The organism is Pseudomonas siliginis, assembly GCF_019145195.1.
GTDB classification, from domain to species: domain Bacteria; phylum Pseudomonadota; class Gammaproteobacteria; order Pseudomonadales; family Pseudomonadaceae; genus Aquipseudomonas; species Aquipseudomonas siliginis.
In genome coordinates, this window is sequence record NZ_JAHSTW010000004.1 from 1 (window position 1) to 396,811 (window position 396,811).

The 396,811-nt window shown below is 59.4% G+C and carries 356 protein-coding genes, 4 tRNA genes, 3 pseudogenes and 1 riboswitch; of the genes and pseudogenes, 223 read left to right on the top strand and 140 right to left on the bottom strand.

The window, feature by feature from the left end; genetic code table 11:
- The first annotated feature begins 417 nt into the window (after positions 1-417).
- The 5 genes from KVG87_RS09655 to KVG87_RS09670 all read left to right on the top strand — a co-directional run bounded on the left by KVG87_RS09655 (position 418) and on the right by KVG87_RS09670 (position 3,825).
- Entirely contained in the window at positions 418-750 is a 333-nt protein-coding gene (locus tag KVG87_RS09655; protein WP_217850494.1) for a phage holin family protein, read from the top strand.
- Between the two features lie 330 nt (positions 751-1,080).
- Positions 1,081-1,326: a hypothetical protein gene (locus tag KVG87_RS26110; protein ID WP_367616679.1), complete on the top strand. Its 246-nt coding sequence runs from the start codon at positions 1,081-1,083 to the stop codon at positions 1,324-1,326.
- A gap of 1 nt (position 1,327) precedes the next feature.
- The gene (locus tag KVG87_RS26115) at positions 1,328-1,609 is read left to right on the top strand and encodes a hypothetical protein (protein WP_367616680.1); all 282 of its coding nucleotides are present in this window, start codon (positions 1,328-1,330) and stop codon (positions 1,607-1,609) included.
- A gap of 360 nt (positions 1,610-1,969) precedes the next feature.
- A complete protein-coding gene (locus tag KVG87_RS09665; protein WP_225930833.1) occupies positions 1,970-2,854 on the top strand; it encodes a DNA-methyltransferase in 885 nt (294 codons plus the stop codon).
- Positions 2,851-3,825 (top strand): XcyI family restriction endonuclease, encoded by a 975-nt coding sequence (locus KVG87_RS09670; RefSeq protein ID WP_217850496.1) that lies wholly within the window; start codon positions 2,851-2,853, stop codon positions 3,823-3,825. The genes KVG87_RS09665 and KVG87_RS09670 overlap by 4 nt, the downstream gene beginning before the upstream one ends.
- A 1,032-nt stretch (positions 3,826-4,857) precedes the next feature.
- Here KVG87_RS09670 and KVG87_RS09675 read toward each other — a convergent pair.
- Positions 4,858-6,552, bottom strand: coding sequence for a DUF262 domain-containing protein (locus tag KVG87_RS09675; protein ID WP_217850498.1), 1,695 nt, complete (start codon positions 6,550-6,552; stop codon positions 4,858-4,860).
- A 534-nt stretch (positions 6,553-7,086) separates the two neighbouring features.
- Positions 7,087-9,768 (bottom strand): P-loop NTPase, encoded by a 2,682-nt coding sequence (locus tag KVG87_RS09680; protein WP_217850500.1) that lies wholly within the window; start codon positions 9,766-9,768, stop codon positions 7,087-7,089.
- An 873-nt stretch (positions 9,769-10,641) separates the two neighbouring features.
- Here KVG87_RS09680 and KVG87_RS09685 point away from each other — a divergent pair.
- The 9 genes from KVG87_RS09685 to KVG87_RS09725 all read left to right on the top strand — a co-directional run bounded on the left by KVG87_RS09685 (position 10,642) and on the right by KVG87_RS09725 (position 27,426).
- A complete protein-coding gene (locus KVG87_RS09685; protein WP_007919523.1) occupies positions 10,642-11,157 on the top strand; it encodes an Hcp family type VI secretion system effector in 516 nt (171 codons plus the stop codon).
- A gap of 124 nt (positions 11,158-11,281) precedes the next feature.
- Positions 11,282-14,188: a type VI secretion system Vgr family protein gene (locus tag KVG87_RS09690; RefSeq protein WP_217850502.1), complete on the top strand. Its 2,907-nt coding sequence runs from the start codon at positions 11,282-11,284 to the stop codon at positions 14,186-14,188.
- Positions 14,185-18,870, top strand: a complete 4,686-nt coding sequence (locus KVG87_RS09695) for an RHS repeat-associated core domain-containing protein (protein ID WP_217850503.1) — start codon at positions 14,185-14,187, stop codon at positions 18,868-18,870. The genes KVG87_RS09690 and KVG87_RS09695 overlap by 4 nt, the downstream gene beginning before the upstream one ends.
- Entirely contained in the window at positions 18,860-19,342 is a 483-nt protein-coding gene (locus KVG87_RS09700) for a DUF4265 domain-containing protein (protein ID WP_217850504.1), read from the top strand. The genes KVG87_RS09695 and KVG87_RS09700 overlap by 11 nt, the downstream gene beginning before the upstream one ends.
- 237 nt (positions 19,343-19,579) lie before the next feature.
- On the top strand, positions 19,580-19,843 hold the full coding sequence (locus tag KVG87_RS09705) for a PAAR domain-containing protein (protein ID WP_217850505.1): 264 nt from the start codon (positions 19,580-19,582) through the stop codon (positions 19,841-19,843).
- Between the two features lie 123 nt (positions 19,844-19,966).
- Positions 19,967-24,667 carry an RHS repeat-associated core domain-containing protein gene (locus KVG87_RS09710; protein ID WP_217850506.1) on the top strand — a complete coding sequence of 1,567 codons (4,701 nt, stop codon included), beginning with the start codon at positions 19,967-19,969 and terminating at the stop codon, positions 24,665-24,667.
- Entirely contained in the window at positions 24,664-25,140 is a 477-nt protein-coding gene (locus KVG87_RS09715; RefSeq protein WP_217850507.1) for a hypothetical protein, read from the top strand. Before KVG87_RS09710 ends, KVG87_RS09715 begins: the two co-directional genes overlap by 4 nt.
- Before the next feature lie 387 nt (positions 25,141-25,527).
- The gene (locus KVG87_RS09720; protein ID WP_217850508.1) at positions 25,528-26,298 is read left to right on the top strand and encodes a hypothetical protein; all 771 of its coding nucleotides are present in this window, start codon (positions 25,528-25,530) and stop codon (positions 26,296-26,298) included.
- A 126-nt stretch (positions 26,299-26,424) separates the two neighbouring features.
- The gene (locus KVG87_RS09725; RefSeq protein WP_217850510.1) at positions 26,425-27,426 is read left to right on the top strand and encodes a YiiX/YebB-like N1pC/P60 family cysteine hydrolase; all 1,002 of its coding nucleotides are present in this window, start codon (positions 26,425-26,427) and stop codon (positions 27,424-27,426) included.
- A gap of 32 nt (positions 27,427-27,458) precedes the next feature.
- Here the strand turns inward: KVG87_RS09725 and KVG87_RS09730 are convergent.
- Positions 27,459-28,083 (bottom strand): annotated as a pseudogene (locus KVG87_RS09730) (transposase); the annotation flags it as partial.
- 596 nt (positions 28,084-28,679) lie between these two features.
- Between KVG87_RS09730 and KVG87_RS09735 the strand changes: the two are divergent.
- The 4 genes from KVG87_RS09735 to KVG87_RS09750 all read left to right on the top strand — a co-directional run bounded on the left by KVG87_RS09735 (position 28,680) and on the right by KVG87_RS09750 (position 33,245).
- Positions 28,680-29,501, top strand: coding sequence for a putative phage abortive infection protein (locus KVG87_RS09735; protein WP_217850511.1), 822 nt, complete (start codon positions 28,680-28,682; stop codon positions 29,499-29,501).
- A 439-nt stretch (positions 29,502-29,940) separates the two neighbouring features.
- Complete coding sequence (locus KVG87_RS09740; protein ID WP_217850512.1) at positions 29,941-31,428, top strand: SulP family inorganic anion transporter; 1,488 nt, start codon at positions 29,941-29,943, stop codon at positions 31,426-31,428.
- A 242-nt stretch (positions 31,429-31,670) separates the two neighbouring features.
- The gene (locus KVG87_RS09745) at positions 31,671-32,597 is read left to right on the top strand and encodes a hypothetical protein (RefSeq protein ID WP_217850513.1); all 927 of its coding nucleotides are present in this window, start codon (positions 31,671-31,673) and stop codon (positions 32,595-32,597) included.
- Positions 32,598-32,813: 216 nt separating this feature from the next.
- The gene (locus tag KVG87_RS09750; protein WP_217850514.1) at positions 32,814-33,245 is read left to right on the top strand and encodes a bleomycin resistance protein; all 432 of its coding nucleotides are present in this window, start codon (positions 32,814-32,816) and stop codon (positions 33,243-33,245) included.
- A gap of 150 nt (positions 33,246-33,395) precedes the next feature.
- Here the strand turns inward: KVG87_RS09750 and KVG87_RS09755 are convergent, their stop codons facing one another.
- Positions 33,396-33,764 (bottom strand): helix-turn-helix domain-containing protein, encoded by a 369-nt coding sequence (locus KVG87_RS09755; RefSeq protein WP_217850515.1) that lies wholly within the window; start codon positions 33,762-33,764, stop codon positions 33,396-33,398.
- Positions 33,765-34,159: 395 nt separating this feature from the next.
- Between KVG87_RS09755 and chrA the strand changes: the two genes are divergently transcribed.
- Both chrA and KVG87_RS09765 read left to right on the top strand, forming a co-directional pair.
- A complete protein-coding gene (gene chrA, locus KVG87_RS09760; protein ID WP_217850516.1) occupies positions 34,160-35,515 on the top strand; it encodes a chromate efflux transporter in 1,356 nt (451 codons plus the stop codon).
- A pseudogene (locus KVG87_RS09765) lies at positions 35,497-35,649 on the top strand (manganese catalase family protein); the annotation flags it as partial. The gene chrA and the pseudogene KVG87_RS09765, both read left to right, overlap by 19 nt.
- A 20-nt stretch (positions 35,650-35,669) precedes the next feature.
- On the opposite strand, the gene KVG87_RS09770 reads toward KVG87_RS09765, so the two are convergent.
- Positions 35,670-36,668: a ribonuclease Z gene (locus tag KVG87_RS09770; RefSeq protein ID WP_217850518.1), complete on the bottom strand. Its 999-nt coding sequence runs from the start codon at positions 36,666-36,668 to the stop codon at positions 35,670-35,672.
- A gap of 196 nt (positions 36,669-36,864) precedes the next feature.
- Between KVG87_RS09770 and KVG87_RS09775 the strand changes: the two genes are divergently transcribed.
- Both KVG87_RS09775 and KVG87_RS09780 read left to right on the top strand, forming a co-directional pair.
- Positions 36,865-38,442, top strand: coding sequence for a histidine kinase famiy protein (locus KVG87_RS09775; protein WP_225930834.1), 1,578 nt, complete (start codon positions 36,865-36,867; stop codon positions 38,440-38,442).
- A 151-nt stretch (positions 38,443-38,593) separates the two neighbouring features.
- Positions 38,594-39,571, top strand: a complete 978-nt coding sequence (locus KVG87_RS09780) for an SDR family oxidoreductase (RefSeq protein WP_217850520.1) — start codon at positions 38,594-38,596, stop codon at positions 39,569-39,571.
- A 113-nt stretch (positions 39,572-39,684) separates the two neighbouring features.
- Here KVG87_RS09780 and KVG87_RS09785 read toward each other — a convergent pair whose 3' ends face one another.
- Complete coding sequence (locus KVG87_RS09785) at positions 39,685-39,876, bottom strand: YegP family protein (protein WP_016771242.1); 192 nt, start codon at positions 39,874-39,876, stop codon at positions 39,685-39,687.
- A gap of 202 nt (positions 39,877-40,078) precedes the next feature.
- On the opposite strand from KVG87_RS09785, the gene KVG87_RS09790 reads away from it, so the two are divergent.
- Both KVG87_RS09790 and KVG87_RS09795 read left to right on the top strand, forming a co-directional pair.
- Positions 40,079-40,999, top strand: coding sequence for a LysR substrate-binding domain-containing protein (locus KVG87_RS09790; RefSeq protein ID WP_123442913.1), 921 nt, complete (start codon positions 40,079-40,081; stop codon positions 40,997-40,999).
- Between the two features lie 165 nt (positions 41,000-41,164).
- Positions 41,165-41,530, top strand: coding sequence for a 5-carboxymethyl-2-hydroxymuconate Delta-isomerase (locus KVG87_RS09795; RefSeq protein WP_041478855.1), 366 nt, complete (start codon positions 41,165-41,167; stop codon positions 41,528-41,530).
- A 3-nt stretch (positions 41,531-41,533) separates the two neighbouring features.
- Here the strand turns inward: KVG87_RS09795 and KVG87_RS09800 are convergent, their stop codons facing one another.
- Together KVG87_RS09800 and KVG87_RS09805 are read right to left on the bottom strand one after the other, a co-directional pair.
- Entirely contained in the window at positions 41,534-42,469 is a 936-nt protein-coding gene (locus KVG87_RS09800) for a LysR family transcriptional regulator (protein WP_041478854.1), read from the bottom strand.
- Between the two features lie 176 nt (positions 42,470-42,645).
- On the bottom strand, positions 42,646-43,818 hold the full coding sequence (locus tag KVG87_RS09805; RefSeq protein WP_217850521.1) for a cyanate transporter: 1,173 nt from the start codon (positions 43,816-43,818) through the stop codon (positions 42,646-42,648).
- Positions 43,819-44,221: 403 nt separating this feature from the next.
- Between KVG87_RS09805 and KVG87_RS09810 the strand changes: the two genes are divergently transcribed.
- The 5 genes from KVG87_RS09810 (at position 44,222) to KVG87_RS09830 (ending at position 49,198) form a co-directional block, all read left to right on the top strand.
- Positions 44,222-45,871: a phosphoethanolamine transferase gene (locus KVG87_RS09810; RefSeq protein ID WP_217850522.1), complete on the top strand. Its 1,650-nt coding sequence runs from the start codon at positions 44,222-44,224 to the stop codon at positions 45,869-45,871.
- A 163-nt stretch (positions 45,872-46,034) separates the two neighbouring features.
- Positions 46,035-47,168, top strand: a complete 1,134-nt coding sequence (rnd, locus tag KVG87_RS09815; protein ID WP_071174688.1) for a ribonuclease D — start codon at positions 46,035-46,037, stop codon at positions 47,166-47,168.
- Positions 47,165-47,458, top strand: coding sequence for a YcgL domain-containing protein (locus KVG87_RS09820; RefSeq protein WP_041478850.1), 294 nt, complete (start codon positions 47,165-47,167; stop codon positions 47,456-47,458). The genes rnd and KVG87_RS09820 overlap by 4 nt, the downstream gene beginning before the upstream one ends.
- A 105-nt stretch (positions 47,459-47,563) precedes the next feature.
- Entirely contained in the window at positions 47,564-48,496 is a 933-nt protein-coding gene (locus KVG87_RS09825; RefSeq protein WP_217850523.1) for a D-2-hydroxyacid dehydrogenase, read from the top strand.
- A 252-nt stretch (positions 48,497-48,748) separates the two neighbouring features.
- A complete protein-coding gene (locus tag KVG87_RS09830) occupies positions 48,749-49,198 on the top strand; it encodes a YcgN family cysteine cluster protein (protein ID WP_016771232.1) in 450 nt (149 codons plus the stop codon).
- Positions 49,199-49,310: 112 nt separating this feature from the next.
- On the opposite strand, the gene KVG87_RS09835 is transcribed toward KVG87_RS09830, so the two are convergent.
- The 4 genes from KVG87_RS09835 to KVG87_RS09850 form a co-directional block, all read right to left on the bottom strand.
- Entirely contained in the window at positions 49,311-49,688 is a 378-nt protein-coding gene (locus KVG87_RS09835) for a YgaP family membrane protein (protein WP_217850529.1), read from the bottom strand.
- A gap of 81 nt (positions 49,689-49,769) precedes the next feature.
- Entirely contained in the window at positions 49,770-50,240 is a 471-nt protein-coding gene (locus KVG87_RS09840) for an RNA methyltransferase (protein ID WP_007911337.1), read from the bottom strand.
- A 182-nt stretch (positions 50,241-50,422) separates the two neighbouring features.
- A complete protein-coding gene (locus KVG87_RS09845; RefSeq protein WP_003222612.1) occupies positions 50,423-50,794 on the bottom strand; it encodes a YajD family HNH nuclease in 372 nt (123 codons plus the stop codon).
- Positions 50,795-50,843: 49 nt separating this feature from the next.
- Positions 50,844-51,530, bottom strand: a complete 687-nt coding sequence (locus tag KVG87_RS09850) for a spermidine synthase (protein WP_217850530.1) — start codon at positions 51,528-51,530, stop codon at positions 50,844-50,846.
- 80 nt (positions 51,531-51,610) lie between these two features.
- Here KVG87_RS09850 and KVG87_RS09855 point away from each other — a divergent pair, with 80 nt between their 5' ends.
- The gene (locus tag KVG87_RS09855) at positions 51,611-51,895 is read left to right on the top strand and encodes a hypothetical protein (protein ID WP_016771228.1); all 285 of its coding nucleotides are present in this window, start codon (positions 51,611-51,613) and stop codon (positions 51,893-51,895) included.
- Here the strand turns inward: KVG87_RS09855 and KVG87_RS09860 are convergent.
- The gene (locus KVG87_RS09860; RefSeq protein ID WP_016771227.1) at positions 51,892-52,365 is read right to left on the bottom strand and encodes a cyclic nucleotide-binding domain-containing protein; all 474 of its coding nucleotides are present in this window, start codon (positions 52,363-52,365) and stop codon (positions 51,892-51,894) included. The two genes, KVG87_RS09855 and KVG87_RS09860, sit on opposite strands and share 4 nt — an antisense overlap.
- A 238-nt stretch (positions 52,366-52,603) precedes the next feature.
- On the bottom strand, positions 52,604-54,658 hold the full coding sequence (locus KVG87_RS09865) for a S9 family peptidase (RefSeq protein ID WP_217850531.1): 2,055 nt from the start codon (positions 54,656-54,658) through the stop codon (positions 52,604-52,606).
- 236 nt (positions 54,659-54,894) lie between these two features.
- Between KVG87_RS09865 and KVG87_RS09870 the strand changes: the two genes are divergently transcribed.
- Genes KVG87_RS09870 through KVG87_RS09880 form a run of 3 tightly spaced genes read left to right on the top strand, consistent with a single transcriptional unit; the run spans position 54,895 to position 56,739 of the window.
- Positions 54,895-55,392: an MFS transporter gene (locus KVG87_RS09870; protein WP_217850532.1), complete on the top strand. Its 498-nt coding sequence runs from the start codon at positions 54,895-54,897 to the stop codon at positions 55,390-55,392.
- A 15-nt stretch (positions 55,393-55,407) separates the two neighbouring features.
- On the top strand, positions 55,408-56,184 hold the full coding sequence (locus KVG87_RS09875; RefSeq protein WP_041478844.1) for a class II glutamine amidotransferase: 777 nt from the start codon (positions 55,408-55,410) through the stop codon (positions 56,182-56,184).
- Positions 56,185-56,196: 12 nt separating this feature from the next.
- Positions 56,197-56,739, top strand: coding sequence for a DUF2937 family protein (locus tag KVG87_RS09880; protein WP_024012023.1), 543 nt, complete (start codon positions 56,197-56,199; stop codon positions 56,737-56,739).
- A gap of 285 nt (positions 56,740-57,024) precedes the next feature.
- Here KVG87_RS09880 and KVG87_RS09885 read toward each other — a convergent pair whose 3' ends face one another.
- Complete coding sequence (locus tag KVG87_RS09885; RefSeq protein WP_217850533.1) at positions 57,025-57,939, bottom strand: LysR family transcriptional regulator; 915 nt, start codon at positions 57,937-57,939, stop codon at positions 57,025-57,027.
- A gap of 159 nt (positions 57,940-58,098) precedes the next feature.
- Here KVG87_RS09885 and KVG87_RS09890 point away from each other — a divergent pair, with 159 nt between their 5' ends.
- The 4 genes from KVG87_RS09890 (at position 58,099) to KVG87_RS09905 (ending at position 61,821) form a co-directional block, all read left to right on the top strand.
- Positions 58,099-59,385, top strand: a complete 1,287-nt coding sequence (locus KVG87_RS09890; RefSeq protein ID WP_016771221.1) for an MFS transporter — start codon at positions 58,099-58,101, stop codon at positions 59,383-59,385.
- 62 nt (positions 59,386-59,447) lie between these two features.
- Positions 59,448-60,200 carry a 5-oxoprolinase subunit PxpA gene (locus KVG87_RS09895; protein ID WP_217850534.1) on the top strand — a complete coding sequence of 251 codons (753 nt, stop codon included), beginning with the start codon at positions 59,448-59,450 and terminating at the stop codon, positions 60,198-60,200.
- Complete coding sequence (pxpB, locus tag KVG87_RS09900; RefSeq protein WP_217850535.1) at positions 60,197-60,901, top strand: 5-oxoprolinase subunit PxpB; 705 nt, start codon at positions 60,197-60,199, stop codon at positions 60,899-60,901. Before KVG87_RS09895 ends, pxpB begins: the two co-directional genes overlap by 4 nt.
- Positions 60,898-61,821, top strand: a complete 924-nt coding sequence (locus KVG87_RS09905; RefSeq protein WP_217850536.1) for a 5-oxoprolinase subunit C family protein — start codon at positions 60,898-60,900, stop codon at positions 61,819-61,821. The genes pxpB and KVG87_RS09905 overlap by 4 nt, the downstream gene beginning before the upstream one ends.
- A gap of 88 nt (positions 61,822-61,909) precedes the next feature.
- On the opposite strand, the gene KVG87_RS09910 is transcribed toward KVG87_RS09905, so the two are convergent.
- Positions 61,910-63,088: a vWA domain-containing protein gene (locus KVG87_RS09910; RefSeq protein WP_016771218.1), complete on the bottom strand. Its 1,179-nt coding sequence runs from the start codon at positions 63,086-63,088 to the stop codon at positions 61,910-61,912.
- A gap of 12 nt (positions 63,089-63,100) precedes the next feature.
- Entirely contained in the window at positions 63,101-63,946 is an 846-nt protein-coding gene (locus KVG87_RS09915) for an AAA family ATPase (protein ID WP_076566454.1), read from the bottom strand.
- 225 nt (positions 63,947-64,171) lie between these two features.
- Between KVG87_RS09915 and KVG87_RS09920 the strand changes: the two genes are divergently transcribed.
- On the top strand, positions 64,172-64,669 hold the full coding sequence (locus KVG87_RS09920) for a helix-turn-helix domain-containing protein (protein ID WP_217850538.1): 498 nt from the start codon (positions 64,172-64,174) through the stop codon (positions 64,667-64,669).
- On the opposite strand, the gene KVG87_RS09925 is transcribed toward KVG87_RS09920, so the two are convergent.
- Positions 64,666-65,742, bottom strand: a complete 1,077-nt coding sequence (locus KVG87_RS09925) for a DUF748 domain-containing protein (RefSeq protein ID WP_056783605.1) — start codon at positions 65,740-65,742, stop codon at positions 64,666-64,668. The genes KVG87_RS09920 and KVG87_RS09925 overlap by 4 nt on opposite strands.
- Before the next feature lie 141 nt (positions 65,743-65,883).
- Between KVG87_RS09925 and cysK the strand changes: the two genes are divergently transcribed.
- Together cysK and KVG87_RS09935 are read left to right on the top strand one after the other, a co-directional pair.
- Complete coding sequence (gene cysK / locus KVG87_RS09930) at positions 65,884-66,858, top strand: cysteine synthase A (RefSeq protein WP_076566460.1); 975 nt, start codon at positions 65,884-65,886, stop codon at positions 66,856-66,858.
- 184 nt (positions 66,859-67,042) lie between these two features.
- On the top strand, positions 67,043-67,981 hold the full coding sequence (locus KVG87_RS09935; RefSeq protein WP_217850540.1) for an aspartyl/asparaginyl beta-hydroxylase domain-containing protein: 939 nt from the start codon (positions 67,043-67,045) through the stop codon (positions 67,979-67,981).
- Between the two features lie 43 nt (positions 67,982-68,024).
- On the opposite strand, the gene KVG87_RS09940 is transcribed toward KVG87_RS09935, so the two are convergent.
- Complete coding sequence (locus KVG87_RS09940) at positions 68,025-68,225, bottom strand: hypothetical protein (protein ID WP_217850762.1); 201 nt, start codon at positions 68,223-68,225, stop codon at positions 68,025-68,027.
- The gene (locus KVG87_RS09945; RefSeq protein WP_217850542.1) at positions 68,222-68,767 is read right to left on the bottom strand and encodes a hypothetical protein; all 546 of its coding nucleotides are present in this window, start codon (positions 68,765-68,767) and stop codon (positions 68,222-68,224) included. Before KVG87_RS09945 ends, KVG87_RS09940 begins: the two co-directional genes overlap by 4 nt.
- 447 nt (positions 68,768-69,214) lie before the next feature.
- Here KVG87_RS09945 and KVG87_RS09950 point away from each other — a divergent pair, with 447 nt between their 5' ends.
- The gene (locus KVG87_RS09950; RefSeq protein WP_217850544.1) at positions 69,215-70,078 is read left to right on the top strand and encodes a DMT family transporter; all 864 of its coding nucleotides are present in this window, start codon (positions 69,215-69,217) and stop codon (positions 70,076-70,078) included.
- A 111-nt stretch (positions 70,079-70,189) separates the two neighbouring features.
- Here the strand turns inward: KVG87_RS09950 and KVG87_RS09955 are convergent, their stop codons facing one another.
- A complete protein-coding gene (locus tag KVG87_RS09955) occupies positions 70,190-71,098 on the bottom strand; it encodes a DMT family transporter (protein WP_217850546.1) in 909 nt (302 codons plus the stop codon).
- A gap of 214 nt (positions 71,099-71,312) precedes the next feature.
- Here KVG87_RS09955 and aceK point away from each other — a divergent pair, with 214 nt between their 5' ends.
- The 5 genes from aceK to KVG87_RS09980 all read left to right on the top strand — a co-directional run bounded on the left by aceK (position 71,313) and on the right by KVG87_RS09980 (position 79,588).
- Positions 71,313-73,034, top strand: coding sequence for a bifunctional isocitrate dehydrogenase kinase/phosphatase (gene aceK, locus KVG87_RS09960; protein WP_217850548.1), 1,722 nt, complete (start codon positions 71,313-71,315; stop codon positions 73,032-73,034).
- Positions 73,035-73,173: 139 nt separating this feature from the next.
- Positions 73,174-77,085 carry an ATP-dependent RNA helicase HrpA gene (gene hrpA / locus KVG87_RS09965; protein ID WP_217850549.1) on the top strand — a complete coding sequence of 1,304 codons (3,912 nt, stop codon included), beginning with the start codon at positions 73,174-73,176 and terminating at the stop codon, positions 77,083-77,085.
- A gap of 404 nt (positions 77,086-77,489) precedes the next feature.
- A complete protein-coding gene (locus KVG87_RS09970; RefSeq protein WP_016771207.1) occupies positions 77,490-78,611 on the top strand; it encodes a beta-ketoacyl-ACP synthase III in 1,122 nt (373 codons plus the stop codon).
- Positions 78,612-78,746: 135 nt separating this feature from the next.
- The gene (locus tag KVG87_RS09975) at positions 78,747-79,358 is read left to right on the top strand and encodes an RNA polymerase sigma factor (protein WP_041478829.1); all 612 of its coding nucleotides are present in this window, start codon (positions 78,747-78,749) and stop codon (positions 79,356-79,358) included.
- Positions 79,352-79,588 (top strand): anti-sigma factor family protein, encoded by a 237-nt coding sequence (locus KVG87_RS09980; RefSeq protein ID WP_130900119.1) that lies wholly within the window; start codon positions 79,352-79,354, stop codon positions 79,586-79,588. The genes KVG87_RS09975 and KVG87_RS09980 overlap by 7 nt, the downstream gene beginning before the upstream one ends.
- Positions 79,589-79,731: 143 nt before the next feature.
- Here the strand turns inward: KVG87_RS09980 and KVG87_RS09985 are convergent, their stop codons facing one another.
- The gene (locus tag KVG87_RS09985) at positions 79,732-81,054 is read right to left on the bottom strand and encodes a putative porin (RefSeq protein WP_125917795.1); all 1,323 of its coding nucleotides are present in this window, start codon (positions 81,052-81,054) and stop codon (positions 79,732-79,734) included.
- Positions 81,055-81,335: 281 nt separating this feature from the next.
- On the opposite strand from KVG87_RS09985, the gene KVG87_RS09990 reads away from it, so the two are divergent.
- Positions 81,336-82,460 (top strand): GNAT family N-acetyltransferase, encoded by a 1,125-nt coding sequence (locus KVG87_RS09990; protein ID WP_217850550.1) that lies wholly within the window; start codon positions 81,336-81,338, stop codon positions 82,458-82,460.
- Between the two features lie 118 nt (positions 82,461-82,578).
- Here KVG87_RS09990 and KVG87_RS09995 read toward each other — a convergent pair whose 3' ends face one another.
- The 4 genes from KVG87_RS09995 to KVG87_RS10010 form a co-directional block, all read right to left on the bottom strand.
- Positions 82,579-84,411 (bottom strand): ABC transporter ATP-binding protein, encoded by a 1,833-nt coding sequence (locus KVG87_RS09995; RefSeq protein ID WP_217850551.1) that lies wholly within the window; start codon positions 84,409-84,411, stop codon positions 82,579-82,581.
- Positions 84,412-84,499: 88 nt separating this feature from the next.
- Positions 84,500-85,063 carry a peptidylprolyl isomerase gene (locus tag KVG87_RS10000; RefSeq protein ID WP_041478824.1) on the bottom strand — a complete coding sequence of 188 codons (564 nt, stop codon included), beginning with the start codon at positions 85,061-85,063 and terminating at the stop codon, positions 84,500-84,502.
- Positions 85,064-85,066: 3 nt separating this feature from the next.
- Complete coding sequence (locus tag KVG87_RS10005) at positions 85,067-85,870, bottom strand: alpha/beta fold hydrolase (protein ID WP_217850552.1); 804 nt, start codon at positions 85,868-85,870, stop codon at positions 85,067-85,069.
- A gap of 14 nt (positions 85,871-85,884) precedes the next feature.
- Positions 85,885-86,808, bottom strand: a complete 924-nt coding sequence (locus tag KVG87_RS10010) for a PA3225 family LysR-type transcriptional regulator (protein ID WP_016771199.1) — start codon at positions 86,806-86,808, stop codon at positions 85,885-85,887.
- 49 nt (positions 86,809-86,857) lie between these two features.
- Here KVG87_RS10010 and KVG87_RS10015 point away from each other — a divergent pair, with 49 nt between their 5' ends.
- The 3 genes from KVG87_RS10015 (at position 86,858) to KVG87_RS10025 (ending at position 89,215) form a co-directional block, all read left to right on the top strand.
- The gene (locus tag KVG87_RS10015; RefSeq protein WP_016771198.1) at positions 86,858-87,172 is read left to right on the top strand and encodes a hypothetical protein; all 315 of its coding nucleotides are present in this window, start codon (positions 86,858-86,860) and stop codon (positions 87,170-87,172) included.
- Between the two features lie 232 nt (positions 87,173-87,404).
- Positions 87,405-88,004 carry an FMN-dependent NADH-azoreductase gene (locus KVG87_RS10020; RefSeq protein ID WP_217850554.1) on the top strand — a complete coding sequence of 200 codons (600 nt, stop codon included), beginning with the start codon at positions 87,405-87,407 and terminating at the stop codon, positions 88,002-88,004.
- A 344-nt stretch (positions 88,005-88,348) separates the two neighbouring features.
- Positions 88,349-89,215, top strand: coding sequence for a carboxylate/amino acid/amine transporter (locus KVG87_RS10025; RefSeq protein ID WP_217850758.1), 867 nt, complete (start codon positions 88,349-88,351; stop codon positions 89,213-89,215).
- A gap of 106 nt (positions 89,216-89,321) precedes the next feature.
- On the opposite strand, the gene KVG87_RS10030 is transcribed toward KVG87_RS10025, so the two are convergent.
- Positions 89,322-90,620 carry a mechanosensitive ion channel family protein gene (locus KVG87_RS10030; RefSeq protein ID WP_056783642.1) on the bottom strand — a complete coding sequence of 433 codons (1,299 nt, stop codon included), beginning with the start codon at positions 90,618-90,620 and terminating at the stop codon, positions 89,322-89,324.
- A 191-nt stretch (positions 90,621-90,811) separates the two neighbouring features.
- On the opposite strand from KVG87_RS10030, the gene KVG87_RS10035 reads away from it, so the two are divergent.
- The gene (locus KVG87_RS10035; protein WP_024012040.1) at positions 90,812-92,152 is read left to right on the top strand and encodes a DEAD/DEAH box helicase; all 1,341 of its coding nucleotides are present in this window, start codon (positions 90,812-90,814) and stop codon (positions 92,150-92,152) included.
- A 50-nt stretch (positions 92,153-92,202) separates the two neighbouring features.
- Here KVG87_RS10035 and KVG87_RS10040 read toward each other — a convergent pair whose 3' ends face one another.
- Together KVG87_RS10040 and KVG87_RS10045 are read right to left on the bottom strand one after the other, a co-directional pair.
- The gene (locus tag KVG87_RS10040) at positions 92,203-92,478 is read right to left on the bottom strand and encodes a hypothetical protein (RefSeq protein ID WP_039761007.1); all 276 of its coding nucleotides are present in this window, start codon (positions 92,476-92,478) and stop codon (positions 92,203-92,205) included.
- Between the two features lie 89 nt (positions 92,479-92,567).
- Positions 92,568-93,302 (bottom strand): DUF899 domain-containing protein, encoded by a 735-nt coding sequence (locus KVG87_RS10045; protein ID WP_217850556.1) that lies wholly within the window; start codon positions 93,300-93,302, stop codon positions 92,568-92,570.
- A gap of 172 nt (positions 93,303-93,474) precedes the next feature.
- Between KVG87_RS10045 and KVG87_RS10050 the strand changes: the two genes are divergently transcribed.
- Positions 93,475-93,867: a transcriptional regulator gene (locus tag KVG87_RS10050; RefSeq protein WP_122611687.1), complete on the top strand. Its 393-nt coding sequence runs from the start codon at positions 93,475-93,477 to the stop codon at positions 93,865-93,867.
- A 123-nt stretch (positions 93,868-93,990) separates the two neighbouring features.
- Here the strand turns inward: KVG87_RS10050 and KVG87_RS10055 are convergent, their stop codons facing one another.
- From KVG87_RS10055 to KVG87_RS10065, 3 genes are all read right to left on the bottom strand, one after another.
- Positions 93,991-94,860, bottom strand: coding sequence for a DUF6279 family lipoprotein (locus KVG87_RS10055; protein WP_217850558.1), 870 nt, complete (start codon positions 94,858-94,860; stop codon positions 93,991-93,993).
- Positions 94,861-94,937: 77 nt separating this feature from the next.
- Positions 94,938-95,654, bottom strand: a complete 717-nt coding sequence (locus tag KVG87_RS10060) for a TorF family putative porin (protein WP_016771158.1) — start codon at positions 95,652-95,654, stop codon at positions 94,938-94,940.
- A 203-nt stretch (positions 95,655-95,857) separates the two neighbouring features.
- Positions 95,858-96,046 carry a PFL_1563 family small protein gene (locus tag KVG87_RS10065; protein WP_016985943.1) on the bottom strand — a complete coding sequence of 63 codons (189 nt, stop codon included), beginning with the start codon at positions 96,044-96,046 and terminating at the stop codon, positions 95,858-95,860.
- A gap of 339 nt (positions 96,047-96,385) precedes the next feature.
- On the opposite strand from KVG87_RS10065, the gene KVG87_RS10070 reads away from it, so the two are divergent.
- The 3 genes from KVG87_RS10070 to KVG87_RS10080 all read left to right on the top strand — a co-directional run bounded on the left by KVG87_RS10070 (position 96,386) and on the right by KVG87_RS10080 (position 98,841).
- Positions 96,386-97,222 carry a CvfB family protein gene (locus KVG87_RS10070; RefSeq protein ID WP_016771157.1) on the top strand — a complete coding sequence of 279 codons (837 nt, stop codon included), beginning with the start codon at positions 96,386-96,388 and terminating at the stop codon, positions 97,220-97,222.
- Between the two features lie 44 nt (positions 97,223-97,266).
- Positions 97,267-97,659, top strand: coding sequence for a DUF2177 family protein (locus KVG87_RS10075; RefSeq protein WP_217850560.1), 393 nt, complete (start codon positions 97,267-97,269; stop codon positions 97,657-97,659).
- Positions 97,660-97,911: 252 nt separating this feature from the next.
- A complete protein-coding gene (locus tag KVG87_RS10080) occupies positions 97,912-98,841 on the top strand; it encodes a DMT family transporter (RefSeq protein WP_041478962.1) in 930 nt (309 codons plus the stop codon).
- On the opposite strand, the gene KVG87_RS10085 is transcribed toward KVG87_RS10080, so the two are convergent.
- Entirely contained in the window at positions 98,789-99,970 is a 1,182-nt protein-coding gene (locus KVG87_RS10085; RefSeq protein WP_217850562.1) for an MFS transporter, read from the bottom strand. The genes KVG87_RS10080 and KVG87_RS10085 overlap by 53 nt on opposite strands.
- 103 nt (positions 99,971-100,073) lie before the next feature.
- Between KVG87_RS10085 and ptrR the strand changes: the two genes are divergently transcribed.
- Complete coding sequence (gene ptrR, locus KVG87_RS10090; protein WP_076566500.1) at positions 100,074-100,967, top strand: putrescine utilization regulator PtrR; 894 nt, start codon at positions 100,074-100,076, stop codon at positions 100,965-100,967.
- A 142-nt stretch (positions 100,968-101,109) separates the two neighbouring features.
- Complete coding sequence (locus KVG87_RS26020; protein WP_003184145.1) at positions 101,110-101,238, top strand: PA1414 family protein; 129 nt, start codon at positions 101,110-101,112, stop codon at positions 101,236-101,238.
- A 161-nt stretch (positions 101,239-101,399) separates the two neighbouring features.
- On the opposite strand, the gene KVG87_RS10095 is transcribed toward KVG87_RS26020, so the two are convergent.
- The 4 genes from KVG87_RS10095 to speB form a co-directional block, all read right to left on the bottom strand.
- Positions 101,400-102,779, bottom strand: coding sequence for a sodium:solute symporter family protein (locus tag KVG87_RS10095; protein ID WP_110601986.1), 1,380 nt, complete (start codon positions 102,777-102,779; stop codon positions 101,400-101,402).
- A 159-nt stretch (positions 102,780-102,938) separates the two neighbouring features.
- Complete coding sequence (locus KVG87_RS10100; protein ID WP_076566505.1) at positions 102,939-104,441, bottom strand: purine-cytosine permease family protein; 1,503 nt, start codon at positions 104,439-104,441, stop codon at positions 102,939-102,941.
- 51 nt (positions 104,442-104,492) lie between these two features.
- Positions 104,493-104,915: a YybH family protein gene (locus tag KVG87_RS10105; RefSeq protein ID WP_122505894.1), complete on the bottom strand. Its 423-nt coding sequence runs from the start codon at positions 104,913-104,915 to the stop codon at positions 104,493-104,495.
- A gap of 10 nt (positions 104,916-104,925) precedes the next feature.
- The gene (gene speB / locus KVG87_RS10110; protein ID WP_003222717.1) at positions 104,926-105,876 is read right to left on the bottom strand and encodes an agmatinase; all 951 of its coding nucleotides are present in this window, start codon (positions 105,874-105,876) and stop codon (positions 104,926-104,928) included.
- 342 nt (positions 105,877-106,218) lie between these two features.
- On the opposite strand from speB, the gene KVG87_RS10115 reads away from it, so the two are divergent.
- Both KVG87_RS10115 and KVG87_RS10120 read left to right on the top strand, forming a co-directional pair.
- On the top strand, positions 106,219-107,112 hold the full coding sequence (locus KVG87_RS10115) for a LysR family transcriptional regulator (RefSeq protein ID WP_217850564.1): 894 nt from the start codon (positions 106,219-106,221) through the stop codon (positions 107,110-107,112).
- Positions 107,113-107,118: 6 nt separating this feature from the next.
- Entirely contained in the window at positions 107,119-107,715 is a 597-nt protein-coding gene (locus KVG87_RS10120; RefSeq protein ID WP_217850566.1) for a tRNA-uridine aminocarboxypropyltransferase, read from the top strand.
- Between the two features lie 118 nt (positions 107,716-107,833).
- Here the strand turns inward: KVG87_RS10120 and KVG87_RS10125 are convergent, their stop codons facing one another.
- The 3 genes from KVG87_RS10125 to KVG87_RS10135 form a co-directional block, all read right to left on the bottom strand.
- Complete coding sequence (locus KVG87_RS10125; RefSeq protein ID WP_039761043.1) at positions 107,834-109,195, bottom strand: HlyD family type I secretion periplasmic adaptor subunit; 1,362 nt, start codon at positions 109,193-109,195, stop codon at positions 107,834-107,836.
- 10 nt (positions 109,196-109,205) lie between these two features.
- Positions 109,206-111,365 (bottom strand): type I secretion system permease/ATPase, encoded by a 2,160-nt coding sequence (locus KVG87_RS10130; protein ID WP_217850567.1) that lies wholly within the window; start codon positions 111,363-111,365, stop codon positions 109,206-109,208.
- A gap of 161 nt (positions 111,366-111,526) precedes the next feature.
- On the bottom strand, positions 111,527-112,885 hold the full coding sequence (locus KVG87_RS10135; RefSeq protein WP_016771146.1) for a TolC family outer membrane protein: 1,359 nt from the start codon (positions 112,883-112,885) through the stop codon (positions 111,527-111,529).
- A 532-nt stretch (positions 112,886-113,417) separates the two neighbouring features.
- On the opposite strand from KVG87_RS10135, the gene KVG87_RS10140 reads away from it, so the two are divergent.
- On the top strand, positions 113,418-121,271 hold the full coding sequence (locus tag KVG87_RS10140) for a retention module-containing protein (RefSeq protein WP_217850568.1): 7,854 nt from the start codon (positions 113,418-113,420) through the stop codon (positions 121,269-121,271).
- A 167-nt stretch (positions 121,272-121,438) separates the two neighbouring features.
- Here KVG87_RS10140 and KVG87_RS10145 read toward each other — a convergent pair whose 3' ends face one another.
- From KVG87_RS10145 to KVG87_RS10155, 3 genes are all read right to left on the bottom strand, one after another.
- On the bottom strand, positions 121,439-124,459 hold the full coding sequence (locus KVG87_RS10145; protein ID WP_217850569.1) for an Ig-like domain-containing protein: 3,021 nt from the start codon (positions 124,457-124,459) through the stop codon (positions 121,439-121,441).
- Between the two features lie 149 nt (positions 124,460-124,608).
- Positions 124,609-125,004, bottom strand: coding sequence for a YbaN family protein (locus KVG87_RS10150; RefSeq protein ID WP_056783699.1), 396 nt, complete (start codon positions 125,002-125,004; stop codon positions 124,609-124,611).
- Positions 125,005-125,014: 10 nt separating this feature from the next.
- Positions 125,015-125,602: a UPF0149 family protein gene (locus KVG87_RS10155; RefSeq protein WP_101158594.1), complete on the bottom strand. Its 588-nt coding sequence runs from the start codon at positions 125,600-125,602 to the stop codon at positions 125,015-125,017.
- A 405-nt stretch (positions 125,603-126,007) separates the two neighbouring features.
- Here KVG87_RS10155 and recQ point away from each other — a divergent pair, with 405 nt between their 5' ends.
- From recQ to KVG87_RS10170, 3 genes are all read left to right on the top strand, one after another.
- Positions 126,008-128,137, top strand: a complete 2,130-nt coding sequence (recQ, locus tag KVG87_RS10160; protein WP_024012058.1) for a DNA helicase RecQ — start codon at positions 126,008-126,010, stop codon at positions 128,135-128,137.
- Between the two features lie 132 nt (positions 128,138-128,269).
- Positions 128,270-128,704: a MarR family transcriptional regulator gene (locus KVG87_RS10165; protein ID WP_016771142.1), complete on the top strand. Its 435-nt coding sequence runs from the start codon at positions 128,270-128,272 to the stop codon at positions 128,702-128,704.
- A 127-nt stretch (positions 128,705-128,831) separates the two neighbouring features.
- Positions 128,832-130,640, top strand: coding sequence for a motility hub landmark protein FimV (locus KVG87_RS10170; protein WP_217850570.1), 1,809 nt, complete (start codon positions 128,832-128,834; stop codon positions 130,638-130,640).
- 103 nt (positions 130,641-130,743) lie between these two features.
- On the opposite strand, the gene KVG87_RS10175 is transcribed toward KVG87_RS10170, so the two are convergent.
- Complete coding sequence (locus tag KVG87_RS10175) at positions 130,744-132,933, bottom strand: patatin-like phospholipase family protein (protein ID WP_217850571.1); 2,190 nt, start codon at positions 132,931-132,933, stop codon at positions 130,744-130,746.
- Positions 132,934-133,004: 71 nt separating this feature from the next.
- Between KVG87_RS10175 and KVG87_RS10180 the strand changes: the two genes are divergently transcribed.
- A complete protein-coding gene (locus KVG87_RS10180) occupies positions 133,005-133,292 on the top strand; it encodes an Rdx family protein (RefSeq protein ID WP_076566525.1) in 288 nt (95 codons plus the stop codon).
- Here KVG87_RS10180 and KVG87_RS10185 read toward each other — a convergent pair.
- Together KVG87_RS10185 and KVG87_RS10190 are read right to left on the bottom strand one after the other, a co-directional pair.
- On the bottom strand, positions 133,286-134,179 hold the full coding sequence (locus KVG87_RS10185; RefSeq protein ID WP_217850572.1) for a DMT family transporter: 894 nt from the start codon (positions 134,177-134,179) through the stop codon (positions 133,286-133,288). The genes KVG87_RS10180 and KVG87_RS10185 overlap by 7 nt on opposite strands.
- 72 nt (positions 134,180-134,251) lie before the next feature.
- Positions 134,252-135,016, bottom strand: coding sequence for an AraC family transcriptional regulator (locus KVG87_RS10190; RefSeq protein WP_076566529.1), 765 nt, complete (start codon positions 135,014-135,016; stop codon positions 134,252-134,254).
- Between the two features lie 135 nt (positions 135,017-135,151).
- Between KVG87_RS10190 and KVG87_RS10195 the strand changes: the two genes are divergently transcribed.
- Positions 135,152-135,967 (top strand): UDP-2,3-diacylglucosamine diphosphatase, encoded by an 816-nt coding sequence (locus tag KVG87_RS10195; RefSeq protein ID WP_076566531.1) that lies wholly within the window; start codon positions 135,152-135,154, stop codon positions 135,965-135,967.
- A 115-nt stretch (positions 135,968-136,082) separates the two neighbouring features.
- Here KVG87_RS10195 and KVG87_RS10200 read toward each other — a convergent pair whose 3' ends face one another.
- A complete protein-coding gene (locus tag KVG87_RS10200; protein WP_041478978.1) occupies positions 136,083-136,673 on the bottom strand; it encodes an HD domain-containing protein in 591 nt (196 codons plus the stop codon).
- 14 nt (positions 136,674-136,687) lie between these two features.
- Positions 136,688-136,999: an Mpo1-like protein gene (locus tag KVG87_RS10205; RefSeq protein WP_016771135.1), complete on the bottom strand. Its 312-nt coding sequence runs from the start codon at positions 136,997-136,999 to the stop codon at positions 136,688-136,690.
- A gap of 165 nt (positions 137,000-137,164) precedes the next feature.
- On the opposite strand from KVG87_RS10205, the gene KVG87_RS10210 reads away from it, so the two are divergent.
- Positions 137,165-138,226, top strand: a complete 1,062-nt coding sequence (locus tag KVG87_RS10210; RefSeq protein WP_217850574.1) for an AraC family transcriptional regulator — start codon at positions 137,165-137,167, stop codon at positions 138,224-138,226.
- Here KVG87_RS10210 and KVG87_RS10215 read toward each other — a convergent pair.
- Positions 138,183-139,637: a TrkH family potassium uptake protein gene (locus KVG87_RS10215; RefSeq protein ID WP_024012066.1), complete on the bottom strand. Its 1,455-nt coding sequence runs from the start codon at positions 139,635-139,637 to the stop codon at positions 138,183-138,185. The genes KVG87_RS10210 and KVG87_RS10215 overlap by 44 nt on opposite strands.
- A 121-nt stretch (positions 139,638-139,758) precedes the next feature.
- Between KVG87_RS10215 and KVG87_RS10220 the strand changes: the two genes are divergently transcribed.
- On the top strand, positions 139,759-140,325 hold the full coding sequence (locus KVG87_RS10220) for a nitroreductase family protein (protein WP_217850576.1): 567 nt from the start codon (positions 139,759-139,761) through the stop codon (positions 140,323-140,325).
- Between the two features lie 112 nt (positions 140,326-140,437).
- On the opposite strand, the gene KVG87_RS10225 is transcribed toward KVG87_RS10220, so the two are convergent.
- A complete protein-coding gene (locus KVG87_RS10225; RefSeq protein WP_130929585.1) occupies positions 140,438-141,778 on the bottom strand; it encodes a sensor histidine kinase in 1,341 nt (446 codons plus the stop codon).
- Between the two features lie 176 nt (positions 141,779-141,954).
- Positions 141,955-142,407: a Spy/CpxP family protein refolding chaperone gene (locus KVG87_RS10230; RefSeq protein ID WP_217850578.1), complete on the bottom strand. Its 453-nt coding sequence runs from the start codon at positions 142,405-142,407 to the stop codon at positions 141,955-141,957.
- Between the two features lie 264 nt (positions 142,408-142,671).
- Between KVG87_RS10230 and KVG87_RS10235 the strand changes: the two genes are divergently transcribed.
- Positions 142,672-143,145 (top strand): hypothetical protein, encoded by a 474-nt coding sequence (locus KVG87_RS10235; RefSeq protein ID WP_217850580.1) that lies wholly within the window; start codon positions 142,672-142,674, stop codon positions 143,143-143,145.
- A 502-nt stretch (positions 143,146-143,647) separates the two neighbouring features.
- On the opposite strand, the gene KVG87_RS10240 is transcribed toward KVG87_RS10235, so the two are convergent.
- The 4 genes from KVG87_RS10240 to KVG87_RS10255 all read right to left on the bottom strand — a co-directional run bounded on the left by KVG87_RS10240 (position 143,648) and on the right by KVG87_RS10255 (position 145,968).
- Positions 143,648-144,325: a response regulator transcription factor gene (locus KVG87_RS10240; protein ID WP_016771129.1), complete on the bottom strand. Its 678-nt coding sequence runs from the start codon at positions 144,323-144,325 to the stop codon at positions 143,648-143,650.
- A 7-nt stretch (positions 144,326-144,332) separates the two neighbouring features.
- Positions 144,333-144,743 carry an SH3 domain-containing protein gene (locus tag KVG87_RS10245; protein WP_039761083.1) on the bottom strand — a complete coding sequence of 137 codons (411 nt, stop codon included), beginning with the start codon at positions 144,741-144,743 and terminating at the stop codon, positions 144,333-144,335.
- A 327-nt stretch (positions 144,744-145,070) separates the two neighbouring features.
- On the bottom strand, positions 145,071-145,370 hold the full coding sequence (locus KVG87_RS10250) for a YciI family protein (RefSeq protein ID WP_016771127.1): 300 nt from the start codon (positions 145,368-145,370) through the stop codon (positions 145,071-145,073).
- A 1-nt stretch (position 145,371) separates the two neighbouring features.
- Positions 145,372-145,968 (bottom strand): septation protein A, encoded by a 597-nt coding sequence (locus KVG87_RS10255; RefSeq protein ID WP_016771126.1) that lies wholly within the window; start codon positions 145,966-145,968, stop codon positions 145,372-145,374.
- A gap of 87 nt (positions 145,969-146,055) precedes the next feature.
- On the opposite strand from KVG87_RS10255, the gene KVG87_RS10260 reads away from it, so the two are divergent.
- From KVG87_RS10260 to rluB, 6 genes are all read left to right on the top strand, one after another.
- On the top strand, positions 146,056-146,919 hold the full coding sequence (locus tag KVG87_RS10260) for a PHP domain-containing protein (protein ID WP_016771125.1): 864 nt from the start codon (positions 146,056-146,058) through the stop codon (positions 146,917-146,919).
- A 13-nt stretch (positions 146,920-146,932) separates the two neighbouring features.
- Positions 146,933-147,562 carry an L-threonylcarbamoyladenylate synthase gene (locus KVG87_RS10265; protein WP_041478985.1) on the top strand — a complete coding sequence of 210 codons (630 nt, stop codon included), beginning with the start codon at positions 146,933-146,935 and terminating at the stop codon, positions 147,560-147,562.
- Positions 147,563-148,384: a segregation and condensation protein A gene (locus KVG87_RS10270; protein ID WP_496198650.1), complete on the top strand. Its 822-nt coding sequence runs from the start codon at positions 147,563-147,565 to the stop codon at positions 148,382-148,384. It begins immediately after the preceding gene.
- Between the two features lie 11 nt (positions 148,385-148,395).
- Positions 148,396-149,361 carry an SMC-Scp complex subunit ScpB gene (gene scpB, locus KVG87_RS10275; RefSeq protein WP_217850582.1) on the top strand — a complete coding sequence of 322 codons (966 nt, stop codon included), beginning with the start codon at positions 148,396-148,398 and terminating at the stop codon, positions 149,359-149,361.
- A 126-nt stretch (positions 149,362-149,487) separates the two neighbouring features.
- Positions 149,488-149,679: a DUF1289 domain-containing protein gene (locus KVG87_RS10280; protein WP_016771121.1), complete on the top strand. Its 192-nt coding sequence runs from the start codon at positions 149,488-149,490 to the stop codon at positions 149,677-149,679.
- 142 nt (positions 149,680-149,821) lie between these two features.
- On the top strand, positions 149,822-151,042 hold the full coding sequence (gene rluB, locus KVG87_RS10285) for a 23S rRNA pseudouridine(2605) synthase RluB (protein WP_024012076.1): 1,221 nt from the start codon (positions 149,822-149,824) through the stop codon (positions 151,040-151,042).
- Positions 151,043-151,331: 289 nt separating this feature from the next.
- Here rluB and KVG87_RS10290 read toward each other — a convergent pair whose 3' ends face one another.
- The gene (locus KVG87_RS10290) at positions 151,332-152,297 is read right to left on the bottom strand and encodes a M29 family metallopeptidase (RefSeq protein WP_076566543.1); all 966 of its coding nucleotides are present in this window, start codon (positions 152,295-152,297) and stop codon (positions 151,332-151,334) included.
- Between the two features lie 71 nt (positions 152,298-152,368).
- Entirely contained in the window at positions 152,369-152,506 is a 138-nt protein-coding gene (locus KVG87_RS10295; RefSeq protein WP_003222780.1) for a hypothetical protein, read from the bottom strand.
- Positions 152,507-153,398: 892 nt separating this feature from the next.
- On the opposite strand from KVG87_RS10295, the gene KVG87_RS10300 reads away from it, so the two are divergent.
- Both KVG87_RS10300 and arfB read left to right on the top strand, forming a co-directional pair.
- Positions 153,399-154,811 carry an amino acid permease gene (locus KVG87_RS10300; RefSeq protein WP_076566544.1) on the top strand — a complete coding sequence of 471 codons (1,413 nt, stop codon included), beginning with the start codon at positions 153,399-153,401 and terminating at the stop codon, positions 154,809-154,811.
- 223 nt (positions 154,812-155,034) lie between these two features.
- On the top strand, positions 155,035-155,448 hold the full coding sequence (gene arfB / locus KVG87_RS10305) for an alternative ribosome rescue aminoacyl-tRNA hydrolase ArfB (RefSeq protein WP_016771119.1): 414 nt from the start codon (positions 155,035-155,037) through the stop codon (positions 155,446-155,448).
- Here arfB and KVG87_RS10310 read toward each other — a convergent pair.
- From KVG87_RS10310 to phhA, 6 genes are all read right to left on the bottom strand, one after another.
- On the bottom strand, positions 155,445-156,632 hold the full coding sequence (locus KVG87_RS10310; protein WP_217850760.1) for an MFS transporter: 1,188 nt from the start codon (positions 156,630-156,632) through the stop codon (positions 155,445-155,447). The two genes, arfB and KVG87_RS10310, sit on opposite strands and share 4 nt — an antisense overlap.
- A 112-nt stretch (positions 156,633-156,744) precedes the next feature.
- The gene (locus KVG87_RS10315) at positions 156,745-156,927 is read right to left on the bottom strand and encodes a hypothetical protein (protein ID WP_039761215.1); all 183 of its coding nucleotides are present in this window, start codon (positions 156,925-156,927) and stop codon (positions 156,745-156,747) included.
- Between the two features lie 70 nt (positions 156,928-156,997).
- Entirely contained in the window at positions 156,998-157,129 is a 132-nt protein-coding gene (locus tag KVG87_RS26025; protein ID WP_016771117.1) for a hypothetical protein, read from the bottom strand.
- A 332-nt stretch (positions 157,130-157,461) separates the two neighbouring features.
- On the bottom strand, positions 157,462-158,655 hold the full coding sequence (locus KVG87_RS10320; protein WP_110645049.1) for an amino acid aminotransferase: 1,194 nt from the start codon (positions 158,653-158,655) through the stop codon (positions 157,462-157,464).
- Entirely contained in the window at positions 158,655-159,011 is a 357-nt protein-coding gene (locus KVG87_RS10325) for a 4a-hydroxytetrahydrobiopterin dehydratase (protein WP_016771115.1), read from the bottom strand. The genes KVG87_RS10320 and KVG87_RS10325 overlap by 1 nt, the downstream gene beginning before the upstream one ends.
- 115 nt (positions 159,012-159,126) lie before the next feature.
- Positions 159,127-159,918 (bottom strand): phenylalanine 4-monooxygenase, encoded by a 792-nt coding sequence (gene phhA, locus KVG87_RS10330; RefSeq protein WP_016771114.1) that lies wholly within the window; start codon positions 159,916-159,918, stop codon positions 159,127-159,129.
- A gap of 393 nt (positions 159,919-160,311) precedes the next feature.
- Between phhA and KVG87_RS10335 the strand changes: the two genes are divergently transcribed.
- The 51 genes from KVG87_RS10335 (at position 160,312) to flhB (ending at position 216,445) form a co-directional block, all read left to right on the top strand.
- Positions 160,312-161,874: a sigma-54-dependent transcriptional regulator gene (locus tag KVG87_RS10335; protein ID WP_217850584.1), complete on the top strand. Its 1,563-nt coding sequence runs from the start codon at positions 160,312-160,314 to the stop codon at positions 161,872-161,874.
- 344 nt (positions 161,875-162,218) lie between these two features.
- The gene (locus tag KVG87_RS10340; RefSeq protein WP_016771112.1) at positions 162,219-162,959 is read left to right on the top strand and encodes a flagellar basal body rod protein FlgF; all 741 of its coding nucleotides are present in this window, start codon (positions 162,219-162,221) and stop codon (positions 162,957-162,959) included.
- Between the two features lie 45 nt (positions 162,960-163,004).
- Positions 163,005-163,790 (top strand): flagellar basal-body rod protein FlgG, encoded by a 786-nt coding sequence (gene flgG, locus KVG87_RS10345; protein WP_016771111.1) that lies wholly within the window; start codon positions 163,005-163,007, stop codon positions 163,788-163,790.
- A gap of 51 nt (positions 163,791-163,841) precedes the next feature.
- Positions 163,842-164,537: a flagellar basal body L-ring protein FlgH gene (gene flgH / locus KVG87_RS10350; RefSeq protein ID WP_016771110.1), complete on the top strand. Its 696-nt coding sequence runs from the start codon at positions 163,842-163,844 to the stop codon at positions 164,535-164,537.
- A gap of 27 nt (positions 164,538-164,564) precedes the next feature.
- A complete protein-coding gene (locus KVG87_RS10355; protein ID WP_024012083.1) occupies positions 164,565-165,653 on the top strand; it encodes a flagellar basal body P-ring protein FlgI in 1,089 nt (362 codons plus the stop codon).
- A gap of 11 nt (positions 165,654-165,664) precedes the next feature.
- Positions 165,665-166,978, top strand: coding sequence for a flagellar assembly peptidoglycan hydrolase FlgJ (flgJ, locus tag KVG87_RS10360; RefSeq protein ID WP_217850586.1), 1,314 nt, complete (start codon positions 165,665-165,667; stop codon positions 166,976-166,978).
- 25 nt (positions 166,979-167,003) lie between these two features.
- Complete coding sequence (flgK, locus tag KVG87_RS10365) at positions 167,004-169,049, top strand: flagellar hook-associated protein FlgK (RefSeq protein WP_071171415.1); 2,046 nt, start codon at positions 167,004-167,006, stop codon at positions 169,047-169,049.
- 13 nt (positions 169,050-169,062) lie between these two features.
- A complete protein-coding gene (locus KVG87_RS10370; RefSeq protein WP_217850588.1) occupies positions 169,063-170,631 on the top strand; it encodes a flagellar hook-associated protein 3 in 1,569 nt (522 codons plus the stop codon).
- A 107-nt stretch (positions 170,632-170,738) separates the two neighbouring features.
- Positions 170,739-174,332: a glycosyltransferase gene (locus tag KVG87_RS10375; protein WP_217850590.1), complete on the top strand. Its 3,594-nt coding sequence runs from the start codon at positions 170,739-170,741 to the stop codon at positions 174,330-174,332.
- Between the two features lie 800 nt (positions 174,333-175,132).
- On the top strand, positions 175,133-175,906 hold the full coding sequence (gene rfbF / locus KVG87_RS10380; protein ID WP_016771105.1) for a glucose-1-phosphate cytidylyltransferase: 774 nt from the start codon (positions 175,133-175,135) through the stop codon (positions 175,904-175,906).
- Entirely contained in the window at positions 175,888-176,970 is a 1,083-nt protein-coding gene (gene rfbG / locus KVG87_RS10385) for a CDP-glucose 4,6-dehydratase (RefSeq protein ID WP_217850592.1), read from the top strand. The genes rfbF and rfbG overlap by 19 nt, the downstream gene beginning before the upstream one ends.
- On the top strand, positions 176,967-177,527 hold the full coding sequence (gene rfbC, locus KVG87_RS10390; RefSeq protein ID WP_217850594.1) for a dTDP-4-dehydrorhamnose 3,5-epimerase: 561 nt from the start codon (positions 176,967-176,969) through the stop codon (positions 177,525-177,527). The genes rfbG and rfbC overlap by 4 nt, the downstream gene beginning before the upstream one ends.
- Positions 177,524-178,750: a class I SAM-dependent methyltransferase gene (locus KVG87_RS10395; RefSeq protein ID WP_217850596.1), complete on the top strand. Its 1,227-nt coding sequence runs from the start codon at positions 177,524-177,526 to the stop codon at positions 178,748-178,750. The genes rfbC and KVG87_RS10395 overlap by 4 nt, the downstream gene beginning before the upstream one ends.
- The gene (locus KVG87_RS10400; RefSeq protein ID WP_217850598.1) at positions 178,747-179,598 is read left to right on the top strand and encodes an NAD-dependent epimerase/dehydratase family protein; all 852 of its coding nucleotides are present in this window, start codon (positions 178,747-178,749) and stop codon (positions 179,596-179,598) included. Before KVG87_RS10395 ends, KVG87_RS10400 begins: the two co-directional genes overlap by 4 nt.
- Positions 179,595-180,665: a class I SAM-dependent methyltransferase gene (locus tag KVG87_RS10405; protein WP_217850600.1), complete on the top strand. Its 1,071-nt coding sequence runs from the start codon at positions 179,595-179,597 to the stop codon at positions 180,663-180,665. The genes KVG87_RS10400 and KVG87_RS10405 overlap by 4 nt, the downstream gene beginning before the upstream one ends.
- Before the next feature lie 17 nt (positions 180,666-180,682).
- The gene (locus KVG87_RS10410) at positions 180,683-181,420 is read left to right on the top strand and encodes a cephalosporin hydroxylase family protein (RefSeq protein ID WP_038860482.1); all 738 of its coding nucleotides are present in this window, start codon (positions 180,683-180,685) and stop codon (positions 181,418-181,420) included.
- 55 nt (positions 181,421-181,475) lie between these two features.
- Complete coding sequence (locus KVG87_RS10415) at positions 181,476-184,388, top strand: glycosyltransferase family 2 protein (RefSeq protein ID WP_217850602.1); 2,913 nt, start codon at positions 181,476-181,478, stop codon at positions 184,386-184,388.
- Positions 184,389-184,416: 28 nt separating this feature from the next.
- Positions 184,417-185,418 carry a UDP-N-acetylglucosamine 4,6-dehydratase (inverting) gene (gene pseB, locus KVG87_RS10420; protein ID WP_217850604.1) on the top strand — a complete coding sequence of 334 codons (1,002 nt, stop codon included), beginning with the start codon at positions 184,417-184,419 and terminating at the stop codon, positions 185,416-185,418.
- Positions 185,415-186,578: a UDP-4-amino-4,6-dideoxy-N-acetyl-beta-L-altrosamine transaminase gene (pseC, locus tag KVG87_RS10425; RefSeq protein ID WP_217850607.1), complete on the top strand. Its 1,164-nt coding sequence runs from the start codon at positions 185,415-185,417 to the stop codon at positions 186,576-186,578. The genes pseB and pseC overlap by 4 nt, the downstream gene beginning before the upstream one ends.
- A gap of 6 nt (positions 186,579-186,584) precedes the next feature.
- On the top strand, positions 186,585-187,280 hold the full coding sequence (gene pseF, locus KVG87_RS10430) for a pseudaminic acid cytidylyltransferase (protein ID WP_217850609.1): 696 nt from the start codon (positions 186,585-186,587) through the stop codon (positions 187,278-187,280).
- Entirely contained in the window at positions 187,277-188,782 is a 1,506-nt protein-coding gene (gene pseG, locus KVG87_RS10435; RefSeq protein WP_217850611.1) for a UDP-2,4-diacetamido-2,4,6-trideoxy-beta-L-altropyranose hydrolase, read from the top strand. Before pseF ends, pseG begins: the two co-directional genes overlap by 4 nt.
- Positions 188,775-189,827 (top strand): pseudaminic acid synthase, encoded by a 1,053-nt coding sequence (pseI, locus tag KVG87_RS10440; RefSeq protein WP_217850613.1) that lies wholly within the window; start codon positions 188,775-188,777, stop codon positions 189,825-189,827. Before pseG ends, pseI begins: the two co-directional genes overlap by 8 nt.
- 227 nt (positions 189,828-190,054) lie before the next feature.
- The gene (locus tag KVG87_RS10445; RefSeq protein ID WP_016771093.1) at positions 190,055-190,981 is read left to right on the top strand and encodes a ketoacyl-ACP synthase III; all 927 of its coding nucleotides are present in this window, start codon (positions 190,055-190,057) and stop codon (positions 190,979-190,981) included.
- Between the two features lie 87 nt (positions 190,982-191,068).
- Entirely contained in the window at positions 191,069-192,358 is a 1,290-nt protein-coding gene (locus KVG87_RS10450; RefSeq protein WP_217850615.1) for a motility associated factor glycosyltransferase family protein, read from the top strand.
- Positions 192,355-192,621, top strand: coding sequence for a hypothetical protein (locus tag KVG87_RS10455; protein WP_217850617.1), 267 nt, complete (start codon positions 192,355-192,357; stop codon positions 192,619-192,621). Before KVG87_RS10450 ends, KVG87_RS10455 begins: the two co-directional genes overlap by 4 nt.
- A gap of 242 nt (positions 192,622-192,863) precedes the next feature.
- Entirely contained in the window at positions 192,864-193,724 is an 861-nt protein-coding gene (locus KVG87_RS10460) for a flagellin domain-containing protein (protein WP_016771090.1), read from the top strand.
- Between the two features lie 72 nt (positions 193,725-193,796).
- Positions 193,797-194,153: a flagellar protein FlaG gene (locus tag KVG87_RS10465; protein ID WP_150742462.1), complete on the top strand. Its 357-nt coding sequence runs from the start codon at positions 193,797-193,799 to the stop codon at positions 194,151-194,153.
- 82 nt (positions 194,154-194,235) lie between these two features.
- A complete protein-coding gene (gene fliD / locus KVG87_RS10470) occupies positions 194,236-195,690 on the top strand; it encodes a flagellar filament capping protein FliD (RefSeq protein ID WP_016771087.1) in 1,455 nt (484 codons plus the stop codon).
- Positions 195,691-195,819: 129 nt separating this feature from the next.
- Positions 195,820-196,218, top strand: coding sequence for a flagellar export chaperone FliS (gene fliS, locus KVG87_RS10475; RefSeq protein ID WP_041479013.1), 399 nt, complete (start codon positions 195,820-195,822; stop codon positions 196,216-196,218).
- A gap of 11 nt (positions 196,219-196,229) precedes the next feature.
- Positions 196,230-196,526: a flagellar protein FliT gene (gene fliT / locus KVG87_RS10480; RefSeq protein WP_016771085.1), complete on the top strand. Its 297-nt coding sequence runs from the start codon at positions 196,230-196,232 to the stop codon at positions 196,524-196,526.
- 172 nt (positions 196,527-196,698) lie between these two features.
- On the top strand, positions 196,699-198,174 hold the full coding sequence (locus KVG87_RS10485; RefSeq protein WP_041479014.1) for a sigma-54 dependent transcriptional regulator: 1,476 nt from the start codon (positions 196,699-196,701) through the stop codon (positions 198,172-198,174).
- 110 nt (positions 198,175-198,284) lie between these two features.
- The gene (locus KVG87_RS10490) at positions 198,285-199,496 is read left to right on the top strand and encodes a sensor histidine kinase (RefSeq protein ID WP_130901143.1); all 1,212 of its coding nucleotides are present in this window, start codon (positions 198,285-198,287) and stop codon (positions 199,494-199,496) included.
- Between the two features lie 5 nt (positions 199,497-199,501).
- A complete protein-coding gene (locus KVG87_RS10495; protein ID WP_217850620.1) occupies positions 199,502-200,884 on the top strand; it encodes a sigma-54-dependent transcriptional regulator in 1,383 nt (460 codons plus the stop codon).
- Between the two features lie 128 nt (positions 200,885-201,012).
- On the top strand, positions 201,013-201,342 hold the full coding sequence (gene fliE, locus KVG87_RS10500; RefSeq protein ID WP_016771081.1) for a flagellar hook-basal body complex protein FliE: 330 nt from the start codon (positions 201,013-201,015) through the stop codon (positions 201,340-201,342).
- Positions 201,343-201,356: 14 nt separating this feature from the next.
- Positions 201,357-203,144 carry a flagellar basal-body MS-ring/collar protein FliF gene (gene fliF / locus KVG87_RS10505; protein ID WP_217850623.1) on the top strand — a complete coding sequence of 596 codons (1,788 nt, stop codon included), beginning with the start codon at positions 201,357-201,359 and terminating at the stop codon, positions 203,142-203,144.
- Positions 203,137-204,156, top strand: coding sequence for a flagellar motor switch protein FliG (gene fliG / locus KVG87_RS10510; RefSeq protein WP_016771079.1), 1,020 nt, complete (start codon positions 203,137-203,139; stop codon positions 204,154-204,156). The genes fliF and fliG overlap by 8 nt, the downstream gene beginning before the upstream one ends.
- A 4-nt stretch (positions 204,157-204,160) precedes the next feature.
- Positions 204,161-204,967 (top strand): flagellar assembly protein FliH, encoded by an 807-nt coding sequence (fliH, locus tag KVG87_RS10515; protein WP_217850625.1) that lies wholly within the window; start codon positions 204,161-204,163, stop codon positions 204,965-204,967.
- Complete coding sequence (gene fliI / locus KVG87_RS10520; protein WP_016771077.1) at positions 204,957-206,315, top strand: flagellar protein export ATPase FliI; 1,359 nt, start codon at positions 204,957-204,959, stop codon at positions 206,313-206,315. The genes fliH and fliI overlap by 11 nt, the downstream gene beginning before the upstream one ends.
- Before the next feature lie 6 nt (positions 206,316-206,321).
- Positions 206,322-206,771, top strand: a complete 450-nt coding sequence (gene fliJ / locus KVG87_RS10525) for a flagellar export protein FliJ (RefSeq protein ID WP_016771076.1) — start codon at positions 206,322-206,324, stop codon at positions 206,769-206,771.
- Positions 206,772-206,962: 191 nt separating this feature from the next.
- A complete protein-coding gene (locus KVG87_RS10530) occupies positions 206,963-207,268 on the top strand; it encodes an STAS domain-containing protein (protein WP_016771075.1) in 306 nt (101 codons plus the stop codon).
- A 5-nt stretch (positions 207,269-207,273) separates the two neighbouring features.
- Positions 207,274-208,977, top strand: a complete 1,704-nt coding sequence (locus tag KVG87_RS10535; RefSeq protein ID WP_225930837.1) for an ATP-binding SpoIIE family protein phosphatase — start codon at positions 207,274-207,276, stop codon at positions 208,975-208,977.
- A gap of 30 nt (positions 208,978-209,007) precedes the next feature.
- A complete protein-coding gene (locus KVG87_RS10540) occupies positions 209,008-209,355 on the top strand; it encodes an Hpt domain-containing protein (RefSeq protein WP_217850629.1) in 348 nt (115 codons plus the stop codon).
- Between the two features lie 105 nt (positions 209,356-209,460).
- Entirely contained in the window at positions 209,461-210,828 is a 1,368-nt protein-coding gene (locus tag KVG87_RS10545) for a flagellar hook-length control protein FliK (RefSeq protein ID WP_217850631.1), read from the top strand.
- Positions 210,829-211,040: 212 nt separating this feature from the next.
- On the top strand, positions 211,041-211,544 hold the full coding sequence (gene fliL / locus KVG87_RS10550) for a flagellar basal body-associated protein FliL (protein WP_016771071.1): 504 nt from the start codon (positions 211,041-211,043) through the stop codon (positions 211,542-211,544).
- A 9-nt stretch (positions 211,545-211,553) separates the two neighbouring features.
- Positions 211,554-212,522, top strand: coding sequence for a flagellar motor switch protein FliM (gene fliM / locus KVG87_RS10555; protein WP_003222890.1), 969 nt, complete (start codon positions 211,554-211,556; stop codon positions 212,520-212,522).
- A gap of 55 nt (positions 212,523-212,577) precedes the next feature.
- Positions 212,578-213,036 (top strand): flagellar motor switch protein FliN, encoded by a 459-nt coding sequence (gene fliN, locus KVG87_RS10560; RefSeq protein ID WP_016771070.1) that lies wholly within the window; start codon positions 212,578-212,580, stop codon positions 213,034-213,036.
- The gene (gene fliO, locus KVG87_RS10565) at positions 213,037-213,489 is read left to right on the top strand and encodes a flagellar biosynthetic protein FliO (RefSeq protein WP_024012109.1); all 453 of its coding nucleotides are present in this window, start codon (positions 213,037-213,039) and stop codon (positions 213,487-213,489) included.
- Positions 213,489-214,247: a flagellar type III secretion system pore protein FliP gene (gene fliP / locus KVG87_RS10570; RefSeq protein WP_016771068.1), complete on the top strand. Its 759-nt coding sequence runs from the start codon at positions 213,489-213,491 to the stop codon at positions 214,245-214,247. The genes fliO and fliP overlap by 1 nt, the downstream gene beginning before the upstream one ends.
- A complete protein-coding gene (gene fliQ / locus KVG87_RS10575; RefSeq protein WP_016771067.1) occupies positions 214,244-214,513 on the top strand; it encodes a flagellar biosynthesis protein FliQ in 270 nt (89 codons plus the stop codon). Before fliP ends, fliQ begins: the two co-directional genes overlap by 4 nt.
- 3 nt (positions 214,514-214,516) lie before the next feature.
- Positions 214,517-215,302: a flagellar biosynthetic protein FliR gene (gene fliR / locus KVG87_RS10580; RefSeq protein ID WP_217850633.1), complete on the top strand. Its 786-nt coding sequence runs from the start codon at positions 214,517-214,519 to the stop codon at positions 215,300-215,302.
- 3 nt (positions 215,303-215,305) lie between these two features.
- On the top strand, positions 215,306-216,445 hold the full coding sequence (gene flhB / locus KVG87_RS10585; RefSeq protein ID WP_016771065.1) for a flagellar biosynthesis protein FlhB: 1,140 nt from the start codon (positions 215,306-215,308) through the stop codon (positions 216,443-216,445).
- Positions 216,446-216,524: 79 nt separating this feature from the next.
- Here flhB and KVG87_RS10590 read toward each other — a convergent pair whose 3' ends face one another.
- Positions 216,525-218,318 (bottom strand): hypothetical protein, encoded by a 1,794-nt coding sequence (locus KVG87_RS10590; protein ID WP_217850635.1) that lies wholly within the window; start codon positions 218,316-218,318, stop codon positions 216,525-216,527.
- 400 nt (positions 218,319-218,718) lie between these two features.
- On the opposite strand from KVG87_RS10590, the gene KVG87_RS10595 reads away from it, so the two are divergent.
- Positions 218,719-218,955 carry a hypothetical protein gene (locus KVG87_RS10595; RefSeq protein ID WP_217850637.1) on the top strand — a complete coding sequence of 79 codons (237 nt, stop codon included), beginning with the start codon at positions 218,719-218,721 and terminating at the stop codon, positions 218,953-218,955.
- A 190-nt stretch (positions 218,956-219,145) separates the two neighbouring features.
- Here KVG87_RS10595 and KVG87_RS10600 read toward each other — a convergent pair.
- From KVG87_RS10600 to KVG87_RS10610, 3 genes and pseudogenes are all read right to left on the bottom strand, one after another.
- A pseudogene (locus KVG87_RS10600) lies at positions 219,146-219,358 on the bottom strand (DUF6124 family protein); the annotation flags it as partial.
- 120 nt (positions 219,359-219,478) lie between these two features.
- Positions 219,479-221,680: an Ig-like domain-containing protein gene (locus tag KVG87_RS10605; protein WP_217850642.1), complete on the bottom strand. Its 2,202-nt coding sequence runs from the start codon at positions 221,678-221,680 to the stop codon at positions 219,479-219,481.
- Positions 221,681-221,956: 276 nt separating this feature from the next.
- Positions 221,957-222,316, bottom strand: coding sequence for a DUF6124 family protein (locus tag KVG87_RS10610; protein ID WP_217850644.1), 360 nt, complete (start codon positions 222,314-222,316; stop codon positions 221,957-221,959).
- A 623-nt stretch (positions 222,317-222,939) separates the two neighbouring features.
- Between KVG87_RS10610 and flhA the strand changes: the two genes are divergently transcribed.
- From flhA to KVG87_RS10680, 14 genes are all read left to right on the top strand, one after another.
- Positions 222,940-225,069, top strand: a complete 2,130-nt coding sequence (gene flhA / locus KVG87_RS10615) for a flagellar biosynthesis protein FlhA (protein WP_016771062.1) — start codon at positions 222,940-222,942, stop codon at positions 225,067-225,069.
- A gap of 11 nt (positions 225,070-225,080) precedes the next feature.
- Entirely contained in the window at positions 225,081-226,421 is a 1,341-nt protein-coding gene (gene flhF / locus KVG87_RS10620) for a flagellar biosynthesis GTPase FlhF (protein WP_024012117.1), read from the top strand.
- Between the two features lie 116 nt (positions 226,422-226,537).
- A complete protein-coding gene (gene fleN, locus KVG87_RS10625; RefSeq protein ID WP_016771060.1) occupies positions 226,538-227,368 on the top strand; it encodes a flagellar synthesis regulator FleN in 831 nt (276 codons plus the stop codon).
- Entirely contained in the window at positions 227,365-228,105 is a 741-nt protein-coding gene (fliA, locus tag KVG87_RS10630; RefSeq protein ID WP_016771059.1) for an RNA polymerase sigma factor FliA, read from the top strand. Before fleN ends, fliA begins: the two co-directional genes overlap by 4 nt.
- Before the next feature lie 167 nt (positions 228,106-228,272).
- Positions 228,273-228,644 (top strand): chemotaxis response regulator CheY, encoded by a 372-nt coding sequence (locus KVG87_RS10635; protein WP_161986607.1) that lies wholly within the window; start codon positions 228,273-228,275, stop codon positions 228,642-228,644.
- An 18-nt stretch (positions 228,645-228,662) separates the two neighbouring features.
- Complete coding sequence (locus KVG87_RS10640; protein WP_016771058.1) at positions 228,663-229,451, top strand: protein phosphatase CheZ; 789 nt, start codon at positions 228,663-228,665, stop codon at positions 229,449-229,451.
- 53 nt (positions 229,452-229,504) lie between these two features.
- Positions 229,505-231,790, top strand: a complete 2,286-nt coding sequence (locus tag KVG87_RS10645) for a chemotaxis protein CheA (RefSeq protein WP_217850646.1) — start codon at positions 229,505-229,507, stop codon at positions 231,788-231,790.
- A gap of 49 nt (positions 231,791-231,839) precedes the next feature.
- Positions 231,840-232,985 (top strand): protein-glutamate methylesterase/protein-glutamine glutaminase, encoded by a 1,146-nt coding sequence (locus KVG87_RS10650; RefSeq protein ID WP_217850648.1) that lies wholly within the window; start codon positions 231,840-231,842, stop codon positions 232,983-232,985.
- On the top strand, positions 232,985-233,725 hold the full coding sequence (locus KVG87_RS10655; RefSeq protein ID WP_016771055.1) for a flagellar motor protein: 741 nt from the start codon (positions 232,985-232,987) through the stop codon (positions 233,723-233,725). The genes KVG87_RS10650 and KVG87_RS10655 overlap by 1 nt, the downstream gene beginning before the upstream one ends.
- Positions 233,726-233,737: 12 nt before the next feature.
- On the top strand, positions 233,738-234,628 hold the full coding sequence (gene motD / locus KVG87_RS10660; protein ID WP_016771054.1) for a flagellar motor protein MotD: 891 nt from the start codon (positions 233,738-233,740) through the stop codon (positions 234,626-234,628).
- 43 nt (positions 234,629-234,671) lie between these two features.
- Positions 234,672-235,460, top strand: a complete 789-nt coding sequence (locus KVG87_RS10665) for a ParA family protein (protein ID WP_024012121.1) — start codon at positions 234,672-234,674, stop codon at positions 235,458-235,460.
- 90 nt (positions 235,461-235,550) lie between these two features.
- On the top strand, positions 235,551-236,504 hold the full coding sequence (locus KVG87_RS10670) for a CheW domain-containing protein (protein WP_217850650.1): 954 nt from the start codon (positions 235,551-235,553) through the stop codon (positions 236,502-236,504).
- Between the two features lie 90 nt (positions 236,505-236,594).
- Positions 236,595-237,080, top strand: a complete 486-nt coding sequence (locus KVG87_RS10675) for a chemotaxis protein CheW (RefSeq protein ID WP_016771050.1) — start codon at positions 236,595-236,597, stop codon at positions 237,078-237,080.
- Position 237,081: 1 nt separating this feature from the next.
- Complete coding sequence (locus KVG87_RS10680) at positions 237,082-237,477, top strand: DUF2802 domain-containing protein (RefSeq protein ID WP_016771049.1); 396 nt, start codon at positions 237,082-237,084, stop codon at positions 237,475-237,477.
- A 120-nt stretch (positions 237,478-237,597) separates the two neighbouring features.
- On the opposite strand, the gene KVG87_RS10685 is transcribed toward KVG87_RS10680, so the two are convergent.
- Both KVG87_RS10685 and fliK read right to left on the bottom strand, forming a co-directional pair.
- On the bottom strand, positions 237,598-237,927 hold the full coding sequence (locus KVG87_RS10685; RefSeq protein ID WP_016770586.1) for an EscU/YscU/HrcU family type III secretion system export apparatus switch protein: 330 nt from the start codon (positions 237,925-237,927) through the stop codon (positions 237,598-237,600).
- Positions 237,924-239,498, bottom strand: coding sequence for a flagellar hook-length control protein FliK (gene fliK / locus KVG87_RS10690; RefSeq protein ID WP_076566628.1), 1,575 nt, complete (start codon positions 239,496-239,498; stop codon positions 237,924-237,926). Before fliK ends, KVG87_RS10685 begins: the two co-directional genes overlap by 4 nt.
- Before the next feature lie 212 nt (positions 239,499-239,710).
- Here fliK and ccmA point away from each other — a divergent pair, with 212 nt between their 5' ends.
- From ccmA to KVG87_RS10740, 10 genes are all read left to right on the top strand, one after another.
- On the top strand, positions 239,711-240,331 hold the full coding sequence (ccmA, locus tag KVG87_RS10695) for a cytochrome c biogenesis heme-transporting ATPase CcmA (RefSeq protein ID WP_217850651.1): 621 nt from the start codon (positions 239,711-239,713) through the stop codon (positions 240,329-240,331).
- Positions 240,328-240,996 carry a heme exporter protein CcmB gene (gene ccmB / locus KVG87_RS10700; protein ID WP_039763615.1) on the top strand — a complete coding sequence of 223 codons (669 nt, stop codon included), beginning with the start codon at positions 240,328-240,330 and terminating at the stop codon, positions 240,994-240,996. The genes ccmA and ccmB overlap by 4 nt, the downstream gene beginning before the upstream one ends.
- Before the next feature lie 97 nt (positions 240,997-241,093).
- Positions 241,094-241,849: a heme ABC transporter permease gene (locus tag KVG87_RS10705; protein ID WP_217850652.1), complete on the top strand. Its 756-nt coding sequence runs from the start codon at positions 241,094-241,096 to the stop codon at positions 241,847-241,849.
- The gene (ccmD, locus tag KVG87_RS10710; protein ID WP_016771045.1) at positions 241,846-242,022 is read left to right on the top strand and encodes a heme exporter protein CcmD; all 177 of its coding nucleotides are present in this window, start codon (positions 241,846-241,848) and stop codon (positions 242,020-242,022) included. The genes KVG87_RS10705 and ccmD overlap by 4 nt, the downstream gene beginning before the upstream one ends.
- A complete protein-coding gene (gene ccmE, locus KVG87_RS10715; RefSeq protein ID WP_016771044.1) occupies positions 242,019-242,474 on the top strand; it encodes a cytochrome c maturation protein CcmE in 456 nt (151 codons plus the stop codon). Before ccmD ends, ccmE begins: the two co-directional genes overlap by 4 nt.
- 3 nt (positions 242,475-242,477) lie before the next feature.
- Positions 242,478-244,466, top strand: a complete 1,989-nt coding sequence (locus KVG87_RS10720) for a heme lyase CcmF/NrfE family subunit (RefSeq protein ID WP_056783848.1) — start codon at positions 242,478-242,480, stop codon at positions 244,464-244,466.
- Positions 244,463-244,999 (top strand): DsbE family thiol:disulfide interchange protein, encoded by a 537-nt coding sequence (locus KVG87_RS10725; protein WP_024012128.1) that lies wholly within the window; start codon positions 244,463-244,465, stop codon positions 244,997-244,999. Before KVG87_RS10720 ends, KVG87_RS10725 begins: the two co-directional genes overlap by 4 nt.
- Positions 244,996-245,466 (top strand): cytochrome c-type biogenesis protein, encoded by a 471-nt coding sequence (locus KVG87_RS10730; protein WP_217850653.1) that lies wholly within the window; start codon positions 244,996-244,998, stop codon positions 245,464-245,466. Before KVG87_RS10725 ends, KVG87_RS10730 begins: the two co-directional genes overlap by 4 nt.
- Positions 245,463-246,662: a c-type cytochrome biogenesis protein CcmI gene (gene ccmI / locus KVG87_RS10735; RefSeq protein WP_217850654.1), complete on the top strand. Its 1,200-nt coding sequence runs from the start codon at positions 245,463-245,465 to the stop codon at positions 246,660-246,662. The genes KVG87_RS10730 and ccmI overlap by 4 nt, the downstream gene beginning before the upstream one ends.
- Positions 246,663-246,687: 25 nt before the next feature.
- The gene (locus tag KVG87_RS10740; protein WP_217850655.1) at positions 246,688-247,092 is read left to right on the top strand and encodes a hypothetical protein; all 405 of its coding nucleotides are present in this window, start codon (positions 246,688-246,690) and stop codon (positions 247,090-247,092) included.
- Positions 247,093-247,137: 45 nt separating this feature from the next.
- Here KVG87_RS10740 and KVG87_RS10745 read toward each other — a convergent pair whose 3' ends face one another.
- Together KVG87_RS10745 and KVG87_RS10750 are read right to left on the bottom strand one after the other, a co-directional pair.
- Positions 247,138-247,713, bottom strand: a complete 576-nt coding sequence (locus KVG87_RS10745) for a VapC50 family PIN domain-containing toxin (protein ID WP_217850658.1) — start codon at positions 247,711-247,713, stop codon at positions 247,138-247,140.
- A complete protein-coding gene (locus KVG87_RS10750; protein ID WP_217850660.1) occupies positions 247,710-248,177 on the bottom strand; it encodes a helix-turn-helix domain-containing protein in 468 nt (155 codons plus the stop codon). The genes KVG87_RS10745 and KVG87_RS10750 overlap by 4 nt, the downstream gene beginning before the upstream one ends.
- 183 nt (positions 248,178-248,360) lie before the next feature.
- Here KVG87_RS10750 and KVG87_RS10755 point away from each other — a divergent pair, with 183 nt between their 5' ends.
- Positions 248,361-248,573, top strand: coding sequence for a type II toxin-antitoxin system HicA family toxin (locus KVG87_RS10755; RefSeq protein WP_076566640.1), 213 nt, complete (start codon positions 248,361-248,363; stop codon positions 248,571-248,573).
- Positions 248,573-248,977: a type II toxin-antitoxin system HicB family antitoxin gene (locus KVG87_RS10760; protein WP_016771035.1), complete on the top strand. Its 405-nt coding sequence runs from the start codon at positions 248,573-248,575 to the stop codon at positions 248,975-248,977. The genes KVG87_RS10755 and KVG87_RS10760 overlap by 1 nt, the downstream gene beginning before the upstream one ends.
- A 112-nt stretch (positions 248,978-249,089) precedes the next feature.
- On the opposite strand, the gene KVG87_RS10765 is transcribed toward KVG87_RS10760, so the two are convergent.
- The 9 genes from KVG87_RS10765 to gcl all read right to left on the bottom strand — a co-directional run bounded on the left by KVG87_RS10765 (position 249,090) and on the right by gcl (position 260,154).
- Positions 249,090-250,289, bottom strand: a complete 1,200-nt coding sequence (locus tag KVG87_RS10765) for an MFS transporter (RefSeq protein ID WP_217850662.1) — start codon at positions 250,287-250,289, stop codon at positions 249,090-249,092.
- 167 nt (positions 250,290-250,456) lie between these two features.
- Positions 250,457-251,455 carry a sulfate ABC transporter substrate-binding protein gene (locus KVG87_RS10770; RefSeq protein WP_056783861.1) on the bottom strand — a complete coding sequence of 333 codons (999 nt, stop codon included), beginning with the start codon at positions 251,453-251,455 and terminating at the stop codon, positions 250,457-250,459.
- A 104-nt stretch (positions 251,456-251,559) separates the two neighbouring features.
- Positions 251,560-252,384 (bottom strand): ion transporter, encoded by an 825-nt coding sequence (locus KVG87_RS10775; RefSeq protein ID WP_024012136.1) that lies wholly within the window; start codon positions 252,382-252,384, stop codon positions 251,560-251,562.
- A 21-nt stretch (positions 252,385-252,405) separates the two neighbouring features.
- The gene (locus KVG87_RS10780; protein WP_217850664.1) at positions 252,406-253,320 is read right to left on the bottom strand and encodes an urea transporter; all 915 of its coding nucleotides are present in this window, start codon (positions 253,318-253,320) and stop codon (positions 252,406-252,408) included.
- Between the two features lie 211 nt (positions 253,321-253,531).
- Positions 253,532-254,947, bottom strand: coding sequence for a pyruvate kinase (gene pyk / locus KVG87_RS10785; protein WP_150636692.1), 1,416 nt, complete (start codon positions 254,945-254,947; stop codon positions 253,532-253,534).
- Positions 254,944-256,218 (bottom strand): glycerate kinase type-2 family protein, encoded by a 1,275-nt coding sequence (locus tag KVG87_RS10790; protein WP_217850666.1) that lies wholly within the window; start codon positions 256,216-256,218, stop codon positions 254,944-254,946. The genes pyk and KVG87_RS10790 overlap by 4 nt, the downstream gene beginning before the upstream one ends.
- Before the next feature lie 154 nt (positions 256,219-256,372).
- Positions 256,373-257,266, bottom strand: a complete 894-nt coding sequence (locus tag KVG87_RS10795; protein WP_056783869.1) for a 2-hydroxy-3-oxopropionate reductase — start codon at positions 257,264-257,266, stop codon at positions 256,373-256,375.
- A gap of 119 nt (positions 257,267-257,385) precedes the next feature.
- Positions 257,386-258,168, bottom strand: a complete 783-nt coding sequence (gene hyi, locus KVG87_RS10800; protein ID WP_056783872.1) for a hydroxypyruvate isomerase — start codon at positions 258,166-258,168, stop codon at positions 257,386-257,388.
- Positions 258,169-258,378: 210 nt separating this feature from the next.
- Positions 258,379-260,154, bottom strand: coding sequence for a glyoxylate carboligase (gene gcl, locus KVG87_RS10805; protein ID WP_042607573.1), 1,776 nt, complete (start codon positions 260,152-260,154; stop codon positions 258,379-258,381).
- A gap of 268 nt (positions 260,155-260,422) precedes the next feature.
- Between gcl and KVG87_RS10810 the strand changes: the two genes are divergently transcribed.
- Positions 260,423-260,863 (top strand): GlcG/HbpS family heme-binding protein, encoded by a 441-nt coding sequence (locus tag KVG87_RS10810; protein WP_217850668.1) that lies wholly within the window; start codon positions 260,423-260,425, stop codon positions 260,861-260,863.
- 212 nt (positions 260,864-261,075) lie between these two features.
- Positions 261,076-261,534: an REP-associated tyrosine transposase gene (locus KVG87_RS10815; RefSeq protein WP_217850670.1), complete on the top strand. Its 459-nt coding sequence runs from the start codon at positions 261,076-261,078 to the stop codon at positions 261,532-261,534.
- Positions 261,535-261,636: 102 nt separating this feature from the next.
- Here KVG87_RS10815 and KVG87_RS10820 read toward each other — a convergent pair whose 3' ends face one another.
- The gene (locus KVG87_RS10820; protein WP_041479604.1) at positions 261,637-262,245 is read right to left on the bottom strand and encodes a TetR/AcrR family transcriptional regulator; all 609 of its coding nucleotides are present in this window, start codon (positions 262,243-262,245) and stop codon (positions 261,637-261,639) included.
- A gap of 135 nt (positions 262,246-262,380) precedes the next feature.
- On the opposite strand from KVG87_RS10820, the gene KVG87_RS10825 reads away from it, so the two are divergent.
- Positions 262,381-263,295, top strand: a complete 915-nt coding sequence (locus KVG87_RS10825) for a DUF808 domain-containing protein (protein WP_217850672.1) — start codon at positions 262,381-262,383, stop codon at positions 263,293-263,295.
- A 128-nt stretch (positions 263,296-263,423) separates the two neighbouring features.
- On the opposite strand, the gene KVG87_RS10830 is transcribed toward KVG87_RS10825, so the two are convergent.
- Both KVG87_RS10830 and KVG87_RS10835 read right to left on the bottom strand, forming a co-directional pair.
- On the bottom strand, positions 263,424-264,212 hold the full coding sequence (locus KVG87_RS10830) for an MlaA family lipoprotein (protein WP_041479602.1): 789 nt from the start codon (positions 264,210-264,212) through the stop codon (positions 263,424-263,426).
- Complete coding sequence (locus tag KVG87_RS10835) at positions 264,205-265,503, bottom strand: serine protein kinase PrkA (protein ID WP_024012145.1); 1,299 nt, start codon at positions 265,501-265,503, stop codon at positions 264,205-264,207. Before KVG87_RS10835 ends, KVG87_RS10830 begins: the two co-directional genes overlap by 8 nt.
- Before the next feature lie 224 nt (positions 265,504-265,727).
- Between KVG87_RS10835 and KVG87_RS10840 the strand changes: the two genes are divergently transcribed.
- On the top strand, positions 265,728-266,096 hold the full coding sequence (locus tag KVG87_RS10840) for a hypothetical protein (protein ID WP_217850675.1): 369 nt from the start codon (positions 265,728-265,730) through the stop codon (positions 266,094-266,096).
- A 105-nt stretch (positions 266,097-266,201) separates the two neighbouring features.
- Here the strand turns inward: KVG87_RS10840 and KVG87_RS10845 are convergent, their stop codons facing one another.
- Entirely contained in the window at positions 266,202-267,797 is a 1,596-nt protein-coding gene (locus tag KVG87_RS10845) for a glycoside hydrolase family 17 protein (RefSeq protein WP_217850677.1), read from the bottom strand.
- A gap of 297 nt (positions 267,798-268,094) precedes the next feature.
- Here KVG87_RS10845 and KVG87_RS10850 point away from each other — a divergent pair, with 297 nt between their 5' ends.
- The 3 genes from KVG87_RS10850 (at position 268,095) to KVG87_RS10860 (ending at position 271,154) form a co-directional block, all read left to right on the top strand.
- The gene (locus tag KVG87_RS10850) at positions 268,095-268,946 is read left to right on the top strand and encodes a glycine betaine ABC transporter substrate-binding protein (RefSeq protein WP_041479599.1); all 852 of its coding nucleotides are present in this window, start codon (positions 268,095-268,097) and stop codon (positions 268,944-268,946) included.
- 241 nt (positions 268,947-269,187) lie between these two features.
- Complete coding sequence (locus tag KVG87_RS10855) at positions 269,188-269,499, top strand: DUF485 domain-containing protein (protein ID WP_016771016.1); 312 nt, start codon at positions 269,188-269,190, stop codon at positions 269,497-269,499.
- Positions 269,496-271,154, top strand: coding sequence for a cation acetate symporter (locus tag KVG87_RS10860; protein WP_016771015.1), 1,659 nt, complete (start codon positions 269,496-269,498; stop codon positions 271,152-271,154). Before KVG87_RS10855 ends, KVG87_RS10860 begins: the two co-directional genes overlap by 4 nt.
- A 1,026-nt stretch (positions 271,155-272,180) precedes the next feature.
- Here KVG87_RS10860 and gltA read toward each other — a convergent pair.
- Positions 272,181-273,470: a citrate synthase gene (gltA, locus tag KVG87_RS10865; RefSeq protein ID WP_003222994.1), complete on the bottom strand. Its 1,290-nt coding sequence runs from the start codon at positions 273,468-273,470 to the stop codon at positions 272,181-272,183.
- Between the two features lie 363 nt (positions 273,471-273,833).
- On the opposite strand from gltA, the gene sdhC reads away from it, so the two are divergent.
- From sdhC to KVG87_RS10925, 12 genes are all read left to right on the top strand, one after another.
- Positions 273,834-274,208 (top strand): succinate dehydrogenase, cytochrome b556 subunit, encoded by a 375-nt coding sequence (gene sdhC, locus KVG87_RS10870; protein ID WP_016773673.1) that lies wholly within the window; start codon positions 273,834-273,836, stop codon positions 274,206-274,208.
- On the top strand, positions 274,202-274,570 hold the full coding sequence (gene sdhD, locus KVG87_RS10875) for a succinate dehydrogenase, hydrophobic membrane anchor protein (RefSeq protein ID WP_008049683.1): 369 nt from the start codon (positions 274,202-274,204) through the stop codon (positions 274,568-274,570). The genes sdhC and sdhD overlap by 7 nt, the downstream gene beginning before the upstream one ends.
- A 3-nt stretch (positions 274,571-274,573) precedes the next feature.
- The gene (gene sdhA / locus KVG87_RS10880; RefSeq protein WP_024012149.1) at positions 274,574-276,346 is read left to right on the top strand and encodes a succinate dehydrogenase flavoprotein subunit; all 1,773 of its coding nucleotides are present in this window, start codon (positions 274,574-274,576) and stop codon (positions 276,344-276,346) included.
- Positions 276,347-276,357: 11 nt separating this feature from the next.
- Entirely contained in the window at positions 276,358-277,062 is a 705-nt protein-coding gene (locus KVG87_RS10885) for a succinate dehydrogenase iron-sulfur subunit (RefSeq protein ID WP_016773675.1), read from the top strand.
- Positions 277,063-277,313: 251 nt separating this feature from the next.
- Positions 277,314-280,145, top strand: a complete 2,832-nt coding sequence (locus KVG87_RS10890) for a 2-oxoglutarate dehydrogenase E1 component (protein ID WP_076566671.1) — start codon at positions 277,314-277,316, stop codon at positions 280,143-280,145.
- 44 nt (positions 280,146-280,189) lie between these two features.
- On the top strand, positions 280,190-281,416 hold the full coding sequence (odhB, locus tag KVG87_RS10895) for a 2-oxoglutarate dehydrogenase complex dihydrolipoyllysine-residue succinyltransferase (protein WP_217850680.1): 1,227 nt from the start codon (positions 280,190-280,192) through the stop codon (positions 281,414-281,416).
- A 108-nt stretch (positions 281,417-281,524) separates the two neighbouring features.
- Complete coding sequence (lpdA, locus tag KVG87_RS10900; RefSeq protein ID WP_016773678.1) at positions 281,525-282,961, top strand: dihydrolipoyl dehydrogenase; 1,437 nt, start codon at positions 281,525-281,527, stop codon at positions 282,959-282,961.
- 182 nt (positions 282,962-283,143) lie between these two features.
- A complete protein-coding gene (gene sucC, locus KVG87_RS10905) occupies positions 283,144-284,310 on the top strand; it encodes an ADP-forming succinate--CoA ligase subunit beta (RefSeq protein WP_016773679.1) in 1,167 nt (388 codons plus the stop codon).
- On the top strand, positions 284,310-285,194 hold the full coding sequence (gene sucD / locus KVG87_RS10910) for a succinate--CoA ligase subunit alpha (RefSeq protein WP_016773680.1): 885 nt from the start codon (positions 284,310-284,312) through the stop codon (positions 285,192-285,194). The genes sucC and sucD overlap by 1 nt, the downstream gene beginning before the upstream one ends.
- A gap of 482 nt (positions 285,195-285,676) precedes the next feature.
- On the top strand, positions 285,677-286,990 hold the full coding sequence (gene brnQ, locus KVG87_RS10915) for a branched-chain amino acid transport system II carrier protein (RefSeq protein ID WP_016773681.1): 1,314 nt from the start codon (positions 285,677-285,679) through the stop codon (positions 286,988-286,990).
- Between the two features lie 266 nt (positions 286,991-287,256).
- Positions 287,257-287,994 (top strand): DUF599 domain-containing protein, encoded by a 738-nt coding sequence (locus KVG87_RS10920; protein WP_217850682.1) that lies wholly within the window; start codon positions 287,257-287,259, stop codon positions 287,992-287,994.
- Positions 287,994-288,395, top strand: coding sequence for an MAPEG family protein (locus KVG87_RS10925; RefSeq protein WP_056783897.1), 402 nt, complete (start codon positions 287,994-287,996; stop codon positions 288,393-288,395). The genes KVG87_RS10920 and KVG87_RS10925 overlap by 1 nt, the downstream gene beginning before the upstream one ends.
- 61 nt (positions 288,396-288,456) lie before the next feature.
- Here the strand turns inward: KVG87_RS10925 and KVG87_RS10930 are convergent, their stop codons facing one another.
- Positions 288,457-288,693 carry a hypothetical protein gene (locus KVG87_RS10930; protein ID WP_007959016.1) on the bottom strand — a complete coding sequence of 79 codons (237 nt, stop codon included), beginning with the start codon at positions 288,691-288,693 and terminating at the stop codon, positions 288,457-288,459.
- Between the two features lie 158 nt (positions 288,694-288,851).
- Between KVG87_RS10930 and KVG87_RS10935 the strand changes: the two genes are divergently transcribed.
- From KVG87_RS10935 to KVG87_RS10950, 4 genes are all read left to right on the top strand, one after another.
- Positions 288,852-289,328, top strand: coding sequence for a PaaI family thioesterase (locus KVG87_RS10935; RefSeq protein ID WP_024012154.1), 477 nt, complete (start codon positions 288,852-288,854; stop codon positions 289,326-289,328).
- Positions 289,325-289,777: a PaaI family thioesterase gene (locus KVG87_RS10940; RefSeq protein WP_041479556.1), complete on the top strand. Its 453-nt coding sequence runs from the start codon at positions 289,325-289,327 to the stop codon at positions 289,775-289,777. The genes KVG87_RS10935 and KVG87_RS10940 overlap by 4 nt, the downstream gene beginning before the upstream one ends.
- An 82-nt stretch (positions 289,778-289,859) precedes the next feature.
- A complete protein-coding gene (gene htpG, locus KVG87_RS10945; protein WP_042607640.1) occupies positions 289,860-291,764 on the top strand; it encodes a molecular chaperone HtpG in 1,905 nt (634 codons plus the stop codon).
- 69 nt (positions 291,765-291,833) lie between these two features.
- A complete protein-coding gene (locus KVG87_RS10950; RefSeq protein ID WP_122704671.1) occupies positions 291,834-292,562 on the top strand; it encodes a dienelactone hydrolase family protein in 729 nt (242 codons plus the stop codon).
- A 137-nt stretch (positions 292,563-292,699) separates the two neighbouring features.
- Here KVG87_RS10950 and KVG87_RS10955 read toward each other — a convergent pair whose 3' ends face one another.
- Complete coding sequence (locus tag KVG87_RS10955) at positions 292,700-293,563, bottom strand: pirin family protein (RefSeq protein ID WP_217850684.1); 864 nt, start codon at positions 293,561-293,563, stop codon at positions 292,700-292,702.
- 61 nt (positions 293,564-293,624) lie between these two features.
- Positions 293,625-294,041, bottom strand: a complete 417-nt coding sequence (locus KVG87_RS10960; RefSeq protein ID WP_016773690.1) for an OsmC family protein — start codon at positions 294,039-294,041, stop codon at positions 293,625-293,627.
- A 129-nt stretch (positions 294,042-294,170) separates the two neighbouring features.
- Between KVG87_RS10960 and KVG87_RS10965 the strand changes: the two genes are divergently transcribed.
- On the top strand, positions 294,171-295,217 hold the full coding sequence (locus tag KVG87_RS10965; RefSeq protein ID WP_217850685.1) for an amidohydrolase family protein: 1,047 nt from the start codon (positions 294,171-294,173) through the stop codon (positions 295,215-295,217).
- 138 nt (positions 295,218-295,355) lie between these two features.
- Positions 295,356-296,981, top strand: a complete 1,626-nt coding sequence (locus KVG87_RS10970) for a methyl-accepting chemotaxis protein (protein WP_217850686.1) — start codon at positions 295,356-295,358, stop codon at positions 296,979-296,981.
- 191 nt (positions 296,982-297,172) lie between these two features.
- Here the strand turns inward: KVG87_RS10970 and KVG87_RS10975 are convergent, their stop codons facing one another.
- Genes KVG87_RS10975 through purM form a run of 3 tightly spaced genes read right to left on the bottom strand, consistent with a single transcriptional unit; the run spans position 297,173 to position 299,603 of the window.
- A complete protein-coding gene (locus KVG87_RS10975; protein WP_056783915.1) occupies positions 297,173-297,886 on the bottom strand; it encodes a DUF3108 domain-containing protein in 714 nt (237 codons plus the stop codon).
- 8 nt (positions 297,887-297,894) lie between these two features.
- Positions 297,895-298,545: a phosphoribosylglycinamide formyltransferase gene (gene purN / locus KVG87_RS10980; RefSeq protein WP_217850687.1), complete on the bottom strand. Its 651-nt coding sequence runs from the start codon at positions 298,543-298,545 to the stop codon at positions 297,895-297,897.
- Positions 298,545-299,603: a phosphoribosylformylglycinamidine cyclo-ligase gene (gene purM / locus KVG87_RS10985; protein ID WP_016773695.1), complete on the bottom strand. Its 1,059-nt coding sequence runs from the start codon at positions 299,601-299,603 to the stop codon at positions 298,545-298,547. The genes purN and purM overlap by 1 nt, the downstream gene beginning before the upstream one ends.
- Before the next feature lie 373 nt (positions 299,604-299,976).
- On the opposite strand from purM, the gene KVG87_RS10990 reads away from it, so the two are divergent.
- The 5 genes from KVG87_RS10990 to KVG87_RS11010 all read left to right on the top strand — a co-directional run bounded on the left by KVG87_RS10990 (position 299,977) and on the right by KVG87_RS11010 (position 304,615).
- Positions 299,977-301,035, top strand: a complete 1,059-nt coding sequence (locus tag KVG87_RS10990; RefSeq protein WP_217850688.1) for a DUF2066 domain-containing protein — start codon at positions 299,977-299,979, stop codon at positions 301,033-301,035.
- Positions 301,036-301,069: 34 nt separating this feature from the next.
- Positions 301,070-302,143, top strand: a complete 1,074-nt coding sequence (locus KVG87_RS10995) for an AI-2E family transporter (protein WP_041479548.1) — start codon at positions 301,070-301,072, stop codon at positions 302,141-302,143.
- A 206-nt stretch (positions 302,144-302,349) separates the two neighbouring features.
- Positions 302,350-303,054 carry a DnaA regulatory inactivator Hda gene (gene hda, locus KVG87_RS11000; RefSeq protein WP_007919828.1) on the top strand — a complete coding sequence of 235 codons (705 nt, stop codon included), beginning with the start codon at positions 302,350-302,352 and terminating at the stop codon, positions 303,052-303,054.
- A gap of 191 nt (positions 303,055-303,245) precedes the next feature.
- A complete protein-coding gene (locus KVG87_RS11005) occupies positions 303,246-303,863 on the top strand; it encodes a C40 family peptidase (protein ID WP_016773699.1) in 618 nt (205 codons plus the stop codon).
- A gap of 215 nt (positions 303,864-304,078) precedes the next feature.
- Complete coding sequence (locus tag KVG87_RS11010) at positions 304,079-304,615, top strand: C40 family peptidase (RefSeq protein ID WP_041479547.1); 537 nt, start codon at positions 304,079-304,081, stop codon at positions 304,613-304,615.
- Between the two features lie 127 nt (positions 304,616-304,742).
- Here the strand turns inward: KVG87_RS11010 and KVG87_RS11015 are convergent, their stop codons facing one another.
- Both KVG87_RS11015 and KVG87_RS11020 read right to left on the bottom strand, forming a co-directional pair.
- Complete coding sequence (locus KVG87_RS11015) at positions 304,743-306,056, bottom strand: PQQ-dependent sugar dehydrogenase (protein WP_217850689.1); 1,314 nt, start codon at positions 306,054-306,056, stop codon at positions 304,743-304,745.
- A gap of 66 nt (positions 306,057-306,122) precedes the next feature.
- The gene (locus KVG87_RS11020; protein ID WP_217850691.1) at positions 306,123-306,707 is read right to left on the bottom strand and encodes a hypothetical protein; all 585 of its coding nucleotides are present in this window, start codon (positions 306,705-306,707) and stop codon (positions 306,123-306,125) included.
- A gap of 161 nt (positions 306,708-306,868) precedes the next feature.
- Positions 306,869-307,098: riboswitch (cobalamin riboswitch) on the top strand.
- Between the two features lie 82 nt (positions 307,099-307,180).
- Here KVG87_RS11020 and cobO point away from each other — a divergent pair.
- The 14 genes from cobO to KVG87_RS11085 all read left to right on the top strand — a co-directional run bounded on the left by cobO (position 307,181) and on the right by KVG87_RS11085 (position 318,721).
- Complete coding sequence (cobO, locus tag KVG87_RS11025; RefSeq protein ID WP_217850693.1) at positions 307,181-307,792, top strand: cob(I)yrinic acid a,c-diamide adenosyltransferase; 612 nt, start codon at positions 307,181-307,183, stop codon at positions 307,790-307,792.
- The gene (locus tag KVG87_RS11030) at positions 307,789-309,171 is read left to right on the top strand and encodes a cobyrinic acid a,c-diamide synthase CobB (RefSeq protein ID WP_217850695.1); all 1,383 of its coding nucleotides are present in this window, start codon (positions 307,789-307,791) and stop codon (positions 309,169-309,171) included. Before cobO ends, KVG87_RS11030 begins: the two co-directional genes overlap by 4 nt.
- Positions 309,168-309,818 carry a 5,6-dimethylbenzimidazole synthase gene (gene bluB, locus KVG87_RS11035; RefSeq protein WP_217850697.1) on the top strand — a complete coding sequence of 217 codons (651 nt, stop codon included), beginning with the start codon at positions 309,168-309,170 and terminating at the stop codon, positions 309,816-309,818. The genes KVG87_RS11030 and bluB overlap by 4 nt, the downstream gene beginning before the upstream one ends.
- Positions 309,815-310,723, top strand: coding sequence for an adenosylcobinamide-phosphate synthase CbiB (cbiB, locus tag KVG87_RS11040; protein ID WP_217850698.1), 909 nt, complete (start codon positions 309,815-309,817; stop codon positions 310,721-310,723). Before bluB ends, cbiB begins: the two co-directional genes overlap by 4 nt.
- Positions 310,716-311,708: a threonine-phosphate decarboxylase CobD gene (cobD, locus tag KVG87_RS11045; protein ID WP_024012171.1), complete on the top strand. Its 993-nt coding sequence runs from the start codon at positions 310,716-310,718 to the stop codon at positions 311,706-311,708. Before cbiB ends, cobD begins: the two co-directional genes overlap by 8 nt.
- On the top strand, positions 311,705-313,156 hold the full coding sequence (locus KVG87_RS11050; RefSeq protein ID WP_217850699.1) for a cobyric acid synthase: 1,452 nt from the start codon (positions 311,705-311,707) through the stop codon (positions 313,154-313,156). The genes cobD and KVG87_RS11050 overlap by 4 nt, the downstream gene beginning before the upstream one ends.
- A 120-nt stretch (positions 313,157-313,276) precedes the next feature.
- Positions 313,277-313,798, top strand: coding sequence for a bifunctional adenosylcobinamide kinase/adenosylcobinamide-phosphate guanylyltransferase (gene cobU / locus KVG87_RS11055; protein WP_137215945.1), 522 nt, complete (start codon positions 313,277-313,279; stop codon positions 313,796-313,798).
- Positions 313,795-314,850, top strand: coding sequence for a nicotinate-nucleotide--dimethylbenzimidazole phosphoribosyltransferase (cobT, locus tag KVG87_RS11060; RefSeq protein ID WP_217850700.1), 1,056 nt, complete (start codon positions 313,795-313,797; stop codon positions 314,848-314,850). The genes cobU and cobT overlap by 4 nt, the downstream gene beginning before the upstream one ends.
- Positions 314,847-315,422 carry an alpha-ribazole phosphatase family protein gene (gene cobC / locus KVG87_RS11065; protein ID WP_217850701.1) on the top strand — a complete coding sequence of 192 codons (576 nt, stop codon included), beginning with the start codon at positions 314,847-314,849 and terminating at the stop codon, positions 315,420-315,422. Before cobT ends, cobC begins: the two co-directional genes overlap by 4 nt.
- Position 315,423: 1 nt before the next feature.
- Positions 315,424-316,146, top strand: coding sequence for an adenosylcobinamide-GDP ribazoletransferase (locus KVG87_RS11070; protein WP_217850702.1), 723 nt, complete (start codon positions 315,424-315,426; stop codon positions 316,144-316,146).
- 175 nt (positions 316,147-316,321) lie between these two features.
- Positions 316,322-316,726: a MarR family winged helix-turn-helix transcriptional regulator gene (locus KVG87_RS11075; RefSeq protein WP_016773714.1), complete on the top strand. Its 405-nt coding sequence runs from the start codon at positions 316,322-316,324 to the stop codon at positions 316,724-316,726.
- A 52-nt stretch (positions 316,727-316,778) separates the two neighbouring features.
- Positions 316,779-317,987, top strand: a complete 1,209-nt coding sequence (locus KVG87_RS11080) for an MFS transporter (RefSeq protein ID WP_217850704.1) — start codon at positions 316,779-316,781, stop codon at positions 317,985-317,987.
- Entirely contained in the window at positions 317,984-318,106 is a 123-nt protein-coding gene (locus KVG87_RS26030) for a hypothetical protein (protein WP_264082214.1), read from the top strand. Before KVG87_RS11080 ends, KVG87_RS26030 begins: the two co-directional genes overlap by 4 nt.
- Before the next feature lie 54 nt (positions 318,107-318,160).
- On the top strand, positions 318,161-318,721 hold the full coding sequence (locus KVG87_RS11085; protein WP_217850705.1) for a glutathione peroxidase: 561 nt from the start codon (positions 318,161-318,163) through the stop codon (positions 318,719-318,721).
- 210 nt (positions 318,722-318,931) lie between these two features.
- Here KVG87_RS11085 and KVG87_RS11090 read toward each other — a convergent pair whose 3' ends face one another.
- The 3 genes from KVG87_RS11090 to KVG87_RS11100 all read right to left on the bottom strand — a co-directional run bounded on the left by KVG87_RS11090 (position 318,932) and on the right by KVG87_RS11100 (position 321,328).
- Positions 318,932-320,203 carry an OmpP1/FadL family transporter gene (locus tag KVG87_RS11090; protein WP_217850706.1) on the bottom strand — a complete coding sequence of 424 codons (1,272 nt, stop codon included), beginning with the start codon at positions 320,201-320,203 and terminating at the stop codon, positions 318,932-318,934.
- A gap of 146 nt (positions 320,204-320,349) precedes the next feature.
- Positions 320,350-320,832, bottom strand: a complete 483-nt coding sequence (locus tag KVG87_RS11095) for a hypothetical protein (protein ID WP_024012180.1) — start codon at positions 320,830-320,832, stop codon at positions 320,350-320,352.
- Positions 320,833-321,103: 271 nt separating this feature from the next.
- On the bottom strand, positions 321,104-321,328 hold the full coding sequence (locus KVG87_RS11100) for a hypothetical protein (protein WP_016773719.1): 225 nt from the start codon (positions 321,326-321,328) through the stop codon (positions 321,104-321,106).
- A gap of 911 nt (positions 321,329-322,239) precedes the next feature.
- On the opposite strand from KVG87_RS11100, the gene KVG87_RS11105 reads away from it, so the two are divergent.
- A complete protein-coding gene (locus KVG87_RS11105; protein WP_217850707.1) occupies positions 322,240-322,563 on the top strand; it encodes an SEL1-like repeat protein in 324 nt (107 codons plus the stop codon).
- 175 nt (positions 322,564-322,738) lie between these two features.
- Entirely contained in the window at positions 322,739-324,103 is a 1,365-nt protein-coding gene (locus tag KVG87_RS11110; RefSeq protein WP_163012219.1) for a DNA recombination protein RmuC, read from the top strand.
- 319 nt (positions 324,104-324,422) lie between these two features.
- On the opposite strand, the gene KVG87_RS11115 is transcribed toward KVG87_RS11110, so the two are convergent.
- Positions 324,423-327,893 (bottom strand): hybrid sensor histidine kinase/response regulator, encoded by a 3,471-nt coding sequence (locus KVG87_RS11115; protein WP_217850708.1) that lies wholly within the window; start codon positions 327,891-327,893, stop codon positions 324,423-324,425.
- 223 nt (positions 327,894-328,116) lie between these two features.
- Positions 328,117-328,659: a TetR/AcrR family transcriptional regulator gene (locus KVG87_RS11120; protein ID WP_217850709.1), complete on the bottom strand. Its 543-nt coding sequence runs from the start codon at positions 328,657-328,659 to the stop codon at positions 328,117-328,119.
- Positions 328,660-328,762: 103 nt separating this feature from the next.
- Between KVG87_RS11120 and KVG87_RS11125 the strand changes: the two genes are divergently transcribed.
- From KVG87_RS11125 to KVG87_RS11135, 3 genes are all read left to right on the top strand, one after another.
- Complete coding sequence (locus KVG87_RS11125; RefSeq protein ID WP_217850761.1) at positions 328,763-329,950, top strand: MFS transporter; 1,188 nt, start codon at positions 328,763-328,765, stop codon at positions 329,948-329,950.
- A gap of 114 nt (positions 329,951-330,064) precedes the next feature.
- Entirely contained in the window at positions 330,065-331,216 is a 1,152-nt protein-coding gene (locus KVG87_RS11130; protein WP_217850710.1) for a TDT family transporter, read from the top strand.
- Positions 331,217-331,312: 96 nt separating this feature from the next.
- Positions 331,313-333,184 carry an MFS transporter gene (locus KVG87_RS11135; RefSeq protein ID WP_212615621.1) on the top strand — a complete coding sequence of 624 codons (1,872 nt, stop codon included), beginning with the start codon at positions 331,313-331,315 and terminating at the stop codon, positions 333,182-333,184.
- A gap of 114 nt (positions 333,185-333,298) precedes the next feature.
- Here KVG87_RS11135 and sugE read toward each other — a convergent pair whose 3' ends face one another.
- From sugE to rdgC, 3 genes are all read right to left on the bottom strand, one after another.
- Complete coding sequence (gene sugE / locus KVG87_RS11140) at positions 333,299-333,613, bottom strand: quaternary ammonium compound efflux SMR transporter SugE (protein ID WP_041479526.1); 315 nt, start codon at positions 333,611-333,613, stop codon at positions 333,299-333,301.
- 120 nt (positions 333,614-333,733) lie between these two features.
- Positions 333,734-334,699, bottom strand: a complete 966-nt coding sequence (locus tag KVG87_RS11145) for a bile acid:sodium symporter family protein (protein ID WP_041479525.1) — start codon at positions 334,697-334,699, stop codon at positions 333,734-333,736.
- A 143-nt stretch (positions 334,700-334,842) separates the two neighbouring features.
- The gene (gene rdgC / locus KVG87_RS11150; protein WP_024012190.1) at positions 334,843-335,763 is read right to left on the bottom strand and encodes a recombination-associated protein RdgC; all 921 of its coding nucleotides are present in this window, start codon (positions 335,761-335,763) and stop codon (positions 334,843-334,845) included.
- A gap of 159 nt (positions 335,764-335,922) precedes the next feature.
- On the opposite strand from rdgC, the gene KVG87_RS11155 reads away from it, so the two are divergent.
- From KVG87_RS11155 to KVG87_RS11170, 4 genes are all read left to right on the top strand, one after another.
- Positions 335,923-335,998: transfer RNA gene (locus KVG87_RS11155), tRNA-Val, on the top strand.
- Positions 335,999-336,017: 19 nt separating this feature from the next.
- Positions 336,018-336,094 (top strand) — tRNA-Asp (locus KVG87_RS11160).
- A gap of 190 nt (positions 336,095-336,284) precedes the next feature.
- A tRNA-Val gene (locus KVG87_RS11165) sits at positions 336,285-336,360 on the top strand.
- Between the two features lie 19 nt (positions 336,361-336,379).
- A tRNA-Asp gene (locus KVG87_RS11170) sits at positions 336,380-336,456 on the top strand.
- Between the two features lie 89 nt (positions 336,457-336,545).
- Here the strand turns inward: KVG87_RS11170 and KVG87_RS11175 are convergent.
- Together KVG87_RS11175 and KVG87_RS11180 are read right to left on the bottom strand one after the other, a co-directional pair.
- Entirely contained in the window at positions 336,546-337,715 is a 1,170-nt protein-coding gene (locus KVG87_RS11175; protein WP_217850712.1) for a catalase family protein, read from the bottom strand.
- Positions 337,712-339,523, bottom strand: a complete 1,812-nt coding sequence (locus KVG87_RS11180) for a di-heme-cytochrome C peroxidase (protein ID WP_217850714.1) — start codon at positions 339,521-339,523, stop codon at positions 337,712-337,714. Before KVG87_RS11180 ends, KVG87_RS11175 begins: the two co-directional genes overlap by 4 nt.
- 269 nt (positions 339,524-339,792) lie before the next feature.
- Between KVG87_RS11180 and bamJ the strand changes: the two genes are divergently transcribed.
- From bamJ to KVG87_RS11215, 7 genes are all read left to right on the top strand, one after another.
- Positions 339,793-340,509: a BamJ family beta-barrel-assembly machinery protein gene (gene bamJ, locus KVG87_RS11185; RefSeq protein WP_076566750.1), complete on the top strand. Its 717-nt coding sequence runs from the start codon at positions 339,793-339,795 to the stop codon at positions 340,507-340,509.
- Between the two features lie 293 nt (positions 340,510-340,802).
- On the top strand, positions 340,803-341,258 hold the full coding sequence (locus KVG87_RS11190; protein ID WP_016773733.1) for a YkvA family protein: 456 nt from the start codon (positions 340,803-340,805) through the stop codon (positions 341,256-341,258).
- Between the two features lie 112 nt (positions 341,259-341,370).
- Positions 341,371-341,712, top strand: a complete 342-nt coding sequence (locus tag KVG87_RS11195; protein ID WP_217850716.1) for a helix-turn-helix domain-containing protein — start codon at positions 341,371-341,373, stop codon at positions 341,710-341,712.
- Positions 341,709-342,080 (top strand): hypothetical protein, encoded by a 372-nt coding sequence (locus tag KVG87_RS11200; RefSeq protein WP_003223109.1) that lies wholly within the window; start codon positions 341,709-341,711, stop codon positions 342,078-342,080. The genes KVG87_RS11195 and KVG87_RS11200 overlap by 4 nt, the downstream gene beginning before the upstream one ends.
- Entirely contained in the window at positions 342,081-342,488 is a 408-nt protein-coding gene (locus KVG87_RS11205) for an SEL1-like repeat protein (RefSeq protein ID WP_217850718.1), read from the top strand. It abuts the gene before it with no gap.
- A gap of 239 nt (positions 342,489-342,727) precedes the next feature.
- Positions 342,728-347,512 carry an RHS repeat-associated core domain-containing protein gene (locus KVG87_RS11210; RefSeq protein ID WP_217850721.1) on the top strand — a complete coding sequence of 1,595 codons (4,785 nt, stop codon included), beginning with the start codon at positions 342,728-342,730 and terminating at the stop codon, positions 347,510-347,512.
- Positions 347,512-347,928, top strand: a complete 417-nt coding sequence (locus KVG87_RS11215) for a hypothetical protein (protein WP_076566757.1) — start codon at positions 347,512-347,514, stop codon at positions 347,926-347,928. Before KVG87_RS11210 ends, KVG87_RS11215 begins: the two co-directional genes overlap by 1 nt.
- Before the next feature lie 123 nt (positions 347,929-348,051).
- Here the strand turns inward: KVG87_RS11215 and KVG87_RS11220 are convergent, their stop codons facing one another.
- Positions 348,052-349,842, bottom strand: coding sequence for a bifunctional diguanylate cyclase/phosphodiesterase (locus KVG87_RS11220; protein WP_217850723.1), 1,791 nt, complete (start codon positions 349,840-349,842; stop codon positions 348,052-348,054).
- Between the two features lie 118 nt (positions 349,843-349,960).
- Positions 349,961-352,045: a carboxy terminal-processing peptidase gene (locus KVG87_RS11225; RefSeq protein WP_177434207.1), complete on the bottom strand. Its 2,085-nt coding sequence runs from the start codon at positions 352,043-352,045 to the stop codon at positions 349,961-349,963.
- Between the two features lie 138 nt (positions 352,046-352,183).
- On the opposite strand from KVG87_RS11225, the gene KVG87_RS11230 reads away from it, so the two are divergent.
- Positions 352,184-353,146, top strand: coding sequence for a zinc-binding dehydrogenase (locus KVG87_RS11230; RefSeq protein WP_217850725.1), 963 nt, complete (start codon positions 352,184-352,186; stop codon positions 353,144-353,146).
- A 111-nt stretch (positions 353,147-353,257) separates the two neighbouring features.
- Here the strand turns inward: KVG87_RS11230 and KVG87_RS11235 are convergent, their stop codons facing one another.
- The 6 genes from KVG87_RS11235 to KVG87_RS11260 form a co-directional block, all read right to left on the bottom strand.
- The gene (locus KVG87_RS11235; protein ID WP_016773740.1) at positions 353,258-353,911 is read right to left on the bottom strand and encodes an HAD family hydrolase; all 654 of its coding nucleotides are present in this window, start codon (positions 353,909-353,911) and stop codon (positions 353,258-353,260) included.
- Positions 353,912-354,023: 112 nt separating this feature from the next.
- Positions 354,024-355,013 carry an ABC transporter ATP-binding protein gene (locus tag KVG87_RS11240; protein WP_095180778.1) on the bottom strand — a complete coding sequence of 330 codons (990 nt, stop codon included), beginning with the start codon at positions 355,011-355,013 and terminating at the stop codon, positions 354,024-354,026.
- Positions 355,010-355,810, bottom strand: a complete 801-nt coding sequence (locus KVG87_RS11245) for an ABC transporter permease (RefSeq protein WP_016773742.1) — start codon at positions 355,808-355,810, stop codon at positions 355,010-355,012. The genes KVG87_RS11240 and KVG87_RS11245 overlap by 4 nt, the downstream gene beginning before the upstream one ends.
- Entirely contained in the window at positions 355,797-356,633 is an 837-nt protein-coding gene (locus KVG87_RS11250; RefSeq protein ID WP_161984092.1) for an ABC transporter permease, read from the bottom strand. The genes KVG87_RS11245 and KVG87_RS11250 overlap by 14 nt, the downstream gene beginning before the upstream one ends.
- Before the next feature lie 5 nt (positions 356,634-356,638).
- Complete coding sequence (locus KVG87_RS11255; RefSeq protein ID WP_217850726.1) at positions 356,639-357,445, bottom strand: alkaline phosphatase family protein; 807 nt, start codon at positions 357,443-357,445, stop codon at positions 356,639-356,641.
- A gap of 182 nt (positions 357,446-357,627) precedes the next feature.
- Entirely contained in the window at positions 357,628-358,695 is a 1,068-nt protein-coding gene (locus KVG87_RS11260; RefSeq protein WP_217850727.1) for an ABC transporter substrate-binding protein, read from the bottom strand.
- 351 nt (positions 358,696-359,046) lie between these two features.
- Here KVG87_RS11260 and phnR point away from each other — a divergent pair, with 351 nt between their 5' ends.
- A complete protein-coding gene (gene phnR, locus KVG87_RS11265) occupies positions 359,047-359,760 on the top strand; it encodes a phosphonate utilization transcriptional regulator PhnR (protein WP_016773745.1) in 714 nt (237 codons plus the stop codon).
- Positions 359,761-359,969: 209 nt separating this feature from the next.
- Here phnR and KVG87_RS11270 read toward each other — a convergent pair whose 3' ends face one another.
- Positions 359,970-361,304, bottom strand: coding sequence for an amidohydrolase (locus KVG87_RS11270; protein ID WP_217850728.1), 1,335 nt, complete (start codon positions 361,302-361,304; stop codon positions 359,970-359,972).
- 305 nt (positions 361,305-361,609) lie between these two features.
- Here KVG87_RS11270 and KVG87_RS11275 point away from each other — a divergent pair, with 305 nt between their 5' ends.
- The 3 genes from KVG87_RS11275 to KVG87_RS11285 are packed head-to-tail and all read left to right on the top strand — an operon-like array spanning position 361,610 to position 363,080.
- On the top strand, positions 361,610-362,044 hold the full coding sequence (locus KVG87_RS11275) for a hypothetical protein (RefSeq protein ID WP_217850729.1): 435 nt from the start codon (positions 361,610-361,612) through the stop codon (positions 362,042-362,044).
- An 8-nt stretch (positions 362,045-362,052) separates the two neighbouring features.
- Positions 362,053-362,826, top strand: a complete 774-nt coding sequence (locus KVG87_RS11280) for a pyocin-S2/colicin E7-DNase domain-containing protein (protein WP_217850730.1) — start codon at positions 362,053-362,055, stop codon at positions 362,824-362,826.
- A complete protein-coding gene (locus KVG87_RS11285) occupies positions 362,826-363,080 on the top strand; it encodes a bacteriocin immunity protein (RefSeq protein ID WP_217850731.1) in 255 nt (84 codons plus the stop codon). Before KVG87_RS11280 ends, KVG87_RS11285 begins: the two co-directional genes overlap by 1 nt.
- Before the next feature lie 47 nt (positions 363,081-363,127).
- Here the strand turns inward: KVG87_RS11285 and KVG87_RS11290 are convergent, their stop codons facing one another.
- From KVG87_RS11290 to minC, 9 genes are all read right to left on the bottom strand, one after another.
- Positions 363,128-365,284 carry a mechanosensitive ion channel family protein gene (locus KVG87_RS11290; RefSeq protein ID WP_217850733.1) on the bottom strand — a complete coding sequence of 719 codons (2,157 nt, stop codon included), beginning with the start codon at positions 365,282-365,284 and terminating at the stop codon, positions 363,128-363,130.
- A gap of 74 nt (positions 365,285-365,358) precedes the next feature.
- On the bottom strand, positions 365,359-365,535 hold the full coding sequence (locus KVG87_RS11295) for a hypothetical protein (protein ID WP_016773747.1): 177 nt from the start codon (positions 365,533-365,535) through the stop codon (positions 365,359-365,361).
- Between the two features lie 232 nt (positions 365,536-365,767).
- Positions 365,768-367,057: a M18 family aminopeptidase gene (locus KVG87_RS11300; protein ID WP_016773748.1), complete on the bottom strand. Its 1,290-nt coding sequence runs from the start codon at positions 367,055-367,057 to the stop codon at positions 365,768-365,770.
- Positions 367,058-367,135: 78 nt separating this feature from the next.
- Entirely contained in the window at positions 367,136-368,230 is a 1,095-nt protein-coding gene (locus tag KVG87_RS11305; RefSeq protein WP_217850736.1) for a hypothetical protein, read from the bottom strand.
- A gap of 94 nt (positions 368,231-368,324) precedes the next feature.
- The gene (locus tag KVG87_RS11310; RefSeq protein ID WP_217850738.1) at positions 368,325-369,167 is read right to left on the bottom strand and encodes a protein kinase family protein; all 843 of its coding nucleotides are present in this window, start codon (positions 369,165-369,167) and stop codon (positions 368,325-368,327) included.
- A 152-nt stretch (positions 369,168-369,319) separates the two neighbouring features.
- Positions 369,320-369,955, bottom strand: coding sequence for an RluA family pseudouridine synthase (locus tag KVG87_RS11315; protein ID WP_217850740.1), 636 nt, complete (start codon positions 369,953-369,955; stop codon positions 369,320-369,322).
- Between the two features lie 90 nt (positions 369,956-370,045).
- Positions 370,046-370,300, bottom strand: coding sequence for a cell division topological specificity factor MinE (gene minE, locus KVG87_RS11320; protein ID WP_003223146.1), 255 nt, complete (start codon positions 370,298-370,300; stop codon positions 370,046-370,048).
- On the bottom strand, positions 370,300-371,112 hold the full coding sequence (minD, locus tag KVG87_RS11325) for a septum site-determining protein MinD (protein WP_007913953.1): 813 nt from the start codon (positions 371,110-371,112) through the stop codon (positions 370,300-370,302). The genes minE and minD overlap by 1 nt, the downstream gene beginning before the upstream one ends.
- 169 nt (positions 371,113-371,281) lie before the next feature.
- Entirely contained in the window at positions 371,282-372,019 is a 738-nt protein-coding gene (gene minC, locus KVG87_RS11330; protein ID WP_041479318.1) for a septum site-determining protein MinC, read from the bottom strand.
- A 117-nt stretch (positions 372,020-372,136) separates the two neighbouring features.
- Here minC and KVG87_RS11335 point away from each other — a divergent pair, with 117 nt between their 5' ends.
- Together KVG87_RS11335 and KVG87_RS11340 are read left to right on the top strand one after the other, a co-directional pair.
- Entirely contained in the window at positions 372,137-373,069 is a 933-nt protein-coding gene (locus tag KVG87_RS11335) for a lipid A biosynthesis lauroyl acyltransferase (protein WP_076566784.1), read from the top strand.
- 34 nt (positions 373,070-373,103) lie between these two features.
- Positions 373,104-374,276 carry a patatin-like phospholipase family protein gene (locus KVG87_RS11340; RefSeq protein ID WP_217850742.1) on the top strand — a complete coding sequence of 391 codons (1,173 nt, stop codon included), beginning with the start codon at positions 373,104-373,106 and terminating at the stop codon, positions 374,274-374,276.
- A 91-nt stretch (positions 374,277-374,367) separates the two neighbouring features.
- Here the strand turns inward: KVG87_RS11340 and KVG87_RS11345 are convergent, their stop codons facing one another.
- The 8 genes from KVG87_RS11345 to puuE form a co-directional block, all read right to left on the bottom strand.
- A complete protein-coding gene (locus tag KVG87_RS11345) occupies positions 374,368-375,153 on the bottom strand; it encodes an outer membrane protein OmpK (RefSeq protein WP_056784020.1) in 786 nt (261 codons plus the stop codon).
- 371 nt (positions 375,154-375,524) lie between these two features.
- Positions 375,525-376,310, bottom strand: coding sequence for an outer membrane protein OmpK (locus KVG87_RS11350; RefSeq protein WP_217850743.1), 786 nt, complete (start codon positions 376,308-376,310; stop codon positions 375,525-375,527).
- Positions 376,311-376,472: 162 nt separating this feature from the next.
- Complete coding sequence (locus KVG87_RS11355) at positions 376,473-377,825, bottom strand: nucleobase:cation symporter-2 family protein (RefSeq protein WP_042608508.1); 1,353 nt, start codon at positions 377,823-377,825, stop codon at positions 376,473-376,475.
- 168 nt (positions 377,826-377,993) lie between these two features.
- Positions 377,994-379,307, bottom strand: coding sequence for a urate hydroxylase PuuD (locus KVG87_RS11360; protein ID WP_016773757.1), 1,314 nt, complete (start codon positions 379,305-379,307; stop codon positions 377,994-377,996).
- A 51-nt stretch (positions 379,308-379,358) separates the two neighbouring features.
- Positions 379,359-379,862 carry an ureidoglycolate lyase gene (locus tag KVG87_RS11365; protein ID WP_024012211.1) on the bottom strand — a complete coding sequence of 168 codons (504 nt, stop codon included), beginning with the start codon at positions 379,860-379,862 and terminating at the stop codon, positions 379,359-379,361.
- Positions 379,863-379,982: 120 nt separating this feature from the next.
- Complete coding sequence (gene alc, locus KVG87_RS11370; protein WP_217850744.1) at positions 379,983-380,984, bottom strand: allantoicase; 1,002 nt, start codon at positions 380,982-380,984, stop codon at positions 379,983-379,985.
- A gap of 87 nt (positions 380,985-381,071) precedes the next feature.
- Entirely contained in the window at positions 381,072-381,587 is a 516-nt protein-coding gene (gene uraD / locus KVG87_RS11375; protein ID WP_217850745.1) for a 2-oxo-4-hydroxy-4-carboxy-5-ureidoimidazoline decarboxylase, read from the bottom strand.
- The gene (gene puuE, locus KVG87_RS11380) at positions 381,584-382,510 is read right to left on the bottom strand and encodes an allantoinase PuuE (RefSeq protein ID WP_024012213.1); all 927 of its coding nucleotides are present in this window, start codon (positions 382,508-382,510) and stop codon (positions 381,584-381,586) included. The genes uraD and puuE overlap by 4 nt, the downstream gene beginning before the upstream one ends.
- Positions 382,511-382,930: 420 nt before the next feature.
- Between puuE and uraH the strand changes: the two genes are divergently transcribed.
- Positions 382,931-383,284 carry a hydroxyisourate hydrolase gene (uraH, locus tag KVG87_RS11385; RefSeq protein ID WP_041479332.1) on the top strand — a complete coding sequence of 118 codons (354 nt, stop codon included), beginning with the start codon at positions 382,931-382,933 and terminating at the stop codon, positions 383,282-383,284.
- 127 nt (positions 383,285-383,411) lie between these two features.
- Here the strand turns inward: uraH and KVG87_RS11390 are convergent, their stop codons facing one another.
- From KVG87_RS11390 to KVG87_RS11410, 5 genes are all read right to left on the bottom strand, one after another.
- A complete protein-coding gene (locus KVG87_RS11390; protein WP_217850746.1) occupies positions 383,412-385,250 on the bottom strand; it encodes a hypothetical protein in 1,839 nt (612 codons plus the stop codon).
- Between the two features lie 95 nt (positions 385,251-385,345).
- Positions 385,346-388,867: a calcium-binding protein gene (locus KVG87_RS11395; protein ID WP_217850747.1), complete on the bottom strand. Its 3,522-nt coding sequence runs from the start codon at positions 388,865-388,867 to the stop codon at positions 385,346-385,348.
- Positions 388,868-389,060: 193 nt separating this feature from the next.
- Positions 389,061-389,690, bottom strand: coding sequence for a LysE family translocator (locus KVG87_RS11400; RefSeq protein ID WP_217850749.1), 630 nt, complete (start codon positions 389,688-389,690; stop codon positions 389,061-389,063).
- Positions 389,691-389,775: 85 nt separating this feature from the next.
- A complete protein-coding gene (locus tag KVG87_RS11405; protein WP_024012217.1) occupies positions 389,776-391,125 on the bottom strand; it encodes an NCS2 family permease in 1,350 nt (449 codons plus the stop codon).
- Positions 391,126-391,415: 290 nt separating this feature from the next.
- Positions 391,416-391,862: a MarR family winged helix-turn-helix transcriptional regulator gene (locus tag KVG87_RS11410; RefSeq protein ID WP_217850751.1), complete on the bottom strand. Its 447-nt coding sequence runs from the start codon at positions 391,860-391,862 to the stop codon at positions 391,416-391,418.
- A gap of 81 nt (positions 391,863-391,943) precedes the next feature.
- On the opposite strand from KVG87_RS11410, the gene KVG87_RS11415 reads away from it, so the two are divergent.
- Complete coding sequence (locus tag KVG87_RS11415; RefSeq protein WP_217850752.1) at positions 391,944-393,110, top strand: aminotransferase-like domain-containing protein; 1,167 nt, start codon at positions 391,944-391,946, stop codon at positions 393,108-393,110.
- A 137-nt stretch (positions 393,111-393,247) separates the two neighbouring features.
- On the opposite strand, the gene KVG87_RS11420 is transcribed toward KVG87_RS11415, so the two are convergent.
- The 6 genes from KVG87_RS11420 to KVG87_RS11440 form a co-directional block, all read right to left on the bottom strand.
- On the bottom strand, positions 393,248-393,619 hold the full coding sequence (locus KVG87_RS11420; protein ID WP_041479340.1) for a glutathione S-transferase N-terminal domain-containing protein: 372 nt from the start codon (positions 393,617-393,619) through the stop codon (positions 393,248-393,250).
- A gap of 103 nt (positions 393,620-393,722) precedes the next feature.
- A complete protein-coding gene (folE, locus tag KVG87_RS11425; protein WP_064364569.1) occupies positions 393,723-394,268 on the bottom strand; it encodes a GTP cyclohydrolase I FolE in 546 nt (181 codons plus the stop codon).
- 22 nt (positions 394,269-394,290) lie between these two features.
- The gene (locus KVG87_RS11430; RefSeq protein WP_367616682.1) at positions 394,291-395,439 is read right to left on the bottom strand and encodes a tyrosine-type recombinase/integrase; all 1,149 of its coding nucleotides are present in this window, start codon (positions 395,437-395,439) and stop codon (positions 394,291-394,293) included.
- Positions 395,340-395,981 carry a hypothetical protein gene (locus tag KVG87_RS26120; protein ID WP_367616681.1) on the bottom strand — a complete coding sequence of 214 codons (642 nt, stop codon included), beginning with the start codon at positions 395,979-395,981 and terminating at the stop codon, positions 395,340-395,342. The genes KVG87_RS11430 and KVG87_RS26120 overlap by 100 nt, the downstream gene beginning before the upstream one ends.
- Positions 395,978-396,400: a hypothetical protein gene (locus tag KVG87_RS11435; protein ID WP_217850754.1), complete on the bottom strand. Its 423-nt coding sequence runs from the start codon at positions 396,398-396,400 to the stop codon at positions 395,978-395,980. Before KVG87_RS11435 ends, KVG87_RS26120 begins: the two co-directional genes overlap by 4 nt.
- Before the next feature lie 19 nt (positions 396,401-396,419).
- A complete protein-coding gene (locus tag KVG87_RS11440; RefSeq protein WP_075948748.1) occupies positions 396,420-396,776 on the bottom strand; it encodes a pyocin activator PrtN family protein in 357 nt (118 codons plus the stop codon).
- Positions 396,777-396,811 lie beyond the last annotated feature (35 nt).

The window sequence follows — 396,811 nt, forward strand, 5'->3', positions numbered from 1 at the left end:
CACCTTTTTCATGTCTCCCGCCCGTGTATGCGTAGCGGGCATCAATGCGCGTGTTCACGCGCACGCGTGCTTTTAAATATTCTCTCTATACACGAGAAAGGAGAGTTAAAAGTAGGACGGTGGGGCAAAGCCCCAATCTGCGGGGCTTTCGGACGTCCCACCTAGTTTTAGAGAGGTGGGACGCACGGGACGCCAGAAAAGCAAAAGACAGCCGGGATAGATATTCACCGACATTCGCCAGCCGTTCGCCGGACGTAAGCCACACATTCACCGGATGGCATTAAAACGGTCTTGCTGCCACCAGAATCGACCTGTAAAAAGGGGCCATCTTCGATGGGTGCGACCGCAAAGCGCGGTAGGCCACCCACCACCTGACCCGGCCAATGCGCCGGGTCTTTTTGTTTAAGGGGCAGGGCAATGACGAACGAGCAACAGGCACTGGCAGAGATGCCGATCTGGTTGGTGATTGTGCTGTCATTGGTTGGCGGCGTGTCTGGCGAGATGTGGCGCGCTGACAAGGATGGGGCACGAGGTTGGGCCTTACTGCGCCGCCTTGCACTTCGGTCCGGTGCCTGCATCGTCTGCGGCGTGTCAGCGATGATGTTGCTGTTCGGTGCAGGCTTGTCGATCTGGACAGCGGGCGCCTTGGGTTGCCTGACCGCGATGGCCGGCGCGGATGTCGCCATCGGCTTGTACGAACGCTGGGTGGCCAAGCGCCTGGACCTGAGAGAGGCCGAGCCGAAGGCATGAGCCGGGCAGGCCCGGGAGGGCGCCGATTTTTACGGGTCCTCCCCAAGAGCCGCCCCCTACACGGGTTATCGAACTCGCGGAATCTCTCTAGCTGAAACCTTCGCAGGGATGTCCGTCTTTCCAAAGGGATGCGGGCAGGGCATGGCACTCGGATGCCGGCACGACTGACCGGACCGGGCAGAAAACCGCCGGGGACCCTGGGGACTTTCAAAGGGTACGGGGTCGGAAACCCGCGGGATCGTGTTAGTGGGAGGTCTGCCAGCTTACTGAAATTTCAATCCACTGAAATCTTGAAAGGATTCATTGAAAAGCCGCTGAAAAGGAGGGCTTATGAGCACAGCTACGTACCTGTCAAAGAGCGCCTTCGCTGCGCACATCGGACGGTCGCCGAGTTACATCACCTGGCTGAAGGAAAACGGTCGACTGGTCCTGTCCCCCAATGGCAAGCAGGTCGATGTGCAGGCCACCGAAGCGTTGAACCGCGATATCGCCGACCCGAGCAAGGCTGCCGTCGCTGCTCGCCACCAACAGGAGCGGCTTCAGCAGTCACGTTGCAGCTCAATCCGAGCCGACTAACATGGCTGCGCCGCCGCCCGCTGATCCTTCTCATGGGCAGACTCCAAATTTTCAGAAAGCACGAGCGCATCGCGAGCATTACCTGGCGCGCATGGGAGAAATGGAATTTCGCAAGGCGCAGGGAGAGCTGGTCGAGATCAGCTTTGTGCAAAAAGCCGTTTTTGGAACGGCGCGTTCGTTCAATCAATCGTTGATGAGCCTGTTGCCACAATTGGCACCGCAAATAGACGTCTTGTCGGACCCGTTGGGAATGGCGCGCCGACTGGCCGCAGCGCTGCGCTAACGGTCGAATGATGCTGCTCAGGTGTCCATCGACGACTTTAATTTTGGATTGCGCGATTGCTGACGGTATGCCGAGCTCATTCGGCTTGGCATCATTGTTCGGCATCGTCTGCTATCGGTCAGGAAGTGCCCGTCATGAAAGGCAGGTTCCTACCCGACGCTGCCGATGGTTCAGAATGAATCCAAACTTTGACGGCGGCTTATTAAGTTCGAATTCATACATATATAAATAATTAAGAGAAATTTAGTATTCAATGTCTGTTGATATGCCTGGCTGACTTTATAAGTATAGGGCTCGGAAATAAATGCAAAGCATTCCAAAATACTGTAGAATCGCCGCGCACGCAGGCTAGAGGTAAGTATGAATAACCCAATTGTTGAAAAAGTTACTCGCGAAGCACAGTTAAACTTAGATGCGTCGACAATATTTGAAGGCGATGCGGTAACAGTATTAAGACGCTTGCCAAGCAATAGCGTGCGCTGTGTTGTAACGTCCCCTCCATATTGGGGGCTTCGAGACTATGGTATCGACGATCAAATCGGTCTCGAACTGACTATGCCTCAATTCATCCAGAAATTAGTTGCAGTATTTTCTGAAGTAAGACGCGTGCTTACTGATGACGGAACACTATGGGTCAATATCGGTGACGGCTATACAAGCGGAAATCGCGGCTATCGTGCGACGGATAAGAAAAACCCGGCAAGGGCGATGACTGTTAGGCCGGACACTCCCGAAGGCCTCAAACCTAAAGATCTGATGGGCATTCCTTGGCGCTTGGCCTTCGCTCTTCAGGATGATGGTTGGTATCTACGAACTGACATTATTTGGAACAAGCCGAATGCCATGCCTGAAAGTGTAAAGGACCGGCCGACTCGCTCGCACGAGTTCCTATTCATGTTCAGCAAGTCGGAAAGGTATTTTTACAACTCAGATGCAGTTAAACAGGTTGCTGATGGCGGCGGTTTGCGAAATTTGAGAACCGTCTGGAGTGTGAACACTAAGCCATACGCAGGCGCTCACTTCGCGACATTTCCTCCTGAGTTGGTACGACCTTGCGTCAAGGCTTCGACCGAGCCGGGTGATTTCGTGCTAGACCCTTTCTTTGGCGCGGGCACAGTTGGTTTAGTTTGCAACGAAGAAGGCAGGAAGTACGCTGGTGTTGAGCTTAACCCTTCATACGTAGACCTCGCGGTAGAGCGGCTCGGAGGGATTTTCCATAACGTAGTAAGGATATCGGCTGCATGAAGAAGGAACTCGCTTTCCCCTTGCCTGAGCTTCAGGTCTCGTTCTCTCTGAAGCTTCAAGAATTTCGAAACGTCTGGCTTCAGGACGCTCTCTTGGAGACGGTATCCGAGTTAGCCGTTCCAACTATTGATGCAGAACTGTCCAAATACGTTCCGGCTAAAGACCTCAAAGCACTTGCCGCTAGGGGATTAAGGGGAGAGCTAGTCTTCGCAGTGCCAGCAATTCTGCAGGCGAACCCGCATCTGCTCGGCTACTACCGCCTTCTCCTCGGCTATAGCCAGAAAGAGTTTTATGGCTCTGAGTTCGGCGTGGCTTCCGTGAAGTGCATGGAGGTTAGTGGTCGCCTGAATCCGCGCTCTGGGGTGACAATAGAACAGCTCTGCGTCGCTCTTTGTCAGGCGGCCTCGCATCTTGTAGGCAACTTAAAAGCGAAAGATCTGAGCATTGGACTTCTTGATGACCTAACCTTGTTAACTGTTGGGCCGCAGATGCGGGGAGGTGTGAACAATAAACTTGGCCAGCAAGGCATCGTGGACGTCTTTGACGTTATTGAAGAGATTCTGAGGCCGGCGATTATCAACGCCACACGTGGGGCAATTGAAATCAAAAACACCAGCGGTCGGGATGTGTGGGTAGAGTTTGCAGCCGATCCGGACATCATCATTCGTGAAGTCATGCCTGATAAATCCTCACGAAGAATTTTAGCAATTGAAGTGAAGAGCGGTACGGACGTGTCGAACATTCATAACCGCATTGGCGAAGCTGAGAAAAGCCATCAGAAGGCAAAAAAAGAAGGCTATCGTGAGTGCTGGACTGTCGTTAATGTCTCAAAGTTGGATATTGATAAGGCAAAGTTAGAGTCACCTACCACTAACGTCTTCTACGCTCTAAAGGCTCTTCAGTTAAGGAGAGGAGCAGTCTATGAAGACTTTAAGCAAAACATAATCGCGATGGTAGGTATTTCCTCGTAGCGATTTACTTCCAATGGGATGGAATAGTCAGTTGATATTTTTTAGCAACCCTTTCCAGTCCCTGGAGAATTTGACCATGCTGTACCAGGTCAGAGTCTGCCCACTGCGATCTACGTTCAAGCAGATTTTTTAGATTCACCAAATTATACATTTTCAAACTATACAAGTTGGCCCATGTGGCTTCACCGAATACATTGTAGATAGTGGAAGTGTCATCCCTTTCGCTTGCTACGCGTACTAACCCTTTCAGAGCTGCAGCCGCATCGTCAGCGTCATCCTTGGTATCGTAAGTGTTTAGAAGGTGCATTAGAAACTCTGACGGTCAAGAAGACATAGGATTGTACATATTTTTCGGCGGAGAAGCCTCACCAGCGGGCTGCGCACCAACTGCGAGGCACATTGAGGTCGCCGAAGATTCGCGCAACACTCGACCTCAGCCGGGTTGGAGTCTCAGTCGTTTTGCATGCCGGGCGAGCTGTTGCAAGTGGCCTGGGAGCGCGAGGTGGACAGCATCGGAGGACACCGGAATGTCAACGTGATCCCGAGCACCTGTCGCGCTGGAGTTTTCCGACCGGGCGCTGCGCGTGGACAGCCTGATCAGCAACGAGCAGCATGAAACGTCAACTCCCTATGCAAGCCCGCGAAGGTAGGCCTGCTCCGGTAATACCGGGATTGATCTAGTGAGGAACCTTCGAAACCAAATGGCTGCTTTTGGCCGATTCTGTTGAAAAAATCGACCTTGGTTTCCACGACAGAAAAGTACGCGTCTGAGATTGAAATCCTTACTTTTGGCTGAGGCTGCCGGGCTCAGATGTCACGTAGCAACGTGCAAAAGTTGCATTTTCCCCGGTCAATATCCGGGCAGTTTGAGCGGAGCGACTTTTTCAACACAATCGGCCGAAAGCGGCTCGTTGTGAGAGGCGGCTTCCAGCCAAAAAGGTTATTGACCGAACCTAATGACGCGCTGGACGAAGTCGGTCGTTTGCAACCTCAGCACAGACATCATGCTGAAGTCGCTGTTGTATGACTTGGTCAGAATCGCCAGACTTTCTCATATGCCGCCTTCGCTAAAAGATCTGTCCGGGCAAGAGCCTGCTCAGGTGTCCACGTCACCAATCCAATTAGCTCAGTAGGGATTACATACCCGTTTGCACTCAATTTCGATAGCTTATCTTCTATTTTGTTAGTCTTCAGCTTCTCATTGAATTTTTGATCTAAGAAAATCAAGTTTCCAATTTGTCCGACATTCCACTCATCCCATCCACCCCCAACCATGGACTGTGGGTGCAAATGTTCAATAGTTAACTCATCCATGTCACATGGGTATTTATAACTGTAAAATTCAGATATTGCTCGGAGTATGTATCTGACAAGATTTTTTTGCTTGGAGTTTGCGTTTGTGTAAGAGATCTCACGAAAGGCAACCACGAACTCATCAATTGACGGTCGCTTGGCTCGAAGTTTGTCTATAAATTCGCTAATCTCATCTGCTGCTTCCTGCGAAGTTTCCGACTCAAAAAGTTTTCGCGCAAAAGCGGAATACATCGCCGAGATCCCACCAGAGGATCGAGAGGACGTAATAGCTGTAAAAACAAAATGAAACTTCTCTATCGCACTAAGTGCATCGCGGTATTTTCCATATTTTATCTTGCTATCTTTGTAGGCTCTAGTTAGAGAAAGAACCGCAGGAGTGGGTTGTGAAACCTTAAATAACTGAAGCCCACCGAGCGAGCGAGACGCATCAATTTCGTTTTTGGTCCACTCGTACGATGGCTCATGTATTGATCTATAAATTTTTGCGTCTGAGACTAAAGAATCCAAATATTCCCTTGAAACCTCTTTAGTGACTTTTTTCTTTATAACGGGAAAAAGCTTTTTAAGGGGAACAGCCTCATACCGCGAAGCCCAGTAATGATAGATAAACATATCAGTAGACAAGTCTGCAGCAGAATTATGGATTGTCTCCATAATGCTACTCCACTTTATTTTTGCCGTGTCTACTGTGCTTTTCGCTTTAAGATTCTTAGCGAAGTGATTTTTAACAAGATCACTGACCGAAAGGTCTTTACCTCGCGTATTCAATGTTTCAAAGATGAGGTACGCATCGTCTTCATTATCCAATACCACAAAAATCAAATTTAAGTTTAGGATGGTGTCACGGATACCTGTAAGCTTTTCAAACTTCTCTCTTATTTTAAACTCTTCCAGAATGGTTGCATCTTTATCTACCGCACTAATAGAATCGCTGACCAGCTTTTTAAAAAGCAGGTGCGCTCTGCGCAAGTTCACTTCTTCAGCAAGCAGCTTCTCATGAATTTCTGGCTCCCCAAATTTCTGGATGTGCTCTTGGAAATATGGAAAAGAAGTTTCGGTCTTGAGAACAAATTCGCTTCTGTTGTCCCTATCCTTTCGCTCGATAAGCTGGTGCAATCCCTCGGCTGAATCGACATATCCTAGGTCGTGGAATGCATCCCTCAGAACGCATAATAATATCGTTGTCGTTGTAAGTCGCTGCTGACCATCAACCACTCCAAACGATTGCTTGCTTCGCTTGTATACAACCATTGATCCTATAAAATAGTCATCTCCCTTGTTCGCAATTAAATCATTCCAGAAATCATTGATATTTTCATCGTCCCATGAATAAGGACGTTGGAATCGAGGAATGTGAAAGTAACTCCCATCAAGCAAACTCTCGATATCAGTATCTTTTGATTCGATCTTCATTAATTCACCAAGAGCAGAAGTCAATAAGGACAAGGCACTGGAGAGTAGCAGCAGTCTTGTTAATTTGAAAAGCACGGCTTAGATTTTTTTCTGACTGTCATGATCGGTTCAAAACATGAAAGCGAAACAGTTCAAAAGCAATCGCTACGAACCATGGCAATTCAACTGTCCCAATTCCTGCCATTGCGGTTCTGGATTTGATTGCTGCCTTCCCTATTGAACAAGCCGGTCACGAATGGTCCGGCACTAGCCAAAAACGTCCTCATGATTGGCTGCTTTTGGCCTATTTCAGCCTGTCGCGGCTGGATAAAAATGATCCGTGCTGTGTGAAACGCATGCGCCGTTTTGAAGTCCTCGTTGCTACGTAAAATCTGACAGCGTTTGCTTAGTCAGCAGACCTGGAATGTACGTACAAACGCGATTTTCGCTCCAGTCCTGACAGTCAAACCTACTCTAGAACATTTTCACACAGCCCTAATCCAAAGCGGACAACGACACAGCGGCTAGATCCTTACGTGCGGGTGCGGTCGGCGATCAAGACACCGGTTTCAGGTGAGCAGGAAGGGCTTTCACGAACTCTTCAGCCGTCGCCGCGGCTTGCGCTGGGTTGACGTTCTTAAGGCGATCTTGCCAGGCCAGAATCGTGGGCTTGTCGGCTTCTGGCAGGAGCCGCAGCAGGACCAGGTAGACCTTGAGCATCCGATTGGCGGCTACGTCTGGCAACGAGGATACGAGGAACCGAAACACCCGTTTTTTGCCCGCCTCGCCGCAGGCCAAACGAGCTGCGCTAGCGAGGTGCCGCAGAAGTTTTAGATTAGCGGCAAGCTGAACTACATCGAAATGCCGTTCCAAACGGTCCAACAAGCTACTGACTAAGGTCTCGTCTCGTACCCGAAATTCGATCGCTCCGCAGACAGCGTAGAGGAGTTCCCATGTCGCTGTGTTTGGAGGAGGCAATGGCATCGCGTCCAAAACAACCTTCAGGGTCTGTGCGAATTCGGCTTTCGTATCCGCCGGCAAGTTCGGGTTGCCGTTTACGATACAGTCGACCAGCTTAGTCGTTTCGGATGGGGGGAAGCCGGTGGCACGCAACCATTGTAGGTTGGCCGCGACAGCCTCCCGTTGCTGCGCTACGTGGCCTACGCCCTTGTCTATCACCCATCGCATGAAAGTGTTCCGACCGAAGCTGATACCGGGCTGCGCAAAGACACGTGCGACAACAGGGAACGCTGCTGTGTAGTCGTCTGCTTGGCTCATGAAGCGCACAGCGTCATGCCCGGTACGCACTCTATCGGGGCCCATCGCAGCGAGCAGCTTCGCGTGTGCACCGCCTAATTGGGTCATTCCGGCCCCGGTCAAAGCATCGAGCACCTCTAGCCCGCGCGCGAGATCGAGGTAATCGCCTTCGTTCGCGAGTGCATCCGCGAAAGACGTAAGTTCTACCCTGAAAGATGCCAATGCAGTCGTTTGCTCGTTGAGTCCGTTCTTAAGAAGGCCCAATCCAAAGCGTCGCTCGCGTGCGTCGGCAATGTCGACTTGCTGCAGAAGGCGCATCTTCAGTTCGATCGCGTTGACGCCTGTCCGTCGCAGGATTGCGGATGCGAGCGAAGCGTGTCCCGATCGAAACCGGTCGCCGACCTCGGCGAATATCAGGCCTTCGTCTTGGGCTCGCACCCATCGCTCGGGTTTCTCTATCATGCGCAGTAGAAGCTGTCTCGGGACGCCTTGATCGCGAACACCACAGGCACACAGACACAAGAACGCCAAATATAGGTCGGGGATCAACTGGTTGACTCGCACCAGCGTGCGATCGGCGATCTTGTCGAGGCTAGATCCGCGCAGCGAGAGAGAGAGAGCAAATATATCTCCGGCTCGCATAAGGGTGGAGAACTTGGCGGCACTCACATTTCTGTCAGTTAGACCCACCTCGCTCACAAGCTGATTGAATTCCTGCACTGACACCGCATCCAGCTTGTATGGAGAGACGTGGACCGGAAAGGGTCTTGGAATAACCTTTTCGTCCTTAGCGCTGGCCAGCACGATCACTTTTGCCTGAGGTTGCAGCCGCACCTGCTCAAGAACCACAGATTCAGCATCCAATTCATCGCATACGATGATCACCGGCTTACAAGCAATCTCCCCCAAGCGTACGACTTCGCTCCACGCTTCTACATTGAGGTTCTGAGGCTCAACAACTTCAAAGACGAGCGCTTGGCCTGTGCGATAGAGGTCCCACCCGATGCGTCGGACCACGGTGGATTTTCCGGAAGCCGAACTGCCAGTCACAAGGACGACCGCCGCTTTCCTACCCATGGCGGTCAGCGCACTACAGATGTCTTGGTAGCAATCACGCCGCGCGTCCAGACCGTAGTGGATTGCCGCCCAAGAAACACGCCCACTGTCCCGGAACTCGCGCTGAACGCCTTGGACGTCATGGAAGGAGTTTTCGCTGGGAAGAAAGCTGATCGGCGAGCGGCCACTAGCCGGATGGAAGTCTGGGAGCCCCATGAGCGCAAGAGCTGCATCGCTTGCAAACAAGTTGCGAGGTGGCGTCAGCAATCCCTTAAGGCTGTCCAGAGAGGCCTGAATGTGGGCTAGCGGAACGCCGAACATCGCCAGCTTGGCAAATGCGAGGATCTCTTGCTCATGTTGTTGGCCCTCTAACTGAGGGCTCAGTCGCACGCTCGTATTCCGGACGACGTACTTGGCGAACTCCAACGTGTCCCCGGATTTGGTCACTGGATTCTCAAGGTACTCGAAGTCCTTGACTAGCTCCGCAGCGAGGATCTGGCTGTAAGACCCGCGGATCAGGCGAAGCATCTCTGTACCTGTGACCACACCACTCGAAACCAGAAGAAACTTGAGCTGCATGCTCTTAAGAAGCCTTACATCGGGTGGCTCCCCACATGCATCGATAGCATCGCACATGAAGCCATGCAGGATGCTCCGGACACCTTCGAAGTCGTATTCCTTCTCGGGCGTGTCCTTGTACTGAATAAAAACCTGCCTTCCGTCTCCGTACATCGTGTCGATGTCCTGGGCGCCTTCGTAACGCACTTGGACAAGGCCGGCCTCGCAGAAAAGCAGTTGGGCGATAAGGTGCAAAGCATGTGATGCTTGGTATTCGAAACCTTTCAACGCGACACGCCCGCCTTGGCGCGCACGTGTGCGGAGGAACTTGCCTTCAACGGCCCAGGACTGCGGCTTTACCATCATGAATTCCGTTTCCTCTGAACTGAATGGCCGACGAGGCCGGACGGCCCCTAGAATAGCGGCCACCGCAATCGTCGTGCGAATAAATCCTTCAGCCAGAACGGCTGAGGTGGGCCAGCGCGCCAACGCGTCCCTTCCGTCTACCCGCTCGTGTCAGACTTGGCACCGAAATGCCCGTACCAAGTTCGCGATCCCTCAATTACAAGAAATCGAATCGGTGAGGCTGGCTCACTCCGGCCGACCTCCACAGTTCGTCAGATTGCAGCCTTAAAAGATGCTCGCCCTCAGAAAATAAAGCATGCCAGTGCTGTCTGTCATGAACGTCTGCTCGTTGCCGAGAGCGGCCAGCCCACCCGCCTGTTCGCTCGCTCGACATTAGGAGGTTCGTCTGGCATCTGGAAAGACGCCCGATTTGGAGTTCATTCCGCGTGGACTTCGTCTCTAGTTACGCGCTCGCGTAAGATGAATGCTAATCCACTGCGGGTTCTTAAGTTTTGACTTCGCATTGAGTCGACGAATGGGATCCGAGTGGAAAATAGAGCGTCTCGATGGTAGGAACGAAGTGAGGGCGTATTTTGCGAAGTGCGCAAGAAGTTGCGCAGTTGGTCATAATATTTTGCAGTCCAATTGCCCTGCAGGCCACGATTCACGTGGTCTGGAGCCAAGTGCGCAAAAAGTTGCGCAGTACTGCGCAAGAAGTTGCGCACTTTTTCAAAGATTTCCTCAGCTTGGCGCTCAGAAAATCGTGAAATCTCTCTCAACCTATTGAACTGTATGGGTTTCTGGAGAATTGGCACATTTTTTGATTGTTGGTGGCCACTCTGACAGGCAATGGTGCCTGCCAGTGTTATATCCAGAAGCAAGGAGAGCATCCCCATGGCAACACCAGCGTACATGTCCGTCACTGGCGAAAAACAAGGCCTGATCACTGCCGGCGCCTTCACCGCCGACTCCGTTGGCAACACCTACCAGGAAGGTCACGAAGACCAGGTCATGGTTCAGGCTTTCAGCCACGACGTGATCATCCCGCGTGACCCACAATCCGGTCAGCCAACCGGTCAGCGCGTTCACAAGCCAGTTGTGATCACCAAGGTCTACGACAAGGCTTCGCCTCTGCTGCAAGCCGCTCTGACTTCCGGCGAGCGCATGAGCGAAATCGTTATCCAGTGGTTCCGTACTTCGGCTCAAGGTACTCAAGAGCACTACTACACCACCAAACTGGAAGACGCGATCATCGTCGCCATCAACAACAAAATGCACAACTGCCAGGATCCAGGCAACTCGCACTTCACCCACCTGGAAGAAGTGCAGTTCACCTACCGCAAAATCACCTGGACCCACGAAGTATCCGGTACTTCGGGTTCCGATGACTGGCGTGCTCCAGTCGTTTAATTACGGCTGATGTTGTATTCGCCCCGGTCGGTATGGCTGATCGGGGTGGCTTGATCTAAAGAATTCTTGCGTGCATCACTTTTGTTGACTGATGCCCGACGCAGCATTGCGCGAGGAACAAGGGATGTTCTCACCGGCCAACCAGCCTCATTTCAATCTGACCATCGATGGCATCGACAGCGATTTTCAAGTGCTGTCATTCACTGGTCGGGAGGCACTCAACACACCCTTCGAGTTCGAACTGGAACTGGTCAGCGAAAAAGCATCGATCAACCTCGAAAGCGTGCTGCATAAGCTGGCGTTTCTTCAGTTGTCCCCGACCGGTACCGGCATTCATGGACTGGTCTACAGCATCGCTCAGGGCGAGGCCGGCAAACGCCTGACGCGCTACATGATCTCCCTGCGCCCGCAACTGGCGTACCTCGCGCACCGAGTCAATCAGCGGATCTTCCAGCAGATGACCGTGCAGCAGATCATCAGCAAGGTGCTGGAAGAACACGGCATCCTCGCCAGCGATTATCACTTCCAGCTCAGTGCGATTTATCCCGAGCGCATCTACTGCGTGCAGTACGACGAGTCGGATCTGCATTTCATACAGCGCCTGTGCGAGGAAGAGGGTATTCACTACCACTTCCAGCACACGTCCAGCGGCCACAAACTCACCTTCGGCGATGACCAGACGGTGTTTCCGAAACTCGCCCCCGTGGCCTATCAGCAGAACTCCGGGCTGGTCGCCGACACCCCGGTGGTCAAGCGCTTCGGTCTGCGCCTGGCTACCCGCACCAGCCGCACTACGCGGCGCGATTACGACTTCGTCAAACCGAAAATCGAGCTGGAAAGCGATGCCAAAAGCAGCGCTCAGCCGGACCTGGAAGATTACGATTATCCGGGCCGATTCGTTGACCGTGACCGCGGCAAACATCTGGCTAATCGCGCGCTGGAACGCCATCGCAGCGACTACCGTCTGGCCGAAGGTAACAGCGACCAGCCGATTCTTGTCAGCGGGCATTTTCTTGCCCTGACCGAACACGCCAACCCGACGTGGAACGACCTGTGGCTGCTCACTGAAATCTTCCACGAAGGCAAGCAGCCGCAAGTGCTGGAAGAGTCGGTGACTAGCGACACCACGGACAATAAGGACGATTTCCACCAGGGCTACCGCAACCGCTTCAGCGCGATCCCGTGGGATGTGCCGTACCGTCCGCCGCTCGATCACCCGAAACCGAAAGTCCTCGGCACCCAGAGTGCCGTGGTCTGCGGCCCGGAAGGCGAAGAGATCTACTGCGACCAGTACGGCCGGGTGAAGGTGCAGTTCTTCTGGGACCGCGAAGGCAAGCACGACGACATGACCAGTTGCTGGATGCGCGTCGCGTCGAGCTGGGCCGCCGAAACCTTCGGCTCGATCAACATTCCGCGCGTCGGCATGGAGGTCTTGATCACCTTCCTTGAGGGTGATCCTGATCAGCCGCTGATCACCGGTTGTTTATACCACGGCGCCAATCTGCCGCCGTACAAACTGCCGGATTTCAAGACCCTTGCCACGGTCAAGAGCAAGGAATACAAGGGCAGCCGCGCCAACGAACTGAGGATCGACGACACCACCAGCGAGATCAGCATTGCGCTGCGCAGTGATCACGGTGCGAGCGCGATCAACCTCGGTTATCTGACCCATCCACGCCCAAGCGGTGGTCAGCCGCGTGGCGAGGGTTTCGAATTACGCACCGACCGCCACGGCGCAGTGCGTGCTGGTGCAGGCCTGCTGATCACCACCGAGCCACGTCCGAACGAATCGAAACATCACAAGGATCTGCCGGAAACCGCCGAACGACTCGCCACCGCGAGCGATCAGCAGGACGGTTTTGCGGTGCAGGCCAAAGAGCTACAAGCGCAGGAGGCCGGCGATCAGGACGACGTGGCCAAGGCCTTGCACGCACAGCATCAAGGCGTGCTTGGCAGTGGCCCGGCGAACATGACCGCTAATGAGTTCCCGGAATTCACGGAACCGCATCTGGTACTGGCCAGCCCGGCCGGCATCGCCCTGACCACACCGCGCTCCAGTCACATCGCTACCGGCGAACACTTGGCGCTGAGCAGCACCGGTCACACCAGTCTCTCCATCGGTAAACGTCTGCTGGCCAGCGCTAGTCGCGGCATGCGCCTGTTCGTTCAAAGCATGGGGTGGCGTCTGGTAGCCGCGTCCGGCGACATTGACGTGCGCGCGCTGAAGGACAGCATCAACCTGCTGGCCAAACTCAACATCACTGCCAATGCCGACCGCATCACCATCACCGCGAAAACCGAATTGGTGATCCAAGGGGGCGGCAGTGCCACGACTTACAACGCTGGTGGCATTACTCACGCTACCAGTGGCCCGTACACGGCGCATGCGGCGAACTTTGCCTATACCGGAGCGAAGAGTTTAGCAGGCGTGTTCCCTGAGCCGCCGAAACCTGGCAAGGGCAACCTTGAGCTGTTCAACCAGTACGCCGGACGCCAAGGCATCAAGGAAGGTGATTACGAAGTCATCGATGCGTTGGGCAAAAGCATCAAGGGCAAGCTCGACGGCAAGGGCTTTGCAAGCGTTTCTGGTGCTGCACCGGGACCGGCGCGCGTGCTGTTTGGCAAAGATCCGGCCGATACCTGGAGCGAAGGCAGCTATATCGGCAAGCCGGAGTGGCCATTGAATCCGCCGGGCGCGGACGAAGCTCCAAGTCAAGTGCAAGCAATGGTTGCTCAGGTGTTGCCAAGCAAGAGTTGGGATGTGCTGGAGAAGGGCAAGGATATGGCTCAGACAGGGATGAGTGCTGTACAGACGGCACAAGGCGCAATGCAATCGGCGCAACAGGTCAAAGGCGCTGTACAGGGCGGAGTGACTGGCTTGCCAAAACTGGCGAGTGCAGCGACACCGAGCGCGTCGACTATTCTTAGCGCAGCCAGCAAAGCGGGCAAGCTGCCAAGCCTTCCGGTCCCGTCCTTGCCCAAACCAGCGCTTAAGACAGCTGACCTGTTGAATGGGGAGGTGCTGTCATGACTGAAGCTGCCGTTGCCAAGAAGCGCGAGCCTCAGGTAGCCGTCGTTCCGCTCAACACGCTGGATGTGCAGGACGTGGGTCGTGGTGCCGCTCGGTTTGATGCCTGGCTGCGATCCATCAGCGGTGATGTGGTCACACTTGATCGAATCAAAGGGGTCGCCGGGTCACTGCCGGTTGTAGGCAACATCATGGCGCTGGTCGATGCGCTTGGCGACATCGTCACGCTTACCAAAAGCAAGCAGCGGGAGTTGCTAGATTGGGTCAGCCTGGGTATCAACCTGATCGGTGTTTTACCAGCCCCTCCGACCATGGCTGCTGCTCGTATGAGTTTGCGCCCGACCTTGTTTTTGGTACGTCAGGAGCTGCGTAACAGCGCCAAGATGCTGTTAGGCGACTCAATGATCGAAGTGCTGGTCGGGCACTTGAACGCCACCATCGTCGGCACGATCGATGACTTCGTAAAACAGGCCCAAGGCAAACTTTCGGGCATTCTCGCCGATGCTGGAAAACTGGGCGAGAGCGCAGTTACCGAAATCGCAAAGGGTCTCGAGGCCGTTGTAAACGGCAAGCTCGATTCTAAAGGCGATGCGCGTGCAGCGGGGCAGAAGATCACGGCGGCGGGCAATCAACTGCTTAGCGATCCCAAGGCGGCCATCAGCAATATCTTTGGGGCTGCATTCAGTGCCTATAAAGCTGTCGGTAAAGGGGTGGCCAACAGCGCGGCGAAGAACCTTCTGCCGGACCAGGCTAAAAAACTGGTGATGATGCACACCGGCACGTTGAGAGCGATGGGGCCGGAAATCAAAACCCAACTGAGTAAGTTGGGTGACCCGGGAACGCGGCACTCCATCGGTTGGTTGTTGCAAATGCTCAGCGGTGCCGTGGTGACCTGGCGTAAGCGCCGAGGGCATGGACAGAGCGCTAGCGTGAAACCCAATGCCACCAGTAAGGCGCAAAACAAAGCAGGTGAAGGCCGGCTCGAAGCCAGCAGCCGTCAGGCTCCTGCGAACGCTAACGCCAATGGCCAGAAAAATGGTGCATGCGCGGGTACTTGCAACAGTATTAGTTTCGCGTTGGGCTCCGAGTCGCTAAGCCATACCGATTTCAGCCTCCCAGGTCCATTTCCTATTGAATGGGTGCGTACCTATAGCTCCCGGTTCGATGCCTTTGACAATGGCGAACTGGGCGCTCGGTGGGTGACAGAGTTCACCACCCGATTCGACTGCAAGGGCGATGGTCTGGTTTTCTTTGGAGCCGACGGTCGTAGCATCGATTTTCCTCTGCCCAAGGTGGGCCTCTTTCACTATGACCCCGTAGAAAATCTCACGCTGGTTCGCTCCGGCGAGGATCAACTGCTGGTTTGCTTCGGTTTCGAGCGCAAAGAAACCTATGTCCGTCGTGGTCGTTCCTTCTGGCTGACGGATGTCAAAATGCGCAGTGGCGCGGGGCTGATGCTGCACTATGAGCATCGGCACGGGGACGCCCTGGTATTGTCTGACCTGATTACCTATCAAGGGGATATCACGCAGGTCCACTTGCACGTGGGAACCCTGCTTGATGATCAAGGACGGCTGGCCGGTCTTTGGGAAATCCGTGACGGCGCGCCTGTACGGCAACTCTGTAATTACCAATACAACGTCCACGGCGATCTGATCCAGGCTCAGGATGAAAACGGTGCTGACTGGAACTATCAGTATCAGCATCATCTGCTGACTCGATACACCGATCGCACCGGCCGCGGGTTGAATCTGGAGTGGGACGGCCACACCTCACACGCCAAGGCCGTGCGCGAGTGGGCGGATGACGGCAGTTTCGATACTCGTCTTGAATGGGACGAAAACATCCGCCTGACATATGTCACCGATGCCCATGGCAACGAGACTTGGCACTACTACGACATCAAGGGCTACACCTACCGGATTCGGTATCCCGATGAACGTTCAGAGTGGTTCTTTCGCGATGACGCAAAAAACATCATTCGTCACGTTCATACAGACGGGACCTCCGATCAATACAGCTATGACGAGCGCGGTAATTTGCTCGAGCACATCAGTCCCGACGGCAGTGTCGCTCACTACGCCTACGATGATCTCAATCAACTGATCAAGGTTAGTGATGCAGAAGGTGGGCAATGGCAGCGAGCTTACGATGATGCCGGCAATTTGGTGGAGTCGGTCGATCCGCTTGGAAACAAGACGGAGTATGCCTACGACAAAGCAGGTCAGTTGATCGCTATCAAGGACGCAATCGGCAACGAGAAAGCGCTTGAGTACAACGATGCTGGTCAGCTTCTGAAATATACCGATTGCTCTGGCAAGACCAGCGAATGGGAATACAACGATCGCGGTCAGATGATCTGTTTTACCGATGCAGCAGGACAAAGCACCGAGTATGAGTACAAGGCTGGACATATCGCCCTGATTACGCATCCAGATAAAACCCAGGAGCGATTCGAGCGTGATGCCGAAGGGCGTCTGCTTGCCCATATTGACGGTCTGGATCGCTGCACGACATGGAGCTATAACGCTGCCGGATTGATTGCCGAGCGCGTAGACGCCTGCGAGCAAACGCTTCGCTACCGTTGGGACCGGCTGGGTCGTCTTGTAGCGCTGGAAAACGAAAACGAGCAGCGCACCCAATTTCACTATGACCCTGTCGGAAGGTTGCTTGAGGAAAAAGGATTCGATGGCGTTGCTACGCGCTATCAGTACGATTCCGAGAGCGGGCGTTTGGCGAGAGCCATTACCGGTGAGCGTGTCATTTCGATGTCGTTTGACCCCATGGGACGGCTTGTCGAACGCCATGCGAGCTTGGGCAATACGTCTCAAAGTGAATCCTTTGCGTATGACGGTAACGGCAACATGGTTTTGGCCACGAATGACCAAAGCCGGCTGCTGTGGTTCTATGATTTGGCCGGTAATCTGATCAGAGAGCATCAGCATTATCAGAGCCTGGATGCACCGCTCGTTGCAATCTGGAGGCACGAGTACGACCCCCTCAACCAGTGCGTAGCTACGAACCGCCCGGATGGTCACCGGGTGAGCTGGCTGACGTACGGCAGTGGGCATTTGCTTGCGTTGAAACTCGATGATCACGAGCTGGTCGGTTATGAGCGAGATGACCTGCATCGTGAGGTAGTTCGTCATCAAGGCAATCGTCTGCGTCAGACTCAAAAATGGGACCCGGCAGGACGCCTGCAGGAGCAATTGCTAGGCCGAAGTGATGACAATTCCACTTTGCTCAAGCGCGAATACAAATACGATGCGGTCGGCCAGTTGACCGAGCTAAACGACACGCGTCGCGGACCGCTGTCCTATCGTTACGATCCAGTCGGAAGACTGATCAGTGCAGCAAGCCGCCTCGGGGTTGAGAAATTCGCTTTCGATCCAGCCAGTAACCTGCTCGACGAAAAGGTGACGGAAGTACGCCGGCCTCTTGATCAGGCCCCAATGCGTAGTCGGTTGGTAGACAATCTGCTACGGGAATACGTCGGCACCCATTACGAATATGACGATCGTGGCAATCAAACGCTGCGTTGGCACAATGGTCAACGCAGTCGACTGCAGTGGGATCTGTTCGATAGGTTGGTTCATTTCGAGGATGATCGTCTCTCGGTCAAATACGCCTACGACGCCTTGGGTCGCCGGCTGTATAAGCATTCAACCGCCCATTATACAAATCGTCCTGAAGCAGGTTCCCACTGGAATAAAAATGAGCAGGGACGCGTTCAGCGTTTGCTTGGCTGTGGCCTGACTTTGTACGGGTGGGACGGAGATAATCTTTCCTGGGAAAGCAGTCCTGCGCCTATTGATGGGGGGACTGGTCGCACAGTCCATTACGTATATGAACCCGGCACGTTTGTTCCGGTAGCTCAAGCGATCAGACACGCCTCGATTGATCTTCTAAGCCAGCCTGAATATGTCGGTGGCGAGAGTCTTGAAGATGACCCGCTTTGGAGACATGCACCCAAAGCACAACCGTTTGATGCCTTGGCTTGGTATCAGTGTGACCATTTAGGCACACCATTGGAGCTCACCGATCAGGACGGTCAGGTTGCCTGGAGCGCTCAATACAAGGCGTGGGGACAGGTAAAAGAACAGACATCAGCCTCAGCAGTACGGCATGGACTGAGCAATCCTATTCGTTTCCAAGGTCAGTACCACGATCACGAAACAGACTTGCACTACAACCGATACAGATACTACGACCCCCATGTAGGTCGCTTCATCTCAAAGGACCCGATAGGTCTGATGGGTGGCATAAACCTTCATCAATACGCACCTAACCCAACCCAATGGGTGGACCCTTTAGGGCTGGTGAAGAAACCGCCATCCAAACGCGCCCTAAAAGACGGCGCTGGAGCATCGCCTCAAGATATCGCTGCGAGTAAGGTCGGCGGAGGCAGTCGAAAAGGACAGGCGGCTTGTCGCAAGAAACTCATCGATAAAAGTAAGCCAGTGGGCGTCTACAAGTGCTGGCGGTGCGGACATACCTCTACCAATCCTGATGACATGCACCTGGGGCATAAGAATGTGGCCACCTCAAATGGGGGCAACCTTGCCGATGTCAACGTAGATCTTGAGGGCGCTTCGTGTAACCTGAGTGCGGGAAATAGCGGTTACGTGAAAGAAGGGATGTCGTGTGTCGAACGTGGAAGTTGTGGAGCGCCATATGGACGATAAAGAATTGCCTGTACTGATTCAGGTGTTTGTATCAGATGACGGTGACCCGGTATTCGAGGAGCTCCCTGCAATTGCGATGGGGCAGGATACCTATGAGCTGTTGTCTTCACCTGGTCTTGCGCTGAATTTGGCTCGAGGTGATGTCATCTCGATAAAAAACAAAAACACCCACGCCGAAGTCCTCAAGCGCGGCGGGAATTTTTGTATTCATATCTACGCCGATTTCATCCCCGAGGATGTCATTGCTCAGCTCGAAACTGATGTCGGCAATGAGCTGGGTGGAACACTTGATGGCGTTTTCGAAGGCAATCTTTCATTGGCTGTGCCGTCGAGCAACGGGATGGACAGAATCAATGAGTTTTTTGATCGTTTCCGCGAGAAAACCGGCCTCGAATGGTATTACGCCAACGTCTACAAGAACATAGATGATGAAGAGGATGAAACGCTGCTGAATTGGTGGCTGCAGAGCTGATTGATTCGAATAGCGATCACGCTGACAACAATCGAAGCTTGGCTAAGCAAGCTTGGGTAAACACAAATGTGTCGGCTAGATCTACGAAACGCAGTGTGAGCTCGAAGGGCGCGTGACAGGTCGGTAGTGACTGCAGCGCGCTTTATCGGCCAGCCAGATAGTATGAACGAGGGCGACCCTCTTTCGAACGTTTGCCTGGCCGATATGAATCCAGGATTTAGTCAAAGGAGTGACACCATGATAGATGTAATTCGCTTGGGCGACTCCACCACTCACGGTGGCAAGGTGCTCGAAGCCTTCTCCCAAACCGATCTCAACGGCAAGCCTATTGCTGGCGTCGGTCACAAGGTTAGCTGTCCGCTTTGCAAAGGGGTTTTCCCCATTGCAGAAGGCAGCAGCACCTACACCGTTGATGGCACGCCCATCGCTCTGGACGGTATGAAAACTGCCTGTGGCGCCGCGCTCATTGCGAGCGGTCCGAAAGGCGCAGTGATCAGCTGATCGACCTGACGACATCCTGGTTTCATTGCTAGCGAGCGGCGACGTGCAGTCGAAATCTCTCAATGGCGATGAGCCTCATGACATCCCTGAATTCCCGAGCCTGCTGGCTGGTAAGACGCTTCCATGACGACCAATACCGCTGTTGCAACCAAACGTGAACCACAAGTCGCCGTTGTTCCGCTGAACCTCATCATGGTGGAAGACGTGGGCCGCAGTGCGGCTCAATTCGATGCCTGGTTGCGAGAGATCAGTGGCGATCTGGTGACATTGGAGCGCATCAAGACGGTTGCCGGCGCGCTGCCTGTTGTCGGCAACATCATGGCGCTGGTCGATGCGCTGAATGATGTTGTGACACTCTCCAACAGCCCACGACAAGATCCTTTGAACTGGGTCAGTCTCGGGATCAACCTGATTGGTGTCTTGCCGATGCCGCCGAACATGGCGGCCGCACGGATGAGCTTGCGACCGACATTGTTCCTTGTCCGTCAGGAGGTCGCCAAGGTCGGCAAGCTGGTGTTGGGCGATGCGTTGATCAACGTCGTGGTCGGTCATTTGAATGCTGACATCGTCGGCGTGATCGATGATTTCGTTAAGCAGGCTCAAGCCAAACTCACGGAATTGCTCAGCGATGCAGGGGAGTTGGGTGAGAAGATCCTCAACGAAATTGCCGTCGGTTTGGAAAGGGTTGTAAACGGACAGCTCGATGCCAGAGGCAATCTGAAAGCGGCAGAGCAGATGGCCAGCGCTGCCAGCGATCAATTGCTCCATGATCCGATGAGCGCTATCAGCAACATCTTTGGCGCTGCGGCGAACGTTTACAAGGCAGCCGGTAAAGGCGTGGCTAACAGTGCCGCCGAACATCTCTTGCCGGAGCAGGCCAAGAAAAAAGTTCTGGCTCATACGAAATCGCTGCGCGCCATGGGACCTGAGCTGCGCACGCAGTTGAACAAGTTGAGTGATCCAGCGGTTCAAAGCTCCATCGGCGCGCTGCTGGTGGTGCTGGCCAGTGCCGTTGCAGCCTGGCGTATGCGCAATGCGCACGGGCAAGGCGGTAACGTCAAACCGGGCATGACCAGTCAATCCCGACGCGTTGCCAGCGACGGTAAGGTCGAAGTCAGCCGTGCTGAGTCGAAGCCGAAGACGCGCCCCAATGATGAAAAAAACGAAGTATGCCCTGCGACCTGCAAACGCATCAGCTTTGCCATGGGTACGGAGACGTTTGATCACTCAGATTTCAGCTTGCCCGGCGCTTTCCCCATTGATTGGACCCGCACGTATTGCTCGGACTTGAGCGCCTATGATTCGGGCATCTTGGGCGCGCGCTGGATCACTCCGTTCACGACTCGCATCGATGAGCAGGACGATGGTCTGGTGTTCCACGATGCAGACGGCCGAAGCCATAGCTATCCGTTACCTAAGATCGGCCAGTTTCATTACGACGCGATTGAAAACATCACTTTGCTGCATGTCAGCGAGGGACAGTTGCTGCTATGCCGGGGTTTCGAGCGCAAGGAAACCTACATCCGTCATGGGCTTTGCTACCTGCTAGTAGGTGTTGTATTGCGTAGTGGCGCCGGAATCATGCTGCACCATGAGCATCGTCATGGTGAGGCGCCCGTATTGTCCGACCTGATTACCTATCAGGAAAATGACATCACCAAGGTACATCGCCATCTCGGTACGTTAATTGATGGTCATGGCCGGTTGACCGGTATTTGGGAGATCAGTGACGGGGCGCCACAACGTCAGCTGTGTGCCTATGAATATGATGCGCACGGCGACCTGGTGCTCGCCCAAGATGAGAATGGGGCAGCTTGGTCGTATCAGTATGAGCATCATCTGATTACGCGCTACACGGACCGGACCGGGCGCGGGATGAACTTGCAATGGCAGGGCACGGGCGCCGATGCCAAGGCGGTGCGCGAGTGGGCCGATGACGGCAGTTTCGACACCCGTGTGGAGTGGGATGAGAACATTCGTCTGACGTACGTCACGGATGCTTACGGCAACGAAACATGGCACTACTACGACAGCCTGGGCTATACGTATCGCATTCGTCACGCCGATGGCTTGTCGGAGTGGTTGTTCCGTGATGACGCAAAAAACGTCGTCCGGCATGTGCATCCCGATGGGGCCACTGACCGCTATAGCTACGACGAGCGCGGCAATCGACTTGAGCATATTCGCGCCGACAATAGCGTGGTGCACTTCGCCTATGACGACCACGACCAACTCATCAAAATCATGGACGCGGAAGGCGGGCTATGGATGCGCGCCTATGATGACGCCGGCAACCTGGTTGAAACGGTCGATCCGCTCGGCAACAAGACTGAATACGCCTATGACAAAAAAGGTCTGCCGATTGCCATCAAGGATGCCAACGGTAACGAGAAGACCCTCGAATACAACGACGCGGGTCAATTACTCAAGTATGTAGATTGCTCGGGCAAGACCAGTACATGGGAGTATGACGATCGCGGCTTGATGATCTGCGCAACGGATGCAGCAGGGCAGAGCACCGAATACGAATACAAGGCTGGGCAGGTAGCGCTTATCCGGCATCCGGACAAAACAGAGGAGCGTTTTGAGCGCGATGCAGAGGGCAGGCTTCTGGCCCATGTCGACGGATTGGATCGCTGCACGACGTGGAGCTACACGGCAGCTGGTTTCGTCGAAGAACGCGTGGACGCTGCCGAACAGACTCTGCGGTATCGGTGGGATCGTTTGGGACGTTTGCAGGCTCTGGAGAACCAGAATGAACGCTCGGCGCAATTTCTCTACGACCCATTAGGACGCTTGTTGACCGAAACAGGCTTTGACGGACGTCTGACTCGCTACCAGTACGACATCGCTTCTGGACGCCTATCAAAGATCGCCACCGGTGACCGTGTTGTGACGGTAGCGTATGACGAGATGGGGCGTGTGACCGAGCGTCTTGCTTCGCTTGGCGATCAGTCACAGGGGGAGCGTTACGCCTATGACGGCAGGGGCAACATGATCCTCGCCAGTAACGCAGACAGCCAAGTGCAATGGTTCCATGACCTGGCCGGCAATATGGTGCGTGAGCATCAGCACTATCTTGGTTTGGACAAGCCACTGGTTGCTGTCTGGCAGCACGAGTACGACGTGCTCAACCAACGCGTGGCCACGATCCGTCCTGATGGGCATCGGGTCAGTTGGTTGACCTACGGCAGCGGTCATCTCTTGGCATTGCGCCTCAACGAGCATGAGTTGCTTGGCTATGAGCGCGACGACCTGCATCGCGAAGTGGCTCGGCATCAAGGCAATCGTCTTGTGCAGACGCAGAAGTGGGACCCAGCCGGGCGCCTGCAAGAGCAACTGTTGGGCCGTAGTGATGACAAGTCGGTTTTGCTTAAGCGTGAGTACGCCTACGACGCCGCAGGGCAACTGAACGAAATCAACGATACGCGCCGTGGCCAGTTGTCCTATCGCTATGATCCGGTGAGCCGGTTGTTGAGCGCAGTGAGTCGTTTGGGTATTGAAACCTTCGACTTTGATCCGGCGGGTAACCTGCTCGATGAGAAAGCGGCCGAGAGTCGGCGGCCTTTGGAGTTGACTCCCCCGCGCAGCAAGTTGGTCGATAACCTGCTGCGCGAGTATGCAGGGACTCACTACGAATACGATGAGCGTGGCAATCAGATCAAGCGTTGGCGCGACGGTGCTTACAGTCAGATGCGTTGGGACCTATTCGATCGGCTGGTGCATTTTGAGGACTCAAGGCTTTCGGTGGAGTTTGCCTACGACGCCCTTGGTCGACGTTTATCCAAGAATTCGAAGGTCCACTACAAGCAGCGGCCGGCGGCAGGCTCACTCTGGAATAGCGCTGAGCACACTCGATTGCAGCGAGAGCACGGCTGTGGTTTTACGCTCTACGGTTGGGATGGCGATAATCTGGCTTGGGAAAGTCGTGCTGCTCAGCAGGACGGGGAGGCGGGGCGTACCATTCATTACGTGTTTGAGCCCGGAACGTTCATTCCTGTCGCTCAGGCGATGTCGAATCATTCCATTAATCTTATGGGATTGCCTGACTACGACGAGGATTACAGCTTAGAGGATGATCCGCTCTGGAGTCGTTCCGTAGTATCGCCTCCTATTGATGTATTGACCTGGTATCAATGCGACCACTTGGGCACGCCTCTGGAGTTGACCGATCAGAATGGTGATGTGGTGTGGAGTGCTCAGTACAAGGCTTGGGGCGAGATACGGCAGGATCGGTCGCGATGGGCGAAGCAGCGGGGTATTGCTAACCCTATCCGATTCCAAGGGCAGTACCATGATCATGAAACGGGGCTGCATTACAACAGGTATCGCTACTACGACCCGTCAGTGGGACGTTTCATAAGTCAGGATCCTATTGGTTACGAAGGGGGGCTCAACCTTTACCAGTATGTTCCTAATCCTATTGGGTGGACTGACCCGCGCGGACTGGCTCGTCAAAAAGGAATTACGCCGAACAACAAAGGCACACGCACTACAATCGAGTCGGGTAATCTGCAAGCACCAGAAGTTGGATACAGCACGAAAGCAGGCGGGGAAGGTATTCAGCATCCTGTGGTTCAAGAACTCTATGAATCGATACCAGACGATCAACGTTCTCCTTTTATTCATGGGCACTGCGGAGAAGCGGATGCGCTGAGTAAGATTGCCAAGGCTAACGACGTCAAATCTGTCGAAGCTTTGAGGGATATTACGAGCGGCTCAACATCTACGACCGTAAGGAATGATGGTAAACAGTTGAAATTTTGCCGATCTTGCGCTCAAGTTATGGGTAAGCTCGGCGTATGTGATGGAGTTAAAGAATGAGCGATGAAAAAGAAATTGAAGAAGTCGAAAATCTTGAAGCGCGTCTCTTGGTCGCTGGCGTATCCATTAATCAATTAGTGCGGTGCTACGCGGATTTTTTGCTTCATCTGATTGAAGGCGAAGCTTTAAGTAATATTTCTTCTGCAAAACTCGAGCTTATGTTTAAATACCTGAGTAAGGCCGTAACTCCTGGAGTAATTGAGTCTAGTCAGGAGCAAAGGAAGGGGTTCTTTGTCGACCTTTGGCCAATTGAAAGGCAATATAGAGAATCGGATCCAGTATTCGCGAATTTTGTACGATGTGTAATCTGTTGCTTCGGAAATGAAGAAGACTGGGAGCAGGATGATACGGGGGAGGCCACTCCTTTATGGTATTTTCTTTTCTATATCAAGAAGGTTTGTCCCGAAATAAAAAACGAATTTTTACAGTATTTTGAAGGTGCTTTTAGTGAGCGTGGATTATCTGAAAGATAGGCTTTAGCTGCCGGCAATTATTTGCGCGACAGTGGAAACGTCCTTAGCACTGAAAACCCTGGTGAACTATTACCCCTCACGAACGGCAGTTTTCGGCCATTAGCTGCCATACCTGAAAGGTGGTAACCAATCCAAAGCCACCCCACGATATCACCTGCGAGATGCTACCCAATATGATCACCGGCGACTTTTTCAGCATTGAATTCTGAATTAATGACAAACCTTAAGACCATGCCTGCTATTGGTTTTTGTAACTCTCTCCTTCTGGTAATGCTGGGGATTTAATCTAGGCACAGAGCAGGTAAGTAATTTTAGAGTGGGTGCGGAACTGCCTTTTCAGAACGTTTTGCTTAGTGATTTTAATTTTAGAGGTGGAGAGTAGGTTTTATGGACAAGGCTAAGATAAAGGTTATAACTATTGGGCATATGCCTTTGCATTTAAACTTGAAGGTGGTGTCTTGTTGGTTGTCTGAGGTGTTTGAGTTGGTAGGAGAAATTGATAATTTTTCTCTGACCTGCGATTCTGATTATGGGGATTGGGGGTTTTCCGATAGTACGTTAAAGAAGCAGATTCCCGAATTTAATGGTGCCGACTTCACCGTTGCCCTAGTTAATATTCCCATTGAAGATAATTGGTACTCAAGGCGATTGGGTGATAATAAAATTGTTTTTACATACCATCAAATAAAAGAAATTTTAAGTCTGGACAATATTCCTCTTGAAAATGCGGTTTTGCGAGTTTTGTACAGCTATACACTGCTATATCGTCGCGCCGGAAATAAGATCCCTGAAATCGATGCGGTGGTAGGGTTTACTCATGATGAAACCCGAGGCTGTATTTTTGATATGAATGGCATCAAGTCGGATATCGTGGAGTCATGTAATAAGCCGATTATTTGTAGCGCGTGTGTAGAACGGTTGCGTAGCGAACGCGTCGCAACCCAAGTCTTAAACTCTGCGAAGAAAGAAATAAAAAAAATACGAAAACACCTTTATTTTCGGTTCTTCGATTTTGTCAAGGTTAGACCGGTCATTGCTTTGTTGATATCGAGCGTCTTCGCCGTGACCCTAGGTGTGACTGGTTCACTAATCGCTTCAACTATATATGATGCAGTTAAGGCTGGTGTGGATAAAAGTAGTGTGGAAGCTAAGAAATGAGCTGAGCAGCTTAGTGGCTTGATTTTTCTACTACTCTCAAGAGGTTGCTATTTTTGAGTTTTAACGTTGGTGGGCGTTTGAAGGATCAATGATATCTAGCAGGGGTAGGATATGCGGGTAGAACCAATGAAAAAAATAGACACGACTAAATTGCAGAAAGGGGATATTATTTTATCCACCTCGACTGATGACTTTAGTGAGGCCGTAAGGTCTGCGACGAGTAGTGATATATCTCATGCCATGATTTATGTGTCTGACGGGTCGGTGATGGACTCGACAGGGGAAGGGGTGCAAGCAAGAAATATACAGAAGATGTTGTACCCCCAAGAGTGCGCTTTATATGTTTACAGGTTGAAAATCGGACTATCTGAGTCTGATGCTAAAAGAGTTATTCATTACGTGCGCACTGAAACCGGCGCGCCATATGACAAAATTGGTGCGGGTCGAAGTATACATAATCCTAAGTCTCAAGGAGGTGATAATCAGTTTTGTTCGAGGCTTGTTGCAAGAGCCTATGAATTAATAGGTGTTAAGTTGACGGAAAATCCAGACTTTGCCACACCAGCTCAAATTAAACTTTCGCACTGCTTAGAGCCTGTAGAGGGTGCTGTGGTCAACGTGGGCGAATTCGAGGTTGGAGTTATGGGTCGCGACGTCGACACGACTGAAGAAATGAGAGTTATCACAAGTGATCTGCTTGAAGATGTCAGAGAGTGGTTGCCAAAAATACGAACTGTAAATGATATAACAATATCTCTGATCGCCAAGCCTGGTCTCGATAGAAAAGTTCTTTCCTCATTCAAGCGCTCTGGTTACCTGGATTTCTGGGAACTTGAAATTTCTAGGTTTCCTTGGCGGTATGACTATGATCTGATGATCAATGCTAAATGCCAATATGATCTCCAAGACTTAATTGAATACTGCAGGTCTACCGTTCGACAGAACGAGCAAGGGGACTATGATCATTGGAAAGCAAATGCTGACGAGTATAAAAAGCTCTATAGACATAAGCGGTTGAGGACATTCGAACAGTTGGCGATTCTTTATCACACTCTCAGTGAACATCAAAGTATCCGTCTGATAAACGCCAAGCGATTCTTGTTAGAGCACGCCGATGTAACTTCATAACGGCAGGACTGAAGCAGGCTGTAGTTTCGCAGCACGTCAGGCCGCTCAACCGTCGCTTGTTTGTAGGCATGTGGTCCAGGTTGTTTGCTGACCAGCTCCAGTGCCTGCATCAGGCCTCGCACCTTGAACCGCCCAATTTGCCCGCCGTCTTCCTGCATCATCGACACGATGCTGCGGCTACCGGCGGCGCTTCGACTTTGCGTAAACAGTTCGTTAACCCGGCTGCGCAACCGAAGCCGCTCAACGTCTGGAGTTCGGCGCCTGAGACGGTGGGCGTTGTAACACGAACGCGCGACATCAACGACTGCGCAAAGCCAATCAACCGGCTCTTGGGGGCTCAGTTGATCAATCAGCGCGTGCGCTCGTGTTCATCCGACATCAAGAGCGCGGTAGCCTTTTTTTAAATGGATTTCTCCCGCTCAAGTTGAGCGACTCGAGCTTCCAATTCCTGGATTTTCTGTTGCTCAGGCGTCAAAGCTTTGGTCTGCGGAGTAACGCCGTTGCGCTGTTGCTGGAGTTGCTTAACCCAGCGACGTAACGCGGACTCAACCACACCAAGCGAGCGGCTGGCTTCGATATGGCTATTGCCTGATCGAGCATGAGGCCTGCGGCCTCGCGTTTTAATTCAGCGGAAAAGGAACGACGTTGTTTGGTCATCAGACACCTCTATCTGGCGAGCATTCTCCTCTGAATGGGTGTCCGGTTTTCATTAGACCACTACACAACAGGCTTCGGTGGCCACTCGGAAAACCAACCTTCGGCGCGTTGGATTTCGGATTGAGGATTGGCTTTCCGTTGGCGTCGGTCACTAACGCCTTTGCCCTGATCTCAGATCACGACAGCGCAAAGTCATGCGAGCCAGCTCCAGGAACTGCTCGGCGTACTGCGGCACGTCGTACAATGGCGAGAGCTGACGCACTGTAGCCCCCATGATCCTCTCAGAACGCTTGCGAATCATTTCAAGCCACACAGGCTCCGGTATGGGCTCGACGCCGCCTGGAGCCTTGAGGTTCTTACGGGGGCCGCTGGTCATTATTGCGTGCCTCGGCGGTGGCGATGCCAATGCTCATGCCAACCACTGCGCATGTGGTCATGGTGTTCGCAAAGCAGATGCCTGCCACGCCGGCTGGCATGATTCGTCGAAGGTAACATATATCGGTTCGTATTTTTTTAGAAGGTTAGCGGGATTAAGTGGTAGAAAATAGAGTGAAAATATGAGAGGTTTCACGGCTGTCTTTCACGAGTAACTACGTATGCTTCTGAAATATTTTAATTGTGTAGTTGGGTTTGTGTCGAATTGGTTATTCAGTATCTTCGTTGTTGTGCTTGTGTTAGGTGCTTATTTTTTGTTTTTTGATTTTTTGACTTCGGAAATCCCAATCAAGAAATTGCCCGCGGCTGTTCGGGAGGGGACGTTTGGTGATAGCTTTGGAACGCTAAATGCTTTTTTTTCTGGCTTGGCTTTCTCGGGTGTTTTGTTGACATTGTTTTGGCAAAGAAAGGATCTTTCTGAAACTCAAAGGCAGATTAAAAGTCAGCAGGTTGAGTCTCAGTTTTACAATATGCTGACGCTTCAGCATAACGTTGTCCAGGGCTTTGATTTAAAAAGAAATGGCAGGGTTACCATGGTGGGTAGAGATTGCTTTAAAACATGGGTAAAGCAGCTTAGAGAGTCCTATTCTAACTCTGGAACCAGTCACCAAACTAGAATGGTGATTGCTTATGAGGCGATGTGGGCTCGGCATCAAGGTGATCTTAGTTTATATTTCAGAAGCCTATATTCGGTCTTTCGCTTTGCGTCAGAAAGTGAGCATGGCGATAGCAAGAAGTTCGGTGTTGTTGCTAGATCGTTTTTGTCAGATTTTGAACTCGTCGTCCTTTTCTATAACTGCTTAAGCGAGCGAGGATGCAAGTTTAAAAAATATGTTGATGAGTTTGCAATATTTAATAATCTAGATCCGCGAATGCTTTTGGATGTAGGGGATGTAACATTTTTAAACAGAGCCGCGTATGGGGACAGCGATGAAATATTGGCGATATATGATTCGCCCGCGACGGGTTCACCAAAAGTTTAAATCTCGAAGTTGAATCGCCACTGATTTTCTAGGCGAACTCGAGCGGCAGCTTTTGGCCGATTGCTGCCCTTGGCGAGAGGCGGAAAGCGGCAAAAGCAGTCATTGCGAGACGTCCGAACTTGTCCGAGGAGGTCAGTTCGCTATCGCAAGCGAAAGCGTTCGTCTGCCTTCTGTTGTATCAGCACACTGCAGCCGGTTATCCTTCGATCGCTTGTTTACGACAATCGAAGGAAATACCTTGCTCCGTTCCAGCTGGCTGCCTACGCCGCCTTAGCGCAACGCCCCCCTCGCAACACCTTGACCGCCCCTAGCTGCGGTCGCATTTTGCTGCGCCCAATATTTGGCTGTGGCTAACTCAAAAACCAACTGAATACAGAAGCACTTGCATGGCTCAGCGCCCGACGCTGCGCGTTATGCCGTGCCTGCTATGGGTGAATCAATGCTTGAAAAGATCAAAGCCGCTTGGCTATCGAATGTCCGGGCGGACGTCCTCGCAGGTCTCGTGGTTGCACTGGCTCTCATTCCTGAAGCCATCGCGTTCTCCATCATCGCCGGAGTTGACCCTAAGGTTGGACTTTATGCCTCCTTCTGTATCTGTACCGTGATTGCCTTCGTGGGCGGTCGCCCCGCGATGATCTCGGCAGCCACCGGCGCCATGGCGTTATTGATGGTGAATCTGGTCAAGGATCACGGCCTGCAATATTTGTTGGTCGCTACGCTGCTCTGCGGCGTACTGCAGATCATCGCTGGTTACCTGCGCCTAGGAGAGCTAATGCGCTTCGTTTCACGCTCTGTCGTGACCGGATTCGTCAACGCGCTCGCAATTCTCATTTTCATGGCACAACTGCCAGAACTCACTGGCGTCACTTGGCCGGTCTACGCGATGACTGCCGGAGGATTGGCAATCATCTATCTGTTTCCACACGTACCCATGGTGGGCAAGCTGCTGCCCTCGCCACTGGTTTGCATCTTGGTGCTCACCGCGATTTCGGTTTATATGGGGCTTCATATCCGTACCGTTGGGGATATGGGCTCACTGCCTGATAGCTTGCCTATCTTCATGTGGCCTGACGTGCCGCTGAACCTGAATACACTACTTATCGTGCTTCCGTACTCCGCTGCATTGGCAGTAGTGGGTTTATTGGAGTCGATGATGACTGCGACCATCGTAGATGACCTGACCGATACGTCTAGCGATAAAAGCCGCGAGTGCAGAGGCCAGGGCATCGCTAACATCGCGAGTGGCCTCATTGGCGGCATGGCGGGTTGTGCAATGATCGGTCAGTCGATGATCAACGTGAAGTCTGGTGGCCGAACTCGTCTGTCGACGCTAAGCGCAGGTATATTGCTATTGATCATGATGATCTTCCTTGGCGATTGGCTGGCCCGGATACCGATGGCAGCCCTGGTCGCGGTGATGATCATGGTGTCAATCAGTACCTTCAGTTGGGGTTCCATCCGCAACCTAAAAGAATATCCGCTCTCTACGAACATCGTGATGGTCGTGACGGTGGTCGTGGTCGTCGCTACGCACAACCTAGCCTATGGCGTAATCGCAGGCACCTTGCTAGCTGCCATGTTCTTCGCTAACAAAATTGCGCATTACCTGGACATCGCCTCGAAACATGATCCTGAACATAGTCATCGCACGTACTATGTGGTCGGGCAGGTGTTCTTCGGTTCAGCTGATCGATTCACCAACGCTTTCGATCTCAATGAAAAACTTGAAACCCTCACGATCGATCTTCGCGACGCTCACTTTTGGGACATTACGGCAGTCGCAGCGTTGGACAAGGTCGTTCTCAAGCTTCGTCGTGAGGGCGTTCAAGTCGATGTCATCGGAATGAATCGGGCAACCTCTACACTAGTGGATCGATTCGGGGTGCACGACAAGCCAGATGGTATCGATACGCTGTTGGGGCACTGACATAGCTGCTCCTCTCCGGCCGAAAGTGGCATCAATATGAATGTCCACTTTTGGCCGATTGCTGCCTGTCGCGAAGGGCTGAAAACGACCCAAAGCTGACATTTGTCGAGCGCAGGGGGCGACGAAAAGCGGATCTAGCTGCAAATAGTGGCAATAGGCCACTCTCGATCAGAGACAATGTTGAAGTTCATAATTGTCTTCCGAGACATAAAGCCCACCCAGTTGTATTTTCAAGGAGAGATATGAGTACCGCGAAGATTTCTGAGCCAATTTCAGGTGATAAGGCCTACCAAATTCGTGCGCGCGCCGCGCTTCCTCTGCTTGTCCGTCAAGCGCACGCGGGAGTCCCTATTTTTTATTCCGATCTTGCCGAGGAACTGGAGATGCCTAACCCGCGCAACCTTAATTATGTTCTTGGGAGTATTGGCCAATCATTAGAGCGGCTCTCAAAGATATGGAAAGTAAAGGTTCCACCTCTTCAGTGTCTCGTGATCAACAAACAAACCGGCCTGCCAGGAGAGGGCATTGGTTGGTTTCTCGTGAAAAAAGAGGACTTTTCAGCACTTCCCCTTCGCCAGAAGCGTGTCATTGTTGAGGCCGAACTTGCGCACGTCTTTTCCTTTTCTCGATGGGACGAAGTTCTCAAAGCGCTTTCGCTCGAGCCGGTAGCGTGCGACTTTTCATCTATCTTGAAAAGAGCCAGTGAGGGCTACGGCGCTGGAGAGAGCGAGGATCATAAGGCGCTGAAAGAATATGTTGCGTGTAACCCGCAGATCATTGGGCTCAGCCCTGGCATCCCAGCGGGAGTGACGGAGTACTCTTTACCATCCGGTGACAGCCTTGACGTCTCGTTCATTAACAAAACGGTTTGGGTAGCGGCAGAGGTGAAATCTGCAGTCTCCGGGGAATCTGACATTGTAAGGGGGCTATTCCAATGCGTGAAGTACGGAGCTGTCATGGACGCAGTGCTGCTGGCTGAAGCACGCCCCCAAGTCGCGAGAGTGATCCTGGTATTGGAATCCACATTTCCTCCATCGCTAATACCGCTGAGGAATCTCCTGGGCATTGAAGTTGTTGACGGCATCACACCGAAAACGAGCGATCGTAAGTTCGATATTGTCCATTCAGCTCAGAAAATGGAAAAAATCGAGCCCGTTAGTCTTATTTAGACTATGCATCAACCAACGGCTTTCATGGATGTTGCCGCACAGTTCGCTTTTGCCCGAAGGCTGCCACCGGCCAGAAGCTGCCACTCAATGCGACTCGATAATTCCCACCCGAGCGTGCATCATCGCACTCGCCACGATCCCGTCGTGGCATCGAAGCCATCAGTACAGAAGATGCCCGCCCGCAAAAAACAAGCCTTTTGAAATGGAAGTCATCTCATGTTCGAACGTAACAAACTGGTTCCGGAGTTAATGGTCACCAACCTGGATAGCAGCCTGACTTTTTGGGTTTCTCATCTGGGGTTCAAAGTAGCTTATCAACGCCCGGAAGATGGATTTGCATACCTTGATTTGAATGGTGCTCAAGTAATGCTTGAGCAGGTTGATTCGAACGGGGGTCAATGGGTGACTGCGCCGTTGACCAAGCCGCTTGGAAGAGGCATCAACCTGCAGATTGATGTTGAGGCTGTCGCACCCATCATCCAAAAACTTGATTCGGCTGGATGTCCACCCTATCGAGAATGCAAAGACACCTGGTATCGGGCTGACAATGTAGAAGTAGGTCAGCGCGAATTCATCGTACAGGATCCCGACGGTTATCTCGTAAGGTTGGTAGAGAGGTTGGGTGAGCGACCAGCTTGTTCAAGCTGAATCTGAATCTGAGCCAATCCGACCGTCAGCTTTGGGTCGAAAGCGGAACGAATCTGAGGGTCCGCTTTTGGCCGAAAGCTGCCGCTGGCGAATAGAGAGCAAAGGGCCAATTCCTAACCATCTTTATTGATTTTCGCTGCTCTTGGTTCGTTATTCGATCAAGTGGAAATCGTCTCGCTGTTTGGGATCGGTAGTCGCACCTCGGCAGTTCTCCCCTTTAGATGGGGGGTGACCTGGGATGAAAATTAGCCCTTCATTCTCGAATGCGTAAGCCAATGCCTGCATCGTTACCTGATTCAACTTCCTTGTACCGCTTTCAAGATCTTTTATGGCTTTCACAGAAACGGCGGAACGGAAGGCTAACGCCTCGATGCTCCAATCCAGCATTTCTCTCGCTACAGAGCAGTGACGTGCAGAAAAGGTGGGCGGCAGTCGTTGAAAAAAAGCCAACAGGGCAGCGTCCTCCGCCGCTTCGGATACGGATCTAGCTTTTGGGAAATTGACAATTTCAGCACTCATGAAAGATGTCCTTTTGCTGTATGGATGAACAGTATCTAGACTAGCGTCTCGGATTCTCTTTAGCTAGAGGGGGGCGGCAGCTGTAGAGATACGCAAGCTGCAAATCGGGAAATTAACTCGAAATTTTCCAGCAATCTTTAGGGCAAATTTAGGGCATATATTAGGCCTGTGCGGGCCGTTCTATACCAATTCAAATGATTCGAGGTCCGCGCTTTGAAGGTCTATAGCGGTATGGCAGGGGTGTGCCGCGGGTTCGAATCCCTATCTCTCCGCCATTATTGAACAAGACGAAGCCCCCGTAATCATTGCTGATTACGGGGGCTTTTTCGTTTCTGGCGTTTTGTTCGCAATGCTTTTCGGGTACAACCTGCCGACTGCATAAAAGGAACAGCTCGATGAGTGAAGTTCAGCCATTGGCGGGTGATGACGAGGTGAAGCCGCAGAGCGTGAGTTTGCGCGAGGCGTTCTGGTTCTGGTTGAAGCTGGGCTTTATCAGTTTCGGCGGGCCGGCCGGGCAGATTTCGATCATGCACCAGGAACTGGTCGAGCGCCGGCGCTGGATTTCCGAGCGGCGTTTTCTGCATGCCTTGAACTATTGCATGTTGCTGCCCGGGCCGGAGGCGCAGCAGCTGGCGACCTACATTGGCTGGCTGATGCATCGAAGCTGGGGCGGGATTGTGGCCGGGGCGTTGTTTGTGCTGCCTTCGCTGTTCATCCTGATTTTCCTGTCGTGGCTTTATATCGCCTTCGGTGAGGTGCCGGTAGTGGCCGGGCTGTTTTACGGGATCAAGCCTGCGGTGACGGCCATCGTCGTGCAGGCGGCCCATCGGATCGGTTCGCGGGCGCTGAAGAACAATTGGCTGTGGGCAATTGCGGCGGGATCGTTTACGGCGATTTTTGCGTTCAATGTGCCGTTTCCGCTGATCGTGCTGGGCGCGGCGGTGATTGGCTATTTCGGCGGTCGAATGGCGCCGGAGAAATTCAGGGCCGGTGGGCATAGCGCGGCGAAGAAGTCTTTCGGCGCGGCGTTGATCGATGACGACACGCCAACCCCGGCCCATGCCCGTTTCAGCTGGAAGAAACTGACCTTGATCGCCGTGATCGGTGCCGCGCTGTGGGCATTGCCGATGGGTGTATTGACCGCGCTATTCGGCTGGCAGGGCACGTTGACGCAAATGAGCTGGTTCTTCACCAAGGCAGCGCTGCTCACCTTCGGTGGAGCTTATGCGGTGCTGCCCTATGTCTATCAAGGTGCGGTCGGTCACTACGGCTGGCTGACCCCGACCCAGATGATCGACGGCCTGGCGCTGGGCGAAACCACACCGGGGCCGCTGATCATGGTCGTGGCGTTTGTCGGTTTTGTCGGGGCTTATGTGTCGCAGGTGTTCGGCGCCGATCAGGTATTCCTCGCCGGAGCGGTCGCCGCCGCGCTGGTGACGTGGTTTACCTTTCTGCCCTCATTCCTGTTCATCCTCGCCGGCGGCCCGCTGGTGGAGTCGACGCATGACGAACTCAAATTCACCGCGCCGCTGACCGCCATCACCGCCGCGGTGGTAGGGGTGATTCTCAACCTGGCGTGTTTCTTCGGCTACCACGTGCTCTGGCCGCAGGGTTTCAGCGGCAGCCTGGACTGGCCGTCGGCGTTCATTGCGCTTGCGGCGGCCATTGCGCTGTTTCGTTTCAAGCGCGGAGTGATTCAGGTGTTGCTGGGCTGTGCGTTGGTTGGGTTGGTGGTGCATTTGCTGCGTTAGTCTCGGCCGGCGTGCCATGAACGGCGGCGTATATCGACACCGTCGGTGAGCCTACCGCCGACATGCGCTCCAACATCGCAGCTGAAGCACGGGCGAAGATCGTCTATGAGCGCTTGATGGGGGGTGCGCCTGACATCAGGCGCGCCCCGGTTGATCACTGTGAGATCTTGGTGACTTCCAAAGATTTGCGCTCGATCGCTACGGGCTGCAAATGCCCCAAACGGTCGAGGTGATAGCGCTGCAGATCCCGCGCCAGAATCAGTTGGCCGTGATACAGCGCTGCCGCTTCGTTGCGCACATCCTCGATCGACGGGCTCACCGCCGGATTGGCCTGATAGCGCGCGCTGAAATGCGTCAACACCAGATTGCGCACCCCGGCTGATTCGGCAAATCCAGCGACAGCGGCGGCGCTGCTGTGGCCGTAACTGGCACGAGCGCGGTCGATTGCTGCCTGCACGAATGTCGCTTCGTGCACCAGCACATCCGCCGATTGCGCCACTTCGGCCAGCAGTGCCGGCCGATCGTTATCGCCGCAGACAATGATGCGTCGATCAGGTCGTGAACTCAGCAGATAGTCGCGAGCGTGCAGCATCCGCGCGTCAACCTCCACGTCCTGACCATGGGCCAACTGACCCCAGAGCGGGCCGCGTTCGATACCCTCGGCATCCAGGCGCTGCACGTCCAGACGCGGTTCCGGGTCGGACTCGGTGAACACATAACCATGACACGGCACACGGTGTGACAGCTCGACGGTCTGCACCTGAACGTTGAGGTTGCGCCACTCTGTAAGCGTTTCCACAGCATGCAGGTTGATCTCGAACGGCAGATACGATTGCGTCACCTCCAGACTCATTTTCAGCCAGGGATGCAGCGCTGTCGGCAGGATAATGTCCAGTGGCCGCGTGCGTCCGGACATGCCGGTGCTCGCCAGCAGACCCGGCAAGCCCAGGCAGTGATCGGCGTGTACATGAGTGATGAAAATCGCCCGCAACTCGCTCAGCGACAGCGGCGTGCGCAGCACCTGATGCTGAGTGCCTTCACCGCAATCGATCAGGTACCAGCCCTTGCCGGCAGAGGCGATCAGTGCAGTCGCGCTGACGTTGCGCTGGCGGGTCGGCACGCCGGCAGACGTGCCCAGAAACAACAAATCCACGGTGGTTCTCCCTGGCGGATCGGATTTCAGATATTGCGTGCAGTTCTCGGTGAGCTTTCGACAATCAGCGAGGCGATTCGGATCCATCGATGGACTGCGACAATTCATCGGACACCCGCGCTGTCGGCGGCTGGCCTCGGCACTTCGCTCGCTGATGATGGTCACAGCGAAACGGAGTCACTTAGCGGAGGTCAACTTGCCAAGAAAATCCAGGCCGATCGTCGACCGCGCCGATGCGGCGACCCTTTCGCAAGAACGCAAAGATGTGTTTTTCGCGGCGGTGCAGGTCAGCCGCATGGCCATGATTGTCACCGATCCAGCGCAGCCCGACGATCCCATCATTTTTGCCAACAATGCGTTTCTTGAACTCAGCGGCTACGAGCTGGAAGAAGTGCTCGGGCGTAACTGCAGGTTTCTGCAAGGCGAGCAGACTGATCGTGCGGTGTTGCAACGGGTCAAGCAAGCGCTGAAACATCAACACGAAACCTGCGTGGAGGTGCTCAACTATCGCAAGGACGGCTCGTCGTTCTGGAACGAGCTGTTTATCGCGCCACTATTCAACGAGCGCGGGCAACTGGTGTATTTCTTCGCTTCGCAAATGGACGTCAGCCGCCGACGCGACGCCGAGGACGGCCTGCGCTACAGCGAGAACATGGAAGCGCTGGGCCAGTTGACCGGTGGCATCGCCCACGATTTCAACAATTTGTTGCAAGTGATGATCGGCTACATCGAGCTGATCCAGCACACCGCCAAGCGGCCGAGCATTGATCCGCAACGCATCGTGGTAGGCGCCGGCCACGCTCGCGCGGCGGCGGAAAAAGCACGTTTGCTGACCCAGCATCTGCTGGCATTCTCCCGCCGACAACGGCTCGAAGGCCGGGTGATCAATCTCAATGCCTTGCTTGAGCGCTCTGCGCTGCCGACGCATGAATCCGCCGATCTGGAACCGCGATTCGAACTGGCCGAGGACTTGTGGAACTGCCGGCTCGACCCGGCGCAGGCCGAGATGGCGCTGAATCATCTGCTGTCCAATGCCCGCGATGCGTTGGGGCAGCAGCAACAGCCAGTGATCACCGTGCAGACGCGCAACGTCGTTGTCCCGGATGCGACGGATCCGCATCAGGGCGGACTGGCGGCGGGGCGTTACGTCTGCATTGCGATCGCCGATAACGGCGTGGGCATTGCCGCCGACGATCTCGACAAGGTCATGGAGCCGTTCTACACCACGAAAGAGGAAGGTAGCGGCGCTGGCCTCGGGCTATCGATGGTCTACGGCTTCGTCAAGCAATCCGGCGGTGTGGTCAAAATCGAATCGACGCCGGGACTCGGCACCACGGTGCGCCTGTTCTTCCCGGCCGATGACAGTCAGCTATCGGCACCTGGCTCCGCTGAAGCCGCAGAAAATCTCAAGGGCACGGAGCGCATCCTGATCGTCGAGGATCGCGCCGAAGTCGCTGAACTGGCGCGCTTTGTATTGTCCGAACAGGGTTACCACACCGACCTCGCTGCAGATGCGAGCGAGGCACTGGCCGTCCTGCAGAGTAGCGACTATGAGCTGGTCTTCACCGATCTGGTCATGCCGGGTGAGATGAACGGGCTGGCACTGGCGCGGGAAATCAGCCAGCGCTATCCGGCCATTAAAATCCTGCTCACTACCGGGTACTGCGCGGACGAGTCGACGCCGGATGAGCTGGCTGACAATGAGTTCGAATTGATCGCCAAGCCCTACGCGCCGGTGGATCTGTTGCGCAAGCTGCGCTCGATGCTCGGCTGAAAAAACGAACTGACGGCGCACGTTCGGCGTCCATCCTAAAGAGCGCATTGAGCAACCAGTGAGGGACCCGATCCCCGAGGAGATGTTGGCAATGAGCGACAACTTGATGATCAATATCGGGCCGATTGACTGACCGCCGGGAGGGCGATCCATGCAGGAGCAACCGTTGGTAGTGATAACCGGTGCCAGTGCTGGCGTCGGGCGCGCGGTGGCTCATCGGTTTGCCGCTGGCGGCTATAGCATCGGACTGTTGGCGCGTGATCCGGCGGGCCTGGCCGCCACGCAGGAGGAGCTGCAAGCGTATGGCGTTCAGGTTGAAACCGTCAGCGTCGACGTCGCCGATGCGCTCGCCGTGCAGCAGGCCGCCCAGCAACTGGAAACCGCGCTAGGGCCGCTGGCGGTCTGGGTCAACGCGGCGATGGTCACGGTGCTTTCGCCGATAGAACAATTGTCTGCCGCCGAGATCGAACGGGTTACTCAGGTGACGTATCTCGGCACGGTTCATGGCACTTTGGCGGCGCTGTCGTTGATGCGTCCGCGCAACCAAGGGGTGATCATCCAGGTCGGCTCGGCGTTGGCCTATCGCGCCATTCCGTTGCAGGCCGCCTATTGCGGGGCGAAGTTCGCTGTACGCGGTTTTACTGATTCATTGCGCTGTGAGTTGCTGCATGAGCGCAGCCATATTCGCGTGTGCATGGTGCAATTGCCCGCGATCAATACCCCGCAGTTCGATTGGGCACGCAACAAATTGCCCAAGCGGCCCCAACCGGTGCCACCGATTCACGACCCCGACGTAGCGGCACGGGCGATTTTCAGTGTGGTAAAACATCCTCCGCGAGAGTTGTGGCTAGGGTGGTCGACGATCAAAGCGATTATTGGGCAGTCGGTCATGCCCGGTCTGCTCGACCGTTTGATGGCGCGAAGTGCATGGTCCGGTCAGCAGACCAATGAGCCTGAAGACAACGAGCACCCGGACAACCTGTTCGAAGCGCAGCCGGATCGGCATCAGATTCGCGGCCGTTTCGTCGGCCGTTCCAGGGATGCAGCGCTGGCCTTGACCTCGACGCAAGCGCTGGCGATATCGGCAGTGATTGCCATATTGGTCGGCGTGGTTCTATTACAGCTCTGATGCTTTCCCGGTTCGCTCCACTGTCGACGCATCTCTGCGTGCGCTGCTTGAGGCGCTGGGGTGCATGGAAGCAACAAATGCAGCACATGCACCTTTGATGAATGTGGTTTCGCTCAAATCTCCTTGATCGGCGTCTCGCCTTGAACGGCTTTGATCAGATTGATCACGTGCAGGCAATCAGCCTTGTTCACATACGATTCGCCACTGGCCACCGTCTCGTGGTTACGCGCACGCAGGCGCCAGCGCCATTGGCCTTTGCCAGTGCTCGGGGTGCCTCGGGTTTGTCGGTAGATTTCGAAATACATACGGTTCGCTCCCTGCGATCGATAGGCGCGCCCACCTGTGTGGCGCATCGACGCAAGCCTAGCGCAGCGGTTTTTTTTGGCTATCGGGGATTTGTTTCCAATCGTTCGTGGATGTTTCTGCAAAGGCCGCCGCAGAAACGTTTATGGACGGCATCCCCAAGGCCTTTCTACACTGCCGCTATTCCGGGAGCAGGGGCAATGGATGAACCGCAATGAACTACGCAAGGCCGACATCAACCTGATGGTGGTGTTCGAGACCCTGATGCTCGAACGCAACGTGACCCGCGCGGCGGAGAAACTGTTTCTCGGCCAGCCGACCATCAGTTCGGCACTCAACCGTTTGCGCACGATGCTCAACGATCCGCTGTTCATCCGCGTCGGCCATCGCATGGAGCCGACGGCCCGTGCCGAAGATATTTACCGCCATCTCAAACCGGCACTGGATTCACTCTCGGCGGCGCTGAGCCTGACCCGCGATTTCGATCCCGCGACGAGCACCATGACCTTTCGCATCGGCCTGTCCGACGACGTCGAATTCGGCCTGCTGCCGCCGCTGTTGCGCGCGTTGCGCCAAGAGGCGCCGAGCGTGGTGTTCGTGGTGCAACATGTCGATTACTGGCGCATTCCCGACCTGCTTGCTGCCGGCGATATCACCGTCGGCATCAGCCAGACCCGCGGTCTGCCGGCCAACGCCAAACGCAAACTGCTGCGGCACATCCAGCCGAGCATCCTGCGCGCCGATGCCTCTGCTACACCGCTGACTCTCGATGAATATTGCGCTCGTCCGCATGTGCTGGTGTCGCACACGGCCAATGTCAGCGGTTACGCCGATGAGTGGCTGGCGGAACTGGGGCGCACGCGGCAGGTGGTGTTGTCGGTGCCGCAGTACAGCGCACTGCCGGCTTTGCTGGCCGGCACCGACCTGATCGCCAGCCTGCCGGATTACACCGCAGCGGCAATGGCGGCGTCGGGGGCGCTGTTCCAGGAACCGTTTCCGTTCAAGACGCCGACACTGGACCTGTCGATGGTCTGGCTCAGCCACGTCGACAGCGACCCGGCCGAACGCTGGCTGCGCTCGCGGCTGGAAGCGTTCATGAGTGAACGACCGTTGATTCCGTCCTGACAAGCACCACACAACCCTGTGGGAGCGAGCCTGCTCGCGAAGCCGTTCGGCAGGCGCAGATGTGCAACCTGAAAGGACGCTTTCGCGAGCAGGCTCGCTCCCACAAATGACGCTGTGTGATTGTGGTATATGTACGCCCCCGCATCCGCCGACTGGAGATCCGCAATGCCACACCTGCACATGGAATACACCGCCAACCTGACGCAGTTGAACGCTGACATCGCCCTGATCCGGCTCAACAACACGCTGGTCGGTTCCGGTCAGTTCGGCGCGGAGTTCGATATCAAGAGCCGCGCGATCAAGATCGACAACTTCAAGGTCGGCACGGCGCAGGGCGAGCGTGCCTTCGTCCATGTGAAACTGGCCTTGCTCAGCGGGCGCTCGGCGGAGATCAAGAAGCAGCTCTCGCAAAGCCTGTTGGCGGTGTTGCAGGAACTCTGCGAATGGCCGGCCGGGCTCGAAGTCCAGCTGTGCGTCGAACTGCTCGACATCGATCGCGAGTCCTACAGCAAAGCCGCGATCGGCATCTGACGTTCAGGCGTTTTCCAGCTCGCTGCACACCTCAATCACCTGCTCGCGCAGCCAGACGTTGGCGCTGTCCTGATCGGCGTTCTGGCTCCACTGCATGTCGAGGGTGAAGCCCGGCAAGCCATTGGGCGCCTCGCAGTGGTTGAACACCGCGTCGTTGGTCAGCAGGCGTTGGATACGTCGGGGCAGGGTGAGGATGAAGTCGGTGCCGGTGATCATCTTCAATGCGGCGCTGTAGCTGTTCGATCGGGCCACTATCTGGCGCTTTTGCGCTTGCCGCGCCAGCCAGCCGTCGACCATGTTGGTGCTTGATGTCCATGGCGTCGGGAACACATGCCGACGTTCGGTGAATGCTTGCAGGCTCAGGCGCGGCTCCAGTGGGGTGGCGCGTTTGTCGAAGACGCAGACCAGGTCATCTTCAAGCAACATCCGTGATTTCAGATCCGCATGCTGGCGGTGAAAGTGCGGGCCGAAACTGATCACCAGATCGAGGCTGCCGTCACGCAGCTCTTCGGCCGGAACGTCGGTTTCAAACTTGTGCATGTTGACCATCACCGGCAAGTCATCGAAGTCGAAGCGCTTCAACAGTCGCGGCAGAATCAATTGCTCGAAGTATTCCGGGGCGCAGATGTTGAATGTCACCGCCTGCCGGCTCGGGTCGAAGGCCGGGGCACCGGCATGACAGAGGTTGATGCTTTCGAGGATCTTCTGCACGTGGCCGTACATGCTGCAGGCCTTGTAGGTCGGGCGCATGCCGGTGCGGGTGTTGATGAACAGTTCGTCTTCGAAACTGGTGCGCAGTTTCTTCAGGCAATAACTGACGGTGGACTGGCTGACGAACAGGGTTTCCGAGACATCGGTGACACTGCTCTGCTCGTACACGGCGACGAATACCATCAAGTCCTGCATGTCGAGCTTGCGAAGCAAATTACTGTTCAGCATGAGTTCCGTCTCGCTGTGCCCCTTGCGCAGAATTCGCGCAAACGTGTGCGTACGATCCTAACGGAACGATGGTGCCAGGAGAAACCCTTGTAGGACATTTCACGGACACATGTGGGACAGAAACTTTTAGCAACACGACGTTGCCAATCTCGTGCGCAAAAGATGGCCAGAGGCCTCTAGCCCGGGCAGGGCAAGTGACGTGTGTAGTTGCGAGGGTTGAAGCGCACAACCATCAGCAGCATGATCACCATCACCGCAGTCAGCGCCCACCACGCACCTTCGAAACTGCCCAGCCGATCGCGAATCATCCCTGCCAACAGCGGCGACAGGCCTGCGATCAGATAACCGATCCCCTGTACAAACGCGGTCAGGCCACCGGCGCGCTGCGGCTCGTCGCAGTGATCCAGCGCAATGATCAGGCTCATCGGAAACAGACCGCCAATCCCCAGCCCCAACAGACACGGCCATAACAGGGCCAGAGTTAGCGGGGCGAGAATCAGCCCGCAGAAACCGCCGATGATCAGCAACAGCAGAACCACCAATATCCCACGTCGATCACGGCTGCGATTGGCGATCGCCGGCACTGCCAGGCCGGAAATGACCTCCATCGCTGTAAGAAAACCCAACATCAACCCGGCGTTTTGTTCACTCCAGCCCTTTTCCATGTAGTACGGGGCGAGCCAGGCGAGGACGCAGGTGTAGGACGCCGTACCGAGGCCAAAGAAAATCGCCAGCAACCAGGCGCGACGGCGCGTGATGAAAGATTCCCGCTGGGTCACCTTTGATATGGCTTGCGCGGGCTGCAAGCACCAGACCAGCAACGCGACCAGTGCCAACGCCGCCCAGATGGCCAGCCCCACGCGCCAACTGCCGGCCTGTACCATCACCAGCGGCGCGAACGAGGCGGCAATCGCGGCGCCGCCCATGATCGAAGTCACGTAGATGCCCATGCACAACGCCACGTTGTCAGCAAAGCGCGATTTAATCAGCGCCGGAATCAATGCCTGAATCAGGGCTATGCCAATGCCGGCCAGTATCGCGCTGACGATCAGCTCGGTCGCCGAATCGATAAACAGCCGTGACAGGCTCGCCAGCCCGATGATCAACAGCGACAGCAGCACCGTGCGTCGTTCGCCCAGGCGCCGGCTGATGCTCAGGCCGAAAAACATCGCCAGCCCCATGGCCATCACCGGCAGCATCGTCAGCAAAGAGGCAAGCGTGTAGCTCAACGGTATATCGCCACGAATCGCCGACAGCAGCGGCCCGATGGCTGCCATTGAGGGGCGCAGATTAAGTGCGACAAGAATGATCGCGAGTATCAGCCAAGCGGCGGGGCGGGAGTGATTCATCAGCGGGCCTTTGAGTGCAGAGGCTGATGATTAGGCGTGGCGTCGCCGGCGTCGGCAAATCAGAAAACCCCGGGCCAGACCTAAAAACTCGATAACACCCCTGTCCCGATGTGGGAGCGAGCCTGCTCGCGAATGCGTTCCTCCAGACAAACAATTATTTGCTGACATTGCGCTTTCGCGAGCAGGCTCGCTCCCACAGAGGACATTGCGAAGTGCCTGAAACTGAATAAAACCTGAACCATTCTCAAATACTCGCAAACTTTCACGTTCGTACTCCGAGGCAACTAATCATTAGCATCTTTTTCACGAAAAATTGATCCATGGCTGCCTAAAGTTTGGCATGCCTCGGTGAATGAAATTTTCACAATCGACGAGGCTCTTCTTTCAGGAACAGTCACTCATCATGTTGAAGTTAAAAGCCGTGCGCCCGGAATGGGTGACGTTGTTTGCCAGCGCCTTTTTATTGCTCGGTTTCAATCTGGTGCTTTGGCAACATCTGTTCGAGATCACCGCCGCCGATGGCAAGGGCATCGCCATGCGCGTGGCGTTCGGCGTGATGATCTTTGCCGCGTTCAACATAGTCCTGACGTTATTCGCTTTCCGGCCACTGCTTAAACCACTGTTGACCCTGTTGTTTTTAGTCAGCGCCGGCGTGGCTTATTTCATGAGCCAATATGGCGTGATGATCGATGCCGGCATGTTGCGCAACTTTGCCGAGACCAACGTCACGGAAGTGCGCGATCTGCTCTCGTTGAAGTTGTTTGCTTATATTCTCTTGCTGGGTGTCCTGCCGTGTTTGTTGTTGTGGAAAGTTCCGGTCAGTTATCGGCGCTGGCATCGCGAGTTGTTCAGCAAAGTTATTGTCAGTGTTGCCTCGGCGGCGGTGATCGGTGTTGTCGCACTGGCCAACTACCAAGGCTTATCGTCACTGTTTCGCAATCACCACGAAATTCGCCTGATGCTGGTGCCGAGCAATTACATCGGTGCGTCCCTGGGCTACCTGCAAGAGCAAGTGGTCTCGGCGCAGCAGCCGTTCATCAAGATCGGCGAAGATGCCCAGCGCAATCCCGACCTGCAGCTACAACCCCGCAAATCTCTCACGGTGCTGGTGGTGGGGGAGAGTGCGCGGGCGCAGAACTTCGGCATTCTCGGTTATGACCGCGACACCACCCCGCAACTGGACAAGGAAGCGGGGCTGATCGCCTTCACCGATGTGCATTCCTGCGGTACGGAAACGGCGGTCTCGGTGCCATGCATGTTCTCCAACATGGGCCGCAAGGATTACAACGCCAGCAAGGCCAGGAATGAAGAGGGCTTGCTCGACGTACTCAAGCGCGCCGGCATTGATGTGATCTGGCGCGATAACCAGTCCGGCTGCAAAGGCACTTGCGACCGCGTCACGGTGCAGGATGTCAGCAAGTTGCAGGACCCGGCGCTGTGCGCCAACAGCGAATGTCGCGATGAAATCCTCCTGCAAGGTCTGCAAAGTTTCATCGATCATCTGGACAAGGACACCGTGCTGGTCCTGCACCAGATGGGCAGTCATGGCCCGGACTACTTCAAGCGTTATCCCAAGGAGTACGAACACTTCACTCCGGTCTGTGAAAGTAACGCGCTGAACAATTGCAGCCGCGAAAGTATCGTCAACGGTTACGACAACACCTTGGTCTACACCGATCATGTGCTGGCGAGCCTGATCGATGTGCTGCGCAGCAATCAGGACAAAGTCGACACCGCCATGCTCTATTTGTCGGACCACGGCGAATCGCTGGGCGAGTACAACCTGTTTCTGCACGGCACGCCATACATGCTGGCGCCCGAGCAACAAAAGCATGTAGCGATGCTGGCGTGGTTCTCCGACAGCTATCAGAAGGCCTATTCGGTCGACACCCATTGCCTGCAATTGAGCCGGGACAAGCCGCTGAGCCAGGACAATCTGTTCCACTCGATGCTCGGTCTGCTGGAAGTGCGCAGCAGCGTCTATCAGCCGGCGCTGGACATGTTTGCCGGTTGTCGCGGCGCGGTGATCGACGGCGTGTTGGCCAAGCAGTGAAGCGTTTCCTGCCCGTCGCGCCAATGCGACGGGCCTTTCTGTTTCTGCTGTCAGACTATTCTTGCTGACAGGCAAGACATTTCCTTACAGCTCTTGCCCTTCAAAGGCGCGTAAATCGTCGGTGGCGATATATACTGCGCGCCATTCTTCAAGGGAGAGCCGTGTGGCTATCGATATTCACTGGATTCGCGACAACGAAAGCCTCGCGCAGTTTTGCGCCGAGTGGCAGCAGCTGCCGTTCGTTGCCCTCGACACCGAATTCATGCGGGTCGACACCTTCTACCCGATTGCCGGCCTGTTGCAGATCGGCGACGGCAAACGCGCCTACCTGATCGACCCGCTGACCATCAACGCCTGGCAACCGCTGGCCGCGTTGCTGGAGAACCCGGCGGTGCTGAAAGTCCTGCACGCCTGCAGCGAAGACCTCGAAGTGCTGTTGCGCCTGACCGGCAGCCTGCCGGCGCCGTTGTTCGACACGCAACTGGCCGCCGCTTACCTGAACCTCGGCTTCTCGATGGGCTATTCGCGTCTGGTGCAGGAAGTGCTCGGCATCGACCTGCCCAAGGGCGAAACCCGCTCCGACTGGTTGCAGCGCCCGCTGTCCGAAACCCAGATCAGCTACGCCGCCGAAGACGCAGTGCATCTGGCCGAGGTGTTCGTCGAGTTACGCCCCAAGCTGTCCGCCGACAAGTTCGCCTGGGTGCTGGAGGATGGCGCCGAACTGGTCGCCAACCTGCGCCGCGAAACCGATCCGTACGAGGTCTATCGCGAGGCGAAACTGGCGTGGAAGCTGTCCCGTGCGCAACTGGCCGTGCTGCGTGAGCTGTGCGCCTGGCGCGAAAAAGAAGCCCGCGCCCGCGACCTGCCGCGCAACCGCATCGTCCGGGAACACTCGCTGTGGCCCCTGGCCCGCACCCAGCCGGATAACCTCGCGGCGCTGGGCAAGATCGAAGACATGCACCCGCGTACCGTACGTCAGGACGGTCAGTTTCTGCTTGATCTGATCAAACGCTCTGGCAGTGTGGGGCCAGATCAATGGCCGCCGGCAGTGCCGGAGCCGTTGCCGATCGAAGCCGCTGCGCTGATCAAGCAACTGCGCGCGCTGGGTCAGGCCGAGGCCGAACGCCTGGGTATTGCCCCGGAACTGATGCTGCGCAAGAAAACCCTCGAAGCCCTGGTCAAAAGCGGCTTCCCCGAGGGGCCTTACCAATTGCCCGATTCGCTGCGTGGCTGGCGCCGCGAATTGCTCGGCCAGAAGCTGCTCGACAGCCTGGCCACCGCCGGAGAACAGCCTTGAAACGTATTTGCTCCATCTACCAAAGCTCCAAGCGCAGCGGCATGTATCTCTACGTGCTCAAGAGTGATGCGCTCGAGCGCGTGCCGGAAGCGCTGATGACGGCTTTCGGCAAAGCGAAGCATTCCTTCGATCTGGTGCTGTCGCCGGAGCGCAAGCTGGCCAGCGAAGACATCACCGTGGTTCTGGAAAACCTCGACAAGCAGGGCTATCACCTGCAGATGCCACCGGCCGAGGACGAGTACATCGAACACTTGCCCGAAGAGTTGCTGCGACGCAACGACCCGGTCTGACCCGCGAGGCCCTGTCCTGGGCCTCGGTTAACCCTGGAACTGTTTTTACCGCGATGGCCGGCCCGAATCCGGCGGCTGTCTGCACGGTTTGCGAAAGGTTTGAAGATGCGCGTTCTGATTGCTGAACACGACCACGCGATATACGCCCGCCTGCTGCGTCAGGCACTGCCCGAGCTTGAAGTCCTGACCAGCGGCGACTCCGCCGAACTGGCGCGGCAGGCCGCCGATTGCCCGGTGTGGCTGGGCCAGCCGGATCTGCTCGCGACCCTGCTGCGCCAGGGCCATCAACCGCAATGGCTGCAATCGACCTGGGCCGGCATTACGCCGCTGCTGGTCGACGGCTTGCGCCGCGATTATCGCCTGACCCGCGCCGTGGGGATTTTCGGTCAGGTCATGGCCGAATACGTGCTGACCTACATCCTCGGCCACGAACGCGAAGTGCTGGCGCGGCTGGTCAGCCAGGTCGAGCGCAAGTGGGACAACCGCAGCGGCCAGAGTCTGGTAGGGCGCAAGGTGCTGATCGTCGGCACCGGTGACATCGGCCAGAGCGTTGCGCAGTTTCTGCGGCCGTTCGGCGTCGAGCTGTACGGCATCGCCAGCAGTGCCCGCGAACAGGCGCCGTTTGTCGAAGTCGGCGCGCTGGCCGATCTTCCGCGTCTGGTGGGCGAAGTGGATTACGTGGTCAATCTGCTGCCGAACACCGAACACACCCACGATATCTACGACGCGGCGCTGTTCAAGCAATTCAAGCCGACCGGATTGTTCATCAACGCCGGGCGTGGTGTCGCAGTGGTCGATGCCGATCTGGTAGAAGCCTTGAAGGAAGGGCATCTGGCCGGCGCGGTGATCGACGTCTGCCGTCAGGAACCATTGCCGCAACGCCATCCATTCTGGACCGCGTGGGGCTTGCTCCTGACCGGGCACAGCTCGGCACCGACCTCGCCGGCGCTGATGGTGGATTTGTTTGTGCAGAATCTGAAAGCGTATGAGGCAGGTGAAGCGTTGCGTGGCGAGGTAGATTTCACCCGCGGATATTGATCCAGCGCCGATCATCGTGGGAGCGAGCCCGCTCGCGAAGAGGGCGTGTCAGTCGACAACAGCGTGTCTGACACAGCGCTTTCACGAGCAGGCTCGCTGCCACATTGGTTTCAAGGCATAGCCGCCAGTTTGCTCAGCGGGCGACGCTGGCGCTGACAAGCGGATTTACCGACAGTCGCCAGCGCTTGGCCCCCGCACCCGCTGGCACTAGACTGGCGGCCTTTTCACCACCTTGATGTTGATGCTTGAGCCATGGCCGCCATAGTCGAACCGTTCTGGAAACGCAAAACCCTCGATCAACTCGATCACGAGGAATGGGAATCGCTGTGCGACGGCTGCGGTCTGTGCTGCCTGCAAAAGCTCGAGGACGAAGAAGACAACAGCGTCTATTACACGCGCATCGCCTGCAAACTGCTGGATCTGAAAACCTGCCAGTGCAGCGATTATCCGAACCGGATCAAGTTTGTCCCTGACTGCATTCAGCTCACGCCGGGTCAGGCGGAAGAATTCAAATGGCTACCGCCGACCTGTGGTTATCGTCTGGTCAGCGAGGGCAAGGATCTGCCGTTATGGCATCACCTGGTGTGTGGCGACCGCGACGCGGTGCACCATGAGCGGATTTCCCAGTCCGGGCGCATGCTCGCCGAAGGCAGCGTGCCGGAAGATGACTGGGAAGATCATCTGATCTTTCGCGCGGGCTGAAATTTTCTCGCTTCAGGTATATCGCAATCGCTGGCAAGCCAGCTCCCACAGGTTTTTCTGTGGGAGCTGGCTTGCCAGCGAAGAGGCCATCAGCGGCGCTGAAAATCCCGGATCAGACGCCGGCCTTCGGCGAGACCAGCGAATCATTGCCGGTGACGGTGGCTGTTTCAGTGGCCACTTCGGCATTGGTCTTCAACTTGCTCAGTTCTTCTCCGGCGCGTTCGATCTTCGCCCGCACGTTGTTCATGTCCTGACGACCTTTTTCCAACAGGCTTTTCGCCGAGCAGTGCCCGGTAATGCCACGGGCCACGGCCATGCCGCCGAGCGCCACTTGAATCAGGCCGAACACGCCGCCACGGCGCAGGCCCTTGCCGACCATCAGCACGCCGCCGGTCAACGAGCCGACGCGCTCCCAGCCATGCACATTCTTGTGCGAAGGCGACTGGAACGGGGTGGATTCGATGCGTTCTACGCGTTTGAGCTCGCTCATGGTCTATCTCCAGGCAGGGTGCGATTGATAGATAAGCTGACTGCCCGGGCGGTCAGCTTGTTCCATCGAATGTGCGACGCTTCAGCGGAATTTCGGCCCGGAGCGGGTGTTCAGGCCTTTGGCCATGCGGTCGTAGAGCACGACGTTGACCGTGGCGGCGAGGTTCATGCAGCCGGTGGTCGGGATGTACACGACGTCTTCGCACCAGTCGCGAATCTCTTTATCCAGCGAACCGTCCTCGGGGCCGAAGATGTACAGGGCGCGGTCGGGGTGGGTGTATTCCGGCAGCGGCCGGGCGCCTTCGACCAGTTCTACCGCGACGGGCACGCAGTTGAGCGGAAGGATTTTTTTCAGGTCGTCGATGCCGATCAACGGAATGTCGTAGTGCACGCGCTTGGTGTCGGTAACGAAATCGGCCGCGCGTTCATAACGCTTGCCGGTGTAGAACACCGACGCCACGCCGTAACAGCCCGCGGCGCGCATCACCGAACCGACGTTCTCGGGTGATTTGGGGTTATACAAACCAATGCAGCTGTACCGTTTGTCTGCCACGAGCGGGGTGCCTTCGGGAAAAAGAGGGCGATTATACGGGGATTGGGGGAGGGCGGGCAGATTCGAGATTTGTGGTGTCTGGCCGGCCGCCTTCGCGAGCAGGCTCGCTCCCACAGGGGAACGCATTCCAACTGTGGGAGCGAGCCTGCTCGCGAAAGGGCCAGCTCAGGCGATGAAGATCTTCAGTCTTCTTTTTTCATCAGGCCAGCCAGGGCCGCAAACGGGTTATGCGTGGCCTTGGCGATCTTCGGTGTGCTCAGCGAGCCGTCGCCGAAATACTGCTGATCGGTGTAACGCGAGTGTTCGTTGTCGTGGCAATACAGGCACAACAGCTCCCAGTTCGAGCCGTCCTGCGGGTTGTTGTCGTGGTTGTGGTCGCGGTGATGCACGGTCAGTTCGCTCAGGCGCTTGCCGGAAAACTCACGGGCGCAGCGGCCGCAAACGTGCGGGTACATCTTCAGGGCCTTGTCGCGGTAGCCCATTTCCTTGTCGCGCTGGTTGTCGGCGAGGATGCGGTCCAGCTTCGACGTGTTGGTGGGGGTGGACGAACTCATGGGTTCACCTTTGCAGAAAGACTGATGACGGTTATGCGCAGAGTTTAGCTCAGCCCTTGAGCTTCTCGGCAATCCAGATCGTGTGACGGGTGCCCTTGTTGCCGTGGGCGAAGACCTGGACTTCTTCGGCCTTGAAGCCGGCCTTCTTCAATTTGTCGGAAAACTGTCGGTCGGCGCTGGCCGACCACACCGCGAGCACGCCTTTGGGGCGCAGGGCCTTGGCGCAGGCATTCAGACCCGCGGCGGAGTACAGCCAGCTGTTGGCCTTCTGGGTCAGGCCTTCAGGGCCGTTGTCGACGTCGAGCATGATCGCATCGAAACCGTTCGGCTCGCTTTGCAGCACATTGGCCACATCTTCCTGACGGATCACCGTGCGCGGGTCGAGCAATGGCCGACCGGATTTCTCCCCGAGCGGGCCGCGATTCCACTCGACCACGCCGGGCACCAGCTCAGCCACTACCACTTCGGCGGACTTGCCCAGGTTCTTGAGTGCCGAGGCGAGGGTGAAACCCATGCCCAGGCCGCCGATCAACACCCGCGAATTCGGCCGGCCGGCGACCTTGCGGCAGGGAATCTCGGCCAGCGCATCTTCAGAACCGTGCATGCGCGTGTTCATCAACTGCCCGCCGTCGCCGCCCTGGATCTTGATGACGAAATCCTCGCCATACTCGAACAGGCACAGGGCACCGCCGTTTTCAGGGATCGGGGTGGTGTCGAGCAGAACGGAACGTTTCATGGAAATCTCTACAAGGGGGAAGGCAAGCAGGCGCGTTGGGAGTAGCCTGAGCAAAGACTAGAGGCCAAACGGAGCCCTTGATGAAGCGCACCATTCTAACGGTCATTACCCTGGCCGCGCTCGCGATTACTGCGGTGCAGGCCCAGCAGAGCGTTCCGGTCAGCCCGACGCCGCAACCCGGTTCGCCCGGCACCGCGACGCCGACGCCGTATCCGCAGATCACCCCGATCACCCTGCCCAAGTCGGGCGCCGGCAGCGGCAGCCCACCGCTGGTACCGATCGAAATGCCCAGCCCGCCGAGCAAGGATCAACCGGTGCCGGGCATCGAGCCGAACGGCAACAAGGTCAAATCCCCCGGCGGTTAAACCTGTTGCGCGGCGAGTTGGCCGTCGGCCATGCGCAGGCGTTTGGACAGCGAGACGGCGAGGGCGCGGATGATCTTTGCGGCGATTTTTGGTGCGTCGTTGAGCATTTTTTCCAGCGAGTCCTTGCCCAGGTTGAGCAACTGACAGTTGCTCGCCGCGATACACGTGGCCGAGCGGCGCTCGCCATCGAGCACGGCCATTTCACCGAAGGCGCGGCCGCTGCGCAGGGTGGCCATGGTGATCACCTGGCCGTCGGCGCCGGTTTTCTGCACGGCGACCTGGCCGGTGTGGATGATGCACATGAAACTGCCGGCATCACCCTCGCGAAAAATCGCCTCGCCCTCAGCCACGGTGCTGATGCTGAAGTAACCGGAAGCGGCCGCAAAGTCGGCCAGCTGCAATTGATCGAACAGGCCACAGTCCATCAGCCAGTCGCGGATTTCGTTGTTCAGAAAGGTCGGTTCGGACATGTCGGTGCGGTCTTTATTGTTTTCACATTTCAAGGCTATACACGGATCCCGTAGGAACGGGCTTTTGTGGCGAGGGGATTTATCCCCGCTCGGCTGCGCAGCAGTCGCAAGTCCTGCCAACTCGGTGCTTCAGAAATACTGAGTTTGCAGGTTTTGGGGCCGCTTCGCAGCCCAACGGGGATAAATCCCATCGCCACAATGGGTCTGGAATTAAGACCCAAGTGACCGACGGAGTTCCTCAGGCCAGGCCCAAAACCTTGAACACAAATGCATATTCGAGCGCTACGTCACGTAATCCCTGATAGCGCCCGCTCATGCCGCCATGCCCGGCGCCCAGTTCGGTCTTGAGCAGCAGCACATTGTCGTCGGTCTTGGTTGCGCGCAATTTCGCCACCCACTTGGCCGCTTCCCAGTACTGCACGCGGCTGTCGTTGTAGCCGGCGATCACCAGCAGCGGCGGATAAGCCTGCGCGGTGACGTTTTCGTACGGTGCGTAAGCCTTGATCCGATCATAGACGTCCGGTTCTTCCGGGTTGCCCCATTCGTCGTATTCGGTGACGGTCAGCGGCAGATCGGGGTCGAGCATGGTGTTGAGCACGTCGACGAACGGCACTTCGGCAATCGCCACGCCGAACAGGTCCGGGCGCTGGTTGAGCACCGCGCCGATCAGCAGGCCACCGGCGCTGCCGCCGCTGATCGCCAGTTTTTCTGCCGTGGTGATGCCGTTGAGGATCAGAAACTCGGCGCAGGCGATAAAGTCGCTGAAGGTGTTGTGTTTGTGTTCCTGCTTGCCGGCGCGATACCAGGCTTCGCCCAATTCACCACCACCGCGTACGTGAGCGATGGCGAAGGCCATGCCGCGATCGAGCAGGCTCAGGCGTGCATGGGAAAACCACGGATCGAGGCTGGAACCGTAAGCGCCGTAACCATACAGGTACAGCGGCACCGGTTTACCGACCATCTCGCGCTTCATCACCAGACTGATCGGCACCTGCGTGCCGTCCGGGGCGGTGGCCCATAGACGTTGGCTGACATAGGCGTCGGCATCAAATTGGCCGAGTACCGGGGTTTCCTTGAGCACCGTTTGCTCGCCGCTGGCAAGAATCAACTGGCGCACTTGGGCCGGGCGATTCAACGCTTCGTAGCGCAAGCGAATGCGGTCGCTCTCGAATTCCAGGCTGTTTTGCACGTGGAGGCTGTAGGCCGCATCGGGCAATTGCACGCGATACGGCGCCGAGCCCTGTGGGTGAACCTCGATGACCGGCAGGCCACCTTCGCGCAGACTCAAAGTCATCGCCTCGGTGTTGAGGCTGACACCGTCGAGCATCACTTCTTCGTTGTGCGGGATCAGGTTCTGCCAGTCGGCCTCGCTCGGCGGCACGCCAGTGTCCGGAGCCTGATACAGGGCGAAGTTGATGCCGTCGCGGTTGGTACGGATAAACCAGGTCCAGACGCCATCGAGCAGGCCGTGGTCGACGTCGTATTCGTGATCTTCGACCCGTGGCGCCAGACAGCTGAACGGCAGGTGCGGTTGGTTGGCGTCCAGCGCCCACACTTCGCTGGTGGTCTTGCTGCCCAGCGACAGCAGCAATTGCTGTTCAGAGCTGGCGCGGTAGCAATGCAGGAAGAAACGCCCGTCCGGCTCGTGAAAAACCTCTTCGGCGGCAGTGCCATCAAGGCGATAGCGGAACAGTTTGTGCGGGCGGTGGGTGTCGTCGAGCACGCCGAAGAACAGGGTCAGGCTGTCGTTGGCCCAGGTCATGCTGCCGTCGCAGTCCTCGAATTCCAGTTCGCTGACCTTGTCATTGGACAGCTCCTTGACGAACAGCGTGTAGACCTCATCGCCCGAAGCATCGACGCTGTAGGCCAGGCGCTGGTGATCGGGGCTGATGCTGAAAGCACCGAGCGAGAAGAAGCCGCCATTGGCCAGCGCATTCGGGTCGAGCAGCAATTGTTCGCGGCTTTCATCGAGGGTCAGGCTGTCATCGGCAGGACGCGGGCAGCGGTAGTGCCGGGCGTATTCGTCACCGGCCGTGGTGCGCGTGTAATACAGGTAGGGTCCCCAAGGCGAGGGCAGTGACAGATCGGTCTCGAGAATCCGGCCCTTGATCTCGTTGAACAGGCTTTCACGCAGCTCGGCCTGATCGGCGGTTTGCGCTTCCTGATAAGTGTTTTCAGCGTTGAGGTAGTCGAGCACCGCGTCGGTGTCGCGCTCCTGCAGCCAGGCATACGGGTCGGCGCCGGGCGCCCGCTGGGCAATCGGGGCAGTCATGACATTGGCGGATTCGGGCATGGAAGGCTCTCGGACAGTATTCGGAATTGGGTTGTTCGCAGGGCTTGAAAGCGCCGCAGCCCTTGTGGGAGCGAGCCTGCTCGCGAAAGCGGTGTGTCAGACAACGCTGTTGCAACTGACAGTCCGTATTCGCGAGCAGGCTCGCTCCCACAGGGGCGGCTGCTGGCCGTCTGGTATTGGGACACGCCGCATGGGCGAAAAGTCGTTACTATAAGCGCCTATTTGCCTGCCTTGCCATGGACACCATGACCGAGAACGACTATCTGATCGCCTGGGGCCTTTACGCCTTTGCCGCCGTGGGCTGCCTGCTGGTATGGATGCGCCTGACCACCTGGATGTGGCGCTGGCTGCGCGAGCCGCTGCGTGTGCTGATGGCGGTGTTGCTGTTCAGCCCGACCATCGTCGATCCGGTGAAAGCCAAAGTTGCACCGGCCATCGCCATCACCGCCCTGGACATGCTGTTCAAGGTCGGCAACAACGCCTGGCGCGCGGTTTCCGATCTGTTCATGTACGGCATGATCGCCTTCGGGGTGTATCTGGTTTTCGTCTTGATCCGCCTGCCGCTCGAGCGCGCCTCGACAGCCCGGCGTGAACGCGCCGAGGCCGCCAAGGCCGCCGCCCGTGCCGAGGAGCGCGACGACGATCAGCCATTCGGTGGCGCCGGTGACGACCGCTACGGTCGCCCGCCAGTACCGAACAATCCGCAGCGCATGCGGGTCGAGCCGCGTCTGTAACCCGAGAGTCCGCACATGTGTGAATTACTGGGCATGAGTGCCAACGTGCCGACCGACATCGTGTTCAGCTTCACCGGCCTGATGCAGCGTGGCGGACGCACCGGCCCGCACCGCGACGGCTGGGGCATTGCCTTCTACGAAGGGCGGGGCCTGCGGCTGTTTCAGGACCCGGCAGCGAGCAGCGAGTCGGAAGTGGCCAACCTGGTGCAGCGTTATCCGATCAAGAGCGAAGTGGTCATCGGCCACATCCGCCAGGCCAACGTCGGCAAGGTCTGCCTGTCCAACACCCATCCGTTCGTCCGCGAATTGTGGGGGCGCAACTGGTGTTTCGCGCATAACGGCCAGCTCGCCGATTTCACTGCGATCAAGAGTTTCTACCGCCCGGTCGGCGATACCGACAGCGAAGCGGCATTCTGCGACCTGCTCAACCGTGTGCGCGCGGCGTTTCCGGAACCGGTCGATATCGAAGTGCTGCTGCCGGATCTGGTCGCCGCTTGCGCTGAATATCGCAGCAAGGGCGTGTTCAATTGCCTGCTCAGCGACGGTGACTGGCTGTTCTGTTACTGCTCGACCAAACTGGCTCAGATCACCCGCCGCGCCCCGTTCGGCCCGGCGCGGCTCAAGGATGTCGATGTGATCGTCGACTTCCAGGCCGAAACCACGCCCAACGACGTGGTCACGGTGATTGCCACCGAGCCTCTGACCGAAAACGAAACCTGGACCCGTTACGAACCGGGCCAATGGAGCCTGTGGCGACGCGGCGAATGCGTCAGCCAGGGCAAGACCGAATAAGGATTTGCACCCATGTTGCTCAGTTATCTACGGCTGGTGTTGTTTGCGGCGGGCCTGTTGATCGGTGTCCAGGTGCCGGGGTTCATCAACGATTACGCGCAACGTGTCGAAGCGCACCTGATCGAAGCGCAGACCGGTCTGCGTGGTTTCCAGGGCACGGCGGATCAGTTTTTCAAAGGCGATATGCAGGCGCTGGTCGCACATTACCGTGCCAGCGAAGACCCGATTTTTCGCAGCGATGCTGACAGCCTGAACACTTTGCTCACCCGCCAGGTCGCGCTGGATAAGCAGTTCCAGGCGATGCAAGGCCCGTGGTATGTGCGCTTCCTGCAAGTGGTGCTGGCCGCCGATCCGGATATTCGCAAGGAAACCTGGAACGGCTACAGCTACCAGATTTTGCTGACGCCAGAGGCGATGATCTGGGGCATGAGCGGCGCATTGCTGCTGTCGTTCGGTGTCGAATGCCTGTTCCGCCTGATCGACTGGGTCGTCCTCGGCGGCCGCCGCCTGCGCCAGAGCCGACCGATCGAAGATCGCGACGTGCGCGGTTTGTAAGACTTGCTCAATCCCCTCTGGCAAGAGAGGCTTTATGGCATGGGGGATTCTGTGGCGAGTGGGCTCTGTGGTGGGTGGGCTATGGGGGGAGTGGGCTCTGGGGTGAGTGGGTTTTGTGGTGAATGAGTTCTGTGGTGAGTGGGTTCTGTGGTGAATGAGTTCTGTGGCGAGGGGATTTATCCCCGTTGGGCTGCGCAGCAGCCCCAAAACCTGCACTGAAAGACCGCGTTGGCCGCAATCACGACTGCTGCGCAGCCGAGCGGGGATAAATCCCTTCGCCACTGATCATTCAGTGAGGGTGATGCAGTCCTTGCCCACCTTGTGCGCATACCCCGCTAGCACCTGCTGACACAACGTCACGATCTCCTCGACCCACTCAACCCCGACCCGCCACGACACCACCACCGGCAGATTCGCCGGCCGCTGCTCGATGTCGAGCAAGATCAATTCGCCCCGCGCCAGCTCCTCGGTCACCAGCACCGGCGGCAGCGCGCCGATACCGAAGCCGTCGCGCAACAACCGGGTGATCGCCGACACCGAGTTCACGCAATTCAAGCGTGGCGCCATGACGCCGCTGGCCTGCATCAGCGCGACGATATCCTGATGCGGTCGTGAGTTTTTCGAATAGGTGATGATCCGCTCCTGTGCCAGTTCGGCGAGGTCGGCGTAGTCACGGTTGTGGATCGAATTGCTGGCGACGATCCAGCCCAGCGGATGGCTGGCCAGCTCCAGGCTGCGCACGCTTTCGTGGCGGACCAGATCGGTTTGCAACACCAGATCGAGAAAACCTTTTTGCAGCTGATCGCAGAGGTTCAGCGCGGTATCTGCGACCAATTCGATTTCCACCCGTGGGTACAGATCGGTCATCTGCGCCACCAGCGGGCTCAGCCAGGTATGGATCACTGTGTCCATCACGCCGATACGCACCCGCCCGACCTTGCTCGAACGGGTCTCGATCGACTGCTTCAGCGCCGCCATGGTGTCGAGCATCTGCTCGGCATAGTCGAGCACTTTCAGGCCTTCCGGGGTCAGGCTGACGCCGCGTGAATCGCGCAAAAACAGCTTTACGCCCAGCTCGCCTTCGAGCACCGCAATGCGGCTGGAAATCGATGCCTGGGTGGTGAACAGCTTGTCAGCGGTCAGGCGAAAACTCTTCAGGCGCGCGACCCAGATAAAGGTCTCGAGAAACTTCAGATTCATGGACAAGGCTCGGCTGACAAATTTTTCTTATGCCTAAGGCGGGTTTTTATTCGTTGGACGGCGCAGGGCAGGGCGACGAAAAATCGGCGCATCCGGTTCCCACGATAGGCGTCGTCGGAGCTTCGAACAAGACCAATAAAAGCCCTGCGGAGATTTGCCATGAGTGCTCCCGACACCCTCCCTTTATCCAAGCCTGCGGCGCGCCCCGGGCCGTTCGACTGGTACCGCAACATCAACCAGCAGGAGCGCCGCACATTCTGGAGCTGCAAGATCGGCTACGGTCTGGACGGCATGGACACGCAGATGCTCAGCTTCGTCGTGCCGACGCTGATCGCGATGTGGGGCATCACCACGGGCGAAGCGGGGCTGATTCACACCAGCACCTTGATCGCCTCGGCGATCGGCGGTTGGGTCGCCGGGATCCTCTCCGACCGCATCGGCCGCGTGCGCACCCTGCAACTGACGGTGCTGTGGTTCGCCTTCTTCACCTTCCTCTGCGGCTTCGCGCAAAACTACGAACAATTGTTGATCGCGCGCACGTTGATGGGCTTCGGTTTCGGCGGTGAATGGACCGCTGGCGCAGTGTTGATCGGTGAAGTGATCCGCGCCAAGGATCGCGGCAAAGCGGTGGGCATGGTGCAATCCGGCTGGGCGCTGGGCTGGGGCCTGACGGCGATTTTGTATGCGCTGCTGTTCTCGGTATTGCCTGCGGAAGATGCCTGGCGGGCGCTGTTCATCCTTGGCATCGTGCCGGCGATATTCGTGATTTTTGTCCGTCGCCTGGTGAAAGATCCGGAGATATATCGCGAAGCCAAAGCCGCGCAAACTCCGGAAAACCCGGCGAAGTTCTACGAGATATTTGCCCCTGGCATGCTCTTCACCACCTTTCGCGCTTCCTTGCTGACCACCGGTGCGCTGGGCGGCTACTACGCGATTACCTCCTGGCTGCCGACTTTCCTCAAGAACGAGCGCGGTTTGAGCGTGCTCGGCACCGGTGGTTATCTGGCGATGGTGATCGTCGGTTCCTATGTCGGTTATGTGATCAGCGCCTATCTGACCGACCTGCTGGGGCGGAAAAAGAACTTCATTTTGTTTGCCGTCGGCTCGTTCACCATCGTTCTGCTCTACACGCAGATGCCGGTCAGCAATGGCGTGATGCTCTGGCTGGGCTTTCCGCTGGGCTTCTTCGCCTCGGGGATTTTCAGCGGCATGGGCGCGTTTCTGACTGAATTGTTCCCCACGCGGATTCGCGGCTCGGGCCAGGGTTTCTGCTACAACATCGGCCGCGCACTGGCGGCGTTGTTCCCGCTGTTGATCGGCCTGCTCAGCCAGAAAGTCCCGCTGAGCATGGGCATCGGTGCCTTCGCGGCGGTTTCTTACGGCGTGGTGATTCTCGCGGCGCTGAGCCTGCCGGAAACCCGTGGCAAGCAACTCGACGCGCAGTAACTGATACCCTGCGCAGAAGTCTCCTACAGATAAAAAGACCAGCAGCTACAGGAGTGTTCACCGTGAGCCGCCTGCTATTGAATTGCGACATTGGCGAGAGCTTCGGCAGCTGGACCATGGGTCTGGATGCCGAGGTCATGCCCTTCATCGATTGCGCCAACATCGCTTGCGGTTTCCATGCCGGCGACCCGAGCATCATGCGCAAAACCGTGGCGCTGGCCCTCGAACACGGCGTGCAGATTGGCGCGCACCCGGCCTATCAGGATCTGGTCGGATTCGGCCGGCGCTCCATGGCGTATTCCGCGCAAGAGCTGCAAGACATCCTGCATTACCAGATCGGCGCCCTCGACGGCATCTGCAAGGCGCAGGGCGGGCGTGTGAGTTACGTCAAACCCCACGGCGCGATGTACAACGACATGATGGCCAACCCGGCGCAGTTGCGCGCGGTGGTGCAGGCCGTGGCCGCGTATGACCGCAGCTTGCCGCTGATGTTGATGGCGACCAGAGAAAACGCTGCGGCGCAGCAAATTGGCGATGAATACGGCGTAACGCTGTGGTTTGAAGCGTTCGCCGACCGTGCCTACGACAGCGCCGGCCGGCTGGTCTCCCGGCAATTGCCCGGTGCCGTGCATCACGATCCCGAAAAAATCATCGAGCAAGCGCTGACCATCGCCAATGGCGGCGCGCTCACCGCTAGCGATGGCAGCGCTTTGAACCTGCGCGCCAACACCTTGTGCGTCCACGGCGACAACGCCAGTTCCGTGGCCGCCGTGCGGCGCATTCGCCAGGCCTTGCAGCAGTCGAGTGCGTCATGAATCCACGGGTTGAAGTGGTGGCGCTGGATTGCCTGATGCTGCGTCTGTTCGATGAAATCGCCGAAGCCAACATGCCGTGGATGCTCGCCGCCAGCGAGCGCTTGCGCACGGCGTTTGGTGCACAACTGATCGATCTGGTGCCGTCCTATACGACGTTGATGGTGCATTACGATCTGACGCTGTTGAGTCCGGCGCAGGCGCGCGAATTGATCGCCGAAGCGCTGGTCGATCTGACGCCGAATGCGCGAAGCGGTGGGCAGTGTCACGTCTTGCCGGTCTGGTACGACTTGAGTGTCGGCCCGGAACTGAGCCTGCTGGCTGAACGCAGCGGTCTCGCGGTGGAGGAGGTGATTCGTCGCCACAGCGCACGGGAATATCAGGTGTTCGCGTTGGGCTTTGCGCCGGGTTTTGCCTTCATGGGCCTGGTCGAAGAAATGCTCGCCGCGCCACGCTTGAGCACACCGCGCAAGAAAGTCGCCGCCGGCAGCGTCGGTATCGCTGAGCGGCAGACCGCTGCCTATCCGGTGGTCTCGCCCGGTGGCTGGAACCTGATCGGGCGCACCCCGGCGCAACTGTTTGATCGCCATCGCGACGGCTACAGCCTGATGCAACCGGGCGACACGGTGCGCTTCGAAGCCGTCGATCACGCCGAATTCATACGCTTGGGCGGCGATGACACCCCACTGGAGGCGCTGGCATGAGTCGATTGATGATCGAGGCCAGCACGCCGCTGTGCCTGTTGCAGGACGCCGGGCGGTTTGGCGTGCGGCATCTGGGCGTGACCCAGGGCGGCGCGACGGATTGGTGTTCGATGAGCTGGGCCAATTGGCTGCTCGGCAATGAGCTGGATGCAGCAGTGGTTGAAATCACCCTCGGCGGCTTTGCCGTGGTGGCTGAAGAGGATTGCCTGCTGGCGCTGGCGGGAGCGGATCTCGGCGCGCAGATCGACGGCCAACCGCTGGCGCCGTGGCGCAGTTTCCGGTTGGCGAAAGGGCAGACATTGCGGTTCACGCAGCCTTTGCTCGGCGCCCGGGCATATCTGGCCGCGCCCGTTGGGTTTACTGCGCCCAAGGTACTGGGCAGCAGTGCCACGGTGGTACGCGAAGAATTGGGCGGGCTTGATGGCATGGGCCTTCCGCTCGCCAAAGGGGCGGTGCTCGGTTACAGCGGCGAAGCGTTGGCAGTACGGGAAATGCCTTCGGCGCTTCGGCCGGATTTCAAAACGCACGCGCCTTTGGACTTGGTGCTCGGCGCACAGATCGGCCAGTTCAGCGGGCAGAGCCTGTTCGATGTCTTCAACAGCGCCTGGACCATCGACAGTCGCGCCGACCGCATGGGCATCCGCCTGTTGGGCGCGGCGCTGCAATATCAGGGCGCGCCGATGATTTCAGAGGGCATTCCCTTGGGCGCTGTGCAGGTACCGCCGGACGGACAGCCGATTGTGTTGCTCAATGATCGGCAGACCATTGGCGGCTATCCGCGCCTGGGCGCGTTGACGCCGCTGTCGTTGGCGCGGTTGGCGCAATGCCTGCCGGGAGCGAAGGTGAAATTGAGGCCGGTAGTGCAGGACGTCGCGCACCGCGAGCATGTCGAGTATTTGCAGCGCTTTAAAGATCGCTAAAACCTTCGCGAGCAGACTCGCTCCCACAGGTAAAAGCATTCCAATGTGGGAGCGAGCCTGCTCGCGAAGGCGTTCGTCGTGTTAACGATTACTTGGAAAGAAACCGCATCCCTTCTTCAAGCCCGCGCAACGTCAGCGGATACATCTGATCCTCGATCAGATCGCGGACGATGTTGGTCGACGAGGTATAGCCCCAGGTATCTTTCGGATACGGATTGATCCAGATGAGCTTCTTGTATTTTTCCATGAAGCGCTGCATCCACACGTAACCCGGCTCTTCGTTCCAGTGCTCGACGCTGCCACCGGCCTGGGTGATTTCGTACGGCGCCATGGCGGCGTCACCAATGAAGATCACTTTGTAGTCGGCGCCGTATTTATGCAGCAGATCCTGGGTCGAGGTGCGCTCGGAAGTGCGGCGCATGTTGTTCTTCCACACTGATTCATAAATGAAGTTGTGGAAGTAGAAGTACTCGAGGTGCTTGAACTCGGTCTTGCAGGCCGAGAACAATTCCTCACAGATCTTCACGTGCGCGTCCATCGAGCCGCCGATGTCGAACAATAGCAACAGCTTCACCGTGTTGCGCCGTTCCGGGCGCATCTGGATATTCAGCAGGCCGGCGTCCTTGGCGGTGTGGTCGATGGTGCCGTCGATGTCGAGTTCTTCTGCGGCACCTTGGCGGGCGAACTTGCGCAAACGACGCAGAGCGACCTTGATATTGCGCGTGCCCAATTCCACCGAATCGTCGAGGTTCTTGTACTCGCGCTGATCCCAGACCTTGACCGCTTTGCCCTGACGCTTGCCGGCGTCGCCAACCCGGATGCCTTCAGGGTTGAAACCGCCGGAGCCGAACGGGCTGGTGCCGCCGGTGCCAATCCACTTGTTGCCGCCGGCGTGGCGTTCTTTCTGTTCTTCCAGACGCTTCTTGAATTCCTCAATGAGTTTGTCTAGCCCGCCAAGGGACTGGATCTGCGCGCGTTCTTCGTCGCTCAGCGAGCGCTCGAATTCCTTACGCAGCCAGTCTTCGGGTATCAGCGCCTGCAAGTGATCGTCGAGTTTCTCCAGGCCATTGAAATAGGCGCCGAACGCGCGGTCGAACTTGTCGAAATGCCGCTCGTCCTTCACCAGAATCGCCCGCGACAAGTAATAGAACTCGTCCATGTCGGCGAAGGTCACGCGCTGTTTCAGCGCGTTGATCAGGTCGAGCAACTCGCGCACCGACACCGGTACCTTGGCTGCACGCATTTCGTTGAACAGGTTGAGCAACATGGCAGCAGCCTCTTAGCGGGTGCCGCGCCGGCTCATGAACGCCAGGCGCTCAAGCAGTTGCACGTCCTGTTCGTTCTTCACAAGCGCGCCTGCCAGTGGCGGGATGGCTTTGGTCGGATCGCGCTCGCGCAGCACCGCTTCGCCGATATTGTCGGCCATCAGCAGTTTCAGCCAGTCGACCAGCTCGGACGTGGATGGTTTTTTCTTCAGGCCCGGTACCTTGCGCACGTCGAAGAATACGTCGAGCGCTTCGCTGACCAAGTCCTTTTTGATGTCCGGGTAGTGCACGTCGACGATTTTCTGCAGGGTGCTGCGGTCGGGGAAGGCGATGTAGTGGAAGAAGCAACGGCGCAGAAAGGCGTCCGGCAGTTCTTTTTCGTTGTTGGAAGTAATGATGATGATCGGGCGCTTTTTCGCCTTGATGGTCTCGTCGATTTCGTAAACGTAGAACTCCATCTTGTCGAGTTCTTGCAACAGGTCGTTGGGGAACTCGATGTCGGCCTTGTCGATTTCGTCGATCAGCAGAATCACCCGCTCCTCGGACTCGAAGGCTTCCCAGAGCTTGCCTTTCTTCAAGTAGTTGCGCACGTCGTGGACTTTTTCATTGCCCAGCTGCGAATCGCGCAAACGGCTGACCGCGTCGTACTCGTACAGACCCTGATGGGCCTTGGTGGTGGACTTGATGTGCCAGGTGATCAGCTTGGCACCGAACGATTCGGCCAGTTGCTCGGCGAGCATGGTCTTGCCGGTGCCCGGCTCACCCTTGACCAGCAGCGGCCGCTCCAGGGTGATGGCGGCGTTGACCGCCAGCTTCAGGTCATCGGTGGCGACATAGGCCTGGGTGCCTTCGAACTTCATCTGCAAATCCTCGAACGGTAACGCTGACCTTGCGGGCAGGGCGGGGCGAAATAATCGGATGCTCGACTATAACGCGCACGCCGGTCGACTGTGAACGCAGACGGCTTATTCAGTCTCTGAATGGAGCGTCACATGTTGACTCAGTCTCGGCGGATGGCCAGTATTTTGGTATCGCCGATTTGGCGATAGCCTTTCTTACTCGGTTAGTAAAAAGGCAGAAAATCGATGTTACCCATGAAACGGCCGCGTCTGCGATCTGCGCACGTCCTGTCAGATTTCAGGTTGGCGCTGACATTTATCAATGGTCAGGAACTGACAGTTGATTTGGGGATGGATATTCATACTTATCCAGGTCTGCGGCCACTGCTTGATCGCGAAGTCTTTGCGACTGCCGCAGTCGGGGACGAGGGTTGGATCGTTGAATGGATTGAACCCGACGTTCAGATCGGTGCAGACACCTTGTATATGGATGCGCTAGCGCAAAATGCCCAAGATGAGAACACGCGCATTTTTATCGATTGGCGCGCCCGTACCGGACTTTCTCTCAATGATGCGGCCGAAGCGCTCGGTGTGAGCGCTCGCAGCATCAGCCGTTACAGCAATGGGCGTGAAGCAGTGCCACGTTCTTTGGCCTTGGCCTGTCTGGGCTGGGATTCGCTGCAACAGCGTTCATCGATAGCGGCCGAAGACACAGGTCGATATGTCGTCAACCGCAAAACTTAACCCTCATCTGGCTTCGGCCGTTCGTACCGCGCATTGAATGCCTGGATGAAGCCATTGCGCAAAATCTGCAAAAACGCTTCGAAGGCGTTGACGTTCTGCTGGTGAACATTGCCGCTGAGTTCGACGCGAGTGGCGAACTGGTTTTTGTTCTGGTTTTTCAGCACGGTCTCGGTGCCGCCGACCAGCGCTTCCCAGATTGAGCGGAACAGGCCTTTGTTCTTGTTCTCGACGTCCTGCTGCCAGTTGAATACGTCGACGTCGCGCAGCAGAGGTTTGATGTAGCCGGTGAGCCGGGCTTTCTCTGCCTTCGCTTCGATAACCACGTCGCCGTGACCGGCGTTGAAGTCGAACTTGCCGTAGGCGGCGGCGAAGTCGTTCATGCGTTTGAGCTCGATGTCACGGGCGCGCAGACGGAATTCAAAGTCTTCGAAGTTGCTCAGCGGATCGAAGGTGGCGGTGGTTTCCAATGGCGCGTGGCCCAGCAGCAAAGCCTTGCCTTCAAAGCGGGCGTCGCGTTTGCCTTCCTTGTCGACCACATTGGTCAGGTTGTAGATGCTGGCGTTGACGTTGCTGGCATTCATGTTCACCGGCGGCTTGGAATTGAAGTTGCGGAAGGTGATACGGCCGTCGTTGATCTGCACTTCATCGAGGGTGATCGGCAGCAGCTTGCCCAACTGCTCACGCCAGTCGGTGCCCTGACCGGTCTGCGAGTTCTGCTTGTTGGGGCCACCGTCGACGAAGTTGATTTCGGGATTGAGGAATTGCACCTGCGCGACCACGGCATGGTCGTACCACAGTGAATGCCAGCTCACCGACAGATCGATCAACGGCGCATCGACGAACGGCACCGGTACCTTGCCATCGACCTTGACGATCTTCAGACCGTTGATTTTGTATGCGCCGCGCCACAGCGCGAGGTCGACATCGGTGATCTGGCCTCGGTAATCGCCCATGTCCGCGAGCTTGTCATTGAGGTAGTCGCGTACCAGATAGGGCAGGGCGAAATGCAGGGCGACCAGCAGCACCACGACACCCGCCAGGGTCCAGAGCGGCCAGCTGTAACGACGTTTCATGCCATTGTTCCTTCAAGAGTGTGGCTTGACGATTCAAAGCGATTGACTCCGCGCGTTTGCAGACGTTCGACCCGACTGGACTGTGATCGGCAACGGGCTTACCTTGGAAGGCTGAATTCAACGCTGCATAAGGACCCAGCCATGAGCCGTATTTACGCTGACAACGCCCATTCCATCGGTAATACGCCGCTGGTCCAGATCAACCGCATCGCGCCGCGCGGGGTCACGATCCTGGCCAAGATCGAGGGGCGCAACCCCGGTTACTCGGTCAAATGCCGAATCGGCGCCAACATGATCTGGGACGCCGAAAGCAACGGCAAACTCAAGCCGGGCATGACCATTGTCGAGCCGACTTCCGGTAACACCGGTATCGGTCTGGCCTTCGTTGCCGCTGCGCGTGGCTACAAGTTGATGCTGACCATGCCGGCATCGATGAGCATCGAGCGCCGCAAGGTTCTTAAAGCCTTGGGCGCGGAACTGGTGTTGACCGAGCCGGCCAAGGGCATGAAGGGCGCCATCGAGAAAGCTGCGGAAATCGTCGCCAGCGATGCCGACAAATACTTCATGCCGGCGCAGTTCGATAACCCGGCCAACCCGGCGATTCACGAAAAGACCACCGGCCCGGAAATCTGGAACGACACCGACGGCGCCGTGGATGTGCTGGTGGCTGGCGTAGGTACCGGCGGAACCATTACTGGTGTCTCGCGGTATATCAAGAACACCGCCGGTAAACCGATTCTGTCGGTGGCTGTCGAGCCGGCGTCTTCGCCCGTCATCACCCAGGCTCTGGCCGGTGCCGAAATCAAGCCGAGCCCACACAAGATTCAGGGCATTGGCGCCGGTTTTGTACCGAAGAATCTTGATCTGTCGATGGTCGATCGCGTCGAGCAGGTGACCGATGAAGAATCCAAGGCCATGGCTCTGCGCCTGATGCAGGAAGAGGGGATTTTGTGCGGTATTTCCTGCGGTGCCGCCATGGCGGTGGCGGTGCGTCTGGCGGAGAAACCAGAGATGCAGGGTAAAACCATCGTCGTGGTGCTGCCGGATTCGGGCGAGCGTTATCTGTCGAGCATGCTGTTCAGTGACCTGTTTACCGAGCAGGAGAACCAGCAGTAAGCCTGTTGATTCAAGTCAGCCAGGGTTCAGGCGCTGCATGTTAATAAAGGCTTTGTTGCGTAATGCTTAACACTGAATCTTGTGTCAGGCGGGTTTTTCCGCAGGCCGGTAGTGTTTATCATGGCCGGCTGCCATGCCGGGTAAAGGGCATTGCGCAGCGTTGTCTTTATTCAAGGAGTTGTTGATGACCGTTTCGTTTGCCGCCAAGGCGTTTGTGCTGTTGCTGTTTCTGGGCAGCACGCTCTATGTGCATTTGCGCGGCAAGGCGCGTTTGCCGGTATTGCGCCAGTTCGTCAACCACTCCGCACTGTTCGCGCCCTACAACGCTTTGATGTACCTGTTCTCCGCAGTGCCATCCAGACCGTATCTGGATCGCAGCAAGTTTCCGGAACTGGATGTACTGCGCGACAACTGGGAAACCATCCGCGACGAAGCCATGCACCTGTTTGACGAGGGCTACATTCGCGCCGCCGAGAAGAACAACGATGCAGGTTTCGGTTCGTTCTTCAAAAAAGGCTGGAAGCGTTTCTATCTGAAGTGGTACGACAAACCCCTGCCATCGGCCGAAGCCCTGTGCCCGAAAACCGTGGCGCTGGTCAATGCCATACCCAACGTCAAGGGCGCGATGTTTGCGCTGCTGCCGGGCGGCAGTCACCTCAACCCGCACCGCGATCCGTTCGCCGGCTCGCTGCGCTATCACCTCGGTTTGTCGACGCCCAACTCCGATGATTGCCGGATCTTCGTCGACGGTCAGGTTTACGCCTGGCGCGACGGCGATGACGTGATGTTCGACGAAACCTACGTGCACTGGGTCAAGAATGAAACCGCTCAGACTCGAGTGATTCTGTTCTGTGACATCGAACGTCCGCTGAGCAACCGCTTGATGACCCGGATCAACCGCTTCATCAGCGGCTGGCTCGGCCGCGCCACCGCGCCGCAGAATCTTGATGACGAACGCGTTGGCGGCATCAACCAGGCTTATGCCTGGAGCAAGAACTTCAGCGACCGTTTTAGCGGCGTGGTCAAGCAGTGGAAGCGCCGCCATCCCAAGGCCTACCGCGTAATGCGCCCGGTGCTGGCGGTGCTGGTGCTGACGTTGCTGGGGTATTGGTTGTTTGGTTGAGGCTGGCTCAGAAATAAAAAACCGCTCCTGAGGAGCGGTTTTTTCACAATCGGCCAGCGGCCAGCACCGAGGGCTCATCTTCGATACCGGTGATCAGCAGTTGCAACAGACGCCGTTGATTAGCGGTCAATTCATGATCAGCCAGTCTTTTGGTTTTCAGCGATCTGACCAGTGCTTCGGGAGGTCTATGTTTCGCTTTTTTCATGCTGCCTCCCGGTTTGATCAGTAATTGATTGGCTTTCACAGTACTGGATTCTCCAAGGTTTTGACAAGGCGGCCTTCGATGTCGTAGCTGAAACCCAGCTTCTGATAAACGGGTATCGCACCGTCCAGCGGCTCTTGTATTTCGATAACATCGCAGCCAACGAAATGCGCGTATTGTTCAATAATTATCATCGCTAGCAGTCCTATCCTGTTTTTCAAAGGATGGGTTCCGCCAGGGCGCCCTTCCAATCTCACAACTCGTAATCTTCGTCGACTATTGTTCGGGTTCGCAAAACACAGGCCGCAGAGCTGCCCGTCGAACCAGATAGAGATGTCCAGTGCGCGTGGTTCACGTGATTTCCACGCGATGACTTCATGCCAGAAAAAGCAGGGTTCTTCCCATAGCTCAAAAGCATGAAGCGCATGCTTGTTTATCGGTTCGAATCGAATCAGGGATACATCCATAATCGAAGCGTCGGCCGCCTTGAGTTGGCCTTGTAAGCCGGCAATGTGCGAAGCGGCCCGCTTCCTCGCCTCTGACCGATAAACCTGATACCGCAAATACGTCCGTTCCCTTGGCATGTGATCTCTTGCATTCCATGTCTCCTGACAACCCGTTGCCACCGCCATTTACCCTAATCACCCGACGCCGCACTGTCGCTACCGGCCCATTGCCCAAGTCATTGCAATCTGTGTCCCGGGCTGGTTATAGTCAGCCCCCGCGAGCCGCCTGGCTCGCGAGTTCATTTCCTCAATAAAGATCAGCATTCATGCCTGCATCCCTCATCAACGCGGTAGTCGATTCAGCGGTCAGCGCTGGCGTCGTGCCGTGCGGGAATCGGCAGCCTGTGCAGATCAGTCATTACCCTCCACCTGTCAGTAGCACGCCGGTGTGCGCAGTCGTTTCGCCGCCGGGCGTTGGTGTTCGGGGCTGATCGGCAGTTTCTGCTGCCCCCGCGCCCGCCAGAAAAACCTACTGAATTTCAGCTTCGGCTGAGTTGGCTTCTTGCCTGACTACAGGTGGTATTCATGTTTGTCCTTTCGAAACAATCCGCGCTCGCGGCGACGTCCACGAGCCTGTTCGTTCTGCTGTGGAGCAGCGGGGCAATTTTCTCCAAATGGGGCTTGGCCCATGCTTCGCCCTTTGCCTTTCTGCTGATTCGCTTCGCCATCGCCCTGTGCGGGCTGGTGTTGCTGGCGCCGCTGCTCAAACTCAAGTTGCCCAAGGGTGGCAAGCCGATGCTGTTTGCGATCGCCACCGGCGTGGTGCTGTTGGGCGCCTATCAGATCTTTTATCTGCTGGCGCTGGACTGCAAAGTCACGCCGGGGGTGATGGCCACTCTGATGGGCGTTCAGCCGATTCTCACCGTGGTGCTGATGGAGCGCCAGCGTTCGGCGAGCCGCCTGTTCGGCCTGACGCTGGGCCTGGCCGGGCTGATCATGGTGGTTTATCAAGGGATCGGTCTGGCTGGAATGTCCTGGGCCGGCATGCTGTTCGGTTTGCTGGCGCTGGCGAGCATGACGCTCGGCTCGATCATGCAAAAACGCATCACCGACAATCCGCTCGGTACGCTGCCAGTGCAGTACCTGGCCGGCCTGTTGCTGTGCGCGGTGTTCGTACCGTTCCAGCCGTTTCACTTCGAGCACAGCGCAGGCTTTATTCTCCCGGTGTTATGGATGGGCCTGGTGGTGTCGGTGCTGGCGACGCTGTTGCTTTATCGACTGATCGCGCGGGGCAATCTGGTGAATGTCACCAGCCTGTTCTATCTCGTGCCGGCGGTGACGGCAGTGATGGATTACCTGATTTTCGGTAATCGTCTGGCGGCGTTGAGCGTGTTGGGAATGCTGCTGATTATTGTCGGGTTGGTGTTTGTGTTCCGAAAAAGCAGTTAGCAGAAAACAGGCGGTGGTTGATCCATCGCCTTCGCGAGCAGGCTCGCTCCCACATTGGAATGTATTTTTCTGTGGGAGCGAGCCTGCTCGCGAATATCTGCGGCAGAAAATTTAACGGACTGACGAGTTTGCAGGCTTCACCACCGCCGGCTTCAACACCAGCCACAACGCCGCCGCAATCAGCACCCCGCCATAAATGTGCGCCATCGACAATGGCTCATCCAGCAGCAACGCCCCCCACAACACGCCGAACGGCGGGATCATGAAGGTCACGGTCATCGATTTCACCGGGCCGATCGAGCTGAGCAGGCGGAAATAGATGATGTAGGCAAACGCCGTGCAACCCAGGCCCAGGCCGAGCAGCGACAGCCAGACCTGCCAGCCGCCCCAGCTGACCGGCGGCGCGGTGATGGTGCTGTAGGCGAACAACGGCAGCAAAAACAACGTCGCCCCGAGCATGCTGCCCAGTGCCGACAAACGGCTGTCTAGCCCACCGGCCTGATCCAGCCAGCGCCGTGCAAGGAATCCGGCAAAGCCGTAGCAAGTGGTCGCCAGCAGGCACGCGACCGCGCCCATCAGCAGTTGCAGGTCGAAGGCCACGGGACCGGCGCGTGTCAGCACGCCGACGCCGAACAGGCCGAGGAACACACCGCCCAGCTTGGCAATCGTCAGTTTCTCGCTGAAGAACAAACCGCCAATCAACACGCCCATCAGCGGCGTGGTTGCATTGAAGATCGCCGAATAGCCGGCCGGCAATACTTGCGCCGCCACCGAATACAGCGTCGCCGGAATCCCCGAGTTGATTACGCCCAGCAGCATCACGGTCTTCAGCTTGCCCTTGAAATCCCAGCTGATGCGCATCAGCCCAAGGATCACCAGCAGCCCGGCAGCCGCGATCGACACGCGAAAGAACCCGGTCGGGATCGTGCCGATCACCGGGGCAATGATGCGCATGAACAGAAAACTCGCGCCCCATATAGCGGCTAGCGACAACATGCGGAAAATATCGACAGGGCTCACGGCGGGCTCCTTCCTTGATCGGGACGAGAGTGTTGCCGAGCGTCCGGATCATGGCAACCGCTATTCGGGCTTTTAATTCTGCCTTGGGATTAACCTGCGCGAGAAACCCCGTCAACGGTCAGCGCTGTATCGGTTTTGGCAGAAATTGCGCTTTTCCTGCGAGCGTTTCCGTGACTAAGCTCAGACCAACCGAATTTCCGCCGAGGTTTCATTTATGTCGCAGCAATGGCCAGCCACCGAGATCGCGCGGATGATCCTCGCCGGCTTCGACGATTACCGCGAACATTTTCGCCGCATCACCGATGGTGCGCGGGAGCGCTTCGAACAGGCGCGCTGGCAGGAGGCGCAGGCCGCCTCGGCGGCGCGGATCAATCTGTACGAAGAAAAGGTCGGCGAAACCGTTGCTCGCCTGCGCGAGTATTTCGATGACGAAACCCTGATGAACGTCAGCTGCTGGCCGCTGGTGAAAAGCGCCTACATCAGTGTGATTGACCTGCGCTTCGACGATGAGCTGTCCGAAACCTGGTACAACTCGATTTTTTGCGGGCTGTTCAGCCACGACCTGATCAGCGACGGCTGCATGTTCATCCACACCACGCGCCCGAGCCTGCGCCGCGCCCGCGCCGCGCAAACCCGTACGTACAAGCCGCAGGGCCAGCTGTCCGGGATGCTCGCCAGCATCTTCGCCGACTACCGCTTCAGCGAAGATTACGCCGATCTGCCTGGCGATCTGCTGCGGCTCGAAGCACAACTGCGCGAGAACCTGCCGGACTGGGTGTGCAAGGACCCGGAGCTGAGCGTCGAGCTATTTTCCTCGGTGCTCTACCGCAACAAGGGCGCGTATCTGGTCGGACGCATCTACACCCGCGACGAGCAATGGCCGCTGGTGATTCCGTTGTTGCACCGCGAAGGTCGGGGCATTCAGATCGATGCGTTGATCACCGACGAAGCCGATGTGTCGATCATCTTCTCGTTTACCCGTTCGTATTTCATGGTCGATGTCCCGGTGCCGGCAGAGTTCATCGGTTTTCTGCGGCGCATCCTGCCGGGCAAGCACATCGCCGAGCTGTACACCTCGATCGGCTTCTACAAGCACGGCAAGTCGGAGTTCTACCGCGCGCTGATCAATCACCTGGCCAATACCGACGACCAGTTCATCATGGCCCCGGGCGTGCGCGGCATGGTCATGAGCGTGTTTACCCTGCCGGGTTTCAATACTGTGTTCAAAATCATCAAGGACCGCTTTTCGCCGTCGAAAAACGTCGACCGGGCCACGGTGATCGAAAAGTATCGTCTGGTGAAAAGCGTCGATCGGGTCGGGCGTATGGCCGATACCCAGGAGTTTGCTGATTTTCGCTTTCCGCTGAGCAAGTTCGATCCGGCGTGTCTCGAAGAGCTGCTTGAAGTGGCGCCGTCGACGGTTTCGGTCGAAGGCGAGACCGTGCTGATCCGCCACTGCTGGACCGAGCGGCGGATGACTCCGCTCAACCTGTATCTGGAAAACGCCAACGACGCCCAGGTACGTGAAGCGCTGGAAGATTACGGTCTGGCGATCAAGCAATTGGCGGCGGCAAATATCTTTCCCGGCGACATGCTGTTGAAAAACTTCGGCGTCACCCGTCACGGGCGCGTGGTGTTTTACGATTACGACGAAATCTGTTTCCTGACCGAAGCCAACTTCCGCCACATCCCGCAAGCGCGCACGCCGGAGGACGAAATGGCCTCCGAGCCGTGGTACTCGATCGGACCGCTGGACGTGTTTCCCGAAGAGTTTCCGCCGTTCCTGTTTGCCGATTCGGGCCAGCGGAAATTGTTCGATCAATTGCACGGCGAGTTGTACAACGCCGATTACTGGAAGGGCTTGCAGGAGGCGATTCGGGCGGGGAAGGTCATCGACGTCTTCCCATACCGGCGCAAGGGCCTCGACAACGAATAACAAGACGCAGCTGCAAGTGGCAAGCTTCAAGCTGCAAGTTGAAAGCCGCAGTGACTTGCGGCTTGTAGCTTGGCGCTTGCAGCTGCTTTTCTGCCACAATCCGCCCCCTGCATAAATAGACGACCGAATTGCCTACCCGATGACCGACGAATCGCCCTCCATCGACAAACTGCTGAAAAACCTCGATCACGCCATGCTCGCCGACCGTCACCGGCTGCGGCGGCAGTTGCTTGAGCTGCGCAAGAAACCCGACGAGGCCAAACTGGCCCAGTGGGTGACGCGCATGCAGGCGTCCTGTGATCAGGTACTGGCGCGTCGCGCGAGCCTGCCGGTGATTCGTTACGACGACAGTTTGCCGATCGCAGCCAAGCGCGACGAGATCAAAAAGGCCCTCGAACAACATCAGGTGCTGATCATCGCTGGCGAAACCGGCTCGGGTAAAACCACCCAGTTGCCGAAGATCTGCCTGGAAATCGGGCGCGGCCAGCACGGTCTGATCGGCCATACCCAGCCGCGTCGGATCGCCGCGCGCAGTGTCGCCAGCCGTGTCGCCGAAGAGCTCGGCACGCCGCTCGGTGCGCTGGTCGGCTATCAGGTGCGCTTCGAGGATCAGAGCGATGCCAACACCCTGATCAAGCTGATGACCGACGGCATTCTGCTGGCGGAAACCCAGAACGATCGTTATCTGGAACGCTACGACACGATCATCGTCGACGAAGCCCACGAACGCAGCCTCAACATCGATTTCCTCCTCGGCTACCTGAAAACCCTGCTGCCACGCCGTCCCGACCTGAAGGTCATCATTACTTCGGCGACCATCGATCTGGAGCGCTTCTCCAAGCACTTCGATGACGCGCCGATCGTCGAAGTATCGGGCCGTACCTTCCCGGTGGAAACTTGGTATCGACCGCTGACGCTGGAGCAGGACGAAGAGGGCAACCGGGTCGAGGACGACCTCACCGTCGATCAGGCGATCCTCGCCACCCTCGACGAAATCGCCGCCTACGAGCGCAGCGAACGGCGCAGCCCCGGCGATGTGCTGGTGTTCCTGCCCGGCGAGCGGGAGATTCGCGACGCCGCCGATATGCTGCGCAAGGCCCAGCTCAAGCACACCGAAATCCTGCCGCTGTACGCGCGCCTGTCGCCGGCTGAACAGCAGCGGATTTTCCAGTCGCATCCGGGCCGCCGCGTGGTGCTGGCGACCAACGTCGCCGAAACCTCGCTGACCGTACCGGGCATTCGCTATGTGATCGACAGCGGCACCGCGCGCATCAGCCGCTACAGCTATCGGGCCAAGGTGCAGCGCTTGCCGATCGAAGCGATTTCCCAGGCCAGCGCCAATCAGCGTAAAGGTCGTTGCGGCCGGGTCGAGCCGGGTATCTGCGTGCGTTTGTACAGCGAAGAGGACTTCCTTGGGCGCCCGGAATTTACCGATCCGGAAATTCTGCGCACCAACCTCGCCGCCGTTATTTTGCAGATGCTCCATCTGCGCCTCGGTGAAATCACCGCGTTCCCGTTTATCGAGCCACCGGACGGCAAGGCAATCAGCGACGGTTTCAACCTGCTGCAAGAGCTGTCGGCGGTGGATCGCAACAGTCAGCTGACGCCGCTCGGTCGACAATTGGCGCGCTTGCCGGTCGACCCGCGCATGGGCCGCATGCTCCTGGAAGCGGCCAGGCTCGGCAGCTTGCAGGAAGTGCTGATCGTCGCCAGTGCGATGTCGATTCAGGACCCGCGCGAGCGTCCACCGGAGCGTCAGCAAGCGGCGGATCAGGCCCATGCGCAATGGAAGGATCCGGATTCGGATTTCGCCGGCCTGGTCAATCTGTGGCGTGGTTTTGAAGAACAGCGCCAGGCGCTGACCGCCAATCCGCTGCGCAATTGGTGCCGGAAGAATTTCCTCAATTACCTGCGCTTGCGCGAGTGGCGTGATTCTCACCGTCAGTTGAGCCTGATCTGCCGCGACATGCAGTTGAGCCTGAACAAAGAGCCGGCGGATTATCCGAAGCTGCACAAAGCGGTGCTGGTCGGCTTGCTCAGCCAGATTGGCCAGAAAACCGAAGACGGCGATTACCTCGGCGCGCGGCAACGGCGCTTCTGGATTCATCCGTCGTCGGGCATCGGCAAGAAGCGTCCGCAGTGGCTGATGACTGCTGAGCTGGTCGAAACCACCAAACTCTACGCGCGCATGGTCGCCAAGATCGATGCCGACTGGATCGAGCCGCTGGCCGGGCACCTGATCAAGAAAAACCATTTCGAGCCGCATTGGGAGAAGAAGCGCGGCCAGGTCGTAGCCTATGAGCAGATCACCCTGTTCGGCCTGATCGTGGTCGGTCGCCGCCCGGTGCATTACGGCCCGGTCGATCCGGTGGTATCGCGTGAGCTGTTTATCCGCGAAGGTCTGGTGCGCGGCGAGATTCAGTCGCGGGCCAAATGCCTGAGCGCCAATCAGAAACTGCTGGAGCAGCTCGACGAACTGGAGGCCAAGGCTCGCCGTCGCGACATTCTCGCCGACGAAGAAACCTTGTACGCCTTCTACGATGCGCGTCTACCGGCGGAGATCCACCAGACCGCGACCTTCGACAGTTGGTACAAGGTCAACAGCCAGAAAGACCCGCAGCTGCTGATCATGCGCGAAGAAGACGTGCTGGCCCGCGAGGCCAGCGAAGTCACCGCCCGCGATTACCCGGACACCCTGCACATCGGCGATCTGGAATTGGCCCTGACTTACCACTTCGAACCCAATCACCCGCGCGACGGCGTGACCTTGCGCGTGCCGGCGCCGCTGCTGCCGATGCTGCCGCCGGAGCGTCTGGAATGGCTGGTACCGGGCCTGATCGAGGCCAAGTGCATTGCCCTGGTGCGCAACCTGCCGAAAGCCCTGCGCAAGAACTTCGTGCCAGTGCCGGACTTCATCAAGGCCGCGTTGCAGCGCATGACTTTCGCCGAAGGTTCGCTGCCGCAAGCACTCGGTCGCGAGCTGCTGCGCATGACCGGCGCGCGGGTCAGTGATGAGGCGTGGGCGGAAGCGGCGCAGCAGGTTGAAAGCCATCTGCGCATGAACCTGGAAATCGTCGACGGCGAGGGCAAGTTCCTCGGTGAAGGCCGCGATCTGGCCGAGCTGACCGCACGCTTCGCCGAAGCCAGCCAGGCCGCGCTGGCGGTGCCGCAGAGTGCGAAAAGTCAGCAACCGGTGGAGGCAAAAGTCTTCGCGCCAGTGGCGGAAAAGACCCAGCAGAAGATCGCCGGGCTGTCGATGACGGTGTACCCGGCGCTGGTGGAAGAGGGCGGCGCGGTCAAGGAAGGGCGCTTCTCGACCCCGGCCGAAGCCGAGTTCCAGCATCGTCGGGCCTTGCAGCGTTTGTTGATGCAGCAACTGGCCGAGCCGGCCAAGTTCCTGCGCGGCAAGTTGCCCGGGCAGACTGAACTGGGCTTGCTTTATCGTGAACTGGGCCGGGTCGATGCGCTGGTCGAAGACATTCTGCTGGCCAGCCTCGACAGCTGCATTCTCGAAGGGGGGGACCCGTTGCCCCGTGATGGCGCCGGGTTGGCGGCATTGGCCGAGCGCAAGCGTGGCAGCTGGACTGAGCACGCCGAGCGGGTCGCGCGGCTGACGCTGGAAATCCTCAAGATCTGGCACGGTCTGCAAAAACGCTTCAAGGGCAAGATCGATCTGGCGCAAGCGGTGGCGTTGAACGACATCAAGCAGCAGATCGGCAATCTGGTTTATCCAGGCTTCGTCCGCGAGACGCCGATGCAGTGGCTCAAAGAGTTGCCGCGTTACCTGAAAGCGGTCGAGCAGCGTTTCGAGAAACTCGGCGCACAGGTGCAGAAGGATCGCGTCTGGAGTGGCGAACTCGCTGGCCTGTGGGCGCAATACCAGACCCGCGCGGCCAAGCATGCGCAGGAAGGCAAGCGCGATCCGCAGCTGGAGTTGTACCGCTGGTGGCTGGAGGAATACCGCGTGTCGTTGTTCGCGCAACAGTTGGGGACGAAAGTGCCGATCTCCGACAAGCGCCTGAACAAACAGTGGAGCCAGGTCGAGCCCTGACCTGCAGCCATACACAGTCCCCCTGTGGAAGCGGTCTTTGTGGCGAGGGGATTTATCCCCGCTGGGTGGCGAAGCCGCCCCAAAACCTACGACCTCGGTTCATCAGCTATACCGAGCGTGGTGGGTTGGCGACTGCTTCGCAGTCGAACGGGGATAAATCCCCCTCGCCACAGAGTTGAGTTCATATGGTGAATGGCAGTTGTGCTTGAGAACGGCGCCAAAACCTCGGGTTTATGGCAAACTTCGCCACCATAACCCGCCGTTTCGCGACCCAGAGCCTTCGGCCGTGTCGCGCTGCGGAATAAAACGATGCCAGGTTTGCGTCCCCCGGATGGGAATAGACCCTTTGCGTGTTGGTACGACGGTTCCAGCACTTTCTGCCTGAACAGATTAGAGAAACGACCATGCATAACGTCGTCATCAGCGGCACCGGCCTGTACACACCGGCCAACAGCATCTCCAACGAAGAGCTGGTGCAGTCTTTCAATACCTACGTCGCCCAGTTCAACGCCGATAACGCCGAGGCCATTGCCAGCGGTGAAGTCCAGGCCCTGACCGAATCCAGCGCCGCGTTCATCGAAAAAGCCTCTGGCATCAAGAGCCGCTTTGTCATGGACAAGGACGGCATCCTCGATCCACAACGCATGGCCCCGCGCCTGCCCGAGCGTTCCAACGATGAATGGTCGGTGCTCTGCCAGATGGCCGTTGGCGCTGCCGAACAAGCCCTGCAACGAGCCGGCAAAACCGCAGCCGACATCGACGGCGTGATCGTCGCCTGTTCGAATCTGCAACGCGCCTACCCGGCCATCGCCATCGAAGTCCAGGAAGCGCTGGGCATTGAAGGTTTCGGTTTCGACATGAACGTGGCGTGTTCTTCCGCCACCTTCGGCATCCAGGCCGCCGCCAACAGCGTGCAACTGGGCCAGGCGCGGGCGATCCTGATGGTCAACCCGGAGGTCTGCACCGGGCACTTGAACTTTCGTGATCGCGACAGCCATTTCATCTTCGGCGATGCCGCGACTGCGGTGATCATCGAACGTGCGGATCTGGCGACCTCCCCGTACCAGTTCGACGTGGTCAGCACCAAATTGCTGACCAAGTTCTCCAACAACATCCGCAATAACTTCGGCTTCCTCAACCGAGCGGCGGAAGAGGGCATCGGTGCCCGCGACAAGCTGTTCGTGCAGGAAGGCCGCAAGGTGTTCAAGGATGTCTGCCCGATGGTCGCCGAGCTGATTGGCGAGCACCTGGAAGAGAACCAGCTCAACGTCGGCGACGTGAAGCGTTTCTGGCTGCACCAGGCCAACCTGAGTATGAACCACCTGATCGTGCGCAAGCTGCTCGGCCGCGAAGCTACCGAAGAAGAAGCCCCGGTGATTCTCGACAGCTACGCCAACACCAGCTCGGCCGGTTCGGTCATTGCCTTCCACAAATACCAGGATGATCTGGCCTCGGGTTCGCTGGCGGTGCTCAGTTCGTTTGGTGCCGGTTATTCGATCGGTAGCGTGTTGCTGCGCAAGCGCTGAAACAGGTTAATTTCCCCTTAATCGCGTCGATCTTTCCTACATCCGAAGCGATTGAAACGCTGTAATTTTTCGGACGTCGCGGCAGGTGCACACCTGCCGCGTTCATTTTCGAAGTCCGGACAAGGGGATTGATGGATGGCGGCTGACGACACCCAACTGCTCACGCGCTTGCTGGCGGGGGAGCAAAAGGCTTTCAAGGAACTGGTCACCACATATCAGAGCGCCATGCGCGCCGTGGCTTACGCGATTGTCGGCCAGCGTCATGTCGAGGAAGTGGTGCAAGATGCCTGGCTGTCGGTGGTGCGTCATCTGGCCAGCTTCGAAGGCCGCTCCAGCCTCAAGACCTGGTTGCTGACCATCACCGCCAATTCGGCCAAGAGTCGCTACAAGCTCAATCGCCGGGAGGTCTTGCTCGACGACCTGCCATCGCCCCACGGCACCATCGGTGACGATCGCTTCTCTTCCAGCGATGGTCACTGGCTGGTCGCGCCGTTCGCCTGGCACCAGGACACCCCCGAAGCGCTACTCACCGAAAACGAACTGCGCGAATGCCTCGAACACACCTTGCTGAGTCTGTCCGAGTTGCAGAGCAGTGTCCTGCTGTTGCGCGAACGCCAGGGCCTGGAGCTGGAAGAGATCTGTAATCTTCTGGAGATTTCGCTATCCAATGTCCGCGTGCTGCTGCACCGGGCACGTTTGAAGGTCTTTGCGACCGTGGAACATTTTGAGGAGACAGGAGAATGTTGACCTGCAAGGAGCAAGTGGCACGATCCAGCGATTATCTCGATGGCCAACTGAGCTTTCGCGAGACGCTGATGGTGCGTCATCACCTGTTGTTCTGCCGCAACTGCCGGCGCTTCATGCGGCAGATGCGCGTGATGCAGGCAACCCTGAAGGCGCTGCCGGAACAACCGGAAGAGGGAGTGGATGCTTTGGCTGAGCGTCTGGCGACGCAGAGGCGCGACGACAGTCCTTGAAAGAGTCAGCCCGGGGCAGCGTCAGCGAACGGATGATGGGGATCGCTGGCATTGCACCGGGCTGCAGGACATCAGCTTCGAACGACAAGTCGCAAGGGGAGCGGTGACTTGCAGCTTGTCGCTCGAAGCTTGTAGCTGTTTTCTTAGAACTTCGCTTCAGCATCCAGCTGCAGGGTGTTGGCATCTGCATCGCGCTGGCTGCGGCTGGCGAAGTCGGCCTTGGTCAGGAAGTACGTGGCGCCGACGGCGAAGTTCTTGTCGATGTCGTAACCGACCTTGAACTTGTGCCCGCGCGAACCGGTGGTGCCGTTGGCGAAGTCGGAGTCGGTGAAGGCGCCGACCACGGCGTTGCGCTGCACGTCGCGATAGTTGTAGTCGAGGTTGAAGCCGAACACTTTCGACTTGGCGCCGAGCAACCATGCGGTGTCCTGATCGGTCACGGCATCGTTGTTCTTCACGTACTGGCCGTAGAACGACAGTGGCATTGGCAGGCCGCCGATGTCGATCTGGCTGAACCCTTCATACAGACGGAATTCGTTGTCGGCCGAGTTGCCGTTGACCGCCAGCGCGCACGGCGTCGAGGTGCCGGTGCAGCGGCTGTCTTCGTCGTTCTGGTAGGCGTAGACGCTGCCGCCGACGGTCATTTTCAGGTTGTCGGTGATGTTGAAGCGGCTGCCCAACTGGCCAGCGGTCAGGCGCAGGTCGTGGCGGAATTGCACGCCGTCGCCGTCAACGTTGTCCTTGAGGTTGTAGTTACCCAGGCTGCCGAACAGTTCGGCGCTGCCGCCCAGTGGGTATTTGTAAGTAACGGCCAGACCTTCCGGGTTGATATCGCTGTCCCAGATCACGTCGCCCATGCTCACCCACGGTTGCAGCATCTTGCCGCCGATCACGTGCAGATTCTTGATCTGATCAGGGTGATAGTCGATGTAGCCGAGGTCGAGCCAGATCTGCTTCTTGTCGAAGTAGTTGTCCTGATCCTGGTTGGTCGAACGCGCGTCGTCACCGCCGCCGGTGGCGATGCGGATGCCGGTGTCGACTTGCGGGTTGATCTCGGTGTAGGCGCCCAGACGCGCACGGATGCGCTGGCGATCCTTGTCGCGGCCGCCGTTGTTCGGCTCGCCGTCGATCTTGATGGTTTCCTGACGGATGCGTACGTCGCCCTTGAATTGGGTCTTGGCCGCCCAGGCCAGTTTCTGATCGAACAGGCTCTGTTCGTTGGTCTTCTTCGCGACCGCCGCCACTTGTTCGTTGGTTTCCTGCTGCGCCTGTTGGGCGATTTGCTGAGCCTTCTGATCCTTGGCCAGTTCTGTTTGCAGCTCGATGTACTGCGCCTGGGAAATCGACCCGTTGGCCTTGAGCATGTCGAGCAGTTTGGCGTCGACTGCAGCACTGGCCGGAACGCTCATGGCCAGCAACAAGCCGCCGCACAGGGCCGCTGCAGTTTTCGTGGAAGCAAGACGCATAGCAATCTCCGAAGATGAAGGGGATGGCTGAACCATCCTGGGCACAACCGGCCTGAAGGCCGGAAAACTGTGTCCGGGTTAGAACCCGGCGCTCTAAAAACAGGCGCCAGTATCGCGATGGTTTATGACAGAGCGGTGGCACAGTGATGGCAGGTTGATGACGATGCGTATCAGGCGTGAACTATCGAGTTAGAGCGCTGTCGGCCGATTGAGCGTGTGCAACGGGGTCGCGATCAGCGATACTCGCCGGGCTTTGTCGCCAAGCTGTGGAGTGCCAGTGAATGCCGTTGCAACGCCTGCAAAACCTGTCAGAAATCGCCCCGGCAAGCTGGGATGCGCTGGTGCCGGACAACCAGCCGTTCCTGCGCCACGCCTTCCTCAGCGCGCTGGAAGACAGCGGCAGTGTCGGCCCGCATTCAGGCTGGCAGCCCGAACATTTACTGCACATCGAAGATGATCGACTGATCGCCGCACTGCCCAGTTATCGCAAGTGGCATTCCTACGGCGAGTACGTCTTCGATCACGGTTGGGCCGACGCCTGCGCGCGTGCCGGCATCGATTACTACCCCAAACTCCTGACCGCAGTGCCCTTCAGTCCGGTCAGCGGTCCGCGCTTGCTGGCGGCAACAGTGGAGGACGGTTTCGAACTGCTGAAAAGCCTGCCGGGCTATCTGCAGATCGAAGAACTCTCCAGCGCGCACATCAATTTCACCGATCCGTTTACTGATGCGGCGATGGCCGAGCAACCGGGCTGGCTGCAGCGCATCGGCTGTCAATATCACTGGCAGAACCGTGGTTACCGCGACTTTCAGGACTTCCTCGACGCCCTCAGCTCTCGCAAGCGCAAGCAGATGCGCAAGGAACGCGAGCAGGTGGCGGGGCAGGGCTTTGAGTTCGAGTGGCTGGAGGGGCGAGAGCTGGGCGAGGCGCAGTGGGATTTCGTGTACGCCTGCTATGCCAACACTTATGCGGTGCGGCGTCAGACGCCGTACCTTACGCGCGAGTTCTTCAGTCTGCTGGCTGAACGCATGCCCGAAGCGATTCGCGTGGTCCTGGCCAAACAGGGCTCACGGCCGGTGGCGATGGCGTTCAGTCTGGTCGGTGGCGACAGTTTCTACGGGCGTTATTGGGGCTGCCTGGCCGAGTTTGATCGGCTGCATTTCGAGACGTGTTTTTATCAGGGCATGGACTACGCGATTGCCCATGGCATCCAGCGTTTCGACGCCGGGGCGCAGGGCGAGCACAAGTTGATTCGCGGCTTTGAACCGGTGATCACCCATTCCTGGCATTACCTGCGGCATCCGGGGTTGAAAGCGGCGGTGAAGGATTTCCTGCAACAGGAACGCGCCGGCATCCTCGCCTATGCCGAAGAAGCGAAAACCGCCTTGCCCTATCGCCAAGCATAGATCCCTGTGGGAGCGAGCCTGCTCGCGAAAGCGTCGGGTCAGTTGACGAATTTGTCGCTGATCCACCGCATTCGCGAGCAGGCTCGCTCCCACAGTTTTTTCACCGCACCGCCAGGCATCAGTCGATGCCGACAAACCCGCCGGTCTGGTGCGCCCACAACCGTGCATACAAGCCACGATGGGCGAGCAGTTCGGCGTGGGTGCCGCTCTCGGCGATCTTGCCGTTTTCCAGCACCACCAGACGGTCCATGCGCGCGATGGTCGAGAGACGGTGGGCGATGGCGATCACGGTTTTGCCCTGCATCAAGGTCTCGAGGCTTTCCTGAATCGCCGCTTCAACCTCCGAGTCCAGCGCCGAAGTGGCTTCGTCCATGATCAGGATCGGCGCGTCCTTGAGCAGTACCCGCGCAATCGCGATGCGCTGGCGCTGACCGCCCGACAGTTTCACCCCGCGCTCGCCGACATGCGCATCGAAACCGGTGCGGCCTTCAGCGTCGGACAGCAGTGGAATGAACTCATCGGCGCGAGCCTTGTGCACCGCCTCCCACAGTTCGGCGTCGGTGGCGTCGGGTTTGCCGTAAAGCAAGTTGTCGCGGATCGATCGGTGCAACAGCGAGGTGTCCTGAGTGATCATGCCGATCCGCGCACGCAGGCTTTCCTGGCCGACGTCGGCGATGTTCTGCCCATCGATCAGGATGCGCCCGCCCTCGACGTCGTATAGGCGCAGCAACAGGTTGACCAGGGTTGATTTGCCGGCGCCGGACGGGCCGATCAAACCGATTTTTTCCCCCGGTTTGATGTTCAGGTTGAGGTCGCCGATGATCCCGCGCTTCTTGCCGTAGTGAAAATCCACGTGCTCGAAACGCACTTCGCCCGAGGCCACGGCCAGCGGTTTGGCCTGCTCGCGGTCGGTGACGCTGACCGGTTGCGAAATGGTGCGCAGACCGTCCTGGACCATGCCGATGTTTTCGAAAATGCCGGTGACCACCCACATGATCCAGCCGGACATGTTGACGATACGAATCACCAGGCCGGTGGCCAGGGCAATCGCGCCGACGGTGATCAGCGACTGCGTCCACAGCCACAATGCCAGCGCCGTGGTGCCTACGATCAGCAGGCCGTTCATCGCGGTAATCGCCACGTCCATGCTGGTCACCACGCGACCGGCCATCTGCGCTTTGACGGTCTGTTCTTCGATGGCTTCCTTGGCGTAGTGCTGTTCGAAGTTGGTGTGGGCGAACAGTTTCAGCGTGGCGATGTTGGTGTAGCCGTCGACGATACGGCCCATCAATTTCGAGCGCGCGTCAGAGGCTTCCACCGAACGCTCTTTCACGCGCGGCACGAAGTAATACAGCGCGCCGATGTAGGCAACGATCCAGGTCAGCAACGGGATCATCAGGCGCCAGTCGGCTTCGGCGAACAGCACCAGCGAGCTGATCGCATAGATCACCACGTGCCACAGAGCATCCACCGCTTGCACGGCGGAATCGCGCAGCGAGTTGCCGGTCTGCATGATGCGCTGGGCGATGCGCCCGGCGAAGTCGTTCTGGAAGAAATTCAGGCTCTGCTTGAGCACGTAACTGTGGTTCTGCCAGCGGATCATGCTGGTCATGCCGGGGCTCAGGGTCTGATGCACCAGCAGATCGTGCAGGCCGAAGAAAATCGGTCGCAACACCAGGGCGACCACCAGCATCCAGGTCAATTCGAGGGCGTGGTCGCTGAAGAAATTCGGGTTGGGCGTGCCTTGGGCCAGATCGATGATGCGGCTCAGGTAACTGAACAGCGCTACTTCGATCAACGCGGCGAACAGGCCAACCACGAGCAGGGCGGCGAAGCTCGGCCAGACCTGCTTCAGGTAATAGGTATAGAAGGGCCAGACGCGGTCCGGCGGAGACGCCGTCGGGGCGTCGCGGAAGATATCGATCAGTTGTTCGAAACGGCGATAGAGCATCAGATAACCGCCCGGAATCCGGGCTCTCCTTTTATCAGTGCGAGCGGCGCAGGCTCAGCCCCACGCCGCTCGATATGCCCGGCGAAACTCAGTCGATGCGCTTGGCAGACTTGATGATCACAGGGTCGACAGGCACGTTTTGCATGCCGCTTTTGGTGGTGGTCTGCGAGTTGACGATGATGTCCACGACATCCATGCCCTTGACCACTTTGGCGAACACCGCGTAACCAGCGTCACGGCCCGGATCGAGGAATGCGTTGTCGGCAACGTTGATGAAGAACTGGCTGGTCGCCGAATCAGGGTTGGAAGTACGCGCCATCGACAGGGTCCCACGAACGTTGTGCAGGCCATTGCTGGCCTCGTTCTTGATCGGCGCCTTGGTTTCTTTCTGTTGCATCTGCTGGGTGAAGCCGCCGCCCTGAGCCATGAAGCCCGGGATCACGCGGTGGAAAATGGTGTTGTTGTAGAAACCGCTGTCGACGTATTCAAGGAAGTTCTTCGTGCTGATCGGTGCCTTGACCGGGTCCAGTTCGATTTCGATCTGGCCGTTGGTGGTGTCCAGCAGCACGTGGGGCGCCTTGGCCGGGGTAGCAGCCATCAGGTTGGCGGCAAACAGTACGGAGCCGGCGGCGAGGGCGAGTTTTTTCAGCATGGGTCAGTGATCCTGAGAGTGAAGGTCGGCTGTGGCGAGAAAATCCAGCAGCGTTTGATTGAAGCGTTCGGGTTGATCGAGCGGGGTGGCATGGCGCGAGTCGGCGATGACCACCAGCCGCGCATCCGGCAACAGTTTTACATAGGTTTCTTTTAACGCCACCGGTGTGTAGTCACGGTCGGCGCTGATGACGAGCGTTGGACAGGACACCCGGGAAAGTCGTTCCTGAACGCCCCAGCCCACGATCGCATCGAAGCTGGCGAGATAAGCACGTTTGTCGTTTTTTGCCCAGCGTTCGGCCATTTTCCGTCGCAGATCGGCCTGTTCCGGCTTGGGGAAAAGTTTGCTGCCGAGGGCTTTGCCGATGGTTTCCAGGCTGAGCAGGCGCATCAGGCTCCAGCGTTTGAACCACTGCCAGTAGTCGTCGCGGGTGCGCAATTTGACTTGTGGCGCGCTGTTGACGATGGTCAGGCTCTTGAGCGCCTGAGGCTGATCGACGGCCAGTTGAAAGCCGATCATCCCGCCCATCGACAGCCCGACGTAGTGCACCGGGCCGAGGCGCAGGTGCTCGATCAAGGCCAGCAGGTCGGCGCTGAACCCGGCAATGCTGTAGCGCTCGCGGGGTTTGTCCGAGCGCCCGTGGCCGCGAATGTCCGGGACGATTACCCGGTAGTGCGCGGCCAGCGCCGGGATCTGCATTTCCCAGTCCAGGGTGCTCGAGCCGAGCCCGTGAACCAGCAGCAACGGCGCACCGTGGCCATATTCCTCGTAGTGCAGGTTGCAACCTTCGTGCTCGAAATACGCCATCGGTGAACTCCGTGTCAGGCTTGTTCAGGTGCGGCGAACGGTGCGTCCAGCGGCAAGGTGTCGAAGGTGCGCAGCAGTTCAATGAGGATTTGCGTGGCCGGGCCCAGGGGTTTGTCCTTGTTCGAATACAGATAGAAGCTCGAATTGCGGCTGCCGCCTCGATCCAACGGTAGCAGCTTGAGCGAACCATCCTTCAATTCGCGGTCGATCATGTGCCGCGGTAGCCAGGCAAATCCCAGGCCGCTGCTGACAAAGGTCGCGGCGGTGGCGAGGCTGCCGACGGTCCAGCGCTGCTCGGCGCCGAGCCAGCCGACATCGCGCGGTTGCTGGCGACCGGAGTCGCGGATCACCACTTGCATCTGGGTTTCCAGATCCTGAAAGCTCAGCTCGCGGTTGAGCCGATGCAGAGGGTGATCAGGATGGGCAACGGCGACGAACTCGACATCACTCAATTCCGCACCCAGGTAGCCGGGAATGCTCAGTCCGGTGATTGCCAGGTCCGCCACGCCTTCGAGCAGCACTTCCTCGACGCCCGACAACACTTCCTCGCGCAGACGCACGCGGCAGCCGCGACTCTGCGGCATGAACGCGGTCAGGGCACGGACGATCCGCGCGCTCGGGTAGGCCGCATCGACCACCAGCCGCACTTCCGCTTCCCAGCCTTGCTCCATGTGATGGGCGAGGTCTTCGAGTTGGCTGGCCTGTTTGACCAATTGCCGCGAACGGCGCAGCAATACGCCGCCGGCCTCGGTGAGCACGGCTTTGCGCCCGTCGATGCGCAGCAACGGCACACCGAGCTGATCCTGCATGCGGGCGACGGTGTAGCTCACCGACGATTGCGAACGGTGCAGGGCCTCGGCGGCCTGGGCGAATCCGCCGTGGTCGACCACGGCCTGCAACGTTCGCCATTGATCAAGGGTCACGCGGGGCGCTTTCATCAATAGCTCCTCTTGTCCTAAGCTGGCCGTCCCTCATGGAGACTGCCGAATGAAAAAATTCTGTTGTGTGGTGCTGGCGCTGCTGCCGTTGACCGCGTTTGCCTATCCGATCGATGTGCAAAAGGATCTCAACGGCATGAAGATCGACTACGAGACTTACGACACGGACAACGACATCGGCTCGATCCGCGTGGCCAACTACGGTGATGTCGACGCGACCTGCCGTGCGGTGTTCAGCAACGGCCCGGAAGCACCACGCACGCGCAGCATCGATGTGCCGGCCGGCAAGCATAAAAACGCCACGGCGAAGTTCACCCGCGAGATCATCAAGCTGCGCATCAAACTGACCTGCACCCCGAAATAACGCTATTTCCCTGTGGGAGCGAGCCTGCTCGCGAGGACGGAGTGTCATCCAGAGATGATGTGACTGACATTCCGCTTTCGCGAGCAGGCTCGCTCCCACAGGGGATATGGGTCTAGCTTATAAACGAATTTATCGATGGGTTACAGCGGATATTTGCGCTTTTTCATCGATTCAGCTCTGTTTAACCTTCACTCCATCGACTTACAACATATTCGGATGGAGGCTACACACCATGTCCCGCGTTCTGATCATCGAAAGCAGTGCCCGCCAGCAAGACTCGGTTTCCCGTCAATTGAGCCAGACCTTCATCGCTCAGTGGAAAGCCGCACACCCTGCCGATCAGATCACCGTGCGTGACCTCGCCGCGAACCCGGTGCCGCATCTGGACGCCAACTTGCTGGGCGGCTGGATGAAGCCCGCCGAGCAGCGCAACGACAGCGAACAGGCGTCGCTGGACCGCTCCAACCAATTGACTGATGAACTGCTTGCCGCCGACGTGCTGGTGCTGGCTGCACCGATGTACAACTTTGCGATCCCGAGCACGCTCAAGGCCTGGCTTGACCATGTGCTGCGTGCCGGGGTGACCTTCAAGTACACCGAAACCGGCCCGCAAGGTCTGCTCAGCGGCAAGCGCGCCTTTGTCCTGACCGCTCGCGGTGGTGTGTATGCCGGTGGTCCTGCGGATCATCAGGAACCGTACTTGCGGCAGGTGATGGGTTTCATCGGGATCAACGACGTGACTTTTATCCATGCTGAGGGCATGAACCTGGGCGGTGACTTCCAGGAGAAGGGCCTGAATCAGGCCAACGCCAAACTGTCTCAGGTCGCTTGATCGGTTAATCGCCAGATAATCGCCGATTGTTTAAGTGACCTGGCGCAACCCCTTCAAGGTTCCACGCGCATCGAACCTCCCTTTGCACTTTTGCTCCTGAGTGCTGTAGCCCGATTGAACGCTTTAGCGAGATCGGGCTTTTTTTTGTCTGCGATTTGACGAAAACACATAGCTCGTTGTGGGAGCGAGCCTGCTCGCGAAAGCGGTGTCTCAGAAAAGTATCTGCCGTCTGACTCGCTGCCTTCGCGAGGAGCCGCGCTCCTACCGGTTATTTGTGTTTCCGGCTATTCGCAGTGAGCGGCAAAACCCGCTATCGTCGCCGCCATTCGATTTTCGAGGCGAGCATGGGCTATCTACTTTTTGTCACGCTGATCCAGGCGTTTTCCTTCAGTCTGATCGGCGAATACCTGGCCGGGCATGTCGACAGTTACTTCGCGGTGCTGGTGCGTGTGGTGCTGGCCGGGCTGGTGTTTATTCCGCTGACGCGCTGGCGTTCGGTGGAGCCGGCGTTCATGCGTGGCATGTTGCTGATCGGTGCGTTGCAGTTCGGGGTCACTTACGTCTGCCTGTACCTGAGCTTCCGCGTGCTGACGGTGCCGGAGGTGTTGCTGTTCACCATTCTCACGCCGCTGCACGTGACGTTGATCGAAGACGCGCTGAACCGCCGCTTCAACCCGTGGGCATTGATTGCTGCGCTGGTGGCAGTCGGCGGTGCGGCGGTGATTCGCTTCGACAGCATCAGTCCCGACTTCTTCATGGGCTTCCTGCTGCTGCAACTGGCCAACTTCACTTATGCCGCCGGGCAGGTCCTGTACAAGCATCTGGTGGCGAAGCATCCGAGTGATCTGCCGCATTACCGCCGCTTCGGTTATTTCTACCTCGGTGCATTGGCGGTTGTGCTGCCAGCGTTCCTGTTGTTCGGCAAGTCGAACTTTCTCCCGGAAGCGCCGTTGCAATGGGGCGTGTTGCTGTTTCTCGGACTGGTCTCGACTGCGTTGGGTCTGTACTGGTGGAACAAGGGCGCGTGCATGGTCAACGGCGGAACACTGGCGGTGATGAACAACCTGCACGTGCCGGTGGGATTGCTGTTGAATCTGCTGATCTGGAATCAGCATGAGGAACTGGGGCGGTTGTTCCTTGGCGGGGGTGTGATTCTGGCAGCGGTGTGGATCAGCCGGTTGGGCATCCGCAGATCCCCGGCCGCCGCATAACCCCTGTGGGAGCGAGCCTGCTCGCGAAGGCGTTGGGTCAGATAAGTATGGGTCGACTGACACATTGCATTCGCGAGCAGGCTCGCTCCCACATTGGATCTTTGGGTTACATCAGGTGTTTTTCCGGCTCGGGAATACTCGCCGAGCCCAGCACCGCCGGCAGCAAGCCTGCGCGCAAATCCCCGCCACTCGGCTGTTGATACAGACTCAAGCCAAACTCCGGCAACACCGCCAGCAGGTAATCGAAAATATCCCCCTGAATCCGCTCGTAATCGGCCCACACCGTGGTGCGGGTGAAGCAGTAGATTTCCAGCGGAATGCCCTGCGCGGTGGTTTGCATCTGCCGGACCATGCAGGTCATGTTCGGCTGAATCTCCGGGTGACTCTTCAGATACGCCAGCGCATAGGCGCGGAAGGTGCCGATATTGGTCATGCGCCGGCGGTTGGCCGACATCGCCGCGACATTGCCCTGGGCCTCATTCCAGGCCTTGAGCTCGGCTTTCTTGCGGCCCATGTAGTCGGTCAGCAGGTGCACCTGCGAGAGCTTTTCTTCCTCGTCGTCGCGGATGAAGCGCACGCCGCTGGCATCGATGAACAGGCTGCGCTTGATCCGCCGACCGCCGGACTGCTGCATGCCGCGCCAGTTCTTGAACGACTCGGACATCAGCCGCCAGGTCGGGATCGAGACGATCGTCTTGTCGAAGTTCTGCACTTTGACCGTGTGCAACGTGATGTCGACCACGTCGCCATCGGCGCCGACTTGTGGCATTTCGATCCAGTCGCCGACCCGCAGCATGTCGTTGCTGGTCAGCTGCACGCTGGCGACGAATGACAGCAGGGTGTCCTTGTAGACCAATAGAATCACCGCCGACATCGCACCCAGCCCCGACAGCAGCAACAGCGGCGAGCGGTCGATCAGGGTGGCGACGATGATGATCGCGCCGAACACGTACAAAACCATTTTCGCCAGTTGCACGTAGCCTTTGATCGAGCGCGTGCGGGCGTGCTCGGTGCGGGCATAGATGTCGAGCAGGGCGTTGAGCAGGGCGCTGACCGCCAGCAGCAGGAACAGAATGGTGAAGGCCAGCGCGACGTTGCCGAGGAAATTCATCGCGGTTTTGCTCAGCTCCGGCACCAGGTGCAGGCCGAACTGGATCACCAGCGACGGCGTCATCTGCGCCAGTCGTTGAAACACCTTGTTGTGGCGAAAGTCGTTGATCCAGTGCAGCGCCGGCTGGCGGCCGAGCATGCGGCTGGCGTGCAGGATCAGGTAACGCGCCACCCGTCCGAGCACCAGCGCGATGACCAGCAGCACCAGCAGCGCCAGTCCCGATTGCAGAAGTGGGTGCTCTTCGAGCGTGCCCCAGAGGCCTTGGGCTTTGAGCCAGAGCTGTTTGATATCCATGAGCGAAACGTTTCTTCTGTAAGACGCGAGGGCCGATTAGAGCATTTAAGACGCTGTGTATTGCAGCGAGTGACAAATCGGGCAACAAAAAAACCACTGATTGTCGCCGTTTGCACAAAGAAACTCGGCCTGAGCGCTCGAAACCGGTAACCTATGCAGCTGTTTTTTTGCATATCTTCGAGGTAGCACCCGTGTTTTCCCAATTCGCCCTGCACGAACGCCTGCTCAAAGCCGTGGCCGAGCTGAAATTTGTCGAGCCAACGCCAGTGCAAGCCGCGGCCATCCCGCTGGCGCTCCAGGGGCGTGATCTGCGGGTGACGGCGCAAACCGGTAGCGGCAAAACCGCCGCTTTCGTCTTGCCGATCCTCAATCGCCTGATCGGCCCGGCGAAGATCCGCGTCAGCATCAAGACGCTGATCCTGCTGCCGACCCGTGAACTGGCCCAGCAGACCTTGAAGGAAGTCGAACGCTTCTCGCAGTTCACTTTCATCAAGTCCGGCCTGATCACTGGCGGCGAAGACTTCAAGGTGCAGGCGGCCATGCTGCGCAAAGTGCCGGACATCCTCATCGGCACCCCGGGGCGGATGATCGAGCAGCTCAACGCCGGCAACCTCGACCTGAAAGAAGTCGAAGTGCTGGTGCTCGACGAAGCCGACCGCATGCTCGACATGGGCTTCGCCGAAGACGTGCAGCGTCTGGTCGATGAGTGCCCGAACCGTCAGCAGACCATGCTGTTCTCCGCGACCACCGGCGGTTCAGGTCTGCGCGAGATGATCGCCAAGGTCCTGAACAACCCTGAGCACCTGCAGCTCAACGCCGTCAGCCAGCTCAACTCGACGACTCGCCAGCAAATCATCACCGCCGACCACAATCAGCACAAAGAGCAGATTGTGAACTGGCTGCTGGCCAACGAGACCTACCAGAAGGCCATCGTCTTCACCAATACCCGCGCCATGGCCGACCGCATTTACGGCCGTCTCGTGGCCCAGGAATACAAGGCGTTCGTGCTGCACGGCGAGAAAGACCAGAAGGATCGCAAACTGGCGATCGATCGTCTGAAGCAGGGCGGCGTGAAGATCCTCGTCGCCACTGACGTTGCGGCCCGTGGTCTGGACGTCGACGGTCTGGATCTGGTGATCAACTTCGACATGCCACGCAGCGGCGACGAATACGTGCACCGCATCGGTCGTACCGGCCGCGCCGGCAACGATGGCCTGGCGATCTCGCTGATCTGCCACGGCGACTGGAACCTGATGTCGAGCATCGAGCGCTACCTCAAGCAGAGCTTCGAGCGCCGCACCATCAAGGAAGTCAAAGGCACCTACGGCGGGCCGAAAAAGGTCAAGGCTTCGGGCAAAGCCGTCGGCGTGAAGAAGAAAAAGACCGACGCCAAGGGCGACAAGAAGAAAACCGCCGCCAAGACGCCGACCAAGCGCAAGAGCGTCAACCGTCCAAAGCCGGATTCTCTGGTGAGCAGCGACGGCATGGCCCCGCTCAAGCGTCGTAAGCCAGCCGAGCCTGCGGCTGAGTAAGCTTTAGCAGCGCATATAAAAAACCGGACATTGTCCGGTTTTTTTTCGCCTCAACTGTCGGCTTTTTTCTCTGCCGACCCCAGTTCCTTCAGACGCTGATCGATCAACTGGCATTTGTCCGGCAGATCGGCGCTGGCCGTGCCCAGATCCATTTTCTGCAGCTCGGCGTTAATCTCCTTGGCTTTTTCCGGATTCTGCTCGGTGAGCTTGGAGACTTCCTTGGCCAGTTGTTCGCGTTTGATCGTCGCCTCTTCCGGCGTGCAGGCCCAGACGGGCAGGGCGCAGGCAAGGGTGGCGGCGAGGGACAGCTTGATCAGGGTTTTCATGGGCAGGCCTCAGTTCCGGTTAAGGCGGGTTAACCGGTTGAGGGCTGAAGCCTGGTAAAAGTTCAGAAACTGTGGGGGCAGGGTTGCGCTCAATCGGCATGGCAGCAGCCCGACTTCGGCGCACCGTCATACCGATCATGATGCCGCACCCATTCCATGATCTCGTCCTCGTTCCTGCCTTTGGGCGTCAGATCAAGGTAGTGGTAAGCGCCAACCAGCATGTCCAGACCGCGCGCGTATGTGGAATAGGTGTGGAAAATCTCGCCTTCGTCATTGCGATAGAACACGCTCAGCCCCGGCATTTCTTCCTCGGCGCTGTCGGTTTTTTCGTAGTTGTAGGTAGCCTTGCCCTCGGCGACGTCCTCAGCGCGGGCGCAGACGCCGAAGTCGTAATTGAAATCGCAACCTTCTGACGAGACCCAGTCGAACTTCCAGCCCATCCGCTTTTTGAAGTCCTGAAACTCGTTGAATGGCGCATGGGAAACTGCAACCACCGCGACGTCGTGATGGGCCAGGTGCTGGTTGGCGCCATCAATGTGGTCACTGAGGAACGAGCAGCCCTGACAGCCCTGCTCCCAGCCTTTGGCAAACATGAAATGGTAGATGATCAACTGGCTGTTGTTGCCAAACAGATCGTTGAGCTTCAGTTCGCCGTTCGGACCTTGGAAGTGATAGTCCTTGTCGACTTTCACCCACGGCAGGGCGCGGCGCTCGGCGCTTAGGCGATCACGTTCCCGGGTGAAGGCTTTTTCGCGGGCCAGATGCTGCTGGCGGGCGGCGAGCCATTCTTCGCGTGATACCACCGGATGGTTTGTAACGTTCATGACGATGTCTCCTGCGGGTTGAACCGGCTGTTTCAGCCTAGTCGTTCATCGTGCGAGGGAATCGACAGCCGCCGGTCGGTCGGGTCCGGAAATACTGCTGAACGGCTGCGCAGCGCTTCGGTCACAACCTTGAAAGCGGCACAAAATCACCCGCACCGGAGGTTGGATCAGGATGACGACTTATAACTGGGATTTGATTGAACGTTTGCTGCATGAAGTGCAGAACAGCGCTGGCCACAGCTTCGCTCCCCGCGCTTATGCCGAAGACCATGCGGCCGAGAAAGCCAGCGCCGGCGAGCCGATCGACAATCTCGATCACTTGAAAACCCTGGCCTGTGATTATGAAAAGCTTTTGCTGGAGCGCGGATTCATCGAGCCACGGCCGGACCACGAGGGCAGTACTGGCAACAACTTCATTCTGACCCCGCGCGGCTCCAGCCTGCTGAGCCTGATCGACAGCAGCATCCCCGGCAACGACCATCCGCGTCAGGTGCTGGATGAGCAGGAGGATGCGCTGAATGAGGTGACGTTTGATGAAGTCGCCTCAAAGGCTCAAATCGCCTGAGCCAGTGAAATCCGCCCTGTGGGAGCGAGCCTGCTCGCGAAAACGGTCTGTCAGTGACATTTGAACTGTCTGACACTCCGCCTTCGCGAGCAGGCTCGCTCCCACAATGGGCCATTGGTTTATTCAAGGTTTTTGCGCGGCCTTCAGGCACTTGAGGTCATTGAAGTCCTTGCGCACGCCCTCGATTTTCTTCAGCAAGCGCTCACGCTGCTGCGGCGTGCTCTCGGCCATCAAGTCGACAAACAGCGAGCGCGCCTGGGCTTCGGTGTTGGCGTAGGCCTTGCGGTAATCCGCTGTCCACAACCGCTCGCGATTGACCAGAAGTGTCTCGATGCGTTGTGGGAATTCCGCGCTTTGGCGTTGCGCAACGGCGGCGCTGAACTGTTGCTGCCAGTGCGCGCGGTTGGCGATCCATTGGGTGTTCTGGTCGCCCAAGGCGTTGGTCCAGGCCACGACGCGTTGTTTCTGCGTGTCACTGAGCGGGCCTAGCCAATCGTTCAAGCGTTTTTCCATGCGCTCGCCGCGTTCCTTGATCTGTTCCGCTAACGGCGGTTTCACGTATTCCTGCTGGCGTTTGCGCAAATCCTTGGCAAACGCGTCGTTCATTTCCGCGACCTGTTTATCGTCCAGGCCTTGCAGCAGCTCGATGGCCGAAGGGGTGATTTCCCGGGCGGTGTCGGCGATGGCCTGCTTGGCTTCGGCGGTGCGTTCCTGCAGGGCGGCGTCGGTGACCTGATTGCTTTCGACCATGGCCTGTAAACGGTCCAGCCAATCGAGGTAGCCCGGTAATTGCGTGGTGCAGTGCCAGCTCAGGTGTTCCTTGAGGCGTTCGTTGAACCAGTCTTTCTGCTCGCCGTTCATGTCCACGTAATCGCTCAGCGACCACGGGATAATCACGTCGAGGTTGCGGTAGGCCAGGCCCACGCGGCTGCAAGCGCCGAGGGCGAGGGTGAAGATCAGCAGGGCGGCAATCTGTTTGAACCAGCGAGACATGGGCAAATCCTTGCGAGAGCCTGGCGTCGGAAATCTGATTCTTATGTGATGCAGGATGCGCGCGGCAGTTCAGCCGATCAATAGAACGTGCGTACAGCCTTGAGGGTGACGAGGCCGTCGCACTCGCTGTTGTGCCCGGAATAGGCCGAGCAATCACTGCCGCTGAGGCTGGAGTCGCTGTAGATCAGGTCAAGATCGACGCCCATGAACGGCCGCGACAGTTTCACCGACCAATCAGTGAAACTGCTGATATAGCCACCGTCCACCGCCGCCGGTGTATTCAACTGGTGCGTGGTGTATTTCATGCTCACGCCAATGCCGAACGGCTGATTGCCAGTGAGGTCGGCAAACAAGGTGTTGTTCTGTTTATCCGGGTCGTTGCTCAGGGCAATGCCGAAGCGACTGCCGAGCAGAGTCAGGCCACCAAACAGCTCCTGGCTGTCGAGGGTGTCCACGCGGGGATAGCTGTAATGGATCATCCCGACTTCATAGCCGAGCACCTGATCGAACGGCTGCTTGAAGCCGACGTAGGAATCGATCTCGAGGTTCTTGCCCGGGCTGATGCCCATGCTCGGCGCGTACTGGCCGAAATACACGCCGCTGTCGTGGCTCAGATCAAGGCCGCCGTGAAACGAGCCGACCGCCGCCGGCTTGACCAGTCCCTGGGCCATGCTGCGGCTGGGTGTGGTGCCTAGCTTGAGATCGAAATCACCCAGTTCACCCTGAAAAACCTGCGCGTGCGCGGTCGCGCCTGACAGCAGGCTGACGAACAATAAACAGGGAAATGGGCGCATGCGTCACTCCATGAACCGCGAGCGCAGGGCGAAGGCCTGCTGAAACGCTTGATCTAGACGCGTGCAAGGATACCGGCGAATGCCCGGCATTGATGGCCGTTCGTCGATTTTTGAGGATTTTTGTTTAAAGCGAAGGGGTGTTGCGCGGTGCCAGTCCAGGCGCTTCGAAGCTCAAAGCGCCTCTGGACGGGGTAAAACCGGTGTTACTTCTTGCCCAGGCTGATCTGCTTGGACGGGCCGAATGTCTGGCCACTGACGCCTTTGGCAATTTGCTGGATCTCGCCGCCGGACTTGAGGAATGCTGCGATCTGATCGTTGATCGATTCGCTGGTTTCAACGGCTGGAGCTGGCTTTGCTTTGCTGGTGGATGCTTTTACACGCATGGCGGCCATTAACCTTTAGAAAAGTAACTCGGCCAGGCATCGTACAGGAATAGCTTGACAATAGCTTGGTAAATATCCCCCGGAATAACCAAGCCCAGCGCTGCATTATTACCGGTTCGATACTTTAAATATGCCGCTAAGCTGCTGTTTTAAATAAGATCATGTGTGTGCAGCGTGGCAATCGGGCGCAGTCGCAAGCCGCTTGGGCGGACTGACGAGCGGCACCCCGTAGGGCAGTGATCAAGCAAAATCAACAGGTTGACGCAGATTTTCCGCTGCGAGGATCTGTCGCCCGACGTTGGCGGCAAAAACGGGTAGAATGCCGCCCACGTATTGAGGGTTTCGGAAATGGCTTTAGTCGGGCGTTACAATAGTTTGCAAGTGGTTAAACACACTAACTTCGGTTTATATCTGGACGGCGGTGCCGACGGCGAAATTCTTTTGCCTAACCGTTATATCCCTAAAGATATTCCCAGCGAAGATGAAGACTGGCTCAACGTATTCATCTATCTGGACAGCGAAGACAAACTTCTCGCCACCACGGAAAAACCCAAAGTTCAGGTCGGCGAGTTTGCCAGCCTGAAAGTGGTTGAAGTCAACAGCATCGGCGTGTTCCTCGACTGGGGCTTGCCGAAGGATCTGTTGCTGCCGTACTCGGAAGAAAAGCGCCAGATGACTGCTGGCGAATACTGCGTGGTGCACGTCTACCTCGACAAACACACGCGCCGCATCACCGCCACCGCGCGCCTCGATCGTTACCTGGACAAGACCCCGGCCACCTACAGCCCGGGCCAGGAAGTTGATCTGCTGGTGGCCGAAGCCACCGACATGGGCTTCAAGGCGATCATCAACAACAAGCACTGGGGCCTGATCCACAAGAACGAGATCTTCAAGTTCATGCGTTCGGGCATGCGCGAGAAAGGCTTCATCAAGGAAGTGCGCGCCGACGGCAAGATCAGCCTGAGCCTGCAACCGGTTGGTCAGGAAGCGGCCAGCAGCCTGAGTTCGAAGATCCTCGGCAAGTTGCGCGAAAACGACGGCACCCTGGCGGTCAGTGACAAGAGTGATCCGGCGTTGATCAGCAGCCTGTTCGGCGTCAGCAAGGGCAACTTCAAGAAAGCCATCGGTTCGCTGTACAAGGAAGGCAAGATCGTCATTCACGCCGATCGCATTGAACTAACCTGAGCCTTGAGTGGCCCATGTTGCAGGCCACACAAGAGGTTGGATCGATGAAAAAGGCGCTGATCGCTTACGTCGCTACGTTGCTGACGTTTCTGCTGCTCGATGGCATCTGGCTCGGGCTGCTGATGGCGCCGACCTATCGCGAACTGCTCGGTCCGCTGATGCTGGAAAAACCGCTGCTGTTGCCCGCAGCGGTTTTTTATTGCCTGTACGTTATTGGCTGCGTGGTGTTCGTGGTGTTGCCGGCGGTGAGCTGGCAGAGGGCGGCGAAGCTGGGTGCGCTATTGGGGCTGGTGGCGTACGGTACTTATGACCTGACAAATTGGGCGACATTGCGCGACTGGTCGGTGCAGGTGAGTTTGATGGATTGGGCGTGGGGGACAGTGGCGACGGCGGTTGCTTGCACGGTGGGTTATTTGGTGGCGAAGCGGTTTGCCTGAGCTGCTCCGGCAGTTGTGTTGGCAATGCTGCCTCTTCGCGAGCAGGCTCGCTCCCACATGTTCACCGAACCCTCCGTGGGAGCGAGCCTGCCCGCCAATGACGGCGCAGCCGTCAACCATTCAGCGCTGACGCCACTGACCAAATAAAGGTCTTTTCCAGACGGCTTTTTCCGCGCGACTGATTGATAATCCCCGACACTGTTTTCTGACCATTGGATGGCCTGCCATGTTGTGTGTGTTCGAGGTGATGCGGTGAGTGCCGAGCGGCGCAATGCCGACGGTTTTGCACTGCAAGTGATGATCGGCCTGTGCCTGATCTGGGGTGTGCAGCAAGTCCTGATCAAATGGGCGGCGACTGACATCGCGCCGGTGATGCAAGCGGCAGGGCGTTCAGGAATCTCGGCTTTGCTTGTCGGTTTGCTGATCTGCTGGAAGGGCGGTTGGGATCAGGTCGGCAGCACCTGGCGCGGCGGTTTGCTGGCCGGTGCGCTGTTTGGTCTGGAATTCCTGTTTATCGCCGAAGGCCTGCAATTGACCACCGCCGCGCACATGTCGGTGTTCTTGTATACCGCGCCGATCTTCACCGCACTCGGCGTGCATTTCCTGCTGGCCAGCGAGCGGTTGCGCCCGTTGCAATGGCTGGGGATTCTGCTGGCGTTCATCGGCATCGCGATTGCCTTCGCCGGCGGTGTGTCGTGGGACAACCTTGATCGGCGCATGCTGCTGGGCGATGCCTTCGGCGTATTGGCCGGCGCCTGTTGGGGCGCGACCACCGTGGTGGTGCGGGCCTCGCGACTGTCGGAAGCGCCGGTGACATTGACCCTGTTTTATCAGTTGCTGGTCGGTTTCATCGGCCTGCTGTTGATCGCGTTGTTCAGCGGCCAGATCACCCACGTCAGCCTGACCACCGTGGCGGTGGCCAGTGTGCTGTTCCAGGGCCTGGTGGTGTCGTTCTTCAGTTACCTGGTGTGGTTCTGGCTGCTGCGCCGTTATCTGGCGGCCAACCTTGCGGTGTTCTCGTTCATGACGCCATTGTTTGGCGTGACCTTCGGCGTGCTGCTGCTCGGCGAACAGTTGAGCCTGAACTTTGTCATCGGCGCCGTGCTGGTGCTGCTCGGCATCACTTTCGTCAGCGCCGAACAGTGGCTGCGTCGGCGTTTGCGCAAGGCGCTGGGCCAGTAGCCTTGGCCTGCATCGCCAGCGCGCCGGCCAGCAACAGGCCGGCACCGGCGATCAGCAGCGCCGGCTGCAAGCCGCCGCTGAAATGGCTGCTCAGCGCCGCCAGCAGCGGGCCGCTCAGCTGGCCGACAGCGAAGCACGCCGTGAGCATCCCGGCGTTGCGCTGAGTGGCGTGGGGCGCCAGCTCTCGCGAACGCTGCATGACCAGTTGCATGCAGGCCAGAAACGGCGTGCCGCAGAGGATCACCCCCAGCGCCAGGCCGACGCCGCTGCCCAGCAGACAGGCGAACACTCCGGCCGCTTGCAGCCACAACGTCGCCATCAGCCAGTGCCGCGTGGTCTCGGGATCATGTCGGCGCAGACTCACCAACCACACACCGATCGCCGCGCCGAGGCCAAAGCACGGCCAGAACAGATCCGCCTGCCACTGGCCGTGAAACTGCGCGTTGGCCATCTGCGACAGGAACGTTGCCGGAATGATGTAGCCGATGCCGTACAGCGCATACACCAGTGCCAGTCGGCCAATGCCTCGATTCGCTGTTTTCACATGCATTGTCGCTGGTCTCGCTGCCGCCGTGGGCTGCGGCAACAACCGCCAGACGCCGAGCATCATCAGCAACGCGGCGGCCGCGTAAATCAGCCACAGAGTTGCCGATGTCTGCTGCAAGCGATGTGAGACCAGCGCCAACAACCCTGTGAGAAAAATCCCCAGACCCGGTCCGGCAAAAACCAGAGCACCCCAGCGCGGGCGACCCGCTGCCGCCGCCAGCGGCTGACTGAGCGAAGTGATCATCACCAGCACCCAGGCACTCGCCACCCCGGTGCCAAAGCGCAATAGCAGGTGCGACCAGAAACCGTTGGCCCAGAACGACGCCAGGGTCAGCAGCACGCACAGCCACAGCCCGCCATGCAGGCGACGCTGCACCTGCTGCGGCCGCTGGGCGAACATCGCATCCACGGCACCGAGCAGATAGCCGAAGTAGTTGGCCGCCGCGATCAGCCCGGCAGCGGTGAGGTCGATCTGCCCTTCGCTGAGCAGGTGCGGCATCTGAGGTGTCAGGGCGAAACGGCCAATGCCCATGGCCATCATCAGGGCAACGAAACAGGCGGATAAACGTATCAGCGGCGACATGGTCGGGCTTCCTTCAAGGCAGCAATGACCGTTAGGCTAGGATCGATTGACTTTCTTTAAAATTGAATAATAGTGAGTAACTTGTTCTGTTAAGGAGAAAGCAGTGGAATTCAGCCAACTGCGGATATTCCAGGCGGTCGCCGAGGAAGGCTCGATCACCCGCGCCGCCGAGCGCCTGCATCGCGTGCCATCAAATCTGTCGACGCGGCTGAAACAGCTCGAAGAGCAGTTGGGTGTCGAACTGTTCGTCCGCGAACGGCAGCGCTTGCAGCTGTCGCCGGCGGGCAAGGTCCTGCTCGACTACACCGGCAAACTTTTCGCTCTGCGCGATCAAGCCAGTGCGGCGGTGATGGGCGGGCAACCGGCCGGGGATTTCGTGCTGGGCACCATGTACAGCACGGCGGCGATCCATCTGCCGGCGTTGCTGGCGCGTTATCACAAGCAATACCCGATGGTGAATTTGCAGGTGCAATCGGCACCGACCGGGGAATTGCTCGAAGGGTTGCTCACCGGTCGCCTCGACGCGGCATTGGTCGACGGACCGCTGGAACTGGCCGGGCTCGATGGCGTGCCGTTGTGCGAGGAGCGGCTGGTGCTGATTACTGAAATCGACCATCCACCGGTGCACAGCGCGCGGGATGTCGAGGGGCGCTCGGTATTCACCTTCCGTCAGGGCTGTTCATATCGCATGCGTCTGGAAGCGTGGTTCTCTCATTACCACGCGGCGATGGGCCGGCCGATGGAGATCGAGTCGTATCAGGGCATGCTCGCCTGTGTGATTGCCGGCAGTGGTGTGGCGTTGATGGCCGAGTCGATGTTGGCCAGCTTGCCAGGTCGCGAAAGCGTCGCCGTGCATCCGTTGGCCGAGCCGTTCGCGGGTGCGACAACGTGGCTCATGTGGCGCAAGGGTATGGCCGGGGCCAACCTGAATGCCTGGATCGACGTGCAGCAAGCGGTCTATCCCGTGGCTTTGCATGAAGTCCGTGAAACAGCGTGAACCAATCGCAACAGATTCTGTTCAATTCAGTAACAGATCATTGCGGATTTGGCCGAGCATTGCGTAGGACTTCGGACTATTATCAGTGCGAAGCGGCCTCAGAATTCCGGCCGCTCAGCACCACCCTGAAGGGGGCATGACGATGAAAGAGAAAATCCAGAACTGGCTGCACGATTTGGGAGTTGCCCTCGGTTTGATCGAACCGCCTCTGCAACCGGTACCGATTCGCACGGACGACGAACAGCGCCGACGCCAGCCACGTCGCCGTTAATACCTGCGATCAGAGATTTCAAGATCGCAGCCGTCGGCAGTTTCTACAAATGGTAGGAGCTGCCGAAGGCTGCGATCTTTTGCTTTTCGCCAAGCGAAAAAAACGGGTGTGGCCACCGACGCCACACCCGCTGAAGAAAACATCACCTCGTTACTGTCGATTCACACCGCAGTGGCCACGGTCGCCGGGCGCGGCGAGAACAGGCTGACCAGTACGAAGCTCACCAGGCTGACACCCAGGCTGTAATAGATTGGCGAGTTCGCGTCCATGCCGTCCTTGACCATGAACACCAGCGCCGTGATAAAGCCCAGCGTCATCGCGCTGATCGCCCCGGCAGTGGTCGCACGCTTCCAGAAAATCGCGCCCATCAGCGGAATCAGCATGCCGCCGACCAAAAGGTTGTAAGCCAGGGTCAACGCGCTGATCACGTCATTGACGACCAGAGCAATGCCCAACACCGCGATCCCGGTCAGCAGCGTAAACAGACGGCTGACCGCGACGTTGGACTGTTTGCCGCCGCGCAGTTTCGGCAGCAGGTCTTCGGTAAGCGTGGTGGACGCGGCGAGCAGGCCGGCGCTGGCGGTGGACATCATCGCCGCCAGTGCGGCAGCGATCACCAGGCCACGGATGCCGTCGGGCAGCGAGACTTTGACGATGGCGGCGAACGCGTTGTTGACGTTGTCCAGATCCGGAATCAGCACATGCGCAGCCATGCCGATCAAGGCGCAGACCAGGCCGTAAATGATGCAGTAGATCCCGGCCGAGGTGCCGGCGTACTTGGCGACCTTTTCGCTTTTGGCGGTGAACACCCGCTGCCAGATGTCCTGGCCGATCAGGATGCCGAAGAAGTAGATCATGAAGTAGGTAATGATCGTGTCCCAGCCGATGCTGGTGAAGTTGAAGCTGGCCGCCGGCAGTTGCGCGACCAGTTGGTCCCAGCCGCCTACGCGGTACAGGCAGATCGGCAACAACACGAACATCAGGCCCACCGTCTGGATGCCGAACTGGACGATGTCCGTCAGGGTCAGCGACCACATGCCGCCGATCGTTGAATAAGTCACCACGATACCGCCGCCCAGCAGTACGGAAATCCAGAAGGGCAGGCCGAACAACACTTGCAGCACGGTGCCGATCGCCAGAATCGAGGTCACGCCGATCATCAGCGCGTAAGCGAGCATGATGGTCGCACTGGCGGTACGCGCCATCGGGTTGTAGCGCTTCTCCAGGACCTGGGTAACGGTGAATACCTTGAGTTTCAGCAAGGGCTTGGCGAGGAACAGGTTCAGCGCGACGATGCCGCAGCCCAGTGCCGCGCACAGCCAAAAACCGGAAATGCCGTGCACGTAGCCCAGACGGACCGTGCCGACGGTGGACGCGCCGCCGAGTACGGTTGCTGCCATGGTGCCCATGTACAGCGATGGTCCAAGATTACGCCCGGCAACCAGATAGTCTTCGTGGGTCTTGGCCTTGCGCATGCCGTAGTAGCCGAGAATCAGCATCGCAGCGGCATAAATGAGTACGACGAATAAATCCAAAGCCATGATGGCGTGTCTCCGATTGTCTTTTTTATGGTCAAGCAAATGGGGTCTGCAAGGCTTCCTGTGGGAGCGAGCCTGCTCGCGAAGGCGGTCTGTCAGTCACACCAATGTTGGATGTGCTGAAGTCTTCGCGAGCAGGCTCGCTCCCACAGGGGATTCGTGTCAGGCGGCCTGACGTAGTTCGGGTTTTATGGCGGCTTCACTGCGCACATCCGTTGGCCCAAACACTTCCCGAGGTTCGGGGAACAGGCGCAGCAGCGTCAGATACACCACCGACGCCAGGCCCAATGTCACCGGCAAGCTGATGTCGATGCCACCGGCCAATTCGCCCAGCGGGCCGACGAACTGCCCCGGCAGGTTGACGAAGCACAGGCCGACCAGCGCACTCGGAATCCATGCACCGAGACCGCGCCAGTTCCAGCCGTGGTTGAACCAGTAGCGTCCGCCCTGTTCGCCGCGAGTGAACACTTGCAGGTCATCCGGGCAGTAGAAGCCGCGCCGCACCAGCAGACCGATGATCATGATCACCATCCACGGGGTGGTGCAGGTGATGATCAGCACGGCGAAGGTCGACACGCTCTGCACCAGGTTCGCCGCGAAACGGCCGATGAAGATGAAGGCGATCGACAGCACGCCGATCAGCAAGGTCGCCTTGACCCGGGACAGCACGCGCGGGAACACGCTGGACATGTCCAGCCCGGTGCCATACAGCGACGTGGTGCCGGTGGACATGCCGCCGATCACCGCAATTAGGCACACCGGCAGGAAGAACCAGCTCGGCGACACGGCCAGCAAGCCGCCGACATAGTTGTTCGCGGCGATGTAGTCCGGCGCCTTGATCGCGACGATGGTGGCGGTGGCAAGGCCGAACAGGAATGGGATCAACGTCGCCAGTTGCGCGGCGATCACCGCCAGCATGATCCGGCCCTTCGGCGTCTCACGCGGGATGTAGCGCGACCAGTCGCCGAGGAACGCACCGAAGGAAATCGGGTTGCTCATCGCCACCAGTGCAGCGCCGATGAATGCCGCCCAGAACCCGGCCTGACCCAGCGCCACGCTGCCGGCGTACTGGCTGTCGAAAGCGGGGGCGAAGGCGAAGATGCCGAGCAGGAACAACAGGCTCGCGGCCCATACCGCGATGCGGTTGACCCACAGCATGATGCGGAAACCGTAGATGCACACGGTCAGCACCAGCAGCGCGAACAGACCGTAGGCCAGGCCCAGGGTCAGGTCGGTTTCCGGCAAATCGACGAGGCGTTTGGCACCGCCGACCAGCGCATCACCCGAGCTCCACACTGACAGCGAGAAGAACGCGATTGCCGTCAGCAACGACAGGAACGACCCGACAATCCGCCCGTGCACGCCGAAGTGCGCACCGGAAGACACGGCGTTGTTGGTGCCGTTGAGCGGGCCGAACAGGCCCATCGGCGCGAGGATCAGCGCACCGACCACCACACCCAGCACAATCGCCCAGACACCGGCCTGAAACGACAGGCCGAACAGCACCGGGAAACTGCCGAGCACAGCGGTGGCAAACGTATTGGCGCCGCCGAAGATCAAGCGAAACAGGTCGCTGGGTCGGGCGTCGCGCTCATGATCCGGGATCTGTTCGACCCCGTTTGTTTCGATGCTGCTAAGGCTTTTTTCGTTGTTGTTGTTATTCATGATCTGCTCCGATCATCAGGCGCGCTCATCGTGCGTGAGCGTCACCATTGGCTAAGGGGGTGGCAGCCCTTCCGGCATTGCGGACAAATGTTCGTGACAGGCCAGCCATAGGCCTTGTTGTTCTAGGCTCGACGCTTGTCTTCTGAAAACAATCGTCTCGCGCTCCTGGCTGAAGTGTTGCTCCCCTTGCATGCGCAGCTCGGTGGCCACGTCATGGATGAAAATCGCCACGTCACCCTGCAGGCTGACAAAGGCGTTGCTCGAGGTGCACGACAGCACCTCGAATCCATCCTCGGCACGCCAGCGGTCCCACAACGCCTGATAGGCATCGCGCGACAGCAATGGCTGGTCGAGGGTGTAGAAAACGAAGCTGGCATCGGCGCTGAACGCCCCGAAGTAAGCTTCGCGATCGTTACGGGCAAACGCGGCGACCAACTCGGCGGCCGCGTGCAGAACCTGATCACGTGCGTGCATGACCCGACCCTCAGCGATGAACCACGCCGGGCAGTACGCAGAGCATTTCGTACAGCAGGTTGGCGGCCAGCAGCGAGGTGTTGCCGGTGGTGTCGTAAGCGGGCGAGACTTCTACCAGATCGCAACCGATCAGGTCGAGGCCCTGACAGCCACGGACGATTTCGATCGCCTGAATGGTGGTCAGGCCGCCGATTTCCGGGGTGCCGGTGCCGGGCGCCCAGGCCGGGTCGATGCCATCGATATCGAAACTCAGATACACCGGACCGCCACCGACCTTCTCGCGCACTTCCGCCATCAGCGGCGCCAGCGACTTGTGCCAGCACTCTTCGGCCTGCACCACGCGGAAACCCTGGTCGCGGCTCCAGTTGAAGTCGTCGGCGGTGTAGCCCTGTGCACGCAAACCGATCTGCACCACGCGATCGCAATCGAGCAGACCTTCTTCGACGGCACGACGGAACGTGGTGCCGTGGGCGATCTTCTCGCCGAACATGTGATCGTTGACGTCAGCGTGCGCATCGATGTGCACCAGGCCAACCTTGCCGTGCTTTTTATGAATCGCGCGCAGGATCGGCAGGGTGATGGTGTGGTCGCCACCCAGCGTCATCGGGATGACGTTGTGCTCGAGGATGTTGTCGTAGGCTTCTTCGATGATGCGCACGGCGTCGAGCAGGTTGAAGGTGTTGATCGCCACGTCACCGATGTCGGCCACCGACAGCGAGTCGAACGGTGCGGCGCCGGTGGCCATGTTGTACGGGCGGATCATCACCGATTCGGTGCGGATATCGCGCGGCCCGAAGCGGGTGCCGGGGCGCAGCGAAGTGCCGATGTCCAGCGGCACGCCAACGAAGGCAGCGTCTAGGCCGGCAGCGGTCGGTACATGGGGAAGTCGGAGCATGGTGGCGATGCCGCCGAAGCGCGGCATTTCATTGCCGCCCAGTGGTTGGTGAAGAATCTTGTCCACGGGTAGGGCCTCATCGTCTTTGTTTTATTTATGCCGGCGCGCCGTGGAGCACAGGTTCGGACGCCGCTGTGGGGCCGATCATGCGAAATGTAGTGGCGGGGAAGAATCGCTACGGGCAAAAACTTAGTTCAGATTTTTCTAAACTAATGCCAGCCAGCGACTTAGACTTCGCACCACTGGAATCTCTGAAGATCTCACTCTGTGGGAGCGAGCCTGCTCGCGAAGAGGGCGTGACAGTCAACTTCGATGGCGACTGACCCGACGCCTTCGCGAGCAGGCTCGCTCCCACAATGATCTCCATCGGACTGTGTATTCGCGCGTTACCTCGTGACCGGAGCAGAAATGGCCAACGCCTTACCCGACCTGAAACTCCTGCGCATCTTCGTCAGCATCGTGCGTCATCAGGGTTTTGCCAATGCGCAGCAGGAACTCAACCTGTCGACCTCGGCGATCAGCACTTATATGAGCCAGCTCGAAGCCGCGCTCGGTCTGGTGCTGTGCCATCGCGGGCGCGGTGGCTTCAGCCTGACCAGCAAGGGCGAGCTGTTCCATCAGGAAACCCTGCGCCTGCTAGCCGAGCTTGAAGGCTTCGAGCAATACGCCGCCGCGCTCAAGGGCGAACTGCGCGGCACGCTCAACCTTGGCGTGATCGATTCCACGGTCAGCGACAAGGCCCTGCCGTTTGCCGAAGCCATCGGCGCCTACAGTCAGGAACACCCGGCGGTGCATTTGCACCTGTCGGTGATGAGCCCTTACGAATTGCAGCTCGGCGTGCAGGACAATCGCCTCGATCTGGCCATCGGTGCGTTTTCCACGCGCATGAGCGGTCTGGTCTACATGCCGCTGTACCGCGAGCAGCACTGGCTGTATTGCAGCAGTCGCCATCCACTGTTCAACGAACGGCGCATCCCCGAGCAGGTCATCACTCAGCAACGGATGGTCGGGCGCGGTTACTGGAGTCAGGCGGAACTGGCCCGGCACGGTTTCAAACACAGCGCCGCGACCGTGGAAAGTATGGAAGCGCAGCTGATTCTGGTGCTCTCCGGCGCCTACATCGGTTACCTGCCGGAGCACTACGCGCAGGCCTGGGCCGACAAGGGTGATCTGCGTGTTCTGCTGCCGGCGACCTTCGGTTATCAGGCGCCGTTTTCGATGATCATGCGCAGGGGCCGCAGCCGCGAGCCGCTGATCCAGACCTTCCGCGATTTGCTCAAAGCGCAATTGAATCAGGCGTAACCCATCATGTCCCGAGCCCAATGCCCACGCTGCCTGCGCCCCCAGACCCATTGTCTATGTCCATTGATTCCACACATCGATAGCCGCACCCGAGTATTGGTGCTGCAGCATCCGAGCGAGGTCAGTCACGCGCTGAATACCGCGCGGCTGGCGGCGCTGGGGCTGAGCAATGCCGAGCTGATTGTCGGCGAGGTATTCGAGGATTTGCCGAAACTGTTGAACCGGCCGGGCTATCAGGCGCGCTTGTTGTTCCCGGCTGAGGATGCGCAGCCGTTGCAGGTCTACGCGCCAAATGATCAGCCGATGTTGCTGGTCGTCCCGGACGGCACCTGGCGCAAAGCGCGCAAGATGCTGCACCTCAATCCGCTGCTGGCAGCACTGCCACGGGTGACGCTGGCCGAGGGCGGCGTGTCGCGCTATCGCTTGCGCAAGGCACCGGGGCCGGGGGCGCTGTCGACGATCGAGGCAATCGTGCAGGCGCTGGAAACCCTCGAAGCGCCGACGACATTTGCGCCGTTGCTCAAGCCGTTTGAAGCGCTGATCGAAGGGCAGATTGCGGCGATGGGGGAGGAGACCTTTCAGCGTAACCATGGCGACAGATGATCATTGTCTGTGCAGGCCTCTTCGCGAGCAGGCTCGCTCCCACAGGGGAATGCATTCCAATTGTGGGAGCGAGCCTGCTCGCGAAAGCGCCAGATCAATCACCGCAATTCAAAGATCACTAGCGCTCACGCATCGCCTCGGTCCGCGCTTTCAGCACCGGTTTGAGCAGGTAATCCAAAACGCTTTTCTCGCCGGTAATGATGTCCACCGTCGCCACCATCCCCGGGATGATCAGCAGCGGTTTGACATCGCCGCCCAGGTGATTCTTGTCGGTGCGCACTTGAATCAGATAGAAGCTGTTGCCCTTGTCATCGGTAATCGTATCGGCGCCGATCAGCTCGAGTTTGGCGCTCAGCCCGCCGTAAATCGTGTAGTCGTAGGCGCTGAACTTGACCATGGCTTTCTGGCCCGGATGCAGGAACGCGACATCCTGCGGGCGGACTTTTGCTTCGATCAGCAGGTTGTCTTCCAGCGGCACGATTTCGACCATGTCGCTGCCCGGCTGGACCACGCCGCCGATGGTGTTGACCTTCATCTGCTTGATCACCCCGCGTACCGGTGAAGTCACCGTGGTACGGCTGACGCGGTCATCGATGGCGATGCTCGAAGCGGTGATTTTCGACAGGTCGGTGCGTTTCTCATTCAGCTCTTTGGCGGCCTCGGAACGGAAGGTCTGCTCGGATTCGTCGATCTTGCTGCGGATCTCGGCGATGGCCGATTCGGCGCGGGGAATCGCCAGCGTGGTGGCGTTCAGCGAACCGCGAATTTCCACGGCACTGCGCCTGAGGCGGAGGATTTCCACCGGTGAAACGGCGCCGGTTTTGACCAGCGGTTCCGACATGTTCATCTCTTGCTGCAACAACGCGAGGCTGGAGCTGAACTGGCCTTGCTTGGAGCGAAACTCCGCCAGTTCCTGGGTCTTCTGCCGCAGCTGTTCGCTGAGGGTGCGCTGTTCGCTGGCCAAGCGGCGTTGGCGTTGCTCGTACAGCGAGCGCTCGTCCTCGGCGACTTGCGGCGCTTTGGCGATGACTTCAGCGGAGAGTTTGAAGGGGCGCCCCTCGGCCTCCGCTGACAAGCGTTCAACCTGTGCGGTCAGCGCGTAACGGTCGGCCTCGCTTTCGCCCTTGTTCGAGCGAAAGCGCGTGTCATCCAGACGCAGCAGGGTGTCGCCCTTGCCGACCATCTGGCCTTCGCGAACGAATATCTCGGTGACAATGCCGCCCTCAAGGTTCTGGATCACCTGGACTTTGCTCGACGGAATCGCTTTGCCTTCGCCCATGGTCACTTCTTCGAGCACGGCGAATTTGGCCCAGACCAGGGCGGCGATCAGCAGCGCTGCCGCCAGCCACACGGTGATCCGCGATTTGCGCGGCGAATCCTGCAACGCCGCGCCGGCGGTTTCCGGCATGAACTCGGCTTCGGCACTTTTGCCGAAGCTGTCGAAGTAGCCGCGCTTGTTGCTATCGGAAGAAGCAGGCATGGCGTAACTCCTAGACCGCCGCCGAGCCGACACGGCCCTTGCGCAGCGCTTCGATGACTGCTTCCTTCGGGCCGTCAGCGACGACCCGGCCGTTATCCAGCACCAGCAACCGGTCCACCAGGCTCAGCATCGAGGTGCGGTGTGTGACCAGCAGCAGGGTTTTGCCTTGCACCCAGCCATGCAGTTTCTGCCGCAGTGCATCTTCGCTGCTGTTGTCCATGGCGCTGGTGGGTTCGTCGAGCAGCATGATCGGTGGATCGAGCAGTAATGCCCGCGCCAGCAACACCGCTTGGCGTTGGCCGCCGGAAAGCAATTGCCCGCGTTCGCCCACCGGTCGGTCGAAGCCTTGCGGGTGTTGTCGGGCCAGTTCGGTGACGCCAGTCAGTTCGGCGACTTCGAGCATGCGTGAATCGCTGATGTAGCGCGCGCCCAGGGTCAGGTTGTCGCGCAGGCTGCCGGCCAGCAGCGGCAAGTCGTGGGCGACATAACCGATCTGCTGGCGCAGGTCAGCCACGTCCAGTTGGCGCAAGTCGAGGCCGTCGAGCAGCAACTGGCCTTGTTCCGCCTCGTAGAAGCCCATCACCAGCCGTGCCAACGTGCTTTTGCCCGAGCCGCTGCGGCCGATGATGCCGACCCGCTCGCCGGGTTTCAGGCTGAAGCTGACCTCGCTCAGCGCCGGCGCATTCTGGCCGTTGTAGTGAAACGTCACGCCGCTGACGTCGAGGGCGCCTTGCAGCTGCGTACGTTCCAGTGGCCGTTGTTTGCCGTCGCGTTCCTGCGGCAGGGCCATCAGCGCGTCGGTGCTTTTCATGGTCAGTTGCGCTTGCTGGTAGCGGGTGATCAGCCCGGCGATCTGGCCGAGCGGGGCGAGCACACGACTGCCAAGCATGTAAGTGGCGACCAGCGCGCCGACACTGAGGTTGCCGGCGATGATGCTGTAGACCCCGGCCACAATCGTCGCCATCCCGGAAAACTGCTGGATGAACAGCGTGCCGTTGGTGGCCAGCGCCGACAGGTTGCGCGCGTGGCTGTCGAGGCGGGTGAGGGCGCCGTGGGTGCTTTCCCATTTGTGCTGGCGCTCGCTTTCGGCGCCGCAGGCCTTGAGGGTTTCCAGGCCGCCGAGGGTTTCGATCAGCACCGCCTGACGCTCGGCGCCGAGGCTCAGGCTTTTCTGCACGGTGTCACGCAGGCGCACCTGAATCGCCATGGCGAAAATGATGGTGATCGGAAACGCCAGCAGCGGAATCACCACCAGCCAGCCACCGAGCAGGCCGATCACTACCAGCATCAACACCACGAAGGGCAAGTCGATCAGACTCGTCAGGGTCACGGCAGTGAGAAATTCACGCAGGCCCTGGAAGTCGTGAATGCTCTGGGCAAAGCCGCCAATGGTTGCTGGCCGCGCCTTCATCGACATGCCGGTGATGCGCTCGAACAACGTTGCCGAGAGGATCACATCGGTTTTCTTGCCGGCGGTGTCGAGCAGATGCGCACGCACCACGCGCAGCACCAGTTCAAAACCGGTGCCGATCAACAGGCCGACCGACAGCACCCACAAAGTCGAGGTCGCCTGATTGGGCACCACGCGATCGTAGGTCTGCATGACGAACAGCGGCACCATCAGGCCCAGCAGGTTGATCAGGAAACTGGCGAGGATCGCATCGCTGTACAGCCATTTCGACAGTTTGAGAGTGTCGCGAAACCACGCGTTTACCCGTGGCACCAACGGCGCGCGCAGGTCTTCGAGTTCGTGGCGCGGACGGGCGAACAAGGCCTGGCCGCTGTAGTGTTCGCTGAGCTCTTCGCGACTGACCCATTGCTCGCCGCCGTCGGCTTCGCTGGGCAGCAGCAGGGCTTTGCCGTCCTCGCCGAAGCGCCGCAGCACGGCAGTGCGGCCGTCGTTGAGCAGCAGCAGGATCGGCAGGTTCAGCGGCGAAATGTCTTTCAGGTCACGGCGCAACAAGCGCGCCTGCAATCCGGCCCGCGCGGCTGCACGGGGCAGCAGATCGAGGCTCAGGCGTTGTTTGTTCAGAGGCAGCCCGGCACTCAGGCTGGCACGACTGACCGTGGCGCCGTGCAGTTTGCAGAGGATCAGCAGACCGTCGAGTAACGGATCGTCGAAGCTCAGGCGCGGATCGACCCCGGTGGCGCCGGGTTCCATGCTGGTCATAGTGATTGCCTCTGTTGAACGGGCTCGGTTATCGGATCGTTCCCACGCTCTGCGTGGGAATGCAGCCCGTGACGCTCCGCGTCACTGGACGCGGAGCGTCCCTTGAGGCATTCCCACGCAGAGCGTGGGAACGATCAGGGCAAAGTCAGTTCCTGCACCGTTTATTTCAGTTCCGGCAGGCGCGCCTGGTTTTTCACTTCGGTCGTGGCAATCGCATCAGCCGGCAGCACCACGCGTTGCTTGCTCAGCAACTGGCCCATGTTCGCCAGCACGCGGTACATCGAGTATTCCTCGGTGTAGCGGATTTCGGTGTAGCGACGGTTGGCGTTGTACAGCTCGTTTTCGCTGTCGAGCAGGTCGAGCAGGGTGCGTTGGCCGAGGCCGAACTGGTCCTGATAAGCGGCGCGCACGCGTTTGGTGGTTTCTGCGTATTCGCGAGCGGTCGGCGTCTGCTTCTTGGCATTTTCCATGGCGTTCCAGGCCAAGCGAATGTTCTCGTTGAGCTGACGCAAAGCATTGTTGCGGATGTCCATGGCCTGATTGATGTCGTGGGCATTCGCGGCCAGACGTGCCTTGTCGCTGCCGCCACGGAACAGGTTGTAGTTCATCACCACACCGACACGCCATTCGTTGTCGTGGCCTTCGTCGCCCTGCACGTTGTTGTTCGCGCCCACTGCCGCTTCCGCGTCGAAGCGCGGGTAGAACGGCGACTTGGCCACTTCGTACTGGCTCTCGGCGGACTGCACGTCAGCCTGGGCCGATTTCAGGTAAGGGTTGTTGTCGACCATGCTCTGCTGCGCTTCACGCAGGTCCGGCGGCATCTCACCGCGAGTCGAGGCCGGGGTTTCCAGCTCATCGGGCATGCGTCCGACCACACTGTAGAAATTCGATTCGGCGTCGGCCAGATCGACTTCGGCGGTGTCGAGGTTGTTCTGCGCCAGTGCACGACGGGCAACCGATTGATCGGAGTCTGCAGTGCTGCCGATGCCGCGCTCGGTGCGCAGGCCGATCTGATCGTTGACGCGCAAGTGCGCCTGCAAATTGTTCTTCGCCAGCGTCACCAGTTCACGCCGCTTGAGCACTTCGAGGTAGACCTCGATCGTGCGCAGGGCCAGATCCTGCGCGGTGCCCTGCGCGTAGTAGGCGCGCGAGTTGGACACGCCCTTGGTGCGCTCGACCTCGTTGGCGGTGTTGAAACCGTCAAAGATCATCTGCCGCAAGCGCAGCTCCGACTGGGTGTAATTGAGGATTTCGGTGTTGTGGTTACCGAAAGCGCGGGTATTGGTATTGTCGCTGTAACCGCGACCGTAGGCAGCGTTCAGATCGACCGACGGATAAAACCCGCCCTTGGCCACTTTCACCTGTTCATCCGCTGACAAGCGGGCGTCCACGCGCGAAGCCAGCTCCGGGTGGGTGGCGATGGTGCTCTGAATCGCCTCGGTGAGGTTCATCGCCTGGGCTTGGGAAGTGCAAGCCATGGCCAGCAAAACCGCGCTGCAGAGGGGGGTTAAAACGCGCATGGGTGCATCTCCCTGGATCTCAATGTTGTGTTACCGTCGCCAAATATTTGACGTAAATTTTGGGTGTAAGCGTTTCACTCTTGTAACAACAGAGCTAAGAACATCCTAGAGCGTAGCTAAGAAAAAATTTTCATAAGGTTTATTCCAAAAAAAACTTATGCGGTTTTTCAAAAGCAGCACATTGTTCAGCTCGAAAGCCTTTGTTTTATGCGCTTTAGGGAGCTCGAAAAGGCTTGAGGAAAGTTCCATTCACTTTGCGAGACACTGCGAAGTACTGCTGAAGGGGAGGGACGCGTAACGGCGAATGAGCGACAGATTTTTGTCACTCAGGTGATTCACCACCGTTACGTAGCGCTAGTGGGTCGGCGGATTGAACAGGGTTGGCAAGTGCTTGATAGCGCTGACAATTCACCTCAAACCGGGCCTGCGAAACGAACTGTCGAGGGTGCGAGCGTCGCCCCCGGCAACCCGATTGAGCCATGGGCTGCTTCGCGAACCTGTGCCGACGGTGGTCGGCAGCGGAGGATTTCACATGGCAGCGCTCATCGGTACGGTCACAAAAGTCATTGGTCAGGTGTTCGCCCAGGCGAGCGACGGCATCAAGCGTCCGCTGTTCGAAGGCGATCGTTTGTACGCTGGCGATCAACTGATCACCGGCGCGGAAGGCGCGGTGGCAATGAAACTGCAAAACGGCGAGGAATTGACCCTCGGCCGCGGCAGCAGCATCACCATGACCGGGCAATTGCTGGCCGACCAGGCTGTGCCGGTGAACGTCGACGAAGCCCAGACCCCGAGCCAGGCGCAACTGACCGATGTCGAGCAAATCCAGCAAGCCATCGCCGCCGGTGAAGACCCAAGCAAAACTGCCGAAGCCACTGCGGCCGGCCCCAACGCGCCCACCGGCAACACCGGTGAACTGGGCGGCGGGCACAGTTTCGTTCTGCTGACCGAAGTCGGCGGCCGAGTCGATCCGATCATTGGTTTCCCTACCGCCGGCTTCAACGGCATTCCCGAATTTCCCGAGTATCGTCGCGACGCGGACATCGACAATGGCGACGACACGCCAGCGCCGGTCGTGGTGCCACCGCCACCAGTGAACAACCCGGTCATCCTCAACGGCCTCAATGGGGCGGATGGCGAGCTGAACCTCAATGAAGCCAATCTGCCTGACGGTACAGCGGCCAATCCAGGCGCGCTGACGCAAAGTGGCAGCTTCACGGTCTCGGCAGCGGATGGTTTGAACAGCCTGAGCATCGGCGGCATCAACGTGATTGTTGGCGGCGTGCCGATCGGCTTTCCCCAGTCGATCACCACGCAACTGGGCAACACCCTGACCATCACCGGTTATAACGCGGCCACTGGCACGGTAAGCTACAGCTACACCCTCAACGGCAACGAAACCCACGCGGCCGGCGACGGCGTGAACAACCTCAGCGAACCGTTCACCGTGATCGCCACCGACAGTAATGGCGACAGCGCCACTGGCACGCTGGACGTGAACATCACCGACGACGTGCCAAAAGCGTTTGACGACGCCAACGGCATTGCCTCGGAAACCTTGCTGACCCTGACCGGAAACGTCCTCACCAACGACGTGCAAGGCGCCGACCGCGTACCCACCGGTCCAGTCACGCCCGGTACATTCACCGGTACCTACGGCACCTTGGTTCTGAACGCCGACGGCACCTACACCTATACCCTGAACACCAGCGATGCCGATTTCAAAGCCTTGACCGGCGGCGGTAACGGCACTGAAACCTTCGCCTACACCATCACCGATGCCGACGGCGATAGCAGCAGCGCCAATCTGGTTCTGCAGATCCACAACAACGACGATCCAGTCACCATCGACGGCCTGAACGTCGCTGGCGGCGAGCTCACGGTTTACGAAAAAAACCTCAGCGACGGCAGCGCTCCGGATACTGGCGCGCTGACGCAAAACGGCACGTTCACCATCACTGCACTGGACGGCGTCACCACGCTGACTGTTGGTGGAATTGCCGTGGTGACCAATGGCGTTGCCGCAGGCTTCCCGCAATCGATCACCACGCCACTGGGCAGCACGCTGACGATTACTGGTTTCAACGCTGCAACCGGTGTAGTGAGTTACAGCTACACCCTGGCCGACAACGAAGCGCATCCGAACGCCAACGGCGCGAATAATCTGCCTGAGCAGTTCGCAGTCACGGTGGTCGATGACAACGGCACCACCGCCACCGGTACCCTCGACGTCAACATCGTCGACGACCTGCCGAAAGCCAACGACGACAGCAACGGTACCGCCTCGGAAAGCCAACTGACCCTGACCGGCAACGTCCTTACCAACGACGTGCAAGGTGCCGACCGCGTACCTACCGGCCCGGTTACGCCGGGCACTTTCACTGGTACTTTCGGTACATTGGTTCTGAACGCCGACGGCACTTACACCTACACCCTGAATACCAGCGATGCCGACTTCAAAGCCTTGACCGGCGGCGGCAACGGCACGGAAACCTTTGCCTATACCATTACCGATGCCGACGGCGATTCCAGCACTGCCAATCTGGTTCTGCAGATCCACAACAACGACGATCCGGTAATCATCGACGGCCTGAACGTCGCCGGTGGCGAGCTGACGATCTACGAAAAAAACCTCAGCGACGGCAGCGCCCCGGACACTGGCGCACTGACGCAAAACGGCACGTTCACCATCACCGCACTGGACGGCGTCACCACGCTGACTGTTGGTGGAATTGCCGTGGTGACCAATGGCGTCGCCGCAGGCTTCCCGCAATCGATCACCACGCCGCTGGGCAGCACGCTGACGATTACTGGTTTCAACGCTGCAACCGGTGTGGTCAGTTACAGCTACACCCTGGCCGACAACGAAGCGCATCCGAACGCCAACGGTGCGAACAATCTGCCTGAGCAGTTCGCAGTCACGGTAGTCGATGACAACGGCACCACCGCCACCGGCACGCTGGACGTGAACATCGTCGACGACCTGCCGAAAGCCAACGATGACAGCAACGGCACCGCCTCGGAAAGCCAACTGACCCTGACCGGCAACGTCCTGACCAACGACGTGCAAGGCGCCGACCGCGTGCCCACTGGTCCAGTCACGGCCGGTACATTCACTGGTACTTACGGCACCTTGGTTCTGAACGCCAACGGCACTTACACCTACACCCTGAATACCAGCGATGCTGATTTCAAAGCCTTGACCGGCGGCGGCAACGGCACGGAGACCTTCGCCTACACCATCACTGATGCCGATGGCGACACCAGCACTGCCAATCTCGTATTGGACATCCACAACAACGACGACCCGGTGCTGCTCAACGGCCTCGACGTCAACGGTGGCGAACTCACCGTCTACGAAAAAAACCTCAGCGACGGCACCAGCCCCAACACCCCGGCGCTGACCCAGAACGGCACTTTCACCGTCAGCGCTCTCGATGGTCTGCAGACCCTCACAGTCGGCGGCATCGCCGTGATCACCAATGGCGTGGCCGCAGGTTTCCCGCAATCGGTGATCACACCGCTGGGCAGCACCTTGACCATCAGCGGTTATGATCCGGCGACCGGCGTGGTCAGCTACAGCTACACCCTGGCCGACAACGAAGCCCATCCAACCGCCAACGGCGCCAACAGCCTCACCGAGAACTTCGACGTCGTCGCGACGGACACCGATGGCAGTACCGCCAGCGGCCAGATCAACGTCAATATCGTCGATGATTTGCCGACCGCGCATGCGGACGCGGCTTCGGTGGCGGAGGGCGGTACCGTCAGCGGCAACGTACTCAACAACGATGTCGGCGGCGCGGATGGCCCGGCGGTTACCGGCGCAGTGGTCGGCGTGCGTGTCGGTGCCGACACTTCGACCTCGGCCATCGGCGGACTCAATACGCAGATCAACGGCACCTACGGCTACCTCACCCTGGATGCCAACGGCAACGCGGTTTATCACAGCAATCCCAACACGGTGAACGGCCCGGGCGCGGTGGATGTGTTCACCTACACCGTGCGCGATGCCGACGGCGACGAAAGCACCACGACGATCACCATCGACGTCTACAACAGCTGCCTGAAAGCGGTCAGTGACACTGACGTCACCGTCTACGAAAAAGCTCTCGACCTGACCAGGGACGGCCAGGATCTGGCAGCGGGCAGTGTGGTCGGCAGCGATCCGAACAGCACTGGCGAAACCGCTTCCGGCACCCTGGTCGGCTCGGTCACCGGTGCAGTCGGTGCGATCAGCTATGCACTGGTCGGCAGCGCTACCGGCAACTACGGGCAGATCGTTCTCAATGCCAATGGCACTTACACCTACACCCTGACTTCGCCAGCGACCACTACGCCGCACGCTGACGACGGCGCCAACGGCCTGAGCGAAACCTTCACCTATCAGGCCACCGATTCGCTGGGCAATGTCGTCACCAGCACGATCGTTGTGAGCATCGTCGATGACGTGCCGAAGGCGCTGAATGACAGCAATGCCGACAGCGCAACAGAAGCCCAGGTGACCCTGACCGGCAACGTCCTCGACAACGACGTGCAGGGCGCCGACCGCGTCTCCAGCGGCCCGGTAACCGCCGGTACTTTCACCGGCACTTACGGCACGCTGGTGCTCAACGCCAACGGCACTTACACCTACACGCTGGACGCCAACGACGCCGACTTCAAAAACCTCCATGGCGGCGGCAACGGCACGGAAACCTTCGCCTACACCATCACCGACGCGGACGGCGACACCAGCACCGCCAACCTGGTGCTGAACATTCATAACAACGACGATCCGGTGTGCCTCGACGGCCTCGATGTGAAGGGCGGCGAAATCACCGTCTACGAGAAAAACCTCAGCGACGGCAGCAGCCCCAACACCTCGGCGCTGACCCAAAGCGGCAGCTTCACCGTCACTGCGCTTGATGGCCTGCAAACCCTCACGGTCGGCGGCATTGCGGTGATCAGCAATGGCGTCGCCGCCGGTTTGCCGCAATCGGTGGTCTCGCCATTGGGCAGTACGTTCACCATCACCGGTTACGATCCGGCCACCGGCGTGGTCAGTTACAGCTACACCCTGGTCGACAACGAAGCTCATCCGAACGCCAACGGCGCCAACAGCCTCAGCGAGAGCTTTGACGTGGTCGCCACTGATACCGATGGCAGTACCGCCAGCGGTCAGATCAACGTCAACATCGTCGACGATTTGCCGACTGCCAACGCCGATACCGGCTCGGTAGCGGAGGGCGGCACGGTCAATGTCAGTGTGCTCGGCAATGACCTCAGCGGCGCCGATGGTGCCGCCACGGTGGTCGGCGTGCGCGCCGGCAGCAACACCGCGACGTCGGCCAGCGGCGGGCTCAACAGCAACAGCAACATCAACGGCAACTACGGCTACCTGACCCTCGACGCGGCGGGCAATGCGGTTTACCACAGCAACCCGAACTCGGTGAGCCCGCCGGGCGCGACCGACACGTTCACCTACACCATCCGTGACAGCGATGGCGATGAAAGCACCACGACGCTGACCATCAATGTCGCCGACAGCAAACTGGTCGCCTCGGTCGATCAGGATGTGACGGTCTACGAAAAAGCCCTCGACCTGAGCAAGGATGGCGCCGACCTGGCTCCCGGCACGGTCACCGGCAGCGAACCGGGCAACACCGGCGAAACCGCCAGCGGCACGCTGGTCGGTTCGGTCAGTGGTGGCAGCGGCGCGATCACGTACACCCTGGTCGGTAACGCCACCGGCAGCTACGGGCAACTGCAGCTCAACGCTGACGGCACCTACACCTACACGCTGACCTCGGCGCCGAAAACCGCGCCGAGCGCCAACGACGGGCCGAACACGCTCAGCGAAACGTTCACCTACAAAGCCACCGATGCGCTGGGCAACAGCACCAACAGCACCCTCGTGGTCAACATCGTCGACGACATACCGAAAGCCGTTGCCTCGGATCGCTCGGTTACCGCAGTGGAGATCGATTCCAACATTCTCATCGTCCTCGACATCTCCGGCAGCATGGCCGATCCCTCTGGCGTGCCGGGCCTGTCGCGGCTGGCACTGGCCAAGCAGGCCATTGGCGCCTTGCTCGACAAGTACGATGATCTGGGCGATGTGAAAGTGCAGTTGGTGACGTTCAGCAGCAGTGCCGCCGACCGCACCACGGTGTGGGTCGATGTCGCTACTGCCAAGACATTGCTCGCCGGCCTCAACGCCGGCGGCGGCACGAACTACGACGCCGCCGTGGCGGTGATGCAGACCGCTTTCAACACCTCCGGCAAACTCACCGGGGCACAGAACGTCGGCTACTTCTTCTCCGACGGCAAGCCCAACGAGGGCGACATCGGCACGGCTGACGAAGCCGCGCTGAAAAACTTCCTCGACGCCAACAACATCAAGAACTATGCAATCGGTCTGGGCAGTGGCGTGAGCAACGCCAACCTCGATCCGCTGGCCTACGACGGCATCAACCACACCAACACCAATGCGGTGGTGGTCACCGATCTCAACCAGCTCAACTCGGTGCTCTCCGGCACCGTGCAGGGCGCGCCGGTCACCGGTTCGCTGCTGGGCGAGGGCGGTTCGTTCGGCGCCGATGGCGGTTTCATCAAGTCGATCGTGGTCGACGGCACCACCTACACCTACGACCCGAAAGCCCTCAGTGGCCAGGGTTCGTTGACCGCGAGCGGTGGCGCCAACCACGGCACTTTCAATACCGCCAACAACACCGTCAGTATCGCCACCAACAACAGCGGCACGCTGGTGGTCAACCTCGATACCGGCGAATACAGCTACACCTCGCAGAAAACCACCGCCGTGGTGATCACCGAAAACATCGGCTTCACCGTCAGCGACAACGACGGCGATCTGGCCAGCTCCTCCCTGACGGTGAAAGTGATCCCCAACGCGCCACCGGTGGCGATGGACGATCACGTCATCACCAACGTGCTGTCAGGCAACATCGTGGTGCCGGGCGAGCTGTTGCTGGCCAATGACACCGATCCGAACGGCGACAACCTCAACGCCACACCCACCAGTTTCAATACCGGTTGGGTGTCCAAAGCGGCGGACTTCACCGGCACCGGCCTGATCGGTTTCACTGGGCAGAACAACAATGCGGCCAATCAGAATCTGGCCAATGTGCGCAGCGCCTTCAGCGCCAATGCCGCGACCATGACCGCCGTGCTGGTGGTCAGCGGTTATCTGGGCATGGTGAGCAACAGCAATGCCAACGATGAAGACCGCATAACCGTCAATCTGCGTCAGGGCGAAACCCTCAATCTGGATCACAATCTGGGTGCCGGTAAGATCAGCATGGAGTATTCGCTCAACGGCGGTGCCTGGATGGCGCTGGCGGACGGCCAGACCCTCAGCGCCTCGGCGGACGGCGTCTACCAGATCCACATCACCAACATTGGTAATGGTGGCGGCAACCCGAACGCGGCGGAGAACTACCAGCTGACCATGACCCTCAACTACGCCGCGGCCCACGACATCACGCCGGACTACCACGGCACTTACGCCGCCAACGACAACCACGGCGGCAGCGACACGGCCAACGTCAGCATCAGCTATCAGGACGGCCACACCCTGACCGGCACTGCTGGCGACGATGTGTTGGTGGCGGGAAGCGGCAACAACGTGATCAATGCCGGCGACGGCAACGACGTACTCACGGCAGGCTCCGGCAATAACGAAATGCACGGCGACGCTGGCAACGACTTGCTCTACAGCGGTGCCGGCAATGACCTGCTCGACGGCGGCACTGGCAGCGACACCGCCAGCTACGCCCACGCCACAGCCGCCGTCACCGTCAATCTCGGCCTGCTCGGTGCGCAGAACACCCTCGGCGCCGGTACTGACACGTTGACCGGTATCGAAAACCTGATCGGCTCGAACTTCAACGACAGCCTCACCGGCGACGGCAACAACAACGTGATCAACGGTGGCCTCGGCAACGACTTCCTCAATGGCGGCGCTGGCGATGACTTGCTGATCGGTGGCATGGGCAACAATACGCTGACGGGCGGGGCAGGGGCCGACACCTTCCAGTGGCTCAAGGGCAACAGCGGCCATGACCTGATTACCGATTTCACCCCCGGTACCGACAGGCTCGATCTGTCGCAACTGCTGCAAGGCGAAAACGCCAGTACCGCGTCGCTGGACGACTATCTGCACTTCACCGTCAGCGGCAGCGGCGCCTCGGTGATGACCAGCATCGACGTCAGCGCCATGGCCGGCGCCGCGCCGAGCCAGACCATCGACCTGGCCGGCGTCAACCTCGCCAGCCATTACGGCGTGACACCAGGGGCGGGCGGCATGATTGCCAGCGGTCACGACACAGCGACGATCATCAGCGGCATGCTCAATGATCATTCGTTGAAGGTGGATACGGTCTGAGCTGACGTCTGAAACAACAAAACCCGCCGCCCCGGTTGATTCGGGACGGTGGGTTTTGTCTGTCTGTAGAGACGTGTTGTCTTTAAGTCAGCCTTCGCGAGCAGGCTCGCTCCCACAGGGGAGAGCGGTGAAACTGTGGGAGCGAGCCTGCTCGCGAAGAGGCCGGTTTATCCGTAAATGGGATAGATACACCATGGAGCCCATCGGGCGTTCAGGTCCGAATGGCAATAAATTCCGCCGTTGGCATGTCCATATATCGCTCGCAGGTTGCCGGGACAACCGCTTTCATCACACATCCTGTAGATCCCTCCAGCGGCTATTGGCCAATAAGGGTCGGGACCATATACAACTTGCATGGCGTGCAGTGCTCTGCTCATTGGTACTGCGCCCGAAATGCTGTATCGCCAGTTGAGCGCCTCTTGGTGTGTCATGCCGTAGCCGCCGATAGCCAACTGATAAACATTCGTCACACTGACGTAATAAGAAAATGAGCTGAATCGGTCCTGTACGGTAATGTACGTATTGCCGTTACGTATGCCCGTGACTTTCCCGTTGCCGTCGACATATGCCACGTTCGGATTACTGCTTCTGTAGGTGATCGGGTGGACGCCTGTAGACGGGACGGCGGCGCGGATTTGGGTATTGTTTGGAAAATCTGCACTGTGAGTGTGGGGCCATGCATAAACCCTCAGTCCTGACAGGGCCATGGCATTGTTGTTGACTTGTAGCGCTCGGCGCAGCGTGAACGAGCGTAAAGGCGAGAGAAGACCGTCGCCATAGAGTGCTCGAATCTGCACGACTGTCAGTACATCGACAACGAGCCCCTTCAATAGTGTTGAAAATTTCCCGTCCTTGTCTGTGGTCAACGTCTCCACCGACTCGCCATTCACCAGAACTTCAACCTGCTGTTCTACGCTTGCAGTTCCCTCGACCGTGACATTCGGATCAACCGTCAGGTCGGTATGCGGAATCTCCCTGTTCTGCGAGTCCTTAATCAGTGTGATGACCGGCTGCAGCTCAACCAGAGATTCGATCTGATAGGTCTGGTGGGGAAATTCCACTGGATTGCCGCGCAACCCCAGGCGCACGGAAAATATCAATGTCGCCGTACTGCCGCTTTTGAGATTTTTCAACACTTCCAGCGTCGGCGTTGACAGTTCCCGTATCAGCCCGGCGCTGGTGACGCTCGCCTCCGCGTTGATGATGACGTGGCGAACAGGGTTGTCTTTGCTGTCGATGCCGATCAGCACCAGCGTCATGCTCTGGCCCGGCCGTTGTCCGTGCCAGAGGTTGACCGCCAATTTGTCTGCGCTGGTCAGTTTTTTTACGTCCAGGATTGCGTTATCAATGCCAATGATTCGCGGTCTCGGAAACCTGGGATCCTGATCAGCGATCAGTTTGAAAGAAACCTCAGTTTCCGGAGAAGATCCGATTTTCTTGCCGTCCTGATTCAGGTTGAATTTGAATCGCACGGTTTCACCGTGAAGCGCCACGATCAGGCGCCTGTCGAACGGAAAGCGGGCTTGTTTGGCCGAATCAAGCTCTACCAGCGGGAAGCGATCAAATCCCAAGGGCAGTGGTGTGCACACCAGACGGACCTTCTCGGTCTTGGCATCGAGATATTCCACCAGCATGCTCGGCAGCGCTGCCAAGGGATCAAGCGGATTAGTGAAAGGCGATACCAGTGAGGGCGGCGTGAGGACAAGCTCCTTGGGATCGCCGATCTTCAACTGCGCGATATCGGAAAAGACTTCACTTTCGCCGGGATTGGTGATGGTGGCCTGCACGGCCAGTCTCGCGCTGGCGTAGGGCTTGATGTACTCGTTCTCGGCCTCGAAAACAATGGGCTTCGAAGGATCGGTTACAAGCTGTCCCCAAGTGAACCGTACCAACTTGCCGTTGATGTCTGTGGTCTGCCAATGCAGCTTGACCTCTGCCCCTTGTTTCAAGGGCCAGAAACTGGCGACATTTATAAAGGCTTTGGCAGTGTCGACTGCCAGCTCACCTTCCACCAGTGGGGTGACCTCCGGTGCTCCCAGTGGCAAGGATTTACCCGCAACGGTGACGTCAGCAGGTTTGGAAAGTTTGGACTGACCTGCTCTGGTCAGGATATAAGTTGCCCGTAAACTTCCACCTATCACATTTTGAATGCGGAAATTTTCCACGGGAAAGTTCAGTGTCTTGCTGTCTACGGTCACCGTTAAAGAATAGGTATGAGTGACTGGCACGTTGTTTCGGGTGAATCCTTCCAGTGTCAGGGCGATCACATCGTTGATCGCAAAACTGCCCGTCAGGAGAATGTTCGTCGGGCCGCCTGCAAGCCAGTCATGGTGTATTACGTCGTCGGCATCGGACTGCTCGAAAATCGGCGCGGTCAGCAGAGTTATTATGGGCTTGAACGGCAGAATGAGCGGTTCCGAAAAACCACTGGAGTTCTCGACAACGTCATAAACGCTCCAGCGCACCACCAGATTGCTGGTTTGTTGCAATTTGCCGAGCAAGTCAGGCGTCAGATTGAAAACGATGTCGGCCGAGTCGTCGGTCACGACGAAGTCCAGCCGAAGCGAACCAAATGTCAGCACGACCGTATCGCCGATCTGCTGATTGAAGTAATGCTTGACCGTGACTTCCATGCCATCTTTGATGACGTTCTGATCGACGATACTTTCCGATGCGATTGGCAGCTTGAGGCCCTGATTGGAAGGCTTGCCGCCGTCAATGTCCGCTTCGCCCGGAGCGGGATGTTTGAACCAGAGTTGTGAGTGTGGCGATTCCCCTGGGTTGCCGCTCAGTCTCGTGACTCTAATCCAGCAATCCAGCCTGACGTCGGTAAACGGCAGGAATTTCTCCTCGAGGGTTTCAGCTGTAATGTAAAAAAGTACGGTTTTAGGGGTCTTTCCATCGGCCTCAAAATCGTCCTCTGTAAGGGCGAAATCAATCACGGACGAAGGGTTGGTGACATCGGGTCTATCGAGGAAGACTTCGATACGGTCACCGAGGGCTTGAGACAGATACGCCGGGAGACTGAAGCCCAATCCGTTAATGTTCTGAGCAACCATGGCGATGTTGATACCGTAGCTCTTGTCAGTTTGCAGCTTGTGCAGGAGTGGTTGCGGCGGATAGAGGGCCAGCACACCGATACCGGAACGCGGCGCAGGAGGGAATATCAGGTATTGTGAGCTGGTCATGAATTTTCGCCTTCCACACGGGGCGCTTACCTGGGCTGTCAGCGCCGATACGGAAGAATTAAGCATGCGACGTTAAAGCGCGCACCTGTCAACTCTGACAGGTGCGGACGGATATCGGATGAACGGTTGTGCCGCCGAAGGTGGGGCAATCAGCGTTTTTTCAAGGTCTTCTGCCGCACTATGTAAACCGTCACCAGCACCGCACTGGTCAGCATGAATCCACGCGCCCAAACCAGCGGCACCAGATAACACGAGAACAGAATGCTCACCCACATCAGGCCGATCGCGTAGACCTTGCCTTTGAGCGGGATGCCGTTGCCTTCGAGGTAGTCGCGAATCCATGGCCCCAGCCGTGGATGTTCGACCAGCCAGCGATAGAAGCGCGGAGAGCTGCGCGCGAAGCAGGCCGCGGCGAGCAGAAGGAAGGGGGTGGTGGGCAGGACCGGCAGGAAGATACCGATCACCCCCAATGCGACGCTGAGCCAGCCGATGGCCAGCAGGACGTAGCGCAACATCAGGGGGCGGTTGCCTATGGGGTTGTCCATAGGCCGGGTCTTAGTGATGACGAGGCTTGAGGATCGCCGGTTTTTCGTCGGGGGCCTGGCACAGCAGGTACAGCGCGGTCAGGGCTTCCGGAATCTGAACGATCATGTCGTCCATCAGGTTGGCGTCCTTGGCGATGTCTTCGAACTCAGGCTGCTCGTCGAACAGGCCGGAACCGACCATGATCGGCAGGAGCATTTCGCTGACTTCTTCTTCGGCGGTTTCGAACCAGGCCGCTTCGCGCAGGAACACGCCCTCCATGAAACCGATGCACCAGCCGCGCAGTTCGGAATCGTCCGGCTCTTCGCCCAGATCCAGTTCGCACGGCAATTCGAATTCTTCATCCGAGGCCAGTTGGCGAGCGATGTGCGCTTTGAGGCCGATCAGTGTGGCTTCGATTTCGGCACGCTGGGCTTCGTCGGCGTAATGCGGTTCTTCGGCGAACAGCGCGTCGATCCACTCGCGCTCCGGAACGTCTTCGGAGCAGATAGACAGCGCGGTCAGGTAGCCGTGGGCGGCGACGTAATCCAGCGCCTCGTCGTGCAGCTCGTCGGCATCGAGGAAGACTTGCAGGCGGGTCAGTTGCTCAGCGAAGGACATTACGGGGCTACCTTGGGGAATAAACAATGCGGGAATTCTAGGCTTTCTTGCGCGCTCTAGCCAGCCGCTTGGCAGATTTGCCCGAATTACCGGGCTTACTGGAAAGTTCAATAACGCTGTGGGAGCGAGCCTGCTCGCGAAGGCGGTATATCAGGCACTTTTCTATCGACTGACAGGTCGCTTTCGCGAGCAGGCTCGCTCCCACAGGGTTTTGTGTGTGGCAGGTTTATCAGTGTCTTCTCAGCGGCACCCTGTGCGGCGAAGGCCTCGGGTATACTGCCGCGTTTTGCGATCCCTGCCGGCGCTGCGCTGGTCATGCAATGTGTTCTTACGTTTTGTTTAAGCAGCCGAGGCTGCTCTGAACCAGCCTGAGCAGGGATGTATCGGTAGATTTTTGGAGTTTTTATGCTCGAACAGGCTCAACGCGTCCTCAAGGACATCTTCGGCTACGACAGTTTCCGTGGCCGTCAGGGTGCGATCATTGAGCGCGTGGCCAGCGGCGGTGATGCGCTGGTGCTGATGCCTACCGGTGGCGGCAAGTCGTTGTGCTTCCAGGTGCCGGCACTGTTGCGCGAGGGCCTGGCGGTGGTCGTTTCGCCGTTGATCGCGCTGATGGACGATCAGGTCGCCACCCTTGAAGAACTGGGCGTGGCCGCCGCTGCGCTGAACTCCACGCTGAGTGCCGAGCAGCAGCGCGATCTCGCTCTGCGGATCAAACGCGGCGAAGTGAAAATGCTCTATCTGGCGCCCGAGCGCTTGGTTCAGCCGCGCATGCTGGCATTCCTGCAAAGCCTGGAAATCGCCCTGTTCGCCATCGACGAAGCGCATTGCGTGTCGCAATGGGGCCACGATTTCCGCCGCGAATACCTGCAACTTGGCCAATTGGCAGAGCTGTTCCCCAACGTTCCGCGCATCGCCCTCACCGCGACCGCCGACAAGCGTACCCGCGAAGAAATTGTCGATCGCCTGCACCTGCAGAACGCCGAGCGCTTTCTGTCGAGTTTCGACCGCCCGAACATCTTCTATCGCATCGTCCCGAAGGAGCAGCCGCGCAAACAGTTGCTGGCGTTCCTCGCCGAGCGGCGCAGCGATGCCGGCATCGTTTACTGCCTGTCGCGCAAGAAGGTCGAAGAAGTTGCGGCGTTTCTCAGCGAGCAGGGCTTCCCGGCGCTGCCGTATCACGCCGGTCTGCCCAACGATCTGCGCGCTTATCACCAGAAGCGCTTCCTCAACGAGGAAGGCCTGATCATGGTCGCCACCGTGGCGTTCGGCATGGGCATCGACAAGCCCAACGTACGCTTTGTCGCGCACCTCGATCTGCCGAAATCTCTCGAGGCGTATTACCAGGAAACCGGGCGCGGCGGCCGTGACGGGCTGCCGGCGGATGCGTGGATGGCCTACGGTCTGCAAGACGTGGTGATGCTCAAGCAGATGCTGCAGAACTCCGAAGGCGACGAGCGGCACAAGCGTCTGGAGCAGCACAAGCTCGACGCCATGCTCTCGCTGTGCGAAGAAACCCGCTGCCGCCGCCAGGCGTTGCTGGCCTATTTCGATGAAGACATGCCAGAACCGTGCGGGCACTGCGACAACTGTGTCGACGGCGTGCAGACCTGGGACGCCACCGAACCTGCTCGTCAGGCCTTGTCGGCGATTTTCCGCACCGGCCAGCGCTATGGCGTCGGTCATCTGGTCGACGTGTTGCTGGGCAAGGACAACGAAAAGGTTCGCAGCTTTGGCCACCAGCATTTGTCGGTGTTTGGTGTGGGCAAGGCGTTGAGCGAGAGCGAGTGGCGCTCGCTGTTTCGCCAGTTGGTGGCACGTGGGTTGGCCGATGTCGATCACGAGGGTTATGGCGGTCTGCGTCTTAATGACAGTTGCCGGCCGCTGCTCAAAGGCGAAGTGAAGCTGGAACTGCGCCGCGACCTGAAACCGCAAGTCACCGCCAAAACCGGCAGCAAGAGCCAGGCCAGCCAGCTGGTGCGCGGCGAGGAACGCGAACAGTGGGAAGCCTTGCGTGCATTGCGCCGCAAGCTCGCCGAAGAACACGGCGTGCCGCCGTACGTCATCTTCCCCGACTCGACGTTGTTGGAAATGCTCCGCAGCCAGCCGACCTCGCTGGCGGAAATGGCCCGGGTCAGCGGCGTCGGCGCACGCAAGCTGGAACGTTATGGCGAAGCCTTCCTGGAAGTGCTCGGCGGCGAGGCGGAGGCGCCGAAGGTGGTCGCCGATGTCCGTCACGAGCTGATCACCCTGGCCCGCGCCGGCATGACCCCGCTGCAGATCGCCGGGCAGTTGCAGTGCTCGGAGAAGAACGTCTACGCCATGCTCGCCGAAGCCATCGGCAAGCAGCAGTTGTCGCTGGAGCAAGCGCTGGATTTGCCTGAGGAATTGATGGGCGAAGTGCAGGACGCGTTTCTCGATGGCGAGGGTGAGTTGCCGTCCGTCGCCGAAGTCGCCGAGCTGTTCGCCGGGCGTGTGCCGGAAGGCGTGCTGTACTGCGTGCGGGCGGCGTTGCAGTCTGAATTCGAGATGTGAAACGACGTATGCGCCAAGCCCCGTGCAGTTGTAACGATTCAGTACAGAGCGACTCTTGCCTATAACTGCCGCCCATGCTTAGCTGACTAATAATTAGATTTTCCGTATTTTCAGTCTAACCGTGAGTGTTTTATGCCGTTAACCGATCAACATCGCTTTGGTATGCAACTGGCCCAGATGTCCCGTGGCTGGCGTGCCGAACTGGATCGTCGCCTCGCCGGGCTGGGCCTGTCGCAGGCGCGCTGGCTGGTACTGCTGCATCTGGCGCGTTTTGAAGAGGCGCCGACCCAACGCGAACTGGCGCAGAGTGTCGGCGTCGAAGGCCCGACCCTGGCGCGCTTGCTCGATAGTCTTGAGAACCAGGGACTGGTGCAACGCCAGTCCGTAATGGAAGACCGTCGGGCGAAAAAAATCGTGCTCTGCGCACCTGCGCTGCCCCTGATCGAACAGATCGAGACCATTGCCACGCAGCTGCGCCACGAATTATTCGAGGGCGTCGATGAGGCAGATCTGAAGGTGTGCATGCGCGTGCACGGGCACATTCTGGCCAACCTGGAAAAATCTTGAGGCACATCCCGGCAGCGATTTTTTGAGAGATCGCGCTGAGCCGACTATAAGAACTACTGGGCAATATCGTGTTCGTACCGGATGTGCGAACGCATAGAAACCGGTTTTGCTTATTTAAGGGATGCTCATGCTCGCAAGTCGGCACGTGCTGCGCGGGGGCGCCAAATGGCTGCTGCTCGCTGGCGTATTCAGCTATTCGACCTGGTCGATGGCGTTGGGGTTGGGCGAAATCACTGTTCACTCGGCCCTCAATCAGCCGTTCAAGGCCGACATCGCGCTGGTCGATGTCGGCACGTTGACGCAAAACGATCTCTCGGCCAGCCTGGCTTCGGCGGATGAGTTCGGCCGGGCGGGCGTCGAGCGGGTGTTCTTTCTCAATGACCTCAAGTTCACTCCGATCCTGCGCGGCAGCCGCCAGATGATCCGGGTGACGTCCGGCAAACCGGTCAACGAACCTTTCCTGAATTTCCTCGTGCAGCTCGATCAGCCCAACGGCCGTCTGCTGCGCGAGTACACGGTGTTGATCGACCCGCCGGGTTCGCCGGGCATCGTGCCCGCCACCGACGAGTCGGATCCGCGCCCGCAATCCTCCGAATTTCCAACCGTCGAACCGGTTACCGCGCCGCCCCAAGCGGCCCAAGGCAAACGCCCTGCGGCGCCTGTGCCGCCAACGCCGGCGCAGCCTGCCAACGATGCGCAGGCCGAGCAACTGGCCGCCAGCGTGCTGCTCACCCAGCAACTGCAAAAGACCCTCGACGAGCAGAACCTCAGGCTGCAAGAGCAGCAAGTGCAAATAGCCGACGGCAAGAAGCAGATTGAAGATTTGCAAACCCGCTTGGCCGAAGTGCAGAAAGCGCCGCCGCCACCCGTTGTCGCGCCGGCTCCGGCCGCTGTTTCAGCCCCGGTCGAGGCGGCAGACGATGGCGTGAACTGGCCTCTGCTTGGCGGACTGATATTGCTGCTGGGCGTGCTGGCAGCGTTGCTCATACGCCGTCGTCAGCAACGTTTGACAGCAGATGGCACGCCGATGCCGCTATTGCCTGTTAGCGCCGAAGACGACGTTGATGAGCCCGAGCTTGAACAATCTGTCGGTGCGCAAACGGCCGCCGATCATCGCGACGAACCCGGTGCCGGCGACGTGCTGGAGGCTGTGGGCATCTATCTGGCCTACGGCCGCCTCAGCGAAGCGGCCGGGCTGCTGCGAGATGCCTTGCACAAGGAACCTGAACGCACCGATCTCGGTTTGCAGTTGCTGGAGGTTCTTGGGCGCCAGGGTGACAGCGCCGCTTACGAACAGCAGGAGAACCGCCTGCGTGCGCTTGGCGTCGATGAGCGCGAACTGATTGAAACCCGCGCTCGCCATCCCAAACTGGCAGGCGCCGCACCGGCGGTATTTGCGGCAACGCCAAAACCGCCCGAACTGCCCGTGGCCTTGGCAGCGACCGCAGCCGCGCCGCTCGCATCGTCGCCCAGCGCTCTCGAGGATGATTTCGAATTGAATCTGGGTGAGCTGTCGATGGATGCAAATTGGGATCTGAACGACAGTCGCACCGATTCCGCCGCACCGCCGATCGATGATCCGGCACTGGGCACCAGCCTGTCAGTGCTCCCCGTCGATTTCGAACTGCCACAGGCTGCATCTGCCGAAGAAGCTGAACTTGAATGGATCCCCGAACCCGACGCCCAGCCGCTCGACGATGACTTCCTCAATGAGTTCGGCGATCCCGAGTCGTCACTGGCGCTGCAACCTCTGGATCTGCAATTGCCCGAGTCCACCGAGACCGACACCGAGGCCGCCGGCAAGCTCGAACAGGCACAGACCTGCATCGACGACGGCGACATCGACAGTGCGATCGCCTTGCTCAATGAATTGCTCAGGGAAGGGGATGAGCCGTTGAAGCAGACAGCAAGGACGTTGTTGGCGGGGATTCGCTGAGCGCCGACGTATTTCGTGTTCATCCGAGACCGCTTTCGCGAGCAGGCTCGCTCCCACAATGGAATGTGCTTTCCCTGTGGGAGCGAGCCTGCTCGCGAAGGCGTCAGAACGTCTGCCCCAGATTCAGGTAAACCGCCTGCTCATCCGCATCATTCAACCCATACGTGAAGTTCAACGGCCCCAGTGGCGTGTCGAAGCCGATAAACACACTCGCGGCATTGATGTAGCCGCTGTCGAATTCATTGTCGTTGTTCCACGCCCGACCGCGCTCCAGCGAGGCGCCGGCGTACAGCGGGAAGTCCAGCGGCAGGTACGAGCGCGGCGTCAGGCGGCGGTAGTACACAGCGCGCATCAGGCTGACATTCTGCCCGGACAGCGCATCCTCACGGAATCCTGACAACTGCCGCGCGCCGCCGAGCAGGAAGCTTGAGGTGACCACATTGGCATCGTCCAGCGTGCGGCCGTACCGTCCGCCGAGAATCAGCGTATCCGGCCCGTGGCTCATGGCCTTGTCGAAATTCAGTTCCCACTGGCGATAGCGCGTGTCCGAGCTCAGCCCCGGTTCGAACTGGGTGAAGGTCAGGCTGACGTCCTTGCCCTCGTGCGGAAAGTAGACGTTGTCCAGCGAGTCGTAGGAATACTTCACGGTATAGAAGCCTTCGTTGAAACTCTCGCTCGGCAGATCCTGATCACCGATGCGCACGTCAGCCTTGCCCCAGGCCTGGCCGACGCCGAGTCGCACTTCACCATTATTGCCGATCTGCCGCCCGAGGTTGAGGCCGAAGCCGTAACGCTCGACGCGATACTGGGCGATCGGATCGTTATCCAGCACCGAGTCAACGTTCTGCGCCTCGAACGACCCGTAGGGTGCGACGAAGTAACGCGAGCCGACGTCCAGCGGCTGATAGAACTCGCTGTACAGCTCCTGCTTGTCGCCGATCTGCGCGCGGGTCAGCCATTCCGCACCGAGGCGGTTGATGCCGTTGACGCGATAGCTCGCACCAAGGTTGAAAGCACTGTCGCCGCGCATGTCGTCCGACAGATTGAGGCCGACCCGCAAATAATCGGTGCCGCTGCGCTTGCCGCTGGCACTGATGACCAAGGTGTGATCCTGGCCTTTGTGCACCACGCGGTAACGCACTTGATCGAAGTAATCGAGGCCGTACAGCGTGCCCATGTCCGAATGCAGGCGGCCCAGGTCGAGCGGCGCGCCGATCGGTTGGCGGATGTAATAGCGAATCACGTCATCGTCGACTTTCGAGTCATTTTCGATGCGGATCCCGGTAATGATCGGCGTGCGTTGCCCAGGCTGGCGGGCGGCGTTCAATTCCGCGTCCTGGGTTTGAGTCGGCTTCAGCTGCGCCAGCCGCGCATCGAGGATCCGCGTGGCGCGATAACCGGCGTCGATCATCTCTTGAGCCTTGCCGAAATCGGTCACGCCGAACGCGGCCAGCGCAGGCTGGATCAACACGTCATTGGCATGCAGAGTCGCCAGTTGTTCTTCGGAGTTGCGCCGGGTCATCAGGGTGATCGACTGATTGAGCACATCGACCACCGTGGTCAGTTGCTTGCGATTGCGCAGAGGTGTGCCGATATCGACGACGATGGCGATGTCGACACCCATTTCCCGCGCGACATCCAGCGGGATGTTGTCAGTCATGCCGCCGTCCACCAACAACCGGCCATCGAGCTCGACCGGGGCGAACACCGCCGGGATCGACATGCTCGCGCGGATCACTTGCGGCAGGTGGCCTTTGCGAAACACCACTTTTTCGCCATTGGCGATGTCGGTGGTCACGGCGCGAAACGGGATCGGCAGTTTGTCGAAGTCGCGGGTGTCGCTGGTGTGGGCCAACAGGCTTTCCAGCAGCAGTGCGAGGTTCTGGCCCTGAATCACCCCCAATGGCAGGCCGAGGCTGCCGTCGTCGCGGAAGCTGAGTTTCTGCTTCACCAGAAAATCGCGGTCGTCCTGTTTGCGGCGAAATGGCACGTCCTCACGCGGCGGCGCGTCGGAAAGCGCCGCTTGCCAGTCGATGCTCAGGGCGAGTTTTTCCAGTTCGTCGATCTTGTAGCCCGAGGCGTACAGGCCGCCGACTACCGCGCCCATGCTGGTGCCGGCAATCGCGTCGATCCTGATGCCTTGTTCTTCCAGCGCCTTGAGCACGCCGATGTGCGCCAGCCCGCGCGCAGCGCCGCCGGACAGCACCAGGCCGACTTTCGGTCGTGGCGCTTCACTGGCGTGAACCAGCAGGGGAAGGAAACCAAGCAGCAGGCAGAGCAGCAAACGGCGCATTGTGAGTCTCGGGGCAAGCGGTAAAGCCGGCTATTATAGCGGCGCCCTCTGTCTCAGGAGTTTCAGCGATCATGACCGTCGCCAAAGCCGAAGTTGTCATTACTTATTGCACCCAATGCCAGTGGCTGCTGCGCGCGGCGTGGCTGGCCCAGGAACTGCTCAGCACCTTTGCTGACGACCTGGGCAAAGTGTCGTTGGTGCCGGGCACCGGCGGGGTGTTTCACATCACTTGTGCGGGTGTGCAGATCTGGGAGCGCAAGACCGACGGTGGTTTCCCTGAGGCCAAGGTATTGAAGCAGCGTGTGCGCGATCAGATCGATCCTGACCGCGACCTCGGCCACAACGACCGCACTCAGTGAGAGGCGGCCTCGGCGGCGACGGTTGTCTTGTCGCTGCCGCCTGACATCCGCGCCGACACCACAATCGCGACGATGATCAACGCGCCACCGATGAGCATCCGCAGGGTCGGGGTTTCACTGAACAGCAGCCAGGCGAGGGTGATGCCGTAGACCGGCTCCATGGCGAACACCACTGCCGCCGTGCGTGCCTTGATCACCGCCAGACTGGCGACGAACAGGCTGTGCGCCACGCCCGTGCAGAACACCCCGAGCAGGGCGATCCACAACCAGTCCAACGCTTGAACCTGACTCAACTGCGGCGCCGCGACCGGCAACAGACACAATGCCACGACGACGTTCTGGCACAACGCCGCCTGCACCGCCGGGATGCGCCCGGAGCTGGCGCGGTTGGTCAGCGACAGCAGGGAAAACAGCAGGCCGGACAACACTGCCCAAAGCAAGCCGACGGTCGCGCCGCTGCCCAGATCGAATGCGGGCGTGACGAGCACCAGACCGATGCTGACCAATACCACCAGGACGATTTCATTGGCACGGATGCGTTCGCGGAAAATCAGTCCTTCGAGAATCACCGTGAACGCCGGGAAACTGGCAAAGCCCAAGGTGGCGATGGCCACCCCGGCGATCTTCACGGATATGAAGAAACTCACCCAGTGCCCGGCCAGCAACACGCCGCTGAGGGCGAGGCGCCGCCAGTCCACGGCCTGAAGTTTCTGCCAACCATGCTGGCTGGCGAAACGGGCGAAAAATGCCAGGGCGAGCACGGCGAAAGCTGCACGTCCAAATACGATCACAGCAGGGGATGCGGCAGCGAGTTTGCCGAACACACCGGTCAGGCCAAACATCAAAGCGCCGATATGCAGAGCGCCGAGGGCGGTACGCGGAGTCATTGCATTCCTTTTTTCAGGTTCAACTTCATGGGGCCATTGAACCGCGTCTCGGCCTACAAGTCTGTCGGCAGGCTATCGTCTTTTGTCGTAGGAATCGCGCCGGAGATGTCCGGGCGACGAGCCGAACTCACGTAGGACTGCGGCCGAGAACGCACTTTGCGAGCTGTAACCGACGCGACTGGCTACTTCACCAATCGGTAATGCAGTGTCGCGCAGCAGTTGCACCGCGAGATGCAGGCGTCGACTGCGGATGTAATCCATCGGCGTCTGTCCGCATTCGGCCATGAACCGAGCGTGCAGGCGCGCACTGGACAACCCGGCCACGCGCGCCAGGTCGGCCACTTGCAGCGGATAGCCGGCGTATTGCTCGATGTGCGCATCCAGCGCGGCGTAGGGCAGGCGACGCGCGCCGAGTTCGGCAGGTTGCGCGTGATTGAGACTGGCCAGCAGCAACACTGCGCCTTGCTGCGCTATCAACGGATCGCTGACCGGACTGTTCGCCAGCCAGTTGACCAATTGGCTCTGCCCCGAGTCCAGCGACAGCCGCCCCGGATGATCGAGCAAGCGGCGACTGGCCTCGGCATGCGCGCCCAGCGACTCCTGCACCCATTGCCCTTCAGGGATGTCGAGCACCAGGCAGCTGCTGCCTTGGGGACTGTCGCAGGCATGATGAGCGCCGGACGGAACCACCACAACACTCTGCTGACGCACTTGGCTGCCACAGCCCTCGACCTCGAAATCCAGCGCACCGGACAGCCCGAACACCAACTGCGCGTGCTCGTGGCTGTGCACAATCAGGTCATGGGTGTACTGGCGCAGGGTGAGGATCGGTCGCATGGCAGGTTGTCTCCGAAGTGGCCATCAGTCTACACCGCCGTACGCCGGATGCGCTGTCACACGACTGACTCACGCTTGTCACGGTCGATTAACCGGGCGCGCGCAAGCTGGCGAAAACATCGCAGAGGGTTGCCCATGACCAGCGCCGAGCTCGCCCGACCCAGCCGCAAACAACGGGTGCGAACCCTGTGGATCTCCGATGTGCACCTGGGCACCCGGGATTGCCAGGCCGAGCACTTGTCGCAATTTCTCAAGGGCTACCACGCCGACAAGGTCTATCTGGTCGGCGACATCATCGACGGCTGGAAACTGCGCAGCGGCATGTACTGGCCGCAAGCCCACACCAACGTCATCCGCCGCCTGCTGACCATGAGCAAGCGCGGCACCGAGGTGATTTACGTCACCGGCAACCACGACGAATTCCTGCGGCGCTATTCGAAACTGATTCTGGGCAATATCCAGTTGGTCGACGAAGCGGTGCACGTTACCGCGGATGGCCGGCATTTGCTGGTGATTCACGGCGATCAGTTCGATGTGATCACCCGCTATCACCGCTGGCTGGCGTTTCTCGGCGACTCGGCCTACGAATTCACCCTGACCCTCAACCGCTGGCTCAATCACTGGCGTGCCCGTTATGGCTACGGTTACTGGTCGCTGTCGGCGTACCTGAAACACAAGGTCAAGACCGCCGTCAGTTTCATCAGCGACTTTGAAGAAGCCATCGCCCACGAGTGTGTGAAGCGCGAACTGCATGGCGTGGTTTGCGGGCATATTCACCATGCCGAGATTCGCAAAGTGGGGGAGGTGGACTACCTTAATTGCGGCGATTGGGTCGAGTCGTGCACGGCGCTGATCGAGCATTGGGACGGCACGATCGAGTTGTACCGGCTGGCGGATGCCCAGGCGCGGGAGGCGGAGCTCAGGGCTGCCAAGGTTGCCGAGATCGCTTAGTTCTCGGGTGTTTGAAAGGTCCTCATCGCTGGCAAGCCAGCTCCCACAGGTTTTGTTAACGGCACAGAACCCTGTGGGAGCTGGCTTGCCAGCGATGAGGGCAGAACAAACAACATCAAGCGGGGCTGTGTTCTTGCATCGCGGCTTTGTAGATCGAGTTCTTCGGTTGCGCAAATAGCCTTTCCATCATCGGCTCGAAGAAACTCAGCGGCAGCGTGTCGTACGCCGGATCAAACGCCGCCGCGTCGTATTTGGCGCAGAACTCGGCAGTGGCGTGGAACTGCGGATGATCCTTGAATTGCTCGCGCAAGTGCCGGTCCATGCCCAGGTGATGAAAGAAGTAATAGCCCTGAAAGATGCCGTGCTTCTCCACCATCCACAGATTTTCCGCACTCACGAACGGCTTGAGAATCGCCGCGGCGATGTCCGGATGATTGTAGGAACCGAGGGTGTCGCCAATGTCATGCAACAGCGCGCAGACCACGTACTCCTCGTCTCGCCCGTCGCGAAAGGCGCGGGTTGCGGTTTGCAGTGAGTGGGTCAGGCGATCCACGGGGAAACCGCCAAAGTCGCCCTCAAGCAGCTTCAAATGCGCGAGGATCCGCGACGGTAGCTGTCTGGCATAGGCACTGAAGTCCGCGGCGATGATCGCCCAGTCTTCCTCGGTGCCGTCTTTCATGTGGGTGAAGCGAGCATGGGCACTCATCGGCAGACCCTCATTCAGAACGCCACGCGACCGAGAATCATGTCGCGGTACATGACGAAATCGCCGAGCAGGCTGTACAGCGGATGCTGAAACGTCGCCGGGCGGTTTTTCTCGAAAAAGAAATGGCCGATCCAGGCAAAGCTGTAGCCGGCCAGAGGTAGCGCGAGCAACAGCAGCCAGGCGCCTTTGGCGATGCTCAGGGCGAGAATGAAGATGACCAGAGAGGTGCCGATGAAATGCAGACGACGGCAGGTGCTGTTGCTGTGTTCGGCGAGGTAATACGGATAGAACTCGGCGAAGCTGTTGAACTGCTTGATGTTTTCCACGACCGGGCTCTCTGTGGTGATTGTTCTGGCGACAAGTTGTTCGGCGGGGAGCTTATTTGAGTCTAGAGTGATCATTGGCGTGGGCCAGTGACAATCGGCGCCACTTTAGTATCCTTCGCAAATAGGGCGGTTATCTGCAGCCCGTCATGTAAAAGAATAACAACCATGAGCGAACGAACGACTTCTGCAAGCTGGGCGATGGGGATTGTCAAAGCACTGGAGATGGACGGCCTGGATTGCCGGGTTCTGTTCAGACAACTGGGGCTGGATTTCAGTGCCCTGGAAGATCCGGATGCGCGCTTCCCGCAGGATTCCATGACCCGGCTCTGGCAGCGCGCGGTCGAGGTGTCCGGCAACCCGGCGATCGGCCTGAACATGGGCAAAGTGGTGCGCCCGGCCTCGTTTCACGTCGCCGGCTATGCGCTGATGTCGAGCAATACCCTGGCTGAAGGCTTCCAGCGTCTGGTGCGCTATCAACGCATCATTGCCGAAAGCGCTGACCTGAGCTTTCGCCTGCTCGACGAAGGTTATGCGCTGATTCTCACCGTGCACGGCGATCATTTGCCGCCGACCCGGCAGAGCGCCGAAGCGTCACTGGCCTGCGCGTTGGCGCTGTGCGGCTGGCTGACCGGGCGTCCGCTGCACCCGGTCAAAGTGTTGGTTCAGGGCGATCAGCCGACAAATCTGCAACCTTATAAAGAAGCCTTTCACGCACCGCTGGTGTTCAACGCGCCATACGACGCGTTGATCTTCGAACGGGCCGACATGGAGGCGCCGCTGCCGACAGCCAACGAAGCCATGGCGCTGTTGCATGATCGCTTTGCCGGGGAATATCTGGCACGGTTCTCCGAAAGTCGCGTGACGCACCGGGCACGCCAGGTGCTGTGTCGTTTGCTGCCCCAGGGCGAGCCCAAGCGCGACACCGTGGCGCAGACGCTGCACCTGTCGCAACGCACCTTGCAGCGGCGCTTGCAGGAGGAGGGCACCAGTTTTCAGCAGTTGCTCGACGACACTCGGCGTGAACTGGCCGAACAATATCTGGCGCAACCGAGCATGACCTTGCTGGAAATCGCCTACCTGCTGGGCTTTGCCGACCCGAGCAACTTCTTCCGCGCGTTTCGCCGCTGGTTCGACACCACGCCCGGCGAGTACCGCTTGCGCCTGGCGCAGGTGCCAGATGCGGTCAATGACGCCAGAACGCCGGAATACACAGCACAAACACCGTAATGATCTCCAGTCGGCCGAGCAGCATGCCGAACGACAGAATCCATTTCGCCGCATCCGGCAGGGTCGCGAAGTTGCCGGCCGGGCCGATGGTTTCGCCCAGACCCGGGCCGACGCCGGACACGGTGCTGGCGGCGCCGGTCAGTGCGGTCATCCAGTCGACTCCGAGCAGCGACAGCAGCAGGGCGATCACGCAGATGGTGATGGCGAAGAAGAACGAGAAGGTCAGGATCGAACGGACAATTTCTTCGTCGAGGCGGTGACCGTTGTACTTCTGCTTGATCACCGCGCGCGGGTGGATCAGCTGATTGAGGTTGGCCTTGAGCAGGATATAGGCGACCTGGAAACGGAAAATCTTGATCCCGCCCGCCGTCGATCCTGAGCAGCCGCCGACAAAACCCAGATAGAAAAACAGCATCAGCGAGAAGTTGCCCCACAGGCTGTAGTCACCGAGGGCGAAACCGGTGGTAGTGACTACCGAGGTCACGTTCAGCGCCACATGCCGCAATGCTTCCAGCCAATGCAGCTTGGTGGTCCACCAATACCAGGTGCCGAGCACCAGCCAGGTCACCAGCAACATTGCCAGCAAACCCTGCACCTGTTGATCCCTGATCAACGCACGGCGGTTGCCGCGCAGCGTCGCCACGTAGAGGGTGAACGGCAGGCTGCCGAGGATCATGATGACAATCGCCACCCAATGAACTGCCGGTTGCGTCCACTTGGCCAGCGACTGGTCGGAGGTCGAGAAACCACCGGTGGAAATCGCCGACATCGCGTGGTTGATCGCATCGAACGGGCTCATTCCCGCCCACCAGAACGCCAGGCTGCCGAGAATGGTGATACCGACGTAGGCCGCCACAATCAACCGCGCCACCATGTGCGAACGCGGCATGACCTTTTCCGAACGGTCCGAGGATTCGGTCTGGAACAGGCGCATGCCACCGATGCGCAGCAGCGGCAGAATCGCCACCGCCATGCCGATGAAGCCGATGCCGCCGATCCAGTGCAGCAGCGAACGCCACATCAAAATCCCCGGCGACATGTTGTCCAGGCCGTTGAGCACGGTGGAGCCGGTGGCCGTGATGCCGGACATGCTTTCGAAGAACGAGTCGGTGTAGCTGATGTGCTGGGTCAGCAGAAACGGCAGCGCGGCGAAAATGCACACCACCAGCCAACTGCTGACTGTCAGCAGGTACATGTCGCGCGGGCGCAGGTGAATGTGTTCCGGTCTGCCGGGGATCACCAGAGCGAGGCCGGCGACAAAGGTGATCATGCTCGCCCAGAGGAACGACGGCAGGTCGCTGGTGCGCTCGAAAATCACCAGCGTGGCCATCGGCACGACCATGGCCACAGCCAGCGTGATCAGGAAGATGCCGATGATAAAACCAATGATCCGTAAGGTCGGCAACGCCATGAAATCCGCTCGGGCTGGTGGGAGAAGGGCGCCATTCTACCTGCGGGGCAAGGCATGTAAACCGGCAGGCGCTGCGCAGTTGCAGCTAGAATAGCTGCACATTTTTCAAAGGAGGTGGCCGATGCAGGCTCTCGACGCGTTGCTCAACCGTGTTTCCGTTCCCCGCCTGGTCGAACCGGCCCCTACTGCCGAGCAGCGCGAAGCCCTGTTCGGCGCGGCCTTGCGTGCCCCGGATCACGGGCATTTGCAGCCGTACCGCTTTTTGACCGTCGAAGGCGCGGCGCGTGAGCAAATGGGCGAGTTGCTGGCCGAGGCGGCCCGCCAGCAGGGCGGCGAAGTCACCGACGCGATGATCGACAAGGCGCGCAACGGCCCGTTGCGGGCACCGCTGGTGGTTGTAGTGATCGCGAAATTGCAGGAGCACGTGAAATACCCGAAGGCCGAGCAACTGCTCACTGCCGGCTGTGCGGCCCACGGGATTTTGCTCGCGGCGTATGCGCAGGGGATTGGCGCGGTGTGGCGCACCGGGGATCTGGCGTACTCGAAGCATGTGGCCGAAGGTCTGGGACTGGTGGAAGGCGAGGAGGTGATCGCGTTCCTCTATCTCGGCACGCCGCAGAAAGAGCCGCGGGTGGCGGAGAAGGTTGATCTGGCTGAGTTCGTCAGCGCTTGGCCCGGTAAAGCCTGACCCGATTTCAAACTGTGGGAGCGAGCCTGCTCGCGAAGACGGAGTGTCAGTGGTCATATTGGTTGACTGACACACCGCTTTCGCGAGCAGGCTCGCTCCCACATTTTTTGCTTCAGGGCTGGACCACGACTCCCGGTACCAAAGGCAATTCCAGACTCGCCACAAAGCCACCCTGCGGATGATTGGCCAGCGTTAGCGTGCCGCCATGCCGTTCCGCCGCGCGTTTGGCAATCGCCAGCCCCAGGCCATGCCCGGCAGCGGTCTGCCCCGGCGCCCGGTAGAACGGCTCGCCCAACTGACTCAGATGTTCGGTCTGCACCCCCGGCCCGTGGTCGCGCACGCTGATGACAATCCGCTCTCCCTGCCGCGCAGCCTGCAATTCGATCGGCTGATCGCTCGGGTTGAAGCGCTGGGCGTTGCGCAGCAAATTGTCCACGGCGCGCTCGATCATCGTCGGCCAGCCTTTGAGATTCAGCTGCGGCTCGGCTTGCAGGCGTACGGTCTGCTCGGGGGAGCTGAGCTGCGCATCCTTTTGCAGCGTGGCGAGCAACGCATTCAGGTCCACTTCTTCAGCGCTGGCGTTGTCGGCATCGACTCGCGCCAGCACCAGAATTTCACTGATCAACGCCTCCAGCCGATCGCATTCGCGGGTCAGGCGTGGCCACAGTTTTTCGCGCTCTTCAGGGTTGGCGCGCTCGGCCAAAGCCAACGCGATGCGCAGGCGCGCCAGTGGTGAGCGCAGTTCATGGGAGACATCGCGCAGCAACTGGCGCTGACTGCCGATCAGGCTTTGCAAGCGCGCACCCATGCGGTTGAAATCGGTGGCCAGCACGCCGAATTCGTCGCGGCGGTTGGCCAGTTTCGCCAAGCTGTTCTGCTGATATGTGGTCTGCCCCAGATCATGCACCGCGCCGCGCAAGCGACTCAGTGGGCGGGTGATGGAGAAAGTCACGAGCAAACTGAACAGGGTCAGCACCACCAGCGCGATGCCCAGCGCGCTCAGCGGCCAGAGCAGACTTTCGCGGTGCCAGGCGTCGAGTTCCGGGTGCGGGATGCGGTAGATGAACAGGTAGGTATCACCGGTTTTTTCACTGGTGATCTCGTCGGTCAGACGCCGCCATGGCAGGCGGCGGTCATCGTTGTTCTGCCGCGCTTCGAATGCTGCGGCGCGGCGCGGGAAGGTGCCACGCACCACCGGATCGCCGGTTTCGTTGAGCACTTGAACGTCGATGTGATACTGACGTTTGCGTTGTTCGAGAATGTCCTGCGCGGCTTCTTCGCCTTGGGTTTCGTAAGTCTGCGTCCATTCTGCCGCCAGCGTGTTGAGGCCGGGATGGCGGCTGAGAATCCACGCGTCCTGATTGAGCATGTGCCCGAGCAGAATCGACAGCCCGGCTACCAGAGCGATGGCCAGCCAGAAGCTCGCAAGAATCCGCCAGAACAGTGAACGCACAGAAACTCCTCGAAAATCACACCGTTCAAATGTGGGAGCGAGCCTGCTCGCGAAGGCGTAGTGTCAGTCAATTCATCGCTGGCTGATACACCGCCTTCGCGAGCAGGCTCGCTCCCACATTCGATTTGAATGGAACAGGCCCGACGAGGTGAGTCGTCGGGCCCAGGGTCAAGCCATTATTGCGCCTTTTGCGCCTGCTGCGCTTTCCAGGCCTTGAACTCGGCCCATTCGGCGCGGCGTTCGGCGCGTTTCTTCTGGATCTCGTCGAACTGCTTCTGTTGCTCGGGCTTAAGCAGTGCGCGGACATCGGACTCGGCTTTCTTGTGGTTGGCCGCGATCTCGTCCTTCATGGCTTTCTGGTCGGCCGGCGAGAGTTTTTCCAGGTACTTGTCGACCACCTGCTTACGCTCCTGCATCTGCTCGCCCATGATCTTGCGAATCTGCTCGCGCTGTTCGCGGGTCAGGTCGAGCTGGCTGTACGGGCCTTTGCCGTGCATGCCGCCGTGCATCTGACCACCGTGGCGCGGGCCATCCAGCGGACCACCGAGCGGACCGCCATCTTGCGGCATGGCCATGGCCACGGTTGGCAGAGCGGCAGCGAACATCAGAGCGATAAGAGTCTTGCGCATGGTGTATCTCCTTGTCTCGTTCCCGGTACGTTCCGGATGAGTTCAGATTACGCAGATCAAGGTCAGCGGCGGTCAGCGCAGCGTAAAGCTTCGGTAAAGACGCTTCGTGCCCGGCCTTACACATATCCAGTGCAGGAGGTGCTGAAGGCTGCGATCTTTTGGATAATGCACGGGCCCAGGCTGTGATCCTCATTTAGACGACATTGTCGCTCAGCGAAAGAACAACGGCTGCGTGCCTTAACAAAGCGAATACCGAGCTTCCCTATGACTAATAAAACGTTTACCAGGCAACTCGGCCCATGGCTGATGGCAGCTTTATCGGTCAATGCGATTTTTTTGGCATTCCTGATTTTTGATCAGGGTTCGCAGGGGCACGATAAGAAGATGATCAAAACTAAAGAACCGTTGCTGATCGAGGGTCCAAACGGCGACGAGAATTACTACGTGCTGCCGCAGGGTACTACGCTATATCACGATAAAAGCTTTCCTGAAGGGCATGATCGTTATGTGGTGTATCTCAACCATAAGGGTACGATTGCCCACGAAGAAGTACCGATGAAGCCTGAGTACGGCGGTTCTTTCATTGATCCGCTCTGGCTGGCAAATGTTGATGCGAATACTTTGCAAGAAATTTTCAAGCGTTTTCCACTTTCCAAAAAAGACATTGCCGCTGCCATTAAGGCCAACGAGATAACCAAGGACGATTTGGCCGACATTATTCGTTCGATGCCCGATTAACCGGTTAAGAGGCACCGAAGGCAGCGATCTTCAGGCTGTGGTACGCGAAACTTCCCAGGCCGCATTCCTTTGCTGCGCGTGGGAACGATCAGACACCACAGATCCAAAGCCAACCACCCGCTCCTAACCACTCAACAATGAGCGTTAGCTCGAGTGCCCTTGATCTTGCCTAACCGGCGACATCGGAAGGCTGAGTGGAGGGATTGATCCGGGCGTGGGAGCGTAGCGACCGTCTGGCGCAGCCAGACACAGCGGAAGTAGGTGCAGCGAAGCAAACCGGAGCCGCTGCGCCCGGATCGATCCCGCAGCGAAGGAACCCGAGCCTGCGAGGGCCGAACGTAGGAGCAAGCCTTTTGGGTTACCTTTTTGGCGTTTGAAAAAGGTGACCCGCTGTAAGAGCGGAACCTTAAGTAGCCGTTACCGCAGCAACGGATATACACGCAAAAAACCCGACCAAACAAACACCATCGCCAGCCGGCCCGCACAGGATAAGTGCGCTGGTTCAGAGGCTGTAGTAGTAACCACGGCTACGCAGAGCAACGATGCGTGGGCGGCCGTCGGGGTGGGGGCCGATTTTTTTGCGCAGGTTGCTGACGTGCATGTCGAGGCTGCGGTCGTACAGGGTCAGCTTGCGGCCGAGGGCCAGTTGCGCCAGTTCCTGTTTGTCCAGCGGCTCGCCGGGCTGCTTGAGCAGGGCTTCGAGCAGGCGGCTTTCGGAGACGGTCAGGGTCAGTTCTTTTTCGTCGATGCTGACCACGCCGCGCACCGGGCTGAAACTCAGATCACCCAGCTCAAGTTGCGTTGACACAGCGGCGGGATGGCTGCGGCGCAACACGGCGCGCAGGCGCGCGGTCAGTTCGCGGGGGTCGCAGGGTTTGGCCAGATAATCGTCGGCGCCCAGTTCGAGGCCGAGGATGCGGTCCAGCGGTTCGCCACGCGCTGACAGCATCAGCACCGGCAGGTCGGCGTGGTCGTTGCGCAATTGCTTGAGCAGTTCCAGACCGCTGCCGTCGGGCAGCATCACGTCCAGCACTACCGCCGCCGGGGCGGTTTCGGCCAACGCCTTGCGGGCGCTCTGGCCGTCGTGGCAGGCGCGCACCTGGAAGCCTTCCTGGCTCAACCAGCTACTCAGGAGTTCGCACAACTCCTGGTCATCATCAATCAATAACAGCTCGCTCATGACTCACTCAATTTAGCCATTGCCGACGTTTTCGGCTTGCACCACTGGCAAAGATACCGCAGAGCAGCGCCAATAGCGCTACCCCGGCGCCAGTGACGAACCACTGCTGTTGATCGGTCAGCAAACGCGGCAGCGGGCTGGCCTGGGCTTCCTTGAGTTGCAGCTTCAGACGCTGGTTCTCCTGGCGCAGCCGGGCGAGCTGGGCGCTTTCGCGAGTGTTGTCGGCATTTTGCAGTTGTTTGTTCAGTTCTTCGCGCTGCTGCTCACTGGCCTTGAGCCGCTGTTGCAGCTCGGTGATCTGGCTGCCGGCGCTCAATGACAATGGCGTCGAGCTGCCGCCTTCGGTGGTTTCCTCACCATGGGCGGGGGCCATGATCGACAACGTGAGCAACATCAGACACAACGGACCCTTGCGCATCGCGACACCTGTTTCCAAATGGATATTGGGCAGGTTGTCGGCAGGCAAACGAGAATAATGAGCGATTGAGATGGGTGAGAAGCGAGAAGGTTCAGTGCGCAGGACGTGATGTTGGTGGCTGACAAATAATTCGTGGCTGATGAATATTCTGTGGCGAGGGGATTTAGCGAAACGTCGCACCGCCCCGTTGGGCTGCGTAGCAGTCCTGAAATGGGAGCATGCGGTGTGTCAGACACACCGCGTTGGATGGGTATTGGGGCGGCTTCGCCACCCAGCGGGGATGAATCCCCTCGCCACATAAAACCCGTCGGCATTTCAATAGCGGGATTACGGCAGGACTTGCTTGAACGGCTTGACGATCACATTGGCGTAGACGCCGGCGGCAATGTACGGATCGGCATCGGCCCAGGCCTGGGCGGCGCTGAGGGAGTCGAACTCGGCGACGATCAGGCTGCCGGTGAAACCCGCTGCGCCCGGATCATTGCTGTCGACGGCCGGGTGCGGGCCGGCCAGCACGATGCGGCCTTCGCCCTTGAGCGCTTGCAGGCGTTCCAGATGCGCCGGTCGCGCGGACAGGCGAGCTTCCAGCGAGTTGGCAACGTCGGTGGCAATGATGGCGTAGAGCATGTCAGTCCTCGGTTTTTGGCGTTGTGGTATCGGTGTCATGCAGATGGCGCGACAGGTAAACGCCCTGTGCGACCAGGAACAGTACGGTCATGCCCAGGCTGCCGAACACCTTGAAGTCGACCCAGATGCTCTGGAAGGTGAAGGCGACGAACAGGTTGGCCGCGCCGCAAAACAGGAAGAAGCCGATCCAGGCGATGTTCAGGCGCGTCCAGACCGGATCTGGCAGGGTCAGCGCGTGGCCCATGATGCGTTTGATCAGCAGGCGATCGCCGATGAAGTGGCTACCGATGAACGCCGCAGCGAACAGCCAGTTGACCACCGGCGCTTTCCATTTCAGGAAGGTTTCGCTGTGGAAGGCCAGCGTCAGGCTGCCGAACACCAGACAGGCGATCAGCGTCAGCCACTGGCTCTTTTCCAGCTTGCGCTGCTTGATGAACAGCGCGCCGTACACCACCAGGGAGCTGATGATCAGCATCGCCGTGGCGCTGTAGATACCGCCTACGGTCACTTGCTGGCCGGCAATGTCGACGACCCGTGGATCAAGTTTGTAAACGATGAAGAACAGCAGAAGCGGGATGAAATCGATGAATTGTTTCACAGTGAGAGCCAGAAGCTGGATGTGGCGGCATAATAACAAACATATGGGCGCGCGATAGCGCCAGCTGATTTGAGGTTACAACTCCCCGTGAATGTTGATTTGCACTGCCACAGCACGGCCTCCGATGGCGCCCTGGCGCCTGCGGTTCTGGTTGCGCGAGCGTTCGAAAACGGCGTGCGAGTCCTGGCGTTGACCGACCACGACACTCTTGAGGGGCTCGCCGAGGCGCGTACTGCCGCCACCGAGTTAGGCATGCAACTGGTCAACGGCGTCGAATTGTCCTGCACCTGGGGCGGGGCGACCATTCATGTGCTGGGCTACGGCTTCGACGTCAACGCCGCGCCGTTGGTCGAAGCGATCGCGAAATTGCACGATGGCCGCTGGCTGCGGTCGGAAGAAATAAGCCGCAAGCTCGCTCTCAAGGGCATGCCCGGTGCCCTCGACGGCGCCCGGCAGATCCAGCAGGAGCTGGGCGACAGCGGCAACGCGCCGGCCCGGCCGCATTTCGCTGACTGGATGGTGCGTGAAGGTTATGTAAAGGATCGCGCCGAGGCGTTTCGCAAATGGCTCGGCGCCGGCAAGCTCGGCGACGTCAAGCTGCACTGGCCGACCCTGGAAGACACCGTCGCCACCCTGCGCGCCGCCGGTGCCTGGGTCAGCCTGGCGCATCCATGGCACTACGATTTCACCCGTAGCAAGCGCCGAAAGCTGATTGCCGACTATATTCAAGCAGGCGGGCATGCTATCGAGGTGGTCAATGGCCATCAGCCCGCAGAACAGGTGGGCAGCCTGGCGATCCTTGCCCGTGAGTTCGGTCTGCTGGTCAGCGCCGGCAGTGACTTCCATGGCCCTGGCGGCTGGTCCGAGATCGGCCAGTACCGGCCGGTTCCCGAGGACCTTCCACCCCTGTGGTGTCGGTTCAAACATGACACAGATATTGCCGCCGTCTGAACAGGTAGAGAATGTGAGTCAATTTTTCCAGATACATCCGGAAAACCCGCAAGCGCGCCTGATCAAACAGGCGGTCGAGATCATCCGCAAAGGCGGGGTGGTGATTTATCCCACGGACTCGTCCTACGCCATTGGTTGCCAGATCGGCGACAAGACTGCCATCGAGCGTGTGCGACGGCTGCGTCAGCTCGATGAAAAGCACAACTTCGCGCTGATCTGCAGCGACCTGTCGCAACTGGGCAATTACGCCAAGATCGACACCGGCACCTTCCGCATTCTCAAGGCGCACCTGCCGGGGCCTTACACCTTTATTCTCAATGCCACCCGCGAAGTGCCGCGCCTGTTGCTGCATCCGAAGAAGCGCACCATCGGCCTGCGCGTGCCGAGCCATCCGATTGCGCTGGCGCTGCTGGCCGAACTCGGCGAGCCGCTGATGAGCGTGACGCTGATCATGCCCGGCGATGAAGACCCACTCACCGATCCCTACGAAATGCGCCAGTTGCTCGAGCACCAGGTCGATCTGATCATCGACGGCGGCTTTGGCGGCATCAAAGCCTCGACGGTGATTGACCTGACCGGCGACGACCCGGAAGTGGTCCGCGTCGGTTGCGGCGATCCGACGCCGTTCATGGTCGAGGCCTGAATGTCCGCAGTGGAAACCGTGGTCGATCCCCAGGCTGGCGCCCAGCAGGAACTGCCGTTCGCGATGGTCTATGGTCAGGCGGTCATGGAAATGCCGCTGGACCTGTACATCCCGCCGGATGCGCTGGAAGTCTTTCTTGAGGCCTTCGAAGGCCCGCTCGACCTGCTGCTGTACCTGATTCGCAAACAGAACATCAATATCCTCGACATTCCGGTGGCGGAAATCACTCGCCAGTACATGGGCTACGTCGAGTTGATGCAATCGGTGCGTCTGGAGCTGGCCGCCGAATATCTGGTGATGGCGGCGATGCTTGCCGAGATCAAATCGCGCATGCTTCTGCCGCGCGCCGAAACCGTTGAAGATGAAGAAGACGACCCGCGCGCTGAACTGATCCGCCGCTTGCAGGAATACGAGCGCTTCAAGGCTGCCGCTGAAGGCATCGACGGTCTGAGCCGGGTCGGCCGCGATGTGATCGTGCCCAAGCTCGACGCCCCGGAAGCGCGGGCGCGCAAGCTGTTGCCCGACGTCGCGCTGGAAGAGATTCTGATGTGCATGGCCGACGTCCTGCGCCGTGGCGACATGTTCGAAAGCCACCAGGTCAGCCGTGAAGCGCTGTCCACCCGCGAGCGCATGAGCGATGTGCTGGAACGGCTCAAGGGCGGCGGCTTCGTGCCGTTTGTCGAGCTGTTCACCGCCGAAGAAGGCCGCCTGGGTGTGGTGGTGACCTTCATGGCGATCCTTGAACTGGTCAAGGAATCCTTGGTCGAGCTGGTGCAGAATGAGCCGTTCGCCGCGATCCACGTGCGAGCCCGAGCCGAATAACGAGTCCCTGTATGAACCTGACTGAACCCCGCGAGCTGGCGTCCCTGCTTGAAGCCTTTCTGTTGGCCTCGGGAAAGCCGCAATCCCTTGAGCGCCTGTATGAACTGTTTGAAGAAGGCGAGCGGCCCGAGCCGGCGGTCTTCAAGAAAGCCCTGACCCTGCTCGGCAAGTCCTGCGAGGGCCGCGCCTTCGAGCTCAAGGAAGTCTCGTCGGGCTATCGCTTGCAGATCCGCGAGAAGTTCTCGCCGTGGGTCGGCCGTCTCTGGGAAGAACGCCCGCAGCGCTATTCCCGTGCGTTGCTGGAGACCATCGCGCTGATCGCCTATCGCCAGCCGATCACCCGTGGCGAGATCGAAGACGTGCGTGGCGTGGCGGTCAACAGCAACATCGTCAAGACCTTGCTCGAGCGTGAGTGGATCCGCGTCGTCGGCTATCGCGACGTGCCGGGCAAACCGGCGATGTTCGCCACGACCAAGGCGTTTCTCGACCACTTCAACCTGAAAAACCTTGAAGACCTGCCGCCGCTGGCCGAACTGCGCGAGATGGAAGCCGAACCGGTGCTCGACTTCGATGACGCGCCGGTGCCGCAGAGTCTGCAGGAACTGGCCGACGCCAGCGCCGAGCCGGAGGAGGAGAAGGAAGAAACCAGTTTCCATTCCCTGCTGCTGGAGCTGGACAGCATGGAAGAGGGCATCAAAACCGATTTCGACGATTTGCTGCGCGATGCGGTGGATGGCGAAGCGCCGGTGCCCGAGCCTGAGATTATCGAGCCGGTTGTTGAAGCTGAAGTTGAACTTGAAGCGGCGCCTGACGCCGAACCGGAAGAGGACGTCCTGGGTGTCGCCGAGGCCCGCGAGAAACTCCTGGCCGCTGTCGCCGCCCTCGAACAGCCTGAACCAGACCTCAGCGAAGAAGAAGCCGAAGCCCGCGCACTGGCCGAGGCGATCGAAGCCGAACGGCGCGAGTTCCACGATTGATCCGGATCCTTGTGGGAGCGGGCTTGCCCGCGATTGCGGTGGGTCAGATCCAATGATGTTGACTGACACTCCGCTATCGCGGGCAAGCCCGCTCCCACAGGGTTTGATGTGTTTCTGGAGAGGATGATGAGCTCAACCAAAGACCCCTGCATCAGCCTCTGCAAATTCTCCGACGACATCTGCCTGGGTTGCGGTCGCAGCAAGCGCGAGATCAAGGCCTGGAAGAAGCTCGACAAGGACGACAAACGCACGGTGCTGGCCGAAGCCGCGCTGCGCCTGATCAAACTCGGTGGTGCCGGTCGGCGGAAAAAGAAATAACCGGCAATCGATCAGCTAGTCTCTGATGCGCGACGGCGCACATCCGCGTATGATTCGCGACCCTCCGCCGATCCCTTCGGCCTGGACCCAGTTTTCAATACTTCAGGCGCCGCCTGAACAGACCACACCGGGAGGTGCCCAGATGAGTGACATCAATCAGAAAGACGACCAGGAAATCGGCCCAGCAGGCGAAAAGCTGCAGAAAGTCCTCGCCCGTATCGGCGTCGGCTCGCGCCGTGACGTGGAATCCTGGATCAGCCAGGGCCGGATCAAGGTCAATGGCAAAGACGCCACCCTCGGCCTGCGCGTCGACATGCACGACGCCATTACCATCGATGGCAAAGTGATCAAGCGCGAAGAGGCCGCCGAATCGGTGCGCCGCGTGATCATGTACAACAAGCCCGACGGCGAAATCTGCACCCGTGACGACCCGGAAGGCCGTCCGACCGTGTTCGACAAGCTGCCGCGTCCGAAAGAAGGCCGCTGGATCAACATCGGCCGTCTCGACATCAACACCACCGGTCTGCTGATGTTCACCACCGACGGTGAGCTGGCCAACCGTCTGATGCACCCGTCCTACGAGATGGACCGCGAGTACGCCGTGCGTGTACGCGGTGAAGTCGACGACGAGATGATCGAACGCCTCAAGGCTGGCGTGGTGCTGGAAGACGGTCCGGCGCGTTTCACCGACATTCAACAGGCGCCGGGCGGTGAAGGTTTCAACCACTGGTACCACTGCGTGGTCATGGAAGGGCGCAACCGTGAAGTGCGTCGTCTGTGGGAATCTCAAGGTCTGGTGGTCAGCCGTCTGAAGCGTGTGCGTTTCGGTCCGGTGTTCCTCAACTCCGACCTGCCGATGGGCCGCTGGCGCGAAATGAGCCAGTACGAAGTCGACGTGCTCAGCGCCGAAGTGGGCCTGACGCCGGTGGCAATGCCGCAGCTGAACGCCAAGAGCAAGGACAAGCTCGAACGCATGCAGCGCAAATCGTCGCGGCCGATGGCCAAGACCGAGCGCGTGCGCACCCTGCGTCCAGCCGCCGGCGCGCCGACCGCACCGCGCCCGAGCCGTGAGCCGCAGATCGAAGGCGAGCGTCCAGGTCGCAAGCCAGTCGCCCGTGACGGCGAGCGCGCACCGCGTCCGGCCAATGGCCGTACCGAGCGTGGCGAAGGTCGTGCACCGGCCGGTCGCGGTACGCCAGTGGCGGATCGTCCAGCCGACACCACCAACAAGCGCCCGGCCAAACCGGCGCCGAAGCGTCCGGGGATCAAACTGGTCGACGGCGACAAGCCCTCCGGCAAGCGTCGCGGCGCACCGGCCGGTTCCGGTCAGCGCCCGGGTTTCGGACGCAAGAAGCCGGAATGAGGCAGCTGTGAGTTACTAGCTGCAAGCTGTAAGTTGAAGCAAAAACGCCAACCTCAGGGTTGGCGTTTTTTTTGTCTGGACGAAAGTCTGTGCTGACACCGATCGTTCCCACGCTCTGCGTGGGAATGCATCAACGGACGCTCCGCGTTCGGCTTTGGAAGGGACGCGGAGCGTCCCGGGCTGCATTCCCACGCGGAGCGTGGGAACGATCATCTGCGGCTTACATAAATCCCCTGTGGGAGCGGGCTTGCCCGCGATGAGGCCTGAAGCTGCACCGTCAATTCCAGCCTTAAAACACAAATCGCCCATCGAAAACCGGCTTGTCATCCAGCGCCAATACCCCACCCGAAAAGATCAGGTCCAGGTGATGGCTGCCCTTGGCACCACCGCCCAATCCGAGATGCAGCCCACAGTGCCGCTCCTCAAACCCGGCATTGCGCGCATACAGATCCTTCACGCCTTCGTTTGTGCCAATCCCCAACTCCTCAATCCGCCGGTTCGACGGGTTGGCATCCAGGTACTTGTTGAAATCATGCTCCAGCCCCGGCACGTCGGTGGCGATGCGGCTGATGGTCGAGTTCTCGATCCACAGCTCCAGCGGCGACTCCAGCACGCCGTACTTGCGCGCGAAGGGGATGGTGCTGAGGAAGGTGCCCTTGAACTTCACATGGCCGTTGATGGCTTCGCTGTGGGTGGCGATTTCGCCGGGGGCGAGGTCGAAGTTGCCGACGCCGTTGATGTCGGTCCACTTTTTGATGCTGCTCATCGGTGTTTCGAACCATGAGCCGTGATCGTCCTTGAAACTCAGCGTGGTCGCCTGGGACATGCGCTGGATCAGGTGACTGTTGAGCCCGGCGATGCGCTGCGGGGTGATGCTGAAAGTGTCGTAGAAGTAGTCGCCGTAATCCTTGAACAGCAGCGACTTCTTCCAGTTTTCCGCCATGACCGCTTGCAGTGCGCGGACGAACTCCGGGCCATCGGGACGCGGGTTGGGCAGGGTGGAAGAGTCGTAGAAGAAAATGTACAGATCGCTGTCGGCAATCGCCGCGGACAGCGCTGCGGTGCTTTCCAGGTCAAGGCGCCGGGCGCTGAACTGAAAGCGCGGATGCTCGCCGGCCTGTTCGGCAATGGCGCCGGTCAGGGCTTCGTAATCGGCGGTGTGGCCAAGCATGACCTTCGCCGAGTCGAGGCCGGCGAGGGCAGGGTGATGTTCGAGGTAGTAAAGGAAATGCGAGATGGCGCGGGGCTTGTCCATGAATCCTCCCTGACTGACCGGGGAATGAAGCGGCAGGCACGACCGGCCGGACCGTGCCTGCCCGGGATGTCTTACAGAGGCCACATCGCCGTGCCGAACGGAACCACCGCGTCGGCTTGCATCATTTCCACAGCGGCCTCATGGGTTGGCGCTTCAAACCATTCGTCCAGTTGCAGTTCGGTATCCAAGTCTTTTTCCAGTGCTTGCATGGTCGATCTCCTAGAGAATTTCACGGTTTATGACTGACCGGTCGAGGTGGCCGGTGAGACGTGAAGAACCTAGTTGAGCGTTTTTGTGAATGCAAAATTTTATCCATTTAATTTTTAAATAGACTTTTTGTTCTGTTTTTCGGGATGAATTTTCTTATTTGAAAACAAAAAACTAGGTCGGTGAAATTGATAGCAAGCTAGCTACCGTCAATATGCAGACGTCCTTCGGAAATTTCTGATTCGGAAAATATTCGTTACGCCTTGTAAAGAAAACCTGACGATATTGGCCCGCCAACGCGGTGATTTCCCGTCTCGCCATCCGTTGTAAGGAAAAGCTTCCGTAACCCGACGGAGCGTGCGCCACGCAGGGCTCTGGCGCGCTTGTTTCCAGCCTTCAGGCAGGGTGTGATGCGCCCCACGCCTGTCGTGCAGGCGAATAACAAGAAGGAGGCGCAATGTACGCCGCGACTGATTTCCACTTCTCCCCGTGGGACGGTTTTTTCCTCGTCCCCGTCGATGGCCTGCAAAGGCCTGACTCATATTTTGCAGCCGCTCGGCACTGTCGAGGCGGACACGTGCAATCCCGGCAACCGACACGCTGATCAGGCGGGTCTGGCAGCAGGGGGTTAGCGGTGTACAATGCGCCGCGTTTTAACTGTGACCCTCTGCGTAATCGCAAAAATCTCGAGGCTATCCGCCTTGTTCACTCCGCCGCGCCACAAGCGTGCCGGGTTCGATTTCGTCACAGATAAAAACAAACAGGTGACGCATGACCGTTGTAAATGAGCTGAACTCCTGGTGCCTGCGCTGGGGTTTGATCGGGGCTGCCTGAAATCGCAACCTTGCAGCAACGTCTACTGAACATCATCAAACCTTGCGTGAGACCTTTTTCATGAGTGGACAACCCTCGCAATCAGGCGAGCTAAAGCGCGGCCTGAAAAATCGGCATATTCAACTGATCGCCCTCGGTGGCGCGATCGGTACCGGATTGTTCCTCGGTTCTGCCGGGGTACTGAAATCCGCCGGCCCGTCGATGATCCTCGGCTACGCCATTTGCGGCTTCATCGCCTTCATGATCATGCGCCAGCTCGGCGAAATGATCGTCGAAGAGCCGGTGGCCGGCTCCTTCAGCCATTTCGCGCACAAATACTGGGGCGGTTTCGCCGGTTTCCTTTCGGGCTGGAACTGCTGGATTCTGTACATTCTGGTGGGCATGTCGGAGCTGACAGCGGTCGGCAAGTACATCCATTACTGGGCGCCGGACATCCCGACCTGGGTCTCCGCTGCTGCATTCTTCGTGCTGATCAACGCGATCAACCTGGCCAACGTCAAAGTCTTCGGTGAAGCCGAATTCTGGTTTGCGATCATCAAGGTTGTGGCCATCGTTGGCATGATCGCACTGGGCAGCTACCTGTTGGTCAGCGGCCATGGCGGCCCGCAAGCCTCGGTGAGCAACCTGTGGTCCCACGGCGGTTTCTTCCCCAATGGTGTGAGCGGTCTGGTGATGGCCATGGCGATCATCATGTTCTCCTTCGGCGGTCTGGAAATGCTCGGTTTCACCGCCGCTGAAGCCGACAAGCCAAAAACCGTGATCCCGAAAGCGATCAATCAGGTGATCTACCGCATCCTGATTTTCTACATCGGTGCACTGGTGATCCTGCTGTCGCTGACTCCTTGGGACAGCCTGCTGGAAACCCTCAATGCGTCGGGCGATTCGTACAGCGGCAGTCCGTTCGTGCAGGTGTTCTCGATGCTCGGCAGCAACACCGCCGCGCACATCCTCAACTTCGTCGTGCTGACCGCCGCGCTGTCGGTGTACAACAGCGGCACCTACTGCAATAGCCGTATGCTGCTGGGGATGGCCGAGCAGGGTGACGCGCCGAAAGCTCTGGCGAAGATCGACAAGCGCGGCGTGCCGGTGCGTTCGATTCTGGCGTCGGCGGCAGTGACGCTGGTCGCCGTGTTGCTCAACTACCTGATCCCGCAGCACGCGCTGGAACTGCTGATGTCGCTGGTGGTTGCGACGCTGGTGATCAACTGGGCGATGATCAGCTACTCGCACTTCAAGTTCCGCCAGCACATGAATCGGACTAAACAGACGCCGCTGTTCAAGGCGCTGTGGTACCCGTACGGCAACTTCGTCTGCCTGGCGTTCGTGGTGTTCATCCTCGGCGTGATGCTGCTGATCCCGGGGATTCAGATCTCGGTGTACGCGATTCCGGTGTGGGTGGTGTTCATGTGGGTCTGCTACCTGATCAAGAACAAGCGCAGTGCCCAGCAGGCGCTGCCAGTGATCGCCAAGTAACCGCTCAAGCGGAAACAGCAAACCCGGCCAAGTGCCGGGTTTGTTGTTTTGAAATGGAAAAATCTGGCATCACACCGAACCCTGTGGGAGCGAGCCTGCTCCCGAAAGCGGTCCATCAGAAACATCTGCATCGACTGACACACCGCCTTCGCGAGCAGGCTCGCTCCCACAGAGGTTGAGTGAATCAGGTTATCCTGCACGCTCTGATTACGGACGCTTTTCCATGCTGGTGATTTCCAACAATGTGCATCTGCCGGATGCCGAGATCGAATTGACCGCCATCCGCGCGCAAGGCGCCGGTGGGCAGAACGTCAACAAGGTCTCCAGCGCCATGCACTTGCGCTTCGACATTCCCAACTCGTCATTGCCGGAGTTCTACAAGGAACGCCTGCTGGCGCTGCGTGACAGCCGTATCACCAGCGATGGCGTGCTGATCATCAAGGCGCAGCAATATCGCACCCAGGAAGCCAACCGCGCCGACGCGCTGGAGCGGCTGGTCGAGCTGATTCTCAGCGCCACCAAAGTGGAAAAGAAACGCCGCCCGACCAAGCCGACCCTCGGTTCGAAGAAGCGTCGGCTGGAGTCGAAAACCAAGCGTGGCAGTATCAAGGCCGGGCGCGGCAAAGTGGATTTTTAAACCTCGCGGTATTTCGCCGTGTGCTTGTACAGATAGACACTCAAGCCAAGGCCGCTCAACGCCGCGAAGGCTGCGAACAGAAAGATCGAAGCAAAACCGAACCCCGCCGCAATCGCCCCGGCCAGCGGCCCGGTGATCCCCAGCGACAAATCAATGAACAGTGAATAGGCACCGACCGCCGCGCCACGGCTCGAGGCCGGCACCAGATTCACCGCCTCCACGCCCAGTGCCGGGAACACCAGCGAGAAGCCGAAACCGCTCAGCGCCGCGCCCGCCAGTGCCCAATGCGCATCCGGCGCAATCCACAGCAACAACAAACCCAACGTTTCCACCGACAGGCAGGCAATCGCCACGCGGAAGCCGCCGAGGCGGTTGATCAGGTTGCCGAACAGCAGCCGCGCGCCGATGAAGCTGGCGCCGAACAGGCTCAGGCACAGCACCGCGTTATCCCAGTGCTGGGTCGCGTAGTACAGGGTGATGAAAGTGGCGATGGTGCCGAAGCCGATCGAGCCCAGCGCGAGCCCGCAACCGTGGGGGAAGACTTTGCCCAGCACATGCATGAACGGCAGGCGTTCGCCGGCAACGATCGGCGCGGCGGTCTTCGGCCATGCCAGCGCCAGGCCGAGCAGGGCGAGGAGGATGATGCTCACGCCCATGCTCCACAGCCCCAACCTGCTTACCAGCCACACACCGAACGGCGCGCCGATCGCCAGGGCGCCGTAACTGGCGATGCCGTTCCAGGAAATCACTTTCGCCGTATTCGCCGCGCCGACCCGGCCGATGCCCCAGCCAATCGAACCGGAACCGACCAGGCTTTCCGCGCTGCCCAACACCAGACGGCCAATCAACAGACTGATCAGGCTCACCAGCGGCAGGTTCGGCGTCCACGCGGAAATCAGCATGAACACACCGCTCAAGCCGCAACCAGCGAGGCCAATCATCACTGCGCGTTTACTGCCCTGGTTGTCGATGATCTTGCCGGCATATGGACGGCTGAGCAGGGTGGCGAGGTATTGCACGCTGATCACCAGCCCGGCGATCACGGCGCCGAAACCAAGGTCACTGTGGACATAGCCCGGCAACACGGCGAGCGGGATGCCGATGTTCAGGTAACCGATGAAGGTGAAGAGGACGATGGAGACTACTTGCAGCGTAACCGCCAGCGGACGCTGGGGCTCGGATATAGACGACATGGGTAACGATCCACGGGAGCAGCAGATTAGATAGGCTGCTCATGATACCGGCGTGAACCGTTCAGGGGCGGGGAAAAGTAAAACTATTTGCCGGGCGGCGCTTTCAGGATTTCGCCGGGGCGACCAGTTGCGTGGTGACGAGGGCGGCGAGGGCGTTTTCTTCGCTGCCGAAACGTTCGAGCAGGGCAGCTTGCTTCTCGGGCGAGAGGCGATTCCAGATCTCGATCATTTTCTCGGTGGCGCCGATCAGCACGGCAGCTTGGCTTTCGGAGAATTCGTCGGTCATGGCGGGCTCGGGTTTCAGGCAGTGTGGAAAGCGCATGTTAGCGCTTTCCACACGGTCTGTACGGCGGGTCTTACTCTTCGCTGTCGGCTTTGCGGCTGTCAGCGGCTTCTTGCGGCTCGGGCTTTTCAGCGCCGGCGTGTTGCGGGGTCGTCTGCTCAGGTACGTGCAGGCTTGGGAAGGGGAGATTGGGAATCTCGTGCATGGGTGCGCTCCTCGCTAAGTCTGTTGATAGATCAGGTGCTCCGCGCTTTACAAAGCCTGCGCAGGATACAGCAGGAAAAATGACAATCAGACTTTTAATTCAAATTAATGCGACAGATGGCCGCAGGGCGCGAGATCAACCGAAAACTAAATGTGGGAACGGGCCCTGTGGTGAGGGGATTTATCCCCGCTGGGCTGCGAAGCGGCCCCAGACCCTGCATACGCGGAATGTCTGACACTCCGCGAGCAACGGTGTACGACTGCTGCGCAGCCGGGCGGGGATAAATCCCCTCACCACAGGGCTCGCTCCGACCGGGTTGCGTACTGCAAAAACTATTTGCAGGCGTCGGCGATGGCGTCCGCGAGCAAGGCGAGGCGGGTGGCGTCGATGCCGGCGACGTTGGCCCGGCCCGAGCTGACCATGTACACGCTGTGCCGCTCGCGCAGGGTTTTCACCTGTTCCGGCGACAGGCCCGTGTAGGAGAACATCCCGCGTTGCACACCGATGTGCGCGAAACGCTCGCGCAAACCGTGCGGTTCCAGCGCCTCGACCAAGCCGCTGCGCAACTGCGCGATCCGCAAGCGCATCGCTTCCACTTCATCGGCCCAGCGTGCTTTCAGCTCTGGGTCGGCGAGGATGGTCGCGACCACCGCCGCGCCGTGATCCGGCGGCGTCGACCACAGGTTGCGGGCGATATTGGCCAGTTGGCTGCGGATGTCGATGAGCTTGTCAGCGCTGGTCGCGCAGACGATCAGCGCACCGGTACGGTCGCGATACAGGCCGAAGTTCTTCGAGCAGGAACTGGTGATCAGCAGCTCCGGCACTTGCGCCGCGAACAACCGGGTCGACCACGCGTCCTGTTCCAGTCCATCACCAAAACCCTGATAAGCGAAGTCGATCAGCGGCAGCAGATCGCGGCTGCGCACCACTTCAAGCACGCGCTTCCAGTCGTCATGGCTCAGGTCGAAACCGGTCGGGTTGTGGCAGCACGCATGCAGCAGCACCACGTCGCCCTTCGGCACTTCCCTGAGCACGGCGAGCATCGCTTCGACGTCGAGGCGATTGTCACTGCCGACGTACGGGTAGTGGCTGACCTTGACCTTGGCGGCGGCGAAAATGGTTTCGTGGATCGGCCAGGTCGGATTGCTCAACCACACGCCTTTGCCCGGCAGGCATTGGGCGATGAAGTCGGCAGCCAGACGCAGGGCACCGGTGCCACCCGGGGTCTGGGTGGCGCCGGCGCGTTGTTCGGTGATCAGTTGCGAGTCGGCACCGAGTACCAGCTCATTGATGACCTTGCCGAACAGCGGATTGCCGTGGCCACCGATGTAGGTCTTAGTGTCCTGGCTTTCGACCAGTCGCGCTTCAGCGATTTTCACCGCTTCCGGGATCGGCGTCAGGCCCTGGGCATCCTTGTAGACGCCAACGCCGAGGTCGAACTTGCGCGGATTGGCATCCTGCGCATAGGCCTCCATCAAACCGAGAATCGGGTCGCCGGGAACCCGGCCGATGGCGTCGAAGTGCATTACTTGCGTCCTTCTGCGGTCTTGGCCACTTCGTCAGTGCGCGCGGCCATGATGAAGTCGTTGCGGTGCAGGCCTTTGATCGAATGGCTCCACCAGGTCACGGTGACTTTGCCCCACTCGGTCAGCAGGCCCGGGTGGTGACCTTCGGCCTCGGAAATCTCGCCGACGGCGTTGGTGAACGCCAGCGCGTGCTTGAAGTTCTTGAACAGGAAAACTTTTTCCAGCTGCATGATGCCGTCGCGTACTTCGATGTTCCAGTCAGGGATCTGCTTGATCAGGATCGGCAGTTCTTCATCGCTGACTTGTGGCGCATCGGCGCGGCAGGCTTCGCAGTGGGCTTGGTTCAAAGTCGACATGGTGGATTCCTGAAAACGAGTGTGTTTTTTATTAAAGCGCGTGTGCCGCCAATGCCGTCACGCTAAAGCAAAGTGGTGGCGACGGACAGACGCAATTGTCAGCAAAAGTCGCGGTTCAGGCGGCTTTGGGTTTCGGCGGAAATTTCGGCGCGTGCAAGCCCAGCTGCATGCCCTGACGAACCATGGCCATGATGTCTTCATGGGCCACATCGAACAGGCGCTTGAGATTGGGCAGGACGAAGTACAGCGGTTGCAGGATGTCGATGCGATACGGCGTGCGCATGGCTTCCAGCGGATCGAAGAGCTGATGCTCGGGCTCGTCCGACAGGCAGTAAACGGTTTCTTTGGGCGAAGACAGAATTCCGCCACCGTAAATGCGCTTGCCCTGCGGGGTGTCGACCAGGCCGAATTCGATGGTCATCCAGTACAGCCGCGCCAGGTACACGCGCTCTTCCTTGGTCGCCTGCAGGCCGAGCTTGCCGTAGGTGTGGGTGAATTCAGCAAAGTAGGGGTTGGTCAGTAGCGGGCAGTGGCCGAAGATCTCGTGAAAAATGTCCGGCTCTTGCAGATAGTCGAGTTCTTCGCGGGTACGTATGAAGGTGGCGACGGGGAATTGCTTGCTGGCAAGCAACTCGAAGAAGGTCTGGAAAGGAATCAGCGCCGGCACCCGGGCAACTTGCCAGCCGGTGGTCTCGCCGAGGACTTTGTTGATCTCGGCCAGTTGCGGGATGCGGTCGTGGGGCAGACCGAGTTTTTCGATACCGTCCAGATATTCCTGGCACGCGCGACCTTCAATCACCTTCAACTGGCGAGTGATCAGCGTGTTCCACACCGCATGTTCTTCGGCGGGGTAGTCGATAAAACCTTGCGCATCGGGCTCGCGAGCCACGTATTGCGTCTGCTTCATGCTGCTCTCCTGCTAGGAAATTCGTTTTTGTTATGTCCAGCGATGGCTAAAGGAATACCCCAGAGTGACAGGTCGTGCAGCATGTTGACCGGTGTGTGCGTAGGAAAATTCTGCGTATTTCGTAAAGTTATCGTTACGCTTTGTCGGGTAATGCGCATTTACGGTGAATGGCGGGTTTGAAAAGGGCAGGGGCTGTCACATAATCTTGACAACTATCTGCGTGCCTCGACAGAAAACTCTGCCTCGGGCGCGCCACAAGATCCTGTGGGAGCGAGCCTGCTCGCGAAAGCGGTCTGTCTGACACATTGATACTGGATGTGATGGCGCCTTCGCGAGCAGGCTCGCTCCCACAAGGACATGTGTTTACCTTTCAAACCTGTCGGGCCTTTTTCTATGCGCATCAAAGTCCACTGCCAGAACCGCATCGGCATCCTGCGCGACATTCTCAATCTGCTGGTGGCGTACGGGATCAACGTCGCCCGCGGTGAAGTTGGCGGTGAGCATGGCAATGCGATCTACCTGCACTGCCCGAACCTGATCAACATCCAGTTCCAGGCGTTGCGCCCCAAGTTCGAGGCAATCGGCGGGGTGTTCGGGGTCAAGCGCGTCGGGCTGATGCCCAGCGAGCGCCGGCACATGGAACTGAATGCGTTGCTCGGCGCGCTGGAGTTTCCGGTGTTGTCGATCGACATGGGCGGCTCGATCGTTGCGGCCAACCGCGCGGCGGCGCAGTTGCTCGGGGTGCGCGTCGATGAAGTGCCGGGGATTCCGCTGTCGCGCTACGCCGAGGATTTCGATTTGCCGGAATTGGTGCGCGCCAACAAATCGCGGATCAACGGCATGCGGGTCAAGGTCAAGGGCGACATCTTTCTCGCCGACATCGCGCCGCTGCAATCGGAGCACGATGACAGCGAGGCCATGGCCGGCGCCGTACTGACGCTGCACCGCGCCGACCGCGTCGGCGAGCGTATCTACAATGTGCGCAAGCAAGAGCTGCGCGGTTTCGACAGTATTTTCCAGAGTTCGAAAGTCATGGCCGCTGTGGTCCGCGAAGCGCGACGCATGGCGCCGCTGGATGCGCCGCTATTAATAGAAGGCGAAACCGGCACTGGCAAGGAACTGCTGGCGCGCGCCTGCCACCTCGCCAGCCCGCGCGGACAGTCACCGTTGATGGCGCTCAACTGCGCCGGACTGCCGGAGTCGATGGCCGAGACCGAACTGTTCGGCTACGGCCCCGGTGCCTTCGAAGGCGCGCGGGCCGAAGGCAAGCTTGGCCTACTCGAATTGACCGCTGGCGGCACGCTGTTTCTCGATGGCGTCGGCGAGATGAGTCCGCGTTTGCAGGTCAAATTGCTGCGCTTTCTTCAGGACGGTTGCTTCCGTCGCGTCGGCAGTGATGAAGAGGTGTATCTGGACGTGCGGGTGATCTGCGCGACGCAGGTGGACTTGTCCGAATTGTGCGCGCGCGGTGAGTTTCGTCAGGATCTCTATCACCGCTTGAACGTGCTGTCGCTGCACATCCCGCCGCTGCGCGAGTGCCTCGACGGTCTGACGCCGCTGGTTGAACACTTTCTCGACCAGGCCAGTCGGCAGATCGGCTGTTCGCTGCCGAAACTGGCTCCGGCGGCGATGGATCGCCTCAGCCATTACCACTGGCCGGGCAACGTGCGGCAGCTGGAGAACGTACTGTTCCAGGCGGTTTCCCTGTGCGACGGCGGCACGGTCAAGGCCGAACATATTCGCCTGCCGGATTACGGCGTGCGTCAGCCGCTTGGCGATTTTTCCCTCGACGGAAATCTCGACGAGATCGTCGGGCGTTTCGAAAAAGCGGTGCTGGAACGCTTGTATTCCGAGCATCCAAGCAGTCGGCAGTTGGGCAAGCGGCTCGGTGTTTCGCACACGACGATTGCCAACAAGTTGCGTGAGTATGAAGTTGGCAAAACCTCCGAAAGCTAAATAGAGCCTTTGTGGCGAGGGGATTTATCCCCGATGGGCGGCGAAGCCGCCCCGCTTTTTCTTCCCCGCGACCTCATTTGCAGGCTTGGCGACTGCTGCGCAGCCGAACGGGGATAAATCCCCTCGCCAGAGGATCTCCATCCCCCGCCGAACTCAGGATTGCCACTAACCGGCATGACACCGCCGGTTTTTCGTCTTCGACCCATTTCAGATTCCCCCTCCGATCCCCTCAAGTCCCCTGTTTACCGGGCCTTCGCCCGCCAATAAAAAGTTGGTCTGCAAATTGCTTATGGCTGAGCAGTACAGCGGTGGGCGGCAAACGTCCGGCATGCAGAGGAAACACTGTGGACAAGTACCTTTATGTGGCAATGACCGGCGCCAGCCAGAACGCACTGGCGCAACGGGCGCATGCCAACAACCTGGCGAACATCTCCACCAACGGCTTTCAGCGCGATCTCGAGCAGGCGCGTTCGATGCCGGTGTTCGGTGACAGCTTTCCGGCGCGCGCGTTTGCCATGAGCGAACGTCCTGCCACCGACTTCACGCCGGGCTCGCTGGTGCAGACCGGTCGTGAACTCGACGTCGCGGTATCCGGCAACGGTTTCATCGCCGTGCAAAACCCCAGCGGTGGTGAAAGCTACGTGCGTACCGGCAGCCTCAACATCGACGCCCTCGGCGTATTGCGCGCCGGCAACGGCATGCCGGTGATCGGTAATGGCGGCCCGATCGCCGTGCCGCCCGAGCAGCAGGTCGAAGTCGGCGAAGACGGCACCATCAGCATTCGCGCGATGGGCGAAGGCCCGCGCGTCATGGCCGAAGTCGACCGGATAAAACTGGTCAACCCGGACATCAAGAACATGAACAAAGGCCTCGACGGTTCGATTTACACCAAGGACGGCCAGCCGGCGCAAGCCGACGCCAACGTCAAACTGGTCTCGGGTTTCCTCGAGTCGAGCAACGTCAATGCCGTGGAAGAAATGACTTCGGTGCTGGCCCTGGCCAAGCAGTTCGAGTTGCACGTCAAGATGATGAACACCGCCAAAGACGACGACCAGGCCATGGCTCGGGTCTTGCAGATCAGCTAATTATCAGAACGTCGCGCCGTAAAACAGGCGCACGAGGAGAATCGAATGCTTCCGGCTCTATGGGTTGCCAAAACCGGTCTGTCCGCCCAGGACACCAACCTGACCACCATTTCCAACAACCTGGCGAACGTCTCGACCACGGGTTTCAAACGTGACCGTGCCGAGTTCCAGGACTTGCTCTATCAGATCAAGCGTCAGCCAGGCGCCCAGTCGACCCAGGACAGCGAACTGCCGTCGGGTCTGCAAGTGGGTACCGGTGTGCGCATTGTCGGCACCCAGAAAAACTTCACCGCCGGCAGCCTGCAAACCACCGAGCAGCCGCTGGACATGGCCATCGACGGTCGCGGTTTCTTCCAGATCCTGCAGCCGGACGGCACCACGTCCTACACCCGTGACGGTACTTTCCACCTCGACTCCAATGGCCAGATCGTCAACGCCAGCGGTTTCGCCCTGGAGCCGGCGATCATCATTCCGAACGATGCGCAGACCTTCACTGTCGGCCGTGACGGCACCGTGTCCATCACCATCGCCGGCAACCCGGCCTCGCAAGTGATCGGCAACCTGCAGACCGCCGACTTCATCAACCCGGCCGGCCTGCAAGCGGTGGGCAACAACCTGTTCCTGGAAACCGCTGCTTCCGGCGCGCCGCAGATCGGCACCCCGGGCCTCAACGGTTTCGGTACCACGCTGCAGAACACCCTGGAAACCTCGAACGTCAGCACCGTTGAAGAGATGGTCAACATGATCACCACTCAACGCGCCTACGAGATGAACTCCAAGGTGATCTCCACCGCCGACCAGATGCTCTCGTTCGTAACGCAGAATCTGTAATCCAGTCTTTGAGGCGGCCTGAGGTCGCCAGCAACACCGTGAGGTAGGGTCATGAAGCGCTTTGTATCTGTTCTGGCATTGAGTGGGGTCGTCTCGCTCGCGGGCTGCGTCGCCCCGACGCCCAAGCCCAATGACCCTTACTACGCCCCGGTGTTGCCGCGCACACCGTTGCCGGCGGCTGCCAATAACGGCTCGATCTATCAGGCCGGCTTTGAGCAGAACCTGTACAGCGACCGCAAGGCGTTCCGCGTCGGTGACATCATCACCATCACCCTGAACGAGCGCACCCAGGCGAGCAAGAACGCCAACTCGCAGATGGACAAGAACAGCGATAACTCGATTGGTCTGACCTCGTTGTTCGGTTCCAGCCTGACCACCAACAACCCGATTGGTGGCGGTGACCTGAGCCTGAACGCTGGCTACAGCGCCGACCGTTCGACCAAGGGCGACGCCAAGTCCGGGCAGAGCAACAGCCTGACCGGTTCGATCACCGTGACCGTGGCCGACGTGCTGCCCAACGGCATCATCGCCGTGCGTGGCGAGAAGTGGCTGACGCTCAACACTGGTGACGAACTGGTGCGCATCGCCGGTATGGTCCGCGCCGATGACATCGCGACCGACAACACCGTGTCGTCGACCCGTGTCGCCGATGCGCGCATCACCTACTCGGGTACCGGCGCGTTTGCCGATACGAGTCAGCCAGGCTGGTTCGACCGTTTCTTCCTCAGCCCGCTGTTCCCTTTCTAGGTGGCTACGTTGAATCTGAAAAGCCTTATGGTGGCCGCGTTGTTGATGTCTGCGGCGTTCACCGCACACGCCGAGCGGCTGAAAGACATCGCCAGCATTTCCGGCGTGCGCTCCAACCAGTTGATCGGTTACGGCCTGGTGGTCGGGCTTAACGGCACCGGTGACCAGACGACGCAGACCCCGTTCACCCTGCAGACCTTCAACAACATGCTCTCGCAGTTCGGCATCAAGGTGCCGCCGGGATCGGGCAACGTGCAGTTGAAGAACGTCGCGGCGGTGTCGGTGAGTGCCGATCTGCCAGCGTTTGCCAAACCGGGTCAGCAGGTCGACATCACCGTGTCCTCGATCGGTAACTCCAAGAGCCTGCGCGGCGGCACCTTGCTGCTGACGCCGCTCAAGGGTATCGACGGTAACGTCTATGCGATCGCTCAGGGCAACCTCGTGGTTGGCGGTTTCGACGCTGAAGGCCGTGATGGTTCGAAGATTACCGTCAACGTTCCGTCGGCCGGTCGCATCCCTGGCGGTGCGTCGGTGGAACGTGCGGTGCCGAGCGGTTTCAACCAGGGCAACAGCCTGACGCTGAACCTCAACCGTTCCGACTTCACCACCGCCAAGCGCATCGTCGACAAGGTCAATGACATGCTCGGCCCTGGCGTCGCCCAAGCCATCGACGGCGGATCGGTGCGCGTGACTGCACCACTGGATCCGAGCCAGCGCGTCGACTACCTGTCGATTCTGGAAAACCTCGAAATCGATCCGGGTCAGGCGGTGGCAAAAGTCATCATCAACTCGCGTACCGGCACCATCGTCATCGGCCAGAACGTGAAAGTGTCGCCAGCCGCCGTGACCCACGGCAGCCTGACCGTGACCATCACCGAAGACCCGATCGTCAGCCAGCCTGGCCCGCTGTCCAACGGCCAGACCGCCGTCGTACCGCGATCGCGAGTGAATGCCGAACAGGAGGCCAAACCGATGTTCAAGTTCGGCCCGGGCACCACCCTCGACGAGATCGTCCGTGCGGTAAACCAGGTCGGCGCAGCACCGGGTGACCTGATGGCAATTCTCGAAGCTCTGAAGCAGGCCGGCGCATTGCAAGCCGACCTGATCGTGATCTGAGGCCGGCCACCATGGATATGCGCAAAAGCGGTCTGGTCAGCAGCAGCGATTCGGGTTCCTACTCCGACCTCAATCGTCTGAACCAGCTCAAGGTCGGCGACAAGAACAGCGACGAAAACATGCGCAAGGTGGCGCAGGAATTCGAGTCGCTGTTCCTCGGCGAAATGCTCAAGTCGATGCGTTCGGCCACCGAAGCGCTCGGCCAGGACAACCCGCTGAACACGCCGGCGGCCAAGCAGTATCAGGAAATGTACGACCAGCAACTGGCGGTTTCCATGTCCCGCGAGGGCGGTGGTATTGGCCTGGCCGACGTGCTGATCCGGCAGATGTCGAAGAACAAACCGATGGCGCCGGGCGAGGCTGCGGCTGCGTCCGCCGCCAAGCAGCAGGAAGCGCTGGCCAAGGCCGCCGCCGTGCCGACGCCGATTGCCGCTGGCACCGTCGCCACCGGGCCGCTGTCCCGCGTCAATGGCGAGCGTCCGTTGTGGGCATCGCGCTCGGTGCATGCGCCGAACAACACCGATATTTCCCATCGCAACGACATGGCGCTGATCAACCAGCGGCGACTGGCATTGCCGCCGAAACTGGCCGATCGCTTGCTCGCCGGTCTGGTGCCGTCGGCGCCGAGCGTGGCCACTGCGACCACTGCAGCAGTGACCAATGCCTTGCCGCAACGGGCTGCGACTACCGCCGTCACAGGCTCCGGCGCGTTGTACAACGGCGACTGGCTGGCCCGTGCCGAAGAGCAGAAAGCCGCTGGCGGGCAGATGCAGGTCTACGGCCGCGCCATGGCGCAGATTCCGCTGGCACCGGCGAAGAAGGCCTTCAGTTCTGCCGACGAATTCGTCAACACCATGCTGCCGATGGCCAAGGAAGCCGCCGACCGCATCGGCGTCGATCCGCGTTATCTGGTGGCGCAAGCGGCACTGGAAACCGGTTGGGGCAAATCGGTCATGCGCGCCCAGGATGGCAGCAGCAGCCACAACCTGTTCGGCATCAAAGCGAGCAGTAACTGGAAGGGCGATTCGGCCCGCGCGATCACCAGCGAGTTCCGCAATGGCGCGATGGTCAAGGAGACGGCCGAGTTCCGTTCCTACGCCTCGTACAAGGACAGCTTCCACGATCTGGTGACGTTGCTGCAGAGCAACAATCGCTATCAAGAAGTGCTGAAGTCGGCCGATAACCCAGAACAGTTTGTACGCGAGTTGCAGAAGGCCGGTTACGCCACCGACCCGAACTACGCGACGAAGATTTCGCAAATTGCCAAGCAGATGAACAGTTTTGAAAACTACGCTGCGGCGGGTGTCTCCACCACGCCTTTATAAGGCACCAGGTAATAAGGTCTGAACCATGAGTTTGCTCAATATCGGGATGTCGGGACTGTCGGCCAGCCAGTCCTCTCTGGCTACGACAGGCAACAACATTGCCAACGTCGACACCGCCGGTTATTCACGTCAGCAAACCGTGCAGGGCACCAAGTCCTCGCAGCAGTACGGCAGCGTTTTCATCGGCACGGGCACAACCCTGGCCGACGTGCGCCGGGTGTACAACTCGTACCTGGAATCGCAGCTGCACACCGCGACTTCGCTGGACAGCGAATCGGCCGCGTTCCTCAAGCAGGCGACGCCGCTGGACGCCATGCTGTCGGACACCAACACGGGCCTGACCGGTGTGCTGCAGAAATTCTTCACCTCGATGCAGGGCGTATCGACGTCGGCCACCGATGACACTTCGCGTCAGTCGGTGCTGACCGGCGCGCAGGCGCTGACCAGCCGTTTCAATACCCTCGCCAAGCAGCTCAACGATCAGAACACCACGATCAACGGCAGCCTCGGCGACATGACTGCCCAGGTGAACAAACTCGCCACGGCGATCGCCAATCTCAACCAGAAGATCGGCGAAATCTCCACCAGTGGCGGGGCACCGAACGACCTGCTCGACAGCCGTAACGAAGCCGTGCGTCAACTCTCCGAGCTGACCGGTGCGCAAGTCGTCGAGCGCGGCACCAGCTTCGACATTTATGTCGGCAGCGGCCAGCCGCTGGTCATCGGCAACACCACCAACAGCCTGAGCATGGTCGCGAGCAAGACCGACCCGTCGCGCATGTCGATCCAGATGGATCGCGGTTCGAGCACCATCGACATCACTTCGGTGATCAGCGGTGGCGAAATCGGCGGTCTGCTGACCTATCGCAAGGAAGTCCTCGACCCATCGCTCAACGAGCTCGGTCGCGTGGCCCTGGTGATTGCCGATCAGATCAACAGCCAGCAAGCCCAGGGCATCGACAAGAACGGTGACTTCGGCGCGGCGATTTTCAACAACATCAACAGTGCCGCCCTGATCAGTCAGCGCAGCATTGCGAAGGATGGCAACAGCGCCGGTTCGGGCAACCTCGATGTGACCATCAAGGACACCGGCAAGCTGACCACCAGCGATTATCAGGTGACCTTCACCAGCGCTACCGATTACACCGTCAAACGTTCCGACGGCACCGATCTGGGTGCATTCAGCACCACGACCAATCCGCCGCCAGTGATCGACGGCTTCACCCTGGCCTTGAACGGCGGCGCGCTGAGCGCGGGTGACTCGTTCAAGATCACGCCAACCCGCAACGCGGCGGCGAGCATTCAGACGGTCCTGACCGATCCGAAGAAAATCGCTGCGGCAGGTCCGCTGACCGGCGTCGCCAGCGCCAACGGTCTGGGCACTTACACCCAGCCGACGCTCAGCGACAAGATCGATATCTACAACCCGACCGCCCAGGCCGACATGCAGGCGGCGCTGAAGAATTCAACGCCGGTCAAACTGGTATTCGGTGCAGCCAGCGGTGGCAGCCAGTCGTACAACCTGGTCGACGCCAAGGGCGCGACCATCGGCACCGGCACCATCGTGCCTGGCCAGTCGAACACGCTGAACCTGAAAGTCGGCATCGTCGATGCCAGCGGCAACCCGGTGATGGACACTACCGTCACGCCGAACGTACAGAAGACCTTCACCGTGCAGACCACCGTGGGCGGCACGCCGAAAACCGGCGAGACCTTCACCATGAACCTGACCGGCGCGGCGTCTTCGGACAACCGCAACGCCCAGGCACTGGTCGCATTGCAAACCAAACAGACCGTGGACACCGGTTCGGCTAGCAAGGGCATCAGCCTGACTGACGCCTATAACACCCTGGTGACCAACGTCGGTACCAAGACCGCCCAAGGCAAGTCCGACAGCGCCGCAACCACGGCGATTCTGGAGAACGCCAAGGGTGCCCGCGATTCGCTTTCCGGGGTCAACCTGGACGAAGAAACCGGCAACCTGGTCAAGTACCAGCAGTACTACACAGCGTCTTCGCAGATCATCAAAGCTGCGCAGGAAACTTTCGCCACGCTGATCAACAGCCTCTAAGGAGTCGTAATTCATGCGCATTTCCACCGCCCAGTATTACGGAACGCAAGCTTCGGATTATCAGCGTAACTTCAACAAGGCCGTTGCCACCGCGAGCGAGGCGAGCAGCCTGCAGCGCATCAACACCGCCGCCGATGATCCGATCGGTGCCGGGCGCTTGCTGCAATTGGGCCAGCAGGCGGCGATGCTCGATCAGTACAAGACCAACGTCAACACCACCAAAAGTGCCTTGACCGTGCAGGAGTCCACGCTGGAGTCGATCACCACGGCGTTGGCGCGAGCCAAGGAACTTGCGCTGGCCGCGAACAACGGCACGATCACCGACAAGGACCGCCAGGCATACGCCTCGGAACTGGGTGAGATCCAGCAACAAGTGCTGGGCCTGATGAACGCCAAAGACGCCAACGGTAATTACCTGTTCTCCGGTTCGAAAACCGACACCGCGCCGTATTCGAAGAATTCTGACGGCACATTCAGCTACAACGGCGACCAGACCACCATCGATCTGGGCATCGGCGACGGCATGACCGTGGGTACCAACACCACCGGTTGGGACGCGTTCCAGCAGACCATCAACACCGGCCGCACCAACACCAAAATGACTGCGCCAGCTGTGGATGACGGCCGTGTCGTGCTGTCCAACGGCACCGTCGGCACTGTTGCCACCTACGATGCCAAGTTCACTGCCGGGCAGCCGTACACCGTCGATTTCGTCAGCAGCACCCAGCTGAAGATCACCGATGCGCTGGGCAACGATGTGACTGCCGAGGCCAGCCAGAATGGCCTGATCAGCAACAGCAGCGGCGCCAACCAGACTGTCAGCTTCCGTGGCGTCGACCTCAAGCTGAACGTCAACCTGAAGGCCGGCGATACCAATCCGGACGCCGTTATCGCAGGGCACAGCTTCCAGCTGTCGGCCTCGCCGGACTCGTTCACCACCACGCGTAATCCGGGTAACCCGTCGACCAGCGTGATCACCGGTTCGACCATCACCGATCAGGCAGCCTACACCGCAGCGTTTCCGCAGGGCGGCGCAGTGCTCAAGTTCACCAGCGCCACCGATTTCGATCTGTATGCCGCGCCAGTGACGGCCGACAGCAAGCCGGTTTCTTCGGGCACGGTTGCCGGCGGTAACGCCACCGCTGCCGGTGTGACATTCGCGCTGGGCAACACGCCGGCCGCTGGCGATCAGTTCTCGATCCAGCCGAACAATCACCAGACCCAGAACGTGCTCGACACTCTGGGCCAGATGATCACCGCGCTGAATACGCCAGTCGATGGTGACCCGGTTGCCAAGCAGAAATTGCAGGGCGCGATGGAGGCAGGCCTCGGCAACATCGATGCCGCTTCCAACCAGATCGGCACCGCAGTCACCACCATTGGTGCGCGCGGCCAGGCGCTGGACATGCAGACCATCACCAACGACAGCCTGACCACGGCGAACAGCACCACCCAGGGTTCGATCCGTGATTCCGATCCGGCTGAAGTCATGACCCGTCTGACGCTGCAACAGACCATGCTGCAAGCCGCGCAACTGGCGTTCAGCAAGATCAGTCAGTTGGGTCTGTTCAACAAGATCTGATGGTTGGCGGGCGTGCGCGCCCGCCAACGTTGTCCCTCTGTTAATGATTTTTTGCGGTATCAAGGGCTCGTTTTTGCGAGCGGGCTCGTACCGCCTGTGAGCCCGCCGTGAATTCACTCCCCCTCGTCAGCATTGCCATCCCTGCGTTCAATCCGCGCTTTTTCGAGCGGGCATTGAACAGCGCCGTCAGCCAGACATACGCGCCTCTTGAGATCATTGTCTGCGACGACAGTCGTGGTCATGAGATCGAAGGGATTGTCAGTGCTGTGGCCGAGCGCTCGGGTGTTGCCGTGCGCTATGTGCGCAACCCGCGCACACTGGGCCTGGTCGGCAATCTCAAGGCGTGCCTTGATCAGGCGCAGGGTGAATTCGTCAAGTTCATGTGTGACGACGACCATCTCTATGCCGCCTGCATCGAGCAGCAGGCGCACGAGATGTTGCGTGAGGAAGTCAGCCTGGTGCTGGCTCAGCGGCTGTTCTGGGACGCCGACGACATCATTCTGCCGGCGCGCCTGGAAAACACTTCGCTGTCACCGGCCAGCGGTCTGTTCAAGGGTGACGACCTGCTGGGCATCTTCGAAAAATTTCCGGTCAATGTGCTGGGCGGTTTCTCCAGCGCCTTGTTTCGTCGTTCGGACCTCGTCGACTTGTTGCCGGCGCTGACTCAGGACGGTCACTGCTTTGTCGCCACCCTGGATTTCGCCTTGTACGTATGCCTGCTGCGGCGCGGCAATCTGGCGATGTCGAACACCGTGCTCAGTGCCGAGCGGCTGTATCCGGAGCGCTTGAGTGCTCAGCAGCCGATGAAAGACGCGGTCGAGGTTGAGCGCGAGTGGATTCTGCAAATGCTCAAGGCGCGCAGCGGCGAGTCGGCGCCAGCGCCGGGTTGGGTGCGCTATGTCCCGCTGACCAAGGCTGACGCAATGCCGCGCGTCTGGGAAGAGCTGCCCCTGAGCCGAACGCTGGGTACCAAGCAGAGTCGCCAGGAGTGGTGCGTCGGCATCGATAGCTGGAGCTTCGCCGAACTCTACGCGCACTGGCTGCAGTGCCGCAGTCTCACTGAAGGGCAGCGCAAGTTACTGCCGGAAACTCTGGCCGCCTGGCCACAACAGCCGCGAATAGTGCCGATCGTCATTGATGCCCAGGGCAGTCGCGATGGAGTCGAGCGCACGCTTGAGGCGCTTGCTCGGCAGGACTATGCCCCTGAACTGATTCTGGTGCTGTCCGCTTCCTGCAACGAGGCGACGCTGGATGGGCGCGTGTTCCACATGCCACTGGAAGGTGACGGGCTGGGTCAGATCAACGCGTTGTTGCCCCAACTGGAGGGCGCCGACTGGTTTTACCTGTTGCAGGCCGGTGACCGGCTGATGGTGCCGGCCTTGCTGGTCATGGCTGACCGGATTGCGCACTCGCCATCGCTCGGTTGCGTGTACAGCGATGAAGGCGGTCTGCGCGATGGTGAGTCCGTGGAACCCGCCTTCAAACCCGATTTCAACCTTGATCTGATGCGCAGCTACCCGTATGTCGGGCGCGCCTTGGCGTTCAAGCGCGAACGCTTTCTGGCGCTGGGTGGTTTTGACACGACGTTCACCGAACTGGCTCCTCACGACATGCTGTGGCGCATGGTCGAAAGCGACGGCACCCAGGTGATCGGGCATGTCGCCGAAGTTCTGCTGGAGTCGCCATTCGATCTGTCGCGGTGGTTGGCCGAGCCAGGCGTCATCGAACAGAACCCTCGTGTGCTCGAAGCGCATCTGCAACGCATTGGCGTTGCCCATGAAATCCGCCGTGGCAGTTGCCAATTGCTCAATCGTGTCGACTATCGGCACGCGCGCCGTCCGCTTGTGTCGATCATCATCGTCACCCGGGATCAGACCGCTGCCTTGCAGCGGTGTGTCGAGACCGTGCTGGAAAAAACCGCCTACGCCGAATACGAACTGCTGCTGGTCGACAACGGCAGCGAAACCGCTGAGGCCAGAGCATGGCTGGACGGCATTGCGCAATTGGGTGGCGACCGGATCCGCGTGCTGACGTACCCGCAGCCGGACAACATGGCTGCCCTGCACAATTTTGCCGTGGCCAAGGCTCGTGGCGAATATGTGCTGCTGCTCAATACCTTCGCGGTGATTACCCACGCCGACTGGCTGGACGAACTGCTCAATCATGCGCAGCGCCCGGAAGTCGGCGTGGTCGGCGCCAAGTTGTTCAACCCGGATGGTTATGTGCTGCATGCCGGCATGATTCTGGGGATGCAGGGCGCGGTCGGGTTGCCATTTTATGGACAGTCGCTGCAGTCGGACGGTTATATGTTCCGGCTGCAGGCCGCCCACGATCTGAGTGCAGTCGGCGGTGATTGCCTGATGGTGCGCAAGGCGGTTTTCGAGGCGGTGGGAGGGCTTGATGAAGAGGATTTGAAGCAGGCGCTGAACGTGGTGGATCTGTGCCTGCGCATCGGCCAGGAAGGCTACCTGGTAGTGTGGACGCCTTATGCCTTGCTGGCTCAGGGCGTGCGCCCGACAGTCGAGTCGACAGCTGAGCAAGGCCAGCAACATTTGCACGAGCAGGAGATCTTCTACAAGCGCTGGCTGCCGCGCATTGCCCGCGATCCGGCCTTCAATGTCAACCTGTCGTTGCAGGGCGTCGGCGCGACGAGTTTCAGCCTTGAGCCGGGCCTGCGTACGGGGTGGACTGCTTTTTCCAGGCCGCAATTGCCCAACGTACTCGCTGTGCCGATCAATGCCTCAGCCATTGGCCATTACCGCATGAGTCAGCCGCTGATAGAGCTGGAAGCGGCGAACCGGGCCGAAGGGTGTATTCGTTACGGCTTGCCTTCGATCATTGAAATCGAGCGTCAGTCGCCGGATGTCATCGTCCTGCAAGGGCGCTATTCCCAGGGCGCGATCGATGAAATCCCGCCGCTGAAAAAGTTCTGCCATGCCCGGCGCATCTTCGAGCTGGATGACTATGTGATTGATGTTCCGCATCGCAATGCGCATATCCGCAACATGCCCAGCAAGCAGGAAATGGAGCGGATGGTGCGCCAGGCGATCAGCCTGTGCGACCGCGTGGTGGTGTCGACTCAACCACTGGCCAATGCGCTGTCGGACATGCACCACGACATTCGCGTAGTCCCCAACATGCTTGCGCAAAACCTCTGGACCGGTTTGCGGGGTCAGCGCCGCACCTCGAAAAAACCTCGCGTGGGTTGGGGTGGAGGCACCAGCCACCATGGCGATCTGGCGGTGATTGCCGATGTCGTGCGTGAGCTGGCCAACGAAGTCGACTGGGTATTCTTTGGCATGTGCCCGGATGACCTGCGTCCGTACATGCACGAGTTCCACGGTGTGATTCCTCTGGACGTCTATCCGGCCAAGCTGGCCAGTCTGAACCTCGACCTGGCCCTGGCACCGCTGGAGTTTCACATTTTCAATGACTGCAAGAGCAATCTGCGTTTGCTGGAATACGGCGCCTGTGGTTACCCGGTCATCTGCACTGATACCGAAGCCTATCAGGGCTATCTGCCGTGCACGCGGGTGAAGACCAACAGCACTGATGAATGGCTGCAGGCGATTCGCATGCATCTGGCCGACCCTGACGCCAGTTATCGCATGGGTGACGAGCTGCACGAGGTGGTCATGCGCGATTATGTGTTGCGTGGTGACAATCTGCGGTATTGGGAGAATGGCTGGCTGGCGGATTGATCGTTTATATAGGCGGCTTTTTGGGGTTGCCTTTTTTTGGGCCTTGGCGGCCTTTGGGCCGACCAGGCTGTTGGGGTTTTGGGTGAATATCCGTTGCTTCGGGTGTGGCGGCTGGCGGTTTCGCCCTTACGGCGAGTCACCTTTTTCAAACGCCAAAAAGGTAACCCAAAAGGCTTGCTCCTACGTTCGGCCCTCGCAGGCTCGGGTTCCTTCGCTCCGGGACTGATCCGGGCGCAGCGGCTCCGGTTTGCTTCGCTGCACCTCCTTCCGCTGTGTCTGGCTGCGCCAGACGGTCGCTGCGCTCCCACGCCCGGATCAATCCCTCCACTCAGCCTTCCGACGTCGCCGGTGGATCAAGATCAAGAGCACTCGAGCTTGTGCTCATTGTTGAGTGGGGCGGCTTCGCCGCGGGCAGCTGCGCTGCTTTGCTTTTCTGTGGGAGCGAGCCTGCTCGCGAAGGCGGCCTGACAGCCGACCCATTTCTTGCTGGACGCACGCGATCCAACTGGAGCTGCCGAAGGCCGCGATCGGACGATCTTTGCTCTGGCTTTCGATCTCTTGCCCCTTCACGCCCTCAGCCTGCCCATCAGCCTGTTGCCACTTCCACCGAAGCCTCTATCAGCTATCTCCCAAAACCCGGCTACGAGCTGGCGCGTTTCCTGCAAGTGCCCCGCAAATCGCCATAAAACGAGCGCTCGCGGTGTTTCCTCCTGCGCCCGTAGCGGCAGAAGGTTTGGCCAGAAGGCCTGCGACGCTCAAAAAAGCAGTGCGCAGCCCGGTGACGTACGAGAGGGGAGACGATGAAGGCAGTAATTTTGGCGGGTGGCCTCGGCACGCGCATCAGTGAAGAGTCGCACCTCAAGCCCAAGCCGATGATCGAGATTGGCGGCAAGCCAATTCTCTGGCACATCATGAAGCAGTATTCCGCCCACGGGATCCACGACTTCGTCATTTGCCTGGGCTACAAGGGCTACGCGATCAAGGACTTCTTCGCCAACTACTTCCTGCATACATCCGACGTCACTTTCGACATGCGCAACAACCGCATGGACGTCCATCAGAACTACAGCGAGCCGTGGAGTGTGACCCTCATCGATACCGGCGAGGAAACCATGACCGGTGGCCGCCTGTTGCGTGCCGCGCGTTATCTCAAGGATGAAGAGGCGTTCTGCTTCACCTATGGCGATGGCGTTTCCGACATCAATATTGCTGAGCTGGTCGACTATCACAAGGCTCACGGCCGCCTGGCGACCGTCACTGCGGTGCAGCCGCCAGGTCGTTACGGCGCGCTTGAACGCCAAGGTGACCAGGTGCTGGGTTTCACTGAAAAACCCCGTGGTGACGGTGGCTGGATCAATGGCGGTTTCTTCGTGCTTTCGCCCAAAGTGCTGCCGTACATCAGCGATGACGCCACCACCTGGGAAGCCGAGCCGTTGGCCCGTCTGGCTCAGGACGAACAACTGAAAGCCTTCGAGCACGAAGGTTTCTGGCATCCGATGGACACCCTGCGCGACAAGAACCATCTCGAAGCGCTGTGGCAGAGCGGGGAGGCCCCATGGAAGCAATGGGCCTGAGTGCGGAGTTCTGGCGTGGCAAGCGTGTTCTCGTCACCGGACACACCGGTTTCAAAGGCAGTTGGCTGACCCTTTGGCTGCAAAGCCTTGGTGCGCAAGTCAGCGGTTTTTCGCTGGATCCGTCGACTGAGCCAAGCCTGTTCGAACTGGCGCGCGTACACGAAGACATCAATGATCAACGCGGCGATTTGCGTGACCTCGGCGCCTTGCTGGAAATCATTGCCGAGACCGAACCGGAGATCGTTCTGCATCTGGCGGCGCAGCCCTTGGTGCGCGAGGGCTATCGCGATCCGCTCGGCACCTATTCAAGCAATGTCATGGGCACGCTGAATCTGCTCGAAGCGATTCGTCAGGTCGGCGGCGTGCGCGCCTGTGTGCTGGTGACCACCGACAAGGTCTACGCCAACAAGGAATGGCTGTGGCCATACCGCGAAGACGAAGCCCTTGGTGGACACGATCCTTACAGCAGCAGCAAGGCCTGCTGCGAATTGCTCGCGCAGTCGTACGCCGCGTCGTTCTTCCCGGCGGACAAACATGCCGAACACGGTCTGGCCTTGGCTACCGCACGCGCTGGCAATGTACTGGGCGGTGGTGATTTTGCGCCGGAGCGACTGATTCCCGACGTATTGAAAGCATGGACCGCCGACGAGCCGGTAACCCTGCGTTACCCGCAAGCGGTGCGCCCGTGGCAGCACGCGCTGGAGCCGCTGGCCGGTTATCTGCAATTGGCTGCTGCGCTCTACGAATACGGCCCGGAATATGCTGGCGCGTGGAACTTCGGCCCGGGCGAGGCAGACATGTGCAGCGTCGGTGAAGTGGTCGAGCTGCTCGCCAATCGCTGGCCGCAGGCCCGTGGTCTGCGTATCGAGCCCAGTGAACTGCACGAAGCCGGTCTGCTGCGTCTGGACAGCAGTCGCGCGCGGCAGGTGCTCAGCTGGCAGCCGCGCTGGTCGTTGCAGGCGTGCCTGGCGCAGACGCTGGATTGGCACCTGGCCTGGCAGAACGGCGATGACATGCGCGCCGTAACTCTGGGCCAATTGAATCTGTACCGAGGCGCGCTGTGAGCGAGTTTTCCCTGCAAGCGTTGCCATTGGCCGGCCTGTTCAGCGTTCAGCACAAACGTTTCGAAGACCAGCGCGGGCACTTCGCCCGGTTGTTCTGCGAGGGCAGCCTGAGTGCGTTCGGCAATGAATTTCATATCCGCCAGATCAACCATTCCTGTACCCGCGAGAAGGGCAGTGTGCGTGGCCTGCATTATCAGAATGCCAACGCCCCGGAAGCCAAACTGATTACGTGTCTGCGCGGTGAAGTCTGGGATGTTGCGGTGGATCTGCGCCCGGGTTCGGAGACGTTTCTGCACTGGCATGCCGAGCACTTGAAGGCGGGTGATGGCCGCAGCCTGTTGATTCCGGCCGGTTTCGCTCATGGCTTTCAGACGCTCACCGACGACGCCGAATTGCTCTATCTGCACAGCGCCGATTACGCGCCGGAGCACGAGGGCGGCTTGTCGGTGAACGATCCTCGGCTGGCAATTGCCTGGCCGTTGCCTGTCAATAATTTGTCAGCGCGCGATTCCAGCCATCCTGCGCTCGATCAACACTTTGCTGGAGTGCGTCTATGAATTGCCGTGGGTGCGCCGCACCGCTGAATCTGCCGCTGATCGACCTCGGCACTTCGCCGCCGTCAAACGCCTACGTGCATGTCGATCGCCTGGAGCAGGCCGAGCAATGGGTGCCGCTCAAAGTCGCGGTGTGCCAGCAATGCTGGCTGGTGCAGACCGAGGATTACACCAGTGCCGACAGCCTGTTCGATGCCGAGTACGCCTACTTCAGTTCGTTCTCCAGCACTTGGCTGAATCACGCCGAGCGTTATGTCGCCGAGATGAGTGAGCGCTTCGGGCTTAACGCCGACAGTCGTGTGGTCGAAGTCGCCGCCAACGATGGTTACCTGCTGCAATACGTCGCCGCGCGCGGCATCCCATGCCTGGGCGTCGAGCCGACTCGCAGCACCGCACAGGCTGCACGCGAGAAAGGCCTGGAAATTCGCGAGCTGTTCTTCGGCTGCGACACCGCCACGCAATTGCGCAACGAAGGCTGGAGCGCCGACCTGATGGCGGCCAACAACGTGCTCGCGCACGTGCCGGACATCAACGATTTCCTCGCCGGCTTCGCGACGTTGCTCAAGCCGACCGGCGTCGCCACTTTCGAGTTTCCGCAACTGCTGACGCTGATGGCTGGCGCGCAGTTCGACACGCTGTATCACGAACATTATTCCTACCTGTCGCTGACCGCCGTGCAGACCCTGTGCGAGCGCAACGGCCTGGAAGTGTTCGATGTCAGCCAGTTGAGCACTCACGGCGGCTCGCTGCGCGTATTCGTGCAGCGCAAGGACGGCCAGCACCGCCCTGTTCTCCCGGCAGTTCAGCAACAATTGCAGGCCGAACTCGCTGCCGGGGTAAAAACCCCTGAGTACTACGCGACCCTCGCGCCTGCTGCCGAACGCATCAAACATGACCTGCTGCGCTTCCTGTTGCAGGCCAAAGCCGACGGCAAACGTGTGGTCGGTTACGGCGCGGCGGCCAAGGGCAATACCTTGCTCAACTACGCCGGAGTCAAAGCGGATCTGCTGTCCTGGGTGGCCGATGCCAACCCGCACAAACAGGGCAAGTTCTTGCCGGGCAGTCGCATCCCGATTGTTGCGCCAGCGCAGATCGACATTGAGAAACCGGACTACGTGCTGGTGCTGCCCTGGAACCTGCTGCACGAAGTCAGTCAGCAACTGGCGCAGGTGCGTCAGTGGGACGGGCGCTTCGTCATCGCCGTGCCTGAGTTGAAAGTGCTGTGAAAGTTCTGGTCACTGGCGCCACGGGCTTTGTCGGTCGGCATCTGGTTGCTGCATTGCTTGCGCGCGGCTGTGAAGTCCGCGCGGTGGCGCGCAACGCAGAAACGGCGCAGGGCATGCCATGGATCAACCACGTCGAATTCGTCGCGGCAGATATTCACGCTGCCGACCTGAATGTTGTCGCGCTGACCGAAGGCATCGACGCACTTGCGCATCTGGCCTGGCCTGGGCTGCCGAACTATCGGGCGCTGTTTCATTTTGAGCACAACCTGATGGCCGATTACCGCTTTATCAAGAGCGCGGTAGAGGCGGGCGTGTCGCAGGTGCTGGTGACCGGCACCTGCTTCGAATACGGCATGCAGAGCGGTCCGCTCAGCGAGTCAACCGAGCCACGGCCGAGCAATCCCTACGGTCTGGCCAAACATACGCTGCACCTGTTTCTGCAGAATCTGCAGCAGGAGCAACCGTTCACATTGCAGTGGGCGCGCTTGTTCTATCTGCATGGTCAAGGGCAGAACCCCAACAGCCTGTTGGCCGCGCTGGACCGGGCAATCGATGCTGGTGAGGCGTCGTTCAACATGTCGGCCGGTGAGCAGTTGCGCGATTTCCTCGCGATTGAAACCGCCGCGAGTCATCTCGCCGCGATCCTCCATCAGCGCGACTTCGATGGCGTGGTCAACTGCGCCAGCGGTCAACCGGTGTCGGTGCGTGCGCTGGTCGAACAGCGCTTGCGTGAGCGTGGCGCAACACTGGATCTGAACCTCGGCCACTACCCGTATCCGACCCACGAACCGCTGGCGTTCTGGGCTGTCACCGAGCGCTTGCAACAGTTATTGGGAGAGTCGCCATGAGGCACGAGTTGTACCGGGCCACCGGCCTGCCGGTATTGCAGAACCGCACTTTCGCCGATGCCGAATCGGCGCGGGCCTCGGCCAGCGCCGACATGGTCCTGGTTCAGGACGAGCGCAGCGGTCTGGTCTTCAACGCCGCGTTCGATGCCGACAAGCTCAGTTATGACGCCGACTATCAGAACGAGCAGGCGCACTCCGGTCAGTTCCAGCAACACCTGCGCGATGTCGAAGGCATCATCGCCAAGCACTTCAAGGGCCAGGAACTGATCGAAGTCGGCTGCGGCAAGGGCTACTTTCTCGAGTTGCTCAAAGGCCTGGGCTATTCGATCACCGGCATCGACCCGGCTTATGAAGGCGAAAACCCCGAGGTGATCAAGGCGCCGTTCACGCGCGGCCTCGGCCTGGCGGCAGACGCCATTGTGCTGCGTCACGTGCTGGAGCACATCGAAGACCCGGTTAGCTTTCTGGCCGTGATCGCCGAGGCCAATCAGGGTGGGCAGATCTATATCGAAGTGCCGTGCCTGGACTGGATCCTCGAGCACAAGGCCTGGTTCGACCTGTTCTACGAACACGTCAATTATTTCCGCCTCGATGACCTGCGCCGGATGTTCGGCACGGTGCACGAGGCCGGGCATCTGTTCGGCGGCCAATATCTGTACATCGTCGCTGATCTGTCGACGTTGCGCCTGATACCCGAACAACCGGTGCCGCGCCTGACTCTGCCTGAAGATTTCAGCGCCAGTCTCGACCGCGCTGTGCAGATCATCCGCTCGGCGCCTGCGCAGAGTTCGGCGATCTGGGGTGCCTCGTCCAAAGGCGTGATCTATTCGCTGTACCTGCAACGCGCCGGCGTTGCGGTCGATTGCGTAGTCGATATCAACCCGGCCAAGCAGGGGCGTTATCTGCCGCTGAGCGGCGCGCGCGTGTCCTCGCCGCAAGAGGCCATGGATGCGCTGCCGGAAGGCGCGCACCTGTTTGTGATGAATTCCAATTACCTCGAAGAGATCAAGCGGATGACCGGTGGACGCTACGTCTATCACGCCGTCGACAGCGCTTCGTTTCAGTGACCCTTGAGATGACCAACATGACCGATAACAGCATCAACCAAGCCTTCGAAGCCGAGTGCCGCGAGCAGATCGCCCAGCAAGGTGACGACCCCAAACTGACCGGCCTGGCCCGCGATTTCTTCAACGAATCGGCCAAGCACAAATACAGCTACCACTTCTCGTGGATGGGCCGCCCGATCATCCAGCTGCCGCAAGACATGATGGCCATGCAGGAGATCATCTGGCAGGTCAAGCCGGACCTGGTTATCGAGTGCGGCATTGCCCACGGCGGTTCGATCATCTACTACGCCTCGCTGCTCGAGCTGCAGGGCCACGGCGAAGTGCTCGGCATCGACCTCGACATTCGTCCGCACAACCGTGAAGCCATCGAAAGCCATCCGATGGCCAAGCGCATCAAAATGATCGAAGGTTCGAGCATCGACCCGGCCATTGCCGCTCAGGTGCAGGCCGCAGCCAAAGGCAAGAAAGTCATTCTGGTCCTCGACTCCAACCACACCCACGATCACGTGCTCGAAGAGCTGCGCCTCTACGCGCCGCTGGTGTCGGTCGACAGCTATTGCGTGGTCATGGACACCGTGGTTGAAGACATGCCGGCCGATTTCTTCCCGGATCGTCCATGGGGCCCGGGCGACAACCCGAAAACCGCCGTGTGGAAGTACCTGGAAGAGAACCAGGACTTCGAAATCGACCAGCAATTGCAGAACAAACTGCTGATCACCGTGGCGCCGGACGGCTACCTGCGTCGCGTTCGTTAATTCGCAACATTTACCCAGAGTTGTTTCGGCGAGTCGCCGGTTGTGGAGAGAAGTTATGCAAGGCAAGTACAGTTCTGAACTGACGCTACCGCTTGATGAGCTGTTGACGGTGGTGCTGATTACCCACAACCGACCGGCGTTCCTGCGTCGGGCTGTGAAGTATTACAGCGACTTGCCCTGCAAGATCATGGTGCTCGACTCCTCGCCGGAACGTCCGGAAGGCGATTTTTCCGCCGTCGATTACCATCATGTGCCGCAATTCGCGTACTGGGGGATGCAGGCCAAACTGGCCTATGGTGTCGAGCAACTGACCACGCCGTACATGGTGCTGGCGGCCGATGACGACTTCATCCTGCATGATTCATTGGCCGAATCCATGGGTTTCCTGCAGGCCAATCCGGATTACGGCATGTGCCACGGCTACTGCCTGATGTACCTGACGCTGGCCGGTGGCGTCAGCTACTACCGCCGCGACAAAAAGGTCCAGGAAGACTACTGCTCCGAACAGGCTCAGGAGCGGGTCATCGATTACATGAGCCAGTACATCCCGCCGTTCTATGCGGTGACCCGTACTGATCTGATGAAGACCTGGCACTCGGCATTGCCACCTGGCACCAGCTTCCAGTGGCAGGAAATCGGCCATGTCTATTTCCTGCTGGCCAGTGCCAAAGCACGGATTCTGCCGATCCCTTATGTGGTTCGGGAGATCAACTACGGTGCCTCCGAACACAGCACCGAGGTGTATCACTCGCTGACCTACGTCGATGCCAAATCGGTGGCCGAGCGTGAAGCCTTTGCCGAGTTCCTTGCCGCGCTGCCAACCCAGCTCAAAGGGCTGGACGCCGAGCAGGGCAAAGCGCTTGCCCTGCAAAGCTTCGAGGCAATGGTCGACAGCCTGCAATCGAATCGAGCGCTGACCGGGGAACTGATCATCCAGTCCACTTGGAATCAGGAGCTCAAGTACCCGGATCGCCGTTTCGGGCCTTTGCAGTACGTGGAAATGCCGTTCTACAACGAGGCGTTTTTCGACCGCCTGGCGCAGTTCGAATTCATGCTGCACGCCATGCCGGCGGGGCGCATCCAACTTGAAGGCCTGGAGGGCGTCTGGACCCGTCAGGCGCACTTGCTGCAAGCACGCAACAACGACACCCCGGAAAGCGTTCTCGACCGGTTGTGGCAGGCTCACGATCTCAATGCGTTCAATCGCACCGTGATCAAGCGGCTGGCGGCTCAGCTGACTGCGATGGGCCAAGCCGAAGAAGCGCAAGCGATGCAGGCCTGGATCGAGCGTCTCGAAGCGTTGACCGTCGATGACCATCATGCGGTCATGGACAAGATGCAGTCCGGTCGCCTGCTCAACTGGCTGGCCGCACGTGCGCCCGGCGCTCACCTTGAGGCAATCGGCCAACATCTGGCGGTGAATGGCGGTGGGCCGCAGTTCGGCATTTTCCTGCTGGATCTGGACGACGACATCGACAAGCTTCAGGTGTCTCTCGACAGCTTGCTGGAAGGACAGTGCAAGGCCTTCCGCATTGTCGTGTTCACCACCGGCGAAGCGCCCGCCGCGACCACGGCACAGAACACCCTGCATTTTGTCCGAGTGACCGCGGGCAATCTGATCGACAAGCTCAATCAAAGCGCTCGTCAATCGCCGTGTGACTGGCTGCTGTTGGCTGAAGCCGGTGATGAGTTCACTGCCAGCGGATTGTTGCGCGCCAGCCTGGAGTTGATGAACGCCGGCGATTGCCGCGCGGTATCCACCGACGAAATCCAGCGTCAGGAAAACGGTGCCCTGACCGACGTGTTCCGGCCGGGCTTCAACCTTGATCTGCTGCTGAGCCTGCCAACGCTGATGGCGCGGCACTGGCTGGTACGGCGCGATGCGCTGGTCGAAATCGGCGGCTATCGCGCTGATTTCAGTCAGGCACTGGAGCTCGATGTGCTGCTGCGTCTTATCGAAGAATACGGCCTCAACAGCCTGGCTCACCTCGACGAGCCGCTGTTGATCAGCCAGGCAGCAGAGCTGGTCGAGAATGCTGACGAGCGCCTGGCACTGCTGCGCCATCTGGGCAATCGCGGCTACAAGGCCAAAGTGACGTCAGCGGTCCCGGGGGTTTACCAGATCGACTACCACCACAGTGATCGTCCGCTGGTGTCGATCATTATTCCGGCGGGCAGCGATCTGGCGGTGCTGCAACGTTGCCTTGAAGGTGTGTTGCTGCGTACCCGTTACCATCACTATGAAGTGCTGATCGCCACCACTGCGGATCAGACGGCTGAGATCAATGACTGGCTCGGCACTTACAAGCACTCCAGAGTGCAGGTGCTGCGTACTGATCGGACGTTGAGCGAAGCAGGATTGTTCAACGCGGCCAGTCGTCAGGCGCGGGGCGAGTACCTGGTGCTGCTCGCCGCCGATGCGGAAGTGGTCAATCCGAACTGGCTCGACTCTTTGCTCAACCATGCTCTGCGCCCAGAGGTTGGCGTGGTCGGGCCGAAACTGATCGACCGTGATCGCAAGATCAGCCAGGCGGGATTGATCCTGGGCCTGAACGGCGGGGTCGATTCGCCCTTCGTTGGTGAAGATCACGATGCCGACGGTTACCTGCACCGCTTGGCGGTGGAACAAAACTACTCGGCGGTATCGAGCGTGTGCCTGATGGTCCGCAAAGAGCTGTACGAGGCGCTCGGCGGTCTGGACGAAAGCACATTTGCCGAAGGCTTCGGTGATGTCGATCTGTGCCTGAGCGCCGGGCAGGCCGGTTATCTGACGGTATGGACTCCGGCGGTGCAAGTCATCCATCAGGGCGGTATGCCTGACGCCCCGCAAGCGCTGCTGGCCCTGCGCGAAAAATGGCCGGCGGCATTCGTTCAGGATCAGGCCTACAACGCGAACCTGAGCCTGAAGGGCAAAGGCTTCGTGCTCGATGACAATGCTTCACTGGACTGGGCACAGTTGCTCGCTTAAGCCTGGCGACAGGGACGGAATTGACAAAATGTTCAACGGTAAATCGATCTTCATCTCCGGCGGCACCGGCTCGTTCGGGCGCAACTTCATCCGTCGCTTGCTGGAGCAATACCAGCCCAAGCGTGTGGTGGTGTTCTCCCGCGACGAGCTGAAACAGTACGAGATGCAGCAGACCTTCAACGCGCCGTGCATGCGTTATTTCATCGGTGACGTGCGTGACGCCGAGCGCTTGCGGCAGGCGATGCGCGGCATCGATTACGTCGTGCATGCCGCCGCGTTAAAGCAGGTGCCGGCGGCGGAGTACAACCCGACCGAATGCATCCGCACCAACGTCAACGGCGCGGAAAACATCATCGCCGCTGCGATCGATAACGGCGTGAAAAAAGTCGTCGCGCTGTCCACCGACAAGGCGGCCAGCCCGATCAATCTGTACGGCGCGACCAAGTTGCTTTCGGACAAATTGTTCGTCGCCGCCAACAACATTGCCGGCGAGCAGCAGACCCGTTTCGCCGTGGTGCGCTACGGCAACGTCGCTGGCTCGCGCGGCTCGGTGGTGCCGTTCTTCAGCAAGCTGATCGCTGACGGCGCGCAAGAATTGCCGATCACCGACGAGCGCATGACGCGGTTCTGGATCACCCTCGATCACGGCGTTCAGTTCGTCATTGATAGTTTCGCGCGGATGCATGGCGGCGAAGTGTTCGTGCCGAAAATTCCGTCGATCCGCATCGTCGATCTGGCGCGCGGTATGGCCGAGCATCTGCCACACAAGAACGTCGGCATTCGTCCCGGTGAGAAGCTGCACGAACTGATGGTGCCGCTGGACGATGCGCGCATGACCCTTGAGTTTGAAGACCATTACACGATTCAGCCGTCGATTCGTTTTACCAGCGTCGACGTCGATTTCGCCGTCGATAGACTCGGTGAACGTGGCCGTGCCGTGGACGAGGATTTCGAGTATCGCTCGGACACCAACCCACATTTCCTTTCGGTGGGGCAGATCGCCGATCTGCACGCGAAGCTGTCGGTATGATTCCTTACGGTCGGCAGAGCCTCGATCAGGCGGACATCGATGCGGTGGTCGAGGTGCTGCAATCGGACTGGCTGACCCAGGGGCCGACCATCGAACGCTTCGAACAGGCCATGGCCGCGCGTTGCCAGGCCGATTTTTCCGTGGCGGTGTGCAATGCCACGGCGGCGCTGCACATTGCTTGTCTGGCCGCTGACCTGGGGCCGGGCGATCGCTTGTGGACCTCGCCGAATACGTTTCTGGCTTCGGCCAATTGCGGGCGTTATTGCGGCGCTGACGTTGATTTCGTCGACATCGATCCGCTGACCTGGAACCTCGATGCCTTTGCCCTTGAAGCCAAGCTCGAACAGGCCGAACGCGACGGCACGCTGCCGAAAGTCCTGGTCGCCGTCGCGTTCTCCGGGCAGAGCTGCGATATGCGCAAGATTGCCGACCTGGCGGTGCGCTACAACTTCACCGTGATCGAAGACGCCTCGCACGCCGTGGGCGCCAGCTACGCCGGGCGCCCGGTTGGTTGTGGCGAATTCGCGGCGATGACGGTGTTCAGTTTCCACCCGGTGAAAATCATCACCAGCGCCGAGGGCGGCATGGTCCTGACCAATCGCCCGGCGCTGGCCGAACGTCTGCGACGCCTGCGCAGCCACGGCATGACCCGCGATCCGCAACACATGACCGAGCCCAGCCACGGGCCGTGGTATTACCAGCAGATCGAGTTGGGTTTCAATTATCGGATCACCGATCTGCAGGCGGCGCTGGGTCTGTCGCAACTGCGCAAACTGGATGAGTTTGTCGCAAGTCGGCGCGAACTGGCGGCACGTTACGATCAGTTGCTTGCTTACCTGCCGCTGACCTTGCCGAGCGCGCAGCCGGAAGCCGATTCGGCGTGGCACCTGTATGTGGTGCGCGTGCAGACCGAGCGCTGCAACCTCAGTCATCGCCAGGTGTTCGAAGGTTTGCGCAGCGCTGGCATCGGCGTCAATCTGCACTACATTCCCGTGCACTTGCAGCCTTACTATCGAGAGCTGGGCTTTGCCGAGGGCGATTTCCCCGAGGCCGAGCGCTATTACGCCGAAGCGATCAGCTTGCCGCTGTTCCCTTTGCTCAGTGAGGCACAACAGGATCAGGTGGTCGAGCAACTGCGTCGGCTGCTGCTTGAGGAGTAAAGCATCGTGAGCTGCGTCGCGATCATCCCCGCCCGTGGTGGCAGCAAGCGCATTCCGCGCAAGAATCTCAAACCGTTCGACGGCGTATCGATGATTGTCCGCTCGATTCGCACGGCGCTGGAGTCAGGGCTGTTCGAGAGCGTTGTGGTCAGCACCGACGATGACGAAATCGCCGACGTCGCACGAGCACATGGCGCTGAAGTGCCGTTCATGCGACCGGCCGATCTGGCCGATGATTTCACCGGTACCGCTGCGGTGATCGTGCATGCCTTGCAGCAATTGCCGACGTTCGATTACGCCTGCTGCGTGTACGCGACCGCGCCGTTGTTGCAGGCGCGTTATCTGCGTCAGGGTCTGGATTTGCTCAAGCAGCATCCGCACAAGTCGTTTGCCTTTTCGGTGTGCGGCTTCGGTTTCCCGGTGCAGCGCGCACTGACCCTCGACGAGGAGGGCGCGTTGACGTCTTTGTACCCCGAATTTCGTACCACCCGTTCGCAGGATCTGCCCGAAGCATTTCAGGATGCCGGGCAGTTTTACTGGGGGCGCAGCGAAGCGTGGTTGCGTGGCGAGACGCTGTTCTCGCCAGCGAGCCTGCCGGTGATCCTGCCGCGTCATCTGGTCCAGGACATCGACACGCCCGAAGACTGGCAGCGCGCCGAATATCTGTACGCCGCACTCAGAGCCGGCGGAGAACTGCAATGAGAGTGCTGATCCGCGCCGACGCGTCGCCAACCATCGGCAGCGGCCACATCGCCCGTTGCCTGACCCTGGCGCGGATGCTGCGCGGGCAGGGCAGTCATGTTGCATTTGCCTGTCGGCGGTTGCCGGGGCATCGACTCGAAGCCTTGAATGCCGAAGGCTTCGAGACCTTTGCACTGCCCGAGCGCTATCGCGACGAAGACCCGCTGCAGGCCATCGAATCGATGTTGCCGTGGCAGTTCGATATTGATGCACTGGGCCTGCTGCTGGATGGGCAGGCACCGTTCGACTGGATCATCGTCGACCATTACGGCCTCGATCATCACTGGCAAACCGCGGCCCGGCGCTGGACGCATCGAATCGCCGCCGTGGATGATCTGGCCACGCGGCGCTACAGCGTCGATCTGCTGCTCAATCAGAACCTGTCCGGTCTTAGCGAAAACTACGCGCCGCTGCTGCCGCCAGGCTGTCGCACCTTGCTCGGCCCGCGCTACGCCATGCTGCGCGAAGAATTCAACTGCGATGCCATCGAGATCAAACCGAACGCCCGCCGCGTGCTGGTGAATTTCGGCGGTTTCGACGCGGCGAGGCAGACTCACCACGCGATGCTGGCGCTGGCTGATTTCGCTGAGTTGCAGGTGGATTTCGTCGCTGGCGCCGACAACCCGGCGTGGACGCAGATGCAAGCGTTGGCCGAGACGCGACCGAACTGGCGCCTGCACAGTTTCGTCAGCGATTTCCATCAACGCATGGCTGAAGCGGATCTGTTTATCGGCGCCGGCGGTGGCACCAGTTGGGAGCGCGCGGCGCTGGGTTTGCCGACCATCTGCATCGCTGTGGCGAACAATCAGCAGGCCAATGGCGAAGTCATGGCCGCTGCCGGTGCGCATGTGTTCATGGGCGCCCGCGAGCAGGTCAGCGTCGAGCAGTTGCGTGATGCGGTCGGCTTCGTCGTGAACAATCATTTTTTGCGCCGCAGCCTCGCCGAGCGCTCGCGGCAACTGGTCGACGGACGCGGTGCCGCACGCGTGGCGGCGGCGCTGGCCGGGGCGGTGCTGAAACTGCGTCCGGCGACGCTGGACGATGCGCAGTTGCTGTTCGATGGGCGCAATGCCGAAGCGGTACGGCGCTGGTCGCTGGAAACCGGTGTGATCGATTGGACTCAGCATCTGAACTGGCTGACAGCGACCCTGCGCAACCCGCAACGGTTGCTGCTGATCGCCGAGGCGGATGATGGTCCGGTCGGGGTGCTGCGCTACGACTTGCGAGGATTCGAAGCCGAAGTGTCGATCTATCTGCTGGAGGGGCGTTTCGGCCTCGGTTGGGGCAGGGCAGTGCTCAGCCGTGGCGAAGCGTTTATCGCTGCGCACTGGCCGCAATTGACGCGCATCACTGCGCGGGTCATGCCCGCCAATCAGTCTTCATTGAAAGTCTTCCGCGACGCCGGGTTCATCCAGGAAACCTGTGCGTTCAGCCGTGTTTTGAAGGATCACCCGCATGTCTAGTTTCAAGATTGGCCACCACACCATCGGTGCTGATGCTCCGCCGTTCATCATTGCTGAGATGAGCGGCAACCATAACCAGTCTCTCGACGTCGCTCTGCAAATCGTCGAGGCGGCGGCCAAGGCCGGGGCGCATGCCTTGAAGCTGCAAACCTACACCGCCGAAACCATGACCCTGGATCTGGCTGAAGGTGAATTCTTCATCAAGGATCCGGGCAGTCTGTGGGCCGGCACGTCGCTCTACGATCTCTACGAAAAAGCTCACACACCGTGGGAGTGGCACGCGCCGATTTTTGCTCGGGCCAAGGAGTTGGGGATGCTCGCGTTCTCGACGCCGTTCGATGACAGCGCGGTGGATTTTCTCGAAAGCCTTGAAGTGCCAGCGTACAAGATTGCCAGTTTTGAAAACACCGATCTGCCGTTGATCCGTCGAGTGGCAGCGACCGGCAAACCACTGATCATCTCCACCGGCATGGCGAGTATTGCTGAGCTGGATGAAACCGTGCGTGCCGCACGCGAGGCCGGGTGCAAGAATCTGGTGTTGCTCAAGTGCACCAGCACTTATCCGGCCACGCCACTCAACAGCAATGTGCGCACGATCCCGCATCTGCGTGAGTTGTTTGGTTGCGAGGTCGGGCTGTCAGATCATTCGATGGGCGTTGGCGTGTCGGTGGCAGCGGTGGCGCTGGGGGCGACGGTGGTGGAGAAACACTTCACCCTTGATCGTTCGGCCGGTGGCGTGGACGCGAGTTTCTCCCTGGAGCCTGCGGAGCTGGCCAGTCTGGTCGTCGAAACCGAGCGTGCCTGGCAGGCCATGGGGCATGTTCAGTACGGTCCGACCGAGGCCGAGCGCAAGTCGCTGGTCTATCGCCGCTCGCTGTATGTCACCGCTGACATGGCCGCCGGTGAAGCCTTTACTGGCGACAATCTGCGCGCCATTCGTCCCGGTCTCGGTCTGCCGCCCAAGCACACCGATGCCGTCCTCGGATGCCGCGCGCGCACCGCAATCAAGCGCGGTACGCCGCTGGACTGGTCGCTGGTCGAATAGGCCAATCTGCCATCGATTCGGCAAAATAGCGTGACCTGCGAGTCATAACGCGCATCTTCACTGTATTGTATTGACCGGGGAGATGGCGCCTGGCCCGTTTTGCGGTTCCAGTGATAGCCCTTTGCGCTTCCCGTGGCTGCCCGTTGTGGCGGCCGTTTTCTGTTTGTCGGCGCCCCTCGAATCCTTGCGAGCGGTGGTTTTGGGCTGTTTTTTATTGGGAAGCCGTAATGATTGGCATAAAAAGCATTGCGAGCTACGTTCCTGTAGCCGGCGTGGACAATTACGCACAAGGTGCAAAATTCGAAAAGGATGAAGAGTTCATCCTTGGCAAGATCGGTTCGGCGTTCCTGCCGCGCAAAGACGCTGAACAGGAAACTTCCGATCTGTGCGTGGAAGCGGCCAATGCGCTGTTTGCCAGCAATCCTGAACTCAAGCGTGAATCGATCGACGCGTTGATTGTCGTCACCCAGAATGGTGATGAAGAAGGCCTGCCGCACACCGCTGCAATCGTGCAGGACAAACTCGGTCTGCCAACCAATGTGGCAGCGTTTGACATTTCCCTGGGCTGCTCCGGTTACGTCTACGGCATCTACGCGATCAAGGGCTTCATGGAAGCCGCCGGCCTGAAGAATGGCCTGCTGATCACCGCTGACCCGTACTCGAAAATCGTTGACCCGGAAGACCGCAACACCACCATGCTGTTTGGCGATGCCGCCACCGCCACCTGGATGGGCGAAAACCCGACCTGGGCGCTGGGCAAGGCCAAGTTCGGCACCGACGGTTCCGGCGCACCGCACCTGAAAGTCAGCAACGGCGTGTTCTTCATGAACGGTCGTCAGGTGTTCAACTTCGCATTGCTGAAAGTCCCGGCGCACTTGCACGAGCTGCTCGACGATTCCAATCTCAAGGCCGATGACATCGACGCATTCTGCATTCACCAGGGCAGCGCGGCGATCGTCGATGCCGTGGCGCGACGCTTTGAAGGCGAACCGGAGAAGTTCATCAAGGACATGGTCGAAACCGGCAACACCGTGTCGTCGAGCATTCCATTGCTATTGGAAAAACACGTGCTTGATTCCGACTGGCAGCGCGTTGCGCTGAGCGGTTTTGGTGTCGGTCTGTCGTGGGGCTCGGCGATCATCTATCGTCCGTAAGCCCGAGCAAAAAGCACTGATACAAAAATAGCGTTCAAGGTTAACCTTGAACGCTATTTTTTTGCCCGAGAAGGAGCGCGAGGCGCCATGAGCGAGTTTTTCCAAGCCAATGCCGAGGTGTTGCAACGGCGCTGGCCGGCGCTGTTCGAGCGATTGATGGCTGAAGACAGCGCGTCCGTGCAGGCCGAACTCGTGCAAGGGCTGGGCTCGACGCTGAGCGTCGACGGCATTCAGCTCACCAGTCGCCATGATCGTCTGCATGAGGCGCAGATCCAGGCGGCGAGCCTGCCGGAAAAACCGCAACTTCACGTTTATGGCACTGGCCTGGGCGACTTGCCAGGCGTGCTGCTCGAGCGCGCAGGCCTGGAAAAACTGTACGTACACATTCTCAATGGCGCGCTCTTTGCGCTGGTGCTGCAGTTGCTCGATCAGCGCCAGTGGCTGCAGGATCCTCGGGTTGAACTGTTTTACGCGGGTGATCACCCGGACCTTTTTACCCCGTTCTTTGCCCTGCCGGCGGAGATGTTATTGGCCGATGACTTCAACGCGAAGATCCGCGACCGGCTGATCAATGAAGTGCACCTGACATTCAATAACCGCGATTTCGATCCGCAGTCGCCAGAAATCCAGCAACGCGTGCAGGAATGTCTGCCGGTGTTGCTTGGCGATGACGATGTCGCGCAGCTGTTCGGCAGTTGCGCTGGACGTGAAATCTACGTGATCGCCACCGGACCGACGCTGGAGCAGCATTTCGAGCGTCTGGCGGCGATTCGTCAGCGTGCCGAGCGGCCGTTGTTCATCTGCGTTGATACGGCCTATCGGCCATTGCGTGAGCACGGCATCGTGCCTGATCTGGTGGTGAGCATCGATCAGCGCATCGGCTTTCGGCATCTGCCCTTCGAGACGTCTGACGGCATTACGCTGGTGTACCTGCCGATGAGCGATCCGCAGGTATTGAAGGCATGGAAGGGCAAGCGCTATGGCGGCTATTCGGCCAGCCCGATCTATGCCGAGCTGAAGGAACAGTATCCACGCGGCGAGCTGCACGTCGGCGGTAGCGTGATCCATCCGGCGGTGGATCTCGCGGTAAAAATGGGCGCGAGTCGAATCACTCTGTTTGGCGCCGACTTCGCCTTCCCGATGAACAAGACCCACGCCGGTTGGGACGACGGCGATTTAGGCCCGCCGCTGGCCCAGGCGCGGCACTGGGTGCGCGATGGTCATGGTCAGCGCGTCAGCACTCAGCTGAATTTTCGCGGCTATCTATGTGTGCTTGAGCGTTATATCGCCGCGCATCCGCAGGTCGAGTTTCTCAACAGCAGCCGCGCCGGTGCATCGATTGCCGGGACCGCTTTCAATCCGGAGTTCGTGCAATGAGTGCGCTGAACCAGAGTCAGCATCAGTGCCGCCAGTGCGCGGCTTTGTTTCGCCTGGGGCGTGATGTCGAGGCGGCGTTGACCATGGTCGATGTGTTCGAACAGGCCCAGCAATGTCTGTCGTCTGCCTCAGTGGATATCCAGCAGGCGTGGGCGCAGGTGCTCATGCAAATGCTCGATTCCCAGGAGCGCCAGGACTGGTTGGGCCTCGCCGACTATATGGAATACGAACTGGTTGAATTGCTGGAAAGTGCCAGGCGCTGAACCGCTGCGCAGCGCTGGCCCGCGGCTTTGCGTTACAGGCGGTTTTATGACGTCATTTTTTCGCGCTGGATGTGCTGCTAAGTCTTTGTTTTCTCGGGGGTGGCGTGGTGATGGCAAAATTTTTTCAAAAAGCCCTCAAGCAACCTGCAAACCCGACGATAACTATTACGAAGGTTCTCTAGGCCATACCCGGCGGTTGCCAGGGCCGGAAGCCGCAGTACCCAACCAACGAGGAATTCGTCATGGCTTTAACAGTAAACACCAACACCACATCGTTGAACGTTCAGAAAAACCTGAACCGCGCTTCCGACGCTCTGTCCACCTCGATGCAGCGCCTGTCTTCCGGCCTGAAAATCAACAGCGCCAAAGACGACGCCGCTGGCCTGCAGATCTCCAACCGTATGTCCTCGCAGATCCGCGGTAACACCCAGGCCATCCAGAACGCCAACGACGGTATCTCCGTTGCCCAGACCGCTGAAGGCGCTCTGCAAGCTTCGACCGACATCCTGCAGCGTATGCGTGAACTGGCTGTTAAAGCTCGTAACGGTACCAACGGCACTGCTGACCAGACCGCTACCAACGCTGAATTCGCTCAGATGTCTGACGAAATCACCCGTATCTCGGCTGCTACCAACCTGAACGGCAAAAACCTGCTGGACGGTTCGGCTGGTACTGTGACCCTGCAAGTTGGCGCAAACACCGGTTCGGCTAACCACATCGACCTGGTACTGAGCTCCAAGTTCGACGCCGTCAGCCTGTCGGTAGGTAGCGGTACTGTAGTTCTGACCGGTACTTCGGGTACTGGTGCTGGTTCTGCTTCGCAGAACATCGACAACGCGATCACTGCAATCGACGCCGCTATCGCTGCAATCGGTGCAACCCGTGCCAGCCTGGGTGCTTCGCAAAACCGTCTGACCAGCACCATCTCCAACCTGCAGAACATCACTGAAAACACCACCGCTGCTCAGGGTCGTGTACAGGACACCGACTTCGCCGCAGAAACTGCTAACCTGACCAAGCAGCAGACTCTGCAGCAAGCTTCGACCTCCGTACTGGCTCAAGCCAACCAACTGCCTTCCGCTGTACTGAAGCTGCTTCAGTAATCCGGAACAAGTTTAAGCGGGGGAGTGCGCTTGTCGTGCTCTCTCGCTTTTTTACGTTAAGAGGTGATGGGCATGGACATGAGCGTAAAGCTTAACGTGTCTTATCCGGCTCCCAAGCCAGTAACGCCGGTCGCTGACAAGCCGTCAGCAACGCCTGAAGTTGCCAAGACTGAAGCGCCGGTCGCTGCCAAGAGACAGGATACGGACGACGCCAAGTTGAAACTGGCGGTGCAAGAGATAGAAAAGTTCGTACAGTCGATCAAGCGTAATCTGGAGTTCTCGATCGACGAGCATTCCGGCAAGGTCATCGTCAAGGTGATCGCAAGCGAGACGGGTGAGGTCGTTCGACAGATTCCCTCCGCCGAAGCCCTTAAGCTCGCAGACAGCCTGGCCAATGCAAGCCACGTGTTGTTCGACGCCAAAGTCTGATAGCTGGCATGAATAGTGTTTGCCCATTCTCAGGACGCGTGTAACGGTCAAAAGAATGGCAACAATCTGAAGGGAGATGTACATGGCAAGTCCAATTCTACCGGGTTCCGGACTGGGTTCCGGCCTGGACATCGGCGCGATCGTGACCGCGCTGGTCAACGCCGACAAGTCTGCCAAGCAGACGCAGATCGATACTGCTACCAAGACCAACAGCCTGAAGATTTCCGGTGTCGGTTCGTTGAAGAGTGCGCTGACCGCATTCCAGACGGCGATGACCAACCTGAGCAGCAAGACCAACCCTGCGTTTGCCGGCTTTGCGGCGACGTCGGGCAATACCGATATTCTCAGTGCCACCTCCGATAGCACCGCGGTTGCGGGCAAATACAATGTGGTGGTGAACAAGCTGGCCACGGGCTCGAAAATCGCCAGTGCTTCCTTTGCCGGCGGCGCCGCCAGTGCCATTCCGAGTGGTACCCTGAAAATCAGTCAGAATGGCACTGATTACAACGTCGACATCCCCGCCAATGCCACCTTGCAGACCACCCGTGACGCCATCAACAAGGCTCAGGGCGCCAACGGCATTTCCGCCAACATCGTCACCGACAGCTCTGGTTCCTCGCGCCTCGTTATCAGCTCAAGCAAGACCGGCGCAGGTTCCGATCTGACCGTTAGCGGTATTGCCGGTCTGGAAATCGATGGTACCCAGCTGATGGGAACCAGCCCGGCCGCTGGTGCTTCGGGCGCGGTCAACGGCATTGCGCAAAATGCCGAGCTGACCATCGACGGTCTGACGGTAACCAGCAAGAGCAACACGGTAAGCGGCGCGATCAGTGGCCTGACCTTGAATCTGACCACGGCAACGCCGCTCAATGGCACGCCGACCGTCATCAGCGTCGATGCCAATACCAAGGGGTTGCAGACTTCGATTCAGACGTTTGTCGACGCTTACAATGCGCTGAAGAATACCGTTGACACGCTGTCCAAGGCGACGCCGGACGCAGACGGCAAACTGACTGTGCAGGCAGCCTTCACCGGTGACTCGCTGCCACGTTCGTTGATTGCCGATATCCGTGAGCAGTTGACGGCAGTGGGCGCTGGCGGACCGCTGGCGGTGTTGTCGCAGTTGGGTGTGATGACCGACCGCAACACCGGTAACCTGACGTTTGATACCGCTGCGTTCAACAAAACCATGGATCAGCCGGGCATGACTGGCCAGGTTCAGCAACTGTTCACCGGGACCGACGATACCAACGGTCTGTTGGCGCGCATGAAGGCGGCGGTTGATCCGTACCTCAAAGCTCCAGCGGGTAGCAAGGTTACCAGCGGCTTGCTCGACCAGCGTCTGACCATCCTGAACAACAACACACGCAATCTAACCAACCAGCAGCTGGCGCTGGATTTGCGTGTCGCCAACCTGACCAAGACGTTGACCGCCAAGTACAACGCCATGGACTTGCTGGTAGGGCAGATGAAAGCAACGGCGAGCAACATCACGTCGTTCTTCAGCTCGCTGAACGCTCAGCAGTCCGCGAAGTAACAGTCAGTAACGACAAAAACCCGGCTACGCTTTATCGGCGTGCGCCGGGTTTTTGTCTTTTGATCTAAAGTTTTCGGACCGGTTGGCGATACACTGGTTATACGAGTCAACGTGGCAATGAGGTAGAACATGAACCCGATGTTAGCCCTTCGGCAGTACCAGAAAGTCGGCGCTCATGCGCAGACGTCCGAAGCGAGCCCGCACCGTTTGGTGCAAATGTTGATGGAAGGTGGCCTGGCCCGGATTGCGCAGGCCAAGGGCGCCATCGAGCGCAAGGATATTCCCGGCAAGTGCACGGCGATCAGCAAGGCCATCGGCATTGTCAGTGGCCTGCGCGAAGGTCTCGATCTTGAAAACAATGCAGAGGCGCTGGCTGATCTGGATGGCCTGTACATCTACATGATGAAGCGCCTCGCCGAGGCGAACATCAGCAGCGATCCCCGTGTACTTGACGAAGTCGCCGGCCTGCTGACCACGGTCAAAGAAGGTTGGGACGCCATCGCGCCCGTGCCGGCTCCGCAGTTCTGAAGGAGATCACCATGAGTCTTGTATTGCAGCGAATAGCCGATACCCGCGAAGCGTTGGTCGGTGCTCTGGCCGAACGAAACTGGGAAGCCATTGGTGAGCTGGATCTGGCTTGCCGTTCCTGCATGGAAGACGTCATGGCGGAAGCTTCGCTGGACGAAGTTGCGTTGCGCGATAACCTTGAAGAGCTGCTATTCGTCTACAAAGAGCTTCTCGAGGTGGCAATGGGCGAGCGGCAGGCGATAGCCAACGAGATGTCGCAGATCACCCAAGCGCAAAAGGCTGCAAAGGTTTACCATCTGTTTGGTTGATTAACCGTCAGTTAAACCAGACATGTGCGCCATAAATTTGACTGTGCACGGTTTTTTGACTTAACTAGTGGCTATTATCAGGTTTAGGGCGTCTACAGGCACATGGTGTCCTGCAAGCGTCTCGCTTGCCTTATTTTTCGGGCATTGAGTTGACTAGGGAAGTTGCTATTGCATGTGGCGTGAAACCAAAATTCTGCTGATCGATGACGATAGCGTCCGCCGCCGCGACCTGGCGGTGATTCTAAATTTTCTTGGCGAAGAAAATTTACCCTGCGGCAGCCATGACTGGCAGCAGGCAGTCGGCTCTTTGTCGTCTAGTCGTGAGGTCATTTGCGTACTGATCGGGACGGTTAATGCTCCTGGCGCGCTTTTGGGCTTGCTAAAGACACTCGCAACCTGGGATGAGTTCCTTCCGGTTTTGTTAATGGGCGATAATTCTTCCGTTGACCTGCCTGAAGACCAGCGTCGCCGCGTGCTGTCGACCCTGGAAATGCCGCCCAGCTACAGCAAATTGCTCGATTCGCTGCACCGCGCCCAGGTCTATCGCGAAATGTACGACCAGGCCCGCGAACGCGGCCGTCATCGCGAACCCAATCTTTTCCGCAGTCTTGTCGGCACCAGCCGTGCGATTCAGCACGTCCGGCAGATGATGCAGCAAGTGGCCGACACCGACGCCAGCGTGCTGATCCTCGGCGAGTCCGGCACCGGCAAGGAAGTGGTCGCGCGCAACCTGCACTATCACTCCAAACGCCGCGACGCGCCGTTCGTACCAGTCAACTGCGGGGCGATCCCCGCAGAGCTGCTCGAAAGCGAACTGTTCGGCCACGAGAAGGGCGCCTTCACTGGCGCGATCACCAGCCGTGCCGGGCGCTTTGAGCTGGCCAACGGCGGCACGCTGTTCCTCGACGAAATCGGCGATATGCCGCTGCCGATGCAGGTCAAGCTGCTGCGCGTATTGCAAGAGCGCACCTTCGAACGCGTGGGCAGCAACAAGACCCAGAGCGTCGACGTGCGCATCATTGCCGCGACCCACAAAAATCTCGAAAGCATGATCGAGATCGGCTCGTTCCGCGAAGACCTCTACTATCGCCTGAACGTGTTCCCGATCGAAATGGCGCCACTGCGTGAGCGCGTCGAAGATATTCCGCTGCTGATGAACGAACTGATCTCGCGCATGGAGCACGAGAAGCGCGGTTCGATCCGTTTCAACTCGGCGGCGATCATGTCGCTGTGCCGTCACGGCTGGCCGGGCAACGTCCGCGAACTCGCCAACCTGGTCGAGCGCATGGCGATCATGCATCCGTACGGGGTGATTGGCGTGGTCGAGTTGCCGAAGAAATTCCGCTACGTCGACGACGAAGACGAGCAGATGGTCGACAGCCTGCGCAGCGATCTGGAAGAGCGCGTGGCCATCAACGGCCATACGCCGGACTTCAGCGCCAACGCGTTGCTGCCGCCGGAAGGTCTCGACCTCAAAGACTACCTCGGTGGTCTGGAGCAGGGCCTGATTCAGCAAGCGCTGGACGATGCCAATGGCATTGTTGCCCGCGCCGCTGAGCGTCTGCGCATCCGTCGCACCACCTTGGTCGAGAAGATGCGCAAGTACGGCATGAGCCGGGCTGGAGGAGATGAACAGGCGGATGATTGACGCCTGTTTTTCAAGCGCTTCATTTATAAGCGGTTTTTTTTAGGCACGGGTATTGCTATAGCCCTCGCAACGTTCCGTTTCACTGACGGTCAGCCAAGCGAGAGAGCCCAATGCCCCAAGCCGCCCAGATCTCTTCTGCCTCCAATATCGTGGGGCAACCCTCGTCCGTAGAGCAGGCAAGTCGTCAGGGACTTGAGCAGGCCTTCCAGCTGTTCAACCAGATGTCGAGCCAGCTGACCGACTCCTACAGCCTGCTCGAAGCGCGGGTCACCGAGCTCAAAGGTGAGCTGGCCGTGGTCAGCGCCCAGCGCATGCAGGAACTGGCGGAAAAAGAACGCCTGGCCAATCGCCTGCAAAACCTTCTCGACCTGTTGCCCGGCGGCGTCATCGTCATTGACGGCCACGGTCTGGTGCGCGAAGCCAATCCTGCCGCCATCGATCTGCTTGGCTCGCCACTCGAGGGCGAACTCTGGCGCCATGTGATCGCACGCTGCTTCGCTCCCCGTGAAGACGACGGTCACGAAATCTCCTTGAAAAACGGTCGACGTCTGTCGATTTCCACCCGCTCGCTGGATGCCGAGCCGGGGCAGTTGGTGCTGCTCAACGACTTGACGGAAACCCGGCATCTTCAGGATCAACTGGCACGGCATGAGCGTTTGTCGTCGCTGGGGCGCATGGTTGCCTCGCTGGCCCATCAGATTCGCACGCCGCTGTCCGCCGCTTTGCTCTACGCCAGTCATTTGACTGAGCAGCAATTGCCGGTGGAAACCCAGCAACGCTTTGCCGGCCGCCTGAAAGAGCGTCTGCACGAACTCGAACATCAGGTGCGCGACATGCTGGTGTTCGCTCGCGGTGAATTGCCGCTGACCGACCGCATTACGCCCAATGCCTTGATGCAATCGCTGCAGGCAGCGGCGTTGACCCATGTGCAGGATCTGCCAATTCGCTGGCAGTGCGACAGCCATGCCGGTGAGCTGCTGTGCAACCGCGACACACTGGTCGGGGCATTGCTGAATCTGATTGAAAACGCCATTCAGGCCAGCGCCGGCGAAGCGCGTTTGAAAGTGCATTGCTACACCAGAGGCAACACCCTGCGTCTGTGTGTCAGCGACAGCGGCAGCGGCATTGAGCCGACAGTTTTGGCGCGCCTCGGCGAGCCTTTTTTTACTACCAAAGTCACCGGCACCGGCCTCGGCCTGACCGTGGTCAAAGCGGTGGCGCGTGCGCATCAGGGAGAATTGACCCTGCGTTCGCGAGTCGGGCGCGGCACTTGCGTGCAGGTCAGTCTGCCGCTGTTTTCCGCTGCACAAGGAGTTGAATAAACGTCATGGGCATCAAGGTGTTGCTGGTCGAGGATGACCGTTCGTTGCGCGAAGCGCTGGCCGATACGCTGCTCCTCGCCGGCCACGACTATCAAGCCGTCGGCAGCGCCGAAGAAGCGCTGACGGCTGTCGCGCAGCAAGCTTTCAGCCTGGTGGTCAGCGACGTCAACATGCCGGGCATGGACGGCCACCAATTGCTCGCGTTGCTGCGCGCGCGCCAACCGCAATTGCCGGTGCTATTGATGACCGCCCACGGCGCCGTCGAGCGTGCGGTCGATGCGATGCGCCAGGGTGCGGCGGATTATCTGGTCAAGCCGTTCGAACCCAAAGCATTGCTCGATCTGGTGGCGCGGCATGCGCTGGGCTGCATTGATGCTGGCGAAGCGGAAGGCCCCGTCGCCGTTGAACCGGCCAGTGCGCAGTTGCTTGAGTTGGCCGCACGGGTTGCGCGCAGTGATTCGACTGTCCTGATTTCTGGCGAGTCTGGCACCGGTAAAGAAGTGCTGGCGCGCTACATTCACCAGCAATCGCGACGGGCGAGCCAGCCGTTTATTGCGATCAACTGCGCGGCGATTCCCGACAACATGCTCGAAGCAACACTGTTCGGCCATGAGAAGGGCTCGTTCACCGGCGCCATCGCCTCGCAGGCCGGCAAGTTCGAGCAGGCGGACGGCGGCACCATTCTGCTCGATGAAATCTCCGAAATGCCCCTGGGCCTGCAAGCCAAGTTGCTGCGCGTCCTGCAAGAGCGGGAAGTGGAGCGAGTGGGCGCGCGCAAGCCGATCAGTCTGGATATCCGCGTGGTCGCCACGACCAACCGTGATCTGGCCGGCGAAGTGGCGGCGGGGCGTTTCCGCGAAGACCTGTTTTACCGCTTGTCGGTTTTCCCCCTGGCTTGGCGTCCACTTCGCGAGCGCACTGCCGATATCTTGCCGCTGGCGGAAAAGTTGTTGGCCAAACACGTCAATAAAATGAAGCACGCAGCAGCGAAGCTGTCCCCCGAAGCTCAAGCATGTCTGACCGCGTACCCGTGGCCGGGCAATGTGCGTGAACTGGACAACGCCATTCAGCGCGCGCTGATCCTGCAGCAAGGCGGTTTGATTCAGCCGCAGGATTTTTGCCTGAGCGGTGCGGTGACATTTGCGTCGCTGCCGGTCACGGCACCGGTGATTCGCGAGGTGGAAATCGAGGCGGATTCTTCCGGCGCGCTGGGCGATGACCTGCGCCGCCGGGAGTTTCAGATGATCATCGACACCCTGCGCGCCGAGCGTGGCCGCCGTAAGGAAGCCGCCGAAAAACTCGGCATCAGCCCGCGCACCCTGCGCTACAAACTGGCGCAAATGCGCGATGCCGGGATGGACGTCGAAGGCTATCTGTTCGCCACCTGATCGATGCTGCAAAACATTCCAGATGCTTTTCTCAGAAGGGTGCCCACTAGCTGGCACCCTTGTTGCTAATACCTGTGTACCCGCCGAGTGAGTGTCAAAAAATTGCGGGCCGCCCAAGAGAGTAGACCATGAGCCAAGGTATTGAATTTAATCGGTTGATGATGGACATGCAGGCCATGAAAGTGGATGCCATGTCTGCGCGTAAATCGACTGCCGCTGTCCCTGAAATCGCGGGCAGCAGCTTTTCCGACATGCTCGGTCAGGCGATCAATAAAGTCAGCGATACCCAGCAGGCGTCGACTCAACTGGCCAACGCGTTCGAGATCGGCAAGAGCGGTGTCGACCTGACTGACGTCATGATTGCGTCGCAAAAAGCCAGCGTGTCGTTCCAGGCTCTGACCCAGGTGCGCAACAAGCTGGTCCAGGCTTACCAAGACATCATGCAGATGCCGGTTTAAGGGCGAAATAAGTCATGGCAGAAGCAGTCGCTGATAACGTTCCGGCCAAGGCCACCCCGATCGACGGCAAACCGCCGCTGTTCGGCCTGTCCTTTCTGGAAAACCTTTCCCAGATGACCGTGCTGCGTCAGGTCGGCCTGTTGGTCGGTCTGGCTGCAAGCGTGGCGATTGGCTTTGCCGTGGTGCTGTGGTCGCAGCAGCCGGATTACCGTCCACTGTACGGCAGCCTTGCCGGTATGGACGCCAAGCAGGTCATGGAAACCCTGGCCGCCGCTGACATTCCTTACAACGTAGAACCCAATTCCGGCGCCTTGCTGGTCAAGGCCGACGACCTGTCCCGTGCGCGGATGAAACTCGCTGCCGCTGGTGTCACTCCCAGCGACGGCAACATCGGTTTCGAAATCCTCGACAAGGAACAGGGTCTGGGCACCAGCCAGTTCATGGAAGCGACCCGTTATCGTCGCGGCCTCGAAGGCGAACTGGCGCGGACCATCTCCAGCCTGAACAACGTCAAGGGTGCCCGCGTGCACCTGGCCATTCCGAAGAGTTCGGTGTTCGTCCGTGACGAGCGCAAGCCGAGCGCTTCGGTACTGGTCGAGCTGTACAGCGGGCGTTCGCTGGAGCCGGGTCAGGTGGTGGCGATCATCAACCTGGTCGCGACTTCCGTGCCCGAGTTGAGCAAATCGCAGATCACCGTCGTCGATCAGAAGGGCAACCTGCTCTCCGATCAGGCGGAGAACTCGGAAATGACCATGGCCGGCAAGCAGTTCGATTACAGCCGCCGCATGGAAAGCATGCTCACCCAGCGCGTGCACAACATTCTGCAACCGGTACTGGGCAACGATCGCTACAAGGCTGAAGTTTCGGCCGACGTCGATTTCAGTGCCGTCGAATCGACTGCCGAGCAATTCAACCCGGACCAACCGGCGTTGCGCAGCGAGCAGTCGGTCAACGAACAACGCACCGCCAGCAATGGTCCGCAAGGTGTGCCGGGTGCCCTGAGCAACCAGCCGCCGTCGCCTGCCTCGGCGCCGCAGACCACCGGTGGCACCGCCGCACCGGCCGGGATGATCCAGCCGGGTCAGCCACTGGTTGACGCCAACGGCCAGCAGATCATGGACCCGGCCACCGGCCAGCCGATGCTCGCGCCGTACCCGGCGGACAAGCGTCAACAATCGACCAAGAACTTCGAGCTCGACCGTTCGATCAGCCACACCAAGCAGCAACAGGGCCGTCTCAATCGCCTGTCGGTGTCGGTGGTGGTCGACGATCAGGTCAAGGTCAACCCGGCCAACGGTGAAACCAGCCGTGCGCCGTGGAGCGCCGACGAATTGGCGCGCTTCACCCGTCTGGTGCAGGACGCCGTCGGTTTTGACGCCAGCCGTGGCGACAGCGTCAGCGTGATCAACATGCCGTTCTCCGCCGAACGCGGCGAAGTGATTGCCGATATTCCGTTCTACTCCCAGCCATGGTTCTGGGACATCGTCAAACAAGTGCTGGGTGTGCTGTTCATCCTTGTGCTGGTGTTTGGTGTGCTGCGTCCGGTGCTCAACAACATCACCGGCGGTGGCAAAGGCAAGGAGCTGGCCGGTCTGGGCAGCGACGTGGAACTCGGTGGCATGGGCGGCCTGGACGGCGAACTGGCCAACGACCGCGTGAGCCTCGGTGGTCCGCAGAGCATTCTGTTGCCGAGCCCGAGCGAGGGTTATGACGCGCAGCTGAATGCAATCAAGAGTCTGGTAGCTGAAGACCCGGGTCGCGTGGCTCAGGTCGTGAAAGAGTGGATTAACGCAGATGAGTGATAACCGAGCCGCCACCGTCAAACTGACCAAGGTCGACAAAGCCGCGATTCTGCTGCTGTCCCTGGGTTCGACCGATGCTGCGCAAGTGCTGCGCCACATGGGCCCCAAAGAGGTTCAGCGCGTCGGCGTGGCCATGGCGCAGATGGGCAACGTCCATCGCGAACAGGTCGAGCAGGTGATGAGCGAGTTCGTCGACATCGTCGGCGATCAGACCAGCCTCGGCGTCGGATCCGACGACTACGTACGCAAGATGCTCACTCAGGCCCTGGGCGAAGACAAGGCCAACGGCCTGATCGACCGCATCCTGCTCGGCGGCAACACCAGTGGCCTCGACAGCCTGAAATGGATGGAGCCGCGCGCAGTCGCTGACGTCATCCGTTACGAACACCCGCAGATCCAGGCAATCGTGGTCGCGTACCTCGACCCGGATCAGGCCGGTGAAGTGCTCGGCAACTTCGACCATAAAGTGCGTCTGGACATCATCCTGCGCGTTTCGTCGTTGAACACCGTGCAACCGGCCGCCTTGAAAGAACTCAACCAGATTCTCGAGAAACAGTTCTCCGGCAACTCGAACGCCTCGCGCACCACCCTGGGTGGCATCAAGCGTGCGGCCGACATCATGAACTTCCTCGACAGCTCGATCGAAGGCCAGCTCATGGACTCGATCCGCGAAGTCGACGAAGACCTGTCCGGTCAGATCGAAGACCTCATGTTCGTCTTCAACAACCTTGCCGACGTCGACGACCGTGGCATCCAGGCGCTGTTGCGCGAAGTGTCTTCGGACGTGCTGGTACTGGCCCTCAAGGGTTCGGACGAAGGCGTCAAGGAAAAGATCTTCAAGAACATGTCCAAGCGTGCTGCCGAACTGTTGCGCGACGACCTCGAGGCGAAAGGCCCGGTGCGCGTCAGCGATGTCGAAACCGCGCAGAAGGAAATCCTCACCATTGCCCGTCGTATGGCCGAAGCAGGCGAGATCGTGCTCGGTGGCAAGGGCGGCGAGGAAATGATCTAAGCCCATGGATAAGCCTGACGAGTCTGTGACGGATCTGATCCGCGCCCGCGATGTTCGTGGTTTCGAATCCTGGGCGCTGCCCAGCTTCGACCCGCCGAAACCGGAACCCGAGCCGGAACCGGAGCCCGAACCGCCGGAAATGGAAGAAGTGCCGCTGGAAGAAGTCCAGCCACTGACTCTGGAAGAACTCGAAAGCATCCGTCAGGAGGCTTACAACGAGGGCTTCGCCATCGGCGAAAAAGAAGGTTTTCACAGCACCACGCTGAAGGTGCGTCAGGAAGCCGAAACAGCGCTCGCGGCGAAAATTGCCAGCCTTGAGCTGCTGATGGCCAACCTGTTCGAACCGATCGCCGAGCAAGACACCCAGATTGAAAAGTCGCTGGTCGACCTCGTGCAGCACATCACCAAACAAGTGATCAAGCGCGAACTGGCCATCGACTCGACGCAGATCGAACACGTCATGCGCGATGCTCTCAAGCTGTTGCCGCTGGGCGTGGAAAACGTGCGCCTGTACGTCAATCCGCAGGATTTCGCCCAGGTCAAAGCCCTGCGCGAACGCCACGAAGAAAGCTGGCGCATCGTCGAGGACGAGTCGCTGTTGCCGGGCGGCTGCCGGGTTGAAACCGAGCACAGCCGCATCGACGCCAGCGTCGAATCGCGGGTGACCCAGGTTATGGCCAAGCTGTTCGACCAATTGCATGAGCAGGCTCTGCATCCGGCAGCGCCTGACTTGAGTCTGGACATTCCCGAAGACACCCCAGTGGCTGTCGACTCTGACGAGCCGCGCGCGGACGCCAGCGATGCGCCTTGAACGGACCAGTTTCGCCAAGCGCCTGAGCACCTATGCCGAGGCCACCGAGATTGCCGGCGCGCCGATCCTTGAAGGTCGGCTGCTGCGCATGGTTGGCCTGACCCTCGAAGCCGAAGGCCTGCGCGCCGCCATGGGCACCCGCTGCATGGTGATCAATGACGACAGCTACCACCCGTCCCAGGTGGAAGCGGAAGTCATGGGTTTTTCCGGCAGCAAAGTCTTTCTGATGCCGGTCGGCAGCGTCGCCGGGATTGCCCCGGGCGCCCGCGTGGTGCCGCTGGCCGACACCGGTCGTTTGCCGATGGGCATGAGCATGCTCGGCCGTGTCCTCGACGGCGCCGGTCGCGCGCTGGACGGCAAGGGCGGCATGAAGGCCGAAGACTGGGTGCCGATGGATGGCCCGACAATCAACCCGCTCAACCGTGATCCGATCAGCGTACCGCTGGACGTCGGCATCCGTTGCATCAACGGTTTGCTGACGGTTGGCCGTGGCCAGCGTCTGGGTCTGTTCGCCGGTACCGGTGTCGGTAAATCGGTGCTGTTGGGCATGATGACCCGCTTCACCGAGGCCGACATCATCGTCGTCGGCCTGATCGGTGAGCGTGGTCGCGAAGTTAAAGAATTCATCGAACACATTCTCGGTGAAGAAGGCCTCAAACGTTCGGTAGTGGTCGCCTCGCCAGCGGACGACGCACCGCTGATGCGTATGCGCGCGGCAATGTATTGCACGCGCATCGCCGAGTATTTCCGCGACAAAGGCAAGAACGTTCTGCTGCTGATGGACTCGCTGACCCGTTTCGCCCAGGCCCAGCGGGAAATCGCTCTGGCCATCGGCGAACCGCCAGCAACCAAGGGCTATCCGCCCTCGGTGTTCGCCAAACTGCCGAAACTGGTGGAGCGCGCCGGTAACGCGGAGAAGGGCGGTGGCTCGATCACGGCGTTCTACACCGTACTGTCCGAAGGCGACGACCAGCAGGACCCGATTGCCGACTCGGCGCGTGGCGTGCTCGACGGCCACATCGTCCTTTCGCGGCGCTTGGCCGAGGAAGGCCACTATCCGGCGATCGACATCGAAGCCTCGATCAGCCGGGTGATGCCGGCGGTGGTTTCGCCGGATCACATGCAGCGCGCGCAGTACTTCAAGCAGTTGTGGTCACGCTATCAGCAGAGCCGCGATCTGATCAGCGTCGGTGCCTATGTGGCCGGTGGTGATCGCGAGACCGATCTGGCGATTTCCCTGCAACCGCAGTTGGTCAGGTATCAGCGCCAGGGCCTCAACGACAAAATCAATCTGGGTGAAAGCCAGGCCTATCTGGAAACCCTGTTCGCCCCTGCGGCGGGCGGGTAACCGGCCATGGCCGTCAGCCGCGCTGCGCGCCTGGCACCGGTGGTGGACATGGCCGAGAAGGCCGAGAAAGCCGCCGTGCAGCGTCTCGCCTACTTTCAGGGCCAGGTCAAAGTTGCCGAAAGCAAACTGGCCGACCTCAATGCCTTTCGTCTGGATTACTCGCAGCAATGGATCGTGCGCGGCAGCACCGGCGTGACCGGGCAATGGCTGCTGGGCTTTCAGGGTTTCCTGGCGCAACTCGACACCGCCGTCGACCAGCAACGGCAGAGCCTGGTCTGGCACCAGAACAAGCTCGACAAGGCGCGTGAAGAGTGGCAACAGGCATTCGCCCGCGTCGAGGGCTTGCGCAAACTGGTGCAGCGCTATCGTGATGAAGCGCAACGCCTGGAAGACAAGCGCGAGCAGAAGCTGCTGGATGAACTGTCGCAGCGGTTGCCAAGGCGTGATGCCTTCTAAACCTCACCGCCAAACCCCTGTGGGAGCGAGCCTGCTCGCGAAAGCGCCGTGTCAGTCAATCCTGTAGTCAACTGACAGAATGCCTTCGCAAGCAGGCTCGCTCCCACACTTGTTCCACTGTTGCGCCTTGCCCCAACCCTATCCAGGTGCTAAACCTTGTACAGGTTCGTCAATGACAAGGAAGCCAGTCAATGTCAGTCGTTACAGAAGTCTCTCCAGACCAGAAAAAGCTCACGATCGCCGTCAAAGGCCGGTTCGATTTCGGTCGCCATCAGGAGTTTCGCGAGTCGTATGAGCGGCTCCCACACAAACCCGAATCCATCGTGGTCGATCTCAAAGAGGCTACTTACCTCGACAGCTCCGCGCTGGGCATGCTGCTTCTGCTGCGTGATCACGCCGGTGGCGACGAGTCGGATATCCGCGTCGTCAACAGCAGCTCCGATGTGAAGAAAATCCTCGCGATTTCCAACTTCGACAAACTCTTCGACATCAGTTGACGCCCATGCAGGCGCAAGAGCCGCTGACTATTCTTATCGCCGAAGACAGTGCCGCCGACCGGCTGCTGCTGTCGACCATTGTCCGCCGTCAAGGTCATCAGGTGCTGACGGCGGCCAATGGTGCCGAGGCGGTCGAAACGTTCAAAGAACAGCAGCCTGATCTGGTATTGATGGACGCGCTGATGCCGGTGATGGACGGCTTCGAAGCGGCGCGGCAGATCAAGGCGCTGGCGGGTGAAGCGTTGGTGCCGATCATCTTCCTCACCTCGCTGACCGAGAGTGAAGCGCTGGCTCGGTGTCTGGAGGCCGGCGGCGACGACTTTCTGGCGAAGCCGTACAACCAAGTGATACTCGCCGCCAAAATCAAGGCGATGGATCGCTTGCGTCGCCTTCAGGCAACGGTCCTGCAGCAGCGCGATCTGATCGCCAAACATCACGACTATCTGCTCAACGAACAACGCGTGGCCAAAGCGGTGTTCGACAAGGTCGCGCATTCCGGTTGCCTGAGCGCGCCGAACATCCGATACCTGCAATCGCCCTACGCGCTGTTCAATGGTGATCTGTTGCTCGCGGCGTACACGCCGGCCGGTGACATGCACGTCATGCTCGGCGATTTCACCGGGCATGGCTTGCCGGCAGCGGTGGGGGCGATGCCGCTGGCCGAAGTGTTTTATGGGATGACCGCCAAGGGCTACGGCCTGGCCGAAACCCTGCGCGAGATGAACGCCAAGCTCAAGCGCATCCTGCCGGTGGACATGTTCTGCTGCGCCACGTTGCTCTGTCTGAGTTTCCAGAGCCGTTCGGTGGAGGTGTGGAACGGCGGCATGCCCGACGGTTACTTGCATCGCATGGCCAGTGGCGAGCGCGTGCCCTTGCCGGCGCGGCATTTGCCCTTGGGGATTCTCAGCGCTCAAGCCTTCGATGAGCGTACGGATGTGTATCCGATGGCCGTCGATGATCGGGTGTTTCTGTTATCGGACGGGGTGATCGATACCTGCGATGCCAATGACCAGTTGTTCGGCGTCGAACGCTTGCAGCAGGTTTTTGCGGCGAACCGTGAGCCGGATCGGTTGTTCGAGGATATCGAACAAGCGTTGCGCGATTTTCGTGGGCAGGCCCGTGATGATGTGAGCATGGTCGAAGTCAGTCTGCTCGAGTCGGCGCAGGCACACGGCGCAGCGCCGGTGTATTCCGACAGCGGCCAGTCGTGCCCGCTGGACTGGTCGGCCAGTTTCGAGTTTCGCGGCGCCACGCTCAGGCGGTTCAATCCGTTGCCGTTCCTCTTGCAGTTGCTGCTTGAGGTGCATGGCCTGCGCGCGCAAAGCGGGGCGCTGTACAGTGTGCTCGCCGAGTTGTATTCCAATGCGCTGGAGCATGGCGTGCTCGGGCTGGACTCGAGCCTCAAACGCGATGCGGCAGGTTTCGCCCGCTACTATGAAATGCGCGCGGCGCGGTTGGAGGCGCTGGAGGATGGTTATGTGCGAGTGCATTTGCAGGTGCAACCGCAGGGCGAGGGCGGGCGCCTTGTCATTCGCGTCGAGGACAGCGGCAAGGGGTTTGATGTGGCGCGGGTCATGGAACGGCCCGTGGATAACGTCCGCTTGTCGGGTCGCGGCATCAGCCTGGTCCGGCAACTGGGGCGCAACGCCAGTTGGTCGGACCAAGGTCGTAGTGCCAGCGTGGAGTTTTTCTGGGAGATTGAGGCATAATCCGCCCATTCTTGATCAAGGAGTGAGCAAGTGACAGACCCACATGTAGATCGCGAAGTCCTCGATACTTTGCGCGAGGTGATGGAGGACGGCTATACGGAATTGCTGGAGACTTTTCTGGCAGATTCGCAAAGCCGCCTGCACGAGTTGCAGGACAGCACCAGCGCCAAAGCGCTTTCCGATGTAGCGCATAGCTTCAAGGGCAGCGCCAGCAACATGGGCGCGGTTCGACTGGCCGAGTTGTGCCAGGACCTGGAGTCGAACGCGAAGGACAAAAGCCCGGAAGCGCTCGCTCAGCTAGTCGCCGATATCCATTCTGAATTCGCCGAAGTACGTCCAGTGTACGAAAGCGAAAAGCGCCACGCCCACATCCACTGAAGCTGCCGTCCGGCGCTTTTCGCAAGTGTCTGGCCAAACTGGCCCGGCACTTGCAGTCAACTTGCTCAACTGTACCTACGATCCCAGTGCAGCGGAGACCGTGTCATGCCTGCGACCCCCAACATTCTTCTTCAGACCGCCGCTCAGGCCAAGGCGCAAGCCGCCTCTGCCAAATCGTCGGCAATGGCCGCAGACGCCGGGGACAAGGCCTCCAGCTTCGCCAAAGTGTTCGCCGATCAGGCGCCGGTCAAGCCCGCCGTGAGCGCTGACAATTCAGTCAAGCCGGCACGCGATAAGGTCGCAGACAGCAGCGGCAAAAAGGATATCGGCAAAGATCAGTCTGCCGCGCCCGAGCCAGCAGTTGCCGATAGCGGCAAAGCGTTGCCTGCCGACAAAGCGGCGGCGAGCGACGACGCGACTGCCACTGCCGATGACACCGCTGAAACTGTGCAAACCCCTGTGGCGGATGCCGCGCCTGTAGACCCGACGCTTGATCCGGCCTTGGCGCAAGTCGTTCAGCCGTTGGTGGCAGCGCCTGTGGTGCAAGCACCAACAGTCACCACGCCAGCCCAGCCGGAAACCGAAACGCCTGCACTGGCGGTCGTGTCGGGCATGGTCAAAGATCCGGCGGCCACCGACAGCGAATTTGATCCGACAGCCGACCCGCTCGATTCGCTGCCGGCCGTGCGCATGGCGATGGAGCAGGGCGGGCATATTTCCGCCGCCAGTCAGGCGCAACCGAAAGCCACGCCTGCTCAAGCTCAGGCTGACGGCGAATTGACCGCCGCGCAGAACTTTGCCGCCGGCATGGCCAGCATGCTCGACGTGCAGGCCGACAAGGACAGCACCAGCCAAGGCGGCGAACAAGCTTTCAGCGGGCTGATCGACGATGGCCTGAAGGATCTGAAGTCCGCCACCAGCGACACCCGTGTCGACGACTTCGCCAACCGTCTGGCGGCACTGACCCAGGCCGCTACGCCGAAAACCGCCAATGCGCTGCCGGTGAATCAGCCGATCGCCATGCACCAGAGCGGCTGGACCGAAGAAGTGGTCAACCGCGTCATGTACCTGTCCAGCGTCAACCTGAAGGCCGCCGACATTCAGTTGCAGCCGGCAGAGCTTGGGCGTCTGGATATCCGCGTGAACATGGTTCCCGATCAGCAGACCCAGGTCACCTTCATGAGCGCGCACCCGAGCGTGCGTGAAGCGCTCGACAGCCAGATGCACCGCCTGCGCGACATGTTCAACCAGCAGGGCATGGGCCAGGTCGACGTCAACGTTGCCGACCAGAACCGTGGCTGGCAGGGGCAGCAAGGCCAGGAACAGGCGCAGCAGGGCCGCAGTGGCCGGACCAGCGCTGCTGGCGGACGCCTGGATTCGGTGGATGAGGAATTGGCACCGGCTACTGTCGCTGAAGTGGCGGCGCAGACTACCAGCGTAATTGGCAGCAGCGCGGTCGACTACTACGCCTGACGCAACGCAATACCAATGTGGGAGCGAGCCTGCTCGCGAATACGGTGTGACATTCAGCCTATATGTTGACTGACACATTGCTTTCGCGAGCAGGCTCGCTCCCACATTTGTTTATGGCGCCGTTCAGATGACGCGCTGACACTTCTGGCATAACACTTGCTCTTGCCTTGCCGTGCGACTGTGAAACCCCCGATTAGTGACGGATTATTGGCATGGCGAAGAGCGAAGCTGCAGCAGTAAAAGACCCCGCAACCAAAGGCAAACTCAAGCTGATCATCGTGATCGTGCTAGCGTTGCTGGTGGCCATTGGTGCATCCGTCGGGGCGACCTGGTTCTTCATGCACGGCGCGCAAAGCAAGCCTGCCGAGGCCGCTGAAGCAGCGCCGGTCGGCAAGCAGGCGGCGATTTTCGAGCCGATGGCGCCGGCCTTCGTTGCCAACTACAACCAGAACGGCCGTCAGCGCTACATGCAGGTGAGCATCACCATGCTGGCGCGGAATCAGGCCGATCTGGACGCGCTCAAAGTGCACATGCCGGTTATCCGCAACAACCTGGTAATGCTCTTCTCCGGTCAGGATTTCGCCACACTGGCGACACCGGTCGGCCAAGAGATGTTGCGCCAGAAGGCCACCGCCAGCGTCCAGGAAGTGGCGCAGAAAGAACTGGGCAAAGTGGTCATCGAACAGTTGCTTTTCACTAATTTCGTACTGCAGTAGGAACACGACATGGCCGTGCAGGATCTGCTGTCCCAGGATGAAATCGATGCGCTGCTGCATGGCGTCGATGATGGTCTGGTACAGACCGATAATGCTGCCGAACCCGGCAGTGTCAAAAGCTACGACCTGACCAGCCAGGATCGCATCGTCCGTGGACGCATGCCGACGCTGGAAATGATCAACGAGCGCTTTGCCCGCTACACCCGCATCAGCATGTTCAACATGCTGCGCCGCTCGGCGGACGTGGCTGTCGGTGGCGTGCAGGTGATGAAGTTCGGCGAATACGTGCACTCGCTGTACGTGCCGACCAGCCTCAACCTGGTCAAGATCAAACCGCTGCGCGGCACCGCGCTGTTCATCCTCGACGCCAAACTGGTGTTCAAGCTGGTGGACAACTTCTTCGGTGGTGACGGCCGTCACGCCAAGATCGAAGGGCGGGAATTCACCCCGACCGAACTGCGCGTGGTGCGCATGGTGCTCGAGCAGGCTTTCGTCGATCTGAAAGAAGCCTGGCAGGCGATCATGGAAGTCAATTTCGAGTACATCAACTCGGAAGTGAACCCGGCCATGGCCAACATCGTCGGCCCGAGCGAAGCGATTGTGGTCTCCACCTTCCACATCGAACTCGATGGCGGTGGCGGCGATCTGCACGTGACCATGCCGTACTCGATGATCGAGCCGGTGCGCGAGATGCTCGACGCCGGTTTCCAGTCCGACCTCGACGATCAGGACGAGCGCTGGGTCAACGCCCTGCGCCAGGACGTACTCGATGTCGACGTGCCGATCGGCGCCACCGTGGCCCGCCGCCAGTTGAAGCTGCGCGACATCCTGCACATGCAACCGGGCGATGTGATCCCGGTCGAGATGCCGGAAGACATGATCATGCGCGCCAACGGCGTGCCGGCCTTCAAGGTCAAGATGGGCTCGCACAAAGGCAACCTCGCGTTGCAGGTGATCGAGCCGATCGAGCGTCGCTGAGGCGGCGCTTTTCACCCCCGTATTTAACCGAATTGTTGCCCGCCGAGGACACATGATGAACGACGATATGAACGCCCAAGACGACCAGGCACTGGCCGATGAATGGGCTGCGGCCCTGGAAGAAACCGGTGATGCCGGCCAGGCTGACATCGATGCACTGCTGGCTGCCGACGCAGGCACTTCCAGCTCCAACCGTCTGCCGATGGAAGAGTTCGGCAGCGTGCCGAAGAACAACGATCCGGTGACCCTCGACGGTCCGAACCTGGACGTGATCCTCGACATTCCAGTGTCGATCTCGATGGAAGTCGGCAGTACCGACATCAACATCCGCAACCTGCTGCAACTCAACCAGGGTTCGGTGATCGAGCTTGATCGTCTGGCCGGTGAGCCGCTCGACGTGCTGGTCAACGGCACCTTGATCGCCCACGGCGAAGTAGTGGTGGTCAACGAGAAGTTCGGCATCCGCCTGACCGACGTGATCAGCCCAAGCGAACGCATCAAGAAGCTGCGCTGAGTGAAAAGGTTTCTCTGGGTGCTGCTGGCATGGCCGTTGAGCGTGCTGGCTGCCGAGCCGAGCGCAACCACTGCCGCGCCTGCCGCCACCGCGCCAATGGTCAACAGCGGCGTGGCCGGTCAGTTGACGCAACTGGTGTTCGGTTTGCTGCTGGTGCTGGGCTTGATCTTCTTCCTCGCCTGGCTGTTGCGCCGCGTGCAGCAGGCGGGGCCAGCGGGCAAGGGCCAGGTAATCGAGCTGATCGGCTCACGCGCGCTCGGCCCGCGTGACCGCTTGATGCTGGTGCAGGTCGGCAACGAGCAGATTCTGCTCGGCCTCAGCCCCGGCACCATCACCGCGCTGCACGTGCTCAAAGAGCCGGTCGAAGTGCCCACTGCCAGCGAAAAAGCGACGCCGGAATTTGCTCAGCATCTGCTGAAGATTCTTGGCAAGGACCAAAAGGATACGAAGTAATGGGTGCGCTCCGCATCGTCTTGACGCTGGTCCTGTTGCTGGCCGCGCCGCTGGCGTTCGCCGCCGATCCGTTGTCGATCCCGGCGATCACGCTGGGCACCAATGCCGACGGCGCGCAGGAATATTCGGTCAGTCTGCAGATCCTGCTGATCATGACCGCGCTGAGCTTTATTCCGGCGGCGGTCATCCTGATGACCAGCTTCACGCGGATCATCATCGTCTTCTCGATCCTGCGTCAGGCCCTCGGCCTGCAACAGACGCCGTCGAACCAGATCCTCACCGGCATGGCGCTGTTCCTGACGCTGTTCATCATGGCGCCGGTGTTCGACCGGGTGAACAACGACGCGCTGCAACCGTATCTGGCGGAAACCCTCACCGCCCAGCAAGCGGTGGAAAAGGCCCAGGTGCCGATCAAGGACTTCATGCTCGCGCAGACTCGTACCAGCGATCTGGAGCTGTTCATGCGCCTGTCCAAGCGCACCGACATTGCCAGCCCGGATCAGGCGCCGTTGACCATTCTGGTGCCGGCGTTCGTGACCTCCGAGCTTAAGACCGCCTTCCAGATCGGCTTCATGATCTTCATTCCGTTCCTGATCATCGACCTCGTTGTCGCGAGCGTGCTGATGGCCATGGGTATGATGATGCTCTCGCCGCTGATCATTTCATTGCCGTTCAAGATCATGCTGTTCGTGCTGGTCGATGGCTGGGCGCTGATCATCGGTACTCTGGCCAGCAGTTTTGGAGGTGTTTCGCCATGACGCCGGAAGTCGCGGTCGATATCTTTCGTGAAGCCCTGTGGCTGACCACCATGATGGTCGCCATCCTGGTGGTGCCGAGCCTCCTGGTCGGCCTGCTGGTGTCGATGTTCCAGGCCGCCACGCAGATCAACGAACAGACCCTGAGCTTCCTGCCGCGTCTGCTGGTGATGCTGGTGACCCTGATCATCGGCGGTCCGTGGATCGTGCAGACGTTCATGGAATACATCATCCAGCTGTACAAAAACATTCCGATGGTCATCGGCTAAGCCATGCAGTCGCTGCTTCAGCTGACCGACACCCAGATCAGCACCTGGGTGGCGTCGTTCATGTTGCCGCTGTTTCGCGTGGCGTCGATGCTGATGGTCATGCCGGTGTTCGGCACCACCCTGATCCCGCGCCGCGTGCGCCTGTATTTCGCCGTGGCGATCACCGTGGTCATCACCCCGGCGCTGCCGCCGATGCCCGCCGTCAGCCCACTCGATATCAGCGGCCTGCTGCTGATCGGCGAGCAGATTCTGGTCGGCGCCGTGCTCGGCTTTTCCCTGCAACTGTTCTTTCAGGCGTTTGCCGTGGCCGGGCAGATCGTCGCGGTGCAGATGGGCATGGGCTTCGCCTCGATGATCGACCCTACCAACGGCGTTTCGGTGGCGGTGATCGGGCAGTTCTTCACCATGCTGGTGACGTTGCTGTTCCTGTCGATGAACGGCCATCTGGTGGTGTTCGAAGTCCTCACTGAAAGTTTCACCACGCTGCCGGTCGGCGGCGGTCTGATGGTTGCGCATTACTGGGAACTGGCCGGCAAACTCGGCTGGGTCCTCGGCGCCGCATTGCTGCTGGTGTTGCCGGCCGTCACCGCACTGTTGGTGGTCAACATCGCCTTCGGCGTGATGACCCGCGCCGCGCCGCAACTGAACATCTTCTCGATCGGTTTTCCGCTGACCCTGGTGCTCGGCCTGTTCATCGTCTGGGTGGGCCTGGCGGACATTCTCAACCAGTATCAACCGCTGGCCAGCGAGGCCTTGCAGTTGCTACGTGAACTGGCACGGGCGCGCTGAGTCATGGCAGAGAGCGAAAGCGGTCAGGACAAAACGGAAGACCCCACGGAGAAGCGCAAAAAGGACTCCCGTGAGAAGGGTGAGATCGCCCGTTCCAAAGAGCTCAACACCCTCGCCGTGATGATGGCCGGCGCCTCTGCGCTGCTGATTTTCGGCGGCATGCTTGCGCAAGAAATGATGGACGTGATGCGCCTGAACTTCACCCTGTCCCGCGAAGTGGTCATGGATCAGGGCGCCATGGGCCGTTTTCTGTTGGAGTCAGGGTTGATCGCCTTGCTGGCGATTCAGCCGGTGATGATAACCCTGTTGCTCGCCGCCATCATCGGGCCAATCTCCCTGGGTGGCTGGCTGTTCGCGGCAAGTTCGCTGGCACCCAAATTCAGCCGGATGAACCCGGCCGCCGGCCTCAAACGGATGTTCTCGTTCAAGGCTGTGGTCGAACTGCTCAAAGCCCTGGCGAAGTTTTTGATTACTTTGGGTGTGGCACTGTTGGTGCTGTCCGCCGACGTCGATGATCTTCTGCGCATCGCCCACGAACCACTGGACATGGCGATCATCCACAGCGTGTTGCTGGTGGGCTGGAGCACGCTGTGGCTGGCCTGCGGCCTGATCATCATCGCCGCCGTCGACGTGCCGGTGCAGATCTGGGAGAGCATGAAGAAGCTCAAGATGACCAAGCAGGAAGTGCGCGACGAGCACAAGGACCAGGAAGGCCGCCCGGAGGTCAAACAACGCATCCGCCAGACCCAGCGCGAAATGTCCCAGCGGCGCATGATGGCAGCGATTCCCGAAGCCGACGTGGTCATCACCAACCCGACCCACTACGCGGTCGCGCTCAAATACGACTCGGAGAAGGGCGGCGCGCCGGTGCTGCTGGCCAAGGGCAGCGACTTCATCGCCCTGAAAATCCGCGAGATTGCCGTGGCCAACAACGTCATGCTGCTCGAGTCGCCTGCGCTGGCGCGCTCGATCTATTACTCAACTGAGCTTGAGCAGGAAATTCCTGGCGGGCTGTATCTGGCAGTGGCGCAGGTATTGGCCTACGTCTACCAGATCCGCCAACACCAGGCGGGCAAGGGCAAGCGGCCGGACCCGCTCAAGGATGATCTGCCGATTCCGCCGGACTTGCGTCGGGATTCCTGACCGAACTGTACGAAACAAAAAAAGCCGTCCCGATTGTATGGGGCGGCGGATTTTTTGCCTGAAGATGCATTGTCTCTGTTTATATCCGCCGTACATGGATGTAGTCGATGTGGAAGTCATTTCCACCGTTTGCTCCGCCGTATCCTCCACGATCTTCATGATTGGATATATAAATCGTGTATGGCCCGCTTACCGGTACTCTGAAAGAAGCGGTTTGCTCGTAATAGGCGCCATTGCGGGGAACAACAAACAGTCCCAAAATCGCCAGGCCGCTGGAGGTACTGACGCTGATCCTCGGTGGTTGGTTATCGGGCTGGGGGCTGACATTGGCTATTCGATAGCTAAAGCTGTAAGTTCTTGCTGCATCGAATTGAAACGTCTGGCTCAGTAAAACCCCTGAGTTGCCCGCGACGTCATAAGTGTAGTTTTCATAATAACCGTTGAGAATTCGGGCTGTTCTTGAGGCTGATCCAAGCGCCCAGTTTCCGGCATTGCCATTGAAATCGGTAATCGAATCTCTCCAGGTATCAACAGCTACAGTCACAGTCCATGTGGCTGATTCAGTTTCCTGTCCATATAAAGCCCTGACTTTGAAGACATGTGCACCCAGGCCCAGCCCTGATACAAGCCCCTGCCAGACGCCGGTCGTCTCATCGGCGGTGGGTTGGCCTTTGGGCGTAATACCATCCAGTATTTCAACTTTTTGGCCAGCTGCTGCTGCACCGCTCAACGTTACGGAAGTCTCGAAAGTGGACCCATTGTTGGCAATTGCAGTCCCGCTTGGAAAGCCTCTAGCGGAGGTGAGTGTGGGCGCAGGGGCTGTTACCGCTGTCAGATTGCGGACGTTTGAATAAATCGGTGTAGGGTGGTACAGCGATTTAGCATACAAGCGGTGACCGCCGACTGTGATGGTGATGGTGTGCTGCCAAGCTCCATCGATTGAACTCGCGGTTACTTTGCCTTTCGACACTGCGCTCGGACCGCTACCATCGAAAATCTCGACTTCCCTGCCTTTGCTGGCGGTGCCGTTGAGGGTTAAATTGGTGCTGATAGTGCTAGCACCTTCAGGCACTTCGTTATTGTTGGAGTCTAATACGTTGGTGAGGGTCGGGGCCGGCAGATTTTCCTCTTTAAGACGAATGTTCAGCGTCTCATTCGGCGATTCGCCAAAGTTCCCCAATTGGTCCGTCACCTCGAAATTGGCATTGATCATGCCGTCAATAAAATTTTCAAAGTCATCGGTATATAGCGTTACGCTCACTGGCGCCGAGGGATCTGTGACCTCCATCATGAATGTTGCATTGCCTAGCTGTAATTGCACTTGATCGAAGGGTTCTTTAGTGGTGTAGCTCATTTCGAACGTTACGCCCCTCTTGGCCAGCTCAGCGGTAACACCATAAGCGATTACCTCCGATGGAATAATCAGCTTGAAGTTGGCGTGGGGGTGCAGATGGTAGAGCACGTGCAAGATATCCGATGACTCCTCATTGCCGCTTAACCGTTTAACTACGTAATGCAGTTTGTTAATGCCGTTTATGAACTTGGCTTTCGGAGCGTACAGCGCGACTCGCTTATTTTCCTCGCCGGGCTCGATAACGGCGCTGCATACGGGGGTTTTCCCAGCATTAATAAATAATTCGACTGATTCATATTCAGCTAGCGTCGCCACGCCTCGGTTTAGCAATAAAGTCCACGGATCGACCACGCACCGCACATTTTCCGGTGTCCCGGAGAATAGACGTCTCGGAATGCCGCCATGAGCAAGGCCTGAGGGTTTCACCGGGGTCACCCAGCCAGGTATGAATACCGGGACCAGTTTTAAAACTTCAATCAACTCGTCGGATTGGATGTCGATAGTTGATTCATTGTCCATGACGCGCTCCTGGCCCTTGAGAGGCAGGCAAATGGGTGAAGCGCTATCACATACTCGTCAGTGAATTTTGGCCACTGTCATATCTGACAGGTAAATGCATGTTTCAGACAAACGGTTGGAGCTTCGTCGCCGGATGAGACACGAAGCGTCTCGGACTGCTGGCGCAAGGGCAGCGAATTCATCGCCTTGAAAGTCCGCGAAATCGCTTTGGCCAAGAATGTCATGCTGCTTGAGATGCCGGATTTGCCTCGGGATTCTTGATGCTGCTGCGCAGCCATTGGTCTGAGACCTCCCTTTACTGTCAACTCTGACAGGTGTGCTCGTCGTGATTTTGCAGTTTGATGCAAGGTGCTGCCGCGCACTGGCGCGGTCAGTCGAGCGAGTGCAAGGGAGCGTGACCATGAAAGGTATTTTCAGCAGCTACGATGAAAAAACCGGAAGGGGCACCATTAAACCAAAGCAATCGGGACGATCCCTTTCCTTTGCCGAAGCCACGGGTTTTTTTCTGACGGCCAAAGAGTACCGGTTCAGCATTCCAGTGCCTGATGCCCTGCATGCGAAGGTCAAAGTGGGCGGCGAAGTCGAGTTCGAATTGCCCAGGACCAAGAATGGAAAAGTGAAAATCCTTCGGTATTGAGCAACCGATCGCAAAGCCCCGAAACGAAAAAAAGCCGCCCTTATTCAACGATGCGGCGTTTTTTCTGATCGTTCCCACGCTCTGCGTGGGAATGCAGCCCGGGACGCTCCGCGTCCCTTCCGAAGCTGAACGCGGAGCGTCCGTTGAGGCGTTCCCACGCAGAGCGTGGGAACGAGCATCAGGGGAGGCGCTACTGCGGCAAATCCAGATTATCCAGCACCCGATTCACCGCCAATTCGCCGAGCATGATCAGTTGCGCAATCCCCATCAGCGTCCGGCGCTGCGACGGTTTCACCAGCCCGGCGAATTCCTGGGCGATGGTTTTGGCCGAGGCGAGAGTTTCGCAGGCGTTGGCCAGCAGGTCTTCGTTTTTGGTGTCGGCGGTGACGGCGTACATGGCGCGGGGGCTCAATCCTTGATTAAATAAATTTGGTTAAATAAAGCCGTCCCCTTTGTGTTTGTTTTTTTTTGCGAACTCCGGAGCTTGGATTAAACTTTTTTATTGATTCAGGTGCGGGGCGGCTTATCGTACACATCTAAAATTGTCGATGGCGATCGCGTCATTATTTGTGATTATTTCCACTCGAGCAACATCAGTGCCTCTAAATTCGATAAGTTGCGCGGGATCTTTTACTGTGGGAGTCAGAAGTTGATATCCTAGGAAAGATCCTTTTGAATCATAATAGTTTGCCCTGTTTGTTACGTTTCCCCAGGCTTGATAAAAGCTGATGTATGTGAATGCATGTTTAAAGTTAAAGTGTATTTGGCAGGTTCCCAGTGATGTAAAAACTACTTGCCTCTCAATGTTTTGTAATGGGGGGTCACCGCTGCCACTTGCCGGCGATATTGATATGGGGTGCGACGAAGATATATTAGTGATAGTGACATACTGCGTTTCGAGTGACTCCCCGGTGTACAGTGATCGAGACGGCTCATTATCAAAGTTTATGATTATCTCGTTTGGAATTATAATGAGAGTGAGGATTAACGTCGGAAGCATTATGGTCGGAATGCCGTTGCTTGAGGCAAATTCTACCCATGCTTTAATTTGAATCTCTTCGTTGTCCTTAAGTTTATTGAGCTCGCTTCTTGATAGGCTCTCTATAAAACCGTGTTCGATATTTTCCGCAGTGATTTGATGGTTGGTCAGAAGCTCGATTGTATGGGGGGTGCCAGAGTTGTCGACTCCAATGCACTGTAGATTAATAATCTGATCCGTCGAAATGCCAGTCCAGTGATCTAATGTCACTTCCGCATCGCCCGTGAAGCTGTTTAAGTTTAACGTTTTATTATCCTGTGCCTGGGTCACGTTCGGCGTTGGCAAGCGGGGATCTGCATCAGCGATAATCCTGACATCAAAGCCGGCTATTGCTGATGCCCCGGCCGGTTGTCCAGCGCGAATCAAATCCCACCGAAACTCAATCGCCTTGCCATGCCAAGCCGCCAGAAACGCAGCGCTCAATGAAATCTCTGCAATCCCACCAACAAAATCCACCACCGGAAACGGCGGCGCGCCGGCCGGCGCGTTCACCTGGACGAATTGAGCTTTATCGTCTTTCTCTGCTGCGAAGCCTGTTATCTGAAGCTTCACTCCATCCGGATTAGCCAAAACGTCAATCGGCACAGTGGGCGGGGTCAAGGTTGGGGGTGGCAGGACAAATTGCAGGCCAATGACGGTATACACCTGATAAGGAAACCGCGTGGCGCTAGCGAAGTCATTGCTCTTGTCCTCCGATACCCAGAATTCCAGTTTCAACAGCGATCCTTCTTTCAATTCTTTCAGAAAAGCTATGAGCAGCGGTTTATCCCAGAACCCCTGACTGACCCAGGTCGCATTCACCTTGTGGGTGTCACCATTCCAGAATTGCAGGACGTGCGCCGAGCCGTCGGGTTTCTGGCCGGTGAGCTTCAGCCACACCTGCTGACCGACCTGGATTCCCGTCCAGTTGCGTGCTCGCAGCGTGGCGTCCTGGCCCCTCAGTGCGGCCACGTCGAGCATGCCGTCCACGGCCTCAGCGATTATCGGCGAGTTGTACACCTTCTGATTGGCGGTGATAGTGATCGGGGTCGTCGCCGACTCATTGTTGTTGGTCAATTGATCGCGCACCCTGGCGAAGACCGAATGGGTGCCGTCGCCAATCAACTGCAATTCGGCAGCCGTCAGGGTATGGTTGATCGGGCTTGTGGGGTTGGGAAATGTGATGCTCCAGGTGCCTATGGTGAGCGTGACCGTGTCGTGAGGCCGTGAGTAACCGACGGTGATCGTGATGACTGCCGTCTGCCCCGGTGCGACGCTGGGTGGATGGCTGACGGTGACGGTAGGCGCCGGGTTGTTGTAGAGCAGCTTAAGTGTGGGTGAGTCAGCGTCGTTACCGCTGGCTCGGGTCACTCTGTAGCGGACATCGTTGACACCGTTTGTGAACCAGCTCGCCGGCACGTGCAAAAGAATGCGTTCCTGCTCCTCACCGGGATAGATGGTTTTGCTGATGCCGGTGTTGACTCCGTTGACAAAAATAGTCACGACGTCATAAGCCGCCATGACCCAATTCCGCAAGCCGGTTATGGGGTCGATGACAAGTTCTACCCCAGATGGAGTGAATGCCGAGAGAGGAAGGCCACCATCGGCAGTACCTGGAGGCAGCACCGGTGTTATCCATTGCGGGGGGTACACGGGATACAAGGCCAGGGCAGCGTTGGCTTCGGTTGAATGGACTTGAACGCTCATTCTGTTCTCCAGGAACAATGGCAGGCAAGGTTCATCACAACGCAGAACGAGGCGCCCGTCACCTGTCAGATCTGACAGGTGGGGACGGTTTTCCGACCAATGGTATCGCTGAAGGAGTGGGCGCTCCTGCGCCGCCGAGAGGCCTAGCTCGCGCAAGCTGCACTCGACAGGATCTTCAGCCGCTGCAAGATTTGCATCCAAGAAGATCAAAATGTGGGAGCGCGCTTGCTCGCCAAAAGGCCGGCTCTCTCACTCGAATCACTCAGCCGAACCGCATCATCCAGGCAACTCCAGATTATCCAGCACCCGATTTACCGCCAGTTCCCCGAGCATGATCAGTTGCGCAATCCCCATCAGCGTTCGGCGCTGCGATGGTTTGACCAGCCCGGCGAATTCCTGGGCGATGGTTTTGGCCGAGGCGAGGGTTTCGCAGGCGTTGGCCAGCAGGTCTTCGTTTTTTGTGTCGGCGGTGACGGCGTACATGGCGCGGGGGCTGAAGGGTGGTGGGGTCGAGCCGGGTGGGCAGAGGTAGTGGTCGAGGGCGCGATCGGCGGCTTCGTGGAGTTTTTTTGAATCGAGGGATTCGTAGGGGGAGGTCGGGTCGGATTCGGGCGGGTTGGGTGTTGGTTTGATCATGGTGAAGCTCCTTTGAAATGGAGCCGCGACAACCTGTCGCTAAACAGGGAGGGTGGCGGCTGTACGCGGGTTAGCGAACCGGTCAAAGGCACCCGGCAGACCCGAAGGTCTCCCGCATACAGCCACCATGACGAAATCGCGAAAATACAGATCCGCAACGAAGCCTGGAACGCTGATGCACCTTTGACTTGAGTTCGAGTCGCTAAACCCGATCGCTGATTCGTCAGCGACCGGACCACAATAGAATCCGACCCCCAGGTGCACAAGCCGGCGGATTCTGGCTTGGCTGTAGGCAATGGCGCAAGGATTTGTAGCCTTGAGACCGTGTCTGCTGGTGTCTTGTAAACAGCTTCGTTTAAATCGAAAAAAATGCGCCGCATTCGAAGGCCTCTTCGCGAGCAGGCTCGCTCCCACAGGGGCCGTATTCCAAATGTCCGATTGGGAATGCATGTCAAACTGTGGGAGCGAGCCTGCTCGCGAAGGGGCCAGCCCAATCAGCCGATAAATCCCAAGTAAAACCGCTCTATTTCATTCCCCGGCAAAAGTTGGAAAGCTTCTTGCAATAGCCGCCCTGCGCCCGTTCGGGGCGTCAAAAGTTTGCTTTAAAGGAACGGGGAAAACCGGTGGATCGCACTCAGTTATTCAATACAGCACGCACCAACGTTGCCGACCTCAGTCGAGGCAATCTGGGCGTGCCGTTGTTGCTGCTGGTCATGCTGGCGATGATGATGTTGCCGGTGCCGCCGTTCCTGCTCGACGTCTTCTTTACCTTCAACATTGCCCTGTCCATCGTCGTCCTGCTGGTCTGCGTGTATGCGCTGCGGCCGCTGGATTTCGCCGTGTTCCCGACCATTCTGCTGGTGGCGACGCTGCTGCGGCTGGCCTTGAACGTGGCCTCGACGCGGGTGGTGATGCTCCACGGTCAGGACGGCCATGCCGCGGCTGGTAAGGTGATTCAGGCCTTTGGTGAGGTGGTGATCGGCGGTAACTACGTGGTCGGTATCGTGGTCTTCGCTATCCTCATGATCATCAACTTCGTCGTGGTGACCAAGGGTGCCGGGCGGATTTCCGAGGTGAGCGCGCGCTTCACCCTCGATGCGATGCCCGGCAAACAAATGGCGATCGACGCCGACCTCAACGCCGGCCTGATCGACCAGAACCAGGCCAAGTCGCGCCGTCAGGAAGTCGCCCAAGAGGCCGAGTTCTACGGTTCGATGGACGGTGCCAGCAAGTTCGTCCGCGGTGACGCCATCGCCGGCCTGCTGATTCTGTTCATCAACCTCATTGGCGGCATGGCGGTTGGTATCTTCCAGCACGGCATGAGCTTCGGCGACGCGGGCAAGGTTTACGCTTTGCTGACCATCGGTGACGGTTTAGTGGCGCAATTGCCATCACTGTTGTTATCTACAGCAGCGGCGATCATGGTGACCCGTGCTTCCGGCTCGGAAGACATGGGCAAGCAGATCAACCGCCAGATGTTCGCCTCGCCGAAAGCGCTGGCCGTGGCCGCTGGTTTGATGGCGGTGATGGGTCTGGTGCCGGGCATGCCGCACTTCTCCTTCCTGAGCATGGCCGCGCTGGCCGCAGGCGGCGCGTACCTGTTCTGGAAGAAGCAGAACGTCGCCAAGGTCGTGGCGCTGGAAGAGGTCAAGCGTCAGCAGGAACTGCTGCCGTCGCCGGCCCGCGCCATGGAAACCAAAGAGCTGGGCTGGGACGACGTTACGCCGATCGACATGATCGGCCTGGAAGTCGGCTATCGCCTGATCCCGCTGGTAGACCGCAATCAGGGTGGGCAATTGCTCGCGCGGATCAAGGGCGTGCGCAAGAAGCTCTCGCAGGATCTGGGCTTCCTGATGCCGACCGTGCACATCCGCGACAACCTCGATCTGGCGCCGAGCGCGTATCGCCTGACCCTGATGGGCGTGATCCTCGCCGAGGCCGAGATTTATCCGGATCGCGAACTGGCGATCAACCCGGGGCAGGTGTACGGCTCGCTCAACGGGATCAACGCCAAAGATCCGGCTTTCGGCCTGGAAGCGGTGTGGATCGAAATCAGCCAGCGTGCGCAGGCGCAATCGCTCGGCTACACCGTGGTCGACGCCAGCACCGTGGTCGCCACCCACTTGAACCAGATTCTGTACAAGCACTCCAGTGAGCTGATCGGCCACGAGGAAGTGCAGCAACTCATGCAATTGCTGGCCAAGAGCTCGCCGAAACTGGCGGAAGAGCTGGTGCCGGGCGTGGTTTCGCTGTCGCAGTTGCTCAAAGTTCTGCAAGCGCTGCTCGCCGAGCACGTGCCGGTGCGCGACATCCGCAGCATCGCCGAAGCGATCGCGAACAACGCCGCGAAGAGTCAAGATACCGCCGCGCTGGTCGCCGCTGTGCGGGTCGGCGTATCCCGTGCAATCGTCCAAAGCATTGTAGGCACTGAGTCCGAGCTGCCTGTAATCACATTGGAACCAAGGTTGGAACAGATATTGCTCAATAGTCTGCAGAAGGCAGGACAAGGCTCGGAAGAGGGCGTTCTGCTGGAGCCGAGCATGGCCGAGAAGCTGCAACGTTCGTTGATCGAAGCGGCCCAGCGTCAGGAAATGCAAGGCCAACCGGTGATCCTGCTGGTAGCAGGCCCGATTCGCGCGATGCTCTCGCGTTTCGGCCGCCTCGCAGTGCCAGGGCTGCATGTACTGGCCTACCAGGAAGTACCGGACAACAAGCAAGTGACCATCGTTGCGACAGTAGGGCCCAACGGCTGAGGTAGTGGTTTATGCAAGTTAAGCGTTTTTTCGCCGCCGATATGCGTCAGGCCATGAAGCTGGTTCGCGATGAGCTGGGCGCTGATGCCGCCATCATCGGCAACCGCCGCATCGCCGGCGGCGTCGAGTTGACGGCGGCTCTGGATTACAAATTGTCGGCGCTGGCGCCACGGGTTCCGAACATGGAGCTCGAAGACGAGCTGCGCAAGACCCAGTCGCGCATCGTCACCGCCCAGGCCGAACTGAGCCTGCGTGGCGAAGCCGACGGCAACACCAATCAGCAATTGTTTGCCGGGCTGCCATTGACCGCAGGCCTGCCGCTGACCGCTGCCGAGCCGCTGAGCGAGCCGACCTACGCCGCACCGACGCGTCCGGCCGCAGCACCTGCGCAGGCCTCCGCGGGTGTCGATCCGCGTGCACTGGATTCGATGCGTTTTGAATTGAACAGCCTCCGCGAGCTGATGGAAGTGCAGCTCGGCACCCTGGCCTGGAATCAGCTGCAAGGCAGCCGTCCGGCCCAGGCCAATCTGTATCGCCGTCTGCAGCGCATCGGCCTGTCCGGCCCGCTGTCGCGCGACCTGTTGGCGATGATCACCGATATCGAAGAACCCCGTCAGGCCTGGCGCATGCTGCTGGCGCACTTGGCGCGGATGATTGCCGTACCGGAAGTCGAGCCGCTGGAAGAGGGCGGTGTGATTGCCATGGTCGGCCCCGCCGGCATGGGCAAGACCACCACGCTGGCCAAGCTCGCCGCGCGTTACGTGCTCAAGTACGGCGCGCAGAACGTCGCGCTGGTGAGCATGGACAGCTTCCGCATCGGCGCGCAGGAACAACTGAAAACCCTCGGGCGCATCCTCAACGTGCCGGTAACGCACGTCGATCCGGGTCAGTCGCTGGTGCAGGCATTGGATCCACTGCTACGCAAACGCGTGGTTTTGATCGATACTGCCGGGCTGCAAGCCAGTGATCCGGCGTTGCGCATGCAGCTTGAGAGCCTGGCCGGGCGTGGCATTCGCTCAAAAAATTATCTGGTCCTGGCAACCACCAGCCAGAAACAGGTTCTAACCGCCGCTTACCACAGTTACAAGCGTTGCGGGCTGGCCGGCTGCATCCTGACTAAACTGGATGAAACGGCCAGTCTCGGCGAAGTGTTGAGCCTGGCGATCAGTCATGAATTGCCGGTCGCGTACCTGACCGATGGCCCACGGATTCCGGATGATCTGCATCTGCCGCGTCGTCATCAACTGGTCAGCCGCGCCGTCAGCGTGCAAATGCAGGAAGAACCCAGCGAAGAAGCCATGGCTGACATGTTCGCTGATATCTATCACAGCCCGACCAAGCAGGTTGGCTGAGGTAATCATGAACAGTTTTTGTACCTACATCGATGGTCTGCCACGCATTGTTCCGATCAGGAACGCGCAGCCAGTAATGTGGCCTCCGTCTATGCAAGACAAGGTAAAGAAATAACATGGGCAGCATGCATCCCGTACAGGTGATCGCGGTGACCGGCGGCAAAGGTGGCGTCGGCAAGACTAACGTGTCAGTGAACTTGTCGCTGGCGCTGGCAGAGCTTGGCCGTCGGGTCATGCTGCTGGACGCCGACCTGGGCCTGGCGAACGTCGACGTTCTGCTGGGGCTGACACCCAAGCGCACACTGGCCGACGTTATCGAAGGCCGTTGCGAACTGCGCGACGTGCTGTTGCAAGGCCCGGGCGGGATTCGCATCGTGCCGGCGGCCTCCGGCACGCAGAGCATGGTGCACCTGAGCCCGGCGCAGCACGCCGGCCTGATCCAGGCGTTCAGCGACATCGGCGACAATCTCGACGTGCTGGTGATCGACACCGCTGCGGGTATTGGTGACTCGGTAGTCAGTTTCGTTCGTGCCGCCCAGGAAGTGTTGCTGGTGGTCTGCGACGAGCCGACTTCGATCACCGACGCTTACGCGCTGATCAAGTTGCTCAACCGCGACTACGGCATGAACCGCTTCCGCGTGCTGGCCAACATGGCGCAGAGCCCGCAGGAAGGGCGCAACCTGTTCGCCAAGTTGACCAAGGTCACGGATCGCTTCCTCGACGTCGCCCTACAATACGTCGGCGCCGTGCCCTACGACGAAAGCGTGCGCAAAGCGGTGCAGAAGCAGCGCGCCGTCTACGAAGCCTTTCCCCGTTCCAAGTGCGCGCTGGCCTTCAAGGCCATCGCCCAGAAGGTCGACACCTGGCCGCTGCCCGCCAACCCGCGCGGGCATCTGGAATTTTTCGTCGAGCGTCTCGTGCAGCAAACCGCAGGGCCTGTGATATGACCGCCAGTGGCATGAATCTTTACAAAAAGTCGGCGCGTGACGCGCAATACGAATTGATCGAGCGCTACGCGCCGCTGGTCAAGCGCATTGCCTATCACTTGCTGGCGCGCCTGCCGGCCAGCGTGCAGGTCGAAGACCTGATCCAGGCCGGGATGATCGGTTTGCTCGAAGTCTCGACCAAATACGACGCCAGCAAAGGCGCCAGTTTCGAAACGTACGCGGGCATTCGAATCCGCGGCGCGATGCTCGATGAAGTGCGCAAAGGGGATTGGGCGCCACGCTCGGTTCACCGTAATACCAGGATGGTCAGCGACGCGATTCGCTCGATTGAAGCTAAAACCGGCCGTGACGCTAAAGATCACGAGGTTGCGGCCGAACTCCAATTGAGTCTCGACGATTACTACGGGATTCTGAATGACACCTTGGGCAGTCGCCTGTTCAGTTTCGACGACCTGTTGCAGGACGGCGAACACGAAGGGCTGCACGAGGATGGCGCCAGTGCTCACATGGAGCCGTCACGCGATCTGGAAGACGAACGCTTCCAGGCGGCGCTGGCGGACGCGATTGCCAATTTGCCGGAGCGTGAGCGACTGGTGTTGGCGCTGTACTACGACGAAGAGCTGAACCTCAAGGAAATCGGTGAAGTCCTTGGCGTCAGTGAATCGCGGGTCAGCCAGTTACACAGCCAGTGCGCGGCCCGTCTGCGGGGGCGTTTGGGGGAGTGGCGAGCGCGCTGAAGGCAGTGTGGGGACACTGCGAAACGAGGCTGGTGCGGTGATGAACGGCGCCGGTCTCGATCCGTTGTGCTCCAGACAAACTTCGAGTGCTATGCCGATTGATTGAAGTGGCGCGTCCAGGTGCTGGGCGCGTTTAAGACTGCTTGGAGGTCGAATTGAACAAAGACATGAAAATCCTCATCGTTGATGACTTCTCAACGATGCGGCGGATCATCAAGAACCTGCTGCGCGATCTTGGGTTCACCAACACCGTCGAGGCCGACGATGGCGTAACCGCCATTCCGGTGCTCAACAGCGGCAGCATCGACTTTCTGGTAACGGACTGGAACATGCCGGGCATGACCGGTATCGACCTGCTGCGTCACGTGCGCGCCGATGAAAAACTCAAGCACCTCCCGGTGTTGATGGTGACTGCTGAAGCCAAGCGCGAGCAGATCATCGAGGCCGCTCAGGCCGGTGTGAACGGTTACGTAGTCAAACCTTTCACGGCTCAAGCGTTGAAAGACAAAATCGAGAAGATTTTCGAACGCATCGGCTGATGAATGCGCGGGGGAGCTATGGAGCATAACGAATCATCACAGGGCGATTTCGAATCGACCCTGAAAAAACACGCGGTCGAACTGGTCGAGAGCCTTGAAAAAGGCAAGTTCGGCGACGCGGTGCAACTGATCCATGAGCTCAATCAGACCCGTGACCGCGGCCTGTATCAGGAAGTGGGCAAGCTCACACGTGAACTGCACAGTGCGATCGTCAATTTCCAGATCGATCCGCACATGCCGCAGGCCGAGGAAGTGTCGCAAATCACCGACGCCACCGAACGCCTGGGCTATGTGGTCAAGCTGACGGAAGCCGCGGCCAACCGCACCATGGATCTGGTGGAAAGCGCCACGCCGGTGGTCAACAGTCTGGCTGATGAAGCGCAGACGTTGAGCGCCGATTGGGGCCGCTTCATGCGTCGCGAGGTCGGGGCTGAAGAGTTCCGCGAACTGGCGCGCCGGGTCGACGGTTTTCTGTCACGCAGCAGCACGGACAACCGTGCGGTGTCGAGCAACCTCAACGACATCCTGCTGGCTCAGGATTACCAGGACCTCACAGGTCAAGTGATCAAGCGTGTGACCCAACTGGTCACCGAAGTCGAAAGCAATCTGCTCAAACTCGTGCTCATGGCCAGTCAGGTCGACCGCTTTGCGGGCATCGAACATGACCGCGCCGCAATGCTTGCTGAAAAAGATCCACAAAAACATCTCTCGCAGGGTGAAGGTCCGCAGATTCATGCCGATAAACGAGAAGACGTTGTGTCCGGTCAGGACGATGTGGACGATTTGTTATCCAGCCTTGGATTCTAGAGTTTCGGAATTCGGGTTTTTTGGGTTTTTAGACCTGTAGGAGCACCCCATTAATGAGCTTCGGCGCCGATGAAGAGATCCTTCAGGATTTCCTGGTTGAGGCCGGCGAAATTCTTGAGCAACTGTCCGAACAACTGGTCGAGCTGGAAAGCCGCCCGGATGATGCAGATCTGCTCAATGCAATTTTTCGCGGTTTCCACACTGTAAAAGGGGGCGCCGGCTTCCTTCAGCTCAATGAGCTGGTGGAGTGCTGTCACATCGCCGAAAACGTGTTCGACATCCTGCGCAAGGGTGAGCGTCGCGTTGATGCAGAACTGATGGACGTGGTGCTCGAAGCACTGGACGCGGTGAACAGCATGTTCAGCGAAGTCCGTGAGCGTGCACCGATCACCGCTGCCACGCCGGAGCTGCTGGCCGCGCTGGCGCGTCTGGCCGAACCGCAATCGGCGGATGAAGCCCCGGCTTCGCCGGTTGCCGAGATGATCGAAGAACTGGTCGTTGAAAGCGACTCCTCGGACGACATCACCGATAACGAATTCGAACAACTGCTGGACTCGCTGAACGCCGTCAAGGCCCAGGCTGAGGCCCCGGCCGCTGCTGTGGCGCCCGCGCCGGTTGCCGACACGGCGGCCAGCGATGAAATCACCGACGCCGAGTTTGAATCGCTGCTCGATCAACTGCATGGCAAAGGCCAGTTTGCTGTCGATGCGGTCGCTCCGGCGGCACCAGCAGCGCCGGCTGCTCCGGCCGCGCCTGCTGCGGGTGACAGCTCGGACATTACCGACGACGAATTCGAAGCCTTGCTCGATCAGTTGCACGGCAAGGGCAACTTCGCCGTTGACGCGCTGGAATCGGCCATCGCTTCCGCCCCGTCAGCACCTGCTGCACCGGCAGCCGCTGCGGCCGGCAGTGACCTGATCAGCGATCACGAATTCGAATCGCTGCTCGACGAATTGCACGGCAAAGGCAAGTTTGACGCCAGCGCTGCGACTGCCGGCTCCGCGTCGAGCGTCGCCACGCCAGCGGCGAAAGCTCCGGCTGCCGCCGCTGCGCCGAAGCCTGCCGCCAAGCCTGAACCGAAAGCCGAGGCGCCGAAACCGGCCGCCGCTGCTGCACCGGCTCCGGCCCGCGCGCCAGCTGCTGCCCCGGCAGAAAAACCGGCCAGCGAAGCGGAAACCACCGTGCGCGTCGACACCGCGCGGCTCGACGAGATCATGAACATGGTCGGCGAGCTGGTGCTGGTGCGTAACCGTCTGGTGCGTCTGGGCCTCAACAGCGGCGACGAAGCCATGTCCAAGGCTGTGTCGAACCTCGACGTGGTCACCGCTGACCTGCAGACCGCCGTGATGAAAACGCGGATGCAGCCGATCAAGAAGGTCTTCGGGCGCTTCCCGCGTCTGGTTCGCGACCTCGCACGTCAGCTCAAGAAAGAGATCAACCTGGAACTGGTGGGCGAAGAAACCGACCTCGACAAAAACCTTGTCGAGGCTCTGGCCGACCCGCTGGTCCACTTGGTGCGCAACGCCGTCGACCACGGCATCGAGTCGCCGGAAGAACGCGAAGCATCGGGCAAGGCCCGTGGCGGTCGCGTGGTGCTGGCGGCCGAGCAGGAAGGCGACCATATCCTGTTGTCGATCTCCGACGACGGCAAAGGCATGGACCCGAATGTCCTGCGTTCGATCGCGGTAAAACGCGGTGTGATGGACAAGGACGCCGCCGATCGCTTGAGCGATACCGAGTGCTACAACCTGATTTTCGCTCCGGGTTTCTCGACCAAGACCGAGATCTCCGACGTGTCCGGCCGTGGTGTCGGCATGGACGTGGTGAAGACCAAGATTTCCCAGCTCAACGGTTCGATCAACATCTACTCGACCAAGGGCCAGGGTTCGAAGATCGTCATCAAGGTGCCGCTGACCCTGGCGATCATGCCGACGCTGATGGTCATGCTCGGCAATCAGGCGTTCGCGTTCCCGCTGGTCAACGTCAACGAAATCTTCCACCTCGACCTGTCGACCACCAACGTCGTCGACGGTCAGGAAGTGGTGATCGTACGCGACAAGGCGCTGCCATTGTTCTACCTCAAGCGCTGGCTGGTCAGCTCCGCCGCTCACGAAGAGCAGCGCGAAGGCCATGTGGTGATTCTTTCGGTGGGCACTCAGCGGATCGGCTTCGTCGTCGATCAGCTGGTCGGCCAGGAAGAAGTGGTCATCAAGCCATTGGGCAAAATGCTCCAGGGAACTCCGGGCATGTCCGGCGCCACCATCACCGGTGACGGCCGCATTGCGCTGATTCTCGATGTTCCAAGCATGCTCAAGCGTTACGCCACAAAGCGTATTTGAATCCGGGGCGGCGGCGCGATGACGCGCCGCTGCACCTAATGGAGTGTTTATGGCAGTCAAAGTCCTGGTGGTGGACGATTCGGGTTTTTTCCGCCGCCGCGTCTCGGAAATTCTTTCGGCGGATCCGAGCATCCAGGTGGTCGGCACGGCCACCAACGGTAAAGAGGCGATCGATCAGGCCATGGCTCTCAAGCCTGACGTGATCACCATGGACTACGAGATGCCAATGATGGACGGCATCACGGCAGTGCGGCACATCATGCAACGCTGCCCGACCCCGGTGTTGATGTTCTCCTCGCTTACGCATGAAGGCGCGCGGGTAACCCTCGATGCGCTGGACGCCGGCGCGGTGGATTTCCTGCCGAAGAATTTCGAAGACATCTCGCGCAACCCCGAGAAGGTCAAGCAACTGCTGTGCGAGAAAGTCCACAGCATCTCGCGCAGCAATCGTCGTTTCAGTGCCTACAGCGCGCCGGCTCCCGCCGCTGCGCCAGCGCCAACGCCTGCTCCGGCAGCGTCGAGCTACGGCAGCCACACGAGCCACAGCAGCCCTGTCCCGGCACGTCCGGCACCTGCGCCAGCGCCTGCCCGTGCAACCGCTGCCAGCGCTTCGTCGCCGGCACCGAAACGCAAACCCTACAAACTGGTTGCCATCGGCACCTCGACGGGCGGCCCGGTCGCGCTGCAACGTGTACTGACGCAGTTGCCGGCGAACTTCCCGGCGCCGATCGTGCTGATCCAGCATATGCCGGCGGCGTTCACCAAAGCGTTTGCCGAACGTCTCGACAAGCTCTGCCGTATCAGCGTCAAGGAAGCCGAGGATGGCGACATCCTGCGTCCGGGCCTGGCGCTGCTGGCGCCGGGTGGCAAGCAGATGATGATCGACGGCCGTGGCGCGGTGAAGATTTTGCCAGGTGACGAGCGTCTGAATTACAAGCCGTGCGTGGATATCACTTTCGGTTCTGCAGCCAAGTCCTACGGCGACAAAGTTCTGGCAGTGGTGCTGACCGGCATGGGCGCCGACGGCCGCGAAGGCGCGCGTCTGCTCAAGCAGGGCGGCAGTTCGGTGTGGGCGCAGGACGAAGCAAGCTGCGTGATCTACGGCATGCCCATGGCCATCGTCAAAGCCGATCTGGCTGACGCGGTGTACGGTCTGGACGACATCGGCAAGCACATCGTCGAGGCGTGTATCTGATGGATGTTCTCAGCCTAATCGGCCTCATCATGGCGTTCGTCGCCATCATCGGCGGCAACTACCTTGAAGGCGGTCACCTCGGCGCGCTGGCCAACGGCCCGGCGGCGTTGATCGTACTGGGCGGCACGGTCGGTGCTGCGCTGCTGCAATCGCCGATGAGTGCGTTCAAGCGCGCCATGCAGATTCTCGGCTGGATCTTCTTTCCGCCGCGTGTCGACCTGGCCGGCGGCATCGACCGTGTGGTCAATTGGAGCCTGACGGCGCGCAAGGAGGGCTTGCTCGGCCTCGAAGGCGTGGCCGACGCCGAGCCTGACAGCTATTCGCGCAAGGGTCTGCAATTGCTGGTCGACGGCGCCGAGCCGGAAGCCATTCGCAGCATTCTCGAAGTGGATTTCTACACTCAGGAATCCCGTGATATCGAAGCGGCCAAGGTGTTCGAAAGCATGGGCGGCTACGCACCGACCATTGGCATCATCGGTGCGGTGATGGGCCTGATTCACGTGATGGGCAACCTCGCCGATCCGTCGCAGTTGGGTAACGGGATTGCCGTGGCGTTCGTCGCGACCATCTATGGCGTGGCCAGTGCCAACCTGATCCTCTTGCCGGTCGCGGCCAAGCTCAAGTCCATCGCGTTGCGGCAGTCGCGTTATCGCGAAATGTTGCTGGAAGGAATTCTGTCGATCGCCGAAGGTGAAAACCCTCGTTCCATTGAGTTGAAGCTGCAAGGCTTCATGGACTAAGGGAATAACCTCATGGCTCGTCGTCGCCACCAGGAAGAACACGTCAATCACGAGCGCTGGCTCGTGTCCTACGCGGATTTCATCACTTTGCTGTTCGCGTTTTTCGTGGTGATGTACTCGATCTCGTCGATCAACGAAGGCAAATACAAAGTCATTTCCGAAGCGCTGATCGGCGTGTTTACCGACTCCGACCGCTCGCTCAAACCGATTCCGATCGGCGACGAACGACCGAAAACCGTGACCCCGGCCAAGCCGCTGGTCAAGGATGCCGAACAGGTCGACGCCGGTATATCCGGGGCCAGCGATCCGCTGAAAAGCATCGCCGATGACATCAGTGCCGCCTTCGGTGATTTGATCAGCTCCAACCAGATGACCGTGCGCGGTAACGAGTTGTGGGTCGAGATCGAGCTCAATTCCAGCCTGTTGTTTGGCAGCGGCGACGCCATGCCGAGCGACATCGCGTTCAACATCATCGACAAGGTCGCGGCGATCCTCAAACCGTTCGACAACCCGATCCACGTCGAAGGCTTCACCGACGATCAACCGATCCGCACCGCGCAGTACCCGACCAACTGGGAACTGTCCTCGGCGCGCTCGGCGAGCATCGTGCGGATGCTCGCCATGCAGGGCGTAAACCCTGGGCGACTGGCGTCGGTGGGCTACGGCGAATTTCAGCCAGTGGCGAACAACGCCACGGTGGAAGGTCGGGCAAAGAACCGCCGCGTGGTACTGGTGGTGTCGCGCAATCTTGATGTGCGCCGCAGCCTGACGGGCACCGGAACCGCCAATGCGCAACCGGATGCGGCGTTGAAGCGCGCTGGCACACAAACTGCACCGACCCCGGTCAAGACGCCGGGACGCGAGAGTGCCGTCAATTCTCCGTCGCCCGCATTAACACGCTGAAGCATGTCTCGGCCAGCCGATCTGGCCGGGAGGAACGAACTGAATGAGAGTCTGGGCAGTCGCCAATCAAAAGGGTGGTGTCGGTAAAACCACATCCTCCATCGCTCTAGCCGGGTTGCTGGCCGAGGCGGGCAAGCGCGTGGTTGTGGTCGATCTCGACCCGCACGGCTCGATGACCAGCTATTTCGGCTACGACCCCGACAGCCTGGAGCACAGCAACTACGATCTGTTTCTGCACAAGGGCAGCGTGCCGCAAGGCCTGCCGGGGCAGTTGCTGTTGTCGACCAGCGACGAGCGCATTTCCCTGCTGCCATCGAGCACCGCACTGGCCACCCTTGAGCGGCAGTCGCCGGGGCAGAGTGGCTTGGGCCTGGTGATCGCCAAGAGTCTGGCGCAATTGTGGCAGGACTTCGATTACGCAATTATCGACAGCCCGCCATTGCTCGGTGTGCTGATGGTCAACGCCCTCGCGGCGAGCCAGCAATTGGTGATCCCGGTGCAGACCGAGCACTTGGCGGTGAAAGGTCTGGAGCGCATGGTCAACACCCTGGCGATGATCAATCGCTCGCGCAAACAGCCGTTGCCGTTCAGCATCGTGCCGACTTTGTTCGACCGTCGCACGCAGGCGTCGATGGGCACCTTGCGTGTGCTGCGTGACAAATTTCCCGACGACATCTGGCACGGCTACATCCCGGTCGATACCCGTCTGCGCGACGCCAGCCGGGCGGGCGTCACGCCTTCGCAATTCGACGGCAAGAGCCGTGGCGTGCTGGCCTACCGCGCGCTGCTCAAGCACCTGCTCGCGCAGCAACTTGTTCCGCAGGTGGCCTGAGATGATTTCGATCTGCTTGCCCGAACCTTGTGGGAGCGAGCCTGCTCGCGAAGCAGACAACGCGGTTTCCCTGTCAGGCGCTGATCACCGATGAACCGCCCAGTGAAACTCACGTCACGTCCGCAACAGGCCTTGCAGTCCTATCTGGAAGACCTGCTGCTCGACCTGCCCGAGGACTTGCCTGCGCCGGTCGAAGCGCTGCCGCCAGTCGTCGAACCGGCGCAGCCTGAAGTGGTGGAAAGCACCGAGGCCATGGACGAGTTCCAGGCAGCGGTGCTGGAAGAGCAGGCCCGTGACGCGCAGAAATCCGTCGCTCCGATTGCCACGCCTGCTGCTGCCCCCGTGGCCAAAGCACCGGTGGCGCTGATCGACGAACCGCGCGCGCCGCTGTCGACACTGGCGCCGCTGCTGCAAACGCAATTATTGACCGTGCCGGAACCCGAGCCGGAGCCTGAACACGCGCCGCCAGTGGCGGAACCGCAGGTGCTGGTCCCGCCGCTGGTCGAAGTGCACCTGCCGCCGAACAACCCGCCGCCACCGGTCGAACCCAATGGCCGTCCGGCCTGGGCTGCCGAAGCCTTCGAATGCTTGCTGTTCGACGTTGCCGGGCTGACCCTGGCGGTGCCGCTGGTGTGCCTCGGCTCGATCTATTCGCTGGCCGGCCACGAGCTGACGCCGCTGTTTGGCCAGCCGGAGTGGTTCCTCGGGATTCTGCCGAGCCAGGCTGGCAACCTGAAAGTTCTGGACACCGCGCGCTGGGTCATGCCGGATCGCTATCGCGATGACTTCCGTCAGGGCCTGCAATACGTGATTTCGGTTCAAGGTTACGAGTGGGGGCTGGCGGTGCATCAGGTCAGCCGCTCGTTGCGCCTGGACCCGAATGAAATCAAATGGAGAAGTCACCGGGGTCAGCGGCCATGGCTCGCCGGCACCGTGATCGAGCACATGTGTGCATTGCTTGACGTATCCGCACTGGCCGAGTTGATCGCCAGCGGCGGGGCAAAGCACTTGAGTGGCAACAAGCCGCTACATAAACCGACATAGCAGCCGACATAACAATCAGGCGATGGCATTTTCCAATGCCACCACACAGAACACACACCGCCCGGGGCGGTTTTTTCGAGGGGTCAGGGTATGAGTAGTCAGGCGTCGAATGCAAAAGGTTCTGAAGATCCGATCCTGCAATGGGTGACCTTCAAACTGGATAACGAAACCTACGGCATCAACGTGATGCGCGTGCAGGAAGTGCTGCGCTACACCGAGATCGCGCCGGTGCCGGGTGCACCGAGCTACGTACTGGGCATCATCAACCTGCGCGGCAACGTGGTCACCGTGATCGACACCCGTCAGCGCTTCGGCCTGCACAGCGGCGAGATCAGCGACAACACCCGTATCGTCATCATCGAAGCTGACAAGCAAGTCGTCGGCATCATGGTCGACAGCGTGGCCGAAGTGGTTTACCTGCGTCAGTCGGAAATCGAAACCGCACCGAACGTCGGTAACGAAGAATCGGCCAAGTTCATTCAGGGCGTGTGCAACAAGAACAACGAGCTGCTGATTCTGGTCGAGCTGGACAAGATGATGAGCGAAGAAGAATGGTCGGAACTGGAGAGCATCTGATTTGATTCTCGAGGTTGCGGTAATTGTTCTGTTCCTGTTCTGGGCCGGCACGCTGGCGATGTTCGTCTCGTACATCAAGGCGCAGCGAGTAATCGCTGCGCAGCAGGCCCAGGGCGATGCGCTGCGTGATCAGCGCATCAAGGAACTGGCCAAACGCGTCGACGACTACCAGAACGGCAACGTGCGCATGGGCGAAGCCCTGCACGAGTTGCGCGCGGTGGTGAGCCCGTTGCCGGACAAGATCGTTGCACTGGAACAACGCGACCCGTCGAGCCTGTCATTCGCCCAGGCGGCGAAACTGGTGGGAATGGGCGCCAGCGTCGATGAACTGACTCAGTCGTGCGGCTTGACCCAGGCTGAGGCAGAGTTGATGCGCAAGTTGCACAAGGGCAGCTAGGAGCTTCAGGCTTCAAGCAGCAAGCAAGATCAAAAGCGCTATTCGCGAGCAGGCTCGCTGCCACATTTGATCACGGTCGAATGTGGGAGCGAGCCTGCTCGCGAAGGCGTCTTCGAAACCTCAATAATCATCCCCGCGTGCGGTGATGTCCTTCTCGACCATCGGCGCGTTCGGGTCCTGTCCCTCGGGGAATTTGCCTTTCAGGTTCCAGGCAAACGCGATGATCTCGGCGATGGTGCGATAGAGCTCTTCGGGGATGCTGTCGCCCAGTTCCATCCGCGCCAGCAGGCGCACCAGTTCAGGGTTCTCGTAGATCGGCACTTCGTAATCGCGAGCGATACGCAGGATTTCTTCGGCCAGTTCTTCGTCGCCCTTGGCGGTGAGGGTCGGGGCGTGGTTGCCGTCATATTTGAGGGCGATGGCCTGGCGTGGGGCAGTGGAATCGTTCATGCGGTTTCGTCGACCCAGCGGTGTTCGAGGCGGGTTTGGTTGCCTTGCGGCGGGGTGCCGTGGTGGCAGTCGAGGTCGCCGACGTTGAGCCCGGAATCGAGCAAGCGCTGGCGCAAGGCAAACAGATTGTTTTCGATCAGGTCAGCGGTGTACGGACGCTCGGCCCACAGCTGACTGGACAGGCTGCCGGCGATCAATTGCGCCTGAATCTGCATTGGCCCGAGCGGTTCCAGATCGAAGGCCAGATCGACGCGCCACAGTTGCTGTTTGGCTTCGCGCTCATCGCGGCGCTCGTGGGGCTGCGGCTCGCGCTCCGGCGCTTCTTCACGCTGGAATTTGACCTGCAACGGCACGATGTCTTGCAGGTTGCGCATGGGGATTTCCAGCTGCCAGGTGCTGAGCAGGCGGCCATCGTCGGTGACGCCGGTCTGTTCCAGGCTCGACAACTGATGGCTTTGCAGACGCGACACCGCAGCGGCGGCGAGGCGCAGCAGTTGTTCGAGATCGCCGTCGCCTTCGAGTTTCGCCAGCAGTCGTTCGGGCAACGGGAAGCTGCTGGGCACCGGTTTGGCGCTGACCTGGCCGAGGGTGCCGAGGGCGTTCCGGACGAAACTCGGCAGCGCTTGCGCCAGGGTATTGGCGGCGATGATCGCATTGAAATTGGTGTTGCTCGGCAGGCCCGGAGTCAGTTGCGCGATCAGCTTGAGCAGGTCGGCTTTCATGTCCGGGGCGAGAGTCGGGTTTTGTCCGCCGAGCAATTTCGCTTCGAGGAACGCGCCGCTGTTGGCCAAGGCCAGCGCCACGCCTTTGGCGGTGCTCATTTGCTGCAGGTCCGGCAGGCTGGCAAGCAACTTGTCGACCACCGCGCGCAGATCGGCCGAGGTCTGGTCAGTGGCCGGCGGCAGATTTTGCAACATCTTCAGCAGACCATCGAGCGAGCCCTGGCGACTTTGCTGACCGAGCAATTGCTGACTGACCGCCAGTTGTTCCTGACGGTTGCTCAGCGGCACGAATTTAAGGGTCTGCGCGTCCTGCACCTGCGCCGACAACAACGTGCCGATGCGCAGCGGCTGCGGGCTGTCGACGGTCAAGGTGCTGCCGCTCAATGCGGTGTTGACCAGGGTGACCATCGAGCGAAATACCGCCGCTTGCCCCGGCGTCTGCGGCAGGGCTTGCGAGGTCACGACTTTGCCTTGCAGCAAGGTGCCGGCGGGCAATTGCGCGGTATCGATGCGGGTCAGGGTGGCGACGCTGCTGGCGATCGCTTGCTGTACGGTGATCGCCAGATTGCCGGCCGATGGCTGAGTGATCGCCAGGTTGGTGCCCTGTGGCAACGGCAGGTTGCTGCTGGCCTGCACGGTGGTCTGACGGCCGCTGTCGAGGGTCACCTTGAGCAGCAATTCAAAGGTCTGATCAGCCTGCTTGAGCGACAACACCTCGGCCTTGGCGCTTTGCCCCGCGCCGATCAAGCCTTCGACCGGCGTCAGCAGCTTGAGCAGTTCACCCGTCTGCGGGCGAGCGCTCGCCGGCACGGTGGGCGGCAGCGGGAGGATGTTCATTTCGCCTGTCATACGCGGACACAACCTGAGGAAATTGCGCTCTTGAGAGTAAGGCACGGCATGTATAATGCCGCGCGTCGTGCGCTTCGTTCAAAAAACCTGGCAATTGTTTGATCCAGCTCGCCAGATCGAGCGATCAAAGCATCTATGCTGCATCTCTTTAACGGCCGCTCCAGAGCCGACTTGAACCGTATAAGGCCCGTGATCCCTTGACCAGTCCTGTCATGCAAACCGTTGCCCTGGCGTGTGAACGCGATCTCAGGCTGCTTTTCGAAAACCTCGAATTGCGTCTGGCCAGTGGCGACATGGTGCAGATCAGCGGCCCCAACGGCAGCGGCAAGACCAGTCTTTTACGTCTGCTCGCCGGTTTGATGCAACCCACCGATGGCCAGGTGCTGCTCAACGGTCAGCCGCTGACCGAGCAACGCAGCGAACTGGCGCGAAACCTGTTGTGGATCGGCCACGCCGCCGGGATCAAGGATCTGCTCACTCCCGAAGAAAACCTGTCGTGGCTGTGCGCCCTGCATCATCCCGCCGAACGCGAGGCGATCTGGCAGGCGCTGGCAGCGGTAGGATTGCGCGGTTTCGAAGACGTTCCCTGCCACAGTCTTTCCGCCGGCCAACAGCGCCGTGTGGCACTGGCGCGGTTGTATCTGGACAGCCCGCCGTTGTGGATACTCGACGAACCTTTCACCGCGCTGGACAAGCAGGGTGTCGGTCAGTTGGAAGAGCATCTGGCCGGCCACTGCGAACGCGGCGGTCTGGTGGTGCTGACCACCCACCACACCCTGAGCCGCATGCCGGCCGGTTATCGCGACATCGATCTGGGGAAATGGGCGGTATGAGTGTCTTCGGCCTGCTGCTTGCCCGCGAATCGCGACTGCTGTTCCGCCGCCCGGCGGAGCTGGCCAATCCGCTGATTTTCTTTGCCATCGTCATTGCCCTTTTCCCGCTGGCCGTCGGCCCGGAAACTCAAGTCTTGCAAAACCTGTCCCCGGGGTTAGTCTGGGTGGCGGCGCTGTTGTCGGTCCTGCTTTCGCTGGACGGATTGTTTCGCAGTGATTTTGAAGATGGCTCGCTGGAGCAGTGGGTCCTTTCGTCGCACCCGCTGCCGCTTCTGGTCCTGGCCAAGGTGCTGGCACACTGGCTGTTCTCCGGTCTGGCACTGGTGCTGCTGTCGCCGTTGCTGGCGTTGATGCTCGGCTTGCCCGCTGCGTGTCTGCCGGTGCTGCTGCTGTCGTTGCTGCTGGGAACGCCGGTGTTGAGTCTGCTCGGTGCAGTCGGCGCAGCGCTGACCGTCGGTCTAAAGCGCGGCGGCCTGTTGCTGGCGCTGCTGATTCTGCCGTTGTACATCCCGGTGTTGATCCTTGGCAGCGGCGCGTTGCAAGCGGCGCTGCAAGGCATGCCGGCGACCGGATACCTGTTGTGGATGGCCAGCCTCACAGCGCTGGCGATCACCCTGACACCCTTTGCAATAGCCGCTGGCCTGAAGATCAGCGTCGGCGAATAATAATGAGGCCTGGTCAAAAATTGACCACTTCTATCAGAAGAAAGGCATGACCCTCTGCCAGCTCGCGATGATGAGCGGCAACCGTGATGGAAACAGTATGAACTGGACCTGGTTTCACAAGCTCGGCTCGCCCAAGTGGTTCTACGGCATCAGCGGCAAGTTCCTGCCGTGGTTGAGCATTGCAGCGTTGCTGCTGATCGGCGTTGGCGTGATCTGGGGCCTGGCGTTCGCGCCGCCGGATTACCAGCAAGGCAACAGCTTTCGCATCATCTATATCCACGTGCCAGCGGCGATGCTCGCCCAGTCGATCTACGTGATGCTCGCGGTGTGCGGCGTGGTCGGGCTGGTGTGGAAAATGAAGCTGGCCGACGTTGCCCTGCAATGCGCCGCACCGATAGGTGCGTGGATGACTGCCGTGGCGCTGGTCACCGGGGCCATCTGGGGCAAGCCGACCTGGGGCTCGTGGTGGGTTTGGGATGCGCGCCTGACCTCGATGCTGATTCTGCTGTTTCTGTATTTCGGCGTGATCGCGCTGGGCAATGCCATCAGCAACCGCGACAGCGCCGCCAAGGCCTGCGGGGTGCTGGCAATTGTTGGTGTGATCAACATTCCGATTATCAAATACTCGGTGGAGTGGTGGAACACCCTGCATCAGGGCGCGACTTTCACCCTCACGGAAAAACCGGCGATGCCCGCGGAAATGTGGCTGCCGCTGCTGCTGACGGTGCTGGGTTTCTACTGCTTCTTCGGCGCCGTGCTGTTGCTGCGCATGCGTCTGGAAGTACTCAAGCGCGAAGCCCGCGCCAGTTGGGTGAAGACCGAAGTGCAGCAGAGTCTGGAGGCGGCGCGATGAGTTTTGCTTCATTCGGCGATTTTCTCGCCATGGGCCATCACGGCCTGTATGTCTGGTCGGCCTACGGCATCTGCCTGGCGGTGCTGGCCCTCAACGTGGTGGCGCCGATTGCGGCGCGCAAGCGTTATCTGCAACAAGAGGCGCGTCGTCTGCGCCGGGAGAACGGCAAGTGAATGCGCTGCGCAAAAAACGTCTGATCATCATTCTGGCGATTCTGGTCGGAGTGGGCGCTGCTGTCGGCCTGGCCCTGAGCGCGTTGCAGGAAAACATCAATCTGTTTTACACACCGACGCAGATCGCCAACGGCGAAGCGCCGCAGGACACGCGCATCCGCGCCGGCGGCATGGTCGAGGCCGGTTCGCTGCAACGCTCCAAGGATTCGCTGGACGTCAAATTCGTCGTCACCGACTTCAACAAATCCGTGACCATCGCCTATCGCGGCATCCTCCCGGATCTGTTCCGCGAAGGGCAGGGCATCGTCGCCCTCGGCAAGCTCAACGCCGATGGCGTGGTGGTCGCCGATGAAGTGCTGGCCAAGCATGACGAGAAATACATGCCGCCGGAAGTGACCAAAGCGCTGAAGGACAGCGGTCAATCCGCGCCGACGCCTGTGAAGGAGGGTTGATCGATGGCCGCCGCACTGTTTATTCCTGAGCTGGGCCATCTGGCGATGATCCTCGCGCTGTGTTTTGCACTCGTCCAAGCGCTGGTGCCGATGCTCGGCGCGTGGCGCGGCGACCGCTTGTGGATGAGCCTGGCGCAACCAGCGGCGTGGGGCCAGTTTGCCTTTCTGCTGTTTGCCTTTGGCTGCCTGACCTATGCGTTCATGACCGACGATTTCTCGGTCGGCTACGTGGCGATGAACTCCAACAGCGCGCTGCCGTGGTACTACAAATTCAGCGCGGTGTGGGGCGCCCACGAAGGTTCCCTGCTGCTGTGGGCGTTGATCCTCGGCGGCTGGACCTTCGCCGTTTCGGTGTTCTCCCGGCAGTTGCCGCAAGTCATGCTCGCCCGCGTCCTGGCGGTGATGGGCATGATCAGCACCGGTTTCCTGCTGTTCCTGATTCTTACCTCGAACCCGTTTTCGCGGATCCTGCCGCAGATTCCCGCCGACGGTCGCGACCTCAACCCGTTGCTGCAAGACATCGGCCTGATCGTGCATCCGCCAATGCTGTACATGGGTTACGTCGGTTTCTCGGTAGCGTTCGCGTTCGCTATCGCCGCGCTGCTCGGCGGGCGTCTCGATGCGGCGTGGGCGCGCTGGTCGCGGCCATGGACCATCGTCGCCTGGGCCTTCCTCGGTATCGGCATCACCCTCGGGTCGTGGTGGGCGTATTACGAACTCGGCTGGGGCGGCTGGTGGTTCTGGGACCCGGTGGAAAACGCCTCGTTCATGCCGTGGCTGGTCGGCACCGCGTTGATTCACTCGCTGGCCGTTACCGAAAAGCGTGGCGTGTTCAAGAGCTGGACGGTGTTGCTGGCGATCGCCGCGTTCTCGTTGAGCCTGCTCGGCACCTTCCTCGTACGCTCGGGCGTGCTGACGTCGGTGCACGCGTTCGCCTCGGATCCTGAGCGCGGCGTGTTCATCCTGATTTTCCTGCTGTTCGTGGTGGGCGGTTCGCTGACGCTGTTTGCGCTGCGTGCACCGGTGGTGAAAAGCCAGGTCGGGTTCAATCTTTGGTCACGGGAAACCTTGCTGCTGGGCAACAACCTGGTGCTGGTTGTCGCTGCATCGATGATCCTCCTTGGCACCTTGTATCCGCTGATTCTTGATGCCATCAGTGGCGCCAAGCTGTCGGTCGGCCCGCCTTACTTCAATGCGTTGTTCATTCCGTTGATGGCGTTGCTGATGCTGGTCATGGCGATCGGCGTGATCGTGCGCTGGAAGGACACGCCAGTGAAATGGCTGGCGAGCATGCTCACTCCGGTGCTGCTCGGCAGCGTCGCATTGGCCGTGGTGGCCGGCGTGGCTTATGGCGATTTCAACTGGGCAGTGATCGCGACGTTCCTGCTGGCGGCGTGGGTGTTGCTCGCCGGCGTGCGCGATCTGTTCGACAAGACTCGCCACAAAGGCCTGATCAAAGGTTTGCCGACGCTGACCCGCAGCTATTGGGGCATGCAGATCGCTCACCTGGGCATCGCCGTGTGCGCGCTGGGCGTAGTGTTGTCGAGCCAGAACAGTGCCGAGCGCGACCTGCGTCTGGCGCCGGGCGAGTCGATGGACCTGGCGGGCTATCAGTTCGTCTTCGAAGGCGCCAAGCATTTCGAAGGGCCGAATTTCACCTCGGACAAAGGCACCATCCGCGTCATTCGTGACGGCGAGGAAATCAGCGTGCTGCACCCGGAAAAGCGTCTGTACACCGTACAGAACTCGGTGATGACCGAAGCCGGCATCGATGCCGGTTTCACCCGCGATCTCTACGTCGCCCTCGGTGAACCGCTGGATAACGGCGCCTGGGCCGTGCGCGTACACGTCAAACCGTTCGTGCGCTGGATCTGGTTCGGCGGCTTGCTCACCGGATTGGGTGGTTTGCTGGCGGCGCTGGATCGGCGTTATCGGGTCAAGGTGAAAAGCAAAGTGCGCGAAGCGCTGGGCATGACGGGAGCGGCGGCATGAGGCGTTGGTTGATGTTGTTGCCGTTGGCGATTTTTCTGCTGGTGGCAGTGTTTCTTTATCGCGGGCTGTATCTGGATCCGGCGGAGCTTCCGTCGGCGATGATCGACAAGCCGTTCCCGGAGTTTTCCCTGCCGAGTGTGCAGGGTGACAAGACGCTGACCAAGGCCGACATCCTCGGCAAACCGGCGCTGGTCAATGTCTGGGGCACCTGGTGCATTTCTTGCCGCGTAGAGCATCCGGTGCTGAACAAACTCGCCGAGCGCGGCGTGGTGATCTACGGCATCAACTACAAGGACACCAACGCTGATGCCTTGAAGTGGCTGGCGGAATTCCACAATCCATATGCGCTGGATATTCGTGACGACGAGGGTTCGCTGGGCTTGAATCTTGGTGTCTACGGCGCGCCGGAAACCTTCTTTATCGACGCCAAAGGCATCATCCGCGACAAGTTCGTCGGGGTGATCGACGAGCAGGTCTGGCGCGAAAAACTCGCGGCCAAGTATCAGGCGCTGGTCGATGAGGCCAAGCCATGAAGCGTTTTCTCGCAGCGGTGGTGCTGGGTTTGAGCATGGCAGGTGTCGCCCACGCGGCCATCGACACCTACGAATTTGCCAACGAGGGCGACCGCGAGCGTTTCCGCGAACTGACCAAGGAACTGCGCTGCCCCAAATGCCAGAACCAGGACATCGCCGACTCCAACGCACCGATTGCCGCCGACCTGCGCAAAGAGATTTTCCGCATGCTCGGCGAGGGCAAGGACAATCAGCAGATCATCGACTTCATGGTCGATCGCTACGGTGATTTCGTCCGCTACAAACCGGCGCTCAATGCCAAGACCGCGCTGCTGTGGTTCGGCCCGGCCGGGCTGCTGCTCGGTGGATTCGTGGTGATCGCGCTGATCGTGCGCAGGCGTCGCGGGCAACGCGCCGAAACGCCGTCATCGCTGTCTGCCGAAGAACGTCAGCGCCTCGACCAACTGTTGGATAAAAACCAAGAATGATTGATTTCTGGCTCGCCGCAGGGCTGTTGCTTCTGGTCGCCCTGAGTTTTCTGCTGATCCCGGTACTGCGCGAACGCCGCGCCCAGCGGGAAGAAGATCGCACCGCGTTGAACGTCGCGCTGTACCAGGAACGGGTGGCCGAGCTGCAAGCGCAGCAGGCCGAGGGCGTGCTCGACGCCGCGCAACTGGACAGCGGCCGCGCGGAAGCTGCGCGTGAACTGCTCGCCGACACCGAAGGCGCCGCCGCGCCGCGTGTTTCGCGTCTGGGTAAACCGTTGCCGCTGCTGGCCTCCGTGCTGGTACCGGTGCTGGGCCTCGGTCTGTACCTGCATTTCGGCGCCGCCGACAAGGTCGAACTGACCCGCGAATTCGCTCAGGCACCGCAGTCGATGGAAGAGATGACCCAGCGTCTGGAACGTGCGGTGGCCGCACAACCGGATTCCGCTGAAGGTCTGTATTTCCTCGGCCGTACCTACATGGCTCAGGACCGCCCGGCAGACGCGGCGAAGATGTTCGAGCGCGCCGCCAACCTCGCCGGTCGCCAGCCGGAACTGCTCGGCCAGTGGGCGCAGGCGCAGTATTTTGCTGACGGTAAAAAGTGGTCGGAGAAGATTCAGGCACTGACCGACGAAGCGCTGAAGGCCGATCCGAAGGAAGTCACCAGCCTCGGCCTGCTCGGCATCGCTGCGTTCGAAGGCGAGCGTTATCAGGAGGCCATCGACTACTGGAATCGCCTGCTCGCGCAACTGCCGCCGGATGACAACTCTCGCGCTGCGCTGCAAGGCGGCATCGAGCGTGCCGCCGAACGGCTGAAGGCAAGCGGTGGCCAGATTGCTCAGGCGCCGGCGCCGAAAGCTGCGTTACTGAAAGTCAGCGTGGATCTGGCCAGCGAACTCAAAGGCAAGGTGCAACCGGGCGACAGCGTGTTCATCTTCGCCCGCGCCACTTCTGGCCCACCGGCGCCGCTGGCGGCCAAACGCCTGACCGTGGCTGACCTGCCGGTGACCGTCGAACTGGGCGATGCCGACGCAATGATGCCGCAGTTGAAACTGTCCAACTTCCCTGAAGTCCAACTGGTTGCGCGCATCTCACGAGCCGGTCAACCGACCTCCGGTGAGTGGATCGGTCGCAGCGGCCCAGTGGCCAGCAGCACCACCGCGCCACAAAAACTGACTATCGACAGCCCGGACAAATAACCGGACCCAACAGGAAAGCACCGCCATGCACACCATCGCCCGCATCACAGTCCTCACACTGGCCCTGGGCTTGAGTGCATGTGCGGTACAACGCCCGGAACCGACCACCAGCCTGCCGCCGATCCCGCCCTCGCAACCGAGCCCAACCCCGTCGACCTCGCCGACCCCCGGCAAAAGCATCCCGGCCAAACCCGCCAAGCCCGTGCCCCGCACCTCGGCCAGCTTCGCCCCGCCACCGGGCGGCAACAGCCACTGGGACCAGAAGCTCGGCGTCTACGTGCTCGACGGCCAGACCAACACCTTCTACCGCCAGCGCACCTACTACCGCTGGAACAACGGCTGGAGCCGCTCGGTCAGCCCCAACGGCCCGTGGGAAGACACCAACATCCACGGCGTCCCGCCGGGGTTGGGCAAGAAGTTCGGGCAGTAAGAGAAACGGCGATCTTGGGATCGCCGTTTTTTTTGCGTCTGATTTTCAGAGAATCGCACGATAGTTACCTAACGCCTTTACCGACTCGACCAGTCCTTGCCGTTGGAGAAAGCCAAGATATTTGTCCACCTCCACATTGGGCGTTTTCAATTGCCGTCGCTGGCTTTGAGCCGCAGCGACGACGGCAGCCGAATCAAGATGGAAAAGGTTTTCCACAAACTCATCCGGGTGCTGAGCTTCAATGCCGTATGGCGCGAGGTGACGGGTGGGGAAATCTTTCAGGTTGAACGTCACTATTACATCGGCACCGCATCGGATTGCGGCCGCTAGAGCATGGCGATCGTTCTCATCAGGCAGTGTCAGGCCTGACACCAAGTCTTCATAGCCATCGATACACGCGTCTGGAATGGCCAGGTCCATCAATTGCGATGTGCGATCGAGTTGTTCGAGGGTCAGGTCGGACCTGTTCTTCAATAAGTTACGCTTCCATTCGTGGTGTATTTCCTGAGTCCAGCGAGCCCGATACAGCCCTGACAACGCGAGCCACATCAGGAAATCTCTTAAAGGGGCCGGATATAAAACGCATGCATCGTATACAGCAGTGAAAGAGGAATGCCTCACTCGTATCCTGTCCTTAGCGCCTGTGCCTGCTCCGCGAGAAGCATCATTGCCTGCTCGCTGGCGGTGTCTCGCCGGGTTTTATATTCCATCAGATCGGCAAAACGCACACGTCGGTGCTTGCCTGTTTTATGGTAGGAAATCTCACCGCGCTCCAGCAGTTTGATCATGTGCGGACGTGAGACGTTGAGCAGATCGGCAGCTTCCTGCGTGGTCAGCTCCGCGTGGATCGGTACCACCTTCACAGCGTTGCCCTGCGCCAGCGCCGCGAGGATATCGCTCAGCAAGCGCAACGCCGATGTTGGCAGCTCGACGCTGTGGGCTTCGTTCTGTTCATCAAAAATCTGGATTCGCTGAGTTTCAAAACCGCTTGCGAGAAATGCGGTCAGGGCGCGCTGGCCTTCAATCGCGGCTTTGACCTCACGTTCGACGGGCAGATTGATGGCGGATGGAGTAGCGGTGGTCATAAGACAGTTCCAGCATTGTAAGGAAGATCCGCGGACGTTATTCGAATCAAACGAAATTCGCAATAAACGAAACTGGTTCAGGAATACTTTGTAAAACTACCAACCATCACCCCGTCCCATTCTGTGCTTGAGTAAAGATAACTCTAGAGTTACTTTTAATGGGCCAAGCCAAGGAGGCGGTTGGTGCAGAGCAGGCTATTGATGAAGGAGCTGGAGGAGGCTGGCTGGACGCTGGATCGGGTTGCGGGCAGTCATCACATCTTCACTCATCGTTACAACCCGAACACGATTGCCGTCCCGCATCCGAAAAAGGATTTACCGCTGGGGACAGTCAAAAGCATTCGGCGGCGCGCGGGGTTATTCAGCCCGCCAACCCGTCATGAAGGAGATCCGTAATGCAATATCCCATCTGCATAGAGTGGGGTGACGAGAACACTGCCATCGGTATTCAGATCCCCGATATTCCCGGCGCAGTCACGGCCGGGGACAGCTTCGAGGAGGCCTACAACGCGGCCGTGGAAGTGGCTCACCTCATGCTGCAGGAGATCGCGGCGGCCGGTCAGGCGATTCCGATGCCGACCTCGGCAGCGGCGCATCGCAATCATCCGGATTTTGCCGAGATGGGCTGGGGCATGCTGGAGCTGGATATCTCGCCGTACCTGGGCAAGACCGAAAAGGTCAACGTTACGCTGCCCGGCTATGTGATTCAGCGTATTGATCGCTATGTACGCGAGCATAACGTCAAAAGCCGCTCTTCGTTTCTGGCGGATGCGGCGATGGAGAAACTGGTTCGGTATTGAGGGTCTGCGCAATTGTGGGAGCGAGCCTGCTCGCGAAGGCGTCAGGTCAGGCACTCATCTGTGGCTGACACACCGCCTTCGCGAGCAGGCTCGCTCCCACTATGACATCGCGTCAGGACGCGACTTTTCGCTGCGCCAGCGCAGCGTTTTGCGATGCACTCAAAAACCGCAACAACGCCAGCAACGGAAAGACGCTGCCGACAATCACGATCCACAACCAGCCGCCATGCTCGTACACCGCACTGGCCACCGAGGAGCCGAAGGCGCCGCCGATGAAGATGCTGGTCATGTACAGCGCGTTCAAACGGCCACGACTTTTCGCGTCCAGCGAGTACACCGCGCGTTGGCCGAGGACCATGTTCATCTGCACGCAGAAGTCCAGCACCACGCCGGTCACGGCCAGGCCGATGACGCTGTAGGCCGGGTGAATGAAGGCGGGGAGAAAGCTCAGGCTGGCGAACAGCATGGCCAGCAGCGAGGCGATGCGTGTGTGACCGGCATCAGCGAGGCGGCCGCTGATTGGCGCGGCGATGGCACCGATGGCGCCCACCAGAGCGAAGATCGCGATCTCGCTTTGCGACAGGCCATGGTTGCGTGCCAGCTCCAGCGGCACGGCGGTCCAGAACAGGCTGAACGTGGCAAACATGCAGCCCTGGTAAAACGCCCGCTGACGCAGCACCGGTTGCTGGCGCAGCAGTGTCCATAGCGAACCGATCAACTGGCCATAAGTAGCGCTGTGATCCGGCTGGCGCTTGGGTACGGTCAGTGCCAGCACCACGCTGATTGCCGCCATCAATGCTGCGGCGATCATGAACATGGCGCGCCAGCCGAGGTGATCGGCGACCACGCTCGACACCGGTCGCGCCAACAGAATGCCCAGCAGCAAACCGCCCATGATCCCGCCCACCACGCGACCACGGGACTCTTCCGGCGCCAGATGCGCGGCCAGCGGAATCAGGATCTGCACCGACACCGAGCTGAAACCGACCAGCAGCGAGATCAGCAGAAATATGTTCGGCTGTTCAGTGAACGCGGCGCCAAGCAGACTGGCGATCGCCACGACCGTGGTGATGATCATCAGCCGACGGTTCTCCAGCAGATCCCCCAGCGGCACCAGAAAGAACAGGCCCAACGCATAGCCGATCTGCGTCAGCGAGACGATGAAACTGGCCATGGTGTCGGAGAGGCCGATGTCCGGCGCGATCAGGCCAATAATCGGTTGTGCATAGTAGATGTTGGCAACAATGGCGCCGCAGCAGAACGCGAACAGCAGGACCATGCCTCGGCTCATTGCGTGAGGAGTGGTGGTCATAGGGGATCTCGGGTCGGGCACAGGAAAGCGCTGAGGCTAATGGACAACGTGGACTGGCAGAAGACGTTTTCGGATGATAACTGTTATTACGCAGTGTAATGAGCGGTATTGCCGCGCAACAAAAAGGCGACCCGGTGGGTCGCCTTTTGATTTTTTCAGATCAAGACTTACTGCCCGCTATAAATCTGATCGAACACGCCACCATCATTGAAGTGGGTTTTCTGCACCGTGCGCCAGTCACCAAAGGTCTTCTCCACCGAAAGGAAGTCGACTTTCGGGAAACGGTCGGTGTACTTCGCCAGCACCGCCGGGTCACGCGGACGCAGGTAGTTGGCCGCCGCAATTTCCTGACCTTCCGGCGACCACAGGTACTTCAGATACTCATCAGCCGCGGCGCGCGAGCCTTTCTTGTCGACGACTTTATCGACCACCGAAACCGGTGGCTCGGCTTCTGCGGAGACGGTCGGGTAGATGACTTCGAACTGATCGCGACCGAACTCGCGAGCGATCATTTCCGCTTCGTTTTCAAAGGTCACCAGCACGTCGCCGATCTGGTTGGTCATGAACGTGGTGGTGGCCGCGCGGCCACCGGTGTCGAGCACCGGCGCCTGCTTGAACAGCTTGCCGACGAAATCCTTGGCCTTGTTCTCGTCACCACCGTTTTTCAGTACATAGCCCCAGGCCGACAGGTAGGTGTAGCGGCCATTACCCGAGGTTTTTGGGTTCGGCACGATCACCTGTACGCCGTCCTTGAGCAGATCGGGCCAGTCTTTCAAAGCTTTCGGGTTGCCCTTGCGGACGATGAACACCGTGGCCGAGGTAAACGGCGCGCTGTTGTTCGGCAGGCGCGTGACCCAGTTGTCCGGGACCAGTTTGCCGTTGTCGGCGAGGGCGTTGATGTCGGTGGCCATGTTCATGGTGATGACGTCAGCCGGCAGGCCGTCGATCACCGAACGCGCCTGCTTGCTCGAGCCGCCAAAGGACATCTGCACGGTGATGTTTTCGTTGTGCTCGGCTTGCCAGTGCTTCTGGAACGCAGTGTTGTAGTCCTTGTAGAAATCGCGCATCACGTCGTAGGAAACGTTGAGCAGCGTCGGTGCTGCCTGGGCGATGTTGGCCAAGGCCAGGCCGGCGGCGAGAAGTGAGGCGCCAAAGAGTTTTTTCACTGCGCATTCCTTGTTCTGTGGGGGTGTTGTGTAAAAAGTGAGGCCATTTGCCAGCGACTATAGCGGGCCTCGCATAGTCGCTTAAAGATTAAAAAGCTCTGTGCTTATTCCACTTTCTTGAACAGCTGACTGCCGCAGCGCGAACAGAACGCTGCGCTCTGTTCATGGCTCTTTTTCTGGCAGCCCGGGCAGTCATGTTGCAGCTGTTCGCCGCGCATGGCGTTGGCCAGCTCAGCGGTGAAAATCCCTGTGGGCACGGCGATGATCGAGTAACCGGTGATCATCACCAGCGAGGAAATCACCTGGCCCAGCGGCGTCTTCGGCACGATGTCGCCGAAGCCCACAGTGGTCAAGGTCACGATCGCCCAATAGATGCCTTTGGGAATGCTGGTGAAGCCATGTTCCGGGCCTTCGATCACGTACATCAGCGTGCCGAACACTGTCACCAGCGTGCACACGCTGACCAGAAACACGACGATTTTCTGCTTGCTGCCACGCAGCGCCGACATCAGATAGTTGGCTTGCTTGAGATACGGGCTGAGCTTGAGTACGCGGAAAATCCGCAGCATCCGAATGATGCGGATGATCAGCAGATACTGCGCATCGCTGTAATACAGCGCGAGGATGCCCGGCACGATCGCCAGCAGATCCACCAGGCCATAAAAGCTGAAGGCATAGCGCAGCGGCTTGGGTGAGCAGTACAGACGCAGGATGTATTCGCCGAGGAAAATCGCCGTGAAGCCCCACTCGATATAGGCCAGAACATCGGCGTAATTACGGTGAATGCTGTCGATACTGTCGAGCATCACGATCACCAGACTGGCGAGGATGATCACCAGCAGGATGCCGTCGAAGCGACGCCCGGCCGGAGTGTCGCTCTGGAAAATCATGACGTAGAGCCGTTCGCGCCAATTGTTGCTGCTGTCCATGGATAACGCCTGAATCGAAGATCAGCGCAGCCTAGGGTGATTCTCCTCGTGAGCGCAAGACTCATGCGCAAGCGACGCTTTGCCAAGCATTTGAATACCGGCACGAATCAACCAGCAGGCGAGGATGAACGGCGCGGTCAGCGTCGCCAATCCAAGGGCGGCAAACAGCGGCGTCACCAGCAGCGCCAGAACAATTGCGAGCAGCGGCAGCCACGGATGTTGCCGTTGCGAGCTGAAGGCGAGGGCGGCGAGTACAGCGTTGTAGCCACCGAGCCCGAGCAGTGCGGCGGACGTGTCGTGGTGCAGCAGACTCGAGCCGAGGCCGATCGCCGACGCCAGCAGCGCCCAGCAGAACGCGCGGCGATCGGCGAGCAGCAAACCGCTGGCGATCAACGCCCCGGCCAATGGATGGTCGAGAAACATCACCTGGCCGAATCCGCGCAGTTCAGCGGCCAGCAGATTTGTCGTGTTCAGGTCGACCGATGCCGCCGGCGCGGACGGCTCGGCGAACATCAGCAGCACCCAGCTGAGCGCCACGAACGGCGAGGTATACGCCGGTATGGCGCGACTGCGGTACACGTGTTTGAGCCATTGCTGCGTGAGCATCGCGCTCAAGCCGCCTGCTGCAAGAATCAACGGCGGCAGCAGTGGCGACCATGGGAAATACAGGCTCAGCAGCAGGCCGAGCAGCACGCCGTTGTAGCTGAACAGACCGGCCTGGCGATCGGCCTTGGCGTAGTTGCGCCGTTGCGCGGTGAGCAGACCGGCGACGCCACCGAGCAGCGCCCCGGCGAAGAGTACCGGCGCCGTCAGCAGAATCGCCAACAGACACAGCAGGCCGCACAGCGGATGGCGCTGGAAGAAAATCTGACTGAAACCGTTGAGCAAAGCCTCGGCCCAGTCGGGGCAGTGGGTGTTGAAGTGATTGGCAGGCATGTTGAGAAAATCTGGGCAGTTGGAACATCAAAAGGTCTTGCAAGTCCCTGTGGCGAGGGGATTTATCCCCGTTCGGCTGCGCAGCAGTCGTCGCTTTTGAGGGTGTGACGGTTTCCACAGAGAAACCGCATTCTCCGATGGGGGGCCGCTTCGCAGCCCAACGGGGATAAATCCCCTCGCCACAAGGTTATGCACCCACTTTTAGGGTGGGTTAAATCAACGTCTCGATGCGCAGCGAATTGGTCGACCCCGGCTGCCCGAACGGCACGCCGGCGGTGATCAGCAGCGTGTCGCCACGCTCGGCCATGCCTTGCGCCTGAGCAATCTCCAGCGCGGTCGAGCAGACTTCGTCGACCTGACGCAGGCGATCGTTGACCACCGAATGAATGCCCCACGCCACGCTCAAGCGCCGCGCGGTTTGCAGGTTCGGCGTCAGATTGAGGATCGGTGCTTTCGGCCGTTCCCGCGATGCGCGCAACGTCGAGGCGCCCGACTCGCTGTAATTGACCAGCACCGCCACAGGCAGCACGTTGCTGATCCGGCGGATCGCACAGCTGATCGCATCGGAAACCGTCGCCTCGGCTTTCGGGCGGCTGACGTCGAGCTGGGTCTGATAATCCGGGCCGTTCTCAACCTGACGGATGATCTTGCTCATCATCTGCACGGCTTCCAGCGGGTATTCGCCGGACGCGGTTTCCGCCGAGAGCATCACCGCATCGGCGCCTTCGGCCACGGCATTGGCGACGTCAGTCACCTCGGCACGGGTTGGGGCAGGGGAGAAACGCATCGACTCGAGCATCTGCGTCGCCACCACCACCGGTTTGCCCAGCGCACGGCAAGTGGTGATGATGTTTTTCTGAATCTGCGGCACGCTTTCCGCCGGCACTTCCACACCAAGATCACCGCGAGCGACCATGATCGCGTCGCTCAACTCAGCAATCTCACGCAGTTGCTCGACCGCCGAAGGCTTCTCGATTTTCGCCATCAGAAATGCCTTGTCGCCGATCAGTGCGCGGGCTTCGACAATGTCCTGCGGGCGCTGTACGAACGACAGCGCGACCCAGTCCACACCCAGTTCCAGACCGAAGCTCAGATCGCGGCGATCCTTGGCGGTCAGCGGGCTGAGGTCGAGCACCGCTTGCGGCACATTCACGCCTTTGCGATCGGACAGTTCGCCGCCGTTGAGCACGCTGGTGTCGATTGCATCGGCGTATTTGGTGACCACGCGCAGGCGCAGCTTGCCGTCGTCGAGCAGCAGATCCATACCGGCTTCCAGCGCAGCAATGATCTCCGGATGCGGCAGGTTGACCCGGCGCTCATCGCCCGGTGTCGTATCGAGATCGAGGCGGAACGCCTGACCGCGATGCAACTGCACCTTGCCGTCAGCGAACTTGCCCACACGCAGTTTCGGCCCCTGCAGATCCATCAGAATGCCCAGCGGGTAGTTGAGCTGACGCTCGACTTCGCGGATCCACTGATAGCGCTTGGCGTGGTCGGCGTGATCGCCGTGGCTGAAGTTCAGGCGGAAGATGTTGACCCCGGCCTCGACCAGCTCGCGGATGTCGTCGATACCGTCGACCGCAGGGCCGAGGGTGGCGAGAATTTTGACCTTCTTATCAGGCGTCATGATTTGCAGTTCTCAAGGATCAGAATGGCGCGGAAGTCGTTGACATTGGTGCGGGTCGGCTCGGTGACGATCAGCGCATCGAGCGCCTGGAAGTAGCCGTAGCCGTTGTTGTTATCCAGCTCGTCGCTGGCGCTCAGACCCAGTGCGGCGGCGCGGGCGTAGCTGTCCGGGGTCATGATCGCGCCGGCGTTGTCTTCCGAGCCGTCGATGCCATCGGTGTCGCCGGCCAGCGCGTAGACGCCGGGCTGGCCCTTGAGGCTGTCGGTCAGGCTGAGGAGGAATTCGGCGTTACGCCCGCCACGGCCATTGCCGCGCACGGTTACCGTGGTTTCACCGCCGGAGAGAATCACGCAGGGCGCCGCCAGTGGCTGGCCGTGGTTGATGATCTGTCGGGCGATGCCGGCGTGAACTTTCGCCACTTCACGGGATTCGCCTTCGAGGTCGCCGAGAATCAAGGTGCTGAAACCGGCCTGACGGCATTTCACCGCCGCCGCGTCCAGCGACTGCTGCGGGCGGGCGATCAACTGGAAGTGGCTGCGCGCCAGGCTTGGGTCGCCGGGTTTGACCGTCTCCGATTCCGGACTTTGCAGCCAAGTACGCACGGAGGCGGGAATGTCGATGCCGTAGCGCTTGATGATCGCCAGCGCCTCGGCCGAAGTGCTCGGATCGGCCACGGTCGGGCCGGAGGCAATGACGGTGGCGAGGTCGCCCGGCACATCGGAAATCGCGTAGGTATAAACCGTCGCCGGCCAGCAGGCCTTGCCCAAACGCCCACCCTTGATCGCCGAGAGGTGCTTGCGCACGCAGTTCATCTCGCCGATGGTCGCGCCGGATTTGAGCAGGGCTTTGTTGATCGACTGCTTATCGGCAAGGGTGATGCCTTCGGCTGGCAGGGCGAGCAGGGCAGAGCCGCCGCCGGAGAGCAGGAAGATCACGCGGTCGTCTTCAGTCAGGTTGCTGACCAGTTCCAGCACACGTTTGGCCACGGCCAGACCCGCCGCATCCGGCACCGGGTGTGCGGCTTCGACCACTTCGATTTTTTCGCACGGAGCGCCGTGGCCGTAGCGGGTCACCACCAGGCCGGTGACTTCACCCTGCCAGCAGCGCTCGACCACTTGCGCCATGGCAGCAGCGGCTTTGCCGGCGCCGATGACGATCACCCGACCGCTGCGATCGGCAGGCAAATGGGCTTCGAGGACTTGGTTCGGATGAGCCGCGTCGATGGCTGTGGCAAACAGCTCGCGCAGCAGTTGTTGCGGATCGACCGACATGGCGGGCTCCCGGAATTCTTGTTATTCGAAAGGGCAACTCGGAACCCTTGTGGGAGCGAGCCTGCTCGCGAACGCGGTATGTCAGCCAACATGGATGTTGAATGTGAAGCCGCTTTCGCGAGCAGGCTCGCTCCCACAGGGTTTTGTGCAGACTTTATTTTTTGTCGCGAATCGAGAAATTGGCCATGTGCTCAAGGCCCTTGATCAGCGCCGAGTGGTCCCAGTTGCTGCCACCGATGGCCGCGCAGGTGCTGAATACCTGCTGGGCATTGGCGGTGTTCGGCAGGTTGATGTTCAGCTCCTTGGCGCCTTGCAGGGCCAGGTTCAGGTCCTTCTGGTGCAGGCTGATGCGGAAGCCCGGGTCGAAGGTGCCTTTGATCATGCGCTCGCCGTGCACTTCGAGAATCTTCGAAGAAGCGAAACCGCCCATCAGCGCTTCACGCACCTTGGCCGGATCGGCACCGTTTTTCGAGGCGAACAGCAGGGCTTCGGCAACGGCCTGGATGTTCAGCGCAACGATGATCTGGTTCGCCACTTTGGCGGTCTGACCATCGCCATTGCCACCAACCAGGGTGATGTTCTTGCCCATGGCCTGGAACAGCGGCAGGGCGCGTTCGAAGGCATCGGCGTCGCCACCGACCATGATGCTCAGGGTCGCGGCCTTGGCGCCGACTTCACCGCCGGACACTGGCGCGTCAAGGTATTGCGCGCCTTTCTCATTGATCTTGGCGGCGAAGGCTTTGGTCGCGGTCGGCGAAATCGAGCTCATGTCGATGACCACTTTGCCTTTGCCGATACCGGCGGCAACACCGTCGGCGCGGAACAGCACGTCATCGACCTGCGGGGTATCCGGAACCATGACGATGATGAATTCGGCTTCCTGCGCCACTTCACGCGGGTTGGCCAGGGCGACGGCGCCAGCGGCGACCAGATCGGCCGGGGCCGCGTCGTGGTGTTGCGACAGGAACAGGCTGTGACCGGCTTTCTGCAGGTTCGCCGCCATTGGGTGGCCCATGATGCCGGTGCCGATGAATCCGATTTTAGCCATGAGAAAATCCTCTTGTTTTTGTCGTGCCCCCAACCCATGGCTGGTGAGCTTTTGTGGCGAGGGGATTTATCCCCGTTGGGCAGCGCAGCTGCCCCAGATTTTTTGCAATGCGTGGTCAATCAGATTGCGTTGTGTGATTTCAACCAACCCAGGCCCGCTTCGGTGGTGGTCAGCGGTTTGTACTCGCAACCAACCCAACCCTGATAACCGATGCGATCAAGGTGTTCGAACAGGAAGCGGTAGTTGATCTCACCAGTGCCCGGCTCGTTGCGCCCCGGGTTGTCCGCGAGCTGCACATGGTTGATCTCGCCCAGGTGCGATTGCAGGGTGCGGGCCAGATCGCCTTCCATGATTTGCATGTGGTAGATGTCGTATTGCAGGAACAGATTGGCGCTGCCGACCTGCTCGCGAATCGACAGGGCCTGCGCCGTGTTGTTCAGGTAGAAGCCGGGAATGTCGCGGGTGTTGATCGCTTCCATCACCAGTTTGATGCCCACCGCTTGCAGCTTGTCGGCGGCATATTTGAGGTTGGCGACGAAGGTCTTTTCCACTGTGGCATCGTCAACGCCTTGCGGGCGGATACCGGCCAGGCAGTTGACCTGAGTGTTGCCCAGCACTTGCGCGTAGGCGATCGCCAGATCGACCCCGGCGCGGAATTCTTCGACCCGATCCGGCAGGCAGGCAATACCGCGCTCGCCCTTGGCCCAGTCACCGGCCGGCAGGTTGAACAGCACTTGGGTCAGCCCGTTGGCCTCGAGTTTTGCCTTGATTTCAGCCGAGCTGAAGTCGTACGGGAACAGGTATTCCACGCCACTGAAACCGGCCTTGGCGGCGGCGTCGAAACGGGCAAGGAAATCCTGTTCGGTGAACAGCATGGACAGGTTGGCTGCGAAACGCGGCATGGTGGTCTCCCGTAAATCTTGTGAGGATCCCCTGGGGGAGCGAGCTGTGGCGAGGGGATTTATCCCCGTTCGGCTGCGAAGCAGTCGTAAACCATTGTATGCGGTGTACCTGATACGCCGCGGTTTCAGGTTTTGAGGCCGCTTCGCGCCCTAACGGGGATAAATCCCCTCACCACACAGGCTCGCTCCCGCAGGGAGAGCGGTCAGCAGTTAATCAAGCAGCGAAATCGCCGTCGGCGCGTCATTGCCGACCAGTGCCAGGTCTTCGAACTCGTTGACCGCGTTGATCTCGGTACCCATGGAGATGTTGGTCACACGCTCCAGAATGATCTCGACGATCACCGGCACCTTGAACTCTTCGATCATCTGTTCGGCCTTGCGCAGGGCTGGGGCGATTTCCGACGGTTCGAACACACGCAGCGCCTTGCAGCCGAGGCCCTCGGCGACTGCGATGTGGTCAACCCCGTAACCGTTGAGTTCCGGCGCATTCAGGTTATCGAAGGACAGCTGCACGCAGTAGTCCATTTCGAACCCGCGCTGGGCCTGACGGATCAGGCCCAGGTACGAGTTGTTCACCACGACGTGGATGTACGGCAGTTTGAACTGAGCGCCGACCGCCAGTTCTTCGATCATGAACTGGAAATCATAGTCCCCCGACAGGGCCACGACTTTGCGGTTCGGATCGGCCTTCACCACGCCCAGCGCCGCCGGAATGGTCCAGCCCAACGGGCCGGCCTGACCGCAGTTGATCCAGTGACGCGGCTTGTAGACGTGCAGGAACTGCGCGCCGGCAATCTGCGACAGACCAATGGTGCTGACGTAGCAGGTGTCCTTGCCGAACACTTGGTTCATTTCTTCGTAAACGCGCTGCGGCTTGACCGGCACGTTGTCGAAGTGGGTCTTGCGATGCAGGCTGGCCTTGCGCTGCTGGCAATCCTGCAGCCAAGCGCTGCGGTTCTTCAGCTTGCCGGCGGCTTGCCATTCACGGGCGACTTCGATGAACACAGTCAGCGCTGCGGCGGCGTCGGAAACGATGCCCAGATCCGGGGTGAACACACGACCGATCTGCGTGCCTTCGATGTCGACGTGAATGAACTTGCGACCTTCGGTGTAGACATCCACCGAACCGGTGTGGCGGTTGGCCCAGCGGTTACCAATGCCCAGCACTACGTCGGATTTCAGCATCGTCGCGTTGCCGTAACGGTGCGAAGTCTGCAGACCGACCATGCCGACCATCAGCGGGTGATCGTCAGGGATGGTGCCCCAGCCCATCAGGGTAGGGATGACCGGAATGCCGGTCAGCTCGGCGAACTCGACCAGCAGGTCGCTGGCGTCGGCGTTGATGATGCCGCCGCCGGCCACCAGCAATGGACGCTCGGCCTGATCCAGCAGCGCCAGCGCCTTCTCGACCTGCACGCGGGTTGCGGTCGGTTTGGCCAATGGCAGCGGTTGGTAAGCGTCGATGTCGAATTCGATCTCGGCCATCTGCACGTCGAACGGCAGGTCGATCAGTACAGGGCCTGGACGGCCGGAGCGCATTTCATAAAAGGCTTTCTGGAACGCGTAAGGCACCTGGCCCGGCTCCAGAACCGTGGTTGCCCACTTGGTCACTGGCTTGACGATGCTGGTGATGTCGACAGCCTGGAAATCTTCCTTGTGCATCCGGGCGCGGGGTGCTTGCCCGGTGATGCAGAGGATTGGAATCGAGTCGGCCGAGGCGCTGTAGAGCCCGGTGACCATGTCGGTACCGGCAGGGCCGGAAGTACCGATGCACACGCCGATGTTGCCGGCCTTGGTGCGGGTGTAGCCCTCGGCCATGTGCGAGGCGCCTTCAACGTGGCGAGCAAGGACGTGATCGATGCCACCAACCTTCTGCAAGGCGGAGTACAGCGGGTTGATCGCTGCGCCCGGGATGCCAAAAGCGGTATCAACCCCTTCGCGGCGCATCACCAGAACGGCGGCTTCGATTGCTCTCATTTTGCTCATGGTTTTGTGCCTCTTTACGTTTTGTAATTGTATACAAGTGGCTTTGCGCAGAGTGTATTCACGGCGGACGGCGCAGGTCAATCCATTTTCTCAAGCGCCTGTTTCATTCGTCGGAAGCCCGCTGTGCTGTGGCTTTTCGTCGCATGTGGCGCTTTTCGATAATTATTGTATACAAAAAAATAACTCATTGTGTTCTATTTGTGTCATCGGACTGCGGCACGAACGCGCAGTCCCACGACTTTCCCTATAACAAAATGAGGACGGCACCATGAGCGCTTTAACCTTGAAAGTCGCAGTCAACCTGGTCAGCGAAGCCATCAACGCAGGACGCGGTATCAACGCCGCACCGCTGACCATCGCGGTACTCGATAACGGCGGCCACCTGATCGCCCTGCAACGCGAAGACGGCGCCAGCCTGCTGCGCCCCGACATCGCCATCGGCAAAGCCTGGGGCGCCATCGCCTTGGGTAAAGGCTCACGCCTGCTCGCCCAGGACGCCCAACAACGCCCGGCGTTTTTTTCTTCGTTGAACAGCATGGGGCAGGGCAGCGTTGTGCCGGCACCGGGTGGGGTGTTGATTCGCAACCAGGCCGGTGAAGTGCTGGGCGCGATCGGGATCAGTGGGGATTTGTCGGATGTGGATGAGCAGGTGGCGATCAGAGCGGTGGAAGCGCTGGATTTGAGGGCGGATGGTGGGGTGGCTGTTTGAATGTCAGTGTCTGAATAACCGCTTTCGCGAGCAGGCTCGCTCCCCCATTGGATCAGGGTTGGACACAAAATGTCTGAACACCTGAAGCCCCCTGTGGGAGCGAGCCTGCTCGCGAATAGGATCTGCGCTACACATCTTGCTAAAAGTCTGGCGCTCCCTTTGCCATCTCCACGGCTAGCCTTCTCATGATCAACATATGAGAAGGCAACGGAATGCCGGGTTTATCTGCTTCACATCGCTTGCGCATCGGACGCTATTCAGAACACAACCGCATTTACATTCTGACCGCCAATACCGCCGGGAGAGAACCTGTATTCAGCGATTTCTTCCTCGGCAGATTGCTTGTAAACCAATTTCGGGCAGCTGAGGAAACGGGATTGGCCAATTCTCTGGCTTGGGTCGTAATGCCAGATCATTTTCACTGGCTGATTGAATTGAAGAGTGGCTCGCTCGGCGAATTGATGCAGCGAACTAAATCCCTCAGCACCAAAGCGGTAAAGCTTTCGACCGGTAGAAAGTCCAGCCTTTGGCAACCTGGCTTCCATGACCGGGCACTGCGTAAAGAGGAGAATCTGGTGAAGATGGCTCGGTATGTCATTGCCAACCCATTGCGGGCAGGGCTGGTCAAAAGCCTTGGCGACTATCCGTTGTGGGATTCGATCTGGTTATGAGTTGAGATCTGCGGTGCGGCCATTCGCGAGCAGGCTCGCTCCCACAGGGGAATGCATTCCAAATACGGGAGCGAGCCTGCTCGCGAAGCGGTTCCCCCGATCTCACCGATCCGGCTCACACCCCTTCAACACCAACCGGATAATCGTCTGCGCCGCCGCTTCATAATCGGCTTCATCAAGTTTGTCCTTCCCGGTCACTGCGGAAATCTGCCAGTCGAAGTCGGCGTAGGTCTGGGTCGCGGCCCAGATGCTGAACATCAGGTGGTTGGGGTCGATCGGGGCGATCTGGCCGCGGTCGATCCAGCTCTGGATGCAGGCGATGTTGTGCTTGGCCTGGGCATTTAGCTGCTCGACCAGGTCGGCGCTCAGGTGCGGGGCGCCGTGCATGATTTCGCTGGCGAACACCTTGGAGGCGTAGGGCAGGTCGCGGGAGATGCGGATCTTCGAGCGGATGTAGCCGCTCAGCACTTCGCTCGGCACACCGTCCGGGTTGAACGGGGTCGAGGCCTGCAGAATCGGCTCGATGATGCTTTCCAGCACCTCGCGATAGAGGTTTTCCTTGGATTTGAAGTAGTAATAGACGTTGGGCTTGGGCAATCCCGCCTTGGCGGCGATGTCGCTGGTTTTGGTCGCCGCGAAGCCCTTGTCGGCAAACTCTTCGCTGGCGGCGCGCAGGATCAGTTCTTTGTTACGCTCGCGGATTGTGCTCATAAACCCGGTGGTTCCTTGCCTGTTCTGGCGGTGGCGCATGGTAGCACCGGCCTTGAGCGGCGCTCAACAATGCAGCCTGTGGCCGGCGGTCGCGTTATGCTTGGCAACATTCATACACAGAAGGAAACAGGATTCATGGCAGGAAGCAGTTTGCTGGTGCTGATCGATGACATCGCCACCGTTCTGGATGACGTTGCGTTGATGACCAAGATGGCCGCGAAGAAGACCGCCGGGGTGCTCGGTGATGATCTGGCGCTCAATGCCCAGCAGGTTTCGGGCGTGCGCGCCGAGCGGGAAATTCCCGTGGTCTGGGCGGTGGCCAAGGGCTCGTTCGTCAACAAACTGATCCTCGTGCCGTCGGCATTGGCGATCAGCGCTTTCGTACCGTGGCTGGTGACGCCGCTGTTGATGGTCGGCGGCGCGTACTTGTGTTTCGAGGGTTTTGAAAAACTCGCGCACAAGTTTCTGCACAGCAAAGAGGAAGACGAGGCAGAACACGCACAGTTGACCGAAGCAGTGGCCGATCCGGCGACCGATCTGGTGGCGTTCGAGAAGGACAAGATCAAAGGCGCGATCCGCACTGACTTCATTCTCTCGGCAGAAATCATTGCGATCACCCTCGGCACCGTGGCTGATGCCTCGCTGACTCAGCAAGTGGTCGTCATGTCCGGCATCGCCATTGTCATGACCGTGGGCGTTTACGGTTTGGTGGCGGGCATCGTCAAACTCGACGACCTGGGGCTGTGGCTGACGCAGAAACCCGGGCAGATGGCGAAAAAGATCGGCGGCGGCATTCTCAGTGCCGCGCCGTACATGATGAAAACCCTGTCGGTGGTCGGTACGGCGGCGATGTTCCTGGTCGGCGGTGGCATCCTGACCCACGGCGTGCCGGTGCTGCATCACTGGATCGAAGGTGTCGGCGCAGCGGCAGGGAGCGCCGGGTTCGCCGTGCCGATGCTGCTCAATGGTGTCGCGGGGATTATTGCCGGGGCTGTGGTGTTGGCGGTGGTTTCGGTCGTAGGCAAGCTCTGGAAAGCGCTGAAGGGTTAATCAGCAACACATAACAAATGTGGGAGCGAGCCTGCTCGCGAATGCGGTAGTCCAGTCAATAATTGATAAAGACTGATACTCCGCGTTCGCGAGCAGGCTCGCTCCCACAGTGTTTTGCGGCAGCCGATTTACTCGGCGATCTGCAACTTGCGCGCCTCGGTGTAGACGTACCGCACTTTCTCGTACTCGAACGGCGAGTTCATCTGGCCGTAGCGGAAGCTGGTCTGGTAGCGCTTGTCGATTGCACGCAAGGCCCAGACTTCCGGGTGGTTGGAGCTGACTTCCGCGACGTTGAGGAAGTTGATCGCGGTGTCGGCGGTGTAATCCACGGCCAGACCTGCGGTGTCGCGGATGTTCGACGGGCCGAAGATCGGCAGTACGAAGTAGGCACCGCCCGGTACGCCGTAGAAGCCCAGGGTCTGACCGAAGTCTTCGTTCTGGCGCGGCAGGCCCATGGCGGTGGCCGGGTCCCACAGGCCGGCGATGCCGATCGTGGTGTTGAGCAGCAGGCGCGCGGTGGTTTCCATCGAGCGCTGGCCCTTGAACTGCAACAGGCTGTTGACCAGGTTCGGCACGTCGCCAATGTTGTTGAAGAAGTTGCTCACCCCGGTACGCACGAAGCTTGGCGTGATGTAGCGATAGCCATCGACCACTGGAAGGAACACCCACTGGTCGAAGCGGTAGTTGAAGTGGTAGACCCGGCGGTTCCACGATTCCAGCGGGTCATAGACGTTCAGCGCATTGAGCGTGGAGCGTTCGAATTCGCGCTGATCCAGGCCCGGGTTGAACTTGAGTTTGGTCAGCGGCTGCTTGAAGCCGTCGCTGTCGACCACCACCGGTGCATCGGCTTTACTGTTGTCGGCCTGGGCCACGCCTGCACAGAGGAACGCTGCAATCAGCAGGAGATATTTAGCCACGGAAGAACTCCAGCATGGCGTCGCTGTTGACGCGATAGTTAAGGTTGCCGCAGTGGCCGCCCAGTGGATAAACGGTCAGGCGATCACCGAAGGTTTTACGCAGGAAGCCCAGGTCGCCAGGGCCGAGGATCACGTCGTCGGCGTTGTGCATGACGGCGATTTTCGGGCTGTCGTGCAAGTAATCCTTGAGCGCATACAGGCTGACCTGGTCGATCAGTTGCAGCAGGCTGCCGCCGTCGGTGCGCGCGCGCCACATCGGAATGACCTGTTCGGTGATGTAGCAGTCGAAATCGCATTGCAGCGCACGCTTGAGGAACGGCGTGAGGCTGGTGCCTTCGGTGATCGGGAATTTCGGCGGGGTGATCAGGCCGCGACGGTTGACCAGGTCCGAGGTGTAGGCAATGTCGGCTGCCGAAAAGCGGAACGACGTGCCGATGAGCATGGCCATCTGTTCGTTGGTCAAGTGTTGCTTGGATTGTTGAAAGTCATACAGCAGCGCATCGTTGAGATCGATGTAGCCTTTCTGCTGGAAGTAGCGGGTCAGCTTGGTCAGTACCAGTTCATAGAACGTGGTGCTGTTGTTGATGCCCTTGACCTCGGTCTGTACCAGCTTGTCGAGGTTGGTCACCGAGGTGTAGAGGTTGACCGGCGGGTTGAGCAGCAGGACTTTCTTGAAGTTGAAGCTGCGGCGCGTTTCGTCCAGATGCGCGACGAACGCGGCATCGAGGGCGCCGAGGCTGTAACCGGTCAGGTAATACTCGGTGACCGGCAGTTTCGGGTTCTGCGCCCGCACGGCCTGCATCACCCGGTACATGTCTTCGGCATCTTCCTTGGTCACGCCCGGCGTGGCGAAACGCGAGGCGGCGCTGATGAAGTCGAAGCTGGTCGGCGACGACAACTGCACGACGTGGTAGCCGGCCTTGTAATACAACTTCTTCAGGTATTCGTTGAGCGTGCTGTCAAAGCGCGCACCGGTGCCGGCGATCAGGAAGATCAGCGGCGCCGGTTTGTCCTGCGTGGCGATGCGGTAAGTGAGCTTCTTCACTGCCCAGAAATTGTCCGGCAGCTGGAATTCACGCTCCGGGCGCAGGGTGAGGCTGCGGTCCGTTTGATTGATGTCGTCGTCCAGCGGCAGCTCCGGACGCAGGTCCGGTGGTGTCGTGGCGATCGTCGCCTCGAACGGGTTGGTCAGCGGGTAGCCATAGCTGGCGGCGTCGATATCCACCGCCAGCGCGGACGCACTCAAGATAAGGCCGCTGAACAGCGCGGCGAAGCGCAAGGAACGGAGCATGACTAGATCCCTTAGAGGAAGGTGCCGATTGAAGTTCGCAGGCTATGACCACCGGCCGTGCGCCAAAGTGCCATGCTGCGGCACCAAACAGGCGGAATTCGGGGTAATAGTAGCTGGACGATACACGTTGCAAGGGCTCGCTGAACAGTTAACAGTTGTTAGTGCTTGCGAATGCCGGTCGGCAGATTAAGCTGGCCGCCGATTTCCGCAGATTGGAGTGCTCCATGTCCCGCCGCTTGCCCGTGATTGTGCTGCTTGTTTTGTTGCCGCTGTGGCTGGCCGCCAGTTATGCCGCGCGCTATGGCTTCATGGAAGACGGGCAGTGGGTGGGCATCTGTGTCGACGAGGCCAGTCGTTGGGAATGCCTGGTGCGGTCGAACCTCGGGCTGATGATTCATTTCAAGGTGCTGGGCTGGGCGGCGGTGGGCGCGGCGGTATTGGCGTTTGTATTGCCGGGACGGACAGGGTGGTGGCTGGCGGTGCTGGCGCTGGTGTTCGGCCTGCCGGCGCTGGCGTTGTACAACACCACGTTAGCGGTATTTGCGGTGGTGATTGCCGGGTTGCGCCTGGTCCGCGAGTCCCGCAGCGCCTGACAATCAGTCATCGCGAGCAGGCTCGCTCCACAGGGGATTTGTGAACGCCACAGATCCAATGTGGGAGCGAGCCTGCTCGCGAAGAGGCCTGAACCGCTCTGATGATCAGAGGTTGCGAACCCGCAGGCAGCGCCACAACGCCATCACCATCAAACCACTGACCAGCGCCCAGCCCCACGCCTGCTGATTCAGCATCCCTTCCTGATACAACTGCGGTGCAATCCCCGCGCCGACGATAAAGGTCAGCAGAGCAATCTCCCGACGCGGCACGCTCACCGGGCGGCACAGGTAGACCAACGCCGGCAGCACGAACGCCATGCTGGCGAAACTGCGATAGCGCGAATCGAAGACCATTTCCAGCATCATCACCGCCGCGGCAAAACCAGCCGCCGCGACCAGCCAGCCGGCGCGGCGCTCGAGGAAATCGAATGCTCGCGCGCGCCAACCGCTACGCGCGCTTAGTGTCAGTGCGGCATGCGCGAGGACCAATAGATTCAACCCGGTCAGCAAGCCAGCCCACAGCCATTCACCGGCAAATCGTGTGGTCAATCGAGCCAGATCGCCCCAGGCGCCAATCGAGCACGCTGCGACCGCGCCCAGCAGTGGCAGCAAAAGCGCCGAACGTGTGCTGCGCACGCGTCCACCAAGGATCAGCGTGCCGAGGAAAATCAAAGCACCGACTGCCAGCCATTCTTTCCAGTACGGCACATTGCTCACCGGTCCGGCGAGCACGCCTTTGTCCTGCCGATCCGCATCGAACAACCCCCAGTAGCCGCCGACCGCGCCTTCACTGCCGCGCTTCCACGGTTGGTCGAAGGCTTCGATCAGGTTGTAACGCCAGCCTTCCTGCTCGGCCATCGCCACGAATCCACGAATGAATTTCGCCTCGTTGACCCGGCTCGGCACGGCGGTTTCGCGCTGGCGGCCTTCGCTGGGCCAGCCGGTTTCGCCGATCATCACGTCCTTGGGCGCGAACTTGTTGCCGAACACCTGACGCACATCCGCCACATGCCGCAGCGCCACGTCGATGTTCGATGGATCGTCTTCCCAGTACGGCAGCAGGTGAATGGTCAGAAAGTCCACAGCCGGGGCGATTTCCGGATGCTTGAGCCAGAATTCCCAGACGTCGGCGTAGGTCACCGGTTGCTTGACCTGGCTTTTGACCTTGTTGATCAACCGGGCCAGTTGCGCGCCAGTGACCTCTTTGCGCAGCAGCGCTTCGTTGCCGACGATCACCGCCGTGACCACGTCGGGGTTGGCATTGGCCGATTTGATCAGCAGGTCGACTTCCTGCTCGGTGTCGACCGGGTTGCTGTTGACCCAGGCGCCGATCATCAACTTCAGACCGTGCTTGCGCGCCAGATCGGGCAGGGCGTCGAGGCCGGTCATCGAGTAGGTGCGGATGCATTCAAAGCGCGTCGCCAGCAGTGCGAGGTCGGCATCCATGCGCGCCGGGCGCAACTTGAACGGCACGTCGAACGGTGACTGGTCTTTGTCGAACGGCGTGTAGGAGGCGCATTGCAGCTTGTGCGTCGGGGTTGCAGCGTCCGGCAGGATCACCGGTTGGCCGAGGCCATACCAGAAACCGCCAAGGGCCAGGAGCCCGAGCAGGCAGGTGAACAGATAAGGCAGAAAAGGAAATCGGTACGTCGCGGACATGGTCAGGCCGAGTGGCTGCAAAGCGACGCATGTTACCTGCATTTATAGAAGGGCAGGTGGCTCGCAGGCGTTGTACATGCAAAGTTCGGGCGGATTGTCTGGCGTCAATTAATCTCGCTTGATTAATGGCTTTCTGATGTCGTTTCTCGCTGCCTTGAGGTCGCTGACAGAGCAGGTCGCCGGCCGCTTGAGGTTGATGATCAAACCATCAGTACCCTTTTTGAAAAATCGGCTGATGTTCGGTGTGTGAGGTCCGGCGTGATGGGGGCGCTGTGCACCATAACAATACGTTGACGATGCCCGGCATCCGTCGGGCGCAGCATTTCGGGGAAGTAAACGATGAAGATGCGACGACTTTTAGGCGCAGGTGCCGCTTTGGCGCTTGCGATGAGTTCCACTTTCGCCAACGCTGAAAAACAGACCCTGAACATCGGTTACGTTGACGGCTGGTCCGACAGCGTCGCGACCACCCACGTGGCGGCCGAAGTGATCAAACAGAAGCTCGGTTATGACGTGAAGCTGCAGGCCGTCGCCACCGGGATCATGTGGCAGGGCGTGGCCACCGGCAAACTCGACGCCATGCTCTCGGCCTGGCTGCCCGTGACCCACGGTGACTATTGGACGAAAAACAAGGATCAGGTCGTCGATTACGGCCCGAACTTCAAGGACGCGAAAATCGGCCTGATCGTGCCGGAGTACGTCAAAGCCAAATCGATCGAAGACCTGAAAACCGACGACACCTTCAAAAACCGTATTGTCGGCATCGACGCCGGTTCAGGCGTAATGCTCAAGACCGATCAGGCGATCAAGGATTACGGTCTGGACAAGTACAGCCTCAAGGCCAGTTCCGGCGCCGGCATGATTGCCGAGCTGACCCGCGCCGAGAAGAAAAACGAATCCATCGCTGTCACCGGTTGGGTGCCGCACTGGATGTTCGCCAAGTGGAAACTGCGCTTCCTCGACGACCCGAAAGGCGTGTATGGCCAGGCTGAAACCGTGAACAGCATCGGCAGCAAAGGCCTGGACGCCAAGGCGCCGGAAGTGGCCAAGTTCCTGAAAAACTTCCAGTGGGCGTCGAAAGACGAAATCGGCGAGGTCATGCTGGCGATTCAGGACGGCGCCAAGCCTGATGCAGCGGCCAAGGACTGGGTGGCCAAACACCCGGATCGTGTAGCTGACTGGACCAAATAATTTCAACACCGCCACACCCCTGTGGGAGCGAGCCTGCTCGCGAATGCGATCTGTCAGTTGATGCGATATCGATCGATAGGACGCCTTCGCGAGCAGGCTCGCTCCCACAGTTGTTTTTATATGTGCTTGAAAATGGCCAGAACATCATGGCCATCTACTACTAAGGTCGTCTGGAACCTCTCTCGCAGCCGCATACATTAGCTACGTTCCAACAATAATTTGTGCTGCGAGGATAAAAACAATGAACGACAGCATTTACCTCTCGATTCAAAACAGTCCCCGATTCAAGGAGCTGGTTCAGAAACGGGAACGATTCGCCTGGATTCTCTCGGCAATCATGCTTGGGCTGTACTCCGCATTCATCCTGCTGATCGCATACGGGCCGCACGTGCTCGGGGCGAAACTCAGTCCTGAATCCTCGATCACCTGGGGCATCCCGATCGGTGTCGGCCTGATCATTTCAGCCTTCGTCCTGACCGGCATCTACGTGCGCCGCGCCAATGGCGAGTTCGACGACCTGAACAATGCGATTCTCAAGGAGGCTCAGCAATGATCCGGCGTCTACTGGCTCTATTGAGTGTTGCGGCTTTCGCGCCGAGTGTCTGGGCGGCTGACGCATTGACGGGGGAGGTGGCCAAACAGCCGCTGAACATTCCGGCGATCCTGATGTTCGTGGCCTTCGTCGGCGCGACGTTGTACATCACCTACTGGGCTTCGAAGAAAAACAATTCGGCCGCCGATTATTATGCGGCGGGCGGCAAGATCACCGGTTTCCAGAACGGCCTGGCGATCGCTGGCGACTACATGTCGGCGGCGTCCTTCCTGGGTATTTCCGCGCTGGTGTTCACCTCCGGCTACGACGGCCTGATCTACTCGATCGGCTTCCTGGTGGGCTGGCCGATCATTCTGTTCCTGATCGCCGAGCGTCTGCGTAACCTGGGTAAATACACCTTTGCCGACGTGGCGTCCTACCGCCTCGGGCAAACCCAGATCCGCACTCTGTCCGCCTGCGGTTCGCTGGTGGTGGTGGCGTTCTACCTGATCGCGCAAATGGTCGGTGCCGGCAAGCTGATCCAGCTGCTGTTCGGCCTCGATTACCACGTTGCGGTGATTCTGGTCGGCGTGCTGATGTGCATGTACGTGCTGTTTGGCGGCATGCTCGCGACCACTTGGGTGCAGATCATCAAGGCAGTGTTGCTGCTGTCCGGTGCCTCGTTCATGGCGCTGATGGTGATGAAGCACGTGGGCTTCGACTTCAACACACTGTTCTCCGAAGCGATCAAGGTTCACGCCAAGGGCGAAGCGATCATGAGCCCTGGCGGTCTGGTCAAGGATCCGATCTCGGCGTTCTCGCTGGGTCTGGCACTGATGTTCGGTACCGCTGGCCTGCCACACATTCTGATGCGCTTCTTCACCGTGAGTGACGCAAAAGAAGCGCGCAAGAGCGTGCTGTACGCTACCGGTTTCATTGGCTACTTCTACATCCTGACCTTCATCATCGGCTTCGGCGCGATCCTGCTGGTCAGCACCAACCCGGCCTTCAAAGATGCAGCGGGCGCCTTGCTCGGCGGCAACAACATGGCGGCGGTGCACCTGGCCAACGCGGTGGGCGGCAGCATCTTCCTAGGCTTCATCTCGGCAGTGGCGTTCGCAACCATTCTGGCTGTGGTAGCCGGTCTGACGCTGGCGGGTGCTTCGGCGGTTTCTCACGACCTGTACGCCAGTGTGATCAAGAAGGGCAAGGCCAACGAGAAGGATGAGATTCGCGTGTCGAAGATCACCACTATCGCCCTGGCGGTGCTGGCGATTGGTCTGGGCATTCTGTTCGAAAGCCAGAACATTGCGTTCATGGTCGGCCTGGCGTTCTCCATCGCGGCGAGCTGCAACTTCCCGGTACTGCTGCTTTCGATGTACTGGAAGAAGCTGACCACTCGCGGCGCGATGATCGGCGGCTGGCTGGGTCTGGTCAGTGCTGTTGGTCTGATGATCCTCGGCCCGACCATCTGGGTGCAGATTCTGCATCACGAGAAGGCGATCTTCCCTTACGAATATCCGGCGCTGTTCTCGATGATGATTGCGTTCATCGGGATCTGGTTCTTCTCGATCACTGACAAGTCGGCGGCTGCGGATAACGAGCGGGCGCTGTTCTTCCCGCAGTTTGTGCGTTCGCAGACCGGGTTGGGGGCGAGTGGGGCGGTTTCGCACTAAGAGATCAGCTGCAAGCTTCAAGCTTCAAGCTTCAAGAAAACGCCCTGATTGAGAGATTGGGGCGTTTTTTTTGTGGGCGGTTATTGGTTGGTTTGGTGTGTATATCCGTTTTTTGCAGTGCTGCGGCTGGCGGTTTCGCCCTTACGGCGACTTACTTTTTTACAAGCGCCTAAAAAAGTAAGCAAAAAACGCTAGCTCCTACGTTCGGCCCGCTCGCTGGGGCTCGGGGTTCCTTCGCTCCGGGACTGATCCGGGCGCAGCGGCTCCGGTTTGCTTCGCTGCACCTCCTTCCGCTGTGTCTGGCTGCGCCAGACGGTCGCTGCGCTCCCACGCCCGGATCAATCCCTCCGCTCAGCCTTCCGACGTCGCCCGTGGATCAAGATCAAAAGCACTCGAGCTAACGCTCATTGTTGAGTGGTTAGAAGCGTCGCACGGCTTGAGATTTTCGGTGGATTCGCCCCTCACCCCAGCCCTCTCCCGAGGGAGAGGGAGCCGATTTGTGTGGTGTTCAAAACCTGCATTCGACTCGGTATCGCAAGTCGGCGTGTTTCGCCCAAACACCTCGGTCAGTCCCCTCTCCCTCTGGGAGAGGGCTAGGGTGAGGGGCTCTTGATCTGGCTTTGGCTTTTGCTTTTGATCTTTTGCCCCTTCGGCAGGCTTCGTTACGGGATCGATCCGGGGGTGGGAGCGCAGCGACCGTACGACGCAGTCGTACACAGCGAGTGTAGGTGCAGCGAAGCCAACCGGAGCCGCTGCGCCCGGATCGGTCCCGTAACGAAGGAACCCCGAGCTTTAGCGAGCGGGCCGTACGCCGGGGCAAAGCCTTTTGGGTTACCTTTTTGGCGTCTGAAAAAGGTGACTCGCTGTAAGAGCGAAACCGCCAGCGGCAGCACCCGCAGCAACGGATATGCCCCCAGAATCCAAGAACCAGTCGGCCCGAAGGCCGCTGAGACCACAAACAAAAACGGCCTCTATATAAGAGGCCGTTCCTGACACACCACTAACCCATCACAAAAAGAAAAAACCTTATTTGCGATCTTCCAGCTTGGTAATGTCACGCGACTCGTAACCGGTGTACAGCTGGCGCGGACGGCCAATCTTGTACGGGCTCGAAAGCATTTCTTTCCAGTGCGAAATCCAGCCGACAGTACGTGCCAGGGCGAAAATCACGGTGAACATGCTGGTTGGAATGCCGATCGCCTTGAGGATGATCCCCGAGTAGAAGTCGACGTTCGGGTACAGCGAGCGCTCGATGAAGTACGGGTCGGTCAGCGCGATCTCTTCCAGGCGCATGGCCAGTTCGAGTTGCGGATCGTTGTTGATGCCCAGTTCCTTCAGCACTTCGTCGCAGGTCTGCTTCATGACAGTCGCGCGAGGGTCGCGGTTTTTGTAGACGCGGTGACCGAAGCCCATCAACTTGAACGGATCGTTCTTGTCCTTGGCCTTGGCGATGAACTTGTCGATGTTCGACACATCGCCAATCTCGTCGAGCATGGTCAGCACGGCTTCGTTCGCACCGCCGTGGGCAGGGCCCCACAGTGCGGCGATACCGGCGGCGATGCAGGCGAACGGGTTGGCACCCGAAGAGCCGGCCAGACGCACGGTGGAGGTCGAAGCGTTCTGCTCGTGGTCGGCGTGGAGGATGAAGATCCGGTCCATGGCCTTGGCGAGTACCGGGCTGATCGGTTTGATCTCGCACGGGGTGTTGAACATCATGTGCAGGAAGTTTTCCGCGTAAGTCAGATCGTTGCGCGGGTACATCATGGGTTGGCCCATGGAGTACTTGTAAACCATCGCTGCCAGGGTCGGCATCTTCGCAACCAGACGGATCGCGGAAATTTCGCGATGCTGCGGGTTATTGATGTCCAGGGAGTCGTGGTAGAAGGCCGAGAGGGCGCCGACTACACCGCACATGACGGCCATCGGGTGGGCGTCGCGACGGAAACCGTTGAAGAAGGTTTTCAGCTGCTCGTGAACCATGGTGTGGTTCTTCACGGTGCTGACGAACTGGGCCTTCTGTTCTGCGGTCGGCAATTCGCCGTTGAGCAGCAGGTAGCAGGTTTCCAGGTAGTCCGACTTTTCAGCCAGCTGTTCGATCGGGTAGCCGCGGTGCAACAAAATGCCGTTGTCGCCGTCGATATAGGTAATTTTCGATTCGCACGAAGCGGTCGACATGAAACCCGGGTCGAAAGTGAAGCGGCCCGTGGCCGTCAGGCCCCGAACATCGATTACATCGGGACCAACGGTGCCGGTTAAAATGGGCAGCTCGACGGGGGCTGCGCCCTCGATGATCAACTGCGCTTTTTTGTCAGCCATGTGGCCTCCTATTTATGCTTGAACCATCAGACAGACCCCCCACGCAGGGCCCGCACCACTATAGTGAGATAAATTCGAATGTCAATTTGCCTAAAGTCTTGCTCCAGAAGGCTTTAAGCCGACTTTTTCCTCGAAATTGCCTGCCATTTACGCCTTTTATGCAACTTGTGCAATCCGCTATTGGGGGTAGGTGAACGCGTTGTCATTAGTAGCCTAACTGTCTATACTCGGCCACCGACCGCCAAGGGCTTTTGGGCTTGCTTTCATTGGGGGTCGCATCCCTGGGTGGTGGTTACCTGACCAGTGCACTCCCCAACAACTTTGCCCTGATTGTTAGGGGCTCTTCAGTGTGAAAAAAAAGCCGTGAAAAGCCAACGACCTGTAAACCTAGACCTAAGGACCATCAAACTCCCAGTCACTGCTTACACGTCCATTCTTCACCGTATCTCCGGTGTCATCCTCTTCGTGTGCCTTGCCATCATGCTTTACGCATTGGACAAGTCGCTGAGCTCCGAGGAAGGCTTCGGTCAGGTGAAAGCGTGTCTGACCAGTCCGCTAGCCAAGCTAGTGATTTGGGGCATCCTGTCCGCTCTGCTGTATCACCTGGTAGCCGGTGTGCGCCACTTGATCATGGACATGGGCATCGGTGAGACGCTGGAAGGCGGCAAACTGGGCTCGAAAATCGTTATCGCCGTTTCCGTGGTGGTAATCGTTCTGGCAGGAGTCTGGATATGGTAACTAACGTCACTAACCTGTCGCGTTCGGGCCTCTATGACTGGATGGCACAGCGTGTGTCTGCGGTCGTTCTCGCGGCTTACTTCATCTTTCTGATCGGATACATCGTCGCCAACCCTGGCCTCGAGTATGCCCAGTGGCATGAACTGTTCGCTCACAACGGAATGCGTATTTTCAGCCTGCTGGCCCTTGTTGCTCTGGGTGCTCACGCCTGGGTCGGCATGTGGACCATTGCGACCGACTACCTGACGCCAATGGCGTTCGGCAAGTCCGCAACGGCGATACGTTTCCTTTTCCAGGCAGTATGCGGCGTTGCGATGTTCGCTTACTTCGTCTGGGGTGTGCAGATTCTCTGGGGTATCTGATTCATGGCTAACATTCCAACGATTTCTTTCGACGCCATCATTATTGGTGGTGGCGGTGCCGGCATGCGCGCTGCGCTGCAGCTGGCACAGGGCGGCCACAAGACTGCGGTGATCACCAAGGTTTTCCCGACCCGTTCGCACACTGTGTCCGCACAGGGCGGCATCACGTGCGCCATCGCTTCCGCCGACCCGAACGATGACTGGCGCTGGCACATGTACGATACCGTCAAGGGTTCCGACTACATCGGTGACCAGGACGCTATCGAATACATGTGTCAGGAAGGCCCGGCTGCCGTGTTCGAGCTGGACCACATGGGTCTGCCGTTCTCGCGTACCGAGCAAGGCCGCATCTACCAGCGTCCGTTCGGTGGTCAGTCCAAGGACTACGGCAAGGGCGGTCAGGCTGCACGTACTTGCGCTGCGTCCGACCGTACCGGTCACGCGCTGCTGCACACGCTTTATCAGGGCAACCTGAAAGCCGGCACCACGTTCCTCAACGAGTACTACGCTGTTGATCTGGTGAAAAACCAGGAAGGCGAATTCGTTGGTGTGATCGCGATCTGCATCGAAACCGGCGAAACCTCCTACATCCGTGCCAAGGCCACCGTTCTGGCCACTGGCGGTGCGGGCCGTATCTACGCGTCCACCACCAACGCCCTGATCAACACCGGTGACGGCGTCGGCATGGCTCTGCGTGCTGGCGTGCCGGTACAAGACATCGAAATGTGGCAGTTCCACCCGACCGGCATCGCCGGCGCCGGTGTACTGGTTACCGAAGGTTGCCGTGGTGAAGGTGGTTACCTGATCAACAAGCACGGCGAGCGTTTCATGGAGCGTTATGCTCCGAACGCGAAAGACCTTGCAGGTCGTGACGTGGTTGCCCGTTCGATGGTCAAGGAAATCATCGCCGGCAACGGTTGCGGTCCGAATGGCGACCACGTAATGCTCAAACTCGACCACCTGGGCGAGGAAGTGCTGCACAGCCGTCTGCCAGGCATCTGCGAACTGTCGAAGACCTTCGCCCACGTTGACCCGGTCGTTGCTCCGGTTCCGGTTGTGCCGACCTGCCACTACATGATGGGCGGCGTTGCCACCAACATTCATGGCCAGGCGATCACCCAGAACGCCGAAGGTCAGGACCAGATCATCCCTGGCCTGTTCGCGGTAGGCGAAGTGGCTTGCGTATCGGTACACGGTGCGAACCGTCTGGGCGGCAACTCGCTGCTCGACCTGGTGGTATTCGGTCGCGCTGCCGGCCTGCACCTGGAAAAGGCGTTGACCGATGGCATCGAATACGACGACGCTACCGAGTCCGACATCGAAGCTGCACTGTCGCGTCTGAACGCGCTGAACAACCGTACCGACGGTGAAGACGTTGCCACCCTGCGTCGCGAGCTGCAAAGCTGCATGCAGAACTACTTCGGTGTATTCCGTACCGGCGAATACATGCAGAAGGGCATCGCTCAGCTGGCCGATCTGCGCAAGCGTATCGCCAACGTGAAGATCAACGACAAGTCGCAAGCGTTCAACACTGCACGTATCGAAGCGCTGGAACTGCAGAACCTGCTGGAAGTGGCTGAAGCTACCGCCATCGCGGCCGAAGTACGTAAAGAGTCCCGCGGCGCTCACGCCCGTGAAGACTTCGAAGACCGTGATGACGAAAACTGGCTGTGCCACACCCTGTACTTCCCGGGTGACAAGCGCGTCACCAAGCGTGCCGTGAACTTCTCGCCGAAGACTGTTCCGACTTTCGAACCTAAAGTCCGGACTTATTAAGGGTGACCGCCATGTTGCAAGTCAGTGTTTATCGCTACAACCCTGATCAGGACGCTGCGCCGTTCATGCAGGATTTCCAGGTCGATACCGGTGGTAAAGACCTGATGGTGCTGGACGTGCTGGCCCTGATCAAAGAGCAGGACGAAGGTTTCTCCTATCGTCGCTCCTGCCGTGAAGGCGTCTGCGGCTCCGACGGCATGAACATCAACGGCAAGAACGGTCTGGCCTGCATCACACCGCTGTCTGCCGTTGTAAAAGGCAACAAGCTGATCGTTCGTCCGCTGCCAGGTTTGCCGGTTATCCGTGACCTGGTCGTCGATATGAGCATCTTCTACAAGCAATACGAGAAGGTGAAGCCTTACCTGCAGAACGACACGCCGGCTCCGGCCATCGAGCGTCTGCAGTCGCCAGAAGAGCGCGAAAAGCTCGACGGTCTGTACGAGTGCATCCTGTGCGCCTGCTGCTCGACCTCTTGCCCGTCCTTCTGGTGGAACCCGGACAAGTTCCTGGGTCCTGCTGCGCTGCTGCAAGCCTACCGCTTCCTGGCAGACAGCCGCGACACCAAGACCAGCGAACGTCTGGCTTCACTTGACGACCCGTTCAGCGTTTTCCGCTGCCGGGGCATCATGAACTGCGTCAACGTATGTCCGAAAGGCCTGAACCCGACTAAGGCCATCGGTCACATCCGTAACATGCTGCTTTCGAGCGGCGTGTGATTCAGCTGCTGTAACCGTTGTACCGTAGAGGCTGTGGCGCGGGCTTCAACCCGCGTCATGGCTATAACCAGAGCCGTAGCCATAAGCTGCAGCTCTTCTTTTGAAGAAATGAGACAAGCAGGGGCATCCGGGCTGGTACCCGGACTATCAGTGTGATCCTAGGTGGCTTGTTTTAGTCGCTGCATTCGGACTTCTGCAAGTTTGCTCGGTGTCGACACCGATGGTGTTCCCCTAACCGAGGGTGACCAAGCATGCAAGAAAGCGTGATGCAGCGCATGTGGAACAGCGCCTACCTTTCAGGTGGAAACGCTGCCTATGTGGAAGAGCTTTATGAGCTCTACCTGCACGACCCTAACGCTGTGCCAGAAGAGTGGCGCACCTACTTTCAGAAGTTGCCAGCCGACGGCAACTCTGCCACTGATGTTTCGCACTCGACGATTCGCGATCATTTCGTGCTGCTGGCAAAGAACCAGCGCCGCGCCCAACCGGTTTCCGCCGGCAGCGTGAGCAGTGAGCACGAGAAGAAGCAAGTTGAAGTGCTGCGATTGATCCAGGCCTACCGTATGCGTGGCCACCAGGCAGCCCAGCTTGACCCGCTGGGGCTGTGGCAGCGTCCTGCACCTGCAGACCTGTCGATCAATCATTACGGCTTGACCAATGCCGATCTTGATACGACCTTCCGTGCCGGCGACCTGTTCATCGGCAAAGAGGAAGCGAGCCTACGCGAAATTCACGAAGCGTTGCAGCAGACATATTGCCGCACCATCGGCGCTGAATTCACGCACATCACCGATTCCGAGCAGCGCCAGTGGTTCCAGCAGCGTCTGGAAAGCGTGCGTGGCCGTCCGACGTACTCCGCCGACATCAAGAGCCACCTGCTTGAGCGCGTGACTGCCGGTGAAGGCCTGGAAAAATACCTCGGCACCAAATACCCGGGCACCAAGCGTTTCGGTCTGGAAGGCGGCGAAAGCCTGATTCCGATGCTCGACGAACTGATCCAGCGTTCCGGCTCGTACGGCACCAAGGAAGTCGTCATCGGCATGGCCCACCGTGGCCGTCTGAACGTACTGGTCAACACCTTCGGCAAGAACCCGCGCGAGCTGTTCGACGAGTTCGAAGGCAAGAAGAAGGTCGAACTGGGTTCCGGTGACGTTAAATACCACCAGGGCTTCTCGTCCAACGTGATGACCACCGGCGGTGAAGTTCACCTCGCCATGGCGTTCAACCCGTCCCACCTGGAAATCGTTTCCCCGGTGGTTGAAGGTTCGGTGCGCGCCCGTCAGGACCGTCGCAACGACCTGACCGGTGAGAAAGTTCTGCCGATCTCCATCCACGGTGACGCGGCATTCGCCGGTCAGGGCGTGGTCATGGAAACCTTCCAGATGTCGCAGACCCGCGGTTTCAAGACCGGCGGTACCGTGCACATCGTGATCAACAACCAGGTCGGTTTCACCATCAGCAACCCGCTGGACTCGCGCTCCACCGAGTACGCCACCGACGTTGCCAAGATGATCCAGGCGCCGATCCTCCATGTGAATGGTGATGATCCGGAAGCCGTGCTGTTCGTGACCCAACTGGCCATCGACTACCGCATGCAGTTCAAGCGTGACGTGGTGATCGATCTGGTCTGCTACCGTCGTCGCGGCCACAACGAGGCCGACGAGCCAAGCGGCACCCAGCCACTGATGTATCAGCAGATCACCAAGCAGCGCACCACCCGTGAGCTGTACGCTGATCGCCTGACTCAGGCCGGTGTGCTTGACGCTGAACGCGTTCAGGCCAAGGTCGACGAATACCGCAACGCGCTGGACAACGGTCTGCACGTAGTGAAATCGCTGGTCAAAGAGCCGAACAAAGAGCTGTTCGTCGACTGGCGTCCGTACCTGGGCCACGCCTGGACTGCGCGTCACGACACGCGTTTCGATCTCAAGACCCTGCAAGAACTGTCCGCCAAGCTGCTGGAAATTCCGGAAGGCTTCGTGGTTCAGCGTCAGGTCGCGAAGATCTACGAAGACCGTCAGAAGATGCAAGCCGGCGGCCTGCCGATCAACTGGGGTTACGCCGAAACCATGGCGTACGCGACCCTGGCGTTCGAAGGTCACCCGATTCGCATGACTGGTCAGGACATCGGCCGCGGTACGTTCTCGCACCGTCACGCTGTGTTGCACAACCAGAAAGACGCGGGCACCTACATTCCGCTGCAGAACCTGTACGAAGGTCAGCCACGTTTCGACCTGTACGACTCGTTCCTCTCGGAAGAAGCGGTACTGGCATTCGAATACGGTTACTCGACCACCACGCCAAACGCGCTGGTGATCTGGGAAGCCCAGTTCGGCGACTTCGCCAACGGTGCTCAGGTCGTGATCGACCAGTTCATCACCAGCGGCGAGCACAAGTGGGGCCGTCTCTGCGGTCTGACCATGCTGCTGCCACACGGTTACGAAGGCCAAGGCCCTGAGCACAGCTCGGCTCGTCTTGAGCGTTACCTGCAGCTGTGCGCCGAGCACAACATTCAGGTGTGCATGCCGACCACGCCAGCACAGATCTACCACTTGCTGCGTCGTCAGGTGATCCGTCCGCTGCGCAAGCCGCTGGTCGTGCTGACGCCGAAGTCGCTGCTGCGCCACAAGCTGGCCATCTCGACGCTGGAAGATCTGGCCGAAGGTTCGTTCCAGACCGTGATCCCGGAAATCGACGCACTGGACCCGAAAAAGGTCGAGCGCGTGGTTCTGTGCAGCGGCAAGGTCTACTACGACCTGCTGGAAAAACGCCGTGCCGAAGGCCGCGAAGATATCGCCATCGTGCGTATCGAGCAGCTGTATCCGTTCCCTGAGGACGACTTGAAAGAAGTCCTGGCTCCATACACCAACGTCAAACACGCCGTTTGGTGTCAGGAAGAGCCGATGAACCAGGGTGCCTGGTACTGCAGCCAGCATCACTTGCGTCGCAGCATCGCCAACCTCGACAAGACTCTCGTACTTGAGTACGCGGGCCGTGAGGCTTCGGCTGCGCCAGCTTGTGGTTACGCATCGATGCACGCCGAGCAGCAGGAAAAACTGCTGCAAGATGCTTTCACTGTTTAACGCCTTCGCGCTGACTGAAACCGAATTTTAAGGACCCACAGATAATGGCTATCGAAATCAAAGCCCCGTCATTCCCGGAATCGGTTGCCGATGGCACCGTTGCCACCTGGCACAAGAAACCAGGTGAGGCCGTCAAGCGTGACGACCTGATCGTCGACATCGAAACCGACAAAGTCGTGCTCGAAGTGTTGGCTGAGGCAGACGGCGTGCTGGGCGCAATCGTTGCCGAAGAGGGCGCTACCGTTCTGTCGAACCAGGTCCTGGGCTCAATCGAAGAGGGCGGCGCTGCTGCTGCCGCTCCTGCCGCCGCTGCTGCTCCGGCTGCTACTGCAGCTGCCGCACCGGCTGCTGCCGATGGCGAAGATGACCCGATTGCAGCTCCTGCCGCTCGCAAGCTGGCTGAAGAGAACGGCATCAACATCGCTTCCGTTGCCGGCACCGGCAAGGGCGGTCGTGTGACCAAGGAAGACGTGGTAGCAGCGGTTGCTGCCAAGAAAGCCGCTCCGGCCGCCGCACCTGCCAAGGCTGCTGCTCCTTCGGCTGCTGCGCCTATGTTCGCTGCCGGCGACCGCATCGAGAAGCGCGTACCGATGACTCGCGTACGTGCCACCGTGGCCAAGCGTCTGGTTGAAGCCCAGTCGAACATGGCGATGCTGACCACGTTCAACGAAGTCGACATGACCGAAGTCATGGCCCTGCGTTCGAAGTACAAGGACCTGTTCGAGAAGTCCCACAACGGCGTACGCCTGGGCTTCATGTCGTTCTTCGTGAAAGCGGCCACCGAAGCGCTGAAACGCTTCCCGGCTGTCAACGCGTCGATCGACGGCGGCGACATCGTTTACCACGGCTATGCGGACATCGGCGTTGCCGTTTCCAGCGACCGTGGTCTGGTGGTACCGGTTCTGCGTAACGCCGAGCTGATGAGCCTGGCTGAAATCGAAGGCGGCATCGCAACATTTGGCAAGAAAGCCCGTGACGGCAAACTGTCGATGGACGAGATGACCGGTGGTACCTTCACCATCACCAACGGTGGTACCTTCGGTTCGATGATGTCGACGCCGATCGTCAACCCGCCGCAGGCAGCGATTCTGGGCATGCACAACATCATCCAGCGTCCGATGGCCATCAACGGTCAGGTCGTGATCCGTCCGATGATGTACCTGGCTCTGTCCTACGATCACCGCCTGATCGATGGCAAAGAAGCTGTGACCTTCCTGGTGACCATCAAGAACCTGCTGGAAGATCCGGCTCGTCTGTTGCTGGATATCTAAAAAGCAGCTGCAAGCTTTCAGCTACAAGCCTCAAGCTCAAGGCGAGCGGGTGGGCTTGCAGCTTGAAGCTTGCGGCTTGTAGCTTTATTGCTAAAGAGGATTTTTTGAATGTCGCAGAAATTTGACGTAGTAGTGATCGGTGCCGGCCCTGGTGGCTATGTAGCGGCCATCAAGGCTGCTCAGTTGGGCCTGACCACTGCCTGCATCGAGAAGTACACCGACGCAGAGGGCAAGCAAGCCCTGGGCGGTACCTGCCTGAACGTGGGTTGCATTCCTTCCAAGGCGCTGCTCGACAGCTCGTGGAAATACAAGGAAGCCAAAGAGAGCTTCAACGTTCACGGTATCTCGACCGGCGAAGTCAAAATGGACGTCGCTGCGATGGTTGGCCGCAAGGCTGGCATCGTCAAGAACCTGACTGGCGGCGTTGCCACCCTGTTCAAGGCCAACGGCGTTACTTCGATCCAGGGGCACGGCAAGCTGCTGGCCGGCAAGAAAGTCGAAGTCACCAAGCCGGACGGTTCGGTTGAAGTCATCGAAGCGGAAAACGTAATCCTCGCGCCAGGCTCGCGTCCGATCGACATTCCACCGGCCCCGGTTGACCAGAAAGTCATCGTCGATTCGACTGGCGCTCTGGAATTCCAGTCCGTACCTAAACGTCTGGGCGTGATCGGCGCTGGCGTGATCGGTCTGGAGCTGGGTTCGGTATGGTCGCGTCTGGGTGCAGAAGTGACTGTTCTCGAAGCGCTGGACACTTTCCTGATGGCAGCGGACACCGCTGTTTCCAAGGAAGCGCTGAAAACCCTGACCAAACAGGGTCTGGACATCAAGCTGGGCGCTCGCGTTACCGGTTCGAAAGTCAACGGCGAAGAAGTCGTCGTCAACTACACCGATGCCAACGGCGAACAGACCATCACTTTCGACAAGCTGATCGTTGCCGTTGGTCGCCGTCCGGTGACCACTGATCTGCTGTCTGCCGACTGCGGCGTGGAAATCGACGAGCGCGGTTTCATCGCGGTCGATGACCATTGCGTCACAGCTGTACCGGGCGTCTTCGCCATCGGTGACGTGGTTCGCGGCATGATGCTGGCCCACAAGGCTTCGGAAGAAGGCATCATGGTTGTCGAGCGCATCAAGGGCCACAAGGCTCAGATGAACTATGATTTGATCCCTTCGGTTATTTATACTCACCCGGAAATCGCGTGGGTTGGCAAAACCGAGCAGGCGCTGAAGGCCGAAGGCGTTGAAGTCAACGTCGGCACCTTCCCGTTCGCCGCTTCCGGCCGTGCCATGGCTGCCAACGATACCGGTGGTTTCGTCAAGGTCATCGCCGATGCCAAGACCGACCGCGTATTGGGCGTGCACGTGATTGGCCCGAGCGCTGCAGAACTGGTTCAGCAGGGCGCGATCGGTATGGAATTCGGCACCAGCGCTGAAGACCTGGGCATGATGGTTTTCTCCCATCCGACCCTGTCCGAAGCCTTGCACGAAGCTGCTCTGGCAGTGAATGGCGGCGCCATTCACATTGCCAACCGCAAGAAGCGTTAAGACATAATAAGAAACCACGGCGGCAACGGCCCGTCGTGAGCCTTGCGAGCAAGACTCACCGCGGAATGTCCGCCGGACGCAGTCTTGCGTAGCCCAGCTACGCAAGCAGCAGTCACAGGTGGCGCGGCACTCAAACGAGCGCAGCGCCGAATGCGCAGTACCTAACGAAGACGGTAAAAAGCATGAATCTTCACGAGTATCAGGGTAAGCAGCTGTTCGCTGAATACGGCCTGCCAGTTTCCACTGGTTATGCAGTAGACACCCCGGAAGCAGCAGCAGAAGCTTGCGACAAAATCGGTGGCAACGAGTGGGTCGTCAAAGCCCAGGTTCACGCCGGTGGTCGCGGTAAAGCGGGCGGCGTAAAGCTGGTTCGCAGCAAAGAAGACGCCAAAGCCTTCGCACAGCAGTGGCTGGGCAAGCGTCTGGTGACTTACCAGACTGACGCCAATGGCCAGCCAGTCACCAAGATCCTGGTTGAATCGTGCACTGATATCGCTAAAGAGCTGTACCTGGGCGCTGTCGTTGACCGTTCGAGCCGTCGCATCGTGTTCATGGCTTCCACCGAAGGTGGCGTGGACATCGAGAAAATCGCTCACGACACTCCAGAAAAAATTCTCAAGGCCACTATCGATCCACTGGTTGGCGCTCAGCCATCCCAGGGTCGCGAGCTGGCATTCCAGCTGGGTCTGGAAGGCAAGCAGGTCACTCAGTTCGCCAAGATCTTCGTAGGTCTGGCCAAGCTGTTCAAAGACCACGACCTGGCTCTGCTGGAAGTGAACCCGCTGGTGATCAAGGCTGACGGCGATCTGCACTGCCTCGACGCGAAGATCAACATCGACGCCAACGCCATGTACCGTCAGCCTAAGCTGAAGGCTTTCCACGATCCGTCGCAGGACGATCCGCGCGAAGCGCACGCTGCCAAGTTCGAACTGAACTACGTAGCCCTGGAAGGCAACATCGGCTGCATGGTCAACGGTGCCGGTCTGGCCATGGGTACCATGGACATCGTCAACCTGCATGGCGGCAAGCCAGCCAACTTCCTCGACGTAGGTGGTGGCGCTACCAAGGAACGCGTTACTGAAGCGTTCAAGATCATCCTGTCCGACCAGAACGTCGCGGCAGTACTGGTCAACATCTTCGGCGGCATCGTTCGCTGCGACATGATTGCCGAAGGCATCATCGGCGCCGTGAAAGAAGTCGGCGTGAAAATCCCGGTTGTTGTTCGCCTTGAAGGCAACAACGCTGAGCTGGGCGCTAAAGTACTTGCAGAAAGCGGTTTGAACATCATCGCTGCTACCAGCCTGACCGACGCTGCTCAACAAGTTGTCAAAGCTGCGGAGGGCAAATAATGAGCGTCCTGATCAACAAAGACACCAAAGTTATCTGCCAGGGTATTACCGGTTCGCAAGGTAGTTTCCACACCCAGCAAGCCATCGAATACGGCACCAAGATGGTTGGTGGCGTAACTCCAGGCAAAGGCGGCACCGAGCACCTGGGTCTGCCAGTGTTCAACACCGTAAAAGACGCAGTAGCTGCCACTGGCGCTACCGCCAGCGTGATCTACGTTCCGGCTCCGTTCTGCAAGGACTCGATCCTGGAAGCGGCATTCGGCGGCATCAAGCTGATCGTCTGCATCACCGAAGGCATTCCTACCCTGGACATGCTGGACGCCAAGGTCAAGTGCGACGAGCTGGGCGTAGTCCTGATCGGCCCTAACTGCCCAGGCGTGATCACCCCAGGCGAATGCAAGATCGGCATCATGCCAGGTCACATTCACTTGCCAGGCAAGGTCGGTATCGTTTCGCGTTCCGGCACCCTGACCTACGAAGCTGTGAAGCAGACCACTGACGCCGGTTTCGGTCAGTCGACTTGCGTCGGCATCGGCGGTGACCCGATCCCGGGTTCGAACTTCATCGACATCCTGAAGCTGTTCCAGGAAGACCCGAAGACCGAGGCGATCGTGATGATCGGCGAGATCGGCGGTTCGGCTGAAGAAGAAGCGGCTGCCTACATCAAGGCTAACGTGACCAAGCCGGTTGTTTCCTACATCGCTGGTGTGACTGCTCCTCCGGGCAAGCGCATGGGCCATGCTGGCGCAATCATCTCTGGCGGCAAAGGCACTGCAGACGAGAAATTCGCTGCGCTGCAAGACGCAGGCGTAAAAACCGTGCGTTCGCTGGCAGACATCGGCAAGGCCCTGGCCGAGCTGACTGGCTGGGAAGTGAAGAAGTAAGCTTCGGCTGACTTTTTAGCTCCAGCAACAAAGGCCACCTTCGGGTGGCCTTTGTCGTTCCTGGCGTATGAGAATTTTGAGAGCTGTAGTGACGAGGGGATTTATCCCCGCTGGGCTGCGAAGCGGCCCCCATGCTAGCGACCATGATCAGTCAGGCAGTTCCAGCTCGGATTCTTTGGGACTGCTGCGCAGTCCAACGGGGATAAATCCCCTCGCCACAGGTTTGCTGTGATGAATACAGGTTCTCTGTATGAAAAATAGATATGTAAACGCGACACTGAAACGTCGCGTATCGGATAGTTCGCCCTCCAACAGTGCGTTTGTCAGCCAAATTCGTTAGGCTGGCCGCCATTTTTGCGTCCGCCGCCCACAAGGCAGCTACGCGCTTTAAGGGTCAGTCCCATACGGATCGACAGCATTTCCCTAATCCAACAGGGCAATCCCCCTCTAAATTCCGATTTCAGTAGTGTGGTATTACCTTAATGAAAGTTTTGAAAGGTCAGGACATCCTGGCACTTGGTTTTATGACGTTTGCCCTGTTTGTCGGGGCCGGTAACATCATTTTCCCGCCGATCGTCGGCTTGCAGGCCGGGCCTCACGTCTGGATGGCCGCACTGGGCTTCCTGATTACCGCCGTTGGTTTGCCGGTGGTCACCGTGGTGGCGCTGGCCAAGGTCGGCGGTGCGATGGATGCGCTGAGCAGCCCGATCGGCAAGATCGCCGGCGGTATCCTCGCGGCGGCATGCTACTTGGCCGTGGGTCCGCTGTTCGCCACCCCGCGTACCGCGACCGTATCCTTCGAGGTAGGTCTGGCGCCATTGACCGGTGAAAGCCCGCTGGCGCTGTTCCTCTACAGCTCGGTGTACTTCCTGCTGGTGTTCTTCATTTCGCTCTACCCTGGGCGGTTGCTGGATACCGTGGGCCGTTTCCTCGCGCCGCTGAAAATCATTGCACTGGCAGTACTGGGCATCGCCGCGTTCGCCTTGCCGGCGGGTGACATCGGTCACGGCACACCGGAATATGTGGCGGCACCGTTCTCTCAGGGCTTCATCAATGGTTACCTGACCATGGATACCCTCGGCGCACTGGTATTCGGCATCGTTATCGTCAACGCGATCCGCTCCCGTGGCGTCGAGTCGCCGGCGCTGATCACCCGTTACGCGATCATTGCCGGGCTGATTGCCGGCGTGGGTCTGGCACTGGTCTACGTCAGCCTGTTCCGCCTCGGGTCCGGCAGCCATGAAGTCGCAGTCGGCGCCACCAACGGCGCGGCGGTGTTGCATGCTTACGTGCAGCACACCTTCGGTTCGCTGGGCAGTGGTTTCCTTGCGGTGCTGATCTCGCTGGCGTGTCTGGTCACGGCGGTCGGTCTGACCTGTGCCTGTGCTGAATACTTCAGCCGTGTGCTGCCGCTGTCCTACAAGACGCTGGTGATTATCCTCGCAGCGTTTTCGCTGCTGGTCTCCAACCTCGGTCTGACCAAACTGATCGCCTTCTCGATTCCGGTACTCACCGCGATCTACCCGCCGTGCATCGTTCTGGTCGCACTGAGCTTCTGCAAGGATTTCTGGCATGAGCACGGGCGCATTCTTGGGCCGGTGATGCTGGTTTCCTTCGTTTTCGGCACCATCGACGCCCTGAAAGGCGCTGGTCTGGCCGACTGGATGCCAACTCAGCTGACCCATCTGCCGCTGAGCGAGCAAGGGCTGGCATGGCTGGTGCCATGCGTGATGACCCTGGTGGTCGCCGTGGTCTGTGATCGCCTGCTGGGCAAGCGCAGCGAAGTGACTGCCTGACGTGATGTGACCCGCCACAAGCGGGTCAGGCACGGTTAAACAGAAATGCCCCGTATCAATCGATACGGGGCATTTTTTATGCGCGTGAGGCAGTGTCTTTTTCCCTGAACTAACGTCGAAGGGTTGCCGAAATCGTTACGTGGGAGCGAGCCTGCTCGCGAATGCGTTGTGTCAGCCGCCATGAATGTTGCGTGGTACGCCGCTTTCGCGAGCAGGCTCGCTCCCACAGGTCATTCATACCGTGATCACATTTCACAAGGAATTGCATGTCGTTCATCCAAGCCAATCTGAGCCACTTGCTCGCCGCCGTCTGGTTCGTCGTCTGCTGGGGCGGTTACACCCGTTATGCCACCTGGAAGGCCCGTGATACGGCGTGTCTGGCCAGTGTGTTGCACCTTTACCGCGAAGACTGGATGCGCCGCATGCTGCTGCGTGACAACCGCATCGCCGATGCCAGCGTGATCGGCAATCTGGAGCGCAACGCGTCGTTCTTCGCCTCCAGCACGCTGATCATCCTTGCCGGTATCCTCACCGTGCTCGGTGCGTCCGACCGAGCCGTGTCGTTGTTGGCGGATATTCCGATGGTGCAGCAGGCGTCGCAGGGCATGTCGGAGATCAAGTTGCTGTGCCTGGCACTGGTGTTCGTCTATGCGTTCTTCACGTTCAGCTGGTGCATGCGTCAGTACAACTTCGCGGCGATTCTGGTCGGTTCAGCGCCGATGATCGGCGAGCGCCAAGTGACCGAGCAGGAACGCAAAGCCTTCGCTTCACGGGCGGCGCGGGTGATTTCGATGGCGGCCAACCAGTTCAACTTCGGCCTGCGTTCTTATTACTTCGGCATGAGCATGCTGGCGTGGTTCGTCAGCCCGTGGCTGTTCATGATCATGAGCGCGGGAGTCGTGGTGGTTTTGTATCGCCGCGAGTTTCATTCCGACGTTCTCGATGTCATGGTCTATACCCCTACAGAGGCGCCCGTCCCTGAGGCGAACAAAGAGGCTGTTTGATGAGTATTCCGTTCTGGTGTGTGTTTATCAGTGCTTTATTGATCTACGTGGCGCGTATGCCGGTGGCCAAGGCCATGAAAGAGCAGGGCGGGTATGACAATCACTTGCCGCGGCAGCAGCAGGCGCAGTTGACCGGCTTCGGTGCGAGGGCGCTGGCGGCCCATCAGAACAGCATCGAAGCCTTCATCCTCTTCGCCGTCGGCGTGCTGATGGCGCATACCACGCAAACCGCGGGTTGGCTGATCGATGCGCTGGCGATCATCTTCGTGATCTCGCGGATTTTCTATCTGTGGTTCTATCTGGCCGATCTGGCGAAGTTGCGCAGCCTGATGTGGCTAGTTGGCTTCATCTGTTCGCTGTTGCTGATGATTAGTCCGACTTTTAGAACCGTGTTGCTCTAATCGGTAAATCGCAGGCAAAAGAAAACCCGCACTTGGCGGGTTTTCTTTCACACCACAAAGCTTATTGCTTTTTGGCGGCTTCTTCTTGAGCAGCGGCGTTCGATTCAGCCTGAGCTTTGGCAGCTTCGGCGTTTTCTTTTGCTGCGTCGTTCACTTTATCCTGAGCTTTGTTCATGTCTTGCTGAGCTTGCTCAGCATGTTGGTTTGCATCTTGAGCTTTGTCCTCGGATTTTTTATCGCAGGCAGCGAGACCGAGGGAAGCGGTCAACATCAAGGCAATAGCTAAAGTCTTACGCATGGGGTGTATCTCCTTATGGAAAATAACTACTGGCCTTAAGAACTCGGCGCTACGGGTTAAGTTCCTCAATTGTTTCAGATATATAAGTTTGTTTTATCACGGAACTTTTGCCGCTTTTCTCACTACTGGCACAAGGCCCAAACGCGAGTAATTATCACATGGCCGAAAACCCCGTTTTTGAGCGCGCGACGCGCTTTTTATCGGCATTGCGCCACTGTCAGGTCCTCGGTCTGCAGGTGCACAGTGCCTCCAGCGAAGGGCTGACGGTGATCCTGCCGTACAGCGAAAAAATCGTCGGCAATCCCGAAACCGGAGTCATTCATGGCGGCGCCATCACTTCGCTGATGGACACCGCCTGCGGCATGTCGACACTGTGCGTGCTGCCGGAGTTCGAAGTCTGTCCGACCCTCGATCTGCGCATCGACTACATGCACGCCGCTGAACCGAACAAAGCCGTGTACGGATTTGCCCAGTGCTACCGCGTCACCACCGACGTGATCTTTGCCCGTGGTTTTGCCTACCAGGACGATCCCGAGCAACCGATTGCCCACGTCGTCGGCACATTCATGCGCATGGGCATCGGCCTGAAGGGCAGCAAAGGTTTCGCGGGCGCGATCAAGGGAGCGAGCCAATGAGCAACGATCTCAGGGAGCAGCTGCAACAGGCCCACGCGCAGGGCGATTACACGCCGCTGCTGGCGTTGATTCCTTATGCCGGGCTGATCGGTATCGAGTGCTCGCGAGTCGGCGATGAGTTGCTGTTCAAGCTGCCGGCGAACAAGGACAACATTGGTAACCCTTTATTGCCGGCGATCCACGGCGGGGTGATTGCCGGCTTCATGGAGCTGGCCGCAGCCCTGCATCTGCTGATTTTCACCGGCACGCCGGGTGTGCCGAAGATCATCGATTTTTCCCTCGATTACCTGCGCGCCGGGCAGTTTCGCGACACTTGGGCCAGGTGTCAGGTCTGCCGTCAGGGCCGTCGCGTCGCTAACGTAGCGGTAACTGCCTGGCAGAGTACCGAGGGCGAACCGATCGCCACCGCCCGCGCGCACTTCAAAATTGATGAGCCCTTGAAATCCTGAGCAGCGCCCCCAACTCAGATGACAACCCGCCGCAGACCATTTCGGGTCGCGGCCACTGCCATCTGATTGGAGTTTGATGACCATGAGTGTGGAAACTCAAAAGGAAACCCTGGGCTTCCAGACCGAGGTAAAGCAGCTGCTGCACCTCATGATCCATTCGCTGTATTCGAATAAGGAAATTTTCCTTCGCGAATTGATCTCGAACGCCTCTGACGCTGTCGACAAGCTGCGCTTCGAAGCCCTGGCCAAGCCTGAGTTGCTCGAAGGTGGTGCTGACCTGAAAATCCGTGTGAGCTTCGACAAGGACGCCAAGACCGTCACTCTCGAAGACAACGGTATCGGCATGAACCGTGACGATGTGATCACCCACCTGGGTACCATCGCCAAATCCGGCACCGCCGATTTCATGAAAAACCTGTCCGGCGATCAGAAGAAAGATTCGCACCTGATTGGCCAGTTCGGTGTCGGCTTCTACTCGGCCTTCATCGTTGCCGACAAGGTTGACGTTTACAGCCGTCGCGCCGGCACCGATGCCAGCGAAGGCGTGCACTGGTCGTCGAAAGGCGAGGGCGAGTTCGAAGTCGCCACCATCGACAAGCCAGAGCGCGGCACCCGCATCGTCCTGCACCTGAAATCCGGCGAAGACGAATTCGCGGATGGCTGGCGTCTGCGCAACATCATCAAGAAGTACTCCGACCACATTGCTTTGCCGATCGAACTGCCGAAGGAAGTCACTCCGGCCGAAGGCGAAGAGGCTCCAGCCGTTGAATGGGAAACCGTCAACCGCGCCAGCGCCCTGTGGACCCGTCCGCGCACTGAAGTCAAGGACGAGGAATACCAGGAGTTCTACAAACACATCGCTCACGACTTCGAGAATCCGCTGTCGTGGAGCCACAACAAGGTTGAAGGCAAGCTCGAGTACAGCTCGCTGCTGTACGTGCCGGCCCGCGCACCGTTCGACCTGTACCAGCGTGAAGCGCCGAAAGGCCTGAAGCTGTACGTGCAGCGTGTGTTTGTGATGGATCAGGCCGAGTCGTTCCTGCCGCTGTACCTGCGCTTCATCAAAGGCGTGGTCGATTCCAACGACCTGTCGCTGAACGTGTCGCGTGAGATCCTGCAGAAAGACCCGATCATAGACTCGATGAAAACCGCGCTGACCAAGCGTGTGCTCGACATGCTGGAAAAACTGGCGAAGAACGAGCCTGAGCAATACAAGGGCTTCTGGAAGAACTTCGGTCAGGTCATGAAAGAAGGCCCGGCAGAAGATTTCGCCAACAAAGAGAAGATTGCCGGTCTGCTGCGTTTCGCATCGACCCAGGGCGACGACGGCGAGCAGGTTGTCGGTCTGGCTGACTACCTGGCCCGCGCCAAGGAAGGTCAGGACAAGATCTACTACCTCACCGGCGAAACCTACGCGCAGGTCAAGAACAGCCCGCACCTGGAAGTCTTCCGCAAGAAAGGCATCGAAGTGCTGCTGCTGACCGATCGCATCGACGAGTGGCTGATGAGCTACCTCAGCGAATTCGACGGCAAGACGTTTGTCGACGTGGCGCGCGGTGACCTCGATCTGGGCAACCTGGACTCGGAAGAGGACAAGAAAGCCGCTGAAGAAGTCGCCAAGTCCAAAGAGGGTCTGGTCGAGCGCCTGAAAACTGCGCTGGGTGATTCCGTGGCTGAAGTCCGCGTATCTCATCGTCTGACCGATTCGCCGGCCATTCTGGCCATCGGCGAACAGGATCTGGGTCTGCAAATGCGCCAGATTCTCGAAGCCAGCGGGCAGAAAGTCCCGGATTCGAAGCCGATCTTCGAATTCAACCCGAGCCACCCGCTGATCGAGAAACTCGATGGCGAGCAGAGCGAAGAGCGTTTTGGCGATCTGTCGCACATCCTCTTCGATCAGGCCGCCCTGGCGGCGGGCGACAGCTTGAAGGATCCGGCCGCTTATGTGCGCCGGCTGAACAAGCTGCTGGTTGAACTGTCGGTTTGATCACGTTGTAGGAAAAACCCGCTTCGGCGGGTTTTTTCGTTCTGGTGTTTACTCAATCAGGAGTCAGAAATGAGCCAAGTCACTGTACGTTCCGTGGTCTATCAGATTGACGGCCAGGCCTATGAAGGTCGCCTGGCGTTCGACGCCGAGCACAAGGCTGCGCGCCCGGGTTTGCTGATGGCGCCGAACTGGATGGGCGTCAGCGCCGGTGCCGAAGACATCGCCAAAGCGGTAGCGGCAAAGGGTTACGTGGTGCTGATCGCGGATGTCTACGGCCAGAGCGTACGTCCGCAGAACGCAGACGAGGCGCTGGCAGCAATGATGCCGCTCAAGGACGACCGCGCGCTGCTGCGCAAACGTCTGCAAGTGGCTTTCGAGCAATTGCAGAGCCAGGGCGAAGCCACGGTGGATACTTCGAAACTGGCGGTGTTCGGTTTCTGCTTCGGCGGTTGCTGTGCGCTGGATCTGGCGCGCACCGGCGCGCCGGTAAAAGCGGCGGTGTCGTTCCACGGCACGCTGGATTCGCCGAACCCGGCGGATGCGCAGAACATCAAGGGCTCGGTGCTGGTGCTGCATGGCGCGTCCGATCCGCTAGTGCCGAAGGAGCAACTGCCAGCGTTCGAAGATGAAATGAACGCGGCGAAGGTCGACTGGCAACTGCTCAGCTATGGCGGTGCGGTGCACTCGTTTACCGATCCGCATGCCAACGTACCGGGCAAGATGATGTACGACGAAAAGACCGCCAAGCGCGCGTTCAAGTCGATGCATGATTTGCTGGATGAAGTGTTCAACGGCTGAGTCAGTTTTCAGGCGCTGACTTGATCGGTGTCTGATCTGGCCTCTTCGCGAGCAGGCTCGCTCCCACAGGGAATGCATCACTAACCACTGTGGGAGCGAGCCTGCTCGCGAAGACTGACTGAGGCCCTCTACAAATCTCAGGGTAGTTCGATCCGCTCGACTTCCCCCGGCACCGTCGGCCAATCCCCGGCCGCCCACTTGCGCCGTGCCTCATCAATCGCCGCCGGATCGCTTGCAACAAAATTCCAGTTGATCCGCCTCGGACCGTCCAGCGCCGCGCCGCCGAACACCACTGCGTGCACATCGCTTTCGGCAAACAGGCTCGTCTCTTCGCCGGCTGGCAACACCACCAGCGCATGCGGCTCGATCGCCTCGCCATTCAACTGCGCATCACCGCTCAACACATACACCGCGCGTTCTTCATGCTCGGTGGGAATCAGCAATGTGGTCGCGGTCTGCATCTTCACTTCGGCATACAGCGTAGGAGAAAGCACCGGGACCGGCGATTCCAGGCAAAAGCCTGACCCGGCAATCATGCGAATCTGCACGCCGAGGTTATCGCTGACCGGCAACGTCGCTGCCGGATGATGACTGTAATGCCCAGGGCCTTCTTCGTGTGCCTTGGGCGAGGCCAGCCAGACTTGCAGGCCGTGCAAAGTGAAGGTCTCGGCGAGCAGTGGCCCAGGCGTACGCTCGACGTGGGCGATGGCGCTGCCAGCGGTCATCCAGCTGACATCGCCGGCGCCGACCACCTGATCGGAGCCCAGGCTGTCCTTGTGCTGCAATTGCCCTTCGAACAGATAGGTAAGCGTCGACAGACCAATGTGCGGATGCTGTCGGATATCCATGCCTTTACCCGTCGGATAAATCGTCTCGAGCATGTGGTCGAAAAACACGAAAGGCCCGACGTTGCGGCATTTGGCTGACGGCAGCGGGCGCAGAATCGGCTGGCCTTCGACGTCTTCGGCGCGCGGGCGGATGATCAGGAGTGGCGTGTCCATGGTGCATTCCAGGCTGAGCGGGTGATGCCAGAAGCATAACCCGCCGCTGGCATCAGGAGGATTATTGGCTGTCGAAGCCTTGTGGTGCGTGGGTTTCGATGCTGACTTCGCTGGTGGTCATCAATTTGTGAATCGGGCAGCGATCGGCCACACGCAGCAGTTCCTCGCGCTGGGCGTCAGTCAGCACGCCTTTGAGCGTCAGGGTGACATGCAGGGCGTATTTGCCTTTCTGTTCCTGGCTGTTGTCGCGCTTCACTTCGACTCCCACGCCGGTCAGCGGGATGTCTTTTTTCTTCGCATACATTTTCACGGTCAGCGCTTTGCAGGCGCCCAGCGCAGCGTCGAAGTAATCGTGTGGCTCTGGCGCGGTGCCTTCACCCCCGGCGGTTTTCGGTACATCGGCAAACAATTCGTGGTCGTCGATCTGGACGGTGTGACGAAAACCTTCGGCAGAGACGGTATTGACGGTAACAGTCATGGAAACCTCACAGGCGGCAGGAAAAATCGTTCGATCAAAGCAGACCTTGCAGTTATAGAGCATTCCCGGCAGTGGGCGTTCCGCTTTTCGGCAGGGATGAACCCTTGTCGTTCGGGCGCGGTCTAGGCTATGCCCATCTGCCGGAGATTACTTGTGTCCTTGTCTCGTCTGAGTCTTGCCTGTCTGCTGCTGTTCGCTGGCAGCGCCAGTGCCCGCGAATACACCTACAGCGATGCGCACCTGCATTACGTGGATTTTTTCCAGGAAAGCGCCGGCATGCAGAAATTGCTCACGGCCATGAAGGACAATTCCATCGAGCACGTGATGATTTCCGGCATTCCCGTGGCGAAGAAATGGCACGAAGACGAACCCAAGCGTCCGCGCTACTACGCCGGCGATGACGCCGATGCCTATTGGTACAGCGCCACTGACGTGATCGTTGCCGACGCGGTGGAAAAGCTTGCGCCGGAGCAGCGCCAGTACTTTCATCCGTTCCTGTCCGGCTTCAATCCCAATGACAAGAATTCCGCCGCGCACATCCAGCGCATGCTCGACCTGTATCCGGGGTTGTGGCAGGGCATCGGCGAGGTGTTCACCCGGCACGATGACCTGACCGCGCTGACCTCCGGCGACACGCCTCGAGCGAACAACGAGGCAATGACCAAGATCTATCACCTCGCTGCGGAAAACGATCTGCCGGTGATGCTGCATTCCAACATCACTTCCAAGCGTGAGAAAAATCCGCTGTACCTGAAGGAAGTTGAAGAGCCGCTGCGCAACCATCCGCACACGCGATTCATCTGGGCGCATGCCGGCACCAGCGCCGAGATCCATCGGCATCAGACCCAGTTGCCGTTTCTCCTGCCAACCCTGACGCGCATGCTTGAGGCTTATCCGAATCTGTTTATCGACCTGTCGTGGAGCATGCTCACGCCGTATCTGCTGGACGAGCAGGGCAAGCCGCGCGCCGAATGGCTGGCGCTGGTGGAAAAGTACCCAGAGCGCTTCATGCTCGGCTCTGACGTGGTAGGACGGTTCAATAAGCTCGGTCAGGAAATGCACAGCTACAAGCCGTTTCTCGATGCTTTGCCGGAAGGGGTGGCGCGCAAAGTCGCGCGGGATAACTTCCTGGCGATATTGCCGCGCAACACAGAAAAACCCGCTGCTCCGCGCTGAAACGTCACAGCCAAGGGTTCGGACTAGCCGCTCGTCCGCCTATCGCCTTTTCGTCTTACGCAATTTCAGGGCAATGCCGATACCTTCTAAAGCAACCCGCTGCAGGCTGATGCAGCGCTTTTGGAAGGAGCCAGAGTGATGAATATCCGTAGTCTCAATATTGCCCCGCGCGCCGGTCTCGGTTTCGGCCTGCTGGCCTTGATGGTGTTTGCCCTCGGGGCGTTCGCCTTGCTGCAAATGTCGAACATGCGTGCGCAGTCCGATGAAGTCGACAACAACTGGCTGCCAAGCGTGATGGCGGTCGGTGAAATGAGTCAGGACATGCTGCGCCTGCGTGCCTTGACCATGCGCCTGTTACTCAACCGTGACCCCAAGGCACTGGAGCAGAATATCGCCAAGCTCGACGAGCTGCGCAGTGGCTTGAGCGAAGCGCAGCAGCGTTATGACGGTCTGATCGTGCTGCCTGAAGAGCGCGTATTGTTCGAACGCTTCAAGGGCACCGAGCACAAATACCTTGAGCTTCAGGCACAAGTCCTACAGCTGTCGGCGCAGAATCGGGTCGCTGAGGCTGCGACGATTCTCAATGATCAGATGAGCCCGCTGGCCGATGAAATCGCCGCTACTCTGCGTGAGCTGGTCGAGTTGAATAAACAGAATGCCGGTCTGGCCACTGAGGCCGCGCGGCTGGTGTTCAAACAATCGCGACTGTGGGTCGGAGTAATGATCGCCATGGCTGCGCTGATTACCATTGGCCTGGCATTGCTGCTGACGCGCAGCATTGTCGTGCCATTGTCGCAATCACTCAGCGTGGCTGAAGTGGTGGCCGGTGGGGATTTGACCGGTGACATTCACATCACTGGCAAAGACGAGCCAGCGCGCCTGCTGCAAGCGCTGAAAAGCATGCAGCACAATCTGCGCGACACGATCCGGCGCATCTCCGAGTCGTCCACCCAGTTGGCCTCGGCTGCCGAAGAACTCAGCAGCGTCACCGAAGACGCCACTCGCGGCTTGCATCAGCAGAGTCAGGAAATCGAGCAGGCCGCCACAGCGGTCAACCAGATGACAGCAGCGGTGGAGGAGGTGGCGAACAACGCCGTGGCCACCTCCGAAGCTTCCCGCGAATCCGACCGTATCGCCCGGCAAGGGCGCGAGCAAGTGCAGCAGACGGTGACGTCGATCGAGTTTCTCGCCGGCGATGTCACCAACAATGCCGCGCAAGTCGAGGCGCTGGCGCAAAAGGTTCATGGCATCAGCAAAGTGCTGGATGTGATTCGCTCGATTGCCGAACAGACCAATCTGCTCGCACTCAACGCTGCGATCGAAGCTGCGCGCGCCGGTGATGCCGGGCGTGGTTTTGCGGTAGTGGCAGATGAAGTGCGGGCTTTGGCGCATCGCACTCAACAGTCGACCCAGGAAATCGAGCAGATGATCGGCGGGATCCAGCAGGGCACCGATTCGGCGGTCAGCTCGATGCAGCAGAGCAATTCTCGGGCACGCTCGACCCTTGAGCTGGCGAAGAGCGCAGGCTCGGCCCTGGAGGAAATTGCCTCGGCGTTTACCTTGATCAACGAGCGCAATCTGGTCATCGCCAGCGCCTCGGAAGAGCAGGCAGCAGTGGCGCGCGAGGTGGATCGCAATCTGATGAATATTCGTGATCTGGCGATGCAGACATCGGCGGGCGCCAATCAGACCAGTGCGGCGAGTCAGGAATTGTCGAAGTTGGCGGTGGATCTGAACGGGATGGTGGCGCGGTTTTCTGTCTGACCGCGCAATCGACTGCAATTAAAACCTGTGGGAGCGAGCCTGCTCGCGAAAGCGCAGTGTTGGGCACTGAAAAGGTTGGCTGAGCAGACGTCTTCGCGAGCAGGCTCGCTCCCACAGGGATTGGTGTGTTTGCGAAAACTGCGGACATTAAAAAGCCCCGCATTCGCGGGGCTCTTTTTTGTTGCGGTCGATCAGCTGCCTTTGACGGTCTTGCCGTTGACCGTACCGTCCTGGAGCATGATGTTGTACTCCTTGCCGTCAGTCTCGACCTGTTGCAGGCGCACCAGCAGGTAGTCCCAATCCTTGGCGAACCACAGCACGGTGATGCGCTTGCTTTGCGTCGGGTCGCGCACGCGCTCGACCTTGATAGCGTCGATCTGGCCGGCCTTGGTGTCGACCTTTTCCGAACCCAGCACGCGGAAGTCATAGGTATCGACTTCGCCATCATCAACCACCTGATAGCTCATGCTTTTCTTGCCGGCGGCAACGTCGTGCTGCAGCGCCAGTTGATAGGTCGACTTGTCGACCATGCCGCGGTTCAGCGGGATCTTCACCGCGTCGCCACGGTCGGTGCCGGTCACCAGTTTATTGGCCCAGTCGAAGTCCAGATCAGCTTTTTTCGCTTTGCCCAGACCACCACGTTCAAAGTGGTAGGACTGCGGCAGCAGGGTGTCCTTGTCCAGCTTCAGGGTGCTTTCTTCCGTCAGGCTGGCGATCATCATCGAGGCCTTGAAGCTGAGCTTCCAGACGCCGTCGGCTTCCTTGGTCAGGCTGCGTTCGGCGGTGCCGCTCATGGGCAGCTGCTTCCAGTCGGCGGTGTAGCTGGCGGAGAACGGTTGAAGGTCCGCTGCCTGCGCGAAGGGCAGGGCGAGCAGAGCGCAAGCGAAGAGCAGGGCGCGACGCATAATATCTCCTAGTGTCGAATCAAGTGGCCGCTGGCGGCGAGTAACTGGCCGTCGAGTAAAGCGCCCTGGTCACCGAGTGTCAGCCTGCCTTCGGCAAACCAGCGTACTGCCATCGGGTAGATCAGGTGTTCCTGAGCGTGGACTCGTTGCGCCAGACTCTGCGGCGTGTCGTGCAACTCTACCGGTAATACTGCTTGTACGACCAGTGGTCCGCCATCGAGTTCCTCGGTGACGAAGTGCACGGAGCAGCCATGTTCCGTATCGCCGGCCTCCAGCGCGCGCTGATGAGTGTGTAACCCTTTGTATTTGGGCAGCAGCGACGGGTGGATGTTGAGCAGGCGACCCTGATAGTGGCGCACGAAATCAGCGCTGAGAATGCGCATGAAGCCGGCCAGCACCACGAGTTCGGGGTTGAATTGGTCGATCAGTTCGATCAGCGCGGCATCGAAGGCCTCGCGGCCCTCGAATGCCTTGTGATCCAGCGAGCGGGTGGCGATACCCGCGTCGCGGGCGCGTTGCAGGCCGTAGGCGTCGGCGCGGTTGGAAATCACCGCAGCGATGCGGACCGGGCTGTCGCCGGTCCGCGTGCTGTCGATCAGAGCCTGCAAGTTACTGCCGGTGCCGGACAACAGCACCACGACATCACAGGACTTTGGCATCAGTGAGCCTTGAGGTTCTTCAGCTCGACCTGCGCAGCGCCCTCGGCGGCCACGGCGATCTGACCGATGACCCAAGGCTGCTCGCCAGCGTCACGCAGAGTGTTCAGGGCCACTTCGACGTGCTCCTGAGCCACGCAGATGACCATGCCAACGCCGCAGTTGAGCACGCGGTGCATTTCGGTTTCATCAACGTTGCCTTTCTCTTGCAGCCAGTCGAACACTGCCGGGCGAGTCCAGCTGGCCACATCAACTACAGCCTGAGCGCCTTTTGGCAGTACGCGCGGAATGTTGTCGAGCAGACCGCCACCGGTGATGTGGGCCATGGCCTTCACAGCGCCAGTGTCCTTGATCAGCTTGAGCAGTGGCTTGACGTAGATGCGGGTCGGGGCCATCAGTAGGTCGGTCAGCGGTTTGCCGTCGAGCTGGGTGTTTTCGATGTCGGCGCCGGAGACTTCGATGATCTTGCGGATCAGCGAGTAGCCGTTGGAGTGCGGGCCGGACGATGGCAGGGCGATCAGGGCGTCACCGGTGGCGACTTTCGAGCCGTCGATGATTTCCGCTTTTTCCACCACGCCGACGCAGAAGCCGGCCAGGTCGTAGTCTTCGCCTTCGTACATGCCTGGCATTTCAGCGGTTTCGCCGCCAACCAGCGAGCAACCCGACAGTTCGCAGCCAGCGCCGATGCCGGTAACCACTTGGGCAGCGGTGTCGACATTCAGTTTGCCGGTGGCGTAGTAGTCGAGGAAGAACAGCGGCTCGGCGCCGCACACCACCAGATCGTTGACGCACATGGCGACCAGGTCGATGCCGATGCTGTCGTGCTTGTTCAGGTTCAGCGCCAGACGCAGCTTGGTGCCGACGCCGTCGGTGCCGGAGACCAGCACTGGCTGCTTGTAGCCGGCCGGGATTTCGCAGAGGGCGCCGAAACCGCCCAGGCCGCCCATGACTTCCGGGCGCGCAGTGCGCTTGGCGACGCTCTTGATGCGTTCGACCAATGCTTCACCGGCGTCGATGTCTACACCGGCGTCCTTGTAGCTCAGGGAGGGTTGCTTGCTCATGATCCAGGCCTTTAGGGGAGGGGATTCAGGGGGTAACGACCGAGTTCAGCGGGAACATCGAACTCGATGGGCGATCGCCTCACGCGAGTTTCGAGGGGCCCGGCTGTTGCCGGTCTGCGAAGGCGCGCGATTTTATCAGGCTTGAGGGGCAGCGGCCATCCTCGCACCGACGGGCAGGGCCATATCGGCGGAAATTTTTTGCAATCGCAGGGTATGACTGCCTGTATAAGGTGTGGCGATTAACCGTCTATCGTTAGGACTGTGCAAAAACTTACCGCCACCGTGTGAATGTTTTGCAAGAGGTGGGGGTCACAGCCTTGCTCAACCGGTTCACGCGGCGTGTTCCAGCCGCTCCTGTCGACGGGAATTTTCCATGCGTTTTTGTAAATTGTTATTTGTAGGCTGCCTGACGCTGGTCAGCCTGGCGAGCCATGCCGAAAACCTCAAAGGCCTGTATCAGGTGCGTCAGCCGGTCAACGGCCAGGCGCCGGAAGAGCGCGATCGCGCCACGCAGGCAGCGCTCGATACCCTGGTGCTGCGCCTGACCGGCGACCCGAAAGCCGCGCAGAACCCGGGGCTGGCGCCGATCCGCAAGGACCCGCAGCAGATCATCAGCCAGTTCGGTTTCGATGCCGGGCCACCGGAAGTGCTGAAAGTCGATTTCGATCCGGCAACCACCGAGCAGGCCTTGCGTCGGGCCGGGTTGCCGGTGTGGGGCGCCAGTCGGCCGTCGATCCTCGGCTGGTGGCTGAACGATTCAACTGAAGGTGCGAGCTTGGTCGGTGATGGTCAGGCCGCAGCCGCGATGTTGCGCACGGCCGCGCAACATCGCGGTTTGCCCCTGCGCTTGCCCCTGGCTGATCTCAGCGAGCAACTGGTCGCCACCGCACCTGCGCTGGAAAGCGCTGATCCCGCGCCCCTGCGCAGTGCTTCGGAACGCTACAGCGCCGACGCCTTGCTGGCGGTGCATGCCCGCGAAGTGGGCGGGCAGTGGCAGGCAAAATGGCGCTTGTGGCTCGGTGATCAGAAAGAGGCCGGCAGCGTGCAGGGCGCCGATCAGGCAGCTGTTGCCGATGCGGTGATGCTGGCGGTAGCCGAGCGTCTGGCGCCGCGATTTGTCGCCAAGCCCGGCGCGTCGGGTCAGCAGACGCTGGAAGTGCAGGGCATGAATCTGGAGCACTATGCGGCGCTGCTGCGGTTACTCGAACCGTTCGGCGTGCGTCTGCAAAGCGTGCAGGGTGATCGCATCGTCTACCGGGTCAATGGCAGCGTCGATCAATTGCGCGCGCAATTGTCGCTGGCGAAGTTGCAGGAACTGCCGGTCGAAGCGCCGGCCCCGGTGGCGCCTGCCCAGCCAGCGGCGGATGGTGCGCCTGCGGTGGCAGCGCCAACCCCGGCAGCGGCGGCACCGTCGTTGCGGTTTCGCTGGTAAGTCTTTCCTTATATAGAAGCATCAGGAGTGGTAAATGGCCGATACGCGGCGTTGGTTCTGGCTCGGTGGGGTAGTCCTGCTTTGCGCGTTTGTATGGTTGCTGCATCCGATCCTCACGCCGTTTCTGGTCGCGTTGTTGCTGGCTTATCTGTTCGATCCGCTGGTGGATCGTCTGGAGCGGCTCGGGTTGTCGCGAACCTGGGGCGTGATTGCCGTGTTTGCCTTGTTCACCTTGATCGTCACGGCGTTGATGCTGGTGCTGGTACCGATGCTCGCCAAGCAGTTGCTGCGTTTGTACGAGCTGGCGCCGCAGATGCTCGACTGGTTGCAGCACACCGCTGTACCGTGGGCGCAAGCGAAACTGGGGCTGTCGGACGGCTTCTGGAAGTTCGATAAAGTCAAAGCTGCGATCAGCGAGCACATGGGCCAGACCACCGACATCGTCGGTGTGGTGCTGAGTCAGGCGACGGCGTCGAGCCTGGCGCTGATCGGCTGGCTGGCGAATCTGGTGCTGATTCCGGTGGTGAGCTTCTATCTGTTGCGCGACTGGGACGTGATGATGGGCAAGATCCGCAGCCTGTTGCCCCGTGATCGCGAAGAGCGCGTGGTTTCGCTGGCGGGCGAGTGCCACGAAGTGCTCGGCGCGTTTGTGCGCGGGCAGTTGCTGGTGATGGTTGCGTTGGGGGTGATTTACGCGGCTGGCCTGATGATCGTCGGTCTGGAGCTGGGGCTGTTGATCGGCCTGATTGCCGGTCTCGCGGCGATCGTGCCGTACATGGGTTTTGTCATCGGCATTGGTGCGGCGCTGATCGCCGGATTGTTCCAGTTCGGTGGCGATCTGTACCCGATGGTCGGGATCGTCGCGGTGTTCATGGTCGGTCAGGCACTGGAAGGCATGGTCTTGACGCCGCTCCTGGTCGGGGATCGCATCGGCCTGCACCCGGTGGCGGTGATCTTCGCGATCCTCGCGGGTGGCGAGCTGTTCGGTTTCACCGGCGTGCTGCTGGCGTTGCCAGTGGCGGCGGTGATCATGGTGCTGGTGCGTCATGTCCACGACTTGTATAAGGATTCCGGGATCTATAGCGGCGTTGACGAACCTGAGCTGTGATGGCGCGGGCGGCCCGGCGCTTGGCCGGGCTGGCCCGTTTCGTGCGAGCGAGGGCGCCAGAGAGTCTGTCATCAAACCGCTGCGTCAACGCAAACCTTTGATTTTGCTTGGGGTCTGTCGCATTGTGCGCTCAGCCTCACGGGTATAAACTTCGCCAACTTTACACAGAGGCCACTAACGGTTCCTTTGAGAACTGTTCAGTCAGCATGAAACCGATTCAGCTGCCCCTAGGTGTGCGTCTGCGTGACGACGCCACCTTCATCAACTACTACCCAGGCGCCAATGCCGCTGCACTCGGCTATGTCGAGCGTCTCTGCGAAGCCGACGCCGGGTGGACGGAGAGCCTGATCTATCTGTGGGGCAAGCACGGCGTCGGGCGCACGCATCTGTTGCAGGCCGCGTGCCTGCGCTTCGAGCAGATGGGCGAACCGGCGGTGTATCTGCCGCTGGCCGAGTTGATGGATCGCGGCGTGGAAATCCTCGACAACCTCGAACAGTACGAACTCGTCTGCCTGGATGACTTGCAGGTAATTGCCGGCAAGGCGGACTGGGAAGAGGCAATGTTCCATCTATTCAATCGTCTGCGTGACAGCGGTCGGCGCCTGCTGATCGCCGCGTCCACTTCGCCGCGCGAATTGCCAGTGAAGCTCGCCGACCTTAAATCGCGCCTGACCCTGGCGCTGATCTTCCAGATGCGCCCCCTCTCCGATGAAGACAAATTGCGTGCGCTGCAATTGCGCGCGTCACGTCGTGGGTTGCACCTGACCGATGAAGTCGGGCACTTCATTCTCACTCGCGGCACGCGCAGCATGAGCGCGCTGTTCGATCTGCTCGAGCAGCTTGATCAGGCTTCATTGCAGGCGCAACGCAAGCTGACCATTCCCTTTCTCAAGGAAACTCTGGGCTGGTAGTAGTGGGCTTTTGCCAGCTTTCAGGCGCCAGAAAACCCGCTTATTTGCGGCGATCCACCGGCCAGGCGAATTACGCGCTTAGATGTAAACGCGAAACCGGGAAGTCACATAAAGTTCGATTGAATTTGCAAATGAGGACGATAGCGGGCATAGTCTCGGCTTCTTTACAACTATCAGCCACGGTCGTGCCCATGCTAAAGCGCTTCGCACCCCTCGTGCCTCTCGCACTCGTTACCCTGTTATTCGGTTGTGCTGCTCATTCTCCGGTTCAAGAGCCGCCGCAACAGGTCAAGAATTCTGCTACCGCCCAGTCCTCCGTTATTTATCAGGAAGAGCTGGACACCGAAAAAGAACTCAACCAGTTCAACGGCAGCAAGCCTTATCAGCTTCCTGTACTGGCTGACAGCATCCTCGAACGCGGCATGTCCCTGATCGGTACCCGTTACCGTTTCGGCGGTACCTCTGAAGCCGGCTTCGATTGCAGCGGTTTCATCGGTTACCTGTTCCGCGAAGAGGCGGGCATGAACCTGCCGCGCTCCACTCGCGAAATGATCAACGTTGATGCGCCGCTGGTTTCGCGCAGCAACCTTGAGCCGGGTGATCTGCTGTTCTTCGCCACCAATGGTCGTCGCGGTCGTGTCAGTCACGCCGGCATCTACCTGGGTGACAACCAGTTCATTCACTCCAGCAGTCGTCGCAGCGGCGGTGTGCGCATCGACAGCCTGGGTGACAGCTACTGGAGCAAGACTTTCATCGAAGCCAAGCGTGCACTCGCCATGGCGCCGACCGTGGTCACCGCTCGCAAGTAACCTGCATGTCGCTGCGTTCGCGGCGACAAAACGGCACGGCAACGGAGTAGACCTAAACTTTACAAGGTGAAGTTAAAGTCTTACTTGAAGTTTGCCGCGTAGCCGCTAGAATCCTGAATCTATATTGATGGCAAACCGCCTGCGTGATGACGCAGGCGGTTTTGTTTCTGTCCATTCGGCAGAGAAAGCCGCAGCCAGATCAGGATGTTCTGCTTATGACGATGTCGGCCCGCCTCACCTTGATCCTTTGCGCCGCGCTGCTCAGCGCCTGCGCCAGCCGCACACCGCCGCCAGCCCCCGTGGTTCGCGCGCCGATCGTGTTCGCTCCCTCCCAGGCTTTTTCCCCCGTTGCTGAAGACGTACTGTTCCGTGCCCTCGGCCTGGTCGGCACGCCGTATCGCTGGGGCGGCAACACGCCAGATTCCGGTTTCGATTGCAGTGGTCTGATCGGTTTCGTCTACCGCGACGCGGCGGGAATTTCGCTGCCACGCTCGACCCGCGAGATGATCGTCATGCAGGCGCCGAATGTCGGCAAGGAAGGCTTGCAGACCGGCGACCTGATTTTCTTCGCCACCAATGGCGGCTCGCAGGTCAGTCACGCGGGGATTTATGTCGGTGAGGGGCGCTTCGTGCATGCGCCGGCCACTGGCGGCACGGTCAAGCTCGATAGCTTGTCGAAGGCCTATTGGCAGAAGGCGTATCTGAGCGCCAAGCGGGTGTTGCAACCGGGGCAGCTGGCGCATAACCCCTAGCGCGTATGCATAACTAATTGTGGGAGCGAGCCTGCTCGCGAAGGCGGAGTGTCAGTCGACAATAATCTGATTGATAAACCGCTTTCGCGAGCAGGCTCGCTCCCACATTTTTTGCTTCGCGCTTAACTTACTTGCTGGCAGAAACGCGCCACACCTTGTTCCCCACATCATCCGCCACCAGCAAGCCACCTTGCTGATCAATCACCACGCCCACAGGGCGGCCCAGCGCATTCTCGTCCTTGTCGAGGAAACCGGTCAGCACATCCACCGGCTGCCCGGTCGGTTTGCCGCCAGTGAACGGCACGAAAATCACCTTGTAGCCGCTGTGCGGTTTGCGGTTCCACGAGCCGTGCTGGCCAATGAATGCGCCTTCCTTGAATTGCGCCGGCAGGCTGTTGCCCTCGGCGAAGGTCAGGCCCAGCGAAGCGGTGTGCGGACCGACCGCGTAATCCGGAGCGATGGCCTTGGCCACCAGATCAGGATTCTGCGGTTTGACCCGCACATCGACGTGTTGCCCGTAATAGCTGAATGGCCAGCCATAGAAGCCGCCGTCCTTGACCGAGGTTATGTAGTCCGGCACCAGATCGCTGCCGATTTCGTCACGCTCGTTGACCGCTGTCCACAATGCGCCGCTGGTAGGTTCCCAGGCGAGGCCGTTGGGGTTGCGAATGCCCGAAGCGAAGATCCGATGATTGCCGGTCGCGCGATCGACTTCCCAGATCGCCGCGCGGCCTTCTTCCTGATCCAGACCGTTTTCGCCGACGTTACTGTTCGAGCCGACGGTGACGTAGAGCTTGTTGCCGTCCTTGCTGGCGATGACGTTTTTGGTCCAGTGGTGATTCAGCGTGCCGCCGGGCAAGTCGACGACTTTGATCGGTTGGGTCTTGATCTCGGTGGCGCCCGGCTCGTAGTTGAAGCGCAGCAGGCGGTCGGTGTCGGCTACGTACAAATCGTTGCCAACCAGCGTCATGCCGAATGGCGAGTTGAGGTTCTGCAGAAATACCGTGCGGGTTTCTGCGACGCCATCGTGGTCGGCATCACGCAACAGGGTGATGCGGTTGGGGCTGGGTACGCCGGCACCGGCCTTGCCCATGACTTTCTTCATCACCCAGCCACGAATGCCTTTGCTGTCATCGGGCTTGGGCGGCGCATTGGTTTCCGCCACCAGCACATCGCCGTTGGGCAGCACGTAGAGCCAACGCGGGTGATCGAGGCCTTCGGCAAACGCGGCGACCTGGGTGCCGGCCGCTGCGGTCGGTTTCGTGCCTTCCGGCCAGCCCACCGCCGGAGCGATGTTCACTGTCGGGATCAGCGTCTTGTTCGGTTCGGGCAGTTTCGGTGACGGACCGGTGCCGTCGGAGACTTGCAGGCTGGAGGTTTCACCGCAGGCGGCGAGCCCGCCAGCGACGGCGATGATAAGAGCGAGTTGGGCCTTGCGCATTGCTGATCTTCCCTATGAATGCATTCCTAAACATAGAGGAGGGCGCAGGCCCGATGGTTCAACTGCTCAACCGCGGGCTTCCTTGAACAGCACGGCGATGCCCGGATGATAGTTGCCCGTGTCGCTGTGCAATTTGCGATAGGCGTAGGGGAAATACCAGGCCACGGCGCAGGTGTGTTCCTTTTGCAGGTCGTCGACCATGTCCTGCAGTTCTTCAGGGCTGGCGCTGTGCTGGGCTTTTTGCGGAGCAACAAAGAGGCAGCCGAGCTTGAGATCGCTGGCGTAACTGATGCGCTTGGCATCAGCGGTGACGTCGAGCAGTGCCTGGGTCAGGTTGAGGTTGTTGACTCGTGGCCAGCGTTGCGTGGCCTGAATGAACGCGCGGTCTTCGGCGCCGGCAATCAGCAGATCTGCGCGAGCATTGCGTTCGCCTTCTTCGTTCTGTTTGCGCGTGGCCGTGTCGTTCAGCGTGACCATTTCAGCCATCCACGCCGCTGCCGCGAGCAGGCCGAGATTGGCTTTCTCGTCGTGCCAATATGGCGTGTCGTTGTCGCCGCGAACGGTGTTGTAGCGATCGATACAGTCAAACCAGCGTTCCAGCACCGGGCGCAGAAATTCCAGGCGCGGGTTGCTGATAATCATGCCTTGCATCGTCGTCATCCTTATTGTTGTAGTGGGCTTTCGAAAAGAGCATGGCTCTTTGATATCACTTGTCGCAGTCTGGCACAAGATTGCCGCTGCACAATGGATCAGCGGCAGTTATTCGCGCGCAAAGCGCCTCTTCAATTGACGCTCCACCCCCAACCCTCTAACCTTCGCCGCTTGTTTCAGGTGCTCTGTGGCCCCGCGTCGACAGAGTGAAACAGGGAAGCCGGTGAGGGTGGTCTTCAAGCGAAGCCACGACGATCCCGGCGCTGCCCCCGCAACGGTAAATGAGTGAAAACTGCGCCTTGAGCCACTGCCTCGAAAGAAGCGGGAAGGCGCGCAGTCCGGCGAAACGCCGCTCATGAGCCCGGAGACCGGCCTGATCCATCTCAGCGGCATCACGGTGGGCGATGCCAGGCTTTTTGCCGTCTATTCTTGTGCCTGCCCGCCGTTATCCAGCCTCAACGGAGAGCTCCCCCATGACTGATTCCCCCGAGCGTGACGAACGCCATCTGGCGCGCATGCAGCGCAAGAAAGCCGTGATCGACGAACGCATCGCCAACTCTCCCGACGAGTGCGGCCTGGTGCTGGTGCTGACCGGCAACGGCAAAGGCAAGAGCAGCTCGGCGTTCGGCATGCTCGCCCGCGCGATGGGCCACGGCATGCAGTGCGGCGTGGTGCAGTTCATCAAGGGCCGCAACAGCACTGGCGAAGAATTGTTTTTCCGCCGCTTCCCCGAGCAGGTGCGTTTCCACGTCATGGGCGAAGGCTTCACCTGGGAAACCCAGGATCGTCAGCGCGACATCGCCGCTGCGACCGCCGCTTGGGAAGTCTCGCGCGAGTTGTTGCGCGACCCTTTGATCGGTCTGGTGGTGCTCGATGAATTGAACATCGCCCTCAAGCACGGCTACCTCGATCTCGATCAGGTGCTCAGCGATTTGCAAGCGCGCCCGCCGATGCAACACGTGGTGGTCACCGGTCGCGGCGCGAAGCCGGAAATGATCGAGATGGGCGACACGGTCACCGAGATGGGCATGCTCAAGCACGCCTTCCAGGCCGGGATCAAAGCGCAGAAAGGCGTCGAACTTTGAAGCCACCACGTCACTGCCCGGCGGTGTTGATCGCCGCTCCGGCCTCCGGTCAGGGCAAGACCACCGTCACCGCTGCACTCGCCCGTTTGCATCGCAATCAGGGGCGCAAGGTGCGCGTGTTCAAGTGCGGGCCGGACTTTCTCGACCCGATGATCCTCGAGCGCGCCAGCGGTGCGCCGGTGTATCAACTGGACATGTGGATGGTCGGCGAGCAGGAAAGTCGCCGCCTGTTGTGGGAAGCCGCCGCCGAAGCCGATCTGATTCTGATCGAGGGCGTGATGGGCCTGTTCGACGGCGCGCCGTCCAGCGCTGATCTGGCGCGCCACTTCGGTGTGCCGGTGCTCGGCGTGATCGACGGCACCGCCATGGCGCAGACCTTTGGCGCCTTGGCGCTGGGCCTGGCGAAGTATCAGCCGGACTTGCCGTTCGCTGGCGTGCTGGCCAACCGCGTCGGCACCTTGCGCCATGCGCAATTGCTCGAAGGCAGCCTCACCGAAGGTCTGCGCTGGTACGGTGCGCTGTCCCGCGAGACCGGCATCGAATTGCCGAGCCGCCACCTCGGCCTGGTTCAGGCCAGCGAATTGAATGATCTGGATCTGCGCCTCGACGCGGCCGCCGATGCGCTCGCCAGCAGTTGCCAGGTCGCGCTGCCACCGGCCGTTGAATTCGCCGCGCCTGACCTCATCGCCGCCGAGCCTCTATTAAAAGGTGTGCGCATCGCCATCGCCCGCGATGAAGCCTTTGCCTTCACCTATGGCGCCAGTCTCGATCTGCTGCGGGCGATGGGCGCCGAACTGCAGTTTTTCTCGCCGATCCGCGACACGCAATTGCCCGAGGCGGACAGCCTGTATCTGCCGGGCGGCTATCCAGAGTTGCATCACGTCGCGCTGGCGCAAAACGCCTCAATGCTGGCGGCGATCCGCGCGCACCACGCGGCGGGCAAGCCGTTGCTCGCTGAATGTGGCGGCATGCTTTATCTGCTTGATTCGCTGACTGACGTGGAAGGCACCCGTGCTGAGCTGGTCGGTTTGCTCAAGGGCGATGCAGTGATGCAGAAGCGTCTCGCGGCGCTGGCGTTGCAGGCGGTTGAATTGCCGGAAGGGGAGTTGCGTGGGCATACCTATCATCATTCCCTGACCACCACAGAGCTGACGCCGATTGCCCGTGGGCTGAGTCCCAATGGCGGGCGTGGGGCCGAGGCGGTTTATCGCGAGGGGCGGATGACGGCGTCATATGTGCACTTTTATTTCCCGTCGAATCCGGCTGCGATTGCCGCATTGTTTGCGCCAGATAGTGAGGCCGCCTTGGCGAGCAGGTTCGCTCCCACAATGGATGACCTGAACTCTGTGGGAGCGAGCCTGCTCGCGAAAGGGCCATGACCGACAACACCTTCTCCGAAGCCGAACGCGCAGCGGTCTACAAGGCCATCGCCGAGCGCCGCGACATGCGCCACTTCACCGGCGGCAGCGTCGAGCCGCAGTTGCTGCGTCGTCTGCTTGAAGCCGCTCACCAGGCCCCAAGCGTCGGCCTGATGCAGCCGTGGCGCTTCATCCGCATCAGCGATCGTGCGCTGCGCGGGCAGATCCGCGATCTGGTGGAAGAAGAGCGCATCCGCACCGCCGAAGCCCTTGGCGAGCGCAGCGACGAGTTCATGCAACTCAAGGTCGAAGGCATCAATGACTGTGCTGAAGTGCTGGTTGCGGCGCTGATGGACGATCGCGAAAAACACATCTTCGGTCGGCGCACGTTGCCGGAAATGGACATGGCCTCGTTGTCCTGCGCGATCCAGAATCTGTGGCTGGCCTCCCGTGCCGAGGGCTTGGGCATGGGCTGGGTCTCGCTGTTCGAACCGCAGGCACTGGCGGATTTGCTCAAGTTGCCGGCCGGTGCGAAACCGCTGGCGGTGTTGTGTCTGGGGCCGGTCAAGGAGTTCTATCCGGCGCCGATGCTGGTGCTCGAAGGCTGGGCGCAGGCGCGGCCGCTGAACGAGTTGCTGTACGAAAATTATTGGGGAGTGAATCAATGAGTGTGGCGTTGCTGAGTGTCGCCGCGGTAGCGCTGGATGCGCTGCTCGGTGAACCGAAACGCTGGCATCCGCTGGTGGCGTTCGGCAATTTTGCCGGGCGCATCGAGCAACGCTTCAACGCCGGCGGTCGTGGCTGGCGCAGCCATGGCGTGACCGCGTGGGTGCTCGCGGTACTGCCGCTGACTCTGCTCGCCACAGCATTCTCCTGGGCGCCCTATGTCGGCTGGATTGTCGAGATTCTCGCGTTGTATTGCGCCCTCGGCATGCGCAGCCTCGGCGAACATGTCGCACCGGTCGCGGCTGCGTTGCGCGCCGATGATCTGGACGAGGCACGCAAGCGCGTCGGTTATCTGGTCAGCCGCCAGACCAATGAACTGGACAGCAACGCCGTGGCCCGTGCCGCCACCGAATCGGTATTGGAGAACGGCAGCGATGCAGTGTTCGCTGCGCTGTTCTGGTTTGTCGTTGCCGGAGCGCCGGGCGTGGTCCTGTATCGCTTGAGCAATACCCTCGATGCGATGTGGGGTTATCGCAACGAACGCTTCGAGCGTTTCGGCTGGGCGGCGGCGAAAATCGACGACGTGTTGAACTATATTCCTGCGCGTCTGGTGGCGTTGACCTACGCGCTGCTCGGCAAAACCCGCCTCGCGCTCAAATGCTGGCGCACCCAGGCGCCGCAGTGGGACAGCCCCAACGCCGGCCCGGTGATGGCGGCTGGTGCCGGTGCGCTGGGCGTCGAGTTGGGTGGCCCGGCGATCTATCACGGCGAACTGCATGAGCGCCCGCAACTGGGCGAAGGTGCGCCGGCGGATGCCGATTCCATTGACCGTGGCTGGCAATTGGTCCAGCGCGGCGTATGGTTATGGCTGCTGATGCTTTGCTTGGGGGCGGAATTTTATGCTTGAGCACGGTGGCCGGTTGCGCAAGGCTGCACTCGATTACGGGATTGCCGAGGCCGACTGGCTCGACCTGTCCAGCGGCCTCGCGCCGTGGCCGTTCCCGATCCCGGAGATCCCGCTGCGCGCCTGGGCGCGCTTGCCGGAAACCGACGACGGTCTGGAACAGGCCGCCTGCGATTACTACGGCGCCGCGCAGGTGTTACCGGTGGCCGGCTCGCAAATGGCCATCCAGTTGCTGCCGCGTCTGCGCCGGGCCGGCAAGGTCGGCGTGTTGTCGCCGTGCTATGCCGAGCATGCCGAAGCCTGGCGGCGCAGCGGTTACATCGTCCGTGAAGTGCTCGAGCAGGAGGTCGAATTCTTTCTCGACAGTCTCGATGTGCTGGTGGTAGTCAATCCGAACAATCCGACCGGCCTCAGCCTGACCCCGGCACGCCTGCTCGACTGGCATGCGCGGCTGGCGCAACGCGGCGGCTGGCTGGTGGTCGATGAAGCGTTCATGGACAACACGCCGCAACTGAGCCTCGCGCCCTATGCGCATCAGGTCGGGCTGGTGGTGTTGCGTTCGTTCGGCAAGTTTTTCGGCCTGGCCGGGGTGCGCCTCGGTTTCGTTCTGGCCGAACGCAAGTTGCTCAAACTGCTCGCCGAACAGGTCGGGCCGTGGGCGGTGAGCGGGCCGACGCGGGTACTCGGTACGGCGTGCCTGCAAGACACCGAGGGCCATACCCGTCAGCGGATTCGCAGCGATGAAGCGAGCGAACGGCTGGCGGCGCTGCTGACCCGTTGCGGTTTTGCACCGCAGGGTGGCTGCGCGCTGTTTCAGTGGCTGATCACCGAGCACGCCGAAGCGCTGCACGAATTCCTCGCCCGGCGCGGCATCCTCCTGCGCCTGTTCAGCCACAACAGCAGTGTGCGTTTCGGCCTGCCGGCCGATGCCGCGCAAGAGCTGCGTCTCGAACAAGCTTTGCAAGCTTTCACCAAGGACCACCCATGACCACTCTGATGGTGCAAGGCACCACGTCCGATGCCGGCAAAAGCACGCTGGTGACGGCGTTGTGCCGCTGGGCCACCCGCCAGGGCGTGGCGGTGGTGCCGTTCAAGCCGCAGAACATGGCGCTCAACAGCGCAGTCACCGCTGACGGCGGCGAGATCGGCCGCGCGCAGGCAGTGCAGGCGCAAGCGGCCTTTCTCGAACCCCACACCGACATGAACCCGGTGCTGCTCAAGCCCAACAGCGACACCGGCGCGCAGGTGATCATTCATGGCCGCGCGGTGACGACGATGAACGCCGTCGCCTATCACGATTACAAGGCCATCGCGATGCAAGCGGTGCTCGCCTCGCACGAGCGACTCAGCGCTGCGTATCCGCTGGTAATGGTCGAAGGCGCCGGTTCGCCGGCGGAGATCAATCTGCGCGCCGGCGACATTGCCAACATGGGCTTTGCCGAGGCGGTGGATTGCCCGGTTTTGCTGATCGCCGACATCAATCGCGGCGGCGTGTTTGCGCATTTGGTCGGTACCCTGGAATTGCTCTCGCCGAGCGAACAGGCGCGGGTCAAAGGCTTCATCATCAACCGCTTTCGCGGCGATATCGCCTTGTTGCAACCGGGCCTCGACTGGCTGGAGCAGCGCACTGGCAAACCGGTGGTCGGCGTGTTGCCGTACGTGATGGATCTGCACCTTGAAGCCGAGGACGGCATCGACCAACGCCAGACCGACAAGGCCGAGCAGGTGTTGAAAGTTGTGGTGCCGGTGCTGCCGCGCATCAGCAATCACACCGACTTTGACCCGCTGCGTCTGCATCCGCAGGTGGATCTGCAATTTGTTGGCCCGGGCCAGGCAATTCCCGCCGCCGATCTGATCATCCTGCCGGGCTCGAAAAGCGTGCGCAGTGATCTGGCTTATCTGCGCGCCAATGGTTGGGACGCGGCAATCAATCGGCATCTGCGCTACGGCGGCAAGGTGCTGGGGATTTGCGGCGGTCTGCAGATGCTGGGTGAGCAGGTGCACGATCCGCTTGGGCTGGAAGGCGCTGCCGGCTCCAGCGCCGGTCTGGGGCTGCTGGCGTTCGAAACGCAACTCGAAGCCGAGAAGCAATTGCGCAACGTGCGCGGGCGGCTGGCGTTGGAAAACGCCGCAGTCAGCGGTTACGAAATACATGCTGGCGTAACCAGCGGGGCGGCGCTGGAAAACCCGGCGGTGCATCTGGACGACGGTCGATGCGATGGTGCGCAAAGTGCCGATGGCCAGGTGTTCGGCACCTATCTCCACGGCTTGTTCGAATCCCCCGAGGCGAGTGCGGCGTTGTTGCGCTGGGCGGGCTTGAGTGATGTGCAAGAGGTCGATTACCACGGCTTGCGCGAGCGGGATATCGAACGATTAGCGGATCTGGTGGAGAAGCATCTGGATACCGATTTGTTGCGTCAGCTCTGTGGGATTTGAGTTGTCCGGGCTGGCCTCTTCGCGAGCAGGCTCGCTCCCACAGGGAAATGCGATCAACGGTGGGAGCGAGCCTGCTCGCGAAGGGGCCGGTTGTCTCACCACACATTTTTGGATGAACCCATGCTCCAACTGATCCTCGGCGGCGCCCGCTCCGGCAAGAGTCGTCTAGCGGAAAAACTCGCCAGCGACAGCCATCTGGCGGTCACCTACATCGCCACCAGCCAACCGCTGGACGGCGAAATGAATCAACGCGTCGCCCATCACCGCGCACGCCGCCCGGCGCAATGGGCGTTGATCGAAGAGCCACTGGAGCTGGCCCGCGTGCTGCGCGAATCCGCTGGCGCCGAGCGCTGCCTGCTGGTCGATTGCCTGACGCTGTGGCTGACCAATCTGCTGATGCTCGACGACGCCGAACGTCTCGCCGCCGAGCGTGAAGCCTTGCTCGATTGCCTGGCGTCGTTGCCGGGCGAAATCATTTTTGTCAGCAACGAGACCGGAATGGGTGTCGTGCCGCTGGGCGAATTGACCCGCCGCTATGTCGATGAAGCCGGTTGGCTGCATCAAGCTCTGGCCGAGCGCTGTCAGCGAGTTGTCCTGACCGTCGCCGGCCTGCCCCTGACTTTGAAAGGACCTGCGTTATGAGCCCGACCTGGTGGCTGAACCCGTGCAAAACCGTGAACTCGGACATCATCGCGCAAGCGACCGAGCGCCAGCAGCAACTGACCAAACCGGCCGGTTCGCTGGGGCGCCTTGAATCGGTGGCCGTGCAACTGGCCGGTCTGCAAGGTCAGCTCAAGCCAACGCTGGATCAAGTCTGGATCGCGATTTTCGCTGGCGACCATGGCGTGGTAGCCGAGGGTGTATCGGCTTATCCGCAGGAAGTCACCGGGCAGATGCTGCTCAACTTTGTCAGCGGCGGCGCGGCGATCAGCGTGCTGGCGCGTCAGCTCGGCGCGCAGCTGGAAGTGGTCGATCTGGGCACGGTGAATCCGGCGCTGAATCTGCCCGGCGTGCGCCATCTGAACATCGGCGCGGGAACGGCGAACTTCGCTCAGGGCGCAGCGATGACTCAGGCGCAGGGCGAATCGGCTTTGCAGGCCGGTCGCGACAGTGTCTTGCGCGCGAAAGCCGCCGGCACCCAGTTGTTCATCGGCGGCGAGATGGGCATCGGCAATACCACGGCGGCCAGTGCGCTGGCCTGTGCCTTGCTCGATTGCCCGGTGGCGCACCTGACCGGTCCCGGCACCGGGCTGAATGCCGCTGGCGTCAGCCACAAGGCGCACGTCATCGAACGCGCTCTGGCGCTGCATGCCGCACAGCGTGGCGATGCCTTGCAGACGCTGTTCAATCTCGGCGGGTTCGAGGTTGCCGCGTTGGTCGGCGCTTATCTGGCCTGCGCGCAGGAAGGCATTGCGGTGCTGGTTGACGGCTTTATCTGCACGGTCGCCGCGCTGGTCGCAGTGCGCTTGAATCCGGCCTGTCGCGAGTGGCTGTTGTTCGGCCATCGCGGTGCCGAGCCGGGCCATCGTCATGTGCTGGAAACCTTGAGCGCCGAGCCGCTGCTCGAGCTCGGCCTGCGTCTGGGCGAGGGCAGTGGCGCAGCGTTGGCGGTGCCGTTGTTGCGTCTGGCCTGTGACCTGCACGGGCAAATGGCGACGTTCGCCGAAGCGGCTGTCGCGGATCGCCCGGCATGAGTCTGCGTCTGGATCTGCTGCGTCACGGCGAAACGGAACTCGGCGGCGGCTTGCGCGGCAGCCTCGACGATGCGCTGACCGCAAACGGCTGGACGCAGATGCGTGCTGCGGTGGTCGAAGGCGGGCCGTGGGATCGCATTGTCAGTTCGCCATTGCAGCGCTGCGCGCGCTTCGCCGCCGAACTCGGTGAGCAATTGAACCTGTCCGTGCATCTGGACAAGGATCTGCAAGAGCTGCATTTCGGCGCGTGGGAAGGGCAGAGCGCGGCGGCGTTGATGGAAACGGACGCCGAAGCGCTGGGGCTGTTCTGGGCTGATCCCTATGGCTTCACGCCACCGCAAGGCGAGCCGGTCAGCGCGTTTTCCTCACGGGTGTTGGCGGCGGTCGCGCGGTTGCAGGCGGCTTACGCCGGCGAACGGATTCTGTTGGTCAGCCACGGCGGGGTGATGCGCTTGTTGCTCGCGCAGGCACGAGGTCTGCCGCGTGAACAATTGCTCAATGTCGAAGTCGCCCACGGCGCGCTGTTTGCGCTGACGGTCGCGGCGAGCGGCGCGCTCAAGGAAGGTCACTGAGATGTTTCCGCTGTGGATCGCCTTGCAGTTTCTCAGCAGCCTGCCGATTCGCCTGCCGGGCATGCCTGAGCCGCAACAGCTTGGCCGTTCGCTGCTGTTTTATCCGCTGGTGGGATTGCTGTTCGGGTTGATCCTCTATGCGTTGAATCTGTTGTTGGCCAGCGCGCCGATGTTGCTGCATGCGGCGCTGTTGCTGACCGTGTGGGTATTGCTCAGCGGCGCGCTGCATCTCGATGGCCTGGCCGACAGCGCTGATGCCTGGCTCGGCGGTTTTGGTGATCGTGAACGTACGCTGACGATCATGAAAGATCCGCGCAGCGGGCCGATCGCGGTCGTCACGCTGGTGCTGGTGTTGTTGCTGAAATTCGCCGCGCTGCTGGCGCTGATCGAGCAAGGGCATACCCTGGCGCTGATCATCGTTCCGGTGCTCGGGCGAGCGGCGCTGTTGGGGTTGTTTCTGACTACGCCTTATGTGCGTGCGGGCGGCTTGGGTCAGGCGCTGGCCGATCATCTGCCGCGCAAGGCCGGGTGGTGGGTGCTGGGGGTGAGTGCGCTGGGCTGCGTGTTGATCGCGGGTATCGGCGCGGTGCTGATTTCGCTGGTCGGGTTTGTCTTGCTGCGGCGATTGATGATGCGGCGGTTGGGTGGGACTACCGGGGACACGGCGGGAGCGCTGCTGGAATTGCTGGAGATGGGGGTGTTGGTGGGGCTCGCTTTGATCTGAAGGATTTGCGTAGATGATGCCGGCCCCTTCGCGAGCAGGCTCGCTCCCACCTTCGGAATGCAATCCCCTGTGGGAGCGAGCTTGCTCGCGAAGGCGGCCTCACCGGCAGCAATGATGTTCAGAGTAAACTCATCTGTAACTTGATTTAACACACTCGCGGGTATATACACGCATCATGCTTCCTTCTCAGTGTTTGTGCACCAACCTGCGTCGCGCCGCGCGTGGCGTCAGCAGGCATTACGACGGCGCTCTCGACGGCTTCGGGATCAACGTTGCCCAGTATTCTCTGCTGTGCAATCTGCAGCGGCTGGAGCAACCGAGCATTTCCGAACTGGCCGAGGCCATGGGCCTGGATCGCAGCACCTTGGGGCGTAATTTGCGTGTGCTGGAGGGCGAAGGTCTGGTGGCGCTTGCCGAAGGCGAGGACATGCGCAACCGTATCGTGCGCCTCACCGAAACCGGCGTGCAGCGCTTGGCAGCAGCATTGCCGGCGTGGGAAGCGGCGCAACAGCGACTGATCGACCGTCTCGGTGCCGAGAAGCGCGAAACCTTGCTCAAACTGCTCGACGAACTGGCCTGACGGCGGTTTTTTCGCGCTCAAGCGGGTATATACCCGCGACTGGAGAATAACAATGACATCGATGTGGCGTACGTGCGGTTGGGTGTTGCTGGGGAGTGCGCTGATCCTGGCGGTGTCATTGGGCGTGCGCCACGGGTTCGGTCTGTTCCTGTCGCCGATGAGCGCGCAGTTCGGCTGGGGGCGCGAGGTGTTTGCCTTCGCCATCGCCCTGCAGAACCTGATCTGGGGCCTGGCGCAGCCGTTCACCGGCGCGCTGGCTGACCGCTTCGGCGCGGCGAAAGTGGTGCTGGTCGGTGGGATCCTCTACGCGGCGGGCCTGGTGTGCATGGGCCTGTCTGATTCGGCAGTGACTCTGTCACTGAGTGCCGGCCTGCTGATCGGTATCGGTCTTTCGGGCACTTCGTTTTCGGTCATTCTTGGTGTTGTGGGTCGCGCTGTGCCGCCAGAGAAACGCAGCATGGGCATGGGGATCGCCAGCGCCGCCGGTTCGTTCGGCCAGTTTGCGATGTTGCCGGGCACGCTCGGTTTGATCGGCTGGCTCGGCTGGTCGGCGGCGCTGTTGGTGTTGGGCCTGTTGGTGGCGATGATTGTGCCGCTGGTGAGCATGCTCAAGGACAAGCCGCTGCCGGTGCTTGGCCATGAACAGACTCTTTCCGAAGCGCTGCGTGAGGCGTGCTCGCACTCCGGTTTCTGGCTGCTGGCGTTCGGCTTTTTTGTCTGCGGGTTTCAGGTGGTGTTCATCGGTGTGCACTTGCCAGCGTATCTGGTCGATCAGCATCTGCCCGCCAGTGTCGGCACTACGGTGCTGGCGTTGATCGGATTGTTCAATATCTTCGGCACTTACACCGCCGGCTGGCTCGGTGGCCGCATGTCCAAACCGCGTCTGTTGACTGCGCTGTATCTGTTGCGCGCAGTGGTGATCGTGCTGTTCCTGTGGTTGCCGGTGACGACCACCACGGCGTATCTGTTCGGCATGGCCATGGGCTTCCTGTGGCTGTCGACGGTGCCGTTGACCAACGGTACGGTGGCGACCTTGTTCGGCGTGCGCAATTTGTCCATGCTCGGTGGCATCGTCTTTCTGTTCCATCAGCTCGGCTCGTTCCTTGGCGGCTGGCTGGGCGGGGTGGTGTACGACCGAACCGGGAGTTATGACTTGATCTGGCAAGTGGCGGTTCTCTTGAGCCTGCTCGCGGCGGCGCTGAACTGGCCGGTGCGCGAGCGTCCGGTGGCGCGCCTGCAAGCTGCGACGAGTGCAGCATGAGCCGGATCTTCACGCGATTCGCCGTGACCGCACTGGCTGCTGCGCTGTTGGCGCTGGTGTGGTGGGGCTGGCAACGCGGCGGTCTGGCGCTGATGCAGTTGGGCATGAGCATTTGCTAGATGGCAGCGTGGCGAGTAACGTCGAAGCCTGATGACTGCCCAAGGAAATTCGACATGTTGATGCGCTGGTGTGCTGTTCCCGCGTTGCTGATGGCGTTGACTGGCCTGGCCCAGGCCGCCGATTGTCCTGAGCTGCTGCAAGGCTCGCTGCCCAAGTTGCGCGCCAAGGAATCCATCGATCTGTGCAAGCAGTACGCCGACAAACCGCTGGTGGTGGTCAATACCGCCAGCTTCTGCGGTTTCGCCCCGCAGTTCGAAGGTCTTGAGGCGCTCAACAAGCGCTATAAGGATCAGGGGCTGGAAATGCTCGGCGTGCCGTCGAATGACTTCAAGCAGGAGTCCAAGGACAGCGCGGAAACCGCCAAGGTCTGCTACGCCAATTATGGCGTGACCTTCAACATGACCGAGCCGCAGAAGGTTCGCGGCGACGACGCCACGCATCTGTTCCAGGTGCTGGCCGCGCAGAGCAATGCGCCGAAGTGGAATTTCTACAAGTATGTGGTCGACCGGCGGGGCAAGGTCGTGGCGAGTTTTTCCAGTTTGACCAAACCGGATGATCCGGAATTTATTGCGGCGATCGAAAAGGCCATTGCCTCCAAGCCGCTTAAGCCCTGATTCATGCTGTTCCCTGTGGGAGCGAGCCTGCTCGCGAAGCGGTGTGTCAGTCAGCAAATCAACATCTGACATACCGCCTTCGCGAGCAGGCTCGCTCCCACAATGGTGATTTTGTCGTTCCAGTGAAAAATTGCAGACATGAAAAAGCCCCGCCTCTGTAAAGAGAGCGGGGCTTTTTCGTGGGCGAGGGGTTAGCCTCGCCACGGTGCATCAGAAGCGGTAAGTCGCGCCGACACCGAAGCCGTTTGCCGAGTTTTCATACTTGGCATCGTAGGTCTGGCCACGCGCGTTTTCGTTGCGGATGTTGACCGACTCTTCTTTCAGGTACGAGTACGCGACGTCGATGGTCAGGTCGTCGGTCGGGCTCCAGCCGGCACCGATACTGAAGATGGTGCGGTCGCCAGTCGGGATACGTGGCGAGCGGTCTTCGTTATTGGTTGGCGACTGGTCGAAGGTCAGACCGGTACGCAGGACCCATTCCTTGTTCAACTGGTACGAGGTACCCACGGCGTACGCCCAGGAGTCATGCCAGTTCTGGTCTTCGTTGATCGAACCGAACTGACCGGCCAGCAGAGGCTGCACGCCGGAGTTCTTCACGGTGATCTTTTCCAGTTGGCTCCAGCGGGTCCAGGTGGTACCAGCGTAGACATTCCAGCGATCGTTGATTGCCTGGGTGACCGACAGGTCCACGGATTCCGGCGTGGTGATCTTCAACGAAGCGTCATATTTCTGATTGGCGCCCAGACCCGTCAGGCCCAGCACGTTGTAGTTGACCTTGGTGTTGCCTTCGAGCTTGTAATCGACCTTGGAGTGATAGGTCAGGCCCACACGGGTAGTGTCGGTGGCCTGGACCAGCAAGCCGACGTTGTAACCCAGCGCGGTGTCGTCACCCTTGATCTTGACCTTGCCATCCGGGAAAGCCTGAGAGATCGACAGGTTGGATTCCAGCGAGCCATCGATGCGGTTGATGGTCGGGCCGAAACCGATCGACACCTTGTCGTTGAAGGCGTAGCTGACGGTTGGCTGGAAAGTGATGACTTGCACTTCGGACTTGCTGCCGAAGTAACGACCGGCGAAGCCGTTTTCGTAATCCGTGATCAGGCCGAACGGCACGTACACACCGAGGCCGAATGCCCAGTGATCATCGATCGGTTTTACATAGAAGCCCATCGGTACGGCAGTGAGGGGCACCATGTCACCCTTGTTGCTGCCGCCATTAGGGCTGGAGCTGGTATCGCTGATATCGGTATGCGCGTCGACCAGGGCGACGCCGCCGGTGACTTGTTCGCGCTTGATGCGCGCCATGCCGGCCGGGTTGCCATAAACAGTGCTTGCGTCGTCGGCAGAAGAAGATCGCCCGGCAAAACCAGTCCCCATCCCACTGATGCTTTGTTCGTTGAGGGCAAAACCTGCCGCGAAGATTTGTGTAGAGGCAAGGGTAACGGCGAGGCTAAGGGTGGTTTTGAGCATGACTTTTTTCATTATTAGAACTCCTGGTGATCACCGGGGCGAAAATTACCAACATTTTCGTCCCAGCGCTATAGCCTGTATGCCTTGAGTTAGAGCGGTTTTGTAGGACAATCCGACCAAAATGGCGACCTGATGCGAGAACTTGTGAAACCGCCCGGTCAGCAAGCGACCTGATTCAGCGGTGAAACACAGGTTTGCCAGGCATAGGTAAAGTCGCGCAAACGGCCTTGCGGTTGAAAGGTCTGGCGCCAAATACGTGCCATGCCGAGCAGGTCGGTCGGAGCGGGGAGGGTGGGATTCTGTTCTTCCACCAGCAGCCAGGCGATGGCCGTGGCGTAACGCAGGTTGACGGTCAGTTCCAGATGCGGGCCGCTGAGGAACGCATGCTGACTGGCCAGGCCGCGCACCAGGCTGGCGCGCTCCGGATCGAGCGCCAGATAATCATCCCAGAGGGCCTGATGGCGATGCTCGGCAATCCGGTAGAGGCCGTGGCCACGGCGGTCATGCAGGGCAGACCCGAGGGCGGACTGGCTGGCGGCGATACCCAGCAGCAGGGATTCGGCAGTTGCGCAGTGGCGTCCCAGATAAATCAGTGTGGGACGGATCACATAGCGGCACAGTTCGCTGGCAGCGATACCCATAACACCCTCGGTTCTTGTTGTTGAGGGCGAGTCCTGAAGGGGCCTTGGCAGCAGTGGATCGACTCAGGCTCGCCGCAAGCGGGTCAAGCCGCTTGAGTTGAAATGTAGTGTCATATTCAGCGTGTAAAGGCCTGTTTTTAAAATATTTCCGTCATCGCATCCCGGGCGTTAGATCGGAACATGCTTAGAAGCGCAGCGCTAAAAGTGAAATATCAGGCAATAAAAAGCCCCGCTTTTCAGCAGGGCTTTGCTTTTGCAGCCTGTCCGGCTTTCAGGCAACCAGTGCCTGGCGGGTACGCTCGATCACGGCCTGCAGCGGTTCGGCGCTGGAGTATTGATCGGGGTACAAACGCTCGCTGTGACGAGCGATGCCGTGTTCATTGACCACGGTGAAGCTGAAGCAGCCTTTGCGAGCGGCCATGATCAGGCAGTTCATTGGAGCAAAAGCGTTGGTTAGGGTGCGAATGGCATCCTGAGTCTGGATTTGAGTAGACATAGTTATTAGGTGTTCCTACAAATGACACGGATAAGAACCGTGCAACGTTAAAACGTTCCAGTAACGTTGATCACCATTGATCGAACGAAGAACCCGACTGGAACAAAGCAGCCAGTTTGAAGCGCTGATAAGTGAGCGCGCTTGGGCTGGCAGGTAGGTACTTAGGAGGACAGGCATCACAGCGAGGGCAAAGGTTCTGGGCCCGGGGTGAAGATCCTGATCAATTTGCAGGTTGGTTCGGTCAGAGTAAGTGTTCTTCGCAACGCCCTTTGTTTTCTTTCAAAGGCAGCGTCGTCGCAAGATTTACCTGGAAACCATCGAGGGGTCGTTCCCGCTTTTTTCGGCAGTGTCTTCCTGTTGGAAGTTGACCGTGGGGAGATGTTCGACCGGAATTGACTTTCAGCTTGGTACTAACGCCGCGGATAGTAACGGATCCGTTCGGGCGAAGCAAACCCCATGACCAAAAAAAGGATCACAGGGAAAGGTCGTGTCGCACCGTCCGTCGGCGTGCAGGCTTTTCGCAGAGCCTTTCAGTCGCTCGCAGCTGCGCAAAATGACCCGAAAAAGCGCACGCATATAACCGGCTCACAGGTACTTGTGCACATTAGTTGCGCAGAGCGCAACGCAACTGTCACATCGATCCTGACTCCAGCCGCTGCCTGTATCAAAAGTTTAAGTCAATGAAAAATATCGTCTTTTTTTGTTGGTGAAAAAATCGTCAGTTTGACTGCGAGCCCCATTCCATAAGGCTTTGCGGGGATCGTAGAGCGGTTGTCCACTGACTTATCCACAGCTTCTGTGGATTGTCCCTAGCGCTTGCTCTAGGACGGGCGTGCCGGGTTTTTTTCGACTTTACCTGTAAGAAAAAGAGAGTAAAGTGGCGCGCCTTCCGATCTGTCCCGCAGTGCTTTATGAAGTTTCGCTCAGTATCAGACTCTGTTACCTCCAATCCGACCTCTGCTACCGCTCCCAAGCGTTTTTCCGTGCGTGTGGCTGAGTGGCTGCTCGATGCGCCGCGCCTGAGCGACAGCCCCAGCGCCAAACACCTCGCGGGCCGCCTGCTCAAGCAACCGGCCCGTGAAGGTGTGGTCGCTGCACAAAGTCGTCTCGGCCAATTGATCTGCCGTGAGTGCGGCAATGCCCGTGACCGGCGTATCGGTCAGGAGCTGCTGCGTCAGGCCGCCCGCGCCGGCGACCGTCGCGCACAGCAGGAACTCGGTCTGATCGAAGACTGAGCTGTCCAAGCCCAGACACCTTGGTTAACCTTCAGGCTTTATCCGATTGGCAGGAGTCGCTATGGCTATGGACTTGACCAGCATATTGCTCGGTCTTGCGGCAGCAGGAGTGCCGCTGCTGGCGCTGGCTTGGCAACTGCAACGCCGGGCCAGCAATGCCCAGGCCGATCTGGCCTTGCTTGAGGAGCGCCTGGCGATGGCGCAACTGGCCCAGGACGGCCTCACCGCGCAGCTTGAAGCGAGCCGCGATGAAATCGCCGATCTTGGCCAGGCCAACGCCGCCAAACAGGCAGACCTCGCCGCGCTGCGCCGCGAAGTCGAATTGCTGCAGATCGAACGCGATGACGCCCGCGACGCCTCTCACGCCTGGAACCTCGAACGCGCCAACAAGGATGCTGAGTTACGCCGCCTCGACGCCCACGCGGCCTCGCTGAGTGCCGAACTTCGCGAACAACAGGAAAGCCATCAACAACGTCTCAACGACCTGCAAGGCTCGCGCGATGAGTTGCGTGCGCAATTCGCCGAGCTGGCCGGCAAGATCTTCGATGAGCGTGAGCAGCGCTTTGCCGAAACCAGCCAGCAGCGGCTCGGGCAGTTGCTTGATCCGTTGAAAGAACGCATCCAGTCCTTTGAAAAACGCGTGGAAGAAAGCTATCAGGCCGAAGCCCGCGAGCGCTTCTCGCTGGCCAAGGAGCTGGAGCGTTTGCAGGCATTGAATCTGCGTTTGAGCGACGAAGCGACCAACTTGACTCGCGCGCTCAAGGGCCAGAAAACCCAGGGCAATTGGGGCGAACTGATCCTCGAGCGCGTTCTTGAACACGCAGGTCTGGAGAAGGGCCGCGAATACCAGACCCAGGTCAATCTCAAAGGCCCGGACGGTGAACGCTTCCAGCCCGATGTGATCATTTACCTGCCCGGCGACAAGCAAGTCGTGGTCGACTCGAAAGTCAGCCTCACGGCCTATCAACAATATGTTGCGGCTGATGACGACACGTTGGGGCAGATCGCGATCAAGCAGCACGTGTTGTCGCTGCGCAATCATGTCAAAGGTTTGGCCGGCAAGGATTACAAGCGCCTGGAAGGCCTGCACAGCCTCGATTTCGTCTTGCTGTTCGTGCCGATCGAAGCGGCATTTTCTGCGGCCTTGCAGGCTGAGCCTTCGCTGTTTCAGGATGCTTTCGACCGCAATATCGTGATCGTCAGTCCGACTACGCTGTTGGCTACGCTGCGGGTGATCGACAGTTTGTGGAAGCAGGAGCGCCAGAGCCAGAACGCCCGGGAAATCGCCGAGCGGGCGGGTTGGCTGTACGACAAGTTCGTGTTGTTTATTCAGGATCTGGACGAAGTGGGCAATCGTCTGCAGCAACTGGACAAGGCTTACAGCTCAGCGCGCAACAAGCTGACAGAGGGGCGCGGTAATCTGGTCAGCCGCAGTGAGCAGTTGAAGTTGCTCGGTGCGCGGGCGAGCAAGAGCTTGCCGGCGGATTTGCTGGAGCGGGCGATGACGGATGTTGATGGGTTGGTTGAGTTGCCTGAGTAGGCGTCGTTTTTTGGGCTGATTTTGGGGGCATATCCGTTGCTGCGGTGATGGCGGCTGGCGGTTTCGCCCTTACGGCGACTCACTTTTTTTACAAACGCCTAAAAAAAGTAAGCAAAAAAACGCTTGCTCCTACGTTCGGCCCTCGCAAGCTCGGGTCCCTTCGCTCCGGGATCGATCCCTCCGCTCAGCCTTCCGACGTCGCCGGTGAATCAAGATCAAAAGCACTCGAGCTTGCGCTCATTGTTGAGTGGGGCAGCTTCGCTGCTTTGCTTTTCTGTGGGAGCGAGCCTGCTCGCGAAGGCGTCTGCAAGGTCACCTTCTACAACGGCAAATACCGACTCAAAAGCGCCCGCAACGCTGCCGGCTTCACCGGTTTGGCCAGATAATCCAGGCCTGCCGCATGCACTTGCGCTACGGTCTCCGGGCGTCCATCCGCGCTGATGACCACGCCGGGTACCGGCTCGCCCAGGCGCGTGCGCAACCACGCCATCAGCTCTGTGCCGGTATCGCCGTGGTCGAGGTGATAGTCGACCAGCGCCAGTTGCGGCCGCACACCTTCATTCAATATCGCTGCGCATTCTTCGCGATTGCGCGCCGTCCACACTTGGCAGCCCCAGCGGCTCAGCAGGCTGTTCATGCCGATCAGGATGCTGTCTTCGTTATCGATGCACAGCACCTGCGCGCCGCTGAGCAGTTTTCCGTTCAGTTCCACCATGGCGCTAACTGGAGGGGTTTGCGTGCGGGCGATCGGCACTGTCACGCTGAACACACTGCCGCGCCCCGGCCAAGAACGAACGCGCAAGGTATGCCCGAGCACGCGGCACAAGCCGTCGGCGATCGCCAGACCCAGGCCCAGACCTTTTTCGGCGCGGGTCTGGTGGCTGTCGAGGCGTTTGAATTCTTCGAAAATCACTTGCTGCTTGTCTTCCGGAATCCCCGGGCCGCGATCCCAGACTTCCAGACATAACTCGCCACCGCGCCGACGCACGCCCAGCAGCACCGGGCCTTTGGCATAGCGGAAAGCGTTGGTGAGGAAGTTTTGCAGGATTCGCCGCAGCAGTTTGATGTCGCTGTCGATGCGCAATTGACTGCCGCGCACCCGGAACGTGAGCTTTTGCTCTTGAGCCAGCGCCTTGAATTCCGCGCCGAGGGTGTCGAACAGTTCATTGACGGCGAACGCTTTGCGGTCCGGGTTGATCTTGCCGTTCTCCAGGCGCGAGATGTCCAGCAGATCGCTGATCAGGTCTTCCGCCGAACGCAGCGAGCTGTCGAGGTGTTGCACCAGCTGCTGCGCCTCTGCGCTCAAGCCTTCGTTCTGGTGGGAGAGGGCGGCGGAGAACAGCCGTGCGGCGTTCAGCGGTTGCATCAAGTCGTGGCTGACGGCGGCGAGGAAGCGGGTTTTCGACTGGTTGGCCGCCTCGGCATTGCCCTTGGCTTCGGTGAGCGCGACATTGAGTTGCGACAGTTCCTGGGTACGTTCGCTGACCCGTTGCTCCAGCCCTTCGTTCGCCTCGGTCAGCGCCTGTTCGGCTTCGCGGAACGCGGTAATGTCGGTGAAGCTCATGACAAATCCGCCGCCGGGCATCGGGTTGCCGATCAGCTCGATCACCCGGCCATTGGGGAACAGCCGTTCGGAAGTGTGCGCGCGGCCCTGACGCATCCAGTGCAAGCGTCGCGCGACGTGCACTTCCGCTTCGCCGGGGCCGCACAAACCGCGTTCGGCGTTGTAGCGAATGATGTCGGCAATCGGCCGGCCGACGCTGATCAGGCCGTCGGGGTAGTTGAACAGCTCCAGATAACGCCGGTTCCATGCCACCAGTTTCAACGACTGGTCGACCACGCTGATGCCCTGGGTGATGTTCTCGATCGCGCCTTGTAGCAGCGCGCGGTTGAACTGCAGCACTTCCGAGGCTTCGTCAGCGATTCGGACTACGTCCTCCAGCTGCATTTCCCGACCTTCGATGGCGGCTTTTACTACAGCGCGCGTCGAAGAAGCGCCGAGGACACCGGCCAGCAAACGTTCGGTATGGGCGATCCATTCACTGTCGGCGTTCTGGTTGGGGTTGAAACCCTTGCCCTGACGGTAGGCGAAGCGAATGAAGCTCTGCCGCGCGCGTTCTTCGCCGACGAAACGCGCCGCCAGTTGCAGCAGATCGTCGATCTGCACCGCCAGCATTGAACGAGCATTAGGCCGCGCGCTGATTTCCTGACCGATGAAGCGCCCGGCCTGCCAGTGCTCGGAAACCCGCGTGCGCGACAGCACCGAGACCCAGGCGAACAGGGTGAAGTTACCGGCCAGCGACAGCACCACGCCTTGAGTCAGCGGCGTAATCGGCAGGTTCAGCGGATTACTGTGCAGCCACGCCAAGCCGGGGAAGCTCGCCAGTGACCAGCCGAGACTGTGCGCGGCAATCGGCAGCACCAGCGTGTAGAACCAGAGGAACGTGCCGGTGGCGAGGCCGGCGAACACGCCCCGGCGGTTGGCCTGTTTCCAGTACAGCGCGCCGAGCATGGCCGGCGCCAGTTGCGTCACAGCGGCGAAGGCGATCTGGCCGATGGTCGCCAGGCTCGCGGTCGAGCCGAGCAAGCGATAACTGACGTAGGCCAGCAGCAGAATCACCACAATACTCACGCGGCGCACCGAGAGCATCCACTGGCGGAACACCTCGAACGGGCGCTCGGCATTGTTACGGCGCAACAGCCACGGCAACAGCATGTCGTTGGAAACCATGGTCGACAGGGCGACGCTGGCGACAATCACCATGCCGGTCGCTGCCGATGCGCCACCGATAAACGCCAGCATCGCCAGCGCCGGATGGGCCTGGGCCAGCGGCAGGCTGATCACGAACGAGTCGGGCAGCACGTGGCTGGGCAGCATCATCTGACCGGCAAGGGCGATCGGGACCACAAACAGTGCGGCCAATGCCAGATAGGCGGGGAACACCCATTTCGCCAGACGCAGATCCTGCGGGTCGATGTTCTCCACCACGGTGACGTGAAATTGCCGCGGCAGGCAGATGATCGCCATCATCGCCACGCCGGTCTGCACCACCATCGATGGCCAGTTGATGGTTTCCTTCCAATACGCCTCAAGGCGCGGGGCGAGCATCGCCTGATTGAACAGGTCGTCGAAACCGTCATACAGGCCGTACGTGACGAAGGCGCCGACGGCGAGAAAGGCGAACAGCTTGACCAGCGACTCGAACGCGATCGCCAGCACCATGCCACGGTGGTGTTCGGTGGCGTCGAGGTTGCGCGTGCCGAAAACGATGGTGAACAACGCCAGCACCAGCGACACGATCAGCGCCGTGTCCTGGGCGCGGGTGCCCATGGCATCGGCGCCGGCGCCGATCAGCAGGTTCACGCCAAGGACAATGCCTTTGAGTTGCAGGGCAATATAAGGCAAGACGCCGACCAGGCAGATCAGCGCCACCACCACCGCCAGCGATTGTGACTTGCCGTAGCGCGCGGCGATGAAGTCGGCGATGGAGGTGATGTTCTCCTGTTTGCTGATCATCACCATTTTCTGCAGGACCCACGGCGCGCCGACCAGCAGCAGGATCGGCCCGAGGTAGATCGGCAGGAATGACCACAGTTGTTCCGCCGCCTGACCGACCGCGCCGAAGAACGTCCAGCTGGTGCAGTAGACCGCCAGCGACAGGCTGTACACCCAGGCACGCACACGTGGCGGCAACGGCGTGCTGCGACGGTCGCCGTAGAAGGCGATGGCGAACATGATGGCCATGTAGGCCAGGGCAACGACGGCGATCAGCCCGGTGGACAACGACATGCAGCACTCCCGACAAAAGACTCCCCGGCACTCCTGCCCGGGCGGACAGTCTCGCACGCGCGCGGCGGTTAGTCAGTGTCGACCAAGGTCGTGGCGTGGCGGGGTGTCGCAGGCGGGGTACCGGGTGGTTTTTGTGGTGACTGGGCGGACCTCTTCGCGAGCAGGCTCGCTCCCACGTTCTGGAATGCATTCCCTTGTGGGAGCGAGCCTGCTCGCGAAGGCGTCAGTCCTGCCGCAATGCAATATCGATCAACCGATGCAACTCATCCACCTCCAGCGCCGTGGCCGAAAACAGAATCCGGAACACCACCGGCGCCACCACCAGATTGATCAAGCGATCGACACTCGGCGCCTTCTCATGCGGATAGCGATCGACAATGGTCTGCAACTGCGCACCAATGATCGCCACGCAATTGCCCGGCGTAGCGCTGGCCTGCACGTCGCGCATCATGTTGCGCCCGACCTCCGAGCTCATCTCGTCGAGATATTGCTCGGCCCACGCACGGATATCGCCGCGCAGGCTGCCAGTGTTCGCCGGCTCGCTGTCCGGGCGCATGCGGGCGAGGGCGACGTCCGCCAGCAACGCCGCCAGATCACCCCAGCGGCGGTAGATCGTCGACGGCGTAACCCCCGCGCGGGCGGCAATCTGCGGGACGGTCACGGTGGAACGTTCCTGCTCTTGCAGCAGCGCATTGACCGCCGAATGAATCGACTCCTGCACCCGGGCACTGCGGCCACCGGGGCGTAAACCTTCTTTAATAGCCATGCGGCAGACCTTAACACAAAGAATTTGCTTTAAGCGCTGGGCGGTAGCACACTGCGCAAAAGCAAAAAATTAGCTTTTGCGGAGTATGCCCATGACCAGCCCCTTGAATAGTGTCGCTTCCCACCGGTCGAGCTTGTGGTTTCTGGCGATCACCTTACTCAGTTTTCTCGCCGCTTCCACCGCGCCGACGCCGTTGTATCACTTGTATCAGGATCAACTGCATTTCTCGGCAGCGATGTTGACGCTGATCTTCGCCGTTTACGCTTTCAGTCTGTTGGCGGCGTTGCTGACGGTTGGTTCGCTTTCCGACCATCTCGGACGCAAACCGGTGATCTTCAGTGCCGTGCTGCTCAATGCGCTGGCGATGCTGCTGTTCATTTATGCCGACAGCGTGTCGTGGTTGATCGGCGCGCGGGTGCTGCAGGGTTTCGCCACCGGCATGGCCACCGCCGTTTTGAGCGCAACGCTGCTCGACACCGACCGGCAGCAGGGGCCGCTGATCAACAGTGTCGCACCGTTACTCGGGATGGCTTTGGGCGGTTTGGGCTGTGGCTTGCTGGCAGAATTCGCACCGGCGCCGTTGCAGCTGACCTATTGGTTGCTGTTGGCGTTGTTCGTGTTGCAAGGCATGTATGTCTGGCGCCTGCCGGAAAGTGTCTCGCGGCAAGGTGGGGCGCTGGCGTCGTTGCGACCGACCCTGCACGTGCCGGTGCAAGCGCGTTCAACGTTGTGGCGCGTGCTGCCACTGAACACCGCGACCTGGGCGCTCGGAGGTTTTTATGCCTCGCTGGCACCGTCGTTGGTGCGCACGGCCACTGGCTCTACCTCCAATCTGATCGGCGGTGCGACGGTCGCGGCGCTCACCGTGACCGGTGCGTTGATGATTTTTACGATGCGCAATCGTCCGGCCGCTCAGGCGTTGCGGCTGGGCGCGAGCTTGCTGCCAATCGGGCTGGTCCTGATCCTGCTCGGTGTGCATGGCGCCAGTCTGTCGTTGTTTTTCTTTGGCACCCTGGTCGCCGGTTGCGGCTTCGGTTCAGGTTTCCTCGGTGCGGTGCGCAGTCTGGTGTCGATGGCCGCGCCACACGAGCGAGCCGGGTTGATGTCGGCGTATTACGTGCTCAGTTATCTGGCGTTCTGTTTGCCGGCGTTGCTGGCCGGGCACCTGGCTCGCAGTTTCGGGTTGCTGGTGACCACCGACGGTTACGGCGTTGTATCGATCGTGCTGGCCGTGGCTGCGCTGCTGCTCAGTCTGCGTCCGCAGACGGGCAGAGTTTGCAGCGCTCCTTAGCGCGTGTAGACGCTTATCTGCAAAACAGATAACAGTTAGAGATATTACCCGTTATATCGATATTCGATTCGGATCTACCATGGACTCAACCTCACCAGAGGACAGGAGTTCATGATGATTTGCCCCAACAGTGTCACCCCTGGCTACAAACCTTTCAGCCAGCTTCAGCATCCGCGCGAAGTGATCCGCCAGTTCACGCCGAACTGGTTCGCCGCGACCATGGGCACCGGTGTGCTGGCATTGGCGCTGGCCCAGTTGCCGCTGGCCATTCCCGGATTGCGCGCTGTGGCCGAAGGGCTGTGGTTGTTCAACATTCTGTTATTCACGCTGTTTACCGTTGCCTACGCCGCGCGGTGGATTTTGTTCTTTGATGAGGCGCGGCGGATTTTCGGCCATTCGACTGTATCGATGTTCTTCGGCACCATTCCCATGGGCCTGGCGACGATCATCAACGGCTTTCTGTTGTTCGGGCTGCCGCGCTGGGGCGACGGTGTTATGCAACTTGTTGAAGTGTTGTGGTGGATCGATGTGGCGATGTCGCTGGCCTGTGGTGTGTTGATTCCGTACATGATGTTTACCCGTCAGGAACACAGCATCGATCAGATGACCGCGGTCTGGTTGCTGCCGGTGGTGGCGGCGGAAGTGGCAGCGGCCAGCGGCGGCCTGCTCGCCCCGCATCTGACCGATGCCCATGGGCAATTGATCGTACTGACTACCAGTTATGTGCTTTGGGCATTCTCGCTGCCTGTGGCGTTCAGCATTCTGACCATCCTGTTGTTGCGTATGGCTTTGCACAAACTGCCCCACGAAAACATGGCCGCTTCGAGCTGGCTCGCTCTCGGTCCGATCGGCACCGGTGCCCTGGGCATGTTGCTGTTGGGCGGTGAGGCGCCAGCGATTTTTGCCGCGAATGGTCTGCCCGGCGTCGGTGAAATCGCCTCGGGCCTGGGTCTGGTCGCTGGGATCACGCTGTGGGGTTTTGGTCTGTGGTGGATGTTGATGGCATTGTTGATCACCGTACGTTATCTACGCGACGGCATTCCGTTCAACCTCGGCTGGTGGGGTTTTACGTTCCCGTTGGGCGTGTATTCGCTGGCGACTCTGAAACTGGCAAGCATCCTCAACCTGACGTTTTTCAGTGTATTCGGTACCGCGCTGGTGATTTTGTTGGCGGCAATGTGGCTGATCGTCGGCAAGCGCACCGTGCAGGGCGCATGGCGTGGCGAGCTGTTTGTCTCGCCGTGTATTGCAGGTTTGAAGAAATAATCCGAAAAGTTTAGGTAAGGTGTGGCCTGGATCGTGGTGCGGGATTCCAATAACAAGCACCCAGGCCTCACTACCTAACATCAGGAAACACGGAAGATGAGTCACCCCTCACAGTTCAACCTGCTGCGCACCCGGCGCTTTTTGCCCTTCTTTATTACCCAGTCGCTCGGCGCGTTCAACGACAACGTGTTCAAGCAGTCGTTGATCCTCGCCATCCTCTATCGGTTGACCATCGAGGGCGATCGCTCGATCTGGGTCAACCTTTGCGCGCTGCTGTTTATCCTGCCGTTTTTCCTGTTCTCGGCGCTGGCCGGGCAGTTCGGGGAAAAATTCGCCAAGGACGCGCTGATCCGTCTGATCAAACTCGCGGAAATCGCCATCATGGCCGTAGGATCGATCGGCTTCCTCTTCGATCATCTGTCGCTGATGCTGGTGGCACTGTTCGCCATGGGCACTCACTCGGCGTTGTTCGGCCCGGTGAAGTATTCGATCCTGCCGCAGGCCTTGCGCGACGATGAACTGGTCGGCGGCAACGGTCTGGTGGAAATGGGCACGTTTCTGGCGATTCTCGCCGGCACCATCGGCGCCGGGATCATGATGTCGTCCGAGCACTACGCGCCGGTAGTCTCCGCAGCGATCGTCGGCATTGCCGTGCTGGGTTATCTGGCCAGCCGCAGCATTCCGCGCGCGGCGGCCTCGTCGCCGGAAATGCGCCTGAACTGGAATATCTTCAGCCAGTCCTGGGCGACGTTGAAACTCGGTCTGGGCCAGACGCCTGCGGTGTCGCGCTCGATTGTCGGCAACTCGTGGTTCTGGTTCGTCGGGGCGATCTACCTGACGCAGATCCCGGCCTACGCCAAGGAATGGATGCACGGTGACGAAACCGTGGTCACGCTGATCCTGACCGTGTTCTCGGTGGGCATCGCGCTGGGTTCGATGCTCTGCGAAAAGCTCTCCGGGCGCAAAGTCGAGATCGGACTGGTGCCGTTTGGCTCGTTTGGCCTGACCGTGTTCGGCCTGTTGCTGTGGTGGCATTCCGGTGGGATCCCGGACAGCGTCACCGGCCATAGCTGGATTGCGGTGCTGGGCTTCGTTCACACCTGGGCGGTGTTGATCGACATCCTTGGCCTGGGCATTTTCGGTGGCTTCTATATTGTCCCGCTGTACGCGCTGATCCAGTCGCGTACGGCTGAAAACGAACGGGCGCGGGTGATTGCCGCCAACAACATTCTCAACGCGTTGTTTATGGTGGTGTCGGCGATTGTTTCGATCGTCTTGTTGAGCGTCGCCAAGCTGTCGATCCCGCAACTGTTCCTGGTGGTGTCGCTGCTGAACATCGGCGTCAACGCCTACATCTTCAAGATCGTTCCGGAATTCAGCATGCGTTTCATGATCTGGCTGCTCAGCCATTCCATGTACCGCGTCGAGCACCGCAACCTTGAAGCGATCCCGGACGAGGGCGCGGCGCTGTTGGTGTGCAACCACGTGTCGTTCGTTGACGCCTTGCTCATCGGCGGGGCGGTGCGTAGGCCGATTCGCTTTGTCATGTACTACAAGATCTACAACCTGCCGGTGCTGAACTTTATCTTCCGCACGGCGGGCGCTATTCCGATTGCCGGACGCCAGGAAGATATCCAGATCTACGAAAAAGCCTTCACCCGCATCGCTCAGTATCTGAAGGACGGTGAGCTGGTGTGTATTTTCCCGGAAGGCAAATTGACCGCCGATGGCGAGATCAACGAGTTTCGTGGCGGCGTGACGCGCATTCTGGAGGAGACGCCGGTGCCGGTGATTCCGCTGGCGCTGCAAGGATTGTGGGGGAGTTTCTTCAGTCGCGATCCGAACAAGGGCTTGTTCCATCGCTTGTGGTCGCGGGTGACGCTGGTGGCGGGGCCGGCGATTACCGAAGGGACCGAGCCGGCGAAGTTGCAGGTGTTGGTGGGGGAATTGCGCGGGGCTGTCAGATAGTCGGTATATCAAAAGGCCCCTTCGCGAGCAGGCTCGCTCCCACAGTTGACCCTGTTCCAATGACGGAACGCGGTTGAATGTGGGAGCGAGCCTGCTCGCGAAGACGCTAGTGGCTTAAGCGCTGACTTTAAGGCCTATCAAACCCGTGACGATCAACGCCACACTGGCCAGCCGAATCAATGCCATCGATTCACCAAACAGAATGATCCCGGCGATCACCGTACCCACGGCACCGACACCGGTCCAGATCGCATAGGCCGTACCCAACGGCAATTCCTTCATTGCCAGACCGAGCAAACCAAGGCTGATGGCCATGGCGGCAACGGTGAGGGCGGTGGGGAGCGGGCGGGTGAAGCCGTCGGTGTATTTCAGGCCGACGGCCCAGCCGACTTCGAACAGGCCGGCGCAAAACAGAATGATCCAGGACATGCAGGACCTCCATCGATTGACGGGGTCGTCCCCAGATTAATGACTCGAGCGAGCCGCAGGGTCGTCCCCGCGTTGCGCAATATACTGACGAGCATTAACCCGGGGATCAAGTTTTCAGCCTCAATCGGCAGCCCGTTGCGCGAGGTTGTCGCGGTCTTCCTTTTCGCTCATGCGCCGGAAGTACGTCGACAGCAGTGCTCCGGAAATATTGTGCCAAACGCTGAACAGCGCGCTCGGCACCGCCGCCAGTGGCGAAAAGTGCGCACTGGCCAATGCCGCGCCCAAGCCAGAATTCTGCATGCCGACTTCCAGTGCCAGCGACTTGCGCTGAGCCAGCGGCAGGCCGAACAGGCGCCCGGTGAAGTAGCCGAGCAGATAACCGAAGCTGTTGTGCAGCATCACCACGGCCATGATCAACAGGCCGGACTCGGCGATTTTCGCCTGACTCGCCGCGACCACGGCGGTGACGATAATCACGATGCTGACCACCGACACCAGCGGCAACACATCCACCGCATGCCGCACCTTGTCGCCGAGCAGACGCTGCGCGACCACGCCGAGAACGATCGGCAGCAGCACCACTTGCAGGATCGACCAGAACAGCTCCATGAACGATACCGGCAACCATGCCGAGGCCAGCAGCCAGATCAGTGCCGGGGTGAGCAGCGGGGCGAGGAGGGTAGTGACCGCGGCAATCGCCACGGAAAGCGCCAGATCACCGCGTGCCAGCCAGGTCATCACGTTTGAAGAGGTGCCGCTCGGGCAGCAACCGACCAGAATCACGCCGACGGCGATTTCCGGCGGCAGGTGAAACACCTGGCAGAGCAACCACGCCACACCGGGCATGATCACGAAATGCGCAACCACGCCCAGCGCCACCCGCCACGGATGGCGAGCGACGGCAGCGAAGTCGTCGAGTTTGAGGGTCAGGCCCATGCCGAACATCACCAGACCCAGCAGCGGTACGATCGCGCTTTTCAGGCCGATGAACCACGCCGGTTGCAGAAAGGCCACGACGGCAAAAATCAGAACCCAGTAAGCGAAGGTATTGCCGACAAAGCGGCTGAGTGCAGCCAGTGCGCGCATGGCTTGATCCTTATTTTTGGTTACACCACAAAACATTGTGGGAGCGAGCCTGCTCGCGAAAGCGGTGAGCCAGACACATTAATGTTGCTGGCACACCGCATTCGCGAGCAGGCTCGCTCCCACAGGTTAGATACTCGTCAGAGTCAGATCCCCTGCGGCATCTCTTCCCCACCCAACGCTTCAACCAGTGCCGGCAGGAAGTCGCCGAAGGTCAGCATCATCAGGGTGAAGCTGGCATCCAGTTGGCCCAGGGCTTCGTCGCCACCGTCCTGTTCCGCCTGATCCTGCAGCAGATCCTCGAATTTCAGGCGCTTGACGGTCATCTTGTCGTCGAGCATGAACGACAGTTTGTCCTGCCAGGCCAGCGACAGCTGAGTGACGACTTTGCCGGTGCTCAGATGCAGCTGGATTTCTTCACTGGTCAGGTCCTGACGCTTGCAACGGACGATGCCGCCGTCTTCGTGGGTGTCGCGCAGTTCGCACTCGTCCAGTACATAAAAATCGTCGGCGGCTTTCTGCGTGGTGACCCACTCGGTCATCACCGCTGTTGGCGCCATTTTCACGGTCAGCGGACGCACGGGCAGGGTGCCGATCACTTCGCGCAGGGTCGACAGCAGGTCTTCGGCGCGTTTCGGGCTGGCCGAGTTGACCAGGATCAGGCCCTGTTTCGGCGCGATCGCGGCGAAGGTCGAGGAACGACGAATGAATGCGCGCGGCAGGAACGCCTGGATGATTTCATCCTTGATCTGGTCGCGTTCCTTCTTATAGACCTTGCGCATCTGCTCGGCTTCGATCTCTTCGACCTTTTCCTTGACCGCGTCACGCACGACGCTGCCCGGCAGAATACGTTCTTCCTTGCGCGCAGAGATCAGCAGGAAATCGCCGCTGACGTGCACCAGCGGCGCATCTTCGCCCTTGCCGAACGGTGCGACGAAACCGTAAGTGGTCAGCTCCTGGCTTGCACACGGCCGCGCCAGTTTGGTCGCCAGTGCAGTTTCCAGCGCCTCGGCATCGACAGGCAGGTCTTGGGTCAGGCGATAGATCAGCAGGTTCTTGAACCACATGGGGCGAGTCACTCCTTTATACAAAGGGGGGCATTATTGTCTTCGCCGGGGCATAGGCCAACCCTTCTCTAAGCCTTTGGAAGACCTCGGAAAATTATTTAAAAAAGTGCTTGCCAGAGGTTGGGGTGCTCCGTAGAATGCGCGCCACACCGAAGCGAAGGGTGATTAGCTCAGCTGGGAGAGCGTCTGCCTTACAAGCAGAATGTCGGCGGTTCGATCCCGTCATCACCCACCATTCGTTTCAAGTGTTTAGCGCAGCGGTAGTTCAGTCGGTTAGAATACCGGCCTGTCACGCCGGGGGTCGCGGGTTCGAGTCCCGTCCGCTGCGCCATATTCGGTAACCTGGACCACTGAACGCCAGGTCGCCACGGAAAAACCCGCTGATGCGGGTTTTTTTCTGTCTCAAGGTTGTACCCGCGGGATGTATCGTTTCACCGGTTTTCAGATTTTTTTGAAAAATATTCAATTAAATCAACACCTTACGAAAACTTGTGGCATAATGCGCCCCGTAACGAAGCGAAGGGTGATTAGCTCAGCTGGGAGAGCGTCTGCCTTACAAGCAGAATGTCGGCGGTTCGATCCCGTCATCACCCACCATTCGTTTCAAGCGTTTCGCGCAGCGGTAGTTCAGTCGGTTAGAATACCGGCCTGTCACGCCGGGGGTCGCGGGTTCGAGTCCCGTCCGCTGCGCCATATTCGGTATCTGGAACTGAACGCCAGACACCACGGAAAGCCCGCCTAGTGCGGGCTTTTTGCTGTCTGCGATTTATGAAATCGCCGCGCTACTGCGCCGCATTGCGGGCATGCCGATAATCGCTCACTGCCTCATACACCGCCCTGCGCAAGCGATTGATCCCGCCAATCGGCCGATGCGCCTCAATGCCGAACCACGGATTGAACGACAGGTTGTCGCATTGCAGATTCAACGCCGGCGTATCGAAGTCCTGCGCGGGCAGGGTGATCCGCGCCACCGTTGCAAACGGCGCATCCTGCTCACGCCACTCAATGCTGGTGTCCTCGATCGGCATGTACTTGTTCGCGTCCTGGCGCTGGATCTGCAGGGCAAAACACGCCGGCACCCGATCCGTGGACAACTGTTGATTCAGTGCACTGCGCAGAAAATTCGGCAAGTCGTGATTCTGTTTGGGCAAGGTATACGCCGGGCAACGCTCCGGATCCGGCACGACGCGGAATTTCGCATTGGCCTCACCGAACTTGTAGGGCGATACCGAGAAATATGTGGTCTCGGTCGGACTGTCCGGCGGCGCTGACAGGGTTGCCAACGCGATGAATAGATGACGGACCTGCCAGGTGCGCGGATCCCACGTCGGAAAAAACGCCATGACCTTCTTGCCGTCAGCCTGCGCCGCTACATTCTGACGATACTCGGCGACATCGCTGACAAAGAAATTCGGATGGCTGAACATCACGAAATCCTGTTCATGCTGGTCCTGGCGGTTGCCGAGCAGTTGCGTGCCAGGAACCTCAAGCAACTTGATCGCCATTCCGCGCGCGTCGCGAATGCTGTCGAATTGCGGATAGGCATTGCCGTTGGACAACCGGATCAGCGCCTGCCAGGTCTTGCCCGGCTCGCTGAACACACCCCGTCGCAGCGATTGCGCCAGTTCCGGTAACACCTGCACTTGCGCCTTCACGCAGCCATGCGCTTTGGCGTGGGCATCGCGCAGATAACGCGTGGGTTCGCGGTGCTGGTCGACGATGCGCACTGCGGTTTGAATGATGTCCTGGGTCATCGCCGCTTCGCCCGCTGGAATCTGTTCCTGCGCCGACACCGGCCCACGATGCTGCCAGGCGAACCACGCGGTGGCGATGGCCCAGCCGAGCAGGGCGATGACCAGCAGGATCAGCAGCGTCTTGCCAAGCAAACGCCCCAACCACAGCCAGAAGCGAGCCAGTGGCGGCAGTTCTTTTTTGAATGTCGGCATGATCATGGCAACTGCGCCTCCAGTGGTCCGCCCAGTACTTTCAGATATTCGAGCAGCGCCCAGCGCTCCTCGGGTTGCAGGAGGCGGCCGATCACCCCGTTGCCGCGAGCGCCGGCGCGGAATTCGTGGCCGCTGTTATGGTTGCCGCTGATGCGCGTGTCGAACAGAAAACCGTTGGTGAAAGGCTCGGTGCGATAGCCGAGGTGGCGCGGGTCGTATTCGAGCGTGCCTTTATAGAAGGTGGTGGCGCGCTCATCCTGCGGTGACAGCAACTGATAGATGCTTGGCACCGAACCGTTGTGCAGAAACGGCGCAGTCGCCCACACGCCAGCCAGCGGCCGGGCCTTGTAAGCGACTTTCTCGCGCACGCCGATCGGCAGGCCGAAACCATCCATGCGCAGTTTTTCTTCCGGCGTGATCTGCGCGTCGCGATAGGCACGGTTTTCCACGAATGCGGTGACGTAAGCCAAGCCCTTGGCCACCGACAATTGGCTCAGATCAAGCGGCTCCTTGGATTCGGGGTGCAGTTTGACGTCCATCTTTTTCAGCTCATTGACATCCCATTGCAGTGCGCTCAGGTCGAAACGGTGGCTGGCAATGTTGTTGGCCGCATTGGGATCGGTACCGATCACGTCTACCGGCAGCATGTGCAAGTGCTGCACCCAGCGTTCGCCTTCCTGCGATTGGCGCGGGACATGGCAGCTGGCGCAGTTTTCCGCGAACAGCGCGCGGCCTCTGGCGGCCAGCGGCTTGTCGATCGCACCGAACAGATCTTCCGGCCAGGTCGGCGGCTTCAGCTGCTGCAAGGTTTCTTCGATAACGTGCAGATCGCGCACGCGCACGCTGGAGGGATAGCGCGCAGCGCCTTGCAGCGGCTGACCGTTGGCGTCGAAGAAATTCAGCGTGGCACCGACGCCGAGCGCCTCGCCGATATTGCGCGCCATTGGCTGTTGAGCCGAGCCGTTCCACTGCACCCAGTCGAACGTCCACATGTCCCAGAGCTGCGGGTAATCCACCGGGGCATCGGCCACGCGGTAGTTGGCAGGGGAAATCGCATCGCCAAACGTCGCGTTGGCAATCCGGCCGAACGCATCGGTGCGCCCCGGGCCTTCCTCGGTGGGGTACAGGCCGCGATGGGTGTCGTTCCAGGCCACTTTGACGAAGGTGTTCAGCGAGGCCTTGAACTCGCTGCGCAATTGTTCGCGGCGCGCTTCGTAATCATCTCCGAGCACCTGGCGGGCGAAGCGCTCAAACTTCCATGGGTTGTAGTAAGTCGAGGTGAGACTGGCGACCAAGGCCTGTCCGAAACTGCCACCGCGCAATGTAGGAACGCTGGAAGGCAACACGTGCTGTGCGCTGCCGCCATCGATACGCACGGCCTGGTCTTTGAAGCGCAACTCGCCGGTGTGGCAAGCAGCGCAGGTGATGTCCAGATAATGCTCGGAGGCGTTGCCGGGATTCTGGTGCCGGGCAAAACCGACGGGGAGGTTGCCGGGGTTGTTCGGGCTAGATTTCTGCTGCGGGTCGACCAGGAAGCCGAAACGGGCGAGATATTCAGGGGAGGCGAAGCGCTGCTCGGAGAAGGGCAATTCCAATGCCTGGAACCACTCGTAACGCAGGCCTTTGACTTGCGTACCTTGGGGCGTGAAGTAGTAGGTCTGCCGTTGCTCTTCGCTCCATTGATCCAGGTAACGTACCTGTTGCGGCGGGGTGTAGAAGGGCAATTTCGGGTTGGCGACGTAATAGACAATCACCGCAACGGCGATTATCGCCAGCACGATCACCAGAGTGAGAACGCGGAATAGAGGGCGCAAGTTAAACATCCTTGTCGAATTGTTGCGCTGTTATGCCTGAGCGGCGCTGGCTGGGCAAGTGGCCATTACGCCAGATACTGAGTCAGGAGCCGACGAGCCTTGTCGTCCGTGAATGACAGAAGCTTCATCCAGCCGTCGTCCAAATGCGTTTTAATCCCTGAACTTATCGGAAGATTCCTGCTCTCATGCCGGTAGCCATTGGTCGTGGCGGCCTGATAAGCTCGCGGCTTTACTCGATTGCCCATTCGGCGCATGAACAAGGAAATAGCATGAAACAGCATCGGTTGGCGGCGGCGGTAGCCCTGGTTAGCCTGGTACTCGCGGGTTGTGACTCGCAGACCAGCGTAGAGCTGAAAACCCCGGCGCAAAAAGCTTCCTACGGCATCGGCCTGAACATGGGCAAAAGCCTTGCCCAGGAAGGCATGGATGATCTGGACTCCAAAGCGGTAGCCCAGGGCATCGAAGATGCCGTTGGCAAGAAAGAACAGAAGCTGAAAGATGAAGAACTGGTCGAAGCCTTCGCCTCGCTGCAAAAGCGTGCTGAAGAGCGTATGGCCAAGATGAGCGAAGAGTCGGCAGCCGCCGGCAAGAAATTCCTCGAAGAAAACGGCAAGAAAGCCGGTGTAACCACCACCGCTTCCGGCCTGCAGTACGAAGTAGTGAAGAAAGCCGATGGCCCACAGCCTAAGCCGACCGACGTCGTAACTGTTCACTACACCGGCAAGCTGACCAACGGCACCGTGTTCGACAGCTCCGTCGAGCGCGGCAGCCCGATCGATCTGCCAGTCAGTGGCGTGATCCCTGGTTGGGTTGAAGGTCTGCAACTGATGCACGTTGGCGAGAAGTACAAACTGTACATCCCTAGCGATCTGGCTTACGGCGCTCAGTCGCCAAGCCCGGCAATCCCGGCCAACTCGGTTCTGGTTTTCGACCTGGAACTGCTGGCCATCAAGGATCCAGCCAAAGAAGAAGCCGCTGCCAAGTAACACGCAACGGTATCGCCAACAACGCCTCGCTTATGCGGGGCGTTGTTGCATCTGCAGGTCAGGAAAGGTAAACAGAGCGAACTGACAGCGATCAGCACAGTCATAGCTTTGAGGCTGCCCGCGCTAGACGCCCTGAGCTGCCAAGTCAATGAAATATTGGGCTTTTTTATGTGAGTAAAAAACGCCCGATCTGAGCGCAGCCCTTATGAAACGGGGCTCTCAGCGCTGAAATGCAGCTCTGTTCACAAGGTTATCCACAATTTGTGTGGATAACATTTCAACGGGAAGAATAGATGAAAGCTCCGTGGAATTTCGCTCGATTCCTGCCGTTGGCCGGTCGCCTGCTGGCCCGTGGACGCCTGCCGACCCTGTTGTTTGCCGTGGCCAGCAAAGGCGCCGCGCAAGGCAATCGCTTGGGCAAACTCAAGGATGATCTGCGCTTGCTGCAGTCGCTGTGCCTGGCCTACTGGCGTGGCGAGTATCGTGCGATCAGTGCCAAGTCGCTGATCTCTGTCGTAGCTGGCCTGATGTATTTCCTCAGCCCGGTGGATGCCATTCCGGATTTCATTCCCATGTTCGGCATGCTCGATGACATCGCTGTCCTCGCCTGGTTGATGAAAACCCTCGATGACGAACTCAACGCCTTCCGCCTGTGGCGCAAACGCCAGCAGCCCGAAAAGCTGGCGGTGGTTGAACGCCTCCCTGATACCCCTGAACAATTGCAGCTGCAAGGCCCGAAAAAGCCCTGACTGATCAAGACTGCCTACAGATAGATACCACTCGCGACCTTAGCCGCTGTTAGGATTACACTTCTAGGGAAAAGTGCCGACTCGCTAAGTGGTGTTGTCCTACGGGGTAGTCATGGATATTCAGATAATTGCACGCGATGGCGAACCCGAATACGCGGTTCTGCCGTGGGCTCAATATCAGGCTCTACTGAAAGCAGCAGGGACCAACGCAACACCGGCGCAGCAGCCAGCAGCGCCGCTCGCCACCTCGCCGGAGCCGATTCTTCCGGGTCTGGATCAATTACGCAGTTTGCGCGAAGGGAAGGGCATCGCCATCGAGGCGCTGGCCCGCACGGTAGGCATCAGCCCGTCTTACCTGGCCATGATCGAAAGTGGTGAGCGTCAGCCCGACGCCGCGATTCGCCGCAGCCTGGCCTGGGAACTGACGGTGCCGGGTTGGAGGGATGAATCGTGAGCGTACGCATCAGCCGTCAACATTGGGACGGATTGCTGGGGGAATTGGACCAGGCGCGCCGTCAGCGCCATCTTCTGACCTATCGAGCCTTGCTTGAGCGTTTGCAGCTGCCGACACCGGCGATGCAGACACTGACGGCTGCGCTGGAGCATCTGGCCGCACTGGATGCCAAAGCCGAGCAGCCGTTGCGCAGTTCGCTGGTCATCAGTCAGGGCGCCAGTCGTTTGCCGCGTACCGGGTTCTTTGAATGTGTCGAGCGTCTGGGGCGCTTTTCCGGGCCGTCGGATGGCGTTGCGGCGGCGTCCTGGCATGCGTCGGAAGTGGTGCGCGTCTTCGAATACGAATACCCGGAATCGGCGGAGGCCTGAGTGTTTCTGCGCCTCAAGGCGCGGGCCGGTTATTGGCTGGCCCGCAGGCTGTTTCGTTGGTCGTGGTTCGTTCGCCAGCCGCGTGGCTGGCGCTGGCTTGAAGGCCAGTTTGCGCGCATGGCCAACCTCGGCGATGTCGATGCTCAAAGCTTTTATGGGCACATTCTGACTTTTCGCGGCGTCGGGTTGGGCGCGCGTGAAGAAGGCGTGCGTATGCTGCGTCTGGCGGCGTTGGCCGGCGACGGTAAAGCCGCTTATCAAGTCGGCGTGATCAGCCTCGCCGGTACGCCGAGCAAGGCGCCGGATCCCGTTGAGGCCGCTCGTTGGTGGAGCATGGCCGCCAAGGCGGGCCACCCGTTGGCCGAGCTGAAGCTGCAACAGCTGAAGGCTGGTGATTCAACGCAGTAATTCCATGTATGTCTTCTAAGTAAACGCGGCGTGAGGTTTTCCTCACGCCGCGTTTACGTTTCTGCCTGCACGTTTTTCGATTGACGCTGGATTGCAGATTAGTCCTACATCCTTTGCCTACTCGCCTGACTTCTTTCCTCTTTGATCCCCCGCACAGTTCCCGCGACTAATTTCTTGCGCGAGGGACCGCTCATGCTTCAGCCCGTTTTTCAGTCCACCTTGTTTGCTCGCGTGTGTTGATGGAAGCCATCGCGCGCATCGAGCAGGAACTCGACAGCTTTCCGCAAACCCTCAGCCTCTACCGCAAACAGCTTGATCATTGGCTCAGTCGCAGGGCGGACCAGATCAGCGAGGCAACAGACCTGCCATCGCTGGTGGGTATGGAGCGGATCATCCGCTTCGGCGATCGCAGCACGGCGGTCAGCAGCAGCGACGACGGCTTTTCCTCCAGCGTCGTCCAGTGCCCGCAGGGCGGGCTGATGCAAATCGAGAGCAAATTCGAATCGGTCTACGACATCCCGCTGGGCAACATTTCCGTCGATGTGGTCGACGTGGATAGCGGCAAGACCACGCCGGTCACCCTTGATCAGCAGGGCAAGGCTGAATTCAGAGGCGAAGAGGGCAAGTTCTACCGCGTGCATGTTCATGGCGCGGTCACCTCCAATCAAGTCGCCGAGCTGTTCGATTCCTATGACGGCTTGACCGGCGAACTGGAACGTTGGCTGCGTAGCGAGTGGCAAGGTTTCAAGCCGCAGTGGTCACAGTCGGTGGCGATAGCGGCCAGCAACGGCATGCTCGCCGGCAGTTGGGCCGCCATCGAAGGGGTATGGGACAGCCTCGGTCTGCTCTCGGAAATTCTTCAGGACCCCGGCAAGTTTGCCGAGCGTTTGGGCAGTGGCGCGGCTGAGCTGATCGAGCTGGCACAGACTGCGCCGGACCTCATGGAAAAGCTGCAGCTGCTGGTCAGTGACGAAGCGGCGATGTGCTTGCTGCTGCGGTCGGCAAGCCTGTGGCTGGACATGCTGCCGCCCAGCGAGATTGCCGGCAAATCTGCTGAAGTGGCGTCGATGATGATCGTGCAACTGATCATCGATGTGCTGATCAGCGTGGTGCTGACGTTTGTCGGAGCGGGGGCGGGGATCGCTTATCTGACGCTGCGTCTGGCTGACCGCGCAACGCAGCTGTTCAACGTCGCCAAGCGTCTGGTCAAGGCGCTGTTCAGCATCGTCAACGCCTTTATTGAATACGTCGACCGCTACAAAGCCGTTGCCGCGCGCGGCATCGCCGCCGGGGTGAAAAAGGGCCGGATGCAATTGCGCTGGGATGCCAAGCGCAACGCCATGTTGAAGAAAGACGAGCCCCACGACGACGCCCCCGACCAGGCGAAAAACCCCAACGGCGATGCCGCCGACTGCGTCCCCAATACCTGCAAAAACGGCTGCCCGGTGTCGATGGTCACCGGCGAAGAACTGCTGACCCTGACCGACGCGGTGCTCGACGGCGTGCTGCCCTTCGAGTTCACCCGCTTGTACCGCAGCAGCGCGGTCGAGATCGACATCGGCCTGGGTTTCGGCTGGAGCCATACGCTCGCGCATCGCCTGTCCTTCGACGGCGATGGCGTGATCTGGATCGACCACGAGAACCGCCGCACTCGTTTTCCCCTGCCCAACGTCGCGCGCCCAGCGATTCACAACAGCCTGTCGCGGGCGGCGATCTTTCTCGGTGATGAGCCGGAAGAGTTGATTCTGGCTCTGGCCGGCGACAGCGCGCGGTTCTATCACTTTCGCGCCGGCCGGCTGACGGCGATCAGCGATGTCTACGGCAATCGTCTGACCCTGCAACGCGATCGCTCCGACCGCATTCAGCGTCTGGACAACGGCGCCGGCCGCGCCTTGCTGTTGCGCTATGACCGCGCGCAGCTGGTGGCGATCGATTATCAGGTGTTCGTTCAAGGCGAGTGGACCACCGAGCAAAATCTTGCCACCTACAGCTTCGATGCCCGGCAACGCCTGCTGGTCGCGACCAACGCGGTCGGCGACAGCGAGCGCTACGACTACGACGACCACCACGTCATCCTCCAGCGCCAGTTGACCGGCGGCGCGAGCTTCTTCTGGGAGTGGCAGCGCGAGGGCAAAGCGGCGCGCTGCGTGCGCCACTGGGCGTCGTTCTCCCAGATGAACACCCGTTACGTCTGGAACGATGACGACACCAGCGTGACCGTGCATTACGTCGACGGCACCGAAGAAGTCTACGTCCACGACGAGCGCGCGCGGCTGGTGCGCCAGGTTGCGGCCGATGGTGGTGAGCAGCTCAAGGCCTATGACCAGCAGGGCCGGTTGATCGCCGAGCAGGATGCGTTGGGCGCGGTTACCGAATACCGCTACGACGAGGTCGGACGGCTGATCGCGCTGATTCCGCCGGACGATGCACCAACGTCCTACGAGTACCGCAACGGTTTTCTCTACAAGCGTTGCCGTGGTGATGCGGTGTGGATCTACCGGCGCAACGCTGAAGGCGCCGTCACCGAAGCGGTCGATCCCGGCGGCCAGGTCACCCATTACTACTACAACCTGCGCGGGCAGTTGTTGTCGCTGCGTTATCCGGACGGCAGCCGCCACCGCTGGGTGTGGAACGAGCTGGGTCAGCTCATCGAAGAAACCCTGCCCGATGGCGGCGTGCGGCGCTTTTCCTACGATGCGCTGGGACGGCGGATTACCACCCAGGACGAATTTGGTGTCGTCAGTCGTCAGCAGTGGGACGCCGCCGGCCGACTGATCCTGACGACTTCTCCTACGGGCAGCACGCGCGCCTACAGCTACGGCGCCTACGGCCAGATCACCGCCGAACGCGATGAACTGGGGCGCATTACCCGCTACGAATATGACGACGACCTGCACCTGGTCTCGCGGCGGATCAATCCTGACGGCACCCGCGTGCAGTATCGCTATGACCATGCGCGGCTGTTGCTGACCGAGATTGAAAATGAATCGGGCGAAAAATACCGACTGGATTACACGCCGACCGGATTGATCCGACAGGAAATCGGGTTTGATGGACGCCGGACTGCCTATGCCTATGATCTCAATGGGCATCTGCTGGAAAAGACCGAGTTCGGCGAGCAGGGTTTATCGCTGGTCACCCGGTACGAGCGCGACGCGGCTGGAAGGTTGCGAATCAAAACCCTGCCCGATGGCGCCAAGATCCGCTACGACTACGACCGCTTCGGGCGCTTGGTTGCCGTTGATGACGGGCAGAACCATCCACTGGCCTTCGAGTACGACCGTCAGGACCGGCTGATCACCGAGCATCAGGGCTGGGGCACTCTGCGTTACGCCTATGACGCCTGCGGCCAGCTCAAACGCCTGCGCCTGCCGGATAACAGCAAGCTCGATTATCACTACGCCAAGGGCGGTGCGCTGTCAGCCATCGACCTCAATGGCACGCCACTCACGCGCCACGTCTACCAGTCCGGTCGCGAACAGCAACGCCAGCAAGGCTTGCTGCTCAGCGAATACTCCTACGACGATCAGGGCCGCTTGCTTGCCCACGCTGTAGGTCATCGCCACGCTTCGCTGTACCGCCGCGATTATGCCTACAGCGCCAACGGCAATCTCGAGCACATTGCCGACAGCCGCCACGGCCAGCGCACCTATGGCTACGACGCCCTCGACCGGTTGATCCGCGTACGTCACTCACGCGACGAACTGCCCGAATCCTTCGCCCACGACCCGGCCGGCAACCTGCTGATGCAGGACCGCCCCGGCCCTGCGCAGATCAAGGGCAATCGCCTGCTGATGCAGGGTGACCGCCATTACGACTACGACGCCTTCGGCAACCTGATCCGCGAACGCCGTGGCCACGGCCAGACCCTGGTCACCGAATACCGCTACGACTGCCAGCACCGCCTGATCGGCCTGACCCGCCCGGACGGCCAGACCGCCACTTATCAATACGACGCCTTCGGCCGGCGCATCCGCAAAACCGTCGACGGCGCCGTCACTGAATTCTTCTGGCAAGGCGAACACCTCGTCGCCGAAAGCAGCGCCAGCCAATACCGCAGCTTCCTTTACGAACCCGGCACCTTCCGCCCACTGGCGATGCTCGACGGCAAAGGCCCGAAAAAAGCCTGCCCGTTCTACTACCAACTCGACCACCTCGGCACCCCGCAGGAACTCACCGACTACAGCGGCGAAATCGTCTGGTCCGCGCAATACGACGCCTACGGCAAAGTCGCCGCTGTGACCTTGGCCGGCGAAGACTACCTCGACCAACCGCTGCGGTTTCAGGGGCAGTATTTCGATGTTGAAAGTGGGCTGCACTACAACCGCCATCGGTATTACGACCCGAGGCTAGGGCGGTATCTGACGCCGGACCCGGTGAAGCTCGCGGGTGGGTTGAATCAGTACCAGTACGTGCCGAATCCGACGGGGTGGGTGGATCCGTTGGGGTTGAGTTGCATTTGTCCACCGTCAGCGCCGCGACGTCCTATGCGGTACGAGGCTGGTCGCGTGGTCGTCGAAGAGGGAGCGCCCCCGCTGCCAAAGATGACGGCGCAGGAACGACGGGCGAGGATTGATGAAGTGGCTGAGGAGAATGCGAAACGGCGTGTGAGTGAGTATGAAGAACTTTATGACATGCACACTGTGAAAAAACATAGTTCGGAAATTCCCGATCGGGCACTAAAACAGCGAGCTATCAACGGCGCTGATCCTCACACAGGTGTCGTTCCGAGGCCTCCCAGAGGAAATCCAAGTTCACAATTTCACAACTGGCGAATGCATTTGGGGGCATTAAACAAGGCGATGACAAGGAATAAAAATGGCTTGATCATGCATACGGGTGACGATCAGCATGATACTCCGATAGTTAGGTTGGAATTGCCTGGAGCAGGGCGAGGGTACAAACCGAATAGGCGGGATTCGCAAAATCCGGTTTTGAATGAAGACATGAACTGGTTTGAAGTTAAGTTTGATAAGACAAATACGCAAGAACCATTTACGGGCTTTCCTTCGGAGAAAAAATAATGTTGAAACATCCGTATTTAGATAGGCCTTTCAATCCAAGATTTAGCTGGTTTATTGGCGTATTTGATGTTTATGATCAAGAAGAGACCCGAGGTCTAGAACTCGGCGTATATAATCCGAATATACCTACTGACAGGGAAAATCTTATACGGAGGTATTGTCTAAAACTGCCGTATCTTTCGTATAGGCATAAGTTGGTTCTATTTGAAGCCTTAGAGTCAGCGTTAGATGATTCAAGCTACGATTTCAGTAGCTTATTTGATATTGATGAGTGCGAAACTTCCAGTTGGCCTAGGGGGGAGTGGTATTCGTTAAATAGTCCGCGTAGCTTTTTTGAAGAAGTTTATCGCTTGGCGAAAGAGGTCTGGAGGGAAGACCTTGAGAAGGCTGCTGGTGAGGATAGATCTACATGGTGAGGACGATATCTCAATAAAATGATCATTATTTTCTTTGCTAGTTGAACTGATATTAAAGCCAGCAATTAGTTGCGTCGGCTTGCCTTCGTTGCAGCCCTGCTCCCACAGGGATCTTGTCGATATTCAGCGTTGTTCAATTAGATGCGGCAAATGGAGGTCGGGCGCGATGAGGCTATCAATCAAATAAACACTAAACCCCACAACCCCCTTCGCATGATGCTTAGCCTGCGAAGCCATCTCCGCAAGCTGGCTGGCATCAAGCGTTGCACAAGCTTCAGGTCGCAAATGCACCACCCCGATCGATAACGACAACAACGCAAACTCCTGCCGCACACCCTGGCGATTCGGCGCAATAAAACACCCCGCCTCAAGGTGTTCAGGCCGATAGAAGCGGCGGCATTGGCTTTGGAAATCGTCGAGCAGTTGGTTGAGGCGTTTGCGCCAGTCTTCGGGGCCGAGGACGAGGAGGAAGTCGTCGCCGCCGATGTGGCCGACGAAGTCGCGGGTGGGGTCGATGCGTTCGTTGAGGCATTGGGCGAGACAGAGCAGGACTTCGTCGCCTCGGCCGTAGCCGTAGATGTCGTTGAAGGGTTTGAAGCTGTCGATGTCGACGTAGCAGATGATCGACTCGCGGGCCTGTTGCAGCAGGCGCGTGAGGCATTGCTGGATCGGTACGTTGCCCGGTAGCAGGGTGAGGGGATTGGCGTAGCGCGCCTGCTGGATTTTCAGTTCGGTGATCAGTTTCAGCACGTCGATGACCCGGCCGAGGCCGAGGTAACTGCCGTTGAGGGTGATGATGAAGTCTTCTTCGATGCGCTGGCGGGCGCGGCTGGTGATCAGGCGGCTGACTTGCTGCAGTGACTGGCTGATTTCCACGGCGAGGAAATCATCGTTCATCAGGCGGCTGATCGGTTTGCGCGCGAACAGATCGGTGGCAAACGGTTTGAGCAGTGCGTCCGACAGCGAGTGGCGATGGACGATGCCGCAGGGCTGGCCTTGTTCGTCGAGCACCGCGAGCGAATTGAGGTTGGCCTGGCGGCGAAAGGCTTCCAGTACCGTCGCGGTGGGCGTATCGCGTTGCACGGCGGGCTGGTCGTTGAGCAGGGCGCTGAGGTCGCTGCCTTCTTCATTCAGCGCGACGGCGCTGCTGTCGTGTTTGGGCATCAACGCGCGAGCGTCGCGGGACGGATGTTCCTGAGGGCGGCCGAGCAGGTAGCCTTGCACCAGGTCGACGCCCATTTCAGTCAGCACCGCGAGTTCTTCCGGTAGCTCGATGCCCTCGGCGATGACTTGCGCGCGCGAGGCTTTGGCGATTTGCAGAATCGAACCGACAAACTCTCTTTTCAACGCATCCTGATGAATGCCATCAATGAAGTGCCGGTCGATCTTCACGTAATCCGGACGCAATTCCGACCACAGGCGCAGGCTCGAATACCCCGCGCCCAAGTCGTCCAGCGCAATGGAAAAACCCATCGCCCGGTAGTGATGCAGGGCGGTTTGCAGCAACTGGAAGTCATCGATCGGCGTCTGCTCGGTGAGCTCGATCACCACTTGGCTCGGCGCAATGCCCAAGTCCTGCAGCAGTTGCAACGTACGCCCGGGTTGGTGCGCGGCTTCGAGCAAGGATTCTGGAGACACGTTAAGGAACAGCTTGCCCGGCAGTTGCTGTTCGTTGAAGCGGCGGCAGGCGCTTTGTCGGCAGGCGATTTCCAGTTCACTCAATCGACCAGCCTGTCGCGCTACGGCGAACAGGGCAATCGGCGAGTGAAGAGGGCTGTTGGACGGCCCACGGGTCAGGGCTTCGTAGCCGAGAATGCGGCGTTCGGAGAGACAGATGATCGGCTGGAACAGGCTGTGTAAACCGCTTTGAGTCAGGATCGAGCTCAAGGCGCTCAGCTGTTCGGTCGTGGTCATGGCAGTCTCTGGCGATAAAAAAAGGACCGGGAGCGCTTGCTCCCGGTCCTTTATTGCACGACAGAATGATGACTGTTTGATGACGATCCGGGGATCGTCAGCACTAAATTGCCATCACTTACTTCTTGGCCACCTGATTGCTCAGTTTCAGGTAATCCAGCAGCACGCGCCCGGTTTCGCTCAGGTAGGCATCGTCTTCTGGTTTGACCTTGTCCGGCTCGGCAGCGGCCAGTGCGTCTTCGTCTTCTTTCTTCAGCTCTTTGAGCGGTTCTTCGCCTTTGGCCTTGCGACGGATGTTCTCCATCGCCAGCTGCTTGGCGTCGATGTCGGCGTGCTGGGCACGACGATCGGCTTCGTTGAGGCTGACGGTTTTTTCTTCCATCAGTTTCTGCGCCAGGGCCAGCTTGTCGCGGATGAACACGAACTCGGCATCCTTGTTGGTGCGCGAGTCATGTTCGGACTTCAACTGGGCGAGGAACGGCTTGAACGGATCGGCCGCCGGCTTGATCGCTGCGCGAATGGTGTCCCACGGCATGGCTTCCGGCAGGGCGCTTTCACCGATTTCCTTGGTGTCGATCAGCGACGGGTAGTCGATGTCCGGCAGCACGCCCTGATGCTGGGTGCTCTGCCCAGAGACACGATAAAACTTGGCCAGGGTCAGTTTCAGTTCGCCATGGTTCAGCGGCTGAATGGTCTGCACAGTGCCTTTGCCGAAAGTCTGGCCGCCGATGATCAATGCACGATGGTAGTCCTGCATGGCGCCGGCGAAGATCTCCGAGGCCGAGGCGGACAGGCGGTTGACCAGCAGCGCCATCGGGCCTTTGTAGAACGCGCCCGGGTTTTCATCTTCGAGGACGTCGACACGGCCATCTGCATTACGCACCAGCACGGTCGGACCTTTGTCGATAAACAGGCTGGTCAGTTCGGTGGCTTCCTGCAGGGAGCCGCCGCCGTTGTTGCGCAGGTCGATGACCACGCCGTCGACTTTGTCCTTCTGCAGCTCGGTGAGCAGCTTCTTGACGTCGCGGGTGGTGCTCTTGTAATCCGGGTCACCGGCACGGAAGGCCTTGAAGTCGAGGTAGAAGGCCGGGATCTCGATCACGCCGAGTTTGTAGTCCTTGCCGTCCTGTTTCAGGCTGAGAATCGACTTCTTCACGGCCTGGTCTTCGAGCTTCACCGCTTCACGGGTGATCGGCACGATCTTGGTGGTCTGGTCGTTCGGCGCATTGCTCGCCGGAATGACTTCCAGGCGCACCACGGTGCCTTTCGGACCGCGAATCAATTTGACCACTTCGTCCAGACGCCAGCCGACCACGTCGACCATTTCCTTGTTGCCTTGGGCAACGCCGATGATCTTGTCCGCCGGAGCGACCTGCTTGGTCTTGTCCGCGGGGCCTGCCGGCACCAGACGCACGACTTTCACTTGATCGTTGTCGCTCTGCAATACGGCGCCAATGCCCTCGAGGGACAGGCTCATGTTGATGTCGAAGTTTTCCGCGTTATCCGGCGACAGATAGTTGGTGTGCGGGTCGTAGGACATGGCGAAGGTGTTGATGTACGCCTGGAAAATGTCTTCGGCGCGGGTCTGGTCGAGGCGCGCCAGCTGATTCTTGTAGCGCTTGGTCAGGGTTTCCTGGATCTGCTTCGGGTCTTTGCCGGCGATCTTCTGGCGCAGCACTTCGTCCTTGACGCGTTTGCGCCACAGGTCGTCGAGTTCCGCGGTGGACTTGAGCCAAGGCGCGTCCTTGCGATCGATCAGCAAGGTCTCCTTGGTGTTGAAGTCCATCTTGTCGACGCCTTTGTTCAGCTCGGCAAGGGCGAAGTCCAGACGCGCCTTGACGCGGTCCAGATAGCGCTTGTAGATGGTGAACCCGGCGTTGAGGTCGCCGCTTTTGAGGAAGTCGTCGAACTGCGTCTTCCACTTGTCGAATTCGGCGATATCGCTGGCCATGAAATAGCTGCGCGACGGGTCGAGCAGCTTGATGTAGCTGTCGTAGATGATCACCGAGCGCGCATCATCGAGCGGCGGCTTGCTGTAGTGGTGACGCTTGAGCAACTCGACGACGTTCAGGCTGGCGATGACTTCATCGCGATCAGGCTGCAACTTGTCCCAGCTGTTGGCTGCGAATGTGGTGCCCGACACCGGCAACAGACCGATACCGATGAAAAGAGCGAGGGCGGTGCTGGGGAGCAGATGCTTCATGCTGATTCGACGCGGGGACAATTGATAACGCATATTAGGCCGTCTTTGAAGTCGCCGGTTCTTTGAGAGCCGGTCGCATAATGCAAAAAGCCCGGCGCTACAGCTTCGGGCTCAGTCCAGACTCACTATGGAGGCAGTGTGAAGGCATTGCAAGGCGTTGAAGGTCAAGTGGCATGGGTTGAAGAGCCGAGTCCGACGTGCGATGTAGGACAAGTCCGCATCCGGGTGGCGGCAGCCGGCCTCAATCGCGCCGATTTATTACAGAAAGCAGGGCTTTATCCGCCGCCACCCGGGGCCAGCCAAGTGCTCGGTCTTGAGTGCTCCGGGGTGATCAGCGAAGTCGGTGCGGGTTCGTCCTGGCAGGTCGGCGACCGGGTCTGCGCCTTGCTGGCCGGGGGCGGCATGGCTGAAGAGGTGGTCGTCGACGGACGGCACGTGCTGCCGGTGCCTGAAGGTGTTTCGCTGATCGAGGCGGCGGCATTGCCCGAGGTGTACGCCACCGTTTGGCTGAATGTGTTTCAACTTGCAGCGCTGAAACCCGGTGAGAAAATTCTCCTGCACGCCGGCGCAAGTGGAATCGGTTCAGCCGCCATTCAGCTGTGCAAGGCCTTCGGTAACCCTTGCTGGGTCAGCGTCGGTTCCGCCGAACGCCTGGCTTACTGCGAAGCATTGGGTGCGCAGGGCGGCGTGGTGCGCACCGATGAAATTGAAAGCCTGCGCGACTTCGGGCCGTTCGATGTGATTCTCGACCCGGTGGGCGGCAATTATGCGGCGCTGAACCTCAAGCTGATGGCGCTGGACGGACGTTGGGTGCTGATCGGTCTGATGGGCGGGCGCGACGCGACACTGGATCTGGCGCAGGTGTTGGCCAAGCGTGTGCAACTGCTCGGTTCGACGTTGCGCAGCCGTAGCGATCAATTCAAGGCCGATCTGCTCAGTGATCTGGGCCAGCATGTGTGGCCGCTGTTTGCCGAGGGCCGCTTGCGTCCGCAATTGGCCAGAGCGTTTGCGGTGAAGGATGCCGAAGCAGCGTTTGCCGAACTGGCGAGCAATACGGTGGCGGGCAAGTTGGTGTTGGTGATTGACGACAGTCTTAGCTGACAACAGGTTCCTGTAGGAGTGAGCCTGCTCGCGATGCGGCGTGTCAGCCAACATCAATGTTGACTGGAACACCGCCATCGCGAGCAGGCTCACTCCTACATTAGATCTTCGTCATTTCCAGAGGTGGATCGGCCAGCCGGCTTTTTCTGCGTGCTCTAGCAGCACAGGATCCGGATTGACCACATGCGGGAAGTCCACCTTAAGCAACAACGGCAAATCGTTGCGCGAATCGGAATAAAAACTCGCGCCCTCGAGGTTTTCTTCTTCGGCATCCAGCCATTCCAGCAGGCGGGTGATCTTGCCTTCGCGGTAAGTCAGGGTGCCGACGGTGTTGCCGCTGTACACGCCATGGGCGACTTCCAGTTCGATGGCCAATATCTCGTCGATGCCCAGACGATCGGCGATCGGGCGAACCAGGTGCGCACCGGATGCCGAGATCACCAGAATCCGGTCACCGGCCTTGCGGTGGGCGGCGATGGTTTTGGTCGCGTCGCTGAAGATGATCGGCTCGATGAAATCTTCCACCCACGGGCCAACCAAGTGCTCGATTTCCTCAGGGGTGCGGCCTATCAATGGTTCGAGACTGAAGGCCATATAGTCTTCCATCGCCAGATGTCCGCGGCCGTAGGCATCCATCAGTTCCTTGTCGCGCTGCATGAACGACTCGCCATCGACCCAGCCAAGGCGGACCATCTGCTCACTCCATAGCGAGGAGCAGTCGCCATGGATCAACGTTTCGTCCAGATCAAAAATTGCCAAAGCCATCGGGTTCTCTCCGAGAACAGCTGCAAGCTACGAGCTAATAGCTGCAAGAATTAAAATCAGGTGCACCGCAGTCTACAACTTGAAGCTTGTAGCTCGAAGCTTGCAGCTGCTTTTATGCTACTTCGCACAGGGCGGTCGGATCGATGGAAAGTGCCAGGCGTTGTCCGTCGGGATGCAGATCGGCGGCGGAGCGGTTGAGTACGTCGACCACCAGTTCCACCCCGCGCGCTTCGACGCGATAGCGAATGACGTTGCCGAGCAGGCTGTGACTGCGGATCTGCGCATCGAGTTCGCCGTCAAGGCTCAGTTCGATGGCCTCCGGGCGGATGGCGATGCGGTGGTTGACCGGCCGTTGCAACAGCTTTGAGGCGGCATCGGCATCGAGCAGGTTGTAGTTGCCGATGAAGCCGGCGGCGAATACATCGACCGGCGCGGTGTAGAGGGTTTCGGCGTCGCCGCTCTGGACGATCTTGCCCTGATTCATCAGGAAAATCCGGTCCGACATGGTCAGCGCTTCTTCCTGATCGTGAGTGACGAAGATCGTGGTCAGGCCGAGTTCGCGCTGGATCTGACGGATCTGCTCGCGCAGGTGTTTGCGAATCCGTGCGTCGAGCGCCGACAGCGGCTCATCGAGCAGCAACAAGCGCGGGCGGGTCACTAGCGACCGGGCGAGGGCGACACGCTGGCACTGACCACCGGACAGTTGATGCGGATAGCGGCTGGCGAAGTCGTGCAGTTCAACCAGCTTCAACACTTCAGAGACGCGCTTGTGGCTGTCATCGGCGTTGACCTTTTGCATGCGCAGGCCGAAGGCGACGTTCTGTTCGACGGTCATGTTGGGGAACAGCGCGTAGCTCTGAAAGACCATGCCGATACCGCGTTTCTGCGGACTCAACGGCACGATGTCGACGCCATCGAGCAAAATCTTGCCGCCATCCACCGGGGTCAGCCCGGCGATGCAACGCAGCAAAGTCGACTTGCCGCACCCGGACGGGCCGAGCAGGGTGACGAACTCACCTTTGTTGATCTCGCAATCGATGTCGCTGAATACCGTGGTGCCGGCATAACTCTTCTGCAGGTGTTGGACGCTGACGTAGCTCATTCGCTTTTGTCCTTGTTCAAGATGTTGGCGATCCAGGTCAGGACCAGCACGAAAAAGAAATACGAAATGACCAGCGCACTGGTGAAGTGGCCGCTGCTGTTGCGCATGTTGTTCAGGTACACCTGCAGGGTTTCGTAGCGGGTGCCGACGAGGATGTTGGCGAACACGAATTCACCGAAGAGGAACGAGAACGACAGTAGCAGCGCCACCATCAGGCCTTTGCGCAGATTCGGCAGCACCACCAGAAACGCCGCTTGAAAAGTGCTGGCGCCAAGCAGTTGCGCGGCGTCCATCAGGTCGCGCAGGTTGATCGCTTGCAGGTTGTTGGTGATCGCGCGGTACATGAACGGCAGCGCCACGGTGAAGTAGCAGCCGATCAGAATCCATGGCGTACCGACCATCGCCATCGGCCCGGAACCGTATAGCTGCAGCAGCCCCACCGAGGACACCACCGGCGGCACCGCGAAGGGCAGCAGGATGAGGATGTTCATCAGCGCATCGAGTTTCGGAAAGTAGTAATGCACGACAAACAGCAGCGGCAGGATCAGCACCACCGATAACACCAGCGCGCCGACACAGACGATCAGCGACTGACCGAATGCATGCAGAAAGCGCGGATCGCTCCACAGCTGGATGTACCACTTGAAGGTGAAGCCGCTGGGCAGAATCGTTGCCGACCAACTGCTGGCGATCGAATAGACCAGCGTGCCCAGCAGCGGCAACAGCAGAATGGCGAACAGCAGATAAACCACGACGCGGTGGTAGAGGCCGGCCGGGCCGGATTCAGCGCGAGACATGGTAGCTCCTCTTCAACAGCAATTGATGCACGACGGTGACAATGGTCATCAGCGCCACGAGCACCACGGCCAGGGCGCTGGCCAGGTTCGGGTCAAGGGAAATGTCGCCGGAGACCATCGCCGCAATACGGATCGGCAGAACGTTGAAGTTGCCGGTGGTCAGCGCATAAACCGTGGCGTAGGCGCCGAGGGCGTTGGCCAGCAGGATGACGAAAGTACCGAGCAACGCCGGGGTCAATACTGGCAGGCCGATGTGCCGCCAGAACTGCCAGCCGTTGGCGCCGAGCAGTGCGGCGGACTCGCGCCAGTCTTCCCGCAGAGCGTCGAAAGCCGGGTAGAGCAGGAGCACGCCGAGGGGAATCTGGAAGTAGGTGTAGAGGATGATCAGGCCGGTTTTCGAATACAGGTTGAAGTCCTGAATGATCCCTGACTGCTTGAGCATGATGGTGATGCTGCCGTTGAAACCGAGCAGGATGATGAACGCGAACGCCAGCGGCACGCCGGCAAAATTGCTGGTCATGTTGGCGAAGGCATTCACGAAGTTGCGCAGCTTCGAATCGACGCGGCGTAGTGAATACGCACCAAGCACGGCGATGATGATGCCGAATACGCTCGACCAGAAACTGATCTCCAGGCTGTACTGGATTGCCTGCCGATAGAACTTCGAACCGAAGATCTTGCTGAAGTTGGCCAGGCCCCAGCCAGACTCTTCCGATTGCAGGCTGTTGATCATCACCCAGACCAGTGGGGCGATTTCGAAGACGATAAAGAACAGCGCGAAAGGCACCAGACACAGCGCCGCGAGCCATTTGCCGCGATTCATGGCATTCACTTGAGCAGCTCCCGGCACACAGGTTTGTCGTGGGGTACGCCGAGCAGTTCGCAGACCGTGCCGCAGATCTCGGTCTGCGTTGGTGTGGCGTCAGGGTTGAGGCTGAACGCCTCGCCGAGGACGAACAGCGGCACCTGACGTTCTTCCGCCAGCAGGCCGTTGTGCGAACGATCGTTGTTCATGCCGTGGTCGGCGGTCACCAGCACCTGGTAACCAGCGTCGAGCCAGCTCTGCAGATAGTCGGCGAGGATGACGTCAGCCGAGCGCGCGCTGTTGCGGTATTGCGCGCTGTCGAGGCCGTGCTTGTGCCCGGCGTCGTCGATATTCATCGGGTGGATCAGGAGGAAATCCGGCGCATGACGCAGGCGCAGGTTCTCCGCGTCGGCGAACAGGTGCGAATCCGGATAATGGTCGTTCCAGTAGAAATGCCCGTGCTGGATCGGCAATGTCGGATCGTCGGTGTGGCGGTCGCGCGCAGCCACGAACGGTGAGCGGTTATACAACTCGCTGACCCAGTGATACGCCGCAGCGGCGGTTTTCAATCCGGCATCACGGGCGTAGTGATAGATGCTGCGCTGGTTGGACAAGCGCGAGACATTGTTGTGAACGATGCCGCTGTCGATCGGTGGCACGCCGGTGAGAATGCATTCGTAAAGTGGTCGGGACAGGGCGGGCAATTCGCACTCCAGTTGATAGAGCGCCGCGCGTCCTGCGCCAACATAAGCCTGCAGATGCCCCATGGCGTGGCACGCAACCTCGTAGTTGAGGCCGTCGAGCACGACAAGGATGACGTTGTGCTTCATAGGGGCAAGAACTCCGCGAAACAGGAAATTTCAGATCCAGCCGAGATCCCCTTGTAGGAGTGAGCCTGCTCGCGATAACGGTGGATCAACCAACATCGTCGTTGAATGTTCGACCGCTATCGCGAGCAGGCTCGCTCCCACATTCGGATCTTCAGCGGATCCCGAACAGGGGGATCACAGGATTACTTCATCTCTACGATGACTTCCTCGTTCCACTGCTGCGGCAGGGCTTTGGAGGTCTTTTCCCACGCGTCGGCGTCCTTGACTGGCGTAACGTTTTTGTATTGCTCGTTCGGCAGCAGCTTGGCCTTCACGTCTTCCGGCAGTTGCAGGTGTTCGGCGCGGATCGGCCGGGCGTTGCCGCGGGCGAGGTTGGTCTGGCCGGCGTCGCTGAAGATGTATTCGCGGGTCAGCTTGGCGGCGTTGGGGTTTTTCGCGTACTTGTTGATGATCGTGGTGTAGCCGGAAATCACCGAGCCGTCGGATGGAATCAGCACTACGTAATCATCCGGGTTGGCCATCTTGGCTTTGTAGCTGAGGCCATTGAAGTCCCAGACCACGCCGACTTCGATCTCGCCTTTTTCCATGGTGGCGATAGTCGGGTTGGCCATCGACAGACGACCCTGTTTGGCGAGGTCGGCGAATAACAGCAGCGCAGGCTTGATGTTTTTCTCGTCACCGCCATTGGCCAGAGCCGCGGCGAGAACACCGTTGGCGGCCTGAGCAGCGGTGCTCACGTCACCGATGGAAACCTTGTATTTGCCGGTTTTCAGGTCAGCCCATTTGGTCGGTACGTCGGAGCCGTGCAGCAGCTTCTTGTTGACGATGAAGGCGATGGTGCCGGTGTAGGCCAGTGCCCAGTTGCCGTCCTTGTCCTTGGCCCAGTCCGGCACCTGATCCCAGGTGCTTGGCTTGTAGGGTTGCACCACGCCTTGCTTGACCGCGATCGGGCCGAAGGCGGCACCGACGTCGCCGATGTCGGCGGTGGCGTTGTCTTTTTCAGCAGCGAATTTGGCGATTTCCTGGGCCGAGCTCATGTCGGTGTCGATGTGTTTCAGGCCGTATTTCTTGGCCAGGTCTTCCCAGGTGCCTTTCCAGTTGGCCCAGTCATCGGGCATACCGACGCTGTTGACGGCGCCTTCCGCTTTCGCAGCGGCTTCGAGGGTTTTCAGATCGGTGTCGGCAGCCATGGCGGCGCTGCACATAGCGATGGTCGAGCCTAACAGTGTTGCCAGGAAAAGCTGTTTCATTCCGAAGCTCCTTGGTCGTGTTCAACGCTGCGATTGCGGTTGGTGTTGGTCTAGGTCAGCAATACCTGAGCCAATTTAGGTCGGCTGGATGACATTTTGATGTCGATGGCCGCGTGGCTGATCTTTTATCAACCATTGTCAGGAAGGTGCCAGATCAGCGTAGACCATACCCAAAGGCCCGTAGGGCAGGGGACTTGGCCGATGTATTGCAAGCCGTGAAAGCGACCGTTCGGTAGTTTTGTCATCTGTCGGTCATCTGCACTGCCTAGGCTTGCAACATACGAAGGCGCTTTGATCGGCGTTCGGATTTGCCCCGAAACAGTGCTGGTCTAGTCCAGATAGGTAACGTTGATGCGCGATGAGGCAACGAAAGCGGTGACAGCGATTGGCCAGGTGCTGCAGGAGCAAATCGATCACGGTTTGCTGGCGGCCGGGAGCAAGTTGCCCGCTGAACGCAAGCTGAGCGAGTTGTTCGGGACGACGCGGATCACTGTGCGTGAAGCGCTGTTGCAGCTTGAGGCGCAGGGGCAGATTTACCGTGAGGAGCGGCGCGGCTGGTTCGTGTCGCCGCCGCGTCTGGCGTACAACCTGATGCAGCGCAGTCACTTTCACGCCATGGTCAGTGCGCAGGGGCGGGAACCTTCGACCGAGGTGATTTCGGCGCGGTTACAGCCGGCTTCGGCGGCGGTGTGTGCGTGGTTGCAGTTGCCGGCGTTGTCGAGCGTGATCCAGATTTGCCGCTCGCGGCGCATTGATGGGCGACTGGTGTTGTATGTGGAGCACTATCTGAATCCGCAGTTTTTTCCGGGGATCCTCGAGTTTGATTTGAATCAGTCGATCACTGAGTTGTATGCGCGGCATTTCGATTTGCACTATGGGCGGGTGCGGTTTGAGATCGTGCCTACGTCCTTATCTGTCGATGCGGCGGCGGCTTTACGGGTGTCGGTGGGGAGTCCGGGATTGAGGATTGCTCGGGTCAATTATGATCAGCATGGGCGGTTGATCGATTGTGATCTGGAGTTTTGGCGGCATGATGCGATTCATGTAGGGGTTGATGTGGTTTGACCTTCTGGTCGCTGCGCTCCCACCCTCGGATAAATACCTGCGCTCAGCCTGCCGACGGGCTCCAGGATCAAAAGCGGAACTTGAGCTAACGCTCATCGTGTGTGAGCTGCCGAAGGCTCGGGCCGCGATCGGACGATCTTTTGATTTTGATTTTGCTGTTCTGTGGGAGCGAGCCTGCTCGCGAAAGCGCCCCCACAGTCAACCCCTCTCTACTTGCCCACCCTCGCATTCCCATACAGATAATCCGTCGCCAACGACGCCAGTGTCCTCACCCCAACCACCAGCGCCGACTCATCCACAAAGAACCCCGGATTGTGATTCGGCGCGGCTTTGCTCATGTCCTGGTCCCTCGGGGTCACTCCAAGAAACACAAACAGTCCCGGCGCTTCCTTGGCGAAGAACGAGAAATCTTCCGCCCCACCCACCAGCGGTCCCTGCACCACGTCATCCTTGGCCGCCCACTTCAACGTCGGCAGCATTTTCTCGGTCAGTGCCGGGTTGTTAATGGTCGGGTCGTATTTTTCGATGATGGTGACGTCGGCTTTGGCGCCGCCGCTTTCGGCGATTTTCTCGACTGTCTGGCGCACGTCGCTGTGCAGTTTCTGGCGGATGCCGTAGTCGTAGGAGCGGATAGTGCCGGTCATGTCGAGCGATTCGGGGATGATGTTGTAGCGGGTGCCGCCGTTGATGGTGCCGATGCTGACCACTGATGGGTAAGAGGAAATGTCGGTGCGGCGGCTGACCACGGTTTGCAGGCCGACGATGGTTTGCGCGCCGACGGTGATCGGGTCGATGCCGTCCCAGGGGCGGCCGGCGTGAGTTTGTTTGCCATGGATCTTGATGCGCAGGTCGTCGGAGCTGGCCAGGGTCGGGCCGGGGCGGTAGGCGATCTGGCCGGCGGGGACGCCGGCCCAGACGTGCAGCCCGAACACCGCGTCTGGTTTCGGCGATTTCATTACGCCTTCCTCGACCATCATCTTCGCGCCCCAGGTGTTTTTGCCGTCGGGAATGAAGTCGCTCGGGCCTTCTTCGGCGGGCTGGAAGTAGAAGACGACGGTGCCGGGCAGGGTGTCGCGCATGCCCGTCAGAATTTTCGCTGCGCTGAGCAGGATGGCGGTGTGGGCGTCGTGGCCGCAGGCGTGCATGACGTCGACTTCCTTGTCCAGATACGTGCCTTTGGCTTTCGAAGCGAACGGCAAGTCGGAGACTTCCTTGACCGGCAGCGCGTCCATGTCGGCGCGCAGGGCCACGGTCGGGCCGGGCAGGGCGCCTTTGAGAATGGCGACCACGCCGGTGCGCGCGACGCCGGTTTTCACTTCCAGGCCCATGGCTCGCAACTGTTTGGCGACCAGTTCAGCGGTGCGTTTTTCAGTGTTGCCAAGTTCTGGATGAGCGTGAAGGTCGCGGCGGGTTTCCAGCAGCTCCGGTTCGAGCTTCTGCGCCTGCTCGGCGATGCGCGTGCGGGCGCTGTCCATCGTCGCGGCACTGCCGTGGCTGGCGACCAGGGTGAGCAAAAGGGTCTGGGCAATACGCGTCAGTTGCATGGGCTTCTCCTTGATTATTGTTGTTGGCTTCCTTGCCTGTGACAAAGGCTTTGCACGCAAGTGCGATCGAGTCAGGAAAGCGCTATGCGCTCCGACAGATTTACGTTTGAGCATAAGTTATCAGCGAAAACTCCTACCGCTTTATCAGTTCCGTCCGGCGTGACAGATAAAAGGCCGGCGATAACTATGTACCGCACCGCACAACATTCACTTCCATAAATTTCTCCAGGTGCCGGTCGCTTTATTGGCTGTTTGAGGGTAACGGGTCAGTGCGACAAAAATTATTGTCCATGGAGGACTTATAAATGCAGCGTAATGGAATAACGCTTCCGCCGATTGTTGTGCGTCCGGATAAACAAGATGAATATTTACATTATTTAGGTGCAGGGGACGGTTCGGGACCAGGCATTAACTTTGCGCCATTGGGTGAAATACTCGATATGGAAAGTATCTACAAAGATACTTCCAGAAATATTGCTCAAGTCATCGAACATGAATTGGCAGAAGTGCGGGCAGCAGGCGATCAAAGTGTATTGCCGCCTTTGGATGCGCTGGCGCGGGAGATGCGATTCAGGGATTCCCTGATCGCCAGGAAGTTTGGTGCGCTTTTGGTGGCCAAGGACGTGGCCATCGAACGTTTCGGCCACATGAACGCTTTCTGCTCAGCCTCCCACTGGCAGATCTGCTGCCCGGTCAACTGCCTGATCTGGGCAAGCTGGCAAGCGAAAGAGCACGACTGAATCTGCCGGTGCGTTTGAGCGCCCGGCCGCTGACGGGCTCTCTCGCCGAACTGCTTGTCGTTCCGGTAGCGGGGACAAAACGGCCTTCCGGCGTTCGCGTGGTTGCAGCTGGTTTCAACGCAGGGAACAACACTTACAGCGCGACCCTCACTGACATCCCGCCGACAACCGCGGTCTGGACACCCACAGTAACGCCGGCAGACAGTTCAACGCTATTCCCCATCGAGAATCCGTCCCCACCGCGATATATCGGCGGCAATCTCGTGCCGATTGACGGACGGATCGACGCTCACCCAGGGCGGGGCAGCATTCGTTTCGACGACTTCATTCTGGTCTTCCCGTCGGAATCGGGCCTGCCACCGCAGTACGTCATGTTCCGGGATCGACGCAATGATCCAGGGGTGGCCAGTGGTCATGGAGCGCCGGTTGACGGTGGATGGCTGGAGGCGGCTGCGCAAGGTGAGGGGGCGGCAATTCCCTCAAAAATTGCAGATCAATTGCGAGGCAAGAATTTCAAGGATTTCAGGGCATTCAGGGAGACTTTCTGGAAAGCGGTGGCCGCTGATGCGGAACTGGCGATGTCGTTTGATCCAGGTAGTCTCAGTGCAATGAGCAAAGGCCGATCACCGTATGTGAAAGCGGGCGATCGGGTTGGTAAACGAGTGAAGTTTGAGTTGCACCACGTCTCATCGTTATCGGATGGTGGGCAGTTGTACGATATTGACAACCTGCGGTTGCTAACTCCGAAACAGCATTTGGCAGTTCATAAGGGAGGCGAGTAATGAAAAAATTAATGATCAATGATATGTCCGAAGAGCAATTCTTGCATTTTGTACAAAAGATATACCAATCGGATTACGCGACTGAGAAGGGGCAAACCTCAGCTGTAATGGAGTTTGAACGACTGAGCGAACATCCAGCGGGTTCCGATTTGATCTACTACCCAGAATCGGGGAAAAGCGGTCCGGAAAATATTGTGGCGGAAGTCAAAAGGTGGCGGGCCGCCGAAGGAAAACCTGGTTTCAAAGCCCGATAAAACTAGCCCCCTATTGGTATTACCTGCCAATAGGGGGCCATCTCTGTTCAGCTTTCCTTTTTGATTTCCACCCCAGGCGTAATCACCTGCACACTCATCCTTGGCGTCGCCAGATCCAGCCCCGCCTCATCCAGTTGCCGCTTCAGCGACAAATTGAACGCCCGGGAAACCTCCCACTGTTTGATCGGCGCCGTCTTGAACCGTGCGCGGAGGATCGCGCTGCCGGACTCGAAACTTTCCACACCCTGAATCTCCAGCGGCGACCAAATATTGCGGCGCTGCAACGGATCGCTGCGCATCTTCTGGCCGACGTCGCGCATCAGTTTGATCGCGTCGTCGATTTCCATGTTGTACGGCACGGCGACGCGGAAGATCGCGTAGCCGAATTCCCGCGAGTAGTTCTTGATGCTTTTGATTTCGCTGAACGGGATGGTGTGGACGATGCCGTCGATGTCGCGCAGGCGCACGGTGCGGATGGTCAGACCTTCGACAGTGCCGAGGTGGCCGCCAACGTCGACGTAGTCGTCGATGGCCAGCGAGTCTTCGATGATGATGAACAGGCCGGTGATCAAGTCAGCGACGAGCGACTGCGCACCAAAGCCGATGGCCAGACCGATCACGCCGGCACCGGCTAGCAGCGGCGTGACGTTCATGCCCATGTTGGCCAACGCGACGATCAGCGCGATGATGAAAATCGCCACGAACAGCACGTTGCGGATCAGCGGCATCATCGTCTGCGCCCGTGCATTCGCCAGGCCTTTGCGCGAGCGGGTGAGGGCGTGGTGCACGGCGGTGTCGGCGAGGATCCAGATCAGCCAGGAGAAAATCAGCGTGCCGATCAGGCTGAACAGTTTGACGCTGATGTCATGGCCATCGCCTTCGGCGAACGCGATCAGCGAATGGCCCCACACGCGCAGGCCAAGCTCGATGAAGATCAGCCATACCAGCAAATGCGTCAGGGTATAGAAGAAGTTTTTCAGGCGCTCCGAGTACAGCGCATGGCGTTTCGGCCCGCGTTGCGGTTTCAGCGAATGGCGGCGCACGAGGCCGTTGATCACCATGCACAACACCAGCAGCACCGTGCAGATCAGCGACTGCCGCAGGGCGGTGCTGGTGTCGCCGGCGGAGACGAAGGTGGCGAACAGCGAGATGCCGACCAGCACCAGTGCCGGCACGTACCAGAAAGTGCCGAGGATTTCGATGGTATCGCTGAGGGCGCGGCGGGTCAGGCGCCGCGACAGCGGTTGGTTGCGGATCAGGTGCGCAATCGGTCGGCGGAATCGCAGAATGAACAGGCCGGTCGACAGCGCCGCGAGCACATTGGCCGTGGTCGCGGCGGTGTGCGCCAGATGTACGCCCAGGCTCTCGACCAGGCGCGGATCGCTCAGCGCTTCACCGAACGCGGCGAAGCTGCCGATCAGCCACAGCGGCCGAAACGCCTGATGGCGCAGGATGTACAGCGCGCGATGGCGATGCGGGCCGTCGAGCAGGGAGAAGGCGATCACGCAGATCGCCGAGAAACAGGTGCCGACCACCAAGGCATAGGCCAGCACCATCGCAAGGATTTTGCCCAGCGAAGACGGCAGCACGTAGCTCGTGTACACCGTCATCACCAACGCGATCAGCCACGGCCCGAGCTTGCGCAGGGCAAAGCGCAGCATGTCGAGGGCCTTGGGGTGTTGCGGCAGTTCTTCGGTGAGGCCGAAGCGCAGACGCACGCGGTGGCTGAGCCAGATCAGCGCGGCGGCGAGCAGGCTCCAGACCATCAGGATCACCGCGAAACCGAAGATGATCGGCAGCCATTCATTGGCCGGCAGCAGCTTGCTGGTCAGTTCGTCCTTGGCCAGATCGAATTCGTTGGACCAGCGGGTGAGCGGGCTGTCGGCGCCGGAAAACTGTTTTTCGAAGCTGGCGAGGGTGCCGCCGATCAGGCCCAGCACGCCTTCTTCCGGGGTGGCTTGAGCTTTCTTCGTAGCGTCGCGCAGCTTCTTCAGATCGCTGAGCAACTGCGCGCGTTGCTTGTCGTTTTCCAGCGACTTGATCACTTCGTCCAGTGACTGACCGAGGGGTTCCACGGCTTCAGGCTGCGGCTTGGAAGTGTTGAGCAGGCCGGGCAGACCGACCGCTTGGGCGGGCGCCAGCGGCAGCAGCGTCATCAGGCAGACAAGCAGCAGACCGGGCAAAGCAAAAAGACGAGCAAACACCAGGGGACAACCTCGGAATAGGCGAATGCGCTGGAGTGTACGAGGCCCTCTGGCGCAATGCGAGCCGGGCTCGGTCATTCGTTCAGTTTGGCGAGGATCTTGTAGACCACCGTGGCGAGGATCATCAGCATACCGATCCACATGGCGAACACCCCGGCGTTCTTGTCGCGGAAGTTGAAGCCGATGGCCAGCAGGATCATTCCGCTGAGGATGGGAATGAGCATGGCGTGGAAGGAGGACATCGAGATCATGGAGACTGCCTTGTCTATGGGGGATGCTTGCAGTCTAGGCGGGTTTTCGAGGCGGGGTGTGATGTGGCTCAGGAATGCATCAGGCCGGGAGGATTCTGCTGTCTGCACAGGCGCTTTCGCGAGCAGGCTCGCTCCCACAGGTTGATTTGCATTCCAAGGGGAGATGACTGGCTCCCACAATAAAATGCAGTTCAATTGTGGGAGCGAGCCTGCTCGCGAAGTTTGTCAGCCGTTACGGCAATTCACGGCTGGCATAGAACGCACTGAGCACTTTGACCAGATGCGCCAGGTCATGGCTGCCGCACAGTTCGCGAATCGAGTGCATGGCAAAGGTCGGCAGGCCGATGTCGACGGTGCGCACGCCCAGATGGCTGGCGGTGATCGGGCCGATGGTCGAGCCGCAGCCCATGTCGCTGCGCACCACGAAGCTTTGCACCGGGACTTCTTCGGCCATGCACAGATGGCGGAAGAAACCGGCAGTTTCGCTATTGGTGGCGTAGCGCTGGTTGCTGTTGACCTTGATCACCGGGCCGGCGTTGAGTTTCGGGCCGTGATTGGCGTCGTGCTTGTCTGCATAGTTGGGATGCACGCCGTGGGCGTTGTCGGCGGAGACCAGCAGGGATTTCTGAATCGTGCGGACGAACTCGTCGCCTTCCGGCAGCAGGCGGCGCAGAGTCTGTTCAAGCATCGGGCCATCGGCACCGCACGCCGAGCACGAGCCGACTTCTTCGTGGTCGTTACAGACCAGCACGCAGGTCTCGTCGGTTTCGGCGGTGAGCAACGCTTGCAGGCCGGCGTAGCACGACAGCAGGTTGTCCAGACGCGCACCGGCAATGAAGTCGCCGTTCAGGCCGATCACCGCCGCGCTTTGCGTGTCGTAGAAACTCAGCTCGTAATCCAGCACCACATCGGCGTTCAAACCGTGTTCGCGGGCCAGTTGGTCGGTGAGCACGGCGCGGAAATCGACGCGCTCGTCACCGGCAAATTGCGCCAGGATCGGCGGCAGTTCGGTCTGCGCGTTGATCGCCCAGCCCTGGTTGGCTTCACGGTTGAGGTGAATGGCCAGATTGGGAATGATCGCGATGGGTGCCTTGAAGTCGATCAACTGACTCTCGACCTTGCCGTCACGGCGGAAGGTCACGCGGCCGGCGAGCGACAGATCGCGGTCGAACCACGGCGCCAGCAGCGCGCCGCCGTAGACTTCGACGCCCAGTTGCCAGAAGCCCTGACGTTGCAGTTCCGGTTGCGGCTTGACCCGCAGACACGGGCTGTCGGTGTGAGCGCCGACCAGACGGATACCGTCATGCAGTGGCGAGTTGCGGCCCATTTTGATCGCGACGATCGAGGAGTCGTTACGGGTGACGTAATAGCGGCCGTTGGCCTCGGTGGACCATGGCTCGCGCTCGTCGAGGCGTACATAACCGGCGGCCTCCAGACGCTGAACGAGGCTGGCGGTGGCGTGGAACGGGGTAGGGGAGGCCTTGAGAAAGTCGATCAGGCCCTGGTTCAACTCTGCGCGCATAAGAAACTCCAGACAGCAATGGGCGGCAGTTTAACGCATCACTCGGCGCCATTGGGCAAGTGGTTTGCGCAAGCACGCTCAGGAGTGCTGATCGATGCGCTTGCGCAGGTAGGCGATGATGGCTTGTTGATCATCCTTTCTGGCGGGTTTCGGCAGGTGCTTCGGCCAGCCCTTGCCGCTGCCGAAGAAGGCCTTTTGCGTGACGCTGTCCCAACGCAGGATTTCCCGTGACGCCGATTCCCACCATTCGTGACGGCAGATCTCGTAATACGGATGGGCAGGTGCAGCACTGCCGAACAGCAATGCCCGACCGACTTTCTTCATGCCGCCGCGCTTTTTGCGCAGTTTCCACTTGATGCGCAGACGGTCCCAGGTCGAGGGGACGGGTTTGCTGCGCGGAACCTCGGTGCACAGCGCTGGCAATTCGGGGTGGAAGGCTTCGCCGTAGCGGGCGAAAAAATGTTTTTGCATGGCGTGGAAGAAGTTTTTGTCGGCGAAGTAGTGATAGACGAATTTCTTCGCTTCCTGGATCGGCTGGTCGCGCATGGCAAACGACAGTGCAATCTGTTCGATCGTATGGATGTCGAACGGGTCCTGCGTCCACTCATCGATCAGCCGGATCGACTTGTCCAGCAGCGCTGAATCGCCATCGGTGATGCCGCACAAGCCGCTGTTGTAGAGCTTGAAGCTGTTCGTCGACGAGATCCCGTGGACTTGCAGGCAGCGCGCGAGTTTTTCGTAGTCCGCCCGGTTACAGACGTAACTCCAGTCATATTCGAAGCGGTCCATCACGTAACGGCCGGGCGTGATCATGCTGAACAGCCGGTGCGGCGAATCGAGAAACAGCGTGTCGGTATCGACGAACAGGGTTTTTTCGGCGAGTGTCAGGCCCAGCGCAATGGCGCACGCTTTGCGGCGGTGGTGGTAGCCGTTCTCGCCCTGCCACTGGATCAGGGTCTGCTCGCTCAAAGGGACGGCATCGACCGGCCAGCCGGCATAGTCCTGCGGACGATCGGTCAGCACTCGTATGCACAATGATTCACCTGGCTGCAGCTGTGCCAGGGCGGTGAGGATGCTGAATTTCGCCTCGCGCCGATAAACGTCTTTGTCGCCATAGATCAGGTAGAGCAGCTGGTGCGGTACTTTTTCCATGGGGGGGAAGGCTTCGCGCATAAGCGGCTCCATACGGCGGGGGGCGCGAGTTTACCGTATTGCTCCGCTGATTTGCAGGCCGGGCACTTGCTTCAAAGTGTTGCCGGGGTGGGCGTCAACCGGTGATCAATCTGCCAGAGAGGAAGACTTCACGGCGTTGCTTGCGACCGACGTATTCATGTTTGCTCAACTGATAGACAGCCTCGAACCTGTCTCTCGATAAGCCAGGCAGTGCACTGAGGTATTGATCTACCAGGCGATCGTAGGCGGCTTCGGTGATGAATTTGTAGATATCCCGACGATAGAAGAAGCCGAGTTGAAAACCGAGTGTTTCACTTGCGTGCGCGGTCGGGCCTGCGAAGCAGTTTTCAAAGTCGATGGCTTTGAGCGGCCTTTGCGTTTGCTCGGGCACCATGATGTTGCCCACCCAGAAATCCATGTGAGTGATGTTCTTGCTGGCGAGCGAGCTGAGCAGTTGAAACGCGTCGAGGATAAAGGCTTCGATGTTTTCGGGATTGCGTCTGATGCACTCGGCCCCATCAATATGGCCTTCGAGCAGGTGAGTCAGCAGGAAGAACTCCTCGGTCAGGCCGAGTCTGCTGCGGGTATAGCCATAGCCCTTCAGTGGAGGCATCTCCACGCCCCGGCGCTGAGCTTCGAGGGAATTCATCAGCTCTTCGAGAGGCCAGTCGAAGCGCCCGTTGCGTTGCGGTTTGTTCAGGCTCACCCGCACCTTTGCCTTGAACGTGTCCAATGGCTGGACCTTGGCAAATAGTGGTGTTTCACAGGACGATAACGGTGCGCTGGCCCGGGTCAGTTTGTGCGCGCGGCGTTTTTTAATGAGCTGCTCCAGGGCTTGGCGTGCCTGGATGCTGGGTGCTTCGCTCAGGTGCAGGGTCGTGTTACCGAATGCGCACACGATGGGGTATTCGGATTGAAGTGTTTTGCTGCAGAACACGGAAGAGGCCTCCTGCCTGATATCGAAGTGCCATGATTTTATATTTGATTACAATTTTATGACAGTTCTTTACGTCAATCTATTGCCGGTGGAATTCTGGCAGGACAAAAAAAGCCCTTCGCAAGGAAGGGCTTTCAAAGTATTCACGCATTTCAGAATGGCGCCGGGCACTCGAAGCGCAGGCGTTCGCCGGTTTGCGGATGAGTGAAGCTGAGCATGCTCGCGTGCAGGCACAGACGCGGCCAGGCCGCCAGCGCTTGCTCGTGGGCGTAGAGTCCGTCACCGAGCAACGGATGGCCGATCGACAACATGTGTACGCGCAGTTGATGGGAGCGACCGGTAATCGGTGTCAGTTCGACGCGGCACCATTCTCCGCAACGCTCAAGCACCTTCCAGAAGGTCAGCGCATGCTTGCCGAATTCGTGATCGACCACGTGTCGCGGCTTCGTCGGCGGATCGTAGCGCAGGGGCAGATCGATGCTGCCGCTGTCCAGCTCCGGTTGACCCCAAGCCAAAGCGGTGTAGGCCTTTTCGGTTTCGCGGTCGTGAAACTGCCGCGACAGTTCGCGATGAGTGTCGGCGTCACGGGCCAGCAGGATGATCCCGGAGGTTTCCCAGTCCAGGCGATGAACGATGCGCGCTTCCGGGTAGCCGTTTTCCTGCAGGCGGGTGATCAGACAATCCTTGTTGTCGTCTGCGCGGCCGGGCACCGAGAGCAGCAGGGTCGGTTTGTCGACCACCAGTACGGCGGCGTCCTGATGGATGATGCGGATGTTGGACAGCGGCATTAAAACAGCCTCGTAACAAATGCCAACGGCGGTTCAGGACCATTCCACCGGGGAATGGCCCTGAACCGCCGTCATACCTTCCGGATCGACTCAGCGATCGGGCAGGGTGATGTTGAGTTCCAGAATCGAGCAACTGCCCTGGCTTTCCAGTGCAACATGTACGTCGTCGTTGCCGATGTTGACGTACTTGCGGATCACGTCGACCAGTTCCTTCTGCAAGGCTGGCAGGTAATCCGGCGTGCTGCGCTGGCCGCGCTCATGCGCCACGATGATCTGTAGACGCTCTTTCGCTACCGAGGCGGTACTTGGCTTTTTGTTGGCACGAAAGAAGTCAAAAAGGTTCATTACCTACCTCCAAACAGGCGCTCGAAGAATCCCTTCTTCTCGACATCGAGGAATCGGTGGGCTTTTTCTTTGCCCAGCAGGCGGTCGACGGTATCGCTGTAAGCCTGACCGGCATCGCTCTGGTCGTCGAGAATCACCGGCACGCCCTGGTTGGAAGCCTTGAGCACCGCCTGGGATTCCGGGATGACGCCGAGCAGGGTCACCGAGAGGATCTCCTTGACGTCTTCAACGCCAAGCATCTCGCCCTTCTCGACACGCTCCGGGTGGTAGCGGGTGATCAGCAGGTGTTCCTTGATCGGGTCTTCGCCACGTTCGGCGCGGCGCGATTTGCTCGCCAGCAGGCCGAGCATGCGGTCCGAGTCACGTACCGAGGAGACTTCCGGGTTGGTCACGACGATCGCTTCGTCAGCGAAGTACATGGCCAGGTGCGCACCTTTCTCGATGCCCGCCGGGGAATCGCAGACGACGAACTCGAATTGTTCCTTGAGCTCCATCAGGACTTTTTCCACGCCTTCGACGGTCAGCGCGTCTTTGTCGCGGGTCTGGCTGGCCGCCAGTACGTAGAGGTTTTCCAGGCGCTTGTCTTTGATCAGTGCCTGTTGCAGGTTGGCTTCGCCGTTTACCACGTTGACGAAGTCATACACTACGCGGCGCTCGCAACCCATGATCAGGTCGAGGTTACGCAAGCCCACGTCGAAGTCGACGATCACTGTTTTGTGGCCGCGCAGAGCGAGACCGGTACCGATAGCGGCGCTGGTGGTGGTCTTACCCACACCACCCTTGCCGGATGTAACCACGAGAATCTTGGCCAAGGTGTTTCACCCCTAAGGAAGAAGGACTGTTCAGCCCCTGAAAAACATCTCTTGAAAACTACTGCAGTCGGACAGCCTTGGCTGGAATTTGGCTTTGGGCCTTTTTCCTACTTCGTTTGAGCCGTTTTCGCTACGTTTTAGAGATGCTTGGAAAATGCGGCAGTATCCGTTAAAGCCGAATGATGTTCAACACGTCGCCTGACAGGCTGACCTGGACGCCCGAGCCCCACATCGGATCACGACGCAAATCCTCGGAGACCTTGTAATGACCGGCGATGGAGATCAGTTCAGCGCTCAATTGCTGACAGAAAATCCGTGCCTTGGTGTCACCTTTGACGCCGGCCAGCGCACGGCCGCGCATCGGGCCGTATACATGGATGTTGCCATCGGCGAGAAGTTCCGCCCCCGGACTGACCGAAGAGACCACGACCAGATCGCCACCCTGGGCATATATCTGTTGGCCACCACGTACTGGCGTGGTGATTACGCGGGTCGGTTTGACGGTCGGCTCAGGCGGCTTTTCCGGCTTCTTTTTGACTTCGGCTTCCGGCGTCTCCAGCGGACGCTCGCGGGCACCGGAGGGCGGTAGCACGGGGATGTCGATGGCGATGGCGGCGGCGATGTCTTCGATGCGGCTGGCGCGAATGGCCAGGGTACGCAGGCCGTGCTGACGGCAGACGCGCATCAGCCCCGGCAGGTCAACCGCGCCCTGGTTCGGCGGCAGTTTGTCCAGCGCCAGGACCAGCGGTGCATTGCTGAAAAAATTCGGCGCTTGGGCGACTTTGGCGGCCAATTGCCGATCGAGGCTTTCGAGGTCGTTACGGGCCAGTTCCAGCACAGTGATGGCCAGCATGCTGCCCTTGAGCTGGAATACGGGATCTTGGTCTAACGGGTCGGTTTGGCTCATGTCGGCATACAACGGCTTGTCACTAAAAGTGCCGAGACTTATAACGAGAACGCCCGCGAGCCGCAAGCCGGGTCGAACGATGTAGAATGCGCGGCCACTGTATTTACGGAAGCTTTAATGGATCGCCCGCGTTTTCGAAAAGCATATCTTGCTCCGCGCTTCTGGCCGCTCTGGTGCGGCCTGGGGCTTTTGTGGCTGATCGTGCAGTTGCCGTATCCGGCGCTGCTGACCATCGGTCGAGTTTTGGGCGCGTTGATGTATCGCGTCGCCAGCGACCGGCGAACCATCGCCCGGCGCAATCTGGAATTGTGCTTCCCGGAAAAATCCGCCGCCGAGCGCAAACGCCTGCTCAAAGAAAACTTCGCCTCCACCGGCATCGCCTTCTTCGAAATGGCGATGAGCTGGTGGTGGTCGCGCGAGCGTCTGGCGAAACTGGCCCACGTCGAAGGCCTTGAACATCTGCAGAAGGCCCAGCGCGAAGGCAAAGGCGTGATTCTCATGGCCGCGCATTTCACCACCCTGGAAATCGGCGCGGCGCTGCTCGGCCAGCAGCACACCATCGACGGCATGTACCGCGAACACAAAAATCCCTTGTTCGACTTCGTCCAGCGCCGTGGCCGCGAGCGGCACAATCTGGATTCGCTGGCGGTGGAGCGCGATGACGTACGCGGCATGCTCAAACTGCTGCGCTCGGGCCGGGCGATCTGGTATGCGCCGGATCAGGATTACGGCGCCAAGCAGAGCATCTTCGTGCCGCTGTTCGGCATTCAGGCCGCCACCGTCACTGCGACGACCAAGTTTGCACGGCTGGGCAAAGCGCTGGTGGTGCCGTTCACTCAGGAACGTCTGGCCGACGGCAGTGGTTACCGCTTGGTGATTCATCCGCCGCTGGAAGATTTCCCCGGCGAGACCGAGGAGGCCGATTGCATCCGCATCAATCAGTGGGTCGAGAGTGCTTTGCGTGCCTGCCCCGAGCAGTATCTGTGGGCGCATCGGCGCTTCAAGAGTCGCCCACCGGGCGAGCCGAAGCTTTATCCCAAGCGTCGTTGATTAGCCGATCTGACAAGCACCGTGGAGTGTTGCGATGAGTCCTGCTGAACCGGTTACAGGTTTGATTCTTTCCGGCGGCGGGGCTCGGGCGGCTTATCAGGTCGGGGTGCTGGCGGCGATTGCCGAGTTGCTGCCGGTGGGCGCGGACAATCCGTTTCCGGTGATCGTCGGCACCTCGGCCGGGGCGATCAATGCGGTCAGCCTGGCCAGTGGCGCCACGGACTTTCGCGCCGCCATCGAACGCCTGACCCAGTTCTGGCAGGGCTTTCGCAGCCACCGCGTGCTGCGCAGCGACTGGCCGGGCGTGATCCATCAAGCCAGCCGCTTCGTCAGCCACAGCCTGCTCGGCCTCGGTCGGCAGATGCCGGTGGCGCTGCTCAACAGTTCGCCGCTGCGCGAACTGCTCGAGGAAAAACTGCACTTGCCCGGCATCGTCGAATCCATCGCGCGCAAGCAATTGCATGCGGTGGCGGTGACCGCGTTCGGCTACGAATCGGGGCAAGCGGTGACGTTCTATCAGGGCGGCGGCACCATCGACGCCTGGCTGCGGCACCGCCGCATTGGCGTGCCGACGCAGTTGTCGGTCGATCACCTGTTGGCCAGTTCGGCGATTCCACTGCTGTTCGCGCCGGTGAAAATCGGTGAGGAATATTTCGGTGATGGCGCAGTGCGCCAGTCGGCGCCGATCAGCCCGGCGCTGCATCTGGGTGCCAGTCGCGTGCTGGTGGTGGGCGTCAGCGGCAACCCGCGCGGCGTCGATCCGCAGCAGCCGCTGGAGCGCGCTTACAGCGGCCAGCAACCGACGCTGGCGCAGATCGGCGGGCACATGCTCAACAGCACGTTTATCGACAGTCTGGAGAGCGATATCGAGCTGCTGCAGCGTCTGAATCAGTTCAGTCATTTGCTCCCGGCCGGCACGCCGACCCGCGCGCTGGGTGTGGCGCCGGTGGAGGTGCTGGTGATTGCGCCGAGTCAGCCGATCGACGAAATCGCCGCGCGGCATCGCCAGGAGTTACCGGCGGCGTTGCGCCTGTTTCTGCGCGGGCCGGGGGCGACGAAGACGAGCGGGGCGGGGGTGCTCAGTTATCTGCTGTTCGAGGCGGGGTATTGCAGCGAGTTGATCGAGTTGGGGCGGCGGGATGCGTTGGCCAAGCGCGAGGAGCTTTGCCGGTTTTTGCGGATATCTGAAGCAGTAGCTCCCGCCTGAAATCTGCGGTGAGGCCTTCGCGAGCAGGCTCGCTCCCACATTTGAACTCGGTCTGAATGTGGGAGCGAGCCTGCTCGCGAAGCTTTCAGGGTCAGAAGTGGAACTTGACCAGGAAGCTCGTGGTGCTCTGATCGGTCTTGAAGTACTGGCTGTCCTTGATCCCGTACTTGTCCGACCAGTAGTCGTACTCCACACCGACATACAACTGCTTCTCGCCGAAATTCAGCGCCTTGCCCAAGTCGTATTTGACCTGCGGGTTGAAGTGCAGGTTGGCGTGGTAGTCGCCCTTGGAATTGGAGTCGTTGTCGACCACCCAGTCCATGAAGCCGTCGATGAGGATGTTCGATTTGCCCACCGGGATGGTGTAGGACCAGACCGGGGTGATCTGCCAGACATTGTCACCGGCGCGTGCGCCCTGGGTGTGACGCTGGTAGAAGTTCAGCTGGAAGTAGTCGAAGCCTGGAATCGCCAGGTCGAAGCCCGGACCGATCAGGTACGACTCGGTATCGCCTTCACCGAACTCGTAGGTCATGGCCAGCAACACGTCAGTCACCGGGCCGAAGGCCAGTTTCTGATCGAAGATCTTGCCGAATGACAGGCGCGGGCTGAGCTCGCCGTAGTAGGTGTTGGAGCCGACGCCGCCATCATCCTTGCCGTTGTAGAAGATCTTGTCGATGAACAGGAAGTTGTCCCCATACTTCCAGGCATCGGCGTGCTCGAAGGTCACGGTCTGCTGAATGCGCGGGTTGACCTGGAAGTCCTTGCCATACAGGTAGGTCAGGCTGTTGTTCTGCCACTGCAGCAGGCCTTCGGCCATTGCCTGGCCGCCGGCGAACATCGATCCGGCCAGCATCAGGCTGGTGCACATACGTTTCATTCGGTTGCTCCCAAAGTAGGTGTTCCACGTTATTTTTTTAAGATCGGCGCTCTGATGTGGCGCCTTTTTTCGTACCGCAAATTTCATCCGATCGGTCAGCTTTGAATGCTGGTAGCAAAAGCTGCGCCAAGGCTTTTGAAAAACCAAAAAACGCCCGTTCGGCTGCTGAAAAACAGTCGACGAGCGTGTTTTCGGGATGCCTCAGGACTGACCGCAGCCGGGATAAGTTGGCTTTTCGGTCAGAAATTGAATTCAGGCTTTTTTTTAGAGCGAATTCGGAAGGCCGCGGAGAATACTGACTCCTCGGCCAACGCTCAAGTGCCCCGCAACAGAGCACCGTCGGCAAGCATGGCGCACGGTTGCGGGCCATTTCAGAAGTGCACCTTCAGCAGCAGGCTGGCAGTGTTCTGGTTGGTATCGAACGAATGGCTGTTTTCAATGCCGTATTTGTTCTTCCAGTAGCTGTACTCGGTGCCGACGTACACCTGCTTCTGGCTCCAGCCCAAGGCTTTGCCGAGGTCGTATTTGATCTGCGGATTGATGTGCAGGTTGGCGTGGTAGGTGCCGCGTGAGTTTTCGTCGTTGTCGACGACCCAGTCGAGGTAGCCGTCGATCAGCACATCGGAATTGCCCAGCGGGAAGCTGTAGGACCACGCGGGGGTGATTTGCCAGACACCATCGCCGGGGCGCGGGCCTTCGGTCTGGCGGCGGAAAATGTTCAGGGTGACGTAGTTGAAACCGGGCACTTTCAGGTCGAAGCCGGGGCCGATCAGATAGGCCTCGCTTTCGCCTTCGCCGTACTCGTAGGTCATCGCCAACAGCACATCCTTGATCGGGCCGAACTCGATCTTGCGGTCGAGGATCTTGCCGAAGGAAAAGCGCGGGGTGAACTCGCCGTAGAAGGTGTGCGGACCTTTGTTCGGGTCCTCCTTGCCGTTGTAGAAGATCTTGTCGACGAACAGAAAGTTGTCGCCGTACTTCCACTTGTCGGCGTGCTCGAAGGTGACCGTCTGCTGATAGGACGGGTTGATCGCGAAGTTCTTGCCGTACAGATAGCTGAGGCTGTTGCTCTGCCACAGCAGCAGATCGCCGGCCATGGCCTGACTCGCGGCCAGCAGGCCGCCACTCAACAGAACGTTGCTTTGCGTGCGGATCATCTGTTGCTCCCTGTTGTTTTTATTGTTTGAGGCACAAGCAGTTGCGTAGTCCCTGTGGGAGCGAGCCTGCTCGCGAAGCGGTTGTGTCAGTCGCCATCAATGTTGAATGACACAGCGTTTTCGCGAGCAGGCTCGCTCCCACAGGTGGCGTGGTGGTTTCAATCAGTGCGCATGGCAATCATTGATCGCCGCACGCTCCTTGCCGCCGAGGATGTTGAACAGCAGGTTCAGCGTCAGCGCGCTGAGGGTGGCCATGGCGATGCCGCTGTGGGTGATCGGGCTCATCCACATCGGCAGGTGGGCGAAGAATTCCGGACGTACCACCGGGATCAGGCCCATACCGATGCTCACCGCGACCAGCAACTGATTGCGGCGGTCACCGATGTCCGCCTCCTGGAGGATCTTGATGCCAGTCGCGGCGACCATGCCGAACATCGCAATCGCCGCGCCGCCCAGCACCGCCGGTGGAATCGATGCCACCAGAAACGCCGCTTTCGGCAACAGGCTGAGGACGATCAGCAGACCGCCAGCAACGATGGTCACCGAACGGCAGCGCACGCCGGTCATCTGCACCAGGCCGATGTTCTGCGCGAACGAGGAGTGGGTGAAGGTGTTGAAGAAACCGGCGAAAAACGACGCGCCGGCATCGCACAACAAGCCACGACGGAGCATGCGCGGGCAGACTTCCTGGCCGGTGATCTTGCCCAACGCTAGGAACATCCCGGTGGACTCGACGAAGATGATCACCACCACCAGACACATCGACAGAATCGGTGCCAGCTCGAATTTCGGCATGCCGAAATGCAGCGGGGTGACGAACTGAATCCACGGTGCGCTGGCCATGCCGCTGAGGTCGACCATGCCGATCACGCCGCACAGTACATAGCCCAGGCACATGCCGATCAGTACCGAAATATTGACCCAGAATCCGCGCATGAAGCGATGAACCAACAGAATGGTCGCCAGCACCAGCGCAGCGATGGCCAGATAAATCGGCGAACCGAATTGCGCGGCGTCGACACCGCCACCGGCCCAGTTCACGGCCACGGGGAACAGCGATAAACCGATCGAGGTGATGACGGTGCCGGTCACCAGCGGCGGGAAGAAACGCACGACCTTGGACATGAACGGCGCGATCAGCATGCCGAAGAAACCGGCGGCGATCGTTGCACCGAAGATGCCTTGCAGACCGATGCCGGGCATCCCGGCCATGGCCACCATGCTGCCGACCGCAGCGAAACTGGCACCCATCATCACCGGCATGCGAATGCCCATTGGGCCGATGCCGAGCGACTGCACGATAGTGGCGATGCCGGCGACGAGCAGGTCGGCGTTGATCAGGAAGGCGATTTCTTCACGACTCAGGCCAGCGGCCTGTCCGATGATCAGCGGCACCGCGATGGCACCGCCGTACATCAGCAGAACATGTTGCAGACCGACCAGGATCAGTTGCAAAAGGGGCAAACGCTGAATGGCGGGTGCGTCGGGGATGCGCGCTTTGGACAGCTCGGACATGCAACACCTCGGATCTTTTTTATTCTTGTGATTAACAGCTGCCGGGTTGCTTGCAGCTGTTTCTTTGCATCAGGCAGACCGCGGAGCGGCCATTCGCGGGCAAGCCCGCTCCCACACAGGCTATGCAAAACCCTGTGGGAGCTGGCTTGCCAGCGATGCTTTTAACGATTAATTGGTTTGCGCTCCCTGGGCAATCCAGGCACCGATCAGGTCACGTTCCTGCTGGGTCATCTGGGTGATGTTGCCCAGTGGCATGATCTGCGTGGTGATGGCTTGCGCCTGAATGCGCGCGGCGTTCTGGCGGATCTGCTCGGGGGTGTCGAACATCACACCGGCCGGGGCTGCGCTGAACAACGGGCTGGTCGGCTTGGACGAGTGGCACACCGTGCAACGCTCTTGAATCACGTTGTGCACCTTGTCGAAACCGGGGCCGGCATTCGAGGCTTGCGCGGGTGCCGCCGCAGGAGCAGCGGGTGCCGCAGGTTGCGCCGCTTCGGCCGGCTTCGCGCCACCGCCCAGTGCCGTTTCCGGCAGCGGTTGGTACTCGATTTTCGCCGGTGCCTTGGCCACTTCAGGTGCAGTCGACATCGGCGTCGGACCAGTGACGTAGGCCAGGCAGATCATGCCCACCGCTGCCACCGGCAGGGTCCAGGCAAACTTGTGGCTGTCGTGACGGGTGTTGAAGTAGTGACGCACCAATACCGCCAACACCGCGATCCCGGCGAGGATCAACCAGTTGTACTGGCTGCCGTAAGTGCTCGGGAAGTGGTTGCTGATCATGATGAACAGCACTGGCAGGGTGAAGTAGTTGTTGTGACGCGAACGCAGCAGACCCTTGGCCGGCAGGGCCGGATCAGGCGTACGGTTCTCGGCGATCGCCGCGACCAGTGCCCGTTGCGCCGGCATGATGATGCGGAACACGTTGCCGACCATGATGGTGCCGATGATCGCGCCGACGTGCAGGTACGCACCCCGACCGCTGAACACTTTGCTGAAGCCATAGGCCGCGGCAATGATCAGGACGAACAGGATGAAGCCGAGCAGGGCGGGTTTCTTGCCCAGGGCCGAATCGCAGAGGAAGTCGTAGACGAACCAGCCGACGATCAGCGAGCCGATACCGATGGCCACGCCTTCAGGACCGCTGAGGCCGCTGCCGGGTGCCACGAGGTAGAGCACCGGATTGGAGTAGAACACCACGCACAGCAGCGCGATCCCCGACATCCAGGTGAAGTAGGCTTCCCACTTGAACCAGTGCAGATTGTCCGGCATGGACGGTGGGGCCAGTTTGTATTTTTCCAGGTGGTAGATGCCGCCGCCGTGGATCGCCCACAGATCACCGGCCAGACCGGTTTTCGGGTTGACGCGGTTGAGGTTGTTCTCCAGCCAGACGAAGTAGAACGACGCGCCGATCCAGGCCACGCCAGTGATCATGTGAACCCAGCGCACGCTCAGGTTCAGCCATTCCAACAGATGTGCTTCCACAGTCTTTACCTCTCGCCCGTCACTCTTGTTGTCGAGTGATCGGACCTTCTCTTATTGGTGGGGGGCGAGGATCAACCGCTCATCCTCTTTGAAAAAATGCTCATCGCAGTTATTGCCTGTGCCACTGCGATCAACCACCAGGAAGTCATCCCGCTTTTCGATCGTCAGCACCGGGTGGTGCCAGACGCCGCGATGGTAATTGATGCCCTGCCTGCCGTTGGTGACGAAGGCGCGGACCAAGCCTGATACAGGTTCATCGCCAACTGGCGCGACCACGATCAGAAAGGGGTTGCCGAGCAGCGGAATGAAAGCCTGGCTGCCCAGCGGATGGCGTTCCAGCATGCAAACGGTCAGCGGCATGTCCTGCGCGTCGGCGCGGAAAATGCTGATGATCGCGTTGTCCTCAGGCTGAGCGGTTTCGACCGTCGCCAGTTTGTGGAAGCGCATGGTCGAACCGTTGTTGATCATGAAGTGATCGCTGCCGTCGGTTTCGATCACGTCACCGAAAGGGGCGAAGGCTTCTTTGGTCAGCGGTTCAATCGTCAATGTGCGCATGCTGTTCTTCTTATCCGGATTCTGTGTTGTTAGATCTATCGCCATCGCGGGCAAGCCCGCTCCCACAGTGGACTGTGGCGTTCACAAAACCTGTGGGAGCTGGCTTGCCAGCGATTGGGTTCAACCTTGTTTAGCGACCTTGCCCAATACACGCAGGCGACTCACGCCACCATCCGGGAACACGTTCAGGCGGATGTGGGTGATCGGGCCGAGTGCCTTGATCTGCTCGACGAAGGTGTGTTCGGCGTGCATTTCCAGCTTCTGGCTTGGCAGCAGTTCGCGCCAGAACAGCGACTGGGTTTCGATCTGGCTGTCGGTGCCGCCCTTGACGAACGCGCCCTGGATCGAGCAGGTGTCCGGGTAGTTGCCTTTGAAGTGCAGGGTGTCGACGACGATTTTTTCGATCTCGCCCGGATGACCCAGCGCGACGATTACCCAGTCATTGCCCGGCGTGCGACGGCGCGCGGTTTCCCAGCCGTCGCCCATGTTGATGCCACGGCCCGGGTTGAGGATGTTGCTCATGCGGCCGAAGTGTTCGTCGGAGCAGGCAAGGGCGCGGCCACCGTTGAGGGCTGCTGCCAAGTCCACTTGCTCGTTGTCGCCCACAGCGGACCAGTCGCGGAACGGAATGCCGTATACGCGCAGACGGGCAACACCACCGTCCGGGTAGATGTTGAAGCGCAGGTGGCTGAACGCCTGGTCGTTGCTGATTTCGTGGTAGTGGTGGCTGTTGCCCTGCAGCTCGACGGCCGACAGCACTTCGGTCCACTGGGTGTTTTCATCCGGCTCGCCCGAGGCCAGGAAGCACGCTTCCAGCGAGGCCGATGGCGGGTAGTTGCCGGTGAAGAATGAAGTGTCGATGTCCACGCCTTTGATCGAGCCCGGTACGCCCAGACGGATCACCGCGCTGTCGAAACCTTCGAAGCGCTTGCGGCGCGACTCCCAGCCGTCCATCCACTTGCCGTTGTCATCGAACACGCCCTCCTTCCATACGGCCGGGGTCGGTTGGAACAGACGATTGGCGTCTGCGAACCAGTCATCGGTGACCGAAATGATCTTGGTGCCCAGACGGGCGTCGGCCAGGTTGACGTATTTTTCGAAAGGTACGGCGTAAGCTTTCATTCTTCTTGTCTGCCTTTGATAAGTTGGCTGGGGATGCTCGCAGGGCCCTGGGCGTTTGCGCGTTCATTCACGCTCGGGCCAGGCTTGCTAAAGAGTCAGTAAACGGAACAGGGCAATCTTGTTGATCTCCGCCAGCGCGCATTTGAACTCGGCTTCCACCGAATTGTTGATGCGCGTTTCGAACGCCGCGAGGATCTGATGCCGGTTGCTGCCTTTTACCGCCATGATGAAGGGAAAATTGAACTTGGCTTTGTAGGCGTCGTTCAGCTCGGTGAAGCGCTGGAACTCTTCGGCCGTGCATTGGTGAATACCGGCGCCAGCCTGTTCATTGGTGCTGGCTTCGGTCAGTTGGCCCTGGACGGCAGCTTTGCCGGCCAGGTCCGGGTGAGCGTTGATCAGGGCCAGCTGGCTGGCATGATCGGCGCTCAACAGGATATCGCTCATGCGCTGATGCAGGGTTTCGATCTCGTCGATCGAAGCGTCCGCACCGAGGTCGTAGGCCTTTTCGGCCACCCATGGCGAATGTTCGTAGATGTCGGCGAAGGCTTTGACGAAAGCGTCGCGGCTCAGGGTCGACGGTTGCAGGGTTTGAAAGCGGCTCATTTTGCAGTCCCTTGGTACGGGTGGGTTTCTTGCCAGTGACGCGCGATGTCGACGCGACGGCTGAACCACACCTGTTCATGACTTTTGGCGTATTCGATAAAGCGCTTGAGCGAAGCGAGGCGACCAGGACGGCCGATCAGGCGGCAGTGCAGACCGATCGAAAGCATTTTCGGCGCCTCGGCACCCTCGGCGTAGAGCACGTCGAACGCGTCTTTGAGGTATTCGAAGAAATCGTCACCCTTGTTGAAACCCTGCACTTGCGTGAAGCGCATGTCGTTGGTGTCGAGGGTGTAGGGGATCACCAGATGTGGCTTGCCGGTCGGGTTGTTCGGTTCCCAGTAGGGCAGGTCGTCGTCGTAGGTGTCGCAGTCGTAGAGGAAACCGCCTTCTTCCATGACCAGCCGGCGGGTGTTCGGCCCGGTGCGGCCGGTGTACCAGCCCAGCGGACGTTCGCCGGTCAGTTCGGTGAGGATGCGGATCGCTTCGAGCATGTGCTCGCGTTCCTGCGCTTCATCCATGTACTGATAGTCGATCCAGCGGTAGCCATGGCTGCAGATTTCGTGGCCGGCCTCGACCATCGCACGGATCACGTCCGGGTGACGCTGGGCGGCCATGGCCACGGCGAAGATGGTCAGCGGAATGTCGAATTCCTTGAACAGCTTCAGAATCCGCCAGACGCCGGCACGGCTGCCATACTCGTAAAGCGATTCCATGCTCATGTTGCGCGCGCCTTGCAGCGGCTGAGCGGCGACCATTTCGGAGAGGAAGGCTTCGGATTCCTTGTCGCCGTGCAGAATATTGCGCTCGCCACCTTCTTCGTAATTGAGTACGAAGGACAGGGCGATCCGGGCATTGCCCGGCCAGTGTGGGTGAGGAGGGTTACTGCCGTAACCGATCAGGTCGCGTGGGTAGTCAGCGCTCACTGCAGTCTTCCTTCTTGTACGTTGACAGATTGGTGTGGCGGCCTGGCAGGCTGGCGTCACAGCGATGGGCTGATTGTATACAACTTTATTTACATTTTGTAAGCCTGAATTTTCGCATTTTTCACCGGCTGTCATCTTTTGCTGTTAATGGTTCCGGCCTGCAAGAAACCTGCCTGACCAGTCAGCTAATGAATAGAAGGTTCAATGATCAGGCGCTTTGGCTAAAGATTGGCGATAAAGGCCCGGATGGCGGGGGTGAGGCGAAAAATGTCGTTTTTATTGTGTACAATTTTTTTGAAAAGTGTCTTAATCAGTCACTCGCCGCAGCGTTTCGTGCTCCGAAACGGTGCGGTCTCCTTTTCAACTGACTTCGGGAGGCGCGAGGTCTGACCGCTTGTTGCGGCCAGGCGCGCAGAATCAATGGGACGTTTGACAACACACGTTTTGGACGCTGCACACGGTTGCCCGGGCAGCTCGATCAAGGTCGAGCTGTACCGCGTTGAAGGGTCGCACCTGGAATTGGTCGCCAGTGCGACAACCAACAGCGATGGCCGGGTCGATGCGCCGTTGCTGCAAGGCGACGATTACCGCACTGGCGTCTATCAGGTCCAGTTCCACGCTGGCGATTACTACCGCGCCCGCGGTGTGCAACTGCCCGAGCCGGCATTTCTGGACGTGGTGGTGTTGCGTTTCGGCATCTCCGCCGAGCAGGAGCACTACCACGTGCCCCTGCTGATTTCGCCTTACAGCTATTCCACGTATCGGGGCAGCTGACCCCCAAGCAGCTGCCCCCACCGGGAAGCGACTGCGCATATAGCTTCTTTGGTCTTTCGCCCGCTCACACTGCGGGCTTTTTTTATGCCCGTTTGCGGCGCAGCTGCCGGTGCAGGCGGGTAGCGGCTCAGCGCTCGCGAATAATGAACACCGAATCTGGCGTGGACGCGACCTTCAATACGCCCCCGATCAGCCATACCACTTTGTTCTGCGCCGCTGCATCGGTCAGTGCCTTGAAGGCATCCTGACCGATTCTGGCGGGCAAGCCCGGTTCCGTCAGTTCGTTGCCAGGAACGTGGGTCAGGCCGGCCTGACTGATCGCTCCCAGTTTCAAGAAGAAGATCTGATCGTGACCGGCTCGTTTGAAGACCAGCGTCGGCATTCTGTGCTCATAAGTCAGTGGAAACAGCTCGTAACCACAGCCGACCAGCAACGCGCCGAGCAATCGCCGCAGATTCAGATCCGAGGGATAGGTCTTGTAATGATTCCAGGCGGAGGGGAAATGCTGCGGATCGAAGCTCAGTCGTTGCAATTCACTGTCGGTCTGGGAAGGCATCGGAATAAGCCGTTTGCTTCCCAGGTCGATGTCCGGCGCAACGGCCAGCATGTTCAGCGGGTCGGCAAAATCGGCAGCTGTGGAAAACGGCAGTTGTTTCCACTGATGCAGAACGGCCTGGACATTGATCAATCCGGTGCCGGTAATCGTCTCGGAGTGATCGGCGAGTTCGAACAACCTGCGGGCGACGGCCCTTGCTGTTGCTTCAGAGAAATCGGGGAACGCGCGAGCGACGGACGTTGATATCGGCTCTTCAAAAAAGCGTTTGCCCGGATGGACCTCACCCGGATCACTGCCGATGCGAAAAGTCGCTACCGGCTGTCGCTCGGGCATGTTTATCAGCATGCTTTCGAAAGTATTGAAATCTGTCGGGACAAACTCGGGATGACATACGAAATACACTTTGGGTGTCGTGTTCGAGCCGACAGGGACGATTGGATAATGCAGCCAGCCAAGCTGTACCGATTCGATGTGCACAGGTTTGTTCAGGTGCCCCCACGGAAGCCAGAAATACGGGGTCAGCTCCTCAGACGGAGTCGTGGCTTGCGACGCGGTTAGCGTTTCTGTGGCCTCGACAAGTCGTGGACGCTTGCTCGGGCCGGGGACTGCGTTGTCGGACTGGCTGGCTTCGGGCTTGGTACCAGATGGCTTCGTCCCGGGTGTTTTTCGCCGCCAGAAAACGGTGCCGGGGATTTGCTCGAAGAAAACGTCGGGTGCATTGGTCGTTGAGGCAAACGCTTGTTGATATTCACCGTCCTGGTTTTTGCGCACCATGACGGTGCCGTCTACCGTGGTTACGAAGGTCTGCCTGAGTCTGTTGTAACGAAGGCCTTCTGTCGCCATTTCCGGCTTGGTCAACGTCATGGCGTCGGCCGGCGAGATGTATGAGGGCAAGTGTGGCGTGGCGGACGCAGGCCGGTTGGAGGGCCTCTCGGGCCGCTGGATCTGCCAGATCGCCTGACCCTCGATTCGCGTCAGAGGCAGGCCGGGCACGCCGGGCGCGAAGGTCAGTGGTACATGGTAGTTGCCTTGCCCGTCCTGCTCGACGACAAACTGGCCTTCATTGGCGATTTGAGCGTAGGTGCGCTGATCCGGTCCAGTGAACAAGCCATCGTTCTGCGTCACCGGCACCAATTCGTGGAAACGCTCTTGCGGCCAGGCGATTGCGTTCCGAGTGGCGCTGAAATCATGCGCTGCATCTGGCAACACATGAAGGCTGACCGTGGGCACTGCGTTGGCTGCGGCAGAGGTGGCTGGCGCTTGGCTGATCGCCGGCGAATCGATGCCCAGGAGCAGGGCGTCAGGCATGTCCAGGCCCACATTTCTGACGAGGGGCGGTGATCCGGGATGTGTGGCATCGGGCGAATCGGGCGATTTTATGGTCGGGATTTTTTTGGGTGATTTGGCCATGGGAAATACTCGGAAAAAGAGCGCGCAGACGCGTGCGGGTGCCGCGTAGACAGTACGCTGATAAAAAAGGGTGTTTGTTGACGGGTTACCGCGAATTACGCGGGAGGCACTTTCATCAGCGAAACAGGGCGGAAAATGTTGGTCTGGTGACTGCAGCGATTCACTACTCTTAACGCAGACTTTTCGATGCGGGATTTGTCGGCACGCAATACCCAGCCATGGGCGGCCAGGTTGTAGCCCACGCGCGCGGTTTCGTCGTTGACGCAGATAACGTTCCAGACTTTGACTTCGTCGTTGGCCAATGCGGCAAGATATGGCGGGAGCGCTTTTGAGGCGTCGGGCTCTTCGAAAAAACGTGCATCAAGCCCATCCAGATAAATGCGATCAAAGACCAGATCGACCGTGTGCACAACTCCACCGGTGGTAATAACGCGGATTTGATCTATCAGATCTTCGCTTCCATAGACCGGCAGATAAAAAGTGGTTGTGCCGATGGAGAGCCGGTTTTCTTCCAGCCTTATTTCGACCTTGCCGAGTTGCGTTGCATCAAGTTCCCAAGTGGATGAATAGGGCAGGCGAACTTTGGCATCGGCAAGTGCGCCGGGAGTCGAGAGTTTGATGGTCATGTCCGGGAGTACGTGGATGAGATAACTCGAACCTTCTCCTTCGTAGTTGTCCATGTCGGTTTGCACGGCCAGTCGAATCGGCGTTGCGCAAACTCTTGTACGGCCCATCGGTTCAGCTGCTTTTTCAGCCAGATTGTGAAAGTAGCGCTGAGAGCGAACCTCGAGCGGCAGTTTCATTTGGGTCACCCAATCCCGCGATACCGTGAAATCCGTAAAGGCAGGTGCGATTTCGGTTTGCGCTGTAAGCTCGGCATCCGCAACAACGCCATCCTTGAAGATCAACACGTAACGGCTGAACGGACGAACAGCCATGGTGCGCAGGATCTTCGTAATATTGTCGTGATCGTCTTCGTTACGCGCAGCGGAGTAATAATTGAGCTTGATGCTTTTCGCGCCGAAGTGATAGACGAGATGGCAACCAACAGTCAGGTGATATGACTTGGGTCTGTCCGAGAAAAAATGCGCCTTCGCTTTTGTCAGCTCATCGCTGCGGAAATCCAGATATATACGGGTAATGACATCAGAACGTAAAACTGCGTAAAAAGTGGTTGTCTTGCCGGTTCTCGGGACGTAATAGGCAGCGGGTTTGCGGTGGCGGATCCAGCATTCCGCTGCATAAATAATGATCGGGTTTACCGGTTTGCCACGTTTGAGGAAGATTTCGGTTATTTCTACGGTTTGGCCGTCCGGGATGGTGTCTGGCAGCTCAAGTCTGAAATGGAAATCATCGCTGGTTACGAAAACCAGGTTTTTGTTCTGAAGCTTTCTAGTGTGTTCGGTGTTCGTATAAACATCATGAATGGTCAACACGTTTTTGAGGTGGTCAGACGTTTCGAAACCTGAGCGGATGACCAGGTCGTTACCCTCGATATACCAGGATTCAATCAACTCCTTGCGCCAGTTCATGACGATGTAGCTGGTCTGTTCACCATCATCGACAATGGAAAAACGGCCGGCCACATGCGCGATGTAATATTGATCGGTGCCGGCGCCTCCCGACGCTTTTGCTCTTTCGTGGGAGAGAAATATCTGGTCGTCCCCGGCGCCAGCTTCAATGACGTCGCTGCCCCGGGATTTGATGATGTTGTTTTGCGCGGAGCCCGTTACCACGCTTGCCGCGCGATGGACTGTCTCAACGTTTTCGATGCCGTCCAGCAAACTGTGCAGGATAGATATCCGGTTATTGTCGGCATCGACATCGCTCGTGATGATCTGCAATGCTCCAGCCAGCAGATCTACGTCATAGCCAGTTCTGTTGGTATTTCGGGAGGAGTAGCTGCCGCCGAGTACCAGTGTGTCATTTCCTGCGCCGCCGCTCAGCGTCGAATGATCTGCGACATGGCGACCCCTTTCAAGGAAGTCCGCTGCGTTCTCAAACAGGAACTGGTCATTTTCTTCGCCGCCGGAAAGTTGTTTTTTTCCTGACTTGTAATGGAAGGTGTTGGGTTTTTTTTCGACCCCTCTGATCGAGTCGTTGCCCTCGCTGATAAACCAGAGAACGTTCTTGCCCTCGGCGGCGACCCCCAACTCCGCGCCAGGTGTATCTTTTGTAACCCCCGCGCGTGCATCAATGATGTCATCAGTGCCTACCACTTCAGGGACATTGACCGATTCCCACGCATCCTGTTTGGTCCACCAGTTTCGCTTCCACACCCGCGTTGGTTTCAGACGCACATCGAATTTGCCGTTGACGATGGCTTCAGTAGTCTCTTTCAAGGGGCCATCGAGCAGCGTTCTAGCGGTCTTTTTCAGTTGCAGAGAGTGCTGCAACAGCGTCTTTGCCTTGATATAGCGGTTTTGAACGTTTTGATCGACCTCCATCATGCAGAACGAAAACCAACCGCTACGCCACCGTTCATCGACAGTCAATTCAATGTAGTCATCTATATCGTCAACGATACGCACCGCACCGTAGACCTGTGAGCCGATGGCGAGAATCGCGCCGGCTGCAAGTCCGACAGGGCCGGCAAACGAGAACCCGGCCATCGCGGCGGACCCGAGGATGACAGTCATGGCTGCACTGGTAATGCTCAGGCCAGCGCTGACGTAATGATCCATCGCTTCTTTGCCGGTGGCATTCTGAGCGGCGTTCATCGACCTCACGGCGGTAAAGATGTCGAAGGGCAGCGTCAGCATGCCGCCGACCAGTCCTCCCGATCGACCCAATCTGAGTGCAAAGCGGGTTTTGGCGAAGTCCCGATAAGCACTTTGCCCGGCTGTGAGCATCTGCGTGGCTATCTTGCTCACCGCGACATCGGCCGCGATGGAGCCCAGCTCCGATACAATGCCTGCGCTGTTTATCGCTATTTCAGCAGTGTTTTCGGCTTTGATCGCATCGACAACGCCGCGAATACCCATGAAGATGCCGAAGCCCTGGATACCCACGCTGGAGCCCAGCGTCGCGTAGCTTTTGGTCAATGCCGCCCAGCGGGGATGATGTTTGGGGACGTGCACGTGTTGCAGATCAAGCGACTGTGCGGCACTCAGAAGTTTGACAAGTTTGTCGCGGTAATTGCCGGATACAGTCTCTGCGGCATTCTCCCTCAAGAGCCGGGGAGCAGTGAGCGGGCGCTGGCTGGCTATTTCAAACAGGAGCGTGGGCAACAAGTAGCTATCGCTGCCCGTTGAAGTTTTCAGATAGTGCTCAACTTTATTGGCATCGAACTGCAGGGCATTGATAAAAGAACGTTTTGGTCGGCGAAAGAAACTGTTCTCGCCATTCAATGGCTGACCATCAATGGTCGCGCCTAATCCGTCGAGTGCAGTACGGGTAATCGAAATGTCGCCAATTTCAAAAGGGCCGAACACTTCGTCCACCATTTGCAACTGACTCGATTTTTCGTTAGTTCGGCTCTGATCGATGGTTGAGGGCTTGTATTCGTTGGCTTCATAGCCCAGATCCATGATTATTACGGTATCGGAAACAGGTTGCAGATCCGCATGTATTGAAGGGTCGGTTTGTGCTGTCGCTTCGCTTATCAGTGTGGCCATTAGAACTTCCTTGTTCCGGCAATTGTCGTTAAGGCGAAGAATATTACGTTGGCTTTTCCAGAGCTGTATATCGGTGGGTTGTTGCTATCTATTGCGTATCAAAGTTTGAATGTTGTTCGAATTGAATTGATTCAAAACAACACATCATCCCGCCCGAGATCCGTTCCGGCAGGATGATCAATAGTGGCGCTTTTCAGTGGCTGCCAAGCAACGACGCGGCACCAGCACCGCCAAACAGTCCGGCACTGACCCGATTGAACCAACTCTGGCCCTTGCCGCTGCGCAGATAACGTGCGGCGCCGTGGGCTCCCAGGCCGTAGGCAAGTTTGCAGCACAGATCGAGCACTACCCAGGTCGCGATCATGATCAGCAATTGCGGCAGAAAAGGTTGCTCAGCGCGGAGGAACTGCGGCAGAAACGCGGCGAAAAACAGGATGTCCTTCGGATTGCTCGCTCCCAGTACAAAAGCGCGCCCGAACAATGTGCGAAAGCGCGGCACCGGTGCAGACTCAGGTACTTCTGCGCCCGTCGATGGCTGCCGCGATTGCTGCCAGCTCTGCCAGGCGAGGTAGAACAGGTACAGCGCACCGACTATTTTCAGCGCGCTGAACAACTGCTCCGAAGCCATTAGCAATGCGCCGAGGCCAAGTGCCGACGCGCTGAGCAGGCAGATCGAGGCGATCACGCCACCCAGGAACGCGGGGTACGACCGGCGCAAGCCGTAATTCAGACTGTTGCTGATCATCAGCAATGACAGCGGTCCCGGGATCAGGATCACCACCAGCGCAGCGCCACTGAACAGCAGCCAGGTTTCCAGACTCATCGTATTGCTCCTTTGTTGTTATCGGGATGTGCAAAAGCCCCACCGGTGAGGGTGAGGCTGGTTTGAAGCCTGAACCGCGCAGCGTTTACAGGAAGATGAACTTGGCGATGAAGATCGCGCAGAGCACCCACAGGCTGACGGAAATTTCCTTGTACTTGCCGGTGCCGGCCTTCAACGCGACGTAAGTGATGAAGCCCAGTGCGATACCGTCGGCGACCGAAAAGGTCAGCGGCATCATGATCGCCGTGACGATCGCCGGAATGGCGTCGGTCGCTTCGTCCCATTCGATGTGGGCCATACCGCCCATCATCAGCATCGCCACGTAGATCAGTGCACCGGCCGTGGCATAAGCGGGAATCATGCCAGCCAGCGGTGCGAAAAACATGGCTGCTATAAATAGCACACCCACGGTAACTGCGGTAAGACCAGTCCGACCACCAGCGGCGACGCCAGCGGCACTTTCCACGTAACTTGTCACGGGTGGAACCCCCACCACGGCGCCGAATACGCTGGATGCGCTGTCAGCCTTCATCGCCCGCGAGAGGTTTTCGATACGACCGTCAGCCGCCACCAGGTTGGCGCGCTGGGCCACGCCCATCAGCGTACCGGCGGTGTCGAACATGTGCACGAAGAGGAAGGCGAGTACCACGCTGATCATGCTGACGTTGAACACGCCGGCGACGTTCATTGCCATCCAGGTCGGCGCCAGGCTCGGTGGCGCGGACATGATGCCCTCGTAGTGCACCAGACCCAGGCCCCAACCGGCGAGGGTGACGGTGATGATGCTGATCAGGATCGCACCGAACACGCGGTGGTAACTGAGGATCGCGATCATCAGGAAGCAGATCGCGGCGAGCAGCGGACCGGGTTCACGAAGCGAACCCAGCTTGATCAGCGTCGCCGGGCTGTCGACAACGATACCGGCCGTCTTCAGACCGATCAGGCCCAGAAACAGACCGACACCGGCGCCCATCGCGAACCGCAGGCTGACCGGGATACTGTTGAGCAGCCACTCGCGAATCCGCGAAAAGGTCAGGAACATGAACAGCACGCCCGAGACAAACACCGCGCCGAGGGCGGTTTCCCAGTTGTAGCCCATGGTGCCGACCACGGTGTAGGTGAAGAAAGCGTTGAGGCCCATGCCCGGCGCCAGGCCGACCGGCCAGTTGGCGTACAGCCCCATCAACAGGCAGCCCAATGCGGCGGCGATACAGGTGGCAACGAAGGCTGCACCGTGATCGATGCCGGCATCGGCCATGATGTTCGGGTTGACGAAGATGATGTAAGCCATGGTGATGAAGGTTGTCAGACCGGCAATCAGCTCGGTCTTCACCGTGGTGCCATGCAAGCTGAGTTTGAACAGACGCTCCAGCAGGCCATTGCGTAATGGCGGCGTGAGCTCGAGCGGCGGTGCTTCGGATTTGCGGCTTTCCACAGCGAGTACTCCTCAAGAGTTTTATTGTTATTTCCAGGGCCGGACCCATGAGGGGTGGCAGCGGCCCTTTGAGGCATACGCGAATTTGTTGACCGTATAGTCAGGAACTCGCACGCAGTGGATTATGCTTTTGTGTACAAATAAAGCAAATATTGTTTTTTGTTTTGTCGGCGATTTTTTTGCCGATAGGGATATATGGCTATCAGGATGGCTTCGCGAGCAGGCTCGCTGCCTCCTTTGTAATGCGCTTCCCTGTGGGAGCGAGCCTGCTCGCGAAGAGGGCGGTCTTATCACTCGAGATACGTCTGACTGCCCCCAAGCGCCAGATTCACCGCCAACCACCCATTCACCGCCGCTTCCCCAGCCTCGGCAAACACCCGCTCGAGCAATTTCACCTGCTCACGGCGCAGCGCTTGCTCGAACTTCGCACCTTCGGCCGTCAACTCAAGCAGGCGCTTACGCTTGTCCGTCTGCGAAGCGACGCTGTCGACCAGATGCATATCCTGCAACTGGCGCAGGGGCATGTTTAGCGCCTGTTTGCTCACTCCCAGCAGGGCCAGCAACTCTTTCACGCTGAGGTTCGGATAGCGCGCGATGAAAAACACGATGCGTTGATGCACTCGCGAGAGGCCGCGGCGCTCGAGCATTTCATCAGCCTTGGCAGTGAATGCCTGATAGCCGAAGAAAAACGCTTCCATGGCCTGTTGCTGAGTGGAGGGGTTCTTAAGGTCAAGCATGTTGACGTACTCGCTCAAGCTGTCGTAATTTCAGTCAACCAGTTTGACTCATTTCCTGCATGCCTTGCTACGGTGACCTCCATGGCTTTTTCCGAACGTGTCTCGCGCCTGAAAAGTTCTTTGATCCGAGAAATCCTCGCCGCCGCCCAGCGTCCAGAGGTGATGTCGTTTGCCGGCGGTCTGCCCGCTGAGGCGATGTTGCCGAAGGTGGAATGGGCCGAGATGCCGCTGTCGCTGGGGCAGTACGGCATGAGCGAAGGCGAGCCGGCCTTGCGCGAGGCGCTGGCGGCAGAGGCGAGGGCGCTGGGCCTTGAATGCGAGGCGAGTCAGGTGCTGGTGGTCAGTGGTTCCCAGCAAACTCTGGATCTGGCGGCAAAACTGTATATCGACAAGGGCACGGAAATCTTGCTGGAGGCGCCGACTTATCTGGCCGCGCTGCAAATCTTCCAGCTGTTCGGCGCCGACTGCCTGACCGTGCCGCAAGAAGCCGACGGACCCAACCTGGCGCAACTGCGCAAACGTCTGGAACAACACCGCCCGGCGTTTATCTACCTGATCCCGACGTTCCAGAATCCTTCCGCCGTGCGCTACAGCGAGGCCAAGCGCGCAGCGGTCGCCGCGTTGCTTGATGAATTCGGCGTCACGCTCATTGAAGACGAGCCATACCGCGAACTGACTTTCGATGGTGGCAGTGCCAAACCTATTGCGGCGCGCCTGAAAAAAGCTAGCTGGATCTACACCGGTACCGTGTCGAAAACCTTGCTCCCGGGTCTACGTGTCGGTTACTTGATCGCCAGTGCGGATCTGTTCCCCCACCTGCTCAAACTCAAGCAATCGGCGGATCTGCACACCAATCGCATCGGTCAGTGGCAGGCGCTGCAATGGATCGGCTCAGAGAAGTATCACCAGCATTTAAGTGAGTTGCGGGATTTCTACCGGCAGCGGCGAGATGCGTTTCAGTTGGCGCTGGAAGAGCATTTTGCAGATCTGGCTGAGTGGAACATGCCCCAAGGCGGGCTGTTCTTCTGGCTGACGCTGAAGCAACCGCTGGATACGCGCACTTTGCTCAATGAGGCGTTGGCCAATGATGTGGCATTCATGCCCGGTGAACCGTTCTTTCCCGAGCCGGACAAGCATCATGGGCATTTGCGCCTGAATTTCAGCCACATCGATCCGGCGCGGCTGGATGAGGGGTTGAAGCGGTTGGCGGCGGTGGTGCGGCGGGCGCAGATGGAAAGGGCGGCCTAGCAAAAACGCCGGCTCAAGGGCCGGCGTTGTCGGTGCGGGCCTCTTCGCGAGCAGGCTCGCTCCCACAGAATTGAATGCGTTTCAAGGGTGGGAGCGAGCCCGCTCGCGAAGGCGGCTATCGCTCCAACCCGTTAACATCAGACCGCCGCAAACCGCTTATCCAGATAATCGATAATCACCTTGGATTCATACATCCAGGTTGTCTGCCCGTTCTCTTCAATTCGCAGGCAAGGCACTTTGATTCGGCCGCCCTGTTCCAGCAGGGTCTGGCGATCCTGCTCGTTGTTCTTCGCGTCTTTCAGCGCCACCGGCACATTCAGGCGATGCAGGGCGCGGCGGGTTTTCACGCAGAACGGGCAGGCGTGAAACTGATACAGCGTCAGATCTTTCGCGGCAGCGTCGACTTGCGCCTGAGCAGCAGCGGGGCGTTTGGTCTTGCCCGGGCGGGTGATGAAATCGATGAAGATAACCAGTTGGCCGAGGCCGACACGAAGCGCTTTGACGAACACGTTGAAAGCCTCACGGTGCAAATGAAGAAAGGCGCGCAGCTTACCCGATTTTTCACGGGCGAAAAAAAACCGGCGATCAACGCCGGCTCTTTTCTGTTGCGAATTACTTGATGAGGCTGAGGAATTCGCTACGGGTTGCCGCGTTTTCACGGAATTCACCGAGCATCACCGAAGTGATCATCGACGAATTCTGCTTTTCGACGCCGCGCATCATCATGCACATGTGCTTGGCTTCGATCACCACGGCCACGCCCAGCGCGCCGGTGACTTGCATTACCGCGTCGGCGATCTGGCGGCTGAGGTTTTCCTGAATCTGCAGGCGACGGGCGTACATATCGACGATCCGCGCGACCTTCGACAGGCCCAGCACTTTGCCGCTCGGGATATAGGCGACGTGCGCCTTGCCGATGAACGGCAGCAGGTGGTGTTCGCACAACGAATACAGCTCGATGTCCTTGACCAGCACCATTTCGCTGTTGTCGGAGCTGAACAGGGCACCGTTGGTGACCTCTTCGAGCGTCTGTGCATAACCGCGGCAGAGGTACTGCATGGCTTTGGCGGCACGCTTTGGCGTGTCGAGCAGGCCCTCGCGGGAGACGTCCTCGCCCAGTTGGCCGAGAATCGCGGTGTAGTTCTGTTCCAGTGTCACAGGGGCTGATTCCATAAGGGTTTCAGAGGGGTACTGTTTCTGCCTGTACCAATTTTGTACCAATCAAGCTGTATTCAAGCTTCCCGAGCTCACCCCAGTCGGTGCTGGAGTTTATCCATCGGGCGTATGTCGATAGCAACATCTGAACGCTATGACCGAGCTGAGTGGCAATAAACGCAGGGTTCATACCCGCCATAAGGCACATGGTAGCGTATGTGTGTCGGCAGTTGTATTGCCGGCGGGCGCGAATGCCCAATTCAGTCAGTGCAGCCTGGAAGTGTTTGTCGGTCACGCTCGATTGTTGGATGAACTCGAAGTTCTTGGTGGGCGGGAACACATACGTCGATTCGGTGCGTTTGCGCCGGCTTGGCAAAGCACGTTGCTTCGCCAACAGTTCGGCCTGCTCGATGGCGTGCAGTGCTCGGCTGTTGAGCATGACCTGGCGTCCGTTGCGGGTTTTGGTTCGTTCCTCGATCTTGTAGTCCGCAACGATCCGACACACGTTCACCAGCCGCTTTTCCTTGTCGACCTCTTCCCAGCGCAGCGCCGCGATCTCGCTGGGGCGCATGCCGGTGTAGAAGGCGAACTCGAAGTAGGCCGCGTAGATCCGCATCGAATGGTTCAGCGTCTTATATAAGTGCTCGATAATTTGGTTGGCGTCACCCACCGTGAACGGATCGATGGGTTTCTTGGCTTTCACCGGCAGCTCAATTGACTCAACCGGGTTACGGTTGATCAGGCCGTCTTTCACTGCGGTGCCAAACACGGTAGTCAGGCGCTGGATCGCCGCGCGCTTTACACCCGGCGTCGGCCATTCTGTATTGGCTACTACCTTGCGCAGCATCACCGACGTGATGCTGTCCATGGGTAGCATCGCCAGATAGGGCATCCAGTACAGATTGAGCGAGCCAAGGTAGTTCTTTCGAGTCCCGGCCACGATCTCCCGACTGTTGAGCCACTCCTGGGCGTACTCCCCGAAACGGGGAGTCGCCGAGTAGTTGGAATAGGTGGAGTTGGGGAACAGTTCGGCGTATCGCTGATCATCCAGCACGCCGTGCTTGATCAGGCTGGTTACGTTAGCGCGTAGGTCGGCGGCAGCCTTAATCCCCTTCGGCGTTTGGGGATAGGGGAGGGTTTCGCAACGGCGTTGCCCGTTCCAGGTGAAGCGAATGCGGACGGACTGTCCAGCAAATTCAACTCCGGTGGGCAATCCCATTGGCTCTCGAGCCATGCTTCGTATCTCCTTAGACTGTAATAAATGCGGCTATCGATGCTGTTCCAAACCCCTTTGGGAATGACGCCTCGGGCGCGCTTGCCTTGCAATGCCCGGCGCGTGGTACCGACCAGTTCCGCCATCTTGTCTTCTGGAATCTTGTCGAGGTGATAGGTCGGCAGCGATGGTTCTGCCGCCTCATCACACTGCGTATACCCCTCGGCAAGCTGTGCGGGCGAGCGTTTCTGAGCGTTCAGCGTTGCATTGGGAGGCGCTGCCCGGCGCAGCTTTTGGTGTGGGGTAGATGCCTCGGTAGCGGCTTGAGGAAAAGCATTGATGCCTGCTGCTGCGCAGCAGAGGCTTTTAATTTCGTGGGTATCGACTCGCGTGTCGTCGAAGAGCAAAGCGGTCGACATTCGTGCTCGCAGGCGAGATTGTTCGCCGCATTGCTCTGAGATCCGATAATGAGTTGGTCCGAAGTAGGAGAGCGTGCCGTTCATGCTGCTTCTCCTTCACTTTCTGCGTGCAGAGAGCAGGCCATGGCGAGAGCTAGTTGGCGCAAGGCTCTGGTTTCGCGTTCCAGTTTTTTTTTCCTGGTACGGAGTGCGGCGAATGTCTCGGCTGCGATCTTGAGCTTCTCGGCGATATCCAGCAGTGTTGGACGCTCTAATTCGCCGAGGCGCGGATCCTTATCCCGTTGCTTGCATCGCTGTACCAGGCGCTGATGGTCTGGCTGGAAGAAGTCGAGCTTTGCTTGTAGTTTACGAATGGGCTTGACGCTTTCGGCGCGCTGAATTTCGTCTCTTTCTTTTAGTCCCGCAGATTTTCCGTCGATGTGGCCCATCTTGTAACCAGCCCAAATGAGTAGTCCGGCGAAAGCGATCAGGGTGATGAGTGCGCAAATTTGAATTGCTGTCATGTTATGTGCTCCTCGTAAGTCATTGGCTGGTGGTGACAACCGTCAATGGTGTGGGTGCCGTTTGGCGTTGGCCGTCCTGCTGCCGCTGCATATCTTCATCAGCCTTGTAGGCGCGGATGTCGATCAGCGAGGCAACGTGGCGTATGTGCGCGTACTTCAGCGCCTTGCGGCTGGTGTCCAGCGTGGTGATCGGGAGCTGGATCCGGCCGCTGTTGATTTCTGTCACGAACGACTGCTCGTTGAGATTGCGAAAGTACTGCTCGCGGATTTTTTCCAGCGGGATCAGGACGTCACCGAAGATTCGATACAGCAGTTCGACGGTGGCCGATTCGGGCGCCGGATGCAGGCGAAGCGGATTCTGTGCAGCGTTACTCATGGGCTTGTCGAGCCTCCTTGCATTGTTGTCGTGCC

Coding starts and splice junctions, on each gene's coding strand:
- KVG87_RS09655 (WP_217850494.1), top strand. CDS start 418: ATGACGAACGAGCAACAGGCACTGGCAGAGATGCCGATCTGGTTGGTG.
- KVG87_RS26110 (WP_367616679.1), top strand. CDS start 1,081: ATGAGCACAGCTACGTACCTGTCAAAGAGCGCCTTCGCTGCGCACATC.
- KVG87_RS26115 (WP_367616680.1), top strand. CDS start 1,328: ATGGCTGCGCCGCCGCCCGCTGATCCTTCTCATGGGCAGACTCCAAAT.
- KVG87_RS09665 (WP_225930833.1), top strand. CDS start 1,970: ATGAATAACCCAATTGTTGAAAAAGTTACTCGCGAAGCACAGTTAAAC.
- KVG87_RS09670 (WP_217850496.1), top strand. CDS start 2,851: ATGAAGAAGGAACTCGCTTTCCCCTTGCCTGAGCTTCAGGTCTCGTTC.
- KVG87_RS09675 (WP_217850498.1), bottom strand. CDS start 6,552: ATGAAGATCGAATCAAAAGATACTGATATCGAGAGTTTGCTTGATGGG.
- KVG87_RS09680 (WP_217850500.1), bottom strand. CDS start 9,768: ATGATGGTAAAGCCGCAGTCCTGGGCCGTTGAAGGCAAGTTCCTCCGC.
- KVG87_RS09685 (WP_007919523.1), top strand. CDS start 10,642: ATGGCAACACCAGCGTACATGTCCGTCACTGGCGAAAAACAAGGCCTG.
- KVG87_RS09690 (WP_217850502.1), top strand. CDS start 11,282: ATGTTCTCACCGGCCAACCAGCCTCATTTCAATCTGACCATCGATGGC.
- KVG87_RS09695 (WP_217850503.1), top strand. CDS start 14,185: ATGACTGAAGCTGCCGTTGCCAAGAAGCGCGAGCCTCAGGTAGCCGTC.
- KVG87_RS09700 (WP_217850504.1), top strand. CDS start 18,860: ATGGACGATAAAGAATTGCCTGTACTGATTCAGGTGTTTGTATCAGAT.
- KVG87_RS09705 (WP_217850505.1), top strand. CDS start 19,580: ATGATAGATGTAATTCGCTTGGGCGACTCCACCACTCACGGTGGCAAG.
- KVG87_RS09710 (WP_217850506.1), top strand. CDS start 19,967: ATGACGACCAATACCGCTGTTGCAACCAAACGTGAACCACAAGTCGCC.
- KVG87_RS09715 (WP_217850507.1), top strand. CDS start 24,664: ATGAGCGATGAAAAAGAAATTGAAGAAGTCGAAAATCTTGAAGCGCGT.
- KVG87_RS09720 (WP_217850508.1), top strand. CDS start 25,528: ATGGACAAGGCTAAGATAAAGGTTATAACTATTGGGCATATGCCTTTG.
- KVG87_RS09725 (WP_217850510.1), top strand. CDS start 26,425: ATGAAAAAAATAGACACGACTAAATTGCAGAAAGGGGATATTATTTTA.
- KVG87_RS09735 (WP_217850511.1), top strand. CDS start 28,680: ATGCTTCTGAAATATTTTAATTGTGTAGTTGGGTTTGTGTCGAATTGG.
- KVG87_RS09740 (WP_217850512.1), top strand. CDS start 29,941: ATGCTTGAAAAGATCAAAGCCGCTTGGCTATCGAATGTCCGGGCGGAC.
- KVG87_RS09745 (WP_217850513.1), top strand. CDS start 31,671: ATGAGTACCGCGAAGATTTCTGAGCCAATTTCAGGTGATAAGGCCTAC.
- KVG87_RS09750 (WP_217850514.1), top strand. CDS start 32,814: ATGTTCGAACGTAACAAACTGGTTCCGGAGTTAATGGTCACCAACCTG.
- KVG87_RS09755 (WP_217850515.1), bottom strand. CDS start 33,764: ATGAGTGCTGAAATTGTCAATTTCCCAAAAGCTAGATCCGTATCCGAA.
- chrA (WP_217850516.1), top strand. CDS start 34,160: ATGAGTGAAGTTCAGCCATTGGCGGGTGATGACGAGGTGAAGCCGCAG.
- KVG87_RS09780 (WP_217850520.1), top strand. CDS start 38,594: ATGCAGGAGCAACCGTTGGTAGTGATAACCGGTGCCAGTGCTGGCGTC.
- KVG87_RS09785 (WP_016771242.1), bottom strand. CDS start 39,876: ATGTATTTCGAAATCTACCGACAAACCCGAGGCACCCCGAGCACTGGC.
- KVG87_RS09790 (WP_123442913.1), top strand. CDS start 40,079: ATGAACCGCAATGAACTACGCAAGGCCGACATCAACCTGATGGTGGTG.
- KVG87_RS09795 (WP_041478855.1), top strand. CDS start 41,165: ATGCCACACCTGCACATGGAATACACCGCCAACCTGACGCAGTTGAAC.
- KVG87_RS09800 (WP_041478854.1), bottom strand. CDS start 42,469: ATGCTGAACAGTAATTTGCTTCGCAAGCTCGACATGCAGGACTTGATG.
- KVG87_RS09805 (WP_217850521.1), bottom strand. CDS start 43,818: ATGAATCACTCCCGCCCCGCCGCTTGGCTGATACTCGCGATCATTCTT.
- KVG87_RS09810 (WP_217850522.1), top strand. CDS start 44,222: ATGTTGAAGTTAAAAGCCGTGCGCCCGGAATGGGTGACGTTGTTTGCC.
- KVG87_RS09825 (WP_217850523.1), top strand. CDS start 47,564: ATGCGCGTTCTGATTGCTGAACACGACCACGCGATATACGCCCGCCTG.
- KVG87_RS09830 (WP_016771232.1), top strand. CDS start 48,749: ATGGCCGCCATAGTCGAACCGTTCTGGAAACGCAAAACCCTCGATCAA.
- KVG87_RS09835 (WP_217850529.1), bottom strand. CDS start 49,688: ATGAGCGAGCTCAAACGCGTAGAACGCATCGAATCCACCCCGTTCCAG.
- KVG87_RS09845 (WP_003222612.1), bottom strand. CDS start 50,794: ATGAGTTCGTCCACCCCCACCAACACGTCGAAGCTGGACCGCATCCTC.
- KVG87_RS09850 (WP_217850530.1), bottom strand. CDS start 51,530: ATGAAACGTTCCGTTCTGCTCGACACCACCCCGATCCCTGAAAACGGC.
- KVG87_RS09855 (WP_016771228.1), top strand. CDS start 51,611: ATGAAGCGCACCATTCTAACGGTCATTACCCTGGCCGCGCTCGCGATT.
- KVG87_RS09860 (WP_016771227.1), bottom strand. CDS start 52,365: ATGTCCGAACCGACCTTTCTGAACAACGAAATCCGCGACTGGCTGATG.
- KVG87_RS09865 (WP_217850531.1), bottom strand. CDS start 54,658: ATGCCCGAATCCGCCAATGTCATGACTGCCCCGATTGCCCAGCGGGCG.
- KVG87_RS09870 (WP_217850532.1), top strand. CDS start 54,895: ATGGACACCATGACCGAGAACGACTATCTGATCGCCTGGGGCCTTTAC.
- KVG87_RS09875 (WP_041478844.1), top strand. CDS start 55,408: ATGTGTGAATTACTGGGCATGAGTGCCAACGTGCCGACCGACATCGTG.
- KVG87_RS09880 (WP_024012023.1), top strand. CDS start 56,197: ATGTTGCTCAGTTATCTACGGCTGGTGTTGTTTGCGGCGGGCCTGTTG.
- KVG87_RS09885 (WP_217850533.1), bottom strand. CDS start 57,939: ATGAATCTGAAGTTTCTCGAGACCTTTATCTGGGTCGCGCGCCTGAAG.
- KVG87_RS09890 (WP_016771221.1), top strand. CDS start 58,099: ATGAGTGCTCCCGACACCCTCCCTTTATCCAAGCCTGCGGCGCGCCCC.
- pxpB (WP_217850535.1), top strand. CDS start 60,197: ATGAATCCACGGGTTGAAGTGGTGGCGCTGGATTGCCTGATGCTGCGT.
- KVG87_RS09905 (WP_217850536.1), top strand. CDS start 60,898: ATGAGTCGATTGATGATCGAGGCCAGCACGCCGCTGTGCCTGTTGCAG.
- KVG87_RS09910 (WP_016771218.1), bottom strand. CDS start 63,088: ATGTTGCTCAACCTGTTCAACGAAATGCGTGCAGCCAAGGTACCGGTG.
- KVG87_RS09915 (WP_076566454.1), bottom strand. CDS start 63,946: ATGAAGTTCGAAGGCACCCAGGCCTATGTCGCCACCGATGACCTGAAG.
- KVG87_RS09920 (WP_217850538.1), top strand. CDS start 64,172: ATGTTACCCATGAAACGGCCGCGTCTGCGATCTGCGCACGTCCTGTCA.
- KVG87_RS09925 (WP_056783605.1), bottom strand. CDS start 65,742: ATGAAACGTCGTTACAGCTGGCCGCTCTGGACCCTGGCGGGTGTCGTG.
- cysK (WP_076566460.1), top strand. CDS start 65,884: ATGAGCCGTATTTACGCTGACAACGCCCATTCCATCGGTAATACGCCG.
- KVG87_RS09935 (WP_217850540.1), top strand. CDS start 67,043: ATGACCGTTTCGTTTGCCGCCAAGGCGTTTGTGCTGTTGCTGTTTCTG.
- KVG87_RS09945 (WP_217850542.1), bottom strand. CDS start 68,767: ATGCCAAGGGAACGGACGTATTTGCGGTATCAGGTTTATCGGTCAGAG.
- KVG87_RS09950 (WP_217850544.1), top strand. CDS start 69,215: ATGTTTGTCCTTTCGAAACAATCCGCGCTCGCGGCGACGTCCACGAGC.
- aceK (WP_217850548.1), top strand. CDS start 71,313: ATGTCGCAGCAATGGCCAGCCACCGAGATCGCGCGGATGATCCTCGCC.
- hrpA (WP_217850549.1), top strand. CDS start 73,174: ATGACCGACGAATCGCCCTCCATCGACAAACTGCTGAAAAACCTCGAT.
- KVG87_RS09970 (WP_016771207.1), top strand. CDS start 77,490: ATGCATAACGTCGTCATCAGCGGCACCGGCCTGTACACACCGGCCAAC.
- KVG87_RS09975 (WP_041478829.1), top strand. CDS start 78,747: ATGGCGGCTGACGACACCCAACTGCTCACGCGCTTGCTGGCGGGGGAG.
- KVG87_RS09980 (WP_130900119.1), top strand. CDS start 79,352: ATGTTGACCTGCAAGGAGCAAGTGGCACGATCCAGCGATTATCTCGAT.
- KVG87_RS09985 (WP_125917795.1), bottom strand. CDS start 81,054: ATGCGTCTTGCTTCCACGAAAACTGCAGCGGCCCTGTGCGGCGGCTTG.
- KVG87_RS09990 (WP_217850550.1), top strand. CDS start 81,336: ATGCCGTTGCAACGCCTGCAAAACCTGTCAGAAATCGCCCCGGCAAGC.
- KVG87_RS09995 (WP_217850551.1), bottom strand. CDS start 84,411: ATGCTCTATCGCCGTTTCGAACAACTGATCGATATCTTCCGCGACGCC.
- KVG87_RS10000 (WP_041478824.1), bottom strand. CDS start 85,063: ATGCTGAAAAAACTCGCCCTCGCCGCCGGCTCCGTACTGTTTGCCGCC.
- KVG87_RS10005 (WP_217850552.1), bottom strand. CDS start 85,870: ATGGCGTATTTCGAGCACGAAGGTTGCAACCTGCACTACGAGGAATAT.
- KVG87_RS10010 (WP_016771199.1), bottom strand. CDS start 86,808: ATGAAAGCGCCCCGCGTGACCCTTGATCAATGGCGAACGTTGCAGGCC.
- KVG87_RS10015 (WP_016771198.1), top strand. CDS start 86,858: ATGAAAAAATTCTGTTGTGTGGTGCTGGCGCTGCTGCCGTTGACCGCG.
- KVG87_RS10020 (WP_217850554.1), top strand. CDS start 87,405: ATGTCCCGCGTTCTGATCATCGAAAGCAGTGCCCGCCAGCAAGACTCG.
- KVG87_RS10025 (WP_217850758.1), top strand. CDS start 88,349: ATGGGCTATCTACTTTTTGTCACGCTGATCCAGGCGTTTTCCTTCAGT.
- KVG87_RS10030 (WP_056783642.1), bottom strand. CDS start 90,620: ATGGATATCAAACAGCTCTGGCTCAAAGCCCAAGGCCTCTGGGGCACG.
- KVG87_RS10040 (WP_039761007.1), bottom strand. CDS start 92,478: ATGAAAACCCTGATCAAGCTGTCCCTCGCCGCCACCCTTGCCTGCGCC.
- KVG87_RS10045 (WP_217850556.1), bottom strand. CDS start 93,302: ATGAACGTTACAAACCATCCGGTGGTATCACGCGAAGAATGGCTCGCC.
- KVG87_RS10050 (WP_122611687.1), top strand. CDS start 93,475: ATGACGACTTATAACTGGGATTTGATTGAACGTTTGCTGCATGAAGTG.
- KVG87_RS10055 (WP_217850558.1), bottom strand. CDS start 94,860: ATGTCTCGCTGGTTCAAACAGATTGCCGCCCTGCTGATCTTCACCCTC.
- KVG87_RS10060 (WP_016771158.1), bottom strand. CDS start 95,654: ATGCGCCCATTTCCCTGTTTATTGTTCGTCAGCCTGCTGTCAGGCGCG.
- KVG87_RS10065 (WP_016985943.1), bottom strand. CDS start 96,046: ATGGCCGCCATGCGTGTAAAAGCATCCACCAGCAAAGCAAAGCCAGCT.
- KVG87_RS10070 (WP_016771157.1), top strand. CDS start 96,386: ATGGCTTTAGTCGGGCGTTACAATAGTTTGCAAGTGGTTAAACACACT.
- KVG87_RS10075 (WP_217850560.1), top strand. CDS start 97,267: ATGAAAAAGGCGCTGATCGCTTACGTCGCTACGTTGCTGACGTTTCTG.
- KVG87_RS10085 (WP_217850562.1), bottom strand. CDS start 99,970: ATGTCGCCGCTGATACGTTTATCCGCCTGTTTCGTTGCCCTGATGATG.
- KVG87_RS26020 (WP_003184145.1), top strand. CDS start 101,110: ATGAAAGAGAAAATCCAGAACTGGCTGCACGATTTGGGAGTTGCCCTC.
- KVG87_RS10095 (WP_110601986.1), bottom strand. CDS start 102,779: ATGGCTTTGGATTTATTCGTCGTACTCATTTATGCCGCTGCGATGCTG.
- KVG87_RS10100 (WP_076566505.1), bottom strand. CDS start 104,441: ATGAATAACAACAACAACGAAAAAAGCCTTAGCAGCATCGAAACAAAC.
- KVG87_RS10105 (WP_122505894.1), bottom strand. CDS start 104,915: ATGCACGCACGTGATCAGGTTCTGCACGCGGCCGCCGAGTTGGTCGCC.
- KVG87_RS10115 (WP_217850564.1), top strand. CDS start 106,219: ATGGCCAACGCCTTACCCGACCTGAAACTCCTGCGCATCTTCGTCAGC.
- KVG87_RS10120 (WP_217850566.1), top strand. CDS start 107,119: ATGTCCCGAGCCCAATGCCCACGCTGCCTGCGCCCCCAGACCCATTGT.
- KVG87_RS10125 (WP_039761043.1), bottom strand. CDS start 109,195: ATGCCTGCTTCTTCCGATAGCAACAAGCGCGGCTACTTCGACAGCTTC.
- KVG87_RS10130 (WP_217850567.1), bottom strand. CDS start 111,365: ATGACCAGCATGGAACCCGGCGCCACCGGGGTCGATCCGCGCCTGAGC.
- KVG87_RS10135 (WP_016771146.1), bottom strand. CDS start 112,885: ATGCGCGTTTTAACCCCCCTCTGCAGCGCGGTTTTGCTGGCCATGGCT.
- KVG87_RS10140 (WP_217850568.1), top strand. CDS start 113,418: ATGGCAGCGCTCATCGGTACGGTCACAAAAGTCATTGGTCAGGTGTTC.
- KVG87_RS10145 (WP_217850569.1), bottom strand. CDS start 124,459: ATGACCAGCTCACAATACCTGATATTCCCTCCTGCGCCGCGTTCCGGT.
- KVG87_RS10150 (WP_056783699.1), bottom strand. CDS start 125,004: ATGGACAACCCCATAGGCAACCGCCCCCTGATGTTGCGCTACGTCCTG.
- KVG87_RS10155 (WP_101158594.1), bottom strand. CDS start 125,602: ATGTCCTTCGCTGAGCAACTGACCCGCCTGCAAGTCTTCCTCGATGCC.
- recQ (WP_024012058.1), top strand. CDS start 126,008: ATGCTCGAACAGGCTCAACGCGTCCTCAAGGACATCTTCGGCTACGAC.
- KVG87_RS10165 (WP_016771142.1), top strand. CDS start 128,270: ATGCCGTTAACCGATCAACATCGCTTTGGTATGCAACTGGCCCAGATG.
- KVG87_RS10170 (WP_217850570.1), top strand. CDS start 128,832: ATGCTCGCAAGTCGGCACGTGCTGCGCGGGGGCGCCAAATGGCTGCTG.
- KVG87_RS10175 (WP_217850571.1), bottom strand. CDS start 132,933: ATGCGCCGTTTGCTGCTCTGCCTGCTGCTTGGTTTCCTTCCCCTGCTG.
- KVG87_RS10180 (WP_076566525.1), top strand. CDS start 133,005: ATGACCGTCGCCAAAGCCGAAGTTGTCATTACTTATTGCACCCAATGC.
- KVG87_RS10185 (WP_217850572.1), bottom strand. CDS start 134,179: ATGACTCCGCGTACCGCCCTCGGCGCTCTGCATATCGGCGCTTTGATG.
- KVG87_RS10190 (WP_076566529.1), bottom strand. CDS start 135,016: ATGCGACCGATCCTCACCCTGCGCCAGTACACCCATGACCTGATTGTG.
- KVG87_RS10195 (WP_076566531.1), top strand. CDS start 135,152: ATGACCAGCGCCGAGCTCGCCCGACCCAGCCGCAAACAACGGGTGCGA.
- KVG87_RS10200 (WP_041478978.1), bottom strand. CDS start 136,673: ATGAGTGCCCATGCTCGCTTCACCCACATGAAAGACGGCACCGAGGAA.
- KVG87_RS10210 (WP_217850574.1), top strand. CDS start 137,165: ATGAGCGAACGAACGACTTCTGCAAGCTGGGCGATGGGGATTGTCAAA.
- KVG87_RS10215 (WP_024012066.1), bottom strand. CDS start 139,637: ATGGCGTTGCCGACCTTACGGATCATTGGTTTTATCATCGGCATCTTC.
- KVG87_RS10220 (WP_217850576.1), top strand. CDS start 139,759: ATGCAGGCTCTCGACGCGTTGCTCAACCGTGTTTCCGTTCCCCGCCTG.
- KVG87_RS10230 (WP_217850578.1), bottom strand. CDS start 142,407: ATGCGCAAGACTCTTATCGCTCTGATGTTCGCTGCCGCTCTGCCAACC.
- KVG87_RS10235 (WP_217850580.1), top strand. CDS start 142,672: ATGACTAATAAAACGTTTACCAGGCAACTCGGCCCATGGCTGATGGCA.
- KVG87_RS10240 (WP_016771129.1), bottom strand. CDS start 144,325: ATGAGCGAGCTGTTATTGATTGATGATGACCAGGAGTTGTGCGAACTC.
- KVG87_RS10245 (WP_039761083.1), bottom strand. CDS start 144,743: ATGCGCAAGGGTCCGTTGTGTCTGATGTTGCTCACGTTGTCGATCATG.
- KVG87_RS10250 (WP_016771127.1), bottom strand. CDS start 145,370: ATGCTCTACGCCATCATTGCCACCGACGTTGCCAACTCGCTGGAAGCT.
- KVG87_RS10270 (WP_496198650.1), top strand. CDS start 147,563: ATGTCCGCAGTGGAAACCGTGGTCGATCCCCAGGCTGGCGCCCAGCAG.
- scpB (WP_217850582.1), top strand. CDS start 148,396: ATGAACCTGACTGAACCCCGCGAGCTGGCGTCCCTGCTTGAAGCCTTT.
- KVG87_RS10280 (WP_016771121.1), top strand. CDS start 149,488: ATGAGCTCAACCAAAGACCCCTGCATCAGCCTCTGCAAATTCTCCGAC.
- rluB (WP_024012076.1), top strand. CDS start 149,822: ATGAGTGACATCAATCAGAAAGACGACCAGGAAATCGGCCCAGCAGGC.
- KVG87_RS10290 (WP_076566543.1), bottom strand. CDS start 152,297: ATGGACAAGCCCCGCGCCATCTCGCATTTCCTTTACTACCTCGAACAT.
- KVG87_RS10295 (WP_003222780.1), bottom strand. CDS start 152,506: ATGCAAGCACTGGAAAAAGACTTGGATACCGAACTGCAACTGGACGAA.
- KVG87_RS10300 (WP_076566544.1), top strand. CDS start 153,399: ATGAGTGGACAACCCTCGCAATCAGGCGAGCTAAAGCGCGGCCTGAAA.
- arfB (WP_016771119.1), top strand. CDS start 155,035: ATGCTGGTGATTTCCAACAATGTGCATCTGCCGGATGCCGAGATCGAA.
- KVG87_RS10315 (WP_039761215.1), bottom strand. CDS start 156,927: ATGACCGACGAATTCTCCGAAAGCCAAGCTGCCGTGCTGATCGGCGCC.
- KVG87_RS26025 (WP_016771117.1), bottom strand. CDS start 157,129: ATGCACGAGATTCCCAATCTCCCCTTCCCAAGCCTGCACGTACCTGAG.
- KVG87_RS10320 (WP_110645049.1), bottom strand. CDS start 158,655: ATGCACTTCGACGCCATCGGCCGGGTTCCCGGCGACCCGATTCTCGGT.
- KVG87_RS10325 (WP_016771115.1), bottom strand. CDS start 159,011: ATGTCGACTTTGAACCAAGCCCACTGCGAAGCCTGCCGCGCCGATGCG.
- phhA (WP_016771114.1), bottom strand. CDS start 159,918: ATGAAGCAGACGCAATACGTGGCTCGCGAGCCCGATGCGCAAGGTTTT.
- KVG87_RS10335 (WP_217850584.1), top strand. CDS start 160,312: ATGCGCATCAAAGTCCACTGCCAGAACCGCATCGGCATCCTGCGCGAC.
- flgG (WP_016771111.1), top strand. CDS start 163,005: ATGCTTCCGGCTCTATGGGTTGCCAAAACCGGTCTGTCCGCCCAGGAC.
- flgH (WP_016771110.1), top strand. CDS start 163,842: ATGAAGCGCTTTGTATCTGTTCTGGCATTGAGTGGGGTCGTCTCGCTC.
- KVG87_RS10355 (WP_024012083.1), top strand. CDS start 164,565: ATGGTGGCCGCGTTGTTGATGTCTGCGGCGTTCACCGCACACGCCGAG.
- flgJ (WP_217850586.1), top strand. CDS start 165,665: ATGGATATGCGCAAAAGCGGTCTGGTCAGCAGCAGCGATTCGGGTTCC.
- flgK (WP_071171415.1), top strand. CDS start 167,004: ATGAGTTTGCTCAATATCGGGATGTCGGGACTGTCGGCCAGCCAGTCC.
- KVG87_RS10370 (WP_217850588.1), top strand. CDS start 169,063: ATGCGCATTTCCACCGCCCAGTATTACGGAACGCAAGCTTCGGATTAT.
- rfbF (WP_016771105.1), top strand. CDS start 175,133: ATGAAGGCAGTAATTTTGGCGGGTGGCCTCGGCACGCGCATCAGTGAA.
- rfbG (WP_217850592.1), top strand. CDS start 175,888: ATGGAAGCAATGGGCCTGAGTGCGGAGTTCTGGCGTGGCAAGCGTGTT.
- KVG87_RS10395 (WP_217850596.1), top strand. CDS start 177,524: ATGAATTGCCGTGGGTGCGCCGCACCGCTGAATCTGCCGCTGATCGAC.
- KVG87_RS10405 (WP_217850600.1), top strand. CDS start 179,595: ATGAGGCACGAGTTGTACCGGGCCACCGGCCTGCCGGTATTGCAGAAC.
- KVG87_RS10410 (WP_038860482.1), top strand. CDS start 180,683: ATGACCGATAACAGCATCAACCAAGCCTTCGAAGCCGAGTGCCGCGAG.
- KVG87_RS10415 (WP_217850602.1), top strand. CDS start 181,476: ATGCAAGGCAAGTACAGTTCTGAACTGACGCTACCGCTTGATGAGCTG.
- pseB (WP_217850604.1), top strand. CDS start 184,417: ATGTTCAACGGTAAATCGATCTTCATCTCCGGCGGCACCGGCTCGTTC.
- pseC (WP_217850607.1), top strand. CDS start 185,415: ATGATTCCTTACGGTCGGCAGAGCCTCGATCAGGCGGACATCGATGCG.
- pseG (WP_217850611.1), top strand. CDS start 187,277: ATGAGAGTGCTGATCCGCGCCGACGCGTCGCCAACCATCGGCAGCGGC.
- pseI (WP_217850613.1), top strand. CDS start 188,775: ATGTCTAGTTTCAAGATTGGCCACCACACCATCGGTGCTGATGCTCCG.
- KVG87_RS10445 (WP_016771093.1), top strand. CDS start 190,055: ATGATTGGCATAAAAAGCATTGCGAGCTACGTTCCTGTAGCCGGCGTG.
- KVG87_RS10450 (WP_217850615.1), top strand. CDS start 191,069: ATGAGCGAGTTTTTCCAAGCCAATGCCGAGGTGTTGCAACGGCGCTGG.
- KVG87_RS10455 (WP_217850617.1), top strand. CDS start 192,355: ATGAGTGCGCTGAACCAGAGTCAGCATCAGTGCCGCCAGTGCGCGGCT.
- KVG87_RS10460 (WP_016771090.1), top strand. CDS start 192,864: ATGGCTTTAACAGTAAACACCAACACCACATCGTTGAACGTTCAGAAA.
- KVG87_RS10465 (WP_150742462.1), top strand. CDS start 193,797: ATGGACATGAGCGTAAAGCTTAACGTGTCTTATCCGGCTCCCAAGCCA.
- fliD (WP_016771087.1), top strand. CDS start 194,236: ATGGCAAGTCCAATTCTACCGGGTTCCGGACTGGGTTCCGGCCTGGAC.
- fliS (WP_041479013.1), top strand. CDS start 195,820: ATGAACCCGATGTTAGCCCTTCGGCAGTACCAGAAAGTCGGCGCTCAT.
- fliT (WP_016771085.1), top strand. CDS start 196,230: ATGAGTCTTGTATTGCAGCGAATAGCCGATACCCGCGAAGCGTTGGTC.
- KVG87_RS10485 (WP_041479014.1), top strand. CDS start 196,699: ATGTGGCGTGAAACCAAAATTCTGCTGATCGATGACGATAGCGTCCGC.
- KVG87_RS10490 (WP_130901143.1), top strand. CDS start 198,285: ATGCCCCAAGCCGCCCAGATCTCTTCTGCCTCCAATATCGTGGGGCAA.
- KVG87_RS10495 (WP_217850620.1), top strand. CDS start 199,502: ATGGGCATCAAGGTGTTGCTGGTCGAGGATGACCGTTCGTTGCGCGAA.
- fliE (WP_016771081.1), top strand. CDS start 201,013: ATGAGCCAAGGTATTGAATTTAATCGGTTGATGATGGACATGCAGGCC.
- fliF (WP_217850623.1), top strand. CDS start 201,357: ATGGCAGAAGCAGTCGCTGATAACGTTCCGGCCAAGGCCACCCCGATC.
- fliG (WP_016771079.1), top strand. CDS start 203,137: ATGAGTGATAACCGAGCCGCCACCGTCAAACTGACCAAGGTCGACAAA.
- fliH (WP_217850625.1), top strand. CDS start 204,161: ATGGATAAGCCTGACGAGTCTGTGACGGATCTGATCCGCGCCCGCGAT.
- fliI (WP_016771077.1), top strand. CDS start 204,957: ATGCGCCTTGAACGGACCAGTTTCGCCAAGCGCCTGAGCACCTATGCC.
- fliJ (WP_016771076.1), top strand. CDS start 206,322: ATGGCCGTCAGCCGCGCTGCGCGCCTGGCACCGGTGGTGGACATGGCC.
- KVG87_RS10530 (WP_016771075.1), top strand. CDS start 206,963: ATGTCAGTCGTTACAGAAGTCTCTCCAGACCAGAAAAAGCTCACGATC.
- KVG87_RS10535 (WP_225930837.1), top strand. CDS start 207,274: ATGCAGGCGCAAGAGCCGCTGACTATTCTTATCGCCGAAGACAGTGCC.
- KVG87_RS10545 (WP_217850631.1), top strand. CDS start 209,461: ATGCCTGCGACCCCCAACATTCTTCTTCAGACCGCCGCTCAGGCCAAG.
- fliL (WP_016771071.1), top strand. CDS start 211,041: ATGGCGAAGAGCGAAGCTGCAGCAGTAAAAGACCCCGCAACCAAAGGC.
- fliM (WP_003222890.1), top strand. CDS start 211,554: ATGGCCGTGCAGGATCTGCTGTCCCAGGATGAAATCGATGCGCTGCTG.
- fliN (WP_016771070.1), top strand. CDS start 212,578: ATGAACGACGATATGAACGCCCAAGACGACCAGGCACTGGCCGATGAA.
- fliP (WP_016771068.1), top strand. CDS start 213,489: ATGGGTGCGCTCCGCATCGTCTTGACGCTGGTCCTGTTGCTGGCCGCG.
- fliQ (WP_016771067.1), top strand. CDS start 214,244: ATGACGCCGGAAGTCGCGGTCGATATCTTTCGTGAAGCCCTGTGGCTG.
- fliR (WP_217850633.1), top strand. CDS start 214,517: ATGCAGTCGCTGCTTCAGCTGACCGACACCCAGATCAGCACCTGGGTG.
- flhB (WP_016771065.1), top strand. CDS start 215,306: ATGGCAGAGAGCGAAAGCGGTCAGGACAAAACGGAAGACCCCACGGAG.
- KVG87_RS10590 (WP_217850635.1), bottom strand. CDS start 218,318: ATGGACAATGAATCAACTATCGACATCCAATCCGACGAGTTGATTGAA.
- KVG87_RS10595 (WP_217850637.1), top strand. CDS start 218,719: ATGAAAGGTATTTTCAGCAGCTACGATGAAAAAACCGGAAGGGGCACC.
- KVG87_RS10605 (WP_217850642.1), bottom strand. CDS start 221,680: ATGAGCGTTCAAGTCCATTCAACCGAAGCCAACGCTGCCCTGGCCTTG.
- KVG87_RS10610 (WP_217850644.1), bottom strand. CDS start 222,316: ATGATCAAACCAACACCCAACCCGCCCGAATCCGACCCGACCTCCCCC.
- flhF (WP_024012117.1), top strand. CDS start 225,081: ATGCAAGTTAAGCGTTTTTTCGCCGCCGATATGCGTCAGGCCATGAAG.
- fleN (WP_016771060.1), top strand. CDS start 226,538: ATGGGCAGCATGCATCCCGTACAGGTGATCGCGGTGACCGGCGGCAAA.
- fliA (WP_016771059.1), top strand. CDS start 227,365: ATGACCGCCAGTGGCATGAATCTTTACAAAAAGTCGGCGCGTGACGCG.
- KVG87_RS10635 (WP_161986607.1), top strand. CDS start 228,273: ATGAAAATCCTCATCGTTGATGACTTCTCAACGATGCGGCGGATCATC.
- KVG87_RS10640 (WP_016771058.1), top strand. CDS start 228,663: ATGGAGCATAACGAATCATCACAGGGCGATTTCGAATCGACCCTGAAA.
- KVG87_RS10645 (WP_217850646.1), top strand. CDS start 229,505: ATGAGCTTCGGCGCCGATGAAGAGATCCTTCAGGATTTCCTGGTTGAG.
- KVG87_RS10650 (WP_217850648.1), top strand. CDS start 231,840: ATGGCAGTCAAAGTCCTGGTGGTGGACGATTCGGGTTTTTTCCGCCGC.
- KVG87_RS10655 (WP_016771055.1), top strand. CDS start 232,985: ATGGATGTTCTCAGCCTAATCGGCCTCATCATGGCGTTCGTCGCCATC.
- motD (WP_016771054.1), top strand. CDS start 233,738: ATGGCTCGTCGTCGCCACCAGGAAGAACACGTCAATCACGAGCGCTGG.
- KVG87_RS10665 (WP_024012121.1), top strand. CDS start 234,672: ATGAGAGTCTGGGCAGTCGCCAATCAAAAGGGTGGTGTCGGTAAAACC.
- KVG87_RS10670 (WP_217850650.1), top strand. CDS start 235,551: ATGAACCGCCCAGTGAAACTCACGTCACGTCCGCAACAGGCCTTGCAG.
- KVG87_RS10675 (WP_016771050.1), top strand. CDS start 236,595: ATGAGTAGTCAGGCGTCGAATGCAAAAGGTTCTGAAGATCCGATCCTG.
- KVG87_RS10685 (WP_016770586.1), bottom strand. CDS start 237,927: ATGAACGATTCCACTGCCCCACGCCAGGCCATCGCCCTCAAATATGAC.
- fliK (WP_076566628.1), bottom strand. CDS start 239,498: ATGACAGGCGAAATGAACATCCTCCCGCTGCCGCCCACCGTGCCGGCG.
- ccmA (WP_217850651.1), top strand. CDS start 239,711: ATGCAAACCGTTGCCCTGGCGTGTGAACGCGATCTCAGGCTGCTTTTC.
- ccmB (WP_039763615.1), top strand. CDS start 240,328: ATGAGTGTCTTCGGCCTGCTGCTTGCCCGCGAATCGCGACTGCTGTTC.
- KVG87_RS10705 (WP_217850652.1), top strand. CDS start 241,094: ATGAACTGGACCTGGTTTCACAAGCTCGGCTCGCCCAAGTGGTTCTAC.
- ccmD (WP_016771045.1), top strand. CDS start 241,846: ATGAGTTTTGCTTCATTCGGCGATTTTCTCGCCATGGGCCATCACGGC.
- KVG87_RS10720 (WP_056783848.1), top strand. CDS start 242,478: ATGGCCGCCGCACTGTTTATTCCTGAGCTGGGCCATCTGGCGATGATC.
- KVG87_RS10725 (WP_024012128.1), top strand. CDS start 244,463: ATGAGGCGTTGGTTGATGTTGTTGCCGTTGGCGATTTTTCTGCTGGTG.
- KVG87_RS10730 (WP_217850653.1), top strand. CDS start 244,996: ATGAAGCGTTTTCTCGCAGCGGTGGTGCTGGGTTTGAGCATGGCAGGT.
- ccmI (WP_217850654.1), top strand. CDS start 245,463: ATGATTGATTTCTGGCTCGCCGCAGGGCTGTTGCTTCTGGTCGCCCTG.
- KVG87_RS10740 (WP_217850655.1), top strand. CDS start 246,688: ATGCACACCATCGCCCGCATCACAGTCCTCACACTGGCCCTGGGCTTG.
- KVG87_RS10750 (WP_217850660.1), bottom strand. CDS start 248,177: ATGACCACCGCTACTCCATCCGCCATCAATCTGCCCGTCGAACGTGAG.
- KVG87_RS10760 (WP_016771035.1), top strand. CDS start 248,573: ATGCAATATCCCATCTGCATAGAGTGGGGTGACGAGAACACTGCCATC.
- KVG87_RS10765 (WP_217850662.1), bottom strand. CDS start 250,289: ATGACCACCACTCCTCACGCAATGAGCCGAGGCATGGTCCTGCTGTTC.
- KVG87_RS10775 (WP_024012136.1), bottom strand. CDS start 252,384: ATGGACAGCAGCAACAATTGGCGCGAACGGCTCTACGTCATGATTTTC.
- KVG87_RS10780 (WP_217850664.1), bottom strand. CDS start 253,320: ATGCCTGCCAATCACTTCAACACCCACTGCCCCGACTGGGCCGAGGCT.
- pyk (WP_150636692.1), bottom strand. CDS start 254,947: ATGACGCCTGATAAGAAGGTCAAAATTCTCGCCACCCTCGGCCCTGCG.
- KVG87_RS10790 (WP_217850666.1), bottom strand. CDS start 256,218: ATGTCGGTCGATCCGCAACAACTGCTGCGCGAGCTGTTTGCCACAGCC.
- KVG87_RS10795 (WP_056783869.1), bottom strand. CDS start 257,266: ATGGCTAAAATCGGATTCATCGGCACCGGCATCATGGGCCACCCAATG.
- hyi (WP_056783872.1), bottom strand. CDS start 258,168: ATGCCGCGTTTCGCAGCCAACCTGTCCATGCTGTTCACCGAACAGGAT.
- gcl (WP_042607573.1), bottom strand. CDS start 260,154: ATGAGCAAAATGAGAGCAATCGAAGCCGCCGTTCTGGTGATGCGCCGC.
- KVG87_RS10810 (WP_217850668.1), top strand. CDS start 260,423: ATGAGCGCTTTAACCTTGAAAGTCGCAGTCAACCTGGTCAGCGAAGCC.
- KVG87_RS10815 (WP_217850670.1), top strand. CDS start 261,076: ATGCCGGGTTTATCTGCTTCACATCGCTTGCGCATCGGACGCTATTCA.
- KVG87_RS10820 (WP_041479604.1), bottom strand. CDS start 262,245: ATGAGCACAATCCGCGAGCGTAACAAAGAACTGATCCTGCGCGCCGCC.
- KVG87_RS10825 (WP_217850672.1), top strand. CDS start 262,381: ATGGCAGGAAGCAGTTTGCTGGTGCTGATCGATGACATCGCCACCGTT.
- KVG87_RS10835 (WP_024012145.1), bottom strand. CDS start 265,503: ATGCTCCGTTCCTTGCGCTTCGCCGCGCTGTTCAGCGGCCTTATCTTG.
- KVG87_RS10840 (WP_217850675.1), top strand. CDS start 265,728: ATGTCCCGCCGCTTGCCCGTGATTGTGCTGCTTGTTTTGTTGCCGCTG.
- KVG87_RS10845 (WP_217850677.1), bottom strand. CDS start 267,797: ATGCAGGTAACATGCGTCGCTTTGCAGCCACTCGGCCTGACCATGTCC.
- KVG87_RS10850 (WP_041479599.1), top strand. CDS start 268,095: ATGAAGATGCGACGACTTTTAGGCGCAGGTGCCGCTTTGGCGCTTGCG.
- KVG87_RS10855 (WP_016771016.1), top strand. CDS start 269,188: ATGAACGACAGCATTTACCTCTCGATTCAAAACAGTCCCCGATTCAAG.
- KVG87_RS10860 (WP_016771015.1), top strand. CDS start 269,496: ATGATCCGGCGTCTACTGGCTCTATTGAGTGTTGCGGCTTTCGCGCCG.
- gltA (WP_003222994.1), bottom strand. CDS start 273,470: ATGGCTGACAAAAAAGCGCAGTTGATCATCGAGGGCGCAGCCCCCGTC.
- sdhD (WP_008049683.1), top strand. CDS start 274,202: ATGGTAACTAACGTCACTAACCTGTCGCGTTCGGGCCTCTATGACTGG.
- sdhA (WP_024012149.1), top strand. CDS start 274,574: ATGGCTAACATTCCAACGATTTCTTTCGACGCCATCATTATTGGTGGT.
- KVG87_RS10885 (WP_016773675.1), top strand. CDS start 276,358: ATGTTGCAAGTCAGTGTTTATCGCTACAACCCTGATCAGGACGCTGCG.
- KVG87_RS10890 (WP_076566671.1), top strand. CDS start 277,314: ATGCAAGAAAGCGTGATGCAGCGCATGTGGAACAGCGCCTACCTTTCA.
- odhB (WP_217850680.1), top strand. CDS start 280,190: ATGGCTATCGAAATCAAAGCCCCGTCATTCCCGGAATCGGTTGCCGAT.
- lpdA (WP_016773678.1), top strand. CDS start 281,525: ATGTCGCAGAAATTTGACGTAGTAGTGATCGGTGCCGGCCCTGGTGGC.
- sucC (WP_016773679.1), top strand. CDS start 283,144: ATGAATCTTCACGAGTATCAGGGTAAGCAGCTGTTCGCTGAATACGGC.
- sucD (WP_016773680.1), top strand. CDS start 284,310: ATGAGCGTCCTGATCAACAAAGACACCAAAGTTATCTGCCAGGGTATT.
- brnQ (WP_016773681.1), top strand. CDS start 285,677: ATGAAAGTTTTGAAAGGTCAGGACATCCTGGCACTTGGTTTTATGACG.
- KVG87_RS10920 (WP_217850682.1), top strand. CDS start 287,257: ATGTCGTTCATCCAAGCCAATCTGAGCCACTTGCTCGCCGCCGTCTGG.
- KVG87_RS10925 (WP_056783897.1), top strand. CDS start 287,994: ATGAGTATTCCGTTCTGGTGTGTGTTTATCAGTGCTTTATTGATCTAC.
- KVG87_RS10930 (WP_007959016.1), bottom strand. CDS start 288,693: ATGCGTAAGACTTTAGCTATTGCCTTGATGTTGACCGCTTCCCTCGGT.
- KVG87_RS10935 (WP_024012154.1), top strand. CDS start 288,852: ATGGCCGAAAACCCCGTTTTTGAGCGCGCGACGCGCTTTTTATCGGCA.
- KVG87_RS10940 (WP_041479556.1), top strand. CDS start 289,325: ATGAGCAACGATCTCAGGGAGCAGCTGCAACAGGCCCACGCGCAGGGC.
- htpG (WP_042607640.1), top strand. CDS start 289,860: ATGAGTGTGGAAACTCAAAAGGAAACCCTGGGCTTCCAGACCGAGGTA.
- KVG87_RS10950 (WP_122704671.1), top strand. CDS start 291,834: ATGAGCCAAGTCACTGTACGTTCCGTGGTCTATCAGATTGACGGCCAG.
- KVG87_RS10955 (WP_217850684.1), bottom strand. CDS start 293,563: ATGGACACGCCACTCCTGATCATCCGCCCGCGCGCCGAAGACGTCGAA.
- KVG87_RS10960 (WP_016773690.1), bottom strand. CDS start 294,041: ATGACTGTTACCGTCAATACCGTCTCTGCCGAAGGTTTTCGTCACACC.
- KVG87_RS10965 (WP_217850685.1), top strand. CDS start 294,171: ATGCCCATCTGCCGGAGATTACTTGTGTCCTTGTCTCGTCTGAGTCTT.
- KVG87_RS10970 (WP_217850686.1), top strand. CDS start 295,356: ATGAATATCCGTAGTCTCAATATTGCCCCGCGCGCCGGTCTCGGTTTC.
- KVG87_RS10975 (WP_056783915.1), bottom strand. CDS start 297,886: ATGCGTCGCGCCCTGCTCTTCGCTTGCGCTCTGCTCGCCCTGCCCTTC.
- purN (WP_217850687.1), bottom strand. CDS start 298,545: ATGCCAAAGTCCTGTGATGTCGTGGTGCTGTTGTCCGGCACCGGCAGT.
- purM (WP_016773695.1), bottom strand. CDS start 299,603: ATGAGCAAGCAACCCTCCCTGAGCTACAAGGACGCCGGTGTAGACATC.
- KVG87_RS10990 (WP_217850688.1), top strand. CDS start 299,977: ATGCGTTTTTGTAAATTGTTATTTGTAGGCTGCCTGACGCTGGTCAGC.
- KVG87_RS10995 (WP_041479548.1), top strand. CDS start 301,070: ATGGCCGATACGCGGCGTTGGTTCTGGCTCGGTGGGGTAGTCCTGCTT.
- hda (WP_007919828.1), top strand. CDS start 302,350: ATGAAACCGATTCAGCTGCCCCTAGGTGTGCGTCTGCGTGACGACGCC.
- KVG87_RS11005 (WP_016773699.1), top strand. CDS start 303,246: ATGCTAAAGCGCTTCGCACCCCTCGTGCCTCTCGCACTCGTTACCCTG.
- KVG87_RS11010 (WP_041479547.1), top strand. CDS start 304,079: ATGACGATGTCGGCCCGCCTCACCTTGATCCTTTGCGCCGCGCTGCTC.
- KVG87_RS11015 (WP_217850689.1), bottom strand. CDS start 306,056: ATGCGCAAGGCCCAACTCGCTCTTATCATCGCCGTCGCTGGCGGGCTC.
- KVG87_RS11020 (WP_217850691.1), bottom strand. CDS start 306,707: ATGCAAGGCATGATTATCAGCAACCCGCGCCTGGAATTTCTGCGCCCG.
- cobO (WP_217850693.1), top strand. CDS start 307,181: ATGACTGATTCCCCCGAGCGTGACGAACGCCATCTGGCGCGCATGCAG.
- bluB (WP_217850697.1), top strand. CDS start 309,168: ATGACCGACAACACCTTCTCCGAAGCCGAACGCGCAGCGGTCTACAAG.
- cbiB (WP_217850698.1), top strand. CDS start 309,815: ATGAGTGTGGCGTTGCTGAGTGTCGCCGCGGTAGCGCTGGATGCGCTG.
- cobD (WP_024012171.1), top strand. CDS start 310,716: ATGCTTGAGCACGGTGGCCGGTTGCGCAAGGCTGCACTCGATTACGGG.
- KVG87_RS11050 (WP_217850699.1), top strand. CDS start 311,705: ATGACCACTCTGATGGTGCAAGGCACCACGTCCGATGCCGGCAAAAGC.
- cobU (WP_137215945.1), top strand. CDS start 313,277: ATGCTCCAACTGATCCTCGGCGGCGCCCGCTCCGGCAAGAGTCGTCTA.
- cobT (WP_217850700.1), top strand. CDS start 313,795: ATGAGCCCGACCTGGTGGCTGAACCCGTGCAAAACCGTGAACTCGGAC.
- cobC (WP_217850701.1), top strand. CDS start 314,847: ATGAGTCTGCGTCTGGATCTGCTGCGTCACGGCGAAACGGAACTCGGC.
- KVG87_RS11070 (WP_217850702.1), top strand. CDS start 315,424: ATGTTTCCGCTGTGGATCGCCTTGCAGTTTCTCAGCAGCCTGCCGATT.
- KVG87_RS11075 (WP_016773714.1), top strand. CDS start 316,322: ATGCTTCCTTCTCAGTGTTTGTGCACCAACCTGCGTCGCGCCGCGCGT.
- KVG87_RS11080 (WP_217850704.1), top strand. CDS start 316,779: ATGACATCGATGTGGCGTACGTGCGGTTGGGTGTTGCTGGGGAGTGCG.
- KVG87_RS26030 (WP_264082214.1), top strand. CDS start 317,984: ATGAGCCGGATCTTCACGCGATTCGCCGTGACCGCACTGGCTGCTGCG.
- KVG87_RS11085 (WP_217850705.1), top strand. CDS start 318,161: ATGTTGATGCGCTGGTGTGCTGTTCCCGCGTTGCTGATGGCGTTGACT.
- KVG87_RS11090 (WP_217850706.1), bottom strand. CDS start 320,203: ATGAAAAAAGTCATGCTCAAAACCACCCTTAGCCTCGCCGTTACCCTT.
- KVG87_RS11095 (WP_024012180.1), bottom strand. CDS start 320,832: ATGGGTATCGCTGCCAGCGAACTGTGCCGCTATGTGATCCGTCCCACA.
- KVG87_RS11100 (WP_016773719.1), bottom strand. CDS start 321,328: ATGTCTACTCAAATCCAGACTCAGGATGCCATTCGCACCCTAACCAAC.
- KVG87_RS11105 (WP_217850707.1), top strand. CDS start 322,240: ATGAAGTTTCGCTCAGTATCAGACTCTGTTACCTCCAATCCGACCTCT.
- KVG87_RS11115 (WP_217850708.1), bottom strand. CDS start 327,893: ATGTCGTTGTCCACCGGGCTGATCGCCGTCGTTGCCCTGGCCTACATG.
- KVG87_RS11120 (WP_217850709.1), bottom strand. CDS start 328,659: ATGGCTATTAAAGAAGGTTTACGCCCCGGTGGCCGCAGTGCCCGGGTG.
- KVG87_RS11130 (WP_217850710.1), top strand. CDS start 330,065: ATGATTTGCCCCAACAGTGTCACCCCTGGCTACAAACCTTTCAGCCAG.
- KVG87_RS11135 (WP_212615621.1), top strand. CDS start 331,313: ATGAGTCACCCCTCACAGTTCAACCTGCTGCGCACCCGGCGCTTTTTG.
- sugE (WP_041479526.1), bottom strand. CDS start 333,613: ATGTCCTGGATCATTCTGTTTTGCGCCGGCCTGTTCGAAGTCGGCTGG.
- KVG87_RS11145 (WP_041479525.1), bottom strand. CDS start 334,699: ATGCGCGCACTGGCTGCACTCAGCCGCTTTGTCGGCAATACCTTCGCT.
- rdgC (WP_024012190.1), bottom strand. CDS start 335,763: ATGTGGTTCAAGAACCTGCTGATCTATCGCCTGACCCAAGACCTGCCT.
- KVG87_RS11175 (WP_217850712.1), bottom strand. CDS start 337,715: ATGATCATGCCGACATTCAAAAAAGAACTGCCGCCACTGGCTCGCTTC.
- bamJ (WP_076566750.1), top strand. CDS start 339,793: ATGAAACAGCATCGGTTGGCGGCGGCGGTAGCCCTGGTTAGCCTGGTA.
- KVG87_RS11190 (WP_016773733.1), top strand. CDS start 340,803: ATGAAAGCTCCGTGGAATTTCGCTCGATTCCTGCCGTTGGCCGGTCGC.
- KVG87_RS11195 (WP_217850716.1), top strand. CDS start 341,371: ATGGATATTCAGATAATTGCACGCGATGGCGAACCCGAATACGCGGTT.
- KVG87_RS11210 (WP_217850721.1), top strand. CDS start 342,728: ATGGAAGCCATCGCGCGCATCGAGCAGGAACTCGACAGCTTTCCGCAA.
- KVG87_RS11215 (WP_076566757.1), top strand. CDS start 347,512: ATGTTGAAACATCCGTATTTAGATAGGCCTTTCAATCCAAGATTTAGC.
- KVG87_RS11220 (WP_217850723.1), bottom strand. CDS start 349,842: ATGACCACGACCGAACAGCTGAGCGCCTTGAGCTCGATCCTGACTCAA.
- KVG87_RS11225 (WP_177434207.1), bottom strand. CDS start 352,045: ATGAAGCATCTGCTCCCCAGCACCGCCCTCGCTCTTTTCATCGGTATC.
- KVG87_RS11235 (WP_016773740.1), bottom strand. CDS start 353,911: ATGGCTTTGGCAATTTTTGATCTGGACGAAACGTTGATCCATGGCGAC.
- KVG87_RS11240 (WP_095180778.1), bottom strand. CDS start 355,013: ATGAGCTACGTCAGCGTCCAACACCTGCAGAAGAGTTATGCCGGCACC.
- KVG87_RS11245 (WP_016773742.1), bottom strand. CDS start 355,810: ATGTCTCGCGCTGAATCCGGCCCGGCCGGCCTCTACCACCGCGTCGTG.
- KVG87_RS11250 (WP_161984092.1), bottom strand. CDS start 356,633: ATGAATCGCGGCAAATGGCTCGCGGCGCTGTGTCTGGTGCCTTTCGCG.
- KVG87_RS11255 (WP_217850726.1), bottom strand. CDS start 357,445: ATGAAGCACAACGTCATCCTTGTCGTGCTCGACGGCCTCAACTACGAG.
- KVG87_RS11260 (WP_217850727.1), bottom strand. CDS start 358,695: ATGAAACAGCTTTTCCTGGCAACACTGTTAGGCTCGACCATCGCTATG.
- phnR (WP_016773745.1), top strand. CDS start 359,047: ATGCGCGATGAGGCAACGAAAGCGGTGACAGCGATTGGCCAGGTGCTG.
- KVG87_RS11270 (WP_217850728.1), bottom strand. CDS start 361,304: ATGCAACTGACGCGTATTGCCCAGACCCTTTTGCTCACCCTGGTCGCC.
- KVG87_RS11275 (WP_217850729.1), top strand. CDS start 361,610: ATGCAGCGTAATGGAATAACGCTTCCGCCGATTGTTGTGCGTCCGGAT.
- KVG87_RS11285 (WP_217850731.1), top strand. CDS start 362,826: ATGAAAAAATTAATGATCAATGATATGTCCGAAGAGCAATTCTTGCAT.
- KVG87_RS11295 (WP_016773747.1), bottom strand. CDS start 365,535: ATGATCTCGATGTCCTCCTTCCACGCCATGCTCATTCCCATCCTCAGC.
- KVG87_RS11300 (WP_016773748.1), bottom strand. CDS start 367,057: ATGCGCGCAGAGTTGAACCAGGGCCTGATCGACTTTCTCAAGGCCTCC.
- KVG87_RS11305 (WP_217850736.1), bottom strand. CDS start 368,230: ATGCGCGAAGCCTTCCCCCCCATGGAAAAAGTACCGCACCAGCTGCTC.
- KVG87_RS11315 (WP_217850740.1), bottom strand. CDS start 369,955: ATGCCGCTGTCCAACATCCGCATCATCCATCAGGACGCCGCCGTACTG.
- minE (WP_003223146.1), bottom strand. CDS start 370,300: ATGAACCTTTTTGACTTCTTTCGTGCCAACAAAAAGCCAAGTACCGCC.
- minC (WP_041479318.1), bottom strand. CDS start 372,019: ATGAGCCAAACCGACCCGTTAGACCAAGATCCCGTATTCCAGCTCAAG.
- KVG87_RS11335 (WP_076566784.1), top strand. CDS start 372,137: ATGGATCGCCCGCGTTTTCGAAAAGCATATCTTGCTCCGCGCTTCTGG.
- KVG87_RS11340 (WP_217850742.1), top strand. CDS start 373,104: ATGAGTCCTGCTGAACCGGTTACAGGTTTGATTCTTTCCGGCGGCGGG.
- KVG87_RS11345 (WP_056784020.1), bottom strand. CDS start 375,153: ATGAAACGTATGTGCACCAGCCTGATGCTGGCCGGATCGATGTTCGCC.
- KVG87_RS11350 (WP_217850743.1), bottom strand. CDS start 376,310: ATGATCCGCACGCAAAGCAACGTTCTGTTGAGTGGCGGCCTGCTGGCC.
- KVG87_RS11355 (WP_042608508.1), bottom strand. CDS start 377,825: ATGTCCGAGCTGTCCAAAGCGCGCATCCCCGACGCACCCGCCATTCAG.
- KVG87_RS11365 (WP_024012211.1), bottom strand. CDS start 379,862: ATGCGCACATTGACGATTGAACCGCTGACCAAAGAAGCCTTCGCCCCT.
- alc (WP_217850744.1), bottom strand. CDS start 380,984: ATGAAAGCTTACGCCGTACCTTTCGAAAAATACGTCAACCTGGCCGAC.
- uraD (WP_217850745.1), bottom strand. CDS start 381,587: ATGAGCCGCTTTCAAACCCTGCAACCGTCGACCCTGAGCCGCGACGCT.
- uraH (WP_041479332.1), top strand. CDS start 382,931: ATGGGACGTTTGACAACACACGTTTTGGACGCTGCACACGGTTGCCCG.
- KVG87_RS11390 (WP_217850746.1), bottom strand. CDS start 385,250: ATGGCCAAATCACCCAAAAAAATCCCGACCATAAAATCGCCCGATTCG.
- KVG87_RS11395 (WP_217850747.1), bottom strand. CDS start 388,867: ATGGCCACACTGATAAGCGAAGCGACAGCACAAACCGACCCTTCAATA.
- KVG87_RS11400 (WP_217850749.1), bottom strand. CDS start 389,690: ATGAGTCTGGAAACCTGGCTGCTGTTCAGTGGCGCTGCGCTGGTGGTG.
- KVG87_RS11410 (WP_217850751.1), bottom strand. CDS start 391,862: ATGCTTGACCTTAAGAACCCCTCCACTCAGCAACAGGCCATGGAAGCG.
- KVG87_RS11415 (WP_217850752.1), top strand. CDS start 391,944: ATGGCTTTTTCCGAACGTGTCTCGCGCCTGAAAAGTTCTTTGATCCGA.
- KVG87_RS26120 (WP_367616681.1), bottom strand. CDS start 395,981: ATGAACGGCACGCTCTCCTACTTCGGACCAACTCATTATCGGATCTCA.
- KVG87_RS11435 (WP_217850754.1), bottom strand. CDS start 396,400: ATGACAGCAATTCAAATTTGCGCACTCATCACCCTGATCGCTTTCGCC.
- KVG87_RS11440 (WP_075948748.1), bottom strand. CDS start 396,776: ATGAGTAACGCTGCACAGAATCCGCTTCGCCTGCATCCGGCGCCCGAA.